This is a genomic window from Dickeya lacustris (assembly GCF_029635795.1).
Lineage (GTDB): Bacteria > Pseudomonadota > Gammaproteobacteria > Enterobacterales > Enterobacteriaceae > Dickeya > Dickeya lacustris.
The window spans coordinates 3,513,883-3,975,255 of the sequence record NZ_CP114280.1 but is presented as its reverse complement, the minus strand read 5'-3'; the positions used below and the strand labels follow the sequence as shown (position 1 = coordinate 3,975,255).

At 51.8% G+C, this 461,373-nt stretch carries 399 protein-coding genes, 10 tRNA genes, 1 other RNA gene, 24 pseudogenes and 1 other annotated feature (1 of these 435 only partly in view); of the genes and pseudogenes, 196 read left to right on the top strand and 238 right to left on the bottom strand.

Translation table 11 applies throughout. From position 1 onward, the window contains the following. From pxpC to O1Q98_RS17945, 6 genes are all read right to left on the bottom strand, one after another. Window positions 1-892, bottom strand: partial view of a 5-oxoprolinase subunit PxpC gene (pxpC, locus tag O1Q98_RS17970; protein ID WP_125258831.1) — the 5' portion only. It extends 38 nt beyond the left edge of the window; the window shows 892 of its 930 coding nt (coding positions 1-892); its start codon is at window positions 890-892; its stop codon lies off the left edge, out of view. Then, a complete protein-coding gene (gene pxpB, locus O1Q98_RS17965; RefSeq protein WP_125258830.1) occupies window positions 886-1,545 on the bottom strand; it encodes a 5-oxoprolinase subunit PxpB in 660 nt (219 codons plus the stop codon). The genes pxpC and pxpB overlap by 7 nt, the downstream gene beginning before the upstream one ends. Window positions 1,546-1,640: 95 nt before the next feature. Then, complete coding sequence (locus O1Q98_RS17960; RefSeq protein WP_125258829.1) at window positions 1,641-2,384, bottom strand: type 2 GTP cyclohydrolase I; 744 nt, start codon at window positions 2,382-2,384, stop codon at window positions 1,641-1,643. A 44-nt stretch (window positions 2,385-2,428) separates the two neighbouring features. Further along, window positions 2,429-3,886, bottom strand: a complete 1,458-nt coding sequence (gene phrB, locus O1Q98_RS17955) for a deoxyribodipyrimidine photo-lyase (RefSeq protein ID WP_125258828.1) — start codon at window positions 3,884-3,886, stop codon at window positions 2,429-2,431. Between the two features lie 149 nt (window positions 3,887-4,035). Next, entirely contained in the window at window positions 4,036-4,995 is a 960-nt protein-coding gene (locus tag O1Q98_RS17950; RefSeq protein WP_125258827.1) for a YbgA family protein, read from the bottom strand. 288 nt (window positions 4,996-5,283) lie between these two features. Further along, window positions 5,284-5,487, bottom strand: a complete 204-nt coding sequence (locus O1Q98_RS17945) for a YbfA family protein (protein WP_125258826.1) — start codon at window positions 5,485-5,487, stop codon at window positions 5,284-5,286. A gap of 512 nt (window positions 5,488-5,999) precedes the next feature. Here O1Q98_RS17945 and kdpF point away from each other — a divergent pair. The 7 genes from kdpF (at window position 6,000) to O1Q98_RS17910 (ending at window position 14,425) form a co-directional block, all read left to right on the top strand. Beyond that, window positions 6,000-6,089: a K(+)-transporting ATPase subunit F gene (kdpF, locus tag O1Q98_RS17940; RefSeq protein ID WP_035340783.1), complete on the top strand. Its 90-nt coding sequence runs from the start codon at window positions 6,000-6,002 to the stop codon at window positions 6,087-6,089. Beyond that, window positions 6,089-7,774, top strand: coding sequence for a potassium-transporting ATPase subunit KdpA (kdpA, locus tag O1Q98_RS17935; protein ID WP_125258825.1), 1,686 nt, complete (start codon window positions 6,089-6,091; stop codon window positions 7,772-7,774). Before kdpF ends, kdpA begins: the two co-directional genes overlap by 1 nt. A gap of 16 nt (window positions 7,775-7,790) precedes the next feature. Next, window positions 7,791-9,857 carry a potassium-transporting ATPase subunit KdpB gene (kdpB, locus tag O1Q98_RS17930; RefSeq protein ID WP_125258824.1) on the top strand — a complete coding sequence of 689 codons (2,067 nt, stop codon included), beginning with the start codon at window positions 7,791-7,793 and terminating at the stop codon, window positions 9,855-9,857. 14 nt (window positions 9,858-9,871) lie between these two features. Next, complete coding sequence (gene kdpC, locus O1Q98_RS17925; RefSeq protein WP_125258823.1) at window positions 9,872-10,447, top strand: potassium-transporting ATPase subunit KdpC; 576 nt, start codon at window positions 9,872-9,874, stop codon at window positions 10,445-10,447. A 49-nt stretch (window positions 10,448-10,496) separates the two neighbouring features. Beyond that, window positions 10,497-13,241, top strand: coding sequence for a two-component system sensor histidine kinase KdpD (gene kdpD, locus O1Q98_RS17920; RefSeq protein WP_125258822.1), 2,745 nt, complete (start codon window positions 10,497-10,499; stop codon window positions 13,239-13,241). Window positions 13,242-13,249: 8 nt separating this feature from the next. Next, window positions 13,250-13,930, top strand: coding sequence for a two-component system response regulator KdpE (kdpE, locus tag O1Q98_RS17915; RefSeq protein WP_125258920.1), 681 nt, complete (start codon window positions 13,250-13,252; stop codon window positions 13,928-13,930). Window positions 13,931-13,996: 66 nt separating this feature from the next. Then, window positions 13,997-14,425, top strand: a complete 429-nt coding sequence (locus O1Q98_RS17910) for an EamA family transporter (protein WP_125258821.1) — start codon at window positions 13,997-13,999, stop codon at window positions 14,423-14,425. 68 nt (window positions 14,426-14,493) lie between these two features. On the opposite strand, the gene pgm is transcribed toward O1Q98_RS17910, so the two are convergent. Next, window positions 14,494-16,137, bottom strand: coding sequence for a phosphoglucomutase (alpha-D-glucose-1,6-bisphosphate-dependent) (gene pgm / locus O1Q98_RS17905; protein WP_125258820.1), 1,644 nt, complete (start codon window positions 16,135-16,137; stop codon window positions 14,494-14,496). Between the two features lie 37 nt (window positions 16,138-16,174). After that, the gene (gene seqA / locus O1Q98_RS17900; RefSeq protein ID WP_125258819.1) at window positions 16,175-16,705 is read right to left on the bottom strand and encodes a replication initiation negative regulator SeqA; all 531 of its coding nucleotides are present in this window, start codon (window positions 16,703-16,705) and stop codon (window positions 16,175-16,177) included. Window positions 16,706-17,037: 332 nt separating this feature from the next. On the opposite strand from seqA, the gene ybfF reads away from it, so the two are divergent. Continuing rightward, on the top strand, window positions 17,038-17,808 hold the full coding sequence (gene ybfF / locus O1Q98_RS17895) for an esterase (RefSeq protein ID WP_125258818.1): 771 nt from the start codon (window positions 17,038-17,040) through the stop codon (window positions 17,806-17,808). A gap of 281 nt (window positions 17,809-18,089) precedes the next feature. Continuing rightward, window positions 18,090-18,371: a LexA regulated protein gene (ybfE, locus tag O1Q98_RS17890; RefSeq protein ID WP_125258817.1), complete on the top strand. Its 282-nt coding sequence runs from the start codon at window positions 18,090-18,092 to the stop codon at window positions 18,369-18,371. 311 nt (window positions 18,372-18,682) lie between these two features. On the opposite strand, the gene O1Q98_RS17885 is transcribed toward ybfE, so the two are convergent. Then, the gene (locus O1Q98_RS17885; protein ID WP_125258816.1) at window positions 18,683-20,374 is read right to left on the bottom strand and encodes a methyl-accepting chemotaxis protein; all 1,692 of its coding nucleotides are present in this window, start codon (window positions 20,372-20,374) and stop codon (window positions 18,683-18,685) included. A 450-nt stretch (window positions 20,375-20,824) separates the two neighbouring features. On the opposite strand from O1Q98_RS17885, the gene fldA reads away from it, so the two are divergent. Together fldA and fur are read left to right on the top strand one after the other, a co-directional pair. Beyond that, window positions 20,825-21,352, top strand: coding sequence for a flavodoxin FldA (gene fldA, locus O1Q98_RS17880; protein ID WP_125258815.1), 528 nt, complete (start codon window positions 20,825-20,827; stop codon window positions 21,350-21,352). A gap of 448 nt (window positions 21,353-21,800) precedes the next feature. Next, complete coding sequence (fur, locus tag O1Q98_RS17875; protein ID WP_125258814.1) at window positions 21,801-22,247, top strand: ferric iron uptake transcriptional regulator; 447 nt, start codon at window positions 21,801-21,803, stop codon at window positions 22,245-22,247. 86 nt (window positions 22,248-22,333) lie between these two features. On the opposite strand, the gene glnS is transcribed toward fur, so the two are convergent. Then, entirely contained in the window at window positions 22,334-23,992 is a 1,659-nt protein-coding gene (gene glnS, locus O1Q98_RS17870; protein WP_125258813.1) for a glutamine--tRNA ligase, read from the bottom strand. A gap of 182 nt (window positions 23,993-24,174) precedes the next feature. Next, window positions 24,175-25,659, bottom strand: coding sequence for an N-acetylglucosamine-specific PTS transporter subunit IIBC (gene nagE, locus O1Q98_RS17865; RefSeq protein WP_125258812.1), 1,485 nt, complete (start codon window positions 25,657-25,659; stop codon window positions 24,175-24,177). Window positions 25,660-26,021: 362 nt separating this feature from the next. Here nagE and nagB point away from each other — a divergent pair, with 362 nt between their 5' ends. The 10 genes from nagB to O1Q98_RS17815 all read left to right on the top strand — a co-directional run bounded on the left by nagB (window position 26,022) and on the right by O1Q98_RS17815 (window position 32,040). Next, window positions 26,022-26,822: a glucosamine-6-phosphate deaminase gene (gene nagB / locus O1Q98_RS17860; protein ID WP_125258811.1), complete on the top strand. Its 801-nt coding sequence runs from the start codon at window positions 26,022-26,024 to the stop codon at window positions 26,820-26,822. 21 nt (window positions 26,823-26,843) lie between these two features. Then, the gene (nagA, locus tag O1Q98_RS17855; RefSeq protein WP_125258810.1) at window positions 26,844-27,995 is read left to right on the top strand and encodes an N-acetylglucosamine-6-phosphate deacetylase; all 1,152 of its coding nucleotides are present in this window, start codon (window positions 26,844-26,846) and stop codon (window positions 27,993-27,995) included. A 30-nt stretch (window positions 27,996-28,025) separates the two neighbouring features. Further along, window positions 28,026-29,249 (top strand): DNA-binding transcriptional regulator NagC, encoded by a 1,224-nt coding sequence (gene nagC / locus O1Q98_RS17850; protein ID WP_125258809.1) that lies wholly within the window; start codon window positions 28,026-28,028, stop codon window positions 29,247-29,249. Between the two features lie 291 nt (window positions 29,250-29,540). Further along, window positions 29,541-31,205, top strand: coding sequence for an asparagine synthase B (asnB, locus tag O1Q98_RS17845; RefSeq protein WP_125258808.1), 1,665 nt, complete (start codon window positions 29,541-29,543; stop codon window positions 31,203-31,205). A 205-nt stretch (window positions 31,206-31,410) separates the two neighbouring features. Continuing rightward, window positions 31,411-31,487, top strand: a tRNA-Met gene (locus O1Q98_RS17840). Between the two features lie 8 nt (window positions 31,488-31,495). Then, window positions 31,496-31,580, top strand: a tRNA-Leu gene (locus O1Q98_RS17835). A 66-nt stretch (window positions 31,581-31,646) separates the two neighbouring features. Beyond that, a tRNA-Gln gene (locus O1Q98_RS17830) sits at window positions 31,647-31,721 on the top strand. 40 nt (window positions 31,722-31,761) lie between these two features. Next, window positions 31,762-31,836 (top strand) — tRNA-Gln (locus O1Q98_RS17825). A gap of 45 nt (window positions 31,837-31,881) precedes the next feature. Beyond that, window positions 31,882-31,958: transfer RNA gene (locus tag O1Q98_RS17820), tRNA-Met, on the top strand. Between the two features lie 7 nt (window positions 31,959-31,965). Further along, window positions 31,966-32,040, top strand: a tRNA-Gln gene (locus tag O1Q98_RS17815). 112 nt (window positions 32,041-32,152) lie between these two features. Here the strand turns inward: O1Q98_RS17815 and O1Q98_RS17810 are convergent. Next, window positions 32,153-32,482: a DMT family transporter gene (locus O1Q98_RS17810; RefSeq protein WP_125258919.1), complete on the bottom strand. Its 330-nt coding sequence runs from the start codon at window positions 32,480-32,482 to the stop codon at window positions 32,153-32,155. A gap of 181 nt (window positions 32,483-32,663) precedes the next feature. Next, window positions 32,664-33,830: a 3-demethoxyubiquinol 3-hydroxylase gene (gene ubiF, locus O1Q98_RS17805; protein WP_125258807.1), complete on the bottom strand. Its 1,167-nt coding sequence runs from the start codon at window positions 33,828-33,830 to the stop codon at window positions 32,664-32,666. Between the two features lie 232 nt (window positions 33,831-34,062). Here ubiF and miaB point away from each other — a divergent pair, with 232 nt between their 5' ends. The 9 genes from miaB (at window position 34,063) to O1Q98_RS17760 (ending at window position 43,348) form a co-directional block, all read left to right on the top strand. Next, complete coding sequence (gene miaB, locus O1Q98_RS17800; protein WP_125258806.1) at window positions 34,063-35,487, top strand: tRNA (N6-isopentenyl adenosine(37)-C2)-methylthiotransferase MiaB; 1,425 nt, start codon at window positions 34,063-34,065, stop codon at window positions 35,485-35,487. Window positions 35,488-35,739: 252 nt separating this feature from the next. Further along, window positions 35,740-36,792 carry a PhoH family protein gene (locus O1Q98_RS17795; protein ID WP_125258805.1) on the top strand — a complete coding sequence of 351 codons (1,053 nt, stop codon included), beginning with the start codon at window positions 35,740-35,742 and terminating at the stop codon, window positions 36,790-36,792. Beyond that, window positions 36,789-37,274 carry an rRNA maturation RNase YbeY gene (gene ybeY / locus O1Q98_RS17790; RefSeq protein WP_125258804.1) on the top strand — a complete coding sequence of 162 codons (486 nt, stop codon included), beginning with the start codon at window positions 36,789-36,791 and terminating at the stop codon, window positions 37,272-37,274. The genes O1Q98_RS17795 and ybeY overlap by 4 nt, the downstream gene beginning before the upstream one ends. Window positions 37,275-37,392: 118 nt before the next feature. Further along, complete coding sequence (gene corC / locus O1Q98_RS17785) at window positions 37,393-38,262, top strand: CNNM family magnesium/cobalt transport protein CorC (protein WP_125258803.1); 870 nt, start codon at window positions 37,393-37,395, stop codon at window positions 38,260-38,262. A 7-nt stretch (window positions 38,263-38,269) separates the two neighbouring features. Continuing rightward, window positions 38,270-39,793 carry an apolipoprotein N-acyltransferase gene (gene lnt, locus O1Q98_RS17780; protein ID WP_125258802.1) on the top strand — a complete coding sequence of 508 codons (1,524 nt, stop codon included), beginning with the start codon at window positions 38,270-38,272 and terminating at the stop codon, window positions 39,791-39,793. Between the two features lie 356 nt (window positions 39,794-40,149). Then, window positions 40,150-41,043, top strand: a complete 894-nt coding sequence (locus O1Q98_RS17775; RefSeq protein WP_125258801.1) for a glutamate/aspartate ABC transporter substrate-binding protein — start codon at window positions 40,150-40,152, stop codon at window positions 41,041-41,043. Window positions 41,044-41,205: 162 nt separating this feature from the next. Further along, window positions 41,206-41,946: an amino acid ABC transporter permease gene (locus O1Q98_RS17770; protein WP_125258800.1), complete on the top strand. Its 741-nt coding sequence runs from the start codon at window positions 41,206-41,208 to the stop codon at window positions 41,944-41,946. Window positions 41,947-41,948: 2 nt separating this feature from the next. After that, window positions 41,949-42,623, top strand: a complete 675-nt coding sequence (gltK, locus tag O1Q98_RS17765; RefSeq protein WP_125258799.1) for a glutamate/aspartate ABC transporter permease GltK — start codon at window positions 41,949-41,951, stop codon at window positions 42,621-42,623. Beyond that, window positions 42,623-43,348 (top strand): amino acid ABC transporter ATP-binding protein, encoded by a 726-nt coding sequence (locus tag O1Q98_RS17760; protein ID WP_125258798.1) that lies wholly within the window; start codon window positions 42,623-42,625, stop codon window positions 43,346-43,348. The genes gltK and O1Q98_RS17760 overlap by 1 nt, the downstream gene beginning before the upstream one ends. 97 nt (window positions 43,349-43,445) lie before the next feature. On the opposite strand, the gene O1Q98_RS17755 is transcribed toward O1Q98_RS17760, so the two are convergent. After that, the gene (locus O1Q98_RS17755; RefSeq protein WP_125258797.1) at window positions 43,446-43,928 is read right to left on the bottom strand and encodes a zinc ribbon-containing protein; all 483 of its coding nucleotides are present in this window, start codon (window positions 43,926-43,928) and stop codon (window positions 43,446-43,448) included. Between the two features lie 266 nt (window positions 43,929-44,194). Between O1Q98_RS17755 and leuS the strand changes: the two genes are divergently transcribed. The 13 genes from leuS (at window position 44,195) to lipA (ending at window position 58,071) form a co-directional block, all read left to right on the top strand. Then, on the top strand, window positions 44,195-46,777 hold the full coding sequence (gene leuS, locus O1Q98_RS17750) for a leucine--tRNA ligase (RefSeq protein WP_125258796.1): 2,583 nt from the start codon (window positions 44,195-44,197) through the stop codon (window positions 46,775-46,777). 14 nt (window positions 46,778-46,791) lie between these two features. After that, on the top strand, window positions 46,792-47,340 hold the full coding sequence (gene lptE / locus O1Q98_RS17745) for an LPS assembly lipoprotein LptE (RefSeq protein WP_125258795.1): 549 nt from the start codon (window positions 46,792-46,794) through the stop codon (window positions 47,338-47,340). After that, complete coding sequence (gene holA / locus O1Q98_RS17740; protein WP_125258794.1) at window positions 47,337-48,368, top strand: DNA polymerase III subunit delta; 1,032 nt, start codon at window positions 47,337-47,339, stop codon at window positions 48,366-48,368. The genes lptE and holA overlap by 4 nt, the downstream gene beginning before the upstream one ends. A gap of 3 nt (window positions 48,369-48,371) precedes the next feature. Next, on the top strand, window positions 48,372-49,040 hold the full coding sequence (nadD, locus tag O1Q98_RS17735; RefSeq protein ID WP_125258793.1) for a nicotinate-nucleotide adenylyltransferase: 669 nt from the start codon (window positions 48,372-48,374) through the stop codon (window positions 49,038-49,040). Between the two features lie 170 nt (window positions 49,041-49,210). Continuing rightward, a complete protein-coding gene (gene rsfS, locus O1Q98_RS17730; protein ID WP_125258792.1) occupies window positions 49,211-49,528 on the top strand; it encodes a ribosome silencing factor in 318 nt (105 codons plus the stop codon). 1 nt (window position 49,529) lies between these two features. Further along, window positions 49,530-50,000 (top strand): 23S rRNA (pseudouridine(1915)-N(3))-methyltransferase RlmH, encoded by a 471-nt coding sequence (gene rlmH / locus O1Q98_RS17725; RefSeq protein WP_035340699.1) that lies wholly within the window; start codon window positions 49,530-49,532, stop codon window positions 49,998-50,000. Window positions 50,001-50,036: 36 nt separating this feature from the next. Further along, window positions 50,037-51,941, top strand: a complete 1,905-nt coding sequence (mrdA, locus tag O1Q98_RS17720; RefSeq protein ID WP_125258791.1) for a peptidoglycan DD-transpeptidase MrdA — start codon at window positions 50,037-50,039, stop codon at window positions 51,939-51,941. Between the two features lie 8 nt (window positions 51,942-51,949). Continuing rightward, window positions 51,950-53,062 carry a peptidoglycan glycosyltransferase MrdB gene (gene mrdB, locus O1Q98_RS17715; protein WP_125258790.1) on the top strand — a complete coding sequence of 371 codons (1,113 nt, stop codon included), beginning with the start codon at window positions 51,950-51,952 and terminating at the stop codon, window positions 53,060-53,062. A 9-nt stretch (window positions 53,063-53,071) separates the two neighbouring features. Further along, complete coding sequence (gene rlpA / locus O1Q98_RS17710) at window positions 53,072-54,220, top strand: endolytic peptidoglycan transglycosylase RlpA (RefSeq protein WP_125258789.1); 1,149 nt, start codon at window positions 53,072-53,074, stop codon at window positions 54,218-54,220. A gap of 196 nt (window positions 54,221-54,416) precedes the next feature. Further along, window positions 54,417-55,628 carry a D-alanyl-D-alanine carboxypeptidase DacA gene (gene dacA, locus O1Q98_RS17705; RefSeq protein ID WP_125258788.1) on the top strand — a complete coding sequence of 404 codons (1,212 nt, stop codon included), beginning with the start codon at window positions 54,417-54,419 and terminating at the stop codon, window positions 55,626-55,628. A gap of 203 nt (window positions 55,629-55,831) precedes the next feature. Then, window positions 55,832-56,095: a DUF493 family protein YbeD gene (ybeD, locus tag O1Q98_RS17700; RefSeq protein ID WP_125258787.1), complete on the top strand. Its 264-nt coding sequence runs from the start codon at window positions 55,832-55,834 to the stop codon at window positions 56,093-56,095. 93 nt (window positions 56,096-56,188) lie between these two features. Then, window positions 56,189-56,926: a lipoyl(octanoyl) transferase LipB gene (gene lipB, locus O1Q98_RS17695; protein WP_125258918.1), complete on the top strand. Its 738-nt coding sequence runs from the start codon at window positions 56,189-56,191 to the stop codon at window positions 56,924-56,926. A gap of 179 nt (window positions 56,927-57,105) precedes the next feature. Next, window positions 57,106-58,071, top strand: coding sequence for a lipoyl synthase (gene lipA / locus O1Q98_RS17690; protein ID WP_125258786.1), 966 nt, complete (start codon window positions 57,106-57,108; stop codon window positions 58,069-58,071). 96 nt (window positions 58,072-58,167) lie between these two features. Here the strand turns inward: lipA and tatE are convergent, their stop codons facing one another. Both tatE and O1Q98_RS17680 read right to left on the bottom strand, forming a co-directional pair. Beyond that, window positions 58,168-58,380, bottom strand: coding sequence for a twin-arginine translocase subunit TatE (gene tatE / locus O1Q98_RS17685; RefSeq protein ID WP_125258785.1), 213 nt, complete (start codon window positions 58,378-58,380; stop codon window positions 58,168-58,170). A gap of 157 nt (window positions 58,381-58,537) precedes the next feature. Further along, entirely contained in the window at window positions 58,538-59,326 is a 789-nt protein-coding gene (locus tag O1Q98_RS17680; RefSeq protein WP_125258784.1) for a deaminated glutathione amidase, read from the bottom strand. 298 nt (window positions 59,327-59,624) lie between these two features. Between O1Q98_RS17680 and crcB the strand changes: the two genes are divergently transcribed. Next, entirely contained in the window at window positions 59,625-60,008 is a 384-nt protein-coding gene (crcB, locus tag O1Q98_RS17675) for a fluoride efflux transporter CrcB (protein WP_125258917.1), read from the top strand. 104 nt (window positions 60,009-60,112) lie between these two features. Here crcB and cspE read toward each other — a convergent pair whose 3' ends face one another. The 8 genes from cspE to O1Q98_RS17640 form a co-directional block, all read right to left on the bottom strand. After that, complete coding sequence (gene cspE / locus O1Q98_RS17670; RefSeq protein ID WP_009113827.1) at window positions 60,113-60,322, bottom strand: transcription antiterminator/RNA stability regulator CspE; 210 nt, start codon at window positions 60,320-60,322, stop codon at window positions 60,113-60,115. Between the two features lie 542 nt (window positions 60,323-60,864). Then, window positions 60,865-60,924 (bottom strand): protein YpfM, encoded by a 60-nt coding sequence (gene ypfM, locus O1Q98_RS19820; protein WP_139348332.1) that lies wholly within the window; start codon window positions 60,922-60,924, stop codon window positions 60,865-60,867. A 451-nt stretch (window positions 60,925-61,375) separates the two neighbouring features. Then, window positions 61,376-61,954, bottom strand: a complete 579-nt coding sequence (locus tag O1Q98_RS17665) for a recombinase family protein (RefSeq protein WP_125258783.1) — start codon at window positions 61,952-61,954, stop codon at window positions 61,376-61,378. Between the two features lie 498 nt (window positions 61,955-62,452). After that, window positions 62,453-62,848 carry a hypothetical protein gene (locus O1Q98_RS17660; RefSeq protein WP_125258782.1) on the bottom strand — a complete coding sequence of 132 codons (396 nt, stop codon included), beginning with the start codon at window positions 62,846-62,848 and terminating at the stop codon, window positions 62,453-62,455. A 127-nt stretch (window positions 62,849-62,975) separates the two neighbouring features. After that, window positions 62,976-63,293 carry a hypothetical protein gene (locus O1Q98_RS17655; RefSeq protein ID WP_125258781.1) on the bottom strand — a complete coding sequence of 106 codons (318 nt, stop codon included), beginning with the start codon at window positions 63,291-63,293 and terminating at the stop codon, window positions 62,976-62,978. 71 nt (window positions 63,294-63,364) lie between these two features. Next, complete coding sequence (locus tag O1Q98_RS17650) at window positions 63,365-64,378, bottom strand: hypothetical protein (protein WP_125258780.1); 1,014 nt, start codon at window positions 64,376-64,378, stop codon at window positions 63,365-63,367. 990 nt (window positions 64,379-65,368) lie between these two features. Continuing rightward, the gene (locus O1Q98_RS17645; RefSeq protein ID WP_125258916.1) at window positions 65,369-66,808 is read right to left on the bottom strand and encodes a DEAD/DEAH box helicase family protein; all 1,440 of its coding nucleotides are present in this window, start codon (window positions 66,806-66,808) and stop codon (window positions 65,369-65,371) included. A 120-nt stretch (window positions 66,809-66,928) separates the two neighbouring features. Then, window positions 66,929-68,671, bottom strand: a complete 1,743-nt coding sequence (locus tag O1Q98_RS17640) for a recombinase family protein (RefSeq protein WP_125258778.1) — start codon at window positions 68,669-68,671, stop codon at window positions 66,929-66,931. A gap of 22 nt (window positions 68,672-68,693) precedes the next feature. Between O1Q98_RS17640 and O1Q98_RS17635 the strand changes: the two genes are divergently transcribed. The 4 genes from O1Q98_RS17635 to O1Q98_RS17620 are packed head-to-tail and all read left to right on the top strand — an operon-like array spanning window position 68,694 to window position 71,088. Further along, the gene (locus tag O1Q98_RS17635; RefSeq protein ID WP_125258915.1) at window positions 68,694-69,053 is read left to right on the top strand and encodes an ArsC family reductase; all 360 of its coding nucleotides are present in this window, start codon (window positions 68,694-68,696) and stop codon (window positions 69,051-69,053) included. 1 nt (window position 69,054) lies between these two features. Further along, complete coding sequence (gene dapE / locus O1Q98_RS17630) at window positions 69,055-70,182, top strand: succinyl-diaminopimelate desuccinylase (RefSeq protein WP_125258777.1); 1,128 nt, start codon at window positions 69,055-69,057, stop codon at window positions 70,180-70,182. Continuing rightward, window positions 70,179-70,865 carry a M15 family metallopeptidase gene (locus tag O1Q98_RS17625; protein WP_125258776.1) on the top strand — a complete coding sequence of 229 codons (687 nt, stop codon included), beginning with the start codon at window positions 70,179-70,181 and terminating at the stop codon, window positions 70,863-70,865. The genes dapE and O1Q98_RS17625 overlap by 4 nt, the downstream gene beginning before the upstream one ends. Before the next feature lie 34 nt (window positions 70,866-70,899). Further along, a complete protein-coding gene (locus tag O1Q98_RS17620; RefSeq protein WP_125258775.1) occupies window positions 70,900-71,088 on the top strand; it encodes a YpfN family protein in 189 nt (62 codons plus the stop codon). Window positions 71,089-71,163: 75 nt separating this feature from the next. On the opposite strand, the gene ypfH is transcribed toward O1Q98_RS17620, so the two are convergent. From ypfH to dapA, 6 genes and pseudogenes are all read right to left on the bottom strand, one after another. Continuing rightward, window positions 71,164-71,850 carry an esterase gene (gene ypfH, locus O1Q98_RS17615; protein WP_125258774.1) on the bottom strand — a complete coding sequence of 229 codons (687 nt, stop codon included), beginning with the start codon at window positions 71,848-71,850 and terminating at the stop codon, window positions 71,164-71,166. 229 nt (window positions 71,851-72,079) lie between these two features. Beyond that, window positions 72,080-74,109 (bottom strand): annotated as a pseudogene (locus O1Q98_RS17610) (tRNA(Met) cytidine acetyltransferase TmcA). 20 nt (window positions 74,110-74,129) lie between these two features. Beyond that, window positions 74,130-74,582, bottom strand: a complete 453-nt coding sequence (locus tag O1Q98_RS17605) for a DUF441 domain-containing protein (protein WP_125258773.1) — start codon at window positions 74,580-74,582, stop codon at window positions 74,130-74,132. A 335-nt stretch (window positions 74,583-74,917) separates the two neighbouring features. Continuing rightward, the gene (gene purC / locus O1Q98_RS17600; protein WP_125258772.1) at window positions 74,918-75,631 is read right to left on the bottom strand and encodes a phosphoribosylaminoimidazolesuccinocarboxamide synthase; all 714 of its coding nucleotides are present in this window, start codon (window positions 75,629-75,631) and stop codon (window positions 74,918-74,920) included. A gap of 149 nt (window positions 75,632-75,780) precedes the next feature. After that, entirely contained in the window at window positions 75,781-76,821 is a 1,041-nt protein-coding gene (gene bamC, locus O1Q98_RS17595) for an outer membrane protein assembly factor BamC (protein WP_125258771.1), read from the bottom strand. A 16-nt stretch (window positions 76,822-76,837) separates the two neighbouring features. After that, window positions 76,838-77,716 carry a 4-hydroxy-tetrahydrodipicolinate synthase gene (dapA, locus tag O1Q98_RS17590; protein ID WP_125258770.1) on the bottom strand — a complete coding sequence of 293 codons (879 nt, stop codon included), beginning with the start codon at window positions 77,714-77,716 and terminating at the stop codon, window positions 76,838-76,840. A 111-nt stretch (window positions 77,717-77,827) separates the two neighbouring features. Here dapA and O1Q98_RS17585 point away from each other — a divergent pair, with 111 nt between their 5' ends. The 4 genes from O1Q98_RS17585 to arsC all read left to right on the top strand — a co-directional run bounded on the left by O1Q98_RS17585 (window position 77,828) and on the right by arsC (window position 80,928). Then, window positions 77,828-78,433 carry a glycine cleavage system transcriptional repressor gene (locus O1Q98_RS17585; protein WP_205744242.1) on the top strand — a complete coding sequence of 202 codons (606 nt, stop codon included), beginning with the start codon at window positions 77,828-77,830 and terminating at the stop codon, window positions 78,431-78,433. Between the two features lie 2 nt (window positions 78,434-78,435). Continuing rightward, window positions 78,436-78,903, top strand: a complete 468-nt coding sequence (gene bcp / locus O1Q98_RS17580; protein ID WP_125258768.1) for a thioredoxin-dependent thiol peroxidase — start codon at window positions 78,436-78,438, stop codon at window positions 78,901-78,903. 189 nt (window positions 78,904-79,092) lie between these two features. After that, window positions 79,093-80,556: a beta-barrel assembly-enhancing protease gene (bepA, locus tag O1Q98_RS17575; protein WP_125258767.1), complete on the top strand. Its 1,464-nt coding sequence runs from the start codon at window positions 79,093-79,095 to the stop codon at window positions 80,554-80,556. Between the two features lie 15 nt (window positions 80,557-80,571). Beyond that, complete coding sequence (arsC, locus tag O1Q98_RS17570; RefSeq protein ID WP_125258766.1) at window positions 80,572-80,928, top strand: arsenate reductase (glutaredoxin); 357 nt, start codon at window positions 80,572-80,574, stop codon at window positions 80,926-80,928. A gap of 8 nt (window positions 80,929-80,936) precedes the next feature. Here arsC and hda read toward each other — a convergent pair whose 3' ends face one another. From hda to upp, 3 genes are all read right to left on the bottom strand, one after another. After that, on the bottom strand, window positions 80,937-81,644 hold the full coding sequence (hda, locus tag O1Q98_RS17565) for a DnaA inactivator Hda (RefSeq protein ID WP_125258765.1): 708 nt from the start codon (window positions 81,642-81,644) through the stop codon (window positions 80,937-80,939). 165 nt (window positions 81,645-81,809) lie between these two features. Continuing rightward, window positions 81,810-83,099, bottom strand: a complete 1,290-nt coding sequence (gene uraA, locus O1Q98_RS17560; RefSeq protein ID WP_125258764.1) for a uracil permease — start codon at window positions 83,097-83,099, stop codon at window positions 81,810-81,812. A gap of 182 nt (window positions 83,100-83,281) precedes the next feature. Next, a complete protein-coding gene (upp, locus tag O1Q98_RS17555; RefSeq protein ID WP_125258763.1) occupies window positions 83,282-83,908 on the bottom strand; it encodes a uracil phosphoribosyltransferase in 627 nt (208 codons plus the stop codon). A 263-nt stretch (window positions 83,909-84,171) separates the two neighbouring features. On the opposite strand from upp, the gene purM reads away from it, so the two are divergent. The 11 genes from purM to speG all read left to right on the top strand — a co-directional run bounded on the left by purM (window position 84,172) and on the right by speG (window position 97,493). Continuing rightward, window positions 84,172-85,209 carry a phosphoribosylformylglycinamidine cyclo-ligase gene (gene purM / locus O1Q98_RS17550; RefSeq protein WP_125258762.1) on the top strand — a complete coding sequence of 346 codons (1,038 nt, stop codon included), beginning with the start codon at window positions 84,172-84,174 and terminating at the stop codon, window positions 85,207-85,209. After that, entirely contained in the window at window positions 85,209-85,850 is a 642-nt protein-coding gene (gene purN, locus O1Q98_RS17545) for a phosphoribosylglycinamide formyltransferase (protein ID WP_125258761.1), read from the top strand. Before purM ends, purN begins: the two co-directional genes overlap by 1 nt. A 353-nt stretch (window positions 85,851-86,203) precedes the next feature. Continuing rightward, the gene (galS, locus tag O1Q98_RS17540) at window positions 86,204-87,202 is read left to right on the top strand and encodes an HTH-type transcriptional regulator GalS (RefSeq protein ID WP_125258760.1); all 999 of its coding nucleotides are present in this window, start codon (window positions 86,204-86,206) and stop codon (window positions 87,200-87,202) included. A 462-nt stretch (window positions 87,203-87,664) separates the two neighbouring features. Next, window positions 87,665-88,660, top strand: coding sequence for a galactose/glucose ABC transporter substrate-binding protein MglB (gene mglB, locus O1Q98_RS17535; RefSeq protein WP_125258759.1), 996 nt, complete (start codon window positions 87,665-87,667; stop codon window positions 88,658-88,660). A gap of 216 nt (window positions 88,661-88,876) precedes the next feature. After that, window positions 88,877-90,397, top strand: coding sequence for a galactose/methyl galactoside ABC transporter ATP-binding protein MglA (gene mglA, locus O1Q98_RS17530; RefSeq protein WP_125258758.1), 1,521 nt, complete (start codon window positions 88,877-88,879; stop codon window positions 90,395-90,397). A gap of 19 nt (window positions 90,398-90,416) precedes the next feature. Next, window positions 90,417-91,427: a galactose/methyl galactoside ABC transporter permease MglC gene (mglC, locus tag O1Q98_RS17525; protein ID WP_125258757.1), complete on the top strand. Its 1,011-nt coding sequence runs from the start codon at window positions 90,417-90,419 to the stop codon at window positions 91,425-91,427. 218 nt (window positions 91,428-91,645) lie between these two features. Beyond that, window positions 91,646-92,467, top strand: coding sequence for an ABC transporter substrate-binding protein (locus O1Q98_RS17520; protein WP_125258756.1), 822 nt, complete (start codon window positions 91,646-91,648; stop codon window positions 92,465-92,467). Then, window positions 92,467-93,330, top strand: coding sequence for an amino acid ABC transporter permease (locus tag O1Q98_RS17515; protein ID WP_205744241.1), 864 nt, complete (start codon window positions 92,467-92,469; stop codon window positions 93,328-93,330). The genes O1Q98_RS17520 and O1Q98_RS17515 overlap by 1 nt, the downstream gene beginning before the upstream one ends. Before the next feature lie 183 nt (window positions 93,331-93,513). Next, window positions 93,514-94,641 (top strand): ABC transporter substrate-binding protein, encoded by a 1,128-nt coding sequence (locus O1Q98_RS17510; RefSeq protein WP_164512967.1) that lies wholly within the window; start codon window positions 93,514-93,516, stop codon window positions 94,639-94,641. Beyond that, window positions 94,634-96,787, top strand: a complete 2,154-nt coding sequence (locus O1Q98_RS17505) for a TonB-dependent siderophore receptor (RefSeq protein ID WP_125258755.1) — start codon at window positions 94,634-94,636, stop codon at window positions 96,785-96,787. The genes O1Q98_RS17510 and O1Q98_RS17505 overlap by 8 nt, the downstream gene beginning before the upstream one ends. Window positions 96,788-96,920: 133 nt before the next feature. Further along, window positions 96,921-97,493, top strand: a complete 573-nt coding sequence (gene speG, locus O1Q98_RS17500; protein ID WP_125258754.1) for a spermidine N1-acetyltransferase — start codon at window positions 96,921-96,923, stop codon at window positions 97,491-97,493. Window positions 97,494-97,605: 112 nt separating this feature from the next. Here the strand turns inward: speG and ybbP are convergent. Beyond that, a pseudogene (gene ybbP / locus O1Q98_RS17495) lies at window positions 97,606-100,051 on the bottom strand (putative ABC transporter permease subunit YbbP). Beyond that, the gene (gene ybbA, locus O1Q98_RS17490) at window positions 100,048-100,734 is read right to left on the bottom strand and encodes a putative ABC transporter ATP-binding protein YbbA (RefSeq protein ID WP_125258752.1); all 687 of its coding nucleotides are present in this window, start codon (window positions 100,732-100,734) and stop codon (window positions 100,048-100,050) included. The pseudogene ybbP and the gene ybbA overlap by 4 nt, the downstream one beginning before the upstream one ends. Between ybbA and tesA the strand changes: the two genes are divergently transcribed. From tesA to O1Q98_RS17475, 3 genes are all read left to right on the top strand, one after another. Beyond that, window positions 100,702-101,358 carry a multifunctional acyl-CoA thioesterase I/protease I/lysophospholipase L1 gene (gene tesA, locus O1Q98_RS17485; protein WP_164512966.1) on the top strand — a complete coding sequence of 219 codons (657 nt, stop codon included), beginning with the start codon at window positions 100,702-100,704 and terminating at the stop codon, window positions 101,356-101,358. The two genes, ybbA and tesA, sit on opposite strands and share 33 nt — an antisense overlap. Window positions 101,359-101,425: 67 nt before the next feature. Beyond that, on the top strand, window positions 101,426-102,202 hold the full coding sequence (locus tag O1Q98_RS17480) for an SDR family oxidoreductase (protein ID WP_125258750.1): 777 nt from the start codon (window positions 101,426-101,428) through the stop codon (window positions 102,200-102,202). A 62-nt stretch (window positions 102,203-102,264) separates the two neighbouring features. Then, complete coding sequence (locus O1Q98_RS17475) at window positions 102,265-103,125, top strand: thioredoxin family protein (RefSeq protein WP_125258749.1); 861 nt, start codon at window positions 102,265-102,267, stop codon at window positions 103,123-103,125. Between the two features lie 60 nt (window positions 103,126-103,185). Here the strand turns inward: O1Q98_RS17475 and O1Q98_RS17470 are convergent, their stop codons facing one another. The 8 genes from O1Q98_RS17470 to menF form a co-directional block, all read right to left on the bottom strand. Further along, window positions 103,186-104,379 carry a nicotinamide mononucleotide deamidase-related protein YfaY gene (locus O1Q98_RS17470; protein WP_125258748.1) on the bottom strand — a complete coding sequence of 398 codons (1,194 nt, stop codon included), beginning with the start codon at window positions 104,377-104,379 and terminating at the stop codon, window positions 103,186-103,188. 249 nt (window positions 104,380-104,628) lie between these two features. Next, window positions 104,629-105,174: a YfaZ family outer membrane protein gene (locus O1Q98_RS17465; protein WP_125258747.1), complete on the bottom strand. Its 546-nt coding sequence runs from the start codon at window positions 105,172-105,174 to the stop codon at window positions 104,629-104,631. Between the two features lie 188 nt (window positions 105,175-105,362). Further along, the gene (gene menE, locus O1Q98_RS17460) at window positions 105,363-106,763 is read right to left on the bottom strand and encodes an o-succinylbenzoate--CoA ligase (RefSeq protein WP_125258746.1); all 1,401 of its coding nucleotides are present in this window, start codon (window positions 106,761-106,763) and stop codon (window positions 105,363-105,365) included. After that, entirely contained in the window at window positions 106,751-107,731 is a 981-nt protein-coding gene (gene menC, locus O1Q98_RS17455) for an o-succinylbenzoate synthase (RefSeq protein WP_125258745.1), read from the bottom strand. The genes menE and menC overlap by 13 nt, the downstream gene beginning before the upstream one ends. After that, on the bottom strand, window positions 107,731-108,588 hold the full coding sequence (gene menB, locus O1Q98_RS17450) for a 1,4-dihydroxy-2-naphthoyl-CoA synthase (RefSeq protein ID WP_125258744.1): 858 nt from the start codon (window positions 108,586-108,588) through the stop codon (window positions 107,731-107,733). Before menB ends, menC begins: the two co-directional genes overlap by 1 nt. Continuing rightward, entirely contained in the window at window positions 108,572-109,363 is a 792-nt protein-coding gene (gene menH / locus O1Q98_RS17445) for a 2-succinyl-6-hydroxy-2,4-cyclohexadiene-1-carboxylate synthase (RefSeq protein WP_125258743.1), read from the bottom strand. The genes menB and menH overlap by 17 nt, the downstream gene beginning before the upstream one ends. Window positions 109,364-109,398: 35 nt before the next feature. Then, window positions 109,399-111,081: a 2-succinyl-5-enolpyruvyl-6-hydroxy-3-cyclohexene-1-carboxylic-acid synthase gene (gene menD / locus O1Q98_RS17440; protein ID WP_125258742.1), complete on the bottom strand. Its 1,683-nt coding sequence runs from the start codon at window positions 111,079-111,081 to the stop codon at window positions 109,399-109,401. A gap of 283 nt (window positions 111,082-111,364) precedes the next feature. Continuing rightward, a complete protein-coding gene (gene menF / locus O1Q98_RS17435) occupies window positions 111,365-112,687 on the bottom strand; it encodes an isochorismate synthase MenF (RefSeq protein WP_125258741.1) in 1,323 nt (440 codons plus the stop codon). A gap of 622 nt (window positions 112,688-113,309) precedes the next feature. On the opposite strand from menF, the gene rcsD reads away from it, so the two are divergent. Beyond that, window positions 113,310-115,973 (top strand): phosphotransferase RcsD, encoded by a 2,664-nt coding sequence (gene rcsD, locus O1Q98_RS17430; RefSeq protein WP_125258740.1) that lies wholly within the window; start codon window positions 113,310-113,312, stop codon window positions 115,971-115,973. Between the two features lie 6 nt (window positions 115,974-115,979). After that, window positions 115,980-116,633, top strand: a complete 654-nt coding sequence (gene rcsB / locus O1Q98_RS17425) for a response regulator transcription factor RcsB (protein ID WP_125258739.1) — start codon at window positions 115,980-115,982, stop codon at window positions 116,631-116,633. A 63-nt stretch (window positions 116,634-116,696) separates the two neighbouring features. On the opposite strand, the gene rcsC is transcribed toward rcsB, so the two are convergent. Next, complete coding sequence (gene rcsC / locus O1Q98_RS17420; protein WP_125258738.1) at window positions 116,697-119,564, bottom strand: two-component system sensor histidine kinase RcsC; 2,868 nt, start codon at window positions 119,562-119,564, stop codon at window positions 116,697-116,699. Between the two features lie 125 nt (window positions 119,565-119,689). Beyond that, window positions 119,690-122,323 carry a DNA topoisomerase (ATP-hydrolyzing) subunit A gene (gyrA, locus tag O1Q98_RS17415; RefSeq protein WP_125258737.1) on the bottom strand — a complete coding sequence of 878 codons (2,634 nt, stop codon included), beginning with the start codon at window positions 122,321-122,323 and terminating at the stop codon, window positions 119,690-119,692. 301 nt (window positions 122,324-122,624) lie between these two features. Between gyrA and ubiG the strand changes: the two genes are divergently transcribed. The 6 genes from ubiG to O1Q98_RS17385 all read left to right on the top strand — a co-directional run bounded on the left by ubiG (window position 122,625) and on the right by O1Q98_RS17385 (window position 129,295). Continuing rightward, window positions 122,625-123,383, top strand: coding sequence for a bifunctional 2-polyprenyl-6-hydroxyphenol methylase/3-demethylubiquinol 3-O-methyltransferase UbiG (gene ubiG / locus O1Q98_RS17410; RefSeq protein ID WP_125258736.1), 759 nt, complete (start codon window positions 122,625-122,627; stop codon window positions 123,381-123,383). 512 nt (window positions 123,384-123,895) lie between these two features. Beyond that, on the top strand, window positions 123,896-126,184 hold the full coding sequence (gene nrdA / locus O1Q98_RS17405; protein WP_125258735.1) for a class 1a ribonucleoside-diphosphate reductase subunit alpha: 2,289 nt from the start codon (window positions 123,896-123,898) through the stop codon (window positions 126,182-126,184). Between the two features lie 171 nt (window positions 126,185-126,355). Next, complete coding sequence (nrdB, locus tag O1Q98_RS17400; RefSeq protein ID WP_125258734.1) at window positions 126,356-127,486, top strand: class Ia ribonucleoside-diphosphate reductase subunit beta; 1,131 nt, start codon at window positions 126,356-126,358, stop codon at window positions 127,484-127,486. Between the two features lie 3 nt (window positions 127,487-127,489). Beyond that, window positions 127,490-127,750: a class I ribonucleotide reductase maintenance protein YfaE gene (gene yfaE, locus O1Q98_RS17395; RefSeq protein WP_125258733.1), complete on the top strand. Its 261-nt coding sequence runs from the start codon at window positions 127,490-127,492 to the stop codon at window positions 127,748-127,750. 169 nt (window positions 127,751-127,919) lie between these two features. Next, window positions 127,920-128,834, top strand: a complete 915-nt coding sequence (locus O1Q98_RS17390; RefSeq protein WP_125258732.1) for an SPFH domain-containing protein — start codon at window positions 127,920-127,922, stop codon at window positions 128,832-128,834. A 2-nt stretch (window positions 128,835-128,836) separates the two neighbouring features. Further along, complete coding sequence (locus tag O1Q98_RS17385) at window positions 128,837-129,295, top strand: NfeD family protein (protein WP_125258731.1); 459 nt, start codon at window positions 128,837-128,839, stop codon at window positions 129,293-129,295. Between the two features lie 40 nt (window positions 129,296-129,335). On the opposite strand, the gene cueR is transcribed toward O1Q98_RS17385, so the two are convergent. Continuing rightward, window positions 129,336-129,773, bottom strand: coding sequence for a Cu(I)-responsive transcriptional regulator (gene cueR / locus O1Q98_RS17380; protein WP_125258730.1), 438 nt, complete (start codon window positions 129,771-129,773; stop codon window positions 129,336-129,338). Window positions 129,774-129,900: 127 nt separating this feature from the next. Here cueR and copA point away from each other — a divergent pair, with 127 nt between their 5' ends. From copA to ybaK, 3 genes are all read left to right on the top strand, one after another. Then, window positions 129,901-132,750, top strand: a complete 2,850-nt coding sequence (gene copA, locus O1Q98_RS17375; RefSeq protein ID WP_125258729.1) for a copper-exporting P-type ATPase CopA — start codon at window positions 129,901-129,903, stop codon at window positions 132,748-132,750. Window positions 132,751-132,952: 202 nt separating this feature from the next. Further along, a complete protein-coding gene (locus O1Q98_RS17370) occupies window positions 132,953-133,765 on the top strand; it encodes a TraB/GumN family protein (protein ID WP_125258728.1) in 813 nt (270 codons plus the stop codon). 17 nt (window positions 133,766-133,782) lie between these two features. Further along, window positions 133,783-134,262: a Cys-tRNA(Pro)/Cys-tRNA(Cys) deacylase YbaK gene (gene ybaK, locus O1Q98_RS17365; protein WP_125258727.1), complete on the top strand. Its 480-nt coding sequence runs from the start codon at window positions 133,783-133,785 to the stop codon at window positions 134,260-134,262. A 269-nt stretch (window positions 134,263-134,531) separates the two neighbouring features. Here ybaK and O1Q98_RS17360 read toward each other — a convergent pair whose 3' ends face one another. Continuing rightward, window positions 134,532-136,109, bottom strand: coding sequence for a methyl-accepting chemotaxis protein (locus O1Q98_RS17360; RefSeq protein ID WP_125258726.1), 1,578 nt, complete (start codon window positions 136,107-136,109; stop codon window positions 134,532-134,534). Window positions 136,110-136,556: 447 nt separating this feature from the next. Beyond that, complete coding sequence (gene ushA / locus O1Q98_RS17355) at window positions 136,557-138,197, bottom strand: bifunctional UDP-sugar hydrolase/5'-nucleotidase UshA (protein ID WP_416232409.1); 1,641 nt, start codon at window positions 138,195-138,197, stop codon at window positions 136,557-136,559. Between the two features lie 686 nt (window positions 138,198-138,883). Between ushA and ybaL the strand changes: the two genes are divergently transcribed. Next, window positions 138,884-140,566 (top strand): YbaL family putative K(+) efflux transporter, encoded by a 1,683-nt coding sequence (gene ybaL, locus O1Q98_RS17350; RefSeq protein WP_125258724.1) that lies wholly within the window; start codon window positions 138,884-138,886, stop codon window positions 140,564-140,566. A 52-nt stretch (window positions 140,567-140,618) separates the two neighbouring features. On the opposite strand, the gene hemH is transcribed toward ybaL, so the two are convergent. The 8 genes from hemH to O1Q98_RS17310 form a co-directional block, all read right to left on the bottom strand. Beyond that, window positions 140,619-141,581: a ferrochelatase gene (gene hemH, locus O1Q98_RS17345; protein ID WP_125258723.1), complete on the bottom strand. Its 963-nt coding sequence runs from the start codon at window positions 141,579-141,581 to the stop codon at window positions 140,619-140,621. A 361-nt stretch (window positions 141,582-141,942) separates the two neighbouring features. After that, window positions 141,943-142,587, bottom strand: a complete 645-nt coding sequence (adk, locus tag O1Q98_RS17340; RefSeq protein WP_125258722.1) for an adenylate kinase — start codon at window positions 142,585-142,587, stop codon at window positions 141,943-141,945. A 312-nt stretch (window positions 142,588-142,899) separates the two neighbouring features. Continuing rightward, entirely contained in the window at window positions 142,900-144,783 is a 1,884-nt protein-coding gene (gene htpG, locus O1Q98_RS17335; protein WP_125258911.1) for a molecular chaperone HtpG, read from the bottom strand. A 157-nt stretch (window positions 144,784-144,940) separates the two neighbouring features. After that, window positions 144,941-145,546: a recombination mediator RecR gene (recR, locus tag O1Q98_RS17330; RefSeq protein ID WP_125258721.1), complete on the bottom strand. Its 606-nt coding sequence runs from the start codon at window positions 145,544-145,546 to the stop codon at window positions 144,941-144,943. Further along, window positions 145,546-145,875: a YbaB/EbfC family nucleoid-associated protein gene (locus O1Q98_RS17325; protein WP_125258720.1), complete on the bottom strand. Its 330-nt coding sequence runs from the start codon at window positions 145,873-145,875 to the stop codon at window positions 145,546-145,548. The genes recR and O1Q98_RS17325 overlap by 1 nt, the downstream gene beginning before the upstream one ends. 42 nt (window positions 145,876-145,917) lie before the next feature. After that, the gene (dnaX, locus tag O1Q98_RS17320; protein WP_125258719.1) at window positions 145,918-147,954 is read right to left on the bottom strand and encodes a DNA polymerase III subunit gamma/tau; all 2,037 of its coding nucleotides are present in this window, start codon (window positions 147,952-147,954) and stop codon (window positions 145,918-145,920) included. Next, window positions 146,527-146,590 (bottom strand) — a sequence feature (DnaX frameshifting element). Its footprint overlaps the gene before it by 64 nt. A 74-nt stretch (window positions 147,955-148,028) precedes the next feature. Continuing rightward, complete coding sequence (gene apt, locus O1Q98_RS17315) at window positions 148,029-148,577, bottom strand: adenine phosphoribosyltransferase (protein ID WP_125258718.1); 549 nt, start codon at window positions 148,575-148,577, stop codon at window positions 148,029-148,031. A gap of 171 nt (window positions 148,578-148,748) precedes the next feature. Further along, entirely contained in the window at window positions 148,749-149,129 is a 381-nt protein-coding gene (locus O1Q98_RS17310; RefSeq protein ID WP_125258717.1) for a DUF454 family protein, read from the bottom strand. A gap of 123 nt (window positions 149,130-149,252) precedes the next feature. Here O1Q98_RS17310 and miaE point away from each other — a divergent pair, with 123 nt between their 5' ends. From miaE to O1Q98_RS17295, 3 genes are all read left to right on the top strand, one after another. Further along, window positions 149,253-150,026, top strand: a complete 774-nt coding sequence (gene miaE, locus O1Q98_RS17305; RefSeq protein ID WP_125258716.1) for a tRNA isopentenyl-2-thiomethyl-A-37 hydroxylase MiaE — start codon at window positions 149,253-149,255, stop codon at window positions 150,024-150,026. A gap of 39 nt (window positions 150,027-150,065) precedes the next feature. Further along, window positions 150,066-150,599, top strand: a complete 534-nt coding sequence (gene priC, locus O1Q98_RS17300) for a primosomal replication protein PriC (protein WP_125258715.1) — start codon at window positions 150,066-150,068, stop codon at window positions 150,597-150,599. A gap of 181 nt (window positions 150,600-150,780) precedes the next feature. Beyond that, window positions 150,781-150,975 (top strand): DUF2496 domain-containing protein, encoded by a 195-nt coding sequence (locus O1Q98_RS17295; protein ID WP_125258714.1) that lies wholly within the window; start codon window positions 150,781-150,783, stop codon window positions 150,973-150,975. Window positions 150,976-151,019: 44 nt separating this feature from the next. Here the strand turns inward: O1Q98_RS17295 and mscK are convergent. Both mscK and acrR read right to left on the bottom strand, forming a co-directional pair. Next, window positions 151,020-154,398: pseudogene (gene mscK, locus O1Q98_RS17290) on the bottom strand (mechanosensitive channel MscK). A gap of 77 nt (window positions 154,399-154,475) precedes the next feature. After that, entirely contained in the window at window positions 154,476-155,129 is a 654-nt protein-coding gene (gene acrR, locus O1Q98_RS17285) for a multidrug efflux transporter transcriptional repressor AcrR (RefSeq protein WP_125258712.1), read from the bottom strand. 142 nt (window positions 155,130-155,271) lie between these two features. Here acrR and O1Q98_RS17280 point away from each other — a divergent pair, with 142 nt between their 5' ends. From O1Q98_RS17280 to O1Q98_RS17255, 6 genes are all read left to right on the top strand, one after another. Further along, a complete protein-coding gene (locus O1Q98_RS17280) occupies window positions 155,272-156,462 on the top strand; it encodes an efflux RND transporter periplasmic adaptor subunit (protein WP_125258711.1) in 1,191 nt (396 codons plus the stop codon). A gap of 16 nt (window positions 156,463-156,478) precedes the next feature. Further along, on the top strand, window positions 156,479-159,628 hold the full coding sequence (locus tag O1Q98_RS17275) for an efflux RND transporter permease subunit (protein ID WP_125258710.1): 3,150 nt from the start codon (window positions 156,479-156,481) through the stop codon (window positions 159,626-159,628). Window positions 159,629-159,785: 157 nt separating this feature from the next. Then, a complete protein-coding gene (locus O1Q98_RS17270) occupies window positions 159,786-160,037 on the top strand; it encodes a type B 50S ribosomal protein L31 (RefSeq protein WP_125258709.1) in 252 nt (83 codons plus the stop codon). A gap of 15 nt (window positions 160,038-160,052) precedes the next feature. Continuing rightward, the gene (gene ykgO, locus O1Q98_RS17265; RefSeq protein WP_027712817.1) at window positions 160,053-160,196 is read left to right on the top strand and encodes a type B 50S ribosomal protein L36; all 144 of its coding nucleotides are present in this window, start codon (window positions 160,053-160,055) and stop codon (window positions 160,194-160,196) included. A 482-nt stretch (window positions 160,197-160,678) separates the two neighbouring features. Then, complete coding sequence (gene tomB, locus O1Q98_RS17260) at window positions 160,679-161,047, top strand: Hha toxicity modulator TomB (protein WP_125258708.1); 369 nt, start codon at window positions 160,679-160,681, stop codon at window positions 161,045-161,047. Window positions 161,048-161,099: 52 nt separating this feature from the next. Continuing rightward, entirely contained in the window at window positions 161,100-161,303 is a 204-nt protein-coding gene (locus O1Q98_RS17255; RefSeq protein ID WP_009114000.1) for an HHA domain-containing protein, read from the top strand. Window positions 161,304-161,470: 167 nt separating this feature from the next. Here O1Q98_RS17255 and ffs read toward each other — a convergent pair. Then, window positions 161,471-161,567: signal recognition particle sRNA small type (gene ffs, locus O1Q98_RS17250), an RNA gene on the bottom strand. 252 nt (window positions 161,568-161,819) lie between these two features. On the opposite strand from ffs, the gene O1Q98_RS17245 reads away from it, so the two are divergent. Further along, the gene (locus O1Q98_RS17245; RefSeq protein ID WP_125258707.1) at window positions 161,820-162,149 is read left to right on the top strand and encodes an MGMT family protein; all 330 of its coding nucleotides are present in this window, start codon (window positions 161,820-161,822) and stop codon (window positions 162,147-162,149) included. 49 nt (window positions 162,150-162,198) lie between these two features. On the opposite strand, the gene O1Q98_RS17240 is transcribed toward O1Q98_RS17245, so the two are convergent. Then, window positions 162,199-162,756 carry a YbaY family lipoprotein gene (locus O1Q98_RS17240; RefSeq protein WP_125258706.1) on the bottom strand — a complete coding sequence of 186 codons (558 nt, stop codon included), beginning with the start codon at window positions 162,754-162,756 and terminating at the stop codon, window positions 162,199-162,201. A gap of 241 nt (window positions 162,757-162,997) precedes the next feature. On the opposite strand from O1Q98_RS17240, the gene tesB reads away from it, so the two are divergent. Then, on the top strand, window positions 162,998-163,861 hold the full coding sequence (gene tesB / locus O1Q98_RS17235; RefSeq protein ID WP_125258705.1) for an acyl-CoA thioesterase II: 864 nt from the start codon (window positions 162,998-163,000) through the stop codon (window positions 163,859-163,861). Window positions 163,862-164,001: 140 nt separating this feature from the next. Here the strand turns inward: tesB and amtB are convergent. The 5 genes and pseudogenes from amtB to O1Q98_RS17210 all read right to left on the bottom strand — a co-directional run bounded on the left by amtB (window position 164,002) and on the right by O1Q98_RS17210 (window position 170,121). Continuing rightward, window positions 164,002-165,295: pseudogene (gene amtB / locus O1Q98_RS17230) on the bottom strand (ammonium transporter AmtB). Between the two features lie 43 nt (window positions 165,296-165,338). After that, window positions 165,339-165,677 carry a P-II family nitrogen regulator gene (gene glnK / locus O1Q98_RS17225; RefSeq protein ID WP_002208627.1) on the bottom strand — a complete coding sequence of 113 codons (339 nt, stop codon included), beginning with the start codon at window positions 165,675-165,677 and terminating at the stop codon, window positions 165,339-165,341. Window positions 165,678-165,969: 292 nt separating this feature from the next. Then, entirely contained in the window at window positions 165,970-167,763 is a 1,794-nt protein-coding gene (locus O1Q98_RS17220; RefSeq protein WP_125258910.1) for a SmdB family multidrug efflux ABC transporter permease/ATP-binding protein, read from the bottom strand. Between the two features lie 20 nt (window positions 167,764-167,783). Continuing rightward, window positions 167,784-169,550: a SmdA family multidrug ABC transporter permease/ATP-binding protein gene (locus O1Q98_RS17215; RefSeq protein WP_125258703.1), complete on the bottom strand. Its 1,767-nt coding sequence runs from the start codon at window positions 169,548-169,550 to the stop codon at window positions 167,784-167,786. Window positions 169,551-169,656: 106 nt separating this feature from the next. Continuing rightward, the gene (locus tag O1Q98_RS17210) at window positions 169,657-170,121 is read right to left on the bottom strand and encodes an Lrp/AsnC family transcriptional regulator (protein WP_125258702.1); all 465 of its coding nucleotides are present in this window, start codon (window positions 170,119-170,121) and stop codon (window positions 169,657-169,659) included. Between the two features lie 179 nt (window positions 170,122-170,300). On the opposite strand from O1Q98_RS17210, the gene O1Q98_RS17205 reads away from it, so the two are divergent. Together O1Q98_RS17205 and queC are read left to right on the top strand one after the other, a co-directional pair. Further along, a complete protein-coding gene (locus O1Q98_RS17205) occupies window positions 170,301-171,350 on the top strand; it encodes a PLP-dependent cysteine synthase family protein (protein WP_125258701.1) in 1,050 nt (349 codons plus the stop codon). 118 nt (window positions 171,351-171,468) lie between these two features. Then, complete coding sequence (queC, locus tag O1Q98_RS17200) at window positions 171,469-172,164, top strand: 7-cyano-7-deazaguanine synthase QueC (protein WP_125258700.1); 696 nt, start codon at window positions 171,469-171,471, stop codon at window positions 172,162-172,164. Window positions 172,165-172,343: 179 nt separating this feature from the next. On the opposite strand, the gene O1Q98_RS17195 is transcribed toward queC, so the two are convergent. The 8 genes and pseudogenes from O1Q98_RS17195 to bolA form a co-directional block, all read right to left on the bottom strand. Further along, window positions 172,344-172,718 carry a ComEA family DNA-binding protein gene (locus tag O1Q98_RS17195; protein WP_205744240.1) on the bottom strand — a complete coding sequence of 125 codons (375 nt, stop codon included), beginning with the start codon at window positions 172,716-172,718 and terminating at the stop codon, window positions 172,344-172,346. Between the two features lie 138 nt (window positions 172,719-172,856). After that, complete coding sequence (gene ppiD, locus O1Q98_RS17190) at window positions 172,857-174,737, bottom strand: peptidylprolyl isomerase (RefSeq protein WP_125258699.1); 1,881 nt, start codon at window positions 174,735-174,737, stop codon at window positions 172,857-172,859. Window positions 174,738-175,003: 266 nt separating this feature from the next. Beyond that, on the bottom strand, window positions 175,004-175,276 hold the full coding sequence (gene hupB / locus O1Q98_RS17185; RefSeq protein WP_125258698.1) for a nucleoid-associated protein HU-beta: 273 nt from the start codon (window positions 175,274-175,276) through the stop codon (window positions 175,004-175,006). A gap of 208 nt (window positions 175,277-175,484) precedes the next feature. Next, window positions 175,485-177,848: an endopeptidase La gene (lon, locus tag O1Q98_RS17180; protein ID WP_125258697.1), complete on the bottom strand. Its 2,364-nt coding sequence runs from the start codon at window positions 177,846-177,848 to the stop codon at window positions 175,485-175,487. Window positions 177,849-178,037: 189 nt separating this feature from the next. Continuing rightward, entirely contained in the window at window positions 178,038-179,312 is a 1,275-nt protein-coding gene (clpX, locus tag O1Q98_RS17175) for an ATP-dependent protease ATP-binding subunit ClpX (protein ID WP_125258696.1), read from the bottom strand. Between the two features lie 141 nt (window positions 179,313-179,453). Next, on the bottom strand, window positions 179,454-180,077 hold the full coding sequence (clpP, locus tag O1Q98_RS17170) for an ATP-dependent Clp endopeptidase proteolytic subunit ClpP (RefSeq protein ID WP_125258695.1): 624 nt from the start codon (window positions 180,075-180,077) through the stop codon (window positions 179,454-179,456). 603 nt (window positions 180,078-180,680) lie between these two features. Beyond that, window positions 180,681-181,857: pseudogene (gene tig / locus O1Q98_RS17165) on the bottom strand (trigger factor); the annotation flags it as partial. A 313-nt stretch (window positions 181,858-182,170) separates the two neighbouring features. After that, window positions 182,171-182,485: a transcriptional regulator BolA gene (bolA, locus tag O1Q98_RS17160; protein ID WP_125258693.1), complete on the bottom strand. Its 315-nt coding sequence runs from the start codon at window positions 182,483-182,485 to the stop codon at window positions 182,171-182,173. A 340-nt stretch (window positions 182,486-182,825) separates the two neighbouring features. On the opposite strand from bolA, the gene O1Q98_RS17155 reads away from it, so the two are divergent. From O1Q98_RS17155 to O1Q98_RS17120, 8 genes are all read left to right on the top strand, one after another. Further along, window positions 182,826-183,404: a lipoprotein gene (locus tag O1Q98_RS17155; protein WP_125258692.1), complete on the top strand. Its 579-nt coding sequence runs from the start codon at window positions 182,826-182,828 to the stop codon at window positions 183,402-183,404. A 57-nt stretch (window positions 183,405-183,461) separates the two neighbouring features. Continuing rightward, window positions 183,462-184,931 (top strand): muropeptide MFS transporter AmpG, encoded by a 1,470-nt coding sequence (gene ampG / locus O1Q98_RS17150; RefSeq protein WP_125258691.1) that lies wholly within the window; start codon window positions 183,462-183,464, stop codon window positions 184,929-184,931. Between the two features lie 460 nt (window positions 184,932-185,391). After that, window positions 185,392-186,384, top strand: coding sequence for a cytochrome o ubiquinol oxidase subunit II (gene cyoA, locus O1Q98_RS17145; RefSeq protein WP_125258690.1), 993 nt, complete (start codon window positions 185,392-185,394; stop codon window positions 186,382-186,384). A gap of 21 nt (window positions 186,385-186,405) precedes the next feature. Then, window positions 186,406-188,388: a cytochrome o ubiquinol oxidase subunit I gene (gene cyoB, locus O1Q98_RS17140; RefSeq protein ID WP_125258689.1), complete on the top strand. Its 1,983-nt coding sequence runs from the start codon at window positions 186,406-186,408 to the stop codon at window positions 188,386-188,388. Continuing rightward, on the top strand, window positions 188,388-188,999 hold the full coding sequence (locus O1Q98_RS17135) for a cytochrome o ubiquinol oxidase subunit III (RefSeq protein ID WP_125258688.1): 612 nt from the start codon (window positions 188,388-188,390) through the stop codon (window positions 188,997-188,999). The genes cyoB and O1Q98_RS17135 overlap by 1 nt, the downstream gene beginning before the upstream one ends. Continuing rightward, on the top strand, window positions 188,999-189,331 hold the full coding sequence (locus O1Q98_RS17130) for a cytochrome o ubiquinol oxidase subunit IV (RefSeq protein WP_035340513.1): 333 nt from the start codon (window positions 188,999-189,001) through the stop codon (window positions 189,329-189,331). The genes O1Q98_RS17135 and O1Q98_RS17130 overlap by 1 nt, the downstream gene beginning before the upstream one ends. A gap of 16 nt (window positions 189,332-189,347) precedes the next feature. After that, entirely contained in the window at window positions 189,348-190,238 is an 891-nt protein-coding gene (gene cyoE / locus O1Q98_RS17125) for a heme o synthase (RefSeq protein ID WP_125258908.1), read from the top strand. 151 nt (window positions 190,239-190,389) lie between these two features. After that, window positions 190,390-191,760, top strand: a complete 1,371-nt coding sequence (locus tag O1Q98_RS17120) for an MFS transporter (protein ID WP_125258687.1) — start codon at window positions 190,390-190,392, stop codon at window positions 191,758-191,760. Between the two features lie 93 nt (window positions 191,761-191,853). On the opposite strand, the gene O1Q98_RS17115 is transcribed toward O1Q98_RS17120, so the two are convergent. After that, a complete protein-coding gene (locus tag O1Q98_RS17115) occupies window positions 191,854-192,345 on the bottom strand; it encodes a YajQ family cyclic di-GMP-binding protein (protein ID WP_125258686.1) in 492 nt (163 codons plus the stop codon). A gap of 166 nt (window positions 192,346-192,511) precedes the next feature. Here O1Q98_RS17115 and panE point away from each other — a divergent pair, with 166 nt between their 5' ends. After that, a complete protein-coding gene (gene panE / locus O1Q98_RS17110; protein WP_125258685.1) occupies window positions 192,512-193,435 on the top strand; it encodes a 2-dehydropantoate 2-reductase in 924 nt (307 codons plus the stop codon). Next, window positions 193,395-193,997 carry a protein deglycase YajL gene (gene yajL / locus O1Q98_RS17105; protein WP_125258684.1) on the top strand — a complete coding sequence of 201 codons (603 nt, stop codon included), beginning with the start codon at window positions 193,395-193,397 and terminating at the stop codon, window positions 193,995-193,997. The genes panE and yajL overlap by 41 nt, the downstream gene beginning before the upstream one ends. Window positions 193,998-194,067: 70 nt before the next feature. Here the strand turns inward: yajL and thiI are convergent, their stop codons facing one another. After that, window positions 194,068-195,516 carry a tRNA uracil 4-sulfurtransferase ThiI gene (gene thiI, locus O1Q98_RS17100; protein WP_125258683.1) on the bottom strand — a complete coding sequence of 483 codons (1,449 nt, stop codon included), beginning with the start codon at window positions 195,514-195,516 and terminating at the stop codon, window positions 194,068-194,070. 273 nt (window positions 195,517-195,789) lie between these two features. Here thiI and xseB point away from each other — a divergent pair, with 273 nt between their 5' ends. From xseB to dxs, 3 genes and pseudogenes are all read left to right on the top strand, one after another. Further along, window positions 195,790-196,032, top strand: a complete 243-nt coding sequence (gene xseB / locus O1Q98_RS17095; RefSeq protein WP_125258682.1) for an exodeoxyribonuclease VII small subunit — start codon at window positions 195,790-195,792, stop codon at window positions 196,030-196,032. Between the two features lie 2 nt (window positions 196,033-196,034). Continuing rightward, the gene (gene ispA / locus O1Q98_RS17090; protein ID WP_125258681.1) at window positions 196,035-196,946 is read left to right on the top strand and encodes a (2E,6E)-farnesyl diphosphate synthase; all 912 of its coding nucleotides are present in this window, start codon (window positions 196,035-196,037) and stop codon (window positions 196,944-196,946) included. Window positions 196,947-196,979: 33 nt separating this feature from the next. Beyond that, window positions 196,980-198,843: pseudogene (gene dxs / locus O1Q98_RS17085) on the top strand (1-deoxy-D-xylulose-5-phosphate synthase). A 76-nt stretch (window positions 198,844-198,919) separates the two neighbouring features. On the opposite strand, the gene pgpA reads toward dxs, so the two are convergent. The 6 genes from pgpA to nrdR form a co-directional block, all read right to left on the bottom strand. Next, a complete protein-coding gene (gene pgpA, locus O1Q98_RS17080) occupies window positions 198,920-199,432 on the bottom strand; it encodes a phosphatidylglycerophosphatase A (RefSeq protein WP_125258679.1) in 513 nt (170 codons plus the stop codon). Further along, on the bottom strand, window positions 199,413-200,387 hold the full coding sequence (thiL, locus tag O1Q98_RS17075) for a thiamine-phosphate kinase (RefSeq protein ID WP_125258678.1): 975 nt from the start codon (window positions 200,385-200,387) through the stop codon (window positions 199,413-199,415). Before thiL ends, pgpA begins: the two co-directional genes overlap by 20 nt. A gap of 60 nt (window positions 200,388-200,447) precedes the next feature. Beyond that, on the bottom strand, window positions 200,448-200,867 hold the full coding sequence (gene nusB / locus O1Q98_RS17070) for a transcription antitermination factor NusB (RefSeq protein WP_125258677.1): 420 nt from the start codon (window positions 200,865-200,867) through the stop codon (window positions 200,448-200,450). Between the two features lie 22 nt (window positions 200,868-200,889). Then, window positions 200,890-201,363: a 6,7-dimethyl-8-ribityllumazine synthase gene (ribH, locus tag O1Q98_RS17065; protein WP_022632536.1), complete on the bottom strand. Its 474-nt coding sequence runs from the start codon at window positions 201,361-201,363 to the stop codon at window positions 200,890-200,892. 147 nt (window positions 201,364-201,510) lie between these two features. Continuing rightward, entirely contained in the window at window positions 201,511-202,623 is a 1,113-nt protein-coding gene (ribD, locus tag O1Q98_RS17060) for a bifunctional diaminohydroxyphosphoribosylaminopyrimidine deaminase/5-amino-6-(5-phosphoribosylamino)uracil reductase RibD (RefSeq protein WP_125258676.1), read from the bottom strand. Window positions 202,624-202,705: 82 nt separating this feature from the next. Further along, entirely contained in the window at window positions 202,706-203,155 is a 450-nt protein-coding gene (gene nrdR, locus O1Q98_RS17055; RefSeq protein ID WP_125258675.1) for a transcriptional regulator NrdR, read from the bottom strand. 448 nt (window positions 203,156-203,603) lie between these two features. Here nrdR and O1Q98_RS17050 point away from each other — a divergent pair, with 448 nt between their 5' ends. Next, the gene (locus O1Q98_RS17050; protein WP_125258674.1) at window positions 203,604-204,143 is read left to right on the top strand and encodes a SadB/YajI family lipoprotein; all 540 of its coding nucleotides are present in this window, start codon (window positions 203,604-203,606) and stop codon (window positions 204,141-204,143) included. Between the two features lie 193 nt (window positions 204,144-204,336). On the opposite strand, the gene secF is transcribed toward O1Q98_RS17050, so the two are convergent. The 5 genes from secF to queA form a co-directional block, all read right to left on the bottom strand. Beyond that, entirely contained in the window at window positions 204,337-205,308 is a 972-nt protein-coding gene (gene secF, locus O1Q98_RS17045; RefSeq protein ID WP_125258673.1) for a protein translocase subunit SecF, read from the bottom strand. A gap of 10 nt (window positions 205,309-205,318) precedes the next feature. Next, window positions 205,319-207,166: a protein translocase subunit SecD gene (secD, locus tag O1Q98_RS17040; RefSeq protein WP_125258672.1), complete on the bottom strand. Its 1,848-nt coding sequence runs from the start codon at window positions 207,164-207,166 to the stop codon at window positions 205,319-205,321. Window positions 207,167-207,194: 28 nt separating this feature from the next. After that, window positions 207,195-207,530 (bottom strand): preprotein translocase subunit YajC, encoded by a 336-nt coding sequence (yajC, locus tag O1Q98_RS17035; protein WP_042859048.1) that lies wholly within the window; start codon window positions 207,528-207,530, stop codon window positions 207,195-207,197. A gap of 66 nt (window positions 207,531-207,596) precedes the next feature. Further along, window positions 207,597-208,760 carry a tRNA guanosine(34) transglycosylase Tgt gene (gene tgt, locus O1Q98_RS17030; protein ID WP_125258671.1) on the bottom strand — a complete coding sequence of 388 codons (1,164 nt, stop codon included), beginning with the start codon at window positions 208,758-208,760 and terminating at the stop codon, window positions 207,597-207,599. A gap of 80 nt (window positions 208,761-208,840) precedes the next feature. Beyond that, on the bottom strand, window positions 208,841-209,908 hold the full coding sequence (queA, locus tag O1Q98_RS17025) for a tRNA preQ1(34) S-adenosylmethionine ribosyltransferase-isomerase QueA (RefSeq protein WP_125258670.1): 1,068 nt from the start codon (window positions 209,906-209,908) through the stop codon (window positions 208,841-208,843). A 222-nt stretch (window positions 209,909-210,130) separates the two neighbouring features. Here queA and O1Q98_RS17020 point away from each other — a divergent pair, with 222 nt between their 5' ends. Continuing rightward, a complete protein-coding gene (locus O1Q98_RS17020) occupies window positions 210,131-210,736 on the top strand; it encodes an acyl carrier protein phosphodiesterase (RefSeq protein WP_125258669.1) in 606 nt (201 codons plus the stop codon). Window positions 210,737-210,937: 201 nt separating this feature from the next. Further along, window positions 210,938-211,540, top strand: a complete 603-nt coding sequence (locus O1Q98_RS17015; protein ID WP_125258668.1) for a peroxiredoxin C — start codon at window positions 210,938-210,940, stop codon at window positions 211,538-211,540. Between the two features lie 99 nt (window positions 211,541-211,639). On the opposite strand, the gene proY is transcribed toward O1Q98_RS17015, so the two are convergent. The 6 genes from proY to phoB form a co-directional block, all read right to left on the bottom strand. Further along, window positions 211,640-212,992, bottom strand: a complete 1,353-nt coding sequence (gene proY, locus O1Q98_RS17010; protein ID WP_125258667.1) for a proline-specific permease ProY — start codon at window positions 212,990-212,992, stop codon at window positions 211,640-211,642. Window positions 212,993-213,073: 81 nt separating this feature from the next. Further along, window positions 213,074-214,393 carry a branched-chain amino acid transport system II carrier protein gene (gene brnQ / locus O1Q98_RS17005; RefSeq protein WP_125258666.1) on the bottom strand — a complete coding sequence of 440 codons (1,320 nt, stop codon included), beginning with the start codon at window positions 214,391-214,393 and terminating at the stop codon, window positions 213,074-213,076. A gap of 403 nt (window positions 214,394-214,796) precedes the next feature. After that, on the bottom strand, window positions 214,797-215,903 hold the full coding sequence (locus O1Q98_RS17000; RefSeq protein WP_125258665.1) for a cobalamin-independent methionine synthase II family protein: 1,107 nt from the start codon (window positions 215,901-215,903) through the stop codon (window positions 214,797-214,799). 301 nt (window positions 215,904-216,204) lie between these two features. Continuing rightward, window positions 216,205-217,182, bottom strand: a complete 978-nt coding sequence (locus O1Q98_RS16995) for a PstS family phosphate ABC transporter substrate-binding protein (RefSeq protein WP_240632732.1) — start codon at window positions 217,180-217,182, stop codon at window positions 216,205-216,207. 84 nt (window positions 217,183-217,266) lie between these two features. Next, a complete protein-coding gene (gene phoR, locus O1Q98_RS16990; protein WP_125258664.1) occupies window positions 217,267-218,586 on the bottom strand; it encodes a phosphate regulon sensor histidine kinase PhoR in 1,320 nt (439 codons plus the stop codon). A 27-nt stretch (window positions 218,587-218,613) separates the two neighbouring features. Next, window positions 218,614-219,303: a phosphate response regulator transcription factor PhoB gene (gene phoB / locus O1Q98_RS16985; RefSeq protein WP_125258663.1), complete on the bottom strand. Its 690-nt coding sequence runs from the start codon at window positions 219,301-219,303 to the stop codon at window positions 218,614-218,616. 388 nt (window positions 219,304-219,691) lie between these two features. Between phoB and sbcD the strand changes: the two genes are divergently transcribed. Together sbcD and O1Q98_RS16975 are read left to right on the top strand one after the other, a co-directional pair. Beyond that, the gene (gene sbcD, locus O1Q98_RS16980; RefSeq protein ID WP_125258662.1) at window positions 219,692-220,924 is read left to right on the top strand and encodes an exonuclease subunit SbcD; all 1,233 of its coding nucleotides are present in this window, start codon (window positions 219,692-219,694) and stop codon (window positions 220,922-220,924) included. After that, window positions 220,921-224,604, top strand: coding sequence for an AAA family ATPase (locus O1Q98_RS16975; RefSeq protein ID WP_125258661.1), 3,684 nt, complete (start codon window positions 220,921-220,923; stop codon window positions 224,602-224,604). The genes sbcD and O1Q98_RS16975 overlap by 4 nt, the downstream gene beginning before the upstream one ends. Window positions 224,605-224,671: 67 nt before the next feature. Here O1Q98_RS16975 and mak read toward each other — a convergent pair whose 3' ends face one another. Beyond that, window positions 224,672-225,592, bottom strand: a complete 921-nt coding sequence (mak, locus tag O1Q98_RS16970) for a fructokinase (protein ID WP_125258660.1) — start codon at window positions 225,590-225,592, stop codon at window positions 224,672-224,674. 288 nt (window positions 225,593-225,880) lie between these two features. Here mak and rdgC point away from each other — a divergent pair, with 288 nt between their 5' ends. After that, window positions 225,881-226,792: a recombination-associated protein RdgC gene (gene rdgC / locus O1Q98_RS16965; RefSeq protein ID WP_125258659.1), complete on the top strand. Its 912-nt coding sequence runs from the start codon at window positions 225,881-225,883 to the stop codon at window positions 226,790-226,792. A 160-nt stretch (window positions 226,793-226,952) separates the two neighbouring features. On the opposite strand, the gene O1Q98_RS16960 is transcribed toward rdgC, so the two are convergent. The 5 genes from O1Q98_RS16960 to O1Q98_RS16940 all read right to left on the bottom strand — a co-directional run bounded on the left by O1Q98_RS16960 (window position 226,953) and on the right by O1Q98_RS16940 (window position 233,051). After that, entirely contained in the window at window positions 226,953-228,743 is a 1,791-nt protein-coding gene (locus tag O1Q98_RS16960) for a methyl-accepting chemotaxis protein (RefSeq protein ID WP_125258658.1), read from the bottom strand. A gap of 618 nt (window positions 228,744-229,361) precedes the next feature. Next, window positions 229,362-229,646: a pyrimidine/purine nucleoside phosphorylase gene (gene ppnP / locus O1Q98_RS16955; protein WP_125258657.1), complete on the bottom strand. Its 285-nt coding sequence runs from the start codon at window positions 229,644-229,646 to the stop codon at window positions 229,362-229,364. Window positions 229,647-229,726: 80 nt separating this feature from the next. Then, entirely contained in the window at window positions 229,727-230,248 is a 522-nt protein-coding gene (aroL, locus tag O1Q98_RS16950) for a shikimate kinase AroL (protein ID WP_125258656.1), read from the bottom strand. Window positions 230,249-230,562: 314 nt separating this feature from the next. Continuing rightward, complete coding sequence (locus O1Q98_RS16945; RefSeq protein WP_125258655.1) at window positions 230,563-231,609, bottom strand: asparaginase; 1,047 nt, start codon at window positions 231,607-231,609, stop codon at window positions 230,563-230,565. 338 nt (window positions 231,610-231,947) lie between these two features. Continuing rightward, window positions 231,948-233,051, bottom strand: coding sequence for a uroporphyrinogen decarboxylase/cobalamine-independent methonine synthase family protein (locus O1Q98_RS16940; protein WP_125258654.1), 1,104 nt, complete (start codon window positions 233,049-233,051; stop codon window positions 231,948-231,950). A gap of 554 nt (window positions 233,052-233,605) precedes the next feature. Here O1Q98_RS16940 and O1Q98_RS16935 point away from each other — a divergent pair. Further along, window positions 233,606-234,262 carry an HAD family hydrolase gene (locus O1Q98_RS16935; RefSeq protein WP_125258653.1) on the top strand — a complete coding sequence of 219 codons (657 nt, stop codon included), beginning with the start codon at window positions 233,606-233,608 and terminating at the stop codon, window positions 234,260-234,262. Window positions 234,263-234,278: 16 nt separating this feature from the next. On the opposite strand, the gene O1Q98_RS16930 is transcribed toward O1Q98_RS16935, so the two are convergent. Next, window positions 234,279-235,220, bottom strand: a complete 942-nt coding sequence (locus O1Q98_RS16930; protein WP_125258652.1) for a LysR family transcriptional regulator — start codon at window positions 235,218-235,220, stop codon at window positions 234,279-234,281. A gap of 176 nt (window positions 235,221-235,396) precedes the next feature. On the opposite strand from O1Q98_RS16930, the gene O1Q98_RS16925 reads away from it, so the two are divergent. After that, on the top strand, window positions 235,397-236,824 hold the full coding sequence (locus tag O1Q98_RS16925; RefSeq protein WP_125258651.1) for a M20 family metallopeptidase: 1,428 nt from the start codon (window positions 235,397-235,399) through the stop codon (window positions 236,822-236,824). Between the two features lie 8 nt (window positions 236,825-236,832). Then, window positions 236,833-238,104: an MFS transporter gene (locus tag O1Q98_RS16920; RefSeq protein WP_125258650.1), complete on the top strand. Its 1,272-nt coding sequence runs from the start codon at window positions 236,833-236,835 to the stop codon at window positions 238,102-238,104. A gap of 31 nt (window positions 238,105-238,135) precedes the next feature. On the opposite strand, the gene O1Q98_RS16915 is transcribed toward O1Q98_RS16920, so the two are convergent. Next, on the bottom strand, window positions 238,136-238,681 hold the full coding sequence (locus O1Q98_RS16915) for a GNAT family N-acetyltransferase (RefSeq protein WP_125258649.1): 546 nt from the start codon (window positions 238,679-238,681) through the stop codon (window positions 238,136-238,138). A gap of 132 nt (window positions 238,682-238,813) precedes the next feature. On the opposite strand from O1Q98_RS16915, the gene O1Q98_RS16910 reads away from it, so the two are divergent. Beyond that, window positions 238,814-239,695 (top strand): LysR family transcriptional regulator, encoded by an 882-nt coding sequence (locus O1Q98_RS16910; RefSeq protein WP_125258648.1) that lies wholly within the window; start codon window positions 238,814-238,816, stop codon window positions 239,693-239,695. A gap of 182 nt (window positions 239,696-239,877) precedes the next feature. Here the strand turns inward: O1Q98_RS16910 and O1Q98_RS16905 are convergent, their stop codons facing one another. Beyond that, window positions 239,878-240,498 carry a hypothetical protein gene (locus O1Q98_RS16905; protein ID WP_125258647.1) on the bottom strand — a complete coding sequence of 207 codons (621 nt, stop codon included), beginning with the start codon at window positions 240,496-240,498 and terminating at the stop codon, window positions 239,878-239,880. A gap of 511 nt (window positions 240,499-241,009) precedes the next feature. On the opposite strand from O1Q98_RS16905, the gene O1Q98_RS16900 reads away from it, so the two are divergent. The 4 genes from O1Q98_RS16900 to O1Q98_RS16885 are packed head-to-tail and all read left to right on the top strand — an operon-like array spanning window position 241,010 to window position 243,971. Further along, window positions 241,010-242,245, top strand: a complete 1,236-nt coding sequence (locus tag O1Q98_RS16900) for a SpoIIE family protein phosphatase (RefSeq protein ID WP_125258646.1) — start codon at window positions 241,010-241,012, stop codon at window positions 242,243-242,245. A 25-nt stretch (window positions 242,246-242,270) separates the two neighbouring features. Then, window positions 242,271-242,822, top strand: a complete 552-nt coding sequence (locus tag O1Q98_RS16895; protein ID WP_125258645.1) for a SiaB family protein kinase — start codon at window positions 242,271-242,273, stop codon at window positions 242,820-242,822. 2 nt (window positions 242,823-242,824) lie between these two features. Continuing rightward, on the top strand, window positions 242,825-243,241 hold the full coding sequence (locus O1Q98_RS16890) for a DUF1987 domain-containing protein (RefSeq protein ID WP_125258644.1): 417 nt from the start codon (window positions 242,825-242,827) through the stop codon (window positions 243,239-243,241). A gap of 4 nt (window positions 243,242-243,245) precedes the next feature. Then, window positions 243,246-243,971 (top strand): GGDEF domain-containing protein, encoded by a 726-nt coding sequence (locus O1Q98_RS16885; RefSeq protein WP_125258643.1) that lies wholly within the window; start codon window positions 243,246-243,248, stop codon window positions 243,969-243,971. Between the two features lie 68 nt (window positions 243,972-244,039). On the opposite strand, the gene O1Q98_RS16880 is transcribed toward O1Q98_RS16885, so the two are convergent. Further along, on the bottom strand, window positions 244,040-244,378 hold the full coding sequence (locus O1Q98_RS16880; RefSeq protein ID WP_125258642.1) for a zinc ribbon domain-containing protein YjdM: 339 nt from the start codon (window positions 244,376-244,378) through the stop codon (window positions 244,040-244,042). A 379-nt stretch (window positions 244,379-244,757) separates the two neighbouring features. Between O1Q98_RS16880 and O1Q98_RS16875 the strand changes: the two genes are divergently transcribed. Together O1Q98_RS16875 and mutS are read left to right on the top strand one after the other, a co-directional pair. After that, window positions 244,758-245,999 carry an MFS transporter gene (locus O1Q98_RS16875; RefSeq protein ID WP_125258641.1) on the top strand — a complete coding sequence of 414 codons (1,242 nt, stop codon included), beginning with the start codon at window positions 244,758-244,760 and terminating at the stop codon, window positions 245,997-245,999. Window positions 246,000-246,215: 216 nt separating this feature from the next. Beyond that, a complete protein-coding gene (gene mutS / locus O1Q98_RS16870) occupies window positions 246,216-248,780 on the top strand; it encodes a DNA mismatch repair protein MutS (protein ID WP_125258640.1) in 2,565 nt (854 codons plus the stop codon). Between the two features lie 114 nt (window positions 248,781-248,894). Here the strand turns inward: mutS and O1Q98_RS16865 are convergent, their stop codons facing one another. Together O1Q98_RS16865 and O1Q98_RS16860 are read right to left on the bottom strand one after the other, a co-directional pair. Continuing rightward, window positions 248,895-249,611 carry a copper resistance protein NlpE N-terminal domain-containing protein gene (locus O1Q98_RS16865; RefSeq protein WP_125258639.1) on the bottom strand — a complete coding sequence of 239 codons (717 nt, stop codon included), beginning with the start codon at window positions 249,609-249,611 and terminating at the stop codon, window positions 248,895-248,897. Window positions 249,612-249,649: 38 nt separating this feature from the next. Then, the gene (locus O1Q98_RS16860; RefSeq protein WP_125258638.1) at window positions 249,650-250,204 is read right to left on the bottom strand and encodes a YaeQ family protein; all 555 of its coding nucleotides are present in this window, start codon (window positions 250,202-250,204) and stop codon (window positions 249,650-249,652) included. 151 nt (window positions 250,205-250,355) lie between these two features. Between O1Q98_RS16860 and O1Q98_RS16855 the strand changes: the two genes are divergently transcribed. The 3 genes from O1Q98_RS16855 (at window position 250,356) to rof (ending at window position 252,149) form a co-directional block, all read left to right on the top strand. Further along, window positions 250,356-251,530 (top strand): IS3 family transposase gene (locus tag O1Q98_RS16855; RefSeq protein WP_423201722.1). Its coding sequence is split into 2 segments (ribosomal slippage): window positions 250,356-250,614 and window positions 250,614-251,530, totalling 1,176 coding nucleotides; the frame shifts between segments, so codons are not numbered across the junction. A gap of 171 nt (window positions 251,531-251,701) precedes the next feature. Further along, window positions 251,702-251,905, top strand: coding sequence for a YaeP family protein (locus O1Q98_RS16850; RefSeq protein ID WP_125258630.1), 204 nt, complete (start codon window positions 251,702-251,704; stop codon window positions 251,903-251,905). Beyond that, the gene (gene rof / locus O1Q98_RS16845; protein ID WP_125258629.1) at window positions 251,889-252,149 is read left to right on the top strand and encodes a Rho-binding antiterminator; all 261 of its coding nucleotides are present in this window, start codon (window positions 251,889-251,891) and stop codon (window positions 252,147-252,149) included. The genes O1Q98_RS16850 and rof overlap by 17 nt, the downstream gene beginning before the upstream one ends. Window positions 252,150-252,230: 81 nt before the next feature. Here rof and tilS read toward each other — a convergent pair whose 3' ends face one another. The 19 genes and pseudogenes from tilS to rpsB all read right to left on the bottom strand — a co-directional run bounded on the left by tilS (window position 252,231) and on the right by rpsB (window position 273,896). Further along, on the bottom strand, window positions 252,231-253,604 hold the full coding sequence (tilS, locus tag O1Q98_RS16840; protein ID WP_125258628.1) for a tRNA lysidine(34) synthetase TilS: 1,374 nt from the start codon (window positions 253,602-253,604) through the stop codon (window positions 252,231-252,233). Continuing rightward, window positions 253,601-254,017, bottom strand: a complete 417-nt coding sequence (locus O1Q98_RS16835) for a VOC family protein (RefSeq protein WP_125258627.1) — start codon at window positions 254,015-254,017, stop codon at window positions 253,601-253,603. The genes tilS and O1Q98_RS16835 overlap by 4 nt, the downstream gene beginning before the upstream one ends. Before the next feature lie 229 nt (window positions 254,018-254,246). After that, window positions 254,247-255,206 (bottom strand): acetyl-CoA carboxylase carboxyl transferase subunit alpha, encoded by a 960-nt coding sequence (gene accA, locus O1Q98_RS16830; protein WP_125258626.1) that lies wholly within the window; start codon window positions 255,204-255,206, stop codon window positions 254,247-254,249. Between the two features lie 12 nt (window positions 255,207-255,218). Next, entirely contained in the window at window positions 255,219-258,701 is a 3,483-nt protein-coding gene (dnaE, locus tag O1Q98_RS16825; RefSeq protein ID WP_125258625.1) for a DNA polymerase III subunit alpha, read from the bottom strand. A gap of 65 nt (window positions 258,702-258,766) precedes the next feature. Continuing rightward, the gene (gene rnhB / locus O1Q98_RS16820; RefSeq protein WP_125258624.1) at window positions 258,767-259,363 is read right to left on the bottom strand and encodes a ribonuclease HII; all 597 of its coding nucleotides are present in this window, start codon (window positions 259,361-259,363) and stop codon (window positions 258,767-258,769) included. Then, on the bottom strand, window positions 259,356-260,504 hold the full coding sequence (gene lpxB, locus O1Q98_RS16815) for a lipid-A-disaccharide synthase (RefSeq protein ID WP_125258623.1): 1,149 nt from the start codon (window positions 260,502-260,504) through the stop codon (window positions 259,356-259,358). Before lpxB ends, rnhB begins: the two co-directional genes overlap by 8 nt. 3 nt (window positions 260,505-260,507) lie before the next feature. Continuing rightward, window positions 260,508-261,296 carry an acyl-ACP--UDP-N-acetylglucosamine O-acyltransferase gene (lpxA, locus tag O1Q98_RS16810; protein WP_125258622.1) on the bottom strand — a complete coding sequence of 263 codons (789 nt, stop codon included), beginning with the start codon at window positions 261,294-261,296 and terminating at the stop codon, window positions 260,508-260,510. Window positions 261,297-261,299: 3 nt separating this feature from the next. After that, a complete protein-coding gene (gene fabZ / locus O1Q98_RS16805; protein WP_035340368.1) occupies window positions 261,300-261,755 on the bottom strand; it encodes a 3-hydroxyacyl-ACP dehydratase FabZ in 456 nt (151 codons plus the stop codon). Window positions 261,756-261,895: 140 nt separating this feature from the next. Next, entirely contained in the window at window positions 261,896-262,918 is a 1,023-nt protein-coding gene (lpxD, locus tag O1Q98_RS16800; RefSeq protein WP_125258621.1) for a UDP-3-O-(3-hydroxymyristoyl)glucosamine N-acyltransferase, read from the bottom strand. A 3-nt stretch (window positions 262,919-262,921) separates the two neighbouring features. Next, a complete protein-coding gene (skp, locus tag O1Q98_RS16795) occupies window positions 262,922-263,419 on the bottom strand; it encodes a molecular chaperone Skp (protein WP_125258620.1) in 498 nt (165 codons plus the stop codon). Window positions 263,420-263,551: 132 nt separating this feature from the next. Then, a pseudogene (gene bamA, locus O1Q98_RS16790) lies at window positions 263,552-265,970 on the bottom strand (outer membrane protein assembly factor BamA). 34 nt (window positions 265,971-266,004) lie between these two features. Then, window positions 266,005-267,360 carry a sigma E protease regulator RseP gene (gene rseP / locus O1Q98_RS16785; RefSeq protein WP_125258618.1) on the bottom strand — a complete coding sequence of 452 codons (1,356 nt, stop codon included), beginning with the start codon at window positions 267,358-267,360 and terminating at the stop codon, window positions 266,005-266,007. Window positions 267,361-267,381: 21 nt separating this feature from the next. Further along, on the bottom strand, window positions 267,382-268,239 hold the full coding sequence (gene cdsA / locus O1Q98_RS16780; protein ID WP_125258617.1) for a phosphatidate cytidylyltransferase: 858 nt from the start codon (window positions 268,237-268,239) through the stop codon (window positions 267,382-267,384). Window positions 268,240-268,248: 9 nt separating this feature from the next. Next, entirely contained in the window at window positions 268,249-269,010 is a 762-nt protein-coding gene (gene ispU / locus O1Q98_RS16775) for a (2E,6E)-farnesyl-diphosphate-specific ditrans,polycis-undecaprenyl-diphosphate synthase (protein WP_125258616.1), read from the bottom strand. Between the two features lie 178 nt (window positions 269,011-269,188). Next, window positions 269,189-270,382, bottom strand: a complete 1,194-nt coding sequence (gene ispC / locus O1Q98_RS16770; protein ID WP_125258615.1) for a 1-deoxy-D-xylulose-5-phosphate reductoisomerase — start codon at window positions 270,380-270,382, stop codon at window positions 269,189-269,191. Between the two features lie 220 nt (window positions 270,383-270,602). Next, window positions 270,603-271,160: a ribosome recycling factor gene (gene frr, locus O1Q98_RS16765; RefSeq protein ID WP_125258614.1), complete on the bottom strand. Its 558-nt coding sequence runs from the start codon at window positions 271,158-271,160 to the stop codon at window positions 270,603-270,605. A 138-nt stretch (window positions 271,161-271,298) separates the two neighbouring features. Beyond that, the gene (pyrH, locus tag O1Q98_RS16760) at window positions 271,299-272,030 is read right to left on the bottom strand and encodes a UMP kinase (protein WP_035340358.1); all 732 of its coding nucleotides are present in this window, start codon (window positions 272,028-272,030) and stop codon (window positions 271,299-271,301) included. A gap of 158 nt (window positions 272,031-272,188) precedes the next feature. Next, window positions 272,189-273,046 carry a translation elongation factor Ts gene (gene tsf / locus O1Q98_RS16755; RefSeq protein ID WP_125258613.1) on the bottom strand — a complete coding sequence of 286 codons (858 nt, stop codon included), beginning with the start codon at window positions 273,044-273,046 and terminating at the stop codon, window positions 272,189-272,191. Window positions 273,047-273,170: 124 nt separating this feature from the next. Continuing rightward, the gene (gene rpsB / locus O1Q98_RS16750; protein ID WP_125258612.1) at window positions 273,171-273,896 is read right to left on the bottom strand and encodes a 30S ribosomal protein S2; all 726 of its coding nucleotides are present in this window, start codon (window positions 273,894-273,896) and stop codon (window positions 273,171-273,173) included. Between the two features lie 384 nt (window positions 273,897-274,280). Here rpsB and map point away from each other — a divergent pair, with 384 nt between their 5' ends. The 4 genes and pseudogenes from map (at window position 274,281) to O1Q98_RS16730 (ending at window position 279,308) form a co-directional block, all read left to right on the top strand. After that, entirely contained in the window at window positions 274,281-275,075 is a 795-nt protein-coding gene (gene map / locus O1Q98_RS16745; protein ID WP_125258611.1) for a type I methionyl aminopeptidase, read from the top strand. 49 nt (window positions 275,076-275,124) lie between these two features. Further along, window positions 275,125-277,822 (top strand): annotated as a pseudogene (gene glnD / locus O1Q98_RS16740) (bifunctional uridylyltransferase/uridylyl-removing protein GlnD). A 96-nt stretch (window positions 277,823-277,918) separates the two neighbouring features. After that, window positions 277,919-278,743, top strand: coding sequence for a 2,3,4,5-tetrahydropyridine-2,6-dicarboxylate N-succinyltransferase (gene dapD, locus O1Q98_RS16735; RefSeq protein ID WP_125258609.1), 825 nt, complete (start codon window positions 277,919-277,921; stop codon window positions 278,741-278,743). Between the two features lie 178 nt (window positions 278,744-278,921). Next, complete coding sequence (locus O1Q98_RS16730; RefSeq protein WP_125258637.1) at window positions 278,922-279,308, top strand: DUF3461 family protein; 387 nt, start codon at window positions 278,922-278,924, stop codon at window positions 279,306-279,308. Between the two features lie 145 nt (window positions 279,309-279,453). Here the strand turns inward: O1Q98_RS16730 and O1Q98_RS16725 are convergent, their stop codons facing one another. From O1Q98_RS16725 to syd, 5 genes are all read right to left on the bottom strand, one after another. After that, complete coding sequence (locus O1Q98_RS16725) at window positions 279,454-279,906, bottom strand: flavodoxin (RefSeq protein WP_125258608.1); 453 nt, start codon at window positions 279,904-279,906, stop codon at window positions 279,454-279,456. Between the two features lie 24 nt (window positions 279,907-279,930). Further along, window positions 279,931-280,710: a tRNA pseudouridine(65) synthase TruC gene (truC, locus tag O1Q98_RS16720; protein ID WP_125258607.1), complete on the bottom strand. Its 780-nt coding sequence runs from the start codon at window positions 280,708-280,710 to the stop codon at window positions 279,931-279,933. Window positions 280,711-280,712: 2 nt separating this feature from the next. After that, a complete protein-coding gene (locus O1Q98_RS16715; RefSeq protein ID WP_125258606.1) occupies window positions 280,713-281,036 on the bottom strand; it encodes a YqcC family protein in 324 nt (107 codons plus the stop codon). Window positions 281,037-281,115: 79 nt separating this feature from the next. Then, window positions 281,116-281,409, bottom strand: coding sequence for a hypothetical protein (locus O1Q98_RS16710; RefSeq protein WP_164512963.1), 294 nt, complete (start codon window positions 281,407-281,409; stop codon window positions 281,116-281,118). A 332-nt stretch (window positions 281,410-281,741) separates the two neighbouring features. Beyond that, entirely contained in the window at window positions 281,742-282,290 is a 549-nt protein-coding gene (gene syd / locus O1Q98_RS16705) for a SecY-interacting protein (RefSeq protein ID WP_125258605.1), read from the bottom strand. A 260-nt stretch (window positions 282,291-282,550) separates the two neighbouring features. Here syd and ppnN point away from each other — a divergent pair, with 260 nt between their 5' ends. Both ppnN and xni read left to right on the top strand, forming a co-directional pair. Continuing rightward, complete coding sequence (gene ppnN, locus O1Q98_RS16700) at window positions 282,551-283,915, top strand: nucleotide 5'-monophosphate nucleosidase PpnN (RefSeq protein ID WP_125258604.1); 1,365 nt, start codon at window positions 282,551-282,553, stop codon at window positions 283,913-283,915. A 51-nt stretch (window positions 283,916-283,966) separates the two neighbouring features. Continuing rightward, entirely contained in the window at window positions 283,967-284,749 is a 783-nt protein-coding gene (xni, locus tag O1Q98_RS16695; RefSeq protein ID WP_125258603.1) for a flap endonuclease Xni, read from the top strand. Between the two features lie 59 nt (window positions 284,750-284,808). Here xni and rlmM read toward each other — a convergent pair whose 3' ends face one another. From rlmM to O1Q98_RS16680, 3 genes are read right to left on the bottom strand one after another with little or no spacing between them, the layout of a single operon-like run. Next, window positions 284,809-285,909: a 23S rRNA (cytidine(2498)-2'-O)-methyltransferase RlmM gene (gene rlmM / locus O1Q98_RS16690; RefSeq protein WP_125258602.1), complete on the bottom strand. Its 1,101-nt coding sequence runs from the start codon at window positions 285,907-285,909 to the stop codon at window positions 284,809-284,811. Further along, a complete protein-coding gene (locus O1Q98_RS16685; RefSeq protein WP_125258601.1) occupies window positions 285,902-286,297 on the bottom strand; it encodes a DUF423 domain-containing protein in 396 nt (131 codons plus the stop codon). Before O1Q98_RS16685 ends, rlmM begins: the two co-directional genes overlap by 8 nt. Before the next feature lie 59 nt (window positions 286,298-286,356). After that, the gene (locus O1Q98_RS16680; protein ID WP_125258600.1) at window positions 286,357-287,283 is read right to left on the bottom strand and encodes a transcriptional regulator GcvA; all 927 of its coding nucleotides are present in this window, start codon (window positions 287,281-287,283) and stop codon (window positions 286,357-286,359) included. A 525-nt stretch (window positions 287,284-287,808) separates the two neighbouring features. Here O1Q98_RS16680 and csdA point away from each other — a divergent pair. Both csdA and csdE read left to right on the top strand, forming a co-directional pair. Beyond that, entirely contained in the window at window positions 287,809-289,014 is a 1,206-nt protein-coding gene (gene csdA / locus O1Q98_RS16675; RefSeq protein WP_125258599.1) for a cysteine desulfurase CsdA, read from the top strand. A gap of 3 nt (window positions 289,015-289,017) precedes the next feature. After that, window positions 289,018-289,461 carry a cysteine desulfurase sulfur acceptor subunit CsdE gene (gene csdE, locus O1Q98_RS16670; RefSeq protein WP_125258598.1) on the top strand — a complete coding sequence of 148 codons (444 nt, stop codon included), beginning with the start codon at window positions 289,018-289,020 and terminating at the stop codon, window positions 289,459-289,461. On the opposite strand, the gene tcdA is transcribed toward csdE, so the two are convergent. Further along, on the bottom strand, window positions 289,449-290,273 hold the full coding sequence (gene tcdA / locus O1Q98_RS16665) for a tRNA cyclic N6-threonylcarbamoyladenosine(37) synthase TcdA (protein WP_125258597.1): 825 nt from the start codon (window positions 290,271-290,273) through the stop codon (window positions 289,449-289,451). The two genes, csdE and tcdA, sit on opposite strands and share 13 nt — an antisense overlap. 164 nt (window positions 290,274-290,437) lie before the next feature. Between tcdA and O1Q98_RS16660 the strand changes: the two genes are divergently transcribed. Continuing rightward, window positions 290,438-290,887, top strand: coding sequence for a GNAT family N-acetyltransferase (locus O1Q98_RS16660; RefSeq protein WP_125258596.1), 450 nt, complete (start codon window positions 290,438-290,440; stop codon window positions 290,885-290,887). A 70-nt stretch (window positions 290,888-290,957) separates the two neighbouring features. Further along, window positions 290,958-292,433 carry a GNAT family N-acetyltransferase gene (locus O1Q98_RS16655; protein ID WP_125258595.1) on the top strand — a complete coding sequence of 492 codons (1,476 nt, stop codon included), beginning with the start codon at window positions 290,958-290,960 and terminating at the stop codon, window positions 292,431-292,433. A 48-nt stretch (window positions 292,434-292,481) separates the two neighbouring features. Here the strand turns inward: O1Q98_RS16655 and mltA are convergent, their stop codons facing one another. Continuing rightward, entirely contained in the window at window positions 292,482-293,630 is a 1,149-nt protein-coding gene (mltA, locus tag O1Q98_RS16650) for a murein transglycosylase A (RefSeq protein WP_125258594.1), read from the bottom strand. Window positions 293,631-293,882: 252 nt separating this feature from the next. On the opposite strand from mltA, the gene O1Q98_RS16645 reads away from it, so the two are divergent. After that, window positions 293,883-293,959, top strand: a tRNA-Met gene (locus O1Q98_RS16645). Between the two features lie 51 nt (window positions 293,960-294,010). Then, window positions 294,011-294,087: transfer RNA gene (locus O1Q98_RS16640), tRNA-Met, on the top strand. 94 nt (window positions 294,088-294,181) lie between these two features. Here O1Q98_RS16640 and amiC read toward each other — a convergent pair. Beyond that, window positions 294,182-295,420 carry an N-acetylmuramoyl-L-alanine amidase AmiC gene (gene amiC / locus O1Q98_RS16635; protein WP_125258593.1) on the bottom strand — a complete coding sequence of 413 codons (1,239 nt, stop codon included), beginning with the start codon at window positions 295,418-295,420 and terminating at the stop codon, window positions 294,182-294,184. Between the two features lie 205 nt (window positions 295,421-295,625). Between amiC and argA the strand changes: the two genes are divergently transcribed. After that, window positions 295,626-296,969 (top strand): amino-acid N-acetyltransferase, encoded by a 1,344-nt coding sequence (argA, locus tag O1Q98_RS16630; protein WP_164512965.1) that lies wholly within the window; start codon window positions 295,626-295,628, stop codon window positions 296,967-296,969. A gap of 116 nt (window positions 296,970-297,085) precedes the next feature. On the opposite strand, the gene ptrA is transcribed toward argA, so the two are convergent. The 9 genes from ptrA to rppH all read right to left on the bottom strand — a co-directional run bounded on the left by ptrA (window position 297,086) and on the right by rppH (window position 307,152). Beyond that, window positions 297,086-299,977 (bottom strand): pitrilysin, encoded by a 2,892-nt coding sequence (gene ptrA, locus O1Q98_RS16625; protein ID WP_125258591.1) that lies wholly within the window; start codon window positions 299,975-299,977, stop codon window positions 297,086-297,088. A gap of 134 nt (window positions 299,978-300,111) precedes the next feature. Then, on the bottom strand, window positions 300,112-300,489 hold the full coding sequence (locus O1Q98_RS16620) for a prepilin-type N-terminal cleavage/methylation domain-containing protein (protein ID WP_240632730.1): 378 nt from the start codon (window positions 300,487-300,489) through the stop codon (window positions 300,112-300,114). Next, entirely contained in the window at window positions 300,473-301,033 is a 561-nt protein-coding gene (locus O1Q98_RS16615) for a YgdB family protein (protein ID WP_240632729.1), read from the bottom strand. Before O1Q98_RS16615 ends, O1Q98_RS16620 begins: the two co-directional genes overlap by 17 nt. Continuing rightward, complete coding sequence (locus O1Q98_RS16610) at window positions 301,023-301,616, bottom strand: prepilin peptidase-dependent protein (protein WP_125258590.1); 594 nt, start codon at window positions 301,614-301,616, stop codon at window positions 301,023-301,025. Before O1Q98_RS16610 ends, O1Q98_RS16615 begins: the two co-directional genes overlap by 11 nt. Next, window positions 301,610-302,170, bottom strand: a complete 561-nt coding sequence (locus tag O1Q98_RS16605; RefSeq protein WP_240632728.1) for a prepilin peptidase-dependent protein — start codon at window positions 302,168-302,170, stop codon at window positions 301,610-301,612. Before O1Q98_RS16605 ends, O1Q98_RS16610 begins: the two co-directional genes overlap by 7 nt. Window positions 302,171-302,348: 178 nt before the next feature. Then, on the bottom strand, window positions 302,349-303,143 hold the full coding sequence (gene thyA / locus O1Q98_RS16600; RefSeq protein ID WP_125258589.1) for a thymidylate synthase: 795 nt from the start codon (window positions 303,141-303,143) through the stop codon (window positions 302,349-302,351). Between the two features lie 32 nt (window positions 303,144-303,175). Further along, the gene (gene lgt, locus O1Q98_RS16595) at window positions 303,176-304,039 is read right to left on the bottom strand and encodes a prolipoprotein diacylglyceryl transferase (RefSeq protein WP_125258588.1); all 864 of its coding nucleotides are present in this window, start codon (window positions 304,037-304,039) and stop codon (window positions 303,176-303,178) included. Window positions 304,040-304,363: 324 nt separating this feature from the next. After that, on the bottom strand, window positions 304,364-306,610 hold the full coding sequence (gene ptsP, locus O1Q98_RS16590) for a phosphoenolpyruvate--protein phosphotransferase (RefSeq protein ID WP_125258633.1): 2,247 nt from the start codon (window positions 306,608-306,610) through the stop codon (window positions 304,364-304,366). Window positions 306,611-306,624: 14 nt separating this feature from the next. Beyond that, window positions 306,625-307,152, bottom strand: a complete 528-nt coding sequence (gene rppH / locus O1Q98_RS16585) for an RNA pyrophosphohydrolase (protein WP_125258587.1) — start codon at window positions 307,150-307,152, stop codon at window positions 306,625-306,627. A gap of 734 nt (window positions 307,153-307,886) precedes the next feature. Between rppH and mutH the strand changes: the two genes are divergently transcribed. The 4 genes from mutH to O1Q98_RS16565 all read left to right on the top strand — a co-directional run bounded on the left by mutH (window position 307,887) and on the right by O1Q98_RS16565 (window position 311,013). After that, window positions 307,887-308,573: a DNA mismatch repair endonuclease MutH gene (gene mutH / locus O1Q98_RS16580; RefSeq protein ID WP_125258586.1), complete on the top strand. Its 687-nt coding sequence runs from the start codon at window positions 307,887-307,889 to the stop codon at window positions 308,571-308,573. Window positions 308,574-308,683: 110 nt separating this feature from the next. Further along, entirely contained in the window at window positions 308,684-309,388 is a 705-nt protein-coding gene (locus O1Q98_RS16575) for a TerC family protein (protein WP_125258585.1), read from the top strand. Between the two features lie 185 nt (window positions 309,389-309,573). Continuing rightward, window positions 309,574-309,792 carry a YgdI/YgdR family lipoprotein gene (locus O1Q98_RS16570; protein WP_125258584.1) on the top strand — a complete coding sequence of 73 codons (219 nt, stop codon included), beginning with the start codon at window positions 309,574-309,576 and terminating at the stop codon, window positions 309,790-309,792. A gap of 180 nt (window positions 309,793-309,972) precedes the next feature. Then, window positions 309,973-311,013, top strand: coding sequence for an NADP(H)-dependent aldo-keto reductase (locus O1Q98_RS16565; protein WP_125258583.1), 1,041 nt, complete (start codon window positions 309,973-309,975; stop codon window positions 311,011-311,013). A 105-nt stretch (window positions 311,014-311,118) separates the two neighbouring features. Here O1Q98_RS16565 and O1Q98_RS16560 read toward each other — a convergent pair whose 3' ends face one another. Genes O1Q98_RS16560 through trmB form a run of 3 tightly spaced genes read right to left on the bottom strand, consistent with a single transcriptional unit; the run spans window position 311,119 to window position 312,973 of the window. Beyond that, the gene (locus O1Q98_RS16560) at window positions 311,119-311,859 is read right to left on the bottom strand and encodes a YggN family protein (RefSeq protein ID WP_125258582.1); all 741 of its coding nucleotides are present in this window, start codon (window positions 311,857-311,859) and stop codon (window positions 311,119-311,121) included. Window positions 311,860-311,909: 50 nt separating this feature from the next. Beyond that, the gene (locus tag O1Q98_RS16555; protein ID WP_125258581.1) at window positions 311,910-312,254 is read right to left on the bottom strand and encodes a YggL family protein; all 345 of its coding nucleotides are present in this window, start codon (window positions 312,252-312,254) and stop codon (window positions 311,910-311,912) included. Next, entirely contained in the window at window positions 312,254-312,973 is a 720-nt protein-coding gene (gene trmB, locus O1Q98_RS16550; RefSeq protein ID WP_125258580.1) for a tRNA (guanosine(46)-N7)-methyltransferase TrmB, read from the bottom strand. The genes O1Q98_RS16555 and trmB overlap by 1 nt, the downstream gene beginning before the upstream one ends. 157 nt (window positions 312,974-313,130) lie before the next feature. Here trmB and mutY point away from each other — a divergent pair, with 157 nt between their 5' ends. From mutY to ansP, 4 genes and pseudogenes are all read left to right on the top strand, one after another. Further along, window positions 313,131-314,225, top strand: coding sequence for an A/G-specific adenine glycosylase (gene mutY, locus O1Q98_RS16545; RefSeq protein ID WP_125258632.1), 1,095 nt, complete (start codon window positions 313,131-313,133; stop codon window positions 314,223-314,225). A gap of 2 nt (window positions 314,226-314,227) precedes the next feature. After that, a complete protein-coding gene (locus tag O1Q98_RS16540) occupies window positions 314,228-314,500 on the top strand; it encodes an oxidative damage protection protein (protein ID WP_125258579.1) in 273 nt (90 codons plus the stop codon). Between the two features lie 55 nt (window positions 314,501-314,555). Then, window positions 314,556-315,639, top strand: a pseudogene (gene mltC / locus O1Q98_RS16535) (membrane-bound lytic murein transglycosylase MltC). 455 nt (window positions 315,640-316,094) lie between these two features. Beyond that, window positions 316,095-317,552 (top strand): L-asparagine permease, encoded by a 1,458-nt coding sequence (gene ansP, locus O1Q98_RS16530; protein WP_125258577.1) that lies wholly within the window; start codon window positions 316,095-316,097, stop codon window positions 317,550-317,552. Window positions 317,553-317,626: 74 nt separating this feature from the next. Here ansP and O1Q98_RS16525 read toward each other — a convergent pair whose 3' ends face one another. Both O1Q98_RS16525 and O1Q98_RS16520 read right to left on the bottom strand, forming a co-directional pair. After that, the gene (locus O1Q98_RS16525) at window positions 317,627-319,780 is read right to left on the bottom strand and encodes an ornithine decarboxylase (protein WP_125258576.1); all 2,154 of its coding nucleotides are present in this window, start codon (window positions 319,778-319,780) and stop codon (window positions 317,627-317,629) included. Between the two features lie 270 nt (window positions 319,781-320,050). Continuing rightward, window positions 320,051-320,176, bottom strand: a complete 126-nt coding sequence (locus O1Q98_RS16520) for a hypothetical protein (protein WP_269975637.1) — start codon at window positions 320,174-320,176, stop codon at window positions 320,051-320,053. Window positions 320,177-320,438: 262 nt separating this feature from the next. On the opposite strand from O1Q98_RS16520, the gene O1Q98_RS16515 reads away from it, so the two are divergent. From O1Q98_RS16515 to O1Q98_RS16505, 3 genes are all read left to right on the top strand, one after another. Further along, window positions 320,439-320,514 (top strand) — tRNA-Phe (locus O1Q98_RS16515). Between the two features lie 128 nt (window positions 320,515-320,642). Continuing rightward, on the top strand, window positions 320,643-321,905 hold the full coding sequence (locus O1Q98_RS16510; protein ID WP_278142365.1) for a DUF6538 domain-containing protein: 1,263 nt from the start codon (window positions 320,643-320,645) through the stop codon (window positions 321,903-321,905). Further along, entirely contained in the window at window positions 321,871-322,302 is a 432-nt protein-coding gene (locus O1Q98_RS16505; RefSeq protein WP_278142363.1) for a tyrosine-type recombinase/integrase, read from the top strand. Before O1Q98_RS16510 ends, O1Q98_RS16505 begins: the two co-directional genes overlap by 35 nt. Window positions 322,303-322,357: 55 nt before the next feature. Here the strand turns inward: O1Q98_RS16505 and O1Q98_RS16500 are convergent, their stop codons facing one another. After that, window positions 322,358-322,609 (bottom strand): hypothetical protein, encoded by a 252-nt coding sequence (locus tag O1Q98_RS16500; RefSeq protein WP_125258574.1) that lies wholly within the window; start codon window positions 322,607-322,609, stop codon window positions 322,358-322,360. Between the two features lie 82 nt (window positions 322,610-322,691). Between O1Q98_RS16500 and O1Q98_RS16495 the strand changes: the two genes are divergently transcribed. The 4 genes from O1Q98_RS16495 (at window position 322,692) to O1Q98_RS16480 (ending at window position 327,385) form a co-directional block, all read left to right on the top strand. After that, window positions 322,692-323,480, top strand: coding sequence for a hypothetical protein (locus O1Q98_RS16495; protein ID WP_125258573.1), 789 nt, complete (start codon window positions 322,692-322,694; stop codon window positions 323,478-323,480). 133 nt (window positions 323,481-323,613) lie between these two features. Further along, the gene (locus O1Q98_RS16490; RefSeq protein ID WP_125258572.1) at window positions 323,614-323,859 is read left to right on the top strand and encodes an NUDIX hydrolase; all 246 of its coding nucleotides are present in this window, start codon (window positions 323,614-323,616) and stop codon (window positions 323,857-323,859) included. A 75-nt stretch (window positions 323,860-323,934) separates the two neighbouring features. Beyond that, complete coding sequence (locus O1Q98_RS16485) at window positions 323,935-326,547, top strand: TOPRIM and DUF927 domain-containing protein (RefSeq protein ID WP_164512964.1); 2,613 nt, start codon at window positions 323,935-323,937, stop codon at window positions 326,545-326,547. Window positions 326,548-326,683: 136 nt separating this feature from the next. Continuing rightward, entirely contained in the window at window positions 326,684-327,385 is a 702-nt protein-coding gene (locus O1Q98_RS16480) for a hypothetical protein (RefSeq protein ID WP_125258570.1), read from the top strand. A 424-nt stretch (window positions 327,386-327,809) separates the two neighbouring features. On the opposite strand, the gene O1Q98_RS16475 is transcribed toward O1Q98_RS16480, so the two are convergent. The 4 genes from O1Q98_RS16475 to O1Q98_RS16465 all read right to left on the bottom strand — a co-directional run bounded on the left by O1Q98_RS16475 (window position 327,810) and on the right by O1Q98_RS16465 (window position 331,650). Then, complete coding sequence (locus O1Q98_RS16475; RefSeq protein ID WP_125258569.1) at window positions 327,810-329,438, bottom strand: DUF2326 domain-containing protein; 1,629 nt, start codon at window positions 329,436-329,438, stop codon at window positions 327,810-327,812. After that, entirely contained in the window at window positions 329,428-329,598 is a 171-nt protein-coding gene (locus tag O1Q98_RS19745; protein ID WP_333482111.1) for an ABC-three component system middle component 7, read from the bottom strand. Before O1Q98_RS19745 ends, O1Q98_RS16475 begins: the two co-directional genes overlap by 11 nt. Window positions 329,599-329,632: 34 nt before the next feature. Further along, on the bottom strand, window positions 329,633-330,412 hold the full coding sequence (locus tag O1Q98_RS16470; protein WP_125258567.1) for an ABC-three component system protein: 780 nt from the start codon (window positions 330,410-330,412) through the stop codon (window positions 329,633-329,635). 393 nt (window positions 330,413-330,805) lie between these two features. After that, a protein-coding gene (locus O1Q98_RS16465) for an IS5 family transposase (RefSeq protein ID WP_015848379.1) occupies window positions 330,806-331,650 on the bottom strand; the annotation gives its coding sequence in 2 pieces (ribosomal slippage) (window positions 330,806-331,305 and window positions 331,305-331,650; 846 coding nt in all). Between the two features lie 258 nt (window positions 331,651-331,908). Here O1Q98_RS16465 and radC point away from each other — a divergent pair. The 5 genes from radC (at window position 331,909) to O1Q98_RS16440 (ending at window position 334,543) form a co-directional block, all read left to right on the top strand. Further along, on the top strand, window positions 331,909-332,340 hold the full coding sequence (gene radC, locus O1Q98_RS16460) for a RadC family protein (protein ID WP_125258565.1): 432 nt from the start codon (window positions 331,909-331,911) through the stop codon (window positions 332,338-332,340). 272 nt (window positions 332,341-332,612) lie between these two features. Then, window positions 332,613-333,179 (top strand): recombinase family protein, encoded by a 567-nt coding sequence (locus tag O1Q98_RS16455; protein WP_125258564.1) that lies wholly within the window; start codon window positions 332,613-332,615, stop codon window positions 333,177-333,179. Further along, complete coding sequence (locus tag O1Q98_RS16450; RefSeq protein ID WP_125258563.1) at window positions 333,179-333,484, top strand: hypothetical protein; 306 nt, start codon at window positions 333,179-333,181, stop codon at window positions 333,482-333,484. Before O1Q98_RS16455 ends, O1Q98_RS16450 begins: the two co-directional genes overlap by 1 nt. 36 nt (window positions 333,485-333,520) lie before the next feature. Beyond that, window positions 333,521-334,108: a hypothetical protein gene (locus O1Q98_RS16445; protein WP_125258562.1), complete on the top strand. Its 588-nt coding sequence runs from the start codon at window positions 333,521-333,523 to the stop codon at window positions 334,106-334,108. A 153-nt stretch (window positions 334,109-334,261) separates the two neighbouring features. Beyond that, window positions 334,262-334,543, top strand: a complete 282-nt coding sequence (locus tag O1Q98_RS16440) for a hypothetical protein (RefSeq protein ID WP_125258631.1) — start codon at window positions 334,262-334,264, stop codon at window positions 334,541-334,543. 344 nt (window positions 334,544-334,887) lie between these two features. Here O1Q98_RS16440 and O1Q98_RS16435 read toward each other — a convergent pair whose 3' ends face one another. After that, window positions 334,888-335,916, bottom strand: a complete 1,029-nt coding sequence (locus tag O1Q98_RS16435) for a tyrosine-type recombinase/integrase (protein ID WP_125258561.1) — start codon at window positions 335,914-335,916, stop codon at window positions 334,888-334,890. A 375-nt stretch (window positions 335,917-336,291) separates the two neighbouring features. Between O1Q98_RS16435 and O1Q98_RS16430 the strand changes: the two are divergent. Next, window positions 336,292-337,467 (top strand): annotated as a pseudogene (locus O1Q98_RS16430) (IS3 family transposase). A gap of 8 nt (window positions 337,468-337,475) precedes the next feature. On the opposite strand, the pseudogene O1Q98_RS16425 reads toward O1Q98_RS16430, so the two are convergent. Continuing rightward, window positions 337,476-337,610: pseudogene (locus O1Q98_RS16425) on the bottom strand (transposase); the annotation flags it as partial. Window positions 337,611-337,795: 185 nt separating this feature from the next. Between O1Q98_RS16425 and O1Q98_RS16420 the strand changes: the two are divergent. Beyond that, window positions 337,796-338,461 (top strand): HAD family hydrolase, encoded by a 666-nt coding sequence (locus O1Q98_RS16420; RefSeq protein ID WP_125258560.1) that lies wholly within the window; start codon window positions 337,796-337,798, stop codon window positions 338,459-338,461. 65 nt (window positions 338,462-338,526) lie between these two features. Here O1Q98_RS16420 and O1Q98_RS16415 read toward each other — a convergent pair whose 3' ends face one another. The 7 genes from O1Q98_RS16415 to O1Q98_RS16385 form a co-directional block, all read right to left on the bottom strand. Continuing rightward, window positions 338,527-339,777 (bottom strand): vWA domain-containing protein, encoded by a 1,251-nt coding sequence (locus O1Q98_RS16415; protein ID WP_125258552.1) that lies wholly within the window; start codon window positions 339,775-339,777, stop codon window positions 338,527-338,529. 351 nt (window positions 339,778-340,128) lie between these two features. Then, window positions 340,129-340,704: a TerD family protein gene (locus tag O1Q98_RS16410; RefSeq protein WP_125258559.1), complete on the bottom strand. Its 576-nt coding sequence runs from the start codon at window positions 340,702-340,704 to the stop codon at window positions 340,129-340,131. Between the two features lie 87 nt (window positions 340,705-340,791). Next, the gene (locus O1Q98_RS16405) at window positions 340,792-341,370 is read right to left on the bottom strand and encodes a TerD family protein (RefSeq protein WP_125258551.1); all 579 of its coding nucleotides are present in this window, start codon (window positions 341,368-341,370) and stop codon (window positions 340,792-340,794) included. Between the two features lie 52 nt (window positions 341,371-341,422). Further along, window positions 341,423-342,466, bottom strand: a complete 1,044-nt coding sequence (locus tag O1Q98_RS16400; protein ID WP_125258550.1) for a TerC/Alx family metal homeostasis membrane protein — start codon at window positions 342,464-342,466, stop codon at window positions 341,423-341,425. Between the two features lie 25 nt (window positions 342,467-342,491). Beyond that, entirely contained in the window at window positions 342,492-342,947 is a 456-nt protein-coding gene (locus O1Q98_RS16395) for a tellurite resistance TerB family protein (RefSeq protein ID WP_125258549.1), read from the bottom strand. 24 nt (window positions 342,948-342,971) lie between these two features. Beyond that, a complete protein-coding gene (locus O1Q98_RS16390; RefSeq protein ID WP_125258548.1) occupies window positions 342,972-344,138 on the bottom strand; it encodes a TerD family protein in 1,167 nt (388 codons plus the stop codon). After that, complete coding sequence (locus tag O1Q98_RS16385) at window positions 344,138-344,722, bottom strand: TerD family protein (RefSeq protein WP_125258547.1); 585 nt, start codon at window positions 344,720-344,722, stop codon at window positions 344,138-344,140. The genes O1Q98_RS16390 and O1Q98_RS16385 overlap by 1 nt, the downstream gene beginning before the upstream one ends. Window positions 344,723-345,041: 319 nt before the next feature. Between O1Q98_RS16385 and O1Q98_RS16380 the strand changes: the two genes are divergently transcribed. The 6 genes from O1Q98_RS16380 to O1Q98_RS16355 all read left to right on the top strand — a co-directional run bounded on the left by O1Q98_RS16380 (window position 345,042) and on the right by O1Q98_RS16355 (window position 350,786). Next, the gene (locus O1Q98_RS16380) at window positions 345,042-346,124 is read left to right on the top strand and encodes an ATP-grasp domain-containing protein (RefSeq protein ID WP_125258546.1); all 1,083 of its coding nucleotides are present in this window, start codon (window positions 345,042-345,044) and stop codon (window positions 346,122-346,124) included. Between the two features lie 2 nt (window positions 346,125-346,126). Beyond that, window positions 346,127-347,263 (top strand): phosphoribosyltransferase domain-containing protein, encoded by a 1,137-nt coding sequence (locus tag O1Q98_RS16375; protein WP_125258545.1) that lies wholly within the window; start codon window positions 346,127-346,129, stop codon window positions 347,261-347,263. After that, window positions 347,256-348,029: an HAD family hydrolase gene (locus tag O1Q98_RS16370; RefSeq protein ID WP_125258544.1), complete on the top strand. Its 774-nt coding sequence runs from the start codon at window positions 347,256-347,258 to the stop codon at window positions 348,027-348,029. The genes O1Q98_RS16375 and O1Q98_RS16370 overlap by 8 nt, the downstream gene beginning before the upstream one ends. 1 nt (window position 348,030) lies before the next feature. Next, complete coding sequence (locus O1Q98_RS16365) at window positions 348,031-349,110, top strand: cysteine protease StiP family protein (RefSeq protein WP_125258543.1); 1,080 nt, start codon at window positions 348,031-348,033, stop codon at window positions 349,108-349,110. After that, a complete protein-coding gene (locus tag O1Q98_RS16360; protein WP_125258542.1) occupies window positions 349,110-350,066 on the top strand; it encodes an HpcH/HpaI aldolase/citrate lyase family protein in 957 nt (318 codons plus the stop codon). Before O1Q98_RS16365 ends, O1Q98_RS16360 begins: the two co-directional genes overlap by 1 nt. Before the next feature lie 246 nt (window positions 350,067-350,312). Next, complete coding sequence (locus tag O1Q98_RS16355; RefSeq protein ID WP_125258541.1) at window positions 350,313-350,786, top strand: tellurium resistance protein TerW; 474 nt, start codon at window positions 350,313-350,315, stop codon at window positions 350,784-350,786. A gap of 128 nt (window positions 350,787-350,914) precedes the next feature. Here O1Q98_RS16355 and O1Q98_RS16350 read toward each other — a convergent pair whose 3' ends face one another. From O1Q98_RS16350 to O1Q98_RS16320, 7 genes and pseudogenes are all read right to left on the bottom strand, one after another. Next, window positions 350,915-351,184: a hypothetical protein gene (locus O1Q98_RS16350; protein ID WP_125258540.1), complete on the bottom strand. Its 270-nt coding sequence runs from the start codon at window positions 351,182-351,184 to the stop codon at window positions 350,915-350,917. Between the two features lie 6 nt (window positions 351,185-351,190). Next, window positions 351,191-351,436 carry a hypothetical protein gene (locus O1Q98_RS16345; RefSeq protein WP_125258539.1) on the bottom strand — a complete coding sequence of 82 codons (246 nt, stop codon included), beginning with the start codon at window positions 351,434-351,436 and terminating at the stop codon, window positions 351,191-351,193. A gap of 384 nt (window positions 351,437-351,820) precedes the next feature. Continuing rightward, window positions 351,821-353,026 (bottom strand): conjugal transfer protein TraF, encoded by a 1,206-nt coding sequence (locus O1Q98_RS16340; RefSeq protein WP_125258538.1) that lies wholly within the window; start codon window positions 353,024-353,026, stop codon window positions 351,821-351,823. 312 nt (window positions 353,027-353,338) lie between these two features. Continuing rightward, window positions 353,339-353,548: pseudogene (locus O1Q98_RS16335) on the bottom strand (DUF2255 family protein); the annotation flags it as partial. A 52-nt stretch (window positions 353,549-353,600) separates the two neighbouring features. Further along, window positions 353,601-353,894 carry a YciI family protein gene (locus tag O1Q98_RS16330; protein WP_125258537.1) on the bottom strand — a complete coding sequence of 98 codons (294 nt, stop codon included), beginning with the start codon at window positions 353,892-353,894 and terminating at the stop codon, window positions 353,601-353,603. A 14-nt stretch (window positions 353,895-353,908) separates the two neighbouring features. Beyond that, window positions 353,909-354,484 (bottom strand): NAD(P)H-dependent oxidoreductase, encoded by a 576-nt coding sequence (locus O1Q98_RS16325; protein WP_125258536.1) that lies wholly within the window; start codon window positions 354,482-354,484, stop codon window positions 353,909-353,911. 195 nt (window positions 354,485-354,679) lie between these two features. Continuing rightward, window positions 354,680-355,624 (bottom strand): aldo/keto reductase, encoded by a 945-nt coding sequence (locus tag O1Q98_RS16320; protein ID WP_125258535.1) that lies wholly within the window; start codon window positions 355,622-355,624, stop codon window positions 354,680-354,682. Between the two features lie 158 nt (window positions 355,625-355,782). Here O1Q98_RS16320 and O1Q98_RS16315 point away from each other — a divergent pair, with 158 nt between their 5' ends. Then, entirely contained in the window at window positions 355,783-356,685 is a 903-nt protein-coding gene (locus O1Q98_RS16315) for a LysR family transcriptional regulator (RefSeq protein ID WP_125258534.1), read from the top strand. A 94-nt stretch (window positions 356,686-356,779) separates the two neighbouring features. On the opposite strand, the gene O1Q98_RS16310 is transcribed toward O1Q98_RS16315, so the two are convergent. Both O1Q98_RS16310 and O1Q98_RS16305 read right to left on the bottom strand, forming a co-directional pair. Further along, on the bottom strand, window positions 356,780-357,736 hold the full coding sequence (locus tag O1Q98_RS16310) for a DMT family transporter (RefSeq protein WP_125258533.1): 957 nt from the start codon (window positions 357,734-357,736) through the stop codon (window positions 356,780-356,782). Between the two features lie 201 nt (window positions 357,737-357,937). After that, on the bottom strand, window positions 357,938-358,132 hold the full coding sequence (locus tag O1Q98_RS16305; RefSeq protein ID WP_125258532.1) for a 4-oxalocrotonate tautomerase: 195 nt from the start codon (window positions 358,130-358,132) through the stop codon (window positions 357,938-357,940). Window positions 358,133-358,247: 115 nt separating this feature from the next. Here O1Q98_RS16305 and O1Q98_RS16300 point away from each other — a divergent pair, with 115 nt between their 5' ends. Beyond that, a complete protein-coding gene (locus O1Q98_RS16300) occupies window positions 358,248-359,159 on the top strand; it encodes a LysR family transcriptional regulator (RefSeq protein ID WP_240632725.1) in 912 nt (303 codons plus the stop codon). Window positions 359,160-359,163: 4 nt separating this feature from the next. Here O1Q98_RS16300 and O1Q98_RS16295 read toward each other — a convergent pair whose 3' ends face one another. Then, on the bottom strand, window positions 359,164-360,627 hold the full coding sequence (locus O1Q98_RS16295) for an MATE family efflux transporter (RefSeq protein ID WP_240632724.1): 1,464 nt from the start codon (window positions 360,625-360,627) through the stop codon (window positions 359,164-359,166). After that, window positions 360,614-362,143, bottom strand: a complete 1,530-nt coding sequence (locus tag O1Q98_RS16290; RefSeq protein WP_125258531.1) for an efflux transporter outer membrane subunit — start codon at window positions 362,141-362,143, stop codon at window positions 360,614-360,616. Before O1Q98_RS16290 ends, O1Q98_RS16295 begins: the two co-directional genes overlap by 14 nt. 123 nt (window positions 362,144-362,266) lie before the next feature. Here O1Q98_RS16290 and O1Q98_RS16285 point away from each other — a divergent pair, with 123 nt between their 5' ends. The 6 genes from O1Q98_RS16285 to O1Q98_RS16260 all read left to right on the top strand — a co-directional run bounded on the left by O1Q98_RS16285 (window position 362,267) and on the right by O1Q98_RS16260 (window position 370,376). Next, window positions 362,267-362,884 carry a TetR/AcrR family transcriptional regulator gene (locus O1Q98_RS16285; RefSeq protein ID WP_125258530.1) on the top strand — a complete coding sequence of 206 codons (618 nt, stop codon included), beginning with the start codon at window positions 362,267-362,269 and terminating at the stop codon, window positions 362,882-362,884. A 92-nt stretch (window positions 362,885-362,976) separates the two neighbouring features. After that, a complete protein-coding gene (locus O1Q98_RS16280) occupies window positions 362,977-364,083 on the top strand; it encodes an efflux RND transporter periplasmic adaptor subunit (protein ID WP_125258529.1) in 1,107 nt (368 codons plus the stop codon). Continuing rightward, entirely contained in the window at window positions 364,080-367,145 is a 3,066-nt protein-coding gene (locus O1Q98_RS16275; RefSeq protein WP_125258528.1) for an efflux RND transporter permease subunit, read from the top strand. The genes O1Q98_RS16280 and O1Q98_RS16275 overlap by 4 nt, the downstream gene beginning before the upstream one ends. Before the next feature lie 40 nt (window positions 367,146-367,185). Beyond that, entirely contained in the window at window positions 367,186-367,998 is an 813-nt protein-coding gene (locus O1Q98_RS16270; RefSeq protein WP_125258527.1) for an oxidoreductase, read from the top strand. A gap of 60 nt (window positions 367,999-368,058) precedes the next feature. Then, window positions 368,059-369,345, top strand: a complete 1,287-nt coding sequence (fabF, locus tag O1Q98_RS16265) for a beta-ketoacyl-ACP synthase II (RefSeq protein WP_125258526.1) — start codon at window positions 368,059-368,061, stop codon at window positions 369,343-369,345. 224 nt (window positions 369,346-369,569) lie between these two features. Further along, window positions 369,570-370,376 carry an SDR family NAD(P)-dependent oxidoreductase gene (locus O1Q98_RS16260; RefSeq protein ID WP_125258525.1) on the top strand — a complete coding sequence of 269 codons (807 nt, stop codon included), beginning with the start codon at window positions 369,570-369,572 and terminating at the stop codon, window positions 370,374-370,376. Window positions 370,377-370,476: 100 nt separating this feature from the next. On the opposite strand, the gene O1Q98_RS16255 is transcribed toward O1Q98_RS16260, so the two are convergent. Both O1Q98_RS16255 and O1Q98_RS16250 read right to left on the bottom strand, forming a co-directional pair. Continuing rightward, the gene (locus O1Q98_RS16255) at window positions 370,477-370,926 is read right to left on the bottom strand and encodes a cupin domain-containing protein (RefSeq protein WP_240632726.1); all 450 of its coding nucleotides are present in this window, start codon (window positions 370,924-370,926) and stop codon (window positions 370,477-370,479) included. 87 nt (window positions 370,927-371,013) lie between these two features. Further along, window positions 371,014-371,571, bottom strand: a pseudogene (locus O1Q98_RS16250) (carboxymuconolactone decarboxylase family protein); the annotation flags it as partial. Between the two features lie 147 nt (window positions 371,572-371,718). On the opposite strand from O1Q98_RS16250, the gene O1Q98_RS16245 reads away from it, so the two are divergent. Further along, window positions 371,719-372,618, top strand: a complete 900-nt coding sequence (locus tag O1Q98_RS16245; RefSeq protein ID WP_125258556.1) for a LysR family transcriptional regulator — start codon at window positions 371,719-371,721, stop codon at window positions 372,616-372,618. Between the two features lie 80 nt (window positions 372,619-372,698). On the opposite strand, the gene O1Q98_RS16240 is transcribed toward O1Q98_RS16245, so the two are convergent. After that, complete coding sequence (locus O1Q98_RS16240) at window positions 372,699-373,502, bottom strand: endonuclease/exonuclease/phosphatase family protein (protein ID WP_125258523.1); 804 nt, start codon at window positions 373,500-373,502, stop codon at window positions 372,699-372,701. A 415-nt stretch (window positions 373,503-373,917) separates the two neighbouring features. Next, the gene (locus tag O1Q98_RS16235; RefSeq protein WP_164512962.1) at window positions 373,918-374,391 is read right to left on the bottom strand and encodes an Ivy family c-type lysozyme inhibitor; all 474 of its coding nucleotides are present in this window, start codon (window positions 374,389-374,391) and stop codon (window positions 373,918-373,920) included. Between the two features lie 521 nt (window positions 374,392-374,912). Between O1Q98_RS16235 and O1Q98_RS16230 the strand changes: the two genes are divergently transcribed. After that, window positions 374,913-375,494, top strand: a complete 582-nt coding sequence (locus O1Q98_RS16230; RefSeq protein WP_125258521.1) for a type 2 periplasmic-binding domain-containing protein — start codon at window positions 374,913-374,915, stop codon at window positions 375,492-375,494. Between the two features lie 44 nt (window positions 375,495-375,538). After that, on the top strand, window positions 375,539-376,210 hold the full coding sequence (locus tag O1Q98_RS16225) for a cupin domain-containing protein (RefSeq protein ID WP_240632723.1): 672 nt from the start codon (window positions 375,539-375,541) through the stop codon (window positions 376,208-376,210). A 110-nt stretch (window positions 376,211-376,320) separates the two neighbouring features. On the opposite strand, the gene O1Q98_RS16220 is transcribed toward O1Q98_RS16225, so the two are convergent. From O1Q98_RS16220 to O1Q98_RS16170, 11 genes and pseudogenes are all read right to left on the bottom strand, one after another. Next, a complete protein-coding gene (locus O1Q98_RS16220; RefSeq protein ID WP_240632722.1) occupies window positions 376,321-376,620 on the bottom strand; it encodes a hypothetical protein in 300 nt (99 codons plus the stop codon). 46 nt (window positions 376,621-376,666) lie between these two features. Beyond that, entirely contained in the window at window positions 376,667-378,235 is a 1,569-nt protein-coding gene (locus O1Q98_RS16215; RefSeq protein WP_125258519.1) for an ABC-F family ATP-binding cassette domain-containing protein, read from the bottom strand. After that, window positions 378,225-379,499 (bottom strand): MFS transporter, encoded by a 1,275-nt coding sequence (locus O1Q98_RS16210; protein WP_240632721.1) that lies wholly within the window; start codon window positions 379,497-379,499, stop codon window positions 378,225-378,227. The genes O1Q98_RS16215 and O1Q98_RS16210 overlap by 11 nt, the downstream gene beginning before the upstream one ends. Further along, the gene (locus O1Q98_RS16205; protein ID WP_164512961.1) at window positions 379,438-380,256 is read right to left on the bottom strand and encodes a cupin-like domain-containing protein; all 819 of its coding nucleotides are present in this window, start codon (window positions 380,254-380,256) and stop codon (window positions 379,438-379,440) included. The genes O1Q98_RS16210 and O1Q98_RS16205 overlap by 62 nt, the downstream gene beginning before the upstream one ends. After that, on the bottom strand, window positions 380,237-381,079 hold the full coding sequence (locus O1Q98_RS16200) for an aKG-HExxH-type peptide beta-hydroxylase (protein WP_125258517.1): 843 nt from the start codon (window positions 381,077-381,079) through the stop codon (window positions 380,237-380,239). Before O1Q98_RS16200 ends, O1Q98_RS16205 begins: the two co-directional genes overlap by 20 nt. After that, window positions 381,066-382,034, bottom strand: a complete 969-nt coding sequence (locus tag O1Q98_RS16195) for a HesA/MoeB/ThiF family protein (protein ID WP_125258516.1) — start codon at window positions 382,032-382,034, stop codon at window positions 381,066-381,068. Before O1Q98_RS16195 ends, O1Q98_RS16200 begins: the two co-directional genes overlap by 14 nt. 332 nt (window positions 382,035-382,366) lie before the next feature. Next, a complete protein-coding gene (locus O1Q98_RS16190; RefSeq protein WP_278142321.1) occupies window positions 382,367-383,365 on the bottom strand; it encodes an ABC transporter substrate-binding protein in 999 nt (332 codons plus the stop codon). A 28-nt stretch (window positions 383,366-383,393) separates the two neighbouring features. Further along, window positions 383,394-384,320, bottom strand: coding sequence for a cupin-like domain-containing protein (locus tag O1Q98_RS16185; RefSeq protein WP_125258514.1), 927 nt, complete (start codon window positions 384,318-384,320; stop codon window positions 383,394-383,396). 68 nt (window positions 384,321-384,388) lie between these two features. Then, complete coding sequence (locus O1Q98_RS16180) at window positions 384,389-384,535, bottom strand: hypothetical protein (RefSeq protein WP_164512960.1); 147 nt, start codon at window positions 384,533-384,535, stop codon at window positions 384,389-384,391. A 409-nt stretch (window positions 384,536-384,944) separates the two neighbouring features. Further along, window positions 384,945-385,118 (bottom strand): annotated as a pseudogene (locus O1Q98_RS16175) (IS630 family transposase); the annotation flags it as partial. Window positions 385,119-385,428: 310 nt separating this feature from the next. Beyond that, window positions 385,429-386,604 (bottom strand): annotated as a pseudogene (locus O1Q98_RS16170) (IS3 family transposase). A 127-nt stretch (window positions 386,605-386,731) separates the two neighbouring features. Here O1Q98_RS16170 and O1Q98_RS16165 point away from each other — a divergent pair. Continuing rightward, window positions 386,732-387,573 (top strand): annotated as a pseudogene (locus tag O1Q98_RS16165) (IS5 family transposase). Window positions 387,574-387,616: 43 nt separating this feature from the next. On the opposite strand, the gene zorD reads toward O1Q98_RS16165, so the two are convergent. From zorD to zorA1, 4 genes are read right to left on the bottom strand one after another with little or no spacing between them, the layout of a single operon-like run. Continuing rightward, complete coding sequence (gene zorD, locus O1Q98_RS16160; RefSeq protein WP_125260199.1) at window positions 387,617-390,859, bottom strand: type I Zorya anti-phage system protein ZorD; 3,243 nt, start codon at window positions 390,857-390,859, stop codon at window positions 387,617-387,619. Further along, window positions 390,859-392,541 (bottom strand): type I Zorya anti-phage system protein ZorC, encoded by a 1,683-nt coding sequence (gene zorC / locus O1Q98_RS16155; protein WP_125260200.1) that lies wholly within the window; start codon window positions 392,539-392,541, stop codon window positions 390,859-390,861. Before zorC ends, zorD begins: the two co-directional genes overlap by 1 nt. Further along, complete coding sequence (gene zorB1, locus O1Q98_RS16150) at window positions 392,538-393,278, bottom strand: type I Zorya anti-phage system protein ZorB1 (protein WP_033575774.1); 741 nt, start codon at window positions 393,276-393,278, stop codon at window positions 392,538-392,540. Before zorB1 ends, zorC begins: the two co-directional genes overlap by 4 nt. 13 nt (window positions 393,279-393,291) lie before the next feature. Beyond that, window positions 393,292-395,481, bottom strand: coding sequence for a type I Zorya anti-phage system protein ZorA1 (gene zorA1, locus O1Q98_RS16145; protein WP_125260201.1), 2,190 nt, complete (start codon window positions 395,479-395,481; stop codon window positions 393,292-393,294). Window positions 395,482-395,790: 309 nt separating this feature from the next. On the opposite strand from zorA1, the pseudogene O1Q98_RS19815 reads away from it, so the two are divergent. Beyond that, a pseudogene (locus O1Q98_RS19815) lies at window positions 395,791-396,174 on the top strand (type I restriction-modification system subunit M N-terminal domain-containing protein); the annotation flags it as partial. Further along, window positions 396,172-396,306, top strand: a pseudogene (locus tag O1Q98_RS19810) (type I restriction enzyme endonuclease domain-containing protein); the annotation flags it as partial. The pseudogenes O1Q98_RS19815 and O1Q98_RS19810, both read left to right, overlap by 3 nt. A 481-nt stretch (window positions 396,307-396,787) precedes the next feature. On the opposite strand, the gene O1Q98_RS16140 reads toward O1Q98_RS19810, so the two are convergent. The 5 genes and pseudogenes from O1Q98_RS16140 to O1Q98_RS16125 form a co-directional block, all read right to left on the bottom strand. Beyond that, the gene (locus O1Q98_RS16140; protein ID WP_125260202.1) at window positions 396,788-397,411 is read right to left on the bottom strand and encodes an inovirus Gp2 family protein; all 624 of its coding nucleotides are present in this window, start codon (window positions 397,409-397,411) and stop codon (window positions 396,788-396,790) included. A gap of 241 nt (window positions 397,412-397,652) precedes the next feature. Further along, window positions 397,653-399,062: a YfjI family protein gene (locus O1Q98_RS16135; protein ID WP_125260203.1), complete on the bottom strand. Its 1,410-nt coding sequence runs from the start codon at window positions 399,060-399,062 to the stop codon at window positions 397,653-397,655. 137 nt (window positions 399,063-399,199) lie between these two features. Next, complete coding sequence (locus O1Q98_RS16130) at window positions 399,200-399,436, bottom strand: helix-turn-helix transcriptional regulator (RefSeq protein WP_038923672.1); 237 nt, start codon at window positions 399,434-399,436, stop codon at window positions 399,200-399,202. 383 nt (window positions 399,437-399,819) lie between these two features. Beyond that, a pseudogene (locus O1Q98_RS19805) lies at window positions 399,820-400,044 on the bottom strand (IS110 family transposase); the annotation flags it as partial. Window positions 400,045-400,279: 235 nt separating this feature from the next. Further along, entirely contained in the window at window positions 400,280-401,353 is a 1,074-nt protein-coding gene (locus O1Q98_RS16125; RefSeq protein ID WP_125260204.1) for a hypothetical protein, read from the bottom strand. A 270-nt stretch (window positions 401,354-401,623) separates the two neighbouring features. Here O1Q98_RS16125 and O1Q98_RS16120 point away from each other — a divergent pair. Both O1Q98_RS16120 and O1Q98_RS19800 read left to right on the top strand, forming a co-directional pair. Beyond that, window positions 401,624-402,468, top strand: a protein-coding gene (locus tag O1Q98_RS16120) for an IS5 family transposase (protein WP_278142298.1) whose coding sequence is annotated in 2 segments (ribosomal slippage) — window positions 401,624-401,969 and window positions 401,969-402,468 — 846 coding nt in all. Because the reading frame shifts where the segments join, the coding sequence is not laid out codon by codon here. Window positions 402,469-402,515: 47 nt separating this feature from the next. Beyond that, window positions 402,516-402,599 (top strand): annotated as a pseudogene (locus O1Q98_RS19800) (transposase); the annotation flags it as partial. A gap of 378 nt (window positions 402,600-402,977) precedes the next feature. Here the strand turns inward: O1Q98_RS19800 and O1Q98_RS16115 are convergent. The 22 genes and pseudogenes from O1Q98_RS16115 to gpt form a co-directional block, all read right to left on the bottom strand. Next, window positions 402,978-403,382, bottom strand: a complete 405-nt coding sequence (locus O1Q98_RS16115) for a type II toxin-antitoxin system YafO family toxin (RefSeq protein ID WP_013319142.1) — start codon at window positions 403,380-403,382, stop codon at window positions 402,978-402,980. Next, window positions 403,379-403,672 carry a type I toxin-antitoxin system antitoxin YafN gene (gene yafN, locus O1Q98_RS16110; protein WP_125259776.1) on the bottom strand — a complete coding sequence of 98 codons (294 nt, stop codon included), beginning with the start codon at window positions 403,670-403,672 and terminating at the stop codon, window positions 403,379-403,381. Before yafN ends, O1Q98_RS16115 begins: the two co-directional genes overlap by 4 nt. A gap of 107 nt (window positions 403,673-403,779) precedes the next feature. After that, on the bottom strand, window positions 403,780-404,397 hold the full coding sequence (locus tag O1Q98_RS16105) for a hypothetical protein (protein WP_125259775.1): 618 nt from the start codon (window positions 404,395-404,397) through the stop codon (window positions 403,780-403,782). Between the two features lie 855 nt (window positions 404,398-405,252). Beyond that, window positions 405,253-406,278 (bottom strand): DUF262 domain-containing protein, encoded by a 1,026-nt coding sequence (locus O1Q98_RS16100; RefSeq protein ID WP_125259774.1) that lies wholly within the window; start codon window positions 406,276-406,278, stop codon window positions 405,253-405,255. Next, window positions 406,278-407,312: an SIR2 family protein gene (locus O1Q98_RS16095; RefSeq protein WP_125259773.1), complete on the bottom strand. Its 1,035-nt coding sequence runs from the start codon at window positions 407,310-407,312 to the stop codon at window positions 406,278-406,280. The genes O1Q98_RS16100 and O1Q98_RS16095 overlap by 1 nt, the downstream gene beginning before the upstream one ends. Before the next feature lie 389 nt (window positions 407,313-407,701). Beyond that, window positions 407,702-408,031, bottom strand: coding sequence for an HGGxSTG domain-containing protein (locus tag O1Q98_RS16090; protein ID WP_015854059.1), 330 nt, complete (start codon window positions 408,029-408,031; stop codon window positions 407,702-407,704). Between the two features lie 536 nt (window positions 408,032-408,567). Continuing rightward, the gene (locus O1Q98_RS16085; RefSeq protein ID WP_278142291.1) at window positions 408,568-411,204 is read right to left on the bottom strand and encodes a TOPRIM and DUF927 domain-containing protein; all 2,637 of its coding nucleotides are present in this window, start codon (window positions 411,202-411,204) and stop codon (window positions 408,568-408,570) included. Next, entirely contained in the window at window positions 411,197-411,397 is a 201-nt protein-coding gene (locus O1Q98_RS16080; protein ID WP_125260401.1) for a hypothetical protein, read from the bottom strand. Before O1Q98_RS16080 ends, O1Q98_RS16085 begins: the two co-directional genes overlap by 8 nt. Then, window positions 411,390-411,584 carry a host cell division inhibitor Icd-like protein gene (locus tag O1Q98_RS16075; protein WP_125260402.1) on the bottom strand — a complete coding sequence of 65 codons (195 nt, stop codon included), beginning with the start codon at window positions 411,582-411,584 and terminating at the stop codon, window positions 411,390-411,392. Before O1Q98_RS16075 ends, O1Q98_RS16080 begins: the two co-directional genes overlap by 8 nt. 424 nt (window positions 411,585-412,008) lie before the next feature. Further along, window positions 412,009-412,212: a helix-turn-helix transcriptional regulator gene (locus tag O1Q98_RS16070; RefSeq protein ID WP_033577577.1), complete on the bottom strand. Its 204-nt coding sequence runs from the start codon at window positions 412,210-412,212 to the stop codon at window positions 412,009-412,011. Window positions 412,213-412,418: 206 nt separating this feature from the next. Then, window positions 412,419-413,150 carry a hypothetical protein gene (locus O1Q98_RS16065; protein WP_164513024.1) on the bottom strand — a complete coding sequence of 244 codons (732 nt, stop codon included), beginning with the start codon at window positions 413,148-413,150 and terminating at the stop codon, window positions 412,419-412,421. A gap of 192 nt (window positions 413,151-413,342) precedes the next feature. Next, window positions 413,343-413,600 (bottom strand): hypothetical protein, encoded by a 258-nt coding sequence (locus O1Q98_RS16060; protein ID WP_012768698.1) that lies wholly within the window; start codon window positions 413,598-413,600, stop codon window positions 413,343-413,345. Window positions 413,601-413,650: 50 nt separating this feature from the next. Further along, entirely contained in the window at window positions 413,651-414,235 is a 585-nt protein-coding gene (locus O1Q98_RS16055; RefSeq protein ID WP_125260404.1) for a hypothetical protein, read from the bottom strand. Window positions 414,236-414,298: 63 nt separating this feature from the next. Continuing rightward, window positions 414,299-415,514, bottom strand: a pseudogene (locus tag O1Q98_RS16050) (tyrosine-type recombinase/integrase). A 164-nt stretch (window positions 415,515-415,678) separates the two neighbouring features. Further along, window positions 415,679-415,754 (bottom strand) — tRNA-Thr (locus tag O1Q98_RS16045). Between the two features lie 153 nt (window positions 415,755-415,907). After that, window positions 415,908-417,161, bottom strand: coding sequence for a glutamate-5-semialdehyde dehydrogenase (gene proA / locus O1Q98_RS16040; RefSeq protein ID WP_125260406.1), 1,254 nt, complete (start codon window positions 417,159-417,161; stop codon window positions 415,908-415,910). 10 nt (window positions 417,162-417,171) lie between these two features. Next, on the bottom strand, window positions 417,172-418,275 hold the full coding sequence (proB, locus tag O1Q98_RS16035) for a glutamate 5-kinase (RefSeq protein WP_125260407.1): 1,104 nt from the start codon (window positions 418,273-418,275) through the stop codon (window positions 417,172-417,174). 123 nt (window positions 418,276-418,398) lie between these two features. Further along, window positions 418,399-418,758 (bottom strand): sigma factor-binding protein Crl, encoded by a 360-nt coding sequence (gene crl, locus O1Q98_RS16030; protein ID WP_125260408.1) that lies wholly within the window; start codon window positions 418,756-418,758, stop codon window positions 418,399-418,401. Between the two features lie 318 nt (window positions 418,759-419,076). Beyond that, window positions 419,077-420,342 carry a diguanylate cyclase DgcN/YfiN gene (dgcN, locus tag O1Q98_RS16025; RefSeq protein WP_125260409.1) on the bottom strand — a complete coding sequence of 422 codons (1,266 nt, stop codon included), beginning with the start codon at window positions 420,340-420,342 and terminating at the stop codon, window positions 419,077-419,079. Beyond that, a complete protein-coding gene (yfiR, locus tag O1Q98_RS16020) occupies window positions 420,342-420,881 on the bottom strand; it encodes a regulatory sequestration protein YfiR (RefSeq protein WP_164513025.1) in 540 nt (179 codons plus the stop codon). The genes dgcN and yfiR overlap by 1 nt, the downstream gene beginning before the upstream one ends. Before the next feature lie 101 nt (window positions 420,882-420,982). Beyond that, a complete protein-coding gene (frsA, locus tag O1Q98_RS16015; protein ID WP_125260411.1) occupies window positions 420,983-422,233 on the bottom strand; it encodes an esterase FrsA in 1,251 nt (416 codons plus the stop codon). 177 nt (window positions 422,234-422,410) lie between these two features. Beyond that, the gene (gene gpt / locus O1Q98_RS16010; RefSeq protein ID WP_013319164.1) at window positions 422,411-422,869 is read right to left on the bottom strand and encodes a xanthine phosphoribosyltransferase; all 459 of its coding nucleotides are present in this window, start codon (window positions 422,867-422,869) and stop codon (window positions 422,411-422,413) included. Window positions 422,870-423,113: 244 nt separating this feature from the next. Here gpt and O1Q98_RS16005 point away from each other — a divergent pair, with 244 nt between their 5' ends. Further along, complete coding sequence (locus O1Q98_RS16005; protein WP_125260412.1) at window positions 423,114-423,320, top strand: hypothetical protein; 207 nt, start codon at window positions 423,114-423,116, stop codon at window positions 423,318-423,320. 296 nt (window positions 423,321-423,616) lie between these two features. Beyond that, window positions 423,617-425,077, top strand: coding sequence for a beta-Ala-His dipeptidase (gene pepD, locus O1Q98_RS16000; protein WP_125260413.1), 1,461 nt, complete (start codon window positions 423,617-423,619; stop codon window positions 425,075-425,077). Window positions 425,078-425,107: 30 nt separating this feature from the next. Here the strand turns inward: pepD and dinB are convergent, their stop codons facing one another. After that, window positions 425,108-426,166, bottom strand: coding sequence for a DNA polymerase IV (dinB, locus tag O1Q98_RS15995; RefSeq protein WP_125260414.1), 1,059 nt, complete (start codon window positions 426,164-426,166; stop codon window positions 425,108-425,110). Window positions 426,167-426,468: 302 nt separating this feature from the next. Here dinB and dpaA point away from each other — a divergent pair, with 302 nt between their 5' ends. Continuing rightward, window positions 426,469-427,224 (top strand): peptidoglycan meso-diaminopimelic acid protein amidase, encoded by a 756-nt coding sequence (gene dpaA, locus O1Q98_RS15990; RefSeq protein ID WP_125260415.1) that lies wholly within the window; start codon window positions 426,469-426,471, stop codon window positions 427,222-427,224. 37 nt (window positions 427,225-427,261) lie between these two features. Here dpaA and O1Q98_RS15985 read toward each other — a convergent pair. Together O1Q98_RS15985 and lpcA are read right to left on the bottom strand one after the other, a co-directional pair. After that, window positions 427,262-428,031: pseudogene (locus O1Q98_RS15985) on the bottom strand (class II glutamine amidotransferase). A gap of 57 nt (window positions 428,032-428,088) precedes the next feature. After that, window positions 428,089-428,670 (bottom strand): D-sedoheptulose 7-phosphate isomerase, encoded by a 582-nt coding sequence (gene lpcA, locus O1Q98_RS15980; protein WP_125260417.1) that lies wholly within the window; start codon window positions 428,668-428,670, stop codon window positions 428,089-428,091. A 261-nt stretch (window positions 428,671-428,931) separates the two neighbouring features. Between lpcA and fadE the strand changes: the two genes are divergently transcribed. Further along, on the top strand, window positions 428,932-431,388 hold the full coding sequence (fadE, locus tag O1Q98_RS15975; RefSeq protein ID WP_125260418.1) for an acyl-CoA dehydrogenase FadE: 2,457 nt from the start codon (window positions 428,932-428,934) through the stop codon (window positions 431,386-431,388). 152 nt (window positions 431,389-431,540) lie between these two features. Here fadE and mtnK read toward each other — a convergent pair whose 3' ends face one another. Continuing rightward, window positions 431,541-432,743, bottom strand: a complete 1,203-nt coding sequence (mtnK, locus tag O1Q98_RS15970) for an S-methyl-5-thioribose kinase (RefSeq protein WP_125260419.1) — start codon at window positions 432,741-432,743, stop codon at window positions 431,541-431,543. A 332-nt stretch (window positions 432,744-433,075) separates the two neighbouring features. Here mtnK and mtnA point away from each other — a divergent pair, with 332 nt between their 5' ends. Beyond that, window positions 433,076-434,107: an S-methyl-5-thioribose-1-phosphate isomerase gene (gene mtnA, locus O1Q98_RS15965; protein ID WP_125260420.1), complete on the top strand. Its 1,032-nt coding sequence runs from the start codon at window positions 433,076-433,078 to the stop codon at window positions 434,105-434,107. 101 nt (window positions 434,108-434,208) lie between these two features. Here mtnA and O1Q98_RS15960 read toward each other — a convergent pair whose 3' ends face one another. From O1Q98_RS15960 to O1Q98_RS15950, 3 genes are read right to left on the bottom strand one after another with little or no spacing between them, the layout of a single operon-like run. Continuing rightward, on the bottom strand, window positions 434,209-434,751 hold the full coding sequence (locus O1Q98_RS15960; protein WP_125260421.1) for a 1,2-dihydroxy-3-keto-5-methylthiopentene dioxygenase: 543 nt from the start codon (window positions 434,749-434,751) through the stop codon (window positions 434,209-434,211). Further along, entirely contained in the window at window positions 434,748-435,458 is a 711-nt protein-coding gene (gene mtnC / locus O1Q98_RS15955) for an acireductone synthase (RefSeq protein WP_125260422.1), read from the bottom strand. Before mtnC ends, O1Q98_RS15960 begins: the two co-directional genes overlap by 4 nt. Next, the gene (locus O1Q98_RS15950; RefSeq protein WP_125260423.1) at window positions 435,455-436,069 is read right to left on the bottom strand and encodes a methylthioribulose 1-phosphate dehydratase; all 615 of its coding nucleotides are present in this window, start codon (window positions 436,067-436,069) and stop codon (window positions 435,455-435,457) included. The genes mtnC and O1Q98_RS15950 overlap by 4 nt, the downstream gene beginning before the upstream one ends. A gap of 200 nt (window positions 436,070-436,269) precedes the next feature. Here O1Q98_RS15950 and O1Q98_RS15945 point away from each other — a divergent pair, with 200 nt between their 5' ends. Both O1Q98_RS15945 and O1Q98_RS15940 read left to right on the top strand, forming a co-directional pair. After that, a complete protein-coding gene (locus tag O1Q98_RS15945; RefSeq protein ID WP_125260424.1) occupies window positions 436,270-437,427 on the top strand; it encodes a pyridoxal phosphate-dependent aminotransferase in 1,158 nt (385 codons plus the stop codon). Further along, entirely contained in the window at window positions 437,415-438,182 is a 768-nt protein-coding gene (locus tag O1Q98_RS15940; protein WP_125260425.1) for an amidohydrolase, read from the top strand. The genes O1Q98_RS15945 and O1Q98_RS15940 overlap by 13 nt, the downstream gene beginning before the upstream one ends. Before the next feature lie 331 nt (window positions 438,183-438,513). Here the strand turns inward: O1Q98_RS15940 and hpxK are convergent, their stop codons facing one another. From hpxK to O1Q98_RS15905, 7 genes and pseudogenes are all read right to left on the bottom strand, one after another. Further along, window positions 438,514-439,752, bottom strand: coding sequence for an allantoate amidohydrolase (hpxK, locus tag O1Q98_RS15935; RefSeq protein ID WP_416232427.1), 1,239 nt, complete (start codon window positions 439,750-439,752; stop codon window positions 438,514-438,516). Window positions 439,753-439,844: 92 nt separating this feature from the next. Beyond that, window positions 439,845-441,114, bottom strand: a pseudogene (locus O1Q98_RS15930) (pyridoxal-phosphate-dependent aminotransferase family protein). A gap of 58 nt (window positions 441,115-441,172) precedes the next feature. Beyond that, complete coding sequence (locus O1Q98_RS15925) at window positions 441,173-441,904, bottom strand: amino acid ABC transporter ATP-binding protein (protein ID WP_125260427.1); 732 nt, start codon at window positions 441,902-441,904, stop codon at window positions 441,173-441,175. Further along, window positions 441,885-442,541, bottom strand: a complete 657-nt coding sequence (locus O1Q98_RS15920; protein WP_125260428.1) for an amino acid ABC transporter permease — start codon at window positions 442,539-442,541, stop codon at window positions 441,885-441,887. The genes O1Q98_RS15925 and O1Q98_RS15920 overlap by 20 nt, the downstream gene beginning before the upstream one ends. Beyond that, window positions 442,541-443,206 carry an amino acid ABC transporter permease gene (locus tag O1Q98_RS15915; RefSeq protein WP_125260429.1) on the bottom strand — a complete coding sequence of 222 codons (666 nt, stop codon included), beginning with the start codon at window positions 443,204-443,206 and terminating at the stop codon, window positions 442,541-442,543. The genes O1Q98_RS15920 and O1Q98_RS15915 overlap by 1 nt, the downstream gene beginning before the upstream one ends. 10 nt (window positions 443,207-443,216) lie before the next feature. Continuing rightward, window positions 443,217-444,008 (bottom strand): transporter substrate-binding domain-containing protein, encoded by a 792-nt coding sequence (locus O1Q98_RS15910; protein ID WP_205744284.1) that lies wholly within the window; start codon window positions 444,006-444,008, stop codon window positions 443,217-443,219. A 283-nt stretch (window positions 444,009-444,291) separates the two neighbouring features. Further along, complete coding sequence (locus O1Q98_RS15905) at window positions 444,292-445,131, bottom strand: MurR/RpiR family transcriptional regulator (RefSeq protein WP_125260430.1); 840 nt, start codon at window positions 445,129-445,131, stop codon at window positions 444,292-444,294. Window positions 445,132-445,301: 170 nt separating this feature from the next. On the opposite strand from O1Q98_RS15905, the gene O1Q98_RS15900 reads away from it, so the two are divergent. The 4 genes from O1Q98_RS15900 to hpxZ are packed head-to-tail and all read left to right on the top strand — an operon-like array spanning window position 445,302 to window position 448,898. Beyond that, window positions 445,302-446,891 (top strand): gamma-glutamyltransferase family protein, encoded by a 1,590-nt coding sequence (locus O1Q98_RS15900; protein WP_125260431.1) that lies wholly within the window; start codon window positions 445,302-445,304, stop codon window positions 446,889-446,891. Window positions 446,892-446,916: 25 nt separating this feature from the next. Then, entirely contained in the window at window positions 446,917-447,114 is a 198-nt protein-coding gene (gene hpxX / locus O1Q98_RS15895; protein ID WP_125260432.1) for an oxalurate catabolism protein HpxX, read from the top strand. Next, the gene (locus O1Q98_RS15890) at window positions 447,111-448,508 is read left to right on the top strand and encodes an AtzE family amidohydrolase (protein WP_125260433.1); all 1,398 of its coding nucleotides are present in this window, start codon (window positions 447,111-447,113) and stop codon (window positions 448,506-448,508) included. Before hpxX ends, O1Q98_RS15890 begins: the two co-directional genes overlap by 4 nt. A 6-nt stretch (window positions 448,509-448,514) precedes the next feature. Next, window positions 448,515-448,898: an oxalurate catabolism protein HpxZ gene (gene hpxZ / locus O1Q98_RS15885; protein ID WP_125260434.1), complete on the top strand. Its 384-nt coding sequence runs from the start codon at window positions 448,515-448,517 to the stop codon at window positions 448,896-448,898. A gap of 34 nt (window positions 448,899-448,932) precedes the next feature. Here hpxZ and O1Q98_RS15880 read toward each other — a convergent pair whose 3' ends face one another. From O1Q98_RS15880 to O1Q98_RS15860, 5 genes are all read right to left on the bottom strand, one after another. Continuing rightward, window positions 448,933-449,442, bottom strand: coding sequence for a helix-turn-helix transcriptional regulator (locus O1Q98_RS15880; RefSeq protein WP_240632817.1), 510 nt, complete (start codon window positions 449,440-449,442; stop codon window positions 448,933-448,935). Continuing rightward, window positions 449,439-450,785: a type II toxin-antitoxin system HipA family toxin gene (locus O1Q98_RS15875; RefSeq protein WP_125260435.1), complete on the bottom strand. Its 1,347-nt coding sequence runs from the start codon at window positions 450,783-450,785 to the stop codon at window positions 449,439-449,441. The genes O1Q98_RS15880 and O1Q98_RS15875 overlap by 4 nt, the downstream gene beginning before the upstream one ends. A 249-nt stretch (window positions 450,786-451,034) precedes the next feature. Further along, entirely contained in the window at window positions 451,035-451,982 is a 948-nt protein-coding gene (gene puuE / locus O1Q98_RS15870) for an allantoinase PuuE (RefSeq protein ID WP_125260436.1), read from the bottom strand. A gap of 43 nt (window positions 451,983-452,025) precedes the next feature. Next, complete coding sequence (locus O1Q98_RS15865) at window positions 452,026-452,763, bottom strand: aspartate/glutamate racemase family protein (RefSeq protein ID WP_125260437.1); 738 nt, start codon at window positions 452,761-452,763, stop codon at window positions 452,026-452,028. Further along, window positions 452,760-453,503 (bottom strand): GntR family transcriptional regulator, encoded by a 744-nt coding sequence (locus O1Q98_RS15860; RefSeq protein ID WP_125260438.1) that lies wholly within the window; start codon window positions 453,501-453,503, stop codon window positions 452,760-452,762. Before O1Q98_RS15860 ends, O1Q98_RS15865 begins: the two co-directional genes overlap by 4 nt. Window positions 453,504-453,668: 165 nt before the next feature. Between O1Q98_RS15860 and O1Q98_RS15855 the strand changes: the two are divergent. The 5 genes and pseudogenes from O1Q98_RS15855 (at window position 453,669) to proX (ending at window position 461,321) form a co-directional block, all read left to right on the top strand. Continuing rightward, window positions 453,669-455,176 (top strand): annotated as a pseudogene (locus tag O1Q98_RS15855) (NCS1 family nucleobase:cation symporter-1). A gap of 75 nt (window positions 455,177-455,251) precedes the next feature. Then, window positions 455,252-457,075: an allophanate hydrolase gene (atzF, locus tag O1Q98_RS15850; RefSeq protein ID WP_125260439.1), complete on the top strand. Its 1,824-nt coding sequence runs from the start codon at window positions 455,252-455,254 to the stop codon at window positions 457,073-457,075. Window positions 457,076-457,761: 686 nt separating this feature from the next. Beyond that, window positions 457,762-458,964 (top strand): glycine betaine/L-proline ABC transporter ATP-binding protein ProV, encoded by a 1,203-nt coding sequence (proV, locus tag O1Q98_RS15845; protein ID WP_125260440.1) that lies wholly within the window; start codon window positions 457,762-457,764, stop codon window positions 458,962-458,964. Further along, window positions 458,957-460,111 carry a glycine betaine/L-proline ABC transporter permease ProW gene (gene proW / locus O1Q98_RS15840; protein ID WP_125260441.1) on the top strand — a complete coding sequence of 385 codons (1,155 nt, stop codon included), beginning with the start codon at window positions 458,957-458,959 and terminating at the stop codon, window positions 460,109-460,111. Before proV ends, proW begins: the two co-directional genes overlap by 8 nt. 181 nt (window positions 460,112-460,292) lie before the next feature. Beyond that, the gene (gene proX / locus O1Q98_RS15835) at window positions 460,293-461,321 is read left to right on the top strand and encodes a glycine betaine/L-proline ABC transporter substrate-binding protein ProX (protein ID WP_125260442.1); all 1,029 of its coding nucleotides are present in this window, start codon (window positions 460,293-460,295) and stop codon (window positions 461,319-461,321) included. Window positions 461,322-461,373: the final 52 nt, after the last annotated feature.

The window sequence follows — 461,373 nt, the reverse complement described above, 5'->3', positions numbered from 1 at the left end:
AGTGCTGCTGCGCCTGCGCAGCCTTGAGCGCCTCATCCAGCGAGCAACGCAGGAAATGCACCGGCTCGCCCAAACGCATTTGCGCCAGATGATAAAGATCCGCCTCAATCACACAGCCAATTCGAGGATAGCCGCCAGTGGTCTGGGCGTCAGCCATCAAAACAATCGGCTTGCCGTTATGCGGCACCTGAATCACGCCCGGCAGCAGGCCATGGGATAACAGCTCTCGCGGTGTTTCGCGCACCAGCGTAGGCCCTAACAGACGGTATCCCATCCGGTTGCTTTGTGGACTAAGGTGCCAGCCCGTGCGCCAGAAATCATCGCGTGATGCCTGGCTAAATTCCTGATATTCAGGCCCCGGCAGCACCCTTATCCGGTTGGTAAACAGCAGCTGTTTCACCCCAACCGATCGCACGGGTAAACGTTGTGGCTCACCGAGTGGCAAGACATCGCCATCCACCAATGGCCGTCCAGCCATACCGCCAATCCCCGCTTTGACATCGGTACTGTAAGACCCCAGTACCTGCGGTACGTCAATACCGCCAGACACAGCAAGATAGCTGCGCATCCCGTTACGCGGCGAACGTAAGCGTAATGTCTGCCCGGCCTGTACCGGAAAACACCAGCCTGTCCACAGCGGTTTACCCTCGAGGGTGGCATGGCAATCTGCACCGGTTAACGCAATCCAGCAAGGCGTGGTGAATGTTGCGACTAATTGCCCCAATGTCACTTCCAGCACCGCCGCATGCGCCGGGTTTGCTACTAATAGATTAGCCAGTTTCAATGCCGGGATATCCAGCGCACCGCACTGGCTGATTCCCAGAGATCTGAGTCCGTGGCGTCCGGTATCCTGCACCGTCGTCTGTAATCCGGCCCGGAGAATGTTCAGCATACGCCCTCCGGTTGTGGCACAAAGCGAACCCGGTCGCCGGGTTTAAGTAACACAGGCGGTGTCTGCGTGGGGTGAAACAGCGCCTGCGCAGTGCGGCCAATCAGTTGCCAGCCGCCGGGCGTCGCCAGCGGGTAAATACCGGTTTGACTGCCGCCGATGCCGACCGACCCTACGGGCACCCGCAGACGCGGCTCTGCGCGCCGGGGAACACACAGTGTCTCATCCAGTCCACCAAGGTAGGGAAATCCGGGTTGAAAACCCAAAAAATAGACGATGTAACGCCCGGCGGCATGGCGCTCGACCACTTGTTGTGGCGTCAGGCCGCAGTGCTCCGCCACGATGAGTAAATCCGGCCCTTGCTCACCGCCGTACACCACCGGAATATCGATGTCACGAGAGGGCAACGGGCAGGCTGACTCGCTCTCTTCCCACCAACGCTGTAAGCGCTCTATGGCGTCCAGCGCATTTTCGCGGGGATGTTTTAGTACCACCGTCAGGTTGTTCATACCGGGAATCACTTCACTGACATCTTGATGTCCGGTCAGCCGCTCAACCAGCCCCCATATCCGCTGCTGGCTTTCCAGACGCAATGGCGGCTCAAGCTCCAGAACAACTGCTTTTTCCCCTAACAGATAACAGCGTGCGCGTTGCATCCTACCTCCTGAGCGATGATCCCATGCTTTAGCCCATGGCCCCCGACATCAGCATGATGCGCTATTATTGCTGGCATCGAGGGCATTACCACGGGCTATGCCGGGTTGGGGATATCGATAAATGTCACGTCAAATCCGTGCTCTGCCGCCAGCCATTCGCCCAACACCCGTATGCCAGCACGCTCGGTTGCATGATGGCCTGCGGCATAAAAATGCAGCCCCATTTCACGGGCGATATGGATGGTTTTCTCGGAGACTTCACCCGTGATAAAGGCATCCACACCAAACTGCGCGGCCTGTTCAATCAGGCTCTGTCCACCACCGGTACACCAGGCGACGCGCCGTATATGGGCCGGTGCATTGTCGCCACAATGTAATACCGGGCGCGCCAACTGACGCTCCAGCGTCTGCTGCAATTCCTGTGCGGTTTGTGCGACGGCCAGCTCGCCATAAGGCAGGAATGGCTCAATGTCCCCCAGCGTGCGAATGCCAAGCATGGCGGCCAGTTGAGCGTTGTTGCCGACCGTCGGGTGGGCATCCAGCGGCAGATGATAGCCGTACAAATTGATGTCATTCGCCAACAGTGTTTTCAGGCGCTGGCGCTTCATGCCACGGATAATCGCCGTTTCGTTACGCCAGAAATAGCCATGATGTACCAGTACCGCATCCGCCTGATGCGCTACAGCCGCATCCAGTAACGCCTGACACGCGGTCACACCGGTCACGATACGGCGCACCGTTTCACGGCCCTCCACCTGCAACCCGTTTGGGCCGTAGTCCTGAAAGGCAGAAACGTTCAAAAATCCATTCAGCAAGCTTTCCAGCTCAGTATTGCGCATACCCATTGCTCCTTGATGCGTTCAAATAATCTGGCGATGGCGACTTATGCAGACTCCGCGCGTTTCGCCGCTTCAAACGCGGCTAACGTGCGCACACGCGCCTGTTTATGATCCACCAGCGGCGACGGATAGGCGAGTTGACGCCCGTGGCGCGCCGCCCATGCGTGCGGTTGATGCACCGCTTTACCGGGGATCATGGCAAGTTCCGGCAGCCAGCGACGAATAAATGCCCCTTCCGGGTCAAAGCGTTCCCCCTGCGTGGTGGGATTAAAAATACGAAAATAGGGTGCGGCGTCCGTCCCCGTCGAGGCGGCCCACTGCCAGCCACCGTTATTGGCTGCCAGATCGCCGTCCAGCAGTTGCTCCATAAAATAACGTTCCCCTGCGCGCCAGTCGATTAACAAATCTTTAACCAGAAAACTGGCGCAAATCATGCGAAGACGGTTATGCATCCAGCCCGTTGCATTTAACTGGCGCATGGCCGCATCCACAATGGGATAACCGGTTTCTCCCCGTTGCCAGGCTCGCAACTCCTCTGGCGCATCACGCCAGACGATGTGGCGCGTCCAACCGATGAACGGCTGGTGGCGGCATAATGCCGGGCTAAATACCAATAGATGGCGATAAAACTCGCGCCAGACCAATTCATTAAACCAGCTAAACGCACCGCTCTCCGGCTGCGTTAACACCTCCGGGTGCTCCACACGCAGGCGATTAAAACACTGGCGCGGCGAAATCACCCCCAGTGCCAGATAGGGCGACAACTGGCTGGTGGCGTTGAGTGCCGGTAAATCACGGTATTGATGGTACTGTGCGACCTGTTCACGGCAAAACTGCCGCAATCGCTGTCGCGCCTCCTGCTCTCCCGCAGGGAATTCAGCGTCTGGCGGCGTGAAAACGTCGACCTGAGACAAGCTTGCCATCGGGTAAGAAAACGGCGTCAGCGGTTGTATCGCATACTCACCCTGCTGGCGCGCAGCCGGTGCGGGTAACGAGCGCACATCGCGTTGCAACAGTTGGCGGATAAATGCAGCGCGAAACGGTGTAAACACTTTATACATTTCACCGCTGCCCGTCACCACGCTGCCGGGCGGCAGTAACAGGCTGTCATCAAACCCCCGGCACGCAGTCACCCCGGCCAGCAATGCCTCAACATGTTGATCGCGCTGATATTCGTTTAATTCGTACTGGCGATTATAAAATAGCGTTGTCACCTGCCGCTGACGGCAAAATGCCGCCAGCCACGCCACACTGCCCGCAAAATCATCACACTGGTGATAATGCAAAGGGATGCCTTTCTCCTGTAAGGCTTGTTGTAACAAGCGCAGGTTGGCCAGTAGAAAAGCCGCCTGACGAGGCGACATCATGTGGTTCGCCCACTGCCCCGGCGTGGCAATAAAGACCGCTTCCACCCGTGCGTCCGGGTCTTCACAGGCGGCGGATAACGCCAGGTTATCGCAAAGACGCAGGTCGTGACGAAACCAAACCAGATGTGTGGCCATTCATCATCCTCAATACGCTGGAAAAGGGAGTTTTATGTTGTCTGCAAACGGCAGCGCCTGATGGCAGACCGGATGACCGGCCTGCTGCGCTACCGCCAGCCCCGATGCACCGCGTTGCGGCGCAATCGATGGGCCTTTTTTATATGCGTTTAATGCCCATAGCGCAAACGTAGCGCTTCGGGGTAAGGGTCAAAATAGCGTTGCTGTGCCAGCCAGGCATCCGGGTATTCACTCATGTAGTGGCGCAGCAACGTTAACGGTGCTAACAACGGCTGCACGCCCTGGCGATAGCGTTCAATCAATGTCGCCAGTTCCTGACGCTGCCCGGCGGTCAGTTGCCGACGAAAATAGCCCTGCACATGCATCAGCACATTGGTGTGGTTACGCCGGGTTGCCGGGTGTGACAATAACGCCATAAAGCGCAGACGGTATTGCGCCGCGAAATCTTCCAGCGAATCCCATTTATCCATGGTGGCGACAAACGGCCCCAGTTTGCGGTATTCCGGTTGCGAATGCGCCAGCAGCAACAATTTATAACGGCTATGAAAATTCATCAGCGCCCCACGGCTTAAACCGCCGCGCCACAGTTGGTTGAACTCATGCAGCGCGTAGACGCGGGCAATAAAATTCTCCCGCAGCACCGGGTCATGCAACCGGCCATCCTCCTCGACCGGCAGCCAGGGCAGCGAGGCTTTCAGTTGTTCGGTAAACAGCCCAACGCCGCTTTTACGCGCATTATTCTGTGATGCATCATAGACTTTGACTCGCTCCATACCGCAACTGGGCGATTTCGCGCAAACGATGTAGCCGCCAAGATGCGCAAGCGTCGCCACCTTTTCTGCGGCAAAGCGTCGCATCGGCTCCGTGACATCCAGGCCGGAACCATTGCTAGTGAGCATGCGAATCTCATTATCGTCTGATTTGACTAACCTTAACGCCGGGCGTGGCACAGGCAACCCGACGGCCATTTCCGGGCATATCGGCTCAAAATGGAAATAAGGGTCTAGTTGATCTACGGCAAAGGCCAGCCGTTTATGGCCCCCGTCAAAACGCACCGGATTACCCAGCAGACAAGCGCTGATACCTACGGGAATCTTCTCGACAGTCATTGTGCCTTCCATTTAAAAGAGAGTGTTATCTCAATAGCATAGCGGAATTATGCCGTTTTTCTGTCACAGATACACACCCCGGCGGGTTCCGCTGCCGTAAAAATTCCTGAACCTGAAGATGGCCGCGACGCCACCCAAACGACTGCGGATGAAGAAAGGCAAAAAAAGGGCAAAAAAAGGCTAAGAAGAGGAAGACCGATTATCACATCATCATGCAAACAGGCCATTGCCATCGACAACATCACCGGACAACATCACCGAGCGTTAACAGCATCCCTGCGCGGGCAATCAGTAAAAATGGCCGCCGGACTGTTCCGATTGCTCCAGCCACACCGGTTTATCACTGGTTTTGAGCCAGATGCGATGTAAATAGCTGTAAAAACGGGCTCGCTCATGCCAAAACAGCATGACTGGCAAAGCCGTTACCCCCACGGTTATCACCGCGATGCGGCGTAATGCCACCCAATACCAAGGGAACACGGTATACGACATGCTGTTATCTCCTCGCGCTGTTATCACAGAAAAATCGCCTGACATGATTAAATTTTACACTCATCAGACCAGATAACAAGCGTGTCATGCTCATGATTACCTTCAATATCACACAGTTAAATACATGTTAAGCAATTGATGCAAGCATGCGATAAAGCGCGGCAATATTAGACGATCGCACAAGGTAAATACGGTTTTACGCGATTCCCCCCTGATTGCACCTGACCACTTGCCTGCGGCTTGCCCGGCAACGCGACGGGGTTTTCGCCATTTTTATACTTTTTTTACGCCCGCCAGCGGGAAATTTGCACCTTCTTTTCCAGGCCCTGCGTAGCCTAAGCCTCGGGGTATCCACCATTCCCACAGTGAACACATGTTATATCGATGAACACGTTGGACATGAACACCATTGATATTAAGACTTTGAATATTAACACATTTAACATTAACACCTTGGATACTAACACCTTGGCTATTAACACCATGGCGATTAACGCCACCGGAGGTAAACAGTGAATCCTGGTCTGATCGCAGGCGGGGCGCTGGTCGTGCTGCTGCTGGTTTATCTTTTTTATGCATTGCTCAATGCGGAGGACTTCTGATGTCCAGCGATGCCTTTTTATTTATCGTTACGCTGTTTGCCATCTTGTTGGTGGTCGCCCAACCATTAGGGCAATGGATAGCGCGACTGGTTGAGGGGGAAACAGGGGCACTGAGACGCTATGAGCTCTCAGTGGCGCGGTTGTGTGGCTTTTCTGGCGGAGAAATGGGCTGGCAGCACTACACATTGTCTATCGTAGTCTTCAATTTATTGGGCATCGTCGCGCTGACGCTGATGCTGATGTATCAACAGGTTCTGCCGCTAAATCCGCAGCAAATGCCGGGGCTGTCATGGCATCTGGCGTTGAATACCGCCATCAGTTTTGTCACGAATACCGACTGGCAAGCCTATAGCGGCGAAAACACCCTGAGCTATTTCAGCCAAATGGTGGGTTTAACGGTACAAAACTTTCTTTCCGCCGCCACCGGCATTGCCGTCGCCTTTGTGCTGATGCGCGCCTTCGCCCGTCGCACCACCCATGAACTGGGCAATTGCTGGCTGGATTTACTGCGCATTAACCTGTATTTGCTGCTGCCATTATCATTGCTGTTAACACTGTTTTTCATCAGCCAGGGCAGCATTCAAAATTTCCTGCCCTATCAACACCTCACCACGCTTGAAGGGGCAACACAGGTATTACCGATGGGGCCGATAGCCTCGCAAGAGGCCATCAAAATGCTGGGGACGAATGGCGGCGGTTTTTTAGGTGCCAACTCCGCGCATCCGTTTGAAAACCCGAATGCGCTGACCAACTTCGTCCAAATGCTGTCGATTTTACTTATTCCCGCCGCGCTGTGTTTCAGCTTTGGCCGGGTCGTTAACGACCGTCGTCAAGGCCACACCCTGCTGTGGGCGATGTCACTCATGTTGATCGTCGCAACAACGGTTGTGATGTATGCCGAGGTCAGCGGCAACCCGCACCTGCTGGCGCTCGGTGCCGATAGCGCACAAAACATGGAAGGCAAAGAAAGTCGCTTTGGCGTTCTGGCTTCCGCCTTTTTTGCCGCCATTACCACCGCAACCTCATGCGGCGCGGTGAACGCCATGCATGACTCCTTTACCGCACTGGGCGGCCTGGTGCCAATGTGGTTGATGCAAATCGGGGAGGTCATTTTCGGCGGCGTCGGCTCCGGGTTCTACGGCATGGTGGTGTTTGTCTTGCTGACGGTGTTTATCGCCGGACTCATGATTGGCCGCACCCCGGAATACCTTGGTAAAAAAATTGAAGCCAGGGAAATGAAGATGGCGGCGCTGGCTATTTTGATAACCCCGGCGCTGGTATTGCTTGGCACCGCGCTGGCGCTGGCAACCGAGGCGGGCCGTGCCGGTATCCTCAACCCTGGCGCACACGGGTTTAGCGAGGTGCTCTATGCCTATTCGTCAGCCGCGAACAATAACGGCAGCGCGTTTGCGGGCCTTAGCGTGAATACCCCGTTTTATAACCTGACGCTCGGGATTGCCATGTTACTGGGGCGCTTCTCTTCCCTGATCCCGGTGCTGGCTATCGCCGGTTCACTGGTTGCGAAAAAACGTCAGCCCGAAACCAAAGGCTCGCTCTCCACCCGTGGCCCACTGTTCATTGGCTTACTCATCACCATCATTGTGTTGATTAGCGCGCTGAACTTCATCCCGGCGCTGGCGCTAGGCCCGGTTGCCGAGCATTTACAGTCCAGTCTGGTTCACTGAGCCGGAGAAAAAAACCATGATCCGTAAACAGCAAACGCCTTTTGATTCCGCCCTGCTGCGTCGCGCGCTGGTGGATGCAGTAAAAAAACTCGACCCGCGCATACAGTGGCGCAACCCGGTGATGTTCGTGGTGTACATCGGCAGCCTGCTAACCAGCGCCATCTGGCTTGCCATACTGTGCGGGCTGGCGGCTGGCAATGCCGGATTTACCGGTGCCGTCGCCCTGTGGCTGTGGGTGACAGTGCTGTTCGCCAACATTGCCGAAGCCTTGGCTGAAGGGCGCAGTAAAGCCCAGGCGCAAACCCTGAAAGGGATGAAGAAAACGCACTGGGCCAATAAACTTGCCAGCGCCAACGCCACGGCTAACGCTCAGAAAGTACCGGCAGACAGCCTGCGCAAAGGCGATATCGTGCGGATCGTTGCCGGTGAGATGATCCCCTGCGACGGCGAGGTGCTGGAGGGGGGAGCCTCTGTCGATGAAAGCGCGATAACCGGCGAGTCCGCCCCGGTTATTCGCGAATCCGGCGGCGATTTCTCCTCCGTTACCGGTGGCACGCGGGTGCTTTCCGACTGGCTGATTGTGCAGTGTACTGTCAACCCCGGCGAAACTTTTATCGACCGCATGATAGCGATGGTGGAGAACGCCAAACGGCGTAAAACCCCGAATGAGGTGGCGCTCACTATCTTGCTGGTCGAACTCACCATCATCTTTTTGCTGGTGGTCGCGACACTCGCGCCCTTCTCCTGGTTTAGCGTACTGGCGAATCACAGCGGTAGCGTCATCAGCCTGACCGTGCTGGTCGCCCTGCTGGTATGCCTGATCCCAACCACCATCGGCGGGTTACTCTCAGCCATTGGGATAGCCGGGATGAGCCGGATGCTTGGCGCCAATGTGATTGCCACCAGCGGCCGGGCGGTCGAAGCCGCCGGGGATATTGATGTGCTGCTGTTAGACAAAACCGGCACCATCACCCTGGGTAATCGTCAGGCATCAGCGTTTATTCCCGCACCTGGCGTCAGCGAGCAGACGCTGGCCGACGCCGCGCAACTGGCTTCATTGGCCGATGAAACACCCGAAGGCCGCAGCATTGTGGTGCTGGCCAAACAGCGTTTCGGCCTGCGTGAGCGCGCGTTACAGGAACTGGACGCCACCTTTGTGCCGTTCTCGGCGCAAACCCGGATGAGCGGCGTCAACATTCAAGGGCGCACCATCCGCAAAGGGGCGGTCGATGCCCTGCGCCGCTACATTGACGCCAATCAGGGGCTGTTCCCGGTTCAGGTGGAAGAGGCCGTCAGCGAAGTCGCCCGTCAAGGGGGAACGCCGCTGGTGGTCGCCGAGGGCAAACGGGTACTCGGCGTGGTCGCGCTAAAGGATATCGTCAAAGGCGGTATCAAAGAGCGTTTCGCCGAATTGCGCAATATGGGCATCAAAACGGTGATGATCACCGGTGATAACCCGCTGACAGCCGCCGCTATCGCCGCTGAAGCCGGAGTGGATGATTTTCTCTCTGAGGCGACACCCGAAGCGAAACTGGCGCTTATTCGCCAGTATCAGGCTCAGGGGCGGATGGTGGCGATGACCGGCGATGGCACCAACGATGCCCCGGCACTGGCTCAGGCAGACGTGGCGGTAGCGATGAACTCCGGTACACAGGCGGCCAAAGAAGCGGGCAACATGGTGGATTTAGACTCCAACCCGACCAAGCTTATCGAAGTGGTACACATCGGTAAGCAGATGCTGATGACGCGTGGCTCACTGACCACCTTTAGCATCGCCAACGATGTGGCAAAATATTTCGCCATTATTCCGGCGGCGTTTGCTGCCACCTACCCACAGCTCAATGCCCTGAATGTGATGCAACTGCACTCGCCGACGTCGGCGATGCTCTCGGCAGTTATCTTCAATGCGCTCATCATCGTCTTTTTGATTCCGCTGGCGCTAAAAGGCGTCGGCTACAAACCGATGAGTGCGGCGGCATTACTGAGCCGTAATTTGTGGATTTATGGGCTCGGTGGGCTGGTGGTGCCGTTTATCGGCATCAAACTGATTGACCTGATCCTGACCACAACCGGGCTTGCCTGAGAAGAGATAACCTTATGAATACGCTTCGTTCTTCGCTGGTTTTACTGTTATTGATGACGCTGATTACCGGTGTGGCTTACCCGCTGTTGAGCACGGCGTTGGGACAACTGCTGTTTGCCCGCCAGGCCAACGGCTCACTGCTCTACCAAGAAGACAAACTGGTCGGCTCTTCGCTCATTGGCCAGGCATTTAGCCGCGAGGGTTACTTTCAAGGGCGGCCTTCCGCCACCTCAGACACCCCGTATAACGCGATGGCTTCCGGTGGCAGTAATCTTGCGCCCAGCAATCCTGCGCTGGATAACACCATTACGCAAAACGTCGCCGCCTGGCATCAACGTCATGGTGACGACGCAGCGGTGCCCGTTGAACTGGTCACAGCGTCAGCCAGCGGGCTTGACCCGCACATTTCCGTTGCCGCTGCGCGCTATCAGGCGTCCCGTATCGCTCAGGTGCGCGGGTTATCGGCGCAACAGGTAGCGGCGCTCATCGCAAGCCATACCGACACGCCATGGCCCGGATTTATCGGGACGCCGGTGGTGAATGTCGTAGAATTAAACCTGGCGCTGGATGCACTGGCCACACCGCACTGAGTCATTGCGCCGGGCATCCGGCGCATGACGTAATGAATAAGGAACCGTAATGACTGACCCGGAACACCAGCGCCCTAACCCCGATGACCTGCTCAATCAAATTGAGCAACAGCCGCGCGGCAAACTGAAAATTTTCTTTGGCGCCTGTGCTGGCGTAGGCAAAACCTACGCGATGCTACAAGAAGCGCAGCGCCTCAAGGCGCAAGGGCTGGATGTGCTGGTCGGCGTGGTAGAAACGCACGGACGCAGCGAAACTGCGGCCCGGCTTGATGGCCTGCCCTGTCTGGCGCTGAAAAAAATCAGTCATTACGGTCGCCATCATCATGAGTTTGATTTGGATGCTGCGCTGGCGCGCTGCCCGGCGCTGATTTTGATCGATGAGCTGGCGCACAGTAATGTTCGCGGCTCCCGCCATCCCAAACGCTGGCAAGACGTGCAGGAACTGCTGGATGCGGGCATTGATGTCTTTACCACCGTCAACGTCCAGCATCTGGAAAGCCTGAATGATATCGTCGGTGGCATCACCGGTATTCGGGTACGGGAAACCGTGCCCGATCCGATTTTTGATGATGCCAGCGAAGTGGTGCTGGTGGATTTGCCGCCAGACGACCTGCGCCAGCGGCTTCACGAAGGTAAAGTCTACCTGCCGGTGCAAGCCGAGCGGGCCATTGAGAATTTTTTCCGCAAAGGCAATTTACTGGCGCTGCGTGAACTGGCGCTGCGGCGCATGGCTGACCGCGTTGATGACCAAATGCGCGCGATGCGCGCCGGTCAGGGCCGTGAGCGGGTCTGGCATACGCGCGATGCGATTTTGCTCTGTATTGGCCGGGGGCGAGGCAATGAAAAACTGGTGCGAACGGCGGCACGACTGGCCGCGCGCCTTGGCAGCGTCTGGCATGCGGTCTATGTGGAAACGCCGCGCCTGCACCGTTTACCAGAAGCAGAGCGGCGCGCCATTTTGCGCGCCCTGAAGCTGGCGCAGGATTTGGGTGCGGAAACCGCCACCTTGTCAGACCCGTCAGTCGAGCGGGCCGTGTTGCGCTACGCCCGCGAGCATAATCTGGGCAAAATCGTCATTGGTCGCCATGCCGAGCAACGCTTTGGCGGCTGGTATCGCACTCGTTTTTCGGAAAAACTCGGTAAACTCGGCCCGGATCTCGATTTGGTTATCGTCTCGGTACAAGACGATAACCTGCCGCTCGCCGCCAAAACCGCCGAAACGCGTAACCTGAGCGATAGCCGCAGCCTGATAGACAAATGGCGACGCCAGTTCTACGGCTGTGGCGTTGCCATCGTTTTATGCGCGCTGGTGACGCTGCTGGCGCTCTGGTCGCCCTTTTCGATGCTAGAGCCGGTCAATCTGGTCATGCTCTATCTGCTGGCCGTGGTGATCATCGCGCTGTTTTATGGCCGCTGGCCATCGGTGCTCTCTGCCGTCATCAACGTCGCCAGTTTCGACTTGTTTTTTGTGGTGCCCAAAGGCACCTTCGCCGTCGCTGATGCGCAATATCTGGTGACGTTTGCCGTCATGCTAATCATCGGCATACTGGTCGGCAACCTGACGGCCGGTGTGCGCTATCAGGCGCGTGTCGCCCGTTACCGCGAACAACGGGTGCGTCATCTCTATGAGATGTCGCGGGCGCTGAACCGCAGCCTGACGGTGCAGGATATCGCTAACGCCAGCCACCATTTTTTGCACACCACGTTTCAGGCCAAAATCGCTATGTTGCTGGCTGACCCGGTTGGCAGCCCAACGGCAACCCTCCAGCACACGACGCAAGAACAACCGGACAGCCTGACGGTTGATAACGCCATCGCCCGCTGGAGCTATGACCATGCCGCGCCCGCTGGCGCTGGCACCACTACGCTGCCGGGTGTGCCGTATCAGATTTTGCCGCTGGCGACACCGCAACAAACCTTCGGGGTCATCGCCATAGAGCCCAATAATGCGCGCCAGTTGATGATCCCCGAGCAGCAACGCCTGCTGGAAACCTTTACCGTACTGATAGCCAATGCGCTAGAGCGCTTACATCTGGTGCAGAGTACCGAAAATGCCAGGCTGGATGCCGAGCGTGAGCAACTGCGCAATTCGCTGCTGGCGGCATTGTCACACGATCTGCGTACCCCGCTGACCGTGCTGTTCGGCCAGGCAGAAATTCTCACCCTTAATCTGGCGGCTGAAGGGTCGCCTTATGCGCCGCAGGCCAGCCAGATTCGCCAGCATATTCTCAGCACCACGCGGCTGGTGAACAATTTGCTGGATATGGCGCGCATTCAATCTGACGGTTTTAACCTGCGTAAGGAGTGGCAAACACTGGAAGAATTAACCGGTAGCGCGCTGCGGCAGTTGGAAAATTCGCTGGTCAACCATACTATTGACCTACAACTGCCGACAGAGATGGTGCTGGTGCAGTGCGATGCCAGCCTGATTGAACGGGTGCTGATTAACCTGCTGGAGAACGCCGTTAAATACGCAGGCGACCACGCCACGCTAACCCTTTACGCCGCCCCCGTCCTGTCAGTCAGCGGCAGCGACATGCTGGAAGTGCAGGTGCGGGATAACGGCCCCGGCATCCCGGCGGGTCAGGAAAAGGTCATTTTTGATAAATTTGCCCGTGGGCATAAAGAATCTTCCATTCCCGGCGTGGGTCTGGGGTTGGCAATTTGTCGGGCTATCGTGGAAATTCACGGTGGCCGTATTTGGGCAAGCAACGCGGATGAAGGCGGCGCAGTGTTTCACTTTACACTGCCGCTGCTGCCAGCGCCGGTGCTCGCCCCTGAAGAGATGGAGTGATAACGCGGTTGCAGCCCACTATTTTGATTGTCGAAGATGAAAAAGAGATCCGGCGTTTTGTGCGTCAAGCGCTGGAGGCCGAAGGCTTTCGCGTCTTCGATGCCGAGACGCTACAGCGTGGCCTGATCGAAGCCGCGACCCGCAAACCTGACCTGATCATTCTCGATCTCGGCCTGCCTGATGGCGATGGGCTCGACTATATTCGCGATCTGCGCCAGTGGAGCGCAATCCCGGTGCTTGTGCTCTCCGCCCGCGCAGATGAACAAGACAAGATAGACGCGCTGGATGCCGGAGCCGATGACTACCTCACCAAGCCATTTGGTATTGGCGAGTTACTGGCTCGGGTACGGGTGGCGCTGCGCCGCTTTAGCACACCGACGCAAGAAACCCCGTTAGTAAGCTTCTCCGCTGTTACGGTTGATTTGATAAACCGCCAGGTAACGCGCAATCAGCAAGCATTGCACCTAACGCCAATAGAATTCCGGCTGCTCACCACGTTGCTGGCCAACCCCGGCAAGGTACTCACCCAGCGCCAGTTACTCAATCAGGTCTGGGGGCCAAACGCCGTCGAGCATAGCCATTACCTGCGCATTTACATGGGCCACCTGCGCCAGAAACTCGAAGATGACCCCGCACGCCCACGCCACTTTCTCACGGAAACCGCTATTGGCTACCGGTTTATGCCCTAAACGATAGCTGGCACCCGGCGGGGGGCTGGCGTAGCATCATCATTTTGATCGGTGAGAAAAATTCCCATGAGTAGCTGGTTGCTTTACGCCTTACTGTCCGCGTTATGTGCCGCATTAGTGGCACTGTTCGGCAAACTGGGTTTGCAACAACTTGATGCCAACACCGCCACCGCTATCCGCGCGGTGATTATGGCGCTGTTTCTGGTTGGCGTTGTGGTCGTACAAGGCAAGTCATCGCTGTTTGGCACGGTGCTCGCCAACCATAAGGCGATGCTGTTTATTCTTCTCAGCGGTGTTGCTGGCGCGCTATCGTGGTTGTTTTACTTTATGGCGTTAAAAAGCGGCAGCGTGGCGCAAGTCGCGCCTATCGACAAACTGAGTGTGGTATTCGCTGTCATTCTGGCGGTGCTGTTGCTGGGGGAAAAGATATCGTGGCTGGCGGGCATCGGCGTGGCACTTATCTCGGCCGGTGCGCTGTTGGTGGCGTTAGGGTAGCGCCTGTTGGCGATAAAAAAGGCGCTGTTGCTACAGCGCCTGATGCTTAACGGGGAAACCCCGGGAGGTTACTGTGCGCTGCTTAATACCGCGCTGACAATTTCCACCGCTTCCTGTTCGATTTTCTCACGGTGTTCCGCGCCCAGGAAACTTTCGCAATAAATCTTGTAGGCTTCCTCGGTGCCGGAAGGACGCGCGGCAAACCAGCCGTTATCGGTCATCACTTTCAGGCCGCCAATCGATGCGCCGTTACCGGGAGCGGCGGTCAGACGAGCGGTTATCGGGTCGCCTGCCAGCATACTGGCGGACACCTGCTCAGGCGAGAGTTTCGACAGCGCCGCTTTTTGCGCATGGCTGGCTGACGCCTGTATACGGTTATAGCTTGGCGCGCCAAAGCGTTCGGCCAGTGCATCATAGTGCTGCTGCGGGTTTTTACCGGTCACAGCGGTGATTTCCGCCGCCAGCAGACACAGGATGATACCGTCTTTATCGGTTGACCACGGCGTGCCGTCAAAACGCAGGAATGAAGCCCCGGCGCTCTCTTCGCCGCCAAAGCCCAGCGTGCCATCAAACAGCCCATCGACAAACCACTTAAAGCCAACCGGCACTTCTACCAGTTTGCGGCCAAGATCGGCGACCACGCGGTCAATCATCGCACTGGACACCAGCGTTTTACCCACCGCAACCGACTCGCTCCACTGCAGACGATGACGGAACAGGTAGTTAATCGCCACCGCCAGATAGTGGTTGGGGTTCATCAGCCCTGCCGGGGTTACAATCCCGTGGCGGTCATAATCCGGGTCATTGGCAAACGCCAAATCGAACTTATCACGCAGCGCCAGTAACCCGGCCATGGCGGAAACCGATGAACAATCCATACGGATAACGCCATCGTGATCCAGCGTCATAAAGCGGAATGTTTGGTCAACAGCATCATTGACCAAGGTCAGATCCAGCTTGTAATACTCGGCAATACGCTGCCAGTAAGCAATGCCCGAACCGCCAAGCGGGTCAACGCCAAGCTTCAGACCCGCACGCTGGATCGCCGCCATATCCACCACATCACCCAGCGCCGCCACATACGGCTCAACCAGATCACGCTCATGCAAATGCCCGCTTTGGCGCGCGTTATCCAGCGACTGACGTTTCACGTCACGCAGGTTATCGGCCAGCAGCGCATTAGCGCGTTTTTCAATCACACTGGTGAGGTTGGTATCGGCCGGGCCACCGTTAGGCGGGTTATATTTGATGCCGCCATCTTCCGGCGGATTATGCGAGGGCGTAATCACAATGCCATCGGCCAGCGCGCCGCCCTGACGGTTGTGTACCAAAATCGCATTAGAGACGGCTGGCGTCGGGGTAAATCCGTTGTCTTGCTGAATAATGACGTCCACACCGTTCGCTGTCAGCACTTCCAGCACAGAGATAAACGCCGGTTCAGACAGCGCATGGGTGTCTTTACCGACATAGCACGGGCCGGTAATCCCCTGGCGGCTGCGTTCTTCGGCAATCGCCTGAGCAATAGCCAAAATGTGCGCCTCGTTAAAACTGTGGCGGGCAGCGCTGCCGCGATGACCGGATGTGCCGAACTTCACGCTGTGAGCCGGGTTGGTAACATCCGGGCGCAGCACATAATATTGCGATGTCAACTGTGCGACATTAATCAGGTCGCTTTGCCGGGTTGGTTGTCCGGCTCTCGGGTGGTTGGCCATAGGCGTTTCTTCCTGACACAATGATGTAAGCAGTGATTTAAATAGTGCCGCAAACTTTCTCAGTCAGTTCCGGCGGGAACTGCATTGCCAGCATGATGTACTCAACCATGCTGCGTTTACGACCAGTATTGGTATTGGTGATAACCCAATAGGGTGTGCCCTCTATCGGGCGGGGTTTGGTTTGAGCACCGTGCAGCAGTAATGTTTGCTCATCGGTCGCGAAATAAACCCGTGTACGGCCATGCAGCGACTCGGTGGCAGCAGCGAATGTCTCGGGTGACAGACGATAAAGTTCAGACAATACCATCATAAAACGATTGACCGCCCGGCTCTGCTCGGCGTACTCATCCGATAGCAGTAACTCACGCATGGTTCTCACCCGATCGCGGGCGGGCTGTACGGTGACGGGTTCGGCACTTTGCGATGCAGGCACAGCGGCCTCAGCGACGGGGGGCACACTGCCAAATTTCAGCATACGCCGTAAAATATCCGATGCACTTTCGCCAATATGTTGAGTGTGGCTGGCGATATAACGGTAAAGCTCGTCGTCTACCTCAATAGTTTTCATCTTTATCCAGTACAGTTTTATGTCTTTAATCAATCGTCAGAAATTATACAGACTCTGCCCAACCCACCCACAACCGCAGGCGATGGCAACCTACATTCGGGATTATCCGAACCGCCGCCGCCGTGTCAGCGCCAGAGGCTTACGGCTAATCGGCGCCACCCCCGACAGCACATCATTTCTCGATAACCGCATTACGCCTCGTTCGCCACAAGCGGCGCACGACAACATCACTTCTCCTGACAACAGAAATCCTGACAGGATTTATCCCTCAGCATAGGCGCATGTTAAAGTCATGATACCCTAAGCTACTGTCTGTCTGAATGAACTTCACCATGAAATTGAATTATCGCTGGCAAAATGCACAACAGCCGCAGCATCAATTACCAATTGTCCTCATTCACGGCCTGTTTGGTAATCTGGATAATCTTGGCGTACTGGCGCGCAATCTGCAAAAACATCATGATATCTTGCAGATAGACTTACGAAATCACGGCCTCTCGCCCCGTTCGCCAGAGATGAATTACGCCGTTATGGCGCAGGATGTACAAGAGCTTATCGAAGAATTAGGGTTACAACGCGTCATTCTTGTCGGTCATTCGATGGGCGGGAAAGTGTCTATGGCCCTTAGCGCATCGCTCGGCGAGCGCATTGCATGTATTGTGGCCATTGATATCGCGCCAGTTGACTATCAGGTTCGCCGCCACGATAACGTCTTTGCCGCCCTCCGCGCCGTCAGCGATGCCGGTATAACACAACGCGCCGAAGCCGCTGATGCCATGCGCCGCCATCTGGCGGACGACGAGGGCGTAATACAGTTTCTGCTGAAATCTTTTCAACAAGGCGAGTGGCGTTTTAACGTCCCCGTATTGTGGGATCAATACATGCATATTGTTGGCTGGGAAGAGATTACGCCCTGGCCCGGCCCTATTCTCTTTATTCGCGGCAGCCTCTCACCTTACCTTGACGATGAACATCGCCAGGCGCTATTGCGTCAATTCCCCAATGCCAAAGCACATGTGGTTAGCGGCGCTGGCCACTGGGTACACGCAGAAAAACCCGACGCCGTTCTGCGCGCGATTCACCGCTTTCTTGACACGCACTAAGCCGCGTTTGCCACTCGCTGCGGCCACTCGTCTTTCAAGGATGACACTGGTGTTCCTCCCTCGCTTAAATACGGGATGAACGCCAGTAAACCGTTGTCGCCGCTACAACGGCTGAGGTATGATGGCGCGCGCAGTAAGGAACGGCTGGCTGGCCGCTTGCATCATTAACCACATTTCATCAAAACACCAACACACATCAACTGCTGTCGATGACCTGAACAGAGGCAAAAACCGCAGTCGTGTTTGGCGTTTTGGCCGGATTTCTTGCACGACCACTACCTATGGCAAAAGAACAAACGGATCGCACTACGCTTGATCTGTTCGCGAATGAGCGCCGACCAGGGCGGCCCAAAACAAGTCCGCTCTCTCGCGACGAACAGCTGAGAATTAATAAACGCAACCAATTGCGGCGTGACCGGGTGCGTGGGTTACGGCGCGTTGAATTAAAAATCAACAGCGAGGCGGTAGATATTCTCAATGCGCTGGCAGAAAAACAAAATATCAGCCGCAGTGAACTCATTGAGCAGATGTTGTTGGCACAGTTGGCAGATAAACAAGATTAACACCGCCCATTCATGCGCCGGGCGCTGTTAGTTGAGGCAGTGGGTTATTCGAGTGGTAATGTATTCGAGTGGTGAGTTATTCGGATAGCGGTGTATTCGACCAGTTAGACACAGACAGGGCCATAAACTAACGCATGTCACTGACATATGGCCGAGTTGCGGTGACGTCCCTTTCCTTCTATTTATAAACCCAACGCAATTTATAAACGCAACACGGTTTATAAACGCAACGTAATCTATAAAACCCAAGGCGAGAATACCGCTTTTTCAGGCGTCATCCGTGACGCCAACTCCACTCATGCCTTATTGCCTCAGAATGTTTCCCAGTTATCCGCGCCTTTCGCACTTCGAGCGGTCGTCGCGGGCAGTGCTTTACTGGCCGGGGCCGCCACCGCTTTGGGAGCAGCCGGACGCTCGCGTCTCGCCATACCAGCGCCAGCGTTATCTTCTGTCAAACGGAATACGGAAACCGCTTCGGTCAGCACCATCGCCTGCTCTTCCAGCGAACGGGTTGCCGCAGAAGCCTGTTGCACCAGCGCGGCGTTTTGTTGCGTTACTCCGTCCATTTCCGTAATAGCCAATCCCGCCTGAGCAATACCTTTGCTTTGTTCATCGGATGCTGTGGCAATCTCAGACATGATATCGGTTACGTTGGTGACAGCTTTGACGATGTCACTCATGGTAGTACCGGCATCGGCCACCAGATTAGAGCCGTTATCGACACAGCGTACAGATTCAGCAATCAGCCCTTCAATCTCTTTGGCCGCCTGCGCGCTGCGCTGTGCCAGACTTCTGACTTCGCCCGCAACCACCGCAAATCCACGCCCCTGCTCGCCCGCACGCGCCGCTTCCACAGCAGCGTTCAGCGCCAGAATATTCGTCTGGAAAGCAATCCCATTGATAACGCTGGTTATTTCAGCAATTTTCTTCGAGCTGCCGGAGATTTCCGCCATGGTTTTCACCACGTTATCAACCAACTCGCCACCTTTACTGGCCGTTTGCGATGCCTGACGCGCTAACTGGCTCGCGTGGCTGGCATTTTCTGCGTTTTGTTTCACCGTGGACGTTAACTGCTCCATACTTGCAGCGCTCTCTTCCAGCGCCGCCGCCTGAGACTCCGTGCGGGAGGCCAAATCGTTATTGCCTGACGCTATCTCTGACACGCCTTGATAAATAGACTCTGCGCTGTGACGAATGGTGCTAACGGTATTCGCTAAACTGCTCTGCATATGCCGCAATAGCGGAAACAGTTTACCGACACAGTTGTTACCAAAATCCAGAATTGGCTTACTTAAACGGCCATCGGCAATGACCTGGAAATGATCGCGCAGATCATTCAACGGCCGCACCAGATAGGCCACCAGATAACGATCTGTCAGAAACAGCATCACTAAACCGGCAATCAACCCCGCCAGCAGAATGGTTTGTCCAACGCCTGTAATGCTCTGAAGCCGCGCACCGGCATCCACAAACATCGCTGACCCTGCTTTATTAAACGCAGTAAAGGACGTGTTAAACTGGCGGCTAAAAGCGGGCACGATATCTTTGGCGTATTTATCGTACTCATCGAATTTTTTATCCGCCGCACGCTGGAACATTGGGTCAACACCCTGAGTGATCAGGTTGCCCCAGTCACGAATCACCGCCTCGACCAGCTCTTGTGACATGCCTGCATGGTCAATCTTTTTAAATGCTTCAAGGTTGGATTTCAGTAAGTCCAGCGCCGCCTGAGCGGACTTTTGCTGCTCATCGGCCTTTTGATTGTCATTGCTCTGGCGGTAATCAATCGCCCTCGCCAGGCGCGTTACCATGCGGAAATATTGATCGTTACCCGTGTTAACCAAGTCCATATTATTGACCAGCAATGCGCTGGTTTTGGACGTTTCGTTCATGGTTCGAAATGAGTACATGGTATAGACCGAAACCGCAATCCATAACACACAGAAGACACCAAGCACCCAGAGCATCGCGGTGCGGATGGCTATATTTTTCAGGAATTGCATAGTTGACTCCATACGTGAGCTATTGGTCGGGTAAGACATGTTGTGGTAGATGCAACGAAACAGACGTCACGCAAACAGGGTTGACAGAATTTATTATGGTCGTCGTTTTGTAAAAAACATTGCTGCACACTTACATTTCATAGAAGCACTATGTTCTGTAATCGTCAAAAACAAAGGAACATTTAGATCGTGATATCCGTTTAAAAGCTAATATAAATTATATATTTTTTTAATTATCCACATTTTCAGTTATATAGTTCAACCATGGTATTTTAAAAAAATTAAAAAAACATTAAGGCGAAGGTTAAAAAACAGGCAAATCGCTGACTTCCGCCATTTGCTTCTGTGGTTACAGATACACGTTTATCCATCAGAGTGTGTCTGCTATGATTAGCGCATAGCGGGTAACGCAGAAACCATACCCTTAAGAATCAAGAGGTTATTATATCTATGGCTCTCATAGGCATTTTTTTTGGCAGTGACACAGGCAATACTGAAAATATTGCCAAAACTCTCCAGCAGCATCTGGGCAGCGACGTTGCCGAGCTACACGATATTGCCAAAAGCAGCAAGGAAGACCTTGAACGTTTTGACATCCTGCTGCTGGGCATTCCAACCTGGTATTACGGTGAAGCACAGTGTGATTGGGATGACTTTTTCCCAACGCTTGAAGAGATTGATTTTGAAGGTAAATTGGTCGCACTTTTCGGGTGTGGCGACCAGGAAGATTATGCAGAATACTTCTGCGATGCCATGGGGACAATCCGTGACATCATCGAACCGCGCGGCGCGACGATTGTCGGTCACTGGCCAACGCAGGGCTATTACTTTGAAGCGTCGAAAGGTCTGGCCGATGACAACCATTTTATCGGTCTGGCGATTGACGAAGACCGTCAGCCGGAATTGACTGGCGAGCGTGTTAGCACGTGGGTCAAACAAATCAGCGAAGAACTGAACCTGAAAGCATTGCTGGCCTAAGCCAGAACGGGGCTCTGCGCGACTGTCACCCAGAGCCCCGCTGTTTACCCGCATACAAATTATTCGCATGCAGAGGTTGGTGGGGCACAACTCGCTGAATCATCGGGTTTGTTATTATCGGCATTGGTAAAAAAGGCAAATGCCAAAATAGCGATAGATAAAAACTATCGCAATCAGTTGTACAATTTTTTAACTTTTTTCCCCGGCAAGGTACACTATCCACATGTTTGGCCGTATCGCACCTTGCACTTCTCTTGCCATACAACCTGCGTTTTGCCACAAAGAACACAAAAAACAGCGAGTTGGTGAGTATTATATTGTAAAAGTTCGGTGGTTTTCATTTTAACGCCACAGTTCTATAATTGATGCGCTGTGACCTTTTTTAAGCCAACCGACGACATCAGGCTTATAGCCTCCCAGATAAAGCACGTAACAGGACTAAATCCGCATGACTGACAACAACACCGCATTAAAAAAGGCTGGCCTGAAAGTAACGCTTCCGAGACTGAAAATTCTGGAAGTGCTTCAGGACCCTCAATGCCACCACGTCAGTGCGGAAGATTTATACAAGAAACTGATTGATATGGGCGAGGAAATCGGCCTTGCCACTGTTTATCGCGTACTGAATCAGTTTGATGATGCAGGTATTGTTACCCGCCACAACTTTGAAGGCGGCAAATCCGTTTTCGAGCTGACTCAGCAGCACCACCATGATCACCTGATTTGTCTGGATTGTGGCCGAGTCATTGAGTTTAGTGATGAGTCAATTGAAGCTCGTCAGCGTGAGATTTCCGAAAAATATGGCATCAAACTGACCAACCACAGTTTGTATCTTTACGGCCATTGCAGCAACGGCGATTGCCGTGAAGATGAAAGCGCACACGACGGGCGTTAATCACACAAACGGTACGCCGAATTACTGCACAAAAAAATAAAACCGCCTCGGCGGTTTTATTTTTAGTTCGCATCGCGGGCAACGTTTTAACCGGCCCAACTATCACGCAGACCTACCGTGCGATTGAACACCAGATTATCCGCGCTTGAATAGAGACGATCGGCGCAGAAATACCCTTCGCGTTCAAATTGATAAGCCTTCTCAACCGGGGCCTCACGCAAGCTTGCCTCAACAACCCCCTCAACCACTTTCAACGAATCCGGGTTGATAGTGGAGAGAAAATCGTCCGCAGCGCCTGGGTTAGCTACGCTGAACAAGCGATCGTACAAACGGAACTGAGCCGGTACAGCATGCGACGCCGACACCCAGTGAATAACGCCTTTTACTTTGCGCCCATCTGCCGGATCTTTACTCAGCGTTTGCGAATCATAGCTGCAATAGATAGCCGTGATTACGCCTTGCTCATCTTTCTCAATGCGTTCGGCCTTAATGACATACGCATTGCGCAGACGCACTTCTTTACCAAGCACCAGACGTTTGTATTGCTTATTGGCTTCTTCACGGAAATCAGCGCGATCGATATACACTTCGCGGCTAAACGCTACCTGGCGCGTCCCCATCTCTGGGTTGTTGGGATGATTTGGCATCGCAAGCCACTCTTCATGCCCTTCAGGTAAGTTCTCAATCACCACCTTGACGGGGTCGAGCACTGCCATGGCACGTGGGGCGCTCTCATTCAAATCGTCGCGAATGCAAGACTCCAGAGCGGCCATTTCCACGGTGTTGTCCTGCTTGGTCACACCGATACGGCGGCAAAACTCACGGATAGACGCAGCGGTATAGCCACGACGACGCAAGCCGGAAATCGTCGGCATACGCGGGTCATCCCACCCTTCGACGACTTTCTCGCTCACCAACAGATTCAGTTTACGCTTAGACATCACCGCGTATTCCAGATTCAGGCGAGAAAACTCATACTGACGAGGATGCGCCGGAATCGTGATGTTATCCAGCACCCAATCATACAGGCGGCGGTTATCCTGAAATTCCAGTGTACACAATGAATGCGTAATCCCTTCCAGCGCATCGGAAATGCAGTGGGTAAAGTCATACATTGGGTAGATGCACCATTTGTTGCCGGTCTGGTGATGCTCGGCAAACTTGATGCGGTATAACACCGGGTCACGCATCACGATAAACGGTGAGGCCATATCGATTTTGGCGCGCAGGCAAGCAGTGCCTTCGGCAAAATCACCGGCGCGCATTTTTTCAAACAACGCCAGGTTCTCTTGCACACCGCGATCGCGATATGGACTATTTTTCCCGGCGGTCGTCAGCGTACCGCGATATTCACGAATCTGCTCAGGCGTCAATTCATCGACATAGGCCAGGCCTTTATTAATCAGCTCAACCGCATAAAGGTACAACTGGTCGAAATAATTAGATGAATAGCGGACTTCGCCACTCCATGAAAACCCCAGCCATTGCACGTCATGTTTGATGGATTCGACGTATTCAATGTCTTCCTTCACTGGGTTCGTGTCATCAAAGCGCAGATTGCACTGACCGCTGTAATCCTCTGCGATACCAAAATTCAGGCAGATAGATTTTGCATGGCCAATATGCAGATAACCGTTTGGCTCCGGCGGGAAACGAGTCTGTATATGCTCATGCTTACCAGAAGCCAGATCTTCATCAATAATCTGACGAATAAAGTTGGTTGGGCGGGCTTCAGCCTCACTCATGTTTGGTTCCTCAAAATACGAAAAAACAACCCATAACCGCTAATGATCCAACAAGCCACGCTTTGAAACAACCGTTTGTTTCACGAAAGTTTAAGATAAAAAAACGGAGCCCATGGTTCACATGCACTCCGTTTTCACGTTTAACACTCAGCGAACGCGCGGTAGGCGCGAATCAGACAACGTCAATCCGCTATCGTCGATGAAACATCACGCAACGCTGCGGCAATACTCTCAGCCTGTGTTCCAACCACAATTTGCACACTCTGCTTATTAAGACGAATCACCCCAGCCGCACCGAGCTGGCGAGCGGCGGTTTCATCCACCAGCGCAGAATCTTTCACGCTCAGGCGCAAACGAGTAATACAGGCATCAATGCCAGTCAGATTATTTGCCCCGCCAATCGCCTGTAAATATCCCTGCGCTATCGCCTGGCTGCTTGCAGCGCCTGCCGGAGCCTGCGCTGGCGCCGCATCCGAGCCCGTTTCACGCTCACGCCCTGGCGTCATCAGGTTAAAGCGAGTAATGGTGAAGCGGAAAACCAGATAATAAATAACGAAAAAGACGAAACCTTGCAGCAGCAACATGTACCAATGCGTCGCCAGCGGATTGCGAGAAGAAAGCACCAGGTCAACCAAACCGGCACTGAAACCAAAACCTGCGATCCACTGCATACTGGCAGCAATAAAGACTGAAATACCGGTTAGCAAAGCATGCAGAACATACAATACCGGAGCCACAAACATAAAAGAGAATTCCAGTGGCTCGGTGATACCGGTGAAAAAGGCAGCAAACGCGGCGGCCATCATAATTCCCGCCACCCGGCTGCGATTCTCAGGACGAGCGCAGTGGTAAATCGCCAGCGCAGCGCCAGGCAAGCCAAACATCATAATCGGGAAGAACCCTGCCTGATAACGACCGGTGATACCGGGAATCGCTTTACCGGCGTCAATGGCCTGCTGGCCACTCAGGAAGTTGGGAATATCGTTAATACCGGCAACGTCAAACCAGAATACGGAGTTAAGCGCATGGTGCAGCCCAACAGGAATGAGCAGACGGTTAAAGAAGGCATACACACCGGCACCCACCGATCCCAATTGTTGAATCTGCTCACCAAACCCAACCAGCGCGTTATAGATAACCGGCCAGACATACATCAGTACAAATGCGACCACAATCATCAGCAATGACACCAATATCGGCACCAGTCTGCGGCCACTAAAGAAAGAGAGCGCTTCGGGTAATTTGACGTGGCTATAGCGGTTATACAGTTCAGCGGCGATCACCCCGACTAAAATACCAATAAATTGGTTTTCAATTTTGCCAAACGCTTTAGGCACATTCGCCAGCGGAATATGTTGAATCATTGCCACAGCTGCCGGAGAACACAGCGTAGTCAGTACCAGATAACCAACGAAACCGGATAATGCCGCCGCACCATCCTTATCTTTTGACATGCCATATGCCACCCCGACGGCAAACAGCACCGCCATATGCTCAATGATGGCCGCACCAGATTTAATCAGCAATGCCGCCAGCGCGTTCTCGCTTCCCCAACCTACAGGATCAATCCAGTATCCGACCCCCATCAGGATGGCGGCGGCGGGTAATGTCGCAACCGGCACCATCAAGGCGCGACCTACCTTCTGTAAATAACTGAGTGTACTCACCTTCCCCCCTCTTGCCCTTTACGGGCAATAAAATTGTCTGTCAGCCTTGTCATTAAAAAAACCCGCCAGCCTTGTGGGCCTGGTCAGAGTGCAAAAAAATATTTCGCCACGCAAATTAATAACCGTGATTATGTGATAAAAATCACTACAAAATCACATACAAAAAGTTTATGAAGCTTCATTTATACAACTTATTTCAAGACTAAAAAAAACAAGATACACTAGCGAGCAGAGATTAAAGTGAAACAATCGCGCTCGGTTGTCATCACTGAATATCGCCATGTTAAGACAGAATCCCGATAGCCGCGAACCGTGAACAGAGATGGCGGCATGTATTTAGCCCGCGCGACCAGGAGAGCCTTATGAGATTGATTCCATTAACTACCCCAGCCCAGGTTGGCAAGTGGGCTGCCCGCCATATTGCAAACCGGATTGCCGCCTTTAAGCCAACGGCGGAAAAGCCGTTCCTGCTGGGGCTGCCAACCGGAAGTTCACCGCTGGAAGCCTATAAATCGTTAATTGAACTTCATCAGGCAGGTGCCGTCAGCTTCAAACATGTTGTCACCTTTAATATGGATGAATACGTTGGCTTACCGCCGGATCATGCAGAAAGTTATCGTACCTTCATGTACCAGAACTTCTTCAATCACATTGATATTCCTGATGAAAATATTAACCTGCTAGACGGTAACGCACAGGATATCGAGGCGGAATGTCAACGATATGAAGACAAAATCAAATCTTACGGCAAAATTCACCTGTTTATGGGGGGCGTTGGGAATGATGGTCATATCGCGTTTAACGAACCCGCCTCATCGCTGGTGTCCCGTACTCGTATCAAAACGTTGACAGAAGAAACGCGTATCGCCAACTCCCGCTTTTTCAACGGGGATGTCAGCCAGGTTCCTAAATACGCGCTGACCGTCGGCGTCGGTACGCTGCTAGATGCCGAGGAAGTGATGATTCTGGTGTCAGGACGCCATAAAGCGCTGGCGCTTCAGGCCGCTGTTGAAGGTAATGTCAATCACCTGTGGACTATCAGTTGCCTGCAATTACATGCTAAAGCCATCATGGTATGTGATGAGCCTTCCACCATGGAGTTAAAGGTGAAAACCGTTAAATATTTCCGTGAGCTGGAAGCTGACAATCTCAATAATCTGTAACCGGTAAGCCAGGAGCTTATGATGTTCGCGTTAACCCATGGTCGAATTTTTACCGGCCATCAGATACTGGATGACCATGCTGTCATCATCGCTAACGGCTTGATCCAAGCTGTCTGTCCTAGCCGTGACGTACCGGCTACCCTTCCGCGCACCTCCCTTGAGGGGGCGCTGCTCAGTCCCGGCTTTATTGATCTGCAACTCAATGGCTGTGGCGGCGTACAATTTAACGATGCGCTGGAAAATATTTCGGTCAAAACCCTCAGCACCATGCAACGCGCAAACGAGCGCTCAGGATGCACCAGTTTTTTACCCACATTGATTACCTCTTCCGACGAGTATATGCGCCATGGTATCGGCGTGATGCGGGCCTGGCTTGCCCAGCATCGCCATCAGGCATTAGGGCTGCACCTCGAAGGCCCCTGGCTTAATCGCGCCAAAAAAGGCACCCATGACGCAAACCTGATTCGCGAGCCAGACGACGAACTGGTCGAGTATCTGTGTGAAAATGCAGATGTTATCAGCAAAATTACGCTAGCGCCGGAAACCGTGCCGGAAGCCTTAATACAGCGTCTTAACGCCGCAGGTATCATTGTTTCTGCCGGGCACTCCAATGCGAGCTGGGAGCAGGCCAAACGCGGCTTTGCAGCCGGCATCCGCTTTGCAACCCACCTGTTTAATGCCATGCCGCCATTAAGCGGCCGCGAACCTGGGCTGGTCGGCGCGGTTTACGACGCACCGGAAATTTATTGTGGCATTATTGCCGACGGTCATCATGTCAGTTGGGCAAACATCCGTAACACGAAACGCATCAAAGGTGACAAGCTGGTGCTGGTGACGGATGCCACTGCACCGGCAGGCTCTGATATCGACCAGTTCACATTTGCCGGTAAACCCATATACTACCGTGACGGTATCTGTGTCGATGAGCACGGCACCCTCAGTGGGTCGGCTCTGACCATGATTGATGCTGTACGCAATTGCGTAGAACACGCGGGCATTGCACTGGAAGAGGCGCTCAGAATGGCAACGCTCTACCCGGCAAGAGCCATCGCAGAAGACCACCGTCTCGGCAGTCTCTGCGTCGGGAAGGTGGCGAACCTGACGGTGATGTCCCGAGATTTAGCTATCATCAGTACGTTCGTCAATGGCGAGGAAACCTATCACTCGCGCTGACCACGATTGAATCAACACGAGTAATGCGTCATGACCCCAGGCGGACACACCCAGATAGGAAATATTGATCTGGTCAAACAGTTAAACAGTGCGGTCGTGTACCGCCTGATTGATCAGCAAGGGCCGATTTCGCGAATTCAAATTTCCGAACAAAGCCAACTTGCCCCCGCCAGCGTCACAAAAATCACCCGCCAGCTACTTGAGCGCGGCTTGATAAAAGAAGTTGACCAGCAAGCGTCTACTGGCGGGCGGCGCGCTATCTCTATCGTTTCGGAAACGCGCCCGTTTCATACGGTAGCAGTCAGGCTTGGCCGCCATGACGCCACCCTTGCGTTGTACGATCTGCAAGGCAAACGGCTCGAAGAAGAACACTGCGCTCTGCCGCAGCAAACACAAGAGAGCTTGCAATATGCCTTGTTTGACGCCATCGCTAACTTCATTAACCAGCATCAGCGCCGACTTCGCGAATTAATCGCCATTTCCGTTGTATTGCCTGGTCTGGTAGACCCGCTGGCAGGGGTAGTGCATTACATGCCGCATATTGAGGTCAACCGCTGGCCATTGGTGGAGAACCTGCGTCAACGCTTCCAGGTGCATAGTTTCGTCGGCCATGATATTCGCAGCCTCGCATTGGCCGAACACTACTTCGGTGCCACTCGTGACTGCCAGGACTCGCTGCTGGTGCGAGTGCATCGTGGCACTGGCGCAGGGATTTTGGTCAATGGACAAATCTTTCTTGGCAGCAACGGCAATGTTGGCGAAATTGGCCATATCCAGCTTGATCCGCTGGGCGATCGCTGCCACTGCGGCAACTTTGGTTGTCTTGAAACCGTAGTATCAAACGGTGCGCTCGAACAGCGTGCTCGCCACCTCTTGCAGCAGGGGTTTAGCAGCAAACTGACGGTAGACAACTGTCAGATTAACGCGATTTGTAAAGCGGCAAATAAAGGCGACATTCTGGCCACCAACCTGATTGAAACCGCCGGCCAGCAGTTGGGTAAAGCCATTTCGATAGCCATCAATTTATTTAACCCGCAGCGCGTGGTGATAGCAGGAGAAATTACCGAATCCAGCCGCTTATTATTACCCGCGATTGAGCGCTGTATTCACACGCAGGTTCTCAAAGAGTTTCGTCAGCATTTGCCGGTCGTGGTGTCCGAGCTACAGCATCTGTCAGCCATTGGCGCTTTCGCGCTGGTCAAACGCGCCATGCTCAACGGCGTTTTGCTACAGCGTCTGCTTGAAAATCAGTAAGTTTACCTTCCTACCATAAGGCCGGATTATGCAATCGCTAAAAATCCGGCACCTTCTCACTGCCCTTTTAAAGAAAAAAGAATAAATCCCCCATAAAATTGCCTATTCATCAGCACAATGGCTTTTTTCATTAAATGATATTGAATTGCCATACTGTTTTGATGCTAAATCAGTGTTACCGACACGGCGGAACATCATCAACGATGATGGCATGCGGCAGGGAAACTGCTGATAACCGCCCTCAATTCTGACTGTTTTGACGCCATGGGCGTAATGAAGGGAGCCTCTTGTATGTGTTCTATTTTTGGTGTGCTTGATCTGAAAACCGACCCGGTTGAACTGCGTAAAAAAGCGCTTGAGTTGTCACGACTGATGCGCCATCGCGGCCCAGACTGGTCGGGTATCTATGCCAGCGATAAAGCCATTCTGGCTCATGAGCGCCTCTCGATTGTCGATGTCAACACCGGCGCGCAACCGCTCTACAATCAGGCTCACACCCACGTTCTGGCCGTGAACGGTGAAATTTACAACCATCAGGCTCTGCGCCAGCAATACGGCGACCGCTACCAGTTCCAGACCGGTTCTGACTGCGAAGTCATTCTGGCGCTGTATCAGGAGAAAGGGCCGGAATTTTTGGATGAACTGCGTGGCATGTTTGCCTTCGCCCTGTATGACAGCGAAAAAGACGCCTACCTGATTGGCCGTGACCATCTTGGCATTATTCCGCTATATATGGGTTATGACGAACACGGCAACCTGTATGTCGCCTCTGAAATGAAAGCGCTGGTGCCCGTTTGTCGTACCATCAAAGAGTTCCCGGCGGGCAGTTACCTGTGGAGCCAGGACGGTGAGATTCGCGAATACTATCGTCGTGACTGGTTCGATTACGAGAACGTCAAAGACAATGAGACCGATGCCGTTGCCCTGCGTGAAGCGCTGGAAGAGTCTGTTAAAAGTCACCTGATGTCTGACGTGCCTTATGGCGTATTGTTATCCGGTGGTCTGGATTCGTCGGTCATTTCCGCCATTACCAAAAAATTCGCCGCCCGCCGCGTAGAAGACGAAGAGCGCAGCGAAGCCTGGTGGCCACAATTGCACTCATTTGCCGTTGGTTTAGAAGGTGCGCCGGATCTGAAAGCCGCGCGTGATGTTGCAGAGCATCTTGGCACCGTACACCACGAGATTCATTTCACCGTTCAGGAAGGGCTTGATGCCATTCGTGATGTGATTTACCACATTGAAACCTATGACGTGACCACCATCCGGGCTTCAACACCGATGTACCTGATGTCGCGTAAGATTAAAGCCATGGGCATCAAAATGGTGCTCTCCGGCGAAGGTTCGGATGAAGTCTTCGGCGGTTATCTCTATTTCCACAAGGCGCCTAACGCGAAAGAATTGCATGAAGAAACCGTGCGTAAGCTGCTGGCATTGCACCAGTATGACTGCGCCCGCGCCAACAAAGCGATGTCTGCCTGGGGTGTGGAAGCACGCGTTCCCTTCCTTGACAAGAAATTCCTGGATGTGGCGATGCGTATTAACCCGAAAGATAAGATGTGCGGCAACGGCAAAATGGAAAAACACATTCTGCGCGAATGCTTCGAATCTTATCTGCCGCACAGTGTCGCATGGCGTCAGAAAGAGCAGTTCTCTGATGGCGTGGGCTACAGTTGGATAGATACGCTCAAAGAAGTCGCTGCGGCGCAAGTGAGCGATCAACAGCTGGAAACCGCACACTTCCGGTTCCCATATAACACGCCAGCGTCCAAAGAAGCTTACCTGTACCGTGAAATCTTTGAGGAACTGTTCCCGGTACCGAGCGCCGCAGAATGCGTGCCTGGCGGCCCGTCAGTTGCCTGCTCCTCCGCTAAGGCCATCGAATGGGATGAATCCTTCAAGAAAATGGATGATCCATCAGGCCGCGCTGTGGGCGTGCATCAATCAGCCTACCAATAAGTTGTTTCAAACGGGCCTATACAGGCCCGTTTTTCTTTTGAAAGGCGGTAAAAAGCGCGCTTTCTGGCGCTTTTCTCACCATACTGCTCACAACCCAAACAAACAGTACAAACCGGCTATTTTTAGGGAAAAAATGTGTTGACGGAAAAAGCCCAACTTAGCATAATGCGCCCCGCAACGCCGATGAAGGTGACGCGGAAAAGATGGCTACGTAGCTCAGCTGGTTAGAGCACAGCACTCATAATGCTGGGGTCACAGGTTCGATTCCCGTCGTAGCCACCATTTTTTCTGCGGGAGTGGCGAAATTGGTAGACGCACCAGATTTAGGTTCTGGCGCCGCAAGGTGTGCGAGTTCAAGTCTCGCCTCCCGCACCATTATCTTCATCGAGATATTACGGGTTAATCCCGTGCGATGCAGGTAAGTAAGCAGTAACGTTTTATTGGGGTATCGCCAAGCGGTAAGGCAGCGGGTTTTGATCCCGCCATCCCCAGGTTCGAATCCTGGTACCCCAGCCATATTTAAGTCAGACACATCAGATAATGGTGTGCGCCCTGTTGGGGTATCGCCAAGCGGTAAGGCAGCGGATTCTGATTCCGCCATCCCGAGGTTCGAATCCTCGTACCCCAGCCAACTTATATCGATGGTCAACGACTTTTCGATAGCGCAGTAAAATTTGGCTACGTAGCTCAGCTGGTTAGAGCACAGCACTCATAATGCTGGGGTCACAGGTTCGATTCCCGTCGTAGCCACCACTTTAATTGGGGTATCGCCAAGCGGTAAGGCAGCGGATTCTGATTCCGCCATCCCGAGGTTCGAATCCTCGTACCCCAGCCATACAATAAAGCCCGCTAACGCGGGCTTTTTGTTTTTCTCTGAATTATCTAACGCCATTATTTGCTTAACATTACATGGCTATATTTGCCTGCGCCAACAGGCCTCGCCCCACTCAATGTGCTACCGATGAAGAAAATAGGTTAATCACCGCCACACCCGCGATAATCAGCGCCATACCAATGAGTGCTGGCCAATCTAGCCGCTGATCGTAAAAAATCCAGCTCACTCCAGCAATCAACACGATGCCAACGCCTGACCAAATAGCATAAATAATCCCCGTCGGCAGCACTCGCATTGAGATAGTCAGGCAATAAAATGCCACCGCATAACCCGCAACCGTAATAAGACTCGGCATAAGCCGGGTAAAACTCTCAGACTGCTTTAATGCCGTCGTGGCGATGACCTCTGACACAATGGCTAATGCTAAAAATAAATACGTCATCACTCTCACTACCTCAAAAATAGATAATCTAAAAATAAAACGATCGGGCGGCAGGCTCACCCGCCGCCACAAAAACGTAGTCCCTTACTGACATCGCTCTTGTCACAAAACCGCAGTCCGCGCAGTCGAAAACGGCATGACGATATCGGGCCTACAGAGAGACTCGCATCGCTGTCACCACTCAGAGCCCTAATGCATATTTCAATGCATGCTGTTTAAGCTTTCCTGCGCGCTGCGCCGCCATCAACGCCAAATTACGGGCAAACTCAACTGGCGCCAGGCGGTGACTAAACGCCGTGTAGAACAGATCCATACCCGTTTGCATGAGCAAATTATCGGCCCGCCGTTGCTGTTCATAACGACGTAAAACCGGCTCACCCGACCAGTTCTCACCTTGCTGACGCGCATTAGCAATAACAGAAAGCAATGCAGAAACGTCACGATAGCCGAGATTAACGCCTTGACCAGCCAAAGGGTTAATGGTGTGCGCCGCATCGCCTATCAACGCCAGCCCGGGCAACACATAACGCTGCGCATGCCGACGCACCAGCGCAAATGCGCCGGTTGCCGCGGCTTTCACCGTGCCTAATCTCGCGGGAAACGTATCTGCAATCGCATGATTCAGTTGTGCCAGCGGCATTGCCTGTAATTGACGAATGCGCGACGGACTGTCATACCACACCAGAGAGCACCATCCGTCAAACAAGGGTAAAAACGCTCGTGGGCCAGCGGGGGTAAACTGTTGCCAGGTGATGTCTTGTGGCGGGCCATCGCACTCGGCACTGATAAGCATACAGGACTGCCGATATTGCCAGCCGGTAATCCCTATGCCTGCCCATTGGCGAATGTTTGAGTGTGCCCCATCAGCACCAATAACCAGCGATGTGTGCAAGTGCTCACCTTGCGTATTGTGCAGTACCCATGATGATGCTTCTCGTTGCAAATCAGACAACGCCCAAGGACACAATACCGTTACGTTCGACGTTTGCATCAAGCCTTGCCACAAAGCCAATTGCAAGATGCGGTTTTCAACCATGAAGCCCAGCTCGGAAAGATTAACCTCACTGGCATCGAACAGGACATGGGCATTGTCCCATTCCCAGGTTTCCAGACGTCGGTAAGGCGTACAGCGCATTTGCAACACTCGCTGCCAGACACCTAATTGCTCGAGCAATCGCACCGACGATTGGCCGATAGCCGATACCCGCACATCCGGTGCGCTGCCAGCCACAAACGGCGGCGGTGCCTCTTGCTCCAGGACGGCAACCTGAAGGCCCTCTTGAGCCAATCCAAGGGCAGCTGCCGCCCCCACCATACCGCCACCGACAATGACCGCATCAAAATGCATACTTGCCCCACTCTTTTCTTTCTGTTGCATCATTTATGGCGCGATAACACAAACGCCCACGATGCCGCTCAGTCTACTGGATTTCCAGCCGCTTTTCAGAAAACCGGCGCGCTCCCCACTCTGGTCACAACGGCAGCAAAAGATTACAATACGCGCCCGCATAGGCACGCCTGCCCCGCTGCAAGCGTGTTTCCCGCACTGAGTAACTGACTAGTCGATGACGATGACGACGATGAAAAAGAAACTGCATATCAAAACCTGGGGCTGTCAGATGAACGAGTACGATTCATCGAAAATAGCCGACCTGCTGGAAAGTACACACGGTTACCAGCTGACCGAGGTCGCGGAAGAAGCCGACATTCTGCTGCTGAATACCTGTTCTATCCGTGAAAAGGCACAGGAAAAGGTATTTCATCAACTCGGTCGCTGGAAAACGCTCAAAGACGTTAACCCTAACCTGATTATTGGCGTCGGCGGTTGTGTCGCGTCACAGGAGGGGGCACATATTCGCGAGCGCGCCCATTACGTTGATGTGATTTTTGGGCCACAAACGCTGCACCGCCTGCCAGAAATGATTAACCACGTTCAGGGAACACGCAGCCCTATCGTGGATATCAGCTTCCCTGAGGTAGAAAAGTTTGACCGCTTGCCAGAACCCAAAGCCGAAGGGCCGACGGCGTTTGTTTCCATCATGGAAGGCTGCAATAAATACTGTACATTCTGCGTAGTGCCTTACACCCGTGGCGAAGAAGTCAGCCGCCCGGTTGACGACGTGCTATTCGAAATTGCGCAGTTAGCCGCACAAGGTGTGCGCGAAGTCAACCTGTTGGGCCAGAACGTCAACGCCTATCGCGGCAGCACCTATGACGGCGAGATTTGCAGTTTTGCCGAGCTGCTGCGACTGGTCGCCGCCATTGACGGTATCGATCGCATTCGCTTTATCACCAGCCACCCGATTGAATTCACTGACGATATCATCAGCGTCTATGAAGACACCCCCGAGTTGGTGAGCTTCCTGCACCTGCCGGTACAAAGCGGCTCCGACCGTATTCTGACCATGATGAAACGTCGCCATACCGCACTGGAATATAAAGCGATTATCCGCAAGCTTCGCAAAGCGCGCCCGGATATTCACATCAGTTCTGACTTTATCATCGGCTTCCCCGGTGAAACGCAGGAAGATTTCGAGCAAACCATGAAGCTTATTGCCGATGTCGATTTTGATATGAGCTTTAGCTTTATTTACTCTCCTCGCCCGGGGACGCCTGCCGCCGATATGGTGGATGATGTCACGGAAGAAGAGAAAAAACAGCGCCTGTACATTCTGCAAGATCGTATCAGCCAGCAGGCCATGCAGTACAGCCGCCGTATGATGGGCACCGTACAACGCATACTGGTTGAAGGAACATCGCGCAAAAATGTCATGGAGCTGTCTGGGCGCACGGAAAACAACCGGGTGGTCAACTTTGAAGGCACTCCCGACATGATAGGTAAATTCGTCGATGTTGAAATTGTTGACGTCTATCCAAATTCATTGCGTGGCGTGGTGGTGCGTACCGAAGAGCAAATGGCGCTGCGCGTCAGTGAGTCTCCGGCGGATGTGATAGCCCGTACCCGCAAAGAGAATGAGATTGGCGTGGGTATCTACCAGCCTTGATATCGTTCGACGGCAGGCTGCATGCCTGCCGTTTTACTGCCCACCGCTATATTTCCCATGCCTCCCCGATGCCCTTGACGCGGTGAATAGCTGAGTCCAGATTGCCTCGCAAGTGCTGACGCCTACCCCGCTTATACCGAATGTGACTTGCGCCATGCCGGTCTCACGATAAATAATCAGAGAAATAGCTGCGCCCGTGCTGGCAGCGGCACTCCCTGATGACTCATTTAGCGTAACTCCAAGAGGAATAGTTTGAACGTAACGATAAAAGAAATTGCCCTCGAACCGGCAGACAATCAGCGTCTGCTTAGTCTGTGCGGCCCATTTGATGACAATATCAAACAACTGGAACGCCGCCTTGGCATAGAAATCAATCATCGCGACAATCAATTCAAACTGGCAGGCAAGGATCTTTGCATTGAAGCTGCCGCTGACATTTTGCGCCATCTGTACGTCGATACAGCGCCGGTGCGCGGTGTTATCCCCGATATTGAACCGGAACAGATTCATCTGGCGATTAAAGCGTCTCGCGTACTGGAACAGACGGCTGATAGTGTGCCTGAATATGGCAAAGCGGTGAATATTCGCACCAAACGCGGCGTTATCAAGCCACGCACGCCCAATCAGGCGCAGTATATCGCGCACATTCTCGACCATGACATTACCTTTGGCATCGGCCCGGCGGGGACGGGGAAAACCTATCTGGCAGTTGCAGCGGCGGTGGATGCACTGGAGCGCCAGGAAATTCGTCGAATTCTGCTCACCCGCCCGGCGGTAGAAGCCGGTGAAAAACTGGGCTTTCTACCGGGTGATTTGAGCCAAAAAGTTGACCCATACCTACGCCCGCTCTATGACGCCCTTTTTGAGATGCTGGGCTTTGAGCGAGTAGAAAAATTAATTGAACGCAACGTCATCGAAGTTGCGCCGCTCGCTTATATGCGTGGCCGTACGCTAAATGATGCGTTTATCATTCTCGATGAGAGCCAGAATACCACCATCGAACAGATGAAAATGTTCCTGACCCGTATCGGCTTTAATTCCAAAGCTGTTATCACCGGGGATATCACCCAGATAGACCTGCCGCGTAATCAAAAATCCGGCCTGCGTCATGCCATCGAAGTGCTGTCTAATGTGGAAGAACTCAGTTTTAACTTTTTCCACAGTGAAGACGTGGTGCGCCATCCGGTTGTCGCTCGCATCGTCAATGCTTATGAAATCTGGGAAAATGCCGATCAAAAACGCCGCGAAGAACAAGCAGAGCAGCGTAAACGCGATGCGCAAACCACCCAGCAGGAGCCCAAATGAGCCAGGTTATCCTCGATTTACAACTCGCCAGCGCCTCGTCTGACGGGCTGCCCGCACAGGCCGATTTCCAGCGCTGGTTAGAGGCGGTATTGCCTTCATTTCAGGAAGAGTCCGAGGTGACAATCAGGATTGTTGACGAGGAGGAAAGCCACCACCTCAACCTGACTTATCGGGGCAAAGACAAACCGACCAACGTGCTATCATTTCCGTTTGAAGCGCCGCCAGAGGTGGAACTACCGTTATTGGGCGATTTGGTCATTTGTCGTCAGGTCGTTGAACAAGAAGCGGTTGAACAGGGAAAAAGCGCCGAGGAACACTGGGCCCACATGGTTGTTCATGGCAGCCTGCATCTGCTAGGTTATGATCATATCGAAGACAGCGAAGCCGAAGAAATGGAAGCGCTGGAAACGGAAATTATGCAAAGCATGGGTTATAACGACCCATACCTGGCTGAAAAAGAACATTTTACTGACCAGCCCTAAATTCGGTATGTTACGCCAGTAGAGTAAACCAATCACGCCAGTGGCGAAAACGGTGCCGTTATGGCAGCCGCCGCGCCGCTGGTCACATATCTAAACAAGAGAGATATTCACTGACGCCATGAGCGACGACCACTCTTCCAATAACGATGCTCCCAGCCCCAAAAAAGGGTTCTTTTCTCTTTTTCTCAATCAGATTTTCCATGGCGAACCCAAAGATCATCATGATCTGCTGGCATTAATTCGCGACTCAGAGCAAATCGACCCGGAAATCCGCGATATGCTCGAAGGCGTAATGGATATCGCCGAGCAACGGGTGCGCGACATCATGATCCCCCGCTCGCAAATGATCACTCTTAAGCATAACCAAACGCTCGAAGAGTGCCTGGACGTTATTATTGAGTCCGCACACTCGCGTTTCCCGGTTATCAGTGAGGACAAAGATCATATCGAAGGCATTCTGATGGCGAAAGATTTGCTGCCGTTTATGCGCAGCCAGTCAGAGCCGTTTAGCATGGATAAAGTGCTGCGTCCGGCAGTCGTGGTACCGGAAAGCAAGCGGGTTGACCGCATGCTCAATGAGTTCCGCTCGTTGCGCTATCACATGGCGATTGTGATTGATGAATTCGGCGGCGTCTCCGGTTTGGTGACGATTGAAGATATTCTGGAACTTATCGTTGGTGAAATCGAAGACGAGTATGATGACGAAGAAGACCGCGATATTCGCCAGCTCAACCGCCAGACTTATACCGTGCGAGCGCTGACACCGATTGAAGACTTCAATAAAACATTCGGCACCCGTTTCAGCGACGACGAAGTGGATACCATCGGTGGTCTGGTGATGCAGGCGTTTGGTCATCTGCCCGCGCGTGGCGAAACCATCGACATAGACGGTTACTTGTTTAAAGTGGCGATGGCTGATAGCCGACGTATTATTCAGGTTCATATCAGGGTGCCTGATGACACTCCTCAACCGCAACTGGAAGATTGATTGATTCATGGCTGTTGCCTCATTACTGCAACGCCAGCAGGCTCGCCTCCTGCTGGCGCTTTTATTCGGCGCCTGCGGCACACTGTCGTTTTCCCCTTATGATTACTGGCCTGCCGCGATAGTGTCGCTGGCAGGCCTGCATGGGCTCACTCTCCAGCGCCACGTCCGGCAGGCTGCCGCCATCGGTTTTTTCTGGGGCTTTGGTCTGTTTGGCACCGGTATTCATTGGGTCTATTACAGTATTGCTGATTTCGGCGGCATGCCAGGCCCGGTAAACGTCGGGCTGGTGGTGTTACTGGCGCTCTATTTATCACTCTACCCGATGCTGTTTAGCACCCTGCTAACCGCTATCTGGCCCCGCACCAACAGGTGGCGGTTGATATTCGCCACACCACTGCTCTGGCAACTAACCGAGTGGCTACGGGGTTGGGTATTGACTGGCTTTCCCTGGCTGCAATTTGGCTATAGTCAAATCAACGGCCCGCTCAAAGGCATCGCACCGTTAGGCGGCGTTGATACGTTGACCTTTTTACTGCAAGTGATTAGCGGGCTACTGATACTCGGCCTTAGCCAGCGGCAGTGGAAACCGTTGCTGGCGGGTGCCGCATTGCTTGTGTTGCCGTGGCCGCTGCGTTCATTACATTGGTATACACCTCAACCAGAGCGCGCAGTGAATGTCGCGATGGTGCAAGGTAATATCGCGCAAGAGCTGAAATGGGATCCGAATGAGCTTCGCAATACGCTCAAGGTGTATTTAGAAAATACCGTGGCGGTGATGGATAAAGCGCCGCTCATTATCTGGCCCGAGTCAGCCATACCCGATGTGGAAATACGCCAGCAGCCCTACCTGACACAACTTGATGCGCAACTGCATGAGCATCGTAGCAGTCTTATCACCGGCATCGTCGATGCGCGCCGCCACAATGGCAGCACCGATTTTTATAACAGTATTATTGTATTAGGTGACAAACAGCCCTATCAGTACCCAACGGTTAACCGCTACAACAAGCATCATCTGGTGCCTTTTGGCGAATTTGTACCGCTGGAAACCCTGTTGCGGCCATTGGCACCGTTTTTTGATTTACCGATGTCGGCATTCAGCCGTGGCGATTACCTGCAACCACAGTTAGTGGTTAACGGCTATCGTCTAACCGCCACGATTTGTTATGAAGTTATTTTAGGCCAGCAAGTACGCGATAACTTTCAAGCCGACACCGATATGCTGCTAACCATCTCCAATGATGCCTGGTTTGGTCACTCCATCGGCCCCTGGCAACACCTGCAAATGGCGCAGATGCGCGCGCTGGAATTAGGCCGCCCCTTACTGCGGGCCACCAATAATGGGGTGACAGCCGTCATTACACCTGAAGGAGACATCAGCGCCAGCCTGCCGCAGTTCACTCAGGCCGTGCTAACCGCACAGGTAACGCCTGCAACCGGTTTAACGCCTTACGCCCGTTTTGGCTCATGGCCATTGTGGCTGGTTGAAGCGATGTTTGGCGCCATCGCGCTGTTACGCCGCCAACGCTAATCCTTTCGTCTGCTTTTCACACAACAAGACATGTTCCGACATGTCTTGTTGCATTTCTGGCACACCCCTTGCTTATGTTTACCAGGGAAACATTGATGTTGCCCGTTGGCGGCGATGAGCGCGCGGTTCAGGCACTCTCTTAGAGCACACACTGCACCAAACTAGTGCCATAAGTTTTTATTGCAGCACTTTGGTGCGGAGCGTATCGCAAAAAACAAACATCATCGTTTCAATATGTTTACAATCCGCTATTTTTAGATGTGACAGCGTTTTATTCGCTCTTTCGCGGTGCAGCATGGCTGGTCAATACCCCAGTGAGACGCTGGCACCGACAACAACAGCAAAGGAGTTAGAACATGCAATTGCGCAAACTGGCACTGTCATTACTGTTGATCACGACAAGCAGCACTCTGGCTTATGCAGAAGAGCTGACGGGAACACTGAAAAAAGTTAAAGACAATGGTGTTATCGTTATTGGCCACCGTGAATCATCCGTGCCATTCTCCTACTACGACAGCCAGCAAAAAGTCGTGGGGTACTCACAGGCCTACTCCGAAAAGATTGTTGAAGCCGTCAGGAAAAAACTTGATGCGCCAAACTTGCAGGTCAAGCTTATCCCCATCACCTCACAAAACCGTATTCCGTTACTGCAAAATGGCACTTACGATCTGGAATGCGGCTCAACGACTAATAACCTTGAACGCCAACAGCAGGTCGCGTTTTCAGACACCATCTTTATCATCGGCACCCGTCTACTGACCAAGAAAGACTCCGGCATTAAAGATTTCAGCGAGTTAGCAGGTAAAGCGGTCGTTGTGACGTCGGGCACCACCTCTGAGGTGCTGTTAAATAAAATGAACGAAGAGAAAAAACTCAACCTTCGTATCATCAGTGCCAAAGACCATGGCGACTCATTCCGCACGCTGGAAAGTGGTCGCGCCGTTGCCTTCATGATGGATGATGCGCTGCTGGCAGGCGAGCGAGCCAAAGCCAAAACGCCGGATGAGTGGGTCATTACCGGTACTCCGCAGTCCCGTGAAGCTTATGGTTGCATGCTGCGTAAAGATGACGCGCAATTTAAGCAATTGGTCGATGCCACAATCAGTCAGGTACAAACCTCGGGCGAAGCCGACAAATGGTTCGAGGCCTGGTTTAAAAACCCGATCCCACCGAAAAACCTGAACATGAACTTTGAATTGTCTGACGACATGAAAGCCTTGTTCAAAGCGCCGAACGATAAGGCGCTATAACCCAATTAATAATGACAATAAAGGGCAGTAATCTGCCTTCCGATTGCTGATTCGTGGCAAGACAGACAGGCGCAGGGTGGTCGTTCCCCATCCTGCGAAACCACAAGCCACTCATCAATCTTCGGGGTAGCGAAGGCTACCCCTTTTTTACCGGAGTTCGTTATGTCAATAGATTGGAACTGGGGTATTTTCCTGCAACCCGCCCCGTTCGGGAATACGACCTATCTGGGGTGGATTATTTCGGGCCTTAAGGTCACGATTTCACTGTCCCTTTGCGCCTGGGTTATCGCCTTCTTGTTGGGCTCGCTATTTGGTATTTTGCGTACCGTGCCTAACCGCCTGCTCTCAAGCATCGGCACGTGTTATGTCGAGCTGTTTCGTAATGTGCCGTTAATCGTACAATTCTTCAGTTGGTATCTGGTTGTGCCGGAATTGCTACCTGCCAAAATCGGTATGTGGTTTAAGGCCGAACTTGACCCGAACATCCAGTTTTTTGTCTCTTCAATGTTCTGCCTTGGCATGTTTACCGCAGCCCGTGTCTGTGAACAGGTACGCGCGGGCATTCAGTCACTGCCACGCGGCCAGAAAGCAGCGGCCCTGGCCATAGGACTGACGCTTCCCCAGACTTATCGTTACGTGTTACTGCCCAATGCGTATCGGGTGATTGTGCCGCCGCTCACGTCAGAAATGCTAAACCTGGTCAAAAACTCGGCTATAGCCTCTACTATCGGCCTGGTTGACATGGCGGCGCAGGCAGGAAAACTGCTGGACTACTCCGCACACGCGTATGAATCGTTTAGCGCTATCACGCTGGCTTACATTGGTATCAACGCCATCATTATGTTGATTATGCAGGTTGTTGAACGGAAAACCCGCCTGCCGGGCCATCTGGGGAGTAAGTGATCATGTACAATTTTGACTGGAGTTCTATCCCCCCCAGCATGCCCTATCTGCTACAAGGGCTAGGCGTGACGCTGAAAATAACGCTGACAGCGGTGATAATCGGGATTGTGTGGGGAACCGTGTTAGCGGTTATGCGCTTATCGCCTATCAAACCCGTCAGTTGGTTCGCCAAACTGTATGTTAACCTGTTCCGCTCCGTACCACTGGTGATGGTGCTGCTGTGGTTCTACCTGATTGTGCCGAGCTTATTACAAAATGTGCTTGGCCTGTCACCGAAAACCGATATTCGACTGGTATCGGCTATGGTAGCCTTTTCGCTGTTTGAAGCAGCCTATTATTCTGAAATTATTCGCGCAGGCATTCAGAGTATCTCCAGAGGGCAGTCATCTGCGGCGCTGGCATTGGGAATGACACACTGGCAATCCATGCAACTGGTTATTCTGCCCCAGGCCTTTCGCGCCATGATCCCACTGCTCCTGACGCAGGGCATCGTCCTGTTCCAGGATACCTCGCTGGTGTATGTGCTTAGTCTGGCCGACTTTTTCCGTACTGCCACGACCATCGGCGAGCGCGATGGTACACAGATAGAGATGATTCTGTTCGCAGGCGTGGTGTATTTTGCTATCAGCCTCTCAGCCTCGATGCTGGTCAATTATTTGAAGAGAAGGACAGTTTGATGATTTTCCTGAAAAATGTTTCTAAGTGGTATGGTCAATTTCAGGTCCTGACCGACTGTTCCACCGAAGTTAAGAAAGGTGAAGTGGTGGTGGTGTGCGGGCCGTCAGGTTCTGGAAAATCGACCCTAATCAAAACCGTCAACGGCCTGGAGCCAATCCAACAGGGCCAGATCGAGGTGAACGGGATTCAGGTTAACGATAAACGCACTAATCTGGCACAACTGCGCTCCAAAGTTGGCATGGTGTTCCAGCATTTTGAGCTGTTTCCTCACCTGTCGATTGTAGATAACCTGACGCTGGCACAGGTCAAAGTGCTAAAACGTAATAAAGACACTGCGCGCGAAAAAGGCCTGAAACTGCTGGCCCGTGTGGGGCTCTCCGCTCATGCCAATAAATTCCCTGGACAATTGTCCGGTGGTCAGCAACAGCGTGTCGCCATCGCCCGGGCATTGTGTATGGACCCGGTCGCAATGCTGTTTGATGAACCCACTTCCGCGCTTGACCCGGAAATGATCAATGAAGTGTTGGACGTCATGGTAGAACTGGCGCAGGAAGGCATGACTATGATGGTTGTAACGCATGAGATGGGTTTTGCCCGTAAAGTCGCGCACCGCGTCATCTTTATGGATGAAGGAAAGATCATCGAAGACACGCGCAAAGAGGACTTTTTTAGTAATCCGCAATCTGACCGTGCGAAAGATTTTCTGGCAAAAATCCTGCACTAACTAACATACCGATGTTCGGTTTTATCACCTCATCAGCGCGCTTCAGCCGCCTGATGAGGTGTCTGCTTCGCCGGTCTTGCCGCGTATTGGCGATATATCAGGGTGAGAAAGGCTGACGGTGAAACTGGTCATGACCACATTTTGGGCAATGCGGCAACACCTCTGGCGTATAGAACGTCACATGGTGAAAACACTGTTCGCAAACCAGATTACCCAACCCCACCACTTCACCACTGTGATACACACCATGATGGCTGACATCTTTAAAGACTTCGCGCCATTCAAGCTGCGTTTTATCGGTAATATCCGCCAGGTTCTGCCACAAACTTTCACGGATGACGCGCATAAACACACTGTCAGTAAAGGTGTGCTGATTGTGCGTATAACTGATGGAGAACGCGGCCAGATCGCGCTCAAGCGCCACCATAACCAGCTCGATTTCTTTTTGCGTCAGCGCCTGCGTTTCCTGCAAATACTGGCGCGCTTGTAGCATCAATCGGTCGATATCGCGCTCGCCACGGCCCAACCACTCCGTTACCGCCGACAGCAGTTCTCGATAATACTGAATGACTTTGTTCATCGGGACTCCTTAGCGTGAAGCAACCTTAGCGAGGCTGATTCCCCGTTCTATCTCACCAGTGTAGTTGATTTTTCTGCAATAACCGGGAGGTGCTTCCCAATCCCCTGTTTTCCTGCCATGACACGCGTATACGGCAGAAATCACCGCCACAGGCGTTGCAAGCGGTTGTTGAGCCCGCCGCTTATCAGCTATGCTATGCGGATCTTTTGACATGAAACAGCACATGCTACCGCGTTAGCAATTTTCATTAAGGACCACTGGCAGCCATGCAAGAGCAATACCGCCCAGAAGACATCGAAGCGCATGTCCAGCTTCACTGGCAAGAAAAACAAACGTTCAAAGTGACCGAAGAGCCCGGCAAGGAAAAATACTATTGCCTTTCCATGCTGCCTTATCCTTCTGGCCGTCTACACATGGGGCATGTCCGTAATTACACCATCGGTGATGTGATTTCCCGTTATCAACGTATGTTGGGTAAAAACGTGCTCCAGCCGATTGGCTGGGATGCATTTGGCCTGCCAGCCGAAGGTGCCGCAGTAAAAAACAACACGGCCCCGGCGCCCTGGACGTATGACAACATCGAGTACATGAAAAACCAGTTGAAACTGTTAGGTTTCGGTTACGACTGGGATCGTGAAATCGCCACCTGCAAACCTGATTATTACCGTTGGGAACAGTGGTTCTTCACCAAACTGTATGAAAAAGGCCTGGTCTACAAAAAGACATCGGCAGTGAACTGGTGTCCGAATGACCAGACCGTGCTGGCAAATGAGCAGGTCATTGACGGATGCTGCTGGCGCTGTGATACCAAAGTCGAGCGCAAAGAAATTCCGCAATGGTTCATTAAAATTACCGCTTACGCAGACCAATTGCTCAACGATCTCGATACGCTGGAAAGCTGGCCTGAACAGGTCAAGACCATGCAGCGCAACTGGATTGGCCGCTCGGAAGGCGTTGAGATAACGTTTGACGTTGCAGACAGTAACGACACGCTGACCGTTTACACCACCCGCCCAGACACCTTTATGGGTGTGACCTACGTGGCCGTGGCAGCCGGTCATCCGCTGGCACTGAATGCGGCGGTAAACAACCCTGAGCTGCAAGACTTTATTAATGAGTGCCGGAATACCAAAGTGGCCGAAGCGGATATGGCGACGATGGAGAAAAAAGGAGTGGCAACGGGCGTGTTCGCCATTCACCCCCTCACCGGTGAGAAAGTGCCGGTTTGGGCAGCCAACTTCGTGTTAATGGAGTATGGCACCGGTGCGGTCATGGCCGTACCAGGCCACGACCAGCGTGACTGGGAATTCGCACACAAATACCACTTACCGATTAAACCCGTCATCCTTAATGCCGATGGCACAGAGCCAGATTTATCCGCCAGTGCGCAAACCGAGAAAGGCTGCTTATTTAACTCCGGTGAGTTTAACGGATTAGCGTTTGATGCCGCCTTTAATGCGATCGCCGACAAACTGGTCGCTCAAGGTGTCGGTCAGCGCAAGGTCAACTATCGTCTGCGTGACTGGGGCGTTTCCCGCCAGCGCTACTGGGGCGCACCTATCCCGATGGTGACGCTGGAAGACGGCTCAGTTATCCCCACGCCAGAAGATCAGTTGCCGGTGATTTTACCTGAAGACGTCGTCATGGACGGCATCAACAGCCCAATCAAAGCCGACCCTCAGTGGGCAAAAACCACGGTTAATGGCAAGCCTGCACTGCGTGAAACCGATACCTTCGATACCTTCATGGAATCCTCCTGGTATTACGCACGCTACACCTGCCCGCAGTACAACGAAGGGATGTTAGACCCGGCTGCCGCTAACTATTGGTTGCCGGTTGATCAATACGTTGGCGGGATTGAACACGCCATCATGCACCTGATGTACTTCCGTTTCTTCCATAAACTGATGCGCGATGCCGGTCTGGTAAGCTCTGACGAGCCCGCCAAACGACTGTTATGTCAGGGTATGGTGCTGGCCGATGCCTTCTACTATGTCGGTAACAATGGCGAGCGTATCTGGGTTTCACCAGTAGACGTGACGTTAGAACGCGACGAGAAAGGCCGCATCCTCAACGCCTTCGATAAAGAAGGCCGCGAACTGGTGTACGCTGGCATGAGCAAAATGTCGAAATCGAAAAATAACGGTATCGACCCGCAAGTGATGGTTGAGCGTTATGGCGCTGACACCGTGCGGTTGTTCATGATGTTCGCCTCCCCTGCCGAAATGACGCTGGAATGGCAGGAATCCGGCGTAGAGGGCGCAAACCGCTTCCTCAAGCGCGTGTGGAAACAGGTTTACGATCACACTAGCAAAGGCGGCGTTGCCGCGCTGGATGTCGCTGCATTGAGCGAAGATCAAAAAGCACTGCGCCGCGATTTACATAAAACCATTGCCAAAGTCACCGATGATATTGGCCGTCGCCAGACATTCAACACCGCGATCGCTGCAATCATGGAGTTGATGAACAAGCTGGCCAAAGCGTCGCAGGACTCCGAGCAAGACCGTGCGCTGACGCAAGAAACCCTGCTGGCGGTGGTGCGTATGCTCTATCCGTTCACACCGCATGTGTGCTTCGTGCTCTGGCGCGAACTGCAAGGCGAAGGTGACATCGATAAAGCGCCGTGGCCGGTGGCTGATGAGCAGGCCATGGTTGAGGACTCTCGCCTGGTCGTGGTTCAGGTCAATGGTAAAGTGCGTGGCAAAATCACCGTCGCGGCTGACGCGACTGAACAGCAAGTGCGTGAACGCGCAGCCCAGGAGCCATTGGTGGCGAAATACCTGGATGGCGTAACCGTGCGCAAGGTGATTTTCGTTCCAGGTAAACTGCTTAACCTGGTTGTGGGTTAAGCCAAGGAGGTACTGTGCGACACCCGTTTTTCTCGCTGGTGCTGGGGCTGGTGGTCTTAATGACCGCCGGCTGCGGCTTTCATCTGCGCGGCACCACTCAGCTTCCAGAGCAATTTCACACGATGATGCTCGATAGTGGCGACCCTTATGGCCCAACGACACGCGCCATTCGGGAACAGTTGCGTCTGAGCAATATCAACGTCGTTGAGGATGCCAAACGTAAAGACATTCCTTCACTGCGTTTTATGGGGGAAACGCTGACGCGCAGTACCGTTTCCATCTTTCAGGATGGGAAAACCGCAGAGTATCAACTTATTCTGGATGTGAAAGCACAGGTGCTGATACCCGGCAGTGATATTTACCCGATCAGCGTCACCGTATTCCGCTCATTTTTTGACAACCCTCTTGCCGCACTGGCGAAAGAGGCCGAGCAGGATATTATCCTAAGAGAGATGCATGAGCAGGCGGCCCAACAATTGGTGCGCAAACTGCTCACCATCAAAGGGACGCAAGCCGAAAAGAGTAAACCGCAAACGGCGGCAGCTAAACCGGCACACCCATGATTCGTCTCTATCCTGAGCAACTCACCGCACAGCTCCATGAGGGGCTGCGCGGTTGTTATTTGCTGTTTGGCAACGAGCCGTTACTGCTACAAGAAAGTCAGGATTGCATTCGTCAGGTTGCTGCCCAGCAGGGTTTTACGGAGCATTTTAGTTTTACGCTCGATAACCATACCGACTGGGATGCTATCTTTGCCACCTGTCAGGCCTTAAGCCTGTTCGCTACCCGCCAGACACTCTTGCTGATCTTGCCAGAAACGGGTGTTTCCGCCCCCATCAGCGAGCAGCTTCTCAAACTGGCAACGCTATTACACCCGGATATCTTACCGATTATTCGAGGAAGTAAACTGACCAAGGCGCAGGAAAATAGCACCTGGTTTAAGGCATTATCACAGCAGGGGGTTTATATTCCCTGTATGACGCCCGAGCAGGAACACCTGCCGCGTTGGGTCGATTTGCGCGCCAAAAAAATGAAGCTAGAGCTAGACAGCGCCGCCAGCCAGCTAATTTGTTATTGCTACGAAGGAAACTTACTGGCGTTGGTTCAGGCCTTAGAGCGTCTGTCCCTGCTGTATCCTGATGGGAAGCTGACCTTGCCGCGCGTCGAACAGGCGGTCAATGATGCCGCGCATTTCACGCCATTTCATTGGCTGGATGCCCTTCTCAACGCAAAAAGCAAACGGGCCTGGCATATTTTGCACCAATTGCGCCAGGAAGAGTGCGAGCCCGTTATTCTGATACGCACTCTCCAGCGAGAACTACTGTTATTGCTACAGCTCAAGCGACAGATGGCAACCACACCATTACGTACGCTGTTTGACCAGCATAAGGTATGGCAGAACCGCCGTTCATTACTGACTCTCGCGCTACAACGCCTGACGATGCCCCAGTTGCAGCAAGCCGTGACATTACTTAAACGACTCGAGATAACATTAAAGCAGCACTACGGGCAATCAGTCTGGGCAGAGATAGAAACACTGTCGATGATATTATGCGGCAAAGCGCTGCCAGACAGCCTGCTTGAGGTATAACACTTGTCCTCTTCCCCTTGTTCCCCTTGTTCCCCTTTACTCACAGCCTACTTCGGCGGCACCTTCGACCCCATTCATTATGGCCATCTGCGCCCGGTCATGGCGCTGGCGCAAGAAACGGGGTTACAACAGGTGGTGTTGTTACCTAATAATGTGCCGCCTCACCGGGCTCAACCGCTTGCCAGCGCGCACGCGCGCAAAACAATGGTTGAATTGGCAGCACGCGAGCATACGTTATTTCAGGTTGATGATCGGGAGCTACACCGCGCCACGCCGTCATACACCATTGAAACGCTGGAAGCATTGCGAGCCGAAAAGGGCGCGAAAGCGCCACTGGCATTCATCATTGGTCAGGACTCGCTGCTTACCGTGCATCACTGGTATCGCTGGCAAGATATTCTCTCGTACTGCCATCTATTGGTGTGCGCCCGTCCGGGCTATCGCCAGCAACTTGATACCCCAGAGCTGCAAGCCTGGTTGCTTGCACACCAAACGCATGATGCCAGCGAGTTACACCGGCTCAGTCACGGGCGTATTTATCTGGCAAACACCCCGCTGCTGCCTATCTCAGCCACGGAGATTCGCTCCCGACGCCAGCAAGGTATCGATTGCCACGACCTGCTGCCTGCCGCTGTTCTGAAGTATATTGACACACACGGCCTGTATCGATAACCCAAGCGTTGATACCACTCACTATCAGGCCATGCTATACTCCGCCGCTGGTTTCAGCCTTAGGGGTAAAAAGCCTGCGCTATATCAATGCTGCGGGTAGGGTTGCGCCTGCTGAAGTCATCTCCAGCCACCATAAACGGCTGCTTAATCAACTATTCAAGGGGGAACCTTTGCAAGGTCAAGCACTCCAAGATTTCGTTATTGATAAAATTGACGATCTAAAAGGCCAGGATATCGTTGCTCTCGATGTCAAAGGAAAATCCAGTATCACAGATACCATGGTCATCTGTACCGGAACCTCCAGCCGTCACGTTATCTCCATTGCCGATCACGTGGTACAGCAATCGCGCGCAGCCGGTATGATGCCGTTAGGTGTTGAAGGCGAAAGCGCCGCTGACTGGGTGGTGGTTGATCTGGGTGACGTGATTGTTCATGTCATGCAAGAAGAAAGCCGTAATCTGTACGAACTGGAAAAACTCTGGGGTTGATATGAAGCTGCAACTGGTCGCCGTTGGCACCAAAATGCCCGACTGGGTGCAGACTGGTTTTACCGACTACCTGCGTCGTTTTCCGAAAGATATGCCCTTTGAGCTCACAGAAGTGCCCGCTGGCAAACGCGGTAAAAATGCGGATATCAAGCGGATTCTGGAGCGTGAAGGTGAACTGATGCTGGCCGCTGTGGGAAAAGGCAACCGTATTGTTACGCTGGATATCCCCGGCACGCGTTGGGAAACGCCCCAGCTCGCGCAGCAACTGGAACGATGGAAACAAGACGGGCGCGATGTCAGCTTGCTGATAGGCGGCCCGGAAGGTCTGGCACCACAGTGCAAAGCCGCAGCGGAACAGAGCTGGTCGCTGTCACCGTTGACGCTGCCCCACCCGCTAGTCCGGGTGTTGGTCGCAGAGAGTTTGTATCGGGCCTGGAGCATTACCACCAATCACCCTTACCATCGGGAGTAAGGCGAACGATGAACTTCGTGAAGTAACAGTCGCCGGATGAACATAGAGCGTAAACCCTTTCGTGACTACACCGCCGAAGCGTCCCTGTTTGTACGCCGGGCGCTGGTGGCATTTTTGGTCATTTTACTGTTAAGTGGCATTTTGGTTTTTAACCTTTACCACTTGCAGGTTTTACGTTTTGACGACTATCGCACCCGTTCTAATGAAAACCGCATTAAACTGGTGCCGATTGCTCCTAGCCGTGGGATTATTTATGACCGCAACGGCACGCCATTAGCGCTGAATCGCACCATCTATCAGTTAGAGTTAATTCCTGAGAAAGTCAGCAATCTGGAAGAAACGCTACAGACCCTCAAACCGATTGTTGATTTGAGCGATGAAGATATCGAAAACTTCCGCAAGGAGCGCAAACGCTCGCGGCGGTTTACCTCAATCGCTGTCAAAACAGCCCTGAGCGAGGTTCAGGTAGCCAGTTTTGCCGTTAATCAATACCGCTTTCCCGGTGTTGAGGTGAAAGGTTATCAGCGCCGCTACTATCCTTACGGTTCCGCACTGACACACGTTATCGGTTATGTCTCCAAAATCAACGATAAAGATCTGGACAGGCTAGATAAAGAAGGCAATCTCGCGGATTATGCCGCCACCCATGACATCGGCAAACTCGGTATTGAGCGTTATTACGAAGACGTGCTGCACGGTAAACCGGGTTATGAAGAGGTGGAGGTCAATAACCGTGGCCGGGTGATTCGCCAGCTGCATGAACAGCCGCCACAAGCAGGTAAAGATATTTACCTGACGTTGGATCTCAGCCTGCAACTCTATATTGAAAAATTGCTGGCGGGCAGCCGGGCGGCAGTGATTGTCACCGACCCTCGCGATGCGGGGATACTGGCGATGGTGTCCACCCCCAGCTATGACCCGAACCCGTTTGTTGACGGCATTTCCGGCAAAGCTTACCGCTCGCTATTAAATGATCCGAACAGGCCGCTCATCAATCGCGCGACACAGGGCGCTTATCCGCCAGCGTCCACCGTCAAACCTTATATTGCGGTATCGGCTCTAAGCTCTGGCGTGATAACCCCTTACACGTCCCTGTTCGACCCCGGCTGGTGGCAACTACCCGGCTCGGAAAAACGCTTCCGTGACTGGAAAAAATGGGGTCATGGCCGCCTGAATTTAACCAAATCCCTTGAGGAATCCGCTGATACCTTTTTCTATCAAGTGGCGTATGACATGGGCATTGACCGTCTCTCTGAATGGATGACGAAATTCGGCTATGGCCGATTGACGGGTATCGATCTGCTGGAAGAACGTGCCGGTATCATGCCAACCCGCGAGTGGAAAATGAAGCACTACAAAAAACCGTGGTATCAAGGGGATACTATCCCTGTTGGTATCGGTCAGGGGTATTGGACAGCGACGCCGGTTCAGATGATGAAAGCGCTGACCACCCTGATTAACGACGGTCAGGTGAAGACGCCGCACCTGCTTAACAGCACGCTGGAGAACAATACTCAGGTGCCCTATCGTCAACCCGATCACCAGCAAATCGGCGATATTCGCTCAGGCTATTGGGAAATTGTCAAAGACGGCATGTACGGCGTTGCCAATCGCCAGAACGGTACGGCGCATAAGTTTTTTGCTGATTCCTCTTACAAGATTGCCGCCAAATCGGGGACAGCACAGGTCTTTGGGCTCAAGGAAAACGAGACCTATAACGCCAATCGCATTGCCGAAAGGCTGCGCGACCATAAATTAATGGTTGCCTTTGCCCCGTATAACAATCCTAAAGTCGCCATGTCGATTATTTTGGAAAACGGCGGGGCGGGCCCGGCGGTTGGGACAATTGTACGTCAGATCCTCGACCATATTATTCTTGGCGACAACAATACCAGCCTACCGGATGCACCACCATCGCCTCCGGGCAGTGAAACCGAGTAACGAACATCATGACAGACAGTCAGCAAAAAGGCTCCATCTGGACCAGAATGCACATTGACCTGCCCTTTCTCCTGTGCGTCATCGCGCTGTTGAGTTATAGCGTGTTTGTGATGTGGAGCGCCAGCGGCCAGGATCTCGGCATGATGGAGCGTAAAATCGGCCAATGTATCCTGGGGGTTATCGTCATGATCACCATGGCGCAAATTCCCCCACGCGTCTATGAAGGCTGGGCGCCTTATCTCTACATTTTCTGCTTTATTCTGCTGGTCATGGTGGATGTATTTGGCCAAATCAGTAAGGGCGCACAGCGCTGGCTTGATCTGGGCATCATTCGTTTTCAGCCATCGGAAATTGCCAAAATCGCCGTTCCCTTGATGGTCGCGCGTTTTATTAACCGAGACATGTGCCCTCCCTCGCTGAAGAACACCGCGATTGCGCTGGTGCTCACCTTTGCGCCTACGCTGTTAGTCGCCGCCCAGCCTGACCTTGGCACCGCCATTCTCATCTGCGCATCTGGGCTGTTTGTGCTTTTCCTCGCGGGCATGAGCTGGCGCCTGATAGCGATTGCCGCCATACTGCTGGCGGCATTCATTCCGGTATTGTGGTTTTTTCTGATGCACGATTACCAGCGCGCGCGCGTGATGATGCTGCTTGACCCGGAGACCGATCCGCTCGGCGCCGGGTATCATATCATTCAGTCCAAAATCGCCATTGGCTCTGGCGGTTTAACCGGAAAAGGCTGGCTGCAAGGCACTCAGTCACAGCTAGAGTTTTTGCCTGAGCGCCATACCGACTTTATCTTTGCCGTCCTGTCAGAAGAGTTGGGGCTGATTGGTGTATTGGTTCTGCTCGGGCTGTATCTGTTTCTTATCATGCGCGGATTAGTGATCGCGGCGAATGCGCAGACGTCGTTTGGCCGGGTAATGGTTGGCGGGCTGATGCTGATCTTTTTCGTCTATGTGTTTGTTAACATGGGCATGGTGAGCGGAATTGTCCCTGTCGTCGGCGTGCCGTTACCCCTCATCAGTTACGGCGGTTCGGCGCTGGTGGTGTTGATGGCGGGTTTTGGTATCGTGATGTCGATACACACGCACCGTAAAATGTTATCGAAGAATTTATAGGGGTAGACCATGCGTAAGGATTGGGTTTGGATTGGCGCAATCGGCCTGATGTTAGCTGGCTGTTCAACGACAGAGCAACCGTCATCGCCCGCACCGCAAACCGCTGCCTATAACGGCCCGGTAGAAGAAATTGGCGGGGTGGAACCTCGCTACGAGCCATATAATCAGGCCAACATGCAAGACTACAGCATGAATGGCAAGACATACCGCATCATCAAAAATCCAGAGAACTTTAGCGAGAGCGGTTTCGCTGCCTGGCATGACCATGCCTCCGTCGGCAGCCGCACGGCAACCGGTGAAATATTTGATGCCAACGCGATGGCGGCTGCCCACCCAACCTTACCGATTCCAAGCTATGTCCGGGTGACTAACCTCAGTAATGGCCGCAGGTTAGTGGTTCGTATCAACGATCGCGGCCCCTACACCCCCGGCAGAATCATCGACCTGACGAAAGCGGCGGCTGACCGCCTCAACATGTCGAATAACACCAAGGTGAAAGTAGATTTTATCAGCGTCGCCCAGGATGGCTCGCTCTCAGGCCCTGGCACTATCGGCACCCGTGTGGCCAAACAGAGCTTTGCCCTACCGGCTCGCCCCACCTTAGGCGCAAGCGGACTGGGCACCCCCATGATGGAAAGCGCGCAACCAAGCGCTGCTGCAATACGCCCCATCAGCAATGCAACGCTGAGTACGCCCCCCGCTGCTGGTAGTGATATCCCGACAGGCAGCACCGCTACCCCTGCCACCACCAACGCCGGTAACGGGCTTTCCGCTAGCGGCGGCGGTTTTCTCGGCGCGCCCAAGCCACTACGCAGCGGCGTACTTGAAGACACCGCGCCCGTGAGCGCAGCACCGACCACCCCGGCGGCAACGTCATTCTCAGCACCGGCCAGAACGACACCGGCCAGCGCGCCCAGCAATATCGCCGCTGGCACGGGAAATATCGTGGTACAAGTCGGCGCACTGAGCGATCAACAACGCGCCCAAACCTGGCTAAAAAGCCTGAATGAGCGTTTTCGCGTACCCGGCAAAGTAACGTTAAGTAACGGTTTATATCGTATCCAGCTAGGCCCGTTTACGACTCGTCAGCAAGCCGCCGATTTACAGCAACGGCTTTCCAGCGAAGCACAGCAGCCGTCTTTTATCACGACGCTGTAACACGCACCGGAACCGAGTCTGGTCATTTTTGAAAGAGGGTTAAATGCCCTCTTTCAGCTCAGTGACATGCGCGAACCGCTGAGAGCCAGTGAATCGGCAAAATCACGTAACGTATTGTCTGATGCCGCCCCGATTTTCATCTGTTATAGTGTGGCTCGTTTTTTAACTTATACCCACGGATGTTGTTGTTCCAATCATGAAAACAGTAATCACGTCTTGTTTTACCAAACGTATTGCGCTCGGCACGTTGCTCGCCATCGGTGCATCCACTTTCGCCTACGCAGACGACATTAATCTGAAAACCATGATCCCTGCCGTACCGGACATTGATGCCGAAGCGTACGTCCTGATTGACTACAACTCCGGTAAAGTGCTGGCAGAGAAGAATGCCGATGTCCGGCGTAATCCCGCCAGCCTGACCAAGATGATGACCAGCTATGTGATTGGTCAATCCATCAAAGCCGGGAAAATCACGCCGAATGATATTGTCACTATCGGTAAAGATGCCTGGGCGACGGGCAACCCGGACTTTCAGGGCTCTTCCCTGATGTTCCTGAAACCCGGCGATCGCGTTCCGGTGTATTTGCTGAATAAAGGTATCATCCTGCAATCCGGTAACGATGCCTGTGTTGCCATGGCCGACTACGTAGCGGGCAGTCAGGATGCGTTCGTCAACCTGATGAACAGTTATGTCAAAGCGCTCGGCTTGCAGAACTCCCAGTTTAAAACCGTCCACGGGCTGGATGCTGAGGGGCAATACAGCTCTGCGCGCGATATGGCGCTCATCGGCCAGGCGTTGATTCGTGATGTTCCCGACGAATATGCTACCTATAAAGAAAAAGAATTTACCTTCAACAATATTCGACAGATGAACCGCAATGGCCTGCTATGGGATAGCAGCCTGACGGTCGATGGCATCAAAACCGGCCATACGGCATCTGCCGGATATAATCTGGTAGCGTCGGCAACCGAAGGGCAAATGCGGCTTATCTCTGCCGTGCTTGGCGGGCGAACCTTTAAGGGCCGTGAGGCTGAAAGCAAGAAACTGCTGACCTGGGGTTTCCGTTTCTTCGAAACCGTAGCCCCCCTTAAAACGGCAAAAGAATTTGCCTCTGAGCCGGTCTGGTTTGGTGACAGCGACAGAGTATCACTGGGCGTGGATAAAGATGTGTATATCACGATTCCTCGCGGTCGCATGAAAGATCTTAAAGCCAGCTATGTGTTAAACAATACCGAGTTACATGCGCCTCTGGCCAAGAATCAGGTCGTTGGTTCAATTAACTTCCAGTTGGATGGTAAAGTGATTGAGCAGCGCCCTTTAGTGGTGATGAACGAAGTGAAAGAAGGGGGCATTTTTGGCCGCCTGTTCGATTACATCAAGCTGATGTTCCATCGCTGGTTTAGCTAATTTAGCTTGAATTCTGCGTAACAGCCCTTATGTTGCTACGTTCAGACACTCGCTAAACCGATGTCTTTTCTACTCCCGCCGTGGCGGGAGTTGTAGTTTCTGTGTTATCTCGCCGCGTTGTACCGGCGCCTTGTGTTAATCGTTGTATTAATCGTTGTGTTAATCAGTGCAGTTATATTTGTATCCATCACTCTGGAGTCACCATGAAAACCAAACTCAATGAATTACTCGAATTCCCTTGTTCATTTACTTACAAGGTCATGGGGCTGGCAAAACCGGAGCTGGTCGATAAAGTGGTGGAAGTCGTCCAGCGCCACGCGCCCGGTGACTATCACCCACAGATTAAGCCGAGCGCCAAAGGCAATTATCATTCTGTCTCTATCACGATTACCGCGACCCATATCGAACAGGTAGAAACCCTCTACGAAGAACTGGGCAATATTGAAATCGTGCGTATGGTGCTGTAACCACGTCTCGTCTTTAGCGCGCCGGCCAGCGCGCAAAGCGCTATTCTCCGTTCTACAGCCCCGCTATAATTGCCCTACTTTGCCCACCGGATGATGGCACTGCCGCTGCAATCTCTCAGCGCAGTGCGCGAGGCTAACGCAGTGCACAATAAGATTGTCGTACGCCAGTTGGGCGTACAACCTTACGAACCCGTGTCGCATGCAATGCACACCTTCACAGAACAGCGGGACAGTACCAGCGCCGATGAGCTTTGGCTGGTCGAGCACCTACCGGTATTTACGCAGGGGCAGGCAGGAAAGGCAGAGCACATCTTAACCCCCGGTGATATTCCCGTCATACAAAGCGATCGCGGTGGTCAGGTAACTTATCACGGCCCCGGCCAGCAGGTGATGTACGTACTTGTCGATATAAAGCGTCGTAAAGTCGGCGTGCGCCAGTTAGTTAGCGCGATTGAAAATACCGTGATCCGTACTCTGGCACACTACGGCGTCGAGGCCCATGCTCGGCCAGAGGCACCGGGGGTCTACGTCGGCGAGAAAAAAATCTGCTCACTTGGGTTACGCATCCGCCACGGCTGCTCCTTTCACGGGCTGGCGCTGAATATCGCGATGGATTTATCGCCTTTTTTGCGTATCAATCCTTGCGGTTATGCGGGCATGAGTATGACGCAATTAAGCGACCTTTCGGCGAACGTCACGGTTGTGGATACCGCCAAAGTGATGGTCAACGCCTTCCTTGCAGAACTGGGTTATTCGCAGTGCGAATGGCTGCAATGGCCCTGGTCTGAATGCGGTGAACCTCACCCTATTCCGCTACCGGGCGAAGCCTGATACATCAATTATTACATCTGATTTACATTATTTCTGCATTTCATTGCTTCACCGCTGCCGCAGGCCGGTAAAGATGATATAATTTGTGAGTTTTTTAAAAAAAAGTTTAACAACTCACGTAATCCAATGAATTTTAATAAAATTCATAACTGCGATTCAGAACTGGAAATTACGCAAATATGAGTAAACCGATTCAGATCGAACGTGGCGTCAAATACCGTGATGCAGACAAGATGGCCCTGATCCCGGTACGAACCGTTGCCACCGAGCGTCAGGAAATGCTCCGCAAACCCGAATGGATGAAAATCAAGTTACCTGCGGACTCCAGCCGAATTCAGGGCATCAAAGACGCCATGCGTCGTAATGGTCTGCATTCGGTTTGTGAAGAAGCGTCCTGTCCTAATCTCGCGGAGTGTTTCAACCACGGCACGGCAACCTTTATGATTCTGGGCGCTATTTGTACCCGTCGCTGCCCATTCTGCGACGTGGCTCATGGCCGCCCCCTTACCCCCGATGCCAACGAGCCTGAAAAATTGGCCCAGACCATTCACGATATGGGGCTACGCTACGTCGTAATTACCTCTGTCGATCGCGATGATCTTCGTGATGGTGGCGCACAGCATTTCGCTGATTGCATCAGTGCCATTCGGCGCAAGAGCCCCAATATCCGCATTGAAACGCTGGTGCCTGATTTTCGTGGACGAATGGATCGCGCATTAGATATTTTAACCGCCACTCCACCGGATGTGTTTAACCATAATCTGGAGAATGTCCCTCGCCTCTATCGCCAGGTTCGACCGGGAGCGGATTATGAGTGGTCGCTAAAACTCCTGGAAAAATTCAAGGCGGCGCACCCCGATATCCCGACTAAATCCGGCCTGATGGTCGGATTAGGTGAAACCAACGAGGAAATCGTCGAGGTCATGCGTGATTTGCGTCGTCATGGTGTAACCATGCTGACGCTTGGACAGTATTTACAGCCAAGCCGTCATCATCTGCCCGTTCAGCGCTATGTACCGCCAGAAGAGTTTGATGCGATGAAAGCCGAAGCGATGGCAATGGGCTTTACTCACGCAGCCTGTGGGCCGTTTGTGCGCTCTTCTTATCACGCTGATCTACAGGCAAAAGGGCTTGAAGTGAAGTAGCGGTGCTGCCCCATCAGGGCAGAGAGACGACAGAAACAAAAAAGCGGACGGTTTCCCCTCCGCTTTTTTAATGCTGATTCACTGCGCTCTGCGGCATTACTCTTTGTGCTGACGGTTATCCGTAATGGTTGCCGGATGCTCATCCGCTGGCGTGGATTTTGCCGCAGGTTGTTCGTCATTCATCGCTTTTTTGAAGCCTTTGATTGCCGTGCCCAGATCACTGCCCAGACTGCGCAGCTTATTTGTGCCGAACAGCAGAACAATCAAAGCGCCAATCACTAAGAGTTTGGCAATACTGATACCTTCCATACTTACCTACCTAAATAATGTGAGCTGGGAAAGCCAGCGCGCTTTACGTTGCTCTTTTGTCAATCGAACCACCGGATATCGCAATCCTCATCTTAACACAGTCAAAATTTGGGCCGCCAGTCGCTGATTTTTTATCCGATCGAAATAATCCTGATGCTCATCGTAATACAGGTGGCTTAAAACGGCTATGACGCAGAACAGGTAACTGATGACGTACGGCCTCAATACGCTCACGTTTTAGTTCCGCCAGCAATAATTCGGGCTGTTCGGCGGCCTGAGCTATCACGACCCCCATAGGATCAACCACCATACTGTTACCGATGTTACGCTCGCCACACTCACCGGTCGCCACCATATAACAGGTATTTTCCAGTGCCCGCGTTCTGGCCAGTAGCGCCCAGTGAGCCTCTTTCTGAGCGCCTTTTACCCATGCAGCGGGAACCACCAACACCTCCGCCCCATGAAGCGCCAAGTGGCGCGCTGTTTCGGCAAAACGCAGGTCATAACAGATCATCATACCAACACGCATTCCGGCTATCTCGACCACTGGCGGTAAGGTATCGCCAGGGGCAACGAAACGGGACTCTTGCACACTGAACGCATCATACAGATGCAGTTTATGATACTGCGCCAACACCTCGGCACGCCGAATCACCAGCAAGGTATTGTACACTTGCCCTGTTACAGTTGGTGTATGCAGTGTGAAAACCGTGTAGAGATTCAACGATTGGCTGGCCTGCAATAACTGGCTGACAAACGGCCCATTTATTGGCTGTGCATTAACAACACCCCATTGCGGGTCAGCATTATCTCGTGCCAACACAGCCTCAGGTAGCACCAGCAAATCCGCACCTGCACTTGCCGCCTGGTTCATCAGGTTCACGCAAGTTTGCGCATTATCCTGCCACGAACGCTGCACAGCAAATTGCCCTAATGCCACTTTCATTCTGGCTCCTTGTCAATCACAGACGGATACATTTGATAGACCTGTCAGCTCTATAAAAAAAACAGTCGCATCGCTACACTCAGGCGACACAGAACTGACCGGTGCCTTTTGTCACCAAAAGACACATCATGCATGCCATTATGGCATTAGCCAATAAGGGAGCGTGTAGATAGCGTATAAAGGCACGCGCTCTTTATTTACAACGGGCGATGGCAAGAAAAGATAACAAGCCTGACGGCGGTATACGCCCTTGCTATCAATACACTTGGAATCAAACAGAAAGAATTGAAAGGTGACTATGTTCAGTACGTTACTTGCCGTTTTTCTTGGCGGCGGACTTGGCAGTGTAGCACGCTGGCAACTCAGCATACGTTTTAATAGCCTGTTCCCCCACGTGCCAGCCGGAACACTGATTGCCAATCTGACAGGCGCGTTCATTATCGGCGCAGCCATGAGCTATTTCATACGGCAACCCGATATCCCCCCCTATTGGAAGCTACTACTCACCACCGGTTTTTGCGGTGGCCTGACAACCTTTTCTACGTTTTCTTTTGAAGTCGTCGCGTTACTACAAAGTGGTGAATGGGCTGCGGCCTTGCTCAATTTATTCCTGAACCTTGCAGGCTCACTGCTGATGACAGCACTGGCATTTGCGTTGGTCGGTTGGTTAAGTACACACTGACTCGCATGACCGATGAATATGGCAACAATGCTTTGCCAGAAAACAGATCGCAGCACAAAAATAAAAACCCGCCAAAAGGCGGGTTTTTTAGGAAATCGGTATAATTAAATAGCGATAACGTTAGCAGCAGAAGGTCCTTTAGCGCCGCTGGTGATTTCAAACTCTACGCGCTGACCTTCAGCCAGGGTTTTGAAACCGTTGCTCTGGATAGCAGAGAAGTGTACGAATACGTCTTTGCTGCCATCTTCAGGAGTAATGAAACCGAATCCTTTGGACTCATTAAACCACTTAACGCTACCTTTAATCTTAGACATCAAACTTACCTTTAACATGAATGAACGACACTAAATCTGTGTCAAGTACAGTACAGCAAGTAGCAGCGCATTTGTCCAGCCGAACATTGCTAAAAAGTGATAAAAAACGATAAAAGAGTGAACTGACACCATTCAACACACAAATAACCAGACTGGAATCAACTTCTGTGGTGCTTTGTACGCACACGGCGATTGCCCATTGCTCACTTACAATCGCAATGTAAATAATAACCCCTTTTATTTACTCAGACTTCCTCATTTACCATCCCAGCGGCCATAAGACGAATCTGCGGCAGATAAGCCAAAAACATGAGCCTTAAATTTGTGGTGCTCATCACAAAACAAGAAAGAGAAAACAAAAATTTTCGCCAGTCTTTAGACCTAACACAAACACATTAAGCGAAAATTAATTTTTTAAAATCATAAAGTTAAAGACATAAAAAAGCAGTAACCAACGGGTTACTGCTCTGATGAGGGGTAATTCTTGTCCTGGCGGTTAATGAAAATAAATAAAAACGTACTAGTCTAATATGCATCAACCGTCATTTACGCAGCATTGCGTCGATGAAGCTTTTCCAGTTGTTGAGTTCGACTTCGATCATGATAGTAGCTCCTTAGGCTTCTTGGTCTTACGGGGTTATTATACGCTTCTTTTTTAAACAAGATAAAGCATTCAGGGCGCAGAAATGTGCTCGTCTTCGCATTTCCAGAATATCCCTACTCAACTCAACCCTATGATTTATTAAGACTATTTTAATGTTATGCCCGTCATCAGGTTTCTGTTGTATGCTTTTTCGCTCTTACAACATGAAAAGTAACGGATTTTGATCATGACCATCACGCTATATGGCATTAAAATACATTGAACATTAGACAAAATTTTTATGTTTTCATGGAGGAGGAGTATTTTAACTATCAGTAACAAGTAGTTATGTGGCCTAGCACAAACACAAAAGAGGCCATATAGCCTCTTTGATGTTATCACTTAGGATATCGAAAGGATTCGGACAGTACTGACCTATACAAATCCGTCCTTTGCTACCTGCCGCTATATCAGTTCTCAATGCTGGCAGTACTACTGGCAATCATTTCCTTCTTCACACGAAATACTGTAGCCCTGCCGCAATCGCACAACTTTGCGATCTCATCCGGTGTGTTCTTCCCTGCCTGGAGCATTTCAATGATTTTACTGTGTAGCTCCTTGTTCTTTTGCTTACCCTTGTACTTCTTCGCCTCTTTAGCAAGAGCGATCCCCTCATTGCGACGGGATGCGATCATACCTCTTTCAAACTCAGCAACAGCCCCCATCATAGTTAAGATCAGGCGGGATTGTGGGGAGTTATCGAAACTCATTGAATTAGCCAAAAACTGAACAGTGACCCCGCGTTCAACGAGGCTATCAATCATTTCCAATAAATCGCGGGTATTACGAGCAAGGCGATCGATAGAATGAGTAATGAGCGTATCACCTTCGCGGAGGTGAGAAAGCAAGTTCAACAATTCAGGTCTTTCGCTGGTGGATTTCCCTGATTCTTTCTCTGTAACAATTTTGTCGCAAACAGGTTCAAGTACTGCCAACTGACGTTCAAGGTTCTGATCTTTTGCTGAGACTCTCGCATAACCAAAAATCATTTCCCTGCCCTCACTACCGATTAGTATCATTTGAATTAACTAAATGATACAGCATCATTTAAATTATTTCAATGTATAAATGATACTAAACGAGACGCAAAAGAGGAGTATCACAAGGGACTACCCAAAAAAGACTTTTTATCGTTCGTTTTTTAGTCGATAGCGGGTTAGTGGAAAGATGGATACAGTGATCTGAGTACATGGCATTTGGTCGGTGGGGTTGAGCCTGATCAGACGGACAAGATTTTAAATCGTGCGGAAAAAAACAGACTCTACTTTTATCTGAGTAAACGATCCCTTTAACTTTTTTGTCAAAAAATGGGTGAACTGGGTTTCGATTATTTTATGTTCTAAAGGCTGGTAACTTAGCGGCATTTCCATTTCTGTATACAGAAGGCCGCGAAAGCGGCCTTAGATAATATGTATGCCCGCATATCTGGCATTGCTCTACAGTAGAGTTGATGAGACAATTCCTTACGACAAACTAAATTAGCAAAATCAAGCTGGCGTACATTTATATTGATTTCTAACCACTACAGGTTGCCCTTGAAACTTAATGCGTTGATAATGGTACATTGTTGCTTGATTTACTATCACTATCAAATTCGCATTATCACGAAAAATTCCATTTTTCACTTTCTTTAAAGTGTTTTGTATAAAATTTTTATTTTTATAGTACTCAAGCACTACATGATCATCACTACTATATGACCTGAGTACTGTATCTGTTTTGACTGTTTGCATCACAATATTCGCTTGAATATTAGGGTACTTACTGACACCATCCTCAGTAAAATTATAAACAGGAGTATTTTCATAACAAAATAAATCGGCTCGAACTACACCAGAGAATGACAGTCCAACTAAAAGCACCGTATATATTAATACATTCATTATCATACCTCCGATTCCCATACAATTTATATCACTTAATACAAAAAAATCATTACAACCACTTACAGCAATGATTAATTGTAAATTCGGGCAATGAATAACCATTGCCCTTATTATGAACTATTCGCTAAAGGTTATCCTCTTTAAACAACTGTTCTAAGTTCAATGTTATATTCTTTTTATTCAATTCTTTTTCAATACATTCCCAACGCTTACGTTTAGCATCCTTAAAATTTTCTACGGCATTTTTTGCGTCAGCATCGCTCATACTACCGATATTTGATTTAAGCTGATAATCAAGACCATCATATTTTTGATGTTCTGATTTACATACGCCAGAAATCGCTTTAGTTACAAGTTTGCTATCTTTATGCGGATCATATGTTTTGTATGCGGCAAAAGTTGAAGTACTGAATAACAACCCCAAAATTAGTAACTTTTTCATTTTATATAGCCTCTTAGTTATATGTTTTCTAAACCAAAATAACAATACCATCTGATACAGAAAACATCATGTTATGGATAACACGCATTATAATCACCTCCATTTTTCTGAACGCATTGTAACTTCTCAGAAAAATATGCCTCTTGAATTACTGGTTTGGCATTAGGACGAGAAAGGTGATTAGTTTTATTAATTAGTGAAAAAACACATTCTCTGAAAATGTTTTCCAGTTCAGTTTTCTTCTTAGAGTAATCGGCATTAACGATATCCCTTCTATACATTTCCTGTTTTAGCATAGACTTAGGAAATTCACTGAATGGTCGCCAATCCTGAGAGTCTTTCCATGCTGTATATGGAGCTAATTGATTTTTCAATTCCTGACGGCAATTAGATTTATCTATTGCCAAATCATATAATTTAAGACTTACCCCATATTCTAAATAGTCCATTTCTGCCACATCTCTTTCTACTGAATCATTTGAGTAAGATGCTATTTCATCAAGTATATTTTTAGTCAATTCAGTATTTTCTTTAAGATCTTTACTGATTAACTCTTGTGCTCGCTCCTTTCTACCAGAATCGGAAAATATAGCCACATACTTTGCCACCTTATCCTGTTCAGCTTTATCGGCTGCCGCTAACGCATCTTGAGCCGCCTTTTCAGCCTTTATAACTTTTTGCTCTTCTACGAATTTGGCATAATCGGCAACGTTAGTAATGTTATTTTCACGAGCAATAGAAAAATCTTTGCCGTCTTTAAATCCAAGTTTTTGTGCTCTGGATTCATCACTTGAGGATCGGGCAGCACTTGCCACGAAAGCCAGTACAATGATCAGTACTGGCACTGTATAATTGTTAACGAGTTTATAGGGTAAGTACTCAGCCCGGAGAGTACCTAAACCCAAAACAGCCCAACCTATCGCGGCAGTACTTGCCAGTAGCAGGCACAATCCAGCGAGGGAAAGCATGACTACCGACCATAAGCCAGTACCGACTGCGAAAAGATCACCAAATTTATCCATTGACGCAAGGAATAAAAACACTCCCCAAATGCCAAAAATTCCTATTTTAAAATATTTACTCACCGAAATTATCCTTTAATAATTGTCCAAATCGATGGTTCGTTCTATTTGTATTATCGGCAATAATTCGTTTGCCTTTAGGTAGCTCTCTTAAAAAGGAATCCCCCCAAAGTTTATAGGTTAGCAGTTGTACCACTCTCACCGTTTTGTCACTCCCGTTAGCTTCTCTCAGGCCAAAAGCACGGACTTAAAGCCGTCCGTATTCAGGTTCTCAAGAGTAACACGCACGTCCGACAATGATCGATATTAACGATCAATTTAACTATTATTGATCGTTATAAACTATCAAAATCTATTAATTCTATACAAATCAATAGGTAAAATCGATCAAAGGGATTCGTAGAACATAAAACTGGCTATGTATCTCATTTCAATACAGGGAATACTGGCGATTCCATCACGCAAACGCTCTCAAGACGTCGCTACGGCGTTTTATGGGGTTTTGTAAATTCAGGTATGTCAGTAACGCACATCGCGTTCAGAGGCTTCCTGTGCGTTTTGTCGGAAACACCATCATAAGGAGGAATGATTGGATCGGGTGTCGCTTCGCTCTGGACAGTACTGACAGGGCTTTTCCAGTGACTGAAACAGCAGATATCCCGCTAAGTACACAAAGGAGTCATTAGTATATAAGTGATTAAATAACAATCAGTTATGTACTTACTGAAAGGACAGAAAAACGCGATTGGTTCGCTCTGCCAGTGACTGAAAGGAACGCGGCAGTAGAACCGAATCCAGCGAACAGTACTCGCTTGCGGGTACTGTTTAAACCTTTTATCTATATAAACAATGGGATAGATATCAAGTACTCACTGCGTGAGCACTCTCACTAACTACCCGAAACAGTTCGCTTGCTTCGCCGCTCCTGCTTTCAGGTAGTTAATTCGCTTTTACTCGTTGTGATGTCTGAAATTTAATACCTAAAGACTTTTAAGGTATTATTTTTCGGACATTTATTGGTTTTATGATGGTGTTTCTGACAAATACGCGGGACTATTTCTGTTTCTTTTGTACTGCTTTTTCGTACTTCTCGTACATGGCGTCCTTTTCCTCAGTACTGAGATCTTTGTTAGTAGATGTGGCAAGAAAAGCCCTGAACGCTTCTAACTCAAGTCCTGGATTTTTGTCTTTCCAGCGGAGGAAACTCCTTGCTTTAGTGTTATCAAGAGTAAAACGCTTTTCCTTATTCATTGAACCTTGCGGCCTGCCTCTCAGCCCTTTTTCATCATCATCAATACCGAGATCTATGTACTCAATATTGTCAGTAAGAGATCTGGCCTGCCATTCATCAAAAACATAAACGGTCTGCGTTTCAGCACTGTCAAAATTCCTCGAAATCCCTCGTAGTACGAACTGGTGTAGACTTTCGTATTCCCTTGCGATGTGTATCGCCTCGCCGTCAATCTTAAAGAACAATTCACACTGTTTAGCTTCTGTTTCAGAGGGACGCATACAGGCCAGCCAAACGCACGTGAGCAAGTATTGGTACTGGTTGAATCCTCTGGCATCCGGGCTTATCTCTGTGCCGTTCTTGAGGCTCTGAGAATCACTTTTGTTCTTCGTCCAGTAGAAGTCTTGCCCGTCAAGTCTGGCATCGAGAAAATCGTATATTTTTTGTACTTTATCAGGGTTGTTAGTTTTCCATGTCCTTGATAGTTTGAATTTTTTAGAGAAGTAATAAACCTTTAACCTGTCTTTGAGTTCTGTTTCTCGTGTCTGTAATCCTTCAAGTTCAGTACTTTCAAATAATTCTTTGTTTCCTTTATAGATCAATGAGTTTTCGAAATTAGCACCAAGAAAGGTAATTGATATATCTGTGTACTTATTGAGATCTTTCCATGCGGTGATATTAAGCTGCTCCTTTTCAGCATCGATAAAGTACTCATTATTCATTATAAAAAGATCATTATCATTCAATACTGACAGTTGATTTAAAATGTTCTTTACTACATCACCCTGAACTTCTGGATTTCTTTCAGCCGCAATATACATATTTCTGTCATCTAATGACTGTACTTTATGGATTAAAACATTTCGGATAACATTTTTTATCTCAGGACTCCCTTCATTTATATTCTGGAAAGAGTGGAAATTAGTCACATCGTCAATATAAACATTCCAGCCAGATAACAATTCACGAGGGATTTTGAAAAACGTTTTATCTGTTATGATTAATGTTTTATTACTTCCAGATGAAAGATATTCAATAACTGAACTAATAACGCTTTCATCTTTTGGTACTGTATCCGTAATAATATACTCGCAATTATTGATTTTCTTTGCTGTCTGCTTAATAAGTTCTTGAGTGTTCTGTACTAAAATATATTTTTCAGTACTGTTATTGATTATATTACATATAGCTGTGGTTTTACCTGAACCACACTCAGCAGATACGTATTTAAACTTGTTATAAATAGGTGTAGGATTAATCATTTGTACACGCTCCATATTGATTAATTTAGAAAGGTCAGCCATTCCAGTGTCTGGCCTTTCGTTGTTTTAGTTATTAGTATTTAGGATCTCCAATGGGAACTGGATTAAACGACAGTATTTTTATTCAATCCATTCAATAAAACTTTCATTGAGATGATAATCAAAGCCATCAGGTTCACGCCCAACCATCATGGTCATATACATACTTATGTCTTCTATTGATTGGCCATTCCTTGCCTGTACCGTCCAAATGTCACCATTACTCTCAACTCTAAAGATCACTCGATTATTTTCGCTGAAAGAATAGGTTCGCCATCCATTTTTTTGAGAAATTTCACCTATCGCATTAATAGTACCGTTCTTTTTATTGAGTAAAAGCACATGCTTAACATGATAATCATTATAGTATTGAATATCTGCGATTATGAATTTTTTATTAGGTTCGGATGAGACATCGATACGCTTTATAACCTTCTTCAATTCAACTTCTAAACGTGCTCTTTCTTCTATATTTTTAACATCATGAACATCATCAGAAAATTCAACATGCGTTATACTGGTACTTTCTAATTTTGATGCCAATGATTCTTTCAGTAACTTTAATCTATCTTCTGCCTGAGACTGTTCATCAAGCATAGCAAAAGGAATCAACTGCCCTTGTTTTTTTCGTTTAGCAATACCCTGAACGTACTCATCAATATTCTTCTTCAACTCGACCATTTCAGACTTAATTTTATCTATTTCGTTAAATGTCCTATCTGTATTATTCAGCACTGCCGCAACATCGATATCTTTGATATGTTTTAGCATGGCTTTTTCAAAAGGCATATAAGGTAACATTGACGCAGAACAACCGTTATTCTCTCGTGAGTTTGAGCATTTTAAATACGTGTATTTTCCTGTAGTGTTCATACTCAAAGCGGAACCACAAAACGAGCATTTCACTACATAACTAAAAAGAGTTTTCTTTAAGTCATTGCGTATACGTCCGCTGTAATTGTGTCCCTCTAAACGTCTTTGTACTTCTCTAAATTCATCATCTGATACTAGTGCTGGATATATTTTCAATATTTCACTTGTAACGTTAATAGTGTCATCATCAAAGTTTCTATCAGTGATATTTGTAATGTAGTCGCCCTTACAGCGAACATTTCTAAGGACACGGCAAACTTTTGTACCTGTCCAAAGTTTGTCATTAATCAATCTTCCTGAATTATTCATCATCTTCGATATATTAAAACTGCGGATACCTGACAGGTATAAATCGAAAATCTCACGAATAATTTTCGCGTTATCATTAAGTTCGTATTTGTTATTAACAATACTAATCCACGGCGGGCAGTTTTTGATCATATACTGACCTTCTTCCTTTGCCATCCTACGGCGTTTGTCCCACCCTTTACGAATACGGTAACTTTTTAACCGGGACTCTTCATAAGCACGCTCAGCGATCATTGTCGCAAAGGTAAGGCTATTCGAGTGCCTGCGGCTAATAATTAGCCGCTTATCGACATCATGGAGTTCTATTTGCTTCTTATCGAGATGTGAAATGTATTCGACACATCTAAAGGGATTTTCACGCGAAAAACGATCAAGCGATTCAACAATGAGTACTGAACCCGGTTGAATCAGACCTTCTTTTACTTGTTTAAAGAACTTACCTAACCCAGCATTTTCCTGTAAGTGTTCGGCCTTGAACGCACTTCGCCCCTCATCCCTGATCACCTCATACTGTGGATCAAAATCCTGTGCTGCGGCATTATCATTAAAATAATTGATTAGCATAGATTCCTGGCGATCCAAACCATCGCCCTGTATCTGCTGATCCGAACTCACCCTTACATACAGGTAGCATTTTTTCATGTCTGATAACGCCCAAAAAAGTTTGTATAAGCTCTATGGTATCAAAAACTGCGATACCATGAAAAAAGCCCGTCGCTGGCTGGAAACACACCAGGTGGCTTATCACTTCCATGATTACCGTGTTGATGGTTTAAGCGACGAACAGCTACAGACGGCGATTGAACTGGCGGGTTGGCAACCACTGCTCAACACGCGGGGAACGACCTGGCGTAAGTTAGACGAATCCCTCCGCCAATCCATTGACAACGAAAGCGCCGCAAAAGCTGTTATGCTGCAATACCCTGCTCTGATTAAACGCCCGCTGTTAGTGACTGACTCAGGGAAATTCCTGCTCGGATTTAGTGAAGACAACTATCGGCACTTTTTTATGGAGAACAACTAACGTGTCTTGCCCGGTAATAGAATTGGCCCAGCAACTGATTAAACGCCCCTCACTCAGCCCGGATGACGCCGGTTGCCAGGCACTGATGATTGAACGATTACGAGCCATTGGTTTTACGGTTGAGCCGCTCAATTTTGGTGATACGCAAAATTTTTGGGCCTGGCGCGGACAGGGTAAAACGTTAGCCTTTGCTGGCCACACCGATGTCGTCCCTGTTGGTGACGAAAACCAGTGGCATACTCCGCCGTTTGAACCGACTATCCGCGACGGCATGTTATTTGGCCGAGGCGCCGCTGACATGAAGGGTTCTCTCGCCGCCATGGTCGTTGCCGCAGAACGTTTTGTCGCCGCACACCCCAACCACCAGGGGCGGCTGGCCTTTCTTATCACCTCAGATGAAGAAGCCAGTGCCGTTAACGGTACGGTAAAAGTTGTCGAGACATTGATGGCGCGCCAGGAGCGTCTGGATTATTGCCTGGTGGGTGAACCATCAAGCACCGAGCGAGTCGGTGATGTCGTAAAAAACGGCAGACGCGGCTCTATCACCGCGAACCTGCGGGTACAAGGTATTCAGGGCCATGTCGCTTATCCGCATCTGGCTGACAACCCGGTACACCGCGCACTGGCCGCCTTGCATGAGCTGGTGAACACCGTCTGGGATGAAGGTAATGAATTTTTCCCGCCAACCAGTATGCAGATAGCCAATATCAAAGCCGGGACAGGCAGCAACAATGTGATTCCTGGCGAGTTATACGTTCAGTTTAATTTTCGCTTTAGCACTGAACTGACGGATACGCTTATCAAACAACGCGTTGCCGCCTTACTTGATAGCCATCAACTCAACTACACGCTGGATTGGCAGCTTTCCGGCCATCCCTTCCTGACGGGGCGTGGAGAATTGGTTGAAGCGGTTGTTAAGGCGGTGCAGCACTATAACGAAATCACACCACAGTTACTGACGAATGGCGGCACCTCTGATGGCCGTTTCATTGCCCGCATGGGCGCTCAAGTGGTTGAACTTGGCCCCGTTAATGCCACGATTCACAAGGTCGATGAATGCGTCAGTGCCGCTGACCTGCAACTCTTGAGCCGGATGTATCAGCGTATTATGGAGCTGTTAATTGCATGATAAGCACGGTGTGCCTGACCGGTAAAAGCGATACGCATTTGGTGGCCTTAACCGGTTCGCACCGTCTTCAGGCTGAGGCAGCCAGCGCATTTCTTGCGATGCAACACGCCGCCGGGCGCGATGGATTTAATCTGCAACCGGCCAGCAGTTTTCGCGATTTTGAGCGCCAGCGTAGCATTTGGAATGGCAAATTTAACGGCACTCGCCCGCTGTTGGATAACAATAGCCAGCCGATTGATGCACTGTCGCTTGATGAAGGCGCACGCTGTCGTGCCATCTTGCGCTGGTCAGCGTTACCAGGAGCCAGCCGCCACCACTGGGGCTGCGATCTTGACGTGTATGACCCTGACCGGTTGCCCGAGACAGCATCGTTACAACTGGAGCCGTGGGAATATCAGCCCGGTGGTTACTTTGCCGGGCTTAACGAGTGGCTGACACAGCATATGGCTCATTTCGGGTTTTACCGGCCATTCGCGCAGGATAATGCCGGTGTTGCCATTGAGCCGTGGCACCTGAGCTACGCACCATTGGCACAAGAGGCGCAATCCTTGCTGACGCCTGAGTGCATGATGCAAGCCTGGCAGGGCGAGGATATCGGCGGTAAGCCTTGGCTTCTGGCGCATTTATCCTACATATTCGAGCGCTTTATCGTGATGGACAATGCGCCATCATTGATGCGCTGACCAATATTGACTGACTCTGGGAGAAAACCGCGTTATGGGATGGCTTGCTGATTACTGGTGGGTCGTGCTGCTGGTGTTATTAGGCATGATCATGAATGGCATCAAGGCGCTCAGTCGTCTTGATCACAAACGTTTTCTAAACGATAAACCCCCATTACCGCCGCACCGTGATAATAATGCACAGTGGGATAATGAAGACGAGTGGCCGAAAAAGAAACCCTGATTACGTGCCCCTAAACAGGCAGACCGGGAAATCCCGGCCTGCCGTTCAACAGAAATACACAATACAGCCTTTTCGCTAGCGAAAAGCGATCAACTCACCACGCGCGCCCATCACCGCCTCATCCCAAAAACGCTTGGGAATATAATGGTGCAGACGATCCAGGGCGCAATCCATCATCCGATCATCAATGGCATGCCCTAACTGAGGCACCAGATCGAGCGTGAAATCTGAGCCTTGGGCGCGCAAACTTGTAGCGGCCTCGCGAGCGTGATCGGCAATAATTACCGGATCGTCCTCGCCATGAACCAGATGCACCACAACGTCGTAAAATGGTTGTTCCGGCAGCGAGGCAAAACGACCACCGAAGGCAACGACGCGTCCGGCCAAATTGGGTTCAACCTTCAACGACTCGAGGATCATGATGGCTCCCTGCGAAAACCCCACCAGCGCAGTGTGCGCATAGTCAATGCCGGTTTGTTCCTGCCAGTAACGTACTGTCTCAACAAAATGTGGCATGGCCGCACCGACCCGGCGGGGCCGATTTTCCTCTGTCACCTCCTGAACGGAGAACCACTGGCGACCCTCGCCTAGGCTGATAGCCTGCGGGCCGCCAATACTGATAACCTGTGCCTGCGGAAATGAGTTGGCAAAATAACGCCCTACTTGCCCCATCGAAACCGGATTATCACCAACGCCGTGATAAAAAAGGAACAACTGCTTGGGTGAAGGAGGGGTTTGCACCACAAAATAATCATGCTTCATATCAGTCTCCCACGGTTCCGTGCAAGGAAACCGCCTATCAAACGTGTCTGGTTGTCACTATACGCCCCTCAGTGGCAGGTCAATATTGAGGTTTATTGAACAAGTTATTCCATTATCCTGTATCAGGATCAGTGTATATGACGCAGCGAGATTGGCAGGCTGAAGCACAGAAAATGTGACCAATTTGTGATCAAAGCCACTTGAAATGAATCCGAAAAGTAAAAACCCATTAACAAACCGCGATCCTTTCTTGCCAAGATTGCCATTGCAACGCATCCAGCTGGCATAGCGCTTCGGCCGCTTCCTGACGCCAGCGCTGAGTTAATGCTTTTCGACCCGCTAATTGCAGGTGCTGTACAGACTGTGTCACCGCCATGCCCTGCTCCAGCCACTGTCGCAGCGCGGGTAATGGTAACGGCGACTGGGTTATCAGGCGTGACAATGCCCCCTGACACGCCTGCGCCGTACGTTGAGCCAGCGCGAATCCGGCCAGATTGCGCCAGTCATCAGGCGTCAAATGCTTGTCATCTCGGGCAAGGCCCGGCAGCGACAGAGGAATCTCTCGCTGCAACCAGAACCAGTCTCGCGCCAGCTCCTGTTGTGCCGTGATTGCCAGCGTTTTACCCGCCTCACTGAGGGGCAACAGGGCCATCGCGCTATAACAACCGCTGCTGGCTTCAACATGGCTGCCTATTCGCACCAATAAAAATCCGCAGCGTTGCCAAAATCGCCACAGCCCCGGCTCAAAACCAAAACTCACAGATAAAAAATCCACCCCGGCCAACCGTGCCTGATGCTGCTGCGCAGCAACCAACGACTGGCCAATTCCTTGACCACGATGTGCTGCCAGCACGGCAATTCTGCTGATTCGTCGCGAGCGCAGTACCGGTGCCTGCCATACGTTGCCATGCGCGGCCAGCGACTGAGCCACCAGGCTGCCTCTGGGCCTACGGCGGCCTGCCCAAATCTCCCAGGCTAATGCTGGTGGCAACCCGCCCTCCTCCACCAGCCAAATAACCACCAGCGGTTTGCTGCCCGGCACGCGCGCTGGCGATATGCATTCCCGGCGCATCCAGCAGGCGGCGTAAATCCAGTGGCGAAGTACGATAATGGGCGCTACACAGTAATCCATAGCATTGCGCGAGGCGTTCTGGCTGATGCAGCCAGCCTGCCGGGATCTCTGCATCGATTGAAAAAGGCCCTGCTAATTTTTCTGGCACCTGCTTTTCCGCATCAAACAACAGCGCCCGGTCAATGATTCGCTCTAGTGCATCGTGCCCGGCAAAGCGCAGTGGCGAGGTCAGCTCAATCATCTGCCAGTCAGACAGTGATGCACAAAATTTCAGCAAAAAACCACGTCCAGTCCCCTCATACCCCAGCACCGTCGTTATCATCACAACCCGACGAAAATAGCCCAATAGCGCAGATAACAGCGCGCAGGGAATGGCCGCCGCCTCATCAATCAGTAACCAATCTGCGCGAATATCTTGCTGTTGCTGACAATAAGCCAGCAGCGCGTTCAGGGGCAAAAAATGCCGCGCGGCTACCGCACTCCTGCAATAACCTATCGCAGGCGGCACGCGAGGGGGCACTGACCCAACATGTCCCCTGACATTGACGCGCCAGCATCCCTGCCAGCGTCGATTTGCCACGACCGCGCGGAGCCGATATTACCGACACGCGCACGTCAGCGCCCAACAAGCGCTCAAGCGCCGCTTGTTGAGAGGCCGTTGGCGTACCGCTCGCCGGGTGCCACTCAGGTCGTGTGGATGGCGGGGGAATTGTCGATGGCCCGTCCTGTTCACGCCATATCACCACCTCATCGTCCAGTAATAGCTGACGTTGCAGATGACGAATAAAGTGGGGCGTCGCTATCGCCTCTGGCTGCTCACTCCAGCGCAAACTGTCACTATCCGGGCAATCAGGCCATGTCTCCCACTCCGGCGTGAGTAAAATCAGCCAGCTTCCCGCCCTTAACGTACCGGCCAGAATCGCTAATGCCTGAGCATCCAAGCCGGTGCGAGCATCAAACACCGCATGCTGGTATTCCTGCCCCAGCAGCATGTGCGCTCTGGCAGGCGGTAATGATGACACCTGCATGGGTGCCGCATCACTCAACCACAGCCAGTCGCCGCTCAACAAGCCACTCAGTTGTTGCGCACATTCATCACACCAGCCGGGTTGACCACTGAGCACAACCAAACGTCGAATACCATAGCGCTGTTGGTCGCGCTGGCTTTGCACGAATGAGTGGGCTATCGCCTGCGGTATCACGGCCGTTATCCTTTACCAATCAGGAGCGACAACAGCCCGGCGGCGATAAGCGGCCCAACCGGCACGCCGCGAAACAGCGCCACACCCATCACGGTGCCAACCAGCAATCCTGCCACCACCGAAGGCTGATTACTCATCAGGGTGACGCCTCGCCCACCAAGCCAGGAGACGCCAATGCCAATCGCTACCGCCAACAGCGATTGCCAGTGTACAAACGCACGCAGGATGTCACCGGCGGCAATTTTACCGCTGGCAATCGGCGCCATCACACCGATGGTCAGAACCAGAATGCCGCAAGAGAGGCCATATTTTTCTACCCACGGGAATGTCTGATGCAACGGTGTGATACGCACAATCACCAGAAACAAAATAGCCAGCGTCACGGTCATGTTCTGGCTGATAATGCCAAGGGCCGCCAATGCCAGTAACACCAGCAGCGTTGGGTCAAACGAAATCATGAAATATCCTTTCGGAATAAATAACTTAGCAGGATGTTCGAACAGAAGAGTACGTCATCATAGCACGCTTTGGTCGTGAAAAAGCGGCCTCAGACATCAGGAAAAAAACGCGTCAGAATAAAACGGTACGCCAATAAACAGGCCATTGGCGATAAACACGATGCAACTTAAGCGCAAACCGGTAATTCGCCACAGTCAACGCGCGAAGCAAGCGCATCATGCAAAAATAAAGGGCTACAAACATCGGATAGCATGCCGTAGCCCACTGAGGAACCGCCTGAGCGTCACCGTCTGGCAGCCGGTTAAGCACCGCCAGAACGGAAACGATTGCGCAGTTAGTCTAATTGAACGCCCAAACGACGTGCGACTTCCTCATACGCTTCAATCAACCCACCCAGGCTCTGGCGGAAACGATCTTTATCCATCTTATTGAGGGTTTCTTTATCCCACAGACGGCTGCCATCCGGCGAGAACTCATCGCCCAATACCACTTCGCCTTTAAACAGACCGAATTCCAGTTTGAAATCCACCAGGATAAGGCCCGCATCATCAAACAGTTTGCTCAACACTTCATTGGCTTTAAAACTCAACGCTTTCATGCACGCCAGATTTTCTTCACTGACCCAGCCAAAGGTTTTGCAGTAAGACTCATTCACCATCGGATCATGCATGGCATCATTTTTCAGGAACAGGTCAAACAGCGGCGGATTGAGAATCAGCCCTTCCTCAATGCCAAGACGCTTAACCAGCGACCCCGCAGAACGGTTACGTACCACGCATTCAACCGGCACCATCTCCAGTTTTTTCACCAGCACTTCATTGTCAGAAAGCAGGCTTACCATCTGAGTAGGAATCCCGGCTTCTTCCAGTTTACTCATGATGAAGTGGTTGAACTTGTTGTTGACCATTCCTTTGCGATCAAACTGCTCAATGCGAGCACCATCGCCTGCTGACGTATCATTGCGAAACTCCATCACCAGAAGATCAGGATCATTAGTGGCGTAGACCGTTTTCGCTTTTCCGCGATACAACTCAGCTAGTTTTTGCATCTTTTATTACTCCACACAAGTCAGGGCCACCGGCTCCGGGCCCGTTGATTGAACGCGTTGATACATCGATAACACAGGCAACGAAACGCATCACGCAGATAACTAAATGAAGAAGGGCCGGAGAATCCGACCCTTTGTTGTATGACATTTTACGACTTGCTCAATGCGGCCTGGAACACGGCAACCAGCGCATCATTTTGCGACTGGCTAAGGGTATGCCCTTTCGAGTCGATAAATTGCAGCGTGCTGCGATTGCCCAAGTCCCCAACCTGCAATTTATAGTCGCCATTTGGCAACTGTGGGTCGCTTGCGCCAAGCTCACTCCAGGTACTGCTGCCCGGTGCTTTATACGTCACCGCAACAGATCCCTGTGGTCGGCTGCGATCGCCAACCGTCATCCCCACTTTATCCAGTGCCTTCGGCAGACGATCCCAAACCTGATTGTAAGGGCCGCGCACTACCAGCAGTGGTAAACCAGAATCATCCGCCCCGCTTTGCACGTTTAACTGCTGGCTGTTGCGGTTTGCCTGAGCGCTCTCGCTCTCATTAAGCCGCTTATCCAACTCGTCAGATAACGTGTTGAGCATCAGTGAGCTGTAACGCTGAATCTCGTTGCCGTCTGTCACTGGAACGGTATTTTGCTGGAGCTCTAGCAGTTTCACCGTCAGCGCCAGCTGATACCCCTGCGTTTGCAGGCTTATCTGGTAACGGGCCTGATGAGCGGCATTTTCATCTTCACGCTTCCAGTTGACCCAGTCGGTGGTCAGTGTGCGGCTGGCGTCCTGACGGCTGGACACGGTATACCCCTTAGACTGAAGCACCTGGGTCAAGACCGGCCACAGACTGCCGTTACGCGCATTGTTTTCTAATAACAATGTGGCGGTACCGCCCGACACCTGACCGCGCGAACCATTTAGCAAAGCCAATGGCTGCATCGGCGGGCGAATATCCAGCGCTTTACCGAGAGCACCATTCGGGTTAACCGGTGGAATGTCATAATCCCCATTCTGTAACGGCAGAATCAAACCTGACGGTACATTCAGCGCCCGGTGTTCCGGGGTTTTCAGATAGGATTCATCGCCATTGGCCTGACGCTTGTAACGCTGATCGCCAGAACAGGCAGCCAGCAACATAATCAGCGAAACACCAACAACCTTTGCCACCATCGACTTTTGCAATGAAGAACTCATCAAATCTCCCTAACGGTTACAGCAGACCCGCCTGCTTCATAGCCTGCTCCATGATACCGCGACCAACATCCGTCAACGGCGTCATCGGCAGGCGAAGCGTATCGGTCGCCATCAATCCCAATGCCTTACAGGCCCATTTCACCGGAATCGGATTGGGTTCAACAAACAGTTTCTGATGCAGCGGCATCAAACGCTGATTCAAACGGCGGGCTTCAACGAAATTCCCCTGCGCGGCCAGCGCACACAGCGACGCCATTTCACGGGCAGCGATGTTAGCTGTCACAGAAATTACGCCATGCCCACCGAGTTGCATGAAGTCAAGCGAACTGGCGTCATCGCCACTTAGCAAGATAAAGCCTTCATCAACCAGCTCTTGGATCTGGCTAACCCGACTTAAGTTCCCGGTGGCTTCCTTAATGGCGACAATATTTTTGATTTCCGCCAGACGGGCGACCGTTTCCGGCAGCATGTCACACCCGGTACGAGACGGCACATTATAGAGGATCTGCGGCAGGTCAGTATGCTCGGCTATGGCCTTGAAATGCAGAAACAAACCATTTTGAGTCGGTTTGTTGTAATAGGGCGTCACGGTCAGGCACCCGGCCACACCCGTATTATTAAAACGCTGGGTAAGAGAAATCGCTTCCGCTGTAGAATTGGCACCCGTACCGGCAATCACCGGAATGCGGCCATCACACAACTCCAGCGTCAGCATCACTACATCGCCGTGTTCATCGTGGCTGAGTGTGGCCGACTCACCGGTCGTTCCCACAGAAACAATCGCAGATGTTCCACTAGCGACATGATAATCAATCAGTTTTTTCAGGCTCGCGCGATCAACGGCACCTTTGTCATCCATCGGCGTCACCAGAGCAACAATACTACCCGTAAACATTGGCCATCCCCTCCACAAACAAGTGCTTCATGGTACTTTTGACTTCTATGCAAAAGCAAGCTTGCAACCGTTGTTGTCAGCGCTTGGCAGGTGGTTTTTTTTATGTTTACCATGTTACTCCCAACATTTTGTACAGGAAGCACTATTTTGCCGCGCCCACAAGAACACTATCTGGTCATTACTGCGTTGGGTACCGATCGTCCCGGCATCGTGAATACGATAACCCGCCATGTCAGTAGCTGTGGTTGCAACATTGAAGATAGCCGACTTGCGATGTTAGGCACGGAATTCACGTTTATCATGCTGTTATCAGGCAGTTGGAACGCGATTACGCTCATCGAATCCACCTTACCGCTCAAAGGGGCCGAACTGGAGTTGCTGATTGTGATGAAGCGTACCGAATCGCAGTCCCGGCCGCCCATGCCCGCAACCGTGTGGGTCAAGGTCGATGTTACTGACTCACCACACATCATCGAACGCTTTACCGATCTGTTTGATTCGCATCAAATGAACATCGCCGAACTGGTGTCTAAAACTCAACCGGCAAACGGTGATATGCCGCCGCAACTTTACATCCAGATTACCGCACACAGCCCGGTCACACTGGATGGTTCAATTATTGAGCCGGCCTTTCATCAACTATGTACAGAACTGCATGCACAAGGCAGTATTAGCGTTGTGAACTATCCACAGCACGAAAATAAAGATGGAGAGTAGTGATGACCACACTGAAAGCCGGTGATATTGCACCGAAATTTAGCTTGCCCGACCAGGATGGCGAACAAGTAAATTTGGCCGACTTCCAGGGACAACGGGTGTTGGTGTATTTCTATCCAAAAGCAATGACGCCGGGTTGCACTGTGCAAGCCTGTGGACTTCGCGATAATATGGACGAGCTAAAAACCTTTGGCGTTGAAATTCTGGGAATTAGCACTGACAAACCGGAAAAACTGTCGCGGTTTGTAGAAAAAGAGCTGCTCAACTTTACGTTGCTTGCCGATGAAGACCATCAGGTTGCAGAACAGTTTGGCGTCTGGGGCGAGAAAACTTTTATGGGAAAAACCTATGATGGTATCCATCGCATCAGTTTTCTTATCGACGCTGAGGGTAAGGTTGAACACGTTTTTGATGATTTCAAAACCAGCAATCACCACGATATCGTCTTGAATTACCTGAAAAGCGCCTAATCGCTTTCACTGCCATTCTCATTGCCGATGCAAGACAGCGCGCATCGGCAACTTGCTTCGCCACACATTTTCCTTTGTCACACATTTTCCTTTTTTAGTCGGCCTTTTTTCCCCATCGTGTTTCATTGTCTGCCATCGCTGGCTAAGATGATGTCCATCTATTGGGGCTGTTGAAGGTTATCATCCGTTATGTTGTCTCGGTTTAAACCCACGGCTATCGCCATTCTGGCTGGCGTGCTGCTAAACGCGAGCCCGTTCAGTCTTGCTCAAGAGATGCCCTCAACCCTGCCAGACATCGGCACCACCGCTGGCGCAACGCTCAGTATTAATCAAGAGCGTCTGATGGGCGATTTTTACCTGCGCCAGTTGCGCGGCGGCGCACCGCTGATTAATGACCCATTACTGTTGCAATATATTAACCAGTTAGGCGGGCGGCTGGTTGCATCGGCAGACTCGGTGCGCACACCATTCAGTTTCTTTTTGGTTAATAATGACGAAATCAACGCGTTTGCGTTTTTTGGCGGCAATGTCGTACTGCATTCCGGTTTATTTCGTTATATCGACAACGAAAGCGAACTTGCCTCGGTGCTGGCGCATGAAATTTCCCACGTCACTCAGCGCCATCTGGCCAGAGCGATGGAAGCACAAAAAGCCAGCGCGCCGCTCGCCTGGGCAGGTGCTTTTGGCTCGCTGCTGCTGGCGATGGCCAACCCGCAGGCCGGTTTTGCCGCACTGAGTGGCACACTGGCGGGCGCGCAGCAAAGCGTAATCAGCTTTACCCAATCTAATGAACAGGAAGCTGACCGTATCGGCATTCAGGTGCTACAACGGGCCGGTTTCGATCCGCAGTCGATGCCTAACTTTCTGCAACGTCTGGCAGACATGTCACGCTATGCGACGAAGCCGCCAGAAATGTTGTTAACACACCCGCTGCCAGAAAGCCGTCTGGCCGATGCCCGTAATCGCGCCAACCAGATGAAGGCGACGCCATTGCATGCCTCGCAAGATTTTATGTTCGCCAAGGTGCGCGTATTGGGCATGTACGGTTCACAGGATGCGCCTTATGCACAAGCGCTGATTGATAACTGGGCTAAAGGCAACCAGCGTGAACAGCAGGCTGCGCAATATGGGCGCGCCATCCGCGCATATCAGGCCAAAAAATATGATGACGCGCGTAACGCCTTGCAGCCGTTGCTGGAAAAATCCCCGGCTAATCCGTGGTTTTTAGATTTGCTCACAGACATAGACATCGGTCAGCAGCGCCCCGAATTAGCGGTAGCACGGTTACAGAAGATGGCCGATGCTCAGGGCAATCCGGTGCTTGAACTTAACTTGTCTAATGCGTTGGTAGAAAGCCACAAGCCCGCTGAAGCGAGCCGTATTTTGCGCAAATACACCTATGCCCACCCTGACGATACCAACGGTTGGGATCTGTTGGCGCAGGCCAGCGCCGCCCAAAATATGCGCAGCGAAGAGCTGGCTGCCCGGGCAGAGAGTTTGGCGTTGACCGGGAAGCTCGATCAAGCGATTCGATTACTCAGTAATGCCAGTTCACAAAGTAAACTCGGCAGCATGGATCAAGCCCGCTATGACGCTCGTATCGATCAGTTACGTGCTTTACAGCAACGCTTCCGTCCTTATGAAAAATCTTAAGATAGAGTCAATAATATGAGCCAACAGGTCACGATTTATCACAACCCACGCTGTTCAAAAAGCCGAGAGACGCTCGCCCTATTACAACAGCACGGCATCAATCCAGAGATAGTGTTGTATCTCGACACACCGCCAGATGCGGCCACGCTGACCTCTATTCTCGAAAAACTCGGCTTTAGCCACGCACGCGAGCTGATGCGCAGTAAAGAAGAGCTGTATCGGGAACTGGGTCTGGCTGAGGCTCATCTTAGCGAAGCAGAACTGATTCAGGCGATGGTCAGTCACCCGAAATTAATTGAACGCCCTATCGTACTGGCTAACGGTAAAGCCAGAATCGGCAGGCCGCCAGAGCAGGTGCTGGACATTCTCTAACCCGGCGATTACAAGTCGAGGATCTCTTTGACAAAGGGAATCGTGAGCTTGCGCTGGGCGGTGATAGACGCGCGATCCAACTGGTCGAGCGTCATAAAGAGTGTACGCATCTGCCTGTCCAGCCTCTTCAACAAGAAACGGCTGACATCTTCCGGCAGTTCAAACCCCCGCAGTCGGGCACGCAATTGCAGCGCCTCGCCTTTCTCGTCGTCGGATAGCGGCTGTAAGCGATAAATCTGCCCCCAGTCAAGGCGTGAAGCCAGGTCAGGAAGTTGCAGATTAAGCTGGCGCGGCGGGCGATCGCCGGTAATCAACAGCCGGGTTCGGCCGCTCTCTTGTATGCGGTTATAGAGGTTGAACATCGCCATTTCCCACTCACTGTCACCGGCGATAGACTCAATGTTATCAATGCACACCAGCGCCAGTTGCTCCATCCCTTCCAGCACATCGGTTACAAAGTAAGCACGCTTATCGAGCGGTACATACCCCACCGCGCTGCCAAGACGGGACAACTGCGCACAGGCCGCATGCAGCAAGTGACTGCGCCCCCCGCCTTCGCGTGACCAGAAATAGATATAGCTACCATGCTCTTGCTCCAGAGTATTATGAATAGCGGCCAGCAGGGACGTGTTCTCACCCGGATAGAAACTGGCAAAGGTTTCGTCATCGGGCAGATAGAGTGGCAATGATAGCTGTGCCGGTGTGTTCAGAAGCACCTCAAACCAAACAGGCAGGAAAACGCGACAAGTTTAGCATATAACCTGTTGCTGATAGAACCGGCATCCATGCCAGGCGGTTGTCAGGCGCTCTTTATATTTATACGCCCGACAACCAGACGGTAACGTTCATCTATACGCATCATCTCAATCCGATGCGGCGTATTAATGCCCTGCGCTTCCCTCTTCAGCGGCCTCTATCACCTCTTCTTCTTTACGGAATTGGCTAATGAGACGAAACAGTAAACTCAGGCAGATACCCACAACCGTTGCCAGCGCCATGCCTTTAAGCTCAACTGCGCCAAAATGGATTTTTGCGCCACTGACGCCGATAATCAGGATGACCGATGTCAGGATCAGGTTCTGTGCTTTGTTGTAATCGACTTTGGATTCAATCAGTACACGGATACCGGATGCGCCAATCACGCCGTACAGCAGTAATGACACACCGCCCATCACCGGCACAGGCACGGCCTGAATCGCCGCCGCCAGCTTGCCGACGCAAGAAAGCAGAATGGCGATCACCGCCGCGCCGCCAATCACCCAAGTGCTATATACCTTGGTGATCGCCAGCACGCCGATATTCTCGCCATAAGTGGTGTTCGGCGTTGAACCAAAGAAGCCGGAGAGTATGGTGGATACGCCGTTGGCGAACAGAGAGCGATGCAAACCGGGATCTTTCACCAGATCGCGCTTCACAATATTGGCCGTCACCACCAGATGACCAATATGCTCGGCTATCACCACTAATGCAGCCGGTAATACCGTCAGCATCGCGACCCATTCAAAACGCGGCGTATAAAACGTCGGCAGTGCAAACCAGTGAGCCTGAGCAATCGGCGTTAAATCCACCATTCCCATCACAAAGGCAAGGGCATAGCCCACCAACACGCCAATCAGGATAGGAATGATAGCCAGAAAACCGCGAAACAGTACCGACCCCAGCACCGTGACCGCCAGCGTCACCAGCGAGACCGTCACAGTTTTGCTGTCCATTTCCACACCGGCGGCTGGTAGCAACCCGGCCATGTTAGCCGCCACGCCCGCCAGTTCCAGACCGATGACAGCAACAATCGCCCCCATCGCAGCCGGAGGGAAAATCACATCCAGCCAGCCCGTTCCGGCTTTTTTTACCACCAACGCGACCAGGCAAAACAGCGCGCCACACAAAATAAACCCACCCAACGCCACTTCATACCCCTGAGGCAGCAGCAGAAACACCGGTGAGAGAAACGCAAAGCTGGAGCCAAGATAAGCCGGAATTTTCCCTTTACAGATAAACAGATACAGCAAAGTACCAATACCGTTGAACAGCAACACCGTCGCCGGGTTTATCTTGAACAACATCGGCACCAACACCGTGGCGCCAAACATGGCAAACAGGTGCTGAAAGCTTAACGGAATCGTTTGCAAAAGCGGGGGTCGTTCACTGACGCCAATAGCGCGACGAGTCATCTTATTTTCCTCTGTATGTCATGCAATTACCGGGGTATCCGGCAGAAATGTCAGCCCTGTCGTCAATAACAGGCGCTGCAAAATATCGCCATCCGTGGTAAGCATGCGAACGCCGGGCGTAGGCACGACGGCCCTGTTGGCATACGCAAAAAAAAGCCGACTCGATAGTCGGCTTTTAAAGATCACTTGGTTCCAAACAACTTATCGCCCGCATCGCCCAGGCCCGGCATGATATAACCGTGTTCATTGAGACCTTTGTCGATGGAGGCCGTGTAGAGCTCAATATCAGGATGGGCTTTTTCCAGCGCGGCAATGCCCTCGGGCGCGGCAACCAACACCAGCACCTTAATGCTCTGACAACCGGCTTTTTTCAGCAAATCAATAGTGGCAATCATGGAACCACCGGTCGCCAACATCGGGTCAACCACCAGCGCCATACGCTCATCAATGTTAGACGCCAGTTTCTGGAAATAAGGCACCGGCTCCAGCGTTTGTTCATCACGATACATCCCCACCACACTGATACGCGCGCTGGGAACGTTTTCCAGCACCCCTTCCATCATGCCAAGGCCGGCACGCAGAATCGGCACGACGGTAATCTTCTTACCTTTTATCTGATCAATTTCAACCGGGCCACACCAACCCTCGATGGTCACTTTCTCCGTTGCCAGATCGGCAGTGGCTTCATAAGTCAGCAAACTGCCGACTTCCGATGCCAGTTCGCGAAAACGTTTGGTGCTGATGTCATGCTCACGCATCAGACCCAGTTTATGTTTGACAAGCGGGTGTTTTACCTCGACGATCTTCATTACTTTTCTCCCCATCGGCGGTTGGCGGCCAAAAAAATCGCGGGATTATACCGCTTTTTGAAATAAGTGCCATAGACTCTGGGCTGATCCAAATCAAGCCAAGAGGGAAATTCCCTGTCGATTCCCAATGCAAGCCAGTCTATCGGGTGGATACCCATGAAACCTGCCGGAGCAAAGACACCGCTCGCAAACGTTTGCTTACGCTGTTAGAATGAGCCCGCTCCATTTTTTAAACCAATCGTAACCTCCGTGGGGACTCCGCAGTGACCGACAAAACCTCTCTCAGCTATAAAGACGCAGGCGTAGATATTGATGCTGGCAATGCATTAGTAGACCGTATTAAAGGTGTAGTGAAACAGACCCGTCGCCCGGAAGTTATGGGAGGCTTGGGCGGTTTCGGTGCGCTGTGCGCCTTGCCGCAAAAATACCGCGAACCGGTACTGGTTTCCGGTACTGATGGTGTCGGCACCAAACTGCGTCTGGCGATGGACTTGCAGCGTCATGACACGATTGGTATCGATCTGGTGGCGATGTGTGTGAACGACCTGGTCGTTCAAGGGGCTGAACCGCTGTTCTTCCTCGATTACTACGCCACAGGTAAGCTGGATGTAGACACCGCAACCCGCGTGATTACCGGTATTGCCGAAGGCTGTAAGCAGTCAGGCTGCGCGTTGGTCGGCGGTGAAACCGCAGAAATGCCCGGCATGTACCACGGTGAAGATTATGATGTTGCCGGTTTCTGTGTCGGCGTGGTTGAGAAGTCAGAAATCATTGATGGCAGTCTGGTACGCGAAGGCGATGCGCTGATTGCGCTCGCGTCCAGCGGCCCGCACTCTAATGGCTACTCATTAATTCGTAAGATTCTCGAGGTCAGCAATACCGATCCCGATAACGTTGAACTCGACGGTAAACCGCTGGCTGACCACCTGCTGGCCCCGACGAAAATTTACGTCAAATCAGTATTGTCACTGATCGAAAACGTAGAGGTACACGCCATTTCTCATCTGACCGGTGGCGGGTTCTGGGAAAACATTCCGCGCGTCCTGCCGGAAGGTATGCAAGCGACGATTAATGAATCCAGTTGGCAGTGGCCGTCTGTGTTCCAATGGTTGCAGCAAACCTGCAACGTTAGCCGCCACGAAATGTACCGCACCTTTAACTGCGGCGTAGGCATGATAATCGCACTGCCTGCCGAACAGGCCGAGAACGCTATCGCTCACCTTACCAGCAACGGTGAAACCGCCTGGAACATCGGTGTCATTACCCGCACTGATGGCGGAGAAACCGTGGTCATCCAGTGATGAAAAACATCGTTGTCCTGATTTCAGGCCAGGGAAGTAACTTGCAGGCGTTAATTGACGCCTGCGAGCAAGGCCGTATCGCCGGGAAAATTACGGCGGTCTTGAGCAATAATTCGGATGCATTGGGTTTACAGCGAGCGCGTGATGCCGGTATAGCAACGCATGCGCTACAGGCGAGCGATTACCCCAGCCGCGCCGACTTTGATGACGCGCTGGCGACAGAAATCGAGAAATACCAGCCCGATGTGGTGGTGCTGGCTGGCTATATGCGGATCCTGAGCGCCGGATTTGTCGCCCGTTTTCTGGGGCGGATGCTCAACATCCACCCCTCGCTGCTGCCGAAATACCCAGGCCTTCACACCCACCGCAAAGCGCTGGAAAATGGCGATAGCGAGCACGGCACGTCCGTCCACTTCGTGACGGAGGAGCTTGACGGCGGCCCGGTCATTTTACAGGCCAAAGTGCCGGTTTTCCCCGGCGATAGCGAGCAGGATGTGCAAGAACGGGTGCAAACGCAGGAACACAGCATCTACCCGCTGGTCGTCGGTTGGTTTCTGGCCGGGCGTCTGGCGCTGCGCGATAATACGGCCTGGCTTGATGAGCACCCCCTTCCGGCCAGCGGCTACGCGGCTGAAGAGTAGTGGCTGAAAAGCGGAGGTTAGTGGCTAAACAGTAATAGCGCCCCGGCTGTTTTTATGCCTGACGCCCTGAGACGATTCTCAAGGCGTCATCTCACTCGCAACATTCTCCAGGCAATATCCCTCAACGTGTCGCTTTTCATCGAGAGCGTAATTCTTCCTCGGGAGCACCGTTTTTCCTCAAAAACATCGTTTTTCATCGAGAATGACCTTCGTCACAAAGGTTACAGAATTGTATGTAACCGTTTTCATGGTTGTGACCTGACTCACGCAGTCTCTTCATCCCCCCTGACAAAATAGTCATGCGCTCCTCCCGGGTCGCCTTTGTGAACTCTCTTCCTTTGTGGTGAGTATTGATGATTACCATCCGTGATGTCGCACGTCAGGCGGGCGTTTCAATCGCTACCGTATCCCGTGTGTTGAATAACAGCAGTACCGTCACTCAGCAAACACGGGAACGGGTGATGCAAATGGTCGAACAGCTGGGGTATCGCCCCAATGCTAACGCACAGGCGTTAGCCACGCAGGTGAGCGATACCATCGGCGTGGTCGTGATGGACGTATCCGACCCGTTCTTTGGCGCCATGGTCAAAGCCGTGGATACCGTTGCGCAGCGGCTGCAAAAACATGTCCTGATCAACAACTCCTATCATCAGGAAGAAAAAGAGCGCCATGCCATTGAAGTGTTAATTCGCCAGCGTTGCAATGCACTGATTGTGCACGCAAAAGCGCTGTCAGATGATGAGCTGGCCAAATTTATGGAACAAGTACCGGGCATGGTGCTGATTAATCGACTGTTGCCCGGCTACCCGCATCGCTGTGTCAGTCTGGATAACGTTAGCGGCGCAATGATGGCCACGCGCATGCTGTTACAGCAAGGACACACGCGCATTGGTTATCTTCGCTCCAGCCATCCGATTGAAGATGTGGCGGAACGCTACATCGGCTGGCAGCAGGCGCTACAGGAGCAAGGCATCGTCCCGCCGGAGGAGTGGGTAGCGAATGGTGAACCGGATTTACAAGGCGGCGAAGCGGCAATGGTTGAGCTGTTAGGGCGCAATCAGCAATTAAGCGCGGTATTTGCCTACAATGATGGTATGGCGGCAGGCGCGCTGATGGCGCTCAAAGACAACGGTATTTTAGTGCCCGCGCACTTCTCGGTGGTCGGTTTTGATGATATTCCCATCTCGCGCTATACCGACCCGAGGTTAACGACTATAAGATACCCTATTGTTTCTATGGCAAAAATTGCAACCGAACTGGCGCTAAAAGGGGCGGCGGGATTACTCGACCCAGGTGCCCGTCACTGCTTCATGCCAACCCTGGTACGCCGACATTCTGTTGCGGCGCGTTAATGGTAGCCAAAATGTGCAGACGGTCACTAATTCACCCAAATCATTTATGTAACCGTTTTCAATCTGTGAGTAAATTCACAGTTAATTAACATTGCGCTCTCTATCATGTAAGCGTAGTGCAAAGGCCGGGCTCTGTGTAACGTCGTTACACGCAAGTTTCACCCTCAGCCTGTAAAACAGTGAATCGTTGAAACAGACCATTAACCTGCAAACGTTGCTGTGCCCTGTTTCAAATTGACTGTTCAGCACAACTATTTTTCAGGATGCAGCACCCGGTAGCATCGGCAGATAGCCGGGCACACCGATAAACAGGGAAGTCAGGCTTTAAGCGGGCCACGCCTGCAAATCTCGTCAGTTTGGCATGATGGCCGCACTGACGCTTACTAACTGACTGCCGCATAACGTTTTAACCTACGTTGCGCGGCCGGACTGAGAACTACCCTGCACAAACCCGGAGATATCATGAATAAGAAGGTTTTCACTCTCACCGCCTTGGTTGCCAGCATGATGTTCGGAGCTACCGCCCACGCTGCGGATACCCGCATTGGTGTGACGATTTACAAGTACGACGACAACTTTATGTCGATGGTACGCAAAGACATTGAAAAAGAAGCCAAGGCTCTGGGCGGCGTTGAGTTGCTGCTAAACGACTCCCAGAATGACCAGTCCAAACAGAACGATCAGGTAGATGTTCTGCTGGCTAAAGGCGTGAAAGCTCTGGCTATCAACCTGGTAGACCCGGCAGCGGCCGCTATCGTTATTCAGAAAGCTAAAGCGGCTGATGTACCGGTGGTGTTCTTTAACAAAGAACCGAATGCCAAGGTGCTGGCGAGCTATGACAAAGCCTACTACGTTGGTACTGACTCTAAAGAGTCCGGCATTATTCAGGGTAAATTGATTGCGAAACACTGGAAAGCCACCCCGGCATGGGATCTGAACAAAGACGGCACCATCCAGTATGCCCTGCTGAAAGGCGAACCCGGCCACCCGGATGCTGAAGCACGTACCAAATACGTCGTGGATACGCTGACCGGCGAAGGCGTAAAAGTGCAGCAATTGCAGATGGATACGGCGATGTGGGATACGGCGATGGCGAAAGACAAGGTTGATGCCTGGTTATCCGGCCCGAATGCCAACAAAATCGAAGTGCTGATCGCTAATAATGACGCGATGGCAATGGGTGCGGTTGAAGCGCTGAAAGCCCACAACAAGACCAACATCCCGGTATTTGGTGTTGACGCACTGCCAGAAGCCCTGTCGCTGGTTAAATCTGGCGCACTCGCAGGTACGGTGCTGAATGATGCCGACAACCAGGCTAAGGCTACGCTGGATCTGGCGAAAAACCTGGCGCTGGGTAAACCGGCTGGCGAAGGCACTAACTTCAAGATTGAAAACAAAGTTGTTCGTGTTCCTTACGTTCCGGTAGACAAAGAAAATCTGTCCCAGTTCCTGAAGTAATCCCATCGGGGCGGCTACGGTCGCCCCTGTATACCTTGAACACCGTATTTTCTCAGCCAGGTAAGTGTTTTTACCCGGCCTGTTTTGACCGGGTTAAGGTTTTGACCGAGTTAAGTTTTAACCGGATAAAGTTTTGACCGGATAACGTTTTAGCCAGGTAACGTTGCAACCGGGTAACGGTTTTTGACCAGGTAACTTTTTTAGACCAGGTAAAATATGACCAGTGACACTCTAACCACTCCGCGCGAATTCCTGCTGGAAATGACCGATATCAGTAAGTCGTTTCCCGGTGTAAAAGCATTGGACAATGTCAACCTGAAGGTTCGCCCGCATTCTATTCACGCTCTGATGGGCGAAAATGGCGCAGGGAAATCGACGCTGCTGAAATGTCTGTTTGGTATTTATCAAAAAGATACCGGCAGTATTCAGTTTCAGGGCAAAGAAGTTGATTTCAAAAGCGCCAAAGAAGCGCTGGAAAACGGCGTTTCCATGGTACATCAGGAGCTGAACCTGGTGTTGCAGCGCTCAGTCATGGATAACATGTGGCTTGGCCGCTACCCGAAGAAAGGGTTGTTCGTCGATCAGGAAAAAATGTATCGCGACACCAAAGCGATTTTTGATGAACTGGATATTGATATCGACCCCCGCGACAAGGTGGTTTCGCTGTCAGTGTCTCAGATGCAGATGATCGAAATCGCGAAAGCGTTCTCCTATGATGCCAAGATTGTCATCATGGACGAGCCCACCTCGTCGCTGACGGAAAAAGAAGTGAACCACCTGTTCACCATTATCCGCAAGCTAAAAGACCGTGGGTGTGGCATCGTTTACATCTCGCACAAAATGGAAGAAATCTTCCAGTTATGTGATGAAATCACCATTCTGCGTGACGGCCAGTGGGTTTCCACACAACCGCTGGAAGGCCTGGACATGGACAAGATCATCGCCATGATGGTTGGCCGCTCGCTGACCCAGCGCTTTCCTGAAAAAAGCAATACCCCCGGTGAGGTGATGCTAGAAGTGCGTGGCCTGACCTCCATGCGCCAGCCTTCTATCCGTGATGTGTCATTTGAGCTGCGGGAAGGGGAGATTCTGGGTATCGCCGGGCTGGTCGGTGCGAAACGTACCGATATCGTCGAGACGTTATTTGGTATCCGTGAAAAAGTCGGCGGCACCATTACGCTGCGCGGTAAAGAGATCAACAACCATACCGCCAATGAAGCTATCAATAACGGCTTTGCGCTGGTGACAGAAGAGCGCCGCTCTACCGGCATCTACGCCTATCTGGATGTTGGCTTTAATGCCTTGATCTCCAATATTCACAAATACAAAAACAACCTTGGCCTGCTGGATAACCGACGCATGAAGAGTGATGTGCAGTGGGTTATCGACTCCATGCGCGTCAAAACCCCCGGCCATCACACCGCTATCGGTTCGTTGTCTGGCGGTAATCAGCAAAAAGTTATCATTGGGCGCTGGTTACTGACTCAACCAGAAATACTGATGCTTGATGAACCGACTCGCGGTATCGACGTAGGGGCTAAATACGAAATCTATCAATTGATTTCAGAACTGGCCAAAAAAGGCAAAGGGATCATCATCATCTCATCTGAAATGCCGGAATTGCTGGGGATAACCGACCGCATTCTGGTGATGAGTAATGGCCTCGTCGCAGGCGTTGTCGAAACCAAGAACACCACGCAGAACGAAATTCTCCGTTTAGCGTCGTTACACCTTTAATGATGCAAGGGCTGTTACCATGAAAGCTACTAATAAAAAAAGTGCGCTCACCTGGCTGAAAGAAAGTGGCATCTATGCTGTGCTACTGGTATTGCTGGCCATTATTATTGCTCAGGACCCCAGTTTCCTCAGTTTGACCAACCTGAGTAATATTCTTACCCAGTCGTCGGTGCGTGTGATTATCGCGCTCGGTGTGGCGGGGCTTATCGTCACGCAGGGTACTGACTTGTCAGCAGGCCGACAGGTTGGTCTGGCCGCTGTTGTGGCAGCCACCCTCTTACAGGCGATGGACAACACCAACAAAGTGTTCCCGAACCTTGAAACCATGCCCATTCCGGTGGTGATTCTGATTGTCTGTGCGATTGGCGCAATCATTGGTTTGGTTAACGGCATCATCATCGCTTACCTGAAAGTGACGCCATTTATCACCACGCTCGGCACCATGATCATCGTCTACGGTATCAACTCACTGTATTACGATGTTGTCGGCGCATCGCCAATTGCCGGTTTTGACGATCGTTTCTCCACCTTTACCCAAGGCTTTTTACGTTTTGGCGACTTTAAACTGTCCTACATTACGTTTTATGCCGCGATTGCCACCTTTTTCGTGTGGATCCTGTGGAACAAAACGCGCTTTGGTAAAAATATCTTCGCAATCGGCGGCAACCCGGAAGCAGCAAAGGTTTCAGGGGTTAACGTTTCACTGAACCTGATTTGGGTCTACATGCTCTCCGGCGTGTTCTATGCCTTCGGCGGGATGCTGGAAGCGGGCCGTATCGGTAGCGCAACCAACAACCTCGGCTTCATGTATGAGCTGGATGCGATTGCTGCCTGTGTGGTCGGCGGGGTGTCGTTCGCAGGCGGTGTGGGGACAGTTGCTGGCGTGGTGACTGGGGTTATCATCTTCACCCTCATCAACTACGGCCTGACCTACATCGGTGTAAGCCCTTACTGGCAGTACATCATCAAAGGCGGCATCATTATTTTCGCGGTAGCGCTTGATTCACTGAAATACGCCCGCAAGAAATAATACCCGATATAAACAACATCCAGCCTGCTTCCCTTTGGTCGCAGGCTGTTTTTTTGCTTAACGCCCCCGCTTATTCACAACATCGCGATTTCCCTGACAACAGCGCATTTTGCAGCATTGACTCGCTACGCTAAGATAGCGGTTTGGCTATTTTTGTCTGTGGTCATGTGTGGTGATAAGCGCCACCTTGTCCGCCCTGCCCCCCTTAGGGAGAACCCATGAAAAAGTTACTCACACTGCTGGCGCTTGGCCTCAGCGCTGGCTTAATGCTGGGCTCCGCCCAGGCTGGTAGTACGCTTGATCGCATCAAACAGACTGGCGTAGTTCGTAATGTGTTATTTAATGACTATCCACCATTCAGTTACCTTGATGACAAAAATCAGTTAGTCGGCTTCGATGTCGATGTTGCCAATGCGGTAGCAAGCAAACTGGGCGCGAAACTTGAGCTTGCCACTCCGGGTTGGGAAACCATTGTTGGCGGGAAATGGCAGGGGCGCTGGGACATGTGTATCTGTTCTATGACGCCGAACGCCGAACGCACCAAAGTGTTGGATTTTGCTGCCCCCTACTACAGCACCTTTGCGGTGTTGATAGTCCACAAAGACGAGAAAAACATTCACTCAGCGGCAGATCTCAGTAATAAAAAAGTCGGTCTGGGACTCGGCTCCAGCTATGAAAATTACCTGAATAAAACGCTGGCGATTCCCGGCAGCAAAGCGATTGATTTCCCCTTTAGCAACGTGCAAGCCGTTCCGACCGACGAGGAGATGGCATTTCGTAATCTCGCGTTAGGGCCGGGCAAACGGCTTGATGCGGTGATATCCGATCGCATCACCGCGAAACCTCGCCTGGAAAAATTGCCGCAGTTGCGCATTTTGCAGCAACTGTATAGCGAGCCGAACTGGATTGCGGTAGATAAAGGCGATGCCGAGTGGAGTAACACGCTGGCCGAGGCTGTTAACGCTCTGCGCGCGGACGGCACGCTGAAAGCCATTTCCATGAAGTGGTTTGGTGAAGACATCACCGGGGCCAGTCAGTAATGTCACGTTTGTCTGCAAAAGAGACGGCATCAACATCCACCCCAACGTTTAGCCCGGCGCACCCAGCTCGCGCCGGGATGGGCTTTCGTTTCAGAACCGGCCTGACCTGGCTGATGCTGCTCAGTCTGCTGGTCTGGCTTTTCTCGTATATGGAGCTTGATACCGGGCTCATCCGTCAGAAATTGCCCGCCATGCTGGGTTTGCACCTGTCACCGGATGGTTTCATCCAGGGAGCGGTGCTGAGTGTCGTCATCACCTTGCTTTCTATGGTGTTTTGCGTTTTCCTTGCCACCCTCACCGCAGCAGGGCGCTTATCTTCAAGCGCCCTGGCGTTTGGCTGCGCGACATTTTATGTCTCCCTGTTTCGCGGCACGCCGCTACTGGTGCAGGTGTTGATAATCTACCTCGCGTTACCACAGGTTGGTATTGTGATGAGCGCGTTTAGCTCCGGCATTATCGCTCTGTCACTCAATTACGGCGCGTATCTGGCAGAAACGATTCGCAGCGGCGTGATTTCGGTCTCTCGCGGCCAAAAAGAGGCGGCGATGGCGCTTGGCCTGTCTCGCTGGACGACCCTAATACACGTCGTCGCACCGCAGGCATTGCGCATCATCATTCCTCCGGCGGGCTCTCAGTTCATCTCGATGATAAAAGACTCCTCGCTGGTGTCACTGATGGGGCTGTGGGAACTGAACTTCCTGGCGCAATCTTATGGCCGTAGCACGTACCATTACATGGAAATGCTCAGTACGGCAGCGGTCATCTACTGGTTGCTGTCTATTGTGCTGGAGCTGTTGCAAAGCCGCCTTGAGCGCCGTTTCGCACGCGGCTACGAGCACCACCGAGAAAAAGCGCCCCACTGACCGCCACCGACCAGCCCGGCAGCCACTTTAATTATTTACATAATTTCCGCCAGCCCTGTGAAATATCAGGGCTTTTTTGTTTTTTACCGCCCGCTCGCCACAAAGTTAATTGCAAATGACAATAATTGTCATTATTTTTCTTCGCTTTGATTTCCATGAAAATAGTCACAACGGAGAATTAGTGTGCGCAGAACACTCATCTTAATCGCATTATCGGTGTGGCTCACCCTCGGTTCTCTTTTCCCCTGCGCCCAAGCCAAAACTGTCACGGACCTGCTTGGCCGCCAGGTGGTAGTACCGGATAACCCACAGCGTATTGTGCTCGGCGAGAGCCGTATGCTCTACACCCTGGCCTTACTGGAGCCGGGTAATCCGGCACAGCGCATTGTCGGCTGGCCCGCTGATTTAGCGCGTTATGACGCACAAAGCTGGGCACGCTATACGGCAAAATTTCCTGATATTGCGCGTATCACACAGTTAGGCAACGGCAATATTAATAGCGTGAATGCCGAAACATTACTGCCGCTCAAGCCGGATCTGGTCATTTTACCAAGGCTTGCCAAAAGCACCGACGGCGAGCAGCACATTGAGCATGTGCTGAATCGCGCGGGCATTCCTTATGTGTATGTCGATTTACGCATCGACCTGCTGAATAACACCGTTCCCAGCATACAGCTGCTGGGTGACATCCTGAATCAGCCCGCTCGCGCCAACGCCTTCACCACGTTCTATCAAGAACACATGAATACGGTAAAAAACCGGCTGGCGCATTATCAGGGGCGCAAAACGACGGTGATGTTGCACCTGCACCTGGGTCGGCGCGATACCTGCTGTACGACAGCGATTAATGGCAATCTCGGCGACCTGTTGACCTTTGCCGGGGGTGACAACATCGCCAGCGGCAAATTTTCAGGGGTATACGGCGAACTGAGCGCAGAGCAGATTCTGGCAGCAAAGCCGGATGTGTACATTGCAACCGGTATGGCAGGCCCGGAAGGAAAACGCCTGTCTGATTTGATGCTTGGCCCGGATGTACTTCCTCAACAGGCTGCCGACAGCTTTCGTACTTTGTTGACCCAGCATCCCCTGCTCTCACACCTGAGCGCCGTCAGCGAGCGCCGCGCCTGGAGTATGTGGCACAACTTTTATCTCAGTCCGTATCACGTGGTGATGGTGGAAATGTTCGCCAAAGCCCTTTACCCAACGCTGTTTGCCGACCTCGACCCGCAGCGCACCTTACAACAACTCTACCAACAATTTTTACCGATTGATTTTTCAGGGACTTATTGGAGTCAGTTAACACATGAATAACCGTCACTGGCAAACAGGCTGGCCGTTGCTGGCGCTGTTGCCATTAAGCCTTCAGGCTGCCACCACGCCGCCGCAGAGCAACGCCACAACAACCGCGACGCCACAGGAAGAAACCATGGTGGTTGCCGCCAGCACAACGGCCGCCGCCGCGCGCGAAACCGGCTACCAGCCGCACAGCGCCGTTACCGGTACCCGCACCGAAAGCCGCTTGCTGGATATCCCTCAGGCCGTCAACGTGGTGCCAGGCCAGGTGCTGGACGATCAGGCCGCCAGGAATCTTGATGAAGCGCTTTATAACGTGAGCGGTATCACTCAGGCCAATACCCTTGGCGGTACACAGGATGCGGTGATGAAGCGCGGTTTCGGTGATAACCGCGATGGTTCTATTCTACGTGATGGCGTGCGCTCCATTCAGGCGCGTAACGTTACGCCAACCACCGAACGCGTAGAAGTGCTCAAAGGGCCCGCCTCCATGCTGTACGGCTGGGGCGACCCCGGCGGCATGATTAACATCATCAGCAAAAAACCTGAGCTGACACAGAAAACCCATATCGAAGGCTGGAACAGCAGCTTTAATGGCGGCGGCGGTCAAGTGGATGTCACCGGCCCGTTGGGGACGTCCGGGCTTGCCTATCGTATGTTGGTCGATCACGATGAAACCGATTACTGGCGCAATTTTGGCCGTAACCGCCAGACCACGATTGCGCCATCGCTGATGTGGTATGGCGACAGCACCACTGTGCGGGTGTCTTATGAACATATGGAGTACCTGACGCCGTTTGATCGCGGCACCGTGATTGACAACCGCACCGGCAAACCGGTCAATACGCCGCGTGAACGTCGTTTTGATGAACGTTATAATGCCACTCGAGGCAATCAGGACACCCTCACCCTCCAGTTGGAAAATGCGATCAATGACCGCTGGAAAACCAAACTGAACTACGCCTACAGCCAAAACACCTACAACGATAATCAGGCCCGGGCGATGTCGCTTAATCCCAACACCGGGCTACTGACACGCCGGGCCGATGCCACACAGGACGCACACAGCCAGTCGCAGAATGTGCAACTGACGCTGAATGGCGACATTGACTGGGGCAGCACTAACCACCAGCTGCTGTTCGGCTTTGATCACGAGGCTGACCGCACCCATCGCGGCAATATGATTCGTAGCGCAACCAATAACCGCTTTAATATCTACAACCCGGTGTACGGTTTACTCCCTGCTTCCACTGCGGTTATCGCGGCTGAAAGCGATCAAAAAGAAGACGTCGATAGCACCGGTGTGTTCATGCAGGATGCCATACGACTCAATGAACATTGGATGTTGTTGGGCGGCGTACGCTATGACCGCTTTGAGGTGATGTCAGGCAAAGGGCGGCCCTTCGTGACCAATACCGACAGGTCAGACAGCCGAGTGGTGCCACGTGCAGGCATCGTGTATAACCTCACCCCTTACGCCTCGTTGTACACCAGTTACAGCGAATCCTTTAAGCCCAACTCCGCCATCAATAAAGCGATAGGGGCGACGATGGAGCCAGAAGTTGGCCGCTCCTACGAGATAGGCACCAAGCTGGATCTCCCCAATCGCATTACCGCCAATCTGGCCGTATTTGATATTGAGAAGCGTAACGTGATGGTGGATGAGCTGGTAAACGGGGAAACCGTGACCCGCACCGCTGGCAAGGTTCGCTCACAAGGGGTAGAGGTGGACGTGGCGGGCAAGCTGACCGACAGCCTGAGTCTGATAGGTTCCTATGCCTTTACCGATGCCCGCGTCACCGCAGACCCGAGTAATCAGGGTAACGAGATGGCCAATGCCGCACGCCATACCGCCTCACTGTTCCTGACCAACGACTTCGGCAATCTGGGCCTGCACGCTGGCGATAACCTGCGTGCCGGTATCGGCGCCCGCTATGTTGGCCGCCGTCCGGGTGATGCCACCAACAGCTTCTTCCTTGACGACTACACCGTAGCAGATGCTTTTATCGCCTATAACGTGCCGCTTAATGGTTACAAGGTGAAATGGCAGTTGAACATCAAAAACCTGTTCGACAAGACCTACTACCCGTCGAGCGGCAGTAGCCAATATGTGGCAATTGGCGATCCGCGTGAAGTGGTGTTGCGTGCCAGCGTCGATTTCTAATCACCAGAACCGCGCAGCCTGCATTAGGGCTGCGCGTCATTGCGCTCCCCTGGCCCACTTTCGTCCTCCGCCGCTTGACCCTCTCCGATTAGCTGGTTAACGTCACGCCATCGCCCACAATCAGGATTTTTTTATGTCGGATACCCATAAACCTAACATCCATGAAATCGTGCGCCTGCGTCCGCTGGAGCGAGATGACCTGAGCTTCGTCCATCAGTTGGACAACAACGCCAGCGTCATGCGCTACTGGTTCGAAGAGCCTTATGAGGCCTTTGTTGAGTTAAGAGATCTGTACGATAAGCATATCCACGATCAAAGCGAGCGACGCTTTATCATCGAACACGACGGCACCAAAGTTGGCCTGGTGGAATTGGTGGAGATTAACCACATTCACCGGCGCGCCGAATTTCAGATAATCATCGACCCGGCTCATCAGGGCCACGGATACGCCAGCGCAGCGGCCTTGCTGGCGATGGATTATGGCTTCTCGGTGCTCAACCTCTACAAGCTGTACCTGATTGTGGATAAGGAAAATAAGAAAGCCATACACATCTACAGCAAACTCGGGTTTGAGGTTGAAGGGGAGTTGATACACGAATTTTTCATTAACGGTGAATACCGCAATACCATTCGCATGTGCCTGTTCCAGCATCACTATCTGGCCAGACACAAAACCGGCGACACCGCCCATAAAGCGAACAATTAACCATTAGTCATTAACAATTAGTCATTAACAATTAGTCATTAACGGTGCCCCGGCCCGGCGTTTTCCATCGCTAAAAGCAGGCCGGGCTGCACGCCACCCGGCCTCCTGCACCTCATCCGGCGTGATAACGACGAAACAGTGCGTTGCCGCGCAGCAACCGCAGCCCCAGCCAGCCGCCACACAGTGACAGTAACAATCCGGCTAATGCGGGCAGTACGCCCCACAACACCAGATTAGGCTGCCAGGGAAAATCAAACACTTTACGCTGCAACAACCATAGCGCCATGTCAGCCCCGAAGGCAGCGGCCACGCCAGCACAAAGCCCCAATACAGCGAACTCCCACCAGAGTGTCGCCCGCAGCAGGCGCTTTGCCGCTCCCGAGCGTGCGATAGACCATCAGTTCCTGACGCCGCTGACGCATACCCACCTGAATCTGAGCCAGTAGTAATAGCCCGCCGCACACCAACACCAGCACCACCATCACTTCCAGCGCCAGCCCCACCTGCTGCAAAACTGCGCCAATCTGTTGCAAAATCGTGCCAACGTCTAACACTGTCAGCGTCGGAAACTGGCGATTTAACTGCGTGATGACGCTATCTGCGCCTGTCGCCCCGTCATAGCGAAAGCTGGTCAACCAGGATTGGGGCTGCCCCTCCAGCGCACCGGGCGGAAAAATGAAGAAAAAGTTTGGACGCAAACTTTCCCAATCCACCCGCCGCAGGCTGCTGACGGTGGCACGAAAAGGCTGAGTGTCGCCGGTAAAGGTCAGGGTATCGCCAAGTTTGATGCCTAAACGTTGCGCTACCCCTTGTTCAATTGACACCTCACCCGCCTTCGGCGGCCATTGTCCCTCAGTAAGGACATTGTGCTCAGGCAACAGGGCAAGCCAGGTCAGGTTCAGTTCGCGGTTGACCGTATCGCCCCCTGGGTCATCCTCACGCACCAGATCGGTTGCGCGCAACCCGTTCATTTCGGTGAGACGAGCGCGCACGATTGGGTAGAACGTTTGCGTATTTACTTGATGGTCGGAGAGAAAGGCTTTCAGTTGCGGCACTTGCTCAGAGGAGAGATTAAGCACGAAATAGTTCGGGCTGCCGGGTGGCAATTGCTGCTGCCAGCGCTCGAGTAAATCGCCGCGCAACAGCACCAGTAATGCCAGCAACATAAACGAGAGCGAGAATGCCGCCAGTTGTCCGAGCGTTGACCATGGCTGGCGTAACAGGCGGTTAATCGCCAGACGCAATGCCAAACGGCGCAATGTTAAGCGACGCAATAGCCACAAACTGCCCCAGCCGATGGCGCCTAACAGCAACGAAAGAGCCAGTACGCCGCCTAACAGCGACCACAGTAACGCACTGCCGCCAGACAGTAGCACCAGCGCCGCTGTCACCACCGCCACCACGCAAGGTAAATAATAGCGTAGCGGCCACACCGTCACCGTTGTCTCTTGCCGTAAAACCCGCAGCGGCTGGGTTGCCAGCAGTTGTCGATAGGGGCGCATCCCCACCAGCAGAGATATCAGCACCAATGTCCCCAGCGCCCATCCCAGAGGCCACAGCCCGGCCGCCGGTAGCTCCGCCGGTAATACCGGTAACAGCGCACGCATCAGCAATGCTTCAAACGCCATCCCAAGCAGGCTGCCGCACAGTGCCGCCAGCACCAGCACCGATAACCACTGCCCGATAATCAAGCGCCGCAAGGCCTGCCGTCCGGCCCCCAATGTCTTGAGGATGGCAACCAGGCTGGTTCGGCTGCGGCAATACTGTCCCATCGCCACCGCCACTGCCGCCACCGACAGCAGCAGCGTCAACAGCGCGCACAGTAACAAAAACTGCTGGGCACGCTGGAGAGATTTACCCAAGGCATTTGGCGCATCCCCCATGCCAAACCAGCGTTGGTCAGCCTTTAACTGTGGCTTGATGTACTCGCTAAAATGGGCAATCGGCAAGGCGTCACCGGCAAACATATAGCGCCAGGTAATTCGCGCGCCCGGCTGAAGCGCCCCGGTTTTCTCCACATCCGCCAGATTCATTATTACCCGGGGCGCGGTATCAAAGGGGTTAAACCCCGCATCGGGCTCGGCCACCAGCTCACCGGCAATCGTCAAGGTGGTGTCGCCAAGATCCAGACTGTCGCCAACGTTACGCCCCAGTAATGCCAGCAACCTCGGCGCAACCAGCACCTGCCCCGGCCCAACACGCAGGCCTGGCGGCAGAGTTTTCAACTCACCATACAAGGGGTAGGACGCATCGGTCGCTTTTACCTGTGCCAATTGCGCGCTATCCCCAGCGTAAGCCATGGTCATAAACGACACCTGTCGGCTCACGGCCAGACCTTGCTGTTGCGCGTGCTGCAACCACGCCTCCTCCACCGGGCGAGAAGCACGCAACACGCGATCGCCGGCCAGAAAATCGCGGCTCTGCTGGTTTAACCCCTTCTCCATGCGATCGCTAATGGCGCCAAGCGCCAGTACGCAGGCAACCGACAGCGTCAACGCCAGCCAGACAATCAACAGTGACGGCGAGCGCCACTCACGCCAAAACCAGCGCCAAATCATGCATCCTCCCACAATTTGCCATCGATAAGACGCAGACAGCGATCGCAGCGCGCCGCCAGTTGCTCATCGTGTGTGACCAGAATCAAGGTCGTGGCGAAATCGCGATTCAGCGAAAACAACAGATTGGCGATACGCTCGCCGGTTTGCCGGTCCAGATTACCGGTTGGTTCATCGGCAAACAGCACTTTTGGCCGCCCGCTAAAGGCACGAGCCAGCGCAACACGCTGCTGTTCTCCGCCCGATAGCTGCGCAGGCAGATGAGCCAACCGCCCGCCAAGGCCTAACTGTTGCAACAGATGCTCGGCCTGCTGGCGACTCTGCTTGTCGCTGTCACCGCGCAACAGCGCCGGTAACTGCACGTTTTCCAGCGCCGTCAACGTTGGCACCAGCATGAACGACTGAAAGACAAACCCCACATCGCTGGCGCGCAACGCCGCACGCCCCTCTTCATCCAATTTATCCAGCCGCTGACCCAGCAACACCACCTCACCGCTGCTGCCATCATCAAGGCCAGCCAAAATCCCCAGTAAGGTCGATTTCCCTGACCCCGACTCCCCCACCAGCGCAATGGTCTGAGCAGGTTTGACAACCAGCTCAACTCCGGTAAGGATGGAGAGCTGATGCCCACCCTGACCAACATGTTTACTAAGATGATGAACTTCAAGAATGTTTTCCGCTGGCATAGCGTTATCCTTTTGTTTTTAAGTTTGTTCAGCCTGCGCACACTGGCGGCGGATACGTTGCTGGTACTGGGCGATAGCCTCAGTGCGGGTTATCGCATGGCGGCTAATCAGGCCTGGCCTGCGCTACTCCATGCCAACTGGCAATCACGCGCGGACACCGCTGCCATTCACGTCGTCAACGCCAGTATCAGCGGCGACACAGCCACACAAGGGCTGTCACGGTTGCCCGCATTATTACAGCAACACCAGCCGCGCTGGGTGCTGATTGAACTCGGCGGTAACGATGGGTTACGTGGTTTCCCGCCACAAAATCTGGAACGTGATTTGGGCGAGATAATAACCCGCATCAAAGCGGCAAACAGTCAGCCGCTGTTAATGCAAATCCGCCTGCCTGCCAACTACGGCAAGCGCTATACCGAGACATTCACCGCCGTATACCCGCGCGTGGCTAACGCTTTTGGTATTCCGTTACTGACGTTTTTTATGGAGCAGGTTTACCTCAAACCCGAATGGATGCAGGATGATGGCATTCATCCGAACCGTGATGCCCAGCCATTTATTGCTGACCTCATGGCCAAGCAACTTGAGCCCATCGTGGCGGCGCACCGTGTTAGTAAGGGTTAACCGTGTCAGTAAAGGTTAACAGTTAAGCACGCCTCTTGATATTTAAGCGTTTTCGTTAGGTAAAGTTATGCAAAAAGCAGTTTTGATCACCGGGTGCTCCAGCGGTATTGGCTTACTTGCCGCCCACACGCTGCAACAGCGCGGTTATCGTGTGTTAGCGGCATGCCGTCGTCATCAGGACGTCGCGCGCATGAACTCTCTGGGCTTTGAAGGTATTGACCTGGATCTCGACAGCAGCGCCAGCGTCAGGCAGGCTGCCGATGTGGTGATTGCGCTGACGGGCAACCGTCTTTACGGCCTGTTTAATAACGCCGGATACGGTCTTTACGGGCCGCTCAACACCATCACTCGCCAACAGCTGGAGCAACAATTTTCCAGCAACCTGTTTGGCACGCATCAGTTAACCCAGTTGCTATTACCGGCGATGTTGCCGCACGGCGAGGGCCGGATCATTCAGACCAGTTCCGTCATGGGGTTAATCTCCACGCCGGGTCGCGGGGCTTACGCCGCCAGTAAATATGCGCTGGAAGCCTGGTCTGACGCCTTACGGATGGAACTGCACGGCAGTGGGCTGTGCGTTTCACTGATTGAACCGGGCCCTATCAGCACCGAATTTACACACAACGTGAATCAAACACAGCAGGATAAACCGGTCACGAATCCGGGTATCGCCAGCCGTTTTACGCTACCGCCGCAAGCGGTGATGCCCAAACTGATTCACGCGCTCGAGAGCCCTCGCCCGAAACTGCGCTATCCGGTGACGTTACTGGCACACGGCATCACGGTATTACGCCGCTTGCTGCCTGGCGTCGTGCTCGATGCCCTGCTGAGAACGAAATCCTGATCCGGGGTTGAAGCGACGCCTATCGCCCCCATTTATGGTCAAAATGGCCAAGAGAGAATGACATGCTAGAACAACACGCCACTGTGATTGATATCAACGAAAGCACGCTGCGTCAGGCACTGGAGCAATCCATGCAGACCCCGGTGCTGTTCTATTTCTGGTCTGAGCGTAGCCCTCACTGCCAGCAACTGAGCCCTATGCTGGACAAACTGGCCGCAGAATATGCCGGTCAGTTCCTTTTAGCGCGTGTCGATTGTGATGCCGAAGCCCATGTTGCCGCTCAGTTCGGTCTGCGCGCCATCCCGACAGTTTATCTGTTTAAAGACGGCCAGCCGGTAGACGGCTTCCAGGGGCCACAACCCGAAGAAGTCATTCGGGATCTGCTCCAGCAGTTCTTACCTAAACCGGAAGACCTGAAACTGGCGCAGGCGCAGCAGTTAATTCAGGATAACCAATTAAAAGACGCGGCGGTTTTGTTAAAAGACGCGTTTCAACTGAACGGCAAACGTAGCGATATCGCGCTGTTGCTGGCTGAAGTGCAGATTCAGTTAAACCGTATTGATGAAGCGCAAGCGCTGCTGGCGGCAATCCCGCTGCAAGATCAAGACACCCGCTACCACGGTCTGGTAGCGCAAATCGAGTTGATGAAACAGGCGGCGGACACACCGGAAATTCAGCAGTTACAGCAACAGTTAGCCGCACAGCCGGATAACGCTGAACTGGCGGTTCAACTGGCCTTGCAATTGCATCAGGTTAGCCGCAACGAAGAGGCGCTGGAGCTGTTGATGACGTTACTGAAAAAAGATCTGGCGGCCGCAGACGGCACTGCGCGCAAGACGCTGCTGGATATTATGGCAGCCCTGGGCACAGGGGATGCGCTGGCGGCACGCTATCGCCGTCAGCTCTACTCACTGCTGTACTGATTTTCCCACATCGCGCACACCGGGGCCCGCTGCGAGCCCCGGTTATTGCGTCTTGCTCGCTTATACGCTTTCCAGCACGTTCACCCAGCCATGCGCGCCGGATACCGGCCAGCCATTCAGCCAGCGTCGAACCATATTCATCGCTAACATAGCGACCACATCCTGCGCGGTTTTCTGGCTATAACGGCGCGCATTTAACTGAATAGTCTGGCCAAACGTCCCCTGCGGCGTATGCAGCGCCAGCGACAGCACGCCCTCATCAGCCCGGCCAACATAGAGCGCCAGCGCCGTATGGTAGCGCACGGCCAGCTCACGGGTATGGGTAAGCGCTTGCTGCAACGTTACGCGCTCAGGCGTGACCATCAACTCACCGCCCCACAGCCCGACCTCGGCGCTGCGCAGTTGCCAGCACAACAGACCAGCGGTGAAATCTTCACTGACGGACAACGTTAGCCCGCGCTCACGCAGGCGGCGTGCCAGTTGCGCTGGCAACCCTTCGGTGCCCTCGAAAATCGCGTGTTCTCCGGCAACCTCACGCACGGTGAGCCACGCCTGCTCCATCTCGCGCCGCCGCGCCGCCGGGCCGGTCAGCTTCAGCTCAATAATCGGCATGGAAGAGCGGTAGCCTAGCACCACGTCTGGCGGCAGCGGCAGGCTATCAAGCTGGCTTGCCAAATCGCTTTCCGAGCGGCCAAAGGTGGTCAGACGCAGGCACAGCGGCGCATCAGCAACGGCAAAGCGCGCGCGTAATCGCGGCACTATCTGTTGCTCCACCATCACTTTGAATTCAGACGGTACGCCAGGGGTGAAAAACATCAGACACTTGTTGAATTGCATAGCAAAACCACACGCAGTACCGACCGGGTTATCCACCAATTCAGCGCTGGCGGGCAGTTGGGCCTGTTTGCGGTTGCTGTCTGCCATCACCCGGCCACGTTCGGCAAAGAACGCTTCCATACGGGTTATCCATTCGGCATGTTCGACCAGCGTTTCTCCGGCTGCTGTCGCTGCCGCCAGCGCGCTGAGATCGTCACTGGTCGGCCCAAGACCGCCATTGACAATTAACACATCGGCTATCTGGCTACGCTCGGTTAATGCCGCAACCAGTTCTTCGAGCTTATCACCCACCGTCATGCGACTGGTCATCGGCACGCCTTGAGAAAACAGATAATCCGCCAGCCAAGCGGCATTCGTATCCACAATCTGGCCATGCAGCACTTCATCGCCGGTACATAACATCTCAACCCTAAGCATCCGTATGACTCCTTATGATGGTTTCACGCACATTCGTTCACTGATACCGCCCAAAACACCGGTGCTAAAAAACACGAAAAGCGTGTTAAACACGCCCTTCTCTGACTGAAATACCGCCTGGTTATGTTGTCATTGGCAATGAAGTCAGCACGCCTGATGCGGCCCGCCTGATGACCGCGCCACGACAAGGCGAGCGTAAAAGCCCGCTTCGCCTTGCCGTCTGACTTCAGCCACAGGGACACGCCCTGCTTAGAAATTCAGCCCCATGCTGACATACGCGGTATCGGCGACTTTATTGTCGTTACCGCGCTCGCTGGCGGCCATATTGATATAGCGATAACCAACGTCCAGCGACAGCGGACGCAGCGGCTGCCAGCGCACGCCGCCGCGCGCTTCAACATAGTGATCGACATGGCTTGAGAACGCATCAGGCGAGTAATAGCCTTCGCCAAACAGCGATACGCTGCTGGCGACCGGCACTTGCAGGCCGCCGCCCAGCGCGACGCCATAGCCGTCCTGGAAGTGGTTCTGGTTCATGTACAGCCCTTTCGCCCCCACTTTCAGCGACGCATTACTCAGCGCAAAGGTGTAATCCATGCCCGCGCTATAGATATCATTGCTGTGCTTTTGATCGTGGCCCCAGCCAACATTACCTGACAACCCCGGAATACCGAGCCCCATACTGGCTCCAGCGCCGACATAATCACGCCCGGTTTCGCCAGACAGACCAATAGCATGAGCAGAAACCGTCGCCAACAGCAGACTTCCCGCACAAGCAATACCCCAGTTTTTCATTTCAACTATCCTTAAAGACAATGAGAGCTCACCCGTTCAGGCCGTTTTCACCTGAATGATTTTCTGGCAAAGCTCGGGTTAAATGCAGACAACGCCGCGATGTTAACATGAATTTTACTGCAATCCGCCGCCGCCGATAGCGTAAATAACCTATCGATTTAGGCGCATTCGCCAGCAGGCGGCTCGGGTTAGCGGGCAGCCGATGTACGGTACTGCTGCTCAACCCAGGTTTTTACCTGCTGCCGGGAAATTTTGATGCCGCCGGTTTTAAGCGACTCAGGTAACAGGTAACAGGCTATCGGGCGCTGGAAACCGGCCAATCGCGTCTGGCACCACTCCACCAGATGAGGCAGCGCAAGCGCGCGCTCTACCTCCACGACCGCCACGGGCCGCTGCCCAAACTCCGGGTCATCAACCGGCACCACGCAGGCATAAGTGACATCCGGGTGAGTGAGCAATACCGCTTCAACATCCTCCGGTTGCACCCCTTCCCCGCCGCTAAAAAACTGGTTATCCAGCCGTCCTAATATCCGCCACTGTTGGCCGTCCCATTGCCCGCGATCGCGCGTATGAAACCAGCCCTGTTTATCGGTTATGGAGACCAGTCTGCCGTCTTGCCAATAGCCAGCCGCCAGACTGCGGCCACGCAACAGCACTTCCTCGCCGTCCAGCTGTATTTCGCGCTCTGGCAGTGGTAAACCGACGCCGGGGTGCTCATCGGCCCGTTTAGCGCATACCGTTGAGGCCAGCTCCGTGAGCCCATAACCGCACCAGCAACGGATACCGCGAGCCTCTGCCTGACACGTTAACTCAACCGGGATAGCGGCACCGCCCAATAAGACCGCGCGCAGACTGACAGGAGACTGGCTTTGCGCCAATAATCGCCACAACTGAGTGGGCACCAGCGACGCATGAGTACAAGCACGCAATGCCACCTCCAGCGGTTGCTGTGGCCGGATAACCAACGTCGCACCGGCCACCAGCCAGCGCCAGACGATACCCTGCCCGGAGACATGGAACAGCGGTAATGACAGCAACCAGCGGTCGCCCGCACCAAACGCCATCAGTTGCACCACGCCCTCGGCGTTCGCAACATGGGCATCAAACGTATGTACCGCCGCTTTAGGCATCCCGCTGGAGCCAGACGTCAACGTCAAGGTCGCCAACCGTTGGTATGACCAGACTAACGGGGCAGTTGGCAGCCGTTCGGACGACGCAGGCAAAGGCCAGCAGAGCGTGACAATATCCTGCGGCCAGTCCCTCCCTGCCAGGCACAACGCCCGCTCGATGTTCAGCGAAGGCAGCAAATCGGCCAGCAACCTGTCCGGTAACTGTGGGTTCAGCGGCAATACGCGCGCGCCGCACTGCATCAGCGCCAGATAGCACAACAGCATATCGGTACTGTTTTTTCCGCGCAGCGCCACCGCCATGCCAGGGCAAACGCCCTGACGGATAAAAGCCTCGCTCAAGCTGGCAATCTCGCTTGCCAGCTGTTGCCATGACCAAACCCGCGCGTCATCCATCAGCGCTGGCGCCATCGGCTGTGAGGCAGCCCAACCGCGCCACGGCCAATTATTCAGCCCTGCCATACCCGCTCCAGTTGCGCCGCCGTCAATAACGGTAACGGGCTGCCCGGCCAGGCACGCACCACCTGAGCCTGCATCAAATCCAGCGTATCCAGCCCCGGCACAGTCTCAGGCGTGAGCCAGTGAGCCACACGCGCCAGTTGACTCAACCCCAGACTGGACTCAATCGCCGAGCTGATAACCGCCGTTAAACCAAGCTGATGTGCTTGCGCAATCAGTTTCTGGCAGCGCGCCAGACTGCCGGTTAATGACGGCTTGATGATAATGGCAGCCACGCCCGGCTCGGCTACGACCTCAAAGCCGGGTTCGCGCACACTTTCGTCCCAGGCAATCGCGATACCGGTTTCGCGCGCAAAATCGCGTGATTCTTCACGGGTCTTGCAAGGCTCTTCCAGAAAAGCAATACGTGAGCGATAGGCCGGATTCACATAACGGGCAAACCCTTGTGCCTTCGCCAGTGTCCAGCTACGGTTCGCATCAAGACGCAGCCGCAACGCAGGCAACGCCTCAAGCAGCAGGTTGACTATCATGCCATCGCGCACCGCTTCATAGAGCCCGACTTTGACTTTTGCCACCTGCTCAGGCAGGTGTTGCAACATGGCAAACAACTCATCCGGGTCGCCGCTGCACAACGGCGCTTTGCGGTAATCCGCTGCGGTCGGGAGAGCCTCATCGAATTCGGCGAATGCGCAACTGAGCCCAAAATCAACCGATGCGACACCGCTTTCGCACCACGCGGCCTGCGGTGTTTCCCCGGTAAGCCAAGGCTGTAATTGCGCTTGCGCGGTTTCCAGCGCCTGCGCCAGCGTTTCCGGGCTAAACAGCGGCAGGGGGGCAATTTCCCCCCAGCCTTCGCGCGGGCCATCTTGCAGATGCACAATCACCCCCTCGCGGCTTTTCAGGCGCTGATTACGCAGCACCACGCCCGCCTCCATCGGTACGCTATAGCGATAAAGCGTTGCGTGGCGCATCAGGGATTCCGCTTAAATTTGCTAAAATCGGGCTGGCGTTTTTCATTGAACGCATTGCGGCCTTCCTGCCCTTCGTCAGTCATATAAAACAGCATGGTGGCGTTACCCGCCAGTTCCTGTAGCCCCGCCTGACCATCACAATCGGCGTTCAACGCCGCCTTCAGACAACGTAGCGCCATCGGGCTGTTTTCCAGCATTTCACGGCACCAGCGCACGGTTTCACGCTCCAGTTGCGCCAACGGCACAACCGTGTTGACCAGCCCCATATCCAGCGCCTGCTGCGCATCATACTGACGGCATAAGAACCAGATTTCACGGGCTTTTTTCTGGCCGACAATACGCGCCATATAGGACGCGCCCCAGCCACCGTCAAACGATCCGACTCGCGGCCCGGTTTGGCCGAACATGGCGTTATCCGCCGCAATCGTCAAATCACACATCATATGCAGCACGTGGCCGCCGCCAATCGAGTACCCCGCCACCATCGCCACCACCGGCTTCGGGCAGGTGCGAATTTGGCGCTGGAAATCCAGCACGTTGAGATGATGTACGCCGCTGTCATCTTTGTAACCGCCGTAATCGCCACGCACTTTTTGATCGCCGCCGGAGCAAAAGGCTTTGTCACCGGCACCGGTCAGAATAATCACCCCGACGCCTTCGTCATGACGAGCATTATCCAGTGCCTGCATCATCTCTTTGACAGTTTGCGGGCGAAAAGCGTTACGCACCTGCGGGCGATTGATAGTAATTTTCGCCATACCGTCAATGGATTTGTGATAGAGAATATCGACAAAATCGCCACTGCAATCGTGCCATTCAACCGGTGCGTAAAGCTGTTCTTCACTGGGATAAAGCATAATCAATCTTCCTTTCGGGATACGAAATAAACTGGCGAATACGTGCTGCATAAGCCGATGGATTCGCCTGATGAGCGTTGTGTCCGGCGCGGGCAACGTCAAGCAACACAAAATGATGCTGCGCCGCCAGCGCCTGAAATTTAGTGTCCTGATGTCCGCAGAGGTATCCCAACGGCATCGGCAAATGGTGCAATAACGGCACCAGATAAGGCTGACGAGAAAGCGATGTGGCCTCTAACATGGCCGCGATAGCCGCACCGTCATTTCCACGGCGCAGTGCCACCAGCCGGTCTCGCTGGTCAGGCGGTAATGCCGCAAACACCGGTTGCTGATACCAACTGTTCAGCACATGTTCAAGGGGCTGCTCGCGAAAGCGCCTTGCCCATCCGGCATCATGTTGACGGCGCGCCATGCGTTCGTCATCGCCCTCAAGCCCCGGATGGCCGCCCTCAATCAACACCCCTTGCAAGCCGGAGGTGTCGCCATAGCAGGCGTGATACATGGCCAAACGCCCGCCGAGCGAATACCCCAGCAGCCAATATTTATCAATCGACCATGCGGATAACTGCACGCACAATTGCTCACTAATCTGTGCAAACCCTTGCGCGCCACATTGCCGGGCCGAACCGTGGCCGGGTAAGTCAATCAGCAGGACAGGCCAGTCGGCAAAGTACGGCAACACCGGCTGCCAGTCCTGTGCGCTGCCAAGCAAACCGTGCAGCATCACCAGCCAAGGCTGCCCCGGTTTCGCGGTGCCGATGCGATGACCTATCATTCATGACCTACCATTCATGACCTACCATAGATTGCCTACCATGACGGCACCGCTGCCAGCAATTGCTTCAATGTTTCCACGCCCGCTTTGGGCTCTACCACCACCTCAAGCAAGGTGGCGCCGCCGTGTTGCCAGCCGCTCGCCACTGCCTCCTCTACGCCTTGCCAATCCTGCGCCCGCGCATAACGCAGGCCAAACAGCGCGGCGGCATGGCGAAAATCAACATGCTGCGGCATACAGTAAAAAGCCTCTCGCTGCGCCAGAGGCGTCGGCAATAGCGAGAAAATCTGGCCACCATCATTATTAACGACAATCAGCACCAAGGGCGCAGGAACCTGGCGTAATAGCGCCAGACTGTTTAGGTCATACAGCGCCGACACATCGCCAACGATAGCAAGCGTAGGGCGAGCCGTGGCGCGCTGCACCCCGGCCAGCGTCGATAACAGGCCATCAATGCCGCTGGCACCGCGATTGGCATACACCGGATACCCCGCAGGCAGGCAGGCCAGCGCATCCACCAGCCTGATGGCCAGGCTGTTGCCGACAAAAAACTGCCCATGCGGCGGGAGCAACGCGGCGACGCGATGCGCCAGTTGAGCCTCGCCAAACCCCGCAGACAACCTTAGCGCGACCTGTTGACGAACGCGCCCGGCGCAAGCCTGAACCGCCGGTGCCCAGCAAGGCTGCGCCGGTGACGGGGCCGGGTGCGCCGCCAGCCAGTCATCAGGTGCGGCAACCAAGCGGCGACCACGGTGCTGCGCCGGGTCAAGTCGCCCCGGCAGCCGGTCTATCAACCAATACTCTTGCGGTGCTACCGCTGTCTGCCACTGTAATACGCGCTTACCGGTCAGGCTGGCGCCAAATTGCACCACTATCTCCGCCTGATGCAACGCCTGAGCCTCTGGGTGTATCAACCACAAATCTGCACTGGCCAACGGCTGGCCGGTCTGCGACAGCACATCGCCTATCAGCGGCCAACCGAGTGTCTGCGCCCAGGCGGCTATCCGTTCACCCTCGTGCGCGGCGACCCGTCCAACAAGAACCACACCGCGACGCTGCCGCCACTGCGGCCAGTCCGGCTGTACCCGTAGCGCGACATCACGGCTGTCGCCCTGTAACCAGGGTTCTTGCTGCTGCCACCAATCACCGAGCGCGCCGAGCCAATCCTGAAATGCGAGCGGATCGTCCTCACCATAGAGCGGCTCGGCAAAGGGGCAGTTGACATGCAACACGCCGTGGCGCAGTGCGCTTAACGCATTATCGAGCGTTGCCGCCAGCCAGCGCGCCGGAATATCCGGTGTAGGACGAGGCAAATTCAGCGCGTGTGCGGGATGAGCGCCAAACATTCCCGGCTGGCGAATGGCCTGATTAGCGCCGCAATCAATCATCTCCGGCGGGCGATCGGCCGTCAGCACGACCAGCCTTTCACCGGTCAAACCGGCTTCAATAATCGCCGGGTACAAATTGGCGGTCGCCGTGCCGGACGTCACGACAATCGCCACCGCCTCACCAGAGGCTTTCGCCAGCCCAAGCGCAAGATGCCCCAGCCCGCGCTCATCAAAGTGGGTATGGCATTGCAGCGCCGCGTGTGTGGCGGCAGTCAGTGTCAAGGGAGTTGAGCGCGATCCAGGCGCGATACAAACGTGGCGAATACCCTGGCGACTCAGCACTTCAAAAAGCACCTGCGCCCATCGGCGATTAAAAATATGTGTGGACATGTTCGACTCAACAACTCCGGTTGCGGGTTGTGGCAATTATTATATTTTTTTTCATCCGGCCAACTTTGATGTAAACCATGATGTAAACCAGTAACAACGAATATTGCCGTGTACTTTTGCCATAAAGGGATCATTAAAAATGACGTCACCGCAGTGACATCCATAATGCCCACCGACAGCCGCTACAGCGCGTTATGATGTCGGCGGGCCTCACCCATCATCGGATTTTTGCGTATTTTTCGCCACTCTTGATGTAACAAAAAGGTTATCGAAAATAACGACCTTATGACATGTCGCCGTCAAACAGCGATTTCAAACCGGCGATTTTATTGTCTAATTCTTGCCATTCCTGCTCAGGGTCTGATGCCGCAATAATCCCTGCCCCGGCATATAACGTCAGCTGGCGCGCGTTCACGTTAGCCGAGCGCAACGCCACACAAAATTCGGACTGCTGCCGGGACAGGTATCCGGCAGACCCGGCATACCAGCCGCGCGTAAAGGGCTCGTACCGGGCAAGAAAATCCCGCGCCGGACGGCGTGGCAAGCCAGCCACCGCCGCTGTAGGCTGTAGCAAACGTAAACAGACCTCATCATCAATCGCCCGCAGCGTCGCCTGAATCGTTCTGCGCAAATGCTGTACTTTACGCAAGCGGATAATCTCAGGCGGCATTACATCCAGCGTTTGCGCAACCTCATGCAAACGCTGACAAATATCATCGACCACCAGCATATTTTCGCACTGGTTTTTTACATCATTCATCAACCAGTCGGCTAACTGTGCCGCCACTGTTTCATCGGGATGGCTGGCAACCGTCCCCGCCAGCGCCTCCGTCTCCAGCCGGTGATATCGCCGTCGGTAAAGCCGCTCAGGGCTCGATCCCAGAAACGCCTGTTCAGGCGCCAGCGCCAGCATAAAATGATAACAGCGATGATTCGCCGCACGGCTGGCGGCCATGAGCGTGGTTGCTCGCAGCGGCTCATTGAGCGTCAATGAGGTAGCACGAGCCGGCACCACTTTCTCCAGCCTGCCTGCGGTTATCTCTGCCAGCGCCTGCGCCAAGATCGCGCCCCACTGCTCGCGGTTCGGACAATGCTGCGCTGACACGATACGTGTCTGCAACGGCGGCAACATTTGCGCGGGCTGTAGCTGGCGCAAAAACGTCTGTGCCAGTTGCACATCGTCGGCCAATGACGTTTCACTAAACAGATTCAGCCGCACACGCACACGCCGCCCCTGACGTAACAGTGCGATTCGCGGCACAAACAGCCGGGCCACCGCCAATTCCGGCGTCTGTGGGCATTGATCAAAGGCGTTTATCCCCCAGATACGCACGCTGTCGTCTACGTCGTGACGTTGCAAAAAGGCATTCGCCTGCGTGATATCGTCAAAGGCGCGCACCTGCCCACAAACGGCGGCCTCTTCATCATCCTGACGGTGCTGCCAGTAAAATTGCGGATACACCGATTGCGCCGCCAGCCACGGTAGCAGTTCCCCGCTATCCGGAAAGGTCAGCGTAATGGCATAAAAACCCGTCCGAACGGGTAAAGGCTCACTAAGTGCCTGATGCATTTGATGCAGCAGGTCTGAGAATTGCAGCACATTCACCCCATAGCCTAACTGAAAGTGAGGAATTATACGGGGCTCGCGATGGAAAAAAAAAGCGATTAGCGTGATAGCAATTCAAACGGGAATGCCGCTCGCCAGAAAAATACGCACCGCACAAAATGAATCCGCAGGCGATTCAATTAGCATTAAGTGACAAAAGTTCGCCACGCCGCCCCCCTAGAATTTCCCTGCTGTCATCAAATTTCCTCATTCTGCTTTGTCATTAGTTACCTGCCGGGCTTGCCCGGCTTTTTTTATGTCTTCGGCGTTATACCGCAACCGTGCCCAACAGGGGGCTATCAAGGACAGCGTTTTGTCGCTTTCGTTAACATCGACACGTATCACACTTCGATAAATCACGGCAATTGTGGTAAAAAGACCACCTGAATGTGCGCTAGCGGTGAGCGTTGCCGGGTATCGCGTGGAGCTGTGCTGAAAGGAGCGAATGGGTGACAACGTTCGACAAAACGCACGGAACCAACAGACTGCGGCGCTAGCAGCCGACCCATTCCCGGCCCGGCATGTGACAGCCCGCACCTCGAAAACCCGCTGTTGCCGGAGAGGTCATGCCGGTTAGCGCTCACTCACCACCGATTAAACCGTTCATCTGGAGCCTGATTTCATGCCTGCGGCTATCATGCGTTTTTTCCTGTTATTCATCCTGCTCCTTCTGTTAGCGATAGGCTCTTACGGCTATAACTACGTCAATTGCTGGATGACGGAAAAAAAATCTGCGCTAACGGATATTGCCGAAGGGATGCAAAAACGCATTGATGCCTATCGCTTTTTTACCGACCAAATCTATAAAAACCTTATTACTGACCCGATTCAACCTGAAAGCACCAATGTCAACCTCATCACACTGATACCTAACGTATTTTATGCTGAAAAGAGTAACCACAAGACGGATGCGCTCATTTTTGGCCAACACGATAAAACCACATTAACCGCGATGCACCGCATCTCACAGTATCTGGATGTACTCTGGGGAGCAAAAACCGATATCTATTCAATGTATTACCTTAACGGGCAGGACAACAGCCTCACCATGGTTTCCACCCAGCCGTTGAAAGATATTTCGTCACCGCTACGCGGCAGCTATTTGTCATCGATAGTCGAAACGCGCAAAACAGAAATGTTGCAGCAAGCCAATACGCTCGATGAGCGGGAAAGTTTCTCGGCACTGCGCAAATTACGCTTTTACAATGACTACTATTTTACCCTGCGTACCACGTTCAATCAGCCCGGCCATCTGGCGACCGTCATTGCCTTTGATTTATCGATTAACGATCTGATCCCAAGCCATCTGCCCCGGGAAAATTTCATCCTGCGCCAACAACTGCCGCCGGTGAACGTAGATAATGATAACGACATTCCAACTGAAATCCGCCGTGAGGGCGGATTACTGGAAATTTCCGCTCAATTAATGAATGCGCCCATCAAGCTGGTGTATGTCGTTCCGCTCGATAAGCTTATCGCTGAAATGCTGCGCAGGAATATCTGGAGTATCGGCTTTAGTCTGGCATTACTGCTGCTTGCTCTCAGCGGTGCATATGCGTTGCGCCGTTATCATGCGCGTCCGAAGGACGATCTTTCTCATCATCTGAAATCGCAACAACAGATGTACGACGATATTGTCAACCGCGTACCGGTTGGCGTACTGGTTTATGATTTTGATAATAATAAAGTGGCGGTCGCCAATACGCTGGCTGAACGTCTTTATCCGCATTTGAGTTTGAAGAAAATCGCCACCCTTGCCGAAGAACATCAGGGGCTGATTCAGGCGACCGTCGATAACGAAATGTATGAGGTGCGCGTTTTCCACAGCCAGCATACCCCTGCGCTGTGCCTGTTCTTATTGCGTGAACAAGACCAGGAAATTTTAATCACCCGGAAATTACAGCTCGCCCAGCGGGAAATCGATAAGAATATCGCCGTGCGCAAGCGACTGTTTCGCCACCTCAGCCAAGAGTTTAAGCATCCTTTATCTGCCGTTCATCAGTTAGCGCTCTCTTTGCGGCAGGCGGAAGCGACGCCAGAGCAGCAAAAAGTCATTCAGTCATTGATTATCGAAGCCAGCAGCGCCATTCGGTTGATGGAAAACATCGCCCTGCAAGCACATCTGGAAACCGGCGAGTGGCATTTGGTGCATGAGCCGTTCTCACCGTTAACACTGCTTGACGACCTGTTATTGGAGTTATTGCCCCGTATTCAGCAAAAAGGGCTGGCGTTGTTTAACCACTACCAGCTTGATCCGCGCCAGTCCTATCTTGGCGATAGTGAACTCCTGCGAAAAACGCTGTCACTGCTGCTGGATTACGCGATAACCAATACCGATTATGGCAAGATTACTGTCTCTTGCGAGCCTGCTGGTCAATCGCCTGAACAGGTGGTGATAAAAATCAACGATACCGGTACGGAAATCTCTGGCCTGGAGCGCGACAATCTCATGCACCCGTTCGCGACTACGCCGCTGTCCGATCGTTTCCGGCAAAATTCAGGATTAACCCTATTTCTGTGCAATCAGCTTTGTAACAAACTGGGTGGTCAATTGCAGATAAACAGCCGCCCGGGGCTTGGCACGCAATACACCCTGACGCTGAAAATGGACATGGCTGCGCAGCCCGTAGAAGAAGAAGAGAAACTTCTGGACGACATCACGCTACTTTTGAATATTACATCCGATGAGGTGCGCACTATCGTTAACCGCCAGGTCACGCAATGGGGAGCTAACGTGGTGGTATATGATGAAAGGCTGGTGAATCAGTCTGCTGAAATCACTATCACGGATGATCCGACCCGAGTGGACGAAGACACGCTGCTCGTCACCTGTGACGACATGCAGTGGGTGCCGCTCGGACACCGCCGACTGCGCACCAACTACAATATCAGCCAGTTGCTGCAAGATGGTTTATTGAAACTCATCGAGCAGCAACTTGATACCGATACCGATGATACGACAGACGAAGAGCACGACGATATCGGCGTTTACGTGCGGCAGTTACACAGCAGTGACTACTATTCGTTGTTTGTAGAGACAGTACCGGAGGACATAAAGAGGCTATATACTGAAACTCAGGATGGCGATTTTTTATCACTTGCGCAAACGGCGCACCGCCTGAAAGGCGTCTTTGCCATGTTGAACCTTCACCCCGGCAGGCAGTTATGTGAAGCGCTGGAAAAGCTTATTACCACCCAGGATAGAACACAAATAGAGGCCAATCTCCAGCAGATCGACCATTTTGTCAGTGTGCTATTGCATTTCGGTGGTCAACACGACGAGTAAAAAACAATGAGTAACTTAAACGTAATTATTGCAGACGATCACCCTATTGTTCTGTTTGGCATCAAGAAGTCCCTTGAACAAATTGAATGGATCAATGTGGTTGGTGAATTCGAAGACTCGACAGCCCTGATTAATCACCTTCCCAAACTGGATGCCAATGTTCTTATCACCGATTTATCCATGCCGGGCGATAAATATGGCGATGGCATTACGCTGATTAAATATATCAAGCGCCACTTTCCGCACCTGTCGATTATTGTGCTGACAATGAACAATAACCCGGCCATTCTCAGTGCGGTACTGGAGCTGGATATTGAAGGCATTGTGCTAAAACAAGGCGCGCCGACCGATTTACCTAAAGCGCTGGCCGCCCTGCAAAAAGGTAAGAAATTTACGCCTGAAAGCGTCACTAAAGTGCTGGAAAAGATCAGTGCCAGCGGTTATGGCGATAAACGCCTGTCACCCAAAGAGAGCGAAGTATTACGCCTGTTTGCCGAAGGTTTCTTAGTCACGGAAATTGCCAGGAAACTAAACCGCAGTATCAAAACCATCAGCAGTCAGAAAAAGTCAGCCATGACTAAACTGGGCGTTGATAACGATATCGCGCTGCTTAATTACCTTTCATCTGTCGGTATTTCCCCTCCGTCCGATAAAGAATAATCGCCTGGCGCAGGATAAAACTGGCGCGCGATGCCTCGCCGCCAGTGTTTACCAACAATGCCATTACTCCCCTGATGTCGCCGCCTTTTGTTTCACCAGATTGCTGTAGTACGCCAACGATTGTTGCAGCGTATCCAGCGTGACGGGTTTTGACAGGCAATTATCCATCCCGGCCTGCAGGCAACGCTGCCGCTCCTCGGCCAGCGCATTCGCCGTAACACCAATGACCGGGAAAGTGAGCTGCATTTCACGCAGGCGCTCAGTAAAGCGGTAGCCATCCATGTTCGGCATATTCACATCGGTAAGCACGATATCTACCGGGTTCTTCGCCAGCACATCCAACGCATCCAGCCCGTCATTGGCCGTTATCACCTGATACCCCAGCGAACCGAGTTGATCGGCCAGCAAGCGCCGGTTAATCGGATGATCATCCACCACCAAAACACGCACGCCCTCATTTTCCGAACGGCTATAGGTCGCCAGTGGCGAGGCGGGTAGCGTTGCCGGTAAAGCCTCTTCGCCACGGTAGATGCGCTGTAACAGTAATGGCAAATCGTGGGGAGCGGCGGTGCTGTGCAACCAGTAACCCGGCTGACGCTCCTGTGCTGCCCCCGCCTGTGTTCCGCTCAGTTCAATACATGCGCGCATGTTACCCGCCGACGTTACCGGCGTATCAACAATCAACACATCTTCGCCGTTACTCAGGCTACGTTCATCATAACGCCGTGCCTCAATCCCCATGCCTTGCAACAAGGTAAACAGGTAACGCTCCATCAGCGCATTACGCACCTGTACCCAGCACACTTTACCGCGCCACGCCTCTGCCGATGATGGCTTGGGATAACGCGCATGATAAAGAGGAATACGCACCGCAAACTCACTGCCAAGACCGGGTTCTGAGTCAATGGTGATATCGCCGTCCATTAAATTGACCAGTTTCTCGCAAATCGCAAGACCAAGCCCGGTGCCCTGAAAATGGCGCTGCACTCCGGTGCCAGCCTGAAAGAAGGGGTCGAACAGTTTCATTACCGCGCGCGTATCAATGCCAACACCGGTATCACGCACTTTGAACAGCAGGTAGCCATCCTGAGAACACACCACCTGAAACACAATGCATCCCGTATCCGTGAACTTAATCGCATTACTGAGCAAATTGCTTAACACTTGCTGTAAACGTACGGCATCCCCCATCAGGCTAACCGGCACGTTGGGGTCGATATAGCAATATAATGTCAGGCGTTTTTTCACGACTAACGGTAAATAGTTGCTAACGATGTGGTTAATCACTTCCCGTGGCGCAAATTCGCCGGGTTCGATTTTCAACTGCTCCGATTCAATTTTTGAGAAATCCAGAATATCGCTGATGATTTTTAGCAACAGCGCAGAGGAGTTCTGCATCGCGCCAACCAGACGGTTAGCATCCGATGACAGTGATTTCGTTCGCAATAAATCCAGATTACCGATAATGCCATACAGCGGCGTGCGCAGTTCGTGGCTGACCGTCGCCAGAAACATCGATTTCGATTGGCTCGCCTGTTCAGCGGCATTTGCCATCTCTTGTAATGATTCTTCCATGCGTACCCTGGTGCTGACATCCAGCAATACGCAAATGGCGACATTCTCATTTCGATAGCGTGAATGCACAAAGCTGATTTGCAAATGGTGATTACGCGCTGTCACCACATCCAGCGATTTAGAGTGCTGATCGCAAATAATACGCACCAGACGCATGCGATCCTCATAGGTAAGCAGGCTCAAATAATTATGTGCCAGCTCATTACTGAGAATATTGGTGCCATCGCTAATACGTAAAATGCAGATCCCAACGGGCGCGGAAGCCACAATTTTTCGGTTGAACTGCTCGTTTTCTTCAATCTGAAACGCATTACGCTCTGCGGGCAGGAAAATTCGGCGCTCAAACAACCGGGTAAACAGAAACAGGCACAGCGCGGACGCCACATTCAGCAATGCCATATTCATCAATAAACCGTTCAGCGAGGCCAGCATCACATCCAGCGGCAACGAATAGACCACGCTCATCGATGTCGGTGGCAGCGGCTTTTTCATTAATAGCGCGCTGAAACCGTCGCTATAGCCAAAATAATTATTGGATTCGGGATAATGGCTGGGCACGCTGCCGGAACGACTATCGATAACCTGCAATAGCACATGTTCGTTCTGGTCAAGTAAGCGCAGGCTGAAGGGTAAATCCGTATTCAATACCAAATCGTCAAGTCGTATTGTCTGTTCGATTCCCATCATCGTTATCAAATGGTTATCGACATAAACCGGCATCAAGGCATACAGATATCCGGTGTTTTGCGTCAAACCGGGCACCACCCAGTACAGGCTATCCTCACGCCGCATGCCTGCACCGGTTGATTTCTGATTCTGCAAATGCTCCTGAACGCTTTTGAGCAAACTGTCGCTATCCAGCGACTGATTACGGATACCAAAATCCACGATGCACTGCTGGCTGCTATCTAAAAAGAAAACTCGATTCAGGTCATAAACTGAAGAGAAATCCTCATGCCATTGATCAAAAAAACGGCTCAACAGGGCCAACTGAGCCGGATTTTTTTCATATTGCTGGCTGCAATCAAAAGTGGGCGAAAGCGGATAAATGGCCGCAGGCGCGTTTTTGCTCAGGCCCGGTTTATTACGCAACGAAAGCGATGCGCTAAAACGGTTCGCCGCCAGATAACGCAGCTCACGCGCCACCTCGGTGGCATGGCGAATGTAACCTAATGACTGTTCCGCATTAAGGGAGAAGATCTGCCGCAGGTGTGATTCCTGCTGTTTGAGCGCGCCATTAATCACGAAAATCGACAGCAGCGCCCCCAGCATCCACAAAAGTAACGCCAGCCCCCGGAATAAATACCGGGAAATTTTGAGAGTCGTTTGAAAAGAGACAGTCACTTTTAAAGGCATACCGTAAAGGTTAACAGAACGGAAAAACGCATAGAACCGCCATACACTAACGGCCCCCCATAAAAAAAGCCAGCGCATCAGGCGCTGGCTTTGGCATTCATCCCATCAATATCAATGAAGAAGAATTATTCATCATCAGCCGGTGTCTCGTCATCGGCCTCCGGTTCATCAGACTCTTCTTGCGGTAACTCACCATCGACAGGGACAACGCTATCCAGTTCGTCATCCTCTACCGGCTCGGCGACGCGCTGCAAGCCGACAACCTGCTCATCTTCGGCAGTACGAATCAGTGTCACCCCTTGAGTATTGCGTCCCACAATACTGACTTCGGAAACACGGGTACGCACTAACGTGCCGGCATCGGTGATCATCATTATCTGATCGGCGGTATCAACCTGCACCGCCCCCACCACGTTACCGTTACGCTCGCTGACCTTGATGGAGATAACGCCTTTGGTGGCGCGGGATTTGGTTGGGTACTCGCTTACAGCGGTACGTTTACCAAAACCGTTTTGCGTGACGGTCAGAATGTCGCCCTCGCCTCGCGGCACAATCAGCGATACCACGCGATCATCATTCTGCAAACTGATGCCGCGCACCCCGGTCGCCGTACGGCCCATGGTACGCACCGCTGATTCGCAAAAACGCACCACCTTGCCTTCGGCAGAGAACAACATCACTTCGTTGCTGCCATCCGTCAGGTCAACACCAATCAACTCATCGCCATCGTTCAGACCCACGGCGATAATCCCGGCGCTACGCGGGCGGCTAAACTCGGTCAGTGCGGTCTTCTTGACCGTACCGCTCGCCGTCGCCATGAACACATTCATGCCCTCTTCGTACTCGCGTACCGGCAGAATCGCAGTGATGCGTTCATCCTGCTCCAGCGGCAGCAGGTTGATGATAGGACGTCCACGCGCGCCACGGCTTGCTTCCGGCAGTTGATAAACCTTCAGCCAGTAGAGACGGCCACGGCTGGAGAAGCACAGGATAGTGTCGTGGGTATTCGCTACCAATAGCCTATCGATGAAGTCTTCTTCTTTGATGCGCGCGGCAGATTTCCCTTTCCCGCCACGACGCTGGGCTTCGTAATCACTCAGCGGTTGGTATTTGACATAACCCTGATGCGACAGCGTGACGACCACGTTCTCTTCGTTAATCAAATCTTCGATGTTGATGTCAGCGCTGTTATGCGTAATCTCTGTGCGGCGAGGATCGTTGTACTGTTCACGAATCGCGACCAACTCCTCACGGATAACTTCCATCAGGCGCTCGGGGCTACGCAGAATAAACAGTAACTCGGCTATCTGCGCCAGCAGTTCCTTATATTCATCAAGCAGCCTCTCATGTTCCAGGCCGGTCAGTTTCTGCAAACGCAGATCCAAAATCGCCTGCGCCTGCTGTTCGGTAAGATGGTAGTACCCATCATGAATACCAAACTCCGGCTCCAGCCACTCCGGGCGAGCCGCATCATCACCGGCACGTTCCAGCATGGCGGAAACGCTGCCAAGCTGCCACGCCTGCGCAATCAGCGCGGTTTTAGCCTCAGCTGGTGTTGATGCATGACGAATAAGCTCAATAATCGGGTCAATATTCGCCAGCGCAATCGCCAGCCCTTCCAGAATATGCGCCCGCTCACGCGCTTTGCGCAGTTCGAAAATGGTGCGGCGCGTCACGACTTCACGGCGATGACGCACAAATGCGGCCAAAATATCCTTCAGCGGCATTAATTTCGGCTGGCCCTGGTGCAGCGCCACCATATTGATGCCAAACGACACCTGCATTTGCGTCTGGGCATACAGATGGTTAAGCACCACTTCACCGACCGCATCGCGTTTAATCTCAATGACGATACGCATACCGTCTTTGTCAGACTCATCGCGCAGCGCACTGATCCCCTCAATGCGCTTTTCTTTGACCAGTTCGGCAATCTTTTCTATCAGTCGTGCTTTGTTCACCTGATAAGGGATTTCATGCACGATGATGGTTTCACGACCCGATTTGGCATCGGCTTCCACTTCGGCGCGCGCACGGATATACACTTTGCCTCGGCCAGTCCGGTAAGCTTCTTCGATGCCGCGCTTGCCATTAATAATGGCCGCCGTCGGAAAATCGGGCCCAGGAATATGCGCCATCAACCCTTCGATGCTGATATTTTCATCATCGATATAGGCCAGACAGCCGTTAATCACTTCAGTGAGGTTATGGGGCGGAATGTTGGTCGCCATCCCGACGGCAATACCGGATGAACCGTTGACCAACAGGTTTGGAATGCGGGTAGGCATCACATCCGGGATCTGCTCCGTGCCATCGTAGTTTGGCACAAAGTCCACCGTCTCTTTTTCCAGATCGGCAAGTAACTCGTGGGCAATTTTTGACATGCGCACTTCGGTATAACGCATCGCCGCAGCGGAATCCCCGTCGATGGAACCGAAGTTACCCTGCCCATCCACCAGCATATAACGCAGTGAAAATGGCTGGGCCATACGCACAATGGTGTCATACACCGCGCTGTCGCCGTGCGGGTGGTATTTACCGATAACGTCCCCGACCACACGGGCCGATTTCTTATAAGGCTTGTTCCAGTCGTTCCCCAGCACACTCATCGCGTACAGCACGCGGCGGTGTACCGGCTTGAGGCCATCGCGAACATCCGGCAACGCGCGCCCGACGATGACGGACATGGCATAATCCAGATATGAACTTTTCAGCTCTTCTTCGATGTTGACCGGTGTAATTTCTCTGGCTAGGTCGCTCATGGAGCCGCTATCCCTCTATTTCTGCCCGATTTTAAAAGGTGGAAAATGATATCACAAACCGGGGTTTCAGGGGAAACGCCGTACCCGATTACTGGCGGGTATTTGGCGTTTCTTTCACGTTTCAGGCCGTGTTAGCGGGGCGAATGTTTGCAGATGGGCGATGCATCAACCCTGTGTCTTGCAACCGCACAACGGTAAGCTGCTACAACATCGCCTTGCGGCTCGCTATACTCGCCTACGTTGCGCGTTAATGAACACGAACGAAAACAAACACAGATCACAGAAAAAAGTGAGCATCTCCATGAACACAAAGGCCATCCATACCGATGAGAGCGACACCACGCCGCACCGTGCGCTAAATGTCGATCATGACGAAATCGCCAAATTTGAAGCCGTGGCCTCACGCTGGTGGGATCTGGAAGGCGAATTCAAACCGCTGCACCGCATCAATCCACTGCGTCTGAATTACATTATCGAGCGCGCCGACGGTATTTTTGCTAAACACGTATTAGACGTTGGCTGCGGCGGCGGCATTCTGGCTGAGAGCATGGCGCGGGAAGGCGCTCATGTTACCGGTTTGGATATGGGCAGTGAACCGTTACAGGTCGCCCGGCTGCATGCGCTGGAAAGCGGCGTTGAGGTTAACTACGTGCAGGAAACCGTCGAAGCGCACGCTGACAGCCATGGCGAAAAATATGATGTCGTCACCTGTATGGAAATGCTTGAACACGTTCCTGACCCACGTTCAGTGGTGCTGGCATGCGCACGGCTGGTCAAACCCGGCGGCCATGTGTTCTTCTCCACCATCAACCGCAATACCAAAGCCTGGTTGATGCTGATTGTCGGCGCTGAATACCTGACCAATATCGTGCCGCGCGGCACCCACGATGCCAAAAAATTCATCCGTCCGGCTGAATTGCTGTCTTGGGTCGATATGACGCCGCTACGTGAACGCCATATCATCGGCTTACACTACAATCCGCTGTCAGACCGCTTCCGTCTTGGGGCTAATGTTGACGTCAATTACATGCTACACACCCAGTACCCGAAACCGGAATAAGCGCCAAAACCGAGCCTTACGCACTTATCAACAGGCTGTCACCGTACAACAGGCCAGTGGCGATACCACTGGCTTTTTTAGCCTCGCCGATTATATTTTCAGCTACGAATAGCGTAAGATTCATGCTGATTACCCTGCCAAAGCCAGACTATTCCGAATAAATTGATCAAAACACGGTTTTGGTTAATCCAAACAGTGGCCGGTCGGATAAGAAACCGACGAACGATCAATTTTTTTATTTTTTCTGCCTTGCCGTTGACATGATAAGGAACCCCCGTGGTAGCTGGGGCTCGTCCGATTTATTCTCATGTTATCCACAACCGAGCCGGATTTTGCTCACTTGCAAAGCCCGGACTTTCACATTATCTTGTTATCAAAATCCGACCCACCCCCTATATATAGTGTTTACTTCTAACAGAAAGCACTATTTTTTTTGTTTGCATTTTTGCTGAATAGAAAAACGGGGCGGCCAAAACGACAAAACTCGTGTCAAAAAACAGGTACTACGCCACATGAATCAGAGTCTGCTTGTTACCAAACGCGATGGCAGCAAAGAACGCATCAATCTGGACAAAATCCACCGGGTTATCACCTGGGCGGCAGAAGGGTTACACAATGTCTCCGTCTCTCAGGTTGAACTGCGTTCCCATATCCAGTTTTATGACGGTATTAAAACTGCCGACATTCACGAAACCATTATCAAAGCCGCCGCTGACCTGATCTCCCGCGATAGCCCGGATTATCAGTATCTGGCTGCGCGTCTGGCGATTTTTCATCTGCGCAAAAAAGCCTACGGTCAATTCGAACCGCCGAAACTGTACGACCATGTGGTGAAAATGGTCGAAATGGCAAAGTACGACCGCCATTTGCTGGAAGATTACACGGAAGAAGAATTCACCCAAATGGACGCTTTCATCGATCACTGGCGTGACATGAATTTCTCTTATGCTGCGGTAAAACAGCTGGAAGGGAAATATCTGGTACAAAACCGCGTAACCGGTGACATCTACGAAAGCGCCCAGTTCTTGTATGTGCTGGTTGCCGCCTGCCTGTTTTCCGGTTATCCCCGTGAAACCCGGCTGGATTACGTTAAGCGTTTTTATGACGCCGTTTCCACTTTTAAAATCTCGCTGCCGACGCCGATTATGTCCGGCGTGCGCACCCCGACACGCCAGTTTAGTTCTTGTGTCTTGATTGAATGTGGCGACAGCCTGGACTCTATCAATGCCACCTCAAGCGCCATCGTCAAATATGTTTCGCAGCGCGCAGGGATTGGTATTAATGCTGGCCGAATTCGCGCGCTGGGCAGCCCGATTCGCGGTGGCGAGGCGTTTCACACCGGCTGTATTCCATTTTATAAACACTTCCAGACAGCGGTGAAATCCTGTTCTCAGGGCGGGGTACGCGGCGGCGCGGCGACACTGTTTTATCCGTTATGGCATCTGGAAGTCGAAAGCCTGCTGGTACTGAAAAACAACCGTGGCGTGGAAGGCAACCGCGTGCGCCATCTTGACTATGGCGTTCAGCTCAACAAGCTGATGTATCAGCGTCTGGTGAAGGGCGGCGATATCACGCTGTTCAGCCCGTCCGACGTGCCGGGTCTGTACGATGCGTTCTTCAACAATCAGGACGAATTCGAACGCCTGTACGTCAAATATGAGCAGGACAACAGTATCCGCAAGCAGCAGATCAAAGCCGCAGAGTTGTTCTCGCTGATGATGCAGGAGCGCGCCTCTACCGGCCGTATCTATATTCAGAACGTTGACCACTGCAACACCCACAGCCCGTTTGATCCGCTGGTCGCACCGGTACGTCAGTCCAATCTGTGCCTTGAAATTGCGCTGCCAACCAAGCCGCTGGAAGACGTCAACGACGAGAACGGCGAGATTGCGCTGTGTACCCTGTCGGCATTTAACCTCGGTGCAATCAACTCGCTGGACGAACTTGACGATCTGGCGGTGCTGGCGGTGCGCGCCCTTGATGCCCTGCTCGATTATCAGGACTACCCGATTCCGGCCGCCAAACGCGGTGCCATGGGGCGGCGTACGCTGGGGATTGGGGTTATCAACTTTGCCTATTATCTGGCGAAAAATGGCGTCCGTTACTCCGATGGCAGCGCCAATAACCTCACACATCGCACTTTTGAAGCCATTCAATACTACTTATTGAAAGCGTCTAACCAGTTAGCGCGCGAGCAAGGCGCCTGCCCGTGGTTTAACGAAACCACCTATGCCCAGGGCATTCTGCCAATAGACAGCTATAAGCGCGATCTGGATAAGATCTGCAATGAACCACTGCATTATGACTGGGAAACACTGCGTAAAGACATCACCGCCTATGGCCTGCGCAACTCCACACTGTCAGCATTGATGCCGTCGGAAACCTCATCGCAAATCTCCAACGCCACCAATGGTATTGAGCCTCCGCGTGGTCATATTAGCGTCAAAGCCTCTAAAGACGGTATTTTGCGTCAGGTGGTGCCAGAGTACGAAACGCTAAAAGGCGCGTATGAATTGCTGTGGGATATGCCGTCTAACGATGGCTACCTGCAACTGGTTGGTCTGATGCAGAAATTTATCGATCAGGCGATTTCGGCGAACACCAACTATGACCCGGCGCGTTTCCCATCAGGAAAAGTGCCGATGACCCAGTTGCTCAAAGACCTGCTAACAGCGTATAAATTCGGGCTGAAAACGCTGTACTACCAAAACACGCGAGATGGCGCAGAAGATGCGCAAGATGACCTGCTCGATAGCGCCTCGCAGGATGATGGCTGCGAAAGCGGCGCGTGTAAGATCTAACACCAACGCGTTTGCATACCGTGCCGGGGCGCTGCCAAAGCGCGCCCGGCAGATAACGTCTGTTATGTCGCCCTCGTCGCCACCACCGGTGACGCTGGTGCAACCCGCCCCGATGAATCAGCGGTTTAACGGCATTGCCTGCGGGTTGCTGTGACTGTGTTTGGAGAGACCATGGCCTATACCACTTTTTCACAGAACAAAAACGACCAACTACTGGAGCCGATGTTTTTCGGCCAGCCGGTTAATGTCGCGCGCTACGATCAACAAAAATACGAAATTTTTGAAAAACTGATTGAGAAACAACTTTCGTTCTTCTGGCGTCCTGAAGAAGTGGATGTCTCCCGCGATCGCATTGATTACCAGGGGCTACCGGAACACGAGAAACACATTTTTATCAGCAATTTAAAATACCAGACCCTGTTGGATTCTATTCAAGGCCGTAGCCCCAACGTTGCATTACTCCCACTCATCTCCATACCCGAATTGGAAACATGGGTGGAAACATGGGCATTTTCGGAAACCATTCATTCCCGATCCTACACCCATATTATTCGTAACATCGTCAACGATCCGTCGATTGTCTTCGACGACATCGTGACCAACGAAGAGATCCTCAAACGCGCAAAAGACATCTCCGGTTTTTACGATGAGTTGATAGAACTGACGAGCTACTACCATCTGCTGGGCGAAGGCTCACATCAGGTGAACGGCAAAACATTACAGGTCAGCCTGTATGAACTGAAGAAAAAGCTCTACCTGTGCCTGATGAGCGTGAACGCGCTGGAAGCGATCCGTTTCTATGTCAGTTTCGCCTGCTCTTTCGCCTTTGCCGAGCGCGAACTGATGGAAGGCAACGCCAAGATAATTAAGCTTATTGCGCGTGACGAAGCGCTGCATCTCACCGGTACTCAGCATATGCTAAACCTGATGCGTGCCGGTCAAGATGACCCGGAAATGGCGCTAATAGCAGAAGAGTGCCAGCAACAGTGCTATGACCTGTTTTTACTGGCCGCACAGCAAGAAAAAGAGTGGGCTGAATACCTGTTCCGTGATGGTTCAATGATTGGATTGAACAAGGATATTCTCTGCCAGTATGTCGAGTACATCACCAATATTCGCATGCAGGCTGTCGGCTTGCCGCTGCCATTTGAAACCCGCACCAATCCAATTCCATGGATCAACGCCTGGCTGGTTTCTGACAACGTACAGGTTGCGCCACAAGAGGTCGAAGTGAGTTCTTATCTGGTCGGGCAGATTGATGCCGAAATCAATGCCGATGACCTGAGTGATTTCCAACTCTAACCGATGAGCATTGCAACCATTACGCTGCGCCTGTCCGGGGCGCAGTTACCCTACTCCAGGCAACACAACAACCTGCTGGAAGCGCTTGAAGCACAACGGGTTCCCATCGAGTATCAGTGTCGTTCAGGCTACTGCGGCGCCTGCCGGTTGCGGCTGGTGAAAGGCAGCGTGACCTATCGCGATGCACCGCTGGCCTGTTTACAACAAGGTGAAATTTTACCCTGTTGCTGCATGCCGCTTGATGATATCGAACTGGATATTTAAGACCGCTGGCTGCAACAGCCAGCGTCAGTTTGCAGCCATTTTCTCGCGCCAGCCCGCACACTTAACGCATTATCAGCGTATACCCCATCACTCTTTCGTTCGTCTGCGTTACACTTTCGTTTGCGTTACACTCTGTTCGTAACGTAAAGAGACTATGGAGAGTAAAGACATGCTAACGTTTGTTCCAGTTTTGATTTTTCTGGCGCTGGTGATCGTCTGGTCTGGCATCAAAGTGGTGCCGCAAGGCTATCAGTGGACGGTTGAACGGTTTGGCCGTTATACCCACACGCTGATGCCTGGCCTGAATCTGGTTATTCCGTTTATGGACAGAATCGGCCGGAAAATTAACATGATGGAACAGGTTCTCGATATCCCCTCACAGGAAGTTATCTCCAAAGATAACGCCAACGTCACCATTGATGCGGTCTGCTTCATTCAAGTGGTCGATGCTGCACGCGCGGCTTATGAAGTCAGTAACCTGCAACTGGCCATCATCAATCTGACCATGACCAACATTCGTACTGTGCTGGGGTCGATGGAGCTTGATGAAATGCTCTCTCAGCGAGACAGCATCAATTCACGCCTGCTGCATATTGTCGATGAAGCCACCAATCCCTGGGGCATTAAAGTGACCCGTATTGAAATCCGCGATGTGCGCCCACCGGCAGAGCTGATTGCCTCAATGAACGCTCAAATGAAAGCCGAGCGCACCAAGCGCGCTGAAATTTTAGAGGCCGAAGGTATCCGGCAGGCTGCGATTCTGAAAGCGGAAGGGGAAAAACAGTCGCAAATCCTGAAAGCCGAGGGCGAGCGCCAATCCGCATTTTTACAGGCGGAAGCGCGTGAACGTGCCGCTGAAGCGGAAGCCCGCGCAACACAGATGGTGTCTGCGGCGATTGCTGCCGGAGATATTCAGGCCATCAACTATTTTGTGGCGCAAAAATACACCGATGCGCTGCAAAATATCGGCGCGGCCACTAACAGTAAAGTGATCATGATGCCGCTCGATACCAGCAACCTGATGGGCGCTATCGGTGGCATTAGTGAGTTGATTAAAGCGAGCAAGGCTGACAGGAGAGAATAACCATGGCGTGGCTGGCACTGGAAAATGGCTATGGATATTGGTTATCACTGGGTGGACTGTTGCTGGCCGCCGAGATGCTGGGTGCCAGCGGTTATCTGTTATGGAGCGGTATCGCCGCCCTACTCACCGGGGTGATTACCTGGTGTTTACCGCTGAATGCGACGTGGCAATGCCTTCTTTTTGCCACGCTCACGGTCGCGGCGGCGCTGTGTTGGTGGCTGTGGCTTCGCCAACGCAGCGGTATTCATACCGGGCCATTGCTTAATCAGCGCACGCAGCTGTTAATCGGCCAACATGGGGTGGTGACTGAAGCCATTAATAACGGCATTGGTCGGGTTAGCATCGCGGATAGCACCTGGCGGGCAGAGTCCAATGACGCGCTGGCTGTCGGTACTCAGGTGGAAATTATTGCCGTCATCGGCATTACATTGCAGGTGCGCCCTCTTCGCGCAACCAAATAAACGCGCTGACCTCCCCCGGCAGACGGCAACAAAAGCGCCGTTACGCAGGCGAAGATTGGCCATGACGTTCGTCTGCCGCAGCGCCATGGCAGCACCCGGCAAGTTGGCTGATGATGGGGCACTCGGCACCATTATCTCCCGGGCAAGAGTCTGCCAGCGCCAGCAAGCGCTGTCGCATGGCGTTGAGCTCCTCAATCTGGCGTTCGATGTCACCCACTTTTTGTAATGTGCGCGCTTTTACATCTGCACTATGGCGCTGCGGGTTATTAAATAGCGCCACCAGTTCGCGGCACTCTTCCAACGTAAAACCGACCTGACGCGCCTGGCGCAGCAGCGTCAGCTCTTCGACATGGTGAAGATTGTAGCTGCGATAGCCATTCTCACAGCGTAAAGGCGCGGTCATTAAGCCTTTTTCTTCATAAAAGCGAATGGTCTTACTGGTTAAACCGGTTTTTTTCGCCACATCACTGATATTCATCACATCCCCTTGACCCTTCCCTTGCTGGAAGGTTTACGCTGCAGGCAGGCTGAATGTAGAACTAATCAAAATCACACCGATGGTCAACGTCTTTGACGTTCAGGTGTGATCACCGAGGTAGATTATTATGTCGCAAACTGTCGTACTTTCATTGCAGGGTCTCTCCTGCGAACACTGCGTCGGGCGAGTCAAGCAGACGCTGGAAAGCCAGCCGGGTGTAGAGCATGTTGACGTCTCGCTCCATTACGCCACAGTGACGGGCTCGGCCAATCATACGGCGCTGACAGACGCCATCAGCGCCGCTGGATACCCGGCAAGCGTAGCAACGGCTGCCGATGTCACCCTGCACCTCAGCGGCCTCAATTGCCAGCACTGTGTTGCATCCACCCGCAAAGCACTGGCAAGCGTTCCCGGCGTGGAGGCGATGACGGTGAGTTTACATCACGCTGAGATTTTCGGTCATGCCGAACCACAGGCAGTGGTACAAGCCATTGAGAATGCAGGCTTTCACGCCACCTTGTCACAAGGAAATACACCACAAGAAAATACGTCACAAGAAGAAATGCCACAGGGAGAAGGCCACCCAAAATCTGAGCCGCTGGCCTCGCCAGACTCGTTGCCGGAAAGTCGGCCAGCGGCGTCGGTCTATGTTCCGGCCACCAGTGTTGCGACAGCTGATGCTTTGCAACAGCCACAGCCACAACAACACATTCAGCGCGCTGAAAATACCGTCACCACAGCGGACAGCGTCCCTCTGCTGTTAAGCGGCATGACCTGCGCCAGTTGCGTCAACCGGGTACAACGCGCGTTACAACAGGTACCCGGCGTAAAACACGCGCGAGTCAATCTGGCCGATCGTAGTGCGCTGGTACAGGGCACCATGTCACATCAGGCCTTGATTGATGCGGTGCAACAAGCAGGGTACGGCGCAGAGATAGTCTTGGATGACACCACGCGCCGCATCCGTCAGGCGGATAGCGCACGCCACGCGATTCGCCGTTTTCGCTGGCAGGCGGCATTGGCGCTCACGCTAGGCATTCCATTAATGGTGTGGGGCATGGCTGGCGGCAACATGACGCTGACGCATGAGAACCGCCCCCTGTGGTTATTCACCGGCATACTGACTCTGGCTGTGATGGTGATTGCCGGCGGGCACTTCTATCGCAATGCCTGGCGTAGCCTGATGAAAGGCAGCGCTACCATGGATACGCTGGTCGCGCTGGGCACAGGAGCGGCCTGGCTCTACTCGATTGCAGTGAACCTATGGCCGGAACGCTTTCCGATGCAGGCACAGCATCTCTACTATGAAGCCAGCGCCATGATAATCGGCTTGATTAATCTAGGCCATGCGCTGGAGCAGCAGGCGCGCCAGCGATCTTCACTGGCACTGGAAAAGCTGCTCGACCTGACGCCGCCAACCGCCAGAGTCGTCACCGCACAAGGCGACAAGATAATGCCGTTAAACGAGGTCGAAACCGGCATGCGGTTACGCCTTACCACCGGAGACACCATTGCCGTAGACGGTGAGCTCGAACACGGTGAGCTATGGGTTGATGAAGCCATGCTGACCGGCGAGCCGCTGGCGGTACAAAAAACAGCCGGTGACGCGCTACACGCAGGCACACAGGTTACAGATGGCAGCGCAATCCTCCGTGCGCTGGCTGTCGGCCATCACACCATGCTCTCTCGTATCATTCATCTGGTGCGGCAGGCACAAAGCAGTAAACCGGCCATCGGCCAACTGGCCGATCGGATTTCCGCGATTTTTGTACCGGTGGTTGTCATTATCGCATTGATAAGCGGTGCTATCTGGTACGTTATCGGCCCAGAACCTCAGGTTATCTATACATTGGTGGTTGTCACTACCGTGCTGATTATTGCCTGTCCTTGTGCATTGGGGCTGGCGACGCCAATGTCAATCATCGCAGGTGTGGGCCGGGCCGCCGAATTCGGCATTCTGGTGCGGGATGCCGATGCGCTGCAACAAGCAAGCGCACTCGATGTCCTGGTCTTTGATAAAACCGGCACCCTGACCGCCGGAACACCTCAGGTTGTCGCACTCGAAACCTTCGCAGACCTTGATGCCCCCCAGGTGCTACGCCTGGCTGCGGCACTGGAACAAGGTGCCAACCACCCGCTGGCAAAAGCCATTCTTGAGCGCGCAGAAGGCATCAGCGGCGGCGTCGTCACCCAGTTCCATACGCTGCCAGGCCTCGGCGTCAGCGGTTGTGTCGATGGTATTTCACTGCTGCTCGGTAATCCGGCACTCATGGCACAATCCGCCATCAGCCTGGGCGACGGTGAGCAATCGCCACAGCACTCGCTGGATAAACACACCGCGCTAGGCCGAACGCCAATCCTGCTTGCTGCCAATGGCCAGGTGGTGGCGCTTTTCGCGGTACAGGACACCTTACGTGCAGACAGTATCAGCGCGCTACGCCGCTTGCACCATCACGGCTACTCACTGGTGATGCTAACCGGCGACACCGCAGCCACGGCCCAGGCCATCGCCCATGACGTAGGAATTGATCAGGTTATCGCCGGTGTGTTGCCCGATGGCAAAGCAGAGGCTATCCGCCGGTTACAGTCTGCCGGGCATCGCGTTGCCATGATTGGCGACGGCATCAACGATGCACCGGCGCTGGCGCAGGCTGATGTCGGTATCGCCATGGGAGGGGGAAGCGACATCGCGATGGAAACCGCCGCCATGACGTTGATGCGCAACAACCTGCACGGCGTTGCTGACGCTCTCGCCCTCGCGCGCGCCACCATGGGCAACATGCGACAAAATCTGCTGGGCGCGTTTGTATACAACAGTCTCGGTATTCCTATTGCAGCCGGCGTGCTCTATCCATTTACCGGTACATTGCTTAACCCGGTTGTCGCGGGGGCGGCGATGGCGCTTTCGTCAATAACGGTGGTGAGTAATGCCAACCGCTTGCTGCGCTTTAAACCAAAAGAGACGCCATCACATTAAGCATTCGCGAGGGGAGCCGATTCACGCCCCCTCATGCGTCCCAGCCAGCCGGTATAATCACAAAGGAATTAGCGGTACAACTTCCGGTGTGAAGCAGTTAGCATAGGCCTCCTGAAGGTCGGGTGTAACGTTGATGATACGGATTTTCACCTGATGCGCTTACCCCCGATATGCTTACCCTCATCGTGCAGGAGATGCAAACATGCAGCGGCTGATACGCCAGATAGCCACTTTTCTCGGCTTCCTCTCTGCGCCAACCTATCGTTATCCGGCCGTTGATGTCGCACTCGCGCAGGCGCGTCGGTTTCATCTGGTAGGCAGCATCCATATGGGAACTGTGGACATGTCTCCTTTGCCTCATGACCTCCTGACGCGTCTGGAGCAGGCGAATGCATTGGTCGTAGAGGCAGACATTTCCGACAATGATTCACCATTTAGCGAGCTGCCGCCCGAGCCACCGCTGGCAGAGCGGCTCGATAGCGAAACATGCCAACAGCTGGAACAGTTGTGTCAGACACTGTCATTCGGTTATCAGAATCTTGACCGTGTCCCTGCCTGGCAGGCAGCCTTAATGCTACAGGCGCGCCAGGCCATGATGCTCGGGCTACGGCCCGACTATGGTATCGATTACCAATTAATCAACGCGGCAAAAGACAGCGGGATTGCCATCATTGAGCTCGAAGGCCAGCAAACCCAGCTTGAATTGCTGCAACAGTTGCCACACGGCGGTCTTGCCCTGTTGGAGGATACATTAGCCCATTGGCACACCAATGCGCGCCTGTTACAAACCATGGTCAGTTGGTGGATAGACCAAAAGCCGATGCGCGCAGATAATGTGCCCGCCACCTTTAGTAATGATCTCACCCACATGCTCATACAGCACCGTAACGAACAGTGGCAGCAGCAACTAGCCGCCTTGCCGCAGGGAAAATACGTGGTTTCCGTCGGTGCCCTGCATTTATATGGTGAGCACAATTTGCCCGATTTATTACGCTCTGCCGCGCACATCCGTTGAAGTTAAGGACGTTTATCATGACACCCGCAGTCACACTGCTTGAAAAACAGAAAGTCAGGTTCACTCTTCACCACTACCATCATGACGCCGAGGAAACCCACTTTGGCGAAGAGGCGGCGCGTAAACTGGGACTGGATAAGCAGCAGGTGTATAAAACCCTGTTGGTCTGTCTCAATGGCGAAGCGAAACAACTGGCTGTTGCGGTCACTCCCGTTGCCGGTCAGTTAGATCTGAAAAAAGTCGCCAGGGCGCTGGGGGTTAAAAAAGTCGATATGGCCGATCCGGTCATTGCCCAGCGTACAACGGGTTATCTGGTTGGCGGAATCAGCCCGCTTGGGCAAAAAAAACGCCTGCCGACGGTCATTGATGAACAAGCTTCACTGTTTACGACCATTTTTATTTCTGGCGGGAAGCGCGGGCTGGATATTGAATTGGCGGCGGCAGACCTGGCGCGATTGCTGGATGCCACATTTGCTGACATCGCGAAACAGGACTGAGGTAAATGAAGACAACGGCAGAGGACTCCACGGCCAGTGTTGCCCTCTGCCGCTGCTTCAACATTCATAAAAAATAAAACACCGTTTTAATTAAATGCAGTCTAGCATTGGGTGGCGGCTGAAACGCTTATGCTGATCACACTCCGGTAAAAACCCCCCCATGCGTTACTGATGCGTGGCCACCAGCGCATCTACCGGCACATCACTTACGCTCCCCCAGTCGGCCACTGCTTCCACTGCTTGCGTTCGCTTATACGCTTTTCTGATGATTAAACCGGGTCGTAGCCCAGCGCATTACGGCTCTGTGCATCGGTAGTAAAATACGCCACAGATCCGGTTAAACGCTGCGCCTGTATCTCCAGCGCCTGTGCCACCGCAACGGCTTGCTGAACCAGCGCGGTATTTTGCTGCGTGATGGCATCTATCTGGATAACCGATTCATTAATAAGGCCGATTCCCTTACTTTGCTCCGACGTCGCCGTAGAAATCTCCGCCATCAGCGCCGCGACACGCTCTACCGCGCTGACCACATCATTGATGTTGCTGTCTGCTACCTTCATTTTCACTGAGCCGCTATCAACACGCGATACGGACTCTTCAATCAGCGTTTTGATCTCTTTGGCCGCTTGTGAACTGCGCAATGCAAGGTTACGCACTTCACCGGCTACCACGGCAAACCCCCGCCCCTGCTCTCCGGCGCGGGCCGCCTCTACTGCGGCATTAAGAGCCAAAATATTGGTCTGGAATGCGATGTTATTCACGACCTCGGTAATATTGGCGATTTTGCCTGAACTCTCTGAAATGCCGCGCATCGTGTCGTTGACTTCCCGCATGACAACGCCGCCTTTGGAGGCAATATCCAGCGCGGAATAAACCAGCTGGCGCGCCTGCTCCGCGTTATCCGCCGTCTGTTTCACCGTCGCGGTTATCTCCTCCATACTTGATGACGTTTTCTCAAGCGAGGCCGCCTGCAGATCCATACGCGATGATAAATCGCTATTGCCAGCAACAATCTCATCGCTGCTGCTATTAATCTCCTGGGCACCGGCTCGAATATCCGCGATAACGCTGGTTAACCGTTCACGCATCATCGCCATTTCGTGCAGCAGGCTCGTTGAATCGCCCGGTAACGTATTTATCGGGGAGGACAAATGACCACTGGCAATTCGGGCAGCCACCTGCGCAGCATAAGTGGGCTCCCCTCCTAACGTCCGGCAAATACTGCGATTGATATAATATGCAAAGGCCAATACAGCAATACTTACCAGTATAAAGACGACACCGTTCTGATACAGGGAATGATAAAAGGCTGCATCAATATCATCGACATACAAACCGGTGGTAATTATCCAGTCCCAGGGTGCATAACGTGCATTGTATGCAATTTTGGGCTGTGCAGTTGTCGCGCCGGGTCTTGGAAAAGCATAAGTGGTATAACCGGATTGATTATCCTTAGTGACCGTCACCATCTCGCGAAACAGATAGACGCCATTAGAATCCTTGTAATTCTCTCCCTGACCAATTAGCGATGAATTAATTGGATGCATTAAAACTTTAGCCTGAGAATTCAATATGGTGAAATATCCGGCATCGCCATAACGCAAACCTTTAATGGTTTCCATCGCCCGCTGTTGGGCCTCCTGCGGTGAAATGACTCCGGCCGTGGCTTGGTCTGCCTGTGTTTTAACGATACTTAACGCGAGCTGAGTGACATGCATCAACTCACTTTCTCTTAATGACACCTGATCCTGTTTAATTTTTACCGAACCGTAAAGCAACGCACCGGCCAGAAAAAATAAACTGATGACAAGTGGAAACCACATTTTCCTTGCAAGTGATACTCTCATTTTGGCACCTGTTATATGAGTTTATGTTATTAAAAATTATTTATATCCTGACGACTCATGACAGTGTTTTGTTAATCGATAATCGGGTATCCCGCCCGATGCCATTTAACATTAAAAGATTCTTTTTTATAAAAAATAAAATCTTTTAATAAAGGTGAATCTCTTCAATAAAAAAATGGCATACCCTTTCATTAAATAAGTTTATAGAGGCATGATAATTAACAAAACCCAACCGAGATCACATAAAAGAGATCGGGAATATCGCTCCACCAGCGTAGCGCATGAAAAAATAAGAGCACATCCGTTGATGTAAAAACAGAACACCGAAGGGTAAAAGCAACGCGTGATGTTTGACGGCCCGGCCTAGGCGCCAGTGCTGAAAAGCCACGTGGCCCCGATAAGAGGCCACGCGGTTGACGGATGCGACACCATCAGTATTTATCGCGTTTATTTATAAACAATCTCGCCTTTAGGCTCATAATCTGCCGCCTGTAGCGGTGAGTGAGTCTCAACATACTGGCGCAAGACTTCTGCATCCACAAAACCGGTATTGACATAACCGGGTAATTCGCTGATTTTCGGATAGCCATCGCCCCCGGTCGCATTGAAGCTCAATGTCGCCATACGATAGGTTTTCTCAGCCTGCAACGGTTCACCCTTGATTTTCACATTTTTCACACCGTTGCCATCCGCTTCCAGGCTGACGTTCAGGAACTGAGCATAACCGCCGGAATCCACCTTTTTGTTTGCCACCACAGCGAGATATTTTTCGATCTCGCTGCCTTTGAGGTCGGCATACACCAGCGTATTACCAAACGGTTGTACCTTGAGGATAGTTTTATAGGTGATATCGCCCGACTCAATGGAGTCACGCACACCGCCGCCGCTCATCACCGCAAAATCCGCTTTAGCGCGCTCAAGCTGGGCTGATAACAATACGCGAGCCAGATTGGTTTGCACAAAACGCACTTTATTGCGATCGCCTTCAAGACGGCCATTCACACTGCCGACTTTTACCTCAAGCTGCGCCTTGCCTTTTTCCTGGAACGGCGTCAGCATTTTCAGCATGTCCGGGCTCTGGGTAATTTCCTGGGTGTAATAAACCCGCTCGCTGCTGCCATCGGCTTTCTGTACTTTTTTCTTCAGATTGACGGGAATCAACTGATAATGTTCGAGTTTCAGCTCACCATTACGAAACGAGAAATCAGCGCGCCCGACATATTTGCCCCACTCGTGGGCCTGAACAATCCAGGTTCCATTCTGGCGGTCTGGCGCACAAGGAGAGCCCGGCACATAGTCCACCTGCTTTTTATTTTCACTCGCCATACATACCGGGTCTTGTGAGTGGCCACCCACTATCATGTCGAGATACCCGGCGGGTAACGCCCGCGCCATTTCCACATCGCCTGGCGCGTTCGAGCCATGCTCGCCATTGTCGTAATGCCCCATGTGCGTCGCGGCAATAATCACATCAGGCTTCTCTTTTTTACGCAGCTGTTCAACAACCTTTTTGGCTTCATCGGCCGGTTTATGAAACTCGATATCGGTAAAATATTCCGGGTTGCCGATTTTGGCGGTGTCATCGGTCGTCAGGCCAATGACCGCAATTTTAATCCCCTGCTTGTTGAACAAGGTATAAGGCTTAAACAGCCGTTTTTTCGTGCTTTTTTGATAAATATTGGCCGACAACAGCGGGAAATGAGCCCATTTCTCCTGCTGACGCAGCACGGAGAGCGGGTTATCAAACTCATGGTTGCCTATCGCCATCGCATCGTAACCAACCAGATTCATGCCACGGAAATCCGGCTCGGCATCTTGCAGGTCTGACTCCGGCACCCCGGTGTTAATATCACCGCCGGAGAGCAGCAATACACTGCCGCCCTTTGATGCCACTTCCTGACGAATCTGGTCTACCAGCGTTTTTTGTGCCGACAAGCCATATTCACCGTATTCGTTTTGCCAAAAATGACCATGATGATCATTGGTATGCAAAATCGTGATGGAGTACGTTTTATTTTTTTCCCATGCCATGGCATAAGGCGAAGACAGCGCTACTGTCACCGCCATCAGACAACCCAGTTTTTTCATCGCAAAACGCATAACCGCTCCCCGTAAAAATCCCTCTGTTTTCGTAAAACGTCAGGGGCAAAGGTTCACCTTAGCTCAAAAACGGCCCCTCGAGCCGTTTAACACGCGTCACATGGCGCGCCTGACACAAATTAGGGTATAGAATTGTTACATTAAGACTGTTGTGACGCGCACAACTTAACACAAATCACACCGGCATAGTTGACGTTATGATGAAGCCATCATCCGTTGCACACGCCAGATAGCCGCCGGAATCAGGCACATAATCGCATGCCTAACCCCAGGGCTGTCTTAATAATAACGGCCTTGCTAAAGACCAATCGACAAGAAATAAAATTAGCCCTATATATCAACTATAAAAGCAACATTTTATATGAAAATATATGTTACTCTTTTAGCGGTGATGAAAGACGCTATTTATCCCGGTTATATCGCTGAATGGCTCCATTTCCACACGCCGACGGATACCGCACGCTTCCCATCAGCGTGCGGTATCCGTGGTTAGAAATACCTGATTTGCCGATATAAAGGAATCACACACACTCTGGTGGCCATATTCCATCATGTTGTAGGGATAACGCGCGTCCGACAGTCCGCTTAACGCCAGAGGAAAAACCTGTTTCAGGGCCATACGGATGGCTCGGGAAGCGCCGCTCATTGACATAACACCGGGTAAAGGAGTCGGAATGCATGATAATACCACCCCGTTAATCTCCACGATGGCCGTAGGACTGGTCATGGCCTTTGTTCTCGGCATTATCGCAAATCGCCTGCGAATTTCTCCCTTGGTCGGCTATCTGCTGGCCGGTGTGCTGGTTGGCCCTTTTACGCCCGGTTTTGTTGCCGATACGCGGCTGGCACCAGAAATTGCCGAGCTGGGCGTTATCTTGCTGATGTTTGGCGTGGGTTTGCATTTCTCCTTGCGCGACCTGATGGCGGTCAAGTCAATTGCTATCCCCGGCGCTATCGCACAAATCGTGATGGCTACGCTATTAGGTACCGGTTTAGCCGCTTTGCTTGGCTGGAGCATACCGGAGGGGATGGTATTTGGCTTGTGCCTCTCTACCGCCAGTACCGTGGTACTTTTGCGATCGCTTGAAGAGCGCCAGTTAATTGATAGCCAGCGCGGGCAAATCGCTATTGGCTGGCTGATTGTCGAAGATCTGGCTATGGTTCTGACGCTGGTGTTACTGCCCGCCTTTGCCGATATGCTGAAAAACGACAGCGCCAATACCACGACACTCGCGCGCGATTTAGCGATGACATTGGGTAAGGTCGTGGCGTTCATCACCCTGATGATCGTTGTCGGTCGCCGTGTGGTGCCGTGGGTTTTAGCCAAAAGCGCCAGTACCGGTTCACGCGAGCTGTTCACACTGGCGGTGCTGGCAATGGCGCTGGGCATCGCATTTGGCGCGGTAAAGCTGTTTGATGTTTCTTTTGCGCTAGGCGCATTTTTTGCTGGCATGGTGCTCAATGAATCGGAACTGAGCCAGCGTGCAGCTCACGATACTCTGCCGCTACGTGATGCGTTCGCCGTGTTATTTTTTGTTTCCGTCGGCATGCTGTTCGATCCGAAAATTTTACTCAGCGAACCGTTGGCCGTGCTGGGCACGTTGCTTATCATCGTGATTGGCAAATCCGTGGCGGCATTTTTTCTGGTACATCTGTTTGGTCACTCGCGACGCACCGCACTGACCATTTCCGTCAGTCTGGCGCAAATTGGTGAGTTTGCATTTATCCTGGCGGGGCTTGGGATTACGCTCGGTCTGCTGTCAGACAATGCGCGCCATCTGGTGCTGGCCGGGGCGATTTTGTCCATCATGCTCAATCCGCTGCTGTTCGCCCTACTGGAGCGCTATCTGGCGCGTCACGAGACCATAGAAGAGCAGATAGTTGAAGAGGCGATTGAAGAAGAAAAGCAGATCCCGGTAGATTTATGCGACCACATATTATTGGTTGGTTATGGCCGGGTTGGCAGCCTGATTGGCGCACAGCTGCACCAGGCCGGTATCCCGATGGTAGTGATTGAAACCTCTCGTGCCCGCGTCGATAGCCTGCGCGAACAGGGAATTAAAACGGTTCTTGGGAATGCCACTCGCGCCGATATTATGGACATCGCCCGCCTTGACTGCGCCAGCCGGTTAATCATCACCATTCCAAATGGCTATGAAGCCGGTGAAGTCGTTGCGGCGGCGCGCGCAAAACGCGCGGATCTACAGATTATTGCCCGAGCCCACTACGATGACGAAGTGGCCTACATGACCGCGCACGGCGCTGACCACGTCATTATGGGTGAAAGGGAGATTGCCGAAGCCATGATTCAACAACTAGACGTAACGGCTCCCCCACCCACCCACACGGCTGGCTAGGCTTGTCGCCCGGAGCAGGCGCACACAGACAGGCCTGCTCCGGGCGCGCTAATTACGCCGATTCGCAGACCAGTTGCGCCAGTAGATCAATATGCAATGGGTCATCATTCAGTGCCGGAATATAGTGAAATGCCTCGCCACCGGCATGCAGAAAAATCTCCCTGTTTTGCTCTTTAATCTCTTCTAGCGTTTCCAGACAATCTGCCGCAAAGCCCGGACAAATAATCTGAATACGCTTCACACCTTGCCCCGGCAACGCCTGCATAGTCTCATCGGTATAAGGCGTCAGCCAGGGTTCCCGGCCAAAACGAGACTGGAAAGTCATCATGACCTGTTCCGGCGTCAGCCCCAATGCGGCCGTGAGCGCTTTGGCCGTCGCCGCGCAACGCTCAGGGTAATCATCGCCTTCATCTGCGTAGCGCTTTGGTATACCGTGAAATGAAATCACCAGCTTATCGGGCACGCCGTGCTGCGCAAAGGCATGTTCAACGCTGTGTTTTAACGCGGTGATATAGGCAGGATGCTCGGCATAATCACGAATAAAACTCACGCCGGGCAGTTGACGCCGCTGACGCAGCGCTTTCGCCAGGCCATCCCACACGGCAGCGGTGGTCGAGCTGGAATACTGTGGGTACATCGGTAATACAGTGAGCGCTGTCACCCCCTGTGCAAGCAGGCTGTCAAGCGCGCTGTCAAGGCTGGGTGAGCCATAGCTCATGCCAAGAGCCACCGGCATATCCGGCAATGCAGCCGCTAACGCATGCTGCTGCCTGCGGCTATAGACCAGCAATGGCGAGCCTTCACTCATCCAGACGGACTGATACAATTTCGCCACGCGAGGCGACCGCGTCGGCAAAATAATGCCGTGCAACAACGGGCACCAGAGCAGACGGCTGACATCCACCACCCGCCTGTCATGCAGGAACTGCGCCAGATAACGTTTGACCGCCGCTGGGGTCGGTGCATCAGGCGTCCCCAGATTGACCATCAACACGCCACGTTTTTCTTTTTTCATCCACGAGTCCTTTACTCTGCCGCTCGGCATCAGGGGTAAACCACGTATAAACCACGTAGCAAGCGGGTGCCTGCCATACCCATTCATTCGAAAATCAGCTGGTCGCCGCGATGTTTATCGACACGATATTTTCGACGCTATGTTTTCATAGCTATGTTTTCAACGCTATGTTTTCGACGCTATTGTAGCGAAAACCACGGGCGGAAAAACGCAGCGACAACGGTTAAAACCGATATCTGCTATCGTCATGACCGGGGCCATTATCACGGGAAAAAACGTGATGAGACTGGATGAGAATGAAGAGAGGAAGGAAAACGCCGTGAGCGCGCCACCGCAAGCGATGGCGCATCAGAAGGCAAAATCAACCGAGGATACGCGCCAGTTCTTCACTGACTTCGCTGACCTGACGGGTACCATCAATTTTGCTATAGCGAGTACGAGCGGCCGCTGCTTCCTGCTGATAGTAATCCACCAGCGGCGCTGTCTGCTGGTGGTATTCCACCAGACGTTTACGCACGGTATCTTCCTGATCGTCTTTACGAACGCTCAGGTCTTCACCGGTGACGTCATCTTTGCCTTCCACTTTAGGCGGATTGAACTTGACGTGATACACGCGACCTGACGCCGCATGCACTCGACGACCTACAATACGATCAATGATCAATGCATCCGGCACATCAAATTCGATAACGAAATCAACACTGATACCGGCATCTTTCATCGCATCAGCCTGAGGAATGGTACGCGGGAAACCATCCAGCAGGAAACCATTGCGGCAGTCATCCTGTGCGATACGCTCTTTCACCAGCGCTATCACCAGTTCGTCAGTCACAAGCTTACCCGCGTCCATGATTTCTTTTGCCTGCTTACCCAGTTCAGTACCGGCTTTTACCGCTGCACGCAGCATATCGCCTGTGGAGATCTGCGGAATGCCATACTTCTCCATAATGAACTGAGCCTGAGTGCCTTTGCCTGCGCCCGGAGCGCCCAGCAGAATAATACGCATTGCGTAATTCCCCTTGCTATGTAGTTTTTTTAAAAAAAATTTGAAAAACGCTAAACCATACCATTCCGCAGGCGCTTCCTCAAGGAACGGGCTCGCTTCAGCGGATAAAGCACGGTTAAAAACCGTGATAGCAAACAACTTTCAGCCAGTTTTCCCCATGCAGACAGTAAATCGTACTCCCATCATCAAGACAGTTTAAAAGCCATTGATCCGCCGATCCGCGCCCTAAAAACCACCATAAAAAACGCCCCGGGAAACCGGGGCGTTTATCTGGGTGAGACAAAAAAATGTCTATCAATCAGGGGTTTGATATCAAGCTATCAACAGTTGATTCATGCGGCGAATAAACTGGTTAGGGTCTTCCAGCGTGCCGCGCTCGGCGAACAGCGCCTGCTCAAGCAACAGCTCGACCCACTCGCCGAACTGCGCGTCATCCTGGGTATCGGCTGCGCGTTTTACCAGGGCGTGGTCGGGGTTAAGCTCGAAAATGTATTTCACTTCCGGCGCTTTTTGGCCCGCAGCCGCGAACAGTTTAGCCATCTGGGTGCTCATGTCGCTGGCATCGGTCGTGACAATGGCTGGCGTATCCGTCAGACGATGCGTCAGGCGCACCTCTTTGACACGCTCACCCAGCAGCGTTTTCACTCGCTCAACAAACGGCTCCAGCCCTTTCTCTGCTTCTTTTTGCGCATCATCGACGTCATCGGCCAGTTTATCGAGCGACTCATCCGCCTTACTGACGGACTGGAACGATTTACCATCAAACTCCGTCAGGTAGCTCATCATCCATTCGTCGATGCGATCGGACAACAGCAGCACTTCGATGCCTTTCTTACGGAACAGCTCCAGATGCGGGCTGCTTTTGGCAGCGGCGTAACTGTCTGCGGTGATGTAATAAATCTTATCCTGACCTTCCACCATGCGGCCGATATATTCGTCGAGAGAAACGGTCTGCGCGTCGCTGTCCGTCTGGGTGGTGGCAAAACGCAGCAATTTGGCGATAGTTTCGCGATTAGCGCTGTCTTCTGCCGGGCCTTCTTTGAGCGCCAGACCGAACTGCTGCCAGAAGGTTTGGTATTTTTCGCTGTCATCTTTCGCCAGTTTTTCCAGCATTTGCAGAACGCGCTTGGTCAGCGCGGTGCGCAGGCTCTGGGTGACGCGGTTATCTTGCAAAATCTCACGCGAGACGTTAAGCGGTAGGTCGTTGGAGTCAATCAGGCCGCGTACAAAACGCAGATACGTCGGCATAAACTGCTCGGCATCATCCATGATAAACACGCGCTGCACATACAGCTTCAGGCCATGTTTATGATCGCGGTTCCACATATCCCACGGAGCCTGCGATGGAATATACAGCAGGCTGGTGTACTCCTGCTTGCCTTCTACCCGGTTGTGGCTCCAGCTTAACGGGTCGGTAAAATCATGGGCGATGTGTTTATAGAATTCGTTGTATTCCTCATCGCTAATTTCTGATTTGCTGCGCGTCCACAATGCCTGGGCTTTGTTGATTTTCTCCCACGTCACCGTCTCTTCGCCGCCCTCTTCCTCGCTCTCTGTGCGGGATTCAATTTCAACGGGCAAGGCAATGTGGTCAGAATATTTACTGATAACCGAGCGCACGCGCCAGCTATCGAGGAACTCATCTTCGCCTTCACGCAGGTGCAGGGTAATTTCGGTGCCGCGCCCGGCTTTCTCGATATCCGCCAGCGTGTACTCGCCCTCACCGGCAGACTCCCAGAATACGCCCTGGCTGGCATCCGCCCCGGCAGCACGGGTTTTCACCGTGACTTTATCGGCCACGATAAATGCCGAGTAGAAACCGACCCCAAACTGACCAATCAGTTGGCTATCTTTGGCCTGATCGGAACCTAATGACTCCAGAAAAGCCTTGGTACCAGATTTGGCAATAGTCCCCAGATTCTCAATCACTTCATCACGGCTCATACCGATGCCGTTATCGGAAATCGTCAGGGTACGTTTTTCTTTATCGGTTGCGACACGCACGCGCAACTCACCGTCACCTTCATACAAATCCGGTGCGGACAGCGCACGAAAACGCAGTTTATCTGCCGCGTCAGAGGCATTGGAGATAAGCTCTCTTAGGAACACTTCCTTGTTCGAATACAAAGAGTGGATCATCAGATGCAGCAGTTGTTTTACTTCTGACTGGAAGCCGCGAGTCTCTTGGCCTTTCATGCTCATTTTTACCTCAATACGTGTTTATTCAGGCTGATTCAACGGAGGATGAGCAACATATGGGGATGAGTCGGCAAGATTTCAAGAGCCGCAGCTAAGACACACCGAAAAGTCGGTGCCACAGGCAGTCAGGCCGCCCTGTCAGGCAGCCTGATAATCAGAACTTTATCGGGTTACGCCCGGCCAGCGAGTGAGATAACGTCGTGCCATCGACCATTTCCAGCTCTCCGCCAACGGGCACACCATGCGCGATACGGCTCGCCATCACACCATGTTCAGCGCACAGTTCAGCAATGTAGTTTGCGGTCGCATCGCCTTCTACCGTCGGGTTCGTCGCCAGAATCACCTCACTGAGCGTTTCGCTAGCCAGACGCGCTTCTAAGCGATCCAGACCGATGTCGCCTGGGCCGATGCCATCCAGCGGCGACAGATGCCCCATCAGCACAAAATAGCGCCCGGCAAACTGCCCGGTCTGTTCAATCGCATGGATATCCGCTGGACTTTCTACCACGCAAATCTGGCCGTTTTGCTGACGCCGTGGATTCGCGCAAATTGAACACACCTCTTGCTCGGTAAACGTCCGGCAATCGGCACAGTGGCCAATTTCCGACATGGCACGGGTGAGCGCTTGCGCCAGACGCATTCCGCCGCTGCGATCGCGTTGCAGCAGGTGAAACGCCATGCGCTGCGCCGATTTCGGCCCAACGCCCGGCAAACAGCGTAGCGCCTCCATCAACGATTCAAGAAGTGGGCTGGTCTGCATCAGAACGGCATCTTAAAGCCAGGCGGCAACGGGATTCCGCTGGATACAGACGCCATTTTCTCCTGCTGAACTTCCGCGATACGGCGCGCGGCATCATTGAAGGCCGCCGCAATCAGGTCTTCCAGCATTTCTTTATCGTCTTCCATCAGGCTTGGGTCAATCTCGACGCGACGGCAATTATGCGCACCATTAATGGTTACTTTGACTAAACCGGCACCTGATTCACCGGTCACTTCCAGACTGGCCATCTCTTCCTGCGCTTTCTGCATTTTTTCCTGCATCTGCTGCGCTTGCTTCATCAGGTTGCCAATACCGCCTTTACCAAACATAGTGTTCTCTCTCATTCTTCTGGCTGCCAACTGGCAGCGGGTTTAAACAGGTCGGATACTGTCTTCGTCCAGTTCCGCATCAAAAAAACGTCGCAACGTTTGAATCGTACTATCGGTCATGATCGACTGGCGCGCCTGCACCAGTTTCTCTTCATAGATAGCCTGACGCCACTCCAGCGGCGTGCGAGCTAACTGCGCATCATCTTCAATTACCGTCAGGTTCACGGGGCGACCGCTAGACGCGCTCAACGCTTCACTCAGCGTTTTCTGCGCAGCCGAGGTATTTAAATGGCGCTGTGACGAGCGTAAATGCAGCTGCACCTCGCCTTCCTGCGGTTCGGTTTTAAATGCATTCAGCGCTAATTGCTGCACCAATTTCGGCAAAGGCAATCTATCGATTTCAGCCGCCCAGGCATCGCGCTCGATCGCTTCACGCGCCAGTTGCGCTGCCAGCTCAGGCGTTTTTTCATGCTCCAGCGCCGAGCGTAAGGCTTTGGGAGTCGCCACTATCGCCGGTTCAACAGGCATTTCTTTCTTTTGCGCCCGCCAGCGGTATGCCTCTTTTTTCTGTTCTTCCTGTTGACCCGACGCTTTGGCGGCCATCTGCTGCTGGCCGCGCTCGGTTACTGAGGCCAGGCGCTCCAGCGCCGAACTGCCCGGCCGCGTTTTAGCCAACGCTGCCGGTTCATTCTTTTTTGCCGGGCCGCTCCCTTGCCGCTTGAGCAACTGGCTACGCGCCTGCAATAACTGCGCCGTTGTGTCTGGCAAGGTCGCGCCAGTATCAGGCGCAGGAGCGTTAGGCGCTATTGTCGCTGACGCGACCTCATCCAATGGCGGTGACGCGGGTAAATTTGTTGTCGCAATATCATCGGGCGGTGCCATTTCAGGCATCGCCGACGCCGCCTGAGCCGCAAGCGGTTCAGGTGCCGGACGCACCGCTACCGCAGGCGCAGTTATCGCCGCTGGTTGCGGTTGCGGTTCAGTCATCACCTGCGTGGGGTGGAACGCCAACGCGCGCAGCAGCGTCATCTCCACCCCCATGCGACGGTCTGGCGCATAAGGCAGCTCTTTGCGCCCCACCAACAGCGTTTGGTAGTAAAGCTGCACCTCAGCGGGCGGAATGCGGCGCGCCAGCTCGCGCAACCTTGGCGCTATCTGCTGGTACTCATCGCCCAGCGCCGAAGGCAACAGTTGCAGCATCGCGATACGGTGCAACAGCGCCAATGTCTCTACCAGCAACGTTTCCCAGTCAACGCCACGGGAAGCGGCCTGATTCAGGCGCGCCATCACGCTCGCGCCATCAGCGCTAATCAGCGCTTCAAGTAAGGCTAGCGGTTGTTCGTCATCCAGCGTGCCCAGCATCTGGCTGACGGTTTCTGCTGTAACTTGCCCATGCCCCATCGCAATGGCCTGATCGGTCAGGCTCAGGGCATCACGCAAGCTACCGTCCGCCGCACGGGAGAGTAATTGCAGCGCACGCGGCTCAAATGCCAGTTGCTCCTGCTCCAGCACATGCTGCACATGGTGGCGAATTTGCTCGGCATCCAGCGCTTTAAGATGAAACTGCAAGCAGCGCGATAAAATCGTCACCGGTAATTTTTGCGGGTCTGTCGTCGCCAGCAAAAATTTGACATGCGCGGGGGGTTCTTCCAGCGTTTTCAGCAGCGCATTAAAGCTGTGCCGTGACAGCATATGCACTTCATCGATCAGATACACCTTAAAGCGCCCGCGCGCCGGGGCATACTGCACATTATCGAGCAGGTCGCGGGTATCTTCTACTTTGGTGCGCGAGGCGGCATCTATCTCAATCAGGTCAACAAAGCGCCCTTGCTCAATTTCCTGACAGATAGCGCACTGACCACACGGCGTCGCCGTAATGCCGGTTTCACAATTGAGCCCTTTGGCCAGCAAACGGGCAATGGTGGTTTTACCTACGCCACGCGTACCGGAGAACAGATAGGCATGATGAATTCGGCCTAATGAAAGACCATTAGCCAGCGCGGTCAGAACATGTTCCTGACCCACTACATCGGCAAAGGTTTGGGGACGCCACTTACGGGCAAGGACCTGATAGCTCATCAATACCGCAACAGTCGTGTTATTGAGGAGGTGATGCTAACACAGTCTCGCCGCCATCGGCGAGACTGCTGTCATCAATGGCCGGGGAAATCAACCAGGCTATAGCAAGAAACGCCCATGTTTTCGAGACGTTGCTGCCCACCGAGGTCGAACAGATTGATGATAAATGCCGCGTCAGAAACCTGACCGCCAAGACGACGAATCAGCTTTACCGTGGCTTCAATGGTACCGCCGGTCGCCAGCAGATCATCGACCACCAACACCTTGTCACCTGCATTGATGGAATCGGTGTGAATCTCCAGCGTATCGCTGCCGTACTCCAGTTCATAGCTTTCGCTGAGGGTTGCACGCGGTAATTTTCCCGGCTTGCGCACCGGAACGAACCCCACCCCTAATGCCAGCGCGACCGGCGCGCCGAACAAGAATCCACGCGCTTCCGTCCCAACGACTTTGGTCACGCCCGCATCGCGGTAACGTTCAACCAACATGGCAATGCTCGCCGCATAGGCGGTCGGGTCTTCCAGCAGGCTGGTAACATCACGAAACAGTATGCCCGGCTTAGGGTAATCCGGGATGCTTTTAATACTGTTTTTAATCAAATCTGGCTGCTGAGTTGCGGTCATAATTTTATGCCTGATAACACTTTAATCTTCACTGGGCTACCCCACGCTTTTGGCCCGTGCAAGCCGACGTCGCTGTGCCCGCCTGCTTGTAATAAGCCTGGCCGACAGCCTGCGCACGAAAACGCTCAAATCTAGTCAAACTGACTGGCAAATGCAACTTTCTCGCGTCATTCAGCGTGTTTTTTGTTGCGCCGGATCAATAACCGGCAAACGCACCATGAAGGTCAGCAACCCCGCTAACAGCATCACCAGCCCGACGCGAACCCAATTGTTTTCAACCCACCACAGTGAAACGGCAAACGTGGCGATAATCACCGCGACCGCTCGGCCCTTTACCCCCGGCGGCAGCGCGCGATAGTGTTGCCAGTGGATCAGATAACGGCCAAACCAGGAGCGATACAATAACCAATGGTGAAAACGCGGTGAGGAACGGGCAAAACACCAGGCGGCCAACAGTAAAAATGGCGTTGTCGGCAACAGCGGCAATACCACGCCGAGCGCCGCCAGCACCACGGCCAACCAGCCAAGTATTATCAGCACAATACGGTACATTATCCCTCCCGGCAGATAGCTTTTTCCTGTTGTTAAACGCCTCAAGCCATAAAGCGCCTTCGATCGCAATCGGCTGGAATCGTTGTATCATACCTTCACGTTAACTCAATCCATCCGTTTTACATGTTTGACAACGCCATTCTCGACCCGATCCACGCCTTTTTGCCGGTTGCCACGCCCGATGCATGGCTTGATGAGGCCCGCAAGCCGGAAAATTTACCCACCCTGCTGTGCGATCACCTACTATGCGAGCTGAAAGCTGCACAGAGCGCGCTGTTCTTGATTCGGCGTTATGCCGTCGATCTGCACAGCCGCCATGCGCTCCAGGACTGGATAGCGCCGTATGAAGATTTTGCATACCGCAAAAAAGGCGATATGCACACCCTCAAAGCTGGCGGCCATATTACCCGGCAAATCCACGCCCGCGCCGATTGCGGTTACAGCCAGGAAATGATCGATAAAATGGTGCTACTCATCCGCGAAGAATTGCACCATTTTTATCAGGTTCTGGAAGTGATGATACAAAAAGGCATTGCCTATCAGAGCGTACCTGCCAGCCGCTACGCCCGCGAGTTAACGCGGCACATCAAATCCTATGAACCGGATGCATTAGTCGATAAGCTGATTATCGGAGCCTTTATCGAGGCACGCTCCTGTGAGCGTTTTGCCCGGCTGGCCCCTTATCTTGATGAGAATTTAAGCAAATTTTACACATCACTATTACGCTCTGAAGCGCGTCACTATCAGGATTATCTGACACTGGCGCAGCAAATCGCCGGGCATGACATTCAACAACGCATCGCTTTTTTCGCCGCTCTCGAGGCGGAATTAATCACCAGCCCGGACAGCGATTTCAAGTTTCACAGCGGCTGCCCGGCGAAAGCGGCGCCCCTCTAACGCCGCCGTTAGCGGCGCACTGGATATGAAGGAGTGAGAATGGATACCCATGCGCTGCTCACCGCATTGGCACAACAGATTGATTCGTTAGCGCAGCGCGTCGCGCCTGTGGCCGGACAACAGGCGCCTCGTTCACGTTTTGATCGTCAGTTATTCAGTAGCTATAGCACGCGACTGGGTGACTACCTTGATGAGATTCGCCACAACTACCAGCATCTGCAACACGCGGTGCAAGAACAGCGACAAGAGCGGGTCGCATTTATGGCGGAAAAATTGCTGACGCAGATAACCGCGCTACAAAGGGAACTGGCAACGCAACCGCTGCGCGAACGCGAACCCATCGCCTCACAGCCGCAAGACCTCTACCAAAAACTGGCGGAATATCAAGGTTATGAACGGCGCTTGCTGGCTATGGTGCAAGACAGGGAAAGCCTGCTGTCCAGCCAAACTGCGCTTGCCGAACAACAGCGTTTGCAACGGGAATTGGCCGCGCTGGAAGGCAGACTGGCGCGCTGCCGCCAGGCACTGACGCGGCTGGAGCGACATATTGAGCGCCAGGAGCGCGGACTATAGAACCGGAACCGGCCAAGCCGATACAGCGGCGATGTTGGCAAGTTACGATATACTCTTTTCATACCCATGATGAAAGTCATGACTGCACCGCTGTCGTGGCATCATGACATCTCTTCAAGCCGGGTGAGCAAGGCTTCTGGTCGCCAACCATCATTTGTATTTTTAGACAAGAGGATGCGCCATGTCACTGGAACACGAGACGCCAGCGGTCAGGCTGGCGGTGGATCTGATTATGCTGCTTGAGGATAACCACATAGAACCGGCAGTGGCGCTGGCAGCGCTGGACATCGTGCAACGGGATTATCAGCGCAAGGCGGCGTTATGCTCATCAGCCGCCACGGATACCGCCACGCCGCCGTCGCCCGACAACACCTAATTCATCGAGCAACACGCTTACCCGCCAGCGAGCTAAACGCCGGTCTATGGCCTCTGCTGCGGCCCCGCTGACTGAGTGCGAGACACTTCTTTGATTTCATGGCCCTGGGCATTATGTAAATACACTTCCAGTTGGTTAAACGCGATATCGATATGGTTCTCACGGCACAATTTGTCGATAGTGCGGTTTAGCTCATCGACGGTATAGCTGCGATCGCGCAGTTCACGTACGTATAAACGCAGCTCGTGTTCCAGCGCACTCTGGCCAAACGAGAGGAAAAACACCTGCGGTTCAGGGTCGGTCATCACCCGTGAGTTCTCCCGCGCGGCTTGCAGCAATATCGCCTTCACCTTGTCCAAATCGGAACCGTATGCCACCCCGATACGAATCAGCACGCGCGTAATCGTATCTGACAATGACCAGTTAATCAGTCGTTCAGTCACGAACGCCTTGTTGGGAATAATCACTTCTTTGCGGTCAAAATCAGTAATGGTGGTGGCACGAATGCGAATTTTACTGACCGTACCTGAAAAGGTTCCGATGGTAATGGTGTCGCCAATACGCACCGGACGTTCAAATAAAATGATAAGACCGGAGACAAAGTTGGCGAAGATCTCCTGCAAACCAAAACCGAGCCCGACAGACAATGCGGCCACCAGCCATTGCAGCTTGTCCCAGGACACGCCCAGAGAACTGAGCGATGCCACGGCACCTACGGCCATAATCAGGTAGGTGAGGATCGTCGTAATCGCATATGAGGTGCCCTGGCGCAGTTGCAGACGCGACAGCACCAATACCTCAAGCAAACCCGGTAAGTTACGGGTCATCACATAGGCAACAGCCCCAATGACCAATGCGACCAGAACATTCCCGAGCGTCACTGGCTGCATCACGGAGCCACTGGCAGCAACCGTGCTGTAATGCCATAGCGTAATGCTGTCTAAGTAGGAAAAGACCGTCACGAGATCAGACCAAATCCAGTAAAACGCACCGGAAAAGGCCAGGAACAGCACCATGGTGGTGAGGCGTAACGATTGCTGGCTAATCTGCTCCAGCGCCAATGGCGCTTCAGGCACCGGCTCGCTGCCCTCTGCCCCCTCTTTCACCAGATTCTGCCTGCGGGCTAACGCGCGGCGGTAAGCCAGGCGTCGGGCCGCCACGCTTAACCCCCGAATGGTTGCATAATAGACAATATTCCAGATGATGAGCAGATAGAGGCTATCAATCCAACGGCTGGCCAGACGCAATGTGGTATAGAAGAAGCCATTGAGCATCAGGCCAATCAGAAAGAGCGGCATCGCCGCCTGCATCGTCACCACAATAAGCTGCACGGTGTGACGCTCTTTTTCACGCCAGCAATCGCGGCAAACTGGAAACACCAGAATCGCCAACAACAACAGATTGCCGACAATAATCATCTGCCCTAACGCATCATCAACCAGCGATAGCGGTGCTTTTTGCCCGATGACCGACCAGAACAGCAAAGGCAATAACGCGATGCCAAGACGCAGCACTTGACGACGGTAATGCGCGCAGCGAGAGGCCGGAATATTAAAATGACGCTCACTCACGCCAGCCGGCTTTAAGCTAAACCATGCCGTGGCAAACACGCCCCACAGCAGCGCCAAATTCTCACTAAACAACCAGGCAAAACCGCCAGAAGGAAGGTTACTTTGCTTAAACCACCACCCCAACGACAGGATCGCCAAAACACCGGGTAAAGTGCGCAGAATCAGCAACAGAATGGCCTGAGGCGTGTGCAACTGACTATCTCGTTTCAGTAGTCCTACATCTTCCGCCAGTTTCTGTTGATAAGCCTCAATACTCTTACGCCGCCACAGTAACACCCCAACCAGCAACAATGCAGGGACGATAATCAACAGCGAGGCTATCAGCCCCTGCACCAATTGCGCCCCTTTCAATGAAAAGTGAAACGTGCCGAACTGCTGGCGAAGTGCGGAAGGCAGCTCTTTTAGCCAGTTCCAGTCCATCGGTTTATTGCTGCTCACCCAAAAAATCTGCTGCGTGAGCGTGCGTTGCAGCGAAGCATTCACGCTCATTAACTGTTGGCGGCTAATTTGTAAATTGATAGCCAGCATTAACTGGTTGCCGAGCTGTTTGTTCAGTTGATCCAACAGTTCACGACGCATATCGAGAATCTGCCCAAGGGCATCGGTAACTTCAGCATCTACCGCCGTACTATTGTTGTGGGCAATCAGTTGCTGAATGTATTCATCACCGCGAAAGAGCACATCACGCTGCTGGTTAATATCAAATTGTTCCAAACGCAAATCGGCAATCTGGGCACCAATATTGCCAATCGCATCGGCAGAAGGCAGGTTCTGCTGCTGTTGATAAAGAATACGCGACAGCAACAGGCTGCCCTTAAGCACCGGTAATTTGTTCTTTCAGATTACGTTCCGACTGAGTGGCCCGATCTAGCCAGTTTTTTACCTGAATGCTTTCCTGCACCAGCGTATTCCCAGCCTGGGTTGCCTTAATAAGCCGTTGACTTAGCTGGCGGTTTGTTTCCATCTCAGCTTTAACCAGAGGGTTTTCCTGAATCCGCTGTAATTCATCTGAATTTTGCGCTTCTTTCGCCGTTTTCTCTGACAGGGTAAGGCGTTTATTGTTGATAACCCCCTGCAAGGTTTGCACCATACGTTCCAGTTGGCCTATCTGGGCTGCGGTGTAATCGCGCTGCTTTTGCAGCAAATCCTGCATGGTGGTATTCACTTCCAGACTTTTACGCTGTTGTTCCATCTGTAAGGAAACTAACGCCTGCTCGGTTTGCAACAAAGCTTGCTGGCTGGCTCGTAGCGGCTCCTGAGAAGGATCAAGACCACTTAATTGGGTGCGTAATTGCTGGCTACGCTGCGAGGCGGCGTACAATGCGCTTTGCACGCGTTCAGGCTGTGTTTGTAGTGAAATCAACTGGCTGTTATAGGTAGATAAATTCTCCTGCGCTGCCTGTAGATCATCGAGCGTTTCATTGAGGCGAGCTTCAAGCTGTTTTAAAGGCAGTGATTCCAGTGCAGGCGGAGTGACCGGCGGCGTTGCACTGAGAGCCAGTAAATCTTCATTGACCTGTTTGAGTTTTGCCGGTGCCTGCGCCGCCTGCTGTTTAAGCTGAGTTGTCTCTTGTTTGACGCGCTCAATACTATCCAGCACGTCGAGCGTTTGGATTAAATCCTGCTGGGTCAGCTTATCGGCTGAGGTGAGGCTTTTTTGTTTATTTAGCGTATCAAGCCGCCCCTGAATCTCAGCGCGAGTCGGCACATCATTAGCCGCCCCCCAGCCAGAAAATGAGGGCATCAGGCCGCATAGCGCCCACACGAGTAGCAACAGGCTATGCTGCATGCGGCAGAAAGAGAGGTGAAGAAAAACACGCAGGTCAAAAGAAACAGCAAAACGGCAACTCATGATGCATCGTCAGTTTTAAAAAGATGCGGGAGTTTAGCATGTCAGAGATAAAACAAGGTATTCCAGGCTGTAAACGGTTATTTATTCTCCGCAGAGATGGACATGCGCATCGCAGGGCTGCTACGCAGCATATCAATCACCCCTTCAACCAGATAAGGCGCTTCCTTTTCCAGATCAAAACTTTCTGGCAGAAATAGCCAGTTTTCCATAATACCGGACAAATAGGCGCGCAATACGACAGCCGCGCGACGCGGGTTTACATCCTGCGGCAACATGCCTTGACGAATGCACTTGATCAACGACACTTCAATTTTGGAATAGCAGTCAAGATAGAGTTCTCGGCGCCCATTGAAGGTCGGCAACATTTCACCAACGAATTCACATTTATGGAAAATAATCTCCATCATCGAGCGCCACTCTACATCCGATGTGGTCAAGCGCAGCATATAAATAAGTAACGCTCGCAAAACATGCAGTGGATCATCGGGAAATTTTGCCTGATACTCAATCTCGAAATCAGCAATCTTGGCTTCTGTACGCGCCCATATCTCATCAAATAATTCAGCTTTGTTTTTGAAGTGCCAGTAAATAGCACCACGGGTCACACCTGCGGCCGTGGCAATATCGGACAATGACGTTGAAGACACACCATGCTCGGAAAACAGGCGCAACGCCGCATCCATAATCTGAAGTTTGGTTTCCTGAGCTTGTTGTTTGGTTTTTCGTGCCATAGTGCTGACTTTCAAAGATAGCGAGATTTACATACATTCACGTATGTATGTAACATAGCACGAACCTAAAATGATCGCAGCAATCGCTTTAAAAGCATGTGATCCATTGGTCAATTAAAAATCGGACACTTGGGGTTTATCTATGAATAAAAACAGAAGGCTTACGCCTCTGGCGGCAATGCTGATGCTTTCTGGCAGCCTGATGCTCACGGGATGTGATAACAAGGCATCCCAACAAGGTGGCCACCCTGGCGGTGCGCCAGAAGTGGGTATTGTGACGATAAAATCAGAATCATTGAATATTACTACTGAGCTTCCGGGCCGTACCAGTGCCTACCGTATTGCTGAAGTTCGCCCTCAGGTTAGCGGAATCATCCTGAAACGGAATTTTACTGAAGGGAGTGACGTAAAAGCAGGGACATCGCTGTATCAGATAGATCCAGCCACCTATCAGGCACAATATAACAACGCGAAAGCAGCTCTGGCACAAGCGCAGGCAAATGCGGAAATCGCGCAATTGACCGTTAACCGCTATAAACCGCTGGTTGGCACCAATTATGTCAGCAAGCAGGATTATGACCAGGCACTGGCCACCGCACGCCAGACGCAAGCAGCCGTTGAAGCGGCAAAAGCCAGCCTGGACAACGCCCTGATAAACCTTAACTACACCCGGGTAACGGCTCCTATTAGCGGGCGCGTCAGTAAATCGACCGTCACAGAAGGTGCTCTGGTTTCCAGCGCACAAGCCAGCGCGCTGACAACGATTCAGCAACTGGACCCGATTTACGTTGATGTCACCCAATCGACCAATGACTTCCTGCGCCTGAAAAAAGAACTGGAAAGCGGTTCACTCAAACAGACAGCAGGGAAAGCCAGCGTACAACTGACGCTGGATAATGGCACGCGTTATAACCAAAACGGTACGCTGGAGTTTTCTGACGTCACCGTCGATGAGACAACGGGCTCAATCACCCTGCGCGCAGTATTCCCTAACCCAGACCATAACCTGCTGCCCGGTATGTTTGTACGAGCACAAATGGATTCTGGCGTGAATCCTGACGCCATATTAGTGCCGCAGCAAGGGGTTAGCCGTACACCGCGCGGTGATGCCGCCGTCATGGTTGTGGGTGAAGGCGATAAGGTTGAAGTTCATCCAGTTGTCACGGCTCAGGCTATTGGCGACAAATGGCTGATAACCTCCGGCGTAAAACCCGGTGATCGCATCATCGTAACAGGGCTGCAAAAAATCAGACCGGGCATGCAGGTAAAAGCGCAGGAAGTCACTGGTGGTAACACGCAGCAGCAAGCGCAGCCTCAACCCGCCAAGTCTTAACAGGAGCCGGTAATCCATGGCCAAGTTTTTCATAGATCGCCCGATTTTTGCCTGGGTCATTGCCATTATGGTAATGCTCACCGGGACGCTGGCAATACTGAAATTGCCTATTGCCCAGTACCCGACGATCGCCCCGCCTGCTGTGCAAATTACGGCAAACTATCCGGGTGCTGATGCAAAAACCCTGCAAGATACTGTGACGCAAGTTATTGAACAGAACATGAACGGCCTCGACAAATTGCTGTACATGTCCTCGAACAGTGACTCATCAGGCACAGTTCAAATCACGCTGACATTTGATGCGGATGCCAACCCAGATATCGCGCAGGTTCAGGTACAAAACAAATTGCAGCTGGCAATGCCGCTACTGCCGCAAGAAGTGCAACAGCAAGGGGTTAGCGTACAGAAATCCAGCAGTAGCTTCCTGATGGTGCTCGGTTTCATCAGCGATGATGACAACATGACACAACAGGACATCGCTGACTTCGTAGGCTCCAGCCTCAAAGATCCTATCAGCCGTGTGCGCGGTGTGGGAGATACACAGCTGTTCGGTGCGCAGTATGCGATGCGCGTCTGGTTAGACCCAGACAAACTGAACAACTACCAGTTAACGACAGGCGATGTGGTCTCTGCTATTCAGGTACAAAATAACCAGATAGCGGCTGGGCAATTAGGGGGAACACCACCCGTTCCCGGTCAAAAACTCAACGCCTCAATCATTGCGCAAACCCGCCTGAACTCACCAGAACAGTTCGGCAATATCTTGCTGAAAGTGAATCAGGATGGTTCTCAGGTTCGCCTGAAAAATGTGGCGCGTATTGAGTTGGGTGGCGAAAGTTACAGCGTCGTCGCACGCTATAACGGACGCCCGGCAGCAGGTCTTGGCATTAAGCTTGCGACCGGTGCCAACGCCCTGGATACAGCCGCTGCGGTAAAATCGGAAATCAACAAACTGCAATCCACATTTCCGAACGGCATGAAAGTGGTATACCCATATGACACCACGCCATTTGTAAAAATCTCTATTTATGAAGTGGTAAAAACACTGCTCGAAGCGGTCGTGCTGGTGTTCGTGGTGATGTATTTGTTCTTGCAGAATTTCCGCGCAACACTCATCCCAACGATTGCCGTGCCCGTTGTACTTCTTGGTACATTCGCCATTCTCTCTGCGTTCGGCTACTCGATTAACACCTTAACCATGTTTGCGATGGTGTTGGCTATCGGTCTATTGGTAGACGATGCCATCGTAGTCGTCGAGAACGTTGAGCGTGTGATGGCCGAAGAAGGGCTATCGCCAAAAGAGGCAACGCGTAAGTCAATGGGACAAATTCAGGGCGCGTTGGTTGGTATCGCCCTGGTATTGTCAGCCGTATTTGTGCCGATGGCTTTTTCCGGTGGTTCTACCGGCGCCATTTATCGCCAGTTCTCTGTCACCATCGTATCTGCAATGGTGCTGTCAGTGCTGGTTGCGTTAATTCTGACGCCCGCGCTGTGTGCTACTATCCTCAAACCGGTGGCGCATAATCATAGCGAAAGAAAAGGTTTCTTTGGCTGGTTCAACCGCTTATTTGAGAAAAGCTCACACCACTACACAGACAGCGTTGCCAATATTTTGCGCAGCACAGGACGATATCTGGTGGTGTACCTGATTATCGTTGCGGGATTAGGCTTTATGTTTAGCCGCCTGCCCAGCTCGTTCTTGCCGCAGGAAGATCAGGGCGTGTTGTTGACCATGGTGCAATTGCCCGTTGGCGGTACGCAGGAAAGCACCCAGAAAGTCCTTGATCAGGTGAACGACTATTACCTGAAAAACGAGAAAGACAATGTTAAATCAGTCTTTACCGTCAACGGGTTTGGTTTCGCCGGTCGAGGCCAGAACATGGGGATCGCTTTTGCCAGCCTGAAAGACTGGGATGAGCGCCATGGCGCAGGTAACAAAGTTGACGCCATTATTGGTCGGGCATTTGGCGCATTTTCCCAGATCAAAGAGGCAATAGTTATCCCTTTCAACATTCCAGCCATCATTGAATTGGGTACTGCCAGTGGTTTCGATTTCCAGTTGATTGACCAGAATAACCTTGGTCACGAAAAATTGATGGCGGCCCGTAATCAGTTATTGGGAATGATAGCCCAACACCCTGATACGTTGGTGCGTGTTCGTCCAAACGGGATGGAGGACACACCACAATACCGGATCGAAATCGATCAGGAAAAAGCTGAATCACTGGGTGTTTCAATCGCCACGATTAACTCTACGCTGTCCACAGCGCTTGGCGGTAGTTACATCAATGACTTCATTGACCGTGGTCGAGTGAAAAAGGTTTATGTTCAGGCCGAGGCCAAATTCCGTATGTTGCCTAGCGATATCGAGAAATGGTATGTGCGAGGAACATCCGGCCAAATGGTTCCCTTCTCTGCTTTTGCCTCTGCTCGCTGGGAATATGGCTCACCACGTCTTGAACGCTATAACGGCTTACCTTCGATAGAATTGGTCGGTGAAGCGGCTCCAGGTAAAAGTACCGGTGAAGCAATGGCATTAATGGAACAGCTTGCATCCCAATTACCGCCGGGTATTGGCTTCGACTGGACCGGAATGTCATACCAGGAACGACTGGCAGGAAATCAGGCCCCTGCATTGCTTATCATCTCCGGTATCGTGGTCTTCCTGTGTCTTGCAGCACTGTATGAGAGCTGGTCTATTCCATTCTCAGTAATGTTGGTTGTACCTCTCGGGGTATTTGGTGCGGTGATGGCAGCCGGTATTCGCGAACTCGAAAACGACGTTTACTTTAAGGTTGGCCTGCTTACCACTATCGGCCTGTCGGCGAAGAACGCCATTCTGATTGTTGAGTTTGCGAAGGATCTGATCGAAAAAGAAGGTAAAGGTCTGATTGAGGCAACACTCGATGCAGTACGCATGCGTTTACGCCCAATCCTGATGACCTCTCTAGCCTTTATTCTCGGTGTGGTGCCGCTCGTTATCAGCACAGGAGCAGGCTCTGGCGCTCAAAATGCCGTTGGTACTGGCGTAATGGGGGGGATGATCACAGCAACGGTGCTGGCCATCTACTTTGTGCCGCTGTTCTTTGTGGTCGTCAGCCGTCGTTTCAGCAAGAAAAAAGATGCTGAAAAGTCTTCTCACGATAAGGCTCCGGTAAGCCACTGATAATTGAATGACGTTTTTCCCTCGCCAAAAGGCCGCACTTGCGGCCTTTTTTATTTCCTGCACCAACGCACGATATCCCTACAAGTCGTAACGTTGCACATCACGATAAAAAAGCGCACAATATTTATGTTATAACATAACAATTGTGAGGACTACGATGAAACCAGGCATTCATCCCAACTATCGTACCGTGCTGTTTCACGATACTAGCGCTAATGTGTTCTATAAAATTGGCTCAACCATCGCAACAGACAGGCGCTATGAATATGAGGGGCAAACTTACCCTTATGTCACCATCGATGTCTCTTGCGCATCACACCCTTATTACACAGGGAAACAAAAAGAGTATGCCAAAGAAGGCAGCGCAGCGCGTTTCCAGCAACGCTTTGGCCGTTTTCTGAAATCCTAATACGAGTATCAAACCATGCAGGTATTAAGCTCTCTTCGCAGTGCCAAAACACGCCATAAAGATTGCATCGTCGTCAAACGGCGTGGACGTATCTACGTGATATGTAAAACCAATCCACGATTTAATGCTGTACAAGGCAGGAAAAAAAAGAAACGTTAATTATTATTTATTCCGTCATTATCCGAGGGGCATACAATGCCCCTAAAATAAATATTTATTAAAAACAAAAGGATAAGATAACTAACTTTATAATAATAGAGTTCTTTACAAAGCTAGACAAACCAGAAAAACTAATTAACACAGTGCTTCTTGCCATTATCAAAAAAAATTAAATATACTGGCTACAGGAGCCGATATATATATTGAAAGCCCCTAAAATCGATAAGAGCGGCAAGTTCTATCGTTATAAAAGAGCTCGTTTCAGGCACCTGTACATTGATTTTTTGCTATAATGACACCAGAATGATTTTAACAGTGACGTTACTTCATTCTCTGGCATTCACTAAGTTCCCCCTAATTCGTCTTTAGATTAAGGGAATCAAGGCATACTGAGGGGCATTCAGTCTTCTTGCACTTCACCACCCTATCGCCAGATAGGGGCCCTAAGTGATACTGAATTAGTAGCTTGCGGAGGGAGAAAAATGGATGAGTACACACCCCAACATTATGATATTGCCCAACTCAGATTCTTGTGTGAAAATCTGCACGACGAGAGCATTGCTACGTTAGGTGACAGTAGCCACGGTTGGGTTAATGATCCGACCTCTGCCGTTAACCTGCAGTTAAATGAGCTGATTGATCATATTGCTGCATTTATCGTTACCTATAAAATTAAATACCCTCACGAAAGTGGACTGTGTGAGCGGGTTGAAAAGTATCTCGACGATACCTATATTCTTTTCAGTAACTACGGCATAAACGACGCCGAATTACAGAAATGGCAAAAGTCCAAGTCACAATTATTCAGAATGTTCTCAGAAAAGAGCGTCTGTACGGTAGTAAAAACTTAAGCAATAATTTTTATTATACTTAATTTAAACCCAGGAAATTAGCAAGGTCACTATGAAGAAAATCGACTATTTAATGCGTTTGCGGAAATGCACAACTATCGATACCCTCGAGCGCGTTATAGAGAAAAACAAATATGAGCTCTCTAATGACGAACTCGAAATGTTTTACTCTGCTGCAGATCACCGGCTTGCAGAACTCACGATGAATAAACTGTACGACAAAGTACCAACGGCTGTATGGAAGTATGTACGTTAAGAACAAAGAATCTGGTTGCTGATATTTCAATCAAAACACTGCGCCGATAATCATATCGGCCTTTTTTTTGCATCAAAACAAGCAATTGAGCCGAAGACTGACGCAAGAGAATATGTAAATCAACCAGACAGGATGGTATGAAACACAGCTCGCTGAAATGGTGGAGGCCCCGCCAGCTACATCCCGGCACACACGTCGCCTGCTGCGGCTGCTTCCTTCCGGACCTGACCGGGTCCACAGGTTAGTGTTGCGGGAGAACCAACAGGGCCTCCATTGAGGGCTTTACTCTGACGGTAAAGCGCAGGCGCATTATCGATGATGAGTTGACCAATTGCAAGTTACTCACGTTTGACCGCTGTTTTCTTACTCATTTCATGCCATTCTTACCGGAATATTGATGAGGTTGCTTCGATCACAGCTGACCATCTGATGCTAAAGTGCTTACTGATTTACCGATCTCTCACTCGTACTCTATTCATTCGCCAATAAATCAACGACCCGATTTTCAGGAAGCGCATGGTTAGCACGCCACTCACAGGACTCGCGGACACCTTCCGTCAGCGGGTTATCCATATCATTGCGGCGATACCTTATGGTTGCGTAGTGACTTATGGTGATGTTGCCCGTCTTGCAGGCTCAGAACGAGCATCACGTCAGGTTGGGGGAATTCTGAAAAGTTTACCCGTGGGCAGCCAGTTACCCTGGCATAGGGTTGTCAATCGTCATGGGGAAATATCACTTACCGGCGCTGATTTTGAACGGCAAAAAAAGGCACTGCTGGCCGAAGGCATCACGTTCACTGATGCAATGAAAATCGATTTAGCGATATTTCGCTGGCGGTATTGAGGCTGCGTTATCAATCAGCGCAGATTATCTATACCGCCAGCAGGCGCTTTTAATAGGGTTGCAGCAACACGCCCGTCCCTTCATCCTTCGCGGGGGATGGCGAAGGAGCCAGCATTCGCATAGGTTTTCCCGTTGACGGCGCTCTTGATACCATCACCAGATTCACGTCTGCGTTATTCACACCATTATTAATGACCGGAACCATGTGTTCAGTCACTAAAGTGATGCGATGGTTTATGACGACAACCGCACTGAGAAGGATACGCGCATCGGGGTTAATATCCGATAAATTATACGGGAGCACGAATTTGAACGGCGCTTGCACGCCTTCGGTGCGAGAAACTCGCTGGGAGATAACCCGAGCTGGTGCATCGGAGGCTGAAGCATCAGAAACCGTTACGGTGAGTACGGCATCTGCAGGCAACGTGATATTCTGACGTATATTTACCGTTCCGGTCACTGCGGGCATCCCGCTCACCGGCTCACTGAGAGAAAGCGTGCGTGCAGGGGCAAATCCAGGTGGCAAGAATCCGTATGAATTCAGATTCGCACACCCCGAAAGCGCTACCGATACGGTAATACCGGCAAACAGCTGCCATAATCTCATAGGCTAAATCTCCTTAATTATATTATTGGGATAACGCTTATAAATAGCCGCTATCCGTTAAGAAGTATGAACGAGTCAATCTAATATTTATGGTGGAAAAATCCGATAGTGATTGATGTCATTTGCTTATTCTCATGGATGAAGCCGTGAGCGTCTATTTATTTCACGCGGTTCGCCCTTCTTCTTACTGCATCAATGATCTATTTTTATGACAACCAACCTCTTAATTTAAGGCAGAAACATGAGTCAGGCATTAAAAAACCTTCTCGATTTGTTACACCTGGAAAAACTGGAAGAAGGCTTGTTTCGCGGTCAAAGCCAAGATCTGGGTCTGCGTCAGGTATTTGGTGGACAAGTTGTTGGTCAGGCATTATCTGCTGCTAAACAAACCGTTCCCGCAGAGCGGTTTGTCCATTCCTTCCACAGTTACTTTCTTCTACCGGGTGATAGCCAAAAACCCATTATTTACGACGTTGAAACACTGCGCGATGGCAACAGTTTCAGCGCCAGACGAGTCAGCGCGATTCAGAATGGCCGCTCTATTTTTTATATGACGGCTTCCTTCCAAACTCGGGAAAGTGGCTTTGAGCACCAAAGTGCGATGCCACAGGTCACGCCACCTGAAGCATTGCCGTCGGAATTAGAAATTGCACGCAGTCTGTCAGAACATATCCCGGCAGCCATGCGCGATGTGTTTACACAAGAAAGGCCGATTGAGATTCGCCCTGTTAAATTCCATAACCCGCTGCGTGGCGAAGTCGAACCCGCGCTCAGGCAAGTCTGGTGTCGTGCAAATGGTGCTATGCCAGATGATGAACGTACCCATCAATATCTGCTGGGTTATACCTCTGATTGCCATTTTCTGCTAACAGCACTACAGCCCCATGGCGTCGGTTTTCTTGAGCGCGGTATGCAGGTCGCTACAATCGATCACGCCATGTGGTTTCATCGTCCATTTCGGCTGGATGATTGGTTGCTCTATTGCGTTGAGAGCCCTTCGGCATCTGGCGCGCGTGGATTTGTACGTGGCCATTTTTATACCCGTGACGGCGTGCTGGTGGCCTCCAGCGTTCAGGAAGGGGTGATCCGTCGCCACGGCCAGTAAAAATAGAACGGTAGATAAATCATTATCGAATGGCCCACCACAATAGCTAAAAAAAACCACCTTGATTAAAAGGTGGTTTTTTATTCGTCACAGTCAATCAGGCACCCCACCCCCATTATCATGGGGTACCAGACAGACTCTTACTGGTTGTACGCATTTTCACCGTGGCTGTTGACATCCAGACCTTCGCGTTCCTGATCTTCTGGTACACGCAGTCCGACAGCAATATCAGCAATTTTGAAAGAGATGAATGCCGCAACACCAGACCAAACGACGGCGACAATCACGCTAAACAGCTGCACCCAGACCTGATGAGCCATAGTCACACCCTGCGCATAACCTGTACCGCCTAACGAAGATGCGGTAAAGACACCGGTCAATAAGCACCCAACGATACCGCACACGCCATGCACACCGAACACATCACACGGGTCATCAACACGCAGCCATTTCTTCAGAACAGTCACGCCCCACAGACCGGCAAAACCGCCGACAAAGCCAATGACCAATCGCCCCACCAACGCCAACCGTACCCGCCGCTGGCGTGATAGCAACCAGACCAGCAATACACCCGGAACAAGCACCGAGCAGAGACGGTTTACCACGGCTAATCCACTCACCGATGATCCACGCTAAAATAGCGGCGGCCGTTGCGACAACCGTTGTCAAGAAAGCCAGACCAGCAATGTTATTCGCCGCAGCCGCAGAACCGGCATTGAAACCGAACCAACCGACATAGAGGATGGATGTACCAATAAACACCATCGGCAAGTTGTGCGGTTTGAATGCTTCTTTGCCGAAACCAACGCGTTTGCCTAATAACAGAGCACCAACCAGGCCTGCGACAGCAGCGTTAATATGCACGACCGTACCACCGGCGAAGTCTAGCGCGCCATCAGCGGCCAGATAGCCACCGCCCCATACCATGTGAGTCATCGGCAGGTAAGACAGCGTGAACCACAGCGCGGAGAAAATCAGCACCGCTGAGAAGCGAACGCGTTCCGCCAAGGCACCAATGACCAGACCTACCGTAATACAGGCAAAAGAGGCCTGATAAGCAACGTGAATGAACTGATAGAACGTTCCGCTAATCGCACTAATATCAATGCCATTGAGCATAAAGTTGGTCAGTCCACCGAAGAATGGGCTGCCTGTGCTAAACGCAACGCTATAACCGTAGATAACCCATAAGATACATACCAGCGCAAACGCCACCATTATCTGGGTCAACATTGACAACACGTTTTTACTGCGGATTAAACCACCATAAAACAGCGCTAATCCCGGAATGGTCATGAACAGCACCAATGCGGTACAGATCATCATAAAAGCGTTGTCCGCCTTATCCACAACCGGCGCTGGCGTATCTGCCATCACCCATGCTGGAAGCATGGCTGATGCCCCTAAACCTAATGACAAGGAAAGTTTTTTCATCTTTTCATTCATCCCTATTTAATAAGGCTCAATCAGATAATTGTTATAGTGCGGCTTCGTCAGTTTCGCCGGTACGAATACGAATAACACGCTGCAATTCCGCAACAAAAATTTTGCCGTCACCAATTTTCCCGGTATAAGCCGCTTTACTGATAACATCGATGACTTCATCAAGCTGATCATCAGCAATAGCGATATCGATTTTCACTTTGGGCAAGAAGTTAACGCTGTACTCCGCGCCACGGTACAATTCCGCATGCCCTTTCTGACGTCCGAAACCTTTCACCTCTGTGACGGTGAGCCCCTGAATGCCTACAGAAGAGAGCGCTTCACGCACATCTTCCAGCTTGAATGGTTTGATTACTACAGTCACCAGTTTCATTCTCATCCCCCTAAGCATGTAAGTTCAGGCTTATGCCCGTCACCCCAAATATGTTCACGTATCACATAAAGCAAATCACGTGCCACAAATGCCAGCGCTAATCAAAAGCGATAAAACGCCGCTGATTAGCGGAAAACGAGAAAGTGGGAAGAGGTGAGATAACTGGCGGAAAAGAAAAACAGGTGCGCCAACGCACAAAAACGGTGCGATGCGCTTGATTTCGGTGCATCGCCCGACTGAGCGCATCGCACCATGCCAAATTATGGTGCGATGCCATGCCCGGGGATGATCGTCATGGTGCCTGCGTCGTCAACGCCGGTTCAGCGTTACCCTGCGGAGATGACAATGCACGGCTCGCCTGCTGCAATTGATACATCTGAGCGTAACGCCCGGCGCGGTTAAGCAATTGCTCATGCGTTCCCTGCTCCACGGTCTTGCCATGATGCAGCACCAGAATGGTGTCCGCTTCAACAATCGTCGATAACCGATGAGCGATAACCACAAGCGTAGTATGAGAACGAATTAACCTTAGTGCGCGCTGAATAGATTGTTCAGTACCTGAATCAATATTGGCGGTTGCTTCATCAAGTATCAAAATTCGTGGCGGCGACACCAATACGCGGGCAAGAGCCAATAACTGCTTTTGACCAACCGACAGGTTGTTACCTTGTTCACCGATACGGCTGTCTATGCCCTGCGGCATAGATTGCACCAGGTCAGCTAATTGCACCGCCTCCAGCGCCTGCCACACTCTCTCTTTACTGATGTCACGCCCCAGAGTGATATTCGCATACATCGAATCCGCCAACACAACAGGGTCTTGCTGCACCATGGCGACATACTGGCGCAACACTGGGTGAGATAGTTGCGCTAATGGTCGGTTATCCAGGCGAATCTCGCCGCTATCCGCCGGGTAGTATCCCATCAATAAACTGGCTAGCGTACTTTTACCACTGCCGGTATGCCCCACCAATGCCACAAACCCTCTATCAGGCACATGCAATTCAATGTTATGTAATACCGGCTTACCGGCTTGATAAGAAAAGGTCAGTTGCTGGATATCAATGCGACCGCTGTTAAGCGCATGGTTATCATCACCATATTGCTGACGCGGGCCATCCATTAACTCAAAAATGCGCTCTCCGGCGACAATAGCCTGTTGTAAAATCGACTGTTGGGTCGTCAATTCAATCAGCGGTTCGTTTAATCGGCCAAGATAGTTAATAAAGGCATACAACACGCCGACCCCCACAGAACCTACCGTACTGAAGCCGAATTGCAGCAGTAAACCGCACATCACCATCGCAGAAAACAGGCTCAATAACGGACGTAACAGGAAGCCATCAAGCCGCAATGTTTGCATACGCGCATGATAATGAGCCCAACTGGCCTCACTGAGTTTTTTGGCGAAACGCTGCTGCTGGCGAAATTGCTGTATAACGCCCATACCGTTGATGGACTCATTAAAACCATCATTAATATCGGCCAGAAAACTGCGCATTCGCCGCACAATCGGTGTGCTATAACGTTGATATACCACCATCACAATGGCTACCGCAGGCAAAATCATCATCGCAATCATCGCCATATGCCAATCCAGGCTGAACATGGCCACCAGCATCGCGACAATCAACGCCGTACTGCGCAGCACACTTCCCACCACCATGACATACAGATCGCGCACCACTTCAGTATCGTTTGTTACGCGGGAAATCAACTGGCCAACCGGCTGGGTATCAAATACAGCAAGCGGTTGGCGCAAAGCGGCATCCATCACATCAATACGAAGTTGTTGCACAACGCCAACCGCCACGCGGTTGAACATCACCGCCTGTAAATAGTGCAAGAGGGCCGCCAGCAACTGTAACAGCACATACCCCACCGCAAGGCCGGTAGCCAATAAAAGCGGGAATTCACCTTTGGCAATGACATGATCGATAAAATAGCTAACCAGAACCGGCCCGGCGACTTCCGCAGCGGCGGCAATACATAACAGCACAACACCAACGCTTATTGACGCCTTCCACGGCAAACCATAGGCCAGTAAACGTTTTAACGTTGGCCATAACGCCCGAGGCGTTTTCATTTTTACGTTACTCATTTACGTCACTCATGCTCATGCCCCTCGTCACGAGCATCATCCAGAGCCGCTTCCAGTTGCTGATAACGATACATATCCCGATACCATCCTGCTTGTTGTGACAAGGCACCGTGATGACCGCGTTGCGCTACCCGCCCGTGCTGCAACACAAGAATGTCATCAGCCGCTACCAACGCCGACAAGCGATGCGCGCTGATTATCACGGTTCGCTTTTCACCCCACTGTCGCAGATTGTTGAGAATCTGATATTCCGTACGTCCATCGACAGCAGAGAGCGCATCATCAAGCACCAGGATTTCCGCTTCCAGTAACAACGCGCGAGCAATAGCGATACGCTGTTTTTGTCCACCAGAAAGCATGACGCCTCGCTCGCCAACTTCCGTCTCATACCCTTTAGGCAAACGCAAAATATCGTCATGAACATTCGCCAATCTGGCCGCGCGTTCAATGTCCTGCAAAGAGGCCTGCGGACGCCCAAGCGCAATATTGCCCGCAACGGTATCAGAAAACAGAAAGGGCGTTTGCCCAACCACCGCAAAGCGGCACCTGAGTTGATCCAACTGAATATGATGCAACGATTGCTGATGGTAGCGAACCTCGCCCTCTTCAACATCAAACTGCCTTAACAACAACGCCAGCAGTGTACTCTTACCTGAACCTGTCGGGCCACACAGCCCCAGCGTTTGCCCCGGCATCAGGGTAAAATGGACATCATCCAGTACACGCTGGGTATGGCCGGGATAATGAAACGCGGTAATATCGGCGGCCAGTATGCCCGGCCCTGCGGGTAAGGATTGTGTTCCGTCTTCAACTGACGGGGCCTCGGCCAGCAACTGACGGATGCGCCCATAAGCCGCACTGCCTCGCTCGACAATGTTAAACATCCACGCCAACGCCAGCATCGGCCATATCATCAAACCAAGGTACATAACAAAACTGGTCAGTGCGCCAAGCGTCAACGAGCCGTGGATAACCATCCAGCTTCCGCCCGCTACCGCCAGCAGATTGGATAACGCCACCGCAATATAGATAGTGGGGTCAAAACGGGCATCCACTCGCGCAACCTGCATATTTTTCTGGCCGGCATCAGCTGCAACCCGGGCAAAACTGCCGGACTGATGATCTTCCAGACCAAATGACTTAATCATCCGAATGCTGGTCAGGCTCTCCTGAGCGTGATCATTCAGCGAGGAGAAAGCGGCCTGAGCCTCTTTGAAACGTTGATGAAGCTGGGTGCCGTAGTGCTTGATGACTATCGCCATTACCGGCATGGGCAGCAGTGCCAGCAATGTCAACTGCCAACTCAGTTGGGTACACATCACCAAAAAGACCGCGCAGCCCATCACCAGCGAGTCAACCAGCGTCAATACGCCTTCTCCGGCAGCAAACACGACGCGATCGACGTCATTAGTCGCCCGGGCAATCAAATCGCCGGTTCGATGGCGCAGATAAAAAGCCGCATGCTGGCGGCTCAATTGATGATAAAAGCGCTCACGCAACTCGACGGCCAGTTGATAGGCCGCGCCAAATAACCAAATGCGCCAAAAGTAACGCAGCAGATAGGTGAACAGCGCTATCAGCAAGATAACACCTATCCACCCTAATACCGTTGTCTGGTTCATGGTATGTTGTGTCACGCCATCAACGATGACGCCAACCAACTTTGGCGGTAGCAATTGCAGAATGGCAATGATCACCAATAACATCACCGCACCAAGGTAACGTTTCCATTCCCGGCGGAAATACCATCCCAGCAGAGCAAAAAGTCTCACGCGTTTTTAGTCCATTCGTGACAAAGCAAATCGAAATTAGATGAACAGAACATTATACATGCTGCGCATCACGAATAAATTTTAGCAGGCCGTCTCAGGCTACTTATCATAATGGCTTCAGGGGTAAGGCGGTTGTCTGTTTGATGCGTTCCATCGCAAAGCTTGAGGTCACATCAACCAGGCCGGGAATACCATTTACCAGACGTTTATAAAATGCATCATAGCTTTTCATATCTGCCACCTGCACTTGCATCAGGTAATCATACTCTCCCGCCATTCGATAGAACGCCAGTACCTCCGGCATCTCCGACACAAAATGAGAAAAGGACTGATACCAGGCGCTATTGTGTTGCTGGGTTTTCAGCAGAACAAAAGCCGTCAGCCCCAGACCTAACTTTTCATTATCCAGCAGCGCGACCCGACGTTTGATATACCCGTCATCCTCCAGACGCTTTAAGCGTTTCCAGCAGGGGGTAGACGTCAGGTTAACGGCATCAGCCAACGCCTGTAACGAGAGGCTGCAATCCTGCTGTAGCAAGCCCAGCAGTTTGATATCAATTTTATCCAACATAGCGTAAAAAAAGAGAAAATATTTCCCCCATTAGCCCAATACAGAGATGAAAAAGCAACTTTTTTTTCCTCTAAAATCGATAGGCTAGTAGTGTCTTGTTGCAGAACATCCACTGACTCTCGCCCTGCATAACCAAGACGCATCAGAAACGACCATCTGCCATTCATCAGGACAACATCATGACCAGTCTTTGGGTACGCAACGCCGTTAGCGCGATAGAAGCCGATTTCCAACGTTCAGCAGACACTCACCTGATTCGCCTGACGCTACCACACTACCCCGGCATCTATTTTTATCTCAAAGATGAAAGCACCCACCCGAGCGGTAGTCTCAAACACCGTCTGGCTCGCTCACTGTTTCTGTATGGATTAAGCAATGGCTGGATTAATGAAGACACATCAGTGATTGAAGCTTCATCGGGCAGCACGGCGGTCTCTGAAGCTTATTTCGCACGTCTGCTGGGGCTCCCCTTTATTGCCGTTATGCCATCGTGTACCGCACGTAGAAAAATCGAGCAAATCGCTTTCTATGGCGGCCATTGCCATTTTGTCGAACAATCCAGCGAGATTTATGCCAAATCAGAAGAACTAGCGAAAGAGCTCAATGGTCACTATATGGATCAATTCACCTACGCCGAACGGGCAACCGACTGGCGAGGTAATAATAATATCGCAGACAGTATCTACAGGCAGATGGAACGAGAGCCCTACCCAGTCCCTGACTATCTGGTAATGAGTGCGGGAACCGGCGGCACATCCGCCACGCTTGGCCGCTACATCCGCTACAAGGGCCTGAATACCCAGTTAATCGTTGTCGATCCAGAACATTCGGTATTTTATGACTGCTACCGCCAGCGAATTAGCACGCTAACCGGTCAATGCGGCAGCCGCATTGAGGGAATCGGTCGCCCACGAGCCGAACCATCGTTTATCCCAACGGTGATTGATGACATGATAAAAGTGCCTGACACCGCCAGTATCGCAACGATCTATTGGCTGGAGCAGGTACTAGGCAGAAAAGTCGGGCCGTCCACCGGCACCAATGTCTGGGGCATGTTGCAACTGGCCGAAAAAATGGTGGCGCAGGGCCGAAAAGGGGCGATTGTCACGCTGCTATGCGATAGCGGCGAGCGTTATCTTGATACGTATTACAACAAAGAGTGGGTAAGTTCCCATATTGGCGATATCCAGCCTTATCTCCAGCAATTGAACGCAGCAGGCATACGCTAACGCAACACGTCACGACGCTTGCGCTGAACAATAAGGGGATTTCAGTTACCATAAACGTCATCCCCGCCTACATCGATGCAGTGCGTCTGGCGGTTCTCATGTATAAGGATAAACAAGCATGACAAGCGCAGTTGTCGTTTTTAGCGGAGGTCAGGACTCCACAACCTGCCTGATTCAGGCATTGCAGCAGTATGATGAAGTACATTGCGTGACTTTTGATTATGGTCAGCGTCATCGCGCCGAAATTGATGTCGCCGCAGAACTGGCACGAACACTGGGCGCGGCAGCGCATAAGATTTTGGACGTCGGCTTGCTGAACGAGTTGGCTGTCAGTAGCCTCACGCGTGACAATATCCCCGTTCCTGAATTTGATGCCGACGCAACAGGGTTGCCAAGTACCTTTGTTCCGGGTCGCAATATTCTGTTCCTGACGCTCGCCGCAATTTATGCCTATCAAGTCGGCGCTGAGACCGTCATCACCGGTGTCTGTGAAACAGATTTTTCCGGTTATCCCGACTGCCGGGATGAGTTTGTCAAAGCCCTGAATCAGGCGATTGTGCTCGGTCTTGCCAGGAATGTTCGCTTTGTCACGCCCTTGATGTGGCTCAACAAAGCAGAAACCTGGGCCCTGGCCGATTATTATCAGCAATTGGAGACGGTGAAACACCATACGTTAACCTGTTACAACGGTATTAAAGGTACAGGATGCGGTGAATGCGCCGCATGCCACTTACGGGCGAAAGGGCTGGCCGAATATCAGCAGTCACCGACGTTGGTGATGGCATCTCTCAAGCAGAAGACCGGCCTTAAATAGCAGAAGATATCAGCAGAATAAGCGGTGAATTATCGGGTTTATCGGGCGCTCTTCGCATGCCCTTTTGCTCCCCCGACGCCACCACGGGTAAACGCGATACGCGTGACAGCAAATATGGCCGGAGTGATGACGTTATCTTATCGACATGACTCCGGCGCATACTACGCAATAATTAACGCTTATAAACGCAAACGAGCCTGGTTGCGCTCAATCAACGCACGGCCAATACCGGGAACCTCTTGCAATTGGTCTATTTGGGTAAAGGGCCCATTCTGCTCACGATAAGACACGATTGCCTGCGCTTTTTTTAGCCCCACACCATTGAGCGCTGCGGCCAGTTGTTCTGCCGTCGCGCTGTTGATACTCACCTCCTCAGTATCCTCAGCTGGCTTTTCAGCTTGCCCGACTTGGGCTACGCCAGGCACAGGCTTTGTCATCGACGGTACTGATTGGGCTGAAGGGCTGGTTTCTGGCGCTGCGTGCAAGCCGCCAGAAATACTCGCCAGACTCATCCCGACCATCAAACATAACGCCTTAATTCCCGATGGTTTCATGCTGTATCCTCCTTGTATGTGACAGCATGGCCACAATGCCCGAACCGAGCTGAGACGACAAACGGCAAACAATAAATGTGGAAAAGGCCGCGAAAGCGGCCTTAGAGGATTGCAGTAACTTGCAGAATTTTGTGAAGCTTATTGCGCGTCTTGCGCTGCACTACCGTACTTAACCTTCGCCTGAGTACGCAGGCTGCCCAACAGCGTATCAAACAGTGTACCCATTGAAGTCTGCTCTATTTGGCTGCCAAACTGTTTTTTCTGCTCATCAGATAAGGTGTGCGGTTTAATTTCATCGAGCGCAACCAGCACCACATTGCCATCAACATCGCGCGCAACGGCATACGCAGGCTGATCCTTCTTCGGCTGTGGCATCGAGAAAACGGTTTGCCCCAACACATCATTCTGCGCAACAGAAGAAAGCGCTTTCGCCGTACTAAAGCTCAACCCGGCAGCTTTCAGGCTATCCTGCTTACCCTGTTTGAGGTCGGCCAGAATTTTCTCCGCTTCAACAGTAGCCTGTTGTTCTGCTTTCTGGCGTTTCAACGCTTGAACCACCTGATCGCGCACTTGATCTAACGGCTGAGTTGCCTGCAATTTGTGTTCGCTGACGCGCACCACAAAGGCCCTGTCGCCTTCAACGCTAATGACATCAGAGTTACTGCCCGGGGCACCATTTTCACTGACCAATGAGCCACCGAAAATTGCCTGAGTAACGGGCTGGAAATTCAGTGCAGCAGGCACATTTTCACGGTTGAACCAGTCGGTTTGTTGCGCCTGCACATTCGCCACTTTCTCAGCAGAAGCCAGCGACTCGTTATCATTGCTGGCCGCCTCGCTAATCTTCTGTTGCAACGCATAAAAAGCATCGAGGGCTTTTTCACGTTTTACTTTCTCGGCCAAATCAGCACGCACTTCGTTCAAAGATTTCACTCTTTGAGCCTGAATGTCATCCAGACGGATAATCAAAAACCCAACGGATGACTTAATCACGTCAGACAACTGCCCTTTCTGCTGCAACGCCGCCTGTTTAATTTCATCAACGGTGGAGCCATCATCCATCCAGCCCAAATCGCCGCCATTACGACGAGAAACGATATCCGTCGATTTTTCCTTTGCCAGCGCGGCAAAATCAGCGCCTTGCTTCAGTTGATCCAATGCAGCTTTCGCTTCATCTTGCGTTTTCAACTGAATGACGCTGTATTTTTTACGCTCAGGCTGAGTGAATTCACTTTTATGTTGCTCATAATAGGTGGCGATATCGGTATCATCTACACGGGTTTTATCCATGATAGAAGCCGCGTCCAACATGATATAGCTCACTTTGAACTGCTCAGGCGTTTGATAGCGGTTTTTGTTCTGATCATAAAACGCTTTCACTTCATCATCAGAAACCGTCAGCGTCTTAGCACGATCGGCGAGCGCCAGAGTGGCCGTGCGAATGGTGCGATCTTGCGCTGCCATCGCCACCAGATTATTCAACTCTTGCTGGAGAACAAAATCCGTATTGCCTAATCCCCGGATCAATTGCTGAGTCAGCAGTTGTTTACGCAGGAACTGCGCATAAGCATCCGGTGTCAGACCCAGCTGACGGATTTGTGAGAGATACTTTTGGTTATCAAAACGGTTGTTGGTTTGAAATTCAGGCACGGAGAAGATGGCCTGTTTAACCTGTTCATCACTGATATTCAGCCCCAGATTGTGGGCATACTGTACAATCAGCGTTTCATCAACCAGTTGGGACAGCACTTGCCTGCGCAATTGCTGCATATAACCTTCATTGGATGCCAACGCGGAGAAATTATCTCCCAGCATTTCTTGCTGGCGAGCGCGTTCATTCTGCACCCCTTGCTCTAGTTGGGCACGGGTAATTTCCTGTCCGTTCACTTTGGCTGCATAGTCGCCTGAACCACGGATCAGATAATCTCCCACTCCGGTCAATACAAACGAACCAACTATCAAGGCAAGAATAATTTTCAGCACGACGTTGTTAGCGGCCGCGCGTAAATTGTCCATCATAATGTGACAACACTCCGCTGTAGAATGGATAACACTTCCCCTGCGCAGGCCGTAGCCATGCATCCCTGCTACTGCTATAGCCGCACTCGGCTAGGCGCACTTAAGTATTTGCCTGAACGGTAATCTTGATTACCAGCAAAACGCAATTACCTGTAAAAAAAGGCACATCATACCATGATGCGCCTTATATCTTACCTTACCCATCACGCTGAGTCAGGTAGTGTTTGGGCGAAAACGGCCACAGCCCAAATCTTGTTAATCAATGATTAATTCACAGCGTCCTTCAGGGCTTTACCCGCGCGGAAACCCGGCACTTTGGCAGCCGGAATGCTGATTTCTTTCCCCGTTTGCGGATTGCGGCCAGAACGAGCGGCACGTTCACGCACAGAAAAAGTTCCAAACCCGACCAACGCCACATCATCCCCACTCTTCAGAGATTCGGTAACAGACCCAATAATTGCATCCAACACACGCCCTGCCGCCGCTTTGGAAATATCAGCATCTGCGGCAATCTTGTCGACCAATTGTGACTTGTTCACTCTATCATCCCCTCTGAAATACCATTATTGCGCCACGATTACGGCACAACACATTGCTCTAATTTATGTCGCCATTATTCAGCAAACCAGCGCACCGGCCAGCATCAGGCTCAACAACAGTGCTCTAACTTAGCGGCACGAAAAAAGGCTGGCAAGCATCATTTAACTTACCAGCCTTTATTTTCTCAGTGCTTTTTGCGACAGCTCACTATTTCTTCGCGACAGCCTTCACGACATCCATGCCATAGGGTGAATTCTGTAACGCAATGGTCAGGACTTCTTCAATGCGTTTCACCGGATGGATATCCAAATCAGCAATCACGTTTTGCGGAATCTCTTCCAGATCGCGTTTATTTTCGTCAGGGATAAGAACTGTCTTGATACCACCGCGATGCGCTGCCAGCAGTTTCTCTTTTAACCCACCAATCGGCAGCACCAGGCCACGCAGGGTAATTTCACCGGTCATCGCCACATCTGCCCGTACCGGATTCCCCGTCAGGCAAGATACCAGCGCAGTACACATCGCAATACCGGCGCTCGGGCCATCTTTCGGCGTTGCGCCTTCCGGTACATGCACATGGATATCGCGTTTTTCATAAAAATCAGAATTGATACCCAATTTCTCTGCTCTGGCGCGTACAACCGTCAACGCCGCCTGAATTGACTCTTGCATCACTTCGCCGAGCGAGCCGGTGTAAGTCAGCTTCCCTTTACCCGGTACGCTGGCGGTTTCAATCGTCAGCAAATCGCCGCCGACTTCCGTCCAGGCAAGGCCCGTTACCTGACCAACACGATTCTCTTCATCAGCACGACCATAGTCATAACGCTGAACACCCAGAAACTCTTTCAGGTTATTGCTGGTTATCTGGATATGTTTCAGTGACTTATCCATCATCAGCGATTTCACCGCCTTACGGCACAGCTTAGAGATTTCGCGCTCCAGACTCCGCACGCCGGCCTCACGGGTGTAGTAGCGGATAATGCCGACAATAGCGCTATCTTCTACTGACAACTCACCTTTTTTCAGCGCGTTGCGCTCAATCTGTTTCGGCAACAAATGCTGACGCGCAATATTCAGTTTTTCATCTTCGGTATAACCGGAAAGACGAATAACCTCCATACGGTCAAGCAAGGGGGCCGGGATGTTCATTGAGTTCGAGGTTGCAACAAACATCACATCCGACAGATCGTAATCCACTTCCAGATAATGATCGTTAAACGCCACGTTCTGCTCAGGATCAAGCACCTCTAACAGAGCAGAAGCGGGATCGCCTCGCATGTCAGACGACATTTTATCGATTTCATCGAGCAGGAAGAGCGGGTTTTTTACCCCTACTTTCGCCATTTTCTGAATCAGTTTGCCTGGCATAGAACCGATATACGTACGCCGATGACCGCGAATTTCAGCCTCATCACGTACGCCACCCAGTGCCATGCGCACATACTGACGCCCCGTCGCTTTAGCAATCGACTGACCCAGTGAGGTTTTACCTACCCCCGGCGGCCCAACCAGACATAAAATCGGCCCTCTGATCTTGCTGACCCGGCTTTGTACCGCCAGATACTCAAGAATACGCTCTTTAACGCGATCCAGCCCATAATGGTCGCTGTCTAGCATTTCTTGCGCTTTAACCAGATCTTTCTTCACTTTACTGCGCGTATGCCATGGAACCTGAACCATCCAGTCAATATAGCTACGCACCACGGTCGCTTCCGCTGACATCGGCGACATCATGCGCAACTTCTGTAATTCAGCTTCAGCCTTCTCACGCGCCTCTTTGGGCATATTGGCAGCATCAATCTTACGCTTGAGCGCTTCCTGCTCATCCGGCGCGTCATCCATTTCACCCAGCTCTTTCTGAATCGCTTTCATTTGCTCATTCAGATAGTACTCACGCTGGCTTTTTTCCATCTGTTTTTTGACGCGACTGCGGATACGTTTTTCCACCTGTAACAGGTCGATTTCCGATTCCATCATCGCCATCAGATATTCCAGGCGCTCGGTTACATCAGACATTTCCAGCACGGACTGTTTATCCGCTAATTTAAGCGGCATGTGCGCAGCGATGGTATCGGCAAGGCGTGCCGCATCGTCAATGCTATTAAGCGAAGTTAATACTTCAGGAGGAATCTTTTTATTCAGTTTGATGTAACCTTCAAACTGATTAATCGCCGTGCGCATCAAGACTTCTTGTTCGCGCTCTTCAATGGCTGGCGACTCCAGGTATTCCGCCTGTGCGGCAAAATGTTCACCACTATCAGAGAGCGTGGTAATGCGTGCGCGCTGTAACCCTTCCACCAGCACTTTTACCGTGCCATCGGGTAGTTTCAGCATTTGAAGGATAGAGGCGACTGTCCCTACCGAGAAAAGATCATTAATGCCAGGCTCATCCGTTGAGGCCTCTTTCTGTGCCACCAGCATGATCTTTTTATCGTGATCCATTGCGGCTTCCAGGCACCGAATCGATTTCTCCCGACCAACAAATAACGGGATGACCATGTGCGGATAAACCACCACATCGCGCAACGGCAATACGGGGATTTCTATGCGTTCGGAACGCTCAGGGTTCATAGAGCTCTCTCTTAGTTTCGTTTCCGCCAGGTTAAGGGAAACTCATGAAACGCGGACATCACGGGTTTCGCCTGTGGGTAATCGAGTATATGGGGATAAATATCCCACATTCAACGATTGAACGTGCGTAAAAAAAAATGGGGGATTAAATTCCCCCATTTTATCGCTTATTGTTGTTTTTCAGGCTAATTATTCACCAGAAGCCTGCTGGGCCTCGGGCTTACCGTAAATCAACAGCGGTTCTGTCTGGCCGGAAATCACCGACTCATCAATCACCACTTTATCAACGTTTTCCAGCGATGGCAGATCGTACATCGTATCAAGCAAGGCGGCTTCCACAATCGAACGCAGACCACGCGCACCGGTTTTCCGCGCCATCGCCTTACTGGCAATCGCCGTCAGCGCTTCATCGCGAAACTCCAGATCAACGCCTTCAAGCTTAAACAACGCCTGATACTGTTTGGTCAATGCGTTTTTCGGCTCACGCAAAATCTGAATTAATGCGTCTTTATCCAGCTCTTTAAGCGTCGCAACCACCGGCAGACGGCCAATAAACTCAGGAATCAAACCAAACTTGATTAAATCGCCCGGTTCAACCTGGCCTAATAGTTCGCCTTCGGTCGCTTTCTGTGAGATACCTTTCACGGTTGCATTGAAACCGATGCCACGGCCTGTATCGGTACGCTGCTCAATCACCTTGTCCAGACCGGCAAACGCGCCACCGCAAATAAACAGGATTTTGGAGGTATCTACCTGCAAAAACTCCTGTTGCGGATGTTTACGCCCACCCTGTGGCGGAACCGCCGCAATCGTTCCCTCAATCAGTTTGAGTAACGCCTGCTGAACCCCTTCACCAGAAACATCGCGGGTAATCGACGGGTTATCTGACTTACGGGAAATTTTATCAATTTCATCAATATAGACGATGCCACGCTGCGCTTTCTGCACATCGTAATCGCACTTTTGCAGCAATTTCTGGATGATGTTCTCCACATCCTCACCGACATAGCCCGCTTCGGTTAATGTGGTCGCATCCGCCATGGTAAACGGCACATCGAGCAAACGCGCCAGCGTTTCAGCCAGCAGTGTTTTACCGCTACCGGTCGGGCCAATCAGCAAAATATTGCTCTTGCCCAGTTCAACACCATGATTGCTGTCGCTATTGCGCAGACGCTTATAGTGGTTGTATACCGCAACCGCCAATACCTTTTTCGCCTGCTCCTGACCGATAACATAATCATCCAGATGACGGCGGATTTCGTGCGGCGTCGGCAACGCGCTGCGCTCACGGTGTGGCGCAACTTCTTTGATTTCTTCGCGAATAATGTCGTTACACAAATCAACACATTCATCGCAGATATACACTGACGGCCCGGCAATCAGCTTACGAACCTCGTGCTGGCTTTTGCCGCAGAAAGAACAGTACAGCAGCTTCCCTGAACCGTCTTTGCGCTTATCTGTCATGAGTCAAACCTCTTCTTTAGTCTCTTGCCCGCAGGCCAACCACATAGCAATCGCGCCACAGCGAACGCCGACATTGCACAGCCTGACTTGCACCCATCCATAATGGGTGCAAGGCCATCTGGCTATCATGTCTCAATGGCATTATTCACGATGGGTGAGTACAGAATCTACCAATCCGTAGTCTACTGCCTCAGCGGCAGAGAGAAAACGATCGCGCTCGGTGTCTCTCTCTATTACATCAAGAGGCTGACCGGTATGTTTGGCCATTAAATCATTCATGCGAGCTTTCACCTTCAGAATCTCTTTTGCATGAATTTCAATATCCGTCGCCTGCCCCTGGAATCCGCCCAGCGGCTGGTGGATCATGACTCGTGAGTTCGGCAGACAAAAACGCTTGCCTTTGGTACCGGCAGTCAGCAGGAATGCACCCATTGACGCAGCCTGCCCCATACAAATCGTGCTGACGTCAGGCTTGATAAATTGCATGGTGTCATAAATCGACATCCCGGCCGTAATCACGCCACCCGGTGAGTTAATATATAAGTAGATGTCTTTTTCAGGGTTTTCAGCTTCCAGAAACAGCATTTGCGCCACAATCAGGTTCGCCATGTGATCTTCAACCTGACCGGTCAGGAAAATCACGCGCTCCTTCAGGAGTCGGGAATAAATATCGTAAGAACGCTCCCCACGCGAAGTCTGTTCAACCACCATCGGCACCAAAGCCATGTGAGGGGCCAGTTTTTCTTGTTCGCCACTGTATGACATTAACGTCTCCTAGATAAAATGCATTTGGCGCATACCGCCTGATTCTACTTGAGATAAAAAGTGATGACCATGCTCAGGTGCGTAGTTAACTCCCTGTCGCCACGGTATCAGGCGGATTTCCCTGACGATGCAATTTGACCACCTGACCATCAATTGGGGCCGTTTACATCGACTTTCAAGCTTACACCAGCGATTGATAACGATTAAAGCACTAATGCCACCCCGAACACCGCCTCATCATGGCATCGCGATGCGTACACCATGCGCCATTATTCACAACCAGTGTGTTATCCACACACAATGAGTTATTGATAATCTGGGTTATGGATAATCTGAGTTATGAATAATCATAGTGCAGTTCTGGCAGGAATTAGTGGCCAATCCTCATTTGCGTTCAATGAAAAAAGCAGAAAAAAAGCCCGCAGCACAAGCGGCGGGCTTTAGTAGAACATTCGGTTAATCGCAAAAGCGCGATTATGCCGTTGCGGTCTGGTTCATCAGCTCGTTAAAGCTCACGTTTTTCTCAACCACTTTTGCAGAAGACAGCAGCGTTTCAATCGCCTGCTCTTCCAGAGCAACATTACGCATGTTGTTCAGCATTTCTTTGTTTTTCTTGTAATACTCAACGACTTCTGTTGGATCTTCGTATGCAGAAGCAATTTCGTCAATCAACGTATTAACGCGATCTTCATCGGCTTTCAGTTGATTAGACTCAATCACTTCACCCAACAGCAGGCCAACAACAACGCGACGTTTCGCTTGTTCTTCAAACAGTTCACGCGGCAGTTCCAGCAGCCTGTTTTTCATTGCCGCCAAAACGTTGAGCCGCCTGACGGCGCAGAACATCAATCTCACCGTCGATAAGCGCGGCAGGCACGTCGATTTCGTTAGCTTTAACCAGGCCATCAATAACCTGTGATTTCACGCGGTTACGAATCGCGCCTTTCAGCTCACGTTCCATGTTTTTACGCACCTCAGCGCGCAGACCTTCCAGAGAACCATCGTCCACGCCAAAACGCTGGATGAACTCAGGCGTCAACTCTGGCAGCTCACGCTCTTCAACTTTTTTCAGCACGATGGCGAATTTCGCATCCTGACCTTTCAGGTTTTCGGCATGGTAGTCATCAGGGAATTTCACCTCGATCGTGAATTCTTCACCGGCTTTATGACCAACGATACCGTCTTCAAAACCAGGAATCATACGGCCCTGGCCCATTGCCAGCACGAAATCAGAGGCTTTACCGCCCTCGAAAACTTCACCACCAACAGAGCCGGTGAAATCGATAGTCACGCGGTCTTCCGCACTCGCGGCGCGATCGGTGTCTTTCCAAGTCGCCTGCTGCTTACGCAGGGTGTCCAGCATACCGTCAACGTCGGTATCAGAAACTTCAACCAGCGGTTTTTCAACTTCAATAGTGTCCAGACCTTTCAATTCAACTTCTGGATACACTTCAAATTCTACTGAGTATGTAAAATCGCCACCGACGGTGTACTCGCCCGGAACATAGTTCGGTGCGCCTGCCGGATTGATTTTCTCTTTAATGATGGCTTCAACAAAGTGACGCTGCATCAAATCACCCAGAACGTCCTGACGGACGGATGCGCCGTAGCGCTGTTCAACAATTTTCGCCGGCACTTTACCTTTACGGAAACCGTCGATACGAACTTTTTTAGCCACATTGACCAGTTCGCTTTTAACCGCATTCTCAATGCTGTCGGCAGCGACGGTGATGGTTACGCGGCGCCCAAGGCCTTGAGTGGTTTCAACTGAAACTTGCATCTTGTTACCTCAAAAAATCACAGTGCTCGGTCAACCTCAGAGCCCGTTTTCATAAAGCGCCCTGGGGCGACCTCGCTGATCACAGTCTCACAGAACCAGGACGGCCACTTTACCGGACCAGTTCCCTATAGTCAGAAGCGTCCCGAATACATTCCGGAAAATAAGACGCAACATTATAGCGGCATAGGCTGGGCGAGTCGAGGAGAGTAACCAAGCGATTGCAGAGAGCTTTCACACTTTTCAGCGAATGTTGCCGCTGTATTTTCAATGCGGGGCTCAACCGCTGCGGTTATCCCCCACAGTCGCTATGTTGTTAACGATCCAGCCCAGCGCCACCGCAGGGTGGCGAAGCAGGGGCAACCCTTTGCAAATCTTGCCATTCTGTCGGTGTATACGTGTGTAAAGCCAGCGCGTGGACTCCCCCTTCAAGCTCATTCGCTAAGGTTTGGTAAACCGCACGATGACGGCCAATCACCCGCTCGCCACAAAAACGCTCGCTAACCAGAACGACTTTGAAATGACTTTCCGATCCCGCTGGAACATTATGGCGATGACTTTCATTAATCACGTCAAGATGTTGTGGAGCAAACTCCGCACGTAATTTTGACTCTATCGTTTCTTGAATCATACAGGGTTCACATGTTTTGAATTTATTTGTCAGACATGATGCATCATGTCCATTACCTCGGCAGCATGCAGAACATGCCTTAATCGAGAGAGACATCTCTCTTCGCGCACCTTGTCCTATTTATCACGACAAGAGCGCTTTTATCATCCTTCAACCCACATCGTCCTAAACTCAGCGCGACTGCACAGCGGGAATCAGCATGCACAACCATCATGCACAACACAATGCTCATCACTGCATCGGGTTTTGACCATTTTCTACTCTTTCCCTAACTCAAGACGATGATATGATAGCGAACTGTGTTTATTAGCAACCACCGTTTCGTAACGAGAAGACAAACATGTTAAAAAAACTTATTTTCCCGTTGTTTGCCGCACTCTTGCTGGCAGGATGCGCCGGCAAAAGTACAACGCTTGATGTCACGCCCAAAATCGCGCTTCCGTCTCAAGACCCAACGCTGCGAGGCGTCACCATTAGCATTAATGGCGCTGACCAACGTGCTGACCAGTCTCTGGCGCGCGTCAATCGCGATGGCCAATTAGTGACGCTGACACCATCTCGTGATTTGCGCTTCCTGCTGCAAGAGGTGCTGGAAAAACAGATGTCCGCACGCGGTTATATGATAGGAACCGGCGGCCCGGTGGCATTACAGGTCGTCGTGAATACGTTGTTTGCAGACGTTTCTGAGGGCAACCTGCGCTACAATATTACGACTCGCGCCGATATATCCATCATTGCTCAGGCGGCGAATGGTAATAAACAGATTAAGAACTATCGCGCAAGCTATAACGTACAAGGCGCGCTAACGGCAACAAACAGCAAGATAACGGAGTCGGTGAATCAGGTATTAAGTGACGTGATTACCGATATGGCTCAGGACACCAGCATCAGTACCTTTATTAAGACGAATTCCCGATAACGGATGAGTGCTCCATCACGCTTGCCTCCTCAGTGGGGCAAGCAAAAAGGATTTCGCATGTTTACCCGCTTTTTCTCGTTTTTCCATACGCCAAATAATCTCATCTTACTGATATTGGGGTTTTCATCAGGCCTACCGCTGGCCCTGACCTCTGGCACGCTGCAAGCATGGATGACCGTAGAAAATGTGGATTTAAAAACCATCGGTTTCTTTTCACTGGTGGGTCAGGCATACGTTTTCAAGTTTATCTGGTCGCCTTTCATGGACAGGTACACGCCACCGTTTATGGGAAGACGACGCGGTTGGCTGCTGATAACACAGTTACTTTTAGTCGTAACTATTGCCGTGACAGGAACGCTCGACCCCTCTCGCCATCTGTGGTGGCTGGCGATACTTGCCGTTCTGATTGCATTTTGTTCTGCATCACAAGATATCGTTTTTGACGCCTACAAAACGGACTTACTGCCACCTCAAGAGCGAGGAAGCGGAGCCGCTGTTTCTGTGCTTGGCTACCGTCTGGCGATGCTCGCCTCCGGCGGGTTAGCGCTCTGGATTGCCGATCGATTCCTTGGCTGGCATGCGACATACTGGCTCATGGCACTCTTCATGCTGCTATGTACACTCGCCACGTTCTCCTCGCCGGAACCCACCATTGACGCGCCTTCGCCCCGCTCTCTGGAAGAAGCGGTGATGGCACCACTGCAGGACTTCTTTCAGCGCAACAATGCCTGGCTCATCCTATTACTGATTGTGCTCTATAAGCTGGGAGACGCATTTGCTGCCAGTCTCAGCACGCCTTTTTTAATCCGTGGCGTCGGCTTTCAGGCAGGTGACGTCGGGCTGGTTAACAAAACACTTGGCTTGTTAGCGACCATCGCCGGCGCGCTCTACGGCGGCATGCTCATGCAACGCTGGACGCTATTTCGCGCACTGATGATTTTCGGACTGTTACAAGCCGTCTCCAACGCTGGCTACTGGTTTCTTGCCATCTCGGAAAAAAACCTGCTTTCTATGGCAAGCGTCGTTTTTCTGGAAAACCTTTGCGCAGGTATGGGAACGGCCGCCTTCGTCGCGCTGCTCATGACGCTATGTAATAAGTCATTCTCCGCAACACAATTTGCTTTGCTTTCAGCGCTGTCAGCTATTGGCAGAGTGTACGTGGGCCCGATAGCTGGTTGGTTTGTCGAACGCTATAACTGGTCGTGGTTTTACCTGTTCTCGATTGCGATTGCCATTCCTGGCCTGCTGTTGCTGAAATTATGCCAGCGGACATTGGAAATGCCTGTATCAGCGCAAGGCTTTCTACAACGCAATAGCTTCCCTCGGCTTTACCTGTTGGCTTCACGCCTTTTCTTTATCGGCAGTGCGGTGTTTATTATTGGCCTGTTGAGTTGGGCTCTTCGAGCTTCCGGCTTTATCCCCTCAGCCATGCCTGAAGATGTACTGATGGGTCTCGGCGCGCTGTTGGCAATCTCCGCCATCTTACTCGGCAGCCTGCTTGATTACTGCGCGCTACGCCGCTGCTAAAACAGTACGATAGTCAGGTTGCTCTTTACTCATCGCGCTTTGCTAAACGCGCTGGCCTAATCCGGCTAACGTCGTGACGGGCACCAGCCGTGATTCACTTTACCGTACTGTTTTCATTCTAATCACAGCTACAACAGAATGTGTATTTCATTCTGGCGTACCAATATCTTCATTCTTATTATTTTATACAACCAAAAAGAAACAATTTAGAAACATTAAAAATAAAATAGTGCATAGAAAATTTGTAATTTTCGAAAAGCGATACATACTTTTATTAGTTAGTTTACTCACTGTTTTTAAAAGTAATTTTTGAAATCACATTTCAGATGTGACATGCCAGACAAAAGTTGTAAACGGCTGGCTGACATCTCTTTAATCATGTTTACAGTGCAGTAACCTTCCCGTAAAATGCCCGCTCGCGTGAAATGACAATAGAGCCCATTGTAATTGAGGTCGCTAGATGAGACTCAGGAAATACAATAAAATTTTTGGGATGTTGTCTTTAATTGCAACCACGTTGCTTCTCAGCGGTTGCGATATGGCATTAATGAATCCCAAAGGACAAATCGGGTTAGAACAGCGTTCACTCATACTGACAGCAATAGGTTTGATGCTGATCGTTGTTATCCCGGTGATCATTATGACGATCGCTTTCGCATGGAAGTACAGAGCTTCCAATGAAAAAGCGAAGTACACGCCAAACTGGTCGCACTCTAATAAAATCGAAGCCGTTGTCTGGACGGTGCCCATCATCATTATCCTCATCCTGGGGACGATCACCTGGAAAACGACCCATTCGCTTGACCCTTACAAGCCTTTGGATTCCAGCGTCAAACCCATTAATGTCGAAGTGGTGTCGCTGGACTGGAAATGGCTGTTCATTTACCCCGATCTCGGTATCGCTACAGTGAATGAGTTGGCATTCCCTGCCAATACGCCGGTGAACTTCAAAATCACCTCTGACTCGGTAATGAACTCGTTCTTTATCCCGCGTCTCGGTGGTCAAATCTATGCTATGGCCGGTATGCAAACCCAATTGCATCTGATTGCCAACGAAGCTGGAAAATATGAAGGTATATCAGGTGGTTATAGCGGTCGTGGCTTCTCATGCATGAAATTTACCGCTATCGCTACACCAGATCAGCAGGCATTTAACCAATGGGTTGACAATGCACGTAAGTCTTCCAGGACACTCAACACAATGGATGACTTTGAAAAACTGGCTAAACCCAGCGAATACCATCCGGTCGAATACTATTCACAGGTAAAACCGGATCTGTTCCGCCAGATCATTATCAAATTCATTGGCAATGACATGCACATGTCACATGGTGAAGGCGAATCGAAACAAGAAGGTAGCATGCAGAACCACAGTGGTATGCCTATGCAACACTCTTCCGATGATTCCAAAAATCACCAAGGCATGAACATGAGCGAGCACTCCTCTCATTAAAAGGAGTCGAGGGATAATACGATGTTCGGAAAATTAACTCTTGATGCGATCCCCTACCATGAACCTATTATCATGGTTACGGTGGCGACAATCATTTTAGGTGGATTAGCGCTACTGGCGGCAATTACCTATTTCGGTAAGTGGAAATGGCTGTGGAGCGAGTGGTTCACCTCTGTTGACCATAAACGAATCGGTATCATGTATATCATCGTCGGATTAGTGATGATGATACGTGGTTTCGCCGATGCCGTGATGATGCGTGGACAGCAGGTACTGGCATCAGCCGGTGATGCGGGCTTCCTCAACCCACATCACTATGACCAGATCTTCACCGCACATGGCGTCATCATGATTTTCTTCGTGGCGACCCCCTTTGTTGTCGGCTTGATGAACCTGGCCGTTCCGCTACAAATTGGCGCGCGGGATGTAGCCTTCCCCTTCCTGAACTCACTGAGTTTCTGGCTGTTTGTTGTCGGTGTGATTCTTATCAACCTGTCACTTGGGCTTGGTGAGTTCGCACAGACTGGTTGGGTCGCCTATCCGCCATTGTCAGGTAAGGAATACAGTCCTGGTGTGGGTGTAGACTACTGGATTTGGAGTCTCCAGATTTCCGGTGTCGGTACCACGCTGACTGGCGTTAACTTCTTCGCCACCATTCTGAAAATGCGCGCTCCTGGTATGACACTGATGAAAATGCCGGTGTTTACCTGGACGGCATTGTGTACCAACGTTCTGATTATTGCAGCGTTCCCAATTTTGACAGTCACCATTGCCCTGCTGACATTGGATCGCTATCTCGGCACCCATTTCTTTACCAATGATATGGGTGGCAACATGATGATGTACATCAACCTGATTTGGGCCTGGGGCCATCCAGAAGTGTACATCCTGGTGTTACCTATCTTCGGGGTTTACTCCGAAGTCGTGGCAACCTTCTGTAAAAAGCGTCTGTTTGGTTACACGTCACTGGTGTGGGCAACTATCGCGATTACCGTTCTGTCCTTCATCGTTTGGCTGCACCACTTCTTTACGATGGGTTCGGGCGCTAACGTTAACGCCTTTTTCGGCATCGCCACGATGATCATTTCAATCCCTACCGGGGTTAAAATTTTCAACTGGCTGTTCACCATGTATCAAGGCCGCATTCAGCCGCACTCCGCCATGCTGTGGACCACAGGTTTCATCATCACCTTCTCTATCGGTGGCATGACGGGTGTACTGCTGGCCGTACCAGGCGCAAACTTTGTATTGCACAACAGCTTGTTCCTTATTGCCCACTTCCACAACGTTATCATCGGTGGTGTTGTATTCGGCTGCTTTGCCGGTATTACCTACTGGTTCCCGAAAGCATTTGGTTTCAAACTCAATGAAACCTGGGGTAAACGCGCTTTCTGGTTCTGGCTCATCGGCTTCTTTGTTGCGTTCATGCCGTTGTATGCACTCGGCTTTATGGGCATGACTCGTCGTCTTAGCCAGCAGATAAACCCGGAATTCCATACGTTGCTGGTTGTCGCTTCTATCGGTGCAGCACTGATTGCCATGGGTGTTCTCTGCCAGGTGATCCAGTTTGCGGTTAGTATCCGCGATCGCCATGAGAACCTTGACCTGACCGGCGATCCTTGGGATGCCCGTACACTGGAGTGGTCAACGTCCTCTCCACCGCCGTTTTACAACTTTGCTATCGTACCGCATGTTCATGAACGTGATGCATTCTGGGAGATGAAAGAGAAAGGTGAAGCCTATCGTAAACCTGCTAGCTATGAAGAAATTCATATGCCGAGAAATACAGGTGCGGGCGTCATTATCTCTGCTTTCAGTCTGGTGTTTGGTTTTGCGATGATTTGGTACATCTGGTGGCTGGCCATTATCGGTTTTGTGGGCATGGTTGCGACCTGGATAATTCACAGCTTCAACCAGGACGTAGATTATTACGTACCGGTTAAAGACGTCGAAAACATCGAAAATCAAAACTTCGAGAAACTCAGTAAAGCAGGCGTGAAATAATGTCCACTACTCTGACTAATCACAATGCAGCCCATGCAGAGCATGGGCACCACGACACCGGAGCCAATAAAGTCTTCGGGTTCTGGATTTACCTGATGAGCGACTGCATCCTGTTCGGGATGCTGTTTGCAACTTACTCCGTTCTGGTCAATGGCACCGCTGGCGGCCCAACGGGTAAGGATCTGTTCGACCTGAAATTCGTGTTAGTGGAAACCTTCGCCCTGCTGTTTAGTAGTATTACTTACGGCATGGCGATGATTGCCATGAACAAGGATAACAAAGGGCAGGTGAACGCCTGGCTGGGCCTGACGTTTCTCTTCGGTCTGGTGTTTATCGGTATGGAAATCTATGAATTCCATCACCTGATAGCTGAAGGATTTGGGCCGGATCGCAGTGCATTCCTGTCGTCCTTTTTTGCTCTGGTCGGCACCCACGGTATCCATGTGAGCTCAGGTCTTATCTGGATTGTGGTCATGATGATTCAGGTATCTAAATTTGGCCTGACATCAACCAACAGAACGCGTCTGATGTGTCTGAGCCTGTTCTGGCACTTCCTTGATGTGGTCTGGATTTGTGTCTTCACTGTTGTTTACCTGATGGGGGCGATGTAATGAGTCATTCCACACACGATCATGCTGGCGCCAGCCATGGTAGCGTGAAGTCCTATTTGATAGGTTTCATCCTGTCCATCATTCTGACGGTAATTCCGTTTGGACTGGTGATGAACGGCTCCGCATCCCATAGCGCTATTTTGCTGACTGTTCTGGGCTGCGCCGTCGTTCAGATTCTGGTTCATCTGGTGTACTTCCTGCACCTCAATACGTCGTCGGAAGAACGCTGGAATGTGGTGGCTATTGTGTTTACCGCCCTGATTATCGCCATTGTGGTGGTAGGATCCCTGTGGATCATGCTCAATGCGCACCACAACATGATGATTCAGTAACCGAGCCTTTGACATGATGATTAAGCAATACCTACAGGTCACAAAACCCGGCATTATTTTTGGGAACCTGATTTCCGTTGTGGGTGGATTCTTGCTGGCAGCCAAAGGCACTATCCATTATCCACTGTTTGTCGCGACACTCATTGGCGTGTCGCTGGTTGTGGCATCGGGTTGCGTCTTTAACAACGTTATCGATCGCGACATCGACAAAAAAATGGAGCGCACCAAAAATCGGGTTTTGGTAAAAGGGCTGATTCCCGTGAGAAACACCCTTATTTACGCCTCTTTGCTGGGTATTGCTGGCTTTGTGTTGCTGTATCTGGCAGCGAACCCGTTGGCTATGTGGCTGGCCGTTATGGGGTTTGTGGTGTATGTCGGCGTCTACAGTCTGTATATGAAGCGTCATTCTGTTTATGGCACGCTGATTGGCAGTCTGTCTGGCGCGGCACCGCCGGTTATTGGTTACTGCGCGGTCAGTAACCAGTTTGATGCCGGCGCACTCATTCTGCTGTTGATTTTCAGCCTGTGGCAAATGCCGCATTCGTATGCGATTGCGATTTTCCGTTTCAAGGATTATCAGGCTGCCAACATCCCGGTCTTACCGGTGGTGAAGGGAATCTCCGTCGCCAAGCACCACATTACGTTGTATATCCTGGCATTTATGATTGCGACGTTAATGTTATCACTCGGTGGGTACGCTGGTTACAAATACCTGGTCGTTGCAGCAGCGGTGAGCGTGTGGTGGTTGGGCATGGCGCTTTCAGGTTATAAAAACCCGAATGATGACCGCGTCTGGGCCAAAAAACTGTTTCTCTTTTCTATTGTGGCCATCACCTCACTGAGCTTCATGATGTCGGTCGATTTCATGGCACCAGCGCAGGACACACTGCTGACTTATTTACACTGATTGATGTATTACCGTCTTCTCTAAAACAGGTGGGGATTCCCGCCTGTTTTTCTTTCCCCTGCCCCACTTTGCCAAATACAGAAACAAAGCTGTCATTTACGGCTTTTGACTCGAACACTAAAATAGCCGCAATGACACACCCGAGGTAATCATGAACGACAATCAAATGACCCCCATAGAGCGACGGGCAACATGGGGACTTGGCCTGATCTTCTCACTGCGTATGCTGGGCATGTTCATGGTATTGCCCGTACTGACAACCTACGGCATGGCTTTGCAGGGTGCCAGCGAATCGTTAATTGGTATTGCCATCGGTATTTACGGCCTGATGCAGGCAATATTTCAAATCCCATTTGGCCTGATGTCCGATCGCATCGGGCGTAAACCGCTTATCGTTGGTGGGCTACTGATATTCGTGCTGGGCAGTGTTATTGCAGCCCTCAGCGAGAATATCTGGGGCATCATTTTGGGAAGAGCACTACAAGGCGCGGGAGCAATCTCCGCCGCTGTTATGGCGCTGTTATCCGATCTGACTCGCGAGCAGAACCGGACTAAAGCGATGGCCTTTATCGGCGTCAGTTTCGGTATCACCTTCGCCATTGCCATGGTATTAGGGCCGGTCATTACCCATGCATTTGGTTTACAAGCGCTCTTCTGGGGCATCGCTGCGCTGGCGCTGGTCGCCATCGCCATCACGCTGTTGGTCATCCCTTCATCGCCCACACATGTGCTTAATCGGGAATCGGCTATTGTGCGCGGCAGTCTGAATAAAGTGCTTGCCAATAGCCGACTACTCAAACTCAACCTGAGCATTATGTGCCTGCATATTTTGCTGATGGCGAGTTTTGTCGCGCTGCCTCGGGTAATGGAGCAAGCCGGACTTGCAGCCCAACATCACTGGAAAGTGTATCTGGTCACAATGCTGGTTTCGTTTGCCGGTGTAGTTCCTTTCGTGATTTATGCCGAGATGAAACGCCGAATGAAGCAGGTGTTTATCTGCTGCGTAACACTCCTGATTGTGGCGGAGTTCATTTTACTCCAGGCAGGCAATCACGGATTATGGCCGCTCTTTATTGGTATTCAGCTGTTTTTCCTCGGCTTTAATATTATGGAAGCATTATTACCCTCACTCATCAGCAAAGAATCTCCCGCCGGTTATAAAGGCACAGCCATGGGGATTTACTCTACTACGCAGTTTTTGGGTGTCGCGATAGGCGGTAGCCTCGGTGGCGCACTCTATGATTGGCATGGCGCCAGTGCCGTCTTCGGTGCAGGATGCCTGCTCGCCATTGCCTGGTTACTACTCAGCCTGACAATGCAAGAGCCCCCTTACCTGAGCAGCCTGCGCATTACACTGCCGAACAATGCCCTACAAGACCCTTCTCTGGGCGATAAATTACAAAATTATCCCGGCGTCGCCGATGTAGTGATTGCGCCTGAAGAGCGTAGCGCTTACGTCAAAATCGACCGTAAACAGACCAACAGACAGCAGCTTGAACATTGGGTTAACCAATACGGTTGATTCTGGCGCGTTATCACTCAGGCACCCACCGGCGCCTGAGTGATTGGGCCATAACGATAGATGACGGTAGTCGTCACTCCATCACCAAGAGCGTTAATCGCGGAAGTTATTAAACTGGAAAGGTTGGCCAAGATTAGCGCCACGAATCAACGCCATCACGCCTTGCAGGTCATCACGAGATTTTCCCGTCACCCGTAACTGCTCACCCTGAACCTGAACCTGAACTTTCAGCTTACTATCTTTGATGAGCTTGACGATTTTCTTGGACAGCGAGGCCTCAATACCTTGCTTGAGCTTCGCCTCAATGCTGTAGTTTTTACCGCTATGCTCCATCTCTTCGGGAATATCCAGCGAATTGCCCTCAATACCGCGTTTTGCCAGTTTTTCACGAAGAATTTCAATTAATTGCTTAACCTGAAAATCTGACTCGCAGGTCGCTTTGATGGTTTGCGCTTTTTCATTTAAATCAAAGCTTGCTGGCACATTGCGAAAATCCCACCGTGTACCCAGTTCACGGCTCGCATTCTCTACTGCGTTACGCACTTCCTGCATATCGATTTCCGAAACAATATCGAACGATGGCATAATTTCTCCTCCTGACAATATGGCGTGCATCATAACCGCTTGCCTTAAATAAGCAAAACGCCTGTTGCAGTTGAGTGCGCATCATTCGCTGCGGGCAGACGGCGGCGTAATACTTTATGATAAGTCAGAGAGATGAGACGAGCGCTCATAACAAAGGACATTATGGATGAAAATAACCGTTCTTGGCTGCGGGGCTATCGGCCAGCTTTGGCTCAATGCGTTACACCAGCAAGGGCATGATGTTCAGGCGTGGCTGCGTATTCCGCAAGCGAATTGCCAGATTCAGGTTACGACGCTCAACGGCGAGCCTTGCAGCCTCACCGTGAAAGCCAATAACAGCCAACATCTGGCGCAAACTGAGCTGCTTCTCGTCACGCTTAAAGCATGGCAGGTTTCAGATGCTCTACGATCGCTACTTCCGCACCTCACTTGCGATTGCACCGTGCTCCTTCTGCACAACGGCATGGGAACCTGGGAAGAGCTTCCCGCGTTAAACCAGCCACTGCTATTAGGTGTGACCACCCATGCTGCGCGCCGGGATGCCGCTGGCGTTGTGCATGTTGCAGCCGGGGTGACACATATCGGCACGCTTTCACCATCGCGCCACCCACCGGAGAGCCAGAGCCAACTGGCTGAAATTCTGCATCAGGCGTTGCCGGATGTCGCCTGGCACAATCGCATTACCGCCACCTGCTGGCAAAAACTGGCGGCAAATTGTGTTATCAATCCGCTGACGGTGCTCTATGAATGTACCAATGGCGAATTGCAGCGCTACGGCGAGCAAATTCAGCGGCTGTGTCAGGAAGTCGCACAGGTCATGGAACGCGAAGGTTTCCACACATCAACGGAAAACCTGCTGCTTTATGTTAACCAAATAATCCAAAATACGGCGGCAAACACCTCATCGATGCGTCAGGACGTGCTGGCGCAACGCCATACCGAAATTGACTACATCACCGGTTATCTGTTGCGTCGTGCGCGTACCCACGGGCTCATGTTGCCGGAAAACAGCCGCCTGTTTGACTATATCAAGCGAAAGGAGAGTGAATATGACCGCCTCGGTTCTGGTGTGTCTGGCACCTGGGAGTGAAGAAATCGAAGCTGTGACCACCATTGACTTACTGGTCAGGGCTGGTGTTCATGTCACCACCGCCAGTGTAGCAAGTGATGGCAATACGCTTATCACCTGCTCTCGCGGTGTGAAACTGGTCGCCGATGCAGCGCTGGTCGAAGTCGTAGACCAGCCGTTTGACGCCGTTGTCCTGCCCGGCGGTTTACCTGGCGCACACTGCTTTCGAGATAGCCCGCTGCTCATAGAACGCCTGCGTCAAACCCATCAGGAGGGCCACATCGTTGCCGCTATTTGCGCCTCGCCCGCTATCGTGCTGGAGTACCATCAGCTCTTTCCCATCGGCAACATGACAGGTTATCCGGCTCTCAAAGCGCACATTGCGGCGGAAAAATGGCAGGATAAGCGCGTGGTCTTCGACCCCAGGGTTAAGCTGCTCACCAGTCAAGGCCCCGGCACCAGCATCGATTTTGCACTCAAACTGATAGACCTGCTGCTCGGTAAAGAGAAAGCGGCAGAAATCGCAGCACAGTTGGTCTTGCCGCCGGGGATTTACAACTATCAAGAGCAAGCGGCACACTAAGCTTGATGATGAAAGTGCCATAAAAAAGCGCCGTAACTGGCGCTTTTTTATATGCATTCGCTGGCTTAGGTTATGGGCGATAAATCTTCACATTAGTAAAGCCCTGCTCATGCAGATAAAGCGCCTGCAAACGGCTCATCACACCGCGCTCGCAATACAGCAGGTATGTTTTGCTCTGGTCAAGGTCGCCAAACTGGGTGCTCAGTTTGTAGAACGGCAACGCTTTCACCTCAACGCCGTCCATCACCAATGGGCGATCGTCCTGTTCATCTGGCGAGCGGATATCGAGCAGCACATCGCTGGTCGCAAATTCGCCAACCGTTTCCACTTGCGCCACATCCTGTTTCGTCTGTTCGGCAATCTCGCGGATATCAATATTACGCGCCTGCTCAACCACCCTATCGAGGATAGAGAAATCAAACAAACTCTCTTCATGCTCGATTTTGGCTTTCACCGCTTTTACCGTCGGGCTTTTAGAAATTACCCCGCAGTATTCCGGCATCGTTTTGGCAAAATCCTCAGTACCAAGTTCACGCGCCAGACGAATAATGTGCTCTTTATCGTGAGAAATCAGCGGGCGTAGAATCAGCGTATCTGAGGCGTTATCAATCAGCCGTAAATTGGTCAGCGTCTGGCTTGATACCTGCCCTAACGCTTCGCCAGTCACCAGCGCTTCAACGCCATAGCGCTCGGCAATACGCGAAGCCGCACGCACCATCATACGCTTCAATACCACGCCCATCTGGCCGTCATCGACTTTTTCCAGAATCTCGCCAACAACCGGCTCAAAATCAATAGCGACAAAGCGCACACGGTGTGAACTGCCAAAGCGATTCCACAAATAGTGCGCCGTCTGGCGCACGCCAATTTCATGGGCCGCGCCGCCGAGATTGAAGAAACAGTAATGCACGCGGCAACCGCGACGCATCAACATATAACTGGAAACGCTGGAATCAAATCCGCCGGAAATCAGCGACAGCACATCCTCTTGCGTCCCTATGGGGAAACCACCAATGCCTTCGTAGCGACCTTTAATCAGTAGCAAACGGTCTTGATCAATTTCCAAATGTACCGTGACTTGCGGCGCACTGAGGTTAACCCGCGCACTCTCGATGTGCTGGTTCAAGCCACCGCCAACATAGCGCTCAACGTCCTGCGAGCTAAAATCATGCTTACCGCGACGTTTCACCCGCACGCAAAAGGTTTTGCCCTCAAGCTGTGCGCGATAGGTCGCCAACACTTGTTCAAAAATATGGTGAACATCCGTGTAGGCGCAGTCTTCCACCTCAAGAATATGATGGATACCCGGAATACGCGTTAGCGCATCACGAATAACCTCGCGCTGATTTTCATCTTTGGCGCGAACTTCGATATGATCCCAATGACGGACAACCGCCAGTGTTTCGTCATAGTGTTTTAAAACGTTACGGATGTTACCGGTAAGAATTTTTATAAAGCGCAACCGCACAGATTGGCTTTTGATGGTGATTTCCGGGAACAATTTAATGATAAACTTCATGGCGGCTGTCGTTAATTGGTTCTGAAGGCGTAAAGCCCAGACTCGCCACACTCGCGTGGTTGCCAGGGCGCTAAAATCACGTATCGGTAAACCTGCACACGTTGTATGGTTTAGCGATAGATCCAGGGCGCGGAGTATATCACCATATTGCGGTAATCTGCGCGAATTAAGCGCATAATTGCGCTCTTGCAGAGAAACAGCGAGCGCCCTTCACCAGAATAATCGCTAGCATCCGCGTCACCGAGCGCGTATAAACAGGATTTCAACACCCATATGCCGAAAAAAACTGAACAACCTGCCAGCTTTGAACACTCGCTCGCCGAACTTGAACAGATTGTGTCGCGTCTGGAATCCGGTGAACTGCCGTTAGAAGATGCGCTCAATGCCTTTGAACAAGGTGTCCAGTTGGCACGTCAAGGACAGGCAAAACTCCAACAGGCGGAGCAGCGTGTGCAAATACTGCTAAATGATACCCCTGAGAGTGACTTAGCCCCTTTTACGCCGGACAATGAGTAGTTATGACAGATTTTTTACAACAGCTCACCGCTCACCACCAGCGCATCAACGCCGCACTCGATCGTTTTATTTCCCTGCTGCCGTTTCAGGGCAGTGCCTTAGTGGAAGCGATGTCATATGGAGCCCTGCTGGGGGGAAAGCGGCTGCGGCCCTTTTTGGTTTACACCACCGGCCAGCTGTTTGATGTGGCGCCAGAAAACCTTGACGCGCCGGCAGCGGCAGTTGAGTGTATTCACGCCTATTCATTGATCCACGATGATTTACCCGCGATGGATAACGATGATTTACGGCGCGGCCAGCCAACCTGCCACATCCGTTTTGGCGAAGATAAAGCGGTGCTGGCGGGCGATGCGCTGCAAACGCTGGCATTTTCCATTCTGGCTGATGCACCCATGCCTGCGGTCAGTGACCGCGACAGGCTGGCGATGATTTCTGAACTTGCGCAAGCCAGCGGCGTTGCCGGTATGTGTGGTGGTCAGGCGCTGGATTTAGAGGCAGAAGGACATCATGTGGATCTCCTGGCGCTCGAACGTATCCATCGCCACAAAACCGGCGCGCTGATCCGCGCAGCCGTAAGGCTCGGCGCGCTGGCAGGCGGCGAGCGAGGCCGTCAGGCGCTACCGTATCTTGATAGCTATGCCAATGCCATCGGTCTGGCCTTTCAGGTACAGGACGATATTCTTGATGTAATCGGCGATAGCGCGACAACCGGTAAACGTCAGGGCGCTGACCAACAACTCGGTAAAAGCACCTATCCGGCGCTGCTTGGGCTCGAACAGGCGCAAACCAAGGCCTGTGAGCTGCGTGATGATGCGCTTGCGGCACTGAACGAACTGGAAGAGAAGCTAGGTAAAGCGGCGGCACTGAGCCCGTTGCGGGATCTGGCTAACTATGTCGTTGAACGCGACAAATAATTTTCATACAAAATATCGCCTGATGAGTATCCGATGACCTTTGATATAGCGAAATACCCTACGCTGGCGCTGGTGAATGACCCTGAAGAACTGCGCATGTTGCCAAGGGAAAGCCTGCCCAAATTGTGTGATGAACTGCGGCAATATCTGCTGGACAGCGTCAGCCGTTCAAGCGGGCATTTTGCCTCGGGTCTGGGAGCGGTCGAATTGACCGTCGCGCTGCATTACGTTTACAACACACCGTTCGATCATCTGGTATGGGATGTCGGACATCAGGCTTACCCCCATAAAATTCTTACCGGAAGGCGTGACCGCATTGCCACCATTCGTCAGAAAGGCGGTTTGCACCCCTTCCCGTGGCGCGGTGAAAGTGAATACGACGTGTTAAGCGTCGGGCACTCGTCCACGTCTATCAGCGCCGGTACTCGGTATGGCCGTTGCCGCCGAAAGGGAAGGCAAAGGCCGCCGCACCGTATGTGTGATTGGCGATGGAGCCATTACCGCCGGAATGGCATTCGAGGCGATGAACCATGCCGGTGACATCAAACCCGACATGCTCGTTATCCTCAATGACAATGAAATGTCGATTTCAGAGAATGTCGGGGCGTTGAACAACCACCTGGCACAGCTATTGTCCGGCAAGCTCTACTCCACCTTGCGAGAAGGCGGCAAGAAAGTGCTCTCCGGCCTGCCGCCGATAAAAGAGTTGGTGAAGCGTACCGAAGAACACCTCAAAGGCATGGTCGTACCCGGCACACTGTTTGAAGAACTTGGCTTTAATTATATCGGCCCGGTCGATGGGCATGATGTGCAGGCACTGGCGCAAACACTGAAAAATATGCGTGACCTGAAAGGCCCTCAGTTGCTGCATATTATGACCAAGAAAGGTAAGGGTTACGCCCCGGCCGAGCAAGACCCGATAAGCTGGCACGCCGTCCCGAAATTTGACCCGGCCAGCGGCACGCTGCCCAAAAATCAGGAAGCGCAGCCAACCTACTCAGCCGTTTTCGGCCAATGGTTATCACAAACGGCCGCTGATGACCCCAGGTTGATGGCCATCACCCCCGCTATGCGTGAAGGCTCGGGCATGGTGGCGTTTTCACGCCAGTATCCTCAGCAATATTTTGATGTGGCTATCGCCGAGCAGCATGCCGTGACATTCGCGGCAGGGCTCGCCATTGGCGGATACCGTCCGGTGGTGGCGATTTACTCCACCTTCTTGCAACGTGCCTACGATCAAGTGATTCATGATGTTGCCATTCAGAATCTGCCGGTGCTGTTTGCTATCGATCGCGGCGGTATTGTCGGTGCTGATGGTCAAACGCATCAGGGTGCGTTTGATCTCTCTTATCTGCGTTGTATTCCCGGTATGGTTATCATGACGCCAAGCGATGAAAACGAGTGCCGATTGATGCTGCATACGGGTTATCACCACCGCTCCGGGCCTTGCGCTGTACGTTATCCTCGCGGCAATGTGACCGGCGTAGCGCTGACTCCTCTGGAATGTCTGCCGCTTGGCAAAGGTGTGGTAAAACGCCACGGAGAAAAAATCGCCATCCTCAACTTTGGCACCCTGCTGCCAGAAGCGCAGCAAGCCGCCGCCGCATTAAACGCCACGTTGGTGGACATGCGTTTTGTCAAACCGTTGGATGAGGCACTGCTGGACTCGCTGGCCACCAGCCATGATGCCTTCATCACACTGGAAGAAAATGCCGTTATAGGCGGTGCCGGTAGCGGCGTAAATGAATATGTGATGGCAAAACGCTTACGGGTGCCTGTCCTCAATCTTGGTCTACCTGATGAATTTATTCCTCAGGGCACGCAAACGGAAATTCGCGCTGACCTGAAGCTCAATGCCATCGGTATTCAACAACAGATACTCGACTGGCTAGCGTAACGCGCGTAGACTGCCAGACAAAAAAACCGGGATTTCCCGGTTTTTTTACGCCTGCCTTTCGCCGGACTCGACGCCGTCAGGAAAAGTAATGTCCGGCAACATACAGGACGGCGGCGGAAAGAATACCAGCGATAATATCATCGACCATTATGCCCATTCCGCCGTGAACATGCCGGTCAAACCAGCGTATCGGCCAGGGTTTATAAATATCGAGAACCCGGAAAATAACAAAACCGGCAGCAACCCATCCCCAGTGCCTTGAGGGTATTGCAATTAAGGTTATCCACATCCCAACAAACTCGTCCCAGACGATACTGCCGTGATCGTGAACCCCCATGTCTTTTGCCGTGCGGTGACACAGGTACACACCAAGACAAATACTCAGCATGACCCATAGCGAGTAGAGCTGTAACGGTAAGAGCATCAGCACATACCATAGCGGGATCGCCGCCAGTGAGCCTGCTGTACCCGGCATCCACGGTGACAACCCACTGCCAAAACCCGTCGCCATCAGGTGCCAGGGGTTGCGCATCCGCAGACGACGTTTAGCCACCAACGAATGTTTATTGTTATGCGCCAAAATGGTCATACCCTTTTACATCAATATCTACCGCTTGGCCGTCACAGCAGAAAATCATGCCCTCGCTCGCAGAGGTAATTTGACCAATGCAACGGTAACCTGCCCCTAAGTGGCCGATCGCGACGTCCAGCGCTCCTCGGTTCACTTCTGGCACGGTAAAACATAACTCATAATCCTCACCCCCGCCGAGCGCCCACTGCCTACGTTGCGCCAGTGAACTATGGCGCAGCAGCGCTTCGGAATACGGTAACGCATCAAGATGAATACGCGCGCCGCAATCGCTGGCGTTGAGAATATGTCGCAAATCGGAGGCCAGACCATCAGACAGGTCAATCGCCGCGCTCGCTAAATCGCGCAGCGCCTGACCATATAAAATACGTGGCTGAGGCCGCAGATGGCGTTGTAACAAGAAACGGCGATCATCATCATTCGTCACCGCCCAATCCGCCTGTAGCAGCGCTAAACCCGCAGCGCTATCGCCAAGCGTACCGGTAACATAAATCCAGTCACCAACCCGTGCGCCACTGCGCCTTAGCGCACGACCTGCCGGCACCAAGCCCTGAATGGTCAACGTCAGACTCAACGGCCCGCGTGTCGTATCGCCGCCGATTAATTGCATACCGTAATAATCGAGCTGTTCAAATAAGCTGTCGCTATATGCCGCCAGCCAATCGGTATCGACATGGGGTAACGTCAGCGCCAGCGAGACGAATGCAGGATCGGCCCCCATCGCCGCCAAATCGCTTAAATTTACCGCCAGAGATTTATAAGCCAGAGAAGCCGGGTCGATATCCGGTAAAAAATGCACGCCGCTGACCAGTGTGTCGGTACTGACAGCCAACCACTGTTTTTCTGCCAGGGTGAGCAGGGCACAGTCATCGCCAATACCCAGCTCAACATCCCGCCGCGAGTGACCTGCGCGATTGAAATAGCGGGCAATCACATCAAACTCACCTTGAGCCATAATCTTTCCAGAATGCGATACCTGAAAAAAACCAAGGCCGGTAAACCGGCCCTGACTGACTTATCTTTTACCCGGCCGCAAATGTGGCCCGGCTTTGTCCAGCACGCCATTGACAAACTTGTGACTATCTTCAGCGCCAAATACTTTTGCCAGTTCAATCGCCTCATTGATGGCAACTTTATATGGCACATCTTCGCGTTTGCCAAGCTCATACACCGCCAGACGCAGGATGGCCCTTTCTACCTGCCCCAACTCTTCGAGTTGACGAGACAGGTAGGGCGACATCTGGGCATCCAGCTTTTCCGCCTGGGTGGCGACACCCGCCAACAGCTCACGGAAATAGGCGATGTCCACGCCTTTGACATCCTGCTCGCTCAGGAACTGTAGTTCAACATCGGCAATATCGTTTTTGGATAACTGCCAGGAATAAAGCGCTTGAACCGCACATTCACGAGCGCGGCGACGAGCAGCAGGTTTCACGGAATACCCCTTACTAAATAAATCAGGCTGACTTGATTGAGTGTAATACGTTGATCATTTCAAGCGCGGTCAGAGCGGCTTCCGCCCCTTTGTTTCCGGCTTTTGTCCCGGCGCGCTCAATGGCCTGCTCAATGCTTTCGGTTGTCAACACGCCGAAGGCAACGGGAATGTCGCTGTTCATTGCAACATGAGACAGACCAGAACTGCACTCACCGGCAACAAATTCAAAATGCGCTGTACCACCGCGAATCACCGTACCCAGTGCCACCACTGCGTCATATTTCTGGCTATTGGCCAGCGCACGCGCAGTCAGCGGTAACTCATAGGCACCCGGCACCCATACCACGGTGACATTCTCTTCTTTCACCTGCCCGATGCGCTTTAATGCATCCAGCGCGCCTTCTAACAGGCTATCGTTGATGAAGTGATTGAAACGGGCGATAGCAATCGCCACACGGGCATTCGGAGCGGCAACAACACCTTCAATAATGTTCATAGCTTTCCTTTGATTGTTTTACGACCCCGCAGGGGGGCGGATTCTATCATATTCTTCTACACGCGTATCCGCTTTTGGCTTGATAACGACGAAACCTTCAGCGGCGATGAAAACCACCCGCTGTCGCTCCCGATACAAGCGCTCAAGTTATTGCGGCGTTAGCGTCAAACGGACATCAGGCCCAATCTGACGCACATCCGCAATGCGAAACGATGGCGCTTGCGCCAGATGCTCAAGCCCGGGCAATACACACAATGGGCGGGCGGCATCACCCAATAATGTCGGTGCGAGATAAACGATAAGCTCATCGACGACGCCTGCCTGTAACAGTGCGCCAGCCAGTCGCGGCCCGGCTTCAACCCAGACCGAATTGATTTGACGCTGCCCCAAGACCATCATCAGCGCCACCAAATCAACACCACCACCATGCAGCGGTATAGTCAACTGCTCGACACCGTCCGGCCAGCTCTGCGCATCCCGTACAGGGCGAGCCAGCCAGGTTTCCCCGGGCAGGCTCACCAGGCGATGCTGCGGCGTAACGCGCGACTGACTGTCCACCACCACGCGTACCGGCTGGCGCAAAGCGCTTTCCGGGTAAGTCTGGCGCGTTTGCTCATCAAGCTCCGCCCAACGTACCGTTAGTGAAGGATCGTCGGCCAGCACGGTGGCGCTGCTGGTTAAAATGGCTGAACTCTGTGCCCGGAAACGCTGCACATCCTGACGTGACTGAGGCGATGTTATCCACTGACTTTCGCCGGAGGCCATTGCGGTGCGGCCATCGAGCGATGCGCCAAGTTTAAGCTGCACATAGGGAAACCCCGTCCGCATCCGCTTGAGAAAGCCTCGGTTAATTTGCTCTGCCTGTGCCATCAATACACTGTGCTGCCCCGCAATGCCCGCCTGCTGCAAACGATGTAACCCTCGTCCGGCCACCTGAGGATTAGGGTCTTGCATGGCCGCAACCACGCGGGCTACGCCAGCGGCAATCAACGCATCGGCACAAGGCGGGGTTCGCCCATGATGGCTACAGGGTTCTAATGTCACATAGGCCGTTGCACCGCGCGCCCGCTCACCGGCCTGACGCAAAGCATGCACTTCTGCATGCGGCTCACCGGCTTTCTGGTGATACCCTTCACCAACGATCTCCCCGTCACGCACAATCACACACCCTACATTCGGGTTTGGCGTTGTGGTAAAACGCCCACGGCGCGCCAGTTCCAACGCGCGCGCCATATAAAATTCATCCGACTTTATTGTCATGCTGTCCCCATCTGGCGTTAAAGACGTACCGGGAAAGAACCAGGAAAGTACCGTTGCACACTCGGCACGCTAAAAAAGAGCATTAATCCTGCAAGCGGGCTATCTCTTCACCAAACTCTCGGACATCCTCAAAACTGCGGTAAACCGAAGCAAAGCGGATATAAGCGACCTTATCGAGTTTTTTCAGCGCATCCATCACTAAATTGCCGACCATTTTAGCCGTGACTTCACGCTCTCCGGTAGCCCGTAGCTGGGACTTGATATGGGTAATGGCAGTTTCTACATCATCAGAACTGACCGGCCGCTTTTCCAGTGCCTTCAACATACCGCTGCGCAATTTATCTTCATTAAACGGCTCACGCACATCATTACTCTTAATCACGCGCGGCATCACCAGTTCCGCAACTTCGAAGGTTGTAAAACGCTCATTGCACACCAAACACTGCCGACGTCGGCGAACTTGCGTCCCCTCGCCCACCAGACGAGAGTCGATCACTTTGGTATCTACTGCGGCACAAAAAGGACAATGCATAAACCATCCAGACCATTGCGTTGCAAACTTGCCTTAGTTTACCCCGAATTCCCGCTATAACCCAAATCCCGACAACCGTGCGTTTACAATCACAAACATCAGCTTTAGACAGTTGCCATGCCGGGGACACAGGCAAAAAACAGCCGACCTTCTCGTTACCGTGAATGTCCGCCCGGCAAAGTGAGGATTTTGCGATTGCGTCAGCGTTTTTCTGCCAATTCAGCCTCTTCTGCTTACGCTTTTCTGCTTATTTACGCCACTATAGAAACAGCAGACGGTGTTTTTCCGCATCACCGTAGTGTGGTGCCACACCACACGCCCGATATCAATAGGTATAACGACAGAATAGGTATAACAACAGAATTGCAACAGTGCTCAAGCGCGCAAAATGCACAGCCATACCCACCGGAATCATTGATGACCTCATCAAGGTCAGAGGAAATCGCCTATGATTTTTCACCGCCGACTTATCCCAATACTAGCCGCGTTGATAGTAGTGACCGGCTGTACAAAACCGCCAACCAACCGGGTACAGAGTGAACTAGGCCAAATCAATCAGCAGTTACATACACTGGCTGACCGCGCCATCGCGCTGGAACAGCAAAATAGCCTCAATGCCAGCTCGACTGCCGGCGTCTATTTGCTGCCTGCGGCACAAAATCGCGCATTACTTGACAGCCACATTGGCCATCTCAGTATTTCGCTGAGTAAAGTAGAGGCCGAAGCAAATGGCGCGCGCGCGCTTTTAACTATCCGCGCTATGGACGCGCAGGCGCTGCCCGCTTTTCAGGCGATGCTTGATTGGGGGCCTCTTGATCCGGTCAGCGGTAAACCCTTAACTGGCGACACGCAAACCCAAACACTGGTTTTCCCCCTAGCGCAACCGCCAGCCTCACAGCTGACTGTCGAGGTCAGGCTGGCTAACCTGACGCCAGAGCAGTTAGGATTTATTCGCTTCCACACGGTGCGTGCGATGAGTGAACGCTAACTTTTTGCCGTAATGACATTAACCACACACGATTAATTAACTCAGCGGCAGAGAAAAAGAGAGCGCACTCAGGCCAGCCTGTGAGTATGGCGGCAACCATGTGGCATAGATCGATAAACGATGGATAAAAAAACCCTGCGCAAGCGCAGGGTTTTTCTTTTAAGCCGCCACAGAGTAGCGATAAAAAGCCGAGTTAGGGCAGCAACGAGGGTTGATCAGCCCCCTCTTTCTCGACCTTCTGCACCAACATATGTTCACGCCGCATACCCAGTTTGAGCGCCAGCGCGGATGCCACATAGATAGAAGACACCGTACCGATAGTGACACCGATGAGCATGGTCAACGAGAAACCTTGCAACATCGCGCCACCAAACAGGTACAACATCAGGATAACTACCAGCGTGGTGCCGGAGGTTATCAGCGTACGGTGCAACGTTTGGGTCAACGATACGTTGAAAATCTCGTACGGTGTGCCGCGCCGAATTTTGCGAAAGTTTTCGCGAATACGGTCAGATACCACGATGCTATCGTTTAGCGAATAACCAATAACCGACATCAGCGATGCGATAATGGTCAGATCAATTTCAATGCGAAATAGCGCTAACACGCCCATAGTAATGAGAACGTCATGCGCCAATGCAATAACCACCCCCGCCGCCAGACGCCATTCGAAACGAAAGCCGACGTAAACCAGAATACAGATTAACGCAGCCATCAACGCCATCGCGCCATTCTGCGCCAAATCCGCACCTACGCTTGGCCCGACGAACTCAATGCGTTTCACGGTAGCATGCTGGCTGGTGGCATCGTTAATCACGCCAACAACCTTGCTCCCGAGCGCCTGACCGCCAACCTCATCATGAGCAGGCGGCATACGTACCATAATGTCGCGGCTGCTGCCGAAGTTCTGTACCAGCGGATCGGCAAAACCGGCTTTCTGCAATGCTTCACGCATCTGCTCCAGATCGGCGGATTTTTCCAGCGAAATCTCGATAACCGTACCGCCGGTAAAATCCAGCCCCCAGTTGAAACCGCGAACGCCCATCACGGCGATAGACAGCAGCAGCAACAGGCCAGAAAGACCGAAAGCCCAGTAATCCCAGCGCATAAAGTCATAAACTTTACGGCCGTAGTTCAATTGCTCAACAGTATATTCCTGTGCCACAACGCACTCCTCAGATAGACAGCTTTTTAATGCGCTTGCCGCCGTACAGCAGGTTGACGATGGCACGGGTTCCCACGATCGCAGTAAACATCGATGTCGCCACACCAATACCGGTCGTAATCGCAAATCCTTTGATAGAGCCTGTACCAACGGCATACAGGATAATGACCTTAATCAGCGTCGTGACGTTGGCATCGAAGATGGAGCTAAACGCACCTTTGTAACCTTCATCAATCGCCTGCTGAACGCTACGCCCGTTGCTCAATTCTTCTTTGATACGCTCGTTGATAAGCACGTTAGCATCTACCGCTACCGCCAGCGTCAGCACAATACCTGCAATCCCAGGCATGGTGAGCGTCGCCCCCGGCAGCAGTGACATGACGCCGACGACCAACACCAAGTTTAACAACAGCGCGGAGGTCGCAATCATGCCGAACTTCTTGTAGAAGAAGATCATAAACAGGATAGATACCGCCAGACCGGCAAGACACGCTTCCAGACCCTGAGTGATGTTCTGCATACCCAGCGTTGGGCCAATGGTTCGCTCTTCAACGATTTGAATCGGCGCAATCAGCGCACCGGCTCGCAGCAACAGCGACAACTGACGCGCTTCATTCGGGTTATTGATACCAGTAATGCGGAAGCTGTTACCCAGACGAGACTGAATGGTGGCGACGTTAATCACCTCTTCCTGTTTTTCCAGAACCGCGCGGCCATTGGCATCTTTCTTACCGCTGTCCTTGTATTCCACAAACAGGGTTGCCATCGGCTTACCAATGTTGTCCTTGGTGAAGTTGGACATCATGTTGCCACCGGCGCTATCCAGTGAAATATTGACCTGCGGGCGGTTGTATTCATCATTACCCGACGTGGAATCGGTAATGTGATCACCGGTCAGAATAACGCGCTTATAAAGCGCCACCGGGCCGCCTTCACGCATATTCATCACTTCGGTATCGCCAGGCACTCGACCATTAGCCAGCGCAACCGGGTCAACATTGCTGTTTACCAAACGGAATTCTAGCGTCGCCGTCGCCCCGAGAATCTCCTTGGCGCGCGCCGTGTCTTGAATACCCGGCAGTTCGACCACAATACGATCGGCACCCTGACGCTGTACCAGCGGCTCGGCGACACCAAGCTGGTTAACACGGTTACGTAAGATATTGATGTTCTGCTGTACTGCGTACTCGCGGGCTTCACGCAGACGCGCATCACTCATCACCGCACGCAGCGCATCGCTACCATTCGAACTGATAACCAAATCGCGGTGACGCGGCGTCAAATAATTACTGGCTTCATCACGAAGCTGGGCGTCACGGAACAGGATTTCCACGCCATAGTTATCCGATTTACGCACCGACGCATATTTGATGTCTTTTTCGCGCAAATCACTACGCAGCGAATCCAGCGTCTGCTCTTGCAGCTTGCCTAGCGCTGTATCCATGTCCACTTCCATCAGGAAATGCACACCACCACGCAGGTCAAGACCCAGTTTCATGGGCTCTGCTCCCAGCCTGCGCAGCCAGTTGGGTGTAGATGGGGCAAGGTTGAGCGCCACAACAAATTTCTCGCCCAACCCATTTAGCAACACTTCGCGTGCGCGAAGCTGCACATCTGGCGTACTGAAACGTGCCAGAATGGCACCATTTTCCAATACGATGGATTTGCTGACGATGTTTTGTTCTTTTAACACGTTCTGGATCTGGACCAGCGTAGATTCACTGGCGGCGGTTCCGCGCGCGCCAGTGACCTGAATGGCCGGATCCTCACCATAGAGGTTAGGAAGTGCATATAGCAGGCCGATGACAATCGTCACAACCAGCGTCAGATACTTCCACAGAGGATAACGGTTTAACACGATAGTTCCCTTCGGGAAAGTCGAAAGATTACAGGGCCTTCATGGTACCCTTCGGCAGTACGGACGTCACGTAGTCACGTTTGATAACGACTTCGTTCGTCTCGTTCAGAGCGATGGTGATAAATCCATTATCCGCCACCTTGGTCACGCGCCCAACCAATCCACCATTGGTTAATACTTCGTCACCTTTGCTGATGGAATCCATCAGTTTTTTATGCTCTTTGGCACGCTTTTGCTGCGGGCGCAGGATCATGAAATAGAAGATCAGACCGAATACGGCCAGCATAATCACCAGAGAGTACGGGCTTCCCTGAGCCGGAGCACCTGCAGTTGCTGCTACAGCATCAGAAATGAAAAAACTCATCTAAATGTCCTCTTTAGTTATCAAAACAACAGTTATCTATAAAACGCTTATGCCACGCCAACGTGTTTATTGCGGCACATGGCCTTCATGGCCATCTTCCACCGCGTTCTCAACCAACGGCGGAACCGGCTTACCGATACGTTGATAAAACTCGGCGACAAAATCCTCTAACTTACCGTCCTCAATGGCCTGGCGTAAACCCGCCATCAGGCGCTGATAATAGCGCAGGTTGTGGATGGTATTGAGGCGCGCGCCCAGTATTTCGTTACAACGATCAAGATGATGCAAGTACGCGCGACTGTAATTGCGACAAGTGTAACAATCACACTCGGCATCGAGCGGCGCAGTATCATCTTTATGTTTGGCATTGCGTATTTTTACCACGCCGTCCGTCACGAACAGATGACCGTTACGGGCATTGCGGGTTGGCATCACGCAGTCAAACATATCAATGCCACGACGCACCCCTTCCACCAAATCTTCCGGTTTCCCCACCCCCATCAGGTAGCGAGGTTTGTCGGCTGGCAGTTGCGGGCAAACGTGCTCCAAAATGCGGTGCATGTCCGCTTTCGGCTCACCGACCGCAAGGCCGCCCACAGCGTAACCATCAAAACCAATGTCCACCAGCCCTTTTACCGACACATCTCGTAAATCTTCGTAAACACTACCCTGAATAATGCCAAACAGTGCGTTAGGATTGCCCAATTCGTCAAAACGCTGGCGACTGCGTTTTGCCCAACGCAGCGACATCTCCATTGAGCGCTTGGCGTAATCCCAATCGGCCGGGTAAGGCGTACACTCATCGAAAATCATCACGATATCAGAACCGAGATCGTACTGAATTTCCATCGATTTTTCAGGACTGAGAAAAATCGCATCGCCATTGATAGGGTTACGAAAATGCACGCCCTCTTCGGTTATCTTGCGAATATCGCCCAGGCTAAACACCTGAAAACCGCCAGAGTCCGTCAGAATCGGGCCATGCCACTGCATAAAGCCATGCAAATCGCCATGCTGCTTCATGATTTCCTGGCCGGGGCGCAGCCACAGGTGAAAGGTATTGCCCAAAATGATCTGTGCGCCTGTCTCTTTGACTTCCTCAGGCGTCATTCCTTTCACGGTGCCGTATGTTCCAACCGGCATAAACGCAGGCGTCTCGACCACACCACGATCAAAAACCAGACGACCGCGACGCGCGCGCCCCTGGGTGTTTAATAATTGGTACTTCACTTAACCTCCAGCATCAGAAAAACAGTCTGATGACCTCATTGAATACCCACAGGTGTCACCTGCGGTATGAAAATACCGGATTAACCGATCTGCTCTTGTTCGGCGGCCGGATTATGGGTGATGTACATGGCATCCCCATAACTAAAAAAGCGATATTGCGCCGCAACAGCCTGATGGTAGGCCGCCATGGTGTGTTGATAACCGGCAAACGCCGAAACCAACATAATCAGCGTGGACTCCGGTAAATGAAAATTCGTCACCAGCGCATCCACGACCTGATAGTGATAACCGGGGTAGATAAAGATACGGGTATCACCAAAAAACGGCGCGATCAGCGCCTGTTGACTGGCTCTGGCTGCGCTCTCCAGCGAGCGCACCGACGTTGTACCCACCGCAATCACACGATTACCGCGCGCTTTGCACGCCAACACGGCCTCGACCACCTCCGGCGGCACTTCGGCGTATTCGGCATGCATCACGTGTTCTTCAATCGTTTCCACTCTGACTGGCTGGAACGTGCCTGCACCGACATGCAGCGTCACGAACGCCATTTGTATGCCTTTTTCTCTCAACGCGGCCAGCAGCGGCTCATCAAAGTGCAGGCCCGCTGTAGGCGCAGCCACCGCACCGGGACGCTCGCCGTATACCGTCTGGTATAACTCGCGATCCGCCGCCTCGTCAGGGCGGTCAATATAGGGTGGCAGCGGCATATGCCCGATGTCATTGAGAATAGTCAACACATCGCGCGCATCATCAAAACGAATTTCAAATAATGCGTCATGGCGTGCCAGCATCGTGGCTTTAACGCTCTCCTCCTCGCCCAACAATAACTCAGCACCGGGCTTCGGGGCTTTTGAGGCGCGAACATGCGCCAGCACGCGCCTGTCATCGAGCACTCTTTCAACCAACACTTCGAGTTTGCCGCCACTGGCCTTGCGGCCAAACAGCCGCGCCGGTATCACCCGGGTATTATTGAAGACCAGCAAATCGCCAGGCTGTAACTTATCCAACAGGTCTGTGAACACGCCATGAGAAACCGCTCCGGTTGGCCCATCCAACGACAACAGGCGGCAGCCGCTGCGCGTTGCCTGCGGGTAGCGGGCAATTAAAGACTCAGGCAATTCAAACGAAAAATCGGAAACACGCATGGCTATCCACTTAATTTTTGATACATGAAACAAAATAGGCGGCTTAGTCTAGAGCCCACCGGAGCTGGCTGCAAGAAATAAGCGGCACAGGCGTAAATGGCTGGGAGGCGCATTCCATTTCATCGACGCTCATCGGCTAAATACTGCCACCGCAAACAGCAACACGATTATACTGACGCGATACCTCATCCTCGCTAGCCAGAACAGGAATCACTGCCTGCCATGAATTTTCTTGCTCATCTGCATCTCGCCACGCTGGCGCAAAGCTCGTTAACCGGCAACTTGATGGCTGATTTTGTGCGAGGCAACCCGGAAGGCGTCTATTCGGCGGAGATTGTCTCCGGCATTCGATTACATCGGCGCATTGATACCCTGACAGATGGCCTGCCTGAAGTCCGTGCCGCCTGTCGTGATTTTAGCCCCGCCTATCGCCGCGTCGCACCGATAGCGCTGGATGTGCTGTGGGATCACTTTCTGGCCCGGCACTGGACGACGCTTGAGCCCGCCATCGCGCTTCAGCAGTTTGTTCACAATGTACAGCAGCACATTACGCCACACTTGCCACAGACGCCTGAGCGTTTTCGCCACCTCACCGAATATCTGTGGGCAGAGCGTTGGCTGGAGCGCTATGCCGAATTGGATTTTATTGGCAATGTTCTACACCGCATGTCGCTTCGTCGTCCGAAACTGGCGGCGCTTTCTGGATCATTTAGCGATATCGAACGAGGCTATCCTCAATTTGAAACATTATTCTGGCAGTTCTATCCTCGTATGATGCATCAGGCAAAAACAGGCCAGCTTGATGGCCGGGCTAACATGGCACCGTAAGCAACGTGGCGAAACGTCTCATCACCATGTTGTCTGCCTGGGAGGTTGCCTGCCAATGAAAAGAATCATCAATTGATTCGATAGACAAAAGCTATCTTATTGATTGGTCGCTTTCACTTTATTCACTGGCAGGCTGTACCTATACTTACGGCGTTTGTTACATACCTATTCTTCATTAACCGTTCTATAACAGGAGTAATTATGGTCCTGGTAACTCGTCCTGCCCCTGACTTCACTGCCGCTGCCGTACTGGGAAGCGGGGAAATCGTTGAGAACTTTAATCTGAAAAAGCACATCAACGGTAAACCGGCGGTGATCTTCTTCTGGCCGATGGACTTCACCTTCGTATGCCCGTCAGAGCTGATTGCGTTTGATCACCGCTATGAAGAGTTCCAAAAGCGCGGTGTTGAAGTGGTCGGCGTATCTTTTGACTCTGAGTTCGTACACAACGCCTGGCGTAAAACGCCTGTCGAACAAGGCGGCATCGGTGAAGTGAAGTACGCGATGGTTGCAGACATCAAACGTGAGATTCAGCAAGCCTATGGCATCGAACACCCGGATGCCGGTGTTGCGCTGCGCGGTTCGTTCCTGATTGATAAAAACGGTATCGTGCGTCATCAGGTGGTCAATGACCTGCCGCTGGGTCGTAACATCGACGAAATGCTGCGTATGGTTGATGCGCTGCAATTCCACGAAGAACATGGCGATGTCTGCCCGGCACAGTGGGAAAAAGGCAAAGCCGGTATGGGTGCTTCCCCGGATGGCGTAGCCAAATACCTGAAAGAAAACGCCAACAACCTGTAATCGTTGCAGCGTAGTAAAAAGCCAGTGGCTGATACCACTGGCTTTTTTTTATCGCTAACGGCATGACAACACCGTTAGCGAAGGGCCGAACGTATAACGCTATGCTCGCCGACGGCGCAGCGCATAACTCATCAGCAGCAAGACTATCCAACCGGCTCCTGCATACAGGGCGATGCGGGTATCAGGGAAATAGCCAATAAGGCCAATGATAAACAGCAAAAACACCACCCCGATTACAGCTGTCACCGTGCCGCCAGGCAGAGGAAATGCCAGCGCTTTCGCCTGCTCACGCCCTAATTGGCGGCGAAAGGCGATTTGTGAGCACAAAATCATTATCCATACCCACACTGTGGCGAACGTTGCCAGTGACGCGATGACCAGAAAGACATTCTCAGGCATCACGTAATTCAGGTATACCGCGACTAGCAAGGCCAGCACCATGACAAGCACCGTCACCCATGGCGTTCCTCGCTTTGACAGGCGGCTGAAGATTTTTGGGGCATGCCCTTGCTCCGCCATGCCGTGCAGCATTCGGCCAACGCCAAACACATCGCTATTGATAGCCGACAGTGACGCGGTGATCACCACAAAATTCAGTATGCCCGCTGCGGCAGTGATGCCCATATGCTGGAAAGTGAGCACGAACGGGCTGCCGTTAGTGCCCACTTGATTCCATGGGTAGATAGACATAATCACAAACAGCGTACCGACATAAAACACCAAAATACGCCACGGCACCGAATTGATGGCGTGCGGAATCGATTTATGCGGTTCTTTGGCTTCGCCTGCGGTAATACCGATTATCTCGACACCACCATAAGCAAACATCACCATCTGCAACGACAGGATCATGCCCATCACGCCGTTACTGAAAAAACCGCCGTTAGTCCATAAATTATGGATACCGGTAGGCTCGCCGCCGTTGCCAATCCCCCAGATGATGATGCCGACACCGGCAATAATCATCACCACAATAGTGGCGACTTTAAAAAACGACAGCCAGAACTCCAGCTCGCCAAACACTTTCACATTCATCAGGTTGATAGCGCCGATTATCAACACCACACTGAGCACCCACACCCAATGCGGCACAGCCGGGAACCAGACGCCCATATAAATACCGAAAGCGGTGACATCGGCAATCGCCACAATCAGCATTTCAAAACAGTACGTCCAGCCGGTAATGTAACCGGCAAGCGGGCCGAGATAATCTCGCGCATAGCGTGAAAACGAGCTGGCTTGTGGGTTGTTAACAGACATCTCCCCCAAGGCGCGCATGATGATATAAGCAAAAACGCCGCCAATCAGGTATGCCAGCAGTACGCTGGGGCCAGCCATCTGGATAGCGCTGGCCGAACCATAAAACAGCCCAGTACCAATAGCAGAACCCAGCGCAATAAAACGGATATGCCGCGTACTTAAGCCGCGCTTGAGACGGGAGTGTTGTTCCATAAATAAGCAACCCTGTTTTACAAACGAAAAAAACCACAGGCAGACGATGCCTGTGGTGAAAAGCGGTTACTCCGTCATCAATCAGGAGTGAGCGGTCACTTCCTGACGGGCGGAAAGACGATCATAAATCGCCACGACCAGCAGAATAACCAGTGACGGCGGCAACCAGGCCAACCCTTGCGCGCTCATCGGCAAACTTTGTGTCCAGGCTGGCAGCAGCGTTGCAAACGCCGATGACTTGATACCGTCAATCAGGCCAAACAGCAAGCTGACCAACATAACCGGCGCAATCACATGACTACTGTTATTCCACCAGCGACGAGTAAAGCTCAATAATACCAATACGATACACGGCGGATAAATGGCAGTCAGCACCGGGATAGAAAGCTGAATCAGATGGCTTAAACCAAGATTGGACACCACCATTGAAAACACGCCCAGAATAAACACCAACGCACGGTAAGAAAGCGGCAAATACTGAGCAAAAAACTCAGCACAGGCGCAAGTCAAACCTACCGCTGTTACCATGCATGCAATAAAGATAAGCAACGCCAGGAAACTACTGCCGAGCGTACCAAAGGTAAATTGTACATAGGCATGCAGAATTTCTGCGCCATTTTGCGCGCCCGGTACAAGCGAACCGCTGAAAGACCCGAGGTAGAACAGGCTCAGGTACACAAGTGTTAAGCCAACACCCGCAATCACCCCGGCCAAAATGGTGTAGCGCGTCAGTAAACCGGCATCGTTAACGCCACGAGAACGTGCCGCGTTCACAATCACAATGCCAAATACCAGTGCGCCCAGGGTATCCATGGTCAGATAACCGTTCACAAAACCGCTGGAAAACGGCACCTGCTGATAAGCATCGGTTGCCGGTGCCGATGTGCCTGCCGGCCATAGCACGGCAGCGATACCCAGCACGGTCAATGCCAGAATTTTTACCGGAGCCAGAATGTGGCCAACCGTATCAAGCAAACGTCCAGGATAGAGAGAAATCGCAATGACGATGGCAAAATAGATAAGGCTGTAGATAAGCAGCGGAGCGGCTCCCGCCCCCATCAGCGGCGCAATGCCGACTTCGAAGGAGACGGTTGCCGTGCGCGGTGTGGCAAACAGCGGGCCAACCGCCAGATAGCAGACCGTCGCCAGCAACACACCGGCTTTTTTGCCAATAGGGTTGCTGAGTGAATCAATCCCTCCGCCCACGCGCGCCAGCGCTATCACAGTCAATACCGGCAGACCTACGGCCGTAATCAAAAAGCCTAATGCCGCAATCCAGACATGCTCCCCGGCCTGTTGACCAACCATAGGCGGGAAAATGATGTTGCCAGCACCGACAAACAGGGCAAAGGTCATAAAGCCCAATGCCACGATATCTTTGGAAGTTAAACGATGACTCATAAGTATGTTGTTGTTGCCTGTAAAAATGGTGTTGCCGGTAAAACCGGGCGTCAAGCGGGCGCAACATAAAGTGCGCACGTGCGATGTGCAGGTTTATAGATGTGAGGATTTATTGCACAGCGTTAATGGGGGCTAAGTAAAACGTTTATAGCGATAAAAGGCAATACGAGATCGGTAAAGCAGAGCATTATTCTGATAAATGATAAATATTTGGTTTTATTGATTGATATTTTTATAACAAGCTATACATGATTTGTGCATAAACACGCTTTTTAGTGCGAAAGACATGCCACATAAAGCCGAATAGAACAACAATCAACCATATTAAAAACTTATCGAAATAAAAAACGCCGGTATGCGCAACCGGCGTTATAAAAAGTCTCTTATTTGCTGATGCGAGCAACTACCAAACCTGAGCAGCTATCTCTACCACACGCTGCAATTTGGCCCATTGCTCTTCTTCTGAAAGCGTATTGCCCTCTTCTGTTGACGCGAACCCGCACTGAGGACTCAGGCATAATTGATCAAGCGGGACATAACGCGACGCTTCGGCAATTCGATGTTTTACTGCATCAACCGATTCCAGCGCACCGGTTTTGGTCGTTATCAATCCCAGAACAACTTTTTGATGGCCCGGTTTAATAAAGCGTAATGGCTCGAATCCGCCGGCACGCTCGGTGTCATATTCCAAAAAGAAGGCATCCACATTCACATTACCGAACAGCGTTTCCGCTACGGGCTCATAGCCTCCTTCTGAAATCCAGGTGGAGCGGAAATTGCCCCGGCAGACATGCAGCCCCACCACCAAGTCATCAGGCTTGCCTTCGAGCGCTTTGTTCAACACGTTGGCATACGTCTCACGCAGAACATCAGGATCATCGCCACGCTCACGAATTTGGCGCTTCTGGTCTTCAGAGCACAAATAGGCCCATACGGTGTCATCCAGTTGCAGATAACGGCAGCCCGCATCATAAAAAGCGCGAATCGCATCGCGCCAGGTTTGCGCCAGGTCGTCAAAATAATCAGCTAAATCAGGATAAACCGTACTGTCTATCACTTTACGACCGCCGCGAAAATGCAGCACGCTCGGGCTTGGAATCGTCATTTTGGCTACCGCATCGCCGGAGATACTGTGCAGGAAACGGAAATCCTCCAGCATCGGGTGCTGTGGATTAAAGCTGATTTTCCCCGTCACCTTCACGCCACGTGCTTTAGTTTGCACCCCGGTAAACTGAATACCCTGTTCCGCTTCATAACGCTCAACGCCGTTGAGATTGTCAAAAAAATCAAAATGCCACCAGGCACGGCGAAACTCGCCATCCGTCACCAATTGCAGACCCGCAGCACGCTGTAGCGTAACTGCGCGTTGAATTTCGCTATCTTCTATTTGGCGCAGTGCCGCAGCATCGATTTCTGCCGCCTGAAACTGCAAACGGGCCTGCTTGATAGCAGCCGGACGCAACAAACTGCCGACGACATCGGCGCGAAACGGAGGAATGGCTTGAGTCATGCTGTGCTCCCTTGCTCGTCAGACGATGTGGCGGCGGGGCAACGAACGCCCGTTTCATCTGCGCCACTCATCATTTGATTTTTAAGTAAAATAGAATTGATTTCTAAGAGAAATAATTACGCCACTGAATTCTTTAGCCATCCAGACGGCTAATATGAGTGCATCGTGTCATGCGGGCGCAGTAACCACAATGGAAGAATTTTCACTACTGATGAAAATTCTTCACGTTGTAAGTCATCTGGTATGGTACTCAATCTGGGGCAGCATCCACTCGCCTGCAAAAATAACGAGCGACGCTCTGTTAAGAGGCGGGTACATCCATCAATGCCAATTGCTGGCGCACCTGCTCACGGGTGGATTCTGGCAGCGGTAAATACCCGTCCTGACTGACCAGCGCCTGCCCTTGCGGCGACAATACGCGATCGAGAAAAGCGGCCGTCAGTGGCTCCAGCGGCCTGCCGGGCACCTTATTGATGTAAATATAGAGATAACGGGTGTAGGGGTAACGCCCACTGCGGATCGTTTCCGCCGTGGGTAACACGTAGTCACCGGTCTCACCGTCAGCAAGCGGTACAACACGCACGCCACTGGCGCGAAAACCGATACTGGCATAGCCAATGGCATTCACTGACGCGGCCACGGCCTGTACCACGGAGGCCGACCCCGGCAATTCATTCACCTGCGATAAAAAATCCCCGCCACATAACGCCCGTTGCTTGAAAAATCCATAGGTGCCGGAGGCAGAGTTACGCCCATAACGCAGCAATGCACGCTGTTGCCAAACGCCCGTCAACCCCAGTTCATGCCAGCGTTGCAGCGCACTCCCCGCCCCACAGCGGCGCGTAATGGAAAAAATGGCGTCCAGTTGGCGCAGCGTCAGGCCCGGCAGCGGATTATCCTGATTTACCAGCACCACTAACGCATCCAGCGCGACAGGAACCGCCGTTGGCGGGTAGCCGTAATGCTGCTCAAATAGCGCGATTTCGCTACTCTTCATCGGCCGACTCATCGGGCCAAGCTGGGCCGCGCCCGCTGCCAGCGCGGTCGGTGCCGATGAGGAGCCCGCTGCCTGAATCTGCACATTAACGCCAGGATAGTGCTGCGTGAAATCGGCCGCCCAGAATGTCATCAGGTTTGCCAGTGTGTCAGACCCGGCGCTGGAGAGGTTGCCCGCGAGCATTGACGGCATGGCCGCAATGCCACACTGGCTGAACAGGCACAATAACAATGTGCATAAACGGCACAATAACGATGCGCATAAACGGCAGGTGAAAGTCATCGGCTATTTCCATTAGGAGACAACGGCTATTCTCGGCACAGCGGCAGTGACAATCAAGCCCTGCCGCTGACAAGCGCCGTTTTATCACTGTGGATTGAGCGCGTTTTGACTCAGCACCGAACGCACCAGCAACCGGTTTGGCAACGTGAATAAAAAGCGCGAGCCCGCCCCCTGCTCACTGATGATGTCGAGGCGAGAATCGTGATGGCTCAGTGCATGCTTAACGATAGCCAGCCCCAACCCACTGCCACCGGTTTGGCGCGAACGCGCCTTATCCACACGGTAAAAGCGCTCCGTCAGGCGCGGAATATGCTCTGGGGCAATGCCAGGCCCGTTATCGCTTACCTGAAACTCAGCGCCCTGTGGCGTTTGCTGCCAGCACACCTCAATACGCGTGCCCGGCGGGGTATGGTTCACCGCGTTATACACCAAATTAGATACCGCACTGCGCAACTGCTCTTCATTACCAAACACTTGCAGCTGTTCGTTTACACGAAACACAATTTCATGCCGTCCCTGACTGAGCGTTTCAGCCTCGCGCTTGAGCAAGCGCAGCATCAGGGGGATATCGACCTTTTCATTCAGATCAATTGACGACGCCGCTTCGATACGCGATAGCGTAAGCAACTGGCGCACCAGCCCATCCATACGGCGGGTTTGCTCTTGCATCGTATGCAGCGCTTTGGCTTGCAACGCGCCATCGAGCGATTCATCGCTCATCATTTCCAGATACCCCTGCAAGACGGTAAGCGGCGTTCGTAACTCATGGCTGACATTCGCAAAAAAATTACGCCGTGCGCCTTCCAATTGGTGCATCTGCGTCACATCGCGCGCTACCATCAGCAACTGCCCCTCAGAATAGGGCATCACACGAAACTCGACGTGGTGCGAATTTTTCAACGTTAAGGTGAGGGGGCGGCTAAAATCCTGTTGTTGCATGTACTGGGTAAATTCGGGATAACGCAGCAAATTAAGGATATTCTGGCCATTATCTTCCGGCCAACGAAACCCGAGCAGGTGCTGTGCCAGTCGATTACACCAAATGATACTGCCCTCTTCTGTGGTGATGACCACCGCATCGGGTAATGACTCAGCGCCACTGCGAAAACGTTTTATCAATAACGCCAGCTCCCGCCGCCGCCGCCGATTACGCAGTTGCATTTGGTAAAGACCATAAAAGAGTGGCTCCCAGCTCCAGCGACCTGGCGGCGGCGTCATGCTGCGATCCACCCATAACCAGTAGGACAAGCGCAATTGGTTATAAAAGTTCCAGCACAAGGCACACACCACCGAGGCCAGTAAAAACCAGGGTAGATAGCCGATAAACAGCCCTAACAACAGACCGGGAAAACAAAAAAAAGCCAGCTCCAGCGCCAGCTTTTTCCAGGATAAACGCTCTAGCACGACCGACGTTCTCCAGCAAAGACGCGACTAATAACGCGTTGAGAAACGGTATCCGGTACCCCGAACAGTTTGTACCATCTTGTCATGCCCGCTGGTTTCCAGCGCTTTGCGCAGACGGCGGATATGCACATCAACAGTACGATCTTCTACATACACGTTAGTGCCCCAAACGTGATTGAGCAACTGTTCACGGCTGTATACCCGTTCTGGATGTGTCATAAAAAAGTGCAGCAACTTGAACTCAGTTGGCCCCATGTCTAACGCATGTTCTGGCGTGGTCACTCGGTGCGAGGAAGGGTCAAGACTCAGCCCTCGCATTTCAATCACCTCTTCCACCGCCATAGGCGAAATGCGGCGCATGACGGCTTTGATGCGCGCGACGAGCTCCTTGGGAGAAAAAGGTTTGGTGATATAGTCATCCGCACCCACCTCCAGCCCACGCACTCTATCCTCTTCTTCACCACGTGCCGTCAGCATCATCACCGGAATATCGCGGGTCAATGCTTCACGTTTCATGTGCTTGATAAATTGCAGGCCAGAACCACCGGGTAGCATCCAATCGAGCAACACCAGTTCAGGGTACGGTTCGGTCAGCCGGGTGACGGCACTGTCATAATCCTCGGCTTCAACGGGCTGATAGCCGTTCTGCTCCAACACAAAGCACACCATCTCACGGATCGGCGCTTCATCCTCCACCACCAAAATACGTCTTGCCATATCAATCCTGCCGTTAATCGTCACGGTTAGCGTGCGGTGTGCATTATGCGTCAGTTTTATGACAGATTTATGAAAAATCCGGCCACATACTGCGCACGACTCTCGCCCGTTTCCCCGATGTAAAACATGGAAAGTCGCTCGCAAAGCGGGCAAATCCTCCCTATCCAAACAAGATATTAGGGGACACGGCCTAAACTGACTGCCTATAATCGCCGATGATAAAGACACGGCCTCTCGTGCGGTGTTTTCAGCCGCACCGAAAAAACCATGACGCCGTAACAACAATATCGTAACAACAATATTGTTACAGAAACTGTCGTAACGCCTTATTGCTCGCCGGTGTCGGTAGCAATTAAGGCGTGGTTTGTACTCACCTGCAGGGAGTCACATGCGAATTATTCATACGTCTGACTGGCATCTTGGTCAGTACTTTTACACCCGCAGCCGCGCAGCTGAACATCAGGCTTTTCTGCACTGGCTGGTTTGTCAGGTAGAAACGCATCAGGCCGACGCATTAATAGTAGCAGGCGATGTGTTCGATAACGGTACACCGCCCAGTTACGCCCGTGAGATGTATAACCAGTTCGTCGTGGCCCTTCAGCCTACCGGCTGTCAGTTGATTGTTACCGGCGGTAATCACGACTCCGTTGCTACGCTCAATGAATCCCGTTCGCTGCTCGCCTGTCTCAATACCCGGGTCATCGCCGGTTTTGATGGCGATATTGAAGAACACATTCTGGTGCTGAATAACCGCAACGGCGAACCCGGCGCGATTTTGTGCGCCATACCGTTTTTGCGCGCCCGCGAGCTTTTTACCAGTAAAGCCGGGCAATCCGGCGAGCAAAAGCAGCAAGCATTACAAGAGGCCATCGCCAGCCATTATCAAGCCTGTTATCAGCATGCCTGCACATTACGCACCACGCTTGGGGAACATCTGCCGATTGTTATGACCGGGCACCTCACGACCGTTGGCGTGGCTACCTCGGACTCGGTACGCGATATTTATATTGGTACGCTGGATGCGTTCCCGGCACAGGCGTTTCCCCCTGCCGATTATATTGCTCTTGGCCATATTCACCGGCCACAACGCGTGGCGCAATGTGAGCATATTCGTTACAGCGGTGCCCCTATCGCCCTCAGCTTTGATGAACTCAATCACGAAAAGTCTGTCTATCTGGTGCATTTTGACCAAGGGAAATTACAGGATGTCAGTACCCTGGTTATCCCCGCAGAACAGCCGATGCAACTGGTGAAGGGCAATCTGGCGGAAATCGAGCGTCGATTGGCCGGTTTTCGCGACTATCAGGGCGAGAAACCCGTCTGGCTGGATATCGAAATCACCACCCAGGATTACCTCAGCGACATGCAGCAACACATTCAATCGCTAACCGCCTCGCTGAATGTGGATGTCCTGCTGCTGCGCCGGGCGCGAGAACAACAGCAACAAATGCTGGTACAGCTCGACACCGAAACGCTCGATGAACTGCAACCGACCGAGGTTTTCGAGCGGCGGCTGGCGCAAGAAACGGAACTTGATGACGCGCGTCGGCAGCGGTTGCGCACCCTATTTGGCAAAATTGTGCGGGACGTCGATGAACAGCGTCAGGAGGCCGGTGCATGAAAATCCTCAGTTTGCGGCTGAAAAATCTCAACTCCCTGCAAGGCGAATGGAAAATCGATTTCACGCGCGAGCCTTTTGCCAGCAACAGTCTGTTTGCTATCACTGGCCCGACCGGAGCGGGAAAAACCACGTTACTCGACGCAATCTGCCTTGCGCTCTACCATCAAACGCCGCGTCTAAAAGTCAGCCCCAGCCAGAATGAACTGATGACGCGACACACGGCCGATTGTCTGGCTGAAGTCGAGTTTGAAGTCAAAAACGTTGCCTATCGCGCTTTTTGGAGTCAACGGCGCGCGCATAACAGCCCGGAGGGTAACTTGCAGCCGCCCAGAGTCGAACTGGCTTTGTGCGCCGATGGCAAAATCCTCACGGATAAGGTGAACGATAAGCTGGCGATGATCGATGATATCACCGGCCTGGATTTCGATCGCTTTACCAAATCGATGATGTTGTCACAAGGGCAGTTTGCCGCTTTTCTCAATGCCGATGCCAACCAGCGTGCCGAATTGCTTGAAGAGCTCACCGGCACAGATATTTATGGGCAAATATCCGAGCAGGTATTTGAAAAACACAAGCAGGCGCATATTCAGCTCGACACACTGAAAGCCAAAGTCGCCACGCTTGAGCTTCTCAGCGATGAACAGCGCCGCGCGCTTGAACAACAGCTGGATTTTATTCGCCAGCAAGAACACGCCTTGTCGCTGCAACGAGAGGAAATTCTGACCCATCAACGCTGGCACGATACCCTGCTACAACACCAGCAAACACAGCGACAGGTAAAACAACAGCGCGAAGCGTTTGAACAGTTACAGCGCCAGTCACAGACCCAAATCGAAAAATTGCGCCGCAGCGAGCCTGCTGAAAAACTGCGCCCGCAGCTCAACGAACGCGAGCGCGCGCAAAAAGAGAAACAGCGGCTGCAAGCACAGCTGACCCTGTTGCGACAGCAGACAACCCGCCAGCAAGATGCGCTGAACCTACTGAAAATTCAGTTAGAAAAAGCGCTAATCGTGCGTAAGCAGCATGCCGAGCAGCGCCAGCAACAAGAGACGCTCATCAATGAACGCGTCCAGCCTCTTGATCATCAAATCGCTACGCTACAAACCCAGCGCACGCAACAACAACAGGCGCTCGACAGCCTGCTGGAGCAGCAAAAAACGCTGATTGCCACGCTTTCCAGAGTGCAACGCCAGCGCGAGCAAACCCAACAACAGCTGGCGGAAGTAGAAAACTACCGCCAGCAACATCACAGCCATCAGTACCTCGGCAGCCATATTCCGCTCTGGCAAGCGCAATTTCCTCAGCAGCAAAAATGGCAACAGGACTTATTGGTCTGGCAGGAAAAAAAAGCGCAGCAACAGATTCAATCAGAATACCTTGAACAGCAGTATCAACTGCTGACGGAAAAACAGCTTGCCCAGCAAAAAGCCTGTGAGCGCGCCCGGCAATTACTGAGCGAACACCAGCAACACAACACGCAACAAGAAGAGAGCCAACCGCTGGAGACGCTGCGCCAGCAACTGGAGTCTCACGTCGCCCAACAGTCCGATCGCCAGCAGCTAGCCACGCACAGCGCCGTGCTACAACAGTTACTGAGCCAGCGCACCTCGCTTGAAGCACAGTATCTCGATACCCAACGGCGCATTGAGGCGCTTGAGCAACAGCAAACGCAGTTGCGGCAGGCACATCAACGTCAGGCGGAGCATTTGACCGATCTGGAAAAACGGCATGAATTAGAACTGCGCATTGTGAGTCTGGAAAATGAGCGCCAGCAATTGCAACCGGGTAAAGAGTGCCCGTTGTGCGGCGCAACGCATCATCCTGCCGTGGCGCGTTATCAGGCACTGCGCCCCAGTGAAACCCAGATACGGTTACATGCGCTGCGTCAGGAGGTCGAAACGCTGCAAGCAAGCGTCGTACAAGCGACCACACAATTGCAGTTACAGGAGCAACAACGCCAACAGCAGCAAAACGCTATCCAGCGCGTACAGCATGATTTTGATGTCCTGCTGCAACAGTGCCAGATCGTTAGTAAACGCTTACTGATTGATTTTGATCCGCTACAAAGCGTCACCCTGAACCAGTGGCTGGAAGATGCCGTCACCAAAGAGCAAGCGCTACAATCACATATCGCCAGCCGCGAGCGCAGCCTGCGCCATATTCAGGAAAGTAAGGATTTACTCACATCCGCCGAGCAGTTGTTGTCTCACACACAACAACAACTGGCCCTGAACGCCCAGCAACGCCATGCATTGCAACAGGCGCAGGATGAGTTACGTCTATCGCTGGATAAAACCGAACGTGAGTTACAGCGTCTGCATGACAGCATCAGCCAGACGCTGGCCATATTCCAGTTGCAGGCCCCGGTGCTTGAGCACCAAGAAGCGTGGCTACGCCAACGTCAAACTGAGTGGTTACGCTGGCAAGAAAGCGAGCTCGAACAAAATCGCTGCCAGCCGCAACTGGCGGCTCAGGAAGCAGAAATCGCAGCCAGCCAGCAGCGTTTAACGGATGTAGACGCCGCGTTAATGACCGGCCAACAGCAATTGGCCGACACCCTAAGCGTCCTCGACAACGCGCGCCAGCAACGCTGGCAATTGATGGGCAACCAGAGCATCAGCGATATGCTGGCTCAATTACGCCAGCAAAGTCAGGCGCTGGAACAAGATGTTCAGCAAGCGCAGCAACAGTGGCAACAGGCACAATCGCTATCCAGCCGTTTGAGTGGCGAAGTCGCCTCGCTGGAACAACAAGAGCAGCATGTTGAAAACCAGTTACAGCAGGCGATAGGCGCGTTCAGCGCCGCCTTGAACGCGGCCGGATTTGCTGATGAAACCGCCTTTGGTTACGCCTTGCTCAATGAAACAGAGCGCACACAGCTACTGGCACTGGAAGAGAAGCTAAAACAGCGAGCACAGCAGGTTGATGCCCTGCAACAACAGGCGGATAGCGCACTGGAGCAGCATATGCGCGCGCGCCCGGAATCGATGCCTGATGATGTCAACCAGGAAGATATCCGCCAGTTACTTTTAAGCCTGGGTGCGATGGCCAAAGCCGAAGTGTCACAACAAGGTGAATTGCAGCAACAGCTGGCAAGCGACCAGCAGCGGCGCGAGAAACAGCGGGTATTGCTTGAAGCGATTGCCCGCGCGGAGTTGACTTGCGAAGACTTAGGCTACCTCAACCAGTTAATTGGTTCGCAAAAAGGTGACAAATTCCGACGTTTTGCCCAGGGCCTCACGTTGGATCATCTGGTGTTCTTAGCCAACCGCCAGTTAGCCCGGTTGCATGGCCGCTACCTGTTGCAACGCAAGACATCCGATACGCTGGAATTACAGGTTGCGGACACCTGGCAGGCCGATGCCGTGCGTGATACCCGTACCTTGTCCGGGGGGGAAAGCTTTTTGGTCAGTCTGGCGCTGGCGCTGGCACTCTCTGATTTGGTGAGTGCGAAAACCCGCATTGACTCACTCTTTCTTGATGAAGGCTTCGGCACGTTGGATGGCGAAACGCTGGATACCGCGTTAGATGTGCTGGATAACCTGAATGCATCAGGTAAAACCATTGGCGTTATCAGCCATGTGGAAGCCATGAAAGACCGCATTCACGTGCAGATTCGCGTTAAAAAACGCAATGGCCTTGGCATTAGCCAGCTTGATAGCGTGTACGCAGTAAAATAGCGCATACGCCATAAAATAGACGTAACCATGGGGCGTTAAGCCCCATGCCGTCCATGTGGCCTGTGTTTCACGCAGGCGCTACCTCTGGCGGCCATAGCCAGGCCGCGCCTCGCACGCCGCTGGAATCACCGTGACGCGCTTGTCTAATCGGCGTATCGCACTCGCCACCAAATACCCACGCAGGCAGCAACGTCGGTACCGTGTCATACCAGCGTGAAACATTACTCATGCCGCCGCCAAGTACAATCACATCCGGGTCGAGCACATTAACAATATGCGCCAGCGATTTGGCAAGCCGCTGTTCGTAACGCTGCATCGCCCATTCGGCCTGCTCATCACCCGCTTGCGCCAGTGCCACTATTTCTTGTGCCACCGCCTGTTGACCGCTGAAGTGCCGGTAGTCAGCGCTAAACCCGGTTCCAGAAATAAACGATTCGATGCAGCCCGTGCGACCACAATAACAGCGCGTCTGCTGCTGATAGTGCCACTCATCAGCATCCATCCACGGTAAGGGATTGTGACCCCACTCACCGGCCACGCCGTTACGCCCACTATGCACCTGACCGTGAAACGCCATGCCTGCGCCACACCCGGTGCCAATAATCACTGCGAAGACCTTCTCCGCGCCCGCCGCCGCACCATCGACGGCCTCAGAGACGGCAAAACAATTGGCATCATTGGCAACCTTCACCGGGCGAGCCAGTAACTCCGCTAAATCATGGTCAAGCGGTTGCTGATTCAGCCAGACCGAATTGGCATTCTTTACCCGTCCTGTCACAGGCGATAGCGTGCCGGGTATGCCAACCCCTACCGTGCCACGCTGCCCCGTCACTTGCTCGGCCATCGCCACCAGCGATGCTATAGCCTGTAACGTTTGCCGATAATCATGACGCGGCGTTGCAATCCGATGACGGAAAAGCGTCTCACCCTGATGGGTCAGCGCGATCACCTCAATTTTTGTGCCACCCAAATCAATGCCTATTCGCACATTACCTCCCAGGATTCCCATATGCCTGTGGGATACACATGCCGCCGTCTTCACACGCCCCTCATCGGGCAATGCAATACGCGGAATACCGATGACTCAAGGCAGACCGACTATGGCTGCGGTTAGCCGCCGTCGCCCGCCTCGTTGATGATGACATTATCGTACCTTCATACACCACAATTCGTTATCATGCCCGCCATGAATAACCCCTGCGTCTGTCTCGGTTCATCATTCTCGTTGAGAATCACGTAAACCGCATACAACAGATGCCCCCATCTGGGAATAAACATGCTCTGGTTTAAAAATTTGATGGTCTATCGCCTGAATCGCGATATCCATCTCACGGCCGATGCCCTGGAAACACAGTTGGCATCTTGCGCTTTTACACCTTGCGGCAGTCAGGATATGACGAAAACCGGCTGGGTTCCGCCCATGGGGCCACACAGTGATGCCCTGACACATGCCGCCAACGGCCAAATTCTTATTTGTGCGCGTAAAGAAGAAAAAATGCTGCCGTCCCCGGTTATCAAACAAGCGTTGCAGGCAAAAATCGATAAGCTTGAAGGCGAGCAGCATCGCAAACTGAAGAAAACCGAGAAAGACGCGCTGAAAGATGAAATTCTGCACAGCCTGTTGCCCCGCGCGTTCAGCCGGTTTAGTCAGGTCTCGCTGTGGATAGATACCGTTAATCACCTCATCATGGTCGATGCCGCCAGCGCCAAAAAAGCGGAAGATACGCTGGCGCTGCTGCGTAAAACGCTAGGCTCACTCCCCGTCGTGCCGTTGACAATGGAAAACCCTATCGAGCTCACCATGACGCAATGGGTTCGCTCCGGCAGCACGTCCGTCGGTTTCACCTTACAAGATGAGGCGGAGCTAAAAGCACTGCTGGAAGATGGTGGCGTTATTCGCTGCAAAAAGCAGGAATTGGTCAGCGATGAAATCGCCACACATATTGAGGCCGGAAAAGTTGTGACGAAGCTGGCGCTGGACTGGCAGGAGCGCATCCAGTTTGTCCTGGCCGATGATGGTTCGCTCAAACGCTTGAAGTTCGCTGACACGCTGCGCGAACAAAACGACGATATTGATCGTGATGATGTGGCCCAGCGCTTTGACGCTGACTTTACCCTGATGACAGGCGAAGTCGCTGCGCTGATAAGCAGTCTGAGCGAGGCTTTGGGTGGCGAAGCGCAGCGTTAAACCCGTGTTGCCGGGTTCACTGCGATTGCTCAGGGATAACAAAGCACGGTGACGGTCACTCAGGGTGACGGCATGGATGGCATAAAAGTAAACACCTGCCCGCGCTAAAAAGCGGGGGCAGGTGTTTGACGCTTAACGCCAGCGCTGGCGTTAGAGACGATTACAACTTGAAGTGGCTGATAGACGAGTGCAGCTCTTCGGATTGCGACTGCAATGAGGCAAAGGCAGATGCCGCCTCCTGCACCATCGCCGCGTTTTGCTGCACCATAGAGTCTAGCTGCGCCACCGCTTTATTGATTTCCTGAATACCGCGCATCTGCTCTTCCGAGGCATGGGTAATTTCAGACATCACCGTTGTCACCGACGACACGCCGCCAACAATTTCACTCATGGTATTTCCCGCCTGGCGTACCTGACGAGAGCCCGCATTCACGCTCTGTACCGTTGACTCAATCAGCACTTTAATCTCTTTCGCCGCTTGCGCACTGCGTTGTGCCAATGAACGCACTTCACCGGCAACCACAGCAAACCCTCGGCCCTGCTCACCCGCACGCGCAGCTTCCACTGCGGCGTTAAGCGCCAGAATATTGGTCTGGAAGGCAATACCATCAATGACGCCGATAATGTCGCCGATTTTCCCGGACGCCACTTCGATTTCTTCCATGGTGTTGATAACCTCGGAAACCACTTTCCCACCGGTACCGGCATCATTTGCCAGCGCCAGCGCGCGATCATTCACCTGCCGAGCCGAGCCAGCTGACTGCGTGACCGTGGCAGAAATCTGCTCCAGCGCAGCAGCCGTCTGTTGCAGGCTGGCAGCGGCGGCGTCGGTACGCGAGGCCAAATCGTTGTTACCCGATGCAACTTCATCGGTAGCGCTCTGCAAGGACGCACTGATATCGCGGATTTGCAGCATGATCATGCTGAGTTTATCGACGAACGTGTTAAAAGAGCGGGCAATTTGCGTCACTTCATCATGGCCGTCATCCGGTAAGCGTTGGGTCAGGTCATTATTACCGTGGCTGATATCATCCATCGCATCACGAATCAGCGACAGACGCTTGAGCGAGGCATTCACCAGCAGGCCCAGGATGATCGTACCCAGAATACTGATAACCAGCAGAGTCACTACCGATGTCCACAGCAGAGAGCTCATTCCGGCTGTCGCTTCCGCTTTATCCAGCGCCACCAGTACGTACCAGTCAGTGCCTGCCACCAACTGCGTTCTCACCAGCATATCTCTGCCGCTGATACTTAACTGTACCGGTCGGTCGGATTTCAGGATTTGCGCCAGATTGACCACAGGGGCAATTTCGGTGAGTTTTTTAAGCGTAAGTTTGGCATCAGGGTGCGCGATAATCGTGCCATCAGCCTGAATCAACACGCCGTAGCTGGATGGCGTCGGGCGGATAGATTTCACGTTGGCGATGACGCTGTCCATGGTGACATCACTACCGAGTACGCCTTTTACCGTGCTGCCATCCAGTACCGGTGCAACGAACGACACCACAATCGTGTTGGTCGCCATATCCAGATAAGGCGCTGTCGCCACCGCCTTCCCTTCCCTGACCGCCTGCTGATACCAGGGGCGTACGGTTGGGTCATAATTAGCAGGAATACCGCCGGGGTCGGAAAATTTGGCCGTATGGCTGGCGTATCCCATATACACGTTAATAAAACCGCCCGCTAACGCCATTTGTTTAAACATCGGTATCGGGTCGTCATTGCTCAAAGCGACAGCATTGAGTGACGTAATGATTTGCTTCTTCGACGTCACCCAGTCACTAATAGCTAAACTATGCCCGGCAGTCACTGCCGTCAGCAAATTATTAATTGATTCATCATTGTATTTATCCGTTACCCGGTAATTTAAGAAGGTATTTACAACCAGAGAAAACACAATGATAGCGGTACAAACAACCAGAATTCGAGCACGAATAGTTTTAAGCATAGTGACCACATCATTATTGAAATGATTTTTCAAATAACCAAAACCCTTGCCCTATTAAAATACAGGGCGCACCCATCAGTAAGCCATGACACACGAAACCAGCACTCTCTTAACCAGCACTATCTCCTCCTTTAATTCGGCTCTGCACTACCACAAGCAGAAGAAAGGACTACTTACAGGAAAATACAATGGCTGGAGAAAGATTTACAGACTTATCTGCAATTTTTTTGCATAAAAGACGCGTTGCGAAGCTACGCTATCGCCAGAGTATTATGCTGAACAGTTATGACAGAAATACGTGATAGTAAAGATAAGAATGAGATATATAAAAAATAGCTATTGCACGCATAAATAATTATTACTCGAAATTATCACTTAATTCCAAATAAGCACTATACGTAGCGCGCACAACCGGGGGAATACCGTTATCGCGAGGTGTTGTTTACTCTGCGTCCATCCAACGTATTAGGCAAGTCATACACCATACTGATTACCATAACACTCTATATTGTTATAGCGCATTGTTATGACATATTGCTATGACACACAGTTATGACAATCAGGCAAGGCTGCCATAAATGGCAGCCCGAAATCATGAGTTCAATGCGATTAAAAAGATTACAGGTAGCGGCACAGATAAGAAGACGGTTCTGCCACTTTCAATTTAAATTCGCTGTTTGCCGGCACATTAAAAATGTCGCCAGCTTCAAATAACTGCCAGTCTTGCGCCCCCGGCAACAACACATCCAGAGCGCCGCTTACCACCGTCATCTCCTCCGCCTGCCCGGTGCCGAACGTGTATTCGCCCGCGTCCATGACCCCAACACTGGCGCGACCGATACGGCTGCCATCAAAACCGATGGATTTGACTTTCCCGTCAAAGTATTCATTTACATTCAACATAATGCCTAACCTTTGTGTGAAAAACATTTGTGTAAAAAATATTTGTGTGAAAAACGTTCTGTTAAAAAATCAACGCGCCATCAGGCTGCGGGTAAACGCAGCGTCTGTAACAATTCGCAGACGATACTATCAGGTGAGCGCGTCGCATCCACCACATGGTGGGCAACGCCTTGATATAACGCCTCCCGTTCTGCCAGCACCGCTTCCATTTCCTCGGCAATAGGCCGGCCGGTTAAGGTCGGACGCTGATGAGCTTGCGGGCTGGCCTCTAAGCGCCTTGCCAGTGCATGTGCCGGTGCGTGCAGGTAAATGACAATGCCTTTATCACGCATAAATTGACGGTTTTGCGCCAGCAATACCATACCGCCACCGGTCGCAACAATTTGATTTGGCTGCGTTACCGCTTGCAGCGCGGCGCTCTCACGCAGCCGGAATCCCGGCCAACCTTCAGCAGCCACCACATCAGCCACCGTCAGGCCACTGCTTTGCTGCATAAAGATATCCGTATCGACAAACGCATAACCAAGTGCACGTGCCAATTCGCCGCCTACGGTGGTTTTTCCACACCCTCTGGCACCGACCATAAAAATGGGTTGTGTCATATCACAACATATCCTTATTTTTCCGGGTACAGCCATCTGCGGCGTCTGTTGCCAAAGACCGTTGCCCGTAGAACCAAGAGCAGAATCATACAGGCAAAAATCCACATTAAGAAAGCCTCCAATCCTGTCGGATTCGGGGAAAGCCACTTCACGCCAGCATTGCCAGAAAACCCAGCACAACACGCTACGCCTAAAGTTAAACGTGGTGAGTTAAGCCAGTTTCGCCAGCACCAATAATCAGGCCACCTTGCGGTGGCCTGATTGAATAACACAGATTGAATAACACAGATTGCACCCTGCTATGCAGGAAGCACTCAGTAGCTATGGAAATAATCCTGAATCATCGCCGGATCGCTGGTGCGTGTCAGTGCCAGCATCAACAAGATACGTGCATGCGCCGGATTGAGCGAGTCAGAAACCAGGCCCGGCAACGCGTCATCCGGCGGGACAATGCCATTACCGGTACGGGTTGAGCGCACGACAACAATGCCTTTCTGCTGTGCTTTACGCATTCCCGCCTCGCCACGCACAGAAACCGAACCCGCGCCCATGCCAGCATAAACAAGACCTTTTACGCCATGGCTAATCGCCGCGTCATACAGATACTCAGGATCATCCTGATAACCGTAGAGAATATCGACTTTCGGCAGCGAAGAGAGGCCGCGCACATCGAATACCGAACGCGTAGTGTGAACTTTATCAATACGGTTTTGATAGTAGATGCGATTGCCAATCACCACCCCAAGATACCCTTCTTCGTTAGCACGGAAGGTGTCCAGCGTTGAGGCATTGGTCTTAGTGATATAACGCGCAGAACCGATGCGGTCATTCAGCACGACCAGCACACCACGGCCACGAGATTGCTTATCGCCCGCGACACGCACCGCTTCCAGCAGGTTCATCGGGCCATCCGCGCTGATGGCCGTCGCCGGACGCATTGCCGCCGCAAACACGACCGGTTTGTCGCTTTTTACCGTCAATTGCAGGAAGTAAGCCGACTCTTCCAGCGTATCGGTACCGTGAGTAATCACCACACCGTCAACATCGCTGCGCGCCAGTAACTCGTTAACATGCTGGCTTAATTTCAACACCACATCGCCGGTCATGTTTTCACTGGCCATGTTCGAGAACTGCTCTCCCCGCACATTCGCCACGGTTTTCAATTCAGGCACGGCGTTGATGAGCTTTTCCACGCCCAACGCACCCGCTTTATAGCCCGTGGTTTGAGTGACGGTTGCCGCAGAACCCGCGATAGTGCCACCGGTGGCCAGAATAACAATGTTCGGCAGTTTTTCTGCCGCAGTCGCCGTAAAGACAAAGAAGAAAACAATAACAAACAAAGATTTAATAAATCTTTCCATCATGTATTCCCTTATTGGGTCAGAGGGCAAACAGGCAGGTTTCCTGCTCATCGCACGGATGACTACCGTTCGCTTTCTTATTGAGAAACACTCATGCTGTCAGCCGCAGCCGACATCGGCGCTTATGTTGCAGCGCCACTACGGGTCTGTATAGCCCGGATGTGTTAACTGGAGAGCCCGATCACTGAATCACCGGAGATGTTTAGCCGTGTTGATTAAAAAATGGCGCTCATGCGTTATCGCGGCTTCAGGCTTGACTCTTCACGCACTGAAATCTTCATACACCAAAAGCCTCACACGGCGAAACTGCGGGAAATCACATAAAAAACAGGGGTATATCACTCAGGAAACGTCCAAACCTGGCGGGCGATATCGACCATATTACGCAGTTTGGCCCACTGCTGCTCTTCACTCATCTGTTGATTATCACAATGTCTGAAACCACATTTCGGGCTGATAGCCAGTTGATGTAGCGGCACATACAGTGAGGCGGTATTGATGGCCATTTTGATTGAGCCCGCCTGTTCCAGCGCGCTGTTTTGCGCATCCACAACACCAAGCACGACTTTTTGCTCGCCCACTTTACGGAGCGGCTCAAGCCCCACCGAGCGCGAATCATCATATTCAATAAACAAACTATCCACCGCCAGGTTTGCCATCGCATACGTCATCACATCCCGTCCGACGCCATGAACCCAATTAGGGGCAAAACGGCGGCAGCAGATATGCAGGCTGATATACATATCATGCGGGCGTTCGGCCAATGCCTGGTTGAGGTTGCGAACACATAGCGCCAGCAGATCAGGCAAGGCGAGCCCTGTTGCTTGTTCATATACCGCAATCCGGCTATCGCAGAGACGGGCCCAAAACGGATCATCAAGTTGCAAATAGCGGCAACCTTGTCGATAAAACGCCTGAATAATGGTGCGGTAAAGGGCAATCAGGTCATCACAAAACAGCGAGAGTGACGAATATGCCGCATTCTGGCGAATGGAGGGGTACATCAGCATATTTGGGCTCGGCAACACCTGTTTTGCCATAATGCGGCCATCAGGGGCTACCGCCTGATGCAAGAAACGATAATGAGTCAGAAAAGGATGATCGGCAGGAAAACGCAATTTATCCGTCACCTGTAAGGAGAAGGGCGCGTCATCGTCTGGTCGGTTGAATTCGTCGAACGCAATACCGTCAAGGCCGGAAAAAAAATCCGCCATACCGTTTACAGCGCGTAATTCGCCATCGGTTATCGCCATCAACCCACACGCTTTCTGGCAGGCAACAACCCGTGTCACCTCTTCATTCTCAATTTCGGTCAGCCTATCGTGAGTTATCGTTCCCTGCTTCCATGCACTACGCGCCTGAGCCAAACGGCAAGGCACCAAAAAGCTGCCCACATGCTCTGCATGGAATGGTGGATAAGGTTTCTTTAATGTGCGATACATCTCACGCATCCTTTTGGTTAACACAGTGCATCTCAGTGCGGTTTTCAGCGCATCACTATACGATTAGGCAATCGCTCCGCCCATCGGCAGGATAAACGAAAACACCTTCCAGCAATTACATAATCAAATCAACTATTCGTTTGCTATGTTTATGTCCACGTTTATAGCCGGGTTTACCGCCCGGAATTTATCTCGGGTGGCAATTCTCTCTCGGGCAAGGCCCACGGCATTAAATTCCGCGCCGCTAAAAATGCTATCCCTATGGTGCAACGAATACGTCCTGCCAATTCGCGCAACCATGCCGTGTTATATTTAATTCACGACCACAGTTAAATCAATAAAAAACAATAAGTTAAAATCACACATACGGTGTTTCACCTCACACTATTAGCATAAAACACCAACTGTAACAAAAATGTCACAATAAGAGGTAATAAGGATACCGTGTTCTTGATTAAAGACTGGCCGGACATGCCAGCAGCCCACTCGGGTATTATTGGCTTATCATGGCTGCATACAGAGCAACATCAGACGCGACAACGCTGGAGAACAAGATGGAACTGGCACTATTTGATCTCGATGAAACGCTAATCAGTGCAGATAGCACCGGGTTATGGCTACGCTGGCTTGTCTCAAAAGGGCGCGCCAATGAAAGCCTGTTGCAGCAAGAGCAGCAGCTCATGCAGCGCTACTATCAGGGAACATTAGCCATCGAAGAGTATATGCAACTGTCACTGTCGCCGTTAACGGGTCTACCTATCGATGTAGTCAACGCCTGGGCAGAGGTCTTTATCACACAGGAGATTTTGCCGCGCTATTACCCGCAGGCCCAAGAGCGACTGGCCTGGCATCGTCAACGTGGCGACACCGTGGTGGTGATTTCCGCCAGCGGCGAACACCTGGTCGCGCCTATCGCCCGCAGGTTGGGGGCGGATGATGCGCTCGCCATCGGCGTCACACTCGATGGCGGCATGATTACCGGACAAATCCACGGCACTCCGACCTATCAGGAGGGGAAAGTCGCGCGTCTTCGTCAATGGTGTGCACAGCGCACAGGCAAGCCATTTACCCGTCTTCATGGCTACAGTGACTCGCTTAATGACCGCGCGATGCTGGCATGGGTCGATGAAGCCTATGTGATTAACCCGGCCCCCGAGCTGGCTGCGTTGGCCACAAGCCAGCACTGGCATATTTGCCGCTGGCAGCACTAATTTACCGCTGGCAGCACTAACGCTCGGCTGCAGGAATGGGCCCTGTCGTGGCCGTCACCTGAGCCTGTTCATTGCCCAACTCATCGGCCACAAAACGGATGAAATGGCGTAATGCGGCCGAGCGGTGCTGACCGGTGCGCGTCTGCATCTGTAAACTGCGCTGGGTTAACGGCTCGCTGCGTACGGGTTTTAGCAGTAACCCGTCTTCACGTACCCGGTAGAACACGGAGAAATGGCTACAGGCGGTAATAGCCTGCGGCGTCTGTTGCATAAAGGCGTACAGCGCCGAGAAATTGTTGCAACTCAGCGCCGGCTCGAGGAAGGTTCCGCTCATACGGCACGCCAGATCGATCAACTGGCGAACCGTTGTTCCCGACGGCGGCAACCCCAGCGGATAATCGTGTAAATCCTCCAGTTGTACTTCCCGTGTTGCCAGAGGATGGCTCGGGTGCATCAATAATAATACCGGCGCAGGCCAGGCGTTGACGACGTCAACGCCTCTCTCTGGTGACAGGCTAAATTGAAAGGCCAGCTCGCACTCGCCGCTGCGCACCATGTCTGACACCTGTTGCGCGCTGCCAACCTGCAATAAAAATGTCACCGCCGGGTTATGTTGCCGAAAACGCGCAAATAACCCCGGCAAGAGGTCAAAGGCCATCCCTTCCGTACCCGCGACCCTGACCACGCTACGGCGCACCGCCTTCAATCCTTGAATTTCCGCTATCGCATAGTCCATGTCTCGCATGCTTTTACGCACATGGTTTTCTAATATTTGCCCGGCATCGGTCAGTACCATTCCGCGAGCATGACGTTCGAACAACGTCGCACCAATGCGCTCTTCCAGTTTGTGGATTTTCCGGCTGATGGCAGAAACCGCAACAAACAGTTGCTGGCTGGCCGCCCGTAATGAACCGCTATTGGCTACCGCCAGAAAGTACCGAATCTCGCTACTGTGCATACAACGCCCCTAAAAACGGCAAACGGCTAAGTTGCCTCATTTTCGTGCAGACAAGCCTTATATAAAAAGCAAGGCTTACTTGCAATTATTATTATTGTGGCAATGCTGACGATGAATTAGAACGGAACAGACAACATCACATGACATAAAAAAACACCATCACAACAGGGGATATCATGACAACACCGGCGGTTATTCAGCAGGCGCTGGACTATTTTGACAGCGGCCAATTTCGCGACGTGCTGGCACGGCGCATTGCCATCGCCAGCGAAAGCCAGCGTTCAGACAGCCATGCCATGCTGGAGCGCTATCTAAACCAGGAAATCATTCCTGCGCTACAGGCGATGGCGTTTGAGATAGCGCGCATCGACAACCCCTCCTCCCCGCAACATCCCTTCCTGATAGCCTCACGAATCGAAGACCCGTCCCTGCCGACATTACTGTGTTACGGCCACGGTGATGTGGTTTTTGGCGACGATGCGCATTGGAGCGACGGGCTCTCCCCCTGGCAACTGGTAGAGCAGGACGGAAAATGGTACGGGCGCGGCAGTGCCGACAACAAAGGCCAGCACTCCATTAATCTGGCCGCGATGGAACAGGTGTTTCACGCGCGTGGCGGGCGGCTTGGTTTTAACTGTAAATGGCTCTTTGAGATGGGTGAAGAAGTCAGTTCACCGGGGCTTGCGCACGTGTGCCAGCAGTATGGCGATATGCTGCGCGCTGACCTTTTTATCGCCTCTGACGGCCCGCGTCTGAATGCCGAACGCCCGACGCTGTTTCTGGGGTCACGCGGCTGCGTTAATTTCCGGCTCACGCTGCACGCCCGCTCGCGAGATTACCACTCCGGCAATTGGGGTGGCCTGTTGAGCAACCCGGGAACGCAACTGGCTAACGCTATCGCCTGCCTGGTGAATCAGCACGGTCAAATGCAGGTACAGGCGCTAAAACCCCCGAAACTAACGGCCGCGTTACGCACAATTTTGGCTGATATCGAACCGGCGGGTAAACCGACCGATCCGGTGATTGACCCGGAGTGGGGCGAGGCGGGATTAAGTCCGTCAGAACGTTTGTTTGGCTGGAACACCTTGGAAGTGCTGTCGTTTCTCACCGGCAATCCACAACGCCCAATGAACGCGATCCCCGGCCACGCCAGCGCCGTTTGCCAACTGCGGTTCGTTGTCGGCACGGACTGGCAAAACCTCACCCGGCACATCCGCCAGCATCTTGATGCGCATGGCTTTACTCAGGTAGAAATCAGCGACGTACGCGGCACCCCCGCCACCCGACTTGACCCCACCTCACCACTGGTCAACTGGGCGCTGGCGTTGATGCAACAAACCTGTGGTAAAAAACCGGCGCTGTTACCGAATCTCGGCGGCTCGCTGCCAAATGATGTGTTTGCCGACATCCTCGGCCTGCCGACGCTTTGGGTACCGCACTCCTATCCCGCCTGCGGTCAGCACGCGGTCGATGAACATCTGCCCGTCAGCCTTGCCCGTGAAGGTTTGCAAATCATGACGTGCCTGTTCTGGGAATTGGGCGAGCAGGGCCACACCCTGCTGGCGCAACAGCACGCTCATCGTAGCCCACACCACGCCTGCTGAGGTGAATCATGACAACGTTATCTGTCGCATCGCCTCATGGCGTGCGCCCCAGTTTGTATAAAACGCTGTTTGCCACCTGTATCGGCAACGCGCTGGAATGGTTCGACATCGCAGTTTACGGCTTTTTTGCCAATTCTATCGCTCAGGCGTTTTTCCCGACGAAAGATCAGGCCGTCTCGTTATTGCTGACCTTCGGCAGCTTTGGCGTGTCATTTTTAATCCGCCCACTCGGTGCGGTGGTATTAGGTGCCTACGCGGATAAAGCCGGGCGTAAAGCATCGCTGCTGCTCTCTATCAGCTTAATGTTGCTGGGCGGCGCAATGATAACGTTTATGCCTACCTATGCCAGTATTGGCCTGATAGCTCCGCTGCTGATTATGCTGGCACGGCTCATTCAGGGATTTTCCGCCGGTGGCGAGTTCGGCAGTTCGACCGCCTTTCTGGTCGAGCACTTTCCTGAACGTCGGGCATTTATCGCCAGTTGGCAATTCGCCACCCAGGGAGTCAGCACGCTGCTGGCCTCAGCCTTCGGCCTCGGGTTATCCCAGTGGCTGACTGACGCACAAATTCAGCAATGGGGCTGGCGCGTGCCGTTTGCCTTTGGGTTGCTCATCGGCCCGGTCGGTCTCTACATTCGCCGCCACGTGCATGAACCGTCAGACTTCAAACAGGCCCAGAAGACGCACGCCCCGGTGAAGGCGCTTTTTACCCGCCAGAAAGCGCTGTTTCTCATTGCCGTAGGGTTGATGATTATTTCGACCGCCATCAACTATATGCTGAACTACGTGCCGACATATGCCACGAAAACACTGCATCTGCCAGCAAGCACGGCCTTTAGCGCCACACTGTTCGCAGGCTTGATTTTGACGATTGTCACGCCGCTGGTTGGCCTATGGGCAGAGAAAATTGGCCGCCTGCCGCTGATGTGGGGGGCATTACTGCTACTGGCCGTTACGGTCTATCCCGCCTTTTGGCTAATGACACAATACCTATCAGCCACAGCGCTTATCATCGTCGTCAGTTGGATGGCCTTGCTCAAATCGGTCTACTTCTCAACGGTGCCATCAATGATGGCGGATTTGTTTCCTATCTCGACCCGCGCCAGCGGAATGGCCATCAGCTATAACGTAGCGGTGACAGTCTTCGGCGGCTTTGCCCCCTTCATCTGCACCCTACTTATCAGTGTGACCGGCAGTAGCCTTGCCCCCAGTTACTACCTGATGATAGCTGCGCTCATGAGCCTGCTGGCGCTATGGCAAGCGCGACAACGCCTGCCATAACGCCAATCGGGTGCCTGGGGCACCCGATGATTCACCGCGCATCGCGACATTCCTGCGGCAATGAACTCGCGCCGTCGCCAAGCATACGCTGTAATAACAGCGTATCGACCCAGCGCCCCTGCTTCATTCCGACTGCCTGCAACGTCCCAACTTGCTGAAACCCCAGCGCCTGATGCAGATGTAGCGATGCAGGGCTTGGCGTCGCGGCCACCACCGCGATAACCTGGCGAAAACCGCGTTGTTCGGCCTGCAACAGCGCCGTCTGCAATAACCGCTTGCCGATGCCCCGCCCCAGATGCTCTGGGTGCAAATAAATGGAGTCCTCCAATGTAAAACGATAGGCCTGCCTTGGGCGGTAAAACCCCAAATAGCAATACCCCAGCACCTGATCGTGTTCTGTCGCCACCAGCCAGGGTAATCCGGCATCATGGATACGCCGCCAGCGTTGCAACATCTCCGCCTCATCAGGCGGCTCGGTTTCAAAGGTAGCGATGCTATGTTGCACATGGTGTGCATAAATGTCCCTGATGGCGGCAATGTGGTCGGCCCGCGCGTCGGTAATCACAATCTGATTCATTATTGTATCCTTGTCAGGACAAAACGTTCGCAAGCCGCAGGGTATCCGGCTGCATGAGATAACCAGCTTAACCAACAAGATAGACTAGCAACAGGCACAAACGCTTATCTTCTCTATAAAGGAAAATTTGACATGACCAGGTTAAATCTGGAATGGCTGGAGACCTTTACCACCGTCATTCGACTTGGCAGCTTCTCAGGAGCGGCCAACCAGCTCAACGTGAGCCAACCAGCGGTCAGCCAGCATATGCGCCAGCTCGAGCACCATCTGGGCGTGCGTTTGGCCGAACGCAGCGGCAAAATATTGCGCCCAACCCCTGCGGGCACGCTGTTGCTGGAAAAAATCACCCAGATTCAGCAATTATTAGACGAAACACACCAGGTCATTGCGGATTATACCGACGATGTGGTCGGCCACATTTTATTGGGCACCGGCGCGACCGCCTGTATTCATCTGTTACCGGCCTTGCTGCACCAGTTGCGATGCGACTACCCACGCCTGACCGTCGGTGTACGTACCGGAAACACCCGCGACATTGTGCAAGCGGTGCTGGATAACCGAATCGACACCGGACTGGTCGCATTACCGGTTACAGGCCATGCGCTGGACATCACCCCGGTACTGGAAGAAGAACTGGTCGCCATCAGCAGTACGCCAATGGGAGGAAAGCCGATATCGCCCGACCTGCTCCAGGCTCACCCGCTGATACTCTTTGAACAAGGCAGCAGTACACGCACGTTGATCGAACGCTGGTTTGCCACCCATCATCTTTGCGCCGCGCCGGTCATGGAACTGGGCAGCATTGAAGCGATTAAGGAGATGGTTGCCGCAGGGCTTGGGAACAGCATTGTGCCGCGCATGTCGGTCAAACACACCGCTGATGAACAGCGCTACTATATTGGCACGCTGAACCCGCCGTTGACCCGCACATTGGCTATCGTGACGCGTCACGATAAGTTGCTCAACAAGGCATTACGGCTGGTTCTGGAAAGAATAAAATCCCCGTCGGCATAAAAAAGACACCAATATACACCACGTCATAACGGACAACGTCATAACGGACGACGTCATAACGGACGACGTCATAATGAGTGATTTCGTATCTCGGCTGACCGCCGCGATTGTTATGACTTTCAGGAAACAGCCACACATAGGATGCCGCACCATCCACACATAATAAAACCCACGCCGAGGGATTAGCTTGCTTTCGGCAGGTTCTCGGCGCTACCGGGTAGCGTCCAGGGAATATCTGCTGTGTGTGAGCCCATCATTTGCTGTATTTTCTCGTACACCTCAGCCGCCGACATACCGTTATACAAACTCTGGCTATAATAGCCAAACTCTGCGCTAGCCGGTGCGCTGGTTTGCAGCCGAGAACCATTCCAGTTCAAATCGGCAGATGTAATACGCTTGCCGGTCAGCGCATCATAACTTTGTGTTTCACCGTCTGCTGATTTCACAACAGAAACCAATATACCGCCGTATAAAGGAATACCGGTCATTCGTAATGAGCGCTCCAGAGATAACTCTTTCTGCTGCTTCTCAAGCTTTTCTTTTTTCAGTTGATCATCCAGCGACGTAGCACGCGGATTTACTTCGCCAGAATTATTTTTATTATTATCCGACAATTGATTATTCAACGAATTATTCGTGTTGCCGGATTTAAACGAGCCAGAACTGTTGCCGCTCGACGTATTCATCCCGATCGAATCGAGGCTGTCACTCGCGCTGCTGGCGCTGTAGGTTGCCCCTGAGCCATAACTCGACTGAGGATAGAACGATGCTGTGTTTTGTATTTGAACGCCTGATATAGCCACAGTCTGACTCCTTTTTTCTTTTTAACGATGACATGCTTCTACGGGCACTGATCTGTTAGAGCGACTCAACACCAATATCTTGAAATAAAAAACAAATATACCTATGCAGGTATCAATACAGGGTAATCAAACCAATGCTGTTACCCAAAACCATCAGGAAAGTAAACGTATACTGAGCGACTTCCACCTGCCATTTTCTTTCGGGCTCTTCATATTACCGATATCCGGCAACCAGGGGCCGTGCATTTCACGTAGCCTAAAGAAAGGGCGGAACTACCTGTAAAATATATCGGCCATTTTTCTTTTTCATTAATACGAAAAAAGCATAAAAACGCTCACAAAACGAACCAGCAGGAAATATTTATTCACCAGTGTAAGGGTAACGCTAACAATTTCCTGGCATTTTCTTCCGATATTCATCATGCCTCGGTCTGGCTTGCCAGTGTCATATTTTCGTCACATCGCACTGTTAATTTGGCGGTAGTCTATTTTTATAAGAAAGACAAGCCAAATGAGCGCGTTACCCCCACAGGAGCACCGGTTGCGTTGCGTGACATTCCCAAGCGCGCGCGATCTTTGCATCACAACGCCGGATGTCTCTCCCGCCACAGACAACGCCACCGTCTTGCAGCTATTCAGCCGTCATAAGGAGTTGGTGAGTTTGCCTGTCGTGGAGTCAGGCAGGCCCTTTGGTTTGATAAACCGCCACAGTTTCCTGTCACACATGGCGCGCCCCTATTATCGGGAACTTTATGACAGAAAAAGCTGTATCGCTTTTATGGATAAAACCCCACTCATTGTCGAGGCGACATCCTCACTGAGCGATATCGCCGACAAAGCCGTGATTAGCGGCGATCGCTTTCTGGCCGATGGATTCATTATCACAGAACAGGGCCGCTATCTTGGCATTGGTCTGGGAATAGACCTGTTTCGAATAGTCTCGGACACGCATGTTCGCCAGCACCAGCAAATTCTCCAAAGCATTGAATATGCTAGCGTGATTCAAGGTGCCATGCTCCAGCCATTTCAACAAACAATGGCTGCAACATTAAAAGACTGGTGTCTGAGCTGGCAACCCCGGGACTGCGTAGGGGGGGACAGTTACGCGTTTCGTCGCTATGAGCAAGGCTGGCTGGCGGTCATTGCCGACTGTACCGGACATGGCGTTCCCGGTGCCTTTATGACCATTATTTTTAATTCTGCGCTGGAGCAGGCGTTGGGCCAACACCGCCCCGAGGAGCCAGACCGCATACTGGCGGCCATTAACCGCTATATAAAAGATACCTTAGGGCAGAATAAGGGTGGTTACACCCCTCCTTCCGCCTCTGATGATGGCTGTGATGCCTTAGTGGTCTATCTGAATAGCCAGACACAAACCCTTCACTGGGCCAGTGCGCGCATGGTGGCTTTTCTGGTCGACGCCTCCAGCGGCGAGTTAATCACGCTTGAAAATGATCGCATGGGGATAGGCTACACCGATACCCCTTATGACTATCACTGGCGCGCCTATCAGCGTCCTCTGCTATCGCAAGATCTGTTTTTCACCACCACGGATGGCCTGACGGATCAGATAGGTGAAGAGCGCCCTATCAAATTTGGCAAGCGACGCCTGCAAAATCTGCTGTTGCGTTTTTGCTCGTTACCCATGAATCAGCTTGCCGAACAACTGCTACAACAACATCACGCCTGGCAAGGCGGCCAGCAACGCAGGGATGACCTGACTTTTTGGGGATTCAGACACCCCTAATTTATGAACCAGGCGAACACAAAACATGTCCCACAGCACATACACTGAATTTATCAACCTCTCGCAACAGCAGAATATTGCGCTGTATTACGTGGGGTATTTTTCACAAAACATTGTCTGCTCACTGGCAGAGACGGTACGCCTGCAATTGGAGAAAAGCAGCGCGCCGCCACCAATACGGCGCAAACTGTTCTCAAGCTTTATTGAGATGACACAAAACATTATTCACTACTCTGCCTGTGCGCTCACACCAGAGGCGCAGAATAACGAAATTCGCCACGGGTCAGTCTGCATTGGTGTTGAAGCAGGGAAATATTTTCTGCTCAGTGCCAACCGCGTGTGTACAGCGGATATTCATACACTGCGGGGCCGGTTAGAGATGCTCGAAGCCATGACCAGCGATGAGATTCGGCTAGCCTATAAAGCTTCACTGCGGGAAGCGGCTCCGGCATCAAGCAAAGGGGCGGATATTGGGCTGCTCACCGTTGCGCGAGATGCCAGCGAACCGCTGCAATTCACCTTTCGTGACGATGCAACCACCGGGCTTGCCACGTTCTACCTGAAGGCGGTGATTTAACCATGACAGACATAATTACAACAGATAACCTCCATATTATCGGCACGGCCAGTACGCCAGGCGTCGATTTTCGCTTTGATACACATCAGCTTTCGCTATCCGGTGAGTCTTACCCGGAAAACGCTGCCGCTTTTTACGGCCCATTGATTGAACGGGTTCAGCATTATCTGCGCACATGTTTAGCGTGCGAGCATCCCCCCGCCCACATCGATGTGCATGTCTCGCTGCTCTATTTCAACAGCTCCAGCACCAAAATGCTGTTCAGCCTGTTTAATCACCTTAATCATGCCGCCACCCAGAAACTGACGATCCGTTTGCACTGGTATTACGATCAGGATGATGACATTGCGCAAGAGTTTGGTCAGGAGCTGAGTATCGATTTTCCTGCATTGGATTTCAGCCCACATATTCTGGAGTAGCGGTATGAGTCACTATGAACTGTTTACACCTGAATATGACATTCTGCTCTCTGTGCGTAATGTCGCAGCACAGCCAGACATGCCCGCCGAGGTCTACCGCGAGAGTTTGATCATGCTGGCGGAACATTATCAACGTCTGGTGCGCGAAACCCATCGATTGATTACCCGCAGCGATCGGGCTGAACGCGAGCTAACCCGGCTAAACAGCCAATTGCATCAGTTAGCCGTCGAGCTGGAATACAAGGCCACGCATGATCCACTCACGGATGTATTCAACCGCAGCGCGATTATCGATTTGGTTGATCACGCTCTGGAGCAAGATCAAGCGGCCTTGATAGTGCTGGATATCGACCATTTCAAACAGGTCAACGACGCTTACGGCCACCCGACGGGCGATGCGGTGATTTGTGCCCTGATTGCGCGCATTCGAGAGGTGTTACAAGGTAAAGGCAGCATTGGCCGGGTGGGGGGTGAAGAGTTCACCATTCTGCTTGATGGCCACACGTTGATGGCCGCCGTTGACATCGCAGCACAGATTCACGTCAGTTTGAACCACACGATTCTGGAAGCGCTGCCACAGCACCATGTCACCGCCAGTTTCGGCGTTAGCTGGGCACCACGACACACCCGATTCGACACACTGTATGGCAGTGCAGATACCGCACTCTATCAGGCTAAACACCGGGGCCGTAATCGCGTGGAATATATTCCTATCGATATAACAGGCTAGCCGCGCCCCTGGTTGAGCTGATACGCCGAAACAATACGCTGGCAAGCGGATGCCGCCAGCGCACCCCATCAGTTCTTCTTCACAAACTCTGACTTCAGTTTCATCGGGCCGAAACCGTCGATTTTACAATCGATGTTATGATCCCCTTCCACCAAACGAATGCCCTTCACGCGGGTGCCTATTTTTAGCACTGATGAGCTACCTTTGACCTTCAGATCTTTAATCACGGTCACGGTATCACCGTCTGACAACAGGTTGCCATTGGCATCACGTACCACTATTCCCTCTTCCTGCTCGCCATCATGTTGCGCCGACCAAACATGGCCACATTCCGGGCAATTGAGCATGGCATCGTCCTGCCAGGTATATTCAGACTGACATTTAGGGCACGCAGGCAACTGTTGCATAAGATTCCTCATTAAAATCTAATTAAATAATATAAAAATCAAATATATCAATGAATAAAAAATTCAATATCGACTATTTTATCTTTTCAGCAACCGTTCGGATAGCCTAAAAAAGACAAAAAAAATCACAACCCACACATTAATTTTATAAAAACAGGCAATTAGCTCACTATTATCACGCCTTCGCTCAGCTGGCAGAGCAGCGCTGACCGCACTCAAAAAACGTTACATTTTTCTTACATCCAGGCTCACGAAGGCCGGTTTCAGCCTGCCATAACTTAGGTACACTGATAGCCAGTCCCAGCCGGTATTGCGCCTGATAAACACCGGCTGCAATAGGATATAACACAGCCTCTTCCCCTCTTTTTGGATAACCACCGTGGAAACTGTTTCACCATTAAAACATGCCACTTTTTTATATTTCTGGGCCGGGCAAATTGCCTCTTCATTTGCCTTTCAAATGCTGGTCGTCGGCATTGGCTGGCAAATGTATGACCTGACGAACAGCGCGATGAATCTCGGGCTGGTTGGATTAGCCCAGTTTTTACCACAGCTAGCCTTAACCCTTGTGGCAGGGCACACCGTTGACCAATACAACCGCCGCCTGATTATTCTGTGCTGCCGCCTGATGATGGCGGCAACCGTGATGGTACTGGCAATCGGCAATATCACTCATACCATCAACGCCAGCATGATCTACGGTTGCTCGGCGCTGTTAGGTGCCACTCGCGCGTTTGAAATGCCAGCGACACAGGCCTTGCTGCCCAACCTGATTGCACCGGCCATGCTGTCTCGTGCTGTCGCGCTGATGGCCTCGGCCCGCGAAGCCACGGTGATTGCAGGCCCGGCGCTGGGTGGGCTCATCTATCTGCTCGGCCCTACGACCCTTTATGCCAGCAGTGTCGCAGGTTTACTGATATCGTTTCTGTTATTGCTCAATCTACGCTACGCCTACAAAGCCCCGGCGCGCACACCGGTGACGCTGGCAAACCTGTTCGGCGGCATGACGTTTATCCGCCGCAACCCGGTTATTTTCGGCTCTATCTCGCTGGATATGTTCGCGGTATTACTGGGCGGAGCAACGGCACTGTTACCGATCGTCGCTAAAGATATTTTACACACCGGCCCATGGGGGCTCGGCCTATTACGCTGCGCACCCGCGCTGGGCGCGGTGTTGATGTCGCTCTATTTAAGTCGCCGCCCTCTCACCCGCCATGTGGGAAAAATCATGTTCGCTGCCGTCGCGCTCTTTGGTGTCGCCACGATAGCTTTCGGTCTATCCGGTAATCTGTTTTTATCGCTATTTGCCCTGCTGATACTCGGCGCATCCGACATGATAAGTGTGGTTATCCGCTCCACGCTGGTTCAACTGGAAACCCCTGACGAAATGCGTGGCCGTGTCAGCGCCGCAAACTCGATATTCATCGGCACGTCCAACCAACTGGGGGAGTTTGAGTCCGGTGTCACCGCTGCCTGGTTCGGCGTGGTTCCGGCAATCGTTCTGGGCGGCTGCGGCACGCTGCTGGTCGTCGCGATATGGATGAAGTATTTTCCAATGTTAACCCAACGCCAGACGCTGGAAGCCAACGAAAACCCCCACGCCGACCACACAACGCAATAAGCGCAAACGACAATACGCACGCTCTGTCTCAGTACCGCTCTTCGACAGAGCGCTCCAGCCCCCCTTGAAGATGAGGGATGTTTCCCCGCAGTTTCCCTCACTGACGGACTCCGTTATCATGCAGCCTGACATTTCCCATGAGATGCCGTGACACTCACTTAAGAAGAATAAACTCACCCTCTCATCCAAACTCAAGAGAATGGACATCACAACCTGATGAGTAAACAAGAGAATTTCGACGCGCATACCCCGATGATGCAGCAGTACCTCAAGCTCAAATCCCAACACCCCGATATTCTGTTGTTTTATCGCATGGGCGATTTTTACGAGCTGTTTTATGACGATGCCCGGCGCGCGTCGCAGTTACTCGATATCTCGCTGACCAAGCGCGGCGCATCGGCTGGCGAGCCGATTCCCATGGCCGGTGTGCCACATCATGCGGTGGAAAACTATTTAGCGAAGCTGGTGCAACTGGGTGAATCTGCGGCTATTTGCGAGCAAATTGGCGACCCGGCCACCAGTAAAGGGCCTGTCGAGCGCAAAGTGGTGCGCATTGTCACACCAGGAACGATCAGCGACGAAGCGCTGTTGCAGGAAAAACAGGATAATTTGCTCGCCGCTATCTGGCAGGAAAGCAGAGGGTTTGGTTACGCCACGCTGGATATCAGTTCCGGGCGTTTTCAACTTTCGGAACCCGCCGATGATGAAACCATGGCCGCCGAATTACAGCGTACTAACCCCGCCGAGCTGTTGTACCCGGAAAACTTCGCGGCGATGCGCCTTATCGAACATCGTCATGGGCTGCGGCGTCGCCCGCTGTGGGAGTTCGAGCCGGATACGGCACGCCAGCAACTCAACCTGCAATTTGGTACGCGCGACCTCACCGGTTTTGGCGTGGAGCAGGCGCATCTTGGCCTGCGCGCGGCAGGCTGTTTGCTGCAATACGCCAAAGACACACAGCGCACCTCGCTGCCGCATATCCGTGGTATCACGATGGAGCGTCAGCAAGATGGCATCATCATGGATGCCGCCACCCGGCGTAATCTGGAGCTCACGCAAAATTTATCCGGCGGCAGTGACAATACCTTAGCGTCGGTGCTGGATCATACGGTAACGGCAATGGGCAGCCGCATGCTCAAGCGCTGGTTGCATGCGCCGATCCGCGACACGGCATTACTCTCACTGCGCCAGCAGGCGATTGGTGCCTTACAGGAAGTGGCCGACGAGCTGCAACCGTTGTTACGTCAGGTCGGCGATTTGGAGCGTATTCTTGCCCGGCTCGCGCTGCGCACGGCACGCCCGCGCGATCTGGCCAGAATGCGTCATGCCTTCCAGCAATTGCCGCTTATCCATGCCGTGCTGACCCCGATTGACGGCGAATCCGTTCAGCGCTTGCGCCAGCAAACCGGCGAGTTCGAGGCACTACGCGAGCTGCTGGAGCGAGCGATTATCGAGTCACCGCCAGTGCTGGTGAGAGACGGTGGCGTGATAGCCAGCGGCTATCACGCCGAACTGGATGAATGGCGTGCGCTGGCCGATGGCGCCAGTGATTATCTGGACAGGCTGGAGGTACGCGAGCGCGAGCGACTGGGGATAGATACCCTGAAAGTCGGTTTTAATGGCGTACACGGTTATTACATTCAGGTTAGTCGCGGGCAAAGCCATTTGGTGCCCATTCATTACGTGCGCCGCCAGACGCTGAAAAACGCCGAGCGCTACATCATTCCCGAGCTAAAAGAATACGAAGACAAAGTGCTGACATCAAAAGGGAAAGCACTGGCTCTGGAAAAAGCGCTGTACGATGAACTGTTCGATTTGTTGCTGCCGCACCTTGAGGCGCTGCAACAAAGCGCCAGCGCCCTGGCCGAACTGGATGTGCTGGCGAACCTTGCCGAGCGTGCCGATACGCTGAACTACGTCTGCCCGACGCTCAGTGACAAGCCCGGCATTCGCATCACGGCGGGACGCCACCCGGTGGTAGAGAACGTGTTAAAAGAACCGTTCATCGCCAACCCGCTGTCCCTGTCTCCCCAGCGTCGGCTACTTATCATCACCGGCCCGAACATGGGCGGGAAAAGTACCTATATGCGGCAGGCGGCGTTAATCGTATTAATGGCGCATATCGGCAGCTATGTTCCGGCAGATCAAGCGGTCATTGGCCCGGTAGACCGCATTTTCACTCGTGTGGGTGCCGCTGACGACCTCGCTTCAGGGCGTTCGACCTTTATGGTCGAAATGACAGAAACCGCCAACATCCTGCACAATGCCACCGAACACAGCCTGGTGTTGATGGATGAGATTGGCCGGGGCACCTCCACCTATGATGGGCTCTCTCTGGCATGGGCGTGCGCGGAAACGCTGGCCAACAAAATCAAAGCGATGACGCTTTTCGCCACGCACTATTTTGAGCTGACCACGCTGCCGGAAAAAATGGCCGGTGTGATGAATATTCATCTGGATGCGCTGGAACACGGTGACACCATCGCCTTCATGCACAGCGTGCAAGAAGGGGCGGCCAGCAAAAGCTATGGGCTGGCGGTTGCTGCGCTGGCGGGCGTACCGAAAGAGGTTATCCGGCGGGCCCGGCAGAAGCTCAAAGAGCTGGAGTCCCTGGCCGGTCATGCCAGCGCCAGTCATGTTGACGGCTCACAATTGCCGCTGCTGGCAGCGACAGAGCCCGAGCCCTCACCGGCACTGGAGGCGTTGGACGCCATTGACCCCGATGCATTAACGCCGCGTCAGGCGCTGGAATGGCTGTATAAACTCAAAAATCTGCGCTGAAACCGGTGTATACATCGACTAACGATGCACCATGCAAGCGGATTAGGGTGAGTGTCGCGCTAAACACGCACCCTGAATGAAACGAGTGGAGATCGTGCCGCTCTTCGCGGCAGGTCATAACGCGGCACGGCCAGATGGCAGCCCGGCATGATGTACATACGATGACAGTAGCACGCGAGGGTAAGCATTCCGGCCCTCGTCTGCCTGGCGCTGTATCACAACCTGCTCTGCTGTGATGAAGTAGGTACTGTTGTTGATCTCTACGCGTTGTTGCAAACAGGCAACCTGCGTCAACCAGGAGCGGCCCGCTGGCGATATTTGCGATGACCGTGTTTGCGAGGCTAATGTTTGCGAAGCTAATGTTTGCAATGATAATGCCTTTGATGACAATACCTTGCCAATTCGCAGGGGAACGTTGCGCACGATAGGATTTGCGTCAACGGTTAGCAGCCGGTAGCCCGGTTGAGTATTCAGCGGTTGCGCATCATCGCCCAGTGCTTCAAGGCCATTATCCCGTGGCCGAAAATAGCGTTTTTCACCATAGCTGTCCGTCAACACCAGCCGCTCGGCGGTACGGCTCCAGCGGCCAGATTCCGATATCGTGGTATGGCTGTCACGCCCTGACGAGTAACGCTCTTGCATAATAAAACTGCCATCCTTATCCAAAAACAAGGATGCCTCAACATCGCCACACCCCATGCAAGGCAGCGTGCCACGATAATACTGTGCCATCGGTTTTAGCGGTTCTTCCTGAAAAGCCGTATGTGAATGACACCCAATAAGGCCAGACACCAATAAAACAAGTAACACCCCTGTCGCCCGTTTTTTCATCCCTATTCTCCTGCTGCATGATGCTGACATAGGCTCAGTTAATCCTTACTCTGAGCGCACTGCCAGTCACAAAATGACAGTTCCAGATTATTCTCACTATCAGACAACCAGATAGTCCCTTCCTGAAGCGTAGCCTGTAATGACATCGAGCGCTTTGCCAGCGCGGCTAACTGCGCCAGTTGATTATCAGCGAGAAAGCGAACGGCGAGATTATCAAGCTGTGCGGCTTTCTCTGCCATATTTTGCCACCAGACGTTGGCAGCCCTCTCACCATAGGCATACAGCACCACCTGCGATGACAAGCTACAGGCTTTTTTCAACCGTTTCTCATCCGGCAGGCCCAGTTCAATCCACACCAGACGCTGGCCATCATCACTGTGCAACCAGATTTCGGGTTCATCATCGGCACTCAACCCTTTGGTAAAGTGTAAGCGTTCATCTGCATGACAAATCCACGCCAACAGTCGCAACATCATGCGCTGATCGGTTTCTGACGGATGTTGCGCCAGCGTCAGGCTGACATCCTGAAAAAATGCGCGATCCATATCAGCAATATTGACATTGGCTTTGTAAACCGTTGCTTTTAAGGCCATCTTTTACCCCTTGAGACAAGAGCGGTAGTCTACCCCAGCAACGCACGCCATCACAGCGCTCTCTTTACGGCTCGGGTTGTAGTGGCACACTAAATTTGGCCACCTGAATAGAGGTGATATCATCGCCTCATAGTCAAAAACAGGTGACATTATGACCGGACGTAACAGACGCAATTTTAGCCCTGAGTTTCGCCTTGAAGCTGCCCAGCTTGTACTCGATCAGCATTACACTGTTGCCGCCGCTGCCACGGCAATGAATGTCGGCAAATCCACGATGGATAAGTGGGTCCGCCAGTTGAAAGAAGAACGAGCGGGAAAATCACCCATAGCTTCACCCATGACACCTGAGCAGATTGAAATACGCGAGCTGAAGAAAAGACTTCAACGTGTTGAAATGGAAAGGGATATATTAAAAAAGGCTACCGCGCTCTTGATGTCAGACTCCCTGAACAATTCTCATTAGTTGAGAAACTCAGGGCGCGGTTTCCCGTTGCCGTTATGTGCAATGTGTTTGGGGTTCATCGCAGCAGCTATAAATACTGGCGGCAACCAAAGAAGCCTGATGCCACACACGTGGTATTACTCAGTCTTGTTCGTGAAAGCTATCGCGAAAGTCATGGTTCTGCAGGTGCACGTAATATTGCCGCGATGGTCACAACCAAAGGCGTAAAACTGAGTCGCTGGCGGGCAACAAAGCTGATGAAAGCACTTAATCTCATCAGCTGTCAGCAGCCCGGCCATCGATATAAGAAGGCGTCTAAGGAGCACGTAGAGATCCCCAATTATCTTGAGCGCCAGTTTGCAGTAACAGAACCTAATCAGGTCTGGTGTGGTGATGTGACGTATATCTGGACAGGTAAACGTTGGGCTTATTTAGCCGTTGTGCTTGATCTGTTTTCTCGTAAACCAGTTGGCTGGGCGATGTCATTTTTCCCGGACTCTGCATTGACAACGAAAGCGCTGTCCATGGCCTGGGAAGCGCGAGGAAAACCCTCTAATTTGCTGTATCACTCGGATCAAGGTAGCCACTATACCAGCAGAAATTTCAGACAATTACTGTGGAGATATCAGATAAAGCAAAGCCTGAGTCGCCGGGGGAATTGCTGGGATAACAGCCCGATGGAACGTTTTTTTAGAAGCCTGAAAACAGAGTGGGTGCCGAATAATGGATACGCCAACTTTAGTGAAGCCAGCGCAGCGATAACGAACTACATCACGGAATATTACAGCCAGCTCAGACCCCATCAATATAATGGTGGTTTGACGCCGAATGAATCAGAACGATTGTTCTGGAAAAACTCTAACGCTGTGGCCAGTTTTTGTTGACCACTACAGGTCAAGGTTCGCAATTGCCGCCGCATTATACTGATAACATAAGCGTGCCTATGCTATAGTCGGAGGAGAGATTAGAGTTTATCTTCGTAGACTTACGTCACGTTCACAACACAATCAAGCGTGCATGAATCTCTACCGGGTTAAGCTCTATGGGAGGATATAGTGCAACAATACAGTGAATTGGTACGCCGTCTTTATGCAGAGATCGCCAGTGGCGATCTGGGGTTTATCCCCGACGCGCTGGGTTGTGTATTAAAAACCCTGGACGGTATTGCGGCAAACAGCGATTTACCGTCCTCTGTCAGGGAACAGGCGGCTTATGCCGCCGCTAACTTATTGGTGAGCGATTATGTCAATGAGTCATGAATATCAACCCATCAATTGTGATGACTACGATAATCTGGAAGCCACCTGTCAACAGCAACTGACGTTGACGGTAGAGCTACGTGACGGTGAGGTCGTAGTGGGTAAGGCCAGTGATATTTTATCTCGAAAAAACGTTGAATATCTGGTACTGGACTCATCAGGCCAGCAACGTGAACTGCGGCTCGACCACATCCTGAGCTTCAGTCACCCGGAAATTGGCAAAGTCGTTGTCAGCGAACCCTGACAGACCCCACGCTATTACGTCACCTTGCGCTTACGCGACACGCAGCGGGCAACGAAAGTTGCCCGTTATTTTTTCGTCTTATCATAGTGATGGCTTGTGCCATGCAATACACCATCCCTTCTCACCCTCGGCAACGGCCCCTTCGCGGGTAACAAACACCCCGGCGGCGGCAATCAGTTGCTGATTGTAAAAAATCAGCGGGATACGCTCACGCTCCCAGGGCGGGACAGCTAACTCCTGCCACAGTTTTTTCGCCGGACGGCCATGCGCCCGCCCGACTATTTGCACATATCCCTGCAAACCAAAGCGAATACTGACGACTTCATCAGCGCGGGGTTGCCTGACGCACAAGCCTTGTGCTGCAACAGACAACTGTGCAACAGGCAACGGTGCAACAGACAAGCTTCCCAATCCGTCCGGCAATGGCCGTTCTACCGTCTCGGCAGGCCATGGCAGACACAGTGTCGTCAGTGAGGTAAAACGCGGCAACCAATAAAGATAATCACGAAAGCGGCGCACCTGATAGTCGCCCAGTTGCAGGCAAGGGTTCGCGTCTTCACGGCTTAAGGCCACGTCCTGCCACAAACGGCTTAACTGCCCACGCGACGGCATTCGCCCGCCCCGCCCGGCCAGCCAGCGGCGTAGCAAGGCAAAACGGCGCGGCGCACTCATCTCGGCGAGCGCGGGGATAGCAATGCCCCCTTCGGCATTGCTCAGTGCCGCCAGCGATTCCGCCAGCAGTTCATCCAGTAGCTGTTCCTGTTCGGCACAGAGCGATGCGCTACGTGCAACCGCTGCCGGGAAATGGGGCCAACGCGCTTTGAGTTGAGGTAACACTTGTCGTCGCAGAAAATTACGGTCATAGCGCTCATCAGTATTGCTGTCATCTTCTATCCAGCACAAATGATGTGCGTTGGCATAGGTTTCCAGCGCGGCTCGCGGCACCTCCAGCAGCGGGCGTAACAGGCGAGCCTCGCCAAACAGCGACTCCGCCGCCATGGATGCCAGCCCAGCGGGGCCGCTGCCTCGTTTGAGCGCCAGCAACAACGTTTCGCACTGATCATCCTGATGCTGGGCGGTCAACAGCCGCTCTCCCGCAAGCAGATGCTGTGCCAAGGCGTGATAGCGCGCCGTGCGCGCCGCCGCCTCAATGCCGCCCTCTTGCGGGTTGACGTCAACATACGCCACGCTAAACGGCACCTGCCAGCGCTGGCACTGTTGCTGGCAATGCTCGGCCCACTGATCAGCGTATTGGCTCAACCCGTGATGTACGTATACCGCCCGTAAAGACAGCGCCAGACGTGAGCGCAAGCGCATCATGGCATGGAGTAATACGGTGGAATCCACACCGCCACTGTAAGCGACCAAAAAATGTTTATGACAACCAACAGACGCCTCAATACTGCGCTCGACATCTCGGCATAACGCGTCCGGCGGTGTTATCTGCGTATTCATACCCTTTCTGCATTCATTGAAGGTGAATGTTCATACAATTCAAGAGGTAATCCATCTGGATCGGTAAAGAAAGTAAAACGGCGGCCCGTAAGTTCATCAATACGCACCGGCTCACACACCACGCCAGCCCGCTCAAGCGCCGTTACCGCCACGGCGACATCAGCAACGGCAAAGGCAAGATGACGCAGGCCACAGGCCTCCGGCTGGCTGACGCGCGCGGGAGCCGATGGAAATGAAAACAGCTCGATAAGATAGCGCCCGTTCAGTGCCAAATCACCTTTCCAGGAGTCGCGGGCCGCCCGGTAGACCTCTTGTTGCAGCGTAAAACCGAGCACCTCGCAATAAAAGCGCTTACTGCGTTGATAATCGGATGCAATGATAGCGATATGGTGAACATCCAGCAGAGTCAGCATGATATTGTTTTCTCTGATTTTTCTGTGAAAGTGTTTGCTGTGACGTTACTGTCTTTAACGTTACGGTCAGCGAAGCTGACTTTCGCTAAAAAAGTAGCACCGCAGGCATAACGCGGCAGGGAAATATGCGTTGCCAGAATAGCAAAAAGCCCGTGATGTTAACCATCACGGACTTTTTCACGGCGAACCTATCATCGATACCAGCCACAACGACCGGCGATGGCGCACCTTAGCAATAACCGTAATTCATCAAACGCTGGTAGCGGCGGTTCAACAGTTCCTGCTCATTCAATACATCCAGATCGCTCAAGTCAGCCAGTAGCTGCGCTTTCAGCGATGCGGCCATAGCAGGCACATCGCGGTGGGCTGAACCAAGCGGTTCAGGGATAACCGAGTCAATCAGCTTCAGCTCTTTCAGGCGTGGGGCGATAATGCCCATCGCTTCAGCGGCCAGCGGCGCTTTATCCGCGCTCTTCCACAAAATAGAGGCGCAGCCTTCGGGTGAAATCACCGAATAGGTGCTGTATTGCAACATATTCACTTTATCGCCAACGCCTATCGCCAGCGCGCCGCCAGAGCCGCCTTCACCTATCACCGTACAGATGATAGGCACACGCAAACTCGACATCTCACGCAGGTTACGGGCTATCGCTTCAGACTGGCCGCGCTCTTCTGCCCCAACCCCTGGATAGGCCCCTGGCGTATCGATAAAGGTGATGATTGGCAATTTGAAGCGCTCGGCCATCTCCATCAGGCGTAACGCCTTACGGTAGCCTTCCGGCGCAGGCATGCCGAAGTTACGGCGAATTTTTTCTTTGGTTTCGCGGCCTTTCTGGTGGCCGATAATCATCACCGGACGACCATCCAGACGAGCAATACCGCCAACGATCGCTTTATCGTCAGCAAATGCGCGGTCGCCAGCCAGTTCATCAAAATCGGTAAAAATATGCTGAACATAGTCCAGGGTGTAGGGGCGCTGGGGATGGCGCGCCAACTGGGCAATCTGCCAGGCACCCAAATCAGAGAAGATTTTACGCGTCAGCTCTACGCTTTTTTCGCGCAGACGCTTCACTTCTTCATCAAGGTTAATATCCAATTTTTCATCTTGGCGACTGACTGCGGTCAGGGAATCAATTTTTGCTTCCAACTCAGCAATCGGCTGCTCAAAATCAAGAAAATTCAGACTCATAGTATTCCTATTTTAGTCAAATTCCAGCTCTACCTGCTCATTACCCACCAGGGTGCGCAGAGCGTTCAGTAACGCATCGGTCGGTGTAACACGCCATGCGGCACCGAAACGTAACCGGGCTCGCGCATCCTGACGCTGGTAGTAAAGGTGTACCGGAATCGTCCCCGATCGATGGGGTTCCAACGACTGACGAAGACGGTTTAACAACTGGTCATCAATTTGCCTGTCAGTCAGCGAGATAGCAAGCCCGCGCGCATATTTTTCACGCGCTTCGCTGATATCCATAAGCTCTCTGACAGTCATTTTAAGCCCGCCACTAAAGTCATCAAAGCTGACCTGTCCCGTGGCTATCAAAATGCGATCCTGCTCCAGCAAATGCTGGTATCTGTCCAACGCATCGGTAAACAACATCACCTCCAGACGACCAGAACGATCGTCAAGGGTACACACGCCGATGCGATTACCGCGCTTCGTGACCATCACCCGTGCGGCCAACACCAACCCAACGGCTGTGGTCATTTTTCCCCGTTCCGTAGGGTGCATATCTTTCAAACGCACGCCTCCCGCGTAGCGTTCGATCTCTTTGAGGTACTGATTTATCGGGTGGCCGGTCAGATAAAGCCCCAGCGTCTCGCGTTCACCATCAAGCACCACCTGCTCCGGCCACGGAGGAACGGTACTGTAAGATTGTTCCACCTGTTCAGGCGTATCGGCCAGCACGCCAAACATATCCGCCTGACCAATGGCTTCCGCTTTGGCATGTTGCTCGGCTGATTTCATCGCATCGGCCAGTGAATTCATCAGCGCTGCGCGGTGAGGGCCCAACCTGTCGAACGCACCGGACATAATCAGCTTTTCAAGCACCCGCTTGTTGAGCTTTTTAATGTCGGTACGCGCGCACAAATCAAACAGGTCGCGGAAATAACCGCCGTTATTGCGCGCCTCAATAATCGCCTCTATCGGCCCTTCGCCAACCCCTTTAATCGCCCCGATGCCATAGACGATTTCACCATCATGATTGACGTGGAAATGGTACAAACCGCTGTTGATGTCCGGCGGCAGAATCTTCAGCCCCATACGCCAGCACTCATCAACCAGGCCAACAATCTTATCGGTGTTGTCCATATCGGCGGTCATCACCGCTGCCATAAACTCCGCCGGATAATGCGCCTTGAGCCACAGGGTTTGATAGGAGACCAGCGCATACGCTGCCGAATGCGACTTGTTAAAGCCATAACCGGCAAATTTCTCCACCAAATCGAAGATTTTCATCGACAGCTCGCCGTCAACGCCCATCCTCTCTGCGCCCTCTTTAAACACTGAGCGCTGCTTGGCCATCTCCTCGGGTTTTTTCTTCCCCATCGCCCGGCGTAGCATGTCAGCGCCGCCAAGGGTATAACCCGCCAGCACCTGGGCTATCTGCATCACCTGTTCCTGATACAGGATGATACCATAGGTCGGTTCCAGCACCGGTTTCAGCGTCTCATGCTGCCACTGGATATCCGGGTAGGAAATCGCCTCTCGCCCGTGCTTACGGTCGATAAAGTTATCCACCATGCCAGACTGCAAGGGGCCGGGGCGGAACAATGCCACCAGCGCTATCATGTCTTCGAAGCAGTCAGGTTTCAGGCGCTTTATCAGGTCTTTCATGCCGCGCGATTCAAGCTGGAATACCGCCGTGGTTTCCGAGCGTTGCAGCATGTCGAAACTTCGCTTGTCATCCAGCGGGATGGCGGCGATATCCACCGGCTCCTGCCCCTGTTTCGCGCGCCGGGCGTTGATCATCTCAAGCGCCCAGTTGATGATGGTTAACGTACGCAGCCCGAGGAAGTCAAACTTCACCAGCCCTGCATATTCCACATCGTTTTTATCAAACTGCGTAACCGGATGATTGCCTTCCTGATCGCAATACAGCGGGGCGAAATCGGTAATTTTGGTCGGCGAGATAACCACACCACCGGCGTGTTTACCGGCATTGCGGGTCACACCTTCCAGCTTGCGCGCCATATCGATCAGCGCTTTAACCTCTTCATCCGCTTCGTAAATTTCACCCAGCTGCGGCTCGGCGGCAAAGGCTTTTTCCAGCGTCATGCCAGGATCGGGCGGCACCAGTTTGGAAATACGATCCACAAAGCCATAGGGATGCCCCAGCACGCGCCCCACGTCACGGATAACCGCTTTCGCTGCCATCGTACCGAAGGTGATGATTTGCGATACCGCATCACGGCCATACATATCCGCAACATGGTCTATCACCAGATCGCGCTTTTCCATGCAAAAATCGACGTCGAAGTCCGGCATCGACACGCGTTCCGGGTTGAGGAAGCGCTCGAACAGCAGGTCAAACTCCAGTGGGTCGAGATCGGTAATTTTCAGCGCATACGCCACCAACGAGCCCGCGCCAGAGCCTCGCCCAGGGCCAACCGGCACGTTGTTATCTTTCGACCACTGGATGAACTCCATCACTATCAGGAAGTAACCGGGGAACCCCATCTGGTTGATAACATTCAGTTCGATTTCCAGACGCTCGTCATATTCCAGCCGACGCTTGGCACGCTCACTCTCATCAGGAAACAGAAACGTCAGACGCTCTTCCAGCCCTTTTCGCGAGCACATCACCAGATAGTCTTCCGTTGACATATCGCCGGTTGGAAACTGAGGCAGGAAATACTCACCGAGGCGGATAGTCACGTTGCAACGCTTGGCGATTTCAACTGAGTTGACGAGCGCTTCAGGAATATCGGCAAACAGCTCGCACATTTCCGCTTCGCTGCGCATGTATTGCTGAGTGCTGTAATGGCGTGGCCGTTTCGGGTCATCAAGCGTGAAGCCATCATGAATGGCGACGCGAATTTCATGGGCATCAAAATCTTCAGCGCTAATAAAACGCACATCATTGGTGGCCACAACCGGCAAGCCATGCGCGGTGGCAAGCTCAATCGCAGCATGAAGGTAACTCTCTTCATCCGGCCGCCCCGTGCGAATCAGCTCCAGATAAAAGCGCTGGGGAAAATGCTGTTGATAAAACGCGACGCTCTGCTCGACCTGCGCCTGATTGCCGCGTAACAGAAATTTACCGATATCACCGTGCCGGCCACCGGAAAGCAGCAACAACCCCGCCTGATGCTCAACCAGCCATGAGCGTTCAATCGTCGGGCCGGCCGCGCCATAACCGCGCTGATAGGCTCTGGAAATGAGTAGCGTCAGGTTTTGGTAGCCTTCGTTATTCATCGCCAGTACGGTCAGATGCGCCAGTTCATCGCCCAGCTCGTCACTCTGAAGAAAGAAATCCGCACCAATAATCGGCTTGATGCCCGCGCCGTGCGCTCCGCCGTAGAACTTCACCAATCCGCACAGGTTGGTAAAGTCCGTAATCGCCAGCGCCGGCATACCCAGCGAGGCCGCTTTTTTTACCAACGGGCCGATTTTCGCCAGCCCATCGATCATGGAATAGTCACTGTGAACACGCAGGTGAACAAAACGTGGTTCGGCCATTTTCAGATCCCATAATCTCGTTAGTCACCCGCCAGACCACTACGGCCAGCGGGCCATGCATTGCGTTATGACAAACCCAGCGCCCGTTTTACCGGGGCGAAGCTGCGTCTGTGGTGGAGGGTGGCTCCCAGTGTCGCCAATTTCTCAAGATGATAGGCGGTCGGGTAGCCTTTATGCTGTGCAAAACCATAGTCGGGAAACTGCTTATCCAGCTCATACATTTCACGATCGCGGGTCACTTTCGCCAGGATAGAGGCCGCGCTAATCTCAGCAACGCGGCTGTCGCCTTTGACCACTGCCTGTGCAGGCATTGGCAGCGCCGGGCAACGATTACCATCAATCAGCACCCAATCGGGCACCACCGGCAATCCCGCCACCGCACGTTGCATCGCCAGCATAGTGGCATGAAGGATATTCAGCGCATCAATTTCATGCGGCTCTGCGCGCCCAAGGCTCCACGCCAGCGCTTTTTCACGAATTTCGTCATACAGCGCCGAGCGGCGCTTTTCACTGAGTTTCTTGGAGTCCGCCAAACCCACAATCGGCCGCGACGGGTCCAGAATCACCGCAGCCGTCACCACTGCGCCAACCAGCGGGCCACGCCCGACTTCGTCAACACCGGCAATGTAGCGCGCCTGCGGATAAACAAATACATCACTCATGACCACATAACTCCAACACCGCCCGAGCCGCCTGCTCGTCGGCATGACAGCGAATTTGCTCATGCAGATGCAAGAAATCCTGCTGTAACGCTTGCGCCGCCGATGAGCCGTCAAGCCAGGGCAGCAGCGCCGCCGAAAGATTGTCCGGCGTACACGCTTCTTGCAATAACTCGCGTACCAGCTCACGCCCGGCCAGCAGATTAGGCAGCGACACCCACGGTGTTTTTACCAGTCGCTTCGCCAGCCAGTACGTGAAAGGCTTCATGCGATAGCCGACCACCATTGGGCTTTTCGCCAGCATACACTCCAGTGCCGCCGTGCCGGAGGCCAGTAATGTCGCGTCACTGGCAATCATCGCCTCACGCGCCTGCCCATCCAGTAAATGCACCGCCATATCGGGTGCCACCTCGGCTTTAATGCGTTCAAATTGCTCCCGACGACGCGCATTGACCAGCGGCACCAGCACCTCAAGCTCAGGATAACGCTGGCGTAATTGTCGCGCTGTCGCCAGAAAATCGGCACTGAGCATCTCCACTTCGGCACTGCGACTGCCCGGCAATAGCGCCAGACACCGCGCATCTGGCGAAATGCCTAGCGTCTGGCGCGCGGCCTGCTTGTCCGGGTGCAGCGGCATGGCATCCGCCATGGTATGGCCGATAAAACGGCATGGCACATTAAAGCGGTCATAAAAGGCTTTTTCGAACGGCAGAAACGCCAGCACCAAATCGGTCGCTTTGGCAATTTTAAACACCCGCTTCTGTCGCCAGGCCCATACCGACGGGCTGACGTAATGAATGGTTTTAATGCCGTTTTGCTTAAGGCGACCTTCCAGGGTGAGGTTGAAATCAGGGGCATCAATGCCGACAAACACATCGGGCTTGAGCGCGCGAAAGCGCTGAGTCAGGTCGCGGCGAATCTTCAGCAGGCGCGGCAAGCGCCCCAGCACCTCGACGATGCCCATCACCGCCAACTCCTCCATCTCATACCAGGCTTCGCATCCCTCGGCTTGCATACGGGGGCCAGCGACACCGACAAAACGAGCGTCAGGATAACGGGTTTTCAGGGCTCGAATCAGGCCCGCGCCCAAAATGTCGCCGGAGGTTTCTCCGGCGACCAGGCCAATCGTCAGGGGACGTGTCATAACTTAACGGATGATCCCACGCGTCGAGCGGGTAAAGAAATCGAGGTAAGCCTGCACCGCAGGGTGCTCTGCGGCCAATGCTTCAAGGTCACTTTTCACTTCATCAAGCGTCTTGCCACTGCGGTAAATCAATTTGTACGCATTGCGGATGGCGTGCAGCGTCTCTTTTTCAAAACCACGGCGTTTGAGCCCTTCGATATTAATACCGAATGGCGTCGCATGATTGCCTTGCGCAATCAGGTACGGCGGCACGTCTTGCGCCACACCGGAACACCCGCCAACCATCACATGAGCACCGATAACACAGAACTGATGCACTGCGGTCATACCGCCGATAATAGCGAAATCATCCACCGACACATGCCCGCCCAATGTGGCATTGTTCGCTAAAATACAGCGATTACCAACCACACAGTCGTGCGCGATATGGGTGTTGATCATCAGCAAGTTATCGTTGCCCACTTTGGTCAACCCACCGCCTTGTGCCGTACCCCGGTGAATGGTCACACTTTCACGAATACGGTTACGATCGCCCACTTCAACACGGGTCGGTTCGCCGGCGTATTTCAGGTCCTGATTGACCTCACCGATAGTAACAAACTGATAGATTTGGTTATCACAGCCAATCTTGGTGATACCGTTGATCACGACATGTGATTTCAGCACGGTACCTGAACCAATTTCGACTTGTGAGCCTATGTGGCAAAACGGCCCAATGTGTACTCCGGCGCCAATAATGGCACCGTCTTCAACGATGGAACTCGGATGAACAAAGGCGGTTGGATCAATCACGAATTAGCCCTCCCGACGGCGCGCGCACATCATTTCAGCTTCGCAGGCAATTTCACCATCAACTTTAGCAACACCTTTGAATCGTGCAATACCACGACGCTCTTTAATGAACTCGACTTCCAGAATCATCTGATCTCCCGGTGCAACCGGGCGTTTAAAGCGAGCTTCATCAACAGCGGCAAAATAATACAACTCACCGGGTTCGAGTTTACCCAGGCTTTTGAACGCCAAAATACCCGTGGCTTGCGCCATCGCTTCCAGAATCAATACGCCAGGGAAAATCGGTTTTCCGGGGAAATGCCCCTGAAAGAAGGGCTCATTGAAAGAGACATTTTTTACCGCGCGCAGGAATCTTCCTTTCTCAAAATCCAGTACACGATCCACCAGCAAAAACGGATAGCGGTGCGGTAGTAGATCCAGAATCTCTTCAATATGCAGAGTTTGCGTGTCTGTATTCAAAATACGCTTCCTGTCAATAAAACGATATCATTAACAACACGGCCTGCATTCCCCTGCAAGGGAGGGGACAACATGCAGGCCGCAAATAAAAATTACGTGTTCCAGCGTTACTGATAACGCAACGCAAAGACAGTCAACGATCAATGATCGCCGAGCTTACGCTCCAGCGCTTTGAGTCGTTTACTCATCTCGTCAATGTTCATCACCAACGCCGCAGTCTTGCGCCAGGACTTATTCGGCTGTAACGGAATGCCGGATGAATAAACGCCAGGCTCGGTAATCGGCCGCATCACCATCCCCATTCCCGTCACCGTGACTTTATCGCAGATCTCCATATGACCATTGATAACGCTGGCACCGCCAATCATACAGTAACGGCCAATTTTCAGACTGCCCGCCATGATAACGCCACCGGCAACCGCCGTATTGTCACCAATCACAACATTGTGTGCAATCTGACATTGATTATCGATGATAACCCCGTTGCCAATAATGGTATCATCCAACGCACCACGATCGATGGTGGTACTGGCACCGATCTCGACGCGATCGCCAATCCTGACCGTTCCCAACTGCGGGATTTTGATCCAGTTACCGCGATCGTTAGCATAACCAAAACCATCGGAACCGATCACCGCGCCAGACTGAATCAGACACTGCGCACCCATCACCACATTGTGATAAACCGTCACATTCGCCCATAAGCGTGTGCCCGCGCCAATCCGGGTATTCTTGCCAACAAAGCAACCAGCGCCAATCGACACGCCATCACCCAGTTCTACACCGGATTCAATGACGGTATTCGCGCCAACAGAAACCCCATCTCCTAAACGCGCATCAGGTGCAATTACCGCAGAAGGCGCGATACCCTGCGCGGGCGCGGGAGTTGTATCCATCAACTGCGCCATACGCGCATAGGCCAAATAGGGATTCTTCACCACCAGCGCAGCCGTTTGGCAGAATGGCAAATCCGCTTCCGTCAACACCACAGCGGAAGCTTGCGTCTGACTTAACTGCTCGCGATAACGGCTATCGGATAGAAAAGTAATCTGTCCTGCTTGAGCTGAATGCATAGAAGCAACAGCGGTGATGACGATATCGCCATCACCGTGCAATTGTGCATCCAACTGTTGAGCCAAGGCATCCAGTCGAATTGAAACCATGTGTTATTTAACCTGTTTCAGCACATCAGCCGTAATGTCTTTCGCGTTATCCGCATAAGCAATGGCATTTGCATCAATCACTACGTCATAGCCCTGTTTGCTGGCTACAGATTTCACAGCATCCTGAATACGGCTCAGAATTTTGTTACGCTCTTCCATCTGACGGCGGCGGTTGTCTTGCTCAAATGCCTGCGCTTTGTTGGAGAACTGCTCGCGCTGCGCCATGACGTCTTTTTCCATTTTGCTGCGATCGCTGGCTTTCATTGTTGAGCCATCACGCTGCAATTTCTGCATTTTATCTTGCAGGTCGCGTTCCATTGCCTGTAGTTCAGAAGCACGGCCTTTGAACTCGTTTTCCAGCTGTTTCGCGACAGTTTCACGCTGTGGCAACTGTTGGAAGATACTGGAAACGTTGACAATCGCAATTTTGTCAGCAGCCTGTGCACCGGCAGAGACTGCCAGCGTTAAACCTAAACCTGCGGCATACAACCACTTTTTCACTTTAAAACTCCTCACCCTAAGTATTTCTGCGCACATGGCGCTTATCGTAATCACAGCATCGGAGGCTTGCACATAAAACGACCTCCGAATACTGATGACATGCTACTTTTATCAAACGCCGGGAGGATTCCGTTACCAGGTTTTACCGATATTAAACTGGAATTGCTCCGACTTATCGCCATCGTGTTTCTTAAACGGCTGGGCGTAAGAGAACACCAACGGCCCCAGTGGCGACATCCATTGAACAGCAAGCCCCGACGACATACGAATATTGCCCGGCGTACTGTAATCCGGCACGCCCGCCGCCAGTGTCTGGGCCGTATTCTCCCAATGGGTGTCCCATACGGTACCGGCATCAATAAAGAACGAGGTACGTACTGAGCTGGCATACTTATCGCTGATAAACGGTGTCGGCACAATCAGTTCGGCGCTGGCTACCGCCATCGCATTCCCGCCAACCGCATCGCTCATTTTGCTCGGGTTAATACTGCAAGATGATACGTTGCTTGAAGTACAGCCGGTATAGTAAGCCGCCTTCGGCCCGATGGTGTTCGAGCGGAAACCACGCACGGTACTTGAGCCGCCGGCAAAGAAGTTATCGTAGAACGGCACTTCCTTACCACCTAACCCGTCGCCATAACCGGCCTTGGTTCTGGCCATTAATACCCAGTTATGGCTTTCACTCAGCGGGTAATAGCTCGCTGAATCAAAGGTGAGCTTATAGTATTCGTTATCTGAGCCAGGCGCCGTTACCTTGGCATTCAGACTGGCACGATTACCTGCCGTTGGGAAGAAACCACGGTCGAGGTTGTTATAAGTCCAGCCGGAGGTCAGGAAATAGTCATTGGCGCTGAAGCTTGCGCTGGAGGTGGTGCTAGGGTCAGGATTCGAACCCGCTTTGTTGAGATAACGCCACATCGCCACCTGCGGTTTCATATCAGACAGAGAGTTATGTACGTAGTCCAAACCGAGACGCAACGAGTTATTCTCGTTGATAGGGAAGCCTAGCGTCGTACCTATACCATAGCTCTGGTTGGTATAGTCAGAAAGATCGGCATCCAACGCTTTGAAGTTGTTATAGAAAATACGACCACCGAGGCTAACGCCGTCCACCGTAAAATACGGATCGGTCATCGACAGTTCGATATAGGTTTGGTAGTCGTTGCGCGTACCGCTAATCCCTACGGAATTACCCGTACCCAGCCAGTTATCCTGCTGTACACCAGCCTGGAAGCTGATCCCGCTTTCTGTACCGAAACCCACCCCGAAGTTCAGGCTACCGGTGTTGCGCTCTTTAACCTTATACACCACGTCAACTTGATCGGGTGTTCCCGGTACGCGCTGGGTTTCAACATCCACGCTTTCAAAATAGCCAAGGCGGTTGAGACGCTCTTTCCCCTGCTGCACCAGATCATTACCCAGCCATCCCCCTTCCATCTGCCGCATTTCACGACGCAGAACGGAATCTTTGGAAACGTCGTTCCCTTCAAAGCGGATACGACGCACGGTAAAGCGGTTGCCGGCATCCACATTAATACTCAAACGCACCGTTTTATCGGTGTCATTGATTTCAGGTTGAGTAACAACGCGGGGGTAAGCATAACCATAGCGGCCGAGTAGTTTCTTAATTTCCTCTTCCATCTTGGTCACTTTGGTGCCGTTATACAGCTCACCAGGCTGAATACGCGTCAAATCCTCAATCTCGGTGGCATGGCCGACCAGATTGCCGCGCACGGTGACACCAGAAAGCTTGTACTGTTCACCTTCAGTAATATTGATGGTGATGTAGATGCCTTTTTTATCCGGCGTCAGGCTAACTTGCGTGGAATCGATATTAAAACGCGCATAGCCACGATCAAGATAGAAACTGCGCAGGGTCTCTAAATCCCCTGACAGCTTTTGTTTCTCATATTTCCGATCGCCTACCAGGTTCCACCATGGCACTTCATTCACGCAGTTGGAAGCGTGAAATCAACTCATCGGAATTAAAGGATTTATTACCAACAATATTGATCTGCTGAATCTTGGCAGAAACACCTTCGGTAAAGACCAGTTTAAGATCAACGCGATTGCGCGGTAACGGTGTGACCACTGCTTTAACGGTCGCACTGTACTTACCCACGCTGTAGTAAAAGTCTTCTAATCCTTTTTCAATATTGGACAGGGTGGTACGGTCCAGCGCCTCACCGACTCGCACACCGGATGCTTCCAGATTCTCCTTAAGCATCTCCTCTTTCACCGCTTTATTGCCGGAGAACGTGAGGCTGGCGATAGTCGGGCGTTCTTTTACCTGAATTAAAAGCGCATTCCCATCCCGCAGGACACGAACGTCTTCAAAATTCCCGGTAGCAAACAAGGCCCGGATGGTGTTACCGATATCTTCGTCAGTGATGGTATCTCCCACCCGAACAGGCATACTGAGCAATGCCGCACCGACGGCAACTCGTTGCAGGCCCTCGAAATGAATGTCTTTCACTACGAATCCGTCTGCACCGTATACGGTGGCGCTGCCAAACAGCAGCGACGCTATGAGCAACTTTTTCATCGCCATCGTTGTTATGCGTTTTTCCTAACCTGATCCACACCTAAAGGCGGGAAAAATCATTGAAAAGTGCAAGCCCCATTAGCATCATCAGCAACACTGTGCCAACACGATAACTAACATCCTGCACACGCTCGGAAACCGGTCCGCCTTTCAGCTTTTCAATCGCCAGAAAAAGCAGATGCCCCCCATCCAGTACCGGCAAAGGAAACAGATTGATAATACCCAGATTGACGCTGATCAGCGCCAAAAACATCAGATAGTATACCAACCCATAATCTGCTGACATGCCTGCTCCCTGCGCAATCGAAATCGGGCCGCTCAGGTTGTTCAGTTTCACGTCTCCGGTGATAAGCTTACCCAACATGCTAACCGTCAGCTTCATCAGTTGCCAGGTTTTATCCCCTGCAGCATAGATGGCGCTAAATGGCCCATACTGGCGTACCGTTTTATACTCAGCAGGCAGAGGCGTCACCGTCGGCACGACACCAGCAAACCCCTCTAGCCTGTCTTTCCCTACTGCCTTGCTATCCGGTGTGAGAACGACAGAAACGCGCTGCCCCTGCCTTTCTACCTCAAGCGTTACCGGTTTGCCGGGATTATCGCGCACGGCAATGACAAATTGCTGCCAGCGAATCAATGGCTGGCCATCGACTTTAACGATCCTGTCTGCGACTTGCAAACCGGCTTTTTCGGCAGCCGAACGAGGTTGAACCTGTGCCAGCACCGATTCAACCTGCGGCCCTTTCGGCATTATCCCCAGCGAAACCACCGGGTCCTGACGCTCGGGATCAAAATGCCAGTTCTGCAAATCAAGCCGTATAAGCGAAGTCTGAGAACGGCCTAATGCGGCAGTTTCCATCGACACATCCGCCTCGCCAATTTTGCCAATGAGCGCCAGACGCACGCTATCCCAGTCAGGCGTTTCGATGCCATCAATCGACTTTAGTTCCGTTCCTGGCGAAATTTGCGCCTGAGCCGCAATCGAACCGGGTAAGATTTCACCGATAACCGGACGAACACCCGGCACGCCGATAATGAACACCAGCCAATAAGCGATAACGGCAAAAATAAAGTTGGCAATCGGCCCGGCGCTAACAATCGCCGCACGTTGCCAGATGGCTTTATGATTGAATGCGCGTGACTGCTGCTCAACAGGAACCGGTTCCACCCGGCCATCAAGCATCTTCACATAGCCCCCTAAAGGAATCAGGGCTATCACATATTCCGTACCCAACCGATCGCGGCGTCGCCACAGCGCCTTGCCAAAGCCAATGGAGAAACGCTCAACGCTAACGCCACAACGCCGGGCCACCCAAAAGTGGCCAAATTCATGTACCGTAATGAGCACACCGAGTGCAACAATAAACGCAGCCAGGCTCCAGAGAACATTCAGCATAAGCAGACTTTACCTGTATTCCTAAACGGCCTTAAACAGCAACAACATCAAACATGAAAAGACGGGGATCGCGGCCGTCAGGCTATCGATGCGATCTAAAATACCGCCATGCCCCGGGATAATGTGACCGCTATCTTTAATACCCGCCTCACGTTTGAACATGCTTTCGGTCAAATCCCCCAAAACGGATGCAAGCGTCGCGATGACAGAACACACCAGCAGGGTAGACGTTGACAGGGATAATGGCGCGTAATGGCTAAACAAGAGCGCAATCACCGCCGACGTCGCCAGACCACCACAGAACCCTTCCCAGGTTTTTCCTGGCGATACCCGTGGGGACAATTTATGTCGTCCGAACAACTTACCAAACAGATACGCGCCGCTATCCGCCCCCCACACCAGCACCATCACATACAGCAGCCACCATGCGCCGGTAAACGGGTTTGCGTCATAATCAAATTGACGCAGCACCACCATCCCCCAGAAAAAAGGCACGATCGTCAACAAGCCAAAACCGAGGCGCAACAGACGCGAGTGGCGCCACAGCGCAGCAGAAGAAGGATAAAACAGCACCAGCAACAACGCCAGACTCCACCAGGCCAGTGAGAACCACAGCGGTATGCAAACCTGTGTTGAGGTGACGGCGTGAAGGTAATCAGGCAGCGTCAGGAGCATGCTCGCCAGTAAAAAACCACAGGCAAGAGCCAGCATGAAACGTTGTGTGTAAGAAACCAATCCCGCCAATTGCCCCCATTCCCAGGCGGCCAGCATACAGACAACCAGCGTGACCAGAGAAAAGGCTAAGGGTGGCAGGAAAAACAGCGCAACGATCACCAAAGGGATCAAGATAAGCGCAGTAATCAGGCGATACTTCAGCAAAAAAACCCCTTACGATGCATTGGCATCGACCGGTGTAGTTCCCCCAAAGCGACGCTCACGTTGAGCAAAGGCATGAATGGCACCTTCAAAGGTTTGTTCATCAAAATCCGGCCAGAGAACGTCGGTAAAATAAAACTCTGCATACGCAATCTGCCATAACAGAAAATTACTGATGCGATGTTCACCACCGGTTCTTATTACCAAATCAACCGGAGCCAGATCGCTTAAACAGACATAGCGAGACAGGGTCGATTCATCAATGCTATCAGGATGCAATGCGCCTTCCTGAACCTGTTCAGCTATTTTCCTGACCCCGTGGATAATATCCCAACGCCCGCCATAATTCGCAGCGATATTCAGCACCAGCCCGGTATTATTTTCTGTTACCGATTCAGAGCGACGAATAAGCGCCTGCAAACGCGCGCTAAACCGACTGATATCGCCGATAACCCGCAAACGGACATTATGCTTATGCAGGTTCTTCACTTCGCTATTGAGCACACGCACAAACAGCTCCATCAAAGCAGAAACTTCCTGCGCCGGACGATTCCAGTTTTCACTGCTAAAGGCATAGAGGGTTAACGCTTCAAGGCGTTGAGCAACCGCATAACTGATAGCCCGACGTACAGACTTCACTCCCGCTTGATGGCCAGAAACCCTGAGTTTCCCTCTCTGTTTGGCCCAACGACCATTGCCATCCATAATAATTGCCACATGGCGTGGAGTGCCAGGTAACAACTGTAGGCTATCGTGTTGATTTTCGGAGGGCATAGCGCGTTTTAATTTCCTTGAGCAAGAAAGTGACTATTTCAGTCGCAACCTAATTCTGACAGCATAAAAAAAGCTGTGCACACACAGCTTCCTGGCACCGTAGCGTGGTTTCCACCGCGCATAAGCGGCGCAGACTATACCATTTCGGGTGCGACTGAACAAACACACCCGCATCAGGTTATTGATAACGTCGTAGAGAATGTTCCGCCGTTTGCCTTGCCCAGATATCAATCGACAAGACATCCTCAACACGTTGCGGCTCAGGCAGTGTCAGTTGAGCCAGCACATGCTGGCTGATGGCCGCAATATCAGTAAAGCGAATTGCCTCACGTAAAAACGCCGCCACAGCCACTTCATTAGCCGCATTGAGCGCGGTAGTTGCCGCTTGCCCCTGCTCGCAGGCCTCAATCGCTAACCCCAGACAAGGATAACGCTGGAAGTCCGGTGCAGAGAACGTCAACCCACCCAGTTGGCAGAAATCGAGTGACGGCGCGCCAGAAAACACCCGTCCCGGATAAGCCATCGCATACGCAATCGGCGTGCGCATATCCGGCGAGCCAAGTTGAGCCATCACACTGCCATCGCGGTAACGCACCATTGAATGAATCACCGACTGAGGATGGATAATGACCTCCATCTGTTCGCGTGAAGCGTTAAACAACCAACGCGCTTCAATATACTCAAGCCCTTTATTCATCATCGTGGCTGAGTCTACGGAGATCTTACGCCCCATTGACCAATTTGGGTGGGCACACGCTTGCGCAGGCGTCACGTCTTGCAATTCAGCCAGCGTGCTTTCACGAAAGGGGCCCCCGGAGCCGGTTAGTACAATACGCTCAACGCCAAATTGCGCCAACGGAGCATATCCCAGTTGCCGTTGAATAGGCTCAGGTAAACTCTGAAAAATCGCGCTGTGCTCACTATCAACCGGCAATAATTGCGCACCGCATTTCACCACTTCGTCCATAAACAAGCGCCCGCAGGTCACAAGCGATTCCTTATTCGCCAGCAACACGCGTTTACCCGCACGAATCGCCGCCAAAGTGGGTAACAATCCCGCTGCGCCAACAATCGCCGCCATCACCTGATCGACATCATCCAATGCCGCCAGTTCGCATGCGGCCTGTTCACCACTGAGCACATGGGTGTGGCATCCCGCCTCACTCAAACGCTGGCGAAGCTCACGCGCACTATCCTCATCAGCCATCGCGGCATAGGCCGGGCGAAACGTTAAACATTGCTCCGCCATTAAAGACACATTGCGCCCTGCAACCAGCGCTTTTATCGAGAACACATCCGGGTTGGCCCTGACAACCGCCAGAGAACTGACGCCAATAGAACCGGTTGAGCCGAGGATAGTCAGTTGTTTCATGAATACACACCCTGATAGAACTGGGTTAGAAATGGGTACATCACCAGTCTTATGTCAGCACGCGCGGCATTGTTGCGGGGTAATACGTTCTTTAGAACAGAAGGTGTGGCGTTCCCAAGACAATATTCCCAAGACAATACTACGGGCGCTAAAAAATAAAACGCCGCAGGAGGGCGGGTAAACCCCACACCTGCCAGCGGCGCGACCGTTTAGCAACGAATTAAAAATCCATTAATTCTTTTTCTTTCTCAGCCAAAGAAGTATCGATTTTTTTGATAAAGTTATCGGTTAACTTCTGGACATCATCCTGGGCGCGACGCTCATCGTCTTCACTAATCGTTTTATCTTTCAACAATGCTTTCAGCTTGTCATTCGCATCACGGCGCACATTACGCACAGAGACACGGCCCTGCTCGGCTTCGCCACGCACCACTTTGATAAGATCTTTACGGCGCTCTTCGGTCAACGGCGGCAGCGGAACACGAATAACGGTGCCGGCTGACATCGGATTCAGCCCAAGATCGGACGCCATAATCGCTTTTTCTACAGCCGGGCCCATGGTGCGATCAAAAACGGTCACAGCCAGCGTACGGGCATCTTCCACCACAACGTTCGCCAACTGGCGCAACGGCGTGGCGCTGCCGTAATACTCGACGTAAATACCATCAAGCAGGCTTGGCGAAGCACGGCCAGTACGAATTTTACTGATTTGGTTCTTGAATGCGTCTACGCATTTGTCCATGCGTGTTTCAGCGTCTTTTCTGATGTCATTAATCACGTTGTGAACCCTTGAAAACTGGTTGCCAGTCAGGCCACGCAAACCGCATGACCCGGTGAATCATTCGAGGCCAGCGAAGCTGGCGAGAGATGGCGCTATCTTGTATCACCAAAACAAGATATTACCTTAAATTCAACCTCAGCCGTTATTACTGATCAACGTGCCTTCTTTTTCACCCATAACCACGCGGCGCAACGCGCCAGGCTTATTCATGTTGAAAACACGGATAGGCAGATTATGGTCACGCGCCAGCGTAAAGGCAGCCAGATCCATTACCTTAAGCTCGCGCTCCAGCACATCTTGATAGTTCAACGTTTCATACAGCGTTGCCGTCGGGTCTTTCACCGGATCGGCTGAAAATACGCCGTCAACCTTGGTGGCTTTCAGCACCACATCCGCTTCAATTTCGATGCCACGCAAACAGGCTGCTGAATCTGTCGTAAAGAAAGGATTGCCTGTACCTGCGGAGAAGATCACCACGCGGTTGTTACGCAAAAGGCTAATCGCCTCAGCCCAGTTGTAATTATCACATACGCCATTAAGCGGGATAGCTGACATCAGTCGTGCGTTCACGTAGGCTCGGTGCAGCGCATCACGCATCGCCAGACCGTTCATGACGGTCGCCAGCATGCCCATATGGTCGCCGACCACACGGTTCATACCCGCTTTTGCAAGGCCTGCGCCACGAAATAAATTGCCACCGCCTATCACCACACCGACCTGGATGCCCAGCTCAACCAGCTCTTTTACTTCCTGGGCCATGCGATCGAGAATACTCGCATCGATACCGAAACCTTCAGCTCCTTGCAGCGCTTCGCCACTCAGCTTAAGCAGGATACGTTGATATACGGGTTTTGCGTTGGTTGCCATGGTGTTCTTGTCCTAAACAGGCTGTCATCGTACTGGGGATTGTTACTGCCACACTCGAGCAACCACAGGCGGGTTCTCCAGTGTCATGAAATTATCTGTATTACGAAATAGTTTGGCTGGATAAAAAGGAACCGCCAACTGGCGGCTCCTTTTTTTTATTAAGACTGCTTGCTCATTGCTGCAACTTCTGCAGCAAAGTCAACTTCTGCTTTTTCAATACCCTCACCCACTTCGTAGCGGATGAAGCTGCTCACTGCAGCATTGTGCTCTTTGAGCAACTGACCAACAGTTTTGTTCGGGTCCATCACGAAATTCTGACCAGTCAGAGAGATCTCACCGGTGAATTTACGCATACGGCCTTCAACCATTTTCTCAGCGATTTCGCGTGGCTTGCCAGACTGCATGGCGATGTCGAGCTGGATCTGGTGCTCACGAGCAACCACGTCAGCCGGTACATCGTCAGCGTTGACATATTCCGGTTTGCTGGCAGCGATATGCATCGCAACGTGCTTGATCAGCTCTTCATTAGCGCCGGTCGCAGCAACCATAACACCGATGCGGGCACCGTGCATGTAAGAACCCAGCGCGTCGCCAGTCTGCACAGCGATACGACGGATATTGATGTTTTCGCCGATTTTCGCTACCAGAGCAGTACGCTGTTCTTCGAATTTTGCTTTCAGAACTTCAACATCAGTGATGCGCTCGTTCAGTGCAGCCGTCGCCACTTCTTCGCCAAACGCTTTAAAGCCGGCATCTTTAGCAACGAAGTCGGTTTCGCAGTTCAGTTCAACGATGATGCCGTATTTGCCATCAGCAGCGATTTTAGTCAGGATCACGCCTTCAGCAGCAACACGGCCTGCTTTCTTGGCAGCTTTCGCCTGGCCAGATTTACGCATGTTATCAATAGCAAGCTCGATGTCGCCATTAGCTTCAACCAGCGCTTTTTTACATTCCATCATGCCTGCGCCAGTACGTTCGCGCAGTTCTTTTACCAGGGCGGCGGTAATTTCAGCCATTATCTTTTCCTCGGTTATCTCGTGCGGGAGATAAGTAAGAGATAAGTAAAAAGGGGGCCTTCAAGGCCCCCTAACCAACATATGTCAATACCTGGTTAATAAGGGCTCAACAGAGCTGGCCTTATTATTCAGCTTCGACGAAGCTCTCTTCAGCCTGTTCAGCCAGATCCTGAGAACGGCCTTCGCGAACGGCGGTAGCAACGGCGCTCAGATACAGGGTGACAGCGCGGATGGCGTCATCGTTACCCGGGATGATGTAATCAACACCATCAGGATCAGAGTTGGTATCAACGATTGCAAATACCGGAATACCCAGGTTGTTTGCTTCTTTGATGGCAATGTGTTCGTGATCGGCGTCGATAACGAACAGCGCGTCAGGCAGACCGCCCATGTCTTTGATACCGCCCAGGCTGTTTTCCAGCTTGTCCAGTTCACGGGTGCGCAGCAGCGCTTCTTTCTTGGTCAGCTTGTCGAACGTGCCGTCCTGAGCCTGAGTTTCCAGATCTTTCAGACGTTTGATGGACTGACGAACGGTTTTCCAGTTAGTCAGCATACCGCCCAACCAGCGATGGTTCACAAAGAACTGGTCGCAGTTGTTAGCAGCGTCTTTTACCGCTTCGCTTGCTGCGCGCTTAGTACCAACGAACAGGATCTTGCCCTTACGGGAAGCGATCTTGCTCAACTCAGCCAGCGCTTCGTTGAACATCGGTACAGTTTTCTCAAGGTTGATGATGTGCACTTTGTTACGAGCACCGAAGATGAACGGCTTCATTTTCGGGTTCCAGTAACGAGTCTGGTGACCAAAGTGTACGCCCGCCTTGAGCATGTCGCGCATGGAAACAGTTGCCATGATTACCTCTATGAATTAAGTATGGGGTTATGCCTCCACGTGTCCCATTGCGCCGACCAGAGAGAGACCTCTCAAGGCACCCCGGCGAATGTGCCGACACGTGTGTGTTATACACATAGTGAGTTCAGTTTGAACCGACCTGTATTTCAGTTCCCCGAATTTCAGTTACCCGAAACCAACAAGCCGGAACACCGGCGCGCTTTATACCACAAACTGCCCCCGCACACCAATTTTTGTTGCATACAATGCGCCGCAATTTACGTCTTGATGAGCGCCTTGTGGCCAAATGATGATTTGGCAGTGTCAGGCAGGGCTGATACCATAAATCCTGATTTACTGACTCTATTTCGTCGGGAACGCGACGACACCTGCGGACTGAATTCAATGGCAATCTCAATCAAAACCTCTGAAGATATCGAAAAAATGCGCGTGGCGGGCCGCCTGGCGGCGGAAGTGCTGGAAATTATCGAGCCGCACGTGGTGCCCGGCGTGAGCACCGGTGAACTAGACCGCATTTGCCATGACCACATCACCAACAAGCAAAATGCGATTTCTGCCTGCCTCGGTTATCACGGCTTTCCTAAGTCTGTCTGCATTTCTGTCAATGAAGTGGTGTGCCACGGCATCCCGAGCGACGACAAAATTCTCAAAGATGGCGATATCGTGAATATCGACGTCACCGTGATCAAAGATGATTTCCATGGTGATACGTCCAAAATGTTCATCGTTGGTAAACCGACCATTCAGGGCGAGCGCCTGTGCAAAGTTGCACAAGATAGCCTGTATCTGGCCTTGCGGATGGTGAAACCCGGTATCCGTTTGCGTACGCTAGGCCGTGAGATTCAAAAGTACGTTGAAGCTCAGGATTTTTCCGTCGTGCGCGAATACTGCGGCCACGGGATTGGCCGTGGTTTTCACGAAGAGCCGCAGGTATTGCACTATGATGCCGATGACGGCGGCGTGGTGCTGCAACCGGGCATGGCGTTTACCATTGAGCCAATGGTCAATGCCGGTGATTTCCGTATCCGTACCATGAAAGATGGCTGGACGGTAAAAACCAAAGATCGCAGCTTGTCGGCACAGTATGAGCATACTATTGTGGTGACTGAAAACGGCTGCGAAATAATGACGTTGCGTAAGGATGACACCCTCCCCAACCTCATTACGCATCAGGAATAACCCAGCATGAGCCGGCAACAGCCGGCTTTTTTATGTTATGGCGGCGCACATGATAGACAGAGATCTTTCGCACGGTATTCCAGACACCTCGATTTCCGATATTTCCACATCAACGCACCCCTTACCTGCATCGCCTCTTACCTTCACGGACGATATGCTGGCTTGTCAGCCGCTGAGAACACATCTGGAACAGTTCCAGCACTGGCTGGCCGATGAGTTCAAAGCGGGTGTGAGTGCTGAAGCGCTGATCGATGCGCGGACACTGTTTATCGATCATTTGATGCAGCGTTTGTGGCGTTTTTACGGCTTTGAACATGTTGGACAAACCGCGTTGGTCGCCGTCGGTGGCTATGGCCGGGGTGAACTGCACCCGCTATCAGACATTGATTTACTGGTCTTAAGCCAACAACCGTTAACTGAAGCACAATCTCAGACGATCGGTACTTTTATTACCTTGTTGTGGGATTTAAGGCTGGAAGTTGGCCACAGTGTGCGCACGCTTGATGAGTGTTTAGAAGAAGGCCGGGCTGACATTTCCGTTGCCACCAACCTGATTGAATCGCGCATGATTTGTGGTGATGTCGCGCTGTTCCTCTCGTTGCAAAAACATATTTTTAGCGATGCCTTCTGGCCTTCAGCAACCTTCTTTCCGGCCAAAATCACCGAGCAACGCGAGCGCCATCAGCGCTATCACAGCACCAGTTACAATCTGGAACCGGACATCAAAAGCAGCCCCGGCGGATTACGTGATATTCACACCTTGCTGTGGGTTGCGCGGCGTCATTTTGGCGCAAACGTCGCTCAATGAAATGGTGGGATTCGGCTTTCTAACCGAAGCGGAACGCAATGAGCTCAACGAATGCCAGAGTTTTTTATGGCGCATCCGCTTTGCGCTACACCTGATTTTACCGCGCTACGACAACCGCCTGCTGTTTGATAGACAGCTAAATGTGGCGCAGTTGCTGCAATATCAAGGTGAAGGCAATGCTCCGGTAGAACGGATGATGAAGGATTTCTACCGCATGACGCGTCGCGTCGGCGAGCTGAACCAGATGCTATTGCAACTGTTTGACGAGGCAATACTGGCGCTGGACACCAGCGAAAAACCGCGCCCGCTGGACGATGAATTCCAGTTGCGCGGCACGCTGATTGACTTACGTGATGAAACCCTGTTTACCCGTAAACCGGAAGCCATTATTCGCATGTTCTACCTGATGGTACGTAATCAGGAGATAACCGGTATTTACTCAACGACGTTGCGACATTTGCGCTATGCGCGCCGCCATCTGGCCCAGCCACTTTGTACCATCCCGGAGGCGCGCCACCTGTTCATGACCATTTTGCGCCACCCGCGCGCCGTTACCCGCGCGCTGCTGCCGATGCATACTCACAGTGTGCTGTGGGCTTATATGCCGCAATGGGGAAGCATTGTCGGGCAAATGCAATTTGACTTATTCCACGCCTACACCGTGGACGAACACACGATTCGGGTGTTGCTAAAACTGGAAAGCTTCAACGACGAGGGCACGCGTGCCGCGCATCCGTTATGCGTGGAGCTCTATCCTCGCCTGCCGCAACCGGAATTATTGCTGCTGGCGGCGCTGTTTCACGATATAGCTAAAGGCCGGGGTGGCGACCATTCTGAACTCGGTGCTAAAGATGCGCTGGAGTTCGCTGCTTTGCACGGCCTGAACTCGCGGGAAACACAACTGGTCGCCTGGCTGGTTCGTTGTCATCTATTGATGTCCGTCACCGCGCAGCGGCGCGACATTCAAGACCCGGCAGTTATCCAGCAGTTTGCCGAACAGGTACAGAGCGAAAACCGCCTGCGCTATCTGCTCAACCTGACGGTAGCCGATATTTGCGCCACCAATGAGACGCTATGGAACAGCTGGAAACAAAGTCTGCTGCGCGAGCTCTATTACGCCACGGAAAGACAGCTCCGCCGGGGCATGCAAAGCTCGCCAGATTTACGTGACCGGGTACGTCATCATCGCTTACAGGCCCTGGCGTTGTTGCGCATGGATAACATTGATGAGGAAGCGTTGCACCACATTTGGAGCCGCTGTCGTGCGGATTATTTCCTGCGCCACTCTCCCAACCAACTCGCCTGGCACGCCCGTCATCTGCTCGAGCATGATACTTCAAAGCCATTAGTGCTTATCAGCCATCAGGCCAGCCGTGGTGGTACCGAAATCTTCATCTGGAGCCCGGACAGACCTTATCTGTTTGCCGCTGTTGCAGGCGAACTTGACAGGCGTAACCTGAGCGTACATGACGCGCAAATTTTCACCAGTCGCGACGGTATGGCGATGGATACCTTTATTGTACTGGAGCCCGATGGCAGCCCGCTTGCCCCTGACCGCCACGACATGATTCGCCATGCCATCGAGCAAGCGCTCACACAACGAGACTACCAGCACCCGCGCGCACGCCGCCCCTCCTCGCGCCTGCGTCATTTCAGTGTGCCTACCGCCGTCAGCTTTTTACCCACGCACACCGACCGGCGCAGTTATATGGAGCTGATTGCGCTTGACCAGCCGGGGCTGCTGGCCCGGGTAGGCGAGATCTTTGCCGATCTGAATTTGTCGCTGCATGGCGCTCGTATTTCCACCATCGGCGAGCGGGTCGAAGACTTGTTTATCCTGGCCGATGCCGAAAGGCGGGCATTAAGCCCCGAATTAAGGCTCAAGTTACAACAACGGTTGACAGAAGCCCTCGACCCAAACGATAAAGTAGCTTCTTAAAATATTCCGTGCCCTTTGCCCATCACGCCTGGCAGAAGGGCCCGAGTTAGATGTTATTCATCACTTACGTTTTATTAATCACGAAAGAGAAACAGGATGCAGTCATTACAGAACGTCATCGAAACCGCCTTTGAACGCCGCGCGGAAATCACTCCGGCCAATGTTGACGCAGTGACGCGTGAAGCGGTAAATCAGGTCATCAGCCAGTTAGACAGCGGTGCGCTGCGCGTGGCGGAAAAAATCAACGGCCAATGGGTAACTCACCAGTGGCTGAAGAAAGCGGTGCTGCTCTCTTTTCGCATCAACGATAATCAGTTGCTGGAAGGGGCTGAAACCCGCTACTACGACAAAGTCCCGATGAAATTCGCCGGTTACGACGAAGCGCGCTTTCAGCGTGAAGGCTTCCGTGTCGTACCGCCTGCCAGCGTGCGTCAGGGTGCGTTCATCGCCCGTAATACCGTTCTGATGCCGTCTTACGTCAATATCGGTGCTTATGTTGACGAAGGCAGTATGGTGGACACGTGGGCAACCGTTGGCTCGTGCGCGCAGATAGGCAAGAACGTGCACCTGTCCGGCGGCGTCGGCATTGGCGGCGTACTGGAGCCGTTACAAGCCAACCCGACCATCATCGAAGATAACTGCTTTATCGGCGCGCGCTCAGAAGTCGTTGAAGGGGTCATTGTCGAAGAAGGTTCGGTTATCTCTATGGGCGTCTTTATCGGCCAGAGCACCAAAATTTACGACCGTGAAACCGGCGAAATCCACTATGGCCGCGTTCCGGCAGGCTCGGTGGTGGTATCAGGGAATTTGCCGTCAAAAGATGGCAGCTACAGCCTGTACTGTGCCGTGATAGTGAAAAAAGTAGACGCCAAGACTCGCGGTAAAGTCGGCATTAACGAATTACTGCGTACGATTGACTAACCGGTTAGTCTGTTATCAGGTGTTACATCAACAACACAGCTGATAATGCGGATATCCCTGTCGTTCATGGCATTGAACGACTACACTGAATGGCGGGTTATTACCCGCCATTTTTTCGCTATCACGACCAGAGAACGGCCCCATTCAGGAGCCGATGCAAAACAAGAAAGGTGGTGCTATGTACGACAATCTGAAAAGTCTTGGGATTGCCAACCCGGAAGATATCGACAAGTACAGTCTCCGTCAGGAGGCGAGTAACGATATTCTGAAGATCTATTTTCGCAAGGACAAAGGGGAATTTTTCGCCAAGAGCGTTAAGTTTAAATACCCGCGCCAGCGTAAAACCATCGTGGCGGATAATGCTGGGCAGGGTTATAAAGAAATCAACGAGATAAGCCCCAACCTGCGTTACGTCGTCGATGAGCTTGACCAGATTTGTCAGCGTGATCAGGTCGAAGTGGATTTGAAACGCAAAATCCTCTCCGACTTACGTCATCTGGAAAGCGTTGTAACGCATAAAATCAGTGAAATCGAAGCCGATCTGGAAAAATTAACGCACCGGTAAGCGGCGATTTGCAGGCTGACAGGCGCTTTATCGCCTGCCAGCCGAATTATCATGGTGTGACAACCGTATGGTGTAGAAATAATCTGGTGTGAAAATAGTCTGGTGTGAAAATAACCTGGTGTAGCAATTCGCCACCACGCACGACTCAGTTATTCAGTAATATCGCCCAGCTTTCCACCCACGGCGTGGCTATCAATTCAGGCTCTGGGTGTTCCGTCGCATCAATTTCCAGCACGTCTCCCAAGCGCGTCGCCCCCATCTCCTGCAACTGCGCATCAAACAGATGGCCTGCGCCACAGAAGTGCTCGTAGCTACTGTCCCCTAAGGCTATTAAGCCGTAGCGCAGTGTGGGCTGATATCCCACGTTATCGCGCAGCGCTACATACAAAGGCACTATCGATTCAGGCAATTGCCCCTGCCCCGTCGTTGAGGTGACAATCAGCGCCGTCTGCTGCCCATAGGCCAGCCAGTCATCTAACGAAGCATCCTCGAACACCTTCACATCATGACCCAGCGTTTTAAGATATTTTTCCGCCTCTTCAGCGACCAACAGAGCATTACCGTACACCGTGCCAACAAAAATCCCCACTTGCGCCATGACTCTGATTCTCCTGTATTATGCCTACGCCTGTCCGCTATCCTGACCAGACGCAGCAAGAAACTCAACCCTTTCAACATCAGGGAAATGGCCCTGCCAGCCAAACTGCGCCATGACGCCTTGCCAGTCTGCATCCCAGCGGGCCTGTATTGACAATTGCTGCCCTGTCACCGGATGCGTTAATGATAGCTGGCTGGCATGTAGCATGAGCCGGGCACAACCAAAATGCGCCGCCATGCCTCGATTCTGGCGCAGATCACCGTGAGTCGTATCACCGATAATCGGGTGGCGCAAATGCGCCATATGACGCCGTAACTGGTGTTTACGACCGGTTTGAGGTTTCAGCTCCAGTAAGCTGTAGCGCGAGGTATCATAGCGCCCAATCGCCACAGGCATTTCCGTATGCGCCAGCGCACGATAATGGCTGACGGCCGGTTGAGGCGCTTTGTCAGGATTAGCGAACTTATCTGCAATGCGATCCAGCTCTTCTGTCAAGGCATAATCAATGATGCCGTCGTCTGTCACGTAACCGCGCACGACCGCATGATAAACCTTCTCTATCTGATGCTGCTCAAATTGCTGCGCCAGCTGGCGTGCTACCGCAGGCGACAGCGCCATCAACAACACGCCAGATGTCGGTCTATCCAGCCGATGAACGGTAAAAACATGCTGACCAATTTGATCGCGCACGGTCTGCATCACGACTACTTTTTCTTTACGATCCAACCAGCTACGATGCACCAACCAACCCGCAGGTTTGTTTACCGCAACCAAATGCTCGTCCTGATACACAATCTCAAGCATGCTTAATGATTCTCAAATAAGGCATCAAAGCGGCCTAACTGCGCCAGCAGCCCGGTCACTGACTGTGCGCTGTCATTTAATGCCACCTCGAAATAAGGCAGGATAGCCAACCGTTGCGGCAGAGGGCCGCCATTATCCAGCAACGCGTGCATACGGGGTAGAAACACCCATTGCAACCACTGTTCAGCAGCCATGGTATCGATACAAAAGGGTTCTTGACTGGCGAAAGCCGCCTCATCAGGCGCAACGGCCTGCCACAGCTGGCTGTGTTTTAACGCCTGCTCAATGGCAAACAACGCTTGCCTAACTTCAAGATTGTTATTCATAGGAATATTCCAGACGACATCACGGGGCGGCAAAGCATAACACCGTTATTGCCCGCAGGCACTCCCGGCGCCGTTGGCATTAAAGCACCTGCCACCACGCAAGCGCTGAACAAAGAAAACGATAAGCGATGCTAAAGAGATACCAAAGAAAAGAGGGAACCGATTTCTCGGTTCCCTCTGGTTCGTTTGTAGCAATCCCGCCACCTTGTTGCTTCCCTGCTCGTCCTTGAAAACTTGTCCTTGATGGTCTTCCTAACCCACAATCCTTGCTGACGTTCCCTCTTTCATCCTTGACGGTCGATCCCTCATCATCATCCGTGACCGCATTCCCTTTAGGCTCCTGCCCCACCGGTATTCCAAGACCGGCTCTCATTCTCCATCCTGGAGGTGTCCCTTATTTCATCCTGAAAAAAGAGTCTGGCATGTAACAAGTTCTCGTATGACGTCTTCCTGATATCACCGACACGCCTTGTTACCGTGTTACTAAACTGAATAATAAGATGTATTAATTAAAGCGAATCAGCAAGCCACCCTGAAGGCGCAATTTACGTATCAAAAACACCTTTTGCACACAGAAGCGATTAATTCATTAATTAATAATGCAAAAATTAAATTGAAACCTTAATTTAATATTAAAGATAAGAGATGGCTTACACATAATGTGAGAGATCTCTTACACGCCGAAAAGCGAAACGCGATTCAGCATTATGAAATCAGCGGTGATAATTTAGACAGAAAATCACTCAGACTGCCGCAAAGAACCCGACGCGTTCGCGTTCCAAACTCTTCCAGCACCACTTCACCACTCAAATTACACAAAGAGATTAGCATCATTTCTGAATCTGTTGTGGCAAGAAATAACGTAGGTGATAATTTTAACCGTTTCTGTGTCAAAAGATGACCAATTAAATTCTCCTGCATCCTGACAAAATCCTCTTCACTCCAGACTTGCAGTAGCGTGCAGTCGATCTCCTCAAAACGGCAGCGCATATCCCCCGCATATTGCGCCGTGAAAAAAGCATGGGCATCTGGATGTAACTGAATCTCCAGCGCACGCTCCACGCCATCAAGCCGGGTTGATGCCGCATTGGGCTCAGGCAGCCAATAGATCTGATTGTGCTGCGTTGTCACAATACAGGGCGATGCGACGCCGTATAGTTCCTCGCTGGCGGGCGCATGCCCGGTTTGCTGCTGCCATAAACCGACATAACGCTGGGTAAAATCCGCTAATGCCTGAACAACCTGCTGTTCCATCTTGCCTCTCAAATCGGTGAACGTCTGTTTTATCGCGCTCTATCTTATCGCGACCAGCACGGCCATCGTCGATAGAATAGGCATAAAAATGCGTAATGCCGCGCAACTTTGCGGTGTCAGCCTCAGCATGCCTTGGCAAAATACGCATCGGCACGTTAAGGTGAAAAGGCGCTAAAGGGTACGACACCCATGTATTGCACCTGCGTGTTGAACAAACATCTTGAACAACTGTCGTCGCACACTGCGTTTCAGGGAGTAGCATGATCACACACATCAGCCCATTAGGGTCTATGGATTTATTATCGCAGTTGGAAGTGGATATGCTGAAAAGCACCGCCAGCAGCGATCTCTATCGGTTATTTCGTAACTGTTCCCTCGCCGTTCTGAACTCAGGTAGCCAGACGGACAACAGCAAGGAGTTACTCTCCCGCTACGAGGATTTCGACATCAATGTTCTGCGTCGTGAGCGCGGCGTTAAACTGGAACTGGTCAATCCACCAGAAGAAGCGTTTGTGGATGGTCAGATAATCCGCTCTCTCCAGGCCAACTTATTCGCCGTATTGCGCGATATTCTGTTTGTAAATGGCCAGATAGCCAATGCAGGCCGCTACCAAACCCTCGATCTTGAAGACAGCACGCATATCACCAATCTGGTCTTCTCCATTCTGCGTAATGCCAAGGCGCTGCACGTCGGAGAGGATCCCAATCTGGTGGTGTGTTGGGGCGGGCATTCCATCAATGAAATCGAATATTTATACGCCCGTAAAGTCGGCAGCCAGCTTGGTTTGCGTGAATTGAATATTTGTACCGGCTGCGGGCCGGGTGCAATGGAAGCGCCGATGAAAGGTGCCGCCGTGGGTCATGCACAGCAACGCTATCGCGATGGGCGTTTTATTGGCATGACGGAGCCGTCTATTATCGCCGCAGAGCCGCCTAACCCGCTGGTGAATGAGCTCATCATCATGCCGGATATTGAGAAACGTCTGGAAGCCTTCGTGCGCATCGGCCATGGCATTATCATTTTCCCTGGCGGCGTTGGTACGGCAGAAGAGTTTCTCTACCTGTTGGGGATCATGATGGATCCGGCCAACAGCGAGCAGGTTCTGCCCATCATTCTCACTGGCCCACAGGAAAGTGCCGATTACTTCAGGGTGCTGGATGAGTTTATTGTCAGTACGCTTGGTCGTCAGGCCCGCCGCTACTACTCAATAATCATCAATGATGCCGCTGAAGTGGCTCGCCAGATGAAAAAAGCCATGCCGCAGGTGAAAGAGCATCGCCGTCACACCGGGGATGCCTACAGCTTTAACTGGTCACTGCGTATTGCACCCGATTTGCAGCTACCGTTCGACCCAACGCATGAGAATATGGCCAACCTCAATCTGCACCCCGACCAACCCGCAGAAGAGCTGGCGGCTGCGCTGCGCAAAGCCTTTTCCGGTATTGTCGCCGGTAACGTGAAAGAGGCCGGCATTCGGGCAATTGAAGAAAACGGCCCATACAAGTTACACGGTAATGCAGGCATCATGAAAAACATGGATAGCCTGTTGCGTGATTTTGTCTCCCAGCAGCGTATGAAGTTGCCTGGCAGCGATTACGTGCCGTGCTACGAAATCCACTCATGACCAACCGGCCGCCATCGATTGATTGATGGCGGCAACTTATGATGTATAAATATGGCCGTACACCTGCTGATTGTTGATGCACTTAACCTGATTCGGCGTATTCACGCCGTACAAAACTCGCCCTGTCTTAATGCCTGCCAACATGCGCTAGGCCAATTGATTCATCACAGCCAGCCCACCCATGCCGTAGCGGTTTTCGATGACGAACCGCGCACCTATAGCTGGCGACACCAATTGCTGGCGGAATATAAAGAAGGCCGAACCCCGATGCCGGATACGCTGGCACAAGAGTTGCCACGAATCAAAGAGGCGTTTCTTGCGATGGGTGTAAACAGTTGGCACTCGCCGGGAAATGAAGCAGACGATCTGGCGGCAACACTCGCCTGCAAAGTCAGCGCGCAGGGGCACCAGGCCACGATTGTTTCAACCGATAAAGGCTACTGTCAGCTACTTGCCCCGGCTATCCGCATTCGGGATTATTTTCAAAAACGCTGGCTGGATGCGCCATTCGTGTCCAAAGAGTTTGGTGTGCAACCGAAGCAGTTACCGGATTACTGGGGGCTCGTTGGCATCAGCAGTAGCAAAATTCCAGGGGTCAACGGCATAGGGCCTAAAACCGCTGCACAACTGCTCCAGCAAGCCGATTCGCTAGAGCAGTTATACCAGCAATTAGACCAGGTTCCAGAAAAGTGGCGTCACAAGCTGCTGTCGCACCAAGAAATAGCCTACCGTAGCCGCGAGGTGGCGACCCTCAAAACCGATTTGCATTTCAACGGCAACCTCCAGCAGTTACGCCTGCCGCCAGCGATGCATGCCACACCGCCGTCATACTGACGGCGGCCGTTATCCGGCGTGACACCGCACCCGACAGTGACAGTGTGCGTTAGTGCGCGTTAACGTTCATCGCGCCGACCGGGAATCGCTCCCCAGATACGCCGCACATGCACGGTGATTTCTTCACGATCGTGATAGAGGTGTTTGGCATGCACTTCAAAGTTAATGCCATTTTCTGCCAGACGCTGTGATAACTGGGCCAGATTTTGCACCACTTCTTCATAGCGCTTTTTCATGGGGAGTTTGAGGTTAAAGATAGCCTCACGACACCAGCCATTCACCAGCCAGTCACCCATCCGGCTGGTGACTTTAGCGGGCTTCTCAACCATGTCACACACCAGCCAATAGATATTATTGCGCGGCGGTTCAAAGCGAAAGCCATCTTCCTGATGGTGCATCACCTGACCTGTTTCCATTAGCGCAGGCGACATCTGGCCGTTATCCACCGCGTACACCATCATGCTGCGTTTCACCAGTTGATACGTCCACCCACCGGGGCACGCCCCTAAATCCACCGCATACATGCCACTGCCCAGGCGCTCATCCCACTCATCCGCTGGCACAAACACATGAAAGGCTTCCTCAAGTTTCAGGGTTGAGCGGCTTGGCGCATCCGCAGGAAACTTCAGCCGGGGAATCCCCATATAAAATGGTGAATGATTATTGCTGTAAGAGTATCCGACATAACAGCAGCCCGGTGCGATAAACAGCACATGGATAACCGGACGACCGCGCTTTTCCTGCAACAATAAAATACGGTTTTCGCGTAATGCTGCACGCAACGGCACCGTAAACTTACGGCAGAACTTCATCAGCTCTTTGCTTTCGTTGGTGTCCGGCACTTCAACACGCAGCTCTCCAGCCCGCTCAATGACCCCGGTCAACATCCCAACAATAGGCGTGATACGGTCATCGGGCGGCAGATCGCGCAACAGCTCGCCGCACACCATCATCTGACGGGCAAACACCAGATCGTTAAACGGCAATGTTTTGATTAAACGATCGGCATCCTCATGCTGATAGCATTCAAAAATGACATAACCGCTGTTTTCTTTTACGCGAACAAACCCATACACCTCATAGTGTGCAGCTTTATCCGTTATCTCCGCCGCACACTCTTTTTCAAAACCGGGGCGACAGTACAAAATGACTTTATTCATGCGACTCAGCCCTGCCTTTAAGACGTAGGGCTCCGATTAACAATAACACCCATCCCGCCAGGAAGCAGACGCCTCCTACCGGCGTGACAAACACCCAAAAACGCAGGGTCGAGAGCGCCAGACAGTACAAACTGCCGCTAAATAGCACCGTCCCCAACGCCAGCAACACTGCGCTCCAATAAAACCAGACACTCGCCCACTGATACATTGCCACCGATAGCACCAATATCACTAGCGTATGCACGGCCTGATACTGTAATCCGGTATGCAGCCAGGCCATTTGAGCCTCACCCAGCGCTTTACTCAACACATGTGCGCCAAACGCGCCCAGTGCGACATACACAAACCCGCTAATAGCAGCAAACATCAGCATGAAACGGCTATTCATTGTTTAGCCCAAACCCTTATTTTCAATACGATGCGTGATTAACGCGCCAAACGGCAACATCAGCGCGACGAGTTATCATAGCGAAAGCGGAATTTTTCCTGCTCACTCGCCGCCCGCGCGAGGATCCATTGACGAAAAGCGGCTATTTTACCGAGTTCCGCCTGACTGTCATGGCAAACCAGATAAAACGCATTTTTACTGACCAGCACATCATTAAACGGACACACCAGTCGGCCTGCTTCAAGCTCCGTCTGGGCCATCACATTATTCGCCAGAGCAACACCTTGCCCATGAATCGCCGCTTGTAGCACCATCGCACTGTGGCTGAAAATCGGCCCTTGCTGCACATTGATTTGCGCAATACCTAATTGACGCGTATAGGCCAGCCAGTCACGACGCGAGGCATCATGCAATAGCGTATGCCATGCCAGGTCTTCCGGCGTTTTTAACGGATGTTCGCCAGCCAGCAATTGCGGCGCGCACACGGGCAGCAGATACTCTGCGTAGAGTTTTTCCACTCTCAGGCCGGGCCAGTTGCCTCGGCCATAGAAAATCGCCACGTCCACATCATCAGACAAGCGCTCCTCTTCACGGTCTACCGCCTGAATACGAACATCAATGCCGGGATATTCCGAATTAAAGCTCGACAGACGCGGCACCAGCCAGTGAATCGCAAAGCTCGGCAGCAAGCTCACCGTTAATGCGCCTTTGGCACTGCGCGCCTGTAGCTTACGCGTAGCCTCATTCAACGCAGAGAAAATTTCTTTAATATCGAGGAAATAGCTTTGCCCTTCCTCCGTTAACAACAGTGAGCGGTTACGGCGGCGGAACAATTTCAGGCCAAGAAAATCCTCCAGTGATTTTATCTGGTGGCTGACGGCAGCCTGAGTGACAAACAACTCTTCAGCGGCTCGGGTAAAGCTGAGATGGCGGGCCGCCGCATCAAAAACACGTAACGCATTGAGGGGCGGCAATCGTTTAGACATAAACCGGATTCTTCATATCTGGCACACTCAGGGAAGCCCCATCATCTGCCATTAGTTTTTATAATCCGATGCATTATAAATTGTCCGTTGAGGATGCACCAGCAAATACCTATAGTAGCGCCACTTCCCTGAGCCGGAACGAAAAGCGCAAAAGGTTAACGGCTGTGCTTTTGGCTTGTGGTTGTGATGTTGTGTTTGCTATTTGTTTACTGTCTGCATTTCAGACGCTTGGTAGCCAAGCTACCTTTCATTTCCTGTACATTTACCCTGTCTGTCTAAGTGATTTTTGCATAGCACCGCAGTTTGCGGTGCTTTTTTTTGCCCAATAAATATTTTTACCCAAGCCCCCCTCTCGCGACAGCCGCCGTTTTCATTGCCACGCATTCGTGTTTACTCCTGAACCAGACGCTTTTTTCCGATCGCGCCGTTACACTATATTCAGTCGTTACACTATGTTCAGCCCTGCACAAAACTTGTATCCAATAAGAAAATGGGACAGGATCAGCCTCTTCGCAGAGGAACACCATGAAACCGTTTAACCCCGAGCCTTTTCGCCAGCAATTTCCAGCGTTAGATAGCGGCAATGTCTATCTTGATAGCGCCGCCACCGCCTTGAAACCGAACGCGGTCATTCGTGCTGTAGAGCACTGCTATAGCGCCGAAACCGGAAATGTTCATCGCAGCCAGCATCCATCCGCCAGGCGGTTAACCGATGCCTTTGAACACGCACGAGAAACGGTCGCTCATTTTATCGGCGCACCACAGGCACGCAGCGTTATCTGGACCAGAGGCACCACGGAGTCTATCAATCTGGTGGCGCAATGCTATGCCAGACCCCGTCTGCAACCCGGTGACGAGATTGTGGTCAGCGAAACCGAGCATCACGCCAACCTGATTCCGTGGTTAATGGTCGCGCAGCAAACCGGAGCACGCGTGGTCAAACTCCCGATGGGTCACGACTATCAGCCATCGCTTGAGGCGCTGCCCGCACTGCTTACGCCACGTACCCGCCTGTTGGCCATCAGCCAGATGTCTAACGTTACGGGGGCAATGCCGGATTTACAGCGCGCCGTCGCCCTCGCGCATCAGGCGGGGGCCGTCGTGGTGGTTGACGGTGCCCAGGGCGTTGTTCACTGCCCGGTGGATGTCAGCGCACTGGATATCGATTTTTACGCGTTTTCCGGTCACAAGCTGTTTGGCCCGACGGGTATTGGCGTACTGTATGGCAAGACGGAATGGCTCGAGAGCATGCCGCCCTGGCTTGGCGGCGGCAAAATGATGAGCCAGGTGTCATTTGACGGTTTTACCCCACAGGCGATTCCACAGCGTTTTGAGGCAGGCACACCGCACATTGCTGGCGTATTAGGGCTGGCTGCGGCCATCGACTGGTGGTGCCAGCAAGACCGGCACGGCGCAGACAAGCATAGCGTCATGCTGGCCGAACACGCAGAGCAACAGTTAAGCACTGTTGCCGGATTTCGCAGTTTTCGCGCGAACGGCTCAAGCCTGCTGTCCTTCACCGTTGACGGGATACATCATCACGACTTAGCGACGTTGTTAGCGCAATCAGGCGTCGCAATACGCGCCGGGCACCACTGCGCGCAACCCTTGATGAGTGCGCTGGGCGTTGAAGGAACGTTGCGCGCCTCTTTTGCGCCTTATAATCAATGGCAGGATGTCGCACACTTTATCCAGGCTCTCCATCACGCTCTGGAATTACTGGCAGATTGAATCATGACGACTGAAACAACCCATCACCCGTTTGGCACCGACATTCCCGCCGCCATGCTATTGACGCGCTTTGCCGCCTGCCGCAGTTGGGAAGAGCGCTACCGCCAATTGATTCTGCTGGCCAAATCGCTCCCAACCTTGCCTGAAACGCTGCGCGCCCCGGCTATTGCGTTGTCAGGCTGTGAAAACCGCGTTTGGCTCGGTTATCAGCGCAGGGAAGACGGCACGCTGCATTTCTACGGCGACAGCGACGGGCGCATTGTGCGCGGCCTGCTGGCTATTCTGCTCACGGCTGTGGAAGGGCAGCGCGCGCAGGCGCTGCGCCAGCAAGACCCGCTGGCGCTGTTTGACGCGTTGGGGCTGCGTGAAGAACTGAGCGCCTCGCGTGCCGGTGGTCTCCATGCCCTCGCCGAACGGGTGCGAGCCATCGCCCATCAGGAAGACTGATGCTGCGCGGCTAACCGGGCATCGCGCGCCATCATTTTTTTAAGCGCATGAGATACCGCGACAAACCCGAAGGTCGCCGTCACCATGGTGGCAGCGCCAAAGCCAGCCGAACAATCCATGCGTTTCACGCCATCGGCACTACTGCGCGATGCGCATACCGTGCCGTCTGGCTGCGGGTACATTAGCGGCTCGCTGGAAAACACACAGTCAATACCGAGTTTGCCTTTGCTATTTTTAACGATGTTAAAATCCTGCTTGAGGCGCTCACGCAGTTTGGCGGCAAGCGGATCTTGAATCGTTTTCGCCAAATCAGCGACTTCAATGCGGGTAGGATCAATTTGCCCGCCTGCGCCACCGGTGGTTACAACCGGAATTTTATGGCGGCGGCACCAGGCCAGTAATGCAGCCTTCGGGCGCACACTGTCAATGGCATCAATCACATAACTGAAGTTGTGCTGGAGTAATTCAGCCACGTTATCGGCACTGATAAAATCATCCACACAGTTCACCCGGCACTCTGGATTGATAGCCAAAATACGCTCGGCCATCACCTCGGTTTTCAACTGCCCGGTATGCTGGCGCAGGGCGTGAATCTGACGATTGGTATTACTGACGCACACATCATCCATATCTATCAACGTAATTGCGCCAATACCGGTGCGCGCCAGCGCTTCTGCCGCCCACGAGCCGACACCGCCAATGCCAATCACGCACACATGCGCCCCGGCAAAAAGCGATAACGCCCGCTGCCCATATAAACGCGCCGTACCGCTAAAACGCTGTAAATACCCCTCGGATAATTGCGTACTCATGACTCACCTTCGCTTCACAAAAACGGCTGCGATAATACCCCACTCAGGCCAGTTTGCGCAGCGCTATCCGATATGAGATAGCGCGGTACGGCGGTTTTTTTGTTTTCAACGACCCCGTTTTCATGCTGATATTTCTGTTACCCAGCCCCTCACCCGGAGGCCGTATGCAACTTGATCTGATTCCGGCAACGCCATCTGACATCCCATATTTACTGCAATTACGCCAACGCACTATGGCCGGATATCTTGCTGATATCGGTGCGCCAACCGATGATGACAGCCTGATGCAACGTGTGCTTTACGCCTTTGAGCACGCCCATATCGTGCAACTTGAGGGCCAACCCGCCGGACTCTTTAAATATGCCTTTGTGCCAGAAGCGCAGCACTGGTACTTAATACAGCTTCAAATTCACCCTGATTTTCAAAACCGGGGCATCGGGCAGTTACTGATTGCGTCGCTGATTGCCAAAGCCTCAGCCGAATGTCAGCCGGTCGTGTTAAGTGTTTTGAAAAATAACCCGGCGCGTTTTTTGTATCAGCACCTTGGTTTTAACATCACCGCTGAAGATGAACGGGAGTTCATGATGCGTCGCCCCGCGCAACAGCCGGTATAACAAGAACAGAGATAACAAGAGCACATTCCCTGCATTACCCTCGGCCAACACGATTACAAGGAATAACCGTATGCACATCGCCATACTGGATGATTATCAGGATGCTGTGCGGCATCTCGACTGTTTTTCCCTGCTAAAAGAGCACAAGGTCACTGTACTGACGCAAACATTCACCGATGAAGAGCAGTTAGCCGCCAGGTTGCAAGACGTTGATGCGCTGGTACTGATTCGCGAGCGTACTCGCATTACCGACACCCTGCTTGCCAGACTGCCTCACCTCACGCTCATCAGCCAGACCGGGAAACGCAGTCAGCATATCGACGTGGCCGCCTGTGAGCGACGGGGCATTACCCTCGCCGAGGGGCGGGGCTCGCCAGTCGCCCCTGCCGAGCTTTGCTGGGCATTGATTATGGCGGCATCGCGCCACCTGCCGCAGTACCATCACAGGCTACAATGCCCTCAAACTGAGTTCGAGGCTGAACGCGGCTGGCAACAAAGCGGACGCCCGACCTTAGGCCGTACGCTGGAGGGATTAACGCTGGGTATCTGGGGCTTTGGCAATATTGGCCAGCGGATAGCGCGCTACGGCGCGGCATTTGGCATGCAGGTATTGATATGGGGCAGCGAGGCGTCGCGAGCGCAAGCACAGGCACTGGGGTATGAGGCGGCAGCCAGCAAAGCGGCGTTTTTCGCCCGCGCGGATGTGCTGTCACTGCATTTACGCCTCAATGACACGACCCGTCACAGTGTGACGCATACCGATCTGGCGCTGATGAAGCCGGACGCCCTGTTTGTCAACATCAGCCGCGCCGAGCTGGTGGAGCCAGACGCGCTTTGGCAGAGTTTATCGACTCACCCGCACCGACAAGCGGCGCTGGATGTGTTTTGCCATGAACCGGCCAGCAGAGACAGCGAGCCGCTGCTCAGGCTGCCAAATGTCTTGGCGACACCGCATATCGGCTACGTGGAACAAAACAGCTACGAGCTTTATTTCCGCACTGCCTTCGAGAATGTGCTGGCGTTCGCTGCCGAAAAACCTGCAAAACCAGCCACACCGGCACAAAACCCGCCTCCGTTGACCGTGGCCTTCCGTAAAGCCATGCGCTCCGATGCGCCTGCCGTATTCGCTCTACGCAATCGCGCGATTACACAAGGCTGTGCGGAGCACTATCCGCCGGATTTACTGCAACGCTGGGTTAGCGGCCCAATCAGTCAATCGTTCGAAAATGCGGTAACAGCGCATTTTTATCTGGCGGAACACGCCCAGCGTATCATCGCAACCGGCATGATAAACCTTGATAACGGCATGATTGACGCGATTTTTGTCGAACCGGATGTCATGGGCCAGGGCGTAGGCCGCGCCATGATGCAGTATCTGGAAGGTAAAGCCCGTTCTGCCGGGTTGCAGGAACTACAACTGGAAGCCAGCCTGAATGCAGCGGCGTTTTATCACTCACTGGGTTTTTGCGGTGATGAGCCAAGCCTTCACCATTCCCCGCGTGGCTTCTCGCTGGCCTGCATCCCAATGCGCAAATCCCTGCGCTAACGCACGGTGCCTTGCTGGCGTTTAATGCAGGCAAGGCACCTGGGCGGCCTAATTCGGGTTACTCACCAACAACCCATCTGATTTGCGGTTGACTGAACTTAACAGCGGCGCACCGGATGCAGGCTGGCTTTTCAACACCCATACCCGGCCATAATGGTTGTAATAGCCAGCGGCATGGCCCGCCTCAGTGCCGATACCCTGATAAATATCAAAATGCTGGCCTTTAATTGCACCGCCGACATCCAGTGCCACCATCAGGCGCATCTCGTACTTGCCGGTGAATTTTCCCTGATTATCCAACAACGGGACTTCAGCCAGCAATGTGGTGCCCGGTGGAATCAAACTGCGATCGGAAGCGACTGAAGCACGCGCCACCAGCGGAACGGCGCTGGCCCCTTTAACCGGCATCGACGCCATCGGTTTGAAAAACACAAACGATGGGTTTTGCTCCAATAACTCACGCACAGCGGCTTGGCTATGTTGCTCCGCCCACTGGCGAATGGCCTGCATCGACATCGCCTCTTTCGCTACTTCGCCTCGGTCAATCAGCACTTTACCAATACTGCGATAGGCATGGCCGTTCTTGCCCGCATAACCAAAAAAGGTCAGCGGGCTGCCATCGCCAAAATCGACATAACCGCTGCCTTGCACTTCCATCATAAAGTTATCCATCAGCGAATTTGTCCAGGCAATGGCAAACTGGTTGCTGAGGGCACCGGCGTAAATGGAGGCTCTATCAGGTAAACGGCGATTTTTCCCCGCAGAAGGCATGGCATAAAGCGGAAAGCGGAACTCGCCCTGAGGCGTATGGCGCGCCTGCACCACCGGGGTGTAATAACCGGTAAACTGCACATTACCAAAATTATCGACCCCCTCCATTTGCCAGGCATTCAAACCGAATTGCGACAATTGACGGGTATCCCCCCCCGATTGCAACCAGCTCGCTATCGACTGGAACACCGCGCTATTACGGGAATAAAGCCCCGGTGAGGCTGATTGAATCTGGCCGACCTGCTGCATAAAATCGCCGCCATTTGCCGGTGAACCGCTGGCATTCGGCGTATTGACCCACTCAAAGGGTTGATCAAGACGGCCATCCTTGTATTGCTGACCGCGATCGCCGGGCCGAGACTGACAACCGGCTAATATCGCGATAACCACACCGGCCAGCACATATTTCCCCCACCATCCTTTCATTTTTTGCGCGCTCTCTTTTACTGACGATATAACCGCATCACCGACCAACAGCCGTCGGATAACCTCACATTCATGACGCGAAACGATAGCAAACAGGCCTGGAGAATAAAACGCATCAACGTAAAACCGCACATATCAGTGCTAAAAACCACCAATCGGGTGATTTTTAAGCCGCATAACGGTAAAAACGACAACTATTTGCAAAAAGGAGTTGCATCAAAATGAACGCGGAGTATAGTGCGCATCCACGGACGCGGGGTGGAGCAGCCTGGTAGCTCGTCGGGCTCATAACCCGAAGGTCGTCGGTTCAAATCCGGCCCCCGCAACCAATTGATGCTTAAGCATCACAGAAAGTTAAGCATCAAGAAAAGAGAGACGGACGCGGGGTGGAGCAGCCTGGTAGCTCGTCGGGCTCATAACCCGAAGGTCGTCGGTTCAAATCCGGCCCCCGCAACCAAACTCTCGCAATCAAGAGAACACCCTGATGGGTGTTTTTTTACGTCTGAAATCCCCCTCCCCACGCATTTTTGGCTGTCATCACATCACCGGACTCAGCGCGTTTGAGCGGCGAAATAGGCTTTAATCCCTTCCAGAATCGATTGCGCCAACTGCTGCTGAAACTGCGAGGTACGCAATTTGCGCTCCTCTTCCAGATTACTAATAAACGCCGTTTCCACTAACACAGACGGGATATCCGGTGCTTTGAGTACGGCAAAACCCGCCTGATCGACACGGTTTTTATGTAACCGATTGACCTTACCCAAACGATGCAGGATTTCATTGCCAAATTTCAGGCTGTCATTGATAGTCACCGTTTGCACCATATCAAACATGGTACTGTCGAGATACCGATCGCCGCTGAGACTCACGCCGCCAATTAAATCAGACTCATTTTGAGTTTGCGCCAGATAACGCGCCGCCGAGCTGGTCGCCCCTTTTTTCGATAAGGCAAAAACGGAAGAACCGCGTGCAGCGCGATCGCTAAACGCATCCGCATGGATAGATACAAACAGATCGGCGCTCTGCTTACGCGCTTTGGCAACCCGCACATTGAGCGGAATAAACACATCCTCATTGCGGGTCATATAGGCTTTCATATTGGGCTCACGCTCAATAAGCGCCTTCAGACGACGGGCGATTTGTAACACCACATCTTTTTCCCGGGTACGGTTTTTACCTATCGCACCGGGGTCTTCACCACCATGCCCGGGGTCAAGCATGATAACCAGTGGCCGTTCGCGCCCTGCGCGACCGGCTTTGGGGGTTTCCGCAGGTAAAGTACGTTCAAGTTCGCCTTTGTTGTAATCTTCCAGCAACGCCAATAATGGGTCTTCGGCATTATCGTAACGTCCTGACGCCGGGTAGAGATCCATCACCAGCCGGTGACGAAACCCAGCGACAGGGGTGAGCGTAAACAGTTTCGGTTCAACGCGTTGGCGCAACTCCAATACCAGCCGTACCGTTTTTTGATCAAACTGCCCGACGCGCGCGGCTTTAATAAAAGGATCGCTACGCTCAAACTGACGGCTTGCGCTTTTGAGTGCGCTGTTAAGCGCCACATTCTCTATGTCCACCACTAAACGCGGCGGATTATCCAGCGCAAACTGGCGGTAATGTAACGGCGTGTTTGACTCAAGCGTAATACGGGTATAAGCAGAAGAGGGCCACACTCGCACAGCGATAACCTGTGATGAGGCCGCCAGCCCGATGCCACTGATACTCAGTAACCAGGTCGCGGCCGCCCCCTGTAATAACTGGCGACGACTCAGTTGAGGCGTTGGATAAGACATGACACTCCGCTAAGGGCTAATAAAATCAGGCAGATTAAATAAAACGGAAAAAACTTTAACCAATCCGGCCAAAGCTGTCATGCAAAAATCATCGTCAGGCGCTTTACTATAAGGAAACAGACAAATCCATCTTCGCGGCAGCGTGCAAAGTTATCGCTTGCCTTTTGGTTTGTTAAGAATAAAAATACGAAAATATCGAATAAAAATGCAAAGAGGGCTCGCAGTGAAGGAACGTAGTACAGAACTGGTTCAAGGCTTCCGCCACTCAGTTCCTTACATCAACGCACATCGCGGTAAAACTTTTGTCATCATGCTTGGCGGCGAAGCGATCGAGCACGAGAATTTTGCCAACATCGTCAATGATATCGGGTTACTGCATAGCCTGGGCATCAAATTGGTGGTGGTTTATGGTGCCAGGCCGCAAATTGATGCCAACCTGATGGCACATCACTACGAGCCCCGTTACCACAAGCATACCCGTGTTACGGATAGCACCACGCTTGAACTGGTAAAACAGGCAGCAGGCATGCTGCAACTGGATATTACCGCACGCCTATCCATGAGTCTGCTGAATACACCGCTGCAAGGCGCGCACATTAATGTGGTCAGCGGTAATTTTATTATCGCCCAGCCGCTTGGCGTCGATGATGGCGTGGACTACTGCCACAGCGGTCGTATCCGCCGTATTGATGAAGACGCGCTACAACGCCAGCTTGACAGCGGTGCAATCGTATTGCTTGGCCCGGTGGCGGTTTCCGTGACGGGAGAGAGCTTTAACCTCACGTCGGAAGAAGTGGCAACGCAGTTGGCCATCAAACTCAAAGCCGAGAAAATGATTGGCTTTTGCGCTTCACAAGGGGTGACGAACGCACAAGGTACGATTGTCTCAGAATTACTGCCTGACGAAGCCCAGCAGCGCCTGCTGGCGCTGGAGGAAACCGGCGACTATAACTCTGAAATCGTGCGTTTTCTGCGTGGTGCAGTAAAAGCCTGTCGCAGCGGCGTGCGCCGTAGTCACCTGATTAGCTATCAGGAAGACGGTGCATTACTGCAAGAATTATTCTCCCGCGATGGTATTGGCACACAAATCGTCATGGAAAGCGCCGAGCAGATACGCCGTGCCACCATTAATGACATCGGCGGTATTCTGGAACTCATCCGCCCGCTTGAGCAACAAGGTATTTTGGTACGCCGCTCACGTGAACAGCTGGAAATGGAAATCGATAAATTCACCGTGGTGGTGCGAGACAACCTGACCATTGCCTGCGCCGCGCTCTACCCCTTCCCGGAGGAGAGCATTGGCGAAATGGCCTGTGTTGCCGTCCACCCGGAATATCGTAACTCCTCACGCGGCGATCAGTTGCTTCACCATGTCTCCTACCAGGCCCGCCTGCAAGGATTAAAACGGTTGTTCGTGCTCACCACCCACAGTATTCACTGGTTTCAGGAGCGCGGTTTTAAACCCGTCGAAGTGGAAATGCTGCCAAAGCGCAAGCAAGAGCTGTACAACTACCAGCGCCGCTCCAAAATTCTGGTCGCAGACCTGTAATTTTTATCCTGGCTCGCGTGGCTCACGCCACGCGCTTGTCTCGCACTCTGATCTGACATTGGTGTTGCGCATGGGGATATTGTCATACCATGCGCAACGTCAGCATCATACAGTGATTAATGTGAACCGGTTGTCGGGCGGCTCGTCAACGTCAACGCCTGCTGTAACGCAGAGGTTGACGGGTATGTTTGCCACTCTGCAGGTCTGGCATAGTCTGCATTTTCCTGCGCATGGCCCGAAATCTGCGATAACAACGCTAGTCCCTGCGGCTGCAAAGCCTGACGGAAAAAATTCAGCAGTTCTGGCGCAGAGGTCGCCGCAATCTGGCCTATCAGTTGCTGTCTTGTATCAAAATCGCTATTTTCCCTATCTACATCCCCGCGCAGCCGTGCCGCCTCCTCATCCAGCGTCTGTGGCGGGTGGCTTAATGTATTGATTAACCCTTGTTTATTTTGCGTGAAATCAGACTCACTCATCGCTTCAAGGCGTTGTTGCGCTTTAGCAAAAAAGTCCTGATAACGCTGATAAAGATACGCCGGTTGTTGGCTATTACTTTGCAACAGAAAACCGATGCCCCATTGCTTATCAAGAGCAACAGGCGTGGCAAACACGGCGTAACCGAGTTGTTCATCAGTGCGCAATTGGGTATAGAACCAGGGGTGAATAATTTGGCCGAGCAATTTACTGTAAGCCGCGCTCTGAATTTCGCTGTACCCGGAAGGAATATATACCGCCGCCAGCGCCGAGTCTGTGCCAGCCACCCGCTGCTCAAGCAACGCGCGCTGTGGTTTACCAACCGTCACCGATTCGCCATGCCACCATTGCGTACCGCCACATCCGAGTTGCTCACGCAAACGCTGCGCCAGGCTGACAACATCAGCTTGCGCCACATTCCCGACCACTAACATTTCCGGCGTCGCCTGCTGGAGCAAAGCATTACGGTATGCAACTAACTCCTGCACAGTAATATCCTGAAGCTGCTTACGGCGCTCGCTGCGCTCACTATACGGCACCACGGACAACCCTCGCAGCGGGAACATCGCCTGCTCATAGGCTTTTGCTTTATCGGCCGCCTCAAGCTGCTCGGCATACCACGATTTCGCCTGCTCCAGTTGCTCCTGGGTCGGATTAAAGCTGGCGTACTGTTGTACCAGCGACGTCAGTAGCGCGGGTAAATGCTGAGTATAACCACTCGCTGTCATCACCAGACCATCATTGCTGCCGGTAGAGAAACTGATTCCCCCGACCGATGCCTGATAACTCAGCGCATCTAACGCGACCCCCGCCAGATAATCATTGAGCGCAAACAGCACCTGATGACGGGGCGAATCACTGGCGATACGGTTACGCAGCATCAGGGTGATGTTCGCTTTAGGTTCACTGGCAAAATAGCGGCTCGGCATGTAAAAAACGCGCAACCCCGCCTCATCAACGATTTTTTTCGGATGAGTCAGTGCCGCATCCGCTGTAATCAGCGAGAAATCATCAGGAATATAGGGGTTCAGTACCGGCAAATCTAACGTCATGGACGCTGCTATGTTTTGCCAGCGGCTAAAACGCGCATCATCGATTTTGTCCACCTGATAAGGCGCATCGACAAAATAGGCTTTTCTGTTATGCGGTTGCTCCGGGCTTATCAGCCAGAGGCGTGCATTCTGTGGCGTCATGGCCGCCAACCGATGGTGAATTGCCGCCGGGTCGAATCGGTCGGCAACATAGGGCCCTTCAAGGATATATTCCACCGGTAAACGCAACAGACTATCAGCCAGCCACTCCACATAGTCCATATCCCTTCTCATTGAGGGATAGCGAAAATCAATGCCCAACACCCGGGATATTTCATCAAAATACCCCTGCTGAATCCCCTCTTGACGGATTTTTTCAAGATAGTGAAACACAGCGGCAATCACATCATCCTGTTGCGCCAGCCCTTTGTCGGTCAAATCAACGCTGATGTTGAATACCCCGCTGTCGCGCTCGGACATGGGATCAGAGCTGGCGCGTATCGATTCCGCTAACCCCTGGCGTTGCAGCCAGTCAGACAAAGTATTGGGGCTACGATTGCCTAACAGATAGCTAATATAGGTATCCGTTTTACTGCGAAACGCCTGATTATCGTTAGCAATTCTGAACTCTATCTTCAGTTGTTTACGTGGCTGTGCCGGAACGTAATGAATCAGTACGCCACGTTGCTCCTCTGTCACCACTGGCGCAGTAATAGGCGGTACGCTGGCTTCATGATTGGCGATACGCCCAAATGTCGATGCCGCAATAGTGGCCAACTCAGGTAATGATGCCTTACCGTAAATGACCCCTTTCATTAAATTAGCGGAGTAATAACGCTGGTAAAAACGCACCAGTTCATCGTGCAATTTACTGCCTGGCTTGTCGCTGAGGGTTTCCAGATTCCCCCCGGCAAAGCGAGCGCCGGGATGATCAGGGTTAATGGTTTCGGCTTCCACCTGCTCCATGCGTAACCCATCGCGTGCGCGGGCCATAGTCAGTTCGGCATTCACCGCGTGACGTTCTCTGTCTGCATTCACCGGGTCAAGTAACGGTGCCGCAATCGCATCCGCCAGCCGGTCAACGGCCATAGGCAACGCATCATTTTCCACTTCCAGATAAAATGCCGTGCGGTAAGAGGCGGTGCTGGCATTATGGCTACCGCCATGCATTTTTAAAAACTCAGCCAACCCATCAGCCTGCGGATAACGTTGCGATCCCATCAGCAACATATGCTCAAGGTAGTGAGCCAGGCCCGGCTGCTGAGGCGGATTATCGAGAGAGCCGACAGGCAATGCCAATGCCGCCAGCGAGTGGGCGGCTTGCTCATCAGATATCAGCAACACCGTCATCGCATTATCAAGACGAATGGCCTGATACTGCCGGGTATCTTTTTCACTCTTGCGAATTGTCTGGGGAAGTGGTTGCCAGCCATCAGCCGCATAACTTAGCGGGAACCAGAAAAAAAGCAGCACTGCGCTTAACCAACCACATACCTTCCGCATTCCTATCTCCCAAAAACGTCAATTGTTACCAAATAGCCTCTGCCACTACTCACGCCCTACGCCCGCTTGTGATATTCGAGCACGCCTCAGGCAACACCGTGACCACCGCCCCACTACGTCATGTGTTATGCCCGTTAGCCCGTTGCGGGTTGCTCATGGCAAAACCAACGCGTCAGCAGAGCCCGATAGCGATAGGGGGTTTCAATTGTCACCGTCACGCTTCGACACACAGGCGGGTGGTTTTGTTCAATTCGCTTAAGATGCCAGCCTGGTTGCAGGGCAACTATCTGCGGGTTATCAGGCATATTCTCGGCCTCAAGATACTGATGTGCGAGTCGCCATGCCTGACGTTGCTGTACCTGAAACACCAGTGATTTTACTAACACCTGATGATATTGCAGCAATCCGGTCAGCAACACCGAAAAAACCAGCGCTGCAACCAGCGTTTCCGGCAGGCTAAAGCCTGCTGCACCAGAGGTATGCCATGACAGGTGTTTAGCGCGATGGTACACAGATTGATGCCTCCGGCACAGGGCAGATATCCAGCCAACCGCCTGCCAGTGGCTGAATCTGTAGGACGGTGTGATCCACCAGGATAGTCACCCGATGATACACAACAAGCGGCTCGTCACGCCCGTCCAGTCGGCCTTCGCCACGTAACACGCCAATACGCGGCGCCTCATCGCCTCGGCGAGGATTCTCTTCAGCAAGTGATGCATCCGGTACAGACAGGCAAGCATATAGCGTTAACGCAGCCAGCGTCTGGCACTGCTGATTTTCGCCCGGCTGCCAACGCAGGCTCATCCCCCAATTGAGTGATGACAGGGCCAGATTAAATGATTGCCAAAAACGCTGTTCTTCCACACCATACTTCAGTTGGCTATCTAACTGGCGTTGCAGGCCAGATAACAGCAGTAATCCGATGGTCATCGCCAGCATGACGACCGCCAGAATACTGCCTTGCTCTGGATGCGCCGCAAAAGATGACTTTGCCCCGGTGATGTTTATCGCCATGAGATGGCCAGGGCGTCGTTGATGAATATGACTATCTGGCATGATTTCTCCCCACCACCAGGCTCTGCGCTCGCCACTGTTTTCCAGGCCTCCCCACCCAATACCCTTCCAGCACAAGCCGATAGCGCGGTAGCACGCCTGATGACAACGGCAGAACACGAAATTGCGTGATAACCACTTCTGCCGGATCGAGTAATTTTTCCCAGCGGTTTCCCTGACAGTTCGGCCCTCCCGTTTGCACTTCCAGAACCTTCTCACGCAAGCGATAACTGAAAAATTCCGGCTCTTGCTCGCTGTGGTTTTCCCACCGGCCATTACGGTTCACATCATATGCCAGACTCAGGCAGCTAACCTGCCCGTCGCCATCGAGTTGCAGCGTCAATGCGCGCCCCTGACAACGCCCGTTGCAAAAGCCTGCGCGCCGAATGTCTTTTTCGATGCCAAACATCGCCTGATTAAACATCTGTTCCAGGCGTAATTGGTTCGCGTTGTCCTGAATACGTGCGCGCAGTAACGGCAGTATTTGAGCAACGGATAGCATCACCATGCTGCCAACCGCCATTGCCAACATCATTTCCGGTAATGTAAATCCAACCGCAGCTACCCGCCGGACGTGATTTAGCATAGTGGTATTCCCTGTACAGAAAAGGCTTCGCTGCAAAGACGTAAGCGACCTCGCCCCGATATCACCAAACGTACCTTCCCCGCCGGGTTACGCAACGTTAAATGGCCGGATTGCGCAGCATTACGCACGCCATAAAACACCACGCGCGGACTTGTGCTCTCCTGCAACGCTACGTCTTGATGTAGACGGTAATACACCACGCTTGCCGGATTATCACAGTCTGTTGATGACTCCGTTGACACCAGACACCATGCCTGCGCTGAGGACTTTATCCACAAAGACAACGTTTGATTACGCCAGTTAGCCTGCGCCTGTATCCCGGTTAATACGCCAAGAAGCTGCCGGGCCTGCTGCTCTAATTGCAACAGTTGACGATAAGCCTGCCAATGGTATAGCCCTGATCCAGTGAGTAGGGCTATCACCGTGAGCACCAGCATCAGTTCCGGCAGGCTAAAGCCATTCTGTCGTCGTGTGTTATTGTTCATGGCCGCCATTCTAAAACGCGGTGCGGCGATAACCAGCGCCCTGGCACCGGATTGCGCAGCGTTACGCAATCAATCGCGCCATTGAAGAAAACCGACAAAGAATTTGCGCAGTGACACACAGAAAATCGAAAAAATCGAGGGATAAAAAAACCCTGCCAGCATTGCTGACAGGGTTTGATGTCGAACATGGGCCGAGCAAAGAAACCGCCGGGCAGCCGCGAAGCGTACCCAGGCCGCACGTTACGCGTTAGATGGCGACCGGGGCCTTAATCGCCGGATGCGGGTCATAGCCTTCAACCTCGAAATCCTCAAAGCGATAATCAAACAGCGATGCCGGACGACGTTTAATCACCAAACGCGGCAACGGCCGAGGCTCACGACTGAGTTGCAGGCGCGCCTGTTCCAGATGATTGTTATAAAGGTGCGTATCCCCACCAGTCCAGACAAAATCCCCTACCTCCAGATCGCACTGCTGCGCCAGCATGTGTACCAATAGCGCATAACTGGCAATATTAAACGGCAGGCCAAGAAAGACATCGCAGGAGCGCTGATACAGTTGGCAGGAGAGTTTGCCATCGGCGACATAAAACTGGAAAAACGCATGGCAAGGTGCCAACGCCATTTTGTCCAGCTCACCGACGTTCCAGGCTGAAACAATAATACGGCGCGAATCCGGGTCCTGTTTTAGCTGCGTCAGGACGGTTTGCAACTGGTCAATCTGGCGTCCGTCAGCAGCCCCCCAGGCACGCCACTGTTTGCCGTAAACCGGGCCTAAAGAGCCGTTTTCATCTGCCCACTCATCCCAGATGGAGACATTATTCTCGCGCAGGTAGGCGATATTGGTATCCCCGTTCAAAAACCATAACAGCTCATGAATGATCGAGCGTAAATGGCAGCGCTTGGTTGTCACCAGCGGGAAACCGTCACGCAGATTGAAACGCATCTGATGCCCGAAAATAGATAATGTTCCGGTACCGGTGCGGTCATCCTTGGGGGTTCCCTCATCGAGCACTTTTTGCATCAGATCAAGATACTGTTTCATACCACCTCATCTACTTAATTTTCTATCGATAATCATGAGCGGGCTGGCTGACGGCGGTATGCCCACACCATCATCAACACCCCTGCCAGCACCATCGGCAGTGACAAAATCTGCCCCATGCTGATTCCGCTAAACAAGCCAAGTTGAGCATCTGGCTGGCGGAAGAATTCAACAATGATACGAAACGAGCCGTAACCTATCAGGAATAAACCAGAGACGCTGCCCATCGGGCGAGATTTACGAATAAACACATTCAGAATAATAAACAGCACTATCCCTTCCAGCACCAGCTCATAGAGCTGTGACGGATGGCGCGGCAGTACACCGTATTGAGTAAAGATGGCCTGCCACTGCGGGTTTGCCGCCGCCAGCGCCATATCTTCACCACGCGAAGAAGGAAATAGCATCGCCCAAGGCGTATCCGTGCTCACTCGTCCCCATAACTCACCGTTAATGAAGTTACCCAGACGACCGGCCCCGAGACCAAACGGGATAAGCGGTGCCATAAAATCAGCGACCTGGAAGAAATTGCGGCGAGTCCGGTGAGCAAACCACAGCATCACGGTGATGACCCCAAGCAGGCCGCCGTGGAAGGACATACCGCCATCCCACACCCGGAACAGGTAGAGTGGGTTGGCTAAAAAATTAGGGAAAGCATAGAACAACACATAGCCGAGCCGTCCACCGACAAAGACACCGAGAAAACCGAAATAGAGCAGGTTTTCCACTTCTTCTTTGCGCCAGCCGCTATTGGCTTTCCCTGCCCGGCGCACCGCCAGCCACATGGCAAACACAAACCCGACCAAATACATCAATCCGTACCAGTGCAGGGATACCGGCCCTATCGAAAATATCACCGGATCAAACTGGGGAAATACCAGATAGCTTGTCGTCATCGATCACCACATTGATTATTGCTTTGATTGCCGCCTTATCCCTGACATCGGGGGCGATTTAGCGCTTTTCATTACACTGCGTTTCACGACACAGCGTTACACTGACAGCGTTCACTGACCGCCGCGCGCGGTTGCGCATGATAGCATAGCTGGTCAACACGGGTGGTGGCGACGGGATAAAAGAACTGTAAACATTATGATTACAGCAGCCGTTAGGCTGACAGGCATACCGTGGCAGGCATACAACTGACCGTGCAAAATAACGTGCAAAACAACGCGGGAGAGCTCACCTAACAGATGGGATAACGCGATGAAAGTAAAAGATTAACGCCCACCGCGAATCAAACCGCCCAAACCGCGTTCTTCAATAAAAATCGACACCCACTGGCGGACTTCGCTGGCGGTTTGAGCCGTAAGCACTTTTTGTGCCAGCTGGCGCGATTCATCAGCGCCAACGCGCCGCAGCAGGTATTTAACGCGAGCAACGCTACGCCCGTTCATACTTAACGTTCGATAGCCAAGGCCGGTTAACAGCAACGCGCCCATCGGCTCGCCGGCCATTTCCCCACACACGGACACCGGCAATTGATATTCCTGACAGCGGGTAATAATCAGATGTAAGGCTTGCAACATCGCAGGATGCAGGCTGTCGTAAAGCGCGCCTACGTGGGGATTGTTGCGATCAACCGCCAATAGATACTGCGTCAGGTCATTGGTGCCGACCGAAACAAAATCAATGCGTGATGACAGATGCGACAGCAAAAACAGCACCGACGGCACTTCAAGCATAATACCAATACGCGGCCTGGGAACAGGAAAGCCTAGCGTTTCAGACACTTCCGCCTGCGCCCGCTCAATCAGCCTTTTTGCTTCGTCAATTTCATCAAGGCTGTTTATCATCGGCAGCAGAATGCGAAGGTTGCCAATATGCGCATTAGCGCGCAGCATCGCGCGCACCTGAATCATAAAAATTTCCGGTTGATCGAGCGTGACGCGAATGCCACGCCAGCCAAGGCACGGGTTTTCTTCGCTGATAGGCAGATAAGGCAACTGCTTATCCGCCCCGATATCCAGCGTACGCAACATGACTGGGCGCGAGGGGTATAAACGCAGCATCCCTTCGTACTGCATCATCTGCTCTTCTTCCGAAGGGAAGCCATTTTGCAGCATGAAAGGAATTTCCGTACGGTACAAACCCACTCCATCAACTTGATTGATAAAGCGTTTCTCATGCTCTGCACTCAAACCGGCATTGAGCATCACTTCCATGCGCTCACCGGTTTTCAGCACCGCCGGGCGTTCCATATCGTCTTCCGCCAGCCGGGTCAGCTCGTTTTCCTCACTCAGCAGACGCTGATACTCCTGCACCAGCACCGGTTCTGGGTCAACCAGTAACTCCCCCCGGTATCCATCCAGCACCAGCAAGCGCTGATGCAATAGCTCAGGCTGGATATCCGCATCCATCAGGGTCGGGATCCCCATGGCTCGCACCATAATGGCGGCATGAGAATTGGCAGCCCCGTCATAGGCGACGACACCTGCCAGCCGCTCCTGCGGCACTTCGGCCAGCAAGGTGGCCGTTAGTTCATCAGCAACCAGAATAAAGCGTTCCGGCCACTGGCCGTTACTTTGCGCGTTATCATCAAGATGAAACAGCAAGCGCTGGCCAAGCGCCCGTAAATCGCTGGAGCGATCACGCAGGTAAGTATCTTGCAGGCTGGCGAACTGGGCAGCAAAGCGCTCAATCACCACTTTTACCGCCCATTCGGCTACGCTACCGGTATCCACTTCCTGAAACAGATCGCGTTTCAGGCGCGCATCGTTAAGCAGATGAGAGTAGAAATCAAAAATAGCGGCGCTCTCTTTTTGCGCACTGGCGCTAAAGCGCTTGCTAAAACGGCGAAATTCGGCGGCGGCTTCTTCCATCGCCACCACTAAGCGAGATCGTTCACGATCGCTATCAAGACTTGAGGCCGGGAACACCAGCTCCAGCGATGGTTGACTGCGATCCTGCCAGCCCGGTGCAATCGCCACGCCGGAAGAGGCCACCATTGCTTTAATTCGCGTTTGCCGGTATTGACCAAACAGCGCTTTCATTTGTGACTGAGACAAAATAGCCGCCATTTGGGTCGCCAGCGTCACCATAAATGACTCTTCGTTCTTATCAAACTGGCGATGTTCACGCTGCTGTACCACCAGTACACCCAGCAATTGACGCCGATGAATAACCGGTACACCCAGAAACGAGCGAAAGTGCTGTTCACGAACGGCGGGAATAAACTTAAAACTGGGGTGGCTTTGGGCATCAGCCAGATTGATGGGCTCGGCGCGCTCACCAACCAGACCAACGATCCCCTGGCCAAAGGCCAGAGTAATGGTGCGGCCGCGCGGTTTTTTCAGCCCGCGCGTCGCCATCAGGTAGTAGCATTGACGGTCATTATCCGCCAGATAAATGGAGCAGACCTCGGTGTCCATCGCCTGACAGGTTTCATTTACCAAAATTTCTAATGCATCACTCAACCGGGCTGCGGCAGCCACTTTCTCGATAATTTCTCGCAGTCGCGTGAGCATCATGATAAATCGAATTATCCTCGTTTTCGCCGGGCACCAGAGGGGATTTTAACAGCCGAATTTTCCTGTAATTGAATAACCGCAGCCGCAAATTCCTTCATCACTTTTCGGTAAACATCACGTTTGAACGACACAACCTGACGCACCGGATACCAATAGCTCACCCAGCGCCAGCCATCAAACTCCGGCGTACCGCTGCTTTGCATATTAATATCAGACTCATTACACATTAACTGTAGCAGAAACCATTTCTGCTTTTGGCCGATACACACCGGTTTTGTATCCCAACGCACCAAACGTTTTGGCAATTTATAGCGCAACCAGCTTCGTGTGGAAGCCAAAATACGAACGTCCTTTTTCCGCAGTCCCACTTCCTCGAACAGCTCACGGTACATGGCCTGTTCCGCGCTTTCTCCTGGGTTTATTCCCCCCTGGGGAAACTGCCAGGAGTGCTGGCCGTAGCGACGAGCCCACAATACCTGGCCCTGCCGATTACAAATGACAATACCAACATTCGGGCGGTAGCCATCATCGTCGATCACCGGACTACCTCAGTAAACAAGAATGTAAAGATGACCCGATTGTTTCACACTCCTGACAGACGGTAAACTCCCGCTTCACATCCATCCTGATAAGCGTCTCATTGCCCCTTTTTTCCCTTCTTTGACTGATAAAACGCGGTTAACCCACAGATGATTGCCAAGTTATAAACATCTCGCCAGTGAACAAGGTATTTTATTCACTTTTTCTGTGGACATCTTTGTGAAGAACATCATGAAAAAGTGCGTAAAACCTGTTTCAACTTAATTTAGCTCGTCAGAAATCAGAAAAAATAGCTATTTCCTTTCAACTAATTAAACCTCATTGACGGCATTTTTTCGTCTCATCCACCAACTGTGATCGCGCGCAACATTCAAAATGGCTAAAGATCGCGCGACCGGGCCGTTATCCACAGCGCCCAGACGAAAAGCAGACAAAAAACCGCCAGAACCAGTAAATACGCCCCTCGTCAAGGCTGTAAATCAAAACAGTGATCGTGGGTTATCCCGGTTATCCCAAAAATCTGTGGATAACATAGTGTAAAATCCTGTTCATTGTCGGTGGCTTGTCATGAACAAAACCTGAAGGCATGATCTTCACGCCATCGATGATAGGAAAAATCACAGCAGAATCATGCTATTATTGTTTTTTATCGCCGCAGTATACCGTTCACGGTAATTCGGCGATATTGGCGGTTATTTTTTAACCAAAACCTTCAATAACCGATGAGCGCGTCATGCAGACTCCAATACTTCATCAGCAGCCACCGGATAGCGAACGTGCGCTTATGCAACGCGCACAAGCACTGGCGGGCTATTCACTTGCCGAGCTAGCCCGGTTTGCCCGGCTGCCGCTGCCCGCCAACCTCAAGCGAGATAAAGGCTGGATTGGCACCTTACTGGAGCGTTTTCTTGGCGCCAACGCTGGCAGCAAGCCCGAGCAAGATTTTCCCGAGCTCGGCGTAGAACTCAAAACTATCCCCATTGATGAACAAGGACGCCCGCTGGAAACAACGTTTGTCTGTGTCGCCCCCCTGACCGGCAATAGCGGCGTAATCTGGCAGAACAGTCATGTACGTCGAAAACTGGCCAGAGTGTTGTGGATTCCCGTTGAGGGGTCGCGCTCCATCCCGTTGGGCGAGCGCCATATCGGTTCTCCTTTGCTGTGGAGTCCAAATGAAGAGGAAGAGAGGCTGTTGCGCCAGGATTGGGAAGAGTTGATGGATTTGATTGTGCTGGGAAAAGTGGAGAGTATCACCGCGCGTCACGGCGAAGTGCTGCAACTGCGTCCCAAAGCCGCTAACAGCCGTATCTTAACCGAAGCGATTGGGGAACACGGCCAGCCCATCATGACTCTCCCTCGCGGTTTTTATCTGAAGAAAACCTTTACGACGCCATTATTAGCGCGCCATTTTTTGCTGTAACTCGCGCTCACCCCCATGTCCCTCTCTGACAGCATAAATCCCGCTTGCCTGAGTAACCGTGAGGCAGAGATAATACTCATTTACGATTCGTTTAAGGATGCACTGAGATAATGTTCGATTGGATTGCAGACCCTAACGCCTGGCTGGCTCTGGCGACGCTCACCCTGCTGGAAATTGTTCTGGGTATTGATAACATCATTTTTTTATCACTGGTCGTCGCCAAACTCCCCAAACATCAACAAAATAGAGCCCGCCGCATCGGATTAATGGGTGCAATGCTCATGCGTCTTGGGTTGCTGGCGTCTATCGCCTGGGTTATCAAGCTGACCAATCCGCTGTTTAGCGTTTTTGGCCAGGAGATTTCAGCCCGTGACCTCATCTTATTTCTTGGTGGCTTGTTTCTTATCTGGAAATCCAGCAAAGAGATTCATGAAACCATTGAGGGTGGCGGCGAAGCCAACACCACACAGGTACACTCCTTTCTGGGCGCTATCGTGCAGATTATGCTGCTAGACATCATCTTTAGTCTGGATTCGGTAATTACCGCCGTCGGCCTGTCTGACCACCTGTTTATCATGATGTCTGCGGTGGTGATTGCCGTCGGAGTCATGATGTTTTCCGCGCGAACGATTGGCGAATTTGTTGACAGGCACCCTTCAGTAAAAATGCTGGCGCTGGCTTTCCTGATTCTGGTCGGCTTTACACTGATATTGGAAAGCGTCGATATTCATGTACCGAAAGGGTATATCTATTTCGCCATGTTCTTCTCAATGTCAGTCGAAGCGCTCAATCTTATTCGGGCTAAAAAGCCGTGATTCACGCAGGATAAGCAGTCTAAAATCAGTAAAATATGAGAGGGAAAACGCCAACACGCTATTTCCCTCTCTCTTTTTAACTATCTTTTTAATTTTTTTACCTTAAATCCTAACCACAATCTGATAACGCTTTGCTAGACTGACAAGACGTTCAATTTTTTTGCTAAATAACAGGTACATTTGGTATGCACCACCGGTTTATCTCGGCTTTCGTGCTGATGTCTCTCTTTCTGCTCAGTGGTTGTACCCGCCACTATGTCATCGCCACCAAAGAAGGGCAGATGCTATTAGCACAAGGAAAACCGGCTCTCGACCCGGCTACCGGCCTGCTCAGTTATACTGATGAAGATGGCACATCACATCAGATTCGTCATGACGATGTCTCTCAAGTTATTGAGCGCTGAAGCCATGTGACGCTTTGCGCTCCTCACGGGAAACGCCTTACCTGGCCGCACCGTTCTCACCGTTTTTCTCCTGATTTTTCCGGTATAAAGAAGCTTCCCCCCTCGCCTCGGCTTGGTTATAGTCGCCAGTGAGGTGCCACAGGCACCTACCTTATTCAGAAGAATAAAAAGGAAACTGCAATGCACTATCATCGTATTCCCCACAGCAGTCTGGAAGTCAGTACGCTGGCACTTGGCACCATGACCTTCGGTGAACAGAACAGCGAAGCGGATGCGCATGCTCAATTGGATCTTGCTGTCGCCAGCGGGGTAAACCTGATTGACACCGCAGAAATTTACCCGGTGCCGCCGCGCTCAGAAACTCAGGGACTGACAGAGAGTTATATCGGCTCCTGGCTGAAAAGCCGTGGCGGGCGAGAAAAACTGATCATTGCAAGCAAAGTAGCAGGCCCGGTACGCACCAATGACAACAGCCTGCGCCCGCAGCAGGCGCTGGATCGCAAAAATATCCGCGCAGCGCTGGATGAGAGCTTAAAGCGCCTGAATACCGATTATATCGACCTCTACCAGTTGCACTGGCCGCAGCGCCAGACCAACTGCTTTGGGAAACTCAATTATCAATACACCAGCGAAAAACCAGCCGTCACCCTGCTCGAAACCCTGGAAGCCCTGAGCGAACAGGTCAGAGCGGGCAAAATTCGCTATGTGGGGGTTTCTAATGAAACGCCGTGGGGAGTGATGCGTTACCTGCAACTGGCGGAAAAACACGATTTACCGCGCATTGTCTCCATCCAAAACCCCTACAGCCTGTTAAACCGTAGCTTTGAGGTTGGGTTGGCGGAAGTCAGTCAGCATGAAGGCGTAGAGCTACTGGCCTACTCACCGCTGGCGTTTGGTACGCTAACCGGCAAGTATTTGCACGGCGCGAAACCTGCCGGTGCCCGCAATACATTATTTAGCCGCTTTGTGCGCTATTCTGCCCCCCATACTCAGCAAGCGATTGCCGAGTATGTCGCTCTGGCGCAAAAACATGGGCTTGACCCGGCACAAATGGCGCTGGCGTTCGTGCGTCAACAGCCGTTTGTCGCCAGTACACTGTTGGGCGCAACCACACTGGCTCAATTACAAACCAATCTGGACAGCCTGAATGTCACGCTTGGCGACGAGTTACTGGCAGAGCTGGACGCTATTCATCGACGTTTCACCATCCCCGCGCCTTAACCCGTCTTGCAGGCTTTACGCCCGTAAAGCCTGCGCTAACTCATTGCTAAAACGGTATATGATAGAGACGCTGCACCAGCCTGGCTGTGTCGTGGCCGGTCAGCGCTAAGATTTGATGGCTTGCAATAACTGGGTACGCTGATTTTCCAGCGCGGTGACGCGGTTACAAACATCATGGCCAAAGCGCTGGAAATCAGATTCCTGATTATTCCATTCGGCCTGAATCGCTTTTTGCAAGCCACCCAGATTTCCCATCATCGCTTGCAATGGGTTGCCGCCGCTGCCTATTTGCTTGCTGCCCATTTCATTGAGGCTATCTTGCAGCACGCCACCCATCGCGCGCTCGACAAGCTGCCGCCCCTCTTGTTCCACCTGACGAATAGCCTGATGGTGGAACGCCAGCCCATCAGCACGGTGTTCAATAATCCGATTCATTTGCTGCTTTAGCTGCTCATCAAGTGAGGTAAGACGGCTGCGAACATGGCTGTCAGCGCCGAGCTGCTGCACAATCACCTTATCCAAGGCTTGTCTTGCCCGCTCCAGACGCTGCCGGGCGCCATCATCAATCCACGGCAGTTGCTGGCGCAACTCCGCCTGATAAGCCTGCGCCTGCTGGCGCTGCGCCGCCGTTAGCGACACCGCGCGGCCATCACGCTGCACATCGCCTTGGGGGGAAATCTGCACATCGCCGCTTACGCCGGTTAAGCTCACGCTTTGTGGGGTAATGGTAATGTCATCCTGCGGATTGACGTTGCACTGATACGCTGCCTGCGCCTGTCCGGCCAACAGCATCAGGGTTGCGATAAACACGTTACGTAATGTCGTTTTATGTTGATGCAACACCATAAAAACTCCTGAAAAAACGGCCTGATATCAGGCCGGGGAAACGGAATGTTTTAAGCGAGATTCGCCGGGAGATCCCACCAAATATCGAACAGATCGCTGACGGTCACGTCTGTCAGCTGATGCGCTTGCAGCCAGTTTTTCACCAGCTCGCGATGCGCCTCAGTACAATTACCTAATTTTTGCAGACACACCAATCCCTGCCATTGCAAGTAACCGCTGCCTTCAAAAGCCAACCCGTTCGGCTCAATGACTTCATCGACGAACACATCCAGCAGACGATCGATATCGGCGACATTCGTCTGCGGCGCAAAGCGCCAGCTCACGGCAAAACCAAATTCCTGAAACTCATCAATGTGCAATTTTTTACGTAAACGACGACTGCGATTTGTAGCCATTATTGCTTCCTCTCAAACATAAGATCCCATACGCCATGCCCTAATCGCTGGCCGCGCGCTTCAAATTTGGTTAATGGCCGCGATGCAGGACGCGGCACATAATCATCAGTGGCTGACACATTGTGATACCCCTCAACTGCACGCATCACATCAAGCATATGCTGCGCATAAGGCTCCCAATCTGTCGCCATGTGGAACACTCCGCCGATAGCCAGTTTGCGCTGTACCTGCTCGACAAAAGGCGTCTGGACAATACGACGCTTATTATGGCGCGCTTTGTGCCACGGATCGGGGAAAAACAGCTGCACCATTGCCAGCGAGCCATCTGGAATCATGTTATCCAGCACTTCCACCGCATCATGGCACATGACGCGCAGATTACTGACCCCCGCTTCCTGAGCTGCGCCAAGGCACGCGCCAACGCCCGGCAGATGCACCTCAATACCGATAAAGTTCTGCTCCGGGTGCTGCTGCGCCATCGTCACCAGCGAGGCTCCCATGCCAAAACCAATCTCCAATACGACAGGGGCTTGACGTCCAAACAGCGCGGTAAAATCCAGCGCATCAGGTTGGTACTCCACTCCCATACTCGGCCAGAAACTATCCAGCGCCTGTTGCTGCCCTTTAGTCAGGCGACCCTGACGACGCACAAAACTGCGAATTTTGCGCAGCGGGCGTCCGTGTTCATCAAATTCCGGGGAGATGACGTTATTGATCATAGTGCGTTCAGTCAGCCTCGTGGGTTTTAAAAACGCGCATTATCCAAGGATACGGGTGTTTAGCAAGTAGCCACAGGTGGAAAGTTCCGGTTTACACTACATTCACTCTGTGCTGGAATCGCTATCAAATTTTTACCTGCCGGATAACAACACCGCTATGATGCAAGCGCAACCGTTCGCGCACCAGGTGCTGGAGTGGTATGACCGCTACGGCCGCAAAACCCTGCCCTGGCAACACGAAAAAACGCCCTATAAAGTTTGGCTATCCGAAGTGATGCTGCAACAGACGCAGGTCAGTACCGTGATACCTTATTTCGAGCGTTTTATGGCACGCTTTCCAACCGTAGCTGACCTTGCCGCCGCGCCGCTCGATGATGTGCTGCATCTGTGGACCGGGCTGGGTTATTACGCCCGCGCCCGTAATCTGCATAAAGCCGCCCAGAACGTTATGTCACACCACGGCGGCGAATTTCCTACCCGCTTTGATGATGTGGCGTCCCTTCCCGGCGTAGGCCGCTCAACAGCCGGTGCTATTCTGTCGCTATCACTCGGGCAGCACCACCCCATTCTTGATGGCAACGTCAAACGTGTGCTGGCGCGTTGTTATGCCGTCGCCGGATGGCCGGGAAAAAAAGAGGTAGAAAAGCGACTCTGGACACTGAGCGAAACCGTCACGCCGGCTCAAGGCGTCGAAAAATTTAATCAAGCGATGATGGATTTGGGCGCGATGGTGTGTACCCGCTCTCGCCCGAAATGCGAACTCTGCCCGCTTGCCAATGGTTGCCAGGCCTATGCCGAACAGAGCTGGAGCCAGTACCCAGGCAAGAAGCCCAGGCAGACACTGCCTGAAAAGCAGGCCTTTTTCTTATTGATTCAGCAGGGGCAGCATGTCTGGCTGGAACAACGGCCAGCCGTGGGGTTATGGGGCGGGCTCTACTGTTTTCCACAGTTTGAGACATCAGAAAAATTGACTGACTGGCTACATCAACGCAGCATAAAACCAGAAAAACTACGGCAGGGCATAGCATTTCGTCATACATTTAGCCACTTTCACCTTGATATTGTACCAATGTGGGCCTCGCTACCTGACGCTGCCGCCTGCATGGATGAGGGTGCCGGTCTCTGGTATAACTTAGCGCAGCCGCCATCAGTCGGGCTGGCCGCCCCCGTCGAGCGCCTGTTGCGCCAGTTGACTCAGCCAGCCTCTCTTTTTGCTGATGCCGACGAACACCATCGAGATAATGAGGAATAAGCATGAGCAGAACGATTTTTTGCACCTTTTTACAGCGCGATGCCGAAGGGCTTGATTTCCAACTCTACCCCGGCGACGTGGGTAAGCGTATTTATAATGAGATCTCCAAAGAAGCATGGGCGCAGTGGCAAACGAAACAGACCATGCTGATTAACGAGAAAAAGCTCAACATGATGCATGTCGAACACCGCAAATTGCTGGAGCAAGAGATGGTGCAGTTCCTGTTTGAAGGCAAGGACGTGCAGATCGACGGCTATACCCCTCCGCAACATTAACTGACAGGGGGCCATCAGGCCTTGATGCGTCTCTGACCCCTTACGGCTTTATACGATGAAGAAACTGTTCGTTTTGCTGTTTATTGCCCCTTTGCTGGTCGGTTGCTCTGGCAAGAAAAACAACGAATACAATGAGGCATTAGTCAAAGACACCAATGCCTTTGATATTCTTATGGGGCAATTTGCCAACAATATTGAAAATATCTGGGGATTAAACGAGGTTCTGATCGCCGGCCCCAAAGACTACGTGAAATACTCCGACCAATACCTGACGCGTAGTCACGTCAACTTTGACGCCGGCACCATCACCATTGAAACCATTTCATCAACCAACTATCAGGCCAGCCTGCGTCAGGCCATCGTGACCACGTTGTTGATGGGCGATAATGCCAGCAATACCGATTTGTATTCCGATGCCAACGACATTCAGATAAGCCGTGAACCGCTGCTATACGGCCAGGTGCTGGATAACACCGGCCAACCGATTCGCTGGGAAGGCCGCGCCGGAAGCTTCGCCGACTATCTGATTCAGAACAAATTGCAGCGCCGTACCTCGGGCATGCGGGTTATCTGGTCTGTCACCATGCAACTGGTACCAAACCATCTGGATAAACGCGCGCATAAATACCTGCCGATGGTACGTCAGGCTTCTGAACGCTATGGCATTGATGCATCGCTGATCCTCGCCATCATGCAAACGGAATCCAGCTTTAACCCTTATGCCGTCAGCCGCTCTGATGCGCTGGGATTAATGCAGGTGGTGCAGCACAGCGCCGGGCGTGATGTGTTCAAAATGAAAGGCAAATGGGGGCAACCGAGCCGCAGCTATCTGTTCGACCCGGAAAGCAACATCGACACCGGCACAGCCTTATTTGTCGATGCTGAAAAACATCTATCTCGCCGGTATTCAAAACCCCACCTCACAGCGCTATGCCATGATAACGGCCTATAACGGCGGTGCGGGTAGCGTTCTGCGGGTATTCTCCAATGATAAAGACACGGCATTTGGCATCATTAATAGCATGTCGCCAAACGAGATTTACCAAACGCTGACCACGCGACATCCTTCTGCCGAATCACGCCATTATTTATACAAAGTGAATAACGCACAGAAAAACTACCGCGCCTATAGTCGTTAGTCATCACCCCGCAGGAGGGGCTTCACCGTCCCTCCTGTTTTTCACTCTTCCCGTCACGACACTCAGGGTTCACAAAAAACGTTCACAAAACAGAACGCCCATAGAAAAACGCCCATAAAACCGCCATAGCAAACGATTGGTTACAGTCATAAGCAAACGCTATATCGACCCCATTAGGCAGCAATTAACACCAATTAATGATGTGAAAATAGATTTAAAAATTAAAAAACAAAAGAGAAATCGCACAAAAGCAAAATAAAACCGGGGTATTCAGGCAGGGAATTTTTGCCTCAGCGGTCAGGAAACGGTAGCATCGCTGGCGTTTTTACCTCGTCGGGAAGGCGGGGGGAAAACTATCCACTCAATAAGTCAGGCTGTCACACCGCGCAACACGGCTGTGCGGTGATAACACAGCCCCATTCTCCTGAATGACAGACAAGGGAATCAAACAGGCAATGACTCAACATAACAAACAGAACGAGCATCACGCCAAACGGCGCTGGCTCGATTCACATGAGGCGGGCTACCACAAAAGTATGGGCAATCGTCAGGTTCAGATGATTGCCATTGGCGGTTCAATTGGCACCGGTTTATTTCTTGGCGCGGGCGCCCGCTTACAAATGGCAGGCCCGGCGCTGGCACTGGTGTATCTGCTGTGCGGTATTTTTTCATTTTTCATTTTGCGTGCGCTGGGTGAACTGATTGTTCATCGCCCGACCAGCGGCAGTTTTGTCTCTTACGCCCGCGAATTTCTGGGTGAAAAAGCCTCTTATGTCGCCGGCTGGATGTATTTCCTCAACTGGGCCATGACCGGCATTGTCGATATCACCGCTGTCGCGCTCTATATGCACTACTGGGGAACCTTTGCCGATGTCCCGCAATGGGTATTTGCGCTCGGCGCGTTAGCCATTGTCACCACCATGAACATGATTGGCGTGAAATGGTTTGCTGAGATGGAGTTTTGGTTTGCGCTGATCAAAGTCGCGGCAATTTCCCTGTTTCTGGTGGTGGGCACGATTTTTCTCGGCTCCGGTAAAACGCTGGATGGCAACATACCGGGCTTACACTTGATAACCGATAACGGCGGGCTATTTCCCCACGGCTTATTGCCTGCACTGGTGTTAATTCAAGGGGTGATTTTTGCCTTCGCCGGTGTTGAGCTGATTGGTACGGCGGCCGGTGAATGTAAAGACCCGGAGAAAACCCTGCCGAAAGCGGTTAACAGCGTTATCTGGCGTATCGGCCTATTTTATGTCGGCTCCGTCGTGTTGCTGGTGTGCCTGCTGCCGTGGAATGCGTATCAGGCGGGGCAGAGTCCGTTCGTTACCTTCTTTAGCAAACTGGGCGTGCCTTATATCGGCACCATCATGAATATTGTGGTGCTCTCAGCGGCACTCTCCAGCCTTAATTCCGGGCTGTATTCTACCGGTCGTATCCTGCGGTCATTGTCTCAGGGGGGGTCGGCACCAAAATTCCTTGGCAACATGAATGCCCAGTCAGTGCCCTATGCCGGGATATTGGTGACGGTGGCCATTCATGTCATTGGCGTATTTCTCAACTACATTGTGCCGTCACAGGTCTTTGAAATTGTGCTGAATATTGCCTCGCTCGGTATCATCAGCTCCTGGGCATTTATCATCTTATGCCAAATGAAACTGCGCCAGGCGATCCGTCAGGGTAAAGCCGCCCCCGTTGCTTTTCGCATGCCGTGGGCACCGTTTACCTCCTGGCTGACGCTGGCTTTCCTGCTGTGTGTACTGGTGCTGATGGCGCTGGATTACCCGAACGGTACCTGGACTGTCGCCACCACCCCGGTGCTGGCTATCCTGCTGATCGCCGGGTGGTACGGCCTGCGCAAGCAAAAAGAAGACGCCAACCGCCTGAAAGCGGAACATGAGAAAACGGCCACCTGATGGCCGATGAGCAATAAAAAAACCGGGGGTGAATGTCCCCCGGCTTTCTCTTTGGTCAATACAGCACCAGTCCGTTAGCGGGCCATCACATTCGCACACAAGCGCTTGCTACCGTCTTCCTGCGCCACACTGTAGACACCTTGTAATTCCGGCGCAAAGCCCGGCATTAGGTTAATACCGGCTTCCAGCGCCTGGAAATAGTGCAATACGGCCCCACCCCAGATCTCACCCGGCACCACGCACAGCACGCCCGGCGGGTAAGGCAGTGCACCTTCGGCAGCGATGCGCCCTTCTGCCTCTGCCAACGGCACTAAATCGACCTCACCACGGATATACGCGGTATGCGCATCCTGCGGTAACACCACTGTCTGTGGGAAACAGGCTTTACGGAACATCTCTTTTTGCAGCCGTTTCACATCGTGGCTGGCATAAAAATCATGCATTTCCTGGCACAACTGCCGCAACGTATAGCCGGTATAACGCTGCTCATACTTGTGATACAGGTTCGGCAAGACTTCGCTTAACGGCGCATCCTGCTCAATCAGTTGCTCGAACTGCACCAGCGCCGCCACCAGGCGCTCCATCTTCACGCTATCTTCCGCCGGTGTCAGCAGGAATAGAATAGAATTCAGATCGCATTTTTCGGGAATAATACCGTGTTCACGCAGGTAATTGGCGAGAATGGTCGCCGGAATACCAAACTCGGTATACGCGCCGGTTGCCGCATCAATGCCCGGCGTAGTCAGCAACAGCTTGCAGGGGTCAACAAAATACTGTTGCTGCGCGTAGCCCTCAAAGGCGTGCCAGCTCTCACCCGGCTCGAAGTTAAAGAAACGCACGTCTTGCGCCATCACATCGGTGTCGTGATCCTGCCAGCGTTTCTCGCCCACCATCGGCGGTACAAACGGTTTGATAAGCGAGCAGCGCGCCAGCAGGTGCTTACGCGCGTCAATCCCAAGCCTGACGCACTCCATCCACAACCTGCGGCCACTCGGCCCTTCATGCATTTTGGCGTTGACATCCAGCGCGGCAAACAGCGGGTAAAACGGGCTGGTGGAGGCGTGCAGCATGAAAGCGTTATTCAGGCGCTTATGCGGGCAAAAGCGCTTTTGTCCACGAATGTGGTTGTCTTTCTTGTGGATTTGCGAGGTTTGCGAGAAACCGGCTTGCTGTTTATGCACCGACTGGGTGACGAAAATCCCCGGATCGTTCTCGTTTAAGTCCAGCAACAGCGGTGAGCACTGTTCCATCATCGGGATGAACTGCTCATACCCCACCCAGGCCGAATCAAACAGAATGTAGTCGCATAAATGGCCGATGCTATCGACCACCTGCCGGGCGTTATAAATAGTGCCGTCATACGTACCCAACTGAATCACCGCCAGCCGGAACGGTCTGGCTTCATCGGCGCGCGCCGGGGCGACCTCGCGGATGAGCTCGCGCAGGTAGCCCTCATCAAAACAGTGCGCATCCACGCCCCCGATAAAACCAAACGGGTTACGGGCCGTTTCCAGATAAATCGGCGTCGCGCCCGCCTGAATCAACGCACCGTGATGGTTAGACTTGTGGTTATTTCTATCAAACAGCACCAAATCACCGCGCGTCAGCAACGCATTCGTCACCACTTTGTTCGCCGCCGAGGTGCCATTAAGGACAAAGTAGGTTTTATCGGCATTGAACACTTTGGCAGCAAATTTCTGCGCTTTTTTCGCCGCACCTTCATGGATCAACAAGTCGCCCAGCTTCACGTCTGCATTGCAGATGTCAGAGCGGAACATGTTTTCGCCATAAAACTCGAAAAACTGCCGACCGGCCGGGTGCTTGCGGAAAAACGCCCCGCCCTGATGCCCAGGACAGGCGAACGTGGTGTTTTGCATACCGACATATTTAGACAGCGTATCAAAAAATGGCGGCAGTAAACGCGCCTGATACTCGGCTGCCACTTTTTCCAGTTGCAGCGCGTGTTCCCCGGCTTTATCCAGACTCAGCCACTCGCTGCCCGGTGGCAGCGGTTCCTCACTGGTATGCCACGGCTCGCGCACCACGAATGCCGGAATACCGAAACCGGAGTGATGCATCACCGACAGGATGCCGCTGCGCGCCTCCTCAACCGACACCACGACGGCCGCGATATCGGTAAAATCGGTCTGACTGAGCGCCACAATCGGACGCAAGGTGATTAGACGGGAGGCAACCGCCGCATTAGCCGCAATTTTTAACTGTTTCATGTACCCAAACCCAAACGGTCAAGAATGAGTGTACGTGCCTGAAAGACACTGCGCAGAGATAACGCTACGTGTTAAGCGTAACGTACCCCATCAACTACTGCCCAAAACGACGAACAGCATGCCAGCTAACCGCGACAAACGTATGACCCGCGCCAACGGCACAGGGAAATACGCATCATCTGGGACCAGCACCAGCCGATAGACATCAGTAAAATCAGAGACCAGTCGGCTCTATTTTTAATCATGCCTAACAGGGGGCGTCAGTACGCCTCACCGCATAGTGGCAAGGGATAATCGGGAAAACAGAGACAGGATGAACGCCATGCGTTCAGGATGCGGCGACAGCAGCAGAGATCCGGCGCACGGCGTCTGTACCATGGGCATTGAATCCAACATATCCGCAATCCTCTAAATAACCGCAGGTGGAAGGTAAGCTAAAAACCGCGCAATAGTGGCATTATTTTTCAGCGAATTCAAGACAACGAATGTGACAGTATTTATCGGCCCGATGCCGCACGCCATCGGGCCCGCCACCGCTATTACCACGCCCTCAACCCCACCGAAAACCACACTAACTGACTGAAAATAGAGCAACCACAACGATTATGGCAGAAACTCATTGACGCTCATCGCGATATACGGTTTAATGCGCCCCGTTGCCCGGATAGCTCAGTCGGTAGAGCAGGGGATTGAAAATCCCCGTGTCCTTGGTTCGATTCCGAGTCCGGGCACCACTTATTTATAACCCTCGCTTCTGCGGGGGTTTTTGCTTTCTGAGTCAACAACTTGTTGGTTTACCAGTAGTTACCGCCCTTATCCCTCCTCCGGCCCCGCTTCCCGGTGGTACAAAAAGGTGGTACAAATGATCATTATGAAAGGTCTCTATACACGCAGTGGCACCTACGGTGTCCGCCGAGTTATCCCTAAAAAACTCCGCCACCTTCTGGACGATCAGCATGAGTTCAAAGAGTCACTCGGCACGAAAGATCATGATGAAGCTATCGTCAGAGCTATCCCTGTCTGGCAGAAATTTGAGAATGCGATACGAAGAGCCAAACGACAGTTGGATGCTGAGCAATCTGTCACCAACGCCGATATCGAGTTGATCGCTGGCCTCTGGGCCTCCCGCATGGTGTCACAGGAAGAAGTCATCACTGAGCGATATCTGATTGACGACTATGAATATGGCCTATCCCGTAGCCCCGCTAATGATCTCATCTGCGATTATCTGGAACATAAAGACCGCCTAGTTAGCCAAAAGTCAGATTCGTGGCAGGACAGCAGCGGAGCACTGTGTAAATTGATGGCTGTAGAACTTCAGGAAGCACAGGAATGGGCCGACACTGAGTTACCACAGATCTGGCTCCATCGTCTGGCATGGCGGCTTGCAGAGCGGCGTAATGAGATAACGAATGCGTTCATTCTCAGCCTTTACCCCAAACGCTACGCCAGAAGCAAAGGACTGGATGCGTTGCCAGAAGCAGCCGAACCCCGCAATACCTTCATTCAGTTATTCGAAGCGTACAAAGAGTTCAAATGCCCTTCCGATGCAGCAACCATCGATAAAAAAGCACTGGCACATGTTAAAGAGTACGCAGCAGCAGCAGATCGTTTTGTTGAGATAAACGGCAACCTCGCCATTGACGACATCACCGTCGATCATATTGTGAAATTCCGGGATACTATGGCGAAGTACCCCAAAAATCTGACCAAAAAAGAGAAAGCTTTATCGTTGGCCCAAAAGCTGGCCCTGCCAAACAAAGACCACCTCACCCCGGACAGAGTGCGGAACATGCTCAACCATCTGTCGTCATTCTTTGAGTACGCTATCTACGTTAACTGGCTTAAGCACAACGCCGTGAGGGATGTACGTAAACCGTCCCGTACAGCCCGCGACAGCAGCGACAAACCCTTCACACAGCAAGAATTGGCGAGAGTGTTCTCCGGTCCTGTTTTCACCGGACGGGAAGAGCCTTACGAAGCGATGGATTACTGGATCCCGATTATCCTCTATTACACTGGCTGCCGTGTTGAGGAAATCGCACAGTTGCACAGGCGTGATATTCAGCAACGTGATGGCGTTTTGTGTTATGAAATTGCAGGAAAACGAAACGCAGTCCATTAAGACAGGCAAAACACGTTACGTTCCTGTACCTCTTCATGTTACAGAGCTGGGCTTCACCGATTTCGTCACCCGCAGGAGTGCCTTTCTGTTCTCTGACGAAGCCCTTGCTGAGAAAAAGTACTCAACCAATTTCCGTAAGCGATTCAGTCGTTACATCAGAAACAACGGCATTGGACGTGATGAAATATCACCGACACACAGCTTCCGTCATACATTCGTGACGAACTGCCGAAGAAGTGGGGTCGCAATGGACATTCGCGACAGCATTACAGGTCACATCGATTCGAACAGGAACGAAAGCGAAAACTATGGCGACAAACCCGTAGAAACTAAGCTGGAAGCCATCGAGACAATCCCAAGGTTAAACCTCCGTCGAATCAAGGACTGGAGCCGTTAAGTCAGGTACTCCCGGCCTTTTACCCCGATCACTACGGGCATCCGTGCCCGGTAAATCAGAATGGATAAACCTGCGTTTTATGCTGTGTGTGGTCGAAGACCGTTGCTCTGACAGCCTGACCATCCAGGAGCCGGAGCAACTTACGCACAATGGATTCAGCATGCCACTTAGTCAGACCTTCCAGGTATCCTGAAGCGGGCAGTCCGGCCTCGATGAGGACTGTCGGAAGTACAAGGTCAGCATCAATTGCACAGTTAAAACCAGTGGTGTACTTCTCGCGGTCGATAATCAGTCTTAAATAGTTCATAAGCTCTCGTTCTTCTTCATCAGGTCTTAATATGATATAAATTTAAACACATACTTTATTTTACTGCACTGCAAGGGAATTTATGTCAGTAGCCGACGAAATTGAATACATGAGTAATTTGGAATCAAAGTTTCAAGACCTTTATAAAAAAATCAAGTACAATCAGGATTATTTTTATCTTGATGATGAACTTGGGGCAGTTCGTGCTGATTCGAATGAAAATGGTAAATATATTTTTGATGAGCCATTTAAATATACAAAGATTGCAGGCTCTATTCATCCAGATACCCACAGAGAAGTCATTAAGATAATAACGATATATCTAGATGAAGGCTGGAAAATGCCTAGTGAGATGAGAGAGTATTTATCTGAAAGGTTTAAAAAAGCAATTAATCCAAATCCAAAAAATCTGGATTCATTATTTGGATTGAGACCAAAAGAAAGAATAAGGGAAAATGACAGAAATAAAAAAGATGCAGTTTATTACATCATGTTTAGAAAGTCCTTACATAAAGAACTTAAACCAAAACATAGAAAAAATCCATTTTTCAGGATAAAAGCATTAAATGACTCTCTATGTGATGAATTGAGTGTTTTATTTTTTAAAAATACCGTCAGTAACGACAAGTTAAAGGATTTAATTAAAGAAGGGAAACTAATTGGATTAAATGATGATATTCGTCAATTCTATTGTGAAAAAGATATTGAGTGTCTGGTTAAATACAGAGGGTATTTGAGTGATACTATCATTGCGATGAATGACATCATTCCCACAGAGAATAATCAACAAAAATTAGATACGCTGAATTTTATCTTAGCTAAAATTGAACAGAAACTACATAAACTCTCGTTTATCAAGGCAACGCTATAATATCAATTTTTTAGGGGTGTTTTTTCGTTACGGAAAATCTCCCCTTCTATTTTGTCGACATGTCACTGTCAATCCGAATAGCATTTTCCTCAACGCAGCGAGGCTACTCTTGCTGCAAAGATGAGGAAATCCAATGAACGGTAACAACGAAAGTTTCAAGCAGAAAGCGGCTATCTTTAGCCAAATCACCTCTGTTGAAGAGAAATGCGAGTACGTTTACGAACTGCTTGAGGATATCTGTCGTATTGAAGATGGGAGTGCCACTTACAGCGAAGAGCATGACTGCTATCAGTTCTTTTCCTCGGGAGACTGTTGTAGCATGCGTCTCGTCATGAGCCCTTACGGAGATATCGAACACTTCGAATTTGGCTGTAACTAACGATACAATATCGCATTGACTTCACCCGCAAGGGGGAACGTCATCTCCCTTGCGAAAGTCATGCGGGGAGTCAATATGAATATTGAAGAGCATAATTATAAGGCGTTATATGCCGCATTTCAACTTGGAATAGAGCATGGAATTGTCGCAGAGGATGCTGAATTAAAAGCAGTTGACACAGATCATCCCAGATTTAAAGATATCCATGACAAGCCTGGTAAAACAAGTGGATATTTAAAAATACTGAGTGATGAAGAAGGTAAAACTCACAGGATATATATCAGGAGCAATAGACCTGGTTTAGGTGAGGCAATGTGGAATAGCCACGGTTTGAATTCATTATCATCCGTGGATCGACAGGAGAGAATTAATGAACTAGAAACGCTAAGAACACAGAAAATGCTGAAGAAGGAAGCATTTTTTGTTGAAAATAGAATTGAATTAGCCAAACACATCACCTCATTATCAGAAGTATCACGGCATCCTTATTTGTCGAGAAAAAATGTGTCAGGTAATGGTCTTCTAATGGATGGCGACGCATTAATCATTCCAATTAGCAATTACAAGGGTAACTTCATTAATGCTCAACGTATATTACCCAATGGCACTAAATACTTCTATAAAGATTGTGGTAAAAAGGGTGCCTGTCATGTTATTCAGGGAAATGACAGCACTCTATTAGTTGCCGAGGGATATGCAACAGCAGCATCCTGTTTTGATGCCACCGGATACACATCTATCATGGCTATCGATTGCGGGAATATTTATCCAGTAGTTGAATCAATTCGCTCACAAACAAAGGTTCCAATCGTCATTATTGCCGATAACGATAAATATAAGGAGAAAAACGCTGGAGTTGAGGCAGCGGAAAAGGTCGCAAAAGAATTTGAGGGGATATCTATCTTCATCCCTGAGTTTCAGGACGAGACGAGTCAGCCCACGGATGCCAACGATCTGATGCTGCTGGAGGGAATGGACGAGCTGAAGAGGCAACTGAAGCCCGTTATCGCTCATGCCAGAATGGGGATTCCACCCAGCTTCTTCTTCTCAAATGGCTGGCTGTGTCAGAAGCGTGAATCCGTTAGCGCAAAGGTTAGCACGGCTATTTACCCAGTCGCTTTGTCACGTGATAAGGCGAGTGAAGACTGGGGATTGGTCCTTCAGTTTGCAGATATGGATGGCCATACGCACCAGTTTGCATTGCCGAGGGCGGCTTTAATTAAAGAACCTTCGTTGATGCTGGAGCCGTTAGTTTCACGTGGTCTGCATTATGATCCCGGTGAACTCAGGGCACTCCAGAGTTACATCAACACGGTTCAGCCTGTAGGAAGAGCCAGGAGCGTATCGCAGACAGGATGGTTTGGCGATGTTTATGTGCTCCCCGATGAGGCGATAGGGGCATCCAGTGAGACGGTAATTTATCAGTCGTTCTCTGGGGCTCCCCCAGGCTATGAGCAGTCAGGTAGCCTGGAAGACTGGCAGAAAAATGTCGCTACTAAGTGTGTCGGTAATAGCCGGTTAGTTTTGATGGTTGCTGCTGGATTTGCCGGACCACTGCTGGAACTGGACAGTTCACTGGAATCTGGCGGGTTTCATATCCGCAGTGAGAGTAGCCGGGGAAAGTCGACAGGTCTTCGGGTTTGTAAGTCTCTCTGGGGGGCCCCGGATAAGCTTGTAACATGGCGTGCGACCTCTAACGGGCTTGAAGGTGTCTGCTTCGCTCATAACGACGCAACACTGGTGATCGATGAGTTGGGCCAGATGGCCGATGAAAACCCCGCAGAGGCTGCTCAGACCGTCTATATGGTTGCTAATGGGTCGAGTAAAGCACGGGCAAACCGGACAGGAGGTGCAGCAGCAATTAAAACGTGGCGTTTGATCTTCATGTCAGCGGGAGAAGTATCGCTGTCGAACCTGATGGAGCAGCATGGCAAGAAGGTTAAAGCCGGGCAGGAAGTGCGTTTTATCGATATTCCGGCAGATGCTGGTAAGGGGTTGGGGCTGTTCGAGGAACTCCATGATTGTGCCGATGGTGCCAGCTTCGCTGAGGCCCTGAACCGTGACAGTAAGCGTTTCTACGGTACGGCTGCCCGTGCCTTTCTGCGGCTACTTACGGCGGATAAGGCGGGATTTACCAGCAGGCTCAAGAAGCTGATGGCTGAATTTCTTGTTCATGTGCCAGACGGAGCAGATGGTCAGATCAAACGTGCTGCTAACCGCTTTGCTCTCGTGGCTGCTGCCGGAGAGCTGGCCTCGGATATTACGGGATGGCCCGAAGGTGAGTCACTCCGTGGCGTCAAGGCTTGCTTCGATAGTTGGCTGGCAGGACGCGGGGAAGGCTCCCACGAGTCAAATCAGGCAATTGAGTCTGTCAAGGCCCAGCTACTTACATGGGGGGATTCACGCTTTGGACAGGCGGCTAATGGTCCGGTCTGGGGGGCGAAGGATGGTTCAGACTTCTTGGTTTACCCAGCCGCGTTCAAGAGCGAGTTGTGCCGGGGGTTGGAACACCGAAACGTAGCTAAGATTTTGTATGATAATGGTTATCTTCCGAGTACTGCTAGCGTAACAAAGCGGATACATGGCGTGGGTACTCGTAAGGTTTACGTCATTTCGGGGAAGCTTTTGGGCGACGAACCTGAGCCGCCGCCGCAAGCACAGAGTGATGATTCACCATATGCCGTGTAATTCACTGGGGGCTCTGCCCCCTTTGTTACGTTGTTACGATTGCTTAAAATGGGCGGTAACAGCGAGAACGTTGATATAACTGCATGTTACGCTGTTACCTTTGTTACCGTTAAAAAACATCAAGTTGGAGAGCTCTATGGATTGGCCTAAGGAGTACAGCAAGACCACTCAAGCGGTACGAGAGGCGGCATACAAGCAGTATAAAGTTGAAGCTATAACTAAAACGACACTTCTACCAGGGCAGGAAAAGATTGGTTATCACCAACAGCCATTAACGACGGACTATTATCTTTTCCTGTTCACCAGCAGGGATAATCCTGAACATACCGGGTATTTTACCTGTGGGCTTCATGCAGCAAAGGGCTGGTTTGATCTGAACGGACAACTACCAGAGAATATTCCATCGTATAACCCCCTAACTGGTGAGTCTTCAAGGGGCGGATCTGGTATTGTAGGTTCAAAACCGTCAAACTCAAATTGGAATCCCCAAATGAAGCGTCTCATCAGAGTGCTTCAGACATTTATCTGCCTGACTGATGACAACAATCGGAAAATCAAAGGGGAACCGAAAACGCTGAAAATCTTAAAGGAACTTGTAAAGGCGTCGAATAATGCGCCGAACACATCCAATATCCGATCTGTTAATACAACCCTGAGCAAAGCTTTAAAAGATGGCCGTCATGGTGGAGCCAACACTTTCACACAAATGGTGGAGTATTTCGAAATATCGCTCGGCGTCAGCTTCAAGAAAATAAATATTGATGATTTCAATCAGGATATCGAAGAAACTCGTAATAAGTCTGAAAGCTACTCATATCCATATCCAGCATCATTCTGAAATACAAAAAAAGGGCTCCGGCCCTTTTCAGTGACAAATTTTCCAAGGTAACAGCCGTAACAGTGATTGCACGCTATTATATCAACAATTTTGTTGTTACGCTTTTCTATATTTTCTGGTAACAAAATTAACACTTCACTTCTCTGCTATCTGCTTTTATATCCGTATACTTCCATTGTAATGACCTGAACAGAAGATTTAATTTTCAGCTAAGAGTGAGAAGTAGAGGTTGGCACTTTTGTCCAAAAAGTGATTAAAAAACTAGTGTCGATTCAGATATCCATTTTTAAATTAGGATGAATTGTTAACACTTCAGCCAGTTTTGAAAATAATTATTTGTTTTGCCGTTCGAAGTGGTAACTTACACGAACCGCCAGGAACGCTGCTCTGCCTCTGGCGGTTGGTTCTGATGAGAAAATACCTGTTATCCAATTATAGACTTTTCTCTCCAGTCTTTTATATAGAGCAATGAACTATCACTTAGTTTTAATCTTGAATGACTTATCAATATTCTTTCAGCTTTTGAGCCAAATTTTGTTGCTTCATCAAAAGCTAGAAATATTTGTTTTTTATTCATGGTGGAGAGAATTCTTAGGATGTTCCTCGTGGCAGGAACTTCAATATTTTTATATATGACTGAGTCATGAATAACAAATGGAAGTTTGGTCAACGATAGCATTGCAAGGTCAAAACCAACTAATCCTGCATACGACTTTCCTGTCCCCGTATCCTCTGGAGAAGTGAAGGTATACGATTTTTCACTGTTTATTCGCAATTGGGATGGATTTCGGGTTGGCCCGTAAACGACTTTGTTAAAATTGCTGAGTTTGAAATTTAATACATGCTCAATTGTCAGAAAAATCCCATTATAAATATTGTTTAATCGTTCTTTTGTAAGTTTTACTTGTTCAGTTGCAGCTACCTTAGTTTCATAGTATTTGTTTTCTAATACAGCTTTATCTGTTTTTTCTTTCAATTCGAAGACACGCTTGAACAAGTCATCGGGAGTACCCTTTTTAGCTAGACTTGAGCGAATTATACTCTCCAATTCGCTAATCTCCGACGTGATAGCATCAATCTCAACTTTTACATTAGTTAGATCTTTCTTAAGCTCTTTTCCAACTAATTTGCAGATACCTTGATGAAAGGCCTCAACTTTATGCAATCGTTCAGTATTTACGCTGGGTATGAATTCTTGTACTAGAGCGATGTTTGCAGCAAGTTTTGGTGTTATCCCCATAATGTCGCGTTCTAAACGTGTGGCTCTAGATAAGAGCTTTTGCTTCTTATGTGTTAGTTCATTAACGTATTGCTGTGTCGAACGTAGCTCAGCATCGAATAATGCTTCGTATGCACTTAAAGCTCCATTGAAGCCAGTTTTCAGCCCATCTATAACTTGTGCATTGTCAGAAATGATCTTTAGGTTTTCATTGTATTTAGTTTTGTTAATATTAGGAATTATTTCTGCTTTCATCGATTTTGAAATGATACTTTTTTTCTTTTCCTGTTCATCAAGGACAGTTTTTTCACCAGAAATCTCATCGGTATATTCGAAAATATCAATTAGACGGTTAACTGCAACGGCTTCTGATTCTTTTTCATCTCCTGCAAAAGGATGTTCAGGGTCAAGCTCACCTTTATTCCAAATCCTGCTGAAAGGGCCAGCTACACTCCTGAAGCTACTACTTAAATGACCCATTTCATATTTTGATTTGAGCATGTCAGTATAAGCATCAATGTTTATTTCATCTACTGAAATATAATTGTCATTACATATTTGAACCGTATTGGAAAATTCAGTTGTTCTTGAAAAGAAGTAAGGAACTCCGCCGAAGTTAAATTCAAAATTATATCTATGATGACCAAGGGCCTTGATTACGCCAGCTTTATCTTTCAATAAAGAATTTCCGCCCATTGCAAAATCTACAACCATTAGAGCAGTTGATTTTCCAATTGAGTTTTTAGCATCATTATCTCCAAGAATGACATTTAAACCATAACCGAAGATAATCTCTCCTTTATTAAATAAATCGCATGATACTTTACGGAGCATATTTAATATTCCCGGATTGATCTATATTGAGTAAGTCAAGAACATAAAGAATGTCCAGCGCATATATGAGTTCTGATGTGTCAGTGAATTGTTCTGATGTTCTATTTAATAGGTCAGAAATACTTTCCCCTTCCTCTCTATTTGAAAGGATTGATATCATTTTGTAAATGGTAGACTCTTCTAGTGTCGTGAATTTACTTGGAACTAACATCAAATACCTCACAACTTTGAATAAAAAAGGAAGTCAGGATTTTGGACGCCATTAAAGATTTTCCTGATTTTTGACAAATCCATTCAGATACGTATTTAAATACTAAATCCTTATTTTCAGGATGTTGCTTTTGCATGGCTAAGTAAAAAGTGTGTATCTGACATTGAAGCAATTTAATAGATAATTGATTTTCTTGCTCAATAATACGGATGTGATTTCTGATAGGTATGAAAAAGTCAGTAATATTATGTCGTATTTCCCTTTTGAGTAGTGAACTGATGTTAGACTTAAGTTTCTTATCAATAGAATTTATGTTGAATTCGGATTCAGAAAGATCTTCATAACTACCATCATCCATTGAGATCAGATCAAGGATTTCATTTACTTCATCTTGCAAGGCGTATTGCGAAGCAGCTAGCTTAGCATTAGCATCATCAAGAAATATTTTCTTAATGTTTTTCAGGTGTAAATATTCTTCTATTTTGAAGTCTTTGTCATAGTTAGTGTGACATGTAGGGCATAGCAGAATATAGTTTTCCAGTGAGTTAATATCCTCGGGGGCAGGATAATTACTCAATGCTGTAATTTGCAAGCTGTTTGGGTTCAAGGGATAAATATGTGCTATTTCATACAGAGATATTGGCTTCTTCGAACCAGGTTTTTTGGACATGATTGCAGATTTGCAGAGTGGACAGGCACCACCAGTTTCTGCATATAGAATACTGTGTTCATGATCACTAGGTTTTATCCGCACATTGGCCATTTATCCCATCCTGATGGTCTTATCTAATTGGCTGCTATAGAGTCGCAAACAACGCAATTTTACCTAAATATTATGTCTGAGACTGATTGAAGACTTTTTGGACACATGCCGGAAGTCAAGATAAACATTATTGTACAAAGCTAATATGAGCTTAAACAAGCTAACAGGTTAAAAATCAAAATTTACTTGTAAAATTAATTCGTTTGAGCACTGCAATGCAGATTTGGTGATCTTGACTTAGGTGCACATAACTCAGAAGGTCTTTGCACGGTGATTTTATACGCAAAAGTTATAAAAAGTCCGCTCCTAGCACCAGGCGGTCGATAAGAGCACCATAAGTGAGACCATTCAGCGTCATTCTGAAATGAAGGTCCCTGTCCTAGGCTGTGTCCCTTAACTTAACAACCGCTTTAAAAATAACCTGATCGCTCCCAGTTTTAGCATACTCAGGTAGTTTCTGGCTGTTTTCTCCGAGCGGGTGGCAATACGGCGATTTTCTTTGAGTATCGCAAAGCAACGCTCCACGACATTGCGTTTTTTGTATAGGCGCGTGTCGAGGAGCCGACGTCCGTCCTGACTGGCCTTCTCATTCGATTTAAACGGAATAACCGCTTTTATTCCTTTCATTTTCAAATGAATGCGAAGGTTTTTACCTGAATAACCCTTATCCGCCAGCACCGCTTTGGGACGTGATTTCAGATGCCCGCTTTTTCGGATAATCCCGACCCGGTTGAGCAACGTTTCCGCGTATCGGCTTTCGTGGGCCTGTCCACCGCTCAGGCAAAAACTCAGCGGTAATCCTGTGCCATCTGTCGCCAGATGGATTTTGGTGCCAAAGCCGCCGCGAGAGCGACCCAGCCCATGGTCCTCGCATTCATCGGGATGTTTTTTTTCGCACCGGCGGCCGCTTTCAGGGCGCGAACGTTACTGCCATCCAGCGCGATAATATCCCAGTCAATCAGCGCTTTTTCATCCAGAATCTGGAGTAATTTATTGAAAATACTGTTCATTATTCCGGCTTTAGACCACCGATTGAAACGGTTGTAAATGGTTTTCCATTGACCATAACGCTCAGGTAAATCCCGCCACGGCGCGCCGGAGCAAAGCACCCAAAATATGCCATTCATGACATGTCTATGCGCAAAGTAAGGACGCCCGCCTTGGGAAGAGCCTCTTTCAGGTGGCAGCATGGGAGAAATCAGCGCCCAGGCTTCATCGGGGAAATCGTAACGAGCCAAATTAAAGCACTTCTTGTGATGAAATCATGTCCCTGATTGTACAAAAAATAGTTACGGGACACACCCTAGACATGAATTTTCTCGGTAACAGTCGTAACAATGGGCACATGCCGTCATATCAATGTCTTCAGTGTTACGATTCACGATTTGGCATGGTAACAAAAGTAACACTTTTACATCCCTTATACCCTCGCCGTAATTCAATATTGACCATTCTCCCCGGTACAAGAAACGTGCATACAACCATAGGAGATTACTATGCACGATATAATCAACCAGGCCCGGGAGCTGCTAACGGCACGGCTCTACCGTAATGAATCGCTGGTGTCCTCCAAAGAAACTGAAAGCTACCTCGCCCTCCAGCTTGGCGACCGTGAGCACGAGGTCTTTGCCGTCATCTTCCTCGACTCGCAGAACCGCGTTATCCAGTATAAGGAGATGTTTTATGGCACGATATCATCCACGATTGTCTACCCCCGCGAGATAGCCCGTCTGGCGCTTTGTCTGAACGCCGCTGCTATCATCTGCTCTCATAATCATCCGTCAGGTTATCCTGAGCCATCAGGGGCTGACAGGACCATTACCGAACGGATAAAGAAGGCGATGGAGCTGATAGACGTCCGTGTACTGGATCACATCGTCGTTGGTGGTGGTCGAACTGTATCGTTCGCGGAGAGAGGCTGGTTATGAACTGGAAAGCGCTATTACTCGAAGCCGTAATCATGGCGTTAACCACCTTCGCCACTATCTTCTTTCGGGGAATGATGGGCCGCTATACCCCCGACAAAGATTTCTTCTAATCCCCCCATCTCAACTAGACCCGAGCCATTAGGCCATGCCCTAAAGATCTGCCGCCAGCACCGCTATGGAATGCCCGTTCAGGTCATGCCACAGGGCTGTTCTGGCATTTTGGCAGGTTTGTGCAGCATAGCATGGCCTATTGGCAGGGTAAGGAGTCCTAAATGGCTACAGTCGGTTACGCCCGCGTGTCCACCACCGGGCAAAGTCTGGATACTCAACTCAAAGCCCTATCCGACTGCGAGAAGGTATTCCGGGAAAAAATCAGCGGAGCCAAGGATGACCGTCCTGAGCTAAAAGCAATGCTGGAGTTTGTCCGCGAAGGTGACACAGTGCAAGTCACGAAACTGGATCGCCTCGCCCGTAATACCCGCCACCTGCTGGAAGTATCGGAATATCTACAGGGTAAAGGCGTGGCATTAAATATCCTTAACATCGGTATCAACACGGCCACACCGACCGGAAAGCTGATGCTGACGATGATTGGAGCCATCGCCACGTTTGAACGTGAAATGATGCTGGAGCGTCAGGCCGAAGGTATTGCACTGGCGAAACTCAAGGGCAAGTACAAGGGCAGGAAGGCAACGGCTCGAAGTAAATCGCAGGAAGTTATTGAGTTATTAGAAAAGGGGCTGAGTAAACCCGAAATATCCCGCCAGTTGGGGATCGGTATCACCAGCATTTACCGCATAGTACGGGGTAATAGGCCCGACTTATTGGAGAGAAAATAATGAAAGGTCTGAGATTTATTCTAATTTCAGTATTCATCTTCACCGCAAATGGATATGCGGCCACATTACCGAAAACACTATTAATACAGTGTGATAATGGCGTTGAGGCAACCATTAACATTGCTCAGATGGATGTATCAGGCCTGAAAACTCTAAAGTACAAAGGAGTTGTCGAGCAAGATGATGAAAAGGTCATCATGGTGTATGGCAATAATACAAAGGTGATGATTCAGTACGTGGGCCCAAAAGTATTCTTACAAGACAGAAACCGCTGGATTCCCTGCAATACCTACCGAGCTAATTAATGACAGCATGATAATTTCGCTTAAGGAAAAACAAAAATGAATGTAAGCATAAAAATGCTGGTGCTTTCAGCTGTCTTAGCGATTACTTCGCTGGCAATCCCGTTCAGTGAAACAAATATGGTATGGGTGAATGATGCGAGTTACAGCTTCCTAATTCAGGTTGCTTTGCCGCATCTGGGAATTGCCGTCAGTAGCATCATCGGTGGCTATGCTGGAGCATTGTTCTTAAGCAGTAGCAAAGATCAGACTCTGAATCAGTTCGCTGGGATCAACGGTATCATAGCCACTGCAATGCTTATCTGTGGAGTGTATGTCAGTGAGCCGATATATGTGTTCATCTACTCATTGGTCTGCCCTCCACTCATCGGTATCGGGGTGTTGCAGCTGTCCGAATATCTGCCGCTCAGAAAACGTGGGGTTACATTCACACTGATTTTCCTGCTACTTCTGCTCAGTATTGCCCTGCTCTGCATTGGTATCACCTCCAGAGACTGGATAATGATTATCGACTTTGGAACGAGCTTCCGGGTGCTATTTGGGGCGCTAATGGGTGGACTAGCAGCAAATCTTACTCAACAGTGGAAGTTGAACACACCTCCGAAAAATCCCATTAGCCAAGCATAGATAACTGTTAAGGCAAACTATAAATAGCGATGCTATACGCTCCATACCATCGCTATTGCTCTCCACTAATACCGTATTTATAGTATGGATACTACAAGTACGGTAGTAATGGTTACGGATGTTCCTGACCATTTTTTGATGGAGATCGAATTCATGAAAACATGCCAAAATCAACATCGTCACGACCCTTATTTTGCTAAATTTCCAAAAGATCAGGGAGATTTCAGCCGTCATAAATGTGCTGGTTGTTCATATGAACTTGGCTATCAAGCTGGATATTCTAAGCAAAAGGTAATCGATATGGAGAGTGCAATTTCCTCCATCAAGGATAGCCAGGCAAGCCATGTTCGTCATATCAGCCCAATGGCAGCATACGCACAAGGCTATGTAGAAGGTATTACACAGTATTATCGTGAGCACCCAGAAAAAGCATAAAACTGCTTATCTGAAGAGTACCGTTACCTTGAATATGGTACAAAACGGTGGTACATTCAGAATCGAAGCGTAAAGGTAACTTACTGTTATTCGGTGATTTCATTGTTGTGGCAATGAATCCTTGGTTCGATTCCGAGTCCGGGCACCACTTATTTGCATCAAAGCACGCTGGTTAAGAGTGAGAACCTTAACGGGCGGTTAACGCAGGGTTCGGTCATAGAATCGTTTTCGGCGCAGATAGCGTTCAACAAGCTGCACTGCTTAACAAAGAACTGAATCCTCAAGATAGGGAATCTGTGTCAGCAGATTCCCTTTTCTCGATCGCTGTGTATAGTTACAGCCAACTACATTACTGTCAAGTCATGTAATTGGTTATCCAAGCAAATATCTGTGTGTAACGCCAGCTCAGTCTCCAGTGTCCTCCCTACAATTTCCATATTCAATTCAATGTATTCCATCGTGGTACTGACACTACTGTGCCCCAGCAGATCTTTAACCAACTGCAAATTACGATCCGGCGTTTTCATCAGCTCGGTGGCAAGCGTATGCCGGAACCGGTGTGCCGTCACCGCGAATCCACAGTCCCGAGCCAGTCGGCGGAAAAACGACCGTGTACTCTGTAATGCCTGGGCTTCATCATACTGATACTCGTCCTGGTGACGCCGGGACGGTGCAAAGCGATTGACATCAAATAACATGTCGAACGGACGGGCGCCGGCCAGTTTTGCCTGCGCCAGTAAACGGGCCAGCCTGACACGCAACTGACGAACGACAGGCACCCGCCACTCCCTGTGCGTTTTACTCCCCTCCAGTCGTAGTTCGATGAATCCCTCATCGAGATTGATATCCTGTAATCGGAGGTGCAGTAGTTGATTCTGTCTCATCCCGGTATAGCGCAGAGTATCGAGGACAGTAAGCCAGTACCAGGCTGGATACAATGCACACCGGCGTCCCCAGGGAGCATGAGACTCTTCAGACTCTACTCGTTGCATCAGCAGGTAGATTTTCGTCAACTGTTCCCGGGTGAGTGTCTTCTTTTTCTTCTTGTCTTTTTGAACAGCGACGTCATTAAATGGATTTTTATCCTGTTCAATTAAACCTTCCTCTATCCCAAAATTAAATAGCGCCCGCAGGTGCGTCACTTTGTTATTCCAGGTATTGGCGGACAATTTGCGTTCCTTTAAGGTATGTCTTCGCCATTTCAACACATCACGGTGTGTTATCTTGTCGGGTAAAACTTCCACACCGATATACTTCCTGAATCCCTTCACCACTTTCACATAACTGTCTTCGGTGACTTGTCGAAGATTGTGAGAGAAGAAATATTCATCCAGCAGTTCTTCCCAGGTCATTGACGTATCTGGCATAGACATTCCCTTCGATTTACAGAGCATAAAAACTGCACTTTTTGCTGTGTACAGACAAAAATAAGCCTGCTAATCAATTAGATTGCCATACATCAGGGAAGGATCAACAACCGACTTTCATCAGGGATACGGTTTCCCCGATACAGTGTTGATGCTTTGACCAGATAGCCATGAATATGTCGAAACGTCCCGATCCCTGATGGCGTGCTATACACTTTTGCCTGAATGAAACGCTCCCCTTCAGATACTCGGTGTACACCCAAACGCTCGAAAGATGACTGCAACGCGTTACGTTTTACCTTATTTCTGTAGTGGCACACTAAATTTGGCCACCTGAATAGAGGTGATATCATCGCCTCATAGTCAAAAACAGGTGACATTATGACCGGACGTAACAGACGCAATTTTAGCCCTGAGTTTCGCCTTGAAGCTGCCCAGCTTGTACTCGAATCAGCATTACACTGTTGCCGCCGCTGCCACGGCAATGAATGTCGGCAAATCCACGATGGATAAGTGGGTCCGCCAGTTGAAAGAAGAACGAGCGGGAAAATCACCCATAGCTTCACCCATGACACCTGAGCAGATTGAAATACGCGAGCTGAAGAAAAGACTTCAACGTGTTGAAATGGAAAGGGATATATTAAAAAAGGCTACCGCGCTCTTGATGTCAGACTCCCTGAACAATTCTCATTAGTTGAGAAACTCAGGGCGCGGTTTCCCGTTGCCGTTATGTGCAATGTGTTTGGGGTTCATCGCAGCAGCTATAAATACTGGCGGCAACCAAAGAAGCCTGATGCCACACACGTGGTATTACTCAGTCTTGTTCGTGAAAGCTATCGCGAAAGTCATGGTTCTGCAGGTGCACGTAATATTGCCGCGAGGGTCACAACCAAAGGCGTAAAACTGAGTCGCTGGCGGGCAACAAAGCTGATGAAAGCACTTAATCTCATCAGTTGTCAGCAGCCCGGCCATCGATATAAGAAGGCGTCTAAGGAGCACGTAGAGATCCCCAACTATCTTGAGCGCCAGTTTGCAGTAACAGAACCTAATCAGGTCTGGTGTGGTGATGTGACGTATATCTGGACAGGTAAACGTTGGGCTTATTTAGCCGTTGTGCTTTATCTGTTTTCTCGTAAACCAGTTGGCTGGGCGATGTCATTTTTCCCGGACTCTGCATTGACAACGAAAGCGCTGTCCATGGCCTGGGAAGCGCGAGGAAAACCCTCTAATTTGCTGTATCACTCGGATCAAGGTAGCCACTATACCAGCAGAAATTTCAGACAATTACTGTGGAGATATCAGATAAAGCAAAGCCTGAGTCGCCGGGGGAATTGCTGGGATAACAGCCCGATGGAACGTTTTTTTAGAAGCCTGAAAACAGAGTGGGTGCCGAATAATGGATACGCCAACTTTAGTGAAGCCAGCGCAGCGATAACGAACTACATCACGGAATATTACAGCCAGCTCAGACCCCATCAATATAATGGTGGTTTGACGCCGAATGAATCAGAACGATTGTTCTGGAAAAACTCTAACGCTGTGGCCAGTTTTTGTTGACCACTACAGCCATACTTCTTACGCCAAGTGTAAAAGGTGGCGTCGGAAATGGCGTGCTTACGGCAGAGCTCACGGGCAGAAACCCCGGCCTCAGCCTCGCGGAGGATACTGATGATCTGTTCGTCGGAAAAACGCTTCTTCATGGGGATGTCCTCATGTGGCTTATGAAGACATTACTCACATCGGTGTGTATTAATCAACGGGGAGCAGGTCACGCAACAACGTCGGTAAAGAAATTTAGCGTTGAGCCAGCGCAGTTTGTGAGACAGAATAAATCTCCCGATGTGGGAACAGTACACATGTGACAGTTGAATGAGCACATTACGTGATGGTTACTATTATTAAGACAAGTCAACCTCTCGCCGTCTTTGACTTTGATGGCACACTCACCAAGCGAGACAGCTTTGTCCCTTTTTTGTATTTTGCCTTTGGGAAACGTGTCTTTACCCAACGTCTTGTCCGTCTGGTTATCCCCACACTCAAGTTCATTGGGCGCAGGATGACACGGGATGAACTTAAGGCCGCCCTGATCCAAATCTTTCTTACCGGCATTGAGGCCCGCTGGGTTGAAAGTAAAGCGGTTGATTTCTGTGAACAATACTGGGCACGTCTGATGCGCCCTTCCGGCCTCGTTGGCGTAGCATCTCAGGTTAACGCGGGTGCCATTGTAACACTCTGCTCTGCCTCGCCTGCAATAGTGCTGAAGCCCTTCGCAGAAAAGTTAGGAATACGTTTAATCGGGACAAACTTAGAAGTAAAGGATGGTATCCTGACGGGCCGTATAAGTGGCGACAATTGCCGATGTGCTCAGAAGGTATTGAGGCTGGAAGCTGAATATGGGCCGCTCTGTGCATATCACCTTCGTGCATGGGGCGACACTCGTGGTGATTATGAAATGCTGGCCGTTGCACAGGAACCTAACTGGAGGCAGTTTCACCGGCCGTGGGAGAGACGTAATATCTCAGTGAACAAAATCAAACGCATGCTGAAATAACACAGTATGGGGCACGTTCAGTCTGGCGCTTAAAACTAACGGGCCCCGACATCGGAAGCTTCACATTACGCGATAATCCCTTTTTTCATTGCGTCTTGTTTCCAGTCGCTGAATTCTTTGAGCAACATGTCATACAGTGTTGCATCATCTATTTTTGCAAAATCATCGATTGGGAAGAAGTGAGTATTATCAATTCGGCGATCGGTAAAGGTGTCCAGTTGTTCAAGAATGCCATAATTATTACCGCCCAGGCCGATAAACTTCCAGAAAATAGCGTGATTTGCCGAACGGCGGATCGCATCTTTAATCGCTTTAGTTTTACTAATACCACCATCGGTAATAAACACAACATAAACGGGTAATTCACTGTTTTGAAAGTAATCGATAATTGCCATCATGCAGGGAGGTTCGTTATTAATGCCGCCTAATTCCGGCAATAGTTCCCTTTGAACACGCAGTCCCGTCCCCTGAAGCCGTTCAATATACCCGTCAAGATTCGCCAACGTCACATCATCATACTTACGATGTTTATCAGCAAAACCCCAAACATCCATCGCCCCATCATCATCAAATTGAACAGCAAGGATAGCAATACGATCCAGTACCGCCTGAACATGGCCTTGCTTAAACTCGCGTTTCATGGAGCCCGACGCATCCAGCACAAAAGCGACTTTTGCTTTTACCGCGTCAAGACTGTGTTTTACCAGACTAACCCTGGCATTTTTGGCCAAACTGATAAGGCGAGGGGCTTTCGCCAGGATGTGCTTCTCTAAGTTGACCATCGGCTCTACAGCAACAGACATGGCGGCAGGGGAAGACACCTCAACACCATAATTTTTCGCCAATGGCTCTAAACCACCGTTAAAGCCCAGCCCCAGCGCTCTGAATTTCCAACCATCATGGTGTCGGTAAACCTCGCCAAGGATCAGCGCTTTCTCCGTTCTTTCTGCCAGAGAGGGAACCTCGAACGTAGCCACTCCTTCAACACTCAGTTGGATACGTTGCAAGCCAGAGACTGAATCAGCACCATCTATCACCAGTGTGATGGCAATCTTCGCGATATCGCTGTCAATCAGGTTTAAGTCCAGTGTAAAAAAACTACCTTCTGCCGATGATGACAAATTGATACTGTCGTTCGGAGTTGAGGGCTGATTAAAGAAAATAAAGTCGCTATCTCCCCTCACTTTATTGTTAGCAGAGAGCATGAAAGCAGAAATATCAATCTCACTGAGGCATGTTGCTGTTTTGGGATACACAACAGCAATGCGTAACACACGCTGGTTTAACTCAATGTTTTGTCCGGATTGCAATTCCATATCAGAATGTCCCATTTTTTCAATGAAAGACTTATATTCCAGGTAATAAAAACCACGAAATTTAATCTGCTGTTGTAATAATCAAACCGCATCCACCCGCTCTTTTTCCAGAAAATACAAAGCGTGGGTGCCGCAATTACCGCAGGTATACAAGAGCGCTCCCTTCTCGTAGATAAATTCGTTTCTCTGGTTATATTAAAGTTTGTAAATGCAATATGACGATATCACTGGCAGTCGCGGAGCTACTGCTCGTTTGGCACAGGTACCAGAGAAAATACCCAAAACTATCCTATTCTTTTTATAAAAAAGCCCCGGTGTTTTACCAACGGGGCTATCAAACTTACGTCAACGTCAAATGTTCACGCCATGCTGTGAAGCCAGTGCGGATAAGCCCCCTGAAAAACCCTGGCCTACTGCTTTGAATTTCCACTCGGCGTTATGACGATACAGCTCGCCAAACACCATAGCGGTTTCAGTAGACGCATCTTCTGACAGGTCGAAACGCGCAATTTCGGTGCCGTTATCGTGGTTAAATATACGGATATAGCTGTTGTTGACCATACCGAAGTTTTGTTTACGTGCTTCTGCATCATAAATAGTCACAGCAAACACCAGTTTTTTCACGTCAGCGGGGATTTTAGTCAGATCAATTTTGAGCTGCTCATCATCGCCTTCACCTTCACCGGTACGGTTATCACCCATGTGGGTGACGGAGCCACAGGTACTGGTTTTATTATTGAAGAAAATGAAGGACGAGTCGGAGATGACTTTACCATTATCTCCAACCATAAAGACCGACGAATCAAGGTCAAAATCAGTACCGTCAGTCACACGAGCATCCCAACCGAGACCAGCCATAGCGACATTCATCGTCGGTGCTTCTTTTGTTAAGGATACATTGCCGCCTTTAATCAAAGATACTGCCATTTTTAAGCCCTTGTAATAAGAACGATTCATAATAAACCGGCGGTAAACTCCGCCGGTTTAGTCCCAAAAAATAATATTGCTGCGAAATTAAGACGCGTTGATACCGTACTGAGCACAAACCGATGCCAAACCGCCTGCATACCCTTGGCCAACGGCACGGAATTTCCACTCAGTATTGTGGCGATACAGTTCGCCAAATAACATGGCAGTCTCTGTAGACGCGTCTTCAGTCAGGTCATAGCGAGCCACTTCCTGCTGGTTATCATCATTCACCAGACGAATGAAGGCACCAGAAACCTGGCCAAAACTCTGACGACGGGCTGCCGCATCATGAATAGTCACGACAAAAACTATCTTGTCCACGTCTGCCGGGATCTGGTCAAGTTTGATTTTCAGGGCTTCATCATCACCGTCGCCTTGGCCGGTGCGGTTGTCGCCAGTGTGCAATACCGAACCATCGGCAGATTTCAGATTGTTGTAGAAAATAAAATCGGAATCACCGCGTACTTTACCCGCGTTATTCAGTAAAAATGCAGAGGCATCAAGGTCAAAATCCTGGCCATCGGTAGAGCGAGCATCCCACCCTAACCCGACAAGCATATTTTTCATCGTTGGAGCTTCTTTACTTAAAGAAACATTACCGCCTTTAGAAAGAGAAACACCCATATTCCTATCCTCGATTGTTAACGTTAATAGTTAAAGTGAAGGTTTTAGGGAATTACCCCTCTTTGCCTTCCTCAGCATCAGGTTTTCCAGGAAACAATACGCTGCCAATAATACCCAAAGCCAACACACCAAGAACAACGAAGAGACTGGTATTGGCTGAGATACTATAGCCATGATGCAACAGATGATCGCTTGCATTCAGCCCCAGCTTCACACCGATGAAGAACAACAGCACAATTACGGCTTTTTCAAGGTGTGCGAGGTACTGCTTCAGCGCTTCCAAAACAAAGTACATGGTACGCAGACCAAGAATAGCGAACATCATGGCGCTGTACACAATCAAAGGCTCACGGCTCACGGCGATAACAGCCGGCACAGAATCAAATGCAAACATCACATCCGAGAGCTCAACAACGGCCAGACATAGCATCAGCGGGGTCGCATACAATGCGGCTTTTCCCACGCGACCAACCTGGATGTCTTTATTTTCAGGCTTTGCCAGTTCGATATCGACTTCTTTCTGGGTTAACAGGAAAGCATGTCCTGTTAATTTCGGCCAGAGCGGGAAAAAACGTTTTACCAGACGGTAAGCAATATGCTGAGAGTAATCTTCAATGGCATCATCATCGTCGTCGCTTTTAAGCATCATGACCGCCGTCCACAAGACGACCAGCGCAAAGACGATTTCGACCCATGGCCCCAACGTCAATAGGCTGGCACCAATAGCAACGAAAATCCCGCGAAAGACAATGGCACCAATAACCCCCCAGTAAAGTACGCGATGGCGAAGATTATCAGGCACGGCAAACCACGAGAAGATAGCCATCATCACAAAAAGATTATCCACAGACAGGACTTTCTCCAGTGCATAGCCGGTAACAAACAGGCTGGCAACTTCAGCGCCGTGATGAATATAGAGGAAACCCGCGAAGGCCATCGCCACGACTATCCAGAACACAGTCCAAAGTGCAGCATTCTTTAAAGAAATCGGCTTGTCATGACGATGCATAAACAGGTCGATAAATATGGCTCCGACAGCCAGCAACACAAAAACGATGACCGTCTCTGCCGGGAAACCAAGATGCGTAGATACCATAATGAGCCCTTAAACCAGTATGTAATTAAAGGCCAAATTCAGCCGGGGTAAACCCCAGGGCCTGAGCAATTTCACGCACAGCCGTCTGTTCAGCCTGATCGAAATCGCCATCACTTTTCGCCACGGCGATACCAACACGTAGAGCGAGCTGTGCCGCTTCAGGTTGATCTTTCAAGGCCAGAATGTATTTCATGGTTTCACCTTTTCCGATTTCATAATCGAAACTAAAGCTGGCAACCAGCTCATTGAAGAACGCAATGACTTCTTTCGTTTCGAAAACTTTCAGTTCAGGAGAGGCTTGAAGAAAACCAATCATCTTCTGTTTTTCTTCCGAACTAACACCGTCACTGGTAACCGCAATGCGAGCACAGACAGCCACGGTTCCCTGCATGAATTTTTTATTCTTGAAGCGTCCAACTTGTTTGATCAATTCATCACGACTGGCATTAAACGCGCCTTTAACTTTATCGAAGAAACCCATTATTTCACCCTCGGGATTTTGAAATTATTTTGAACCAGCAGACCAGCGGAAACCCCAACCTAGAGCTTTATCCATATCTTGATGACCATTGAAAAACCGATTGATTCGCTCAACCTTAATGGTTCCGTTTTCATTCACCAAACGGGCAATTGCACACATATTGTGGCGGTTGGAACCTTCCGTTAAACGTGTTTCTATCGGCGGTTGCCCGGAGATATGCAGCGTGACGACACCATCCGTTTTATCCCAACTCGCGACGCCTTCGTAGATGAAAGCATAAATCAGCACCTGCCGAATTTGTTTCCATTCACGGCCATTGATATGTAGCCACTCACCCTCAGAAACTTGCCCGGTACGATCATCGCCCTGCAGTTCGACGAAGGGCTCATCATTAAACTGGCCAAACCTGTTTCCAAGCGCCTGAACAACGTTTTTGTCACCGTCCTGAAGTTCAATAAATGCACCGAGATCCAAATCAACCCCTTTAGTTTTACTGAACATACCGCCAAACATACCGCCTGATGCCGCTCGGCTCTGATTCCAGTTAAGGTTAATTTTGATTTCACCGAAATTATCCTGCTTGGCAAGACTGATCGAAGGTTTTTCTTTGGTCAGCGAAACTTTACTCAAACTGATTTTTGTGGGTTCTGGCGCTGGCGTGCTCACCGGTTCTGGAGTGCTGGCTGGTGTCGTATCATCTGAAATGTCTACGCCAAAATATTCCGCCAACGGTTTTAGTCCGCCGTTGAAGCCTTGTGCTATAAAACGGAATTTCCATTCCGTATTACGGCGATAAATCTCACCAAGGATCAGTGCGGCTTCCTGACGGCCAGACACGTCCACACTACCGGACAGCAAAATATCACCGTTAAGTTCAACCTGAATGGAGAGATGCTTCAGACCAGACAGCGTCATATTGCCATCACAGGTTGCGGTAAACGCCACTTTTTGTACTTCTGGGCGAAGGCGGTTGATATCAACCGCGAAAGCGGTGTCTGTAGCTGCTCCAGAGAGCTTTATAGACGCATCATCATTGACTGGCTGCCCGTAAAACACCATATCCGAATCCCCCTGCACTTTGCCTGAGGCATAAAGGCGAAATGAAGAGGCATCTATCGGAATACCGGAAAGAACACGAATGGTCAGGATCTGTGAAGGAAGGGGAGCATTGCTCCCTGGTGTCATATTCATTACCGCACCACCGTAGCAATAATGTCAGCATGCATCTCATCAATTGTTCGGCCAGTTGAGGCTTTACCGTGAGCGGTGAAATCCCAGCTACCGCCATTGCGGGCTAAAGATGCAATGATAATACCCGTATGGGAACCCTGCTCGGTCAACTGATAGCGTGCTAGTTCCTTGCGGGACTGATCGACAACACGGCAAAAAGCGTTATCGACTTCATTAAAGGTTTGTCCACGAAAGCTGTTTACGGTCAAGGCAAGATATTCAACTTGCGAAGGTAAGCGAGTGAGATCAACGGTAATCACTTCATCATCGCCATCGCCTTCACCAGTCAGGTTATCCCCCTGATGAACAACGGAGCCACAGTTCGATTTCAGTTTACGAAACCAGATGGTATCGATGGTTTTACCTGAACGGTCTAACAGAACGCATCCTGCATCCAAATCAATAGAATCATCACCGCCCAGAAGTCCACTTAAAAATCCTTTTTTCTTTTTCAAAGGATCCCAGCCTAAACCGAATTGAAGCTGGTTTAATGACGACGTTTCTTTACTGAGTGAAACAGTTTGGTTTTTGCTTAATGAAACCATTATTTATTCCTTCAGAGATAGGTTAAGTCATTATTTTTTTAAATCAGAAATCCTTGTACTTAAAAATCATATCATGATGAAGTTTAACAACAACCCGCATTTTCAATGCGCCAATAGCACATTTTAATAAAAAACTGATTTTAAAGTACATTTATTTTTTTATTTACATTTTTTGACGTAAATCTACGACTTAATCACATTGTACCCTTTCATTTTTCATATGGCAGATTTAATCATGTTATGATTGACATGCATAAGCCTCAGCCCTAGACTCTCACGATAAACTCTCCCCCTCTCAATTCTGGGAAAATTAAATCCGATGAGTCAAACAATCTGGTTAATGGAAGGCTTATCTTCACAGCGTGATATTATTTTAGGCATTAAAGACTTTTTTAAAAATACGAATAAAGAAATTACCATTATTGCCTCTCATCGCCATCACCGAAACGAAATACTTTCTTTGGCAGATATTGCACTGATTGAGCCAACCGATGACGAACAGCGCCTGGACTTTATTACCACCACTATAAAGCAATACGGTGTTCAGGCTCTTCATTCCGGGCGAAACTGTTTGTGGTTTGAAGCCCACCGTCAACAAATTGAATCCCTTGGTGTGTCACTGACCACTGGTGCAACCAGTACCGCAATGTTTGATCTGGCAAACGATAAAGTCAAATTTGCCCACGCCATGAAAGCCCATGGCTTGCCAGTAGTGCCCTCAATACTTATTGAAAGTGCTGAGGAACTCCGCCACCAGATAGCCAAAAATAACCAGTCTATCGAGGATAAGAAATTACTCTGCGTAAAGCCGGTCAGTGGTATTTATGGCATGGGATTCTGGCGTTTTGATGACAAAGCCACACCGATGGCCGCATTGACTCACCCTGACAGCCGCAAAGTACACCCTGATATCTATTTGCACGCATTGGAACAGCAAGAAGACTTTGACCCCCTCGTCCTTATGCCGTACCTGCCTGGCCCTGAATATTCCGTCGATATGCTGGTGGAAAAAGGCAACGTTATTGCGGCTATCGCACGACGTAAAGAGGGCGCGCTGCAATATCTTGAACAGTCAGGCCCTGCCTATGAACTAAGTAAAGCATGCGCCCATATGATGCAAGCCGATGGACTGGTCAATGTGCAGACGCGCAATAATGATCAAGGCGAGCCCGTTTTACTTGAAATCAACATGCGACCTTCTGGCGGTATCGGTTACACCCGGCATAGTGGTGTCAACTTGCCTGCACTATTTGCATTGCGTCAGCTCGGGCTGATGGACGAAGCGCAGGTAAAACGACTGGCTGCGGAGCGCTTCTCTTCAGCAATTGTACGTTCCATGACGGATGTCATCCAATACAACCCCATTCTGGAGAATTTGCATGTCAGCGAAGGGAGCGCATAGCAATGCTTGATGGACTATCTATCTACCGTAAAGAGCTGGCCAGTGGCACCCTCACCGTGACGCCGACAGGGGGCGCCTTATCGTTAGATTCGCTGTTCGATATCGCCGAGCGTCGTAATCCCAATCGGGCTTTTCTGTTTGTCAGCAAAGTGCTGGGGCGGCATATTCCGATTCCTCCCGCAACGATGCGTTCGGCCTACCGACAGCTCGCACAGCAGCTTCCCACAGATTTGCCGCAGCCGATATTATTTATCGGCATGGCGGAAACCGCCGTCGGGCTGGGCGCTGGGGTTTTTGATGAGGCTATGACGCGTTTCGACAACATGGTCTATCTGACCTCAACCCGTCATCCCGTTGATGGCGAGCTGATGTGTGAATTTAAAGAGGACCACTCACACGCGACGGACCATCTGCTCTACTACCCGGCCGACCCAGCGCTTCGGGCGCATGTCCGCAATGCCCGGACGCTGGTGCTTATCGACGACGAAGCAACTACAGGCAAGACATTTATTAATCTACTGGAAGCGCTGCGCACTGAAGCGCAACTGACAACGGTAAAACGTGTTGTCACCGTGACATTGACAGACTGGAGCGGGAGCACCATCACAGAACAGTGCCCGCTGCCCGTCACATCGGTTTCTCTCGTTCAGGGTGACTGGCACTGGGAGAAAAAAGCCGATGCCCCCGTTCCCGTTATGCCAAACGTGAATGTCACCGCAGCAGGTCGCGTAGCGATAACAGGCAAGCAAAGCTGGGGACGCCTTGGTATGTCGTCATCAGCAAGCGATCTCGGCACCACAATAATCACATTTACCGGCGAAAAAATCCTGGTGTTGGGCTCCGGGGAGTTTGTCTGGGAACCGCTACTACTGGCAGAACGGCTGGAGGCTCAAGGGGCCGAAGTCAGGTTCAGTTGTACAACGCGCTCCCCGATATCCATCGGTTTTGCCATCGAGTCAGCGATTGCCTTTACAGATAACTACGGTCTGGGTATTCCAAATTTTCTCTATAACGTCGCTCATCAAAAATTCGACCGCATTCTGTTGTGTATCGAAACACCAACGGAGAGTGTCGATCCGACCTTGCTTAATGCACTGAATGCAGTAGCGCCCATTGTCGAGGTGATTGTTTATGAATAGACCTGTGGTGCTCTCGGATCTCGACGACACGCTCTTTCAAACCCGCCGTAAAATGGTGGACGAACTGGCGTTAGAGCCCTATCGCACGGGAGCGCTAGACCGCTCAATGAATGCGCGCAGTTTTATGACCGAAGAACAGTCTATGCTGGTGGACTGGCTGCTCGAACACGCAGATTTTATCCCAGTCACCGCACGGGGGACGCAAGAAATCGCCCGCGTAACCATTCCATTTCGCTCATGGGCCATCGTCACACACGGTGCCGTCATCCTGACGCCGGATGGAACACCAGACGATGAATGGAAAGCACAGATGTTGGTTAACCTATCAGCATATCGAGATCAACTGCTTACCTTACAACGTGACATCACCTTACTCATGGAAAAACGCGGTGTGAAAGGATGGGCGCGAATCAACTATGAATATGACAATACACCGGTGTATCTGGTGATGAAACACACGGACAGCACCCGACTGGCTGAACTTTATGCCCTTGGCGATGAAATCGAAGCGACATTTCCGACAGCTGGTTTCTATATTCATCGCAACAGCAACAATATTGCATGGTTGCCAACACCGGTAGAAAAGGGCCTTGCGACTCAGTATCTGCTGAACAAGCTTCATGCCGAGCGCGGTGTATTCCCTGTTATTGGTCTGGGAGACAGCCTGAGCGATCATCGTTTTATGAAACTGTGCAACTGGTTTGGTATGCCCAAGCAGAGTCAATTCGCCGAACAAATCAGTCGTCATGTTTTCGGAGAGAAATAACATGCCGTTATTTACCCCTTTTTCCGGCTCTTACTTGCCCGATGACGTTCACTTCCTGCTTCAACCGGTTGAAATGGAAATGACGCCCGTAGCCCAAAAAGAGCAGTTGATTCAGTCCGGTGCAAAGCATTACTCCGAAATGTTAAGTCAGGAGCCTGAACCAACCCGTTGGCACCTTGACTTATTTGCGAAAGCCTTAGCGCAAGGGGCTCCTCGTCTGGCAAGAGAAGTGGTGATGCTAGCGAAAGCGCTGGCGAATCATTTTGGCGATACACCGATTGTCCTGGTTAGTCTGGTAAGGGCGGGCGTACCTCTTGGCGTAATGTTACATCAAGCGCTACGCGATATGGGCAAACCGTCCCATCACTATGGTGTAAGCATCATTAGGGATCGTGGCATTGATGAAACGGCAATGAATTGGATTGAGAGCCGACACGGCACAGACGGTGTGGTGTTTGTCGATGGTTGGACAGGCAAAGGGACGATTACCCGTGAACTTCGCCGCTCGCTGGCATCACGCTCAGGGTATCCGCAAGACCCTCGTCTCGTGGTATTGGCCGATCCCTGCGGTGTATCCTGGCTTGCTGCCAGTGACGATGACTGGCTCATCCCTTTCGGTATTATGGGTGCCCCGGTATCCGGGCTTATCTCACGTTCTATCTGGTCATCAGAAGGATTGCATGGTTGTGTCCAGTGCAACCATCTGCGCCGGTTCGAGTGCAGCCGACTGTTGGTCGATACCGTTGCAGATTGCCGAAAATCGCTTGATCTGGACGCTGTCCCTGCCACTCAATGGTCTCCAGAGCGCTTAGTTGCGTTGAAATCACAAAGTGAGCAAATAATCAGCGCGCTGGCTAAAAAGTACAACATCGCCAGTATTAATCGGATTAAACCCGGCATTGCAGAAGCCACGCGAGCAATTCTACGCCGTGTACCCGAACACGTCCTTGTCCGTTCGGCACATGACCCTGACGTGGCCCTGCTGGTGTACTTAGCCCGTGAAAAAAATATCGCCATCACTGAAGTGGGAGAGCACATCGGACAGTATCGGGCTATCACCATTATTAAAAAGGTTCACTGATGACAAAGAGACTATCGCCTTACCGGCTAGGAGCCACGCTCTACATGCCGGCGACGCGCTCCGACATCGCCAAAAGCGTACTGAGCAATGACATAGAGGGGTTACGTTCGATTGTCATTTGTCTTGAGGATGCGGTTAGCGAAGAAAATGTACCTGCTGCCATGGAGAATTTAAAACAAATACTCCAGACATTGCGTTCAGCGATGGCTGAAGCATCAGGTGCTGAGTGGCCTCTCATTTTTATTCGCCCCCGTAACGTGCAAATGGGTAAAGACTTGACAACCTCCTTTGATCTGTCGCCGATAGACGGGTTTGTGTTGCCAAAATTTACCATCGCATCCCTGCCTGCATGGTGGGATATCATGAAAGACACACCGCTATACCTGATGCCAACACTCGAAACAGAGGAGGTCTTCGATGTTATGCAAATGCGCCATCTCGCGATGACCCTGGCTGAACACCCTTGTCATGAACGCCTCATCGCACTGCGTATTGGTGGCAATGACCTGATGAATGTCATCGCCCTACGTCGCCCACGTAATCTGACGCTTTATGACAGCCCAATGGGCTATGTCATCAAAATGCTAGTGGCCGTTTTCGGAAAATATGACTTCGCCCTGACTTCACCCGTCTGTGAACATATTGATGACCATGACATTCTGGAGCGCGAGTTAGCCCTCGATATAGCGCACGGACTGGTCGGAAAAACGGCCATTCATCCTAATCAGGTCGCTACCATTGAGAGAGCGTTAATGGTTACACCTGCCGATCACGAAGATGCCCTTCGCATTCTGAATTCCAGTCAAGCCGTCTTTAAATCGCAAGGTGCAATGTGCGAACCGGCCACACATCGGCGCTGGGCCATACGAGTGCTTGAACAGGCTCAAATTTATGGCATAGCACAAGAAGGCTCACAGGAAGGTGCTCGCCGGATAACACTCAAAAACCAGCACTGAGAGAAAAAATATGGGAGTCGAATTCCGAAAATCGGCCAGCCTAACCTCTGGCTTATGCGCAGACATTAGCAATGATGGCCTGAGTCTGAGTGCCAGGCCAACAGCATCAATAATTGAAGCATTGGATATAAATGGAAATAATTCCCAGCAAATTGCGGAGTATGGGCAAACTCAACAGCAAATACAGCGCACCCTATCTTGTATGTACTATAGAATTTATTAACTGACTACAGGTACTCATTGATCATGCAACTCAGTACAAGACAAGCACGTATTTTTCGCCTGGCGGTACTGCTAGGTTCAGGCCAGCCGGTGCCAACAAAAAAAATTATCATTCAGCTCAACTGTTCAGAGCCTACGTTAACCCGGGCACTAAAGGAATTGCGCGAAACGTATTCTGCCGAAATCAAATACAGCAAAGCCACACACTCTTATCAACTGACTGAGCCCGGCATGCTTGATAAGAAAACCATTCGCAGAATGAATAAAACGCTCAACATGTGGGTCGATATTAAAACAGGTGATATCGTTAACCACGTTTCACTGGATAAGGAGAAAAAGAAGGCTGTCTCTCTCTCATTACGAATGTCTATTCTACGAAAAATTGATCATGTTGCTATTCGTGCCGAAATGACGCGTAGCGATGCTGTAGAGCTATTAGTCGAGCGCTATATCGCTGAACTATCTGCTACATTAGAAAAAAAGAACATACCAAAATAAGGACTCACCAAAATATCTCACCACTCACGTTTTCCTTCACTAAAAATTAGTGAGGATTGCACTTAAAAATAATACGGTGAGCTAATCTCTATTCAATACCACAGATGAAAATCCGAGGTAAAACACAATCAACCACCGGGTAGCTGCATCACTCCCAGCCCACCTTCAATAATCTCTTTAAGTGTTGCAACAATTCGAATTACATCATCAATCTTCTTATCCAACATATTAATCTCACTATCAAGTGAGCATGACTGTTTTTTTAATTGCTCCAGCTCATCGGTTAACTCTGCTAGTTTCTTGATTGCTTTACTACCGCCACCACCGTTAAAAACCGCATCCTCTAATCTCTTAACTCTAAGATTTATATCCACAATGAAATCTTCAAGTTGAGTCATAAAGCCTCACATAAGTTTAATGGTGCTTAACAATAAAAATACGTAACCAATTGTCATAATCCATAATGTGACACGGGTAGATAAATCAGCTCTCTCTCTTTTCTTTTTGGCCGCATCGACCAACCCCATCGTCTCCTCATCTTTTTTGAACGCCTGTGGATTAAAGTATAGGTCATAAATCGTTTTACCACCCCCGGCAAGAAAACAGATTAACGTCCCGACAAATGCCATTGGCTGCTCTATCACCATCATAGGTATTTCACCTCTAATTTCAAAATATTTTCCTCAGCCATTCGTAAACCATATTGCCATTTATAAATCAACAAGGGATTAGCAACTATGAATAACTCATTCAATGCTAATATTCACAGAGTTTGAATGGTGGGGAGTGTCTATCCTCCACATTTATAATACATTATAACAGCCGCTCTTTTTATTATTCAGGCTCAAATGTAATAAAATACAATGCTCTATTATTGAATGGTTTATCCACCAGTACGTATTTCTCTGATTAACAAACAGAATATTGCCTTCTCCTCTCTCAACGCTTCTGACAGCACCACCCCATGCGCCTTTCCACGGGGTGATGCGATAATACGGGGTGATGAGTGCTTATCTAGCGCGTGGCTGACAACATTAAAACGTAAACGACAGTTTTGCCGCCGCGCCATAGGTATTGCTGCTGGTGCCAACCATACCGGTCAAGTCAAGGTGTACCAGATTGAACGGCGACAGGCCGACACCGGCGGTAATCAGGCTTCTGTCGCTGTCTTTCAGGTTGGCGCGGTAGCCGGCGCGCAGTTGCGCCCAGTCCCAGGCATTCAGCTCGGCACCCAGGCTGGCATACTGGTTTTTCTTCTCACCGGCAAAACCGCTGGCGGGCGTCAGGTCAACGTCACTGGCGAACGTGACGGTGCCATTGCTCCAGGCTGTGCCGACGGTGGCCTGAGGACGGATATCAAAGGTGCGTTGAATGCCATTAACGGTTTTACTGTCGATGCTGCGGGCTATCAGGTTCTGCCCGACCAGGCCCACGTTCCAGTTGGGGGTTAAATCCATCGCCACGCCGACATCGACGTTGCCGCCGGATTCGCTATTTTTGAATTCACCATTACGAAAATCCGACGAGCTGTAATTATTGATGCCGACGTTGTAGTTGTAGAGATAGACCTGCTGGAGCTTCGGCGTGATACCAACAGAAACCGAGCGCCCGGCCAGTTCGAGGGATCTGGCCGCCGAAATACCGTATTCGGTGACAATCGCGCCAACCCCTTCAGCTCGCGAGGTCAGTGAGTTCAAATCAGCCGTGGTCGGTATCCTGCCCGCGATAACCGAGTCGAGATACGCGAGATCGTTTTCTGTCACCACCGCTTTAGCGCTGGCAACCCCCCAGGCTTTGGCGGTGAAAGCAAACGGCAACGTGCTGTTTGGCACGGTAATGGCCGTTGAAGCCGCCGCATCAACCGTGCCGCCTTTGCCCGCGATATCCTGAAAGGCGTTTTTCAGGTTCTGCGCTGATGCTGCCGCATTGGTACGGCTGCCCGTCACCTGCTTGTAGTTGTCCCAGCTGTTTTTCACCGCATCGAACTTGTCTTCAATTTTATCGGGGTTAGATACCGTGGCGCTGACAGAAGGCAGAATCAGGCTGACGTGGTCATGGCTGTTAAATTTGGTCAGTAATGCGGGGTTAACCAGGGCCGCCGAACTGTAGTGCGAGGAGGCCACACCGGTACCGCCCATCGCATCGTTGCGGGCATCAGACCAGGTGCCTGCGGCGATAGAGGCAACAGGGATCGTCGCGAATACACCGACAATCACCCGGGAAATGTATTTTTTCTGCATGACAGAGCTCCTTTTTATTAAAAATAATCACCGTAAAGGGATACCCGCTCATCTTTTCAGTCTGATTAGGATTCTCGCCGGAGATACTCTGTAACAGATAAAATCCTTTTTTTATAGTGACATAGAAGGCTAACTGCTGCGTTACCACCCAAACATCCCACTATAGATACCGTGATTTTCAGGCGTTTATTGAAAAAAAAAGCCCGATAGTCTTATATCCAGCTATCGGGCACAAAATATCAGGTTTAAAAAATCGTTTATGCGCTTTCGCATTATTATGCTTATCATCATTCAGATAATCGCAGCATAAAGGGCGTCAGGCAGAAGAGTCGCCTGATACCATCGCGAGCCGACACCATGGGATGCACGAACAAAAAGTCGCGAGTCTACTAATGGTGGGGAGGATCACACTGGCCCAATCCGCGTCGGGGTTCAGGTAGTGCGCCTATCCGGGTGATAAGGCGCAATTTTTAAATCATCGGCATGATGAACTTTTGATAACAGCTCTGGGTTCCGCTTCACCCTATTCTCTTAAAAAGAGTGATTGTCGTAAGCAGGCAATCACCCTTTTTTATTACACTTGAAAACGCTGCAACTCTGCCGCAATCATTTTGGGCGTAAACGCATTAACCTCATATTGCGCCAGATGGGGATAATATGAATCCTCAGCTAAAATAGTGTCTAACTCCTGGCGGCTTTCTGTTTTCGCTATAATGACGCCCGAGCGCGCGCGATCGGTATAAGGCCCAATTATCAAAAACTTTCCGGCATCAAAATATTTTTTAAACCATGCGCTATGCTGCGGGAAAAGTGCCTCATGCTGTTGTTCGGCAACAGCGGTATTAACCGTAATATTCACTATATACATATAATTCCTTATTCTCACACCGCAACATTCAAATCGGGCACAAGTGCGATAAGCGCGCCGATCACACGGTCGGCATGTTCTTTAGCCGTTTCCCTTTGCTCGGCAATTTTTGCCTCATCACGCCCGGCATAACTGATACCACAGCTATAAATCGGTGCCTGCAACTCCAAATTACAAAGCGTTGCCGTTGTTTCAAACTGAGCCAGATAGTCCTGAATATCATGTTTAAAAAAACCGTCTGGTGAATATAACTCTATTGGCGCACCGGCGGTGAAAGACACAATAAGTTTCTTGCCCCCTAATTTTGCCGTTGAACCATGGGCAAAGCCGTGTAAAAAGACTAAATCTATCCACAGCTTCATTAAGCCAGGAACGGAATACCATGAAAAAGGAAATTGCCATACAATGACATCCGCATTCAACAATGCCTGCTGTTCATCCGCCACATTGATTTTATAATCAGGATAGAGTGTATCCAAACGTCGAATTTCAACATCGGGTAAGGTATGTGCAATGGCATTGATAATGGTCGCATTACCAACGGACTCCGCTAAATTCGGATGCCCGGAAATTACTAATACTTTTGACATAATATATTCTCTAAGAGCGTGAGTTAATTCACTGCATATAATAATAAACAGTTTGATTCATATTTTTTAGCGCATGAATGGTTCAAGGACTGTCAACTCAAGGTTAATAGTCTCTCTGTTTTTTATAATAACTACCGTTTTCCCTGACTATTCAGCACATCTCTGTCACTTATTTCTCGCAATGACATACGGCCATTATTGATGTTCTTCCCAGCCACCGCGCGTATCCACACCACTTTCCTGCGCCAGCGCTTCCAGCATAGCAACCTCATCAGCGCTCAGGCGTAATGCAGCGGCGCTCGCGGCATCCGTGACATGGTGAACTTTAGTCGCGCCGATAATCGGTAACGTCCCTTTGTAAATCGCCCAGGCAATGGCCACCTGTGCCGCGTTCGCCCCTTTTGACGCACCTATCATGCTCATCGCATCGGTTAGTTTTTCCAGCTGTGGCAATAGGCCATTGTAGGTCGCCGCCCGGCCACTGCCTGATGGCATTGGGTGCGTCGAATTATATCGACCACTCAGCGCGCCTTGCTCAAGCACCATATAGGAGAAAAACGTGATGCCATTTTCCCTGCAATAATCGAGCACGCCAGCCTGTTCGGAGTGGCGATACAACAAACTGTAGTGATTTTGTACTGCACTAATCGCAAAACCCGCCTCAGCTAAAATTGCATTAGCACGCTGAATCTGCGCCAGATTATGGTTTGACACCCCTACCCGCTTAATCTTGCCGCTTTGTAACAGCGGGATCATGCCAGGCGTCCATTTCTCAACATCATGGGCGTTGTGAACCCAGTAAATATCGATGTCCTGAACCCCCAAACGTTGCAGACTGCTTTCCAGCATCGCCGACACGGGATTAGCGGCATGATTATCAGCAATTTGCGGCGTAAACTTGGTCGATAGCACCACACTATCGCGAGGGCGCTGGCGCAACTGTTTACCGAGCGCGGTTTCCGAGCTACCCATGCCATAGACAGCAGCGGTATCCCATAAATACAGGCCCTGCTGCATCGCGGCATCGAATACGGCCTGCATTTGCGTTTCCGTCAGGTTGTTGCCAAAGACGGTATCGCCACCGGCAAACCCCGCGCCCCATGACCAGGTACCTAATGCGATTTTGGGTAATGATTTCATTGATGTTTGACTCCCTTGGCTAACAACACAATCGATGCAATGAGTGGGTTACGCAGGCAGTATAAGCTCGCTTTTTCCATAAGATTAGGCCACCGTTGACTCAAGGATTTTTAGCCTATGGTTAATAATCATCGGGTCGATTACAGCGAGAGCGTGCCATGAATAACGTCATTTACAGCCAGATCCGCATCTTCCAAGCCATTGTGCGCGAAGGAAGTATTTCCGCTGCCGCCAGAAAACTCGGCATCACGCCCCCTTCGGTGAGCAAGGCGCTGAAATTACTCGAACACTATACCGGCCATCCCTTATTCATCCGCACAACGCGGCGCATAGAACTGACTGACACCGGTCAACAGCTATTACAGCAAACCTCATTGGCCGTGGAATCTCTTGAGCGGGCGCTGGAAAATGTGCGTGATTTACATCAGGTGCCATCAGGGTTGGTGCGGATAACGATTTCAAGGTTTGCTTATCTGCTGATATTGAAACCGTTTATGGCCGAGTTCTGCCGAGCCTACCCTGAAATACAGTTGGAGATTTCCGTTTATGACGGAACCGTCAACATCATTGATGAGAAATTTGATTTAGGCATTCGGTTCGGTGACATTCTCGAAAGCAGTGTCATTGCCAGACAATTAATGAAGCCCTTTCGCGAAGGCCTCTATGCCACCACCAGTTATCTCGATGCCTATGGTACGCCGCGCTCCCCGTCTGACCTGCAAAAACATCGGCTGATTGGCTACCGCTTTATAACCAACAATCGCATCCTTCCCCTGACGCTGGAAGAAAACGGCGAGCAATTAACGGTAGAAATGCCTTCACCATTGATCAGCAATGATATTGAGGTCATGGCAGACGGTATACGTCATGGTCTTGGCATCGGCAGACTTTTTGAACCAGTTTGCAAACTTCAGCCAGACAGCGCCGATTTTATTCCTGTAATGGAGCCCTACTGGAAAACCTATCCACCGGTTTATCTTTATTATCTAAAAAGTGCAGTAAAAACCAAAAGAATAAAAACCTTTGTTGATTTCATCCTGCAAAAATCAGCCGCTATATAGAATAAAAAAACCATCAAATGGCATTCGATATAATGCCATTTATTGGCGCACGTAAAAACAACAGTAAAAAGACAGTAAAAAAAAGACAAAAAAATCAGTGAATACGCACAGGAATAACACTATTTTTTGGACTACGGTATCTAAGATAGAGGTTATTCAAGATAAGTGCAGCCCCTGTTATACATGCACCAGTAATTTCAGGCATACTCGGCTCCACACCTATTATGGCCGAAATTGAGAATGCGGTAATTGGCACTACATCCATAAAGAGCACCCCATTGAGTGGGGTAAGGATCTTGTTGCCAATATTCCAGCACAATATCCCAATAAAACTGGCAACAATCGCGGTATAGAAAACATGGGGAATAACAAATAAAAAGTCACTGACCGACGGCACTGATACTAACCCAGTTAAGTATAAAATACCATTAATAACCAATACACTGCTCATGCCCAGGCATGTCGTTAAGGCGGTATATTTTATCGCAGACCATGAAGGGAAAAATGAAGCACCTACCGTATAAATAACCCAGCAGAGCGCGCCAAAGATAATAAGTACATTAGCTTTATAGTTAGCAGGTGAATCAAATAAACTACTATAATGCCCTTTAGTAATTACCGTCATCACGCCAAAAAAAGACATCATGATGAGCCCAATAGATATCGCAGGAGGTGCAACTTTACGTAACACCCAATTAACAAGAATGCCCAGCATCGGCATGGTTGCCATCATGATTGACGTCGTCAACGCCCCATTTTCCCCAGCCATTTGCTGACCAAGGAAGACGAAGAATCCAAAGCCGACAAACGCAGCCGAACCCAATAACCAGGCCAGACCAACGCGTTCGCCTTTTAATTTCAGCCCGGATTTACCCTCACGTAGATATAATGCAATCAATAATGCGATACCAGCAAAACCATAGCGCAATGTGGTAAAGGTATAAGGATCAAAACGCAGGAGAGCACTGGTCATAATGGGAAATGTTGCCCCCCATGACAATGTTGCTATAAGACAACAGATGACACCTTTTGAATAGGAATTTTTCATCATTGAATATCTCGGTTATATATCATAAAAAATTACTCACACCATTTTCAATGGTATAAGTTAGCAAGAATACTATACCCGAAATAATTTGAGTTGCAGGAAGGCCTGCGTACCAGCAACTTGAAGTATAACGGGTATATATTAAATAAGGTTAATTCATAAGTTAACCAGCACAGCCATTATGCGCTGACTATCGATATTCATTTACGCAGGAAGTGAGTTGGCGGGTAGTTCTCCCCCTTTTGCCCAGTGCGCCTTAGGCACCTCAATAATCACCACATCAACACTCTCCGGCTTACATTTTAAGGTTTCAACCGCAACGTTAGTCACTTCACGCGCAAAATTGCGTTTTTGTTCATCCGTACGGCCCGGTTGCATTTCCAAACGAATAATTGGCATATTTCCTCTTATTTTTTAGGACACTCGATTGAGCATCGACAACGTTATCTTTACTTAAACAGGTATAATGATAAATATGTAAAAGGTTCATTGAATTAAAACCTATAGGTTCTTAATGATGGATAAGCTTGCCGGAATGGAGATGTTTGTCAGGGTGGTTGAATGCGGCAGTTTTACCGCCGCTGCGGATATCAGCGGCGTCTCAACGACCATGGTTGCCAAGCAAATTCGAGCGATAGAACAACGACTTGGCGCTCGGTTATTACACCGAACAACACGATGGCAACAGATGACGGAGGTCGGGCAGCTCTACTTTGACAGGTGTCGCCGGGTGCTGGCAGAAGTGTCCCTGGCCGAAAATAGCGCGATGGAATTACAGGCAACCCCCAAAGGGTTGATTCGCATGGTCTCCCCCGTCAGTTTTGGCAGCCAGCGCTTAGTGCCGGAATTGAGCGTATATATGTCAAGAAACCCGGAAGTCGATATTATGCTGACGTTGGATAATCGGGTTTCAAATTTGATTGATGGCAATTACGAACTGGGTATTCGGATTGGCGAAGTCGATCAGCCGGGGATCGTTGCCAGGCCATTACGTCCCTATCGCCGGATATTGGCCGCATCGCCAGACTACATCAAGCAGCACGGCGCGCCAGTACACCCCAGTCAGCTGACTCACCACAGTTGTCTTGGGATATCGTACTGGTTACATCAATACCGCTGGGATTTGATTGGGCCCGATGGCGAAGTGTTTCAGGCTTTTGTTAATGGCCGTTTTATGTCCAATCACGGCAATGCGCTCAGGATTGCTGCACTGAATGGCTGCGGCATCGTACTGCAACCTGAGTCGATTTTACTCGACGACATCTCTCAGGGTCGGCTGGTGCAGGTTCTGCCTGACTGGTCATACAAACCCACACCGATGTACCTGATTTACCATCAGGACAGCCGCCCTTCCATAAAACTGCGCAGCGCGATCGATTTTCTCATCCAACGCTTTGGCGCTGACCAACACCGCGATGCCAATTAGCCGTTTATTCCACGCGTTGCTCGTCAAGCCTTGGCTTAGATGAGTGGCGACAGCGACGCGTTTGATTGCCTGCGCGCATCATCATTACACGCCCGACGATAATGTTCGCCACCAGCGTCATCGCGCCATAAACGCCTGCACTTAACGCAACGATGTTAAACAGCGCGGATAAATCGGCGTCAAAGTGCGTTACGGCCAGCCACCCCGCTAATGCGGCAATAACCATACGCACAGTGCCGACCAGTACCGGCCATAGCACGCGTTTCGCGCCCTGAGCGGCAAAATAGAGCGCCATGCCGACGCCTATCGCCCCGTAAAACGGCGCGACGTTTTGCAGATAGCGGCTTCCCACCGTCAGGACGGCTGGCTCGTCGCTAAACAGCGTGAGCCACAGGTGAGGATACGCCGCCACGCCAAGCCCGATTAGCTCGGTAAAGACAAACGCCACCCCAGCGCCAACCCAGGCGATACGCTGCGCGCGCTGTACCTGCCCGGCACCAAGATTGACACCCACCATCGTCATGAGCGCTGTTCCCAGGCCAAACAGCAGCGGAATTTGCAAATAATCCAGCCTTGACGCGATGCCGTACCCGGCAATGGCATCCGGCCCAAAGCGCCCTACCGCTGCCGTAACCACGGCAACGGTTAAATTGATTTGCACTGTCCCAATCGCCGAGAGCAAGCCAACGCCGAGAATATCCTTAAATAACCGCGCCCTCAGCGGCGTTGCCTGTAAACGAATAACACTACCGACAGCGCGCATATGCCTTATCAATAACAGGGCAGAGAAAAGGTAATAAATAAGAACCGCCACCCCCGCACCGGCAACGCCCAATGATGGCAGCGGCCCCCACCCTAAAATCAGGGCGGGCGACAACGGCAATAACAGCGCCACCCCCAGCAACGTAATGCGCGCAGGCGTTTTGGCATCACCGGCACCGCGCAGTGCCGCCGATAATAACGCAACGCCCCAGATAAGCGGCGCGCCAGCAAAGATAACGCCGGAATACGTCAACGCCGCCGCAAGCGCGGGCCCTTCCACCCCCATCATGTGATATAACGCCTTGCCGCCGATAAGCAGTGCGGCGGCAAAAGCCACGCCCATCACGCCAGCAATCATCACACCGTGCCACACCAGCGCCTGCACATCCTGCCACTGACCGGCACCGCTGGCGCGCGCAATAGCGGAAGACAATCCGCCGCCAATACCGCCGTTCGCCATCATTTGCATCAGCATCAGCACGGGGAAAACCACCGCTACGCCAGCCAGCACATCCGCGCCAAGCGAGCTCACGAAATAGGTCTCTATCACACCCACCAGCGTTTGCACCACCAGCACCGTCACCGTCGGCACCGCCAGGCGCAACATCACCGTCAGTATGGGCCCGGCCAGCATAGCTTTGGCGAGCAGCCCTGCGCCGGGTGCATCGCTGCGATTCACGTTTGACGATAATTTATTCATTTTCATTCGGCGCACCCGATGTTGCGTGTTCTTGAGGTGATGCCACGCCATGATTTCCGCGCATCGCCAGCGACGACGGCTGCGGTGTTTCGGGTTGCCAGCCGCCGCCAAGCGCCTTAAACGCCGCTACCGCTGCGCGGGCTGATTCGGTTTGCGCCTGCAGGCGCGCATCCGAGGCGCGCAGCACGCTGTCGTCAGCGTACAGCACCTCAATCAGGCTGACGGTGCCTTGCTGGTAGGCGGCAAAGGCGGCCTCCCGCGCCCGCTGTAGCGAATCCACCCCTTGCGTCAGCGTCTGCGCTTGCGCTTCACGGTTCAGTTGCGCCGAAAACGCGTTCTCTACCTCTTCCGTCGCTTGCAACACCGCTTGCTTATAGGCCGCCAGCCGCTCGGCTTCCAGGCCTTTGGCCTGATTAATTTGCGCATTGATACGGCCAAAATCGAATAACCGCCAGCGTAATCCCACCACAGCGGAGGATTGATTGGCCGCGCCAGAGAACAGGTTGCCGCCAGACACCGTTGTCGCGCTGCCGAGCAACCCGCTGAGAGAAAATTTGGGGTAATACTCGGCCATCGCCACGCCAATACCGGCGCTGGACGCGGCCAGCCGACGCTCTGCCACGATGAGATCTGGCCTGCGCCGCAGCAAGTCACGCGGTGAGGCGGCGGTGGCTATCGGCGGCGCAAGCGGAATGGCGCGGACGTCTGCCAGCAACGGGCGATACGTTCCCGGCGTAGACCCCAACATCACATCCAGAGCGTTCATCGCCGCATCCAGCGCATTTTGTAGCACCGGTACGGATGCCTGCACCTGCGCCAGCGCGCCCTCGGCCTGACTCACCTGAAGTTCCGCCGCCAGCCCCTTCTCATACAAACGGTGAAGGGTTGAGAGCAACGTCTGCTGGGTTTGTACCTGCTGGCGGGCGACGCTCAATCGAGCCTGTAGCCCGCGAATCGTGATGTAGATATCGGCGGTTTGCGCCGTCACCGACAGGCGAGTTGCCGCCAACCCCGCCTCCGATGCCTGATACTCGGCAAGCGCCGCTTCTCGCCCACGGCGCAGGCCACCGAATACATCCAGCTCCCAACTGACGCCAAGATTGGCCTCGTAAGCATTGCCGTAGCGCTCAAACCCCGGCGTTGCGCTCATCACCCTGCCAAGCGGGGTCTCAACCGACTGATAAGCGCGGCTCCCCTGAGCAGAAACGTTGCCGGAAGGCAATAACGCGGCATTGGCCGCGCCAAGACCGGCCCGGGCCTGCATCACACGCGCCGCCGCCTGCGCAAGCGAGAGGTTTTGCTGCCGGGCCTGCATCACCAGGTGGGTTAATTGCGGGTCGCCAAACGCTTCCCACCAGCCAGACTGCTCGGTGACAGTCGCCGTATGCCGTTGATTTACAGCCGCCTGACCAAGATATTTCTCCTGCATGGCAAGGTCGGGCCGGGAGTAATCCGGGCCAACGGCACAACCGGCGAGCAAGCCTGCCGTAGCAAGAGCGATGAAGGGGAGCCTCGGTAACATATTTTTTCCCATGTAGACACAGCACTGAATTGTGACCATATTACAAATTAGTCACTCGTTGTCAATGAGGAGGTCAACGGGTAAACTGCTGCCATGTATTACCTCAGGGGTCAATTGCAGACGATGAGTAAAGAAAACCCTTATCCCGTGTCGAACCGGGGCCCGGCCGATCATGATGTGCGGGATCAGATAGTAAGCGCCGCAACAGAGCACTTCAGGCTGTATGGCTATGATAAAACCACCGTTTCCGACCTTGCGAAATCAATAGGATTTTCAAAAGCCTATATTTATAAATTCTTTTCATCCAAGCAGGTTATTGGCGAGATGATTTGCGCCAACTGTCTGAAAAAGATAGAAGAAGAGGTGCGTGCCGCCATCGACGACGCTGACCGGCCGCCGGAAAAATTGCGCCGGATGTTTAAAGCCATCATCGAATCAAGCCTGCGGTTATTTTTTCAGGACAGGAAACTGTATGAAATAGCCGCCTCCTCGGCGCGCGAACGCTGGCAATCGGCGATCGCCTACGAGGAGCGGATTCAGGTACTGTTGCAGGATATCTTGCAGGCAGGGCGACAGAGCGGCGATTTTGAACGTAAAACACCGCTTGATGAAGCCACGGCCGCCATTTATCTCGTCATCCGCCCCTACCTCAACCCGCTGATGCTACAACACAGTTTTGATTACATCGACGAAGCACCGGCGCAATTGTCCAGCCTGGTGCTGCGCAGCCTGTCGCCCTAGCACAACGTGCATCAGATTAAAGTGACTATTGACTAATTTGGTCACATGATTAAAGATGAGTCTCCTGATTAATCCTCAAGGGGACTCTCTATATGGCTCGTCGCAGCCGCCTTTCATTTGCAGTCATCTGCGCATTGCCGCTTGTGCTGGCCGCTTGCGGCGAAAAAGCACCCTCCGATCCACGCACTCAAGCGCCGCTGGTGCGCGCCGCAATCGTTCAGGCGGCGGGTATTGAGTCACGCACCTTCACGGGAACCGTCGCCGCAAGGGTTGAGAGCGAGTTAGGGTTCCGTGTCTCCGGTAAGGTGCTGGAGCGACTGGTGGACACCGGGCAAGCGGTCAAACGCGGGCAAGCGCTGATGCGTCTTGATCCTGTCGATTTGGAGCTTGCCGCACGCGCACAGCAAGAGGCCGTAGCCGCTGCCCGGGCGCGGGCGCAACAAACCGCTGAAGATGAAGCGCGTTATCGCAGCCTGCGCGGAACCGGTGCGATATCGGCATCAGCCTATGATCAGGTCAAAGCGGCCGCTGACACAGCCAAAGCCGATCTCAGTGCGGCGCAAGCACAGGCTGACGTCGCCCGTAATGCCAGTCGTTACGCCGTTCTGATTGCCGATGGCGATGGCATCGTTATGGACACGCTGGCCGAACCCGGTCAGGTGGTTAGTGCCGGTCAGAGCGTGGTGCGCCTGGCTCAGGCCGGTCAGCGGGAAGCGCTCATCCAATTGCCGGAAACGCTGCGCCCGGACATCGGCTCCCGCGCACTGGCAACGCGCTTTGGCAAAGAAGACGTCAGTATTCCCGCCACGTTACGGCAACTGTCCCATACCGCAGACCGGCTAACGCGCACATTTGAAGCGCGCTATGTTCTGCAGGGTGAACTGGCCAACGCGCCGCTGGGCAGTACGGTGACAATCCAGATCCCCGTTGAGCAAAGCGCCGCGCAGCCGGGTTTTCAGGTGCCGCTGGCCGCCGTGTTTGATGCCGGAAAAGGGCCGGGCGTGTGGGTGATTCATGGCGAACCGGCAACGGTAGCCTGGCGGCCTGTCGCTATCCAACACATGGGAGATGACGATGCGCGCGTCACCGGGCAAATACAGCAAGGTGAGCGCATTGTCGCACTCGGCGCGCATCTGCTGCATGAAGGCGAAGCGGTGAGAGTCTCAGGCCCTGACGCTGCTGCGGGGGGCCGCCCATGAGCGAACACCGTTTCAACCTGTCGGCGCTGGCGGTACGCGAGCGCGCCATCACCCTGTTCTTGATTTTCCTTATCTCGGTCGCCGGTATTCTGGCGTTTTTCCAGCTTGGGCGCGCGGAAGACCCGCCGTTTACCATCAAGCAGATGACCATTATCACCGCCTGGCCGGGCGCAACGGCGCGGGAGATGCAAGAGCAGGTCGCCGAGCCGCTGGAAAAGCGTATGCAGGAACTGCGCTGGTACGATCGTACAGAAACCTACACCCGGCCCGGGCTGGCCTTCACCATGGTTTCGCTGATGGACAGCACCCCGCCCTCGCAAGTTCAGGAGGAGTTCTACCAGGCACGCAAGAAACTCGGCGATGAAGCGAGGAAATTGCCTGCTGGCGTCATAGGCCCCATGGTTAATGATGAGTATGCCGACGTCACATTCGCGCTGTTTGCGCTGAAAGCCAAAGGTGAACCCCAGCGGCGGCTGGTGCGCGATGCCGAAGCGTTGCGCCAACAGTTGCTGCACGTTGCCGGGGTGAAGAAGGTCAATATCATCGGCGAGCAATCCGAGCGCATCTTCGTTTCATTTTCCCATGATCGGCTGGCCACGCTTGGCATCACGCCGCAGGATATTTTCGCCGCGCTTAACAGCCAAAACGTGCTGACGCCAGCGGGTTCTATCGAAGCCAAAGGGCCGCAAATTTTCGTGCGTATCGACGGCGCTTTCGACAATCTGGAAAAAATCCGCAGAACGCCCATCGTCGCACAGGGACGCACATTGCAATTATCCGATGTCGCGACCGTCGAGCGAGGCTATGAAGACCCCGCCACCTTTATGGTGCGCAACAATGGCGAGCCTGCGCTGTTGCTTGGCATCGTCATGCGCGATGACTGGAACGGGCTGGCGCTCGGCAAAGCGCTCGAGGCAGAAATCACCGACATTAACGCAACGTTACCGCTGGGCATGACGCTGACCAAAGTGACCGATCAGGCGGTCAACATCAGTTCGGCGGTCGATGAGTTTATGGTCAAATTCTTTGTCGCCTTACTCGTTGTGATGGTGGTGTGTTTTGTCAGCATGGGCTGGCGCGTCGGCATTGTGGTAGCCGCAGCGGTGCCACTCACGCTGGCGGTGGTGTTTATTATCATGGCCGCCAGCGGCAAAAATTTCGACCGTATCACGCTCGGCTCGCTTATTTTGGCGCTGGGCCTGCTGGTGGATGATGCCATCATCGCCATCGAAATGATGGTGGTGAAAATGGAAGAGGGCTACAGCCGCATCAAGGCCTCCGCCTATGCCTGGAGCCACACCGCCGCGCCAATGCTTTCCGGCACGCTGGTGACGGCCATCGGCTTTATGCCCAATGGCTTTGCCCGCTCTACCGCCGGGGAATACACCAGCAACATGTTCTGGATTGTCGGTATCGCGCTGATTGCCTCATGGGTGGTGGCGGTGGCGTTTACGCCCTATCTGGGGGTGAAGTTGCTGCCGGACATCAAGACGGTCGAAGGGGGGCACGAGGCTATCTACAACACCCGCCGCTACAACCGTTTTCGGCAGGTGCTGACGCAGGTGATAGCCCGCAAATGGCTGGTCGCCGCAACGGTCATCGGCCTGTTTACCACGGCGGTGCTCGGCATGGCGGTGGTCAAGAAACAGTTCTTCCCGACCTCCGATCGCCCGGAAGTGCTGGTTGAAGTACAAATGCCGTATGGCACCGCCATCGAGCAAACCAGTCTCGCAACGGCAAAGGTTGAAGCCTGGCTTGCGAAACAGCAAGAAGCCCGCATCGTGACAGCCTACATCGGCCAGGGCGCGCCGCGCTTCTTTCTGGCGATGTCGCCCGAATTGCCCGACCCGTCGTTTGCCAAAATCGTGGTACTCGCCGGTAACGACAAGGAGCGTGAAGCGCTGAAATTGCGGTTGCGCGAAGCGATTGCTGACGGGCTGGCTCCCGAAGCACGGGTGCGCGTAACCCAGATTGTATTCGGCCCGCCGTCGCCGTTCCCTGTGGCCTACCGCGTGATGGGGCCAGACCCGGACACGCTGCGCGCGATTGCGCATGAGATTGAAGGCGTCATGCAGGCAAGCCCAATGATGCGCACTGTCAATACCGATTGGGGGTCACGCGTACCGACGCTGCACTTCACCCTGAATCAAGACCGTTTGCAGGCGGTGGGGTTAACCTCCAGCTCCGTCTCTTCGCAGTTGCAATTCCTGCTCAGTGGCATCGCGCTGACCGATGTGCGTGAAGATATTCGCGCCGTGCAGGTCATTGGCCGCGCAGCGGGCGACATTCGTCTTGACCCGGCCAAAATCGCCGACTTTACCTTGGTCGGCTCGGCAGGGCAGCGTATTCCGTTATCGCAAATCGGCACCGTTGACGTGCGTATGGAAGACCCAATCCTGCGCCGACGCGACCGCACGCTCACCATCACCGTGCGCGGCGATATCGCCGACGGGCTGCAACCGCCGGATGTCTCCACCGCCGTCATGAAACAGCTACAGCCGATTATCGACGACCTCCCTGCCGGTTATCGCATCGAGCAGGCCGGTTCTATCGAGGAGTCCGCCAAGGCGACTCAGGCGATGCTGCCGCTGTTCCCCATCATGATAGCCCTCACGCTGCTTATCATCATTTTGCAGGTGCGATCGATTGCGGCGATGGTGATGGTGTTCGCCACCAGTCCTCTGGGGTTGATAGGCGTGGTGCCGACCCTGCTGCTTTTCCAGCAGCCGTTTGGCATTAACGCCCTGGTCGGCCTGATTGCGCTGTCCGGGATTTTGATGCGCAACACCCTGATCCTGATTGGGCAGATTCACCACAACGAACAGGCGGGATTAGACCCGTTCCGCGCGGTGGTCGAGGCCACGGTGCAACGCGCCCGGCCAGTCATCCTGACGGCGCTGGCGGCGATTCTGGCGTTCATCCCGCTCACCCATTCGGTGTTTTGGGGAACGCTGGCCTACACGTTAATTGGCGGCACGCTGGCCGGAACCATCCTGACGTTGGTGTTCCTGCCAGCCATGTATGCCATTTGGTTCAAAATCAAACCGACCCCTGCGTCTTGAGCGATTATCGACGCTTTTAACTGATTTCGGAGAAGTTGTGATGTCAAAAGCCCATAAAGCCCATGTTGTTGTCGTCACCGGCGTATCGTCAGGCATCGGACGCGCCGTCGCCAAGACCTTTGCCGGCCAAGGGTGCAAGGTCTTCGGCACGGTGCGCAACCTCGCCTCGGCCCCTCCCTTACCCGGCGTGACGCTTATCGAAATGGATGTGCGCGAGGATGACGCTGTAAAACGGGGGATTCAGTCTATCGTTGAGCAGGCACAACGTATTGATGTACTTATCAATAATGCAGGGACAAGCCTGGTCGGTGCGGTAGAAGAAACGACGACGGCGGAAGCGCACGCCCTGTTTGAAACCAACGTGTTCAGCATCATGCGCACCGTACAAGCCGTGCTGCCGCACATGCGGGCGCAAGGGCGCGGGCGGATAGTCAATATCAGTTCGGTACTCGGTTTCCTGCCCGCCCCTTATATGGGGCTGTATTGCGCCTCCAAACACGCGGTGGAAGGGCTCACAGAGAGTCTGGATCACGAGGTACGCCAGTTTGGTATTCGCGTCACGCTGGTTGAGCCCTCGTTCACCCGAACCAATCTCGACATCAACGCTCCGCAGGTCGGCGCGCCGCTGGACAGCTATGCCCGTGAGCGGGAGCAGGCGTCACGGGCGATTGTCAACAGTGTGAAAAATGCGCCTGACCCGCAGGGCGTCGCCGACACCGTTGTCAAGGCGGCGCTGGGGCCGTGGCAGATGCGCCGCACACCGTCGGGGCAGGCCTCTTTGCTGCGCAAACTGCGCCGCTTTATGCCCGCCGGCCCGGTGGATGCCAGCTTACGTAAAACCTTTGGCCTTTAAGCCGCGATGCCACGCACTTGATGCCACACGCGCTGATGACTTTTTAGAGGTAAATACACTATGGGTACGGGAAATACGGTACGCATCGTCGTGACGGGAACAGGGATTGTCTCGCCATTGGGCTGCGGCAGCGACGTCGTGTGGTCTCGTCTGCTGGCCGGGCAATCGGGGATTCGCACGCTACCTGCCGAATTTACCGAGGGAACCGGGGTGTTGATAGGCGCTCGGGTACCAGACCGTCAGGAAGATCCGCAGGCGGGCTATGACGCAGAGGATATTATCGCGCCCAAAGAGCGCAAGAAAATGGATCGCTTCATTGAGTTTGCGCGTGTAGCGGCAAAAGAGGCGCTCGATCAGGCGGGATGGCACCCCAGCGAAGCGTCGCAACGCCTGCGTACCGCGACCATTATTGCCTCTGGCGTCGGCGGGTTTGGCGCCATCGCCGAGGCGGTACGTACAACCGATACGCGCGGGCCGCGCCGGTTGTCGCCGTTTACCGCCCCCTCGTTTCTCGCCAACATGGCGGCAGGCCATGTCTCTATTGCGCATGGCTTCAAAGGGCCGCTCGGCGCACCGGTAACGGCCTGCGCCGCCGGGGTGCAGGCCATTGGCGATGCCGCGCGGCTGATACGCAGTGGCGAAGCCGATATCGCCCTGTGCGGCGGCACGGAAGCCGCGCTGCACCGCACCACCCTCGGCAGTTTTGCGGCGGCGCGCGCGCTATCAACCGCCTTCAACGACAGGCCACAACAGGCATCTCGTCCGTTTGACAGCGAGAGAGACGGGTTTGTCATGGCCGAGGGCGCCGGGTTGCTGGTCATCGAATCCCTCGAGCATGCGTTGGCGCGCGGCGCACGCCCGCTGGCGGAGCTGGTCGGTTATGGCACCAGCGCCGATGCCTACCACTTAACCGCAGGCCCGGAGGATGGCGAGGGCGCTCAACGCGCAATGCAACTGGCGCTCTCTCAGGCCGGTATCACCGCCGATGATGTTCAGCACATCAACGCTCATGCCACTTCGACGCCGGTCGGCGATCGCGCAGAGCTGAGTGCGATTCGCTCGCTGTTCGGTGCCCCATCCGACGTCGCGATTACCTCAACCAAGTCCAGCACCGGTCATTTACTCGGCGCAGCCGGTGGCGTTGAAGCTATCTTCACCGTGCTGGCGCTGCACCATCAAATCGTGCCCCCGACGCTCAACCTGAGCCACCCGGATGCGCTGGCCAGCGGCCTGAATCTGGTGGCGGCTCAGGCGCGGGCACTGCCGATGCAGTACGCGCTGTCAAACGGGTTTGGCTTCGGCGGGGTCAATGCCAGCGTGCTGTTTCGCCGCTGGGACGCCGATTGAACACGCGCAGCGAAAGCAGAGAAATTAACACCAGGGAAATTAACACCAAAGACATTAAAACCCGAGACATTAAAACCAGCGCGGATTAAAAAAACGGCGCATTAACACCGGTGAATTGACGCCGGTGAATTGACCGGTCGGGGTAACGCGGCCATGCAGCCATCAGCGCTATGTCAGGTCTGGTGCAGTCAGACCCTCACCAAAGCAACAGCAAGGATATGTCTATGCGTAAAGTTTGGTTTATCACCGGGGCTTCTCGTGGATTTGGCCGCCGTTTTACTGAGGCGGCGCTTCAGCGTGGCGATAACGTTGCGGCAACGGCGCGCACGCTCGGCGCGCTCGCCGACCTGACAGCGGTTTACGGTAGCGCCCTGCTGCCGTTAGCGCTAGACGTCACGGATAAAACCGCCGTCACCGCCGCCGTCAACCAGGCGCACGCGCATTTCGGGCGGCTGGACGTGGTGGTCAACAACGCCGGTTATGGCGTTTTCGGCATGGTTGAGGAAATTAGCGAGCGAGACGTGCGCACCCAGTTTGATACTAACGTGCTGGGCCCACTGTGGGTCACGCAGGCCGCGTTACCCTACCTGCGCGCTCAACGTGGTGGCCACATTATTATGCTCTCAAGCCTGCTCGGTTTGGCGTCACTCCCGTCCACCGGTATCTACAGCGCCTCGAAAGCCGCTGTCGAAGCCTTTGCCGATGCGTTATCTCAGGAGGTTGCCGCCTTTGGCATTCATGTCACCATTGTTGAGCCGGGGCCATTTAGTACCGACTTTTCCGCATCAGCGGTACACGCCTCGCCGTTGGCCTCTTACGAGGGCATGCATAGCGCGGTGAATGCCAGCTTCACCTCAATGCCCATCGCCGATCCCGATATCGTCGGCCCCGCGCTGCTCAAGGTGGTTGATGCCGATGAACCGCCGCTGCGCATTTTCTTTGGCCCGCTGGCAAGCGAGGTCGTGCCGCATATCTACAGCGAACGGCTAAAACTCTGGCAGGCATGGCAAGACGTCGGCAGCGGTGTCTGAAAGAACCGCCTGTGCGAACCCGTCTTCAGGCACACCGCCTGCGGTGTGCCTGAACGTATTGATGCCTAAACGTATTGATGCCTGAGCATACCGGCGAGATTCAGGCGGGTAGCCGGTCATAATCCTGCTCAGAGACAGGCTCCAGCCATTCGTTAGATGCGCCCTCTGCCGGTATTTCAACGGCAAGATGCGCAAACCAGCTGTCTTTTGCCGCGCCATGCCAGTGCTTGGTTCCGGCAGGAATAGTGACGACATCGCCGCCGCGCAAAGGCCGCGCCGGTTGATTCCATTCCTGATACCACCCTTCTCCTCCCGTCACGAGCAGAATTTGCCCGCCCTTGTGGTGAATATGCCAGTGATTACGACAGCGCGGCTCAAACACCACATTGCCGATTTTCACCCCCTCGGTAGACAGCATGTTCAGGTAACTGGTGCCCTGAAAATATTGGGCGTAGGCGTCATTGCGGACACCTTTCGGGAACACGCCGTTACCATCAAAGTGAGGGGGAAGGGAATGAGTATTAACGGATGATGTTGATGGCGCAGCCAATACCGGCTCATCCTGAAGCGGTATCACCTCTCGGAGTACCGCCTGCGCATTGCTTGCGACATCCCCACCGCATGTCTGGGCCAGACAGCGGATAAATGCCTGTAATTGCTGCGGGCTTATCCCCGTATTCAGGCTTATCGCATAGTGGCTCTTAAGCTGACTATTCACACCGCAGAGCGCCGCAAGCGCGGAGATAGTGGCTAACTCTCTGGTCTGCCAGTCCAGCGTATCTCGCTGAAAAATATCGCCAAACAGGTGTGCTTTGAGAAACCGGTCAATCACCGGCGCAAATTCAAAGAGCGGGCCGCTGACCGGCTGGCCCACCAGACGCGTCTGGTTTTGCGTACCGATGGCAAGGCTGTTTTCGCCATCTGGCCATGCTGTTGCTTCACCACCGGCTTGGTCATGAATCCCTGCCTGCTGGCGCTGCGCCAACACCTGCATCAAGACCCCTAACGCATTCAGGCTGCGGGGAAAACCGGCATAGGCGTACAGTTGAACGATGACCTCTTTGATCTGGTTAATCGTCATCCCGGCATTCAGGCCATCATTCAAGGCTGTCTCCAGGCGGGTCAACTCCCCCGAGGCGGTGAAAGCAGCAACGGGAATGACGGCTTGCTGGATGGCGTTGAGCGGGTTTTGCATGGTTTTCCTCCCGAAAGAACACTCAAAAAAACGCGGTGAATACACCGTATAACGTGATGGATATAACGTGATGGATAGAGTGTATGGGAGGCGTGATTAAATGATAAGGTGCTCAAATTGACATACACATGTGCAAAAAAATCACCAATCATGACCAAAGAAAAACTCAACGATCTTCAGGCTTTTGTCACCGTTGCCCGAGAGCGCAGTTTCACCCGGGCGGCGGCGATATTGGGCGTGTCCCGCTCGGCCCTGAGCCACACGTTGCTGGGGCTTGAAGAGCGTCTGGGCATTCGGTTACTCATTCGCACCACGCGTAGCGTCTCCCCAACGCAGGCCGGTCATCGGCTGTTGGGGGTGCTGGCCCCGCGCCTGAATGAAATTGAAGCTGAACTGGCCTCCCTGCGCGCTGCGCGCGATAACCCTGCGGGAACTGTGCGTATCACCGCCAATGATCATGCGATAGTCACCGTACTCTGGCCCCGGCTACAGCCATTGCTGATGAGTTACCCGGATATCAATATCGAGTTTAATGTCGGGTATGAACTGACAGACATTGCCGCTCAACGCTTTGATGCCGGAGTCCGTATGGGCGATCAAGTCGATAAAGACATGGTTGCCGTGCGCATTACACCGGATGTGCCGATGGCCGTCGTCGCCGCGCCAGACTATCTGGCAGGCCGCGCCGCCATTCTCTTGCCTGAAGATCTGATGGCTCATAACTGCATCAACCTTCGGCTGCCGACCCATGGCGGCCTGTATGCCTGGGAATTTGAAAACCATGGGCAGAAAACCCAGGTTCGCGTTACTGGCCAGACGGTGTTCAATAATACCTTTTTGATGATTCAGGCCGCGCGTGACGGCATGGGCCTCGCCTACGTGCCGCGCGATTTGGTGGCGGAACACCTCGCCTCTCAGACGTTAATATCGGTGCTGGACAACTGGTGCCCGCGCTTTCCCGGATACTATCTCTACTACCCAAGCCGGCAGCATCTGCCAGCCGCTTTTGAGTTAGTTATCAAGGCGCTGCGCTGGCACACTGCGTAATTACCATGAGGGGAATTGCCGTGAGGGAGATGCTCGTTAGAGATGGTCGTTAGAGCGATAGTCGTTAGAAAGAGGTGCGGCTAGAGCCCGCCTGCCATGTCGAACTCCACCAACAGCGGATTGTGATCGGACGCCTCGGTCGTCAATACCGCTGCCGCCACCACATTCAGCTCCCGATAAAAGACAAAATCCAGCGGCCTGCCAAACGCTTTGCGCCGTTGATCATCAGAAAACGTCACTTCCTTTAGCGCCATGTTATGGGCAAACCGATACAACGCGCTGACCCGTGGTTGGCTCCAGGCGTTAAAATCGCCCGCCATAATCACCGGGCCATGGTGCTTCTCTAACTGCTCGCCCACGCTATCCAGCTGTTTTTTGTATGACTCCACGCCAAGACTAAAATTGACGGCATGAATATTTATTACCATTAACAAACGCTTGTCGCTCAATGCGTAAACGGTAATCAGCGCTGATTTTGCCAGCCGGATCAGCGGCTCTCGCTCCCTTAACGGGAAGCAGTACATTGGGTGAGCGTGGGATAGCGTCATCACACCTGACGGGTGTTGGGGAAAAATAAAGGCGGGAACCTGCTCCGTTGAAAGGTAATGCGTTGTCGCAAAACGAATCAGCTCAGGGGTGGATTGCGCTTCTTGCAGCAGAACCAACTGCGCGTTTTGGCTCAATGCCTTCAATACAGCGAGCCAGTCGGTACGTTGCTGCTTAAAAATATTCCACACCATCACGCGCAGTACATCGGCCAATGGCACCAGCGGCGTCAACGATAACGCGGACTGTTGTTTTAAATCCTGCATGGTTTGAGGCGGAAAAACGCGCTCTGCGGGTTGCCCGGCAACATACCTCATCGCATAGGTTTTTTTATGCACATCGCTCTCGTTATCTTCAATGCCCTCCTCATGTTATAGGGATTTTTTGGTAAGTTTCAAGATTCAGACGGCGCGGGGTTTTCCCCGCTGGCTTATCGTGGATTCAACATGCTGACACGCTGATCTGTGGCGGGTTTCTGCTATTGGGCGTCTGGGTGGGCCGTCGCCGTATGTTCATTCCCGGTATGATGCTCTTTATCGTCGCTTCTTAATCGTCGCGTCTTATCGTCGCGTCGCTGGCAGGTGTGCTGTTGCTGGGGCTGGGGCTTGATGCCAGCCGGTGATGCACTGGCGAGAGCGCGATTGCGCGCCGCTCTGCGCAATCGCGTCAATGGGTTGTGTTTACCCTATCATGCCGCGTTCTCTATTCAGGGGCATAACGTATGTGAATAGAGAACACGCGCGGGTAACAGCCTTATTGGGACTGCAAGGCACTTAACTGCGCCGCATCCGGCTTGCCGATGACAAGCTGCTTATCGCCCTTATTATAAAGCGCGACGAATGCCGCTTTCTCGGGTTGATAGAGGTAGACAATATGGTGATCGCCACAGTTATGCTGCTCACAGGAAGAAGCGCGCAGCCAGGTCACACCGGAAACGGTAACAGGCTCAAGCGGTGTTTGCGGCCCGCGCAGCGCGCCGCCATTGTCCCATAGCTTGCCAAGCCCGGCTTTTCTCATCGCTTTACTGAGGGTCGTTCTAAAGGTTGCATCCGCCCTTTCAACATCAAACGGATAAGGGCAGGCGTTATCACTACTGAGCGGCGCGGCTTTATCACACCCGATAGCCTGCTTCGCGGTGATAATTTTCCCCTCCGCATAACCATAGGCGCTGAGGAATAACAGCGACAAAAGACACACCCGAGAAATACGACGACACTCTAATTTCATTATTTTCATCCTTAAACCGTTCAATTCGCTATAGTTCATGGATTAATGACTGATAAATCCATCAGATCAATCCGCATTCAGCCAAGCGGAGCGCCGATTATCCCCGCAAAGCGACCTGTCTGCACCGATTTTAGCGGCCCGGCTTGCTCCACCAGGCTATGCACAGAAGCGACGCGATGCCGGGCCGCAAATATCCTCATTAAAGGGAATACTTATCATTAAAGAAAACAGTCACCATTCAAGAAAGCATTCGTCATTAAAAAATGCATTCATCATTACATTGACATGACTCCGGCTTAATTTATCCGGCGACCGAGAAAAGACGACTATTTATGATTTAGCACCGCGTTGATTGTGCGAGAAGGTCACTTACAATTATAAATAATAAATTACAACCACAGCCCTTAATTAATTGTTAAAATTCCATTATTGACTTAATGAATTCACAATGATAGTGATTTCATGTCGTTAGGTTTATAAATCACTCTTACATTACTGTCTCATGGAAGGGATCTATTATCATGCTTATTGTAAGCGATAGGATTAATAGCATTCGTGATTTACACATCCGTCTTGGTACACTCGGCCCAGCAGGAACAAGCAGTGAATATGTCGCTAAGAAATTCATAAAAAATCATTTGGAAAGCAATAATACAAAATGTGAAATAACGCTTTATGACACGTTCGAAGAAGCCAAAGAAAAGCTGCTCGATGGTTCAATAAATTATATTATCTGCCCCCATGCTTATAAAAAAATAAATGATTTTTATATGCATCCGCTGATCTCTCTGATAGAGATATTTCAATGTGACACGCCGATGTATGGTGTCGCCGTAAGGCAAGATTACGCATTTGAGAACAAAGATTTAGAAGAACAGGTTATCGTGAGCCATTCCGCACCGCTGGAACTAGTCACTAATTATCTGGGGAAAAAAACACATTTTCATCTCGTCAACTCCACCAGCAAGGCGGCGGAATTGATTTCTAATGGTGATTTCAATTTAGCGATCACCAATGAAGAGGCCGTGAAAAAATTTGGCCTGAAATTTGTTTATGAATTTAAGAAGATTTCAATGAGCTGGTCGCTTTTTGGCAAAATATAAACTCACCACTTTTTATTAACGAATAAACAAAAAGGATGCTACATATGAAAAAGGAATTTTTCCCAGAGCCCATCCTGATTGAATGGGAAAATGGCATACGCCAATACAGTACACGCCGGGGTGACACCGAGATTTTAATTAGCCACATCCCACCGAAGACGAAGATAAAAGCCCACAGCCATCAGCAGGCCCAAATTGGCATGATCCTCAAAGGCGAGCTTTACATGCGCGTTGGCGATGAATCCCAGGTTATGTCTGCCCTGGAATCCATTTATGTTTCACCACCGGATATATTGCATGGTGGTGAAAACAAGACTGATGAGGAAGTGGTTGCCATAGATATTAAAAGGTTCAAACAAGGTGAGGATTATTGTTTAGCCAATCCGTTTTTTAAGCCCCTATATAAAGAAGAAAAATTAATGGATGTCATGGATGCTCAATTCTTTCATGCTAATTGGGCACAGATAATGTTAGTCAACATACCTTGTCGCGGCGGGATGATGCCTGAACACAGGCATCAGCAGGAACAAATAGGAATCTGCATTGATGGCGAATATGACATGACCATCGAAGGTGTTAATACGACCATGACCTTTGGCAAATCATACTTTTGCCTTGCAAATGAATGTCATAGCGCCGTAAATAACCGGGATGAAAATGCGAAGTTAATCAATATATTCATCCCGCCACGTTACAATAACGCAGCAACCGCGTGAAAAGTCTGGCAGGAAAAGCGAGCCGCATACCGGCACCCGCCCGGCGGTTGCGACGTCCCCATGCCATAACCACACTGGCCGGGCACAGCGCGCGGTATGCGCTTTGGCTATCAGGCGGTGTCGGGCTGTTTCTGCGAAGCGCCCCCCAGTGAATGCGTTAACCGTGAGCGTTGCCAGTCAATACGCTCAAAGAACACGATTGTCAGCGCCGCCATGAGCAGGTTGGTGATGGGAAACGCCCACCATAAACCGGACACGCCAAGCGGCGTATAGCGGGATAACCCCCACGCCAGCGGGATTTGCATCAGCCATTGCGAAACCAGCGCCAGCGCCATTGTCGTCACGGTGCGCCCCGTGGCGCGAAACGCGCCGTTTAACGCCATCTGTAAGCAATACGACCGGTGAATCATTCCGGTCGTCTCTAGTGGCTGTATCGAATACTGGAGGTCAACACCACTACATTTTACTCATCAGATGGGCCTCATCCTGTTCCTGAGAAGCAAAATAGGCTTTTTGCGCATCATTAAATGATTGCAACTTTTCTTCACCGATTACCAGAAAACGTGAACAGACACTCTCGATAAGGTTGCGATCATGTGAGACCAAAAGTACAGTACCATTAAACTCTATTAACTGTTTCTCAAGCGCATGTTTACCTGAGATATCAAGGTGGTTTGTTGGTTCATCAAGTAATAATAGATGGCTGTTAATAAGCGATATCCCCGCAAATAACAATCTTGCTCGTTCTCCTCCACTAAGGGATTTCACCTTACTTTGCAAACGCTCCCACTGAAATCCGGCTTTAAGCAACGCTTGCTTTAGCTGTTCATTATTTGGACTCACTCGTGATTTGCTACAAAAATCAAACAAGGCATTTGTGATTTCCGACTCACTATCAACACCATTCTGAAGCTGATCATAATAAGCCACAATAGTTGATTCATGTAATTTGACTGTATCTGTTTTGTCTAAATAGCTTTTCCAGATAAGCTGTAGAAAGGTTGATTTACCCATACCATTAGCGCCAATTAAAGCAATTTTTTCACCTGGCCGTATTAATAGTTCATCAATCATATACAGAATATTTTTTTTATTTGGTACTCTTATAGCCAAATCATTGCATGTTAAAATTCTTTTAGCAGGCAAATGTTGTCCTGGAAAAAAAAGATTCCAAGGGTAAGGTTCAGGAAGAGTATTCTGCTCAAGTTTAAGCTTGTCGACTCGCTTGAACATTGATTGTGCTTTTCTGGCTGAACTTTTACTTTTTTGTTCTTTTCCCCAAATAGCCAATTGACGTGCACTCGACTCTATACGTTCAATTTCGTTCTCTTGATCTTGGTACTGTTGCTGACAAGCCGATTCTTTTTGCTCATGTTCCAGTAATGCTTGCGTACAGGGTAGTCTATACTGATGGACTCCACCACTAGCAATAATCCATGTACTATCTGTGACAGTATCGAGAATACGCGTATCATGAGAGACTAGGATAAAACTACCGCGCCATTCTGATAGAAACGCCTCAAGCCATAATATCGTTGGTAAATCCAGATGGTTAGAGGGTTCATCCAGCAAAAGAACATTTGGAGCACACAGTTGAGCCCTTCCAAGTAATAAACGTGTTTGTTGACCACCACTGAGTTTTGAGCAAGGTATAGCATGGTATTCAAAGCCAACGCCAATATTTTCAAGTATTACAGATGCTCTCCATCCTTCACTAATACGTTCATCGGCATCTAGCACATCAAGGATTGCATCTTCAGGTGTTAGAGACAACAGATACTCAGGAAAGCGTTGTTCGACCATATAATAGCGTAGAGATTTAGCATGAATGACCTGGCCTGAACCAGGCTCTAAATCCTTCGTAAGAAGTTGCAGCAATGTTGATTTACCTGCACCATTAAACCCAACCAAGCCTACTTTTTCTGTAGAATTCAGCGACAGAGAGACATCACTAAACAACAAATTTGTTGCGTTATGATAGCTAAGTTGATTGGTTGAAATATAAACCTGCTCCTTACGATTCACTGATATCTCCTTTACGGTAAAAGAGGACAATTACAATACCCGTTAATGCGAGAATACATTGGGTAAAATAGACACCTTGTGATGACAATCCGCTCCCTTCTTTAGCCATAAGGAGATACATTCCTAGAATAAAAATACCTGATATTCCATTGAATGTAGCCTGAAGCCTTCCCTGATATTCAGAATCACAATGAATCTGTGAAAGAGAGATAGACAAAGCCCAACTAGATATACCGAACCCAATAAGAAAATAAATGGGAAAAACCAAAGCAATAACATTATTTATAGATAAAACATACAAACCGCTGGCCATTATCAGTAGAAGCACCGCCAGTGTTTTTCTTATACTAATTTTCTTACAAAGAATAGGTGATAAAAGACCACCGACCAAAACGCCGAGAGAATAAAGAGCTTCATACATTGCAAATACTTGCGTACTTGCATGAAGCACCTCTCGAGTATATGGAACCAGAATGATAGGAATAGTCATTAATAAAACCATTATTATCATTTGACTCATATAAGGCATAAATAGTTCTGGTTTACTCTTGAAGTATTTGAGTGAGGATGTATAACTATACCACCAATTCCCATCCTGTACCTTTTCAGATTCAGATGAAGATGCGGAGCGCATAGCCAGATTAAATATACCTGCTATAATAAAAAGAACTCCACCAATCAAAAGTGTACCTTTTATACCAGCTACAGTCAGAATAACCCCACTCACCCCCATTCCCACAATAGTTCCAAATTCATAGACCATATCAATAGTCGCATTTGCACTAACAAGATCTTTCTTCGGAACGATACTTTGAATAAATGGAACAGCAGAAGGCATATAAAATGATATGAATATTCCCAGCAACGAACACAGTACTATAATCCCTATATCAATACCCATCTCCGATAGCAGAACCCATGCAACAACCACTACACCTCTAACGAAATTTGAGATAACAATTTGTGCTTTACGGTTATACAGATCGGCTAACAATCCAAATAAAGGAGCAAATACGATGCTTGGCATCCAAATACAAAACATCATAATTGCGACCCCTTCAATAGAGTTAGTCTTAGTATATGCCAACCAAGAAAGCGCAATATAATTTAGACCATTACCAAAAGTTGCAAAAAGGCCACTAATAGTAAAAAATAAGAAGTTCCTATTTTTAAATAAACTGACCCTTTCTCTTAATTCTGCACTAAGCATTATCTCTCCCAAATAAACGGAAACCGTTACATAACCATTTAACCCTACTGCCAAAATAATTTCTCTTCTTCGCCGCTAACTGTATTCGTTGAATATAGGAAGGCATTTGTGAAATCGAGTCATCCAAAAATGCAGTCAGGTTATAGGAATTAACGGTACTATGAATGAATGTAACAGAGCATTCAACAGTTTTTGCCTGATGCCACCAATTCATCGGAAAATAGAGAAAATCTCCCGATTGAAGGACAACAGATTCAAAGGGAATACCTAACAATTCGAGTTCATGTGAACTGTAAAATCGGCCTTCCTCAAGATCATATTGTGGTGCAACAAGAGTAAACTCTTTAACACCTTGTAGCTGTCCTACAACCCCATTCACACTAAGCATATCTTTGTGCATGGTCGTCAATGTTTCAGGTGAGGACATTAAAATCCAAGGAGCAAGAACCAGTTCCCCCACTAACGACTTCTCAATACTATTTAATGTTACCGCTTCAGGAATTTTATAGCTATTCTGGAGCGAGTCGGCATTAGTCAAGTGAGGTTGCCATGACCAATTTCCCATTTTTCTTTCGCCTGATAATACCTTGGATATATAATCACTTACCGTTACCTCTTTTTTGTTTAATTTATTTATACCCTCCTCTATAAATATATTTTCTCTTCCATATCTTTCATTCAAACAGGCAAAGTTACCAATTTCAAACAATTCCCAACTATGGCAATAGTCATGAATAACAAAACATTCTTTTGTTATATCTTTATTACTGCAATTATCTATGAAATCACTTTCACTTTCGAATACAATCATTTTCGGCACCATTTTCCTGAATACCATTTAAAATAAACCTAGCCTCTTCAATTATTTTCTTCCCCAAAGGGGTAAGGATATCGACACTTTTAAATTGCACTATAGATTCGCTCAATAATAATGACGCATTGTTAATTTTTATTGATATTTCTTTATTGAAATCATTATTAAATCTTAATTTATTGAGATAGTAAATAATTCGAGTCAATACAAAAACAGCATGAAACACACCATTTGCAGGGCGAGGATATATACGAAAAGGGCTTTTCAAAGTGGTGCCGCTCAAAACTAATGGATCAACCAACTGTTTAATATAAAGCTCTATGTGAGACATCTCATGGATAAGATTTTCCATATAGTCAAAAATTGTCCAGTCATCTTTTGGAGAAATAATTACAAGCCCAAGATAAAGTATTGAGCTACTGGCAACCAAGGAGTCACAGTTCACAATCAGAATACGACCAATGAAATTTTGCAAGGCATATCCCAAGACAACATCATTCTGAGATAAAATTTCAATAGCTTGCAATAATTTAATTTTATAGCTGTGGTTTAATGAAAAACCGACTCCAGATAAAACTTCATTTTGTTTATCCATTTCGACAACTAAACGATCGATAAAAAGAACATAGTCTTTTTCGTTTTCATTACTGTAATTAATTATTTTATGTTCCCATAGAGTCATGAAATTAACATCGGAAATGAAACTCATTAATTCCATTTTTTTATTGCAGGAAAAAAATTTATGCCAGATGAAACACTCCTTATCAATTACCTCGGCATTTAATCTAACTGAAAAGAAGTCATTTTTAGTGATTCCCATAATGTACCTCTCGGAGTGTATTCATACTAACTGGATCATACACTTTTCTCAGATCGACGAGCTCAGGCCTAGAAAATGGATAGAAAAAACTAGTAATATTATTCGCTAATATAGCACTTAAGAGTAAATTGGTTGATGCTATAGAACCTGTTATTGGTTTTGTTTCTACATCGGATTTATCAATCAGACTACCAAGAAAGTCTTCTTTAGCTTTTTCTGTAATCAAAAGGGGGCCAGCTGTGATAGTATCATAGCCTGCAGAACCAAAAATAATAGGTATTTTATTGCGTATAGAATATTCAACAGTATACATGGATGATCTTATAGGTGGGGTATCAATTGCTGAAACCAATAAATCGACATCGCCAGGTAGACAATTTAAATCCTCATAACAAGAAATTTTCCTATCGAATGAAGAAATAATTAAATCAGGATTTATCCTGTGCAATTTACTTCTAAGGCAATGGGTCTTACTTTTACCTAGGTCTTCAGAATCATAGGCGAATTGCCGATTTAAATTACTTATATGAACATTATCATAGTCAATAAGTGATATTTTTTTTATTCCTGACGTTGCTAAACACAATCCAACATTAGCACCTGTACCACCACAGCCTATAATAGCGACATGTATATTCTCATTGAAGCAAAAAGGCGAATTTAAACTTCCCAAGTGGAAGTTTAAGAAATCATATGTTTTTTCCATAGCAGTGCCATCATATGTGTTATCAGAAAGCACTAACAGATTTAACTCTTTAAATTTCTCATAAATATAACCACAGGAATTATTATTCAGATATTCATGAATTTTATCTTCTTCTATTCCAGACTCTAGTGCAGATAAAAAATCATGGACATTTTCATTAAAAACATCATTAACCTGATAATTCCTTTTCCCTAATAGAATTATTTTCCCTTTACACTTTAAAATAGAAGAATTTATCTTTATTTTCATTTTAGTCTCTATTAATAAATATTCTCAATCCAGGAGTATAGAGGGAGCTCGCCACCACTGAACCATCACAAAAGAAACCCGTTGGGAAAATAAATAGCGGAATATAAAAGCACTGTTGCCGTAAGTAAAAGTCGATAACCTGGAAAATTTTTTGTTGCTGCTCTAATAAGTCCATTTTGAATAATAGTGAATATATTTTTTTTATCCGATTATAATCCGGTGTCGCCTTGGAAATTTTACTTAAATCAGAACGAATCAATTGTATTGGATTGAACTTTGGAGCCTTACGAATTTCAAAGCGAAAATGACTTTCAGAAATCCAGTTTCCATATTCATTCCTTATTCTTCCTAATATGTATATTATATTTTAAAAGTTGCTCCTCGATACAATCCAAGATTTCTTTGTTAGGATAAAAATCCTCATATGAAATGTCTAATAAAAAAGGAGTCTGCCGTGGATTACTATCCTGATGAATGTAATGATAGTCACCATTAAAATATATTGACATCCAAGACATAATCGGATTTAACATGTCATCATATCGTTCAGATATTACAGTCCGATTAATTGATGTAGCTAATATAGCTTTTACATCTGAAGGAATCTCATCAAATTTCTTTCCTGGTGAAAGCAACATGACCAAAGACTCATTGCAACTGACAAAATTTTCATGAGCCATAAAATGGCGATATCTTTTAAGATCTATCGCAGTGTTACAACTGACATGTACTTTCCCCGTAAAAAATGCACGTCCATCAGGATCGGACTTTACTAATAGATAATTAACTTTATCTACATAATTATTATATTTATCTAATGTGAAAAATTCATTTCTCACCAATCTAAAGGTATTTTCATCTTTATCAATCAAGGTATAAGCCCCAGCATAAAGTGCATCACTACATCTATGCTTTGGAGAGAAATTTATTAAAGACAAATACTGAGTAATAAACGGATCGTACCATGATGTCTTTAGTGTAAAGCTATAATCACTATTAACCTCAATCGCTGAATCACTTTTAACCAAAGACGAAAGGATGTTATTATATCGATTATCCACATCATTACATATACATTTAATCGACCTTACATAATCCTCTGCAATTAATTTATCACCATTACTCCAGAATAAATTTTTTTTTATATTTATAGTAATTTCGCTAGCAGTTTGATGAAAATATTCAGCCGCAAGCATTACAACCTTATTTTTTTCAACAAAAAATAGTGGTAGTGCTAGCTTTGAATATATTTGCTCTCCACTATAATCACAAATTGACCAGATGTCTTTTTTGTAGGGAAAAACATCAACAGCAATATTTATCTCATTCATATTTCTCGGTCAAATCCATTTAGGAAATTTACTTTATCATGCTTTCATAGAGCTTTTGTTTTTTTTGCAAAAGTTCTATTTTTTCTTTGGTATATGAGATTTCCTCTTCGATAGAGTTTTTAACCTCTCTAGATATTTTCAAGCCACTTTTACTAAGATTTTCCAGATAATTATTAAAGGTAATATCACTATCGAATGAATCACGGGAAATATAAGAATGATAATTTTTATAGAATCTTATGGAATGCTGTTTTGAAGTAAATCCTCCGGTCACCATGATATTATCAGTATCATTGCGAATCTCGTGAACCCATCCTGTTGGTACATATAAAATTGTACCTGGCGTAAGCGTAAACTCCAAAATATCAACATTAAGCTGATCTAAATGTATAACTATTTTCTCGTCAAATAAAGAAGCATTCATATTAATGTGATGACGATGAAGAGGAGATATGGCGCGAAATGTTTTTTGGCCTTCAATCATTAGCAACCATGCACTGGTTGAAAAGCAATCAATGTGTAAATCGCAATTGATTCCTTTCTTTCCCCAAAAAATCCAGCGCCTACGAAATTGCATTCTACTCGGGAGAAGATCTATAAAATCATCTGGATGAAATTTTGGAAAATAAATATCCCCATCTAACTCAGGCAAACTTTTTTGATAACTCCATCCGGTCATATAAGGACATTTCTCACCATTTTTTATTAGATCAATATACTCAGGAATAGGAATTTTTCTGGTTATATTCGCTGGCTCATCCAGATTGTCACTTACCTGGCATAACATGCCCTGACAATGCTCTTTGAAGAAATTAAAACTCCATTTTTTATAAGCTGGCATATTACCATCAAGATTAAAATATTGAACCGGTAACGTCTTGTTGAAAAATACATCTTCAAAATTCTCGCAATCTATTTTTTCGATATTATCAACATATGGCCTAATTACACTCATACTTAGCTCTCGTAATAAAAATATATATTGAAAGTTCTGGGAATATCCCCAGAACTTTATTGATTTTATTAGCAGCGGTGGGTTGCCAGCAGTAACTCATTATCTAACTCAACTTCAGCCAGCTGAACATTTTCAACGTTAAATTCAACGTCAAAATCTTCAACCTGTGTCGGAGATACATAAGAACGAAACTCTTTGCTTTCGAAATCATTCATGATTATTGCTCCTGTTAGTTAACAAAATACGTGTTAAAAAGCTCCTTAACTTCCATAACATAATGTCACTACATGGTTAACACAGTGTTACGAAAGAACGCAGAATAATTCAAAATCGTTAACGTGCGTTAAGAATTTATCGAAAAAACGTGATTTAGATCACACTAAAGCACGGGAAACAATAATGATACATTAGATAAAACACTCATTAATAAATCATGAAATTATTAATATACTGATTTAAAAGGATTTAAATAAAACAAATTAGCTGGCAAACAAAATAATTTCACATATATAAAAATATCAAAAAAATATTTTATATTAGTAATTATGTTACTATCGTTAATATCATGCTGATATTTTTTTAAAACAAATTATTCCTATGAATATGACTAAATAGCTTCTCATATTACCGCTCCACTTTAGCCATGCGGGGTTGATTGACGGGAAATGGTGAAACGACTTTTATAAATTGCGTCACCTGTTTCCATAACTGCCACATGTACCGGCACTGATGATTTCGCGTTATCGTTTCGTGTGACGATGACCACAGCCGTTCAATTGGATTCAGCCACGGCGAATAGGTTTGTTGGGCTTCTTTGCACATCAGTTGTCGTTCTTCATCAGGGATTGTTGCCATGATCGGCATCGCTCAGTCCGGTTGGTGGTTTGGGATGTTTGGCGATTGAAAAAACTCTCTCAATTCGGACTAAGTTCCCTTCAAGGGATCTACTATTTGGCAAATCTATTTAGATTGACCTCATCTAAATAATCGATAGAGGTACTGCCAAAAAAAATTAGCCCGACGGGTAGTTCCACACTGGCCGGGCACGGCGCGCGGTATGCGCTTTGGCTATCAGGCGGTGTCGGGCTGTTTCTGCGAAGTGTAGTGGTCAACAAAAACTGGCCACAGCGTTAGAGTTTTTCCAGAACAATCGTTCTGATTCATTCGGCGTCAAACCACCATTATATTGATGGGGTCTGAGCTGGCTGTAATATTCCGTGATGTAGTTCGTTATCGCTGCGCTGGCTTCACTAAAGTTGGCGTATCCATTATTCGGCACCCACTCTGTTTTCAGGCTTCTAAAAAAACGTTCCATCGGGCTGTTATCCCAGCAATTCCCCCGGCGACTCAGGCTTTGCTTTATCTGATATCTCCACAGTAATTGTCTGAAATTTCTGCTGGTATAGTGGCTACCTTGATCCGAGTGATACAGCAAATTAGAGGGTTTTCCTCGCGCTTCCCAGGCCATGGACAGCGCTTTCGTTGTCAATGCAGAGTCCGGGAAAAATGACATCGCCCAGCCAACTGGTTTACGAGAAAACAGATCAAGCACAACGGCTAAATAAGCCCAACGTTTACCTGTCCAGATATACGTCACATCACCACACCAGACCTGATTAGGTTCTGTTACTGCAAACTGGCGCTCAAGATAGTTGGGGATCTCTACGTGCTCCTTAGACGCCTTCTTATATCGATGGCCGGGCTGCTGACAACTGATGAGATTAAGTGCTTTCATCAGCTTTGTTGCCCGCCAGCGACTCAGTTTTACGCCTTTGGTTGTGACCCTCGCGGCAATATTACGTGCACCTGCAGAACCATGACTTTCGCGATAGCTTTCACGAACAAGACTGAGTAATACCACGTGTGTGGCATCAGGCTTCTTTGGTTGCCGCCAGTATTTATAGCTGCTGCGATGAACCCCAAAACACATTGCACATAACGGCAACGGGAAACCGCGCCCTGAGTTTCTCAACTAATGAGAATTGTTCAGGGAGTCTGACATCAAGAGCGCGGTAGCCTTTTTTAATATATCCCTTTCCATTTCAACACGTTGAAGTCTTTTCTTCAGCTCGCGTATTTCAATCTGCTCAGGTGTCATGGGTGAAGCTATGGGTGATTTTCCCGCTCGTTCTTCTTTCAACTGGCGGACCCACTTATCCATCGTGGATTTGCCGACATTCATTGCCGTGGCAGCGGCGGCAACAGTGTAATGCTGATCGAGTACAAGCTGGGCAGCTTCAAGGCGAAACTCAGGGCTAAAATTGCGTCTGTTACGTCCGGTCATAATGTCACCTGTTTTTGACTATGAGGCGATGATATCACCTCTATTCAGGTGGCCAAATTTAGGGTGTGTCCCGTAACTGTTTTTTGTACAATCAGGGACATGATTTCATCACAAGAAGTGCTTTAATTTGGCTCGTTATGATTTTCCCGATGACGCTTGGGCGCTGATTTCTCCCATGCTGCCGCCTGAAAGAGGCTCTTCCCGAGGCGGGCGTCCTTACTTTGCGCACAGACATGTCATGAATGGCATATTTTGGGTGCTTTGCTCTGGCGCGCCGTGGCGGGATTTACCTGAGCGTTATGGTCAATGGAAAACCATTTACAACCGCTTCAATCGGTGGTCTAAAGCCGGAATAATGAACAGCATTTTCAATAAATTACTCCAGATTCTGGATGAAAAAGCGCTGATTGACTGGGATGTTATCGCGCTGGATGGCAGTAACGTTCGCGCCCTGAAAGCGGCCGCTGGTGCGAAAAACATCCCGATGAATGCGAGGACCATGGGCTGGGTCGCTCTCGCGGCGGCTTTGGCACCAAAATCCATCTGGCGACAGATGGCACAGGATTACCGCTGAGTTTTTGCCTGAGCGGTGGACAGGCCCACGAAAGCCGATACGCGGAAACGTTGCTCAACCGGGTCGGGATTATCCGAAAAGGCGGGCACCTGAAATCACGTCCGAAAGCGGTGCTGGCGGATAAGGGTTATTCAGGTAAAAACCTTCGCATTCATTTGAAAATGAAAGGAATAAAAGCGGTTATTCCGTTTAAATCGAATGAGAAGGCCAGTCGGGACGGACGTCGTCCCCTCGACACGCGCCTGTACAAAAAACGCAATGTCGTGGAGCGTTGCTTTGCGATACTCAAAGAAAATCGCCGTATTGCCACCCGCTCGGAAAAAACCGCCAGAAACTACCTGAGTATGCTAAAACTGGGAGCGATCAGGTTATTTTTGAAGCGGTTGTTAAGTTAAGGGACACGGCCTAGTGTGCCACTACATAAGGCCATTTAAACATCTACGTCCCTTTCAAGAGGACTTCAAAATCTGCACCACTCAAGTCAGGAGTTGCGCAGAGCATATCTCTGGCCAGTGCACGTCGACGCCGCAGAAGGTCATCCAGAGTTTCTTCAAATGTGGTTATTTCAGTATCCCTCACTGTCGGATAATAGACATACACATCTTTAGTTTGTCCAATTCGGTACGCCCGGTCTGTTGCCTGATCTTCTTTGGCTGGGTTCCAGCAACGAGTGAAATGAATAACATGATTGGCTTTCTGGACATTAACACCGAATCCAACTGCAACCGTAGAAAGAATAATCACTCCAAAACCTGACTGAAATTGAAAATTATCGATCAGCCGCTGACGACTATTCTGACTACTACTTTTAGTGCTGGTATCGCCGTTAATAATGACTGGGCGGAAACCAAACTTCTGATAGATAGCATGTTGAAGTTCGCGCTGTAAGTCTCGAAGCTCAGTAAAAATAATGACCTTATCTTCCGTGGTATGCCTTATTTCTTCGAGTTTTTTCAACAGCCAGTTAAGCTTAGGTGAGTTATCACGAAAACGTAGCTCGGGATTAACTACCGCAGGGTGTGCGCAAATGAGTTTCAGTCGGTGTAACAAACCTAACATACCTGCTCCGGCCTGCTGCATCCCTTCGCTCAATGCTTGTTGTTGTTGCCAATTTGCAACAGATGAAAGGTAGAGCTGTTTTTGTACGCCGGACAACGTCAATTGTTTGCAGTTTTCTACTTCAATTTTCTGAGGCAAATCCCGCGCAACCTCTTCTTTGGTTCGGCGTAAAGTCTGGGGTTCTATCAACGCCCGCAAACGTTCCAGTCGTCCCGTATCGCGGCCAACTTCGTTCTCAATAGGACGAACATAATGTTTACCAAATTCATTTAGTGCCCCTAATAATCCAGGCTGGGCAAAATCAAATAAGCTCCACAGGTCAACAAGTGTGTTTTCGACGGGCGTACCGGTACACGCCACTTTAAACCTTGCTTGTACCGCGTTAGCAGCATGTGTGATTAACGCTGCTGGATTCTTTATTTTTTGTGCCTCATCGCACACCATAATGGACCATGGCTGGCGTGCCAGAGAAAACTCTTGATCGCGAAGCGTTTCGTAAGTCGTCAGAATAATTTTCGCCTCACCTTGCCAGCCAGGTTTAAGCAGATTCTTGATCCCCTTAAACTGCAGATGAGCAGGAATAGCCTGTTTGGGGTATTTCACCGCTTTAATCGTCTCGCCATACAATTTCAACACTGGAATACCCGCAGTGTAGAAGAAGTTGTCCAGCTCACGTTCCCAGTTATCTAAAAGAGAGACAGGGGCAACAATAAGACTTGGCGGTTCCTGCGGAAATTTTTCAATAAACCAGACCAAGAAGCTCAAAATTTGCAGCGTTTTCCCCAGGCCCATATCATCCGCCAACAGGCAACCCGCAGTTTCCTCTGGTGAACTAAGGAAAAGTTGCTGGAGCCAAGCAACGCCTTCACGTTGATGATCTTTGAGTCGGATATGTTCTTTCAGACTCAGAGGAATTTCAGGTTCTGCATGACGCGCATTGAGGAGTGAATCGCGGCGCTGTTTGATGTAGGCAGCTTCTTCAATATTCTGCTCAATTTTAAGTACAGCTCGGACCGCTTTACCTACAACTTTATCTTGAGACTCATTTTCAGCGCTCTGCTGTTTTTCCCAGTTCTTACTGAAGGTTTTAGCTGCATCCAGCGTTAATTCGCTGTCATTCCATGGTGTGGTGATATGCGTTTCACCAGCAGCTTCTGCCTGAATAATTCTCTCCTGCAGTTCACTGAAATGGCCAAGATTTTCAGGCTGCCAATCAGCCAGTGTTTCGGCTGAAAATGCGGGGAAATCGATGTCATCTGGAAGCCAGTTTTCACTTTGCGCCTTGGTAAGCCAGGGAGAGGAAATTTTTTCAAATTCACCAATGCCAATCACACGATCGCCATACTTCCCAATATCCAGCACATCGCTAAATTCTTTTCCTTCAATTTCTTGCTGCCAGCGTGTAAGCAGAGCCTGACAATCGTGCCACTGTTGTTCAGTGAACTGGCTTAACTCCAGTTCATAACCTTGCCAGGAGCCTGCAGGCATCTGAGCTACAACGCTAATACCGAGTTGCTGTATAAATTTTTCAAGTTCCCAGGGCACTGAGAACACAAAAGTGACCTCTGGCTGGGGAGCAGGTGATACTGGTTCAAGTACCAGCGTCACTTCCTCGATCTTATTCTCAGCATTCTGTTGGGGTATCAACCTGAAATGATGGAAGAAAATCCTGGCATCAAACAACGCCTGCTCATGTTCTTCGGGGGCAATAACATTAGCGGCATCTTCGCCCAAAAATGTATAGGGATTGCGAACAAAAGAAAGCGCTTCGCTTCCGGCCACTCGACGACCAGGGATCGAATGTATTGAGTTTAGGACTTCTTTCACTTCGGGAGGGATAATAACGTGGCTAAGTTCGCCATTCTCACCAGGGATACGATAGCTATCATGAACCTGCGAATTCTTGTCAAAACTGCCTAGCCAGTTAGCTGGCTGGTCTTCGAAATGGGGCTCAATTTCGATAACAGCAGTATCAGCAACCGTTGATTTACGCAGACGTAATGACAATGAAGTTGGTTTTACGACATGTGTTTTTTCTAAATAATCATCAAATTTTGCTGCGGCTTGTTTTGCACATTTGCGGATAGCGGCCCATCCCAGTTGGTTAGTGGTTTCTCCTGGGGTCTGATTTTGCTGTGTGCTGAGTTGTTCTGTTGCCTGTAAAAGTGCCCAGTTTTCCCGCGATACCAAATGTTGCCGGTTTTCATGGGTTAAAATGGCACCAGTACGACTGAAGCGGATCGACTTACGTGCTGGAAGCGTGACCCATTCAGCAATCCAGACGCGAAAATCACGGTCACTTAATGCGCCACGTGAACTCAGGCTTGCGCGTAAAGGCAGTATCTCAGGTACACCGATAAGAGGCAGACTGCTGGCATGTTCCTCATCCTCCAGCAGGCGATATAATGCATCCCAACTCAACAACCACCGGTCTGTAAGTGATATCAGATAGTCTTCTTCAGCCAGTTGTTCAAGCCAGGATGCCAATGCCCAAAGCTGCGAATCATCAACCAGCGATAGCGGAAAGCTGAGTCCGTTTTCCTCAACCTGGTATTTATTCTTTAGGTGGCGTTCTATCTGCTGACGGTTTCCCATCAGTTTACCTAACAGGCGTTTCAGCATTATTTGATCCAGTAACGATGCGGTTCTTTAGCCATAGGCGCAAAGCCTAGTCGTAACAACTCTCTTTCTATAGTGTCGTCAGGTGTATTGAGTTGTACGGACAGCACGCCACCTTGTTGTCGATTATCGCTGACGACACATGAAGTACTTTCAACCAAGCGCTGTATAGCCGTATCACGCAACGGATTGATGATTTTAATGGCAGACAGAGAAGCTGGAGAGTCTGTTTTCTTATCGACAAATTTAATGGGTTCTTCCGCCATCCACCGAATACCCAACTTGCGCAGCTCATCGTCATATTTCAACATCCAGCCGGTTATCCGGGCTTTGTTATATCCTTCAGCACGAGGGGTATGGGGCAGTCTGAGTACGCAGCACCCCTGCTCTTTTAGATGAGTGTTGATATCAAGTGTGCGTGATTCAGGATTAAATGGCGCGTGACCTATTCTATAGGCGTACATCGCATTTCCTGTCCCGGAAAACTCAACGAACAGATAATCGTTGATCTGCATAATCATGGCGTTATCAAAGCTACGTCCACCTCGTAAGTAGCTCAGTCGTCCCTTATTCTCGTCGCGGAATTTCACAAAGTCGCTACCACGATCTTGCCGGGCATCAGTCCCCATGACGATACGAGTAAATCCCATCTGATTGGCGAAACGAAGCCAGTAGTGCAATCGTGCCTGATCGACATCGCCATTACCGCGCAAGAGTTCAAAGAAATGTGTCAGGTCTTGTTTTGCCAGCCATCCCCGTACCATCGCAGCGACTGGCTCGGCGACATACTGGTGCCACTTATTTTGCTGGCTTTTCAGTTGGGGATTATCCCAGTATTCCAACGCAGCCTGCTTCAGCGCTGAATGTGCCTGATCGCGATAGATAGAATAGTAATAGCGAGTCAGGGTCGCAGTCATTATATCGTCACGAAAACGTACCCATTGCGCAGCCAGACCTAACAACCAGCTAAGTTTGTCCAGAAACAGAGGATCATCAAGAGTATCCAATTGTGCTAAAAGAACAGTGAAAATGCGTTTCCACAACCAACTACTATCGGGGATTTGCGCAATTTTCTCTAATGCTGAAAGTGAATTTCTTTCGCCTGACAGTAACTGCTTGGATATCACGCCTCCAGCTTGTGGGGTAAAAATGTCATGATAAAACTCAATGGTTTTCATCCATGATTTTTCTCGTCGTATCGCGGCTTTTACTACGAAGTAACCCCGGGCGATATGCCCACGCAGTACGCACCAGTGCGGGTTTGTCTCGGGTGATTCATGCTGATAAGCAAAATAGCTTGAACAAATTGCCGCCCAATCCTTGCGTTTTAACGTTTTAGATTCCAACCGCTTCTTGATAGCGTTGTCGACCTCAGGAAAAAATACATCATCCTCCAGCAGGATTGGCCGGTCAGGATATAACGGATCGTTATCGGCAAGACCATAAAATATCATCCGCCATTCTCGATCCGTGGGTTCTTCAGCAAGACGAAGGCGACGTAGAGCCGCCAGACGCATTTCTTGTGGCGGTAAGGGAATGCTTTCTGTCTTATCAAACCGTTTTTCCATATCGAGGGCAACGGAAGCCAACGTATGGAAATCATTACGTAGATAATGGTCATCCCGTTGACTGGAAGAAAGCCTCGCGGCAATGCGCTGAGAAAGAGAATTGAGTGCAGGCGTCATTGGGGCATAACCAACTGACAAACTTCTTTATTAACCACAAGGGGAAAATCCACCTCATCGGCCTTATCTCGCTTATCTTTAAGCCCGAAGAACTGCATACGTAACTCGACGCGGCGGCTAGCTTCTTTGCTTTCCTTAGCATTATTGAAGGAAACGCCACCCGCAAGGAAAAGTTTACGGATTTGGATCTGTTGTTCAGCGGAAAGACCTTTTTGCAGAGGGCTGCGGCTATCAAGCAGACTACACATCACCCATTCAGAGCGCTGTAGGGAGAGATGTAAGTTATACAGATATGAGCCATCAGTGTCGGTAAATCCTTCAATGACGATCTGCTTAAACCACTTTTTACCCTCTTCACTGTCAGCAGCTTCCAGCACCAGCGGAACAACATCCTGCAGTGCTTTTTGCCCTTCAGCGTTCAGGAAAAAACGGTTGTGATCAAAACGCCCGGCTTCGCCAAAACTGATACGGTTATCGTGACAATCTACAACGATAGTTTTATTCATGTTGCGGGCATGTAATTCCAAGCGCTCACACAACCTGGATATATCCTGCCCCCTTGTTTTTTCCCCCTGCTCCACACGTTGAATGCGCTGTGTAACAGAACTCAGCGACGCCACCATAACGACCAGAAATAACACCATCATAGCCGTCATCAGGTCGGCATAGGAAATCCAGAATGGTTTCTCCGCCTCATCACTGCGGCGTTTTTTAACGCCAAATGCGTTTCCAAACATCAGCTGTCACCCCTCAGGCACGCATGCGTGACAGAACATCGTCAAGCTCGCTGACGCTTTCTCCGATCTGTTCAACAGAACCGGCGAGCAAATTGGAGGCTTTCGCCATTTCTACATCAAGTTTACCCAGTGTTTTATCCAGACTACGTGAAACACCTTCAGAAAAATCTTCAAACCCTTTCCCAAGCACGTCACTAACATTTTCCATAAAAGCCTGTGCTTCCCGGTTATAGCTCTGCAGACGTTCACCGTGCTGTTTAAGATCGGCGATAAATTGGTTGCGCGTGGTTTGTTCAGACTGCGTATTAGCGGCGAGTAATTCCAGCATAGCAATCGATTTGCTAACGGCTTCCCGATTGTTACGATAATCGGCCACTACAGAGGTGAGTTCGCTGGTGGCAAGAGAGAGCGAGGAACCCGCCGATTGCGCTTTATTCAGTACATCAGCAGAGAGGTGATTTGCTTCCGATACCCGATCGCCTGCGTGTTCAAAGCGTTCAGCTGCAACACGCATTTTGTCCGCGCCATTTTGCATATCCTGAATCTGTCGGTTGGTTTGTTCCGCAAATAGGCGCAGTATTTCCGTCGTTCCCTGATGTTGGCTGGCAACAGTTTCGATAAGTTGTTTGATCTGATCGTCTACCTCACTCATCACGCGCTGTGTCTGCTCGTGCAAGGACTGTTGATTCGCTTGCTGATTCGCTGAAATCTGTTGCTGACCCTTATCGATCTGCCCAAACAAACTACCCAACTGTTCACCAAGCGCCTCGACAGAGGCCGCCATTTTTTCCATTGTGGCACTCTGTCCCTGCTGCACCGAGTTTTGGATGGCGTCAATAAAAGCGGCCATATGCTCTGCCTGTGCTTTTTCTCGCTCTTCGCTATCAGCGAACATTTTCTCCAATTGGCGAGCCATACGCTCACCAGCCCCTTCACCTTCTGCACCAATCTTAGCCACTGAAGCCTGAAGGCTGGTGAGCATGTCATTCATGCCAGCCTGCATCGCTTGCTGACCAGATTTCATCTCTGATAACAGTTGCTCGATAAGTTGTGCACTCCCCTGGCGGGAATCATCGTTCACCTGACGCATGTCCTGTAATAACGTAGCGAAACCGTTTTGCATTGTCTGAATCGCGCCAACAGTTTGCCCCATCATTTCATTAAGATTAGTGAACTGCTGGCCAAAGGTGGTGTCGAGTTTCGCCATAAATGCCGTCAGCACATCCTGGAGCATGTTCTGCACCATACCGCTTTGATCGCCACTGGCCGTCTGCACGGCACCAGCAATTTTATCCAGAGGCGACTTCAGACTGTTTTCAATCGCACCACTAACTTGCTCGGCAAATTGTGCGCCTGATTCGCGGTAAGTAGTGCTTAACGTATTGGCCAGATGTTCATTTTCGGCCTTCTGGTTTTCAGTCAGTTGCAGCAACATATCGCGGAGATCGGTAACCAGGCTCTCTTTCAGATGACGTGCCTGAGTCGCGCTTTCATTACTAGACTTCACCAGCGAGGCGAGATATTCCTCGCCTACGCCGCTGATAAAGAGCTCATCAATAGCAGCGGTAAACTTCTCCAAATGTTTGTAGCACTTTGCCAGATAAAATTTTTCCAACCATGTAATAAGGATAGAGACAGTAATTGCAATTGCTGAGCCGAGGAACGCATATAATACATCGTGTAGAAGGCGGTCGATGCTGCTGGTGACTTGCTCCGGCGTACTGGCGTCGAAGTGGTTGAGACCAATCATCAGACCATAGAAGGTGCCGATAATCCCTACACCGGTCAGAATTCCGGGGAGATGTTTAAAGAATTCAGTATTGAGTGGAATATCCACCAACTGTTGTTCTGAGAAGTAACTGGAGCAGGGGGCAGTGGCGCGAATCTTGACAATTTTTTCTTCACTGCTGACCAGTTCATACTGCGGATGCAGGGATTCTGCAAATTCACTCCAGGCATGCTTTAGCTCAGGCTGAACAAACAAATCTTTCAGGTGTTGAAGTTGCTTCTCAGGATCACTATTATCGATGCCATTAATTGACTGAGTATATCTTTTCAGGCTATTAATAATTTTAACAGTTCTGAAAAAATAAAAGAGAATAAAACAGAGAAATGCAATACTGACGAGGCCGATAACAGTTGCAGGCACCATATAAGGCGGCACAGAGGTAAGTACCAATAAAAAAGAATTAAGCCAGGACATAGTTTTACCTGTTATATATTCAAAAAACACATGACAGAATAGACATCGACAACATTTTGATTACCTTTAATCAAAATTTACGCGTAGCTGCTCATTTTCAACACCTATCAATTTTTTCGTTTCGATGAACATGACAGGGCTTTCTGCTCAATAGACGAGCGGCGTATGAAGGTGACGGGCTGATTTTGCATACGCAGCAGTGATTTAGTTTCATATTATTCACCGATCAAAAGCAAACTTCTTTACGCAGTGTCATTTGTAATCGTAAGCGTTCCGGTTGTCATTTTGCACAATGTATTCCAACATGGAATGGGCACCACCGACTACAAGTATGTGGCTCTAGGCCTGATCCTCCTAGAGTATATGTCTGATGTCTTTGAGGCACGTCAACAGGAGTTGATCACCCTGTTCCGCGATGTCAGCAATCTGGACAATATCTAGGCTATGCCGCGCGAAGATTACTATACCGAGAAAAATGTCTTTTGGGTGCCCAAAACCGCACGCATGGAAACGCTGAAAAACAAAGCATTGCTACCAACCGGTAGGGTATTGTGGCTGGATGAGACAACCGGGTAGAACGCAAACTATTCTCCTTTTCCTAGCTGGTGGACAACGCGCTGGATGAAATCCCCCCCTAAACTAAAAGACATTCTCAATCGTAGCAGCCCGCACCTGTTGAATAACGAGATGCTGCGCGAAAGCATACGAGCCCGACTGCGTATTTTTGTACGTCAGGCGCTACACAAATATAAGTACCCGCCAGATAGAACATCATATGCAGTCGAACTGATGCGGAAACAAGCTGAAATTATTTCAAATAGCTAAACGGTTTGAGGTCAATAATGAAGGGAAACGGTGAATTTCCCTTTTCTAGCTAAATAATTTCGCACATTGATGCGTCACCTCTTATTGTGCGAGGCCCGTGCTAACGGGGTACCACCTCCAACAAGTGTAGCGGTAATATGAGAAACCATTTATTTATGCCATCAATATTCAGCAATCTTATCGTAAGCAACTTCAGTAGTTAAGATTCTCTGACCAGGAAAAAGGTAGCTATTTCCTACCTGTCACAATTTAACCTCATTTACTTACTGAATATTAAAATGATTATGATAAATCCCCTGTGGAATATGAATTATTTTATTCACTTCGAGCAACCATTGAAACACTATCGCACTCTACTGAAGTTATGGATGCTATTTTTCTTCTGAGAGGAAAATCTCCACAGATAAATTAGTCGGCTAAATCGCCACCTACTTTAGTTTGGCCTTTCTCTCATAAGAAAGGCCAATACTGTAAAAATAAATTAACTTAGGCTACAGCCAAAATTACGATCGCCCTCACCAAAAATCTTACTTTTCACTTTGGTGAGATAATCAATCCGGTTCAGTAAATCTCTGGGATAAATATTATTGAGAATATCGTCACGGTTCAGGGTATATTTACCATTAGTAGGGTATTGTACCAAGTGCTGTCCCTCTTCGGGGGTCAGATTTAATGCACTACACCATGCCGAGGTGATCATGGTTCTTAGCGTATCTTCATCCAGATTGAAATCACCCAGGTGGTAATAAGCATCTTTGTTCAGGAACAGAAATACATGAAAGTGACGTTTACCATTCTGAGTAAATTCCCGTACCCACGCATAACGGAGCGTATTCGGGTGTACCCTTTTATCATCTTTACGTTTACGTTGTTCATCTGCTGCCAGTTTGGCTTTCAGTGAACTGGTAAATCTTGATATAGCACCTGAATCAGTATTAGCGATACAGGAAATGGTATCACCATTATCCAGAATAGCCGGGTCATGAAGATCCACCCGTATTGCCAGTGTACGGTTGTATTCTTTAATAGCCTTATTAATGACTTCGATAATCCTTTGTTTGTATGATTTAACATGACTTCCATACTCGCTCTCGTAGATATTCATAATAAATTATTCCTTGATGGATAACAGTCATTGCATTACTGGCTACATCTTATTAGTGTGATGAATATACAGGCATGATTAATGACAACACGTTAATAGCAATATAATAACTATCCGACACTCTATTTCAGAAAAAAAATAGCCACAGCCTGCGATGACTGATTAAAAGTTACTCTGCAATTAGTTACAACGATGGCTCTTTAATAAAACGATTATTATCGTTTTAAATTTGGCTTGTCCGTTACATAAAACTATCGGCAGGTTGTATAAAAAGGGTTTTCCCTCTTTTCTCTGCCCGTATTTTCTTTTGCGAGTAAAGCGTACTGAGTAGTTCATTCACTTTACTCCGGTTCCTGAACCGGTTCGGACCATATTGCAGGATGGTTGTCTTCCTGATATACGGCACGAAATACTTGTAGCAATAATCTTTTATCCACGCGTAAAGTTCATCCGCTTCGGAACTTACCAGAATCAGGGGCTCGGGCTTAGAGAAAATTCGCACATATTCATCTGCATACCAGGCACTTATCTCTACGGCTGATTCCACCGCATTAAGAGATATGTCTCCTTCATCACCGTTGAAATAATGCAGCAGTGCAGCAATCCTTGCCATGTTCTCTGCGATCTTAGACGCATAATCCTTAAAGTCAGACAGGAAGCCAATCAGGCCCATTTCCGACTCGACTTTGTTATAAAATTCGATCCAGCATTTTTCTGCCTTAGGAGAGAAGTGCAGGCATTGACGCTCATTTTCATCGTTTTTGGCTATGCTCTCATTAACGATCTCCATCAGTCGCTGATGAAATATCGGCAGATGCTCACTTGAGACAACCGAACTGGTAATTTGTCTGTAGCCTTGTGTTGAGCGAGGCTGGCACATAAGGCACCGTGCGAAGAAGCCTATCCCTTTTGCCATATCGCCTTTCCGCTCGATGTAGCCCTTAAAAACATCAGGCTGAATCATCAGCGACAGCGTCATTCTGGCATCCCTGATTAATTTATCAGGCTCTTTTTTCCTTTCTACGGGAAACATTGCACCATCCCACATCTTGTTGATGAAAGGCAGCTCGTTCAACGTGTAACCGTTAAAAATAGTGCCAGCCTCATCAGACATAATACCGACAGATCGCCAGCGCCCACAGAGGTGATCTTTTATCGCCGCTGGTGTGGCATCGTTGAATATCTGTTTGTACCTTACCGGTGCCTCCGGGTACGCCGCCAGCAGTGCTTTCAGTCGTTCATTCGCTATGGAATGCTCTTTGTTAAGGCGAATGTCTGATTTCAGTTTTGACATCAGGGCTTTCTTCTCAACATTAAAAGCTGTTTCATCATTTCGCCAGATGGCAAGATCATGCGTATACTTTTTAAATAAATTTTCTTCCAGTTGATGTAATGGCTTCATCAGCAGTTTATCAACCGTACTTTTTCGCTCACCAGATTCCGCCAGCGTCAGTAAAAAAAGCGATACCGGGCTGCGCAAATTATTCAGTCGGCACACATCAATCCGGTTCTGACAGGCAAGCGAAATAACCCCCAGTACCGATGCGGCAATCAAGCCCGTGGGAGCCTGAGTGTGCTGCTCCACTTCATAAACCGCGTTTTTGATGATCTGCGGAAACACGTGTACAGGAAAAGGACGACCACACAGCATAGATACCTCTTATTCAGTTAATGTTTAAAACGATTCCCCTTACCTTGCTATTCCGCTATTAATGGCAGAAATAGCAGGATGAACACGGGGCATTCAGGAAAAAAAAGCAAAAAATAAATGCCAAAAAAATCCCGATGCTAACGCTCATTGATCCAACAAAGCAGGTCACTTAACAGCCATCCGCAGGATTTCAGGCCGATAGACTTACGTTGTGGAAACTTACCCACCTGTTCCAGTTTCCACGCGGTAGAGCGGGAAATGGACGTGATTCTCTGGCGCTCACGTTCACGCACCAGGCGATCGCCTTGTTCCCCGTAATCCCGCAGGATTCGTAGGCGCTCTTCAGCTGTCGGGATGATAAATACGGTGCTCATATTGCCTCCTTTTGTTTCGATGGACGCAATGATGCGGTAGAACGCAATTGAAAATAAAGAGGGTTTAGCCTTACTAAGCGTCTTAGTAGCAAGAGCTTTTTTACGCGTCCCCCGTCATTCACATAGCAGTTAACCAACTGAAATTAATATCAAAATATGTAAAATAGTGAGATTAAAAAACGCCCTATAAGGCTGCTTACTGGCGACGAAAAGGGTTTATGGCAGGAGGTGTAGCTCTGTTGAGCTGAGACATGTACCGACGTCTGAAATGAAAATTACTCGCAAATAAGCCGGAGTTGATGGGTGAAGCTGTCGACACAGCTCGGGTATACGAGCACTAATATCATCTAAATAGCTATATGGACACCGACCCAACGCAAGCACGGGCTGATTTGTCTGACGTCATGCCCGAATGTCTTAAACTGGCGGGACCAGTAATTGGCACTCCCGCACGCTTCCATCACAATTCTGGACAAGGGTTGCTGAGCAATAAAAGCCATCAGCTTTTCACGAGTGATCATTTTGTTCGCCTTTTTCTCGCCTTGTGCAGAAACGATATGAACCTGAAAAACTCGCTTTGCCAGATCAATTCCGATAATTTGTTCTATGGGACAGCTCTTCATTGTGCTGATGGATGACACTTACAGCATGGTTCACTGAAGCCAATATGGGGAGGTGTCCATTTCATTATCGCGTATAGCACTACATTTGGAATGTGTGCGATCTCCCATCAGCTTTGGCCTTTCACGATGAGAAGTGAAGCATCAATGTGCGAAACTATCTAGTTACTCAACTAATCCTACCCAGCAATAGGAGACAAACTTACTTTTTCATGACCGTTTTTTATAACCATTTTTTTACCTCCTCCTTGCTAAAGGAAAAATCTAATTTATATTTTTCTTGCTGTGCTAGCTCTGTCAACATTTTCGCTACCGCAAATTCGCTTTTTCTAATATTTTTTTCTTTGCATACCTCATTGATAAAAATAGATAATGTTTCTATCTGTACGGCATAGGTTCTAGGTTGATGTTTTATTTCCTCTGGTTTCTTTATCCACCCTTCGATAGTTTTCCCCTTTGTTCTTCTATTATAATTACTTTTGAGATGTTCGGCCGCTTTATAGGCTATTGTTTCATCATTCCCTTCCCTATCCCCCCACCACTCACGAATAACGATATATAATGCAACCCTGTGCTTTAGAACAGGATAAGATTTTACAGAATCAAATGCCCCTACATCGTTAGGTGAGTTTGATGAATTTTTTTCATTAAGATAGTTTTTATTCACTAACTCCGTTAAGAGAACCTTCTTCAAATTAGGAAAATGTAATTTAATATCATCTTTCCTGACAACTAACTCATTTCTTTCGATATATACAGGCTCATCAAAGATCAAGTGTTCGCAATCAGTTGAAAAATAATTTTCTTTACCATGATAGCGATAAACAAGCACAGCACCGGGAATATCTCTTTTTCTTTTAAAAGTCTCTAGATCCGTTAACGTATACTTTTTAGACAAATGAGCAATGTACGTCGGCTTTACCACCCAAAATCCGAATGCAGTTCCAAAGAATACCGTCTCATAAAACTTTCCTTTAGGCGAAATATTTTTAAAGTCAAACTCTGAATATAGATATTTTTCTACAGTTACCAATCTTTTCAAGAAATTATCTTCAGGAATAAAAATTGATGTTTTTAGTCCTTTATAGTCATGGTAAAATCTTTCATTAAACGTAGCACTCCCTCCTTCATAGGTGTACATGTTTGAGGAAAATTGCTTTATTCTGCATGGGTGAGCTTCAAAATAGACAAAAAGGGTAATATCTCCATCAGTCCATTTCTGGATAACGTCCTTAATGTGAATATTGTATTCATTAACCACTTCTGACAAAGAAAGGTAGTTATCCACATTATCCATCTTAGCCTTCAATATCATCAAAAAATTAATAAAAATAGTATGTTATCAACATCTATTGACTAAAAACTTCTGATATAAGCAGAGGTTCTTCATTACAAATCCCTAACACGCGCTTATAAAGAATTTAAATTTATAGATATTACAAGGAGTTGTAAATATAAAAATTTTAACCTGCTCTCCGTTGATTAATACGCAGTGATGTTAGGGTGTGTCCCGTAACTGTTTTTTGTACAATCAGGGACATGATTTCATCACAAGAAGTGCTTTAATTTGGCTCGTTATGATTTTCCCGATGACGCTTGGGCGCTGATTTCTCCCATGCTGCCGCCTGAAAGAGGCTCTTCCCGAGGCGGGCGTCCTTACTTTGCGCACAGACATGTCATGAATGGCATATTTTGGGTGCTTTGCTCTGGCGCGCCGTGGCGGGATTTACCTGAGCGTTATGGTCAATGGAAAACCATTTACAACCGCTTCAATCGGTGGTCTAAAGCCGGAATAATGAACAGCATTTTCAATAAATTACTCCAGATTCTGGATGAAAAAGCGCTGATTGACTGGGATGTTATCGCGCTGGATGGCAGTAACGTTCGCGCCCTGAAAGCGGCCGCTGGTGCGAAAAAAAACATCCCGATGAATGCGAGGACCATGGGCTGGGTCGCTCTCGCGGCGGCTTTGGCACCAAAATCCATCTGGCGACAGATGGCACAGGATTACCGCTGAGTTTTTGCCTGAGCGGTGGACAGGCCCACGAAAGCCGATACGCGGAAACGTTGCTCAACCGGGTCGGGATTATCCGAAAAGGCGGGCACCTGAAATCACGTCCGAAAGCGGTGCTGGCGGATAAGGGTTATTCAGGTAAAAACCTTCGCATTCATTTGAAAATGAAAGGAATAAAAGCGGTTATTCCGTTTAAATCGAATGAGAAGGCCAGTCGGGACGGACGTCGTCCCCTCGACACGCGCCTGTACAAAAAACGCAATGTCGTGGAGCGTTGCTTTGCGATACTCAAAGAAAATCGCCGTATTGTCACCCGCTCGGAAAAAACCGCCAGAAACTACCTGAGTATGCTAAAACTGGGAGCGATCAGGTTATTTTTGAAGCGGTTGTTAAGTTAAGGGACACGGCCTAGTAATGTCTTCATCAGCAACTTGATGGCATTTCCATAAAGAAGCGTTTTTCTGACGAACAGATCATCAGTATTCTCCGCGAGGTCAAAGCCGAGGTTTCTGCGCGGGAGCTTTGCCGCAACCGATGCGACCTTCTACATCTATGGACTACCTCCGTTTTGCAAGTACTGAATCTGGTTTTAGGTTGTTGCTTACATCTATCCGGCATCAGTAAAACTTGTGCCCAAATGGGTGATGGGAATTTTGTAAAAAAACCACAGAGATAACCTATACATTGTAATTTGTGTACCCGAGAGTGTACCCGAGAGCAAGAAAAGAAGATTTCAGAGAGGGGTGATATCGTAACTTACTGATTTTATGGTGCGATAATAGGAACAAAATATTAAAACTAATACATTGATAATACAGACAAATAATCCATTTCATGTTTATTGATACCCCCAAATATACCCCCAACGGCTTTTGCGCCCCGGTTGTTCGGGTATTTTTCGAGCAACTCAATACTTCATTCTGAATGCTTCGGCCATCACACCTATCTTGTGCATGTGGTTATTATTTCGCGCCATCTTATGCGCTTCGGGTTTCAGAATGATAATAAGCAGGTAGGCATCTGGATCACTGGCACCCTGACAGTACACCAAGTGAGCCTGATCGCTGGTTCGCTTGAACTGGCGTAAAAATTTAGGGAAAGGGGCATCCGCATCAGCAAGATGAATGTGGGCCACCTGCTCTTCTTTCACCAGGGGATAGGTGCGGTCATCATCATAAGGCGCATCACGGCCAAAGGTATCCGGCAACACGCCCTCTTTTTTATACGACAGAAAATCCGCCACCAAATCATCCAGCTCTTGTGGGCTTAATTGCTGGCGGATAAGCGTTGATTTGAAAATCCTGATGCTCATTCCGTGAACTCGGTCAGATCCTTGTCAGAGGCATTTTGCAGCAGTGTTTGCCCGTTCTGCGCAATCTCGCTTAACCGTTCTGCACCTGGACGAAAACGCGCAGCGGTATGCACCCTGCCTTGCTTCTCTTCCAACAGGTCGATCAGTTCTTCAAATACCTTAGCGCTGACCATGTAGCCAGCGGGACGGTTGTTGGAGAGAACGGCAACAGGTTCATCAATAAAATATTTCGCCGGGTTTTTTCTTAACTCGGTGATGTTGATAGATTTTTCAGCAAGAATGCGTTCCATAAATCACCTGTAAAACGTCTGTTATAGTGATCATCTTAATGTACATGATAATAAACATCCAGTTGCACGCTTAAAAAACAGACAATGCTAATACTAAGGCCCGGTGTTTAACTGGCTGCTTTTCTGGCTTCCCGTTCTGCCTTTTCTACCTTCCGAATCAGCCGTCCGGTCATTCTTGTCATTTTCGCATCTGACACCCGCCAATATGCGGCCTCGGTTTTTATCAACCGGGCTAACTTTCTTTCAAAGGTTTCCCAGCGCATCCGGGCTGGCTTTGCAAGCCACCGAGCGGGGTTAAGCAAGTTGTCTGCGGGTGGGAAATCATCGCCCCAAATCGCCCGGCGCTGCTTACGCGCACTCAGTAATAAACGGTCGGCTTCGTCTTTGCTTTGGCTGGCGTAATGAAGATGCCAGCATTTTCGGCAGCCGATATCTTTACACCCGATATACAGTTTTGCTGCCCGTTCGCCACAGTGGGGGCAAACATACCATTCACGCACACCATACCCCACGCGTGTGGCCGTAATACCGAGCTTTCGCGTGACACCGTTAATGGTGGCGCTGTAGCCATCTGAATATCGTGATAAATAGAGTCTTCCGCTCTCTGTGTCACAGCAAACCTGCGTATTGGGTGTTGCATTGCCCAACTTATCGCGCAAATGGGCGAGAAATTGCAGGTTAATACGTGGCAAATCGGTGGTGTAACTTCGCGTCTGGTCACGCATTATCCGCCTCCAGTGCGCATCAACATGCGCAGAGTTCGCAATCTGAATACGAAATAATATGATTCTGGCAAAAATGGAAACCGGTGCCAATATCTGCCAAAGCCAGTCATAGCAAGGGCTAGAGTCCGATTTGCGAATGGCTACCGTTCGGTTTCGTTTTGCGCAGTTGGGCTGCGAACTGCGCAATTCAGATTGCGCAGTCATGGTATAATCGCAACACGGGCAAGGCTTACGGCCTCTCTTTATTCCGTGCTATCTGATCTTGAAACTCAGGTTTTCCGTAGTATCCAAGGCGTAGGATCACATTGCGTACCATTTTTCCGTACTCGGTTAGCTGTGAGGCTAACCGGGTACAAGTAAATACCGGAGGGTTGGAAAATGCGTAAAACTTAAATTTAGTATTGTTTTCACACAATAAGATATGAAACACCAAATCTCGTGCTCCTAAACGCCGCAGGGCATTCAATCAATGGCTGCGCCAACATGAATTGTGTTAATCATCTAACCTCACTGAGCTGCTGCCTGCGGATAATATTGTACCAGATGGTGCTATTCTGCTTCCACATTAGCGTCTGGTTTTTGCGTAGTCATTTAATTCCTAGGCATAGTGACACATAAATAATAACTTTGCATATTGATATCCCACTCTTATTTACACCAAAAAATGGCGATAAATAATAAAAACCAATGATATAAAATCATGCCATGGTTTTATTGCTACTTTAATTATTGTTATGGAGTCTGTTTAGTTGTAGCTACAGTCATCTAGATGACGTATAAACCAAGATTCGAAGGTTAGATTTCAACGGTGGCAGCTTTAAAATGCCACCACCGTTATATGTAGTGAAAACAACTTCACCTCAGCAATGATATTAATGCATCAACGCGCTTATAGCGTTGTGATTTGCTTTTCGTACTCGAACTCATTGTTTTTCTATAATCTTTACGGATTGTTTCATATTCTTTACTTTCAGGTGTCCAGAGAGTAATTAAAAAATCTTCGAGATTTTTTTTTGCTTTAAGTGCTGGGATATTATTTTTGATGCAATGTCTTGAATAACAGAAAAATGCATATATGTGGCTAACTCCTGATGCTTTATATTCGGAGAAATTTATTGACATACCTTCCAAAAAATCACTTATTTCATCAAACTCATGAAATGCAGGCATAGTTTCGTCATCTTCTTTCGTACAGTATTTTTCGTATAACGCATCTATTGTTTCTTGGTTTGCACCTAATACATCATTCTCTAAGACACTGAAAATCAACTCAGAAATAAACTCTTTGTCCTCCATTCTCTTTTTATCTAAATCTATAAGTAATTTACTCCAATACTGGACCATTGACTTATTAACGATGTTTTTATAGAAACTCTTGTCATGATACTTGGCATTCCTAAGTTCTTGGCCATTAAGTTTTTCTCCATTTCTATTCAATCTATCAAAGATACTATTTATCATTTTTTCATCTTCAGTATCAATGTATTCTATTGGCATTTGATAGCGCCAAAATCTTTTCTTAACCTCAGCTAAGTTATCATTTGACAGGTCATTGAAATAAATCCCAGTAAGAATATCATCATCCTCTTCACTTGCAGATGATATAGTTCCATTTATAAAGCTAACAATAGCTGTTAACCTTTGTTTTCCATCAACAACTTCAAATAAAATCTTACCTGTTTCATCGTCTATTTTTTGATGTAAAAAAATAGGTGGGATAGGATAATTCCTTAATATACTATCAATAAAAAAAGACTGTTTCTCTTCATTCCAAACACTATCTCTCTGATAAGGTGGTTCAAAATTAAATTTTTTTAAGTTATACCCTTCCCAAAAGGAGGCTATGTTAATGCTATTTGAGTCTCTTTTGAGTATATCCATTAATTTAGCTCCTTAAGAATTTTTGATGATGAGTGATGTATGTAATTATCAAAGACCATGCTTAATACAGAGCTTAGCCCTTCTACATTTCCGGGGTTAATCATCCGCATTTTTACGTCACAGTTGATGTTTCTTATAATTTCATCTATCTCTGAACGATCTACATGCCAGTATGACAATCCGCAAATTATAAATTCATCTCTATCATTAAAACTGCTAACTTCTTCAATTAACATATCTCTGATCTCTTTGGCCCAATATTGACCAAACCTGTCAGCTTCCCCTGCTGGAGGAATAAGTGGTATCGCAGGCATATATAAAGTTAAATTTATATAATCATTATATATGTCAGCCAAACTTCCATTGTTAATAGAATAGCTGCTTGGTATATTATAGTCGCCTTTTGGTAAATTCTTTTTATGTAAAAACCCTATGGAACCATGCGGTTTATAAATATTAAACTTTCCACCATTCTGTTTTATCCCTGGGATGGAAAACTTTATATTTAAAATATCCAGAACCCTCTCAAGAAAAATGTCATAATTGTATGTGATAATATCAACCTTTTCAATATCATCATTTTTATCCAATCGAAGAAGATAATCTTTCCACCCCCAATCCACATTTTTAAGCTCAACATCACTTACTTTTGAATTATAATTTATAAATAACTCCCTCAAATAACTAACCAACTCATGATATGCGTGTATATACGTGCTAAAAACTTGACTATTTTGTTTTTGAGTTTTCGTCATTACTGTTTTTTTAGGGAGTGTTGCATATAAATTTATTACCGTTATTAACTCTTCTATTATTTTATAGGATTCCTTTCGATTTAATCCCGGCCTTGCGCCCAAGCGCCATAGATTAGGGCAAAACCTAGGCGATAAAAAACCAGGTTCATCTGTTGCAGGCCATTTAACAACATCACCAAACCTAAACAAATCAGTTGGTTCAATATCTGAATCTTTATTCAAATTTTTTATTAAATCAATTGTAACTCCATTTCCAAAAACAATTCCAATTTTCTTCATAATTCTCCTTAACATTAAAGTCATTGAATTGAAATTATCACCCTATTATTAGATTTAATTTTGATGGTTTATTTTTATTATCACTAAATCATTTATCATATGAAACATGAGTATTATTCCATATTCACTTTTTAGATGTTACCTTAAGACAAACAATGGAAATATATACCATTTTCTTTAGTTGTGCTAATGAATTTAGCAAATGGAATGCACGTTATTATAATTTTATAATATAATAATCGTGTAATACCTTAGCATGTTTCCACGCCGTACAAATTGATTTCAATTTGCTGTCAATTTGAAAAATTTAGCTATGACAATATGTTAGCCAATTTTCCAGTAGGTTCGCAGTTCGCACCCGCCAGCGCTCGTGCGAACCACTGCGCACGTTATGCCGTAGCGGCTTCGTTTTTGCGTTTGTTCTCCAGCCAGCGGCGGTAGCCTGCTAACTGGCGGGCTTTGCCTTCCGGCGTTTTGGCTCCGGTACTTTTGCCGCCGTGGTATTTGCAGCGGCCATTACGGTAAATGTCCGTGCGTTTGCAGGGTGTGCCAGCACGGGTGGTGGCGCAGCATTGCAGGCCGCGCAGTTCGTCAGGATAAGGCTCCAGCGGCGGCCTGTGCTGCGGGTCATAGCCGGTAGCGGCCCAGGCCCGGTGTTCGGCCATCTTGCGGTCATGGTGCGCCTGATAGCGCTTCAGTAATCTTTTACGTTCGTTCATTGCGGTACTCCGTTCTTCTGTCATCCTGCCGACGTTCACCGTAAAACCTATACCCCAAATAATTCGAGTTGCAGGAAGGCGGCAAGTGAGCGAATCCCGATGAGCTTACTCAGGTAAGTGATTCGGGTGAGCGAACGCAGCCAACACACCTGCAACTTGAAGTATGACGGGTATATATATTTCTCTATGGTGCATGGGGTAAGACGGTATCGGGCGGTGTGATTTTTTACGCCAGCCGTATAACACGCCATACGCCGGTGGTTCAGGTGGTTTTGTGGTTCACGTTAGTAGGCTACGTATTTTAGTGATGTAAAATCAGTGGGTTGTATTTTTATGGTGGTGAAACATTCACCGATAATGAACCCCTTCCCGCCAGTAAAACGGGGTTCACAGGGTGGTTCAGTGAATGGGGGTTCAAAGCAGGTAAAACGGGGTTCACCGGTGGTTCAAAAAATTCACTCACTGAGTGATAAAACAGGTAGTTACCTGTCATGACCCCCTGAACCACGTGAACCCCGTTGTTCGTCGCGTTAGCGTCAGCCGGTCGCTTCCGCCTCTTCCGGCAGGTACATCAGCACGTAAAAACGCGGCTGGCGACCGTCCACCCGGATGGATTTACGGGTGTGCTTGCCGTCAGCGCCGGGCTTCAGCATCCCGCTTTGTGCCAGCACGCGGGCAAAGTGGCGCACGTTAAACCCCCTGGCGATTTCCGCTTCAAAGGTGGCTGGGAAGGTGTAGAACACCATCGGTTCATCGTCGTGTTTGCCCTTGTCGCGGTAGCCCGCCAGCTCCCGAATCGGTAAATCACGCGGGTCATACCCCACCGGCGCATAGCGGCTGAGGCCGTAAGTATTCAGAAAGGCTTCCGCCTGGGCGGTGATTTGCTGGTGCTCTTTGTTGCCGGTGCCGAATTCCTTAATCCAGGCATTGAAGCTGTGCTGTATCGCATCCCGGCACGCCTGCGGCTCCCAGCCGGTGACGGCCCGGCCCACCAGTAGCGCCGCTTCCAGAATGGCGAAGCGCTCCGCCACCCGGTGAACCTGCTCGCCGTAATCAGTAGGAATGAGGCTGCGCCAGCGGATTTCTGCCTCGCTTACCGCCTGTATGGCGTCCTCGCGGTGTTCGGCCAGATAGCGTATCCATGCCCTACCGGCTGCGCCGTAATGGGTGCGATACGCCGCTTTCAGCGCATCGGCGTGCGCCTTGCCGTCCGGGTAGCCGTGGAATTGCTGGGCCTTCTCCAGCGGCAGATTGAGCAGGCGCACCAGTTGCCCGGCTTTGGGGGGAATGCCTGCGCTGGCGAGAAAGGTTTCCATGTCCATTTCCCCGGTGCTAATCGCCACCGTGCGCCAGCGTTTCAGCTCCCGGTTGCCGCCTTCCCGCGCCCCCTGCAATTTGCCGACACCGTTAAACAGCGTGTAGGCCGAGGTGGACACCGACCGTGCATCACTTCCCTGGCCGACTTCATCCAGCGGCAGCAGGCCATCGTTATGGGCTTCGGCTTCGTTGGCGATACCGAGCGCGGTGCCGTACCAGGTCAGCTTCAGTGCCTGCGGGTCGCCGTACAGACTGGTGGCGACATTGGCGGTGGTGGTTTTCCCGGCGCTCGACTGTTCATAGAAATGCAGCCCAAAGCCGTCCGAACCGGACAGGCCAATCAGCGGCGCGGCCAGAGCGGCGGCAATGGCGGTCATCATCGACGGGTTGCCGGATGCCAGCCGCGCCACCGACTCGCGCCAGCTTTCCGCCGTGCCACTGATGCCGTAACCGAACGCGGTAGCGCTGCGTCCCCGGAACAGTACCGGGCGCGACGGGGTGCCGATGACTTCGCCATCCGGCATCAGGTACGCGCCGCACTGCCAGCCGGTGCTGTGGGCGATATGCCAGACCTCGCCGCTGTGCTGGCGCTGGAGCCAGTCGGCCAGAATGGCGCGCAGGTAGGGCCGGGTGGTGACGGTTACGCCGCCCGCCTTGAGCGTGCGCCAGCCTTCGCGCTCGCCCACGTCTGCCAGCGGCAGGGCAGCGGTCACGGCCTGTGTCGCTCCGGCAGGCTGCCAGCGCAGGATAAGGTATTGCTCTGCGTCATCACGCCCGACGCCCACCACCGCCAGCGGGGAGCATAACCACTGCTCGTGCTGGATGATGTCGCCGCTGTCCCGGTCGGCTTTGGGCGTCACCCAGTACACCCCGGTGGTGCGGCTGTCCACAAACGGGGTCAGCGGCTCGCGTCTGGCCGGTGGGGTGTCGTCGGTTGGTTGATACAGCGATGCCTGAAAGGCGCGGGTTGCCGCCTCGATACCGGCCTGCTGGCGGTAATCGTCCCAGTCGGCTTTTTCATCGGTCGGCGGCAGCGCCACCCAGCCGTTCACTTCGCGGGCGGCTTTCTCCGCCCACTGTTTGCCGGTGTTGGCCTTGCCCGGTGTGGTGTCGTTATCCGCCGCCACTATCAGCCGGGCAGCGGGAAAGCGTGTGCGCAAGGCGCGGGCCACCGGCAGCAGATTTCCGGCGTCGATGGCGGCCACCGTCATGGCCGTTGGGTTCATCTGGCTGACACTCAGCGCGGTTGCCAGCCCTTCCGCCAGAATAACCGTGTCGGGGTGGGCGGGCGCAGTGACCGGGTAATACGCGCCGGTTTTGGCCGAGTCGGTCAGCAGTCGCTTTTTGCCGTCCGGGGCGAGGGTCTGCGCTGCCGTGATGGTGCCTTCCGTTGTCTGTAACGCCAGCAACAGGCGCCCATCCGGCAGCAGCGGGTACGTAGCGGCCAGCCCTTTCCCGGCCAGATAGGCCGATACGCCCGGCACCGCCTGACGCGCCAGCGCCTGATAGCGTTGCAGAAAGCGCTGGCGTTTGGCGGCGGGGGGGTCTGCTGGCGCAGCGACAGAAGACGCAGGCAGCGTGCCGACCACCTCCGCTACCAGCCGGGCGGCAGCGGTGATATCGCACTGCCTGACTTTCTGCACCAGTTCAAGACCGTCACCGGCCCCGCACTGATTACAGAAATGCGCCCCGCGCCCGTCATCATCAAAACGGAAGCGGTCTTTACCACCGCACGCCGGGCAGGGGGCGTGCTGGCGGGCATTGTCGGGAACCGTAATCCCCAATTGGGCCAGTACCGCCCGCCAGCGCCCTTGCGCCGCACTGGCGGTGTCGCGGATAAGGTCGATATTACGCATCGGCCCGCTCCTCCAGCATCAGCGGGGCCTGTTGCTCCTGCAAATGGGTGCGATAAAGGCAATCAAGGCGCTCCCACAGGATAAACATCAGGATCTCTTTGGCTTCTGGCTGCTCCAGTTCGACGATGGCATACGCCAGCGCCCGGCACTGGTCGATAATTTCTTCCAGCTCCAGCGGGGTGTTATCAAACATGGCGCACCCCCTGAACTGGCAGGCGACCGGCAAAGACCAGAATAAAATCCGGCTCCAGATGGCGGCGGGCACTGCATTTATCAGTGGCAACAATCGCCTTGTGGCAAGGGTGTGAAAAACCGGCACGATGCACGGCCAGAAACAGAAAGGTAAATTCAGGGTAAGCGAAGGTAGGGGTAGCAACCATAGCGGCGGCCTCTTGTACGGGTTCAGAAACCCCACCATCCCGCTGCTAAACAGGGTGGTGGGACGTAACAGGGTTAGCAGACCGGCGTACAAGAAACCGGCGAGCCCGAAGGCTCCCCCATTACGCCCCACCATAATTTGGGCGCAACTCGGTTGACGGACGTAAAAAAACCGCGTGATAAAAAAGCGGTCGTCCGCTTGTACATTCAGGCTGCTAAACCTGGTTGCCGATTTTGCGGCAACGAAATAACGATAAGCCAGAGGGCTTGCCATCGTCAATAAGATTTGTTGCTGGCCTGGCAAAATCCCAATGCTGGTATTAAGCCCTGTTTTTTTCAGGGCAAAAGGTGGCCTGCTCCGGCTTATTCCGGCGAATGAATATCCCATGATGTGATTTCCTGAAAAGGTTAAAAAAGAAGGCTGTGTTATTTTCCGGCTGTATGGTGATCGCGCTCGGCAATACGCTGGTTAATCCATTCGTCTATTTCACTTTCGACAAAGGCAATGGCGCGAGATCCAATTTTCACCGCTGAAGGAAATTGTTTTCGTGCCATCAAACGGTATACCCAGGCTTTGCTATAGCCGGTACGCCGCTGAACTTCAGGCAATCGAATCAATGTTTTTTGCATGGTTTACTCCTGTAGGCGTTGCGATAACAGGAGCTATTTTTGAATACCGAAAAACAAATAAATAGGCGGGTAGGATTTCTGGTGCCGGGCACCCAAACAGACAAAGCGTGACCAGGGTAAAAGGCTAAAAACCGGCTGGTTTTTCCAGGTGACGGCCTGTTTTCGGCAATGGGTGCCCCCCTTCTGAACGAATCGGCACCCACCATTTAACCATTTGTTTTCGTTTGCCTTCTTCGGCCAACCCCTCTTACCGAGAAGGGCCGCAGCACCATATCAACCGCCTCCGCCAGATTATTGGAGACACTCTTTTCTTTCAGGTATGTCATCACTTCCTGCTTGGTGGGCGCAGTCGCAGGATCGTTTTCATCATAGGTTGACCAGAATTGTTTTATCGCTTCTTCAACTAATTCCAGCCCTTCGGATTTGTGTTCATACAAAGGCAGCATTGGCACACTTTGCTTTCTTGCTTCTGGTTCAACATCAATAATGGTACGTGTATTTTGGGAGTATGCATGTTGATGGAGAATAACCGTTTCTTTTTTTGGTCTTTTGGCGTAATCGACACGTTCAGCTTCAACCCAAGAGAATAAAGAATCACGAGTAATAATAGTTTTTCTTTTACTGATTTCCTTGGTTCTGTCGGTCGTTTTTATTGGCTCATAATGCGTGAAATAAGCATTCTCCCAGTCATTCCATTTTTCCTCTTCACCCATACATACAACCGGCGTTAATACCCCGCGACGAATGGCACTAACGATCCCTTCAGAAAGCCCCCAGGCTAATTTCCAACGTTCATGTCGGCCACTCCTGACCGCTTGTAACCCATCGTCATAATCATAGGGATCGATCCCCGCCAATAATAAAGCGGCCTGCTCTATGGTGAATTCCTGAATCGTTTTCCAGTGGGAAAGATCGGGCAAATTATCAAATGCGGGCATAACCACCTCATTCCTTGATTAACGGTAGCTATGCCAGTTCACAGAAAAAGAAGGGTTCCGGGTGTCTTCTGGACATAGCCTGTTATTGCTTTGGCTCGTCTACCGAAGTCTACCCAGCACGACAAAGACTGTCTATACATACAGTTTTATTGCGCTATAGGATAAAACAGCCGCTGATACGGCTGCGTCACGTCATTTGGCTGATTTGCTCATGCCGCCAGCGGCTTCAATGATAGGGGAGGATTGAAATTTCACGTTTCTTGCTGCGTTGAGTAGCATGGCATGGATTTCGGCACGCGACGCGGTGATCTTTTTGCCTCGTGGCGTCATCGCGTCAATTTCTTCAGTCGTAAAAGTGCGTGCTGCAACACCAGCCATCCCATTATTCACTGCTTGATGCTCGCCACGCTCAGGGGCTGATACAGGCAATTTTTTCGTTTTGGCTACCATGTGCTTTCCCCTTTCAAAATATTTTTCATACGACCATTATTGCTCAAATCTTATTCACCGGCAACCTGTGGCCCACCGAGTTGAGCCTGAAACCACGTTACTAAACCGTCAGCATCTCGATAAAGAATGCTGCGATCACCGGATATATCCCAAAAGCCATGTTCTCTTATGTAATAATCAGCAATGTCATCATTGATTGGGGACATAAGGCGAACACCTTCACATTCTGTGTCCAGCATAAAATAAATTACGGCCCATAAAGCAAACTGCATGGTGTTACCATCCAGAATTGAAGGCATTATGTTGAAATTCTGGATCATTTCAATATTCAACACCGCCCCAAGGTCAGCCGTTGCTGGGCAGTAGCGGCATAGACAAGCACCAGCCGGTTGATAATCCTTATCCAATAGCTTGAAACTGAAGTTAAACGTATCAAGCTCTGCCAACACGCCCCCACATTGATCCCAAGGTAGCTTTCTATCTTCGGGCAGATTACGCGTTAGCGCCACACACCACGCCAAATCATCAGCCGTTAATTCTGCAACACGCACACCATGCCTGGCTTCAATAAACAATTCATTCGTGCTGGCTAAAGCAGATTGCCCTATTTCCCGAATAGAAAATCCTTCGTGCATAACATCCCCATATAAACATCAAAGTATTCAGTAAATTAAACCGCTCTATTCCCCAAAACCCCATCAAGGATGACGGCCAAACTGTCCATGCACCACATTGCCGCCGTTCTCAAAGCTTTCCATATAGTCAGCATACCATTGCAGCATCTCGCGCCTGCCGTCCAGATATTGGGCATGATTATAGGTACCGCGAATCGCGTTTTTATCAACGTGGGCAAGCTGGGTTTCAATCCATGCCGTGTTGTAGCCCTGTTCGTGGAGAATGGTGCTCATGGTGTGGCGAAAACCGTGGCCGGTGACTCGACCGGCGTAACCAATACGCTTGAAGACCTGATTAATACTGGCTTCACTCATGGTGTTGCGGGGGTCGTTACGGCCAGGAAATACCAATGGATATCGACCGGTCATTTCTCTGATCTCGTCAAGAATAGCGATGGCCTGACGGGAAAGCGGCACGCAATGGGGGCGTCGCATCTTCATGCGTTCGGCGGGGATTTCCCATAGCGCATTCTCAGTGTCTATCTCCTGCCAGTTCGCCGCTCTGAGTTCACCGGTGCGCACACCGGTTAAAATCAGCAAACGGGCCGCCAGCAGCACTAATTTGCTACCGGTATACTCAGACAAGGCATGAAAGAATTCCGGCAGTTCTTGCGCATTCAGAAAGGGGTAATGGGTGGATTCATGCCCTTGCATGGCACTGGTGAGATCCGGCGCGGGGTTATACTCGGCCCGACCGGTAACGATCGCGTAGCGAAACACTTCGCCACAGCGCTGGCGAACCTTCTTGGCTTTCTCTGTGGCTCCGCGAGACTCCATGCGCCGTAGCACGTTCAGCAGTTCAAGCGGCTTAATCTGAGCAATCGGCTTGTTGCCAATATACGGAAAAACGTCTTTATTGAAGGCTTCCATAATGTCGGAAGCATAGCCCGCCGACCATTTTTTGATTTTGCTGGCGTGCCATTCCAGCGCAATATCCTGAAAGGTGTTTTTTATCTGCACCTCGCGCGCGATTTTTTCCTCGCGCCTGGCAACATTCGGGTCGATACCCCCAGCGATCCCCCTTTTCGCTTCGTCACGTTTTCCTCTGGCTTGCGCCAGTGAAATGGCGGGATAAACCCCCAGCGCCAGCAATTTTTTCTTTTCCATCGACACGGTACTTCAAGCGCCAGTAACGCGAGCCATTCGGATTCACCAACAGATACAGCCCACCACCATCCGAGAGTTTATAGGGCTTGTCTTTAGGTTTGGCGGTGTCTACCTGCCTGGCATTGAGTTTCATTGGGGGTATCTCCACAAGACCGAACAGCATATACCCCTAGATATACCCCCATCTGACTGTAGATTTTGGGGTATCTCAGTAGACGTCAGGACACAAAAAAGGGCTTAAACCCCGCATTATAAGGGCTTTGAGTGGATTTTAGTAGACTTAGGGAAACGTGTAAGTGGTGCCGATAATAGGAGTCGAACCTACGACCTTCGCATTACGAATGCGCTGCTCTACCAACTGAGCTATATCGGCCCTGAGGGCGTCCCGCGAGTGCGTGACGTGAACTACGGGGTGACAAACTAGTGAAATCGCTCTGGCAAGTCAAGAGTTGTGCGTATCGTCTGATGGTTTTCTAAGCATTTTACCCGGCAGGCGATGGCGCGCGGCTGCCGGGGATAAGCCGTGTTATGCGCGAACCAAATCGTCGCCGTAACCAATCCATTTGTAGGTGGTGAGCGCTTCCAGCCCCATAGGGCCGCGCGCGTGCAGTTTCTGGGTGCTGACTGCCACTTCTGCGCCCAGACCAAACTGGCCGCCGTCGGTAAAGCGGGTGCTGGCGTTGACGTATACGGCGGCGGAGTCCACTTCACGCACGAAGCGTTCAGCGTTGCTGATGGAGCGCGTCAGGATCGCATCGGAATGCTGGGTGCCATGCTGACGAATGTGGGCAATCGCCGCCGCCATGTCCTCAACCAGCGTGACGTTGAGATCGTTGGCGAGCCATTCGTCATCATAATCCTGCTCGTTGACGGCGACGACCGTGGCCGGCCCGTTCGCCAGATACGGCATGGCGCTGGCGCTGGCGTGCAGCGTGACGTTGGCCTGGGCCATTTTCTCACTGAGCTGCGGCAGAAAACGTGCGGCAATCGCCTGGTGTACCAACAGGGTTTCCAGGCTGTTGCAAGCGCTGGGGCGCTGTATTTTGGCACTTTCGATAACAGTCAGCGCTTTTTCAAAATCAATACTGTCGTCGGCAAACATATGGCACACGCCGATGCCGCCGGTAATCACCGGAATGGTGGACTGCTCGCGGCACAGTTTGTGCAGCCCGGCACCGCCGCGCGGGATCAGCATATCCACGTAGCGATCGAGCTTGAGCAGTTGGTTGACCAGTTCACGATCCGGGCTTTCAATCGCCTGAATGGTTGCAGCAGGCAAGCCATGCTGCTCCAACGCTTGCTGAATCACTTTTACCGTGGCGGCGTTGGTGCGATAGGTCTCTTTACCGCCGCGCAAGATAACCGCGTTGCCGGTTTTCAGGCACAGGCTGGCGACATCCACCGTCACGTTCGGGCGGGCTTCATAAATCACCCCCACCACGCCGAGCGGCACCCGGCGGCGTTCCAGTTTCAGGCCGTTGTCCAGCATCCGGCCGTCGATCACTTCGCCGACCGGGTCATTCAGGCGGCATACCTGGCGCACATCGTCAGCGATGGCGCTTAAACGTGCAGGCGTCAGCAATAGGCGATCCTGCAAGGCTTCGCTCATGCCATTCTCTTTGGCTTGCGCTAAATCCTGCGCGTTGGCGTCCAGAATAGCGGCCTGCTGCGTATCCAGCAGGTCAGCGATCGCCAGCAACACACGGTTTTTCTGGTGAGTATTGAGTGCTGCCAGTTGATAAGAGGCTGCTCTGGCCGCCTGTCCCATTTGCTCAAGCATGGTGTGTTCCTCAAATAATGATCATGTCATCGCGATGAACCGCGACCGGGCCGTATTCATACCCCAGGATTTCGGCAATCTCCTGAGAGTGGTGCCCGGCAATCATGCGCAGTGCGTCGCTGTTATACCGGGTGACGGCATGGGCCAGGTCGCGCCCGTTCAGGCTGCGGATACGAATGACTTCGCCACGGGAGAAATTGCCCGCCACGTCACGGATGCCTTTGGGCAACAGCGAGCTGCCGCGCTCCAGCATGGCGGCCAGCGCGCCGTCATCCACCGTTATCTCACCGGCAGGCGGTGCGCCGAAGATCCAACGTTTGCGGCTTTCCAGCGGGGTTTCCAGCGCGTGGAAGCGGGTGCCGACCGAGATGTCGTTAATCACATCGGCAATCACACCCTGTCGGTTGCCTGCGGCGATCACCACCTCAATACCAGAGCGGCACGCCACGTCAGCGGCCTGCAATTTGGTGGACATACCGCCCGTGCCGAGGCCGGAGACGCTGCCACCGGCAATCTGGCGCAGTTCATCAGTCACCCCCTGCACTTCACGGATAAGCTCGGCATCAGGATTGGTGCGCGGGTCGGCGGTGAAGAGCCCGGTCTGGTCGGTCAACAGCAGCAGTTTGTCGGCATCCGCCAGCATCGCAGCCAGCGCTGACAGGTTATCGTTATCGCCAACTTTGATTTCCGCCGTCGCTACCGCATCGTTCTCGTTAATCACCGGGACGATGTTATTGTCGAGCAGGGCGCGCATGGTGTCGCGGGCATTCAGGAAACGCTCGCGGTCTTCGAGATCGGCACGGGTCAGCAGCATCTGGCCAATATGGATGCCATAGATGGAGAACAGTTGCTCCCACAGTTGAATCAACCGGCTCTGCCCCACCGCCGCCAGCAACTGCTTGGTGGCGATGGTCGGCGGTAATTCGGGGTAGCCAAGATGCTCGCGACCAGCGGCAATCGCCCCGGACGTCACAATCACAATGCGATGCCCTGCGGCATGCTGCTGGGCGCACTGGCGCACCAGTTCAACTATATGGGCGCGGTTGAGGCGGCGCGAACCGCCGGTCAGCACGCTGGTACCCAGTTTTACAACCAAAGTCTGGCTGCCACTCATAATTTTTCTGCCGTTGCGTTGAACTATCAATAAAGGATGAAAAAAACGTTGTAACAGGAGAGACGCGCTATGCCAACCGGCACAACGCGAAAACCCCTGACTCCGGCGCGATGCCGGAGAGCATCATGGTCGTGCGGAGAGGGAAAAAGGTGGGTCGAGTTGTTCTACCAGCGCCTGCAGGCGGGTATGGAAATCTTCACGGGTAGCCAGCACTTTCTCATGTACCTCAGTATCTTTGATGGTTTCTTCGCGCCAGTTGCCCGCTTTGTCGAAAAGACCGGTGTGGTAAGTGTAGAACAACGTGTTTTCCTGACGTTCCACCGTCAACCACCAGCCCCAAAACTCTCGCTTTTCCGGCGCGGGTTTTACATTGACACAAACCGCCAGGCAATCAAAGAAAAAATGGTTTTCCTCACACTGATTTTCACGCAAATAGGGCCCTAACGAAGTGAAATTTTTGATGAGTCTGCTTTTCACTGCCATGCCATCCTCCCTTGCAATAAAACCTCGCCTCACTACCCGTAAACCGCGCCTATCGCGGTATAACAGGTATGCTGGCAACACGGTGTTTGTTGGATCACCCGACGTTAATACGCCCGGTGCCATATTATCTATTTATTGCGATGCCGACGGTTCAGTACGTGGCGTTCAGTAAACGGCATGAACCGCTGCTGCAATATGCCCTCAACCCTGCCGAACTTCTCTGATTGGTTCAAGTTTTTTTATACATTCCCCTTCAGGGCGCGAACAGTATCACACTGCACTGTTTCAATAGGTATAGCGTTCGCGATGTATAAAACACTACGGCTTGACGGCCATGTCCGCATCCAGATAGCGCAAAACACGCTCAAAATCCTGACGGCGTTGCTGCTGTTTATCGTGGTACATGGCTTTGTCAGCCAGTTCGATTAACGTCTCAGGGGACATCTGTGCTGACGCATGCGCCACGCCAATACTCAAAGACATCGTCACCTGCTGGCCATCAGGCAACATCACTGGCTGTTGCATGGCCTGACGAATCGCTTCTACCGTTGTTTGTACCTCGTACAGATCTTTTTTTCCCACCAGAATCAACGCAAACTCGTCACCCGCCAGACGTGCTGGCAAATCTTGCGCTCCCTTGCACTGAGACAGACGACTGGCAACAGCCAGCAGTACAAGATCTCCGGCAGCATGCCCGTAAGTATCATTAATGTTTTTAAACCGATAGCCATCCATAAATAACAGGCTGGTATTATCTTGATACGCGGGGTCATCCAGCAAATTAGACAGCGCGCTAATAAACGCGGTGCGGTTGGCAAGCCCGGTCAAGGGGTCATGTAGTGAGCGTTTGAGCAAAGAGTCGTTTTCATGCTGCATCTGCCGCTGCCAGCGCTCAATTTCCTCCAGCAGGCTGTTAAGATCGTTACCAAAACGGTCAAGCTCCGCCACGCTGACGGCAGGCACCCGGCGGGAAAAATGCCGATTCTCGCGAATATCGTGCACCACCTCAGTGATATTATGCAGCGACAAAATCAGCCCACTGTGCAAGCGCCGGGAAATCACAATAGACAGTAGCGACGCCAGCATCATACATAGCGTGAGCGACAGCAGAGAGAAAAACACAAAATTACGGGCTGGCGTATCGGCACCGCGAATGGTTAAGTAACCGATCAGTTGCCCACGATGCATGATAGGTTGCACCACATTTCCGGCCAATAGCCACTGAGAAATCAGGTAGTTTAGATGCGTCTCGTCCTGATTATCCTCATCATGCCACTGTGCCAGCGTTTTACCTTTGGCATCCGTCAAAATCGCGAGGCTGAACTGGCCTTGCTTACCGAGGTTACTGAGGGCGTCGTTTGCGGCGGTCGCATCGCGAAATACCACAGCCGCCTCAACATTGCGGCTTAAGGTGTACCCCAGTAACTGCAAGTTCTTCTCAGCGTATTGTTTAAAGCAGATTAGCGATGCAACGGTAATCAACAACCATGAAAACACCATGGTAATCACCAGGCCAAGTGTATTGATACGAGTCAACACCTGACGAAATGTGGTCGGGCGCGAAGCCGGGGGCGGTGTTTTCATCAGTATCGTTCCCGCGCCAGCATTAATACATCAGGATTTACTCGCACACCGGTGCGGGAAAGCGCTTCCATATTGATAGCAAACCCCACCGTGTGGTTGTCAAATACCAGACAAAAAGCGCTACCTTCAAGGCAACGCGGGGACTGTTCGGCAATGGTCATCAACGGATGGCCGACCGCGTAGCTCGCGGCATTATTTTGCTCTGCCGCCGACTCCTCGCCGAAATACACCGCGTCACACTCAGAGGCGAACAGCTCCTGAGTGTCCTTAATCACCAGCGTGTTAAACACCACTTTCTCTTGTACACCCGCAGGCGTGGTCAGCGCCGAGAGAAAATGGGCGGAAGAAAACACACAAAGTACCGGTAGCCTATCCAATTCGGGCCAATGAGAATAGCTGATAATCCCTGATACGGTACGGCGTACATCCGCATCGGATATCAATGCCCATTCAGGATGCGTCGATTGTGCCTGAGCGCCTGCGTCCATTAACAGTGATGCCAGTATCATCACGGCAAATAACATCTTTTTTACTACCATGCCGCCTCTGGCTGCCTGTCGAAACAAAATTGCCATACAATATCTGACACGACGGCCGTGAACCAACCGTCATTACGTGTTTTTTTCACACTCTGCGGGCGCTAACGCAATTGATGATGTAACCAATTGATAATGTGTTGCAAACCTTGGTGGAATGAGTCATATACCGGCGTCGCATCCAGCGAGAGTAACTTGCCCTGTAGAGAGGAGTTCACTATCAACTGGGACTCCTCTTTCGGGCTTATCAAGTCATCTTTCCAGTAGCCGGATAACATTGGCGTAGGGCAACGATGCCCCAGCAATCCCTGGGTTTTCAGCGAGTAACGCCCCATTTCTACCAATAGCGCCTCATCCGATGAATACGGCATGCCAAGGCGGCTCGCCAGAACATCCATAAACATCTCGGGAGCCTGGCGCTGGCGCTGGGCATCACAGAGCAGGTAGTGTACGACAGGCCCAAGGCACGCTACGGCGCGCAGTCGATTCGCTTCAAGATAAGCGAGCCTGACCGCAATATTCGCCCCAAAACGGAAGCCAAACGCCGCCACTCGCGTATGATCGACCCAGGGAACCTCCGCCAGCGCTCTCAGCACCTGCTGATGCAAAAAACTGGAATCCTGATCCAGCTTCCAGCGTGAAGAAAAGCCAACCGATGGCATATCGATAGTCAACATCGCCATGCCCGCAGGTGCCAGATAGTCCTGAAACAGGCGATGGTAATCGCACTGCAACATATCCAATCCGCCGCACAGCATCACGGTTGGATACGGTGCCTGGCCTTGCGCTGGCAGGTGTAAAAAAGCGGTAAGCTGCCCACCGCCCTCGATGGGAAACGTCAACGTTTTCAGCTCATAGGAGAGATGTGCGGCAGCCTCTTCATAGGCACGGTTAGCCAGCGTCTGCGCCTGATCGGCAAGTTCATCGCCTTTCAGGTGAGGGTACGCGGCGATACTGTAAAGATTGGCCGCCTTTAGCCAGCATTGCCCCGCCTGCTCACCCGCAGAATGTTGTCCGGCCTGCTGTTGCCAACGCATGCCCTGCGAAACCCATTCGTAAATCCAGTTACCGCCGCGATAACCGATGACCGTATCAAGACGCTGCTCATCACTGCGTTCTGCTTTGCTGGCCGCAATACGCGACAGAACCTCTTCGATTTCCCAGGGATGAACGCCGCGCCAAATCCACATGAGCCGGTTAATCATGCGATACCAGTTGCCGGGACTTTCACCTTCAAGCGCAGACGCCGCCGCCGTTGTCGGGTTAGTGCGCCGGGCGCGATGAATAATCGAAGACGTTTCCTGATGTTTAATCGACGGTTTGAACAACGTTTCGGACAGGTTAGCCTGAACCACAACAGCCTCCTGGGGAAATCAGAGCCGCAGTAACAATGCAATGGGAAAAGTGTACCGGAGAGCACGGGAAAAAGCAGGCCTTGCCATACGATGACGAAAACAACCCGGGCATAAAAACACGCACGCCCGGCATAACCGGGCGCACAGAACGTCACACAAGAACGTTACACAACAGGATTAACGGCCAACCAACGGCGGCACAAACACAACGCCCATATCCCAGGGTTGCTCAATCCAGGTGTCCTGCGGGATGTCGACTTCGTAGTCATCAACCAGCGGCTTACCGGCTGGTTTGGCGAAGATAGTAATAAAATGGGCTTTCGGGTACATATCACGGATAGCCTTGGCGGTGCCGCCGGTATCCACCAAATCATCAATCACGATATAGCCTTCGCCATCGCCTTCAGCGCGTTTGAGCACTTTCAGCTCACGCTGGTTGTCATGATCGTAACTGGAGATGCACACAGTATCGACGTTACGGATACCCAGCTCACGCGCCAGCAATGCGCCCGGCACCAGACCGCCACGGCTCACGGCAATAATGCCTTTCCACTGTTCGGCCGGTAATAAACGCTGGGCCAGTTTCCGGGCATGAATTTGCAACATATCCCAGGTGACGATGTACTTTTCACTCATAAAACCTATCCTGGCCAACGGTAGCATCAGCCTAATCAGAGTCAGAAGGGGGAAAATAAAGTTGCGCGAGATTATAGATAGCTGACCGGACAAAAACCAGTATTTATCCATTTGTACGCCATATACGATTAGATAGTTACTACCCGTTATCAATCAATAGAAAATGATGTGAAAAAGTTATTAGACGCAATGTTGCAAACAGGTTACAAACAGGGTGAAACCAACACCGCCAGGAGAATACCCAATGACGATATTCGACAGCTTCCTCCTCGCACAACTGGACGTGTTTATCCCTGCCCTTAGTATCGCCTTTATGTTATTGGTCGGCTTTGAGCTGATAGTCAGCCTGCGCCTGTTATTGCGCCGCCCGCTGGTGATGACACCGGTGGCGATTCGCCGCGACACAGAAAACAGCGCCTCACCTTCTCGCTCCCGTATCGGATACGACTGACTCCCGACGTCGGGGCAGCATTCTTTGATGCGGGAAGTCTCGATGCTTCCCGCACGTTGTTGCCTTGAGTAAAAACGGCGTTGCCATGGCGGTGCCATAAGCCTGTGGCAACGGAAAATGGCCGGGTTTCCTCCGCCTTGCCCTGATATACACAATCCTTATGCTCCCGCCATTCTCCCTGTTTACGGGAAAGTGTTATCCTGTGACATCAGGCCCGCGTGATGCGGGCAATTACTGATGATGTTATGTCGGCAAAGTGCGATGACTGCACGTTGCCCTACTGGAGAGATTCCATCGTGTCTGCTTTGTCTCAACTCTCCCCACAACCGCTGTGGGACATGTTTGCCAAAATTTGTTCGATTCCGCACCCGTCCTATCATGAGGAAGCGCTGGCCGCGCACATTCTCGTCTGGGCACAAGAGCGTGGTCTGCACACCGAGCGTGATCAAGTGGGCAATATTTTACTGCGTAAACCCGCGACGCCCGGCATGGAGAAGCGTAAACCGGTGGTGATTCAGGCGCATCTGGATATGGTGCCGCAAAAGAACAACGACACAGTACACGACTTTACCCAAGACCCGATTCAGCCTTATGTCGCTGGCGAGTGGGTCAAGGCCCGTGGCACCACGCTCGGTGCGGATAACGGCATCGGCATGGCTTCCGCGCTAGCGGTATTATCCGACGATAGCGTTGAACACGGCCCGCTGGAAGTGCTGTTAACCATGACGGAAGAAGCGGGTATGGATGGCGCATTCGGCCTGCAATCGGGCTGGTTGCAGGGTGATATTTTAATTAATACCGATTCCGAAGAGGAAGGCGAAGTCTATATGGGCTGCGCCGGAGGCATCGATTTTCGCAGTCAATTGCCCTTAGAGCGTGCAGCGCTGCCTGAAGGCTATCAGTCTTTCCGCTTGATAATCAAAGGGCTTAAAGGCGGCCATTCCGGGTGTGATATTCATTTGGGCCTTGGCAACGTCAATAAACTGCTGGTGCGTTTTTTAGCGCAATACGCCAATACGTTCGATTTCCGGCTGATAGACCTGCACGGCGGTACACTGCGTAACGCCATTCCTCGCGAAGGCGCGGTCACACTGGCTGTCAGCGCCGGGCACGTTGATGCGCTCAAGCGCGCAGCACAAGCCTATCTTGAGGTTATCAAACACGAGCTGGCGGCTGTCGAGAAAAACATCACGCTGGTACTGGAGGCAGTGCAAACCGATACCGATGCGCTGACCCCCGCCAGTTGCCAGCGTTTTATTAATCTGCTGCATGCGCTGCCCAACGGGGTGATTCGCATGAGTGATGAGATAAAAGGCGTGGTGGAAACCTCTCTGAACGTCGGTGTTGTCAGCATGACCGAGACGCAAGCCGAGATTCACTGCCTGATTCGCTCACTGGTAGACAGCGGCAAAGAGTATGTCGTCAGTATGCTGACCTCCCTCAGCCAGCTTGCCGGAGCCCACACCGAAGCCAGCGGCAGCTACCCTGGCTGGCAGCCGGATGCGCAATCGCCGGTCATGCATCTGGTACGCGAAACCTACCAAACGCTGTTTGGCAGCACGCCGAAAATCATGGTTATCCACGCTGGCCTCGAATGCGGTTTATTCAAAAAACCCTATCCACACATGGACATGGTTTCCATCGGCCCGACCATCACCGGCCCGCATTCGCCTGACGAACAAGTCCACATTGAAAGCGTCGGTCGTTATTGGACGCTGCTAAAGGCGTTGCTCAAGGCGATTCCCGAACGCGCCTGATGCGCTACCCGCCATGCCTGATGGCGGGACTCAATCCCACGGCAGCACCAGCTGCCGTTCCAGTTGAGGGTCGATGAGCGACACGTGCAGCCCCACTAACCTGACGCCTCGCGCCTCGCGCCGCTGCTCCCAGCTCTCGTGCGCCAACTGCAATAAATCCGGTTTATGCAGCACCGGCCACACATGCTCCTGCGTGGTTTGGCGAAAATCATCAAATTTCAACTTAACCCCTTGCCTGGCGATATGTAGATCGGCGCGCACCCGCCGCAGCCGCTGCTCCAACTCTGGATACAATTGCTCAACCACTTTCTCGCACGCCGACCAATCATGAATATCCTGCACCAGCGTTTTCTCAACGCCAACCGATTTGCGTAACCTATCAGGTGATACTGGCCGTTCATCAACGCCGTGGCAGCGCGCCCACAAGATGTGGCCGAACTTGCCAAACTCTCGCAGCAACTGAGCCTGAGAATATTGACGAACATCGGCCCCACGCTGCAGGCCGCACTCAGCCAGCCGCTTTGCCGTCACTTTGCCGACGCCGGGGATCTTCTCCAGCGGCAACGTCAGCAAAAAGGCGTCCATCTGCGCGGGTGTAATCACGTACTGACCATTGGGTTTATTCTGTTCTGACGCGATCTTGGCAAGAAATTTAACCGGCGCAACGCCTGCGGATGCCGTTAATTGCAGTTCACTGAGAATCGCCTGACGGATCTCTTGCGCGATAAGCGTCGCCGAACCGTTACAGTGTGGGCTATCCGTCACATCCAGATAGGCCTCGTCCAGCGACAGCGGTTCAATCAACGACGTATAGCGAGAGAAAATCTGCTGGATTTGCCGAGAGGTTTCTTTATACAGCGCCATTCGGCCTGGTAATAATGTGAGATGCGGACACAGACGCAACGCGGTGGCTGTCGCCATCGCGCTGTGTACGCCATAGCGACGAGCCGGATAGTTAGCGGTAGCAATCACCCCGCGATGCTCTGCGCTGCCGCCAATGGCGAGAGGAATATCACGCAGGCGCGGATTATCCCGCATTTCAATGGCGGCATAAAAACAATCCATATCGACATGAATGATTTTGCGCATAACCCCTCCCGCAATGCTGTATAAAAATACAGTAATCATGCGAAACAGGCAACACATCACTGACGCACCGCTTCTTGATAAGAATAATCTGTTTTTTTATTCGTTTTCCCCTCTTGAATAAAACAGATGCGGTGATAATGTGGCTGCGCGCCTCGGCATCAGCCTGCACCCCAGTTGGCAAAACAGTCGCTTATCTGGACGGGATGCAGCCTAATGGCAGGACACAGCCTGACAGACAACGACAGGGAATACGGCAACTCCGTATCACGATAAGACAACCGCTCCAGTAATCAGGATTTACCATGCAAAAAATCGCGCTTTCACTTGCGATGCTGTTTATTTTGCCTTCCGCTGCCATCCACAGCAGTTACGCCAATCAGGTTTCTCCCGTTGTCGCGCAGCAACAGCAGATTGCCGCCGGTTCACCCGTGTACATTCAAATCTTCAAAGAAGAACGGGTACTTGAGCTCTATGCCCAGGTCGGTGGTGAATACAAACTGGTGCAGAGTTATCCCATCTGTAAATATTCCGGCGGTCTCGGCCCGAAAATGACCGAAGGGGATTTTAAAAGCCCGGAAGGGTTCTATCAGGTTGATTTACGACAGCTCAAACCAGACAGCCATTATTACCGCGCCATCAACGTCGGTTTTCCGAATGAGTATGACAAGGCGCACGGCTATTCTGGCCGTTATTTGATGATTCACGGCGAGTGTGTGTCTATCGGTTGTTATGCGATGACCAACCAATATATCGCCGAGATTTATACCTATGTGGAAAAAGCGCTGCGTAACGGGCAGCAAAAAGTGGATCTGGCGATTTATCCGTTCCGCATGACGGAGCAAAATATGAAGCGCCATAGCCGCTCTAACTATTATAAGTTCTGGAGTCAGTTGCAGCCGGGCTATGCTTTCTTTAATAAAACCCATCAACTGCCCGCCATCGCCGTGGTCAACGGGCAGTATGTGGTAAACCAGAATCCCCCGACCAGCCAGCCTGCTACGCCAGCGTCGCATTATGCGTTTACACAAACACAGGCAGCGGCGAAGTCGTCTCGTTAACTCCGCCATCCCGGCAACAAGCGCAGGCGGGCGGGAGCTAGTTAATCCGTTCGCCGTAGCAAAATAACACGAATTCTCCTGGTGCGATGGCGTGCCAGGTTTCGTTGCCCGTCAGCGGCTGCGTCGCCAGTACCGTGACGACATCATTTGGCGTCGTTTGCTGCTGAAAGTCGATTTCGACATCATCATCGAGCAAGGTTGCTTTACCAAACGGAGCCCGCCGGGTTATCCAATGCAGTTTGGTCGAACAGAACCCCATGACAAAACGCCCGTCTGACAACAGCATGTTGAACACGCCTTTCTTGCGTAACTGCTCTGCCAGCGTCGCAATATAGCGAAATACCGCCGGCCAGTTAGAGGGCGTGCGCGGGTAGCGCTGCGCCAGTTGGTGCAGCAGCCAGCAAAATGCGTATTCACTGTCGGTATCGCCAACCGGGCGAAACGTCCCGGTTTTCAGGCGACGATAACCTTTCAACTGGCCATTGTGAGCGAATGTCCAGTTGCGTCCCCACAGCTCGCGCGTAAACGGATGGGTGTTTTCCAGCGATACCGCCCCCCGATTGGCCTGACGGATATGCGACACCACCGCACAAGACTTGATGGGGTAGCTCTGCACCAGTGCGGCAATCGGCGAATTAAAGCTGGGTAATGCGGATCTTTGAAGGTACGGCAGCCGTTGCCCTCATAGAAGGTAATCCCCCAGCCATCACGGTGCGGCCCGGTGCGGCCACCCCGCTGAATCAGGCCGGTAAAGCTAAAACAGATATCCGTTGGGACATTCGCGCTCATCCCAAGCAGTTCACACATTGTCGGCGTCCTTTATTACGGCATTACGGCGTATCGCGGCTGTGTTAGCGTAAGCAATCAGCTTGCAGCCATCTCTTTCTCAATCAACTGAATCAGAATATGGATAGCTTTAATGTGTACTTCCTGAATGCGATCGGCATAGCCAAAATGCGGCACTCGGATCTCCACATCAGCGCTGCCCGCCATTTTGCCGCCATCTTTGCCGGTCAGGGTAATCACTTTCATGCCTTTGGCACGAGCAGCGCTGATGGCCTTAATAATATTGCCCGAGTTGCCCGACGTCGAAATGCCCAGCAGCACATCGCCTTCACGTCCTAATGACTCGACATAACGCGAGAACACAAAATCATAGCCAAAGTCGTTACTGACGCAAGACAGGTGGCTTGGGTCAGAGATGGCAATCGCCGGATAGCCGGGGCGATTCTCACGGTAGCGGCCCGTCAGCTCTTCGGCAAAATGCATGGCATCACAATGAGAGCCGCCATTGCCGCAAGAGATCACTTTTCCGCCGGCTTTGAATGCATCAGCTAATAAAACCGCCGCATCTTCAATCGCCTGAATATTGGCGGCATCGCTTAAAAATGTATTCAGCGTTGCCGCCGCTTCGTTCAGCTCATTACGGATTAAGTCCTGGTACATGGAAACCCTCTTCTTCAGTGACATCATGACGTTTCTGCCAAGCAGTGTAGCGGATAGGCCAAATCACGAGAAGCAGACAATGATCAAACGGTGGCTTTGCGCCCGCTCCTTCAAGGTTGATAACGGCTTTGTGAGATGAGTTGTAATTATGTTGTAAATAAATTGATAAAAGCCAATCGGTAAACTAAAAACACTCTATACCCAACAGGTCAGACCTGTTATGCGCAGGCTGCCCAGATAAATGGACTGGAGAAAACAACTATGGTTGCGCTCAGTATCCTGGCAGGGCTGATGCTTATCAGCGCACTTTTCTACCACCGGATTTCCCTGTGGTTTAGCAGCATGTTGGTCGTGTCAGGTTGCGGCATCATCATGCTGTTGAACGGTTGGTCGCCGTGGCTGATGCTTATCCCGCCAATCCTGCTATTACCGTTGCTGCTCACACCGCTACGTCAGCGCTGGCTCAGTAAACCGGTCATGGCGCTGTTTCGCCGCGTCATGCCGCCAATGTCGGCCACGGAAAAAGAGGCGATTGATGCCGGAACCACCTGGTGGGAAGGCGAGCTGTTTCGCGGAGCGCCAGACTGGCACACGTTGCACACCTACCCTCGCCCGCGCTTAACGCCGGAAGAACAGGCGTTTTTAGACGGCCCGGTCGAAGAAGCCTGCCGTATGGCGCATGATTTCGAAATCACCCATGAACGGGCTGACTTGCCTCCCGAGCTGTGGGCCTTCCTGAAACAGCATCGCTTTTTTGCCATGATCATTAAAAAAGAGTATGGCGGCCTGGCGTTTTCCGCTTACGCACAGGCGATGGTGCTGCAAAAACTGGCCAGTGTGTCGAGCATTCTGGCCATCACGGTTGGCGTTCCCAACTCCCTCGGCCCCGGAGAGCTGTTGCAACACTACGGTAGCGAAGCGCAAAAAGATCACTATCTTCCCCGGCTAGCGCGCGGTGATGACATTCCCTGTTTTGCGCTGACCAGCCCGGAAGCCGGTTCTGACGCCAGCGCTATCCCGGATGTCGGCGTAGTGTGCTATGGCCAATGGCAAGGTAATCAGGTGCTGGGGATGCGCCTGACCTGGAACAAACGCTATATTACGCTGGCACCGGTCGCCACCGTGCTGGGGCTGGCGTTCCGCCTGTATGACCCGGATCACCTGCTGGGCGATCGCGATGATATCGGCATTACCTGTGCGCTTATCCCCACCAACACCAACGGCGTAAAAATTGGTCGCCGCCATTTCCCACTCAACATCCCGTTTCAAAACGGCCCAACCCAGGGCGAGAATATCTTTGTGCCGCTGGATTACATCATCGGCGGGCCCGAGATGGCAGGCCAGGGCTGGCGCATGCTGATGGAATGCTTGTCTGTCGGGCGCGGCATCACGCTGCCGTCTAATTCCACCGGCAGCCTGAAAAGCGTCGCGCTGGCAACCGGTGCCTACGCCCGCATTCGCCGCCAGTTCAAACTGCCGATCGGCAAAATGGAAGGCATTGAAGAACCGCTGGCAAGACTTGCCGGCAATGCTTATGTGATGGATGCCGCCTCAACGCTGATTACCACTGGCATTATGCAAGGCGCTCGCCCGTCGGTGCTGTCCGCTATCGTCAAATACCACTGCACCCATCGCGGGCAGCGCGGCATCATTGATGCGATGGACATTGTCGGCGGCAAAGGCATTTGCCTTGGCCCCACCAACTTTGTCGCCCGCCACTATCAGGGCGCACCTATCGCCATTACGGTTGAAGGGGCCAATATTCTGACGCGCAGCATGATAATTTTCGGGCAAGGGGCGATTCGCTGCCACCCTTATCTGTTAAGCGAAATGCGCGCTGCGCAAGAGAGCGACCTCAAATCCTTTGATAAAGCGCTGCTGGGGCACATCGGCCATATTGCCGGTAACGTGGTACGCAGCCTGTGGCTGGGCCTGACCAACGGGCGCACCAGCCGCGCGCCGGTGCGCGACGCCACGCGCCGTGACTACCAGCGCCTTAACCGGCTCAGTGCCAATCTGGCGCTGCTGGCGGATATCTCGATGGGCACGCTGGGTGGCAGTCTGAAACGCCGCGAGCGCTTATCGGCCCGTTTGGGCGATGTGTTAAGCCAGCTGTATCTGGCTTCCGCCACGCTAAAACGCTATGACGATGAAGGACGCCAACAGGCCGACCTGCCGTTGGTGCAGTGGGGCATCCAGGACTGTCTGTATCAGGCGGAACAAGCCATGCTTGCGCTGCTGCGCAATTTTCCGGCGCGCGGCGTCGCGCTGGTACTGCGCGGCATCATTTTCCCGTTAGGCACGGTTAACTCCCCCACCAGCGACGCGCAAGACAGCCAACTGGCAAAACTGTTGCAAACCCCGAGTGCGACGCGTTCGCGGCTGGGCCGAGGCCTGTACCTGAAACCCGGTGACAATCATCCGGCCGCGCAACTGGAGCAAGCGCTGGACGATATTCTGGCGGCGGAGCCGGTACACCAGAAACTGTCGCAGGCTGCGGGTCACACCCTGCCATTCATGCGGCTGGACAGGCTGGCTGAACACGGGCTTGCCGAAGGCGTTATCTCACCAGAGGAAGCCAGGCTGCTGCAACAAGCCGAAACCAGCCGTCTGCGCACCATCAATGTGGATGATTTCGCGCCTGATGCATTGCAGGCGCATTCCGGTGCGGCGGCTCATACTGCGGCGTCGCTGACCGCCGCAGAGCACGTAGTCTGAGTGGGGTTTATGGCAAAGAGCGGGCGGTAACAGGCAGAGTGATATCCGTCCACAGGGCGTCAGCGATAAGGCGCATGCCGCCCTGTGGTCAACAGATTATTATCTGTCTTGTTATCTGTCTTGTTATCTGTCGCGTTCAGTTATCTGCCCATTCAGGCACCGCTTTGGCGCACCCGCGCCAGCAATGCCTGCGGAGTATCGATATGGGCAGCGGCCAGAATCAGCGTTTTACCGAGCAAGATGGCGTGACGCTGGCAGGCCTGGCGCGTTGCCGTCTCATCAATCGTGTCAAGATCCGCCACATGCGCCAGCCCGATAGTGCGGCGAATCAGTTCGGTGCCACAATAGCCGACCGCATCCTGCCATACCTGCTGCAAGAATCGCTCAACGTATCCTGTCACCGCCAGCGCAGGCTCGCGCCCGGCCTCATGACTCAGTGCGGTAAAACGGTGCGCAAAAGTTTGCCACAGCACGACTATCTCCTCCAGACGCCGCTCGCGCGCAGCGGACGCCTCACGCAGCGGCAATAATCCCGGCAGCCCGCAATAGTTGAGCAGCAGGTTGCCAAGCGCCGTACCGATATCAAACCCCATCGGGCCATAGAAACCGAATTCGGCGTCGATCACTTTGAGGCGGTTTTCCGCCACGAAAATCGACCCGCTATGAATATCGCCGTGCAATAGGGCTTCGGCTTTACTGAGAAACGCGTGTTTGAGCGCGGCCACCGCACAGCGCAGCGGCTGGTCATCGCGCAGCGCTAGCACCTCTGGCAACAGTGCCGGGTCGAATTGATTGCGCTCATGCTCGATGTACGGATCGGTAAAGAACAAATCTTCCGTTATCTGGCACAGTTCCGGGTTGGTAAAGCGGCTGACCGCCGCCTTTTTGTCATGGGGTGACTGGTAGAAATCCGAATGGTGGAACAGCGCCTGCGCCAGATAGTCACCCAGTTGCGCCGCTGCCTGTGGGTAGTCGCGCCCTTTCACCAGCTCACGCCGCCAGATTTCATGATCCGAGAGATCCTCTTGCACCATCACCGCCAGCGCCGGGTCATGATGCAACACGGCAACGGTGTGCTGCGGACAATACCGCGCATGCGCCAATAGGGTTTCCGCCTCGATACGGGCGCGATCGAGCGTGAGCGGCCAGGACTCGCCAACACAGCGCACATAGGGTAGCGCCTGCTTGACGATAACCCGGCTCACTCCTTGAGTGTCTAGGATCTTAAACACCAGGTTCAGGTTGCCATCACCAATCTCCTGCGCCGCAATCAACGACTGCGGATCGGCAACCCCGCCATACTGACGTGCATACTGCACGGCATCATCCGCGTTAAAAGTACGGTAAAGTGACATGGCCCACCTCGTTTATCTACCTAGTGTGATGAATGTGTTTGCTTGTTATCAACGCCGAGCTTGATACCCAAAATAATTCGCGTTGCAGGGCAACACGCTCGCGTGTTGAACAACGCCATACGCTGGCCCTTTAGTAGGGCAAGGCTCGTTAGCGCCTTGTAACGCAGCAACCGAGCGACAAATTCGTCGGGAACGCATTTGACCAGCCAACACACCTGCAACCTGAAGTATGAAGGGTATAGACATAAAAGCGTTTGGACGTCTATACTTCTGTACCGCATATTGGCAGAATAAGAATCCTGATGCAATAACGCAACACGGATTTAACAGCCATGCAAACCGTTCACACCACCAGTCTTCGCCTCGTCGATAATCAATTGTGGATCCTTGACCAGCAGGCACTGCCGCAGGAAAAAATCTGGTGCCCCTGCCCGGATGTCGAGGCGCTGGTCAGTCATATTCGTACCCTGCGGGTACGCGGCGCGCCGCTGATCGGGCTGTCGGCCAGCCTGTTGCTGGCATTGCTGGCCGAGCAGGGTCAATCCCGGCCACAGCTGGCCGAGGCGCTGGAGACGCTACGAGCTTCCCGCCCGACTGCCGTCAACCTGATGAATAATCTGGATCGCATGAAGCAGGCGCTGGCGGCCAATGATGTCGTCAGCGCCATGACGCAGGAAGCGCTGCGGCTGATTGAGGAAGATAAAGCCTTGTGTGAACGCATCGCCGATAACGGTGCCGCGCTGGTGCAACCGGGCAGCCAACTGTTGACGCACTGCAACACCGGCGGGCTGGCGACGGCGGGCGTCGGCACGGCAATCGGCGTTATCCTGCGCGCTCATCAGCAAGGCCGGGTAAATAACGTCTGGGTGGATGAAACCCGCCCGCTGTTACAAGGTGGCAGGCTGACCGCCTGGGAGCTCGGCGAGCTGGGCATACCTTATCGGCTCATCTGCGATTCGATGGCCGCCTCACTGATGGCGCAAGGCCAGGTCGATGCCATCTGGGTCGGCGCGGATCGCATCGCCGCTAACGGTGACGTCGCCAATAAAATCGGCACTTACAGCCTGGCGGTGCTGGCGCACTATCACGGTATCCCGTTTTACGTCGCTGCGCCGCACACCACGCACGACCCGCACTGCCCAGACGGCAACGCGATCCCGATAGAACAACGCGCCGCCAGCGAAGTCACCGGCGTGGCAGGCAGTTTTGGCGCGTGCCAGTGGGCACCACACCACGCGCCGGTGTACAACCCGGCGTTTGATGTCACGCCAGCGGCACTGATTAGCGGCTGGGTTCTCGACACCGGCGTCATCACCCCCGAGCAGGTTAGAGCCGGTATATTTCAGCAACCGCTGGTGGGATAAGGCGAGATAAGACACGGGTAATATAGGTAAGACGCGGATAACAAAAGCAGCACAGAGAACAGGCCGTGCGCGGAGGTATTCCGCCACGGCCTGCAACACGATTACGCCAGTTTCGGGTAAGCGTCGGCGATGGTATCGCCGGTGAAATGGGCCACCCAGCCATCGGGGTTGTTAAACAAGCGAATGGCGGTAAAATGCGGTTCAGAACCCATATCGAACCAGTGCGGCACACCGGCAGGCACCGACAGCAAATCATTCTTTTCACACAGCACCTGAAAAATTTTGCCGTCCACGTGCAGGCAAAACAACCCAGCTCCTTCAACAAAGAAACGCACTTCGTCTTCACCATGGGTATGTTCCGACAAAAATTTGGCGCGCAGTGCCTCTTTTTGCGGGTTATCGGCACGCATGCTGATCACATCCCAGCTCTGATAGCCTTTCTCCGCCACCAGTTTGTCTATCTCATGCTGATACGCCGCCAGCACTTCCTCGGCAGCGGGGTTGGCGCTCAGGTCGCGGTCAGCCTGCCAGCGCTCAAAACGCACATTGATAGCGCTCAGTTGCTGCACGACCGCATCGGCATCGTGGCTTTGCCACACCGGCTGACCGGCATCGGTATCACTGAAAATCGTTAAGGCGCTCATGAGGGGTTCTCCTGTGAGGGGGTCTGATAGGCGTTCAGGTCAATCTGATCAAAACGGTTTACCTGACGATGCAGGCTGTCGGCATCGGCATCATCGCGGATCAACTGGCAGGTGTGCCAGCCCGCCTGTTGTGCAGCGTCCAGCTCCTGACGAATATCGGACAAGAACAGCACTTCGCTGGCCGGTAGCGCAATCGACGCGGCGATATTGTGATACGAGGTCACTTCGCGCTTGGCGCCGACGCCGGTGTCAAAATAACCGCTGAAAAGGGGCCGTAAATCGCCCTCGTCGCTGTGGCCAAACAGCAGGTGCTGCGCCTCGACTGACCCAGATGAATACACATACAGCGCGATGCCCTGCTCACGCCAGGCCCGCAACTGCGGCGCAACGTCGCTATACACATGGCCGCGAAAATCGCCATTGCGGTAGCCGCCGCGCCAGATAATGCCCTGCAACTGTTTGAGCGCGGGCGATTTGCGGTCTTCATCCATGAACTGATTAAACGCCGCCAGCAGTTGCGCGGGCGTAGCCTGCGGTTGCGCCAGTTCCTGACGTGCCAACGCCAGCGCAGCGGCAATCTCAGCCTCCTGCTCCGCCTGCGCCACCGCATCGGCCAGACGCGCGCGAGCATACGGGAATAACACGTTGTGGACGAAGCGAATATCGCTGGTGGTGCCTTCTATGTCGGTGACAATTGCCTTGATCATTTCGCCTCCAGTAAACGGCGTTGCAATTCGCACTGAAACAGGAACTCCAGCCCTTCCAGATGGCGGCGTGCTTCTTTCACATCCGCTCCCCAGCAGTACAACCCGTGGCCCCTGACCAGAAAACCGTAGCACAACGGCGTGGACGCATGGCGGGCGGCAACCTGTTGCGCCAGCGCCGCAATATCCTGAGAATTATCGAAAATCGCGATGGCGACGGAATCCAGATGGCTGTGCTGACCGCCCAGCGACTTCTGCATTTCGTAGCCCTGCAACACCAAGGCTGCGCTTTTTTCTACCCGCGACAGCACCGTGGCGTTGACCGAATGGGTATGCAGCACCGTACCGACCGTCGGGAACAGGCGATAGAGCAGCGTATGCAAGCCGGTTTCCGCCGACGGCGTGCGCCCGCTCGGTACATGATTCGTCGCAATATCAACCCGCAGGAAATCTTCCGCGCTCAGGCTGCCTTTGTCTTTGCCGGATTCGCTAATCAGGCAGTGCTGCTCATCGAGACGAACGGACATATTACCGCCCGTCGCCGGGCACCAGCCTTTCTCGCCTATCCAATGGCAGGCGGCCACCAGCGCGGCCAGTTGTGGGGTATCACTCATAAATTGTCCTGTACAGGTGAAGGCGTCACGCGGTTGTCACCCGGGGATGAAACCCGTTCATGAGCCTGCTTATTATGTTTGGTTATGGCTTAGTGATTTTTGGAATTTAGCCGTTTAAACGTCCAAGCGTCTTGATTGCCAAATACTAGCATCCTGTATATAGTGACAGCAATATCCGCTTGCAGGAGTCCTTTTTCGCTATGAGCGCCGCACTGATCCCCGACAGTAAACTCCCGTCACTCGGCACCACCATATTTACCCAAATGAGCGCGCTGGCGCAGCAACATCAGGCGATTAACCTGTCGCAGGGCTTTCCTGATTTTGACGGCCCCGACTACCTCAAGCAGCGGCTGGCGTATCACGTCAGTCAGGGGGCGAACCAATACGCGCCGATGACCGGCGTGGCGCCGCTGCGTCAGGCGATTGCGCAAAAGACCGGCGCGCTCTACGGCTGGCAGCCGGACGCCGACAGTGAAGTGACCGTCACGGCTGGTGCTACTGAAGCGTTGTTTGCCGCCATCAGCGCGCTGGTGCGCCCCGGTGATGAGGTTATCTGCTTCGACCCCAGCTACGACAGCTACGCCCCGGCGGTACAGTTGGCGGGCGGCGTGCTAAAACGTCTGGCGCTGCAACCGCCAGCGTTTCAGGTGGACTGGTCGGCTTTTCGCGCGCTACTGAGCAAACGCACCCGGCTGGTTATCGTCAACACGCCGCATAACCCCTGTGCCACCGTCTGGTCTCATGCGGATTTTCAGCAACTGTGGCAGGCGATTGCCGATGCGCCGGTCTACGTGCTGAGTGATGAAGTGTACGAGCACATCAGTTTCGCCGCAGGCGGCCACGCCAGCGTACTGGCGCACCCGGAGCTGCGCCAGCGGGCGATTGCGGTGTCTTCGTTTGGCAAAACCTATCACATGACCGGCTGGAAGGTGGGTTATTGCATTGCCCCGGCACAACTCAGCGCCGAAGTGCGTAAAGTTCACCAATATCTGACGTTTTCCGTCAACACCCCGGCGCAGTTGGCCATTGCCGACATGCTGCAACAACAGGCGCAACACTGGCGCGAGTTGCCCGACTTTTATCGCGCCAAACGCGACCGCTTCGTCAACGCGCTGGCGGCCAGTCGGCTGGAGCTCTTGCCCTGTGCAGGCACCTACTTCCTGCTGGCGGACTATCGCGCCATCTCCAGCCAGGATGATGTCAGCTTCTGCCGCTGGCTGACCGAGCAGGTCGGTGTGGCGGCAATCCCGCTGTCGGTTTTCTGCGAATCCCCCTTCCCTCATACCCTGATTCGGTTATGCTTTGCCAAACAGGAATCCACTCTGGATGCGGCGGCGGAGCGCTTATGTCAACTTTAAACATCACGTTATTACAACAACCGCTGGCCTGGATGGACGGCCCGGCCAACCTCAGCCATTTTGATAGTCTGTTGGGCGAGATGACCGGCCGCGATGTCATCATCCTGCCGGAAATGTTCACCACCGGTTTTGCGATGGAAGCGGCCCAAAGCAGCCTGGAACAGCCGGTGGTGGAAGCCTGGCTGAAGCAGTGGGCGCAGCGCACCAATGCGCTTATAGGCGGCAGCGTGGCGGTGCAAACCGCGCAAGGGGCGGTTAACCGCTTTCTGCTGGCCGACCCGCAAGGGCGGCTGTATCAGTACGATAAGCGTCACCTGTTCCGCATGGCGGGCGAGCATGAGTATTACCAGCCGGGTCAGACGCGAGAGATTATCGAATGGCGCGGCTGGCGCATTCTGCCGCAAATCTGCTATGACCTGCGCTTCCCGGTGTTTTCCCGCAACCGGCAGGATTACGACCTCGCGCTGTACGTCGCCAACTGGCCTGCGCCGCGCGCGCTGCACTGGAAAACCTTGCTGGCGGCACGAGCGATTGAAAATCAGGCTTACGTGGCGGGCTGCAACCGCGTCGGCAGCGACGGCAACGGCCACCGCTATCAGGGCGACAGCCTGATTATCGACGCCCAAGGCGCGATTCTGGCCTCCGCCCCTGAGCACCAGCCAGCGCGCCTTGACGCCGAGCTATCGCTCGAAGCGCTGCAAAGCTACCGTGAAGCCTTCCCCGCCTGGCTTGATGCCGATAAGTTCAGTGTGTGATACAAGAGCGCTCAGGCGCTCTTGAGGCTGTTGACAAACAGCCGGGTTTTCTTGTGAACGGTGAAGTCTGCCTATTCAGTGAATGGTTTCGTGCGGGGTAAACGGTGTGGTTCCTCTGCTATTTCATCGCACGCACGACAAGGAGAGGTGCAAGCGCCACCTCTCCTTGACCACTGGCTGGTGGCTAAACTGCGGCGCTACGCGCTACCTTCGGCGTTCGACTTCGCGGTTCGGGCCGCCCACCTCAGCGCAGTTTTTGACGCCGGAAATATGCTTCATCCTGTAGTTAATGCGTTTGTCAGCAGTCTGAAGAGCGCTCAGGCGCTCTTGATTATCGGTATCCCAATACCGTGAGCAGCAGCGCCTGCAATGCCAGCGCGACATCATCGCTCAATACCGCTTCATCAGGGTGATGGCTGATGCCGCCTTTGCAACGCATAAACAGCATGCCGACCGGCCAGCGCTCGGCGATGGCGATGGCATCATGCCCGGCCCCGCTCGGCAGCAGCAGATTATCGCCCTGCACCTGTTGCACCGCCGCCGACAAGCGCTGTTGCAGCGCCGCATCGCAGCCGGTGGCGGCAATACGGTAATACTCGTCGGCGCTGAACGTGCAGCCGCGCAGCGCGGCGATGTCGTGCGCCAGCGTCAGCAACCGTTGCAGCAGCGCATCCAGCGGTTTATCGTCCGGCCCGCGAATATCCAGCGTCAGATGCACCTCGCCGGGAATCACATTGGCCGCACCAGGCAGGCACTGCAAGGTGCCGAAGGTCGCCACCAGATAAGGGTCGCTGTCACGCGTCAGTTGCTCGGCCTGCGTCATCCAGGCGGCGGCGGCGGCCAGCGCGTCCTGACGTTGTGACATCGGCACCGTGCCCGCATGACCGGCATGGCCGGTAAAGGCGCAGTTCAGTCGCCGCGCGCCGTTAATGGCAGTGACCACGCCGAGCGCCAGCCCAGCCTGCTCCAGACACGGGCCCTGTTCGATATGCAATTCCAGATAGGCCAGAATCTGTTCCGGCAGCCGCGCCGCCGCACCTATCGACTGCGGCGCAAAACCGGCTTGCTCCAGCGCCTGCGCCACCGTGATGCCCCCGGCGTCGGGGCGCGATAACCAGCTCTCAGGCCAGGTGCCGGTCAGCCCACGGCTGCCAAGCAGCGTAATGTCAAAGCGGGTGCCCTCTTCGTCGCCAAACCCCACCACCTCGATTGCAACCGGCAGGCGAATGCCGCGCTGGTGCAAAAACGCCACGGTTTCAATCGCTGCCAGCACCCCCAGCATGCCGTCGTAACGGCCAGCGTTACGCACCGTATCGAGGTGTGAACCGAGCAACAGCGCCGGTGCCCCCGGTGTTTGGCCTTCATAGCGGCCACAGATATTGCCCACGCCGTCTTGCCACACTTGCATACCGGCTTCATGCATCCATTCGCCAACCTGTTGATTGGCGTGCAGGTGCTGCGCCGACAGGTAAACGCGGGTGAGCTGCCCCGGCGTTTCACTGATGCGAGCCAGCGCATCACAGCGCGCCATCACCCGGCTTGCCGCCGCCTGTGCTTCGTGGCCGCCCATTCCCGCTTCGGTAATAACCGTCTCGGTCATAACAGCATCGGCACTTGCCGCAGGCGTCATCACCGCGCTGGACGTCTCAGGGATGGGCGCACTCATGATGCCGCCTTGTCGGTGTGGTGCGAAAGGCGGTGATGGCGGTCATACACCTCCCAGGCGGCCTGCAATGCGGCCCCTTGCACAGAACGGAACCCCAGCCGGTTCAATACCGCTTCCAGCGCGGTCAGGGTTTGCATCACGCAGTCTTTGCGCGCGTTGTAGCCCATGGTGCCGATACGCCAGATCTTGCCCTGCAACGGCCCAAACGAGGTGCCGATTTCGATGGCGAAATCCTCCAGCAGCAGCTTGCGTACCTGTTCGCCGTGAATACCCGGTGGGATCACCACGCCCAGCACGTTACTCATTTTGTTGGCGATGTCGCCGTAGGGCTGCAACCCCATGCCTTCAATACCGGCCAGCAGCGCGTTGCCGTGCAACTGGTGGCGGGCGATACAGTCATCCAGCCCCTCTTCCAGAATGATGCGGGCGCACTCGCGCGCGGCGAACAGCATGCTGGTAGCTTCGGTGTGGTGGTTTAACCGCTCCGGCCCCCAGTAATCCATGATCATGCCCAGATCGAAGTAATTTGGAGTAAATCATCTCGTCGTCACCGTCCTGATGGTCGGTGGTGCGAATGCCCTGCTCCACGCATTTACGCTGGCGGATCACCGCCTCCATACGTGAACTGAGCGTCACCGGCGAGCTGCCGGACGGCCCGCCCAGGCACTTCTGTAATCCAGCCGAAACCGCATCCAGCCCCCAGGCATCGGTTTGCAACGGGTTGCCGCCGAACGAGGCGGTGGCATCGGTATAAAACAGCACATCATGGCGGCGGCAGATGTCGCCCAGTTCCGCCAGCGGTTGCAGCATCGTCGTGGAGGTATCACCTTGGACGGTGAGCAGCAGGCGCGGTTTTACCCGCTTGATGGCGTCTTCGATTTGATCGGGCGTGAACACTTCGCCCCACGGCACCTCGATGGTGTGAACCTCGGCGCGGCAGCGTCGGGCAATCTCGCACAGCAGGTGGCCGAAACGACCAAATACCGGCACCAGCACCCGGTCGCCGGGGCGAATAGTGGACACCAGCACCGCCTCAATACCGGCGCGCGAAGTGCCGTCCACCAGCATCGTCCAGCGGTTGTCGGTACGGAACAGCTGGCGATACAGCGCCATCACCTGGTTCATGTACCCGGTCATCGCCGGGTCATATTGGCCGACCAGTTGGCTTGCCATCGCACGCAGTACGCGCGGGTCGGCATTGATCGGGCCTGGCCCCATCAGTAAACGGTGGGGAGGGTTGATCTGTGCAAACAGCTCGTTATGCATGTCATGAACTCCTGATGTCGTTAATCTTTTACGGTCTCTGCGTGGTACGGCACACCACCTACAGCCGTACCGAGGCGATAAATTGTTTCAGTTCGGCGGTTTGCGGGTCAGCGAACAGCGCATCGCCGCGCCCCTGCTCCCACACTTTGCCCTGATGCATGAACACCACCCGGTCGCCCACTTCGCGGGCAAAATTCATCTCATGCGTCACCAGAATCAGCGTCATGCCTTCAGCGGCCAGTTGCTCCAGCACCTTGAGCACTTCACCGACCAGTTCCGGGTCAAGGGCGGAGGTGATTTCGTCACACAGCAGCACTTTCGGGTTCATCGCCAGCGCGCGGGCAATCGCCACCCGCTGCTGTTGGCCGCCGGACAAATTCGACGGGTAGTAATCGATACGCTCGCCCAGCCCGACCTTCTCCAGCATCTTCACGCCCAGCTCACGGCACTCGGCGGCGCTTTTCCCCAGCACCAGCCTGGGGGCCAGCATCACGTTTTCCAGCGCGGTCATATGCGGGAACAGGTTAAAATTCTGGAAAATCATGCCGACGGAACGGCTGATTTCCCGCGCCTGCGAGTCGCGGTCGGTCACGGTCATGCCGCCCAGTTTAATGCTGCCGTCCTGATAGCCTTCCAGCCCGTTGATACAGCGCAACAGCGTGCTTTTGCCGGAACCGCTGCGACCGATAATGGAGATGACCTCGCCCGCATCAATATCCAGATCCACCCCTTTTAGCACGTGGTTCTGGCCGTAATATTTATGAACCTGATTAATGGTGATGAGCGGCATTGAATTTCTTCTCCAGATAACGGCTGTAGTACGACAGCGGGTAACACAGCAGGAAATAGCCCAGCGCCACTAGCCCGAACACCTTAAACGGCTGATAAGTGACGTTGTTGAGCATGGTGCCGGCCTTGGTCAGCTCGACAAAACCGATGATGGACGCCAGCGCGGTGCCCTTGATCACCTGCACCGAAAACCCCACCGTCGGCGCAATGGCGATACGCATCGCCTGCGGCGCAATCACCCGGGTCAGCGTCTGGGTGAAGGTCAGCCCCAGACAACGGCAGGCTTCCCATTGCCCTTTCGGCAGGGCCTGCACGCTGCCGTGCCAGATATCCAGCAAGAACGCGCTGGTAAACAGCGTCAGCGCCAGCGCAGCCGCCGTCCACGGGCTGACGTCGATGCCGAATAACCCCAGCCCGAAAAACGCCAGAAACAGCTGCATCAGCAACGGCGTGCCCTGAAACACATCGGCGTACACACGTGTCAGGCGCAGCGGCCAGCGGCGTTTGGTTAAGCGCAGCAACAGCAGCGGCAGCGTGACAAGCGCGCCGCCAAAAAACGCCACCAGCGACAGCAGCAGCGTCCAGCGCCCGGCCAGCAGCAGGTTGCGCACAATATCCCAGTCAGTAAAGGTCGTCATCAGCGCGCCGTCCCTAAAAAACGCCGCCCGGCCAGCAGCAATAACTGGCGCATGGCGACCGACAACAGCAGGTAACACAGCGTCGTTACCAGATACACCTCGAAGCTGAGAAAGGTTCGAGACTGAATTAAGTTGGCGGCGAAGGTCAGCTCTTCGAACGACACCTGCGACACCACCGAGGAGCCCAGCATCACGATGATGCACTGGCTGACCAGCGCCGGATAAATGCGTTGCAGCGCGGGCGGTAAAATCACCCGCAGGAAGGTCTGGGTGCGGGAAAGCCCCAGTACCCGTGCCGCTTCCCACTGCCCCTGCGGTGTCACCTGGATACCGGCGCGGATAATCTCCGTGCTGTACGCGCCAAGATTCACCAGCATCGCCAGTAAGGCGGCCTGCCCGGCGGTGAGTTTAAGCCCCAGCCCCGGCAAGCCGAACACGATGAAAAACAGTTGCACCACAAACGGCGTGTTGCGAATAAGCTCGACATACAGGCCCCATAAGCGGCTGATAAACGTCGGTTTCCCGCTGCGTAATGCCGCGCCGCAAATGCCAATCGCGATGCCGCCGAGCGTTGCCATCGTGGCTAATTGCACCGTCACCCATAACCCGGACAGTAACGCTGGCCAGTAGGGCCACAGCGCCGCAAAATGAAGCTGGTATGTCATCGGCTTATCCTTACGCGCCCAGATTGGCCGGCAGCGGTGCTTTCAACCATTTTTCCGACAACCCATTGAGGGTGTTGTCCTTGACGGCTTTTTCAATCAGTTCATTCACTTTTGCTTTCAGCGCCGGTTCATCTTTCTTCAGGCCGATGTAACAAGGTGAATCTTTCAGCATGAATTTGGCGACCGGCGCTTTGGCCGGGTTTTTCTCGGTGATAGCCGCCACCACCAGATTGCCGGTGGCAATGTACTGCACCTGCCCGGACAGATACGCCGACAGCGTAGTGTTGTTGTCTTCATAGCGCTTGATGTCGGCGGTTTTCGGCGCAATCTCGGTCAGCACCATGTCTTCCACCGCGCCGCGCGTCACCCCAACGGTTTGCCCCTGCAACGCTTCCGGTTTGTCTACCGGCGTCTCTTTCGCGCCAAACACCCCGAGGAAGAACGGCGCATACGCCCGGCTGAAATCGATCACTTTTTCCCGCTCGGCGTTTTTGCCAAGACTGGAGATGACCAAATCCACCTTGTCGGTTTGCAAATAGGGCACGCGGTTAGCGCTGCTCACCGGCACCAGCTGCAACTTTAGTTTCATCTCACTGGCCAGATAGCGCGCCATGTCGATGTCGTAGCCCTGCGGCTGTAAATCGGTGCCAACCGAACCAAACGGCGGGAAATCTTGCGGCACCGCAACGCGCAATACGCCGCGCTGCTGAATATCTTGCAGTTGATCTGCCATTGCCTGACCCGCCTGCACCATCAACAGCGCCGCACCTGCCACTGCTAAAAAACGTTTTCCGATCTTCATTGCTGTGCCCCCGGTTAAGTTAGGTTGAAACCAAAGATTCTTCAATAAAAATATTGAAACCTTCGTTACAGAAATAAAAGCAAGATACGTGCCAGATGACTGCGCACCAGAAAATCAGTTCCAGTGCGGATTCAATCAGAGAGACAACAGCACAGGCAGGGGTTTTTAGCGTACCAAGGCGGCGATAGCACGCCGTCAAAGACAGGAAAAATGCACATTATCAGGGCAGTCAAGCCGAAGAGATTTGCACCAAAATGAATCAAATGCACTGCCGGGTGCACCATCAGCGCAGTTCCAGCTCATCCAGTTGCTGGTAAAGATCGGCAATATCATGAATACGCTGGCGGCCTTCTGCCAGCATCTGATGCAACAGCGCATTGCTGATAAGGTTGATAAGGCTCATGGCGCTGGCGTAACTATCAAAAGCGGAAACGCTATCCAGCGGCGCAGTCAGCGACCAGGATGCCAGCGGCGGCAGTGCATGCGCCTGCGGCTCGCACAGCAGCAACACCGGAATCCGGCGGGCGTGCAATTGCTGCAACAGCGGCAGAATCAGCCGTGGCCGACGGCGGAACGCCACCACCACCACCACATCGCGCGCATCGAGATCCGCAAGCTCTTCGGACAACGTCTGGCCAGGCTGTGCCAGCAACGGCACCTGTGAGCGCACCTGGAGCAGTTGCTGGCGCAGATGCAACGCAACCGGATAGCTATTACGTAACCCGATGATGCACACCCGCTGCGCCTGCTGCAAGGCGGTGATCATCGCACCGAACTGCTGCGGGTCAATCTGGTTGACCCACTGGGTTAAATTCGCCATCTCCTGCTTATAGTGGCGCGCCAGCAAAGTGTTGCCCTGCACCGCGTCCCGGTTATCGGTCAACGGCATCCCGCTTTGGCGCAAGGTGCGCAGCTCATCACGCATTTCGCGGTAACTCGGGTAGCCAAGGCGGCGAAACAGGCGGCTGACCGTCGCCTTTGACACGCCACTCAGCCGTGCCAGCTCGGCGCTGTTATAACTGATCAAATCATCGAGATGGTCAAAAATAAAATCAGCCACCCGCTGCTCCTGCGGCGACAGGTCGCTGTACTGGCTGCGTAGCCGTTCATCAATCTGCTTCATTACCCGCCCTTACCCGCCCTTGTCACTGTGTGGTAACTGTAACTTTTGTTTCACGTCACTGACGCTATGATGAACATAGCATACAACCGTCGGTCGGCCGCAAGCAGAAAAGATGGAACGGCTTTTGCTTAACCTCGACCATCCTACCGTCTACCAAGAGCCTTATCTTCATGATGCAAAGCAATATCGCCCCATCGGGCATGGCGGTCACGCCGCATCATCTCGCCAGCGCCAGCGCACAGCGCATTTTACGCGCCGGCGGCAATGCCATTGAAGCGATGGTGGCCGCTGCTGCCGCCATCGCCGTCGTGTACCCGCATATGAACAGCTTAGGCGGCGATGGCTTCTGGCTGATTGTGCCGCCGCAAGGCACGCCAATTGCCATTGATGCCAGCGGCGCTGCCGGGTCGCTGGCAAACCGGGCGCGTTACGCCGGTGAAAGCCGCATTCCGCACCGTGGCCCCAACGCGGCGCTGACCGTCGCCGGGACGGTAGGCGGGTGGCAGGAGGCGCTGAACTACGCCGCAGAACAGGATCTGGGTGCGCCGCTGCCGCTGACCACGTTACTGGAAGACGCCATTGGCTACGCGCGGGACGGTATCCCCGTTACCCAGTCGCAGGAAGACGCGCTCACCAATCGCCAGCACGAACTGCGCGATTTCGCTGAATTCAGCCGGGTCTTTATGCCGCAGGGTAAGATCCCCCGCACCGGCAGCCGTTTCACCCAGCCGGATCTGGCCGCTACGCTGCAACAGCTGGCGCAAGACGGATTAGATAGCTTTTACCGGGGGGCGCTGGCGGCGCGACTGGCAACGCAAATGGCCGCGCTTGGCATGCCGGTGACGGGCGACGATCTGGCTAAATACCATGCCCGTCGCGTCGCGCCGCTGGTGCTACAGCACAGCAAAGGCGAGGTGTTTAACCTGGCACCGCCCACGCAGGGGCTGGTGTCACTGGCGATATTGGGCATCACTGACCGGCTTTGCATGGCTGATATTAGCGACAGCCAGACCATCCACCGTATTGTCGAAGCCACCAAACTGGCTTTCGCCTGGCGAGATAAATACCTCACCGACCCCAAACGGATGACGCAGGATGTGCAGGCGCTGCTGTCTGACGCCAGCCTGAATGCGCAGGCGAAAAACGTGAATACCCGCGCCGCCGCCCCCTGGGGAAAAGGCAAAGGGCCGGGCGATACCGTCTGGATGGGCGTGTGCGATCGTCATGGCGTGTCGGTCTCGTTCATTCAGAGCCTTTACCACGAATTCGGCAGCGGCATGGTGCTGCCGGGCACCGGTGTGCTGTGGCAAAACCGGGGCGCGTCATTCAGTCTTGACCCTCATGACTTACTGGCGCTGGAACCGGGCAAACAACCGTTTCACACCCTGAACCCGGCGGCGGCGCGCCTTTATGACGGGCGCACCATGGTGTATGGCTCGATGGGCGGCGACGGCCAGCCGCAGACGCAGGCGGCGCTGTTCATTCGTCACGTTATGCAGGGAATGCCGCTACAGCAGGCTGTCACCGCGCCGCGCTGGTTACTGGGCCGCACCTGGGGGCAAACCAGCGATACCCTGAAACTGGAAGACCGCTTCACGCCCGCGACCGTCGAGGCATTGCGTACGCTCGGCCACGAGGTCGAGCTGCTGACAGGCTTCAGTGAAACCGTCGGCCACGCCGGAGCTATCGTGCGTCATGCTAACGGTATGCTGGAAGGTGCCAGCGATCCGCGCAGCAACGGCAGCGCCGTCGGCTATTAATTTTTCCTTTTGAAAGGTGCTGATAATGAAAAACCCGAACATGGATAACGACGTGATACACGCCTACCTGCAACAGATGGAAAGCCTGATGGGGCTGGAGCTAGACGACACGCGCCGTCAGGAATTGCACGTCCAGTTCAGCCGCATCGCCGCGATGGCGCAACCGCTGATGGCCTGCTCGCTCGACGAGCGGCAAGAGGTGGCGGGAGTCTACCGGCCATGAAAGCAGCCCAGTTATCGATTCGCACGTTACAGCGCGAACTGGCGGCAGGCCACCTGTCGGCCCAAGAGCTCGCCCGCGATACGCTGGCCGATATTGAACAGCACAACCCGGCCATCAACGCCTACACCACCGTCACGGCACAACGTATGCTGGCTGAAGCCGCAAGCATCGATATGCAATACCGCCGGGGCGAGCCGCTGCCCGCGCTGGCGGGCGTACCCTATGCGGTGAAAAACCTGTTTGATGTCGCCGGTGAAACCACACTGGCCGGTGCCAGGCTGTTCAGCCAACGCCCGGCGGCCGCTCAGGATGCATTCGCCGTACGCCAGCTACAGGCACAGGGCGCGCTGCTCTCCGGTATGCTGAATATGGACGCCTACGCTTACGGCTTTACCACCGAAAACAGCCACTACGGTGCCACCCGTAACCCACACGATTTGACCCGTATCGCCGGGGGCTCATCCGGGGGGTCGGCGGCCGCCGTTGCCGCCGGGCTGGTGAATTTTTCACTCGGCAGCGATACCAACGGTTCCATTCGCGTTCCCGCTTCGCTGTGCGGTATTTTCGGGCTCAAACCAACGTTTGGCCGCCTGTCACGCCACGGTACGCAGCCGTTTGTCGGCAGCCTCGATCACATCGGCCCGCTGGCGCGCAGCACCGACGATCTGGCACTCGTGTTTGACGCCCTGCAAGGTCACGATCCGGCGGATCGTTTTCAGGCGGATCGACCGGCGCTCGCAAGCGCCACCATGCTTGACGAGGCAACGCCCCTGCGGTGTCGGGTTTTGGGCGGTTACTTTGCCGACTGGTGTGATGAACACGCCAGCGCAGCGGTGAGCGCCGTCGCACAGGCGCTTAACGCCGACGATGAAGTAACGCTGGCGCAGGCAAGCCTGGCGCGCACGGCGGCTTTTATTCTCTCTGCCAGCGAGGGGGGCAATCAGTATCTGCCTGCGCTGCAAGCCACGCCTGAGCTGTTCGAACCGCTCTCGCGTGAACGGTTGCTGGCCGGTGCGATGATCCCGGCGGCCTGGTATGTGCAGGCACAGCGTTTTCGCGATCATTTCCGCCGTGACGTGCTGGCGCTGTTCCGCGACACCGATCTGCTGATTGCACCGGCGACCCCGTGCCCGGCCACGTCGATCGGTCAGGAAACCCTGCGTCTCAACCACACCGATTTACCGATTCGCGCCAGCATGGGCATGTTAACCCAGCCGATTTCGTTCGTCGGCCTGCCGGTCGTCACGGTGCCGCTCACCACGCAAACCGGCCTGCCTGTCGGTGTGCAATTAATCACGGCGCCCTGGCGCGAAGACATCGCCCTGCAAGCCGCCTGGCGACTGGAACAGTCTGGTTTATGCCGCTCAACCCTCCCGGCGGCGTTTCACGAATAAGGAAGCATGATGACACTCGACATTAACCTGCCCGATGTGCTGGCCGACATGACAGCCGCGTTTTACCGCTACGAACAGGCGCTGACCGGCAATGATATTGCGGTGCTTGATGAGCTGTTTTGTCACAGTGAATATACCGTGCGCTATGGCGCGTCAGAGAATCTCTATGGCATTGAGCAAATTCGCGCATTTCGCACCGCCCGCCCGTCAGCCGGGTTGGACAGGCAGTTGCACAACACCGTAATAACCACCTATGGCCGCGACATGGCGGTCGCCAGTACCGAGTTTCGTCGTGAAGGCAGCGAGAAAATTGGCCGCCAGATGCAAACCTGGCTGCGCACGGAACAGGGGTGGCGCATCGTAGCGGCCCATGTGAGCGTGATGGTGTAACCCCTGCGCCGCTGTCGGATAGCGACGGTACCGGTTATCGGCTATCCGACTTCCCGGCAGAGGCGGGAGTCGAGAGGATCTCGGCGAGTAATGACGACGATACCGGCATAAGCCCCACCTTCAACCCAAACGGCTTAAACACTTTGTTGATAATATCCGCCGTATAATTGCCTTTGCCGTTCTCTATTTCAGACAAGGTCTTGCGTGATACCCCCACCAGCGTGGCGTAAGCCTCCTGCCGAAGGCCCAACACGTTAAGACGCAATTCTTTAAGTGTGTTTCCCTGCGATATCTCACCGAACATCATCCTGCGGATAATGTTTTGCATGGCAAGCTGCCGCTCGCTGGTATTGAGTGGCCGGGAGTTTTTTGATGCTCTCACTTTTGTGATATCCGCAGCCTCTGTTGCCACGCCAACGGATGACGGCTGAAAATAGGTCTGCGCCACACTGCGCTCCTGCATACGCTGGCGTAACTTGCGTATGGTGGCCTGAATATCCTGCTCACCAGCGTGGTTATCGTTATTATTGCGGTTCTGACTCATAACAACCCCCAGCGCTGTAACTTTTCAGGAAGGTAATCAAATCCGATGGAAGGCAACGTGATGATCGATTCGGGCACACCGCGCCGCTGAAGCCGCGCTTTCAGACCAACCAATTGCGTGGCGGTTTGCTGTAATGTTGCCATCAACAATTCTGGTGAAAGAATGTCGGAAAACAACTGCGCGATCCGCTCAAACTGATAATCACCGCCGACTTCAAGCGGCTCCGGCCATTTGGTCGTTCTGGCAATGCCTGCCGGGTCCGCTTTCATCGGCGCAAAATCATAAATCGGTGCCAGCCGAATCCCTCGCTCGTCTCTGAGAAACGCGGTATTGCGGCCATGGTTATCACTGTTGCCGAACGCAATATTCAACAGATCACGCCGAACCCACTCGATCACGAACGCCGCTGGATCAAACGGTTTTCCCTCAACACTGACCATGTGGCTGGCAGCGATCTTGGCGATCAGTGTGCGAATCGTGCGATCATGGCGCAACGCACTGCCTGGCCCGGCTCGCAGCAGAGAATACACCGACTCCATACCATAACGCTTCACACGCCCCTCACCAGGGAATTCGATATCAAAGCGCGGTAGCCAAAGCGACGGATAATGCCGTCCTTCTTCCAGACGCATACCCGCCACAGGAATGGTGTCAAACCCCATCTCGGCCAGTTCATGGTAATAATGAAACTCGGCTCGCAGGATATCGCAGTCAATCTCACTACGTTTCCCGCGTGGAAACTTCACCAGATAAGCGGTATCGCAACAATCGAGGTCATCCTGCCAGGTATCGATCCATACCTCATCATCGGCATTGCACCGCAATAGCAGTTTGGGTGCCTCGCCACCTGCACCTGTAGCACCGCCAGCCGCAGCACCACGCTGCTGTGCATAATCCAGAAAATCGCTGGCCCGATTCTTCACGTCCTCCACGCTGAAAAATCGGGTAGTGCCACTATGCTGTGCAGGAATTGACTCTTTGATACGCAAGTGACCAACCGGAGCAATGGTGGCGTGACGCAGCAAGATGTAATCTTGCAACTGTGTCGGCAACCCGGAAAGATCAAGATGCTCAATCCAATACTGTCGGCTAGCTCCCGCCGGAATAATGTCATCCAGAAAGCGCATCCACCCAGGCTCGCCGCCATCGTCAAAGAAGATCCGTACCGGATAATTGACGGAAACCGCGTGGTGGTCATCGCTATCCATATAGTCAATGCCATAATCGGACGCATAATCCAGCTGGGTTAGCAGGTAATTATCCCGGTAGCTCTCGGGAAAACCGATCTCGGCAATATCCTGCCACGCATTGTCGATAAACGCCTGTACGGTCAGTCTCTCCATCGCCCCTCCGATCTCATTACGCGTAATATAGCACACGTAAAACACCCAAAAGGCCATTAACATCACCAAAAGGTGACATTAACTTACCACCACGCGTTTAACGTTACCTTTAGGTATCAAAAACTCCGCCCATTGATAATGCAACTTATAGGTTTCACAAAATACAAAAAAGCCAGGCAATGAAACCTATAGGTAACATTGCCTGGCGAATACCCGTAACCCCGTCGGCGCGATGAGTGCCTTATTGCGTCAGGCGCGGTACGGGTGGGTACGATACCAGTGCTCGGCGATATCCTGACGGCGACAGACCCACACACGCTCGTGCTGCCCAATGTAATCCAGAAAGCGCTGTAGCGCCCGAAAACGCCCCGGCCGCCCCAGCAGGCGGCAGTGCATACCAATCGACAGCATTTTCGGCGCGTCATCCCCTTCGGCGTACAACACATCGAAGCTGTCTTTGAGATAAGTGAAGAACTGCTCGCCGCTGTTGAACCCCTGCGGTGAGGCAAAGCGCATGTCGTTAGCATCCAGCGTGTAGGGAATAATCAGGTGCGGCTTGCACTCGCCGCTTGCCCGTGTTACCGGCAACCAGAATGGCAGGTCGTCGCCATAATAATCGCTGTCATACAGAAAACCGCCCTGCTCCAGCAGCAGTTGCCGGGTGTGCGGGCTGTCGCGCCCGGTGTACCAGCCCAGCGGTGGCTGGCCAAACAGCTCGGTGTGTACCGCAATGGCTTGCTGTAAATGCGCCCGTTCAGTGTCGATAGCCATGTTTTGGTAGTGAATCCAGCGCCAGCCGTGGCTGACCACGTCGTAGTCCACCGCCCGGATAGCCTCGACCACCGCCGGGTTGCGCGCCAGCGCCATTGCCACGCCAAACACCGTCAGCGGCAGGCCACGGCGCTGAAATTCCTGGTGAATACGCCAGAAACCGGCACGAGAGCCGTATTCATAGAGCGAGTCCATCGACATATGCCGCGCCGGGTAACTGGCCGCGCCGATGATATCGGACAGAAACTGCTCGGAACCGGCGTCGCCGTGCAGCACATGGTTTTCCGCCCCTTCTTCGTAATTCAGCACAAACTGTACCGCGATACGCGCCTGTCCCGGCCAGCGAGCGTGCGGCGGTTGACCGGCATAACCGATCAGATCGCGCGGATAGTCGGGGTCTGCGCCCCACTGCTGAGAAAGCGTCATGGTGTTTTTCCTTATTATCAGAGCCGCAACGCGGCGGCGTCGATTAACGCAACGCCCCGAACGCGCCGGTTAACGGCTTATCAAGCGGATAAGCCAGATCGCCGTGTTTGCTGGTGGCAAGCCCCAGCCCCACCAGCGATTCCACCATTTTCACCGCCGCACCGACGCCATCGATAACCGGCAGCGCCAGCTCCTGCGTCAGTGTGTGCGCCAAATCAGCCATGCCGCCGCAACCCAACACGATCGCCCCTACGCCATCCTGCCGCTTCGCCTGTATACACATCTCCCGCACTTTATGCTGCGCCAGCCCTTGCCCATCTTCCAGCGCCAGTACCGGCAGGTCGATGGCGTGCAGCGCGGCGCAGTGATGCTCGAAGCCGTAGCGTTGCACCAAGTGGCGGGCGATGATCAGCGTGCGCGGCAGCGTGGTGACGATGGCAAAGCGCGTCGCCACCAGCGTCGCCAGGTGCATCGCCGCCTCGGCAATCCCCACCACCGGCGCGCTTGCCAGCTCCCGCGCTGCCAGCAAACCGGGGTCGCCAAAGCAGGCGATAACATGACCGCTAACCCCCTGCTCGCGCCCAAGCTTAACCTGCTCCAGCACGCCAAGCGTCGCCACCGCTTCATCAAAATGCCCTTCGATAGACGGCACGCCCTGCGACGGGCACACCGCCACAATCTCGGTGCCGGGTGCCGCCACACGCCGCGCTGCCGCAGCGATGGTGTCGGTCATCACCACGCTGGTATTCGGGTTGATAACCTGAATCACACAATGGTTCATTTCGCCTGCTCCTCTTGACGACCGCCGTGCGGTTTCAGGTGGCCAAACAGCCGCGAGAAATCCGGCGTGGCCGTGCTATCGCCGCCAAAACGCAGGCTGGCGACAATCTCGTTGAAATGCTGTTGCATGGCAGTCGTCAGCGCCGCCAGATCGCGGTTACGCAGCAGTGTCAGCAGGTCATGGTGATCGTGACAGCGGCAGCCTTGCTGCCACGGCGCGCCATACGCGGCGATCACCAGCGATGAGCGCCGCGTTAATTGCGACACCAGGCTGGTCAGCACGCCGTTACCAGAAATCGCCTGCAACTGGATATGAAAGGCAGCCGACAGGCGGATCGCCTCCGGCCCGTTGCGATCCTGATGGGCTTTCTCCTCCGCCGCTATCAGCGCCTCCAGCGCCGCCAGATGCGGCGGCTGGCAATGCGCCAGCACCGCAGGCAGGTTGGCGCACTCCATCAGGCTGCGGGTTTGAAAGATCTCACGCGCTTCATCTACCGTCGGTGTCGCCACCTGTGCACCACGTTTGGGCAACAGCGTGATCATTTGCACCGTTGCCAAACGCTGCAACACGTTGCGGATCCCGGTACGACTGACGCCAAACACCTCCGCCAGCGCCTCTTCCGGCAGGCGAGCACCGGGTAGCAACTGGTGCTCAACGATGGCATTCAGCAACGCCTGATAGATAACATCATCTTTTTGCTCAGAAAATATCTCTTTCCCGAGACCATACATATCGTTCATTGGTTTCTTCCGTTATCACGCCACCACCAGATCGTACACAAAAAATAAATTTATTGTATACAAAATTCACCGATCTGGCCCAAATCCTGCAACACCTGTTAGCACGCGTTATTCACCGTTATTTTCATCGTCAGCAAGAAAGGAGCAGATTCCATGCCAGAAAATATGACAACCGCCGCAAGCGCTCCGACACATTCCAGCACGAAATTGCACGGCCCGAAATCGTACAGCCCGAGACTGTGCAATGAAGACCTGGCGCCGACACGCGAACAAAACTGGTCCTGGTACAACATCTTTTCCTTCTGGATGTCGGATGTACACAGTATGGGGGGTTACGTGGTGGCCGCCAGCTTCTTTACGCTGGGTCTGGCCAGTTGGCAGGTGCTGCTGTGCCTGTTGGCAGGCATTTGCATCGTGCAGTTGTGCGCCAATCTGGTGGCCAAACCGAGCCAACTCAGCGGCGTGCCTTATGCAGTGATTTGTCGCCAATCTTTCGGCGTATTCGGCGCGAATATTCCGGCGGTGATTCGCGGGCTTATCGCGTTCGCCTGGTACGGCATCCAGACTTACCTGGCCGCCAATGCGCTGATGCTGGTGCTGCTGAAATTTGTCCCGTCGCTCACCTCGCTTACCGCCAGCCACTGGCTGGGCTTATCGACACTGGGCTGGCTGTGCTTTGGCGTGATGTGGCTGTTGCAGGCGATGGTGTTCTGGCACGGCATGAGTGCCATCAAGCGCTTTATCGATATCGCAGGGCCTGCCGTTTATGTCGTCATGCTGGCGTTGGCCGGATGGATTGTATACAAAACCGGGCTCGACAATATCTCGTTTACCCTGAGCAGCAAATCCCTCAGCGGCGGCGAGCAGATCTGGCAGATGATCACCGCCACCGCGCTGGTGGTGTCCTATTTTTCCGGCCCGTTGCTGAACTTCGGCGATTTCTCCCGCTACGCTAAAAATATGCAGGCGATCCAGCGCGGCAACCGCTGGGGGCTACCCATTAACTTCCTGCTGTTTTCCCTCGTCACGGTGGTGATAGTCTCCGGCACCCAGTCGCTGTTCGGCCAGATGATCACCGACCCGATTGAAACCGTCAGCCGCGTCGGCAACAGCGTGGCAGTGGCGCTGGGCCTGCTCACCATGATTGTCGCCACCATCGGCATTAATATTGTCGCCAACTTCGTCTCCCCGGCGTTCGATTTCTCCAACTGCGCGCCGCAGCGCATCAGTTTCCGCACCGGTGGGATGATTGCTGCCGTTGGTTCGGTACTGCTGACGCCCTGGAATCTGTTCAACTCACCAGAGCTTATCCACTACACGCTCGACGTGCTGGGCGCGTTTATTGGCCCGCTGTTTGGCATCCTGCTGGCATGGATTTTTACCTGATCAAAGGCGGCAAGATCGATGTTGATGCGCTGTTCAACGATACGCCAAATGGCCGCTACTGGTATCGCAACGGCATTAACCCGAATGCGGTGCTGGCGCTGCTGCCGTCGGTGGCTATCGGCTTAGTGATCAGCTTCGTTCCCGCCTGGCATGAGGTCGCTAATTTTAGCTGGTTTATCGGCGTGGCTCTCGGTGCCGGAAGTTATCGTTATCTGGCGCGCCGCGAAACGGCATCAACCGGCATGAATCGCTTATCCAGGCTCACGCTTGAAAAAGATCGCGCCTGAATCAAGCGCCGAGCGGCAACATTGGCACAGGCTTTGAATAGTGAACCCATCTTGTAGAGCTGATGGAACCCTATCATGACAGAACATACGATTTTACCCGGCCCGACCCTGAACCAATGGCTGTGCCACCTGCGTCAGTCAGAAAGCCAGCTGCGCGCCGCCCTGCACGGGTTACAGCAGCAGTTAAGCGCGCAGCACGACAACCAGCGGGATAACGCCTGGATAGTGCTGGCTGACGCCTCGCAGCTTGACGCGCAAATTGACCGGTTACTCAGTCAGCCCGATGCCGCTTCCCTGCCGCTGTACGGCATTCCGTTTGCCGTTAAAGACAATATTGATGTGGCAGGCTGGCCGACCAGCGCGGCTTGCCCGGCTTTTACCTCTGTCGCAGAGCAAGATGCCGGCGTTATTGCCCGGCTGAAAGCGGCCGGTGCGATCGTTATTGGTAAGACCAATCTTGATCAATTCGCAACCGGTCTGGTCGGCACCCGCTCCCCTTTCGGCGCGGTCGTCAATAGCTTTCAGCCGGATTACGTCAGCGGGGGCTCTAGCTCAGGCTCTGCCTCGGTGGTCGCGCGCGGGCTGGTGCCGTTTGCGCTTGGCACCGATACCGCAGGCTCCGGGCGAGTTCCCGCCGGATTTAACAACATCGTCGGGTTAAAACCGACCAAAGGTTGGTTATCGACGCAGGGCGTCGTCCCCGCGTGCCGCCTCAATGATTGTGTTTCGGTGTTTGCTCTGACGGTAGAAGATGCATTCACGGTGGCGTCACTGGCTGGCGGCTACGACCGTGAGGACGCCTATTCGCGCGTCCATCCCCGCACGACGCCTGCCGCACTGCCCGCCAACCCAAAGCTGGCGCTGCCGCATCCGCTGGAATTTTTTGGCGATCAACACGCCGAACAAGCCTTCCAGCACGCCATCGCCCAGCTTCAGGCGCTGGGCGCGACGCTGGAACCGATAGATTTTAGCCCCTTCACACAACTGGCGCGCCAGCTGTACGAAGGGCCCTGGGTGGCAGAGCGCACGGTTGCCGTCGGCGCGCTGCTCACCGAACAGCCGCACGCCATCGACCCGGTAGTGCGCGGCATTATCGCCAAAGGCGCAGATTTCAGCGCCTGTGACGTGTTTGCAGCGGAATACCTGCGCGCAAGCCTGGCCCGGCAAATCGCGACCTGCCTGAGCGAGTTTGATGCGCTGGTGGTGCCGACCGCGCCGACGATTCACACGCTGGCAGAAATGGCGCAGCAACCGGTGGCGTACAACTCGCAGTTCGGTTTTTACACCAACTTCACCAATCTGGCCGACCTGTGCGGGCTGGCGTTACCGGCACCGTTTCGTGATGACGGCCTGCCCGCCGGTATTACCCTGATTGCCCCCGCCTGGCACGACACCGCGCTGGCGGCTTTCGGGCAGCGCTGGCAGCAGGCCACGCAACTGCCGCTCGGTGCCACCGGACACGCGCTCCCCTCCTTCCCCTCCTCGGCGGCGACGCGCCCGCCGGCCAACGCGGCCCATTACGTGCGCCTTGCCGTCGTGGGGGCGCATTTACGCGGTATGCCGCTTAATCACCAGCTCATCACGCGTGATGCCGTGTGGGTTGAGGAAACCACCACCTCGGCGGATTACCGGCTCTATGCGCTGGCCAATACCACGCCAGCCAAACCCGGTCTGGTGAAAACGCAGCAGGGACAGCCGATTACCGTGGAACTGTGGGATATTCCGCTCGCACGCTTCGGTGAGTTCGTGGCGGAGATCCCCTCACCGCTTGGCATTGGCACCCTCACGCTGGCCGATGGCCGCAGCGTGAAAGGGTTTATTTGTGAACCGGCCGCCTTAAAAGACGCGCGGGATATCACCGCGTTTGGCGGCTGGCGCGCGTTCCTCGCCAGCCAATAGCCCCTTCGCTCTGACGCACTCTTGCGGTGATGACGTCTTCATCAATCGTTTATCCGCTAGTGCGTCAGGCACCGTCATTTATTTCGTTATCTATCCGCTTTATTTATTTTTTTGCGTATAGCGACGCCCTGGCGCATATCGCCCCGATGACGATATTCGCCGCGCGTATTTTATTTTAGGAATCATCCGACAAATGACGATTATTTTGATGCCGCGCCCCTTAATTCTACTTTGGTATTGACACCGCCTTATATTGCGCTACCTCCCCGTTATTACGGTATATTTTTATTTCTTTACCCTCTCACACACGCACTATTTCATCACTGTCACCAGGAAATTATCACTGGGTAAATAATGCGGATAATAAATGCGTCAAAACATGCTATTTACCGATAACTTCTCTTTCATTCAGCCCGATATCCCCGCCGTATCAAACGGCGAAATAAACCCCATGAAAATAAATTAAATAACTGAAAATTATCAATAAAAAACAACCAGCCAAACAATAAAAATGAAACAAATCGTGCAGAAATATTATCTTTAATCTTCACCAAGATATATTTCCCCATCAAATACCTATCATCACCGATGGGGTTGTCAGCGCGAGCATTTATGATTAGGGTATAAAAAGTTTCATTCACACATGAGGCGTTAAGAAACAAACGACACAGGAAGAAAAGAATGACATGGCAATAAAACTTGAAGTTAAACATCTGTATAAAATATTTGGTGAGCACCCTGAGCGTGCCTTTACGCTGTTAGAAAAAGGGTTGGATAAAAATCAGATTTTTGCCAGGAACGGTCTGACTGTCGGGGTAAAAGATGTCAGTCTGGCCATTGAAGAAGGCGAAATATTCGTGATCATGGGATTATCCGGTTCCGGTAAATCGACCCTGGTACGCCTTCTCAATCGCCTGATAGAACCGACGCGAGGCGATGTGCTGATAGACGGGCAGAATATCTCACAGCTGTCCGCCAGCGCATTGCGTGATGTTCGGCGCAAGAAGATAAGCATGGTGTTCCAGTCTTTCGCACTGATGCCACACCTGAATATTCTCGATAATACCGCGTTTGGTATCGATCTGGCGGGCGTCTCGCGCACCGAGCGAGATAGCAAGGCACTCAGCGCACTGCAACAAGTCGGGCTTGAGGCGTATGCCGCCGCTTACCCGGATGAACTGTCGGGCGGCATGCGCCAACGCGTTGGGCTGGCGCGCGCGCTGGCCAATGATCCCGATATTCTGTTGATGGACGAAGCCTTCTCCGCGTTAGATCCGTTAATCCGTACCGAGATGCAAGATGAGCTGATCAAATTGCAGGCCCGCCAGCAGCGCACCATTGTCTTTATTTCACACGATCTCGATGAAGCCATGCGCATTGGCGATCGCATTGCGGTCATGCACAGCGGTGAGGTGATTCAGACCGGCACGCCGGATGAAATCCTCAATACCCCGGCCAATGACTACGTGCGCAGCTTTTTTCGCGGCGTTGACATCAGCCAGGTGTTCTGCGCCAAAGACATTGCCCGCCGCCGACCTGTCACCATCATCCGCCATACGCCAGGCGTTGGCCCGCGTTCGGCGCTCAAGATTCTGCAAGACGAGGACAGGGAATACGGCTACGTGCTGGAGCGGGGACGTAAGTTTATCGGCGTCGTCTCTCTCGACTCCCTCAAGCAGGCTCTGCGTCAACAGCAGCCGCTGGAGCAGGCGCTGTTACCCTCACCGGCCCCCGTACCGGCAGAGATGCCGCTCAGTGAGTTGATCTCACTGGTCGCACAAGCCCCCTGTGCGGTACCGGTCATCGACGAACAGCATGATTATCTTGGCATCATCTCCAAAGGAATGCTGCTGCAAGCGCTTGACAAGGAGAACCCTATCAATGACTGATACCGCATCCCCGCTCAATCCTATGCCGCAGGCCGCCGCGTCATCCCCACCAACCGCGCCGGCACATGTTGCGAGACCGGATGTTGCGAGACCAGATGCTACGATACCGGATAACGCGATGCCGGATAACGCAGCTGATGCCTGGCACAGTGCGCCTGTCACGGGCGAGGCTGCCTCTGGCAGCGCGGACTGGCTCAATAGCGTACCGCCTGCGCCGCAGGAACCCTTTAGCCTGGCAGACCCGTTTCGCCACACATTAATCCCACTTGATAATTGGGTGACTCAAGGAATTGACTGGCTGGTATTGCACTTTCGCCCGCTGTTTCAGGCGATTCGGGTGCCGGTCGATATCACGCTCACCGGTTTTCAGCACCTGCTCACCGGCCTGCCCGCACCGCTGGCGATAGTGCTCTTTTCCCTGTTGGCCTGGCAGGTAGCCAGCGCTGGCATGGGCGCACTCACGCTGCTATTACTGGTCGTCATTGGCGCTATCGGTGCCTGGTCGCAGGCCATGATCACCTTGTCGCTGGTGCTCACCGCGCTGCTCTTCTGCGTGGTGATAGGCGCACCGCTCGGCATTTGGCTGGCGCGTAGCCCTCGCGCCGCACGCCTTGTTCGCCCGCTGCTTGATGCGATGCAAACGACCCCCGCATTTGTGTATCTGGTGCCGATTGTGATGCTGTTTGGCATCGGCAACGTGCCGGGGGTGGTCGTCACCATCATCTTTGCCCTGCCTCCCATGGTGCGCCTGACGATATTGGGTATCCGGCAAGTACCGGCTGATTTACTGGAGGCAGCCGAATCCTTCGGCGCCAGCCCGCGTCAGATGCTGTTTAAAGTCCAACTGCCGCTGGCGATGCCCACTATCATGGCGGGCATTAATCAGACGCTGATGCTGGCGCTCTCTATGGTGGTCATCGCCTCCATGATTGCCGTCGGGGGGCTCGGGCAAATGGTGTTGCGCGGCATTGGCCGTCTGGATATGGGGCTTGCCGCTATCGGCGGTGTCGGCATTGTGATATTGGCGATCATTCTTGACCGCCTGACGCAATCGCTGGGCCAGAACGTGCGTCGTCGTGGCCGCCAGCACCGCTATCAGCACGGGCCTCTCGGCCTGTTAATGCGCCTGTTTATCGCAAAGAAATAGCCTCCTCATTTGGCCAAGGCCATTCAGTTAACGGCGGCATGGCGCGATACGGTTATTCGCCATGCCGGGCACGGCTTACGCCGTTACACGCAATTCCGTCACAAACAATGCCGTTACAAACAATGCCATCACAAACAATGCAGTCACAAATAATGCAGTCACAAATAATTAAGGAGAGAGCATGCACTCAATCAAGATAGCAGCGCTGACACTGGCGATGCTCCTCAACGGCAACCTGTTCGCGGCACCGAGCGCGAAGACGCCAGCCGATAGCGCCACCTCGCTTCCCGGCCAGGGCATTACGGTCAAACCGATACAAAGTACGCTCGCAGAAGAGACATTTCAGACGCTGCTGGTCAGCAAAGCGCTGGAAAAACTGGGCTATCGTGTAGAAAAGCCGAGCGAAGTGGATTACAACGTCGGCTATGCCTCCCTCGCCCACGGTGATGCCACATTCACCGCAACCAACTGGCAACCGCTGCATGATGATATGTACCAGGCGGCAGGCGGCGATGCCGTCTTCTCTCGCCACGGTGTCTATGTGGCGGGTGCGGCACAAGGCTATCTTATCGATAAGAAAACCGCCGAGCAGTACCACATTACCCGACTCGATGATCTCAAAGACCCCAGGCTGGCCGCGCTTTTTGATGCCAACGGCGATGGCAAAGCCGACCTGACCGGCTGCAACCCCGGCTGGGGCTGCGAAAGCGTTATCAACCATCAGATTCAGGCCTACGGCCTTAGCAACCACGTCAACCACAATCAGGGCAATTACGCAGCCCTGATGGCCGATACCATTGGCCGCTATAAACAGGGTAAACCGATTCTTTATTACACCTGGACGCCATATTGGGTCAGTGATGTGTTAGTGCCGGGCCGCGATGTGGTGTGGCTGCAAGTCCCGTTCTCTTCGCTGCCGGGCGCACAGAACACCACGCAAACCGCGCTACCCGGCGGGGCCAATTATGGTTTTCCGGTCAGCCAGATGCGTATCGTCGCCAATAAAGCATGGGCGCAAAACAATCCGGCCGCCGCCGCGTTGTTTGCCAGCATGACCCTGCCGCTGGCTGATGTGAACGCTCAAAACCTGCGCATGCATCAGGGCGAGTCTTCTCAACATGACATTGAGCGCCACGTTGACGGTTGGATAGCCGCGCATCAGGCGCTGTTTGACCGCTGGATAGCGCACGCACGCGCCGCTGCGCAATAACACTCGGGGTAAAGGGCATCAGGGGCGTGCAACACCAGACAGCAGCACGCCA

Bases quoted from the DNA above. Each gene is read 5' to 3' on its own strand.
- pxpB (WP_125258830.1), bottom strand. From the start codon at position 1,545: ATGCAACGCGCACGCTGTTATCTGTTAGGGGAAAAAGCAGTTGTTCTG.
- O1Q98_RS17960 (WP_125258829.1), bottom strand. From the start codon at position 2,384: ATGCGCAATACTGAGCTGGAAAGCTTGCTGAATGGATTTTTGAACGTT.
- phrB (WP_125258828.1), bottom strand. From the start codon at position 3,886: ATGGCCACACATCTGGTTTGGTTTCGTCACGACCTGCGTCTTTGCGAT.
- O1Q98_RS17950 (WP_125258827.1), bottom strand. From the start codon at position 4,995: ATGACTGTCGAGAAGATTCCCGTAGGTATCAGCGCTTGTCTGCTGGGT.
- O1Q98_RS17945 (WP_125258826.1), bottom strand. From the start codon at position 5,487: ATGTCGTATACCGTGTTCCCTTGGTATTGGGTGGCATTACGCCGCATC.
- kdpA (WP_125258825.1), top strand. From the start codon at position 6,089: ATGTCCAGCGATGCCTTTTTATTTATCGTTACGCTGTTTGCCATCTTG.
- kdpB (WP_125258824.1), top strand. From the start codon at position 7,791: ATGATCCGTAAACAGCAAACGCCTTTTGATTCCGCCCTGCTGCGTCGC.
- kdpC (WP_125258823.1), top strand. From the start codon at position 9,872: ATGAATACGCTTCGTTCTTCGCTGGTTTTACTGTTATTGATGACGCTG.
- kdpD (WP_125258822.1), top strand. From the start codon at position 10,497: ATGACTGACCCGGAACACCAGCGCCCTAACCCCGATGACCTGCTCAAT.
- O1Q98_RS17910 (WP_125258821.1), top strand. From the start codon at position 13,997: ATGAGTAGCTGGTTGCTTTACGCCTTACTGTCCGCGTTATGTGCCGCA.
- pgm (WP_125258820.1), bottom strand. From the start codon at position 16,137: ATGGCCAACCACCCGAGAGCCGGACAACCAACCCGGCAAAGCGACCTG.
- seqA (WP_125258819.1), bottom strand. From the start codon at position 16,705: ATGAAAACTATTGAGGTAGACGACGAGCTTTACCGTTATATCGCCAGC.
- ybfF (WP_125258818.1), top strand. From the start codon at position 17,038: ATGAAATTGAATTATCGCTGGCAAAATGCACAACAGCCGCAGCATCAA.
- ybfE (WP_125258817.1), top strand. From the start codon at position 18,090: ATGGCAAAAGAACAAACGGATCGCACTACGCTTGATCTGTTCGCGAAT.
- O1Q98_RS17885 (WP_125258816.1), bottom strand. From the start codon at position 20,374: ATGCAATTCCTGAAAAATATAGCCATCCGCACCGCGATGCTCTGGGTG.
- fldA (WP_125258815.1), top strand. From the start codon at position 20,825: ATGGCTCTCATAGGCATTTTTTTTGGCAGTGACACAGGCAATACTGAA.
- fur (WP_125258814.1), top strand. From the start codon at position 21,801: ATGACTGACAACAACACCGCATTAAAAAAGGCTGGCCTGAAAGTAACG.
- glnS (WP_125258813.1), bottom strand. From the start codon at position 23,992: ATGAGTGAGGCTGAAGCCCGCCCAACCAACTTTATTCGTCAGATTATT.
- nagB (WP_125258811.1), top strand. From the start codon at position 26,022: ATGAGATTGATTCCATTAACTACCCCAGCCCAGGTTGGCAAGTGGGCT.
- nagA (WP_125258810.1), top strand. From the start codon at position 26,844: ATGTTCGCGTTAACCCATGGTCGAATTTTTACCGGCCATCAGATACTG.
- nagC (WP_125258809.1), top strand. From the start codon at position 28,026: ATGACCCCAGGCGGACACACCCAGATAGGAAATATTGATCTGGTCAAA.
- asnB (WP_125258808.1), top strand. From the start codon at position 29,541: ATGTGTTCTATTTTTGGTGTGCTTGATCTGAAAACCGACCCGGTTGAA.
- O1Q98_RS17810 (WP_125258919.1), bottom strand. From the start codon at position 32,482: ATGACGTATTTATTTTTAGCATTAGCCATTGTGTCAGAGGTCATCGCC.
- ubiF (WP_125258807.1), bottom strand. From the start codon at position 33,830: ATGCATTTTGATGCGGTCATTGTCGGTGGCGGTATGGTGGGGGCGGCA.
- miaB (WP_125258806.1), top strand. From the start codon at position 34,063: ATGAAAAAGAAACTGCATATCAAAACCTGGGGCTGTCAGATGAACGAG.
- ybeY (WP_125258804.1), top strand. From the start codon at position 36,789: ATGAGCCAGGTTATCCTCGATTTACAACTCGCCAGCGCCTCGTCTGAC.
- corC (WP_125258803.1), top strand. From the start codon at position 37,393: ATGAGCGACGACCACTCTTCCAATAACGATGCTCCCAGCCCCAAAAAA.
- lnt (WP_125258802.1), top strand. From the start codon at position 38,270: ATGGCTGTTGCCTCATTACTGCAACGCCAGCAGGCTCGCCTCCTGCTG.
- O1Q98_RS17775 (WP_125258801.1), top strand. From the start codon at position 40,150: ATGCAATTGCGCAAACTGGCACTGTCATTACTGTTGATCACGACAAGC.
- O1Q98_RS17770 (WP_125258800.1), top strand. From the start codon at position 41,206: ATGTCAATAGATTGGAACTGGGGTATTTTCCTGCAACCCGCCCCGTTC.
- gltK (WP_125258799.1), top strand. From the start codon at position 41,949: ATGTACAATTTTGACTGGAGTTCTATCCCCCCCAGCATGCCCTATCTG.
- O1Q98_RS17760 (WP_125258798.1), top strand. From the start codon at position 42,623: ATGATTTTCCTGAAAAATGTTTCTAAGTGGTATGGTCAATTTCAGGTC.
- O1Q98_RS17755 (WP_125258797.1), bottom strand. From the start codon at position 43,928: ATGAACAAAGTCATTCAGTATTATCGAGAACTGCTGTCGGCGGTAACG.
- leuS (WP_125258796.1), top strand. From the start codon at position 44,195: ATGCAAGAGCAATACCGCCCAGAAGACATCGAAGCGCATGTCCAGCTT.
- holA (WP_125258794.1), top strand. From the start codon at position 47,337: ATGATTCGTCTCTATCCTGAGCAACTCACCGCACAGCTCCATGAGGGG.
- rlmH (WP_035340699.1), top strand. From the start codon at position 49,530: ATGAAGCTGCAACTGGTCGCCGTTGGCACCAAAATGCCCGACTGGGTG.
- mrdA (WP_125258791.1), top strand. From the start codon at position 50,037: ATGAACATAGAGCGTAAACCCTTTCGTGACTACACCGCCGAAGCGTCC.
- mrdB (WP_125258790.1), top strand. From the start codon at position 51,950: ATGACAGACAGTCAGCAAAAAGGCTCCATCTGGACCAGAATGCACATT.
- rlpA (WP_125258789.1), top strand. From the start codon at position 53,072: ATGCGTAAGGATTGGGTTTGGATTGGCGCAATCGGCCTGATGTTAGCT.
- dacA (WP_125258788.1), top strand. From the start codon at position 54,417: ATGAAAACAGTAATCACGTCTTGTTTTACCAAACGTATTGCGCTCGGC.
- ybeD (WP_125258787.1), top strand. From the start codon at position 55,832: ATGAAAACCAAACTCAATGAATTACTCGAATTCCCTTGTTCATTTACT.
- lipB (WP_125258918.1), top strand. From the start codon at position 56,189: ATGGCACTGCCGCTGCAATCTCTCAGCGCAGTGCGCGAGGCTAACGCA.
- lipA (WP_125258786.1), top strand. From the start codon at position 57,106: ATGAGTAAACCGATTCAGATCGAACGTGGCGTCAAATACCGTGATGCA.
- tatE (WP_125258785.1), bottom strand. From the start codon at position 58,380: ATGGAAGGTATCAGTATTGCCAAACTCTTAGTGATTGGCGCTTTGATT.
- O1Q98_RS17680 (WP_125258784.1), bottom strand. From the start codon at position 59,326: ATGAAAGTGGCATTAGGGCAATTTGCTGTGCAGCGTTCGTGGCAGGAT.
- crcB (WP_125258917.1), top strand. From the start codon at position 59,625: ATGTTCAGTACGTTACTTGCCGTTTTTCTTGGCGGCGGACTTGGCAGT.
- cspE (WP_009113827.1), bottom strand. From the start codon at position 60,322: ATGTCTAAGATTAAAGGTAGCGTTAAGTGGTTTAATGAGTCCAAAGGA.
- O1Q98_RS17665 (WP_125258783.1), bottom strand. From the start codon at position 61,954: ATGATTTTTGGTTATGCGAGAGTCTCAGCAAAAGATCAGAACCTTGAA.
- O1Q98_RS17660 (WP_125258782.1), bottom strand. From the start codon at position 62,848: ATGAATGTATTAATATATACGGTGCTTTTAGTTGGACTGTCATTCTCT.
- O1Q98_RS17655 (WP_125258781.1), bottom strand. From the start codon at position 63,293: ATGAAAAAGTTACTAATTTTGGGGTTGTTATTCAGTACTTCAACTTTT.
- O1Q98_RS17645 (WP_125258916.1), bottom strand. From the start codon at position 66,808: ATGATTAATCCTACACCTATTTATAACAAGTTTAAATACGTATCTGCT.
- O1Q98_RS17640 (WP_125258778.1), bottom strand. From the start codon at position 68,671: ATGAAAAAATGCTACCTGTATGTAAGGGTGAGTTCGGATCAGCAGATA.
- O1Q98_RS17625 (WP_125258776.1), top strand. From the start codon at position 70,179: ATGATAAGCACGGTGTGCCTGACCGGTAAAAGCGATACGCATTTGGTG.
- O1Q98_RS17620 (WP_125258775.1), top strand. From the start codon at position 70,900: ATGGGATGGCTTGCTGATTACTGGTGGGTCGTGCTGCTGGTGTTATTA.
- ypfH (WP_125258774.1), bottom strand. From the start codon at position 71,850: ATGAAGCATGATTATTTTGTGGTGCAAACCCCTCCTTCACCCAAGCAG.
- O1Q98_RS17605 (WP_125258773.1), bottom strand. From the start codon at position 74,582: ATGATTTCGTTTGACCCAACGCTGCTGGTGTTACTGGCATTGGCGGCC.
- purC (WP_125258772.1), bottom strand. From the start codon at position 75,631: ATGCAAAAACTAGCTGAGTTGTATCGCGGAAAAGCGAAAACGGTCTAC.
- bamC (WP_125258771.1), bottom strand. From the start codon at position 76,821: ATGAGTTCTTCATTGCAAAAGTCGATGGTGGCAAAGGTTGTTGGTGTT.
- dapA (WP_125258770.1), bottom strand. From the start codon at position 77,716: ATGTTTACGGGTAGTATTGTTGCTCTGGTGACGCCGATGGATGACAAA.
- O1Q98_RS17585 (WP_205744242.1), top strand. From the start codon at position 77,828: ATGTTACTCCCAACATTTTGTACAGGAAGCACTATTTTGCCGCGCCCA.
- bcp (WP_125258768.1), top strand. From the start codon at position 78,436: ATGACCACACTGAAAGCCGGTGATATTGCACCGAAATTTAGCTTGCCC.
- bepA (WP_125258767.1), top strand. From the start codon at position 79,093: ATGTTGTCTCGGTTTAAACCCACGGCTATCGCCATTCTGGCTGGCGTG.
- arsC (WP_125258766.1), top strand. From the start codon at position 80,572: ATGAGCCAACAGGTCACGATTTATCACAACCCACGCTGTTCAAAAAGC.
- uraA (WP_125258764.1), bottom strand. From the start codon at position 83,099: ATGACTCGTCGCGCTATTGGCGTCAGTGAACGACCCCCGCTTTTGCAA.
- upp (WP_125258763.1), bottom strand. From the start codon at position 83,908: ATGAAGATCGTCGAGGTAAAACACCCGCTTGTCAAACATAAACTGGGT.
- purN (WP_125258761.1), top strand. From the start codon at position 85,209: ATGAAAAACATCGTTGTCCTGATTTCAGGCCAGGGAAGTAACTTGCAG.
- galS (WP_125258760.1), top strand. From the start codon at position 86,204: ATGATTACCATCCGTGATGTCGCACGTCAGGCGGGCGTTTCAATCGCT.
- mglB (WP_125258759.1), top strand. From the start codon at position 87,665: ATGAATAAGAAGGTTTTCACTCTCACCGCCTTGGTTGCCAGCATGATG.
- mglA (WP_125258758.1), top strand. From the start codon at position 88,877: ATGACCAGTGACACTCTAACCACTCCGCGCGAATTCCTGCTGGAAATG.
- mglC (WP_125258757.1), top strand. From the start codon at position 90,417: ATGAAAGCTACTAATAAAAAAAGTGCGCTCACCTGGCTGAAAGAAAGT.
- O1Q98_RS17520 (WP_125258756.1), top strand. From the start codon at position 91,646: ATGAAAAAGTTACTCACACTGCTGGCGCTTGGCCTCAGCGCTGGCTTA.
- O1Q98_RS17515 (WP_205744241.1), top strand. From the start codon at position 92,467: ATGTCACGTTTGTCTGCAAAAGAGACGGCATCAACATCCACCCCAACG.
- O1Q98_RS17505 (WP_125258755.1), top strand. From the start codon at position 94,634: ATGAATAACCGTCACTGGCAAACAGGCTGGCCGTTGCTGGCGCTGTTG.
- speG (WP_125258754.1), top strand. From the start codon at position 96,921: ATGTCGGATACCCATAAACCTAACATCCATGAAATCGTGCGCCTGCGT.
- tesA (WP_164512966.1), top strand. From the start codon at position 100,702: ATGATGAACTTCAAGAATGTTTTCCGCTGGCATAGCGTTATCCTTTTG.
- ybbA (WP_125258752.1), bottom strand. From the start codon at position 100,734: ATGCCAGCGGAAAACATTCTTGAAGTTCATCATCTTAGTAAACATGTT.
- O1Q98_RS17480 (WP_125258750.1), top strand. From the start codon at position 101,426: ATGCAAAAAGCAGTTTTGATCACCGGGTGCTCCAGCGGTATTGGCTTA.
- O1Q98_RS17475 (WP_125258749.1), top strand. From the start codon at position 102,265: ATGCTAGAACAACACGCCACTGTGATTGATATCAACGAAAGCACGCTG.
- O1Q98_RS17470 (WP_125258748.1), bottom strand. From the start codon at position 104,379: ATGCTTAGGGTTGAGATGTTATGTACCGGCGATGAAGTGCTGCATGGC.
- O1Q98_RS17465 (WP_125258747.1), bottom strand. From the start codon at position 105,174: ATGAAAAACTGGGGTATTGCTTGTGCGGGAAGTCTGCTGTTGGCGACG.
- menE (WP_125258746.1), bottom strand. From the start codon at position 106,763: ATGGCAGGGCTGAATAATTGGCCGTGGCGCGGTTGGGCTGCCTCACAG.
- menC (WP_125258745.1), bottom strand. From the start codon at position 107,731: ATGCGCCACGCAACGCTTTATCGCTATAGCGTACCGATGGAGGCGGGC.
- menB (WP_125258744.1), bottom strand. From the start codon at position 108,588: ATGCTTTATCCCAGTGAAGAACAGCTTTACGCACCGGTTGAATGGCAC.
- menH (WP_125258743.1), bottom strand. From the start codon at position 109,363: ATGATAGGTCATCGCATCGGCACCGCGAAACCGGGGCAGCCTTGGCTG.
- menD (WP_125258742.1), bottom strand. From the start codon at position 111,081: ATGTCCACACATATTTTTAATCGCCGATGGGCGCAGGTGCTTTTTGAA.
- rcsD (WP_125258740.1), top strand. From the start codon at position 113,310: ATGCCTGCGGCTATCATGCGTTTTTTCCTGTTATTCATCCTGCTCCTT.
- rcsB (WP_125258739.1), top strand. From the start codon at position 115,980: ATGAGTAACTTAAACGTAATTATTGCAGACGATCACCCTATTGTTCTG.
- rcsC (WP_125258738.1), bottom strand. From the start codon at position 119,564: ATGCCTTTAAAAGTGACTGTCTCTTTTCAAACGACTCTCAAAATTTCC.
- gyrA (WP_125258737.1), bottom strand. From the start codon at position 122,323: ATGAGCGACCTAGCCAGAGAAATTACACCGGTCAACATCGAAGAAGAG.
- ubiG (WP_125258736.1), top strand. From the start codon at position 122,625: ATGAACACAAAGGCCATCCATACCGATGAGAGCGACACCACGCCGCAC.
- nrdA (WP_125258735.1), top strand. From the start codon at position 123,896: ATGAATCAGAGTCTGCTTGTTACCAAACGCGATGGCAGCAAAGAACGC.
- nrdB (WP_125258734.1), top strand. From the start codon at position 126,356: ATGGCCTATACCACTTTTTCACAGAACAAAAACGACCAACTACTGGAG.
- yfaE (WP_125258733.1), top strand. From the start codon at position 127,490: ATGAGCATTGCAACCATTACGCTGCGCCTGTCCGGGGCGCAGTTACCC.
- O1Q98_RS17390 (WP_125258732.1), top strand. From the start codon at position 127,920: ATGCTAACGTTTGTTCCAGTTTTGATTTTTCTGGCGCTGGTGATCGTC.
- O1Q98_RS17385 (WP_125258731.1), top strand. From the start codon at position 128,837: ATGGCGTGGCTGGCACTGGAAAATGGCTATGGATATTGGTTATCACTG.
- cueR (WP_125258730.1), bottom strand. From the start codon at position 129,773: ATGAATATCAGTGATGTGGCGAAAAAAACCGGTTTAACCAGTAAGACC.
- copA (WP_125258729.1), top strand. From the start codon at position 129,901: ATGTCGCAAACTGTCGTACTTTCATTGCAGGGTCTCTCCTGCGAACAC.
- O1Q98_RS17370 (WP_125258728.1), top strand. From the start codon at position 132,953: ATGCAGCGGCTGATACGCCAGATAGCCACTTTTCTCGGCTTCCTCTCT.
- ybaK (WP_125258727.1), top strand. From the start codon at position 133,783: ATGACACCCGCAGTCACACTGCTTGAAAAACAGAAAGTCAGGTTCACT.
- O1Q98_RS17360 (WP_125258726.1), bottom strand. From the start codon at position 136,109: ATGAGAGTATCACTTGCAAGGAAAATGTGGTTTCCACTTGTCATCAGT.
- ushA (WP_416232409.1), bottom strand. From the start codon at position 138,197: ATGAAAAAACTGGGTTGTCTGATGGCGGTGACAGTAGCGCTGTCTTCG.
- ybaL (WP_125258724.1), top strand. From the start codon at position 138,884: ATGCATGATAATACCACCCCGTTAATCTCCACGATGGCCGTAGGACTG.
- hemH (WP_125258723.1), bottom strand. From the start codon at position 141,581: ATGAAAAAAGAAAAACGTGGCGTGTTGATGGTCAATCTGGGGACGCCT.
- adk (WP_125258722.1), bottom strand. From the start codon at position 142,587: ATGCGTATTATTCTGCTGGGCGCTCCGGGCGCAGGCAAAGGCACTCAG.
- htpG (WP_125258911.1), bottom strand. From the start codon at position 144,783: ATGAAAGGCCAAGAGACTCGCGGCTTCCAGTCAGAAGTAAAACAACTG.
- recR (WP_125258721.1), bottom strand. From the start codon at position 145,546: ATGCAGACCAGCCCACTTCTTGAATCGTTGATGGAGGCGCTACGCTGT.
- O1Q98_RS17325 (WP_125258720.1), bottom strand. From the start codon at position 145,875: ATGTTTGGTAAAGGCGGTATTGGCAACCTGATGAAGCAAGCGCAGCAG.
- dnaX (WP_125258719.1), bottom strand. From the start codon at position 147,954: ATGAGCTATCAGGTCCTTGCCCGTAAGTGGCGTCCCCAAACCTTTGCC.
- apt (WP_125258718.1), bottom strand. From the start codon at position 148,577: ATGACCGCAACTCAGCAGCCAGATTTGATTAAAAACAGTATTAAAAGC.
- O1Q98_RS17310 (WP_125258717.1), bottom strand. From the start codon at position 149,129: ATGTACCGTATTGTGCTGATAATACTTGGCTGGTTGGCCGTGGTGCTG.
- miaE (WP_125258716.1), top strand. From the start codon at position 149,253: ATGTTTGACAACGCCATTCTCGACCCGATCCACGCCTTTTTGCCGGTT.
- priC (WP_125258715.1), top strand. From the start codon at position 150,066: ATGGATACCCATGCGCTGCTCACCGCATTGGCACAACAGATTGATTCG.
- O1Q98_RS17295 (WP_125258714.1), top strand. From the start codon at position 150,781: ATGTCACTGGAACACGAGACGCCAGCGGTCAGGCTGGCGGTGGATCTG.
- acrR (WP_125258712.1), bottom strand. From the start codon at position 155,129: ATGGCACGAAAAACCAAACAACAAGCTCAGGAAACCAAACTTCAGATT.
- O1Q98_RS17280 (WP_125258711.1), top strand. From the start codon at position 155,272: ATGAATAAAAACAGAAGGCTTACGCCTCTGGCGGCAATGCTGATGCTT.
- O1Q98_RS17275 (WP_125258710.1), top strand. From the start codon at position 156,479: ATGGCCAAGTTTTTCATAGATCGCCCGATTTTTGCCTGGGTCATTGCC.
- O1Q98_RS17270 (WP_125258709.1), top strand. From the start codon at position 159,786: ATGAAACCAGGCATTCATCCCAACTATCGTACCGTGCTGTTTCACGAT.
- ykgO (WP_027712817.1), top strand. From the start codon at position 160,053: ATGCAGGTATTAAGCTCTCTTCGCAGTGCCAAAACACGCCATAAAGAT.
- tomB (WP_125258708.1), top strand. From the start codon at position 160,679: ATGGATGAGTACACACCCCAACATTATGATATTGCCCAACTCAGATTC.
- O1Q98_RS17255 (WP_009114000.1), top strand. From the start codon at position 161,100: ATGAAGAAAATCGACTATTTAATGCGTTTGCGGAAATGCACAACTATC.
- O1Q98_RS17245 (WP_125258707.1), top strand. From the start codon at position 161,820: ATGGTTAGCACGCCACTCACAGGACTCGCGGACACCTTCCGTCAGCGG.
- O1Q98_RS17240 (WP_125258706.1), bottom strand. From the start codon at position 162,756: ATGAGATTATGGCAGCTGTTTGCCGGTATTACCGTATCGGTAGCGCTT.
- tesB (WP_125258705.1), top strand. From the start codon at position 162,998: ATGAGTCAGGCATTAAAAAACCTTCTCGATTTGTTACACCTGGAAAAA.
- glnK (WP_002208627.1), bottom strand. From the start codon at position 165,677: ATGAAACTGGTGACTGTAGTAATCAAACCATTCAAGCTGGAAGATGTG.
- O1Q98_RS17220 (WP_125258910.1), bottom strand. From the start codon at position 167,763: ATGAAAACGCCTCGGGCGTTATGGCCAACGTTAAAACGTTTACTGGCC.
- O1Q98_RS17210 (WP_125258702.1), bottom strand. From the start codon at position 170,121: ATGTTGGATAAAATTGATATCAAACTGCTGGGCTTGCTACAGCAGGAT.
- O1Q98_RS17205 (WP_125258701.1), top strand. From the start codon at position 170,301: ATGACCAGTCTTTGGGTACGCAACGCCGTTAGCGCGATAGAAGCCGAT.
- queC (WP_125258700.1), top strand. From the start codon at position 171,469: ATGACAAGCGCAGTTGTCGTTTTTAGCGGAGGTCAGGACTCCACAACC.
- O1Q98_RS17195 (WP_205744240.1), bottom strand. From the start codon at position 172,718: ATGAAACCATCGGGAATTAAGGCGTTATGTTTGATGGTCGGGATGAGT.
- ppiD (WP_125258699.1), bottom strand. From the start codon at position 174,737: ATGATGGACAATTTACGCGCGGCCGCTAACAACGTCGTGCTGAAAATT.
- lon (WP_125258697.1), bottom strand. From the start codon at position 177,848: ATGAACCCTGAGCGTTCCGAACGCATAGAAATCCCCGTATTGCCGTTG.
- clpX (WP_125258696.1), bottom strand. From the start codon at position 179,312: ATGACAGATAAGCGCAAAGACGGTTCAGGGAAGCTGCTGTACTGTTCT.
- clpP (WP_125258695.1), bottom strand. From the start codon at position 180,077: ATGTCATACAGTGGCGAACAAGAAAAACTGGCCCCTCACATGGCTTTG.
- bolA (WP_125258693.1), bottom strand. From the start codon at position 182,485: ATGATTCAAGAAACGATAGAGTCAAAATTACGTGCGGAGTTTGCTCCA.
- O1Q98_RS17155 (WP_125258692.1), top strand. From the start codon at position 182,826: ATGTTAAAAAAACTTATTTTCCCGTTGTTTGCCGCACTCTTGCTGGCA.
- ampG (WP_125258691.1), top strand. From the start codon at position 183,462: ATGTTTACCCGCTTTTTCTCGTTTTTCCATACGCCAAATAATCTCATC.
- cyoA (WP_125258690.1), top strand. From the start codon at position 185,392: ATGAGACTCAGGAAATACAATAAAATTTTTGGGATGTTGTCTTTAATT.
- cyoB (WP_125258689.1), top strand. From the start codon at position 186,406: ATGTTCGGAAAATTAACTCTTGATGCGATCCCCTACCATGAACCTATT.
- O1Q98_RS17135 (WP_125258688.1), top strand. From the start codon at position 188,388: ATGTCCACTACTCTGACTAATCACAATGCAGCCCATGCAGAGCATGGG.
- O1Q98_RS17130 (WP_035340513.1), top strand. From the start codon at position 188,999: ATGAGTCATTCCACACACGATCATGCTGGCGCCAGCCATGGTAGCGTG.
- cyoE (WP_125258908.1), top strand. From the start codon at position 189,348: ATGATTAAGCAATACCTACAGGTCACAAAACCCGGCATTATTTTTGGG.
- O1Q98_RS17120 (WP_125258687.1), top strand. From the start codon at position 190,390: ATGAACGACAATCAAATGACCCCCATAGAGCGACGGGCAACATGGGGA.
- O1Q98_RS17115 (WP_125258686.1), bottom strand. From the start codon at position 192,345: ATGCCATCGTTCGATATTGTTTCGGAAATCGATATGCAGGAAGTGCGT.
- panE (WP_125258685.1), top strand. From the start codon at position 192,512: ATGAAAATAACCGTTCTTGGCTGCGGGGCTATCGGCCAGCTTTGGCTC.
- yajL (WP_125258684.1), top strand. From the start codon at position 193,395: ATGACCGCCTCGGTTCTGGTGTGTCTGGCACCTGGGAGTGAAGAAATC.
- thiI (WP_125258683.1), bottom strand. From the start codon at position 195,516: ATGAAGTTTATCATTAAATTGTTCCCGGAAATCACCATCAAAAGCCAA.
- xseB (WP_125258682.1), top strand. From the start codon at position 195,790: ATGCCGAAAAAAACTGAACAACCTGCCAGCTTTGAACACTCGCTCGCC.
- ispA (WP_125258681.1), top strand. From the start codon at position 196,035: ATGACAGATTTTTTACAACAGCTCACCGCTCACCACCAGCGCATCAAC.
- pgpA (WP_125258679.1), bottom strand. From the start codon at position 199,432: ATGACCATTTTGGCGCATAACAATAAACATTCGTTGGTGGCTAAACGT.
- thiL (WP_125258678.1), bottom strand. From the start codon at position 200,387: ATGGCTCAAGGTGAGTTTGATGTGATTGCCCGCTATTTCAATCGCGCA.
- ribH (WP_022632536.1), bottom strand. From the start codon at position 201,363: ATGAACATTATTGAAGGTGTTGTTGCCGCTCCGAATGCCCGTGTGGCG.
- ribD (WP_125258676.1), bottom strand. From the start codon at position 202,623: ATGACAATAAAGTCGGATGAATTTTATATGGCGCGCGCGTTGGAACTG.
- nrdR (WP_125258675.1), bottom strand. From the start codon at position 203,155: ATGCATTGTCCTTTTTGTGCCGCAGTAGATACCAAAGTGATCGACTCT.
- O1Q98_RS17050 (WP_125258674.1), top strand. From the start codon at position 203,604: ATGATTTTTCACCGCCGACTTATCCCAATACTAGCCGCGTTGATAGTA.
- yajC (WP_042859048.1), bottom strand. From the start codon at position 207,530: ATGAGTTTTTTCATTTCTGATGCTGTAGCAGCAACTGCAGGTGCTCCG.
- queA (WP_125258670.1), bottom strand. From the start codon at position 209,908: ATGCGTGTTTCCGATTTTTCGTTTGAATTGCCTGAGTCTTTAATTGCC.
- O1Q98_RS17020 (WP_125258669.1), top strand. From the start codon at position 210,131: ATGAATTTTCTTGCTCATCTGCATCTCGCCACGCTGGCGCAAAGCTCG.
- O1Q98_RS17015 (WP_125258668.1), top strand. From the start codon at position 210,938: ATGGTCCTGGTAACTCGTCCTGCCCCTGACTTCACTGCCGCTGCCGTA.
- proY (WP_125258667.1), bottom strand. From the start codon at position 212,992: ATGGAACAACACTCCCGTCTCAAGCGCGGCTTAAGTACGCGGCATATC.
- brnQ (WP_125258666.1), bottom strand. From the start codon at position 214,393: ATGAGTCATCGTTTAACTTCCAAAGATATCGTGGCATTGGGCTTTATG.
- O1Q98_RS17000 (WP_125258665.1), bottom strand. From the start codon at position 215,903: ATGACTCAAGCCATTCCTCCGTTTCGCGCCGATGTCGTCGGCAGTTTG.
- O1Q98_RS16995 (WP_240632732.1), bottom strand. From the start codon at position 217,182: ATGACTTTCACCTGCCGTTTATGCGCATCGTTATTGTGCCGTTTATGC.
- phoB (WP_125258663.1), bottom strand. From the start codon at position 219,303: ATGGCAAGACGTATTTTGGTGGTGGAGGATGAAGCGCCGATCCGTGAG.
- sbcD (WP_125258662.1), top strand. From the start codon at position 219,692: ATGCGAATTATTCATACGTCTGACTGGCATCTTGGTCAGTACTTTTAC.
- O1Q98_RS16975 (WP_125258661.1), top strand. From the start codon at position 220,921: ATGAAAATCCTCAGTTTGCGGCTGAAAAATCTCAACTCCCTGCAAGGC.
- rdgC (WP_125258659.1), top strand. From the start codon at position 225,881: ATGCTCTGGTTTAAAAATTTGATGGTCTATCGCCTGAATCGCGATATC.
- O1Q98_RS16960 (WP_125258658.1), bottom strand. From the start codon at position 228,743: ATGCTTAAAACTATTCGTGCTCGAATTCTGGTTGTTTGTACCGCTATC.
- ppnP (WP_125258657.1), bottom strand. From the start codon at position 229,646: ATGTTGAATGTAAATGAATACTTTGACGGGAAAGTCAAATCCATCGGT.
- aroL (WP_125258656.1), bottom strand. From the start codon at position 230,248: ATGACACAACCCATTTTTATGGTCGGTGCCAGAGGGTGTGGAAAAACC.
- O1Q98_RS16945 (WP_125258655.1), bottom strand. From the start codon at position 231,609: ATGGAAAGATTTATTAAATCTTTGTTTGTTATTGTTTTCTTCTTTGTC.
- O1Q98_RS16940 (WP_125258654.1), bottom strand. From the start codon at position 233,051: ATGTATCGCACATTAAAGAAACCTTATCCACCATTCCATGCAGAGCAT.
- O1Q98_RS16935 (WP_125258653.1), top strand. From the start codon at position 233,606: ATGGAACTGGCACTATTTGATCTCGATGAAACGCTAATCAGTGCAGAT.
- O1Q98_RS16930 (WP_125258652.1), bottom strand. From the start codon at position 235,220: ATGCACAGTAGCGAGATTCGGTACTTTCTGGCGGTAGCCAATAGCGGT.
- O1Q98_RS16925 (WP_125258651.1), top strand. From the start codon at position 235,397: ATGACAACACCGGCGGTTATTCAGCAGGCGCTGGACTATTTTGACAGC.
- O1Q98_RS16920 (WP_125258650.1), top strand. From the start codon at position 236,833: ATGACAACGTTATCTGTCGCATCGCCTCATGGCGTGCGCCCCAGTTTG.
- O1Q98_RS16915 (WP_125258649.1), bottom strand. From the start codon at position 238,681: ATGAATCAGATTGTGATTACCGACGCGCGGGCCGACCACATTGCCGCC.
- O1Q98_RS16910 (WP_125258648.1), top strand. From the start codon at position 238,814: ATGACCAGGTTAAATCTGGAATGGCTGGAGACCTTTACCACCGTCATT.
- O1Q98_RS16900 (WP_125258646.1), top strand. From the start codon at position 241,010: ATGAGCGCGTTACCCCCACAGGAGCACCGGTTGCGTTGCGTGACATTC.
- O1Q98_RS16895 (WP_125258645.1), top strand. From the start codon at position 242,271: ATGTCCCACAGCACATACACTGAATTTATCAACCTCTCGCAACAGCAG.
- O1Q98_RS16890 (WP_125258644.1), top strand. From the start codon at position 242,825: ATGACAGACATAATTACAACAGATAACCTCCATATTATCGGCACGGCC.
- O1Q98_RS16885 (WP_125258643.1), top strand. From the start codon at position 243,246: ATGAGTCACTATGAACTGTTTACACCTGAATATGACATTCTGCTCTCT.
- O1Q98_RS16880 (WP_125258642.1), bottom strand. From the start codon at position 244,378: ATGCAACAGTTGCCTGCGTGCCCTAAATGTCAGTCTGAATATACCTGG.
- mutS (WP_125258640.1), top strand. From the start codon at position 246,216: ATGAGTAAACAAGAGAATTTCGACGCGCATACCCCGATGATGCAGCAG.
- O1Q98_RS16865 (WP_125258639.1), bottom strand. From the start codon at position 249,611: ATGAAAAAACGGGCGACAGGGGTGTTACTTGTTTTATTGGTGTCTGGC.
- O1Q98_RS16860 (WP_125258638.1), bottom strand. From the start codon at position 250,204: ATGGCCTTAAAAGCAACGGTTTACAAAGCCAATGTCAATATTGCTGAT.
- rof (WP_125258629.1), top strand. From the start codon at position 251,889: ATGTCAATGAGTCATGAATATCAACCCATCAATTGTGATGACTACGAT.
- tilS (WP_125258628.1), bottom strand. From the start codon at position 253,604: ATGAATACGCAGATAACACCGCCGGACGCGTTATGCCGAGATGTCGAG.
- O1Q98_RS16835 (WP_125258627.1), bottom strand. From the start codon at position 254,017: ATGCTGACTCTGCTGGATGTTCACCATATCGCTATCATTGCATCCGAT.
- accA (WP_125258626.1), bottom strand. From the start codon at position 255,206: ATGAGTCTGAATTTTCTTGATTTTGAGCAGCCGATTGCTGAGTTGGAA.
- dnaE (WP_125258625.1), bottom strand. From the start codon at position 258,701: ATGGCCGAACCACGTTTTGTTCACCTGCGTGTTCACAGTGACTATTCC.
- rnhB (WP_125258624.1), bottom strand. From the start codon at position 259,363: ATGAGTGATGTATTTGTTTATCCGCAGGCGCGCTACATTGCCGGTGTT.
- lpxB (WP_125258623.1), bottom strand. From the start codon at position 260,504: ATGACACGTCCCCTGACGATTGGCCTGGTCGCCGGAGAAACCTCCGGC.
- lpxD (WP_125258621.1), bottom strand. From the start codon at position 262,918: ATGGTTTCAATTCGACTGGATGCCTTGGCTCAACAGTTGGATGCACAA.
- rseP (WP_125258618.1), bottom strand. From the start codon at position 267,360: ATGCTGAATGTTCTCTGGAGCCTGGCTGCGTTTATTGTTGCACTCGGT.
- ispU (WP_125258616.1), bottom strand. From the start codon at position 269,010: ATGCCCTCCGAAAATCAACACGATAGCCTACAGTTGTTACCTGGCACT.
- ispC (WP_125258615.1), bottom strand. From the start codon at position 270,382: ATGAAACAACTGACTATCCTCGGCTCAACCGGTTCTATTGGCGTCAGT.
- pyrH (WP_035340358.1), bottom strand. From the start codon at position 272,030: ATGGCAACCAACGCAAAACCCGTATATCAACGTATCCTGCTTAAGCTG.
- tsf (WP_125258613.1), bottom strand. From the start codon at position 273,046: ATGGCTGAAATTACCGCCGCCCTGGTAAAAGAACTGCGCGAACGTACT.
- rpsB (WP_125258612.1), bottom strand. From the start codon at position 273,896: ATGGCAACTGTTTCCATGCGCGACATGCTCAAGGCGGGCGTACACTTT.
- map (WP_125258611.1), top strand. From the start codon at position 274,281: ATGGCAATCTCAATCAAAACCTCTGAAGATATCGAAAAAATGCGCGTG.
- dapD (WP_125258609.1), top strand. From the start codon at position 277,919: ATGCAGTCATTACAGAACGTCATCGAAACCGCCTTTGAACGCCGCGCG.
- O1Q98_RS16730 (WP_125258637.1), top strand. From the start codon at position 278,922: ATGTACGACAATCTGAAAAGTCTTGGGATTGCCAACCCGGAAGATATC.
- O1Q98_RS16725 (WP_125258608.1), bottom strand. From the start codon at position 279,906: ATGGCGCAAGTGGGGATTTTTGTTGGCACGGTGTACGGTAATGCTCTG.
- truC (WP_125258607.1), bottom strand. From the start codon at position 280,710: ATGCTTGAGATTGTGTATCAGGACGAGCATTTGGTTGCGGTAAACAAA.
- O1Q98_RS16715 (WP_125258606.1), bottom strand. From the start codon at position 281,036: ATGAATAACAATCTTGAAGTTAGGCAAGCGTTGTTTGCCATTGAGCAG.
- O1Q98_RS16710 (WP_164512963.1), bottom strand. From the start codon at position 281,409: ATGAGAGCCGGTCTTGGAATACCGGTGGGGCAGGAGCCTAAAGGGAAT.
- syd (WP_125258605.1), bottom strand. From the start codon at position 282,290: ATGGAACAGCAGGTTGTTCAGGCATTAGCGGATTTTACCCAGCGTTAT.
- ppnN (WP_125258604.1), top strand. From the start codon at position 282,551: ATGATCACACACATCAGCCCATTAGGGTCTATGGATTTATTATCGCAG.
- xni (WP_125258603.1), top strand. From the start codon at position 283,967: ATGGCCGTACACCTGCTGATTGTTGATGCACTTAACCTGATTCGGCGT.
- rlmM (WP_125258602.1), bottom strand. From the start codon at position 285,909: ATGAATAAAGTCATTTTGTACTGTCGCCCCGGTTTTGAAAAAGAGTGT.
- O1Q98_RS16685 (WP_125258601.1), bottom strand. From the start codon at position 286,297: ATGAATAGCCGTTTCATGCTGATGTTTGCTGCTATTAGCGGGTTTGTG.
- O1Q98_RS16680 (WP_125258600.1), bottom strand. From the start codon at position 287,283: ATGTCTAAACGATTGCCGCCCCTCAATGCGTTACGTGTTTTTGATGCG.
- csdA (WP_125258599.1), top strand. From the start codon at position 287,809: ATGAAACCGTTTAACCCCGAGCCTTTTCGCCAGCAATTTCCAGCGTTA.
- csdE (WP_125258598.1), top strand. From the start codon at position 289,018: ATGACGACTGAAACAACCCATCACCCGTTTGGCACCGACATTCCCGCC.
- tcdA (WP_125258597.1), bottom strand. From the start codon at position 290,273: ATGAGTACGCAATTATCCGAGGGGTATTTACAGCGTTTTAGCGGTACG.
- O1Q98_RS16660 (WP_125258596.1), top strand. From the start codon at position 290,438: ATGCAACTTGATCTGATTCCGGCAACGCCATCTGACATCCCATATTTA.
- O1Q98_RS16655 (WP_125258595.1), top strand. From the start codon at position 290,958: ATGCACATCGCCATACTGGATGATTATCAGGATGCTGTGCGGCATCTC.
- mltA (WP_125258594.1), bottom strand. From the start codon at position 293,630: ATGAAAGGATGGTGGGGGAAATATGTGCTGGCCGGTGTGGTTATCGCG.
- amiC (WP_125258593.1), bottom strand. From the start codon at position 295,420: ATGTCTTATCCAACGCCTCAACTGAGTCGTCGCCAGTTATTACAGGGG.
- argA (WP_164512965.1), top strand. From the start codon at position 295,626: ATGCAAAGAGGGCTCGCAGTGAAGGAACGTAGTACAGAACTGGTTCAA.
- ptrA (WP_125258591.1), bottom strand. From the start codon at position 299,977: ATGCGGAAGGTATGTGGTTGGTTAAGCGCAGTGCTGCTTTTTTTCTGG.
- O1Q98_RS16615 (WP_240632729.1), bottom strand. From the start codon at position 301,033: ATGCCAGATAGTCATATTCATCAACGACGCCCTGGCCATCTCATGGCG.
- O1Q98_RS16610 (WP_125258590.1), bottom strand. From the start codon at position 301,616: ATGCTAAATCACGTCCGGCGGGTAGCTGCGGTTGGATTTACATTACCG.
- thyA (WP_125258589.1), bottom strand. From the start codon at position 303,143: ATGAAACAGTATCTTGATCTGATGCAAAAAGTGCTCGATGAGGGAACC.
- lgt (WP_125258588.1), bottom strand. From the start codon at position 304,039: ATGACGACAAGCTATCTGGTATTTCCCCAGTTTGATCCGGTGATATTT.
- ptsP (WP_125258633.1), bottom strand. From the start codon at position 306,610: ATGCTCACGCGACTGCGAGAAATTATCGAGAAAGTGGCTGCCGCAGCC.
- mutH (WP_125258586.1), top strand. From the start codon at position 307,887: ATGCAGACTCCAATACTTCATCAGCAGCCACCGGATAGCGAACGTGCG.
- O1Q98_RS16575 (WP_125258585.1), top strand. From the start codon at position 308,684: ATGTTCGATTGGATTGCAGACCCTAACGCCTGGCTGGCTCTGGCGACG.
- O1Q98_RS16570 (WP_125258584.1), top strand. From the start codon at position 309,574: ATGCACCACCGGTTTATCTCGGCTTTCGTGCTGATGTCTCTCTTTCTG.
- O1Q98_RS16565 (WP_125258583.1), top strand. From the start codon at position 309,973: ATGCACTATCATCGTATTCCCCACAGCAGTCTGGAAGTCAGTACGCTG.
- O1Q98_RS16560 (WP_125258582.1), bottom strand. From the start codon at position 311,859: ATGGTGTTGCATCAACATAAAACGACATTACGTAACGTGTTTATCGCA.
- O1Q98_RS16555 (WP_125258581.1), bottom strand. From the start codon at position 312,254: ATGGCTACAAATCGCAGTCGTCGTTTACGTAAAAAATTGCACATTGAT.
- trmB (WP_125258580.1), bottom strand. From the start codon at position 312,973: ATGATCAATAACGTCATCTCCCCGGAATTTGATGAACACGGACGCCCG.
- mutY (WP_125258632.1), top strand. From the start codon at position 313,131: ATGATGCAAGCGCAACCGTTCGCGCACCAGGTGCTGGAGTGGTATGAC.
- O1Q98_RS16540 (WP_125258579.1), top strand. From the start codon at position 314,228: ATGAGCAGAACGATTTTTTGCACCTTTTTACAGCGCGATGCCGAAGGG.
- ansP (WP_125258577.1), top strand. From the start codon at position 316,095: ATGACTCAACATAACAAACAGAACGAGCATCACGCCAAACGGCGCTGG.
- O1Q98_RS16525 (WP_125258576.1), bottom strand. From the start codon at position 319,780: ATGAAACAGTTAAAAATTGCGGCTAATGCGGCGGTTGCCTCCCGTCTA.
- O1Q98_RS16520 (WP_269975637.1), bottom strand. From the start codon at position 320,176: ATGTTGGATTCAATGCCCATGGTACAGACGCCGTGCGCCGGATCTCTG.
- O1Q98_RS16510 (WP_278142365.1), top strand. From the start codon at position 320,643: ATGATCATTATGAAAGGTCTCTATACACGCAGTGGCACCTACGGTGTC.
- O1Q98_RS16505 (WP_278142363.1), top strand. From the start codon at position 321,871: ATGAAATTGCAGGAAAACGAAACGCAGTCCATTAAGACAGGCAAAACA.
- O1Q98_RS16500 (WP_125258574.1), bottom strand. From the start codon at position 322,609: ATGAACTATTTAAGACTGATTATCGACCGCGAGAAGTACACCACTGGT.
- O1Q98_RS16495 (WP_125258573.1), top strand. From the start codon at position 322,692: ATGTCAGTAGCCGACGAAATTGAATACATGAGTAATTTGGAATCAAAG.
- O1Q98_RS16490 (WP_125258572.1), top strand. From the start codon at position 323,614: ATGAACGGTAACAACGAAAGTTTCAAGCAGAAAGCGGCTATCTTTAGC.
- O1Q98_RS16485 (WP_164512964.1), top strand. From the start codon at position 323,935: ATGAATATTGAAGAGCATAATTATAAGGCGTTATATGCCGCATTTCAA.
- O1Q98_RS16480 (WP_125258570.1), top strand. From the start codon at position 326,684: ATGGATTGGCCTAAGGAGTACAGCAAGACCACTCAAGCGGTACGAGAG.
- O1Q98_RS16475 (WP_125258569.1), bottom strand. From the start codon at position 329,438: ATGCTCCGTAAAGTATCATGCGATTTATTTAATAAAGGAGAGATTATC.
- O1Q98_RS19745 (WP_333482111.1), bottom strand. From the start codon at position 329,598: ATGATATCAATCCTTTCAAATAGAGAGGAAGGGGAAAGTATTTCTGAC.
- O1Q98_RS16470 (WP_125258567.1), bottom strand. From the start codon at position 330,412: ATGGCCAATGTGCGGATAAAACCTAGTGATCATGAACACAGTATTCTA.
- radC (WP_125258565.1), top strand. From the start codon at position 331,909: ATGCACGATATAATCAACCAGGCCCGGGAGCTGCTAACGGCACGGCTC.
- O1Q98_RS16455 (WP_125258564.1), top strand. From the start codon at position 332,613: ATGGCTACAGTCGGTTACGCCCGCGTGTCCACCACCGGGCAAAGTCTG.
- O1Q98_RS16450 (WP_125258563.1), top strand. From the start codon at position 333,179: ATGAAAGGTCTGAGATTTATTCTAATTTCAGTATTCATCTTCACCGCA.
- O1Q98_RS16445 (WP_125258562.1), top strand. From the start codon at position 333,521: ATGAATGTAAGCATAAAAATGCTGGTGCTTTCAGCTGTCTTAGCGATT.
- O1Q98_RS16440 (WP_125258631.1), top strand. From the start codon at position 334,262: ATGAAAACATGCCAAAATCAACATCGTCACGACCCTTATTTTGCTAAA.
- O1Q98_RS16435 (WP_125258561.1), bottom strand. From the start codon at position 335,916: ATGTCTATGCCAGATACGTCAATGACCTGGGAAGAACTGCTGGATGAA.
- O1Q98_RS16420 (WP_125258560.1), top strand. From the start codon at position 337,796: ATGGTTACTATTATTAAGACAAGTCAACCTCTCGCCGTCTTTGACTTT.
- O1Q98_RS16415 (WP_125258552.1), bottom strand. From the start codon at position 339,777: ATGGAATTGCAATCCGGACAAAACATTGAGTTAAACCAGCGTGTGTTA.
- O1Q98_RS16410 (WP_125258559.1), bottom strand. From the start codon at position 340,704: ATGGCAGTATCTTTGATTAAAGGCGGCAATGTATCCTTAACAAAAGAA.
- O1Q98_RS16405 (WP_125258551.1), bottom strand. From the start codon at position 341,370: ATGGGTGTTTCTCTTTCTAAAGGCGGTAATGTTTCTTTAAGTAAAGAA.
- O1Q98_RS16400 (WP_125258550.1), bottom strand. From the start codon at position 342,466: ATGGTATCTACGCATCTTGGTTTCCCGGCAGAGACGGTCATCGTTTTT.
- O1Q98_RS16395 (WP_125258549.1), bottom strand. From the start codon at position 342,947: ATGGGTTTCTTCGATAAAGTTAAAGGCGCGTTTAATGCCAGTCGTGAT.
- O1Q98_RS16390 (WP_125258548.1), bottom strand. From the start codon at position 344,138: ATGAATATGACACCAGGGAGCAATGCTCCCCTTCCTTCACAGATCCTG.
- O1Q98_RS16385 (WP_125258547.1), bottom strand. From the start codon at position 344,722: ATGGTTTCATTAAGCAAAAACCAAACTGTTTCACTCAGTAAAGAAACG.
- O1Q98_RS16380 (WP_125258546.1), top strand. From the start codon at position 345,042: ATGAGTCAAACAATCTGGTTAATGGAAGGCTTATCTTCACAGCGTGAT.
- O1Q98_RS16375 (WP_125258545.1), top strand. From the start codon at position 346,127: ATGCTTGATGGACTATCTATCTACCGTAAAGAGCTGGCCAGTGGCACC.
- O1Q98_RS16370 (WP_125258544.1), top strand. From the start codon at position 347,256: ATGAATAGACCTGTGGTGCTCTCGGATCTCGACGACACGCTCTTTCAA.
- O1Q98_RS16365 (WP_125258543.1), top strand. From the start codon at position 348,031: ATGCCGTTATTTACCCCTTTTTCCGGCTCTTACTTGCCCGATGACGTT.
- O1Q98_RS16360 (WP_125258542.1), top strand. From the start codon at position 349,110: ATGACAAAGAGACTATCGCCTTACCGGCTAGGAGCCACGCTCTACATG.
- O1Q98_RS16355 (WP_125258541.1), top strand. From the start codon at position 350,313: ATGCAACTCAGTACAAGACAAGCACGTATTTTTCGCCTGGCGGTACTG.
- O1Q98_RS16350 (WP_125258540.1), bottom strand. From the start codon at position 351,184: ATGACTCAACTTGAAGATTTCATTGTGGATATAAATCTTAGAGTTAAG.
- O1Q98_RS16345 (WP_125258539.1), bottom strand. From the start codon at position 351,436: ATGATGGTGATAGAGCAGCCAATGGCATTTGTCGGGACGTTAATCTGT.
- O1Q98_RS16340 (WP_125258538.1), bottom strand. From the start codon at position 353,026: ATGCAGAAAAAATACATTTCCCGGGTGATTGTCGGTGTATTCGCGACG.
- O1Q98_RS16330 (WP_125258537.1), bottom strand. From the start codon at position 353,894: ATGTATATAGTGAATATTACGGTTAATACCGCTGTTGCCGAACAACAG.
- O1Q98_RS16325 (WP_125258536.1), bottom strand. From the start codon at position 354,484: ATGTCAAAAGTATTAGTAATTTCCGGGCATCCGAATTTAGCGGAGTCC.
- O1Q98_RS16320 (WP_125258535.1), bottom strand. From the start codon at position 355,624: ATGAAATCATTACCCAAAATCGCATTAGGTACCTGGTCATGGGGCGCG.
- O1Q98_RS16315 (WP_125258534.1), top strand. From the start codon at position 355,783: ATGAATAACGTCATTTACAGCCAGATCCGCATCTTCCAAGCCATTGTG.
- O1Q98_RS16310 (WP_125258533.1), bottom strand. From the start codon at position 357,736: ATGATGAAAAATTCCTATTCAAAAGGTGTCATCTGTTGTCTTATAGCA.
- O1Q98_RS16305 (WP_125258532.1), bottom strand. From the start codon at position 358,132: ATGCCAATTATTCGTTTGGAAATGCAACCGGGCCGTACGGATGAACAA.
- O1Q98_RS16300 (WP_240632725.1), top strand. From the start codon at position 358,248: ATGATGGATAAGCTTGCCGGAATGGAGATGTTTGTCAGGGTGGTTGAA.
- O1Q98_RS16295 (WP_240632724.1), bottom strand. From the start codon at position 360,627: ATGAAAATGAATAAATTATCGTCAAACGTGAATCGCAGCGATGCACCC.
- O1Q98_RS16290 (WP_125258531.1), bottom strand. From the start codon at position 362,143: ATGTTACCGAGGCTCCCCTTCATCGCTCTTGCTACGGCAGGCTTGCTC.
- O1Q98_RS16285 (WP_125258530.1), top strand. From the start codon at position 362,267: ATGAGTAAAGAAAACCCTTATCCCGTGTCGAACCGGGGCCCGGCCGAT.
- O1Q98_RS16280 (WP_125258529.1), top strand. From the start codon at position 362,977: ATGGCTCGTCGCAGCCGCCTTTCATTTGCAGTCATCTGCGCATTGCCG.
- O1Q98_RS16275 (WP_125258528.1), top strand. From the start codon at position 364,080: ATGAGCGAACACCGTTTCAACCTGTCGGCGCTGGCGGTACGCGAGCGC.
- O1Q98_RS16270 (WP_125258527.1), top strand. From the start codon at position 367,186: ATGTCAAAAGCCCATAAAGCCCATGTTGTTGTCGTCACCGGCGTATCG.
- fabF (WP_125258526.1), top strand. From the start codon at position 368,059: ATGGGTACGGGAAATACGGTACGCATCGTCGTGACGGGAACAGGGATT.
- O1Q98_RS16260 (WP_125258525.1), top strand. From the start codon at position 369,570: ATGCGTAAAGTTTGGTTTATCACCGGGGCTTCTCGTGGATTTGGCCGC.
- O1Q98_RS16235 (WP_164512962.1), bottom strand. From the start codon at position 374,391: ATGAAATTAGAGTGTCGTCGTATTTCTCGGGTGTGTCTTTTGTCGCTG.
- O1Q98_RS16230 (WP_125258521.1), top strand. From the start codon at position 374,913: ATGCTTATTGTAAGCGATAGGATTAATAGCATTCGTGATTTACACATC.
- O1Q98_RS16225 (WP_240632723.1), top strand. From the start codon at position 375,539: ATGAAAAAGGAATTTTTCCCAGAGCCCATCCTGATTGAATGGGAAAAT.
- O1Q98_RS16220 (WP_240632722.1), bottom strand. From the start codon at position 376,620: ATGATTCACCGGTCGTATTGCTTACAGATGGCGTTAAACGGCGCGTTT.
- O1Q98_RS16205 (WP_164512961.1), bottom strand. From the start codon at position 380,256: ATGATTGTATTCGAAAGTGAAAGTGATTTCATAGATAATTGCAGTAAT.
- O1Q98_RS16200 (WP_125258517.1), bottom strand. From the start codon at position 381,079: ATGGGAATCACTAAAAATGACTTCTTTTCAGTTAGATTAAATGCCGAG.
- O1Q98_RS16195 (WP_125258516.1), bottom strand. From the start codon at position 382,034: ATGAAAATAAAGATAAATTCTTCTATTTTAAAGTGTAAAGGGAAAATA.
- O1Q98_RS16190 (WP_278142321.1), bottom strand. From the start codon at position 383,365: ATGAATGAGATAAATATTGCTGTTGATGTTTTTCCCTACAAAAAAGAC.
- O1Q98_RS16185 (WP_125258514.1), bottom strand. From the start codon at position 384,320: ATGAGTGTAATTAGGCCATATGTTGATAATATCGAAAAAATAGATTGC.
- O1Q98_RS16180 (WP_164512960.1), bottom strand. From the start codon at position 384,535: ATGAATGATTTCGAAAGCAAAGAGTTTCGTTCTTATGTATCTCCGACA.
- zorD (WP_125260199.1), bottom strand. From the start codon at position 390,859: ATGCTGAAACGCCTGTTAGGTAAACTGATGGGAAACCGTCAGCAGATA.
- zorC (WP_125260200.1), bottom strand. From the start codon at position 392,541: ATGACGCCTGCACTCAATTCTCTTTCTCAGCGCATTGCCGCGAGGCTT.
- zorB1 (WP_033575774.1), bottom strand. From the start codon at position 393,278: ATGTTTGGAAACGCATTTGGCGTTAAAAAACGCCGCAGTGATGAGGCG.
- zorA1 (WP_125260201.1), bottom strand. From the start codon at position 395,481: ATGTCCTGGCTTAATTCTTTTTTATTGGTACTTACCTCTGTGCCGCCT.
- O1Q98_RS16140 (WP_125260202.1), bottom strand. From the start codon at position 397,411: ATGAATATCTACGAGAGCGAGTATGGAAGTCATGTTAAATCATACAAA.
- O1Q98_RS16135 (WP_125260203.1), bottom strand. From the start codon at position 399,062: ATGCTGTGTGGTCGTCCTTTTCCTGTACACGTGTTTCCGCAGATCATC.
- O1Q98_RS16130 (WP_038923672.1), bottom strand. From the start codon at position 399,436: ATGAGCACCGTATTTATCATCCCGACAGCTGAAGAGCGCCTACGAATC.
- O1Q98_RS16125 (WP_125260204.1), bottom strand. From the start codon at position 401,353: ATGGATAATGTGGATAACTACCTTTCTTTGTCAGAAGTGGTTAATGAA.
- O1Q98_RS16115 (WP_013319142.1), bottom strand. From the start codon at position 403,382: ATGAGCATCAGGATTTTCAAATCAACGCTTATCCGCCAGCAATTAAGC.
- yafN (WP_125259776.1), bottom strand. From the start codon at position 403,672: ATGGAACGCATTCTTGCTGAAAAATCTATCAACATCACCGAGTTAAGA.
- O1Q98_RS16105 (WP_125259775.1), bottom strand. From the start codon at position 404,397: ATGCGTGACCAGACGCGAAGTTACACCACCGATTTGCCACGTATTAAC.
- O1Q98_RS16100 (WP_125259774.1), bottom strand. From the start codon at position 406,278: ATGGATATACTCAAAAGAGACTCAAATAGCATTAACATAGCCTCCTTT.
- O1Q98_RS16095 (WP_125259773.1), bottom strand. From the start codon at position 407,312: ATGAAGAAAATTGGAATTGTTTTTGGAAATGGAGTTACAATTGATTTA.
- O1Q98_RS16090 (WP_015854059.1), bottom strand. From the start codon at position 408,031: ATGAACGAACGTAAAAGATTACTGAAGCGCTATCAGGCGCACCATGAC.
- O1Q98_RS16085 (WP_278142291.1), bottom strand. From the start codon at position 411,204: ATGCGTAATATCGACCTTATCCGCGACACCGCCAGTGCGGCGCAAGGG.
- O1Q98_RS16080 (WP_125260401.1), bottom strand. From the start codon at position 411,397: ATGTTTGATAACACCCCGCTGGAGCTGGAAGAAATTATCGACCAGTGC.
- O1Q98_RS16075 (WP_125260402.1), bottom strand. From the start codon at position 411,584: ATGGTTGCTACCCCTACCTTCGCTTACCCTGAATTTACCTTTCTGTTT.
- O1Q98_RS16070 (WP_033577577.1), bottom strand. From the start codon at position 412,212: ATGCAAAAAACATTGATTCGATTGCCTGAAGTTCAGCGGCGTACCGGC.
- O1Q98_RS16065 (WP_164513024.1), bottom strand. From the start codon at position 413,150: ATGCCCGCATTTGATAATTTGCCCGATCTTTCCCACTGGAAAACGATT.
- O1Q98_RS16060 (WP_012768698.1), bottom strand. From the start codon at position 413,600: ATGGTAGCCAAAACGAAAAAATTGCCTGTATCAGCCCCTGAGCGTGGC.
- O1Q98_RS16055 (WP_125260404.1), bottom strand. From the start codon at position 414,235: ATGCACGAAGGATTTTCTATTCGGGAAATAGGGCAATCTGCTTTAGCC.
- proA (WP_125260406.1), bottom strand. From the start codon at position 417,161: ATGCTTGAGCAAATGGGACAGGCGGCCAGAGCAGCCTCTTATCAACTG.
- proB (WP_125260407.1), bottom strand. From the start codon at position 418,275: ATGAGTGGCAGCCAGACTTTGGTTGTAAAACTGGGTACCAGCGTGCTG.
- crl (WP_125260408.1), bottom strand. From the start codon at position 418,758: ATGGCAGTGAAAAGCAGACTCATCAAAAATTTCACTTCGTTAGGGCCC.
- dgcN (WP_125260409.1), bottom strand. From the start codon at position 420,342: ATGAAAACACCGCCCCCGGCTTCGCGCCCGACCACATTTCGTCAGGTG.
- yfiR (WP_164513025.1), bottom strand. From the start codon at position 420,881: ATGGTAGTAAAAAAGATGTTATTTGCCGTGATGATACTGGCATCACTG.
- gpt (WP_013319164.1), bottom strand. From the start codon at position 422,869: ATGAGTGAAAAGTACATCGTCACCTGGGATATGTTGCAAATTCATGCC.
- O1Q98_RS16005 (WP_125260412.1), top strand. From the start codon at position 423,114: ATGACGATATTCGACAGCTTCCTCCTCGCACAACTGGACGTGTTTATC.
- dinB (WP_125260414.1), bottom strand. From the start codon at position 426,166: ATGCGCAAAATCATTCATGTCGATATGGATTGTTTTTATGCCGCCATT.
- dpaA (WP_125260415.1), top strand. From the start codon at position 426,469: ATGCAAAAAATCGCGCTTTCACTTGCGATGCTGTTTATTTTGCCTTCC.
- lpcA (WP_125260417.1), bottom strand. From the start codon at position 428,670: ATGTACCAGGACTTAATCCGTAATGAGCTGAACGAAGCGGCGGCAACG.
- fadE (WP_125260418.1), top strand. From the start codon at position 428,932: ATGGTTGCGCTCAGTATCCTGGCAGGGCTGATGCTTATCAGCGCACTT.
- mtnK (WP_125260419.1), bottom strand. From the start codon at position 432,743: ATGTCACTTTACCGTACTTTTAACGCGGATGATGCCGTGCAGTATGCA.
- mtnA (WP_125260420.1), top strand. From the start codon at position 433,076: ATGCAAACCGTTCACACCACCAGTCTTCGCCTCGTCGATAATCAATTG.
- O1Q98_RS15960 (WP_125260421.1), bottom strand. From the start codon at position 434,751: ATGAGCGCCTTAACGATTTTCAGTGATACCGATGCCGGTCAGCCGGTG.
- mtnC (WP_125260422.1), bottom strand. From the start codon at position 435,458: ATGATCAAGGCAATTGTCACCGACATAGAAGGCACCACCAGCGATATT.
- O1Q98_RS15950 (WP_125260423.1), bottom strand. From the start codon at position 436,069: ATGAGTGATACCCCACAACTGGCCGCGCTGGTGGCCGCCTGCCATTGG.
- O1Q98_RS15945 (WP_125260424.1), top strand. From the start codon at position 436,270: ATGAGCGCCGCACTGATCCCCGACAGTAAACTCCCGTCACTCGGCACC.
- O1Q98_RS15940 (WP_125260425.1), top strand. From the start codon at position 437,415: ATGTCAACTTTAAACATCACGTTATTACAACAACCGCTGGCCTGGATG.
- hpxK (WP_416232427.1), bottom strand. From the start codon at position 439,752: ATGGGCGGCCACGAAGCACAGGCGGCGGCAAGCCGGGTGATGGCGCGC.
- O1Q98_RS15925 (WP_125260427.1), bottom strand. From the start codon at position 441,904: ATGCCGCTCATCACCATTAATCAGGTTCATAAATATTACGGCCAGAAC.
- O1Q98_RS15920 (WP_125260428.1), bottom strand. From the start codon at position 442,541: ATGACGACCTTTACTGACTGGGATATTGTGCGCAACCTGCTGCTGGCC.
- O1Q98_RS15915 (WP_125260429.1), bottom strand. From the start codon at position 443,206: ATGACATACCAGCTTCATTTTGCGGCGCTGTGGCCCTACTGGCCAGCG.
- O1Q98_RS15910 (WP_205744284.1), bottom strand. From the start codon at position 444,008: ATGAAGATCGGAAAACGTTTTTTAGCAGTGGCAGGTGCGGCGCTGTTG.
- O1Q98_RS15905 (WP_125260430.1), bottom strand. From the start codon at position 445,131: ATGAAGCAGATTGATGAACGGCTACGCAGCCAGTACAGCGACCTGTCG.
- O1Q98_RS15900 (WP_125260431.1), top strand. From the start codon at position 445,302: ATGATGCAAAGCAATATCGCCCCATCGGGCATGGCGGTCACGCCGCAT.
- hpxX (WP_125260432.1), top strand. From the start codon at position 446,917: ATGAAAAACCCGAACATGGATAACGACGTGATACACGCCTACCTGCAA.
- O1Q98_RS15890 (WP_125260433.1), top strand. From the start codon at position 447,111: ATGAAAGCAGCCCAGTTATCGATTCGCACGTTACAGCGCGAACTGGCG.
- hpxZ (WP_125260434.1), top strand. From the start codon at position 448,515: ATGATGACACTCGACATTAACCTGCCCGATGTGCTGGCCGACATGACA.
- O1Q98_RS15880 (WP_240632817.1), bottom strand. From the start codon at position 449,442: ATGAGTCAGAACCGCAATAATAACGATAACCACGCTGGTGAGCAGGAT.
- O1Q98_RS15875 (WP_125260435.1), bottom strand. From the start codon at position 450,785: ATGGAGAGACTGACCGTACAGGCGTTTATCGACAATGCGTGGCAGGAT.
- puuE (WP_125260436.1), bottom strand. From the start codon at position 451,982: ATGACGCTTTCTCAGCAGTGGGGCGCAGACCCCGACTATCCGCGCGAT.
- O1Q98_RS15865 (WP_125260437.1), bottom strand. From the start codon at position 452,763: ATGAACCATTGTGTGATTCAGGTTATCAACCCGAATACCAGCGTGGTG.
- O1Q98_RS15860 (WP_125260438.1), bottom strand. From the start codon at position 453,503: ATGAACGATATGTATGGTCTCGGGAAAGAGATATTTTCTGAGCAAAAA.
- atzF (WP_125260439.1), top strand. From the start codon at position 455,252: ATGACAGAACATACGATTTTACCCGGCCCGACCCTGAACCAATGGCTG.
- proV (WP_125260440.1), top strand. From the start codon at position 457,762: ATGGCAATAAAACTTGAAGTTAAACATCTGTATAAAATATTTGGTGAG.
- proW (WP_125260441.1), top strand. From the start codon at position 458,957: ATGACTGATACCGCATCCCCGCTCAATCCTATGCCGCAGGCCGCCGCG.
- proX (WP_125260442.1), top strand. From the start codon at position 460,293: ATGCACTCAATCAAGATAGCAGCGCTGACACTGGCGATGCTCCTCAAC.